The organism is Azospira sp. APE16 (genome assembly GCF_047901315.1).
In the GTDB taxonomy this organism is placed as follows: Bacteria; Pseudomonadota; Gammaproteobacteria; order Burkholderiales; family Rhodocyclaceae; genus Azospira; species Azospira oryzae.
In genome coordinates, this window is the sequence record NZ_CP179682.1 from 274,286 (window position 1) to 716,915 (window position 442,630).

Annotated in this window: 436 protein-coding genes, 8 tRNA genes, 2 other RNA genes, 4 pseudogenes and 2 riboswitches (2 of these 452 cut by a window edge); of the genes and pseudogenes, 297 read left to right on the top strand and 153 right to left on the bottom strand. The window is 65.9% G+C overall.

From position 1 onward, the window contains the following. Together ACLSSQ_RS01380 and ACLSSQ_RS01385 are read left to right on the top strand one after the other, a co-directional pair. Positions 1-59 carry the 3' end of a CopD family protein gene (locus ACLSSQ_RS01380; RefSeq protein ID WP_416243580.1) on the top strand. 358 nt of this gene lie to the left of the window's left edge, so 59 of the gene's 417 nt are visible here — the last part of the coding sequence; the start codon falls outside the window, past its left edge; it ends in the stop codon at positions 57-59. A gap of 11 nt (positions 60-70) precedes the next feature. Then, positions 71-1,243: a THUMP domain-containing class I SAM-dependent RNA methyltransferase gene (locus tag ACLSSQ_RS01385; protein ID WP_416243581.1), complete on the top strand. Its 1,173-nt coding sequence runs from the start codon at positions 71-73 to the stop codon at positions 1,241-1,243. 87 nt (positions 1,244-1,330) lie between these two features. On the opposite strand, the pseudogene ACLSSQ_RS01390 reads toward ACLSSQ_RS01385, so the two are convergent. Then, a pseudogene (locus ACLSSQ_RS01390) lies at positions 1,331-2,466 on the bottom strand (PilT/PilU family type 4a pilus ATPase). Positions 2,467-2,482: 16 nt separating this feature from the next. Then, on the bottom strand, positions 2,483-3,526 hold the full coding sequence (locus tag ACLSSQ_RS01395; protein WP_014235715.1) for a type IV pilus twitching motility protein PilT: 1,044 nt from the start codon (positions 3,524-3,526) through the stop codon (positions 2,483-2,485). A gap of 158 nt (positions 3,527-3,684) precedes the next feature. Here ACLSSQ_RS01395 and ACLSSQ_RS01400 point away from each other — a divergent pair, with 158 nt between their 5' ends. The 4 genes from ACLSSQ_RS01400 to ACLSSQ_RS01415 are packed head-to-tail and all read left to right on the top strand — an operon-like array spanning position 3,685 to position 6,117. Next, positions 3,685-4,389: a YggS family pyridoxal phosphate-dependent enzyme gene (locus ACLSSQ_RS01400; protein WP_416243582.1), complete on the top strand. Its 705-nt coding sequence runs from the start codon at positions 3,685-3,687 to the stop codon at positions 4,387-4,389. Positions 4,390-4,402: 13 nt separating this feature from the next. Further along, entirely contained in the window at positions 4,403-5,215 is an 813-nt protein-coding gene (gene proC, locus ACLSSQ_RS01405) for a pyrroline-5-carboxylate reductase (RefSeq protein WP_014235713.1), read from the top strand. Between the two features lie 39 nt (positions 5,216-5,254). Next, positions 5,255-5,827, top strand: a complete 573-nt coding sequence (locus ACLSSQ_RS01410; protein WP_130459761.1) for a YggT family protein — start codon at positions 5,255-5,257, stop codon at positions 5,825-5,827. Continuing rightward, complete coding sequence (locus ACLSSQ_RS01415) at positions 5,827-6,117, top strand: DUF167 domain-containing protein (RefSeq protein WP_152090054.1); 291 nt, start codon at positions 5,827-5,829, stop codon at positions 6,115-6,117. Before ACLSSQ_RS01410 ends, ACLSSQ_RS01415 begins: the two co-directional genes overlap by 1 nt. Positions 6,118-6,156: 39 nt before the next feature. Here the strand turns inward: ACLSSQ_RS01415 and ACLSSQ_RS01420 are convergent, their stop codons facing one another. After that, a complete protein-coding gene (locus ACLSSQ_RS01420) occupies positions 6,157-6,870 on the bottom strand; it encodes a LytTR family transcriptional regulator DNA-binding domain-containing protein (RefSeq protein WP_416243583.1) in 714 nt (237 codons plus the stop codon). 136 nt (positions 6,871-7,006) lie between these two features. Between ACLSSQ_RS01420 and cowN the strand changes: the two genes are divergently transcribed. Then, positions 7,007-7,309 carry a N(2)-fixation sustaining protein CowN gene (cowN, locus tag ACLSSQ_RS01425; protein WP_416243584.1) on the top strand — a complete coding sequence of 101 codons (303 nt, stop codon included), beginning with the start codon at positions 7,007-7,009 and terminating at the stop codon, positions 7,307-7,309. A gap of 81 nt (positions 7,310-7,390) precedes the next feature. Here cowN and ACLSSQ_RS01430 read toward each other — a convergent pair whose 3' ends face one another. Genes ACLSSQ_RS01430 through ACLSSQ_RS01455 form a run of 6 tightly spaced genes read right to left on the bottom strand, consistent with a single transcriptional unit; the run spans position 7,391 to position 12,849 of the window. Then, the gene (locus tag ACLSSQ_RS01430; protein ID WP_416243585.1) at positions 7,391-8,635 is read right to left on the bottom strand and encodes a dihydroorotase; all 1,245 of its coding nucleotides are present in this window, start codon (positions 8,633-8,635) and stop codon (positions 7,391-7,393) included. Positions 8,636-8,640: 5 nt separating this feature from the next. Further along, positions 8,641-9,615 carry an aspartate carbamoyltransferase catalytic subunit gene (locus ACLSSQ_RS01435; protein ID WP_130459938.1) on the bottom strand — a complete coding sequence of 325 codons (975 nt, stop codon included), beginning with the start codon at positions 9,613-9,615 and terminating at the stop codon, positions 8,641-8,643. Position 9,616: 1 nt separating this feature from the next. Continuing rightward, positions 9,617-10,138: a bifunctional pyr operon transcriptional regulator/uracil phosphoribosyltransferase PyrR gene (pyrR, locus tag ACLSSQ_RS01440; protein WP_014235706.1), complete on the bottom strand. Its 522-nt coding sequence runs from the start codon at positions 10,136-10,138 to the stop codon at positions 9,617-9,619. Further along, a complete protein-coding gene (gene ruvX / locus ACLSSQ_RS01445) occupies positions 10,131-10,607 on the bottom strand; it encodes a Holliday junction resolvase RuvX (RefSeq protein WP_416243586.1) in 477 nt (158 codons plus the stop codon). The genes pyrR and ruvX overlap by 8 nt, the downstream gene beginning before the upstream one ends. Beyond that, positions 10,600-11,160: a YqgE/AlgH family protein gene (locus ACLSSQ_RS01450; RefSeq protein WP_416243587.1), complete on the bottom strand. Its 561-nt coding sequence runs from the start codon at positions 11,158-11,160 to the stop codon at positions 10,600-10,602. Before ACLSSQ_RS01450 ends, ruvX begins: the two co-directional genes overlap by 8 nt. A 48-nt stretch (positions 11,161-11,208) precedes the next feature. Continuing rightward, a complete protein-coding gene (locus ACLSSQ_RS01455; RefSeq protein ID WP_416243588.1) occupies positions 11,209-12,849 on the bottom strand; it encodes a DUF342 domain-containing protein in 1,641 nt (546 codons plus the stop codon). Positions 12,850-13,004: 155 nt separating this feature from the next. On the opposite strand from ACLSSQ_RS01455, the gene ACLSSQ_RS01460 reads away from it, so the two are divergent. The 19 genes from ACLSSQ_RS01460 to ACLSSQ_RS01550 all read left to right on the top strand — a co-directional run bounded on the left by ACLSSQ_RS01460 (position 13,005) and on the right by ACLSSQ_RS01550 (position 30,927). After that, positions 13,005-14,453 carry a cryptochrome/photolyase family protein gene (locus ACLSSQ_RS01460; protein ID WP_416243589.1) on the top strand — a complete coding sequence of 483 codons (1,449 nt, stop codon included), beginning with the start codon at positions 13,005-13,007 and terminating at the stop codon, positions 14,451-14,453. A gap of 91 nt (positions 14,454-14,544) precedes the next feature. Beyond that, complete coding sequence (locus ACLSSQ_RS01465) at positions 14,545-14,985, top strand: Fur family transcriptional regulator (protein WP_130459767.1); 441 nt, start codon at positions 14,545-14,547, stop codon at positions 14,983-14,985. An 8-nt stretch (positions 14,986-14,993) separates the two neighbouring features. Further along, the gene (locus ACLSSQ_RS01470) at positions 14,994-15,989 is read left to right on the top strand and encodes a CobW family GTP-binding protein (protein WP_416243590.1); all 996 of its coding nucleotides are present in this window, start codon (positions 14,994-14,996) and stop codon (positions 15,987-15,989) included. Between the two features lie 12 nt (positions 15,990-16,001). Beyond that, positions 16,002-17,066, top strand: coding sequence for a CobW family GTP-binding protein (locus ACLSSQ_RS01475; RefSeq protein ID WP_416243591.1), 1,065 nt, complete (start codon positions 16,002-16,004; stop codon positions 17,064-17,066). A gap of 6 nt (positions 17,067-17,072) precedes the next feature. Next, positions 17,073-17,381 (top strand): hypothetical protein, encoded by a 309-nt coding sequence (locus ACLSSQ_RS01480; RefSeq protein WP_416243592.1) that lies wholly within the window; start codon positions 17,073-17,075, stop codon positions 17,379-17,381. Positions 17,382-17,479: 98 nt separating this feature from the next. Beyond that, a complete protein-coding gene (locus ACLSSQ_RS01485) occupies positions 17,480-18,934 on the top strand; it encodes a hypothetical protein (RefSeq protein WP_416243593.1) in 1,455 nt (484 codons plus the stop codon). A 164-nt stretch (positions 18,935-19,098) separates the two neighbouring features. Beyond that, positions 19,099-19,992, top strand: a complete 894-nt coding sequence (locus ACLSSQ_RS01490; protein WP_416243594.1) for a metal ABC transporter substrate-binding protein — start codon at positions 19,099-19,101, stop codon at positions 19,990-19,992. Positions 19,993-19,999: 7 nt separating this feature from the next. After that, complete coding sequence (locus ACLSSQ_RS01495) at positions 20,000-20,593, top strand: ATP-binding cassette domain-containing protein (RefSeq protein ID WP_416243595.1); 594 nt, start codon at positions 20,000-20,002, stop codon at positions 20,591-20,593. Then, on the top strand, positions 20,590-21,408 hold the full coding sequence (locus ACLSSQ_RS01500; protein ID WP_416243596.1) for a metal ABC transporter permease: 819 nt from the start codon (positions 20,590-20,592) through the stop codon (positions 21,406-21,408). Before ACLSSQ_RS01495 ends, ACLSSQ_RS01500 begins: the two co-directional genes overlap by 4 nt. Before the next feature lie 76 nt (positions 21,409-21,484). Then, a complete protein-coding gene (locus tag ACLSSQ_RS01505; protein ID WP_014235693.1) occupies positions 21,485-22,714 on the top strand; it encodes an STAS domain-containing protein in 1,230 nt (409 codons plus the stop codon). A 74-nt stretch (positions 22,715-22,788) separates the two neighbouring features. After that, positions 22,789-23,325 (top strand): ATP-dependent protease subunit HslV, encoded by a 537-nt coding sequence (gene hslV, locus ACLSSQ_RS01510; protein WP_014235692.1) that lies wholly within the window; start codon positions 22,789-22,791, stop codon positions 23,323-23,325. A gap of 7 nt (positions 23,326-23,332) precedes the next feature. Next, entirely contained in the window at positions 23,333-24,670 is a 1,338-nt protein-coding gene (hslU, locus tag ACLSSQ_RS01515; RefSeq protein ID WP_014235691.1) for an ATP-dependent protease ATPase subunit HslU, read from the top strand. Positions 24,671-24,781: 111 nt separating this feature from the next. Then, positions 24,782-25,657 carry an AEC family transporter gene (locus tag ACLSSQ_RS01520; protein WP_416243597.1) on the top strand — a complete coding sequence of 292 codons (876 nt, stop codon included), beginning with the start codon at positions 24,782-24,784 and terminating at the stop codon, positions 25,655-25,657. A gap of 211 nt (positions 25,658-25,868) precedes the next feature. Then, positions 25,869-27,023, top strand: coding sequence for a homocitrate synthase (gene nifV, locus ACLSSQ_RS01525; protein ID WP_416243598.1), 1,155 nt, complete (start codon positions 25,869-25,871; stop codon positions 27,021-27,023). Between the two features lie 14 nt (positions 27,024-27,037). Continuing rightward, positions 27,038-27,370, top strand: a complete 333-nt coding sequence (gene nifW / locus ACLSSQ_RS01530) for a nitrogenase stabilizing/protective protein NifW (RefSeq protein WP_014235688.1) — start codon at positions 27,038-27,040, stop codon at positions 27,368-27,370. Beyond that, positions 27,363-28,208: an electron transfer flavoprotein subunit beta/FixA family protein gene (locus ACLSSQ_RS01535; protein ID WP_416243599.1), complete on the top strand. Its 846-nt coding sequence runs from the start codon at positions 27,363-27,365 to the stop codon at positions 28,206-28,208. The genes nifW and ACLSSQ_RS01535 overlap by 8 nt, the downstream gene beginning before the upstream one ends. Positions 28,209-28,229: 21 nt before the next feature. Beyond that, positions 28,230-29,312 carry an electron transfer flavoprotein subunit alpha/FixB family protein gene (locus ACLSSQ_RS01540; protein WP_130459778.1) on the top strand — a complete coding sequence of 361 codons (1,083 nt, stop codon included), beginning with the start codon at positions 28,230-28,232 and terminating at the stop codon, positions 29,310-29,312. A gap of 12 nt (positions 29,313-29,324) precedes the next feature. Then, entirely contained in the window at positions 29,325-30,623 is a 1,299-nt protein-coding gene (locus tag ACLSSQ_RS01545) for an FAD-dependent oxidoreductase (RefSeq protein WP_014235685.1), read from the top strand. Positions 30,624-30,639: 16 nt separating this feature from the next. Next, positions 30,640-30,927, top strand: a complete 288-nt coding sequence (locus tag ACLSSQ_RS01550) for a ferredoxin family protein (RefSeq protein WP_014235684.1) — start codon at positions 30,640-30,642, stop codon at positions 30,925-30,927. Positions 30,928-30,975: 48 nt separating this feature from the next. Here the strand turns inward: ACLSSQ_RS01550 and ACLSSQ_RS01555 are convergent, their stop codons facing one another. Continuing rightward, on the bottom strand, positions 30,976-31,164 hold the full coding sequence (locus tag ACLSSQ_RS01555) for a hypothetical protein (RefSeq protein ID WP_416243600.1): 189 nt from the start codon (positions 31,162-31,164) through the stop codon (positions 30,976-30,978). Between ACLSSQ_RS01555 and ACLSSQ_RS01560 the strand changes: the two genes are divergently transcribed. The 6 genes from ACLSSQ_RS01560 (at position 31,154) to ACLSSQ_RS01585 (ending at position 35,923) form a co-directional block, all read left to right on the top strand. Continuing rightward, entirely contained in the window at positions 31,154-31,609 is a 456-nt protein-coding gene (locus ACLSSQ_RS01560; protein ID WP_014235683.1) for a ferritin-like domain-containing protein, read from the top strand. The genes ACLSSQ_RS01555 and ACLSSQ_RS01560 overlap by 11 nt on opposite strands. 9 nt (positions 31,610-31,618) lie before the next feature. Then, entirely contained in the window at positions 31,619-31,942 is a 324-nt protein-coding gene (locus ACLSSQ_RS01565; RefSeq protein ID WP_205229681.1) for a (2Fe-2S) ferredoxin domain-containing protein, read from the top strand. Beyond that, the gene (locus ACLSSQ_RS01570) at positions 31,933-32,427 is read left to right on the top strand and encodes a hypothetical protein (RefSeq protein WP_416243602.1); all 495 of its coding nucleotides are present in this window, start codon (positions 31,933-31,935) and stop codon (positions 32,425-32,427) included. The genes ACLSSQ_RS01565 and ACLSSQ_RS01570 overlap by 10 nt, the downstream gene beginning before the upstream one ends. 19 nt (positions 32,428-32,446) lie before the next feature. Beyond that, positions 32,447-32,926, top strand: coding sequence for a hypothetical protein (locus ACLSSQ_RS01575; RefSeq protein ID WP_416243603.1), 480 nt, complete (start codon positions 32,447-32,449; stop codon positions 32,924-32,926). A gap of 81 nt (positions 32,927-33,007) precedes the next feature. Then, complete coding sequence (locus ACLSSQ_RS01580) at positions 33,008-34,924, top strand: diguanylate cyclase domain-containing protein (RefSeq protein ID WP_416243604.1); 1,917 nt, start codon at positions 33,008-33,010, stop codon at positions 34,922-34,924. 168 nt (positions 34,925-35,092) lie between these two features. Beyond that, entirely contained in the window at positions 35,093-35,923 is an 831-nt protein-coding gene (locus tag ACLSSQ_RS01585) for a TOBE domain-containing protein (RefSeq protein ID WP_416243605.1), read from the top strand. An 87-nt stretch (positions 35,924-36,010) separates the two neighbouring features. Here ACLSSQ_RS01585 and ACLSSQ_RS01590 read toward each other — a convergent pair whose 3' ends face one another. From ACLSSQ_RS01590 to ACLSSQ_RS01630, 9 genes are all read right to left on the bottom strand, one after another. Continuing rightward, positions 36,011-37,336 carry a di-heme oxidoredictase family protein gene (locus ACLSSQ_RS01590; protein WP_416243606.1) on the bottom strand — a complete coding sequence of 442 codons (1,326 nt, stop codon included), beginning with the start codon at positions 37,334-37,336 and terminating at the stop codon, positions 36,011-36,013. Next, complete coding sequence (locus ACLSSQ_RS01595) at positions 37,333-38,634, bottom strand: ABC transporter substrate-binding protein (protein WP_416243607.1); 1,302 nt, start codon at positions 38,632-38,634, stop codon at positions 37,333-37,335. The genes ACLSSQ_RS01590 and ACLSSQ_RS01595 overlap by 4 nt, the downstream gene beginning before the upstream one ends. A gap of 13 nt (positions 38,635-38,647) precedes the next feature. Then, a complete protein-coding gene (locus tag ACLSSQ_RS01600; protein ID WP_416243608.1) occupies positions 38,648-40,639 on the bottom strand; it encodes a TonB-dependent receptor plug domain-containing protein in 1,992 nt (663 codons plus the stop codon). Positions 40,640-40,865: 226 nt separating this feature from the next. Beyond that, entirely contained in the window at positions 40,866-41,759 is an 894-nt protein-coding gene (modD, locus tag ACLSSQ_RS01605) for a ModD protein (protein WP_416243609.1), read from the bottom strand. A 38-nt stretch (positions 41,760-41,797) separates the two neighbouring features. Continuing rightward, the gene (locus tag ACLSSQ_RS01610; protein WP_416243610.1) at positions 41,798-42,184 is read right to left on the bottom strand and encodes a NifB/NifX family molybdenum-iron cluster-binding protein; all 387 of its coding nucleotides are present in this window, start codon (positions 42,182-42,184) and stop codon (positions 41,798-41,800) included. A gap of 213 nt (positions 42,185-42,397) precedes the next feature. Continuing rightward, the gene (gene modC, locus ACLSSQ_RS01615; protein ID WP_416243611.1) at positions 42,398-43,495 is read right to left on the bottom strand and encodes a molybdenum ABC transporter ATP-binding protein; all 1,098 of its coding nucleotides are present in this window, start codon (positions 43,493-43,495) and stop codon (positions 42,398-42,400) included. After that, positions 43,485-44,165 (bottom strand): molybdate ABC transporter permease subunit, encoded by a 681-nt coding sequence (gene modB, locus ACLSSQ_RS01620; RefSeq protein ID WP_014235674.1) that lies wholly within the window; start codon positions 44,163-44,165, stop codon positions 43,485-43,487. Before modB ends, modC begins: the two co-directional genes overlap by 11 nt. A gap of 125 nt (positions 44,166-44,290) precedes the next feature. Next, positions 44,291-45,070, bottom strand: a complete 780-nt coding sequence (gene modA / locus ACLSSQ_RS01625; protein ID WP_416243612.1) for a molybdate ABC transporter substrate-binding protein — start codon at positions 45,068-45,070, stop codon at positions 44,291-44,293. A gap of 45 nt (positions 45,071-45,115) precedes the next feature. Continuing rightward, positions 45,116-45,934 carry a TOBE domain-containing protein gene (locus ACLSSQ_RS01630; RefSeq protein WP_416243613.1) on the bottom strand — a complete coding sequence of 273 codons (819 nt, stop codon included), beginning with the start codon at positions 45,932-45,934 and terminating at the stop codon, positions 45,116-45,118. Positions 45,935-46,147: 213 nt separating this feature from the next. Between ACLSSQ_RS01630 and ACLSSQ_RS01635 the strand changes: the two genes are divergently transcribed. From ACLSSQ_RS01635 to ACLSSQ_RS01645, 3 genes are all read left to right on the top strand, one after another. After that, positions 46,148-46,576 carry a TOBE domain-containing protein gene (locus ACLSSQ_RS01635; protein ID WP_130459791.1) on the top strand — a complete coding sequence of 143 codons (429 nt, stop codon included), beginning with the start codon at positions 46,148-46,150 and terminating at the stop codon, positions 46,574-46,576. Positions 46,577-46,941: 365 nt separating this feature from the next. Further along, complete coding sequence (locus tag ACLSSQ_RS01640; protein WP_014235670.1) at positions 46,942-47,283, top strand: zinc ribbon domain-containing protein YjdM; 342 nt, start codon at positions 46,942-46,944, stop codon at positions 47,281-47,283. Between the two features lie 180 nt (positions 47,284-47,463). Beyond that, entirely contained in the window at positions 47,464-48,912 is a 1,449-nt protein-coding gene (locus ACLSSQ_RS01645; RefSeq protein ID WP_416243614.1) for a tetratricopeptide repeat protein, read from the top strand. On the opposite strand, the gene ACLSSQ_RS01650 is transcribed toward ACLSSQ_RS01645, so the two are convergent. The 8 genes from ACLSSQ_RS01650 to nifE all read right to left on the bottom strand — a co-directional run bounded on the left by ACLSSQ_RS01650 (position 48,880) and on the right by nifE (position 54,142). Next, positions 48,880-49,305, bottom strand: coding sequence for a nitrogen fixation protein NifQ (locus tag ACLSSQ_RS01650; RefSeq protein WP_130459793.1), 426 nt, complete (start codon positions 49,303-49,305; stop codon positions 48,880-48,882). The two genes, ACLSSQ_RS01645 and ACLSSQ_RS01650, sit on opposite strands and share 33 nt — an antisense overlap. Positions 49,306-49,330: 25 nt before the next feature. Then, entirely contained in the window at positions 49,331-49,630 is a 300-nt protein-coding gene (gene fdxB, locus ACLSSQ_RS01655; RefSeq protein WP_014235667.1) for a ferredoxin III, nif-specific, read from the bottom strand. Between the two features lie 21 nt (positions 49,631-49,651). Beyond that, the gene (locus ACLSSQ_RS01660) at positions 49,652-50,032 is read right to left on the bottom strand and encodes a hypothetical protein (protein WP_014235666.1); all 381 of its coding nucleotides are present in this window, start codon (positions 50,030-50,032) and stop codon (positions 49,652-49,654) included. An 8-nt stretch (positions 50,033-50,040) separates the two neighbouring features. Beyond that, on the bottom strand, positions 50,041-50,238 hold the full coding sequence (locus tag ACLSSQ_RS01665; protein WP_014235665.1) for a CCE_0567 family metalloprotein: 198 nt from the start codon (positions 50,236-50,238) through the stop codon (positions 50,041-50,043). A gap of 154 nt (positions 50,239-50,392) precedes the next feature. Continuing rightward, on the bottom strand, positions 50,393-50,863 hold the full coding sequence (locus ACLSSQ_RS01670; RefSeq protein ID WP_416243615.1) for a NifX-associated nitrogen fixation protein: 471 nt from the start codon (positions 50,861-50,863) through the stop codon (positions 50,393-50,395). Next, positions 50,856-51,284, bottom strand: a complete 429-nt coding sequence (gene nifX, locus ACLSSQ_RS01675; protein ID WP_416243616.1) for a nitrogen fixation protein NifX — start codon at positions 51,282-51,284, stop codon at positions 50,856-50,858. The genes ACLSSQ_RS01670 and nifX overlap by 8 nt, the downstream gene beginning before the upstream one ends. A gap of 22 nt (positions 51,285-51,306) precedes the next feature. Then, a complete protein-coding gene (nifN, locus tag ACLSSQ_RS01680) occupies positions 51,307-52,692 on the bottom strand; it encodes a nitrogenase iron-molybdenum cofactor biosynthesis protein NifN (RefSeq protein ID WP_416243617.1) in 1,386 nt (461 codons plus the stop codon). Next, positions 52,685-54,142 carry a nitrogenase iron-molybdenum cofactor biosynthesis protein NifE gene (gene nifE / locus ACLSSQ_RS01685; RefSeq protein WP_416243618.1) on the bottom strand — a complete coding sequence of 486 codons (1,458 nt, stop codon included), beginning with the start codon at positions 54,140-54,142 and terminating at the stop codon, positions 52,685-52,687. The genes nifN and nifE overlap by 8 nt, the downstream gene beginning before the upstream one ends. A gap of 240 nt (positions 54,143-54,382) precedes the next feature. Here nifE and queC point away from each other — a divergent pair, with 240 nt between their 5' ends. The 6 genes from queC to ACLSSQ_RS01715 all read left to right on the top strand — a co-directional run bounded on the left by queC (position 54,383) and on the right by ACLSSQ_RS01715 (position 57,102). Next, entirely contained in the window at positions 54,383-55,072 is a 690-nt protein-coding gene (queC, locus tag ACLSSQ_RS01690) for a 7-cyano-7-deazaguanine synthase QueC (protein ID WP_130459795.1), read from the top strand. Next, positions 55,072-56,178, top strand: coding sequence for a YeeE/YedE family protein (locus tag ACLSSQ_RS01695; protein ID WP_416243619.1), 1,107 nt, complete (start codon positions 55,072-55,074; stop codon positions 56,176-56,178). Before queC ends, ACLSSQ_RS01695 begins: the two co-directional genes overlap by 1 nt. A 72-nt stretch (positions 56,179-56,250) precedes the next feature. Then, positions 56,251-56,326, top strand: a tRNA-Lys gene (locus tag ACLSSQ_RS01700). A 60-nt stretch (positions 56,327-56,386) separates the two neighbouring features. Continuing rightward, positions 56,387-56,462, top strand: a tRNA-Lys gene (locus ACLSSQ_RS01705). Between the two features lie 81 nt (positions 56,463-56,543). Then, positions 56,544-56,618: transfer RNA gene (locus ACLSSQ_RS01710), tRNA-Thr, on the top strand. A 94-nt stretch (positions 56,619-56,712) separates the two neighbouring features. Next, positions 56,713-57,102 carry a flagellar basal body-associated FliL family protein gene (locus ACLSSQ_RS01715; RefSeq protein WP_416243620.1) on the top strand — a complete coding sequence of 130 codons (390 nt, stop codon included), beginning with the start codon at positions 56,713-56,715 and terminating at the stop codon, positions 57,100-57,102. A gap of 124 nt (positions 57,103-57,226) precedes the next feature. On the opposite strand, the gene ACLSSQ_RS01720 is transcribed toward ACLSSQ_RS01715, so the two are convergent. Together ACLSSQ_RS01720 and ACLSSQ_RS01725 are read right to left on the bottom strand one after the other, a co-directional pair. Further along, positions 57,227-59,503 (bottom strand): NADP-dependent malic enzyme, encoded by a 2,277-nt coding sequence (locus tag ACLSSQ_RS01720; protein WP_205229697.1) that lies wholly within the window; start codon positions 59,501-59,503, stop codon positions 57,227-57,229. 228 nt (positions 59,504-59,731) lie between these two features. Beyond that, positions 59,732-61,225, bottom strand: a complete 1,494-nt coding sequence (locus ACLSSQ_RS01725) for a cobyric acid synthase (RefSeq protein WP_416243621.1) — start codon at positions 61,223-61,225, stop codon at positions 59,732-59,734. A gap of 115 nt (positions 61,226-61,340) precedes the next feature. Between ACLSSQ_RS01725 and cbiB the strand changes: the two genes are divergently transcribed. The 6 genes from cbiB to ACLSSQ_RS01755 all read left to right on the top strand — a co-directional run bounded on the left by cbiB (position 61,341) and on the right by ACLSSQ_RS01755 (position 67,120). Next, positions 61,341-62,312, top strand: a complete 972-nt coding sequence (gene cbiB, locus ACLSSQ_RS01730; protein WP_152090349.1) for an adenosylcobinamide-phosphate synthase CbiB — start codon at positions 61,341-61,343, stop codon at positions 62,310-62,312. Next, on the top strand, positions 62,305-63,309 hold the full coding sequence (gene cobD / locus ACLSSQ_RS01735) for a threonine-phosphate decarboxylase CobD (RefSeq protein ID WP_152090350.1): 1,005 nt from the start codon (positions 62,305-62,307) through the stop codon (positions 63,307-63,309). The genes cbiB and cobD overlap by 8 nt, the downstream gene beginning before the upstream one ends. Beyond that, positions 63,306-64,190: a cobalamin-binding protein gene (locus tag ACLSSQ_RS01740; protein ID WP_152090351.1), complete on the top strand. Its 885-nt coding sequence runs from the start codon at positions 63,306-63,308 to the stop codon at positions 64,188-64,190. Before cobD ends, ACLSSQ_RS01740 begins: the two co-directional genes overlap by 4 nt. Before the next feature lie 9 nt (positions 64,191-64,199). After that, positions 64,200-64,943, top strand: coding sequence for a hypothetical protein (locus ACLSSQ_RS01745; RefSeq protein ID WP_152090352.1), 744 nt, complete (start codon positions 64,200-64,202; stop codon positions 64,941-64,943). Between the two features lie 55 nt (positions 64,944-64,998). Then, the gene (locus ACLSSQ_RS01750) at positions 64,999-65,538 is read left to right on the top strand and encodes a flavin reductase family protein (RefSeq protein WP_416243622.1); all 540 of its coding nucleotides are present in this window, start codon (positions 64,999-65,001) and stop codon (positions 65,536-65,538) included. A gap of 121 nt (positions 65,539-65,659) precedes the next feature. Then, positions 65,660-67,120 carry an ATP-binding protein gene (locus ACLSSQ_RS01755; RefSeq protein WP_416243623.1) on the top strand — a complete coding sequence of 487 codons (1,461 nt, stop codon included), beginning with the start codon at positions 65,660-65,662 and terminating at the stop codon, positions 67,118-67,120. A 10-nt stretch (positions 67,121-67,130) separates the two neighbouring features. On the opposite strand, the gene ACLSSQ_RS01760 is transcribed toward ACLSSQ_RS01755, so the two are convergent. From ACLSSQ_RS01760 to ACLSSQ_RS01790, 7 genes are all read right to left on the bottom strand, one after another. Continuing rightward, complete coding sequence (locus ACLSSQ_RS01760) at positions 67,131-67,376, bottom strand: hypothetical protein (RefSeq protein ID WP_014235649.1); 246 nt, start codon at positions 67,374-67,376, stop codon at positions 67,131-67,133. 31 nt (positions 67,377-67,407) lie between these two features. Then, on the bottom strand, positions 67,408-67,635 hold the full coding sequence (locus ACLSSQ_RS01765) for a hypothetical protein (protein WP_416243624.1): 228 nt from the start codon (positions 67,633-67,635) through the stop codon (positions 67,408-67,410). Positions 67,636-67,642: 7 nt separating this feature from the next. Continuing rightward, on the bottom strand, positions 67,643-68,950 hold the full coding sequence (locus tag ACLSSQ_RS01770) for a cobyrinate a,c-diamide synthase (RefSeq protein ID WP_416243625.1): 1,308 nt from the start codon (positions 68,948-68,950) through the stop codon (positions 67,643-67,645). Between the two features lie 116 nt (positions 68,951-69,066). After that, positions 69,067-69,669: a cob(I)yrinic acid a,c-diamide adenosyltransferase gene (cobO, locus tag ACLSSQ_RS01775; RefSeq protein WP_416243626.1), complete on the bottom strand. Its 603-nt coding sequence runs from the start codon at positions 69,667-69,669 to the stop codon at positions 69,067-69,069. Between the two features lie 58 nt (positions 69,670-69,727). Then, positions 69,728-70,498, bottom strand: coding sequence for an ABC transporter ATP-binding protein (locus ACLSSQ_RS01780; protein WP_416243627.1), 771 nt, complete (start codon positions 70,496-70,498; stop codon positions 69,728-69,730). Then, positions 70,495-71,475, bottom strand: a complete 981-nt coding sequence (locus tag ACLSSQ_RS01785; RefSeq protein ID WP_416243628.1) for a FecCD family ABC transporter permease — start codon at positions 71,473-71,475, stop codon at positions 70,495-70,497. The genes ACLSSQ_RS01780 and ACLSSQ_RS01785 overlap by 4 nt, the downstream gene beginning before the upstream one ends. A gap of 10 nt (positions 71,476-71,485) precedes the next feature. Further along, positions 71,486-73,321: a TonB-dependent receptor domain-containing protein gene (locus tag ACLSSQ_RS01790; protein WP_416243629.1), complete on the bottom strand. Its 1,836-nt coding sequence runs from the start codon at positions 73,319-73,321 to the stop codon at positions 71,486-71,488. A 92-nt stretch (positions 73,322-73,413) separates the two neighbouring features. Beyond that, positions 73,414-73,625: riboswitch (cobalamin riboswitch) on the bottom strand. A gap of 142 nt (positions 73,626-73,767) precedes the next feature. On the opposite strand from ACLSSQ_RS01790, the gene ACLSSQ_RS01795 reads away from it, so the two are divergent. From ACLSSQ_RS01795 to ACLSSQ_RS01825, 7 genes are all read left to right on the top strand, one after another. Continuing rightward, positions 73,768-73,971 (top strand): hypothetical protein, encoded by a 204-nt coding sequence (locus ACLSSQ_RS01795; RefSeq protein WP_130459811.1) that lies wholly within the window; start codon positions 73,768-73,770, stop codon positions 73,969-73,971. Then, positions 73,968-74,297, top strand: coding sequence for a cell division protein ZapA (locus tag ACLSSQ_RS01800; RefSeq protein ID WP_130459812.1), 330 nt, complete (start codon positions 73,968-73,970; stop codon positions 74,295-74,297). The genes ACLSSQ_RS01795 and ACLSSQ_RS01800 overlap by 4 nt, the downstream gene beginning before the upstream one ends. 37 nt (positions 74,298-74,334) lie before the next feature. Continuing rightward, positions 74,335-74,514: non-coding RNA, 6S RNA (ssrS, locus tag ACLSSQ_RS01805), on the top strand. 71 nt (positions 74,515-74,585) lie between these two features. After that, positions 74,586-75,056, top strand: coding sequence for an EVE domain-containing protein (locus ACLSSQ_RS01810; protein WP_416243630.1), 471 nt, complete (start codon positions 74,586-74,588; stop codon positions 75,054-75,056). Then, entirely contained in the window at positions 75,046-75,849 is an 804-nt protein-coding gene (locus ACLSSQ_RS01815) for a sulfite exporter TauE/SafE family protein (RefSeq protein ID WP_416243631.1), read from the top strand. Before ACLSSQ_RS01810 ends, ACLSSQ_RS01815 begins: the two co-directional genes overlap by 11 nt. 243 nt (positions 75,850-76,092) lie before the next feature. Then, complete coding sequence (locus ACLSSQ_RS01820; RefSeq protein WP_014235638.1) at positions 76,093-76,413, top strand: DUF485 domain-containing protein; 321 nt, start codon at positions 76,093-76,095, stop codon at positions 76,411-76,413. Beyond that, positions 76,413-78,086: a cation acetate symporter gene (locus ACLSSQ_RS01825; RefSeq protein ID WP_416243632.1), complete on the top strand. Its 1,674-nt coding sequence runs from the start codon at positions 76,413-76,415 to the stop codon at positions 78,084-78,086. Before ACLSSQ_RS01820 ends, ACLSSQ_RS01825 begins: the two co-directional genes overlap by 1 nt. 94 nt (positions 78,087-78,180) lie before the next feature. Here the strand turns inward: ACLSSQ_RS01825 and ACLSSQ_RS01830 are convergent, their stop codons facing one another. Together ACLSSQ_RS01830 and ACLSSQ_RS01835 are read right to left on the bottom strand one after the other, a co-directional pair. Next, positions 78,181-78,957 carry an enoyl-CoA hydratase/isomerase family protein gene (locus ACLSSQ_RS01830; protein ID WP_416243633.1) on the bottom strand — a complete coding sequence of 259 codons (777 nt, stop codon included), beginning with the start codon at positions 78,955-78,957 and terminating at the stop codon, positions 78,181-78,183. Between the two features lie 75 nt (positions 78,958-79,032). After that, positions 79,033-79,689, bottom strand: coding sequence for a GntR family transcriptional regulator (locus tag ACLSSQ_RS01835; protein WP_205229713.1), 657 nt, complete (start codon positions 79,687-79,689; stop codon positions 79,033-79,035). A gap of 330 nt (positions 79,690-80,019) precedes the next feature. Between ACLSSQ_RS01835 and scpA the strand changes: the two genes are divergently transcribed. The 4 genes from scpA to accC (ACLSSQ_RS01855) are packed head-to-tail and all read left to right on the top strand — an operon-like array spanning position 80,020 to position 86,815. Further along, positions 80,020-82,185: a methylmalonyl-CoA mutase gene (scpA, locus tag ACLSSQ_RS01840; RefSeq protein ID WP_416243634.1), complete on the top strand. Its 2,166-nt coding sequence runs from the start codon at positions 80,020-80,022 to the stop codon at positions 82,183-82,185. A 9-nt stretch (positions 82,186-82,194) separates the two neighbouring features. After that, positions 82,195-83,223, top strand: a complete 1,029-nt coding sequence (meaB, locus tag ACLSSQ_RS01845; RefSeq protein WP_416244275.1) for a methylmalonyl Co-A mutase-associated GTPase MeaB — start codon at positions 82,195-82,197, stop codon at positions 83,221-83,223. Between the two features lie 47 nt (positions 83,224-83,270). Then, positions 83,271-84,803, top strand: a complete 1,533-nt coding sequence (locus ACLSSQ_RS01850) for an acyl-CoA carboxylase subunit beta (RefSeq protein WP_014235632.1) — start codon at positions 83,271-83,273, stop codon at positions 84,801-84,803. A gap of 20 nt (positions 84,804-84,823) precedes the next feature. After that, positions 84,824-86,815, top strand: a complete 1,992-nt coding sequence (gene accC, locus ACLSSQ_RS01855) for an acetyl-CoA carboxylase biotin carboxylase subunit (RefSeq protein ID WP_014235631.1) — start codon at positions 84,824-84,826, stop codon at positions 86,813-86,815. A gap of 88 nt (positions 86,816-86,903) precedes the next feature. Here accC (ACLSSQ_RS01855) and ACLSSQ_RS01860 read toward each other — a convergent pair whose 3' ends face one another. Further along, positions 86,904-87,104, bottom strand: coding sequence for a hypothetical protein (locus ACLSSQ_RS01860; protein ID WP_014235630.1), 201 nt, complete (start codon positions 87,102-87,104; stop codon positions 86,904-86,906). Positions 87,105-87,236: 132 nt separating this feature from the next. Further along, positions 87,237-88,340 (bottom strand): hypothetical protein, encoded by a 1,104-nt coding sequence (locus tag ACLSSQ_RS01865; protein ID WP_152090376.1) that lies wholly within the window; start codon positions 88,338-88,340, stop codon positions 87,237-87,239. 96 nt (positions 88,341-88,436) lie between these two features. Between ACLSSQ_RS01865 and ACLSSQ_RS01870 the strand changes: the two genes are divergently transcribed. Then, complete coding sequence (locus tag ACLSSQ_RS01870) at positions 88,437-90,311, top strand: 7TM diverse intracellular signaling domain-containing protein (RefSeq protein ID WP_416243635.1); 1,875 nt, start codon at positions 88,437-88,439, stop codon at positions 90,309-90,311. 80 nt (positions 90,312-90,391) lie between these two features. On the opposite strand, the gene ACLSSQ_RS01875 is transcribed toward ACLSSQ_RS01870, so the two are convergent. From ACLSSQ_RS01875 to ACLSSQ_RS01900, 6 genes are all read right to left on the bottom strand, one after another. Next, complete coding sequence (locus tag ACLSSQ_RS01875; RefSeq protein WP_014235627.1) at positions 90,392-90,868, bottom strand: VOC family protein; 477 nt, start codon at positions 90,866-90,868, stop codon at positions 90,392-90,394. A 316-nt stretch (positions 90,869-91,184) separates the two neighbouring features. Beyond that, positions 91,185-91,661, bottom strand: a complete 477-nt coding sequence (locus ACLSSQ_RS01880; protein WP_130459820.1) for a nitrate reductase cytochrome c-type subunit — start codon at positions 91,659-91,661, stop codon at positions 91,185-91,187. A 10-nt stretch (positions 91,662-91,671) separates the two neighbouring features. Further along, positions 91,672-92,592, bottom strand: a complete 921-nt coding sequence (napH, locus tag ACLSSQ_RS01885; RefSeq protein WP_014235625.1) for a quinol dehydrogenase ferredoxin subunit NapH — start codon at positions 92,590-92,592, stop codon at positions 91,672-91,674. Next, entirely contained in the window at positions 92,589-93,569 is a 981-nt protein-coding gene (napG, locus tag ACLSSQ_RS01890; protein WP_416243636.1) for a ferredoxin-type protein NapG, read from the bottom strand. Before napG ends, napH begins: the two co-directional genes overlap by 4 nt. An 89-nt stretch (positions 93,570-93,658) precedes the next feature. Next, complete coding sequence (gene napA / locus ACLSSQ_RS01895; RefSeq protein WP_416243637.1) at positions 93,659-96,184, bottom strand: nitrate reductase catalytic subunit NapA; 2,526 nt, start codon at positions 96,182-96,184, stop codon at positions 93,659-93,661. 1 nt (position 96,185) lies between these two features. Then, entirely contained in the window at positions 96,186-96,434 is a 249-nt protein-coding gene (locus ACLSSQ_RS01900; protein ID WP_014235622.1) for a chaperone NapD, read from the bottom strand. Between the two features lie 301 nt (positions 96,435-96,735). Here ACLSSQ_RS01900 and ACLSSQ_RS01905 point away from each other — a divergent pair, with 301 nt between their 5' ends. Next, positions 96,736-98,937, top strand: coding sequence for a putative bifunctional diguanylate cyclase/phosphodiesterase (locus ACLSSQ_RS01905; RefSeq protein ID WP_416243638.1), 2,202 nt, complete (start codon positions 96,736-96,738; stop codon positions 98,935-98,937). Between the two features lie 51 nt (positions 98,938-98,988). On the opposite strand, the gene queF is transcribed toward ACLSSQ_RS01905, so the two are convergent. The 9 genes and pseudogenes from queF to ACLSSQ_RS01950 all read right to left on the bottom strand — a co-directional run bounded on the left by queF (position 98,989) and on the right by ACLSSQ_RS01950 (position 107,757). Next, positions 98,989-99,822 carry an NADPH-dependent 7-cyano-7-deazaguanine reductase QueF gene (gene queF / locus ACLSSQ_RS01910; RefSeq protein ID WP_416243639.1) on the bottom strand — a complete coding sequence of 278 codons (834 nt, stop codon included), beginning with the start codon at positions 99,820-99,822 and terminating at the stop codon, positions 98,989-98,991. Between the two features lie 55 nt (positions 99,823-99,877). Further along, positions 99,878-100,783, bottom strand: coding sequence for a bestrophin family protein (locus tag ACLSSQ_RS01915; RefSeq protein ID WP_416243640.1), 906 nt, complete (start codon positions 100,781-100,783; stop codon positions 99,878-99,880). Beyond that, entirely contained in the window at positions 100,780-101,640 is an 861-nt protein-coding gene (locus ACLSSQ_RS01920) for a TatD family hydrolase (protein ID WP_416243641.1), read from the bottom strand. Before ACLSSQ_RS01920 ends, ACLSSQ_RS01915 begins: the two co-directional genes overlap by 4 nt. A gap of 46 nt (positions 101,641-101,686) precedes the next feature. Next, positions 101,687-102,478, bottom strand: coding sequence for an enoyl-CoA hydratase (locus tag ACLSSQ_RS01925; protein WP_416243642.1), 792 nt, complete (start codon positions 102,476-102,478; stop codon positions 101,687-101,689). Between the two features lie 34 nt (positions 102,479-102,512). Continuing rightward, positions 102,513-103,763, bottom strand: a complete 1,251-nt coding sequence (locus ACLSSQ_RS01930) for a D-amino acid dehydrogenase (protein WP_235832463.1) — start codon at positions 103,761-103,763, stop codon at positions 102,513-102,515. A gap of 5 nt (positions 103,764-103,768) precedes the next feature. Then, the gene (locus tag ACLSSQ_RS01935) at positions 103,769-106,000 is read right to left on the bottom strand and encodes a RelA/SpoT family protein (protein ID WP_416243643.1); all 2,232 of its coding nucleotides are present in this window, start codon (positions 105,998-106,000) and stop codon (positions 103,769-103,771) included. Positions 106,001-106,064: 64 nt separating this feature from the next. After that, positions 106,065-106,238: pseudogene (gene rpoZ, locus ACLSSQ_RS01940) on the bottom strand (DNA-directed RNA polymerase subunit omega); the annotation flags it as partial. Positions 106,239-106,265: 27 nt separating this feature from the next. After that, positions 106,266-106,874 carry a guanylate kinase gene (gene gmk, locus ACLSSQ_RS01945; RefSeq protein WP_130459829.1) on the bottom strand — a complete coding sequence of 203 codons (609 nt, stop codon included), beginning with the start codon at positions 106,872-106,874 and terminating at the stop codon, positions 106,266-106,268. Between the two features lie 16 nt (positions 106,875-106,890). After that, positions 106,891-107,757 carry a YicC/YloC family endoribonuclease gene (locus ACLSSQ_RS01950; RefSeq protein WP_416243644.1) on the bottom strand — a complete coding sequence of 289 codons (867 nt, stop codon included), beginning with the start codon at positions 107,755-107,757 and terminating at the stop codon, positions 106,891-106,893. A gap of 137 nt (positions 107,758-107,894) precedes the next feature. Between ACLSSQ_RS01950 and ACLSSQ_RS01955 the strand changes: the two genes are divergently transcribed. From ACLSSQ_RS01955 to hemW, 6 genes are all read left to right on the top strand, one after another. Beyond that, positions 107,895-108,860 carry a serine/threonine protein kinase gene (locus tag ACLSSQ_RS01955; RefSeq protein WP_416243645.1) on the top strand — a complete coding sequence of 322 codons (966 nt, stop codon included), beginning with the start codon at positions 107,895-107,897 and terminating at the stop codon, positions 108,858-108,860. Then, the gene (locus ACLSSQ_RS01960; RefSeq protein ID WP_014235610.1) at positions 108,857-109,768 is read left to right on the top strand and encodes a PP2C family protein-serine/threonine phosphatase; all 912 of its coding nucleotides are present in this window, start codon (positions 108,857-108,859) and stop codon (positions 109,766-109,768) included. The genes ACLSSQ_RS01955 and ACLSSQ_RS01960 overlap by 4 nt, the downstream gene beginning before the upstream one ends. Positions 109,769-109,777: 9 nt before the next feature. Then, a complete protein-coding gene (rph, locus tag ACLSSQ_RS01965; RefSeq protein WP_130459832.1) occupies positions 109,778-110,494 on the top strand; it encodes a ribonuclease PH in 717 nt (238 codons plus the stop codon). Between the two features lie 13 nt (positions 110,495-110,507). Further along, entirely contained in the window at positions 110,508-111,416 is a 909-nt protein-coding gene (locus ACLSSQ_RS01970) for a hypothetical protein (protein ID WP_416243646.1), read from the top strand. Between the two features lie 5 nt (positions 111,417-111,421). Further along, positions 111,422-112,012, top strand: coding sequence for an RdgB/HAM1 family non-canonical purine NTP pyrophosphatase (rdgB, locus tag ACLSSQ_RS01975; RefSeq protein WP_416243647.1), 591 nt, complete (start codon positions 111,422-111,424; stop codon positions 112,010-112,012). A gap of 144 nt (positions 112,013-112,156) precedes the next feature. Next, positions 112,157-113,395 (top strand): radical SAM family heme chaperone HemW, encoded by a 1,239-nt coding sequence (hemW, locus tag ACLSSQ_RS01980; RefSeq protein ID WP_416243648.1) that lies wholly within the window; start codon positions 112,157-112,159, stop codon positions 113,393-113,395. Here hemW and ACLSSQ_RS01985 read toward each other — a convergent pair. Further along, on the bottom strand, positions 113,392-114,912 hold the full coding sequence (locus ACLSSQ_RS01985) for a helicase HerA-like C-terminal domain-containing protein (protein ID WP_416243649.1): 1,521 nt from the start codon (positions 114,910-114,912) through the stop codon (positions 113,392-113,394). The genes hemW and ACLSSQ_RS01985 overlap by 4 nt on opposite strands. A 68-nt stretch (positions 114,913-114,980) precedes the next feature. On the opposite strand from ACLSSQ_RS01985, the gene ACLSSQ_RS01990 reads away from it, so the two are divergent. Both ACLSSQ_RS01990 and ACLSSQ_RS01995 read left to right on the top strand, forming a co-directional pair. Then, positions 114,981-115,706 (top strand): YebC/PmpR family DNA-binding transcriptional regulator, encoded by a 726-nt coding sequence (locus ACLSSQ_RS01990; RefSeq protein WP_014235604.1) that lies wholly within the window; start codon positions 114,981-114,983, stop codon positions 115,704-115,706. Positions 115,707-115,778: 72 nt separating this feature from the next. Next, positions 115,779-116,636: a DMT family transporter gene (locus ACLSSQ_RS01995; RefSeq protein WP_416243650.1), complete on the top strand. Its 858-nt coding sequence runs from the start codon at positions 115,779-115,781 to the stop codon at positions 116,634-116,636. Here the strand turns inward: ACLSSQ_RS01995 and ACLSSQ_RS02000 are convergent. Next, the gene (locus ACLSSQ_RS02000; RefSeq protein ID WP_416243651.1) at positions 116,633-117,103 is read right to left on the bottom strand and encodes a hemerythrin domain-containing protein; all 471 of its coding nucleotides are present in this window, start codon (positions 117,101-117,103) and stop codon (positions 116,633-116,635) included. The genes ACLSSQ_RS01995 and ACLSSQ_RS02000 overlap by 4 nt on opposite strands. 219 nt (positions 117,104-117,322) lie before the next feature. Between ACLSSQ_RS02000 and ruvC the strand changes: the two genes are divergently transcribed. The 12 genes from ruvC (at position 117,323) to ACLSSQ_RS02060 (ending at position 125,954) form a co-directional block, all read left to right on the top strand. Beyond that, the gene (ruvC, locus tag ACLSSQ_RS02005; protein WP_172974744.1) at positions 117,323-117,928 is read left to right on the top strand and encodes a crossover junction endodeoxyribonuclease RuvC; all 606 of its coding nucleotides are present in this window, start codon (positions 117,323-117,325) and stop codon (positions 117,926-117,928) included. Continuing rightward, positions 117,925-118,509, top strand: coding sequence for a Holliday junction branch migration protein RuvA (gene ruvA, locus ACLSSQ_RS02010; protein ID WP_152089996.1), 585 nt, complete (start codon positions 117,925-117,927; stop codon positions 118,507-118,509). The genes ruvC and ruvA overlap by 4 nt, the downstream gene beginning before the upstream one ends. A gap of 74 nt (positions 118,510-118,583) precedes the next feature. Beyond that, positions 118,584-119,666 carry a Holliday junction branch migration DNA helicase RuvB gene (gene ruvB, locus ACLSSQ_RS02015; protein ID WP_014235599.1) on the top strand — a complete coding sequence of 361 codons (1,083 nt, stop codon included), beginning with the start codon at positions 118,584-118,586 and terminating at the stop codon, positions 119,664-119,666. Positions 119,667-119,724: 58 nt separating this feature from the next. Beyond that, on the top strand, positions 119,725-120,150 hold the full coding sequence (gene ybgC, locus ACLSSQ_RS02020) for a tol-pal system-associated acyl-CoA thioesterase (protein WP_130459839.1): 426 nt from the start codon (positions 119,725-119,727) through the stop codon (positions 120,148-120,150). Next, positions 120,147-120,824 carry a protein TolQ gene (gene tolQ / locus ACLSSQ_RS02025; protein ID WP_014235597.1) on the top strand — a complete coding sequence of 226 codons (678 nt, stop codon included), beginning with the start codon at positions 120,147-120,149 and terminating at the stop codon, positions 120,822-120,824. Before ybgC ends, tolQ begins: the two co-directional genes overlap by 4 nt. Positions 120,825-120,836: 12 nt before the next feature. Beyond that, positions 120,837-121,235 carry an ExbD/TolR family protein gene (locus ACLSSQ_RS02030; RefSeq protein WP_416243652.1) on the top strand — a complete coding sequence of 133 codons (399 nt, stop codon included), beginning with the start codon at positions 120,837-120,839 and terminating at the stop codon, positions 121,233-121,235. Between the two features lie 26 nt (positions 121,236-121,261). After that, positions 121,262-122,062, top strand: a complete 801-nt coding sequence (locus ACLSSQ_RS02035) for an energy transducer TonB (protein ID WP_232058783.1) — start codon at positions 121,262-121,264, stop codon at positions 122,060-122,062. 94 nt (positions 122,063-122,156) lie between these two features. Further along, complete coding sequence (gene tolB, locus ACLSSQ_RS02040) at positions 122,157-123,440, top strand: Tol-Pal system beta propeller repeat protein TolB (RefSeq protein WP_416243653.1); 1,284 nt, start codon at positions 122,157-122,159, stop codon at positions 123,438-123,440. 39 nt (positions 123,441-123,479) lie between these two features. Continuing rightward, positions 123,480-123,995, top strand: a complete 516-nt coding sequence (pal, locus tag ACLSSQ_RS02045) for a peptidoglycan-associated lipoprotein Pal (RefSeq protein ID WP_014235593.1) — start codon at positions 123,480-123,482, stop codon at positions 123,993-123,995. Between the two features lie 2 nt (positions 123,996-123,997). Beyond that, on the top strand, positions 123,998-124,774 hold the full coding sequence (gene ybgF, locus ACLSSQ_RS02050) for a tol-pal system protein YbgF (RefSeq protein ID WP_014235592.1): 777 nt from the start codon (positions 123,998-124,000) through the stop codon (positions 124,772-124,774). 115 nt (positions 124,775-124,889) lie between these two features. After that, complete coding sequence (gene queE, locus ACLSSQ_RS02055) at positions 124,890-125,537, top strand: 7-carboxy-7-deazaguanine synthase QueE (protein WP_014235591.1); 648 nt, start codon at positions 124,890-124,892, stop codon at positions 125,535-125,537. Positions 125,538-125,582: 45 nt separating this feature from the next. Then, positions 125,583-125,954 carry a PilZ domain-containing protein gene (locus tag ACLSSQ_RS02060; RefSeq protein ID WP_205229733.1) on the top strand — a complete coding sequence of 124 codons (372 nt, stop codon included), beginning with the start codon at positions 125,583-125,585 and terminating at the stop codon, positions 125,952-125,954. A 107-nt stretch (positions 125,955-126,061) separates the two neighbouring features. On the opposite strand, the gene ACLSSQ_RS02065 is transcribed toward ACLSSQ_RS02060, so the two are convergent. Both ACLSSQ_RS02065 and cobU read right to left on the bottom strand, forming a co-directional pair. Further along, entirely contained in the window at positions 126,062-126,514 is a 453-nt protein-coding gene (locus ACLSSQ_RS02065) for a universal stress protein (protein ID WP_014235589.1), read from the bottom strand. Positions 126,515-126,597: 83 nt separating this feature from the next. Next, complete coding sequence (cobU, locus tag ACLSSQ_RS02070) at positions 126,598-127,176, bottom strand: bifunctional adenosylcobinamide kinase/adenosylcobinamide-phosphate guanylyltransferase (protein WP_416243654.1); 579 nt, start codon at positions 127,174-127,176, stop codon at positions 126,598-126,600. Positions 127,177-127,260: 84 nt separating this feature from the next. Here cobU and cobT point away from each other — a divergent pair, with 84 nt between their 5' ends. The 9 genes from cobT to ACLSSQ_RS02115 are packed head-to-tail and all read left to right on the top strand — an operon-like array spanning position 127,261 to position 136,927. Continuing rightward, positions 127,261-128,316 carry a nicotinate-nucleotide--dimethylbenzimidazole phosphoribosyltransferase gene (gene cobT, locus ACLSSQ_RS02075; RefSeq protein ID WP_416243655.1) on the top strand — a complete coding sequence of 352 codons (1,056 nt, stop codon included), beginning with the start codon at positions 127,261-127,263 and terminating at the stop codon, positions 128,314-128,316. A gap of 10 nt (positions 128,317-128,326) precedes the next feature. Continuing rightward, complete coding sequence (locus ACLSSQ_RS02080; RefSeq protein ID WP_416244276.1) at positions 128,327-129,103, top strand: adenosylcobinamide-GDP ribazoletransferase; 777 nt, start codon at positions 128,327-128,329, stop codon at positions 129,101-129,103. Then, positions 129,088-129,657, top strand: coding sequence for a histidine phosphatase family protein (locus ACLSSQ_RS02085; RefSeq protein ID WP_416243656.1), 570 nt, complete (start codon positions 129,088-129,090; stop codon positions 129,655-129,657). Before ACLSSQ_RS02080 ends, ACLSSQ_RS02085 begins: the two co-directional genes overlap by 16 nt. 31 nt (positions 129,658-129,688) lie before the next feature. Beyond that, on the top strand, positions 129,689-130,792 hold the full coding sequence (gene rfaQ / locus ACLSSQ_RS02090) for a putative lipopolysaccharide heptosyltransferase III (protein ID WP_416243657.1): 1,104 nt from the start codon (positions 129,689-129,691) through the stop codon (positions 130,790-130,792). Then, a complete protein-coding gene (locus tag ACLSSQ_RS02095) occupies positions 130,789-131,928 on the top strand; it encodes a glycosyltransferase family 4 protein (protein ID WP_416243658.1) in 1,140 nt (379 codons plus the stop codon). The genes rfaQ and ACLSSQ_RS02095 overlap by 4 nt, the downstream gene beginning before the upstream one ends. A gap of 39 nt (positions 131,929-131,967) precedes the next feature. Continuing rightward, positions 131,968-133,722 (top strand): lipid A export permease/ATP-binding protein MsbA, encoded by a 1,755-nt coding sequence (gene msbA, locus ACLSSQ_RS02100; RefSeq protein WP_416243659.1) that lies wholly within the window; start codon positions 131,968-131,970, stop codon positions 133,720-133,722. Further along, complete coding sequence (locus tag ACLSSQ_RS02105; protein WP_416243660.1) at positions 133,722-134,831, top strand: glycosyltransferase family 4 protein; 1,110 nt, start codon at positions 133,722-133,724, stop codon at positions 134,829-134,831. The genes msbA and ACLSSQ_RS02105 overlap by 1 nt, the downstream gene beginning before the upstream one ends. Next, entirely contained in the window at positions 134,803-135,984 is a 1,182-nt protein-coding gene (locus tag ACLSSQ_RS02110) for a glycosyltransferase family 9 protein (protein WP_416243661.1), read from the top strand. Before ACLSSQ_RS02105 ends, ACLSSQ_RS02110 begins: the two co-directional genes overlap by 29 nt. After that, on the top strand, positions 135,971-136,927 hold the full coding sequence (locus tag ACLSSQ_RS02115; protein ID WP_416243662.1) for a glycosyltransferase family protein: 957 nt from the start codon (positions 135,971-135,973) through the stop codon (positions 136,925-136,927). Before ACLSSQ_RS02110 ends, ACLSSQ_RS02115 begins: the two co-directional genes overlap by 14 nt. Before the next feature lie 6 nt (positions 136,928-136,933). On the opposite strand, the gene ACLSSQ_RS02120 is transcribed toward ACLSSQ_RS02115, so the two are convergent. Continuing rightward, positions 136,934-138,280 carry a hypothetical protein gene (locus ACLSSQ_RS02120; RefSeq protein ID WP_416243663.1) on the bottom strand — a complete coding sequence of 449 codons (1,347 nt, stop codon included), beginning with the start codon at positions 138,278-138,280 and terminating at the stop codon, positions 136,934-136,936. Between the two features lie 38 nt (positions 138,281-138,318). Further along, a complete protein-coding gene (locus ACLSSQ_RS02125) occupies positions 138,319-139,302 on the bottom strand; it encodes a glycosyltransferase family 9 protein (protein ID WP_416243664.1) in 984 nt (327 codons plus the stop codon). Positions 139,303-139,424: 122 nt separating this feature from the next. Here ACLSSQ_RS02125 and ACLSSQ_RS02130 point away from each other — a divergent pair, with 122 nt between their 5' ends. Together ACLSSQ_RS02130 and ACLSSQ_RS02135 are read left to right on the top strand one after the other, a co-directional pair. Continuing rightward, entirely contained in the window at positions 139,425-140,561 is a 1,137-nt protein-coding gene (locus ACLSSQ_RS02130) for a glycosyltransferase (RefSeq protein WP_416243665.1), read from the top strand. Continuing rightward, complete coding sequence (locus tag ACLSSQ_RS02135; RefSeq protein WP_416243666.1) at positions 140,558-141,523, top strand: glycosyltransferase family 9 protein; 966 nt, start codon at positions 140,558-140,560, stop codon at positions 141,521-141,523. The genes ACLSSQ_RS02130 and ACLSSQ_RS02135 overlap by 4 nt, the downstream gene beginning before the upstream one ends. Before the next feature lie 24 nt (positions 141,524-141,547). Here the strand turns inward: ACLSSQ_RS02135 and polA are convergent, their stop codons facing one another. After that, positions 141,548-144,280 (bottom strand): DNA polymerase I, encoded by a 2,733-nt coding sequence (gene polA / locus ACLSSQ_RS02140; RefSeq protein ID WP_416243667.1) that lies wholly within the window; start codon positions 144,278-144,280, stop codon positions 141,548-141,550. 26 nt (positions 144,281-144,306) lie between these two features. Between polA and ACLSSQ_RS02145 the strand changes: the two genes are divergently transcribed. The 14 genes from ACLSSQ_RS02145 to ACLSSQ_RS02210 all read left to right on the top strand — a co-directional run bounded on the left by ACLSSQ_RS02145 (position 144,307) and on the right by ACLSSQ_RS02210 (position 155,470). Continuing rightward, on the top strand, positions 144,307-145,035 hold the full coding sequence (locus tag ACLSSQ_RS02145) for a TIGR00730 family Rossman fold protein (RefSeq protein ID WP_416243668.1): 729 nt from the start codon (positions 144,307-144,309) through the stop codon (positions 145,033-145,035). Between the two features lie 44 nt (positions 145,036-145,079). Further along, positions 145,080-145,430, top strand: a complete 351-nt coding sequence (locus tag ACLSSQ_RS02150) for a DUF2782 domain-containing protein (protein WP_416243669.1) — start codon at positions 145,080-145,082, stop codon at positions 145,428-145,430. Between the two features lie 7 nt (positions 145,431-145,437). Then, positions 145,438-146,379, top strand: a complete 942-nt coding sequence (locus ACLSSQ_RS02155; RefSeq protein WP_416243670.1) for a homoserine kinase — start codon at positions 145,438-145,440, stop codon at positions 146,377-146,379. A 90-nt stretch (positions 146,380-146,469) separates the two neighbouring features. Then, the gene (locus tag ACLSSQ_RS02160; protein WP_416243671.1) at positions 146,470-147,228 is read left to right on the top strand and encodes a BPSS1780 family membrane protein; all 759 of its coding nucleotides are present in this window, start codon (positions 146,470-146,472) and stop codon (positions 147,226-147,228) included. A gap of 3 nt (positions 147,229-147,231) precedes the next feature. Next, positions 147,232-148,062, top strand: coding sequence for a BPSS1780 family membrane protein (locus ACLSSQ_RS02165; protein ID WP_416243672.1), 831 nt, complete (start codon positions 147,232-147,234; stop codon positions 148,060-148,062). Further along, complete coding sequence (nadD, locus tag ACLSSQ_RS02170) at positions 148,046-148,720, top strand: nicotinate-nucleotide adenylyltransferase (protein ID WP_416243673.1); 675 nt, start codon at positions 148,046-148,048, stop codon at positions 148,718-148,720. Before ACLSSQ_RS02165 ends, nadD begins: the two co-directional genes overlap by 17 nt. Before the next feature lie 7 nt (positions 148,721-148,727). Further along, on the top strand, positions 148,728-149,099 hold the full coding sequence (gene rsfS / locus ACLSSQ_RS02175) for a ribosome silencing factor (protein WP_014235567.1): 372 nt from the start codon (positions 148,728-148,730) through the stop codon (positions 149,097-149,099). Between the two features lie 8 nt (positions 149,100-149,107). Then, on the top strand, positions 149,108-149,590 hold the full coding sequence (gene rlmH / locus ACLSSQ_RS02180; RefSeq protein WP_416243674.1) for a 23S rRNA (pseudouridine(1915)-N(3))-methyltransferase RlmH: 483 nt from the start codon (positions 149,108-149,110) through the stop codon (positions 149,588-149,590). A 15-nt stretch (positions 149,591-149,605) separates the two neighbouring features. Then, positions 149,606-150,226: a Maf family protein gene (locus tag ACLSSQ_RS02185; protein WP_014235565.1), complete on the top strand. Its 621-nt coding sequence runs from the start codon at positions 149,606-149,608 to the stop codon at positions 150,224-150,226. A 72-nt stretch (positions 150,227-150,298) separates the two neighbouring features. Next, positions 150,299-151,123, top strand: coding sequence for an undecaprenyl-diphosphate phosphatase (locus ACLSSQ_RS02190; protein ID WP_416243675.1), 825 nt, complete (start codon positions 150,299-150,301; stop codon positions 151,121-151,123). A gap of 49 nt (positions 151,124-151,172) precedes the next feature. After that, the gene (locus tag ACLSSQ_RS02195) at positions 151,173-152,078 is read left to right on the top strand and encodes an alpha/beta hydrolase family protein (RefSeq protein ID WP_416243676.1); all 906 of its coding nucleotides are present in this window, start codon (positions 151,173-151,175) and stop codon (positions 152,076-152,078) included. A gap of 18 nt (positions 152,079-152,096) precedes the next feature. Next, on the top strand, positions 152,097-152,660 hold the full coding sequence (locus tag ACLSSQ_RS02200) for a YqiA/YcfP family alpha/beta fold hydrolase (protein WP_416243677.1): 564 nt from the start codon (positions 152,097-152,099) through the stop codon (positions 152,658-152,660). Between the two features lie 7 nt (positions 152,661-152,667). Further along, positions 152,668-154,581 (top strand): ribonuclease catalytic domain-containing protein, encoded by a 1,914-nt coding sequence (locus tag ACLSSQ_RS02205; protein ID WP_416243678.1) that lies wholly within the window; start codon positions 152,668-152,670, stop codon positions 154,579-154,581. Between the two features lie 40 nt (positions 154,582-154,621). Continuing rightward, the gene (locus ACLSSQ_RS02210) at positions 154,622-155,470 is read left to right on the top strand and encodes an energy transducer TonB (protein WP_416243679.1); all 849 of its coding nucleotides are present in this window, start codon (positions 154,622-154,624) and stop codon (positions 155,468-155,470) included. A gap of 24 nt (positions 155,471-155,494) precedes the next feature. Here ACLSSQ_RS02210 and ACLSSQ_RS02215 read toward each other — a convergent pair whose 3' ends face one another. Then, the gene (locus ACLSSQ_RS02215) at positions 155,495-155,953 is read right to left on the bottom strand and encodes a bacteriohemerythrin (protein ID WP_152089969.1); all 459 of its coding nucleotides are present in this window, start codon (positions 155,951-155,953) and stop codon (positions 155,495-155,497) included. Positions 155,954-156,129: 176 nt separating this feature from the next. Here ACLSSQ_RS02215 and aroE point away from each other — a divergent pair, with 176 nt between their 5' ends. The 3 genes from aroE to mgtE all read left to right on the top strand — a co-directional run bounded on the left by aroE (position 156,130) and on the right by mgtE (position 159,246). Next, positions 156,130-156,945, top strand: coding sequence for a shikimate dehydrogenase (gene aroE, locus ACLSSQ_RS02220; protein WP_416243680.1), 816 nt, complete (start codon positions 156,130-156,132; stop codon positions 156,943-156,945). Between the two features lie 6 nt (positions 156,946-156,951). Next, complete coding sequence (gene mtgA / locus ACLSSQ_RS02225; protein WP_014235557.1) at positions 156,952-157,644, top strand: monofunctional biosynthetic peptidoglycan transglycosylase; 693 nt, start codon at positions 156,952-156,954, stop codon at positions 157,642-157,644. A 159-nt stretch (positions 157,645-157,803) separates the two neighbouring features. Beyond that, positions 157,804-159,246, top strand: coding sequence for a magnesium transporter (gene mgtE, locus ACLSSQ_RS02230; protein ID WP_014235556.1), 1,443 nt, complete (start codon positions 157,804-157,806; stop codon positions 159,244-159,246). An 80-nt stretch (positions 159,247-159,326) separates the two neighbouring features. Here the strand turns inward: mgtE and ACLSSQ_RS02235 are convergent, their stop codons facing one another. The 3 genes from ACLSSQ_RS02235 to ACLSSQ_RS02245 form a co-directional block, all read right to left on the bottom strand. Continuing rightward, positions 159,327-160,184, bottom strand: a complete 858-nt coding sequence (locus ACLSSQ_RS02235) for an HDOD domain-containing protein (RefSeq protein ID WP_014235555.1) — start codon at positions 160,182-160,184, stop codon at positions 159,327-159,329. Between the two features lie 76 nt (positions 160,185-160,260). Further along, entirely contained in the window at positions 160,261-161,208 is a 948-nt protein-coding gene (locus ACLSSQ_RS02240) for an NAD(P)H-dependent flavin oxidoreductase (protein WP_416243681.1), read from the bottom strand. Positions 161,209-161,253: 45 nt separating this feature from the next. Further along, entirely contained in the window at positions 161,254-161,745 is a 492-nt protein-coding gene (locus tag ACLSSQ_RS02245; RefSeq protein ID WP_205229757.1) for a C40 family peptidase, read from the bottom strand. A 51-nt stretch (positions 161,746-161,796) separates the two neighbouring features. On the opposite strand from ACLSSQ_RS02245, the gene gabD reads away from it, so the two are divergent. After that, the gene (gabD, locus tag ACLSSQ_RS02250; protein ID WP_416243682.1) at positions 161,797-163,248 is read left to right on the top strand and encodes an NADP-dependent succinate-semialdehyde dehydrogenase; all 1,452 of its coding nucleotides are present in this window, start codon (positions 161,797-161,799) and stop codon (positions 163,246-163,248) included. A gap of 105 nt (positions 163,249-163,353) precedes the next feature. Here the strand turns inward: gabD and ACLSSQ_RS02255 are convergent, their stop codons facing one another. Beyond that, positions 163,354-164,238 (bottom strand): dienelactone hydrolase family protein, encoded by an 885-nt coding sequence (locus ACLSSQ_RS02255; RefSeq protein ID WP_416243683.1) that lies wholly within the window; start codon positions 164,236-164,238, stop codon positions 163,354-163,356. A 227-nt stretch (positions 164,239-164,465) separates the two neighbouring features. Here ACLSSQ_RS02255 and ACLSSQ_RS02260 point away from each other — a divergent pair, with 227 nt between their 5' ends. Further along, positions 164,466-164,894 (top strand): tetratricopeptide repeat protein, encoded by a 429-nt coding sequence (locus tag ACLSSQ_RS02260; protein WP_416243684.1) that lies wholly within the window; start codon positions 164,466-164,468, stop codon positions 164,892-164,894. A gap of 27 nt (positions 164,895-164,921) precedes the next feature. After that, positions 164,922-165,053: a hypothetical protein gene (locus ACLSSQ_RS02265; protein WP_416243685.1), complete on the top strand. Its 132-nt coding sequence runs from the start codon at positions 164,922-164,924 to the stop codon at positions 165,051-165,053. A 64-nt stretch (positions 165,054-165,117) separates the two neighbouring features. Here ACLSSQ_RS02265 and rng read toward each other — a convergent pair whose 3' ends face one another. Continuing rightward, positions 165,118-166,599: a ribonuclease G gene (gene rng / locus ACLSSQ_RS02270; RefSeq protein WP_014235549.1), complete on the bottom strand. Its 1,482-nt coding sequence runs from the start codon at positions 166,597-166,599 to the stop codon at positions 165,118-165,120. A 51-nt stretch (positions 166,600-166,650) separates the two neighbouring features. On the opposite strand from rng, the gene yegQ reads away from it, so the two are divergent. The 3 genes from yegQ to ACLSSQ_RS02285 all read left to right on the top strand — a co-directional run bounded on the left by yegQ (position 166,651) and on the right by ACLSSQ_RS02285 (position 170,028). Then, positions 166,651-167,964 (top strand): tRNA 5-hydroxyuridine modification protein YegQ, encoded by a 1,314-nt coding sequence (gene yegQ, locus ACLSSQ_RS02275; protein WP_416243686.1) that lies wholly within the window; start codon positions 166,651-166,653, stop codon positions 167,962-167,964. Between the two features lie 93 nt (positions 167,965-168,057). After that, positions 168,058-169,134: a hypothetical protein gene (locus ACLSSQ_RS02280; protein WP_416243687.1), complete on the top strand. Its 1,077-nt coding sequence runs from the start codon at positions 168,058-168,060 to the stop codon at positions 169,132-169,134. Between the two features lie 57 nt (positions 169,135-169,191). Then, positions 169,192-170,028 (top strand): DMT family transporter, encoded by an 837-nt coding sequence (locus ACLSSQ_RS02285; RefSeq protein ID WP_130459877.1) that lies wholly within the window; start codon positions 169,192-169,194, stop codon positions 170,026-170,028. 12 nt (positions 170,029-170,040) lie between these two features. On the opposite strand, the gene ACLSSQ_RS02290 is transcribed toward ACLSSQ_RS02285, so the two are convergent. Then, positions 170,041-171,153, bottom strand: a complete 1,113-nt coding sequence (locus ACLSSQ_RS02290) for an ABC transporter substrate-binding protein (protein WP_014235545.1) — start codon at positions 171,151-171,153, stop codon at positions 170,041-170,043. 142 nt (positions 171,154-171,295) lie between these two features. On the opposite strand from ACLSSQ_RS02290, the gene ACLSSQ_RS02295 reads away from it, so the two are divergent. Both ACLSSQ_RS02295 and ACLSSQ_RS02300 read left to right on the top strand, forming a co-directional pair. Then, positions 171,296-172,444 (top strand): trans-sulfuration enzyme family protein, encoded by a 1,149-nt coding sequence (locus ACLSSQ_RS02295; RefSeq protein WP_416243688.1) that lies wholly within the window; start codon positions 171,296-171,298, stop codon positions 172,442-172,444. Positions 172,445-172,730: 286 nt separating this feature from the next. Next, positions 172,731-174,584, top strand: coding sequence for a Cache 3/Cache 2 fusion domain-containing protein (locus ACLSSQ_RS02300; protein ID WP_416243689.1), 1,854 nt, complete (start codon positions 172,731-172,733; stop codon positions 174,582-174,584). Between the two features lie 145 nt (positions 174,585-174,729). Here the strand turns inward: ACLSSQ_RS02300 and ACLSSQ_RS02305 are convergent, their stop codons facing one another. Next, positions 174,730-175,833 (bottom strand): NADH:flavin oxidoreductase/NADH oxidase, encoded by a 1,104-nt coding sequence (locus ACLSSQ_RS02305; protein WP_416243690.1) that lies wholly within the window; start codon positions 175,831-175,833, stop codon positions 174,730-174,732. Positions 175,834-175,955: 122 nt separating this feature from the next. On the opposite strand from ACLSSQ_RS02305, the gene ACLSSQ_RS02310 reads away from it, so the two are divergent. Continuing rightward, positions 175,956-176,870: a LysR family transcriptional regulator gene (locus ACLSSQ_RS02310; protein WP_416243691.1), complete on the top strand. Its 915-nt coding sequence runs from the start codon at positions 175,956-175,958 to the stop codon at positions 176,868-176,870. A 6-nt stretch (positions 176,871-176,876) separates the two neighbouring features. Here ACLSSQ_RS02310 and ACLSSQ_RS02315 read toward each other — a convergent pair whose 3' ends face one another. Beyond that, positions 176,877-177,137, bottom strand: a complete 261-nt coding sequence (locus ACLSSQ_RS02315) for a YkgJ family cysteine cluster protein (RefSeq protein WP_207222272.1) — start codon at positions 177,135-177,137, stop codon at positions 176,877-176,879. Between the two features lie 11 nt (positions 177,138-177,148). Then, positions 177,149-179,560 (bottom strand): phosphoketolase, encoded by a 2,412-nt coding sequence (locus ACLSSQ_RS02320; RefSeq protein WP_416243692.1) that lies wholly within the window; start codon positions 179,558-179,560, stop codon positions 177,149-177,151. 222 nt (positions 179,561-179,782) lie between these two features. Between ACLSSQ_RS02320 and ACLSSQ_RS02325 the strand changes: the two genes are divergently transcribed. Next, positions 179,783-180,841 carry an AI-2E family transporter gene (locus ACLSSQ_RS02325; RefSeq protein ID WP_014235538.1) on the top strand — a complete coding sequence of 353 codons (1,059 nt, stop codon included), beginning with the start codon at positions 179,783-179,785 and terminating at the stop codon, positions 180,839-180,841. A gap of 50 nt (positions 180,842-180,891) precedes the next feature. Here ACLSSQ_RS02325 and thiC read toward each other — a convergent pair whose 3' ends face one another. Continuing rightward, positions 180,892-182,808, bottom strand: a complete 1,917-nt coding sequence (gene thiC / locus ACLSSQ_RS02330) for a phosphomethylpyrimidine synthase ThiC (RefSeq protein ID WP_014235537.1) — start codon at positions 182,806-182,808, stop codon at positions 180,892-180,894. Positions 182,809-182,926: 118 nt separating this feature from the next. Next, a riboswitch (TPP riboswitch) is annotated at positions 182,927-183,015 on the bottom strand. A gap of 123 nt (positions 183,016-183,138) precedes the next feature. Here thiC and ACLSSQ_RS02335 point away from each other — a divergent pair. Continuing rightward, entirely contained in the window at positions 183,139-184,575 is a 1,437-nt protein-coding gene (locus ACLSSQ_RS02335; protein ID WP_416243693.1) for a surface-adhesin E family protein, read from the top strand. A 58-nt stretch (positions 184,576-184,633) separates the two neighbouring features. Here the strand turns inward: ACLSSQ_RS02335 and ACLSSQ_RS02340 are convergent, their stop codons facing one another. Next, positions 184,634-186,043 (bottom strand): PLP-dependent aminotransferase family protein, encoded by a 1,410-nt coding sequence (locus ACLSSQ_RS02340; protein WP_014235535.1) that lies wholly within the window; start codon positions 186,041-186,043, stop codon positions 184,634-184,636. 141 nt (positions 186,044-186,184) lie between these two features. On the opposite strand from ACLSSQ_RS02340, the gene ACLSSQ_RS02345 reads away from it, so the two are divergent. Further along, complete coding sequence (locus ACLSSQ_RS02345) at positions 186,185-186,727, top strand: hypothetical protein (RefSeq protein WP_416243694.1); 543 nt, start codon at positions 186,185-186,187, stop codon at positions 186,725-186,727. Here the strand turns inward: ACLSSQ_RS02345 and ACLSSQ_RS02350 are convergent. Genes ACLSSQ_RS02350 through ACLSSQ_RS02385 form a run of 8 tightly spaced genes read right to left on the bottom strand, consistent with a single transcriptional unit; the run spans position 186,720 to position 195,623 of the window. After that, complete coding sequence (locus ACLSSQ_RS02350; RefSeq protein ID WP_416243695.1) at positions 186,720-187,694, bottom strand: bile acid:sodium symporter family protein; 975 nt, start codon at positions 187,692-187,694, stop codon at positions 186,720-186,722. The genes ACLSSQ_RS02345 and ACLSSQ_RS02350 overlap by 8 nt on opposite strands. 34 nt (positions 187,695-187,728) lie before the next feature. Beyond that, the gene (locus tag ACLSSQ_RS02355; RefSeq protein WP_416243696.1) at positions 187,729-189,318 is read right to left on the bottom strand and encodes a gamma-glutamyltransferase family protein; all 1,590 of its coding nucleotides are present in this window, start codon (positions 189,316-189,318) and stop codon (positions 187,729-187,731) included. Positions 189,319-189,335: 17 nt separating this feature from the next. Beyond that, positions 189,336-190,073, bottom strand: a complete 738-nt coding sequence (locus ACLSSQ_RS02360) for a GntR family transcriptional regulator (protein WP_416243697.1) — start codon at positions 190,071-190,073, stop codon at positions 189,336-189,338. Continuing rightward, a complete protein-coding gene (locus ACLSSQ_RS02365; RefSeq protein WP_416243698.1) occupies positions 190,073-191,053 on the bottom strand; it encodes an ABC transporter ATP-binding protein in 981 nt (326 codons plus the stop codon). Before ACLSSQ_RS02365 ends, ACLSSQ_RS02360 begins: the two co-directional genes overlap by 1 nt. Next, on the bottom strand, positions 191,050-192,108 hold the full coding sequence (locus ACLSSQ_RS02370; protein WP_014235529.1) for an ABC transporter ATP-binding protein: 1,059 nt from the start codon (positions 192,106-192,108) through the stop codon (positions 191,050-191,052). The genes ACLSSQ_RS02365 and ACLSSQ_RS02370 overlap by 4 nt, the downstream gene beginning before the upstream one ends. Next, positions 192,105-192,998, bottom strand: a complete 894-nt coding sequence (locus tag ACLSSQ_RS02375) for an ABC transporter permease (protein ID WP_416243699.1) — start codon at positions 192,996-192,998, stop codon at positions 192,105-192,107. Before ACLSSQ_RS02375 ends, ACLSSQ_RS02370 begins: the two co-directional genes overlap by 4 nt. A 13-nt stretch (positions 192,999-193,011) precedes the next feature. Continuing rightward, positions 193,012-193,965, bottom strand: coding sequence for an ABC transporter permease (locus ACLSSQ_RS02380; RefSeq protein WP_014235527.1), 954 nt, complete (start codon positions 193,963-193,965; stop codon positions 193,012-193,014). A 47-nt stretch (positions 193,966-194,012) separates the two neighbouring features. Further along, positions 194,013-195,623 (bottom strand): ABC transporter substrate-binding protein, encoded by a 1,611-nt coding sequence (locus tag ACLSSQ_RS02385; protein ID WP_416243700.1) that lies wholly within the window; start codon positions 195,621-195,623, stop codon positions 194,013-194,015. A 369-nt stretch (positions 195,624-195,992) separates the two neighbouring features. Between ACLSSQ_RS02385 and ACLSSQ_RS02390 the strand changes: the two genes are divergently transcribed. From ACLSSQ_RS02390 to ACLSSQ_RS02415, 6 genes are all read left to right on the top strand, one after another. Next, positions 195,993-196,628, top strand: coding sequence for a TetR/AcrR family transcriptional regulator (locus ACLSSQ_RS02390; RefSeq protein ID WP_014235525.1), 636 nt, complete (start codon positions 195,993-195,995; stop codon positions 196,626-196,628). 26 nt (positions 196,629-196,654) lie between these two features. Beyond that, on the top strand, positions 196,655-197,809 hold the full coding sequence (locus tag ACLSSQ_RS02395) for an efflux RND transporter periplasmic adaptor subunit (RefSeq protein WP_416243701.1): 1,155 nt from the start codon (positions 196,655-196,657) through the stop codon (positions 197,807-197,809). 56 nt (positions 197,810-197,865) lie between these two features. Further along, positions 197,866-201,009 (top strand): efflux RND transporter permease subunit, encoded by a 3,144-nt coding sequence (locus ACLSSQ_RS02400; protein WP_416244277.1) that lies wholly within the window; start codon positions 197,866-197,868, stop codon positions 201,007-201,009. A gap of 65 nt (positions 201,010-201,074) precedes the next feature. Continuing rightward, positions 201,075-201,740, top strand: a complete 666-nt coding sequence (locus ACLSSQ_RS02405; protein ID WP_416243702.1) for a protein-L-isoaspartate O-methyltransferase family protein — start codon at positions 201,075-201,077, stop codon at positions 201,738-201,740. 9 nt (positions 201,741-201,749) lie between these two features. Next, on the top strand, positions 201,750-202,073 hold the full coding sequence (locus ACLSSQ_RS02410; RefSeq protein ID WP_416243703.1) for a rhodanese-like domain-containing protein: 324 nt from the start codon (positions 201,750-201,752) through the stop codon (positions 202,071-202,073). Between the two features lie 9 nt (positions 202,074-202,082). Further along, positions 202,083-203,426 carry a TolC family outer membrane protein gene (locus ACLSSQ_RS02415; protein WP_416243704.1) on the top strand — a complete coding sequence of 448 codons (1,344 nt, stop codon included), beginning with the start codon at positions 202,083-202,085 and terminating at the stop codon, positions 203,424-203,426. Here the strand turns inward: ACLSSQ_RS02415 and waaA are convergent. Continuing rightward, on the bottom strand, positions 203,404-204,687 hold the full coding sequence (waaA, locus tag ACLSSQ_RS02420; RefSeq protein WP_205229776.1) for a lipid IV(A) 3-deoxy-D-manno-octulosonic acid transferase: 1,284 nt from the start codon (positions 204,685-204,687) through the stop codon (positions 203,404-203,406). The two genes, ACLSSQ_RS02415 and waaA, sit on opposite strands and share 23 nt — an antisense overlap. Before the next feature lie 6 nt (positions 204,688-204,693). Continuing rightward, positions 204,694-205,632: a lipopolysaccharide heptosyltransferase I gene (waaC, locus tag ACLSSQ_RS02425; protein ID WP_416243705.1), complete on the bottom strand. Its 939-nt coding sequence runs from the start codon at positions 205,630-205,632 to the stop codon at positions 204,694-204,696. Between the two features lie 115 nt (positions 205,633-205,747). Between waaC and ACLSSQ_RS02430 the strand changes: the two genes are divergently transcribed. The 4 genes from ACLSSQ_RS02430 (at position 205,748) to galE (ending at position 210,375) form a co-directional block, all read left to right on the top strand. After that, positions 205,748-206,527, top strand: coding sequence for a glycosyltransferase family 2 protein (locus tag ACLSSQ_RS02430; RefSeq protein WP_416243706.1), 780 nt, complete (start codon positions 205,748-205,750; stop codon positions 206,525-206,527). 134 nt (positions 206,528-206,661) lie between these two features. Beyond that, positions 206,662-208,524: a polysaccharide biosynthesis protein gene (locus ACLSSQ_RS02435; protein WP_416243707.1), complete on the top strand. Its 1,863-nt coding sequence runs from the start codon at positions 206,662-206,664 to the stop codon at positions 208,522-208,524. A 1-nt stretch (position 208,525) separates the two neighbouring features. Then, positions 208,526-209,356, top strand: a complete 831-nt coding sequence (locus tag ACLSSQ_RS02440; protein ID WP_416243708.1) for a symmetrical bis(5'-nucleosyl)-tetraphosphatase — start codon at positions 208,526-208,528, stop codon at positions 209,354-209,356. 2 nt (positions 209,357-209,358) lie between these two features. Continuing rightward, positions 209,359-210,375: a UDP-glucose 4-epimerase GalE gene (gene galE / locus ACLSSQ_RS02445; protein ID WP_416243709.1), complete on the top strand. Its 1,017-nt coding sequence runs from the start codon at positions 209,359-209,361 to the stop codon at positions 210,373-210,375. On the opposite strand, the gene ACLSSQ_RS02450 is transcribed toward galE, so the two are convergent. The 13 genes from ACLSSQ_RS02450 to ACLSSQ_RS02510 all read right to left on the bottom strand — a co-directional run bounded on the left by ACLSSQ_RS02450 (position 210,372) and on the right by ACLSSQ_RS02510 (position 220,884). After that, positions 210,372-211,199: a lysophospholipid acyltransferase family protein gene (locus ACLSSQ_RS02450; protein ID WP_416243710.1), complete on the bottom strand. Its 828-nt coding sequence runs from the start codon at positions 211,197-211,199 to the stop codon at positions 210,372-210,374. The two genes, galE and ACLSSQ_RS02450, sit on opposite strands and share 4 nt — an antisense overlap. Continuing rightward, positions 211,196-211,954, bottom strand: coding sequence for a GNAT family N-acetyltransferase (locus tag ACLSSQ_RS02455; RefSeq protein ID WP_014235511.1), 759 nt, complete (start codon positions 211,952-211,954; stop codon positions 211,196-211,198). The genes ACLSSQ_RS02450 and ACLSSQ_RS02455 overlap by 4 nt, the downstream gene beginning before the upstream one ends. A 124-nt stretch (positions 211,955-212,078) precedes the next feature. Next, positions 212,079-212,546, bottom strand: a complete 468-nt coding sequence (locus tag ACLSSQ_RS02460) for a glycine zipper 2TM domain-containing protein (protein WP_416243711.1) — start codon at positions 212,544-212,546, stop codon at positions 212,079-212,081. A gap of 22 nt (positions 212,547-212,568) precedes the next feature. Next, positions 212,569-213,504, bottom strand: a complete 936-nt coding sequence (locus ACLSSQ_RS02465; RefSeq protein WP_014235509.1) for a carbohydrate kinase family protein — start codon at positions 213,502-213,504, stop codon at positions 212,569-212,571. A gap of 65 nt (positions 213,505-213,569) precedes the next feature. Continuing rightward, positions 213,570-214,805, bottom strand: coding sequence for a glycosyltransferase family 4 protein (locus ACLSSQ_RS02470; protein ID WP_130459903.1), 1,236 nt, complete (start codon positions 214,803-214,805; stop codon positions 213,570-213,572). A gap of 82 nt (positions 214,806-214,887) precedes the next feature. Continuing rightward, positions 214,888-215,274: a diacylglycerol kinase gene (locus tag ACLSSQ_RS02475; RefSeq protein WP_014235507.1), complete on the bottom strand. Its 387-nt coding sequence runs from the start codon at positions 215,272-215,274 to the stop codon at positions 214,888-214,890. Between the two features lie 96 nt (positions 215,275-215,370). After that, positions 215,371-216,363 (bottom strand): DUF3426 domain-containing protein, encoded by a 993-nt coding sequence (locus ACLSSQ_RS02480; RefSeq protein ID WP_416243712.1) that lies wholly within the window; start codon positions 216,361-216,363, stop codon positions 215,371-215,373. Then, a complete protein-coding gene (gene prmA, locus ACLSSQ_RS02485; protein ID WP_014235505.1) occupies positions 216,360-217,247 on the bottom strand; it encodes a 50S ribosomal protein L11 methyltransferase in 888 nt (295 codons plus the stop codon). The genes ACLSSQ_RS02480 and prmA overlap by 4 nt, the downstream gene beginning before the upstream one ends. A 6-nt stretch (positions 217,248-217,253) precedes the next feature. After that, entirely contained in the window at positions 217,254-218,621 is a 1,368-nt protein-coding gene (gene accC / locus ACLSSQ_RS02490) for an acetyl-CoA carboxylase biotin carboxylase subunit (RefSeq protein ID WP_014235504.1), read from the bottom strand. Between the two features lie 12 nt (positions 218,622-218,633). Beyond that, positions 218,634-219,083 (bottom strand): acetyl-CoA carboxylase biotin carboxyl carrier protein, encoded by a 450-nt coding sequence (gene accB, locus ACLSSQ_RS02495; RefSeq protein ID WP_130459907.1) that lies wholly within the window; start codon positions 219,081-219,083, stop codon positions 218,634-218,636. An 88-nt stretch (positions 219,084-219,171) separates the two neighbouring features. Then, positions 219,172-219,672: a type II 3-dehydroquinate dehydratase gene (aroQ, locus tag ACLSSQ_RS02500; RefSeq protein WP_014235502.1), complete on the bottom strand. Its 501-nt coding sequence runs from the start codon at positions 219,670-219,672 to the stop codon at positions 219,172-219,174. Positions 219,673-219,727: 55 nt separating this feature from the next. Then, positions 219,728-220,276 carry a TlpA family protein disulfide reductase gene (locus tag ACLSSQ_RS02505; protein WP_014235501.1) on the bottom strand — a complete coding sequence of 183 codons (549 nt, stop codon included), beginning with the start codon at positions 220,274-220,276 and terminating at the stop codon, positions 219,728-219,730. After that, positions 220,273-220,884, bottom strand: coding sequence for a hypothetical protein (locus ACLSSQ_RS02510; protein ID WP_416243713.1), 612 nt, complete (start codon positions 220,882-220,884; stop codon positions 220,273-220,275). The genes ACLSSQ_RS02505 and ACLSSQ_RS02510 overlap by 4 nt, the downstream gene beginning before the upstream one ends. Before the next feature lie 52 nt (positions 220,885-220,936). Here ACLSSQ_RS02510 and mpl point away from each other — a divergent pair, with 52 nt between their 5' ends. Next, on the top strand, positions 220,937-222,286 hold the full coding sequence (mpl, locus tag ACLSSQ_RS02515) for a UDP-N-acetylmuramate:L-alanyl-gamma-D-glutamyl-meso-diaminopimelate ligase (RefSeq protein WP_287875197.1): 1,350 nt from the start codon (positions 220,937-220,939) through the stop codon (positions 222,284-222,286). Between the two features lie 96 nt (positions 222,287-222,382). On the opposite strand, the gene ACLSSQ_RS02520 is transcribed toward mpl, so the two are convergent. After that, a complete protein-coding gene (locus ACLSSQ_RS02520; protein ID WP_205229791.1) occupies positions 222,383-222,895 on the bottom strand; it encodes a PhaM family polyhydroxyalkanoate granule multifunctional regulatory protein in 513 nt (170 codons plus the stop codon). A 123-nt stretch (positions 222,896-223,018) separates the two neighbouring features. Here ACLSSQ_RS02520 and ACLSSQ_RS02525 point away from each other — a divergent pair, with 123 nt between their 5' ends. Next, entirely contained in the window at positions 223,019-223,669 is a 651-nt protein-coding gene (locus tag ACLSSQ_RS02525) for a response regulator (protein ID WP_014235497.1), read from the top strand. Position 223,670: 1 nt separating this feature from the next. Here the strand turns inward: ACLSSQ_RS02525 and ACLSSQ_RS02530 are convergent, their stop codons facing one another. The 4 genes from ACLSSQ_RS02530 to ACLSSQ_RS02545 form a co-directional block, all read right to left on the bottom strand. After that, positions 223,671-225,575, bottom strand: coding sequence for an ATP-binding protein (locus ACLSSQ_RS02530; protein ID WP_416243714.1), 1,905 nt, complete (start codon positions 225,573-225,575; stop codon positions 223,671-223,673). A 40-nt stretch (positions 225,576-225,615) separates the two neighbouring features. Then, positions 225,616-226,428, bottom strand: coding sequence for a class I SAM-dependent methyltransferase (locus ACLSSQ_RS02535; protein ID WP_416243715.1), 813 nt, complete (start codon positions 226,426-226,428; stop codon positions 225,616-225,618). A gap of 213 nt (positions 226,429-226,641) precedes the next feature. Next, a complete protein-coding gene (locus ACLSSQ_RS02540) occupies positions 226,642-230,193 on the bottom strand; it encodes an indolepyruvate ferredoxin oxidoreductase family protein (protein WP_416243716.1) in 3,552 nt (1,183 codons plus the stop codon). Between the two features lie 257 nt (positions 230,194-230,450). Next, positions 230,451-231,848 carry an FAD-binding oxidoreductase gene (locus ACLSSQ_RS02545; RefSeq protein ID WP_416243717.1) on the bottom strand — a complete coding sequence of 466 codons (1,398 nt, stop codon included), beginning with the start codon at positions 231,846-231,848 and terminating at the stop codon, positions 230,451-230,453. A gap of 172 nt (positions 231,849-232,020) precedes the next feature. Between ACLSSQ_RS02545 and ACLSSQ_RS02550 the strand changes: the two genes are divergently transcribed. From ACLSSQ_RS02550 to rplQ, 46 genes and pseudogenes are all read left to right on the top strand, one after another. Beyond that, positions 232,021-232,105, top strand: a tRNA-Tyr gene (locus ACLSSQ_RS02550). A 64-nt stretch (positions 232,106-232,169) separates the two neighbouring features. Next, positions 232,170-232,243, top strand: a tRNA-Gly gene (locus ACLSSQ_RS02555). 26 nt (positions 232,244-232,269) lie between these two features. After that, positions 232,270-232,344: transfer RNA gene (locus ACLSSQ_RS02560), tRNA-Thr, on the top strand. Between the two features lie 49 nt (positions 232,345-232,393). Beyond that, on the top strand, positions 232,394-233,584 hold the full coding sequence (gene tuf / locus ACLSSQ_RS02565; RefSeq protein ID WP_014235481.1) for an elongation factor Tu: 1,191 nt from the start codon (positions 232,394-232,396) through the stop codon (positions 233,582-233,584). 61 nt (positions 233,585-233,645) lie between these two features. Then, positions 233,646-233,721, top strand: a tRNA-Trp gene (locus tag ACLSSQ_RS02570). 20 nt (positions 233,722-233,741) lie between these two features. Continuing rightward, positions 233,742-234,095 carry a preprotein translocase subunit SecE gene (secE, locus tag ACLSSQ_RS02575; RefSeq protein ID WP_014235492.1) on the top strand — a complete coding sequence of 118 codons (354 nt, stop codon included), beginning with the start codon at positions 233,742-233,744 and terminating at the stop codon, positions 234,093-234,095. Further along, positions 234,092-234,625: a transcription termination/antitermination protein NusG gene (gene nusG, locus ACLSSQ_RS02580; protein ID WP_014235491.1), complete on the top strand. Its 534-nt coding sequence runs from the start codon at positions 234,092-234,094 to the stop codon at positions 234,623-234,625. Before secE ends, nusG begins: the two co-directional genes overlap by 4 nt. Positions 234,626-234,752: 127 nt before the next feature. Then, positions 234,753-235,184: a 50S ribosomal protein L11 gene (rplK, locus tag ACLSSQ_RS02585; RefSeq protein ID WP_014235490.1), complete on the top strand. Its 432-nt coding sequence runs from the start codon at positions 234,753-234,755 to the stop codon at positions 235,182-235,184. A gap of 1 nt (position 235,185) precedes the next feature. Next, entirely contained in the window at positions 235,186-235,881 is a 696-nt protein-coding gene (rplA, locus tag ACLSSQ_RS02590) for a 50S ribosomal protein L1 (protein WP_014235489.1), read from the top strand. Positions 235,882-236,136: 255 nt separating this feature from the next. Further along, positions 236,137-236,640, top strand: coding sequence for a 50S ribosomal protein L10 (rplJ, locus tag ACLSSQ_RS02595; RefSeq protein WP_014235488.1), 504 nt, complete (start codon positions 236,137-236,139; stop codon positions 236,638-236,640). 49 nt (positions 236,641-236,689) lie between these two features. Next, the gene (gene rplL / locus ACLSSQ_RS02600; RefSeq protein ID WP_014235487.1) at positions 236,690-237,064 is read left to right on the top strand and encodes a 50S ribosomal protein L7/L12; all 375 of its coding nucleotides are present in this window, start codon (positions 236,690-236,692) and stop codon (positions 237,062-237,064) included. Between the two features lie 255 nt (positions 237,065-237,319). Next, positions 237,320-241,603 (top strand): DNA-directed RNA polymerase subunit beta, encoded by a 4,284-nt coding sequence (rpoB, locus tag ACLSSQ_RS02605; RefSeq protein WP_014235486.1) that lies wholly within the window; start codon positions 237,320-237,322, stop codon positions 241,601-241,603. Between the two features lie 68 nt (positions 241,604-241,671). Then, positions 241,672-245,880, top strand: a complete 4,209-nt coding sequence (gene rpoC / locus ACLSSQ_RS02610; protein WP_014235485.1) for a DNA-directed RNA polymerase subunit beta' — start codon at positions 241,672-241,674, stop codon at positions 245,878-245,880. 174 nt (positions 245,881-246,054) lie between these two features. Further along, complete coding sequence (rpsL, locus tag ACLSSQ_RS02615; RefSeq protein ID WP_014235484.1) at positions 246,055-246,432, top strand: 30S ribosomal protein S12; 378 nt, start codon at positions 246,055-246,057, stop codon at positions 246,430-246,432. 98 nt (positions 246,433-246,530) lie between these two features. After that, entirely contained in the window at positions 246,531-247,001 is a 471-nt protein-coding gene (rpsG, locus tag ACLSSQ_RS02620; protein WP_014235483.1) for a 30S ribosomal protein S7, read from the top strand. Positions 247,002-247,039: 38 nt separating this feature from the next. Beyond that, the gene (gene fusA, locus ACLSSQ_RS02625) at positions 247,040-249,133 is read left to right on the top strand and encodes an elongation factor G (RefSeq protein WP_014235482.1); all 2,094 of its coding nucleotides are present in this window, start codon (positions 247,040-247,042) and stop codon (positions 249,131-249,133) included. 30 nt (positions 249,134-249,163) lie between these two features. After that, complete coding sequence (gene tuf / locus ACLSSQ_RS02630; RefSeq protein ID WP_014235481.1) at positions 249,164-250,354, top strand: elongation factor Tu; 1,191 nt, start codon at positions 249,164-249,166, stop codon at positions 250,352-250,354. Between the two features lie 53 nt (positions 250,355-250,407). Then, entirely contained in the window at positions 250,408-250,719 is a 312-nt protein-coding gene (gene rpsJ / locus ACLSSQ_RS02635; protein WP_014235480.1) for a 30S ribosomal protein S10, read from the top strand. A gap of 109 nt (positions 250,720-250,828) precedes the next feature. Continuing rightward, a complete protein-coding gene (gene rplC, locus ACLSSQ_RS02640; protein WP_014235479.1) occupies positions 250,829-251,467 on the top strand; it encodes a 50S ribosomal protein L3 in 639 nt (212 codons plus the stop codon). A 9-nt stretch (positions 251,468-251,476) separates the two neighbouring features. Then, positions 251,477-252,097, top strand: a complete 621-nt coding sequence (gene rplD, locus ACLSSQ_RS02645) for a 50S ribosomal protein L4 (RefSeq protein WP_014235478.1) — start codon at positions 251,477-251,479, stop codon at positions 252,095-252,097. Beyond that, positions 252,094-252,390: a 50S ribosomal protein L23 gene (gene rplW, locus ACLSSQ_RS02650; RefSeq protein ID WP_014235477.1), complete on the top strand. Its 297-nt coding sequence runs from the start codon at positions 252,094-252,096 to the stop codon at positions 252,388-252,390. Before rplD ends, rplW begins: the two co-directional genes overlap by 4 nt. 4 nt (positions 252,391-252,394) lie before the next feature. Further along, positions 252,395-253,222, top strand: a complete 828-nt coding sequence (gene rplB, locus ACLSSQ_RS02655; protein ID WP_014235476.1) for a 50S ribosomal protein L2 — start codon at positions 252,395-252,397, stop codon at positions 253,220-253,222. A gap of 13 nt (positions 253,223-253,235) precedes the next feature. Continuing rightward, entirely contained in the window at positions 253,236-253,511 is a 276-nt protein-coding gene (gene rpsS, locus ACLSSQ_RS02660; protein ID WP_014235475.1) for a 30S ribosomal protein S19, read from the top strand. A 10-nt stretch (positions 253,512-253,521) separates the two neighbouring features. Continuing rightward, positions 253,522-253,851 carry a 50S ribosomal protein L22 gene (rplV, locus tag ACLSSQ_RS02665; protein ID WP_014235474.1) on the top strand — a complete coding sequence of 110 codons (330 nt, stop codon included), beginning with the start codon at positions 253,522-253,524 and terminating at the stop codon, positions 253,849-253,851. A 9-nt stretch (positions 253,852-253,860) separates the two neighbouring features. After that, positions 253,861-254,697, top strand: coding sequence for a 30S ribosomal protein S3 (gene rpsC, locus ACLSSQ_RS02670; protein ID WP_130459234.1), 837 nt, complete (start codon positions 253,861-253,863; stop codon positions 254,695-254,697). Continuing rightward, the gene (gene rplP / locus ACLSSQ_RS02675) at positions 254,684-255,097 is read left to right on the top strand and encodes a 50S ribosomal protein L16 (protein WP_416243718.1); all 414 of its coding nucleotides are present in this window, start codon (positions 254,684-254,686) and stop codon (positions 255,095-255,097) included. The genes rpsC and rplP overlap by 14 nt, the downstream gene beginning before the upstream one ends. A gap of 3 nt (positions 255,098-255,100) precedes the next feature. After that, a complete protein-coding gene (gene rpmC / locus ACLSSQ_RS02680) occupies positions 255,101-255,295 on the top strand; it encodes a 50S ribosomal protein L29 (RefSeq protein WP_014235471.1) in 195 nt (64 codons plus the stop codon). Beyond that, the gene (gene rpsQ / locus ACLSSQ_RS02685) at positions 255,292-255,558 is read left to right on the top strand and encodes a 30S ribosomal protein S17 (RefSeq protein WP_014235470.1); all 267 of its coding nucleotides are present in this window, start codon (positions 255,292-255,294) and stop codon (positions 255,556-255,558) included. Before rpmC ends, rpsQ begins: the two co-directional genes overlap by 4 nt. Before the next feature lie 161 nt (positions 255,559-255,719). Further along, the gene (gene rplN, locus ACLSSQ_RS02690; RefSeq protein WP_014235469.1) at positions 255,720-256,088 is read left to right on the top strand and encodes a 50S ribosomal protein L14; all 369 of its coding nucleotides are present in this window, start codon (positions 255,720-255,722) and stop codon (positions 256,086-256,088) included. 6 nt (positions 256,089-256,094) lie between these two features. Continuing rightward, entirely contained in the window at positions 256,095-256,415 is a 321-nt protein-coding gene (gene rplX / locus ACLSSQ_RS02695) for a 50S ribosomal protein L24 (protein ID WP_238526322.1), read from the top strand. Positions 256,416-256,424: 9 nt separating this feature from the next. Next, complete coding sequence (gene rplE, locus ACLSSQ_RS02700) at positions 256,425-256,964, top strand: 50S ribosomal protein L5 (RefSeq protein ID WP_014235467.1); 540 nt, start codon at positions 256,425-256,427, stop codon at positions 256,962-256,964. A gap of 7 nt (positions 256,965-256,971) precedes the next feature. Beyond that, the gene (rpsN, locus tag ACLSSQ_RS02705) at positions 256,972-257,277 is read left to right on the top strand and encodes a 30S ribosomal protein S14 (protein WP_014235466.1); all 306 of its coding nucleotides are present in this window, start codon (positions 256,972-256,974) and stop codon (positions 257,275-257,277) included. A 15-nt stretch (positions 257,278-257,292) separates the two neighbouring features. After that, positions 257,293-257,688, top strand: a complete 396-nt coding sequence (rpsH, locus tag ACLSSQ_RS02710; RefSeq protein ID WP_014235465.1) for a 30S ribosomal protein S8 — start codon at positions 257,293-257,295, stop codon at positions 257,686-257,688. A 9-nt stretch (positions 257,689-257,697) separates the two neighbouring features. Further along, complete coding sequence (gene rplF, locus ACLSSQ_RS02715; protein ID WP_014235464.1) at positions 257,698-258,228, top strand: 50S ribosomal protein L6; 531 nt, start codon at positions 257,698-257,700, stop codon at positions 258,226-258,228. A gap of 12 nt (positions 258,229-258,240) precedes the next feature. Further along, the gene (gene rplR, locus ACLSSQ_RS02720; protein WP_130459319.1) at positions 258,241-258,594 is read left to right on the top strand and encodes a 50S ribosomal protein L18; all 354 of its coding nucleotides are present in this window, start codon (positions 258,241-258,243) and stop codon (positions 258,592-258,594) included. A 29-nt stretch (positions 258,595-258,623) separates the two neighbouring features. After that, on the top strand, positions 258,624-259,148 hold the full coding sequence (rpsE, locus tag ACLSSQ_RS02725; protein ID WP_014235462.1) for a 30S ribosomal protein S5: 525 nt from the start codon (positions 258,624-258,626) through the stop codon (positions 259,146-259,148). Between the two features lie 3 nt (positions 259,149-259,151). After that, positions 259,152-259,334: a 50S ribosomal protein L30 gene (rpmD, locus tag ACLSSQ_RS02730; RefSeq protein ID WP_014235461.1), complete on the top strand. Its 183-nt coding sequence runs from the start codon at positions 259,152-259,154 to the stop codon at positions 259,332-259,334. Between the two features lies 1 nt (position 259,335). After that, positions 259,336-259,775, top strand: a pseudogene (gene rplO / locus ACLSSQ_RS02735) (50S ribosomal protein L15). Between the two features lie 32 nt (positions 259,776-259,807). Beyond that, positions 259,808-261,133, top strand: a complete 1,326-nt coding sequence (gene secY / locus ACLSSQ_RS02740; protein ID WP_014235459.1) for a preprotein translocase subunit SecY — start codon at positions 259,808-259,810, stop codon at positions 261,131-261,133. Between the two features lie 27 nt (positions 261,134-261,160). Then, a complete protein-coding gene (gene infA / locus ACLSSQ_RS02745) occupies positions 261,161-261,379 on the top strand; it encodes a translation initiation factor IF-1 (protein WP_014235458.1) in 219 nt (72 codons plus the stop codon). Between the two features lie 79 nt (positions 261,380-261,458). Then, positions 261,459-261,572, top strand: a complete 114-nt coding sequence (gene rpmJ, locus ACLSSQ_RS02750) for a 50S ribosomal protein L36 (protein ID WP_014235457.1) — start codon at positions 261,459-261,461, stop codon at positions 261,570-261,572. Between the two features lie 98 nt (positions 261,573-261,670). Next, positions 261,671-262,033, top strand: coding sequence for a 30S ribosomal protein S13 (gene rpsM, locus ACLSSQ_RS02755; RefSeq protein WP_014235456.1), 363 nt, complete (start codon positions 261,671-261,673; stop codon positions 262,031-262,033). Positions 262,034-262,044: 11 nt separating this feature from the next. After that, positions 262,045-262,434, top strand: a complete 390-nt coding sequence (gene rpsK / locus ACLSSQ_RS02760; protein ID WP_014235455.1) for a 30S ribosomal protein S11 — start codon at positions 262,045-262,047, stop codon at positions 262,432-262,434. Between the two features lie 10 nt (positions 262,435-262,444). After that, the gene (gene rpsD / locus ACLSSQ_RS02765; RefSeq protein WP_014235454.1) at positions 262,445-263,074 is read left to right on the top strand and encodes a 30S ribosomal protein S4; all 630 of its coding nucleotides are present in this window, start codon (positions 262,445-262,447) and stop codon (positions 263,072-263,074) included. Positions 263,075-263,111: 37 nt separating this feature from the next. Beyond that, the gene (locus ACLSSQ_RS02770) at positions 263,112-264,086 is read left to right on the top strand and encodes a DNA-directed RNA polymerase subunit alpha (RefSeq protein WP_014235453.1); all 975 of its coding nucleotides are present in this window, start codon (positions 263,112-263,114) and stop codon (positions 264,084-264,086) included. Between the two features lie 28 nt (positions 264,087-264,114). Then, a complete protein-coding gene (gene rplQ, locus ACLSSQ_RS02775) occupies positions 264,115-264,513 on the top strand; it encodes a 50S ribosomal protein L17 (RefSeq protein WP_014235452.1) in 399 nt (132 codons plus the stop codon). A 95-nt stretch (positions 264,514-264,608) separates the two neighbouring features. Here rplQ and ACLSSQ_RS02780 read toward each other — a convergent pair whose 3' ends face one another. From ACLSSQ_RS02780 to ACLSSQ_RS02795, 4 genes are read right to left on the bottom strand one after another with little or no spacing between them, the layout of a single operon-like run. Beyond that, positions 264,609-266,147 carry a SpoIIE family protein phosphatase gene (locus tag ACLSSQ_RS02780; RefSeq protein ID WP_416243719.1) on the bottom strand — a complete coding sequence of 513 codons (1,539 nt, stop codon included), beginning with the start codon at positions 266,145-266,147 and terminating at the stop codon, positions 264,609-264,611. After that, entirely contained in the window at positions 266,144-267,037 is an 894-nt protein-coding gene (locus tag ACLSSQ_RS02785) for a response regulator (RefSeq protein ID WP_416243720.1), read from the bottom strand. Before ACLSSQ_RS02785 ends, ACLSSQ_RS02780 begins: the two co-directional genes overlap by 4 nt. Continuing rightward, positions 267,034-269,742: a CHASE domain-containing protein gene (locus tag ACLSSQ_RS02790; RefSeq protein ID WP_416243721.1), complete on the bottom strand. Its 2,709-nt coding sequence runs from the start codon at positions 269,740-269,742 to the stop codon at positions 267,034-267,036. Before ACLSSQ_RS02790 ends, ACLSSQ_RS02785 begins: the two co-directional genes overlap by 4 nt. A 49-nt stretch (positions 269,743-269,791) precedes the next feature. Further along, positions 269,792-271,621, bottom strand: coding sequence for an ABCB family ABC transporter ATP-binding protein/permease (locus ACLSSQ_RS02795; protein ID WP_014235448.1), 1,830 nt, complete (start codon positions 271,619-271,621; stop codon positions 269,792-269,794). A 282-nt stretch (positions 271,622-271,903) separates the two neighbouring features. Between ACLSSQ_RS02795 and ACLSSQ_RS02800 the strand changes: the two genes are divergently transcribed. The 7 genes from ACLSSQ_RS02800 (at position 271,904) to ACLSSQ_RS02830 (ending at position 281,069) form a co-directional block, all read left to right on the top strand. Beyond that, positions 271,904-272,602: a TetR/AcrR family transcriptional regulator gene (locus ACLSSQ_RS02800; protein ID WP_205230432.1), complete on the top strand. Its 699-nt coding sequence runs from the start codon at positions 271,904-271,906 to the stop codon at positions 272,600-272,602. Between the two features lie 86 nt (positions 272,603-272,688). After that, the gene (locus tag ACLSSQ_RS02805; protein ID WP_205230433.1) at positions 272,689-275,025 is read left to right on the top strand and encodes an acyl-CoA dehydrogenase; all 2,337 of its coding nucleotides are present in this window, start codon (positions 272,689-272,691) and stop codon (positions 275,023-275,025) included. A gap of 102 nt (positions 275,026-275,127) precedes the next feature. Next, the gene (locus ACLSSQ_RS02810) at positions 275,128-276,426 is read left to right on the top strand and encodes an acetyl-CoA C-acetyltransferase (RefSeq protein ID WP_416243722.1); all 1,299 of its coding nucleotides are present in this window, start codon (positions 275,128-275,130) and stop codon (positions 276,424-276,426) included. A 7-nt stretch (positions 276,427-276,433) separates the two neighbouring features. Next, positions 276,434-277,378: a DegV family protein gene (locus ACLSSQ_RS02815; RefSeq protein WP_014235444.1), complete on the top strand. Its 945-nt coding sequence runs from the start codon at positions 276,434-276,436 to the stop codon at positions 277,376-277,378. Between the two features lie 15 nt (positions 277,379-277,393). Further along, complete coding sequence (locus tag ACLSSQ_RS02820) at positions 277,394-279,325, top strand: 3-hydroxyacyl-CoA dehydrogenase NAD-binding domain-containing protein (RefSeq protein ID WP_416243723.1); 1,932 nt, start codon at positions 277,394-277,396, stop codon at positions 279,323-279,325. Continuing rightward, complete coding sequence (locus ACLSSQ_RS02825; RefSeq protein WP_014235442.1) at positions 279,318-279,716, top strand: acyl-CoA thioesterase; 399 nt, start codon at positions 279,318-279,320, stop codon at positions 279,714-279,716. Before ACLSSQ_RS02820 ends, ACLSSQ_RS02825 begins: the two co-directional genes overlap by 8 nt. Positions 279,717-279,779: 63 nt before the next feature. Further along, positions 279,780-281,069, top strand: coding sequence for an OmpP1/FadL family transporter (locus ACLSSQ_RS02830; protein WP_416243724.1), 1,290 nt, complete (start codon positions 279,780-279,782; stop codon positions 281,067-281,069). Between the two features lie 149 nt (positions 281,070-281,218). Here the strand turns inward: ACLSSQ_RS02830 and ACLSSQ_RS02835 are convergent, their stop codons facing one another. Continuing rightward, complete coding sequence (locus tag ACLSSQ_RS02835) at positions 281,219-282,226, bottom strand: AraC family transcriptional regulator (RefSeq protein ID WP_205230437.1); 1,008 nt, start codon at positions 282,224-282,226, stop codon at positions 281,219-281,221. Positions 282,227-282,487: 261 nt separating this feature from the next. Here ACLSSQ_RS02835 and ACLSSQ_RS02840 point away from each other — a divergent pair, with 261 nt between their 5' ends. The 6 genes from ACLSSQ_RS02840 to ACLSSQ_RS02865 all read left to right on the top strand — a co-directional run bounded on the left by ACLSSQ_RS02840 (position 282,488) and on the right by ACLSSQ_RS02865 (position 289,960). After that, entirely contained in the window at positions 282,488-284,131 is a 1,644-nt protein-coding gene (locus ACLSSQ_RS02840; RefSeq protein ID WP_205230438.1) for a fatty acid--CoA ligase, read from the top strand. A 16-nt stretch (positions 284,132-284,147) separates the two neighbouring features. After that, positions 284,148-286,535, top strand: a complete 2,388-nt coding sequence (locus tag ACLSSQ_RS02845) for a 3-hydroxyacyl-CoA dehydrogenase/enoyl-CoA hydratase family protein (protein WP_416243725.1) — start codon at positions 284,148-284,150, stop codon at positions 286,533-286,535. Positions 286,536-286,552: 17 nt separating this feature from the next. Beyond that, entirely contained in the window at positions 286,553-287,752 is a 1,200-nt protein-coding gene (locus tag ACLSSQ_RS02850; protein ID WP_416243726.1) for an acetyl-CoA C-acyltransferase, read from the top strand. A gap of 170 nt (positions 287,753-287,922) precedes the next feature. After that, positions 287,923-288,426, top strand: coding sequence for a DUF4442 domain-containing protein (locus ACLSSQ_RS02855; protein WP_014235436.1), 504 nt, complete (start codon positions 287,923-287,925; stop codon positions 288,424-288,426). A gap of 92 nt (positions 288,427-288,518) precedes the next feature. Continuing rightward, entirely contained in the window at positions 288,519-289,073 is a 555-nt protein-coding gene (locus ACLSSQ_RS02860) for a DUF2802 domain-containing protein (protein ID WP_014235435.1), read from the top strand. Between the two features lie 41 nt (positions 289,074-289,114). Then, on the top strand, positions 289,115-289,960 hold the full coding sequence (locus ACLSSQ_RS02865) for an SPOR domain-containing protein (protein ID WP_416243727.1): 846 nt from the start codon (positions 289,115-289,117) through the stop codon (positions 289,958-289,960). Between the two features lie 210 nt (positions 289,961-290,170). Here ACLSSQ_RS02865 and ACLSSQ_RS02870 read toward each other — a convergent pair whose 3' ends face one another. Continuing rightward, a complete protein-coding gene (locus tag ACLSSQ_RS02870) occupies positions 290,171-290,524 on the bottom strand; it encodes a tetratricopeptide repeat protein (protein ID WP_416243728.1) in 354 nt (117 codons plus the stop codon). A gap of 45 nt (positions 290,525-290,569) precedes the next feature. On the opposite strand from ACLSSQ_RS02870, the gene ACLSSQ_RS02875 reads away from it, so the two are divergent. The 6 genes from ACLSSQ_RS02875 (at position 290,570) to ACLSSQ_RS02900 (ending at position 298,093) form a co-directional block, all read left to right on the top strand. Then, on the top strand, positions 290,570-290,950 hold the full coding sequence (locus ACLSSQ_RS02875) for a RidA family protein (RefSeq protein ID WP_205230443.1): 381 nt from the start codon (positions 290,570-290,572) through the stop codon (positions 290,948-290,950). Between the two features lie 14 nt (positions 290,951-290,964). Beyond that, positions 290,965-293,040: an ATP-dependent DNA helicase RecG gene (recG, locus tag ACLSSQ_RS02880; RefSeq protein ID WP_416243729.1), complete on the top strand. Its 2,076-nt coding sequence runs from the start codon at positions 290,965-290,967 to the stop codon at positions 293,038-293,040. Positions 293,041-293,139: 99 nt separating this feature from the next. Next, positions 293,140-293,640, top strand: a complete 501-nt coding sequence (locus ACLSSQ_RS02885; RefSeq protein WP_205230445.1) for an acyl-CoA thioesterase — start codon at positions 293,140-293,142, stop codon at positions 293,638-293,640. Positions 293,641-293,669: 29 nt separating this feature from the next. After that, a complete protein-coding gene (locus tag ACLSSQ_RS02890) occupies positions 293,670-295,022 on the top strand; it encodes a DEAD/DEAH box helicase (protein ID WP_416243730.1) in 1,353 nt (450 codons plus the stop codon). Between the two features lie 2 nt (positions 295,023-295,024). Further along, positions 295,025-296,353 carry an MFS transporter gene (locus ACLSSQ_RS02895; RefSeq protein WP_416243731.1) on the top strand — a complete coding sequence of 443 codons (1,329 nt, stop codon included), beginning with the start codon at positions 295,025-295,027 and terminating at the stop codon, positions 296,351-296,353. A gap of 132 nt (positions 296,354-296,485) precedes the next feature. Then, positions 296,486-298,093, top strand: a complete 1,608-nt coding sequence (locus ACLSSQ_RS02900; RefSeq protein WP_014235427.1) for a methyl-accepting chemotaxis protein — start codon at positions 296,486-296,488, stop codon at positions 298,091-298,093. 30 nt (positions 298,094-298,123) lie between these two features. Here the strand turns inward: ACLSSQ_RS02900 and ACLSSQ_RS02905 are convergent, their stop codons facing one another. Next, the gene (locus ACLSSQ_RS02905; protein WP_416243732.1) at positions 298,124-298,912 is read right to left on the bottom strand and encodes a sulfite exporter TauE/SafE family protein; all 789 of its coding nucleotides are present in this window, start codon (positions 298,910-298,912) and stop codon (positions 298,124-298,126) included. Positions 298,913-299,048: 136 nt separating this feature from the next. Here ACLSSQ_RS02905 and ACLSSQ_RS02910 point away from each other — a divergent pair, with 136 nt between their 5' ends. From ACLSSQ_RS02910 to ACLSSQ_RS02960, 11 genes are all read left to right on the top strand, one after another. Beyond that, positions 299,049-299,942, top strand: coding sequence for a LysR family transcriptional regulator (locus ACLSSQ_RS02910; RefSeq protein ID WP_416243733.1), 894 nt, complete (start codon positions 299,049-299,051; stop codon positions 299,940-299,942). A 53-nt stretch (positions 299,943-299,995) separates the two neighbouring features. After that, positions 299,996-300,244: a hypothetical protein gene (locus tag ACLSSQ_RS02915; protein ID WP_287875120.1), complete on the top strand. Its 249-nt coding sequence runs from the start codon at positions 299,996-299,998 to the stop codon at positions 300,242-300,244. Positions 300,245-300,280: 36 nt separating this feature from the next. After that, a complete protein-coding gene (ubiA, locus tag ACLSSQ_RS02920; RefSeq protein ID WP_014235423.1) occupies positions 300,281-301,192 on the top strand; it encodes a 4-hydroxybenzoate octaprenyltransferase in 912 nt (303 codons plus the stop codon). Positions 301,193-301,199: 7 nt separating this feature from the next. After that, positions 301,200-302,675: a 4-hydroxy-3-polyprenylbenzoate decarboxylase gene (gene ubiD / locus ACLSSQ_RS02925; RefSeq protein ID WP_205230461.1), complete on the top strand. Its 1,476-nt coding sequence runs from the start codon at positions 301,200-301,202 to the stop codon at positions 302,673-302,675. 160 nt (positions 302,676-302,835) lie between these two features. Next, a complete protein-coding gene (locus ACLSSQ_RS02930) occupies positions 302,836-303,525 on the top strand; it encodes a sensor histidine kinase (RefSeq protein WP_152089884.1) in 690 nt (229 codons plus the stop codon). 31 nt (positions 303,526-303,556) lie between these two features. Next, complete coding sequence (locus ACLSSQ_RS02935) at positions 303,557-305,182, top strand: tetratricopeptide repeat protein (RefSeq protein ID WP_416243734.1); 1,626 nt, start codon at positions 303,557-303,559, stop codon at positions 305,180-305,182. Between the two features lie 4 nt (positions 305,183-305,186). Continuing rightward, on the top strand, positions 305,187-305,681 hold the full coding sequence (locus ACLSSQ_RS02940) for a GNAT family N-acetyltransferase (protein WP_416243735.1): 495 nt from the start codon (positions 305,187-305,189) through the stop codon (positions 305,679-305,681). 84 nt (positions 305,682-305,765) lie between these two features. After that, positions 305,766-306,644 (top strand): ion transporter, encoded by an 879-nt coding sequence (locus ACLSSQ_RS02945; RefSeq protein WP_287875112.1) that lies wholly within the window; start codon positions 305,766-305,768, stop codon positions 306,642-306,644. A 64-nt stretch (positions 306,645-306,708) separates the two neighbouring features. Beyond that, on the top strand, positions 306,709-307,428 hold the full coding sequence (sfsA, locus tag ACLSSQ_RS02950) for a DNA/RNA nuclease SfsA (protein ID WP_416243736.1): 720 nt from the start codon (positions 306,709-306,711) through the stop codon (positions 307,426-307,428). A 250-nt stretch (positions 307,429-307,678) separates the two neighbouring features. Continuing rightward, entirely contained in the window at positions 307,679-308,464 is a 786-nt protein-coding gene (locus ACLSSQ_RS02955; protein WP_416243737.1) for a hypothetical protein, read from the top strand. Next, positions 308,461-311,238, top strand: a complete 2,778-nt coding sequence (locus ACLSSQ_RS02960; protein ID WP_416243738.1) for a patatin-like phospholipase family protein — start codon at positions 308,461-308,463, stop codon at positions 311,236-311,238. The genes ACLSSQ_RS02955 and ACLSSQ_RS02960 overlap by 4 nt, the downstream gene beginning before the upstream one ends. A 19-nt stretch (positions 311,239-311,257) precedes the next feature. Here the strand turns inward: ACLSSQ_RS02960 and dacB are convergent, their stop codons facing one another. Continuing rightward, positions 311,258-312,769 carry a D-alanyl-D-alanine carboxypeptidase/D-alanyl-D-alanine-endopeptidase gene (gene dacB / locus ACLSSQ_RS02965; RefSeq protein WP_416243739.1) on the bottom strand — a complete coding sequence of 504 codons (1,512 nt, stop codon included), beginning with the start codon at positions 312,767-312,769 and terminating at the stop codon, positions 311,258-311,260. A 70-nt stretch (positions 312,770-312,839) separates the two neighbouring features. Between dacB and ACLSSQ_RS02970 the strand changes: the two genes are divergently transcribed. Together ACLSSQ_RS02970 and ACLSSQ_RS02975 are read left to right on the top strand one after the other, a co-directional pair. Next, positions 312,840-313,418, top strand: a complete 579-nt coding sequence (locus ACLSSQ_RS02970; RefSeq protein WP_165397477.1) for a PilZ domain-containing protein — start codon at positions 312,840-312,842, stop codon at positions 313,416-313,418. A gap of 61 nt (positions 313,419-313,479) precedes the next feature. Beyond that, positions 313,480-314,871 (top strand): EAL and HDOD domain-containing protein, encoded by a 1,392-nt coding sequence (locus ACLSSQ_RS02975; RefSeq protein ID WP_416243740.1) that lies wholly within the window; start codon positions 313,480-313,482, stop codon positions 314,869-314,871. A gap of 33 nt (positions 314,872-314,904) precedes the next feature. Here the strand turns inward: ACLSSQ_RS02975 and ACLSSQ_RS02980 are convergent, their stop codons facing one another. The 8 genes from ACLSSQ_RS02980 to ACLSSQ_RS03015 form a co-directional block, all read right to left on the bottom strand. Beyond that, complete coding sequence (locus ACLSSQ_RS02980) at positions 314,905-315,972, bottom strand: SLAC1 anion channel family protein (RefSeq protein ID WP_416243741.1); 1,068 nt, start codon at positions 315,970-315,972, stop codon at positions 314,905-314,907. A 105-nt stretch (positions 315,973-316,077) separates the two neighbouring features. After that, a complete protein-coding gene (locus ACLSSQ_RS02985) occupies positions 316,078-317,826 on the bottom strand; it encodes a cation acetate symporter (RefSeq protein WP_130459201.1) in 1,749 nt (582 codons plus the stop codon). Beyond that, positions 317,823-318,140 carry a DUF485 domain-containing protein gene (locus ACLSSQ_RS02990; protein ID WP_014235409.1) on the bottom strand — a complete coding sequence of 106 codons (318 nt, stop codon included), beginning with the start codon at positions 318,138-318,140 and terminating at the stop codon, positions 317,823-317,825. The genes ACLSSQ_RS02985 and ACLSSQ_RS02990 overlap by 4 nt, the downstream gene beginning before the upstream one ends. Before the next feature lie 442 nt (positions 318,141-318,582). After that, complete coding sequence (locus ACLSSQ_RS02995; RefSeq protein ID WP_014235408.1) at positions 318,583-318,798, bottom strand: hypothetical protein; 216 nt, start codon at positions 318,796-318,798, stop codon at positions 318,583-318,585. A gap of 52 nt (positions 318,799-318,850) precedes the next feature. Beyond that, entirely contained in the window at positions 318,851-319,327 is a 477-nt protein-coding gene (locus ACLSSQ_RS03000) for an OmpA family protein (protein ID WP_416243742.1), read from the bottom strand. A gap of 179 nt (positions 319,328-319,506) precedes the next feature. Continuing rightward, positions 319,507-320,340 carry an anti-sigma factor family protein gene (locus tag ACLSSQ_RS03005; protein WP_416243743.1) on the bottom strand — a complete coding sequence of 278 codons (834 nt, stop codon included), beginning with the start codon at positions 320,338-320,340 and terminating at the stop codon, positions 319,507-319,509. Further along, positions 320,337-320,819 (bottom strand): RNA polymerase sigma factor, encoded by a 483-nt coding sequence (locus ACLSSQ_RS03010; RefSeq protein WP_416243744.1) that lies wholly within the window; start codon positions 320,817-320,819, stop codon positions 320,337-320,339. The genes ACLSSQ_RS03005 and ACLSSQ_RS03010 overlap by 4 nt, the downstream gene beginning before the upstream one ends. 130 nt (positions 320,820-320,949) lie before the next feature. After that, a complete protein-coding gene (locus ACLSSQ_RS03015; protein ID WP_416243745.1) occupies positions 320,950-321,951 on the bottom strand; it encodes a catalase family peroxidase in 1,002 nt (333 codons plus the stop codon). A gap of 496 nt (positions 321,952-322,447) precedes the next feature. Here ACLSSQ_RS03015 and ACLSSQ_RS03020 point away from each other — a divergent pair, with 496 nt between their 5' ends. The 13 genes from ACLSSQ_RS03020 (at position 322,448) to kdpE (ending at position 335,260) form a co-directional block, all read left to right on the top strand. Continuing rightward, complete coding sequence (locus ACLSSQ_RS03020; protein WP_014235404.1) at positions 322,448-322,738, top strand: co-chaperone GroES; 291 nt, start codon at positions 322,448-322,450, stop codon at positions 322,736-322,738. Between the two features lie 42 nt (positions 322,739-322,780). Further along, the gene (gene groL, locus ACLSSQ_RS03025; RefSeq protein WP_014235403.1) at positions 322,781-324,430 is read left to right on the top strand and encodes a chaperonin GroEL; all 1,650 of its coding nucleotides are present in this window, start codon (positions 322,781-322,783) and stop codon (positions 324,428-324,430) included. Between the two features lie 250 nt (positions 324,431-324,680). Next, positions 324,681-325,124 (top strand): YaiI/YqxD family protein, encoded by a 444-nt coding sequence (locus tag ACLSSQ_RS03030; RefSeq protein WP_416243746.1) that lies wholly within the window; start codon positions 324,681-324,683, stop codon positions 325,122-325,124. Positions 325,125-325,595: 471 nt separating this feature from the next. Next, positions 325,596-325,688: a K(+)-transporting ATPase subunit F gene (gene kdpF, locus ACLSSQ_RS03035; protein ID WP_109040963.1), complete on the top strand. Its 93-nt coding sequence runs from the start codon at positions 325,596-325,598 to the stop codon at positions 325,686-325,688. Next, positions 325,685-327,493, top strand: coding sequence for a potassium-transporting ATPase subunit KdpA (kdpA, locus tag ACLSSQ_RS03040; RefSeq protein ID WP_416243747.1), 1,809 nt, complete (start codon positions 325,685-325,687; stop codon positions 327,491-327,493). Before kdpF ends, kdpA begins: the two co-directional genes overlap by 4 nt. Positions 327,494-327,503: 10 nt before the next feature. Continuing rightward, positions 327,504-329,582 (top strand): potassium-transporting ATPase subunit KdpB, encoded by a 2,079-nt coding sequence (kdpB, locus tag ACLSSQ_RS03045; RefSeq protein WP_416243748.1) that lies wholly within the window; start codon positions 327,504-327,506, stop codon positions 329,580-329,582. Between the two features lie 10 nt (positions 329,583-329,592). After that, positions 329,593-330,168, top strand: a complete 576-nt coding sequence (kdpC, locus tag ACLSSQ_RS03050; protein ID WP_416243749.1) for a potassium-transporting ATPase subunit KdpC — start codon at positions 329,593-329,595, stop codon at positions 330,166-330,168. A gap of 9 nt (positions 330,169-330,177) precedes the next feature. Further along, complete coding sequence (locus ACLSSQ_RS03055; RefSeq protein WP_416243750.1) at positions 330,178-330,309, top strand: hypothetical protein; 132 nt, start codon at positions 330,178-330,180, stop codon at positions 330,307-330,309. Continuing rightward, a complete protein-coding gene (locus ACLSSQ_RS03060) occupies positions 330,306-331,142 on the top strand; it encodes a TorF family putative porin (protein WP_416243751.1) in 837 nt (278 codons plus the stop codon). Before ACLSSQ_RS03055 ends, ACLSSQ_RS03060 begins: the two co-directional genes overlap by 4 nt. Before the next feature lie 218 nt (positions 331,143-331,360). Then, the gene (locus tag ACLSSQ_RS03065; RefSeq protein WP_416243752.1) at positions 331,361-331,663 is read left to right on the top strand and encodes a hypothetical protein; all 303 of its coding nucleotides are present in this window, start codon (positions 331,361-331,363) and stop codon (positions 331,661-331,663) included. A 10-nt stretch (positions 331,664-331,673) separates the two neighbouring features. Further along, positions 331,674-331,850 (top strand): hypothetical protein, encoded by a 177-nt coding sequence (locus ACLSSQ_RS03070; protein WP_165397475.1) that lies wholly within the window; start codon positions 331,674-331,676, stop codon positions 331,848-331,850. A gap of 9 nt (positions 331,851-331,859) precedes the next feature. Next, positions 331,860-334,556 (top strand): two-component system sensor histidine kinase KdpD, encoded by a 2,697-nt coding sequence (kdpD, locus tag ACLSSQ_RS03075; protein ID WP_416243753.1) that lies wholly within the window; start codon positions 331,860-331,862, stop codon positions 334,554-334,556. Next, positions 334,553-335,260: a two-component system response regulator KdpE gene (kdpE, locus tag ACLSSQ_RS03080; RefSeq protein WP_014235391.1), complete on the top strand. Its 708-nt coding sequence runs from the start codon at positions 334,553-334,555 to the stop codon at positions 335,258-335,260. The genes kdpD and kdpE overlap by 4 nt, the downstream gene beginning before the upstream one ends. 76 nt (positions 335,261-335,336) lie before the next feature. Here kdpE and ACLSSQ_RS03085 read toward each other — a convergent pair whose 3' ends face one another. The 4 genes from ACLSSQ_RS03085 to ACLSSQ_RS03100 are packed head-to-tail and all read right to left on the bottom strand — an operon-like array spanning position 335,337 to position 340,957. Continuing rightward, a complete protein-coding gene (locus tag ACLSSQ_RS03085) occupies positions 335,337-336,005 on the bottom strand; it encodes a CerR family C-terminal domain-containing protein (protein ID WP_416243754.1) in 669 nt (222 codons plus the stop codon). Positions 336,006-336,013: 8 nt separating this feature from the next. Continuing rightward, positions 336,014-337,150: an ABC transporter permease gene (locus tag ACLSSQ_RS03090; protein WP_416243755.1), complete on the bottom strand. Its 1,137-nt coding sequence runs from the start codon at positions 337,148-337,150 to the stop codon at positions 336,014-336,016. 9 nt (positions 337,151-337,159) lie between these two features. Continuing rightward, complete coding sequence (gene rbbA / locus ACLSSQ_RS03095; protein ID WP_416243756.1) at positions 337,160-339,922, bottom strand: ribosome-associated ATPase/putative transporter RbbA; 2,763 nt, start codon at positions 339,920-339,922, stop codon at positions 337,160-337,162. A 48-nt stretch (positions 339,923-339,970) separates the two neighbouring features. Continuing rightward, positions 339,971-340,957: an HlyD family secretion protein gene (locus ACLSSQ_RS03100; protein ID WP_416243757.1), complete on the bottom strand. Its 987-nt coding sequence runs from the start codon at positions 340,955-340,957 to the stop codon at positions 339,971-339,973. Between the two features lie 438 nt (positions 340,958-341,395). Between ACLSSQ_RS03100 and ACLSSQ_RS03105 the strand changes: the two genes are divergently transcribed. The 3 genes from ACLSSQ_RS03105 to ACLSSQ_RS03115 all read left to right on the top strand — a co-directional run bounded on the left by ACLSSQ_RS03105 (position 341,396) and on the right by ACLSSQ_RS03115 (position 343,730). After that, entirely contained in the window at positions 341,396-342,079 is a 684-nt protein-coding gene (locus ACLSSQ_RS03105) for a response regulator transcription factor (RefSeq protein WP_014235386.1), read from the top strand. Further along, positions 342,045-343,580, top strand: a complete 1,536-nt coding sequence (locus ACLSSQ_RS03110; RefSeq protein ID WP_014235385.1) for a sensor histidine kinase — start codon at positions 342,045-342,047, stop codon at positions 343,578-343,580. Before ACLSSQ_RS03105 ends, ACLSSQ_RS03110 begins: the two co-directional genes overlap by 35 nt. Positions 343,581-343,654: 74 nt before the next feature. Beyond that, positions 343,655-343,730, top strand: a tRNA-Phe gene (locus tag ACLSSQ_RS03115). A gap of 263 nt (positions 343,731-343,993) precedes the next feature. Here ACLSSQ_RS03115 and ACLSSQ_RS03120 read toward each other — a convergent pair. Beyond that, positions 343,994-344,944 carry a hypothetical protein gene (locus ACLSSQ_RS03120; protein WP_416243758.1) on the bottom strand — a complete coding sequence of 317 codons (951 nt, stop codon included), beginning with the start codon at positions 344,942-344,944 and terminating at the stop codon, positions 343,994-343,996. 3 nt (positions 344,945-344,947) lie between these two features. Further along, positions 344,948-346,183 (bottom strand): hypothetical protein, encoded by a 1,236-nt coding sequence (locus ACLSSQ_RS03125; protein WP_416243759.1) that lies wholly within the window; start codon positions 346,181-346,183, stop codon positions 344,948-344,950. Positions 346,184-346,427: 244 nt separating this feature from the next. Between ACLSSQ_RS03125 and ACLSSQ_RS03130 the strand changes: the two genes are divergently transcribed. The 22 genes from ACLSSQ_RS03130 (at position 346,428) to ACLSSQ_RS03235 (ending at position 362,598) form a co-directional block, all read left to right on the top strand. Next, positions 346,428-346,757 (top strand): helix-turn-helix domain-containing protein, encoded by a 330-nt coding sequence (locus ACLSSQ_RS03130; protein ID WP_286743880.1) that lies wholly within the window; start codon positions 346,428-346,430, stop codon positions 346,755-346,757. Between the two features lie 13 nt (positions 346,758-346,770). Then, positions 346,771-347,700 (top strand): ImmA/IrrE family metallo-endopeptidase, encoded by a 930-nt coding sequence (locus ACLSSQ_RS03135; protein WP_024958080.1) that lies wholly within the window; start codon positions 346,771-346,773, stop codon positions 347,698-347,700. A gap of 17 nt (positions 347,701-347,717) precedes the next feature. Then, positions 347,718-348,569 carry an OST-HTH/LOTUS domain-containing protein gene (locus ACLSSQ_RS03140; RefSeq protein WP_416243760.1) on the top strand — a complete coding sequence of 284 codons (852 nt, stop codon included), beginning with the start codon at positions 347,718-347,720 and terminating at the stop codon, positions 348,567-348,569. An 89-nt stretch (positions 348,570-348,658) separates the two neighbouring features. Further along, on the top strand, positions 348,659-348,874 hold the full coding sequence (locus tag ACLSSQ_RS03145; protein WP_416243761.1) for a hypothetical protein: 216 nt from the start codon (positions 348,659-348,661) through the stop codon (positions 348,872-348,874). Further along, complete coding sequence (locus tag ACLSSQ_RS03150; RefSeq protein ID WP_416243762.1) at positions 348,871-349,344, top strand: DUF2924 domain-containing protein; 474 nt, start codon at positions 348,871-348,873, stop codon at positions 349,342-349,344. The genes ACLSSQ_RS03145 and ACLSSQ_RS03150 overlap by 4 nt, the downstream gene beginning before the upstream one ends. Further along, positions 349,341-350,753: a recombinase family protein gene (locus ACLSSQ_RS03155; RefSeq protein WP_198848034.1), complete on the top strand. Its 1,413-nt coding sequence runs from the start codon at positions 349,341-349,343 to the stop codon at positions 350,751-350,753. The genes ACLSSQ_RS03150 and ACLSSQ_RS03155 overlap by 4 nt, the downstream gene beginning before the upstream one ends. Continuing rightward, complete coding sequence (locus tag ACLSSQ_RS03160; RefSeq protein ID WP_024541971.1) at positions 350,750-351,214, top strand: hypothetical protein; 465 nt, start codon at positions 350,750-350,752, stop codon at positions 351,212-351,214. Before ACLSSQ_RS03155 ends, ACLSSQ_RS03160 begins: the two co-directional genes overlap by 4 nt. 174 nt (positions 351,215-351,388) lie before the next feature. Next, positions 351,389-351,652 (top strand): helix-turn-helix transcriptional regulator, encoded by a 264-nt coding sequence (locus ACLSSQ_RS03165; RefSeq protein ID WP_020200569.1) that lies wholly within the window; start codon positions 351,389-351,391, stop codon positions 351,650-351,652. An 11-nt stretch (positions 351,653-351,663) separates the two neighbouring features. Beyond that, on the top strand, positions 351,664-352,140 hold the full coding sequence (locus ACLSSQ_RS03170; protein WP_020200568.1) for a hypothetical protein: 477 nt from the start codon (positions 351,664-351,666) through the stop codon (positions 352,138-352,140). Positions 352,141-352,145: 5 nt separating this feature from the next. Continuing rightward, positions 352,146-352,427, top strand: a complete 282-nt coding sequence (locus ACLSSQ_RS03175) for a hypothetical protein (RefSeq protein ID WP_198848035.1) — start codon at positions 352,146-352,148, stop codon at positions 352,425-352,427. 2 nt (positions 352,428-352,429) lie between these two features. Then, complete coding sequence (locus ACLSSQ_RS03180; RefSeq protein ID WP_198848036.1) at positions 352,430-353,188, top strand: Bro-N domain-containing protein; 759 nt, start codon at positions 352,430-352,432, stop codon at positions 353,186-353,188. Then, positions 353,188-354,048, top strand: a complete 861-nt coding sequence (locus tag ACLSSQ_RS03185; RefSeq protein ID WP_198848037.1) for an ATP-binding protein — start codon at positions 353,188-353,190, stop codon at positions 354,046-354,048. The genes ACLSSQ_RS03180 and ACLSSQ_RS03185 overlap by 1 nt, the downstream gene beginning before the upstream one ends. Positions 354,049-354,053: 5 nt before the next feature. Next, positions 354,054-354,683, top strand: coding sequence for a hypothetical protein (locus ACLSSQ_RS03190; RefSeq protein WP_020200564.1), 630 nt, complete (start codon positions 354,054-354,056; stop codon positions 354,681-354,683). Positions 354,684-354,692: 9 nt separating this feature from the next. Next, positions 354,693-355,181: a DUF6511 domain-containing protein gene (locus ACLSSQ_RS03195; protein ID WP_062794260.1), complete on the top strand. Its 489-nt coding sequence runs from the start codon at positions 354,693-354,695 to the stop codon at positions 355,179-355,181. After that, complete coding sequence (locus ACLSSQ_RS03200) at positions 355,178-355,915, top strand: hypothetical protein (RefSeq protein WP_198848039.1); 738 nt, start codon at positions 355,178-355,180, stop codon at positions 355,913-355,915. Before ACLSSQ_RS03195 ends, ACLSSQ_RS03200 begins: the two co-directional genes overlap by 4 nt. Then, positions 355,912-356,139, top strand: a complete 228-nt coding sequence (locus tag ACLSSQ_RS03205; protein WP_020200561.1) for a helix-turn-helix domain-containing protein — start codon at positions 355,912-355,914, stop codon at positions 356,137-356,139. The genes ACLSSQ_RS03200 and ACLSSQ_RS03205 overlap by 4 nt, the downstream gene beginning before the upstream one ends. After that, positions 356,132-358,423 carry a phage/plasmid primase, P4 family gene (locus ACLSSQ_RS03210; RefSeq protein ID WP_062794258.1) on the top strand — a complete coding sequence of 764 codons (2,292 nt, stop codon included), beginning with the start codon at positions 356,132-356,134 and terminating at the stop codon, positions 358,421-358,423. The genes ACLSSQ_RS03205 and ACLSSQ_RS03210 overlap by 8 nt, the downstream gene beginning before the upstream one ends. A 125-nt stretch (positions 358,424-358,548) precedes the next feature. Further along, a complete protein-coding gene (locus tag ACLSSQ_RS03215; RefSeq protein ID WP_198848040.1) occupies positions 358,549-359,013 on the top strand; it encodes a crossover junction endodeoxyribonuclease RuvC in 465 nt (154 codons plus the stop codon). Between the two features lies 1 nt (position 359,014). Then, positions 359,015-359,218 carry a hypothetical protein gene (locus ACLSSQ_RS03220; RefSeq protein WP_088861524.1) on the top strand — a complete coding sequence of 68 codons (204 nt, stop codon included), beginning with the start codon at positions 359,015-359,017 and terminating at the stop codon, positions 359,216-359,218. Beyond that, complete coding sequence (locus ACLSSQ_RS03225) at positions 359,211-359,597, top strand: DUF6362 family protein (protein ID WP_088862016.1); 387 nt, start codon at positions 359,211-359,213, stop codon at positions 359,595-359,597. Before ACLSSQ_RS03220 ends, ACLSSQ_RS03225 begins: the two co-directional genes overlap by 8 nt. Positions 359,598-359,926: 329 nt before the next feature. Next, positions 359,927-361,360 carry a site-specific DNA-methyltransferase gene (locus ACLSSQ_RS03230; RefSeq protein ID WP_416243763.1) on the top strand — a complete coding sequence of 478 codons (1,434 nt, stop codon included), beginning with the start codon at positions 359,927-359,929 and terminating at the stop codon, positions 361,358-361,360. Beyond that, complete coding sequence (locus tag ACLSSQ_RS03235) at positions 361,357-362,598, top strand: site-specific DNA-methyltransferase (RefSeq protein ID WP_416243764.1); 1,242 nt, start codon at positions 361,357-361,359, stop codon at positions 362,596-362,598. Before ACLSSQ_RS03230 ends, ACLSSQ_RS03235 begins: the two co-directional genes overlap by 4 nt. On the opposite strand, the gene ACLSSQ_RS03240 is transcribed toward ACLSSQ_RS03235, so the two are convergent. The 5 genes from ACLSSQ_RS03240 to ACLSSQ_RS03260 form a co-directional block, all read right to left on the bottom strand. Then, a complete protein-coding gene (locus ACLSSQ_RS03240) occupies positions 362,558-362,782 on the bottom strand; it encodes a hypothetical protein (protein ID WP_416243765.1) in 225 nt (74 codons plus the stop codon). The genes ACLSSQ_RS03235 and ACLSSQ_RS03240 overlap by 41 nt on opposite strands. Further along, positions 362,782-363,144 (bottom strand): hypothetical protein, encoded by a 363-nt coding sequence (locus ACLSSQ_RS03245; protein WP_416243766.1) that lies wholly within the window; start codon positions 363,142-363,144, stop codon positions 362,782-362,784. The genes ACLSSQ_RS03240 and ACLSSQ_RS03245 overlap by 1 nt, the downstream gene beginning before the upstream one ends. 97 nt (positions 363,145-363,241) lie before the next feature. Continuing rightward, complete coding sequence (locus tag ACLSSQ_RS03250) at positions 363,242-363,601, bottom strand: hypothetical protein (protein WP_416243767.1); 360 nt, start codon at positions 363,599-363,601, stop codon at positions 363,242-363,244. Between the two features lie 129 nt (positions 363,602-363,730). Beyond that, on the bottom strand, positions 363,731-364,294 hold the full coding sequence (locus ACLSSQ_RS03255) for a DUF3489 domain-containing protein (protein ID WP_416243768.1): 564 nt from the start codon (positions 364,292-364,294) through the stop codon (positions 363,731-363,733). Between the two features lie 94 nt (positions 364,295-364,388). After that, positions 364,389-364,586: a DUF6900 domain-containing protein gene (locus ACLSSQ_RS03260; RefSeq protein WP_055451284.1), complete on the bottom strand. Its 198-nt coding sequence runs from the start codon at positions 364,584-364,586 to the stop codon at positions 364,389-364,391. Positions 364,587-364,715: 129 nt separating this feature from the next. Between ACLSSQ_RS03260 and ACLSSQ_RS03265 the strand changes: the two genes are divergently transcribed. From ACLSSQ_RS03265 to ACLSSQ_RS03400, 28 genes and pseudogenes are all read left to right on the top strand, one after another. Beyond that, positions 364,716-365,252 (top strand): elements of external origin, encoded by a 537-nt coding sequence (locus ACLSSQ_RS03265; protein ID WP_143503093.1) that lies wholly within the window; start codon positions 364,716-364,718, stop codon positions 365,250-365,252. Between the two features lie 5 nt (positions 365,253-365,257). Beyond that, positions 365,258-367,213, top strand: a complete 1,956-nt coding sequence (locus tag ACLSSQ_RS03270; RefSeq protein WP_416243769.1) for a phage terminase large subunit family protein — start codon at positions 365,258-365,260, stop codon at positions 367,211-367,213. A gap of 17 nt (positions 367,214-367,230) precedes the next feature. After that, the gene (locus ACLSSQ_RS03275; RefSeq protein ID WP_009521722.1) at positions 367,231-367,722 is read left to right on the top strand and encodes a hypothetical protein; all 492 of its coding nucleotides are present in this window, start codon (positions 367,231-367,233) and stop codon (positions 367,720-367,722) included. Continuing rightward, positions 367,722-368,114 carry a hypothetical protein gene (locus tag ACLSSQ_RS03280; RefSeq protein WP_298394250.1) on the top strand — a complete coding sequence of 131 codons (393 nt, stop codon included), beginning with the start codon at positions 367,722-367,724 and terminating at the stop codon, positions 368,112-368,114. Before ACLSSQ_RS03275 ends, ACLSSQ_RS03280 begins: the two co-directional genes overlap by 1 nt. Then, positions 368,114-368,335 (top strand): phage head-tail joining protein, encoded by a 222-nt coding sequence (locus tag ACLSSQ_RS03285; protein ID WP_416243770.1) that lies wholly within the window; start codon positions 368,114-368,116, stop codon positions 368,333-368,335. Before ACLSSQ_RS03280 ends, ACLSSQ_RS03285 begins: the two co-directional genes overlap by 1 nt. Positions 368,336-368,373: 38 nt before the next feature. After that, positions 368,374-369,870 (top strand): phage portal protein, encoded by a 1,497-nt coding sequence (locus ACLSSQ_RS03290; protein WP_416243771.1) that lies wholly within the window; start codon positions 368,374-368,376, stop codon positions 369,868-369,870. Between the two features lies 1 nt (position 369,871). Further along, positions 369,872-371,179, top strand: coding sequence for a S49 family peptidase (locus ACLSSQ_RS03295; protein ID WP_416243772.1), 1,308 nt, complete (start codon positions 369,872-369,874; stop codon positions 371,177-371,179). Between the two features lie 3 nt (positions 371,180-371,182). Next, on the top strand, positions 371,183-371,560 hold the full coding sequence (locus ACLSSQ_RS03300) for a head decoration protein (RefSeq protein WP_416243773.1): 378 nt from the start codon (positions 371,183-371,185) through the stop codon (positions 371,558-371,560). Between the two features lie 87 nt (positions 371,561-371,647). After that, complete coding sequence (locus ACLSSQ_RS03305) at positions 371,648-372,670, top strand: major capsid protein (protein WP_020200538.1); 1,023 nt, start codon at positions 371,648-371,650, stop codon at positions 372,668-372,670. Next, complete coding sequence (locus tag ACLSSQ_RS03310; protein WP_236213235.1) at positions 372,670-372,948, top strand: hypothetical protein; 279 nt, start codon at positions 372,670-372,672, stop codon at positions 372,946-372,948. The genes ACLSSQ_RS03305 and ACLSSQ_RS03310 overlap by 1 nt, the downstream gene beginning before the upstream one ends. A gap of 10 nt (positions 372,949-372,958) precedes the next feature. Continuing rightward, the gene (locus ACLSSQ_RS03315) at positions 372,959-373,384 is read left to right on the top strand and encodes a hypothetical protein (protein ID WP_416243774.1); all 426 of its coding nucleotides are present in this window, start codon (positions 372,959-372,961) and stop codon (positions 373,382-373,384) included. Positions 373,385-373,391: 7 nt separating this feature from the next. Then, on the top strand, positions 373,392-373,604 hold the full coding sequence (locus ACLSSQ_RS03320) for a hypothetical protein (RefSeq protein WP_308307363.1): 213 nt from the start codon (positions 373,392-373,394) through the stop codon (positions 373,602-373,604). A gap of 2 nt (positions 373,605-373,606) precedes the next feature. Further along, positions 373,607-374,359 carry a hypothetical protein gene (locus ACLSSQ_RS03325; protein ID WP_416243775.1) on the top strand — a complete coding sequence of 251 codons (753 nt, stop codon included), beginning with the start codon at positions 373,607-373,609 and terminating at the stop codon, positions 374,357-374,359. Beyond that, positions 374,359-374,760, top strand: a complete 402-nt coding sequence (locus tag ACLSSQ_RS03330; protein WP_416243776.1) for a hypothetical protein — start codon at positions 374,359-374,361, stop codon at positions 374,758-374,760. The genes ACLSSQ_RS03325 and ACLSSQ_RS03330 overlap by 1 nt, the downstream gene beginning before the upstream one ends. Before the next feature lie 29 nt (positions 374,761-374,789). Continuing rightward, the gene (locus ACLSSQ_RS03335) at positions 374,790-374,945 is read left to right on the top strand and encodes a hypothetical protein (protein ID WP_416243777.1); all 156 of its coding nucleotides are present in this window, start codon (positions 374,790-374,792) and stop codon (positions 374,943-374,945) included. 3 nt (positions 374,946-374,948) lie between these two features. Beyond that, the gene (locus ACLSSQ_RS03340) at positions 374,949-375,590 is read left to right on the top strand and encodes a DUF6441 family protein (RefSeq protein ID WP_416243778.1); all 642 of its coding nucleotides are present in this window, start codon (positions 374,949-374,951) and stop codon (positions 375,588-375,590) included. Then, complete coding sequence (locus ACLSSQ_RS03345) at positions 375,590-378,295, top strand: hypothetical protein (protein WP_416243779.1); 2,706 nt, start codon at positions 375,590-375,592, stop codon at positions 378,293-378,295. Before ACLSSQ_RS03340 ends, ACLSSQ_RS03345 begins: the two co-directional genes overlap by 1 nt. A 19-nt stretch (positions 378,296-378,314) precedes the next feature. Beyond that, positions 378,315-379,373: a hypothetical protein gene (locus tag ACLSSQ_RS03350; protein WP_416243780.1), complete on the top strand. Its 1,059-nt coding sequence runs from the start codon at positions 378,315-378,317 to the stop codon at positions 379,371-379,373. Then, complete coding sequence (locus ACLSSQ_RS03355) at positions 379,370-380,953, top strand: hypothetical protein (RefSeq protein ID WP_416243781.1); 1,584 nt, start codon at positions 379,370-379,372, stop codon at positions 380,951-380,953. The genes ACLSSQ_RS03350 and ACLSSQ_RS03355 overlap by 4 nt, the downstream gene beginning before the upstream one ends. 5 nt (positions 380,954-380,958) lie before the next feature. Beyond that, positions 380,959-381,747, top strand: a complete 789-nt coding sequence (locus ACLSSQ_RS03360) for a DUF2163 domain-containing protein (RefSeq protein ID WP_416243782.1) — start codon at positions 380,959-380,961, stop codon at positions 381,745-381,747. An 18-nt stretch (positions 381,748-381,765) separates the two neighbouring features. Further along, positions 381,766-381,993, top strand: a complete 228-nt coding sequence (locus tag ACLSSQ_RS03365; protein ID WP_009521704.1) for a hypothetical protein — start codon at positions 381,766-381,768, stop codon at positions 381,991-381,993. Then, entirely contained in the window at positions 381,990-382,205 is a 216-nt protein-coding gene (locus tag ACLSSQ_RS03370; RefSeq protein WP_239505149.1) for a hypothetical protein, read from the top strand. Before ACLSSQ_RS03365 ends, ACLSSQ_RS03370 begins: the two co-directional genes overlap by 4 nt. A gap of 545 nt (positions 382,206-382,750) precedes the next feature. After that, positions 382,751-383,293 (top strand): annotated as a pseudogene (locus tag ACLSSQ_RS03375) (phage tail protein); the annotation flags it as partial. Between the two features lie 1,184 nt (positions 383,294-384,477). Further along, positions 384,478-385,074 (top strand): hypothetical protein, encoded by a 597-nt coding sequence (locus ACLSSQ_RS03380; protein WP_416243783.1) that lies wholly within the window; start codon positions 384,478-384,480, stop codon positions 385,072-385,074. 3 nt (positions 385,075-385,077) lie between these two features. Further along, positions 385,078-385,428: a DUF2793 domain-containing protein gene (locus tag ACLSSQ_RS03385; RefSeq protein ID WP_126461616.1), complete on the top strand. Its 351-nt coding sequence runs from the start codon at positions 385,078-385,080 to the stop codon at positions 385,426-385,428. Between the two features lie 77 nt (positions 385,429-385,505). Further along, complete coding sequence (locus ACLSSQ_RS03390; RefSeq protein ID WP_020200523.1) at positions 385,506-385,811, top strand: DUF6127 family protein; 306 nt, start codon at positions 385,506-385,508, stop codon at positions 385,809-385,811. Continuing rightward, entirely contained in the window at positions 385,808-386,284 is a 477-nt protein-coding gene (locus ACLSSQ_RS03395) for a hypothetical protein (protein ID WP_416243784.1), read from the top strand. Before ACLSSQ_RS03390 ends, ACLSSQ_RS03395 begins: the two co-directional genes overlap by 4 nt. Further along, the gene (locus tag ACLSSQ_RS03400) at positions 386,281-386,739 is read left to right on the top strand and encodes a lysozyme (RefSeq protein WP_416243785.1); all 459 of its coding nucleotides are present in this window, start codon (positions 386,281-386,283) and stop codon (positions 386,737-386,739) included. The genes ACLSSQ_RS03395 and ACLSSQ_RS03400 overlap by 4 nt, the downstream gene beginning before the upstream one ends. A gap of 11 nt (positions 386,740-386,750) precedes the next feature. Here the strand turns inward: ACLSSQ_RS03400 and ACLSSQ_RS03405 are convergent, their stop codons facing one another. The 20 genes from ACLSSQ_RS03405 to ACLSSQ_RS03500 all read right to left on the bottom strand — a co-directional run bounded on the left by ACLSSQ_RS03405 (position 386,751) and on the right by ACLSSQ_RS03500 (position 416,334). After that, complete coding sequence (locus ACLSSQ_RS03405; RefSeq protein WP_416243786.1) at positions 386,751-390,080, bottom strand: DUF2357 domain-containing protein; 3,330 nt, start codon at positions 390,078-390,080, stop codon at positions 386,751-386,753. Next, entirely contained in the window at positions 390,077-392,554 is a 2,478-nt protein-coding gene (locus tag ACLSSQ_RS03410) for a chromosome partitioning protein ParA (protein WP_416243787.1), read from the bottom strand. The genes ACLSSQ_RS03405 and ACLSSQ_RS03410 overlap by 4 nt, the downstream gene beginning before the upstream one ends. A 2-nt stretch (positions 392,555-392,556) precedes the next feature. Continuing rightward, the gene (locus ACLSSQ_RS03415; RefSeq protein WP_416243788.1) at positions 392,557-394,512 is read right to left on the bottom strand and encodes a hypothetical protein; all 1,956 of its coding nucleotides are present in this window, start codon (positions 394,510-394,512) and stop codon (positions 392,557-392,559) included. Then, positions 394,506-397,862: a DEAD/DEAH box helicase gene (locus ACLSSQ_RS03420; RefSeq protein WP_416243789.1), complete on the bottom strand. Its 3,357-nt coding sequence runs from the start codon at positions 397,860-397,862 to the stop codon at positions 394,506-394,508. Before ACLSSQ_RS03420 ends, ACLSSQ_RS03415 begins: the two co-directional genes overlap by 7 nt. Continuing rightward, the gene (locus ACLSSQ_RS03425) at positions 397,859-399,211 is read right to left on the bottom strand and encodes a protein kinase domain-containing protein (protein ID WP_416243790.1); all 1,353 of its coding nucleotides are present in this window, start codon (positions 399,209-399,211) and stop codon (positions 397,859-397,861) included. Before ACLSSQ_RS03425 ends, ACLSSQ_RS03420 begins: the two co-directional genes overlap by 4 nt. Next, complete coding sequence (locus ACLSSQ_RS03430) at positions 399,204-399,938, bottom strand: PP2C family serine/threonine-protein phosphatase (RefSeq protein ID WP_416243791.1); 735 nt, start codon at positions 399,936-399,938, stop codon at positions 399,204-399,206. Before ACLSSQ_RS03430 ends, ACLSSQ_RS03425 begins: the two co-directional genes overlap by 8 nt. After that, entirely contained in the window at positions 399,935-400,411 is a 477-nt protein-coding gene (locus tag ACLSSQ_RS03435; protein ID WP_416243792.1) for a VWA domain-containing protein, read from the bottom strand. Before ACLSSQ_RS03435 ends, ACLSSQ_RS03430 begins: the two co-directional genes overlap by 4 nt. Beyond that, the gene (locus tag ACLSSQ_RS03440) at positions 400,408-402,171 is read right to left on the bottom strand and encodes a Card1-like endonuclease domain-containing protein (protein ID WP_416243793.1); all 1,764 of its coding nucleotides are present in this window, start codon (positions 402,169-402,171) and stop codon (positions 400,408-400,410) included. The genes ACLSSQ_RS03435 and ACLSSQ_RS03440 overlap by 4 nt, the downstream gene beginning before the upstream one ends. Continuing rightward, positions 402,168-404,843 carry an FtsK/SpoIIIE domain-containing protein gene (locus ACLSSQ_RS03445; RefSeq protein ID WP_416243794.1) on the bottom strand — a complete coding sequence of 892 codons (2,676 nt, stop codon included), beginning with the start codon at positions 404,841-404,843 and terminating at the stop codon, positions 402,168-402,170. Before ACLSSQ_RS03445 ends, ACLSSQ_RS03440 begins: the two co-directional genes overlap by 4 nt. Next, the gene (locus tag ACLSSQ_RS03450; RefSeq protein ID WP_416243795.1) at positions 404,840-405,070 is read right to left on the bottom strand and encodes a hypothetical protein; all 231 of its coding nucleotides are present in this window, start codon (positions 405,068-405,070) and stop codon (positions 404,840-404,842) included. Before ACLSSQ_RS03450 ends, ACLSSQ_RS03445 begins: the two co-directional genes overlap by 4 nt. Then, a complete protein-coding gene (locus ACLSSQ_RS03455) occupies positions 405,063-405,404 on the bottom strand; it encodes a hypothetical protein (RefSeq protein WP_416243796.1) in 342 nt (113 codons plus the stop codon). Before ACLSSQ_RS03455 ends, ACLSSQ_RS03450 begins: the two co-directional genes overlap by 8 nt. Then, complete coding sequence (locus tag ACLSSQ_RS03460; protein ID WP_416243797.1) at positions 405,401-406,711, bottom strand: hypothetical protein; 1,311 nt, start codon at positions 406,709-406,711, stop codon at positions 405,401-405,403. The genes ACLSSQ_RS03455 and ACLSSQ_RS03460 overlap by 4 nt, the downstream gene beginning before the upstream one ends. A 16-nt stretch (positions 406,712-406,727) precedes the next feature. Next, positions 406,728-406,997, bottom strand: a complete 270-nt coding sequence (locus tag ACLSSQ_RS03465) for a WXG100 family type VII secretion target (RefSeq protein ID WP_416243798.1) — start codon at positions 406,995-406,997, stop codon at positions 406,728-406,730. After that, a complete protein-coding gene (locus tag ACLSSQ_RS03470) occupies positions 406,997-407,731 on the bottom strand; it encodes a vWA domain-containing protein (protein WP_416243799.1) in 735 nt (244 codons plus the stop codon). The genes ACLSSQ_RS03465 and ACLSSQ_RS03470 overlap by 1 nt, the downstream gene beginning before the upstream one ends. Before the next feature lie 69 nt (positions 407,732-407,800). Beyond that, entirely contained in the window at positions 407,801-410,824 is a 3,024-nt protein-coding gene (locus ACLSSQ_RS03475) for a type I restriction endonuclease subunit R (RefSeq protein ID WP_416243800.1), read from the bottom strand. Continuing rightward, a complete protein-coding gene (locus ACLSSQ_RS03480; RefSeq protein ID WP_416243801.1) occupies positions 410,821-411,402 on the bottom strand; it encodes a restriction endonuclease subunit S in 582 nt (193 codons plus the stop codon). Before ACLSSQ_RS03480 ends, ACLSSQ_RS03475 begins: the two co-directional genes overlap by 4 nt. A gap of 11 nt (positions 411,403-411,413) precedes the next feature. Further along, a complete protein-coding gene (locus ACLSSQ_RS03485; protein WP_416243802.1) occupies positions 411,414-412,091 on the bottom strand; it encodes a restriction endonuclease subunit S in 678 nt (225 codons plus the stop codon). 2 nt (positions 412,092-412,093) lie between these two features. Continuing rightward, positions 412,094-413,668: a type I restriction-modification system subunit M gene (locus ACLSSQ_RS03490; RefSeq protein WP_416243803.1), complete on the bottom strand. Its 1,575-nt coding sequence runs from the start codon at positions 413,666-413,668 to the stop codon at positions 412,094-412,096. Beyond that, on the bottom strand, positions 413,665-415,416 hold the full coding sequence (locus ACLSSQ_RS03495) for a DUF262 domain-containing protein (RefSeq protein WP_088861486.1): 1,752 nt from the start codon (positions 415,414-415,416) through the stop codon (positions 413,665-413,667). The genes ACLSSQ_RS03490 and ACLSSQ_RS03495 overlap by 4 nt, the downstream gene beginning before the upstream one ends. Before the next feature lie 15 nt (positions 415,417-415,431). Next, entirely contained in the window at positions 415,432-416,334 is a 903-nt protein-coding gene (locus ACLSSQ_RS03500; RefSeq protein WP_416243804.1) for a transcriptional regulator, read from the bottom strand. A 443-nt stretch (positions 416,335-416,777) separates the two neighbouring features. Here ACLSSQ_RS03500 and ACLSSQ_RS03505 point away from each other — a divergent pair, with 443 nt between their 5' ends. The 6 genes from ACLSSQ_RS03505 (at position 416,778) to ACLSSQ_RS03530 (ending at position 424,754) form a co-directional block, all read left to right on the top strand. Continuing rightward, positions 416,778-417,812, top strand: coding sequence for a cytochrome-c peroxidase (locus tag ACLSSQ_RS03505; protein WP_416243805.1), 1,035 nt, complete (start codon positions 416,778-416,780; stop codon positions 417,810-417,812). Continuing rightward, on the top strand, positions 417,809-420,727 hold the full coding sequence (locus tag ACLSSQ_RS03510; RefSeq protein WP_416243806.1) for an EAL domain-containing protein: 2,919 nt from the start codon (positions 417,809-417,811) through the stop codon (positions 420,725-420,727). The genes ACLSSQ_RS03505 and ACLSSQ_RS03510 overlap by 4 nt, the downstream gene beginning before the upstream one ends. 134 nt (positions 420,728-420,861) lie before the next feature. After that, complete coding sequence (locus ACLSSQ_RS03515; RefSeq protein ID WP_014235382.1) at positions 420,862-421,875, top strand: sulfate ABC transporter substrate-binding protein; 1,014 nt, start codon at positions 420,862-420,864, stop codon at positions 421,873-421,875. Between the two features lie 74 nt (positions 421,876-421,949). Continuing rightward, entirely contained in the window at positions 421,950-422,798 is an 849-nt protein-coding gene (cysT, locus tag ACLSSQ_RS03520; protein WP_014235381.1) for a sulfate ABC transporter permease subunit CysT, read from the top strand. Next, complete coding sequence (gene cysW / locus ACLSSQ_RS03525) at positions 422,795-423,661, top strand: sulfate ABC transporter permease subunit CysW (protein WP_014235380.1); 867 nt, start codon at positions 422,795-422,797, stop codon at positions 423,659-423,661. The genes cysT and cysW overlap by 4 nt, the downstream gene beginning before the upstream one ends. A 10-nt stretch (positions 423,662-423,671) precedes the next feature. After that, a complete protein-coding gene (locus tag ACLSSQ_RS03530) occupies positions 423,672-424,754 on the top strand; it encodes a sulfate/molybdate ABC transporter ATP-binding protein (protein ID WP_130459187.1) in 1,083 nt (360 codons plus the stop codon). A gap of 180 nt (positions 424,755-424,934) precedes the next feature. Here the strand turns inward: ACLSSQ_RS03530 and folE2 are convergent, their stop codons facing one another. Together folE2 and ACLSSQ_RS03540 are read right to left on the bottom strand one after the other, a co-directional pair. After that, entirely contained in the window at positions 424,935-425,738 is an 804-nt protein-coding gene (gene folE2, locus ACLSSQ_RS03535) for a GTP cyclohydrolase FolE2 (protein ID WP_152089826.1), read from the bottom strand. A 45-nt stretch (positions 425,739-425,783) separates the two neighbouring features. After that, the gene (locus ACLSSQ_RS03540) at positions 425,784-426,353 is read right to left on the bottom strand and encodes a glutathione peroxidase (RefSeq protein ID WP_416243807.1); all 570 of its coding nucleotides are present in this window, start codon (positions 426,351-426,353) and stop codon (positions 425,784-425,786) included. Positions 426,354-426,545: 192 nt separating this feature from the next. On the opposite strand from ACLSSQ_RS03540, the gene ACLSSQ_RS03545 reads away from it, so the two are divergent. Continuing rightward, a complete protein-coding gene (locus ACLSSQ_RS03545; RefSeq protein WP_416243808.1) occupies positions 426,546-427,373 on the top strand; it encodes a ferritin-like domain-containing protein in 828 nt (275 codons plus the stop codon). A 133-nt stretch (positions 427,374-427,506) separates the two neighbouring features. Continuing rightward, positions 427,507-428,781 carry a tyrosine--tRNA ligase gene (tyrS, locus tag ACLSSQ_RS03550; RefSeq protein WP_416243809.1) on the top strand — a complete coding sequence of 425 codons (1,275 nt, stop codon included), beginning with the start codon at positions 427,507-427,509 and terminating at the stop codon, positions 428,779-428,781. Positions 428,782-428,962: 181 nt separating this feature from the next. Here the strand turns inward: tyrS and ACLSSQ_RS03555 are convergent, their stop codons facing one another. Both ACLSSQ_RS03555 and ACLSSQ_RS03560 read right to left on the bottom strand, forming a co-directional pair. After that, positions 428,963-429,283, bottom strand: coding sequence for an HIRAN domain-containing protein (locus ACLSSQ_RS03555; RefSeq protein ID WP_416243810.1), 321 nt, complete (start codon positions 429,281-429,283; stop codon positions 428,963-428,965). 37 nt (positions 429,284-429,320) lie between these two features. Beyond that, complete coding sequence (locus ACLSSQ_RS03560; protein WP_416243811.1) at positions 429,321-429,725, bottom strand: YraN family protein; 405 nt, start codon at positions 429,723-429,725, stop codon at positions 429,321-429,323. Positions 429,726-429,745: 20 nt separating this feature from the next. Here ACLSSQ_RS03560 and rsmI point away from each other — a divergent pair, with 20 nt between their 5' ends. From rsmI to murD, 13 genes are all read left to right on the top strand, one after another. Continuing rightward, positions 429,746-430,588, top strand: a complete 843-nt coding sequence (gene rsmI / locus ACLSSQ_RS03565) for a 16S rRNA (cytidine(1402)-2'-O)-methyltransferase (protein WP_416243812.1) — start codon at positions 429,746-429,748, stop codon at positions 430,586-430,588. Between the two features lie 102 nt (positions 430,589-430,690). Beyond that, on the top strand, positions 430,691-431,725 hold the full coding sequence (gene pyrC / locus ACLSSQ_RS03570; protein WP_416243813.1) for a dihydroorotase: 1,035 nt from the start codon (positions 430,691-430,693) through the stop codon (positions 431,723-431,725). 39 nt (positions 431,726-431,764) lie between these two features. Next, the gene (locus ACLSSQ_RS03575) at positions 431,765-432,274 is read left to right on the top strand and encodes a hypothetical protein (RefSeq protein WP_152089820.1); all 510 of its coding nucleotides are present in this window, start codon (positions 431,765-431,767) and stop codon (positions 432,272-432,274) included. Beyond that, complete coding sequence (locus ACLSSQ_RS03580) at positions 432,271-433,086, top strand: DUF3025 domain-containing protein (protein WP_416243814.1); 816 nt, start codon at positions 432,271-432,273, stop codon at positions 433,084-433,086. Before ACLSSQ_RS03575 ends, ACLSSQ_RS03580 begins: the two co-directional genes overlap by 4 nt. A 9-nt stretch (positions 433,087-433,095) precedes the next feature. Next, an RNA gene (gene rnpB / locus ACLSSQ_RS03585) (RNase P RNA component class A) lies at positions 433,096-433,532 on the top strand. Positions 433,533-433,930: 398 nt separating this feature from the next. After that, on the top strand, positions 433,931-434,380 hold the full coding sequence (gene mraZ / locus ACLSSQ_RS03590) for a division/cell wall cluster transcriptional repressor MraZ (protein ID WP_014235368.1): 450 nt from the start codon (positions 433,931-433,933) through the stop codon (positions 434,378-434,380). Next, a complete protein-coding gene (gene rsmH / locus ACLSSQ_RS03595; RefSeq protein WP_416243815.1) occupies positions 434,377-435,336 on the top strand; it encodes a 16S rRNA (cytosine(1402)-N(4))-methyltransferase RsmH in 960 nt (319 codons plus the stop codon). The genes mraZ and rsmH overlap by 4 nt, the downstream gene beginning before the upstream one ends. 1 nt (position 435,337) lies before the next feature. Next, positions 435,338-435,607: a cell division protein FtsL gene (gene ftsL, locus ACLSSQ_RS03600; protein WP_014235366.1), complete on the top strand. Its 270-nt coding sequence runs from the start codon at positions 435,338-435,340 to the stop codon at positions 435,605-435,607. Between the two features lies 1 nt (position 435,608). Next, complete coding sequence (locus ACLSSQ_RS03605; RefSeq protein ID WP_130459178.1) at positions 435,609-437,342, top strand: peptidoglycan D,D-transpeptidase FtsI family protein; 1,734 nt, start codon at positions 435,609-435,611, stop codon at positions 437,340-437,342. Continuing rightward, positions 437,339-438,844, top strand: coding sequence for a UDP-N-acetylmuramoyl-L-alanyl-D-glutamate--2,6-diaminopimelate ligase (locus tag ACLSSQ_RS03610; RefSeq protein ID WP_416243816.1), 1,506 nt, complete (start codon positions 437,339-437,341; stop codon positions 438,842-438,844). Before ACLSSQ_RS03605 ends, ACLSSQ_RS03610 begins: the two co-directional genes overlap by 4 nt. After that, positions 438,841-440,250 carry a UDP-N-acetylmuramoyl-tripeptide--D-alanyl-D-alanine ligase gene (locus ACLSSQ_RS03615; RefSeq protein ID WP_152089817.1) on the top strand — a complete coding sequence of 470 codons (1,410 nt, stop codon included), beginning with the start codon at positions 438,841-438,843 and terminating at the stop codon, positions 440,248-440,250. Before ACLSSQ_RS03610 ends, ACLSSQ_RS03615 begins: the two co-directional genes overlap by 4 nt. Then, positions 440,250-441,353 (top strand): phospho-N-acetylmuramoyl-pentapeptide-transferase, encoded by a 1,104-nt coding sequence (gene mraY, locus ACLSSQ_RS03620; protein ID WP_014235362.1) that lies wholly within the window; start codon positions 440,250-440,252, stop codon positions 441,351-441,353. The genes ACLSSQ_RS03615 and mraY overlap by 1 nt, the downstream gene beginning before the upstream one ends. Before the next feature lie 30 nt (positions 441,354-441,383). After that, positions 441,384-442,630 carry the 5' portion of a UDP-N-acetylmuramoyl-L-alanine--D-glutamate ligase gene (gene murD, locus ACLSSQ_RS03625; protein WP_416243817.1) on the top strand. It continues 124 nt past the right edge of the window, so 1,247 of the gene's 1,371 nt are visible here — the first part of the coding sequence; the start codon lies at positions 441,384-441,386; its stop codon lies off the right edge, out of view.

Genomic DNA, 442,630 nt, shown 5'->3' on the forward strand with positions numbered 1-442,630 from the left:
AACTGCCGGTGCTGATCCTCTTCGTCGTGGTCTTCCTGGTCGTCCTCAAACCCTTCTGAAAGCTGCTTCCATGTTCAAACTCTTCGCAACCTGTCCCCGGGGTCTGGAAGCCCTGCTGGCGGAAGACCTCACCGCCGCCGGCGCCAGCGACATCCGCATCGTCGCCAGCGGCGTCGCCTGCCGCGGCACCTGGGAGACGGTGTACCGCACCAACCTCAACTCCCGCATCGCCACCCGGCTCATGCTGCAGCTCTCCTTCGGCAAGTACCTGAAGGAGGAGGACATCTACAAGCAGGCGAGCAAGATCGACTGGCCCCGCCATTTCGACGTCAGCCGCACCATCCGGGTGTACGTCACCGCCATCAAGTCACCCCTGAAGAGCCTGGAGTTCATCACCCTGCGCATCAAGGACGCGGTCTGCGACGTCTTCCGCGACCAGTGCGGCGAGCGCCCCAGCGTGGATACCCGGGAGCCGGAAGTGCGCATCCACGCCTTCCTCACCGCCGAGGACTGCACCCTGTACCTGGACACCACCGGCGCCCCCCTCTACCAGCGGGGCTACCGGCAGAAGACGGTGGAGGCGCCGCTGAAGGAGAACCTGGCAGCCGGCATCCTGCGTCTGGCCGGCTGGCAGCCGGGCACCGTGCTGCTGGACCCCATGTGCGGCAGCGGCACCTTCCTCCTGGAGGCGGCCCAGCAGGTCTGCAACATCGCTCCCGGCGCCCGCCGCAGCTTCGCCTTTGAGAACCTCAAGGGCTTCGACGCCCAGCTGTGGCGGCGCCTCAAGAACGCCGCCGTGCAGGGCGAGCGCAAGCCCGCCGGCAAGCCGACCCTGTTCGGCCGCGACGTGTCCCCCAGTGCCTACCGTTCGGCCCTGGCCAACCTGGACCGCTCCGGCCTGCTGCCGGCCGTCGATCTGGCCGTGGGCGACATCCTGGAGACGGCGCCGCCGCCCGAAGCCGGCCTCATGATCTGCAACCCGCCCTACGGCGAGCGGCTGGAGGAGCTGGACAACCTGCTGGCCTTCTATCCCCAGCTGGGCACCGCCCTCAAGCAGAAGTACGCCGGCTGGACCTGCTACTTCCTCACCGCCGACCCGGCCCTGCCCAAGGGCGTCGGCCTCAAGCCGGGCAAGAAGACGCCCCTCTACAACGGGGCCCTGGAATGCCGCCTGTACCAGTTCAAGATGGTGGCCGGCTTCAACCGGCGCAAGAAGCCGGGCGAGGAAGAGTCCGGGGAGTAAGCATTGCGCTGCGCCGCCACGGTGGGCGCAGGCAATAAAAAACGGCGGAAATTTCCGCCGTTTTTCTTTGGGGCTGCTGCGCCCGTATCAGACGATATCCAGGTGGCCGATGCCGGCCGCCAGGTCCCGGTCCTTCGATTCCTTGCCGTGCAGCTTGATCTGCAGGCGCAGGTCGTTCACCGAGTCGGCGTTGCGCAGGGCGTCCTCGTAGCTGATGCGACCGGCCTCGTAGAGATCGAAGAGGGACTGGTCGAAGGTCTGCATGCCCAGCTCCCGGGACTTCTTCATGATCTCCTTGATCTCGGTGACCTCGCCCTTGAAGATCAGGTCGGAGATCAGGGGCGAGTTGAGCATGACCTCGATGGCTGCCGCCCGGCCCTTGCCGTCCTTGAGGGGGATGAGGCGCTGGGAGACGATGCCGCGCAGGTTGAGGGAGAGGTCCATCAGCAGCTGCTGGCGCCGCTCTTCCGGGAAGAAGTTGATGATCCGGTCGAGGGCCTGGTTGGTGGAGTTGGCGTGCAGGGTGCCCATGGCCAGGTGGCCGGTCTCGGCGAAGGCCACGGCGTGCTCCATGGTCTCCCGGTCGCGGATTTCGCCGATCAGGATCACGTCCGGCGCCTGGCGCAGGGTGTTCTTCAGGGCCATTTCCCAGGAGTCCGTATCGACGCCAACCTCGCGCTGGGTGACGATGCAGTTCTTGTGCTCGTGCACGTACTCCACCGGGTCCTCGATGGTGATGATGTGGCCGTAGGAGTTTTCGTTGCGGTAGCCGATCATGGCCGCCAGGGAGGTGGACTTGCCGGAGCCGGTGCCGCCGACGAACAGCACCAGGCCCCGCTTGGTCATGGCCACGTCCTTCAGCACCGGCGGCAGGCCCAGGTCCTCGAAACGGGGAATGGTGGTGTTGATGGTGCGGCAGATGACGCCGATGCGGCCCTGCTGGACGAAGGCATTGACCCGGAAGCGGCCGATGCCGGCGGGGGAGATGGCGAAGTTGCACTCCTTGGTGGATTCGAATTCCGCCGCCTGCCGGTCGTTCATGATGGAGCGGGCCAGTTCCGCCGTGTGCTGGGGTGTCAGGGCCTGGTTGGAGACCGGGGTCATCTTGCCATCCACCTTGATGGCGGGGGGAAGCCGGCGGTGATGAAAAGGTCCGAGCCCTTCTTCTGCACCATGAGGCGCAGCAGGTCCTGGATGAATTTGAGTGCCTGATCTCTTTCCATAATTCTTCCCCGGCGCCTAGCCGCCGAACATGTCCTTGTTGACCGCCTTGGTGCGGGCTTCCGCCGGCGAAATGACGTTGCGCCGCACCAGATCGGTGAGGTTCTGGTCCAGGGTCTGCATGCCGAACTGCTGGCCAGTCTGGATGGCCGAATACATCTGGGCGATCTTGGCTTCCCGGATCAGGTTGCGGATGGCCGGGGTGCCGATCATGATCTCGTGGGCCGCCACCCGGCCATTGCCGTCCTTGGTCTTCAGCAGGGTCTGGGAAATGACGGCGCGCAGGGATTCGGAGAGCATGGCCCGGATCATTTCCTTCTCCGCCGCGGGGAAGACGTCGATGATCCGGTCCACCGTCTTGGCGGCGGAGGAGGTGTGCAGGGTGCCGAACACCAGGTGACCCGTTTCTGCCGCCGTCATGGCCAGGCGGATGGTTTCCAGGTCGCGCATTTCGCCCACCAGGATCACGTCCGGGTCTTCCCGCAGGGCCGAGCGCAGGGCGTTGTTGAAGGACAGGGTGTGGGGACCCACTTCCCGCTGGTTGATGAGGCACTTCTTGGCTTCGTGCACGAATTCGATGGGGTCTTCCACGGTCAGGATGTGGCCGTAATCGTTTTCGTTGATGTGGTTCACCATGGCCGCCAGGGTGGTGGACTTACCGGAACCGGTGGGGCCGGTGACCAGCACGATGCCCCGGGGGAATTCGGAAATCTCCTTGAAGATCTTCGGCGCGTTGAGGTCCTCCAGGCTCAGCACCTTGGAGGGAATGGTCCGGAAGACGGCGCCGGCGCCCCGGTGCTGGACGAAAGCATTGACCCGGAAACGGGCCAGGTTGGGCACTTCGAAGGAGAAGTCGCACTCCAGGTTCTCTTCGTAGGTCTTGCGCTGGCCGTCGTTCATGATGTCGTACACCATGGCGTGCACGTCCTTGTGCTCCATGGCCGGCAGGTTGATGCGGCGCACGTCGCCGTGGACCCGGATCATGGGCGGCAGGCCGGCGGAGAGGTGCAGGTCGGAGGCCTTGTTCTTGACGCCGAAGGCGAGCAGTTCGGTGATGTCCATCAACGGTCCTTGGAGGCGGAAAACGGGAGTGAATGGGAGCTAAACGGGGCGCCCGGCGCACACTGGAGCAGGGCGGCGGCGCCGGCCCGGTGCCGGGCGCTCCGGCCCGGCGGTGCTATACTTTCGCGCCACGATTGCCCATGTTTTAGCGCCCGATTATGACGCCTATTTTCGCCAACCTGCAAGCTGTCAAAGCCCGCATCGACGCCGCTGCCCGCGCCTGCGGCCGGGATCCGTCCGCGGTCTCGCTGCTGGCCGTGGCCAAGACCTGGCCGGCGGAGTGCGTGGTCGAGGCGGCCGCTGCCGGCCAGCGGGCCTTCGGCGAGAACTACGTGCAGGAAGGCTGCGACAAGATCGACCAGCTGCGGGCCGCAGGGCACAGCGATCTGGAATGGCATTTCATCGGCCCCCTGCAGAGCAACAAGACCCGGCCCGTGGCCGAACGCTTCGACTGGGTGCACAGCATCGACCGGCTGAAGATCGCCCAGCGCCTCTCCGAGCAGCGTCCGGCAGACCTGCCGCCGCTGCAGGTGTGCGTCCAGGTGAATATCTCCGGCGAAGCCAGCAAGAGCGGCTGCGACCTGGACCAGGCGGCCGATCTGTGCCGGGCCGTGGCGGCCCTGCCCAACCTGACCCTGCGCGGCCTGATGGCCATCCCGGCGCCGGCAACAGACGAAACGGCCCAGCGTGAGCCCTGCCGCCGCCTGCGCCAGTTCTACGAACAGCTGCGGGCCGAAGGCCTGGCCCTGGATACCCTGTCCATGGGCATGTCCCACGACCTGGAGGCCGCCGTGGCCGAAGGCGCCACCATTGTCCGCGTCGGCACCGCCATTTTCGGTGCCCGCGATTACTCCAAGACCTAGAAGGACTTTCCCCATGAAGATCACTTTCCTCGGCGGCGGCAACATGGCCAATGCCCTCATCGGCGGCCTGGTGAACAAGGGCTTCGCCGCCGGCGACATCGCCGTGGTGGAGCTCAACGCCGACAACCGTAGCAAGCTGGAAGCGGCCTACGGCGTGCGCACCTTTGCCGGCGCCGAGGCGGCGGCCTGGGACTGCGACGTCATCGTCCTGGCGGTGAAGCCCCAGAGCATGAAGGAGGCCATCGCCCCCATCGGCCCCCATCTCAAGGACCAACTGGTGGTGAGCATCGCCGCCGGCCTCAACCTGGCCTCCCTCTCCCGCTGGCTGGGCGGCCACCGCCGCCTGGTGCGCACCATGCCCAACACCCCGGCCCTGATCGGCGCCGGCGTCACCGGCCTCTACGCCCTGCCGGAAGTGGACGCCGCCGGCCGCGCCGCCGCCCAGCGCGTGCTGGAGGCCGTCGGCAGCGCCGTGTGGTTCGCCGACGAGTCCCAGATGGATGCGGTCACCGCCGTTTCCGGCAGCGGCCCGGCCTACGTCTTCCTCTTCATTGAGGCCCTGCAGCAGGCCGGCAAGGACCTGGGCTTCGACGACGAGCAGGCCCGCCGCCTGGCCATCGAAACCGTGCTCGGCGCCGCCCAGCTGGCGGCCCAGTCGCCGGACCCGGCCAGCGTGCTGCGGGAGCGGGTCACCTCCAAGGGCGGCACCACCGCCGCCGCCCTGGCGGTGATGGAAACGGCCGGGGTCAAGGCCGGCATCATCGCCGGCGTCAAGGCGGCCGAAGCCCGGGGCGTGGAACTGGGCCAGCAGCTCGGCGCCGACTGAGCCTCGCTCCCATAGCCCCTAACCGAACGGATACCCACCATGCTGCTCGACATCCTCAATTTCCTGCTCGACGTGGTCGCCAGTTTCTTCGGCTATCTGCTGCTGCTGCGCTTCGTCATGCAGTGGCGTCGGGTTTCCTTCAAGAACCCCCTGGGCCACTTCGTGCTGCAGACCACCAACTGGGTGGTGCTGCCCCTGCGCCGGGCGATTCCCGGCCTCTTCGGCCTGGACTTCGCCAGCCTGGTGCCGGCCTGGCTGCTGCAGGCCGCGGTCAAGGCGGCCATGCTGGCGGTCAAGGGTGGCGCTGCCCTCGGCGCCGGCGCCCTGGTCACGGCGGCCCTGGCCATGGGCTTCTTCGAACTGCTGCACATGGCGGTGATGGCAGCCATCGTCCTCATGCTGGTGCAGGCGGTGATTTCCTGGGTCAATCCCCATACGCCCCTGGCCGGCCCCATCCACGCCCTCACCGACCCGCTGCTCAAGCCCCTGCGCCGCATCGTGCCGCCCATCGCCAACGTGGACCTGTCGCCCCTGGTGGCCATCGTCCTGGCCCAGGTGCTGCTGATGCTGCTGGCCTACGCCAAGGCCGCCCTCATGCCCCTGCTCTTCTGATGTTCCACCAGCGCGGCGGCGACGGCCGCCTGCTCCTCACCCTGCACATCCAGCCCGGGGCGAAGAAGACGGAGGTCTGCGGCCTCCACGGCGACGCCCTGAAGATCCGCCTGGCGGCGCCGCCGGTGGACGGCAAGGCCAACGCGGCCCTGCTGGCCTTCGTCGCCGACCGCCTCGACCTGCCCAAGAGCGCCGTCAGCCTGAAGAGCGGCCAGACCTCCCGGCGCAAGGTGGTGGAAGTGGCCGAGCCGCCGGCCGACGCGGTGCAGCGCCTGCTGCCCGACGCCTGACTTTTTCCCGTCTCCGATTCCCTGTTGTAGCGCAGGCGGCTACCAGCCGAGGCGGGCCGCCACGGCCGCGGCCCGGCTGCGGCCGATGGGCAGGCGGCTGGCGGGAAAGGTGGCCATCACCACCGAGGGCCGTCCCTCCTGGCGCTCCAGGCGGGCGGCGTGGGCCACGGCGATGAGGTGGCGGCGGTGGATGCGCAGGAACTGTTCCGGGTCCAGGCGCCGCTCCAGCTGGGCCAGACTCAGGTGGCAGAGGAAGGATTCCCGGGCGGTGTACAGCCGGGCGTAATGGCCTTCGGCCTGCAGGTGCACCACCTCCGCCGGGTCCACCAGGGCGGTGCCGCCCTGCAGCAGCACCGGCAGCTTGGCCAGGCGCCCTTCTTCCGCCGCGGCCTGGGGCAGGGCGTTGAGGCCCCGGTAGTCGTAGAGGAGCAGGCAGAAGCCGGCGGCGGCTTCGCCAGCGCCGTCGCTGCTTTCCAGGCGGCTGATGCTGAGCAGCAGGGGCCGGTCGGGGGTGTTGATGGTCATGGTCACCGGCACCGGGGTATCGCCCGCGGCGGCCTCCTGCAGCAGCCAGGCGATCTTGCGCCGGCTCGGCTCCGGGTGCAGGTCCACCACGGCGCGGCCCTCCAGGGCCGGATGGTAGCGTTGCAGCAACTGGCGGGCGGCGGGATTGAGCTGGCGGATGCGCCCCTCCCGGTCCAGCATGACCACGCCGGGGTCCATCTTCTGCAGCAGGTATTCCAGGCTTTCCATGTCGGCTTTCCGTCGTTCGTGCAGGAATGATGTCGTTCATGCAAGAAGCCTGCCGTTGGTGCAGGGGCCCTTGTCCGCCCCGCGCCGGGCTCCCCAGAATGGGCCGTCAATCATTGCAATCAGGGGAGGATGGGCCATGTCAGAACAAGCAGCCGCCGCGGCGGACCGTTACGTTTCCTTCGAGGGCATCGACTGCTGGCACAACGCCTGTGCGGTGGTGGCCCGGGTGCTGCACCACTACGAGGGGCCGGAGCGCACCAACAAGTACTGGGAGTATTTCGTCGCCAAGATTCCGCCGGGCTACTACAGCGGCGAGCCGACGGAGGACCTGCTCTACCTGGTCTGTTCCAATACCTACTACATCGAGGAACTGTTCGAGAAATTCGACGACGGGGAAGGGCTGCAATTGCTGCAGCGGGCCGAACTGGAGTGCTGCTAGAGCGGGAATGGGAGCCGGGCAGGGACCTGCCCGGAGAGGCAGGCGGGACGGCCATTGCGGCGCCCGCCTGCCGCAGAGTGGCTAGAGTAGCCGGCCGCCGGCCACCACGGCCTGGATGCGGCCGCTCATGGTGCGTCCCGCCAGGGGGCTGTTGCGGCCCACGCTGGTAAAGGCGTCCGGAGTGATGGTCCATTCCGTCTCGGCGTCGAAGACGCAGACGTCGGCCACGGCACCCACGGCCAGGTGGCCCAGGTCGCTGCGGCCGATGACGGCGGCGGCGTCACTGGTGACCCGGGCCAGGGCCGTGCCCAGGGACAGTCCGTCCTCCCGGGCCCAGGCCAGCACCAGGGGTAGCAGCAGTTCCAGGCCCCGGGCCCCCACTTCCGCCTCGCCGAAGGGCACCTGCTTGCCGTCCGCCTCCATCGGCGTGTGGTCGGAACAGACCGCCTGGATCACCCCTTCGGCCAGGCCGAAGCGCAGGGCGGCCCGGTCCGCCACGGAGCGCAGGGGCGGGTCGAAGCGGGCCTGGGCGTTGAAGTAGCCGATGTCCTCTTCCGCCAGGTGCAGGTGGTGGGCGGCCACGTCGCAGCTGACGGCGACGCCCCGGGCCTTGGCCTCGCGCACCATGGCGACGCCGGCGGCGGAGGAGAGGCGCATCAGGTGCAGGCGCACGCCGGTGCTCTTGGCCAGTTCGATCAGGGTGGCGATGGCCACCGTCTCGGCGGCTACGGGGATGCCGGCCAGGCCCAGGCGGGCGGCCATTTCGCCGTCGTGGGCGACGCCGTCCTTGGCCAGCTGGTAATCCTGGGGCCGCAGCCAGACGGCGAAGTCGTAGGTGGCGGCGTACTGCATGGCCCGGTACAGGGACTGCAGGTCGGTGACGGGCTGGCTGGCCTGGGTGAAGGCGACGCAGCCGGCGCTGGCGAGGCCGGCCATGCTGGCCAGGGTCTGGCCCTGCAGGCCCTTGGTGAGGGCGCCCAGAGGCAGCACCCGGGCCAGGCCCAGGGCTTCGGCGCGCTGGATCAGGCGTTCCACCAGGCTCGGTTCGTCCAGCACCGGCCGGGTGTCCGGCGGACAGACCACGGTGGTGATGCCGTTGGCGGCGGCACAGGCCAGCTCCGCCTCCAGGCTCGGCAGGCGGGCGGAAAGGTCGATCAGGCCGGGGCAGACCACGTAGCCGGCGGCGTCGATTTCCCGCTCAGGGACGAAGCCGGCGGGGGCCTGGCCGACGGCGGCGATGCGGCCGTCGGCGATGAAGAGATCCTGCCGGGCGTCGATGCCGTTCTTGGGATCGATGAGGCGGCCGTTCTTGATGCTGATGTTCATGGTGTTCAGTTCCCCGCGAGGATGCCCATCACCGCCATGCGCACGGCGATGCCGAAAGTGACCTGGTTGAGGATCACCGCCTGGGGCCCGTCGGCCACGGACGAGTCGATTTCCACGCCCCGGTTCATGGGGCCCGGGTGCATGACGATGGCGTCGGGCTTGGCCAGGGCCAGCTTTTCCGGCGTCAGGCCGTAGCGCTTGAAGTACTCGCCGGCGGAGGGCAGCAGGGCCCCGTTCATGCGTTCGTTCTGCAGGCGCAGCATGATCACCACGTCGCAGTCCTTGAGGCCTTCGTTCATGTCGTGGAAGACCTTCACCCCCAGGTTTTCCAGGTAGCCGGGCAGCAGGGTCTTCGGCGCGATGGCGCGGATTTCGCCGCAGCCCAGGGTGCGCAGGGCATGCAGGTCGGAGCGGGCGACCCGGGAATGGAGGATGTCGCCGACGATGGCCACCGTCAGGTTGGAGAAATCCTTCTTGTAGTGGCGGATGGTGTACATGTCCAGCAGCCCCTGGGTGGGGTGGGCATGGCGGCCGTCGCCGGCGTTCACCACGTGGATGTCGTCCCGGCCGATGCGTTTCAAGTGCTCGGCGATGAGGAAGGGGGCGCCGGAGGTGGCGTGGCGCACCACGAACATGTCGGCGTGCATGGAGCAGAGGTTGTCGATGGTGTCGAGCAGGGTCTCGCCCTTGGCCGTGGAGGAGCGGGACACGTCCAGGTTGATGACGTCCGCCGAGAGGCGCTTGGCGGCGATCTCGAAGGTGGTGCGGGTGCGGGTGGAGTTCTCGAAGAAGAGATTGAAGACGCTCTTGCCGCGCAGCAGGGGCACCTTCTTCACGTCCCGGTCCGAGACCTCGAGGAAGCTCTCGGCGGTGTCCAGGATCTGGGTGATCACCGGCAGGGGCAGGCCCTCGGTGGACAGCAGGTGCTGCAGCTTGCCCTCGGCGTCGAGCTGCGGATTCAGACGGCTCTGGGTGAGCATCTCAGCCACGGTCGTTCCTCCCCATTTTCCAGAACAGGCGGCCGGATTCCTCCCGGCCCAGGATCAATTCTTCACCTTCTTCCAGGTCCACTTCCCAGACGCAGTAGCCGGGCTCGATGGGCAGCTCCCGCTCGCCCCGGTCGGCCAGCACCGCCAGTTCGACCCGGGCCGGGCGGCCGTAATCGAACAGCTCGTTGATGGCGGCCCGGGTGGTGCGGCCGGTGTACAGCACGTCGTCCACCAGGATCAGGGGCCGGCCTTCCACCTCGAAGGGGATGTGGCTGGGGCGCACCTGGGGATGCAGGCCCTTCTCGGCGAAGTCGTCGCGGTAGAAGGAGACGTCGATCTGGCCCACTTCCTCGCGAATGTCGAGCAGCTGCTTGAGACGCTCGGCGACCCAGGCGCCACCGGAGTAGATGCCCACCAGGGCGGTGTCGGGAGTGAGGTGGGGGCGCAGTTGCTCGGCCAGGCTGGCGAGCTGCAGTTCTGCGTCGGGGAGCTGGGTGGGAATGGCTTCAGGCATGGGCGGCAGGTTCGGAGAAAGGGTCGGAAGTGTCGAAATAGGCTTGCAGAATGAGTTGGGCCGCCACCGCGTCCAGGTGCTGCTTGGCGGATTTGGCGTTGTGGCCGGTTTCCCGCAGGCGCTCGTTGGCGTCGAGGGAGGTCAGGCGTTCGTCGGCGAAGGCCACCGGCAGGGCGAAGCGGCCCTTCAGCTGGTTGGCGAAGCGGGTGCAGCGGGCCGTCATGCCGTGGGGATTGCCGTCCAGACTGACCGGCAGGCCGACCACCAGCAAGGCGGGGCGCCATTCTGCGATGAGGGCGGCGATGGCGGCGAAACGCTCCTGGTTGGACTGGGCGTGGATCACCGTCAGGGGATGGGCGTGCTTGACCTGGGGCTCGCCGACGGCGACGCCGATGCGCTTCTCGCCGAAGTCGAAGGCCAGGACCGTGCCGGTCAGAGCGGAAGCGATGCCGACGGCAGCCTCAGGCATGCCCGGCATCCTCGGCCAGATGGGCGAAGTCGATGCCCAGGGCGAGCATGGCGGCGGCCAGGCGCTCTTCCGGCGGCAGGGAGAAAACGATGGAGGGATCGGCGCGCACGGTGAGCCAGCCGTTCTGGGCCAGTTCGTTTTCCAGCTGGCCGGCACCCCAGCCGGCGTAGCCCAGGGTCACCAGCACGTCGCTGGGCTGGCCCTGCTGGCCCATGGCCACCAGGATGTCGCGGGAGCTGGTGAGGCCCACCGCGTCGTTGACCGCCAGGGTCGATTGCCACTGGCCCAGTGGTCGGTGTAGGACGAATCCCCGGTCGGTCTGCACCGGGCCGCCGAAATACACCGGCAGGTTGTTCAGGCCGGTGGCGTCGAGGGGAATGTCCACCTTCTCGAAGAGGTCCTGCAGGGACATGTCCAGGGGCTTGTTGACGACGATGCCGAGGGCGCCCTGGTCGTTGTGCTCGCAGACGTAGACGAGGGCGCGGGAAAAATAGGGGTCGTCCATCGCCGGCATGGCGATGAGGAAGTGGTCGGTGAGATTGACGCTGTCCATGGCAGGGCGGATTTTACCCCGGAACGGGTCCCGGCATGGGCGTCCCGCTCAGCTCTTGCCCCGGGCCAGTTGGTCGGCCTCCAGGGCTCCTTCCGCCACCCGCACCTGCAGCCCGTGGGGCTTGTCCCCGACCACGGCGTAGTGCAGCAGGCCGCAATGGACCTCCATGCCCTCGTACACCGCCTGCTCGGCGATGACCTTGGCGTTCTGGGCCAGGCGCAGCTGTTCCTGCAGCAGGGTTTCCTCCTCCCCCAGGCGGGTCAGGGTGCGCAGCAGGGATTCCCGGGTGATGCGGGCCCGCTTCAGGGTCTCCGGCGGCACCCGTTCCGGCAGCTTGGCCGCCAGCTCCAGCAGCTTGACCACCTGGGCCAGCTGCTCCTCCACCTGCTGCCGGTGCAGCACCAGGCGCTGCTGCTGGGCCCGCAGCTTGGGGTCCAGGCCGATGTCGATGCGCGTGCCGATGTGGGCGCCGGAACCGATCACCTTGGCCTTCACCAGCAGGGTGGCCTGGGCCCGGCCGCCGATGATGTGGCCCCGCTGCTTGTGGCCGACGACGATCTGGTTGATGGCGATGAGATTGCTCTGCATGGCCACGTCGTCGATGAAGATGCTGTCGCCCGCCTCCACCTTGGCCTGCTGTACGTAGGTGGCGGTGAAGCTGCCGCCGCACTGGATGTAGGAGGGGATTTCGTTGCCCTGGGCGTCCTTGCGGCCGCCGGCGCCGATGGCGCCGCCCTTGATGACGATGTCGCCGCCGGCGACGATGACCGCCGCCTCCACCGTGCCGCCGATCTCGATGTCGCCGCTGGCGCGGATGGTCATGCCGGCCTGGACGTCGCCTTTGACCGTGACGGCGCCGTCGAAGTCGATGTTGCCCGAATTGATGGTGACTTCATTCACCGTGTAGGTGGGCTCGACGATCACCCCTTCCCGGGTGCGCACCGGCTGGCCGGTGATGGCGGCGGCCAGCTTGTTGGGGTCCGCCGGGTCCGGAGCGACGCCGGAGAGGTTGGGGGAGAACATGGTCTCCTTGCCCGCCAGGGCCGGGATCACGGCGCCGGAAACGGTTTCCCCCGGGGTGCCGGGGGTGGCGGGAATGCGCTGCATGACGGCCTGGCCGGCGTGTACCGTGAGGATTTCCCCCAGGTTGCGGTAGTCCATGAGGCCCTTTTCGTTGACCTGGGGCACCCGGCTGCGGCTTTCCGGCACCAGCACCTCGATGCGCCCGTCCTCGCCGTGGACCGGGGCCCGGCCCTCGGCGATGAGCAGGTTGTCGGCCTGGCCCAGGGCCAGGGCCTGGGCGATGGCGGACTCCCGGATGCCGGTGGTGACGCCCTGCTGGGCCAGGGCCCGGCGGATGGCGGCGTCGTCGATGGGGGCGCCGCCCTGGGGCGGGGTGATGCTGAGGAAGGCGGCCATCTTGTCGCCGGCGACGCTGACTTCGGCCTTGGCGTCCACCGCCTCGGCCACCGCCAGGGCCGCCACCGGGCGGGCGCCCTTGATGCTGTCGGCGAGCACGCCGAGGGCGGCCGCATTGCGCCGCAGGGCGCCGTGGCCGAGCTCGGCGATGCGTTCTTCCAGCCAGGGGACGTCTATCGTGGGGGGCGCCACTCCCGCTTCCGGAGTGAAGCTGGCGACCAGGCTACGACTTTCGGGGTCGTAGGTGAAATCGAGTCCTTGCGCTTCCATTGATCCCTTCCTGAGATCAGGCGTGTCTGTCGCACGCCTCTTCGCCGACTGGAGTATTTAGAGCTAACATCTGGCGCACCTTCCGGCCGTCGAACCCGGAAGCCCCTTCCCTGTAGGGGCGGCACTGCCCCGCCGCGCCTGAATCGATTGCCATTATGCTTGAATCCGCCCTTGTCTGGTTCCGCCGTGATCTACGCGATTACGACCACGCCGCCCTCTACCACGCGCTGAAGTCGGCGCGCCGGGTATGGTGCGCCTTCGTCTTCGACAGCGACATCCTGGAGGCCCTGCCCGGGCGCAGCGACCGGCGGGTCGAGTTCATCCGGGAATCCCTGGCGGAACTCCATGTGGCCCTCCAGGCCAAGGGCGGCGGCCTCATGGTGCGCCACGGCCCGGCGGCCGCGGAAATTGCCGCCCTGGCGCGCCAGCTGGGCGTGACGGCGGTGTTCGCCAATCGGGACTACGAGCCCCGGGCCAAGGCCCGGGACGCGGCGGTGGCCGCCGACCTGGAGCGGGACGGCATCGCCCTGCACCTGTTCAAGGACCAGGCCGTCTTCGACGGCGACGAGGTCCTGACCAAGGGCGGCACGCCCTACACCGTGTTCACGCCCTACAAGAACTGCTGGCTTGGGAAACTGGAGGATTTTCATGTCCGTCCCTATCCGGTGGATCGCTACAGCGGGCACCTGGCCCCGCCCCCGGACGGCGGCGGGGTGCCTTCACTGGCAGATATCGGCTTTTTGCCGACGGACCTTGAGCGCATCGGCGTCGTCCCCGGCATGAGTGGCGGCGCCGCCCGCTGGCAGGACTTCCGCCAGCGCCTGGAGCGATACGCCGAGCAGCGGGATTTTCCGGCGGTGAAGGGCGTCTCCTACCTCTCCGTCTATCTGCGCTTCGGCTGCCTCTCCATCCGCCAGCTGGCGGGCGAGGCCTGGCGCAGCGGCGGCCCCGGCGCCGCCACCTGGCTTTCGGAGCTGATCTGGCGCGACTTCTATTTCATGGTGCTGGACCGTTTCCCCCAACTGCCGGACGGCTGCTTCAAGCCCGAGTTCGACCGGGTGCTGTGGGACGAGGCCCCCGCCCTGCTGGCGGCCTGGCGGGAGGGCCGTACCGGCTATCCCCTGGTGGATGCGGCCATGCGCCAGCTGGCCCAGACCGGCTGGATGCACAACCGGCTGCGCATGGTGGTGGCCTCCTTCCTGACCAAGGACCTGGGCCTGGACTGGCGCCTGGGGGAACAGCATTTCGCCGACCTGCTGCTGGACTTCGACCTCTCAGCCAACAACGGCGGCTGGCAATGGGCCGCCTCCACCGGCTGCGACGCCCAGCCCTGGTTCCGCATCTTCAACCCCATCACCCAGTCGGAAAAATTCGATCCCCAGGGCCGCTTCATCCGCCGCTACGTGCCGGAGCTGGCCTGGGTGCCGGACAAGCACATCCACGCTCCCTGGCGCATGGCCCCCCTGGAGCAGCAGGCTGCTGGTGTCATCATCGGCCGCGACTACCCGGCGCCGGTGGTGGACCACAATCTGGCCCGCCAACGCACCCTGGCCCGCTTCGAGGCGGTGAAGGGCAAGGCCGGCAAGGAGGCGGCGGCGGAGTAAGTGCAACACAATTGCAGTTGCAATAGTGTTGTGCTCTAATGGCCCTCCCGCCAACTCCCGCCGCGCCCGTGCACCTCGGGCGCCTGACGTCATGACCGATTCCGCCGCCGCTCCCGCCGTCCAGGCGGCCGCCGCCATCCGCGCCGCCGGCGCCCGGGTGACGCCGGCCCGGGTCCAGGTGCTGGCCCTGCTGCGGGGCGCCGCCGGGCCCCTGACCCACCTGGAGGTGGAAAAGGCCCTGGGCCCCCTGGCCGGCGACCGGGTCACCCTCTACCGGGCCCTGGACTGGCTGGTCTCCGCCGGCCTGGCGGCCAAGGCCACCGATGCCTCCCGGGTCTTCCGCTACTCCGCCACCGGCCCCGCCGCCGAACACATCGCCCACGCCCATTTCCGCTGCGAAGCCTGCGGCCGCATCTTCTGCCTGGATGCGCCGCCCCCCGCCGCCCCCGAACTCCCCGCCGGCTTCCGCCTGGCCCGCATGGAAGTGGATCTCCACGGCCAGTGCCCCGCCTGCGCCGCCGCCCAGCCCTGAAAGCCGCCATGCTCACCACCGATCCCCGTATTCCCGTCACCCTGCTCACCGGCTTTCTCGGCAGCGGCAAGACCACCCTGCTCAACCGCATCCTCAAGGAAGCCCACGGCCAGCGCATCGCCGTCATCGAAAACGAATTCGGCGAAGTGGGGGTGGACAACGATCTGCTGCTGGAAAGCGAAGAGCAGATCGTGGAGATGAACAACGGCTGCATCTGCTGCACCGTGCGCGGCGACCTCACCCGCATCCTGGGCGAGCTGGTGGCAAAGCGCGCCAGCGGCACCCTGCATTTCGACCGGGTGCTGATCGAGACCACCGGCCTGGCCGACCCGGGCCCGGTGGCCCAGACCTTCCTGGTGGAGCCGGAAGTGGCCCAGGCCTACCGCCTGGACGCCATCCTCACCCTGGTGGATGCCAAGCACGCCATGGCGCAGCTGGACCAGCACGAGATCGCCCAGGAGCAGGTGGGGTTCGCCGACCGCCTGCTGCTGACCAAGACCGACCTGGTGAGCGAAGCCGAGAAGGCCGCCCTGATCGCCCGCCTGATGGACATCAACGGCCGCGCCGCTATCTACGAGACGCTCCAGGGCCAGGGCGTGGACCTGGCGGCCCTGCTGGACGTGAACAGCTTCTCCCTGGAGTCGGTGCTGGAGCGGGAGCCGGATTTCCTCGCCAGCGGCCACCACCATCACCACAACAACGCCATCAGCAGCTTCGCCTTCACCACCCACGGCGAGTTCGACCCGGCCCGCCTGGACGAATTCTTCGGCGCCCTGGTGCAGGTCTACGGCGAGGACATGCTGCGCTACAAGGGCCTGCTGGCGGTGACCGGCCAGGCCCACCAGATCATCCTGCAGGGGGTGCACATGCTGGTGGCCACCAACGTGGGCCGGCCCTGGGCCGAGAACGAGGCGCGGGAGTCGCGCATCGTCTTCATCGGCCGCAACCTGCCCCGGGACATTTTCGAGAAGGGCCTGCGCCAGTGCATCGGCAAGCCCTGGTGAGCGCATAAGACCATGGACCGCCGCGTTCCCGTCAGCGTCCTCACCGGCTTCCTCGGCGCCGGCAAGACCACCCTGCTCAACCACCTCCTGCGCCAGCCGGAGATGGCGGATACGGCCGTGCTCATCAACGAGTTCGGCGAAACCGGCCTGGACCACCATCTGGTGGAAAAGGTGGACGAGAACCTGGTGCTGCTCGACTCCGGCTGCCTCTGCTGCTCCGTGCGCGGCGATCTGATGCGGGCCCTGAAGGACCTGGCCATGCGCGCCCAGCGGCGCGAGATCAAGGCCCTGAAGCGGGTGCTGATCGAGACCACCGGTCTGGCCGATCCGGCGCCGGTGATGCACACCCTGATGGAAGACTTCTTCATCGCCGAGCGCTACCGTACCGATGGCGTCATCACGGCGGTGGATGCCACCCATGCCGAGGGCCAGCTGTCGCGCCACTTCGAGGCGGTGAAGCAGGTCACCATGGCCGACCGCCTGCTGCTGACCAAGTCCGACCTGCTCGCCGATCCCGAGGCCCTGCCGCGCCTGGAGCGCCGCCTGCAGCGTCTCAACCCCGGCGCGCCGCGCCATGTGGTGGTGCAGGGCCGGGCCGACGCCGCCTGGTTCCTCGACAGCGGCACCTTCAACGCTGCCGCCAAGGCGCCGGAAGTGGCCCGCTGGCTGGCGGAGGAGGCGGTCAAGGCGACCCGGGCCAGCCACAGCGGCCACGACCACGATCCCAACCGCCACGACGCCCTGGTGCACGCCTTCACCCTGCGCTTTGCCGAGCCCCTGCACTGGGGCGATTTCCTCGAAGCCCTGGACGTGCTGCTGGCCACCTGCGGCGACCGCATCCTGCGGGTCAAGGGCCTGGTGCACGTGGCCGGGGAGGCGCAGCCCCGGGTGGTGCATTGCGTGCAGCACACCCGCTACCCGACCCTGGTGCTGGATGCCTGGCCGGAAGCCGCACCCTTCAACGATCGCAGCACCCGGCTGGTGTTCATCGTGCGCAACTTCGCCAAGGACAACGTGGAGAAGGCTTTCACCATGTTCTGCGGCGGCGTCCGCGATGCCGACGGGCAGGCCGTCTAAACCGCCATGATGCCGGCGCCGCGCTGCCGCCCCTCGGCCCGCCTCGCCCGCTGGCTGGCCCTGCTGCCCCTGTTGCTGGCGGCGGTGTGGCTGCTGCACCTGGCCAGCCATCTGCAGGGCGAGGAGGGGGCCGGCCCGGCGGCCGAGTCCTGTCTCGTCTGCCTGCACCTGGGCGGCCACGCGACGCCCCTGGCGGCGACGGCTGCTCCCCTGCCCTTGTCCCTGGCCGCTTTCGAGCCGGCCATCGCCAGCGAGCCCCGCTGGCGCCATCTACCGACCCCCCTGCCCCGCCAGGGCGCCCCGCCTCGATCCTGAGCAACGAGCCATGAAGAGCCGCATCCCCCTTGCCTCTCCGGCCGGGGGCGGGCGGCCGTCGCTGTCCCGTCGTTGTCAGATTTGAATTGAGGTAGACCATGTTCACTCCCCGTTACACCCCCCTGGCCCTGGCCGTTTCGTTTGCCCTGGCCGCCGGCGCCGCCCAGGCCGCTCCCGATGCCGACGTGGCCCGGGAAATGAAGCAGATGCGCGAGCAGCTGCAGCAGATGCAGCGCGCCTACGAGCAGCGCATCGCCGCCCTGGAAGGGCGCCTGGCCCAGGCTGAAACCAAGGCCGTCAAGGCCGAGAAGACGGCGGTGGATGCCAGCGCCACCGCCGGCGAGGCCAAGGCCAGCGCCGAGAGCGCCCAGGCCTCCCGCAGCCGGGAACCGGTGCGGGCCAATGCCTTCAACCCGGAAATTTCCCTCATCCTCACCGGCACCTACAACAACCTGAAGAAGGACCCCAACAGCTACCAGATTACCGGCTTCACCCCGACCCTGGGCGAAGTGGGCCCCGGCAGCCGCAGCTTCAGCCTGGGCGAGACCGAGCTGGTGCTGAGCGCCAACGTGGACCCCAACTGGCGCGGCGTCGCCATCGCCGCCCTGAAGCCCGAAGGCGGCGTGGACATGGAAAACGCCTACATCGAGAGCCTGGGCCTGGGCCGCGGCTTCAACTTCAAGGCCGGCCGCTTCTTCTCCAGCCTCGGCTATCTCAACGAGCAGCATGCCCACGCCTGGGACTTCGTCGATGCGCCCCTGGCCTACAAGGCCTTCCTCGGCAACCAGTTCGGCCAGGACGGGGTGCAGCTGCGCTGGCTGGCGCCCACCGAGACCTTCCTCGAGATCGGTGCCGAAGCCGGCCGCGGACAGTCCTTCCCCAGCACCGACCGCAACAAGAACGGCACCACCACCGGCGTCCTCTTCGCCCACCTGGGCGGCGACGTGGGCCCCAGCAACGCCTGGCGTGCCAGCCTTTCCTACCTGGGCACCTCGCCCAAGGACCGTACCTACCAGGACACGGACAGCCTGGGGGCGGCGGTGGACGACACCTTCAGCGGCAAGAGCCGCCTGTGGATCCTGGACGGGGTGTGGAAGTGGGCGCCCAACGGCAACCCCAGCGTCACCAACTTCACCCTCCAGGGCGAGTACTTCCGCCGCACCGAAAGCGGCACCCTGGCCAGCAACTCGGCCGCCGGTGCCTGCGGCGGCGATTGCAGCGGCAGCTATGAGAGCAAGCAGTCCGGCTGGTACCTGCAAGGGGTGTACCAGTTCATGCCGCGCTGGCGCGCCGGCCTGCGCCACGACCGCCTCGACTACGGCACGGTGGACATCGGCCTGGCGAAGAACGGCATCCTCAGCGGTTCCGACTTCCCGATCATGGCCAGCCACAACCCGACCCGCAACAGCGTCATGTTCGACTACAGCCCCAGCGAGTTCTCCCGCTTCCGCGTGCAGCTGGCGCGGGACCAGTCCGGGCTGGGGGAGACGGACAACCAGGTGTTCCTGCAATACATCCAGAGTCTGGGCACCCACGGCGCCCACAAATTCTAAAAACCACGCTGGCACCGGCGATGCGTCGTTGCTTGGGGCCTTGTGTGCAAGAGCACACGGCGGCTCCTCGCGCCTAGCCTCGCCGGCACCAGCGTGGTTTTCAAGGTGATCTGAATTTTTTGGCGGAGTGGGTTTTGCCCCTTCGCCGGCTGAAAGGAATTTCCATGCAACGACTGATTGTTTTACTGCTCCTGGCTTTCACCCTGCCGGCCCAGGCGACGCTCAATGTGCTGGCCACGGTGCCCGAATGGGCGGCCCTGGTGAAGGAGATCGGCGGCGACAAGGTCAATGTGGTGGCCGCCACCAACGGCCTGCAGGACCCCCACCGCATCGAGGCCAAGCCCTCCCTCATCGCCCGGGGCCGCAATGCCCAGCTGCTGGTGGCCACCGGCGCCGAGCTGGAGGTGGGCTGGCTGCCCCTGGTGCAGCGGGAGTCGGGCAATCCGGCGATCCAGAGCGGCCAGCCCGGCTATTTCGAGGCGGCCCGCTACGTCACCCTGCGCGAAGTGCCGGCGGTGCTGGACCGCTCCCACGGCGACGTCCATGCCGGCGGCAATCCCCACATCCAGACCGATCCGCGCCTCTACCTGAAAATCGGCGAGGCCTTGGCCGAGCGCCTGGCCCTGCTGGACCCGGCCCAGGCCCAGGCCTACCAGGCCGGCTACCGCAGCTTCGCCGAACGCTGGAAGGCCGCCATCGCCCGCTGGGAAGCCAAGGCCGCCCCGCTCAAGGGCGTGCCGGTACTGGTGCAGCACGACGCCTTCCCCTACCTCAATGCCTGGCTCGGCCTGAAGCAGGTCGGCGTGCTGGAGCAGAAGCCGGGCATGGAACCGTCTTCCGGCTACTTGGCGGAAGTGCTGGCGCGGCAGCAGCACAACCCGGGGCGCATGGTCCTGCGGCCCGCTTACCAGTATGATGCCCCCTCCCGCTGGATCGCCGACAAGGCCGGCATCCCCGCCGTGATCCTGCCCTTCACCGTGGGCGGCACGGCCGAGGCCAAGGACCTGTTCTCCCTTTTCGACGACACGGTGAACCGCCTCCTGGCCGCCCTGCGCTGAACCCTCCATGCCCATTGCCTCCGCCCATCCCCTGCTCAGCGTTGCCGCCCTCGTCGCCGGCTACGGCCGGCCCGTGGTGGGGCCGGTGGATTTCACCCTGGCCCGGGGCGAGGTGCTGGGGCTGGCGGGGCCCAACGGTTCGGGCAAGAGCACCCTGCTCTCGGTCCTGGCCGGCGCCGGCCGGCGTTTTGCCGGCAGCGTGGACCTGGCGCCGGGGGTGGAAATCTCCTGGCAGACCCAGCGCCAGCCGGCAGTGGCCGGCATCCCCCTCAACGGCCGGGAGCTGCTGGCTCTTACCGGCGCCAGCGCCGCCGGCCTGCCGCCCTGGCTGGCGGCCCGGCTGGAGGAGCGCCTGGACCGGCTCTCCGGCGGCCAGCTGCAGTTCCTGCACCTGTGGGCCTGCCTGCAGGCGCCGGCGGACGTGATCCTGCTCGACGAACCCACCAATAATCTGGACCCCCAGGGCGTGGCCGCCCTGGGGGCCGCCATCGCCGCCCGGGCGGCGGCCGGCGCCGGCATCGTCCTGGTCAGCCACGACGACGATTTCGTCGCCGCCGCCTGCCAGCGGGTGGTGCGCCTGCCGGGAGGGCCGCGGCCATGAACCTGGAACTGCTGTCCGACCCCCTCTTTCTCTGGCCCTGCCTCACCGGCCTGGTCTTCGCCCTGCTGCTGCCCCTCTGCGGCGCCTACCTGCGCCTGCGCGGCGAATGGCTGGCGGCGCTCTCCTACGCCCAGATGGCCGCTGCCGGCAGCCTTTCGGCGGCAGCCCTGGCCCTGCCCCTGGCCCTGGGCGGGCCGGCTGCGGCCTTCCTGGCGGCGGCGGTGAAAAACGCCTTCGAGGAGGCGGCCGAAGCCACCCGGGGCGCCGCCTACGCCATGCTGCTGCTGGCCGGCTGGGGCACCGCCGTGCTGCTGGCGGCCAACCTGCCCCTGGCCGAGCGCCTGGGCCATGCCCTCTTCGACGGCCAGCTCTATTTCACCGACCGCAGCCATTTCCTCGCCGCCCTGGGCGCCTTCGCCGTGGCCGTGCCCCTGCTGCGCTGGCTCTCCCGGCCCCTGCTGCTGTCCCATTTCTACCCGGATTTCTACCGGGCCCGGGGCCGCTCCAGCCGCCGCCTGCACCTGGCCTTCGACCTGGTGGTGGCCGGCGTCCTGGCCCTGGCCACCACCAGCGTTGGCGTCATGGCCGCCTTCGCCCTGGTCTTCATCCCCCCCCTGGCTGCCGCCCCCTGGGCCCGCAGCTGGCGGGCCGCCCTGTGGCTGGGCGCCCTCCTGGGCGGTCTGGCCCACCTGCTGGCCTTCGCCCTGGCCCTGGTCCTGGATCAGCCCTTCGGCCCGGTGCTGGCCCTGCTGCTGGTTCTCCTGGGGGCCGCCAGCGCCCTGCTGGCGCGCGGTTTTCCCCGGATTGCGGCATGACGGCGTAGTGTGATAAAAGTCATAAGCTAGTCGTTATATACTGCTGCGGCGTTTTGCTGCCCACTGAAAGCAGGCCATGATTTTCTCGCTGTTCAAGAAGAGTCGCGAAGACAACAAGGTTCCCGAAGCCCGCATGGTCAAGGTGCCGGCGCCGACCCCGGCCGCCGCGCCCCAGCCCGCCGGGGCTCCTGCCGCGCCCGCCGCCGCGCCCCTCGAAACTCCCTCCAAGGCCGCCCCGGCCGTGGATTCCATGTCCCTGGACTTCACCGGCTTCTCCCTCGGCGACCTGGAGTCCGGCGGCATCGAGCTGGATAACGAAAGCGATCCCCTGGAAGCCGTGGTGGAACAGGCCGCCGTGCTCTACGCCAACGGCCAGGAAGGCGTCGCCAAGGCCACCCTGGAAGACGCGGTGGGCCGCTACCGTTCCGGCCCCACGGCCATCCGCCTGTGGATGATGCTGTTCGATTTCTACCAGCTGCACGGCGACAAGGCCGCCTTCGAAAACCTGGAACTGGATTTCGCCCGCATTTTCGAGCGCTCCCCGCCGGCCTGGTGCGATACCAAGAAGGCCGAGGCGGTGGTGGCCGGTGGCACGCCCACCACTCTCTTCAAGGGCGCCATGGAAGGCAGCAACCACGCCGCCTTCGGCATCCTGGCCGACGCCCTGGAGAAAAACCAGAAGCAGCGCCTGGACCTGTCCAAGGTGCAGCAGCTGGACGATGCCGGGGCCGAGCGCTTCCTCAAACTGTTGCAGCAGTCGGCCAAGCGCAAGCAGGTGCTGGAACTGGCCGGCATCGAGGCCCTGGAAGGCCTGCTGGCCGCCGCCGCTGTCACCGGCAAGGCCGAGAATCCCCAGTGCTGGCTGCTGCAGCTGGAACTGCTGCAACGGGCCGGCCGCCAGGAACAGTTCGAGGAGCGGGCGGTGGATTACGCCGTCACCTTCGAAGTGTCGCCTCCCTCCTGGGACCCGGCCCGGGTCCAGGCCACCCCGGTGGCCGCCGCCCAGTGTCCGGACTGTACGGACGGTAGCGAGGGCGACGAGGCCTACCGTCTCAGCGGCGAACTGAAAAACGCCCGCTTCAACGACCTCAAGGATTTCGCCGAAAGCCGGGACCCGGTGGTCCTGGATTTCACCGCCGTGGTGCGCATCGACTTCGTCAGCGCCGGCGCCCTGGTGAATATGCTGACCCCCTGCAAATCCGCCGGCAAGGCGGTCATCATCCGCAACACCAACCGCCTGGTGTTCGAGCTGCTGGCGGTGGTGGGGGTCAATGCGGTGGCCCGCATCGAGCCGGCCCGCAAGTGAATTGGCAGCCTGCCGCCCCGCCGTGGCACGGGCGGCAGCGCATTTCCCCTTCTTTCCCGAACTGAAGAAACCGCATGGAACAGTATCACGGCACCACCATCCTCTCGGTGCGCCGCGGCGCCTCCGTCGCCATGGGCGGCGACGGCCAGGTGACCCTGGGCAACATCGTCGTCAAGGCCACGGCGCGCAAGGTGCGCCGCCTCTACAACGACCGCATCCTGGCCGGCTTTGCCGGCGGCACCGCCGACGCCTTCACCCTCTTCGAGCGCTTCGAGGCCAAGCTGGAAAAGCACCAGGGCAACCTGGTCCGCTCCGCCGTGGAACTGGCCAAGGACTGGCGCAGCGACCGGGCCCTGCGCCGGCTGGAGGCCATGCTCTCCGTCGCCGACCGGGAGTCCTCCCTCATCATCACCGGCAACGGCGACGTGCTGGAACCGGAGTACGGCATCGTCGCCATCGGTTCCGGCGGCGCCTACGCCCAGTCTGCCGCCCGGGCCCTGATCGAGAACACCGAGCTGGCTCCCGGCGAGGTGGTGCGCAAGTCCCTGGAGATCGCCGGCGACCTGTGCATCTACACCAACCGCAATTTCACCATCGAGACCCTGGAGTAAGGACGCCATGACCCAGATGACTCCCCAGGAAATCGTGCACGAGCTGGACAAGCACATCGTCGGTCAGGCCCAGGCCAAGAAGGCCGTGGCCATCGCCCTGCGCAACCGCTGGCGCCGCTCTCAGGTGGAGGAGGGCCTGCGCCACGAGATCACGCCGAAGAATATCCTCATGATCGGCCCCACCGGCGTCGGCAAGACCGAGATCGCCCGCCGCCTGGCGCGCCTGGCCAACGCCCCCTTCATCAAGATTGAGGCCACCAAGTTCACCGAGGTGGGCTATGTGGGCCGGGACGTGGACACCATCATCCGCGACCTCATGGAGACCGCCATCAAGGGCCAGCGCGAGCAGGCCATGAAGCGGGTGCGGGCCCGGGCCGAAGACGCAGCCGAAGACCGGGTGCTGGACGCCCTGCTGCCCCCCGCCCGGGGTGCCGGCTTCTTCAACGAGAACCAGGGTAGCAGCGAGGATTCCACCACCCGCCAGAAATTCCGCAAGAAGCTGCGGGAGGGCGAGCTGGACGACAAGGAAATCGACATCGAGGTGGCGGCCCCCGGCATGCAGGCGGAAATTTTCGCGCCGCCGGGCATGGAGGAGCTGACCAGCCAGATCCAGGGCATGTTCCAGAGCATGGGCACGGCCCGCAAGAAGTCGCGCAAGCTGAAGATTCCCGAAGCCATGAAGCTGCTGGTGGAGGAAGAGGCGGCCAAGCTGGTCAATGACGAGGAAGTGAAGCTGGAAGCCCTGAAGAACGTGGAGCAGAACGGCATCGTCTTCCTCGACGAGATCGACAAGATCGCCTCCCGCTCCGACGCCCACGGCGCCGACGTCTCCCGCCAGGGCGTGCAGCGGGACCTCTTGCCCCTGGTGGAAGGCACCACCGTGTCCACCAAGTACGGCATGGTCAAGACCGACCACATCCTCTTCATCGCCAGCGGTGCCTTCCACCTGGCCAAGCCGTCGGACCTGATCCCCGAGCTGCAGGGCCGCCTGCCCATCCGGGTGGAACTGGATTCCCTCTCCGTCTCCGATTTCGAGCAGATCCTGACCCAGACCGACGCCTGCCTGACGCGCCAGTACCAGGCCCTGCTCGGCACCGAGGGCCTCAAGCTGGAATTCACCGCCGACGGCATCAAGCGCCTGGCGGAGATCGCCTACTCGGTCAATGAAAAGACCGAGAACATCGGTGCCCGCCGCCTGTACACGGTCATGGAAAAGCTGCTGGAGGAAGTCTCCTTCACCGCCGGCAAGTCCGGCGCCGAGACCCTCACCGTGGACGGCGCCTACGTGGATGCCCGCCTGGGCGAACTGTCCCGGGACGAGGACCTCTCCCGCTACGTGCTGTAAGAAGCGGGGCGGCGGCAGGCCGCCCCGGCGCCCCCCACCTAGGGGCAACCCTGATGGCCGCCCCGCCCGGGCCGCCGTTACACTCTCCCGGAACCCCGCCCTGGAGCCGGCATGCTGCTGCGCATCGTCGCCATCGTCTTTCCCCTCTTCGCCATCGTCTTCTTCGGCTGGCTCTACGGCCGCAAGAAGCAGCCGGACATGGCCTTTGCCAACCAGCTCAACATGGAAGTGTTCGTGCCGGCCCTGGTCTTCGCCGCCATGGCCGACAAATCCTTCGACCTGGCCGCCAACTGGGGCCTGGCCGTAGGCGCCGTGGTGGGCGTGGTCGGCTCCGGCCTCGCCGGCTGGGGCCTGGCCCGTCTGCTGGGCAGCGCCCCCAAGACCTTCGTGCCGCCCATGATGTTCAACAACTGCGGCAACCTGGGCCTGCCCCTGGCGGTACTGGCCTTCGGCGACGGGGCCCTGGCCCCCATGGTGGTGCTGTTCATGGTCTCCAACCTGCTGCACTTCTCCTTCGGCGCCTGGCTGCTCGACCACCACACCCGCCTGACCAACCTGTGGCGCATTCCCGTGGTGCTGGCCAGTCTGGTTGGCCTGGCGGTGAGCCTGCTGCACATTCCCATCTGGCCGCCCCTGAAGCTGGCCATCAAGATGCTGGGCGACGTCTCCATTCCCCTGCTGCTCTTTTCCCTCGGCGTGCGTCTGGCCGGCTCCAGCCTGTCGGCGGTGCGGGTCGGTCTGTGGGGCGCCCTGGCCCGGCCCCTGGTGGGTCTGCTGCTGGCCTACGCCACCGCCCTGGCCTTGGGTCTGGAAGGGCAGCAGAAAGCCCTGCTGGTGATCTTCGGCGCCCTGCCGCCGGCCGTGCTCAACTACGTCTTCGCCGAACGCTATCGCCAGGAACCGGACCAGGTGGCCTCCATCGTCCTGCTCGGCAACCTGGCCGCCCTCCTGTTCCTGCCCCTGGCCCTGGCCCTGGTGTTGCCCTAGTCCGTCGAGTCCGGGAGCGGCCTACCGGGCCGGCAGGTTTTCGGGCCAGGGCAGGGGCCTCTTCCCCTGTCCGAAAACCTACAAATGTCGCATTCCTCTCCCCCCGCTGCGGGCCCTGTCTGAAATCAGCAACCGCATGATTTAAATAGCTTGTTTTAAAAAATCCGGCCCTGGCACCCTTATTGCTGATACCCCGGCAAGAGGCCATGCCATGACAACCATCACCATCAACGACACCACCCTGCGCGACGGCGAACAGACCGCCGGGGTGGCGTTCACCGCCGCGGAGAAACTGGCCATTGCCCAGGCCCTGGCGGCGGCCGGGGTGCCGGAGATGGAGGTGGGCATTCCCGCCATGGGCGAGCAGGAGCAGGAAGTGATCCGGGCCATCGCCGGCCTCGGGCTGTCCACCCGGCTGATGGTGTGGGGCCGCATGTGCGCCGCCGACCTGGAAGTGACGCGGCGCTGCAATGCCCACATCGTCAATCTCTCCATTCCCGTTTCCGACCAGCAGATCCGCCACAAGCTGAACAAGGACCACCGCTGGGTGCTCGATTCCATCCGCCGCTTCGTGCCCGAGGCCCGGGCGGCGGGGCTGGAGGTGTGCGTCGGCGGCGAGGATTCCTCCCGGGCCGACCTGGACTTCCTGCACCGGGTCATGGAGGCGGCCCAGGCTGCCGGCGCCCGCCGTTTCCGCTTTGCCGACACCCTGGGGGTGCTGGACCCCTTCATCACCCACCAGCGCATCGCCGCCCTGCGGGCCCGCAGCGACCTGGAAATCGAAATCCACGCCCATGACGACCTGGGGCTGGCCACCGCCAACACCCTGGCCGCGGTGACCGCCGGCGCCACCCACATCAACACCACGGTGAACGGTCTTGGCGAGCGGGCCGGCAATGCGCCCCTGGAAGAGTCGGTGATCGCCCTCCGGCATCTCTACGACATCGACAGCGGCGTCGATCCCCTCCAGCTGCCGGCCATCTCCGATCTGGTGGCCAAGGCTTCCGGCCGGCCGGTGGCGGTGAACAAGAGCATCGTCGGCGCCAACGTGTTCACCCACGAGGCCGGCATCCACGTGGATGGCCTGGCCAAGAACCCGGCCAACTACCAGGCCTTCGATCCGGCGGAAGTGGGCAAGGGCCACCGCATCGTGCTGGGCAAGCATTCCGGCTCCACCGCCGTGATCCACGCCTACAAGGACTTAGGCATAGACATCGACGAGGGCATGGCCCGCCGCATCCTCTCCCGGGTGCGCAGCTACGCCATGGCCTTCAAGCGCCCGCCGGGCTTTCGTGAACTGATGAGTTACTACCTGGAAGGGATGCAGGGGAGCGGCCGTCCGGCCCCCCGGCTGCATGTCGTCTGAACAAGGAGAAGCCTATGGAAACCCTGATGGACGAACTGCAGCAGCTCTCCACCGCCGAGGAATTCCTCGACTACTTCGGCCTGGAGTACGACCCGGCCGTGGTCAGCGTCTCGCGCCTGCACATCCTCAAGCGCTTCAACCAGTACCTGGCCCGGGAAGGCGGACTGGCGGGCCTCAACGAGGGCCTGAGCCGCATCAAGTGCCGGGAGCTGCTGGCCCGGGCCTATACCGATTTCGTTCATTCCTCCGGGATCGAGCAGAAGGTTTTCAAAGTGTTTCAACAGGGCGTGCAGCGGGTATCCGTGGATAGCCTGCGCCGCTCCCTAGGAGAGGCAAGCCATGCATAGCGTCGTCTGTATCAAGCAGGTGCCGGACTCGGCCCAGATCCGGGTGCATCCGGTGACCAACACCATCATGCGCCAGGGGGTGCCGGCCATCATCAACCCCTACGACCTGTTCGCCCTGGAAGAGGCCCTGCGCCTCAAGGACAGGTTCGGCGGCACCGTCACCGTGGTCACCATGGGCCCGCCCATGGCCGAGGCGGCCCTGCGCAAGTGCCTTTCCTACGGCGCCGACGACGCCATCCTGGTGTCCGACCGGGCCTTCGCCGGTTCCGACACCCTGGCCACCTCCTACGCCCTGGCTACGACCATCAAGAAGATCATGGGCAACATGCCGGTGGATCTGATTTTCACCGGCAAGCAGACCATCGACGGCGATACCGCCCAGGTGGGCCCGGGCATCGCCAAGCGCCTCGACTACCAGCTGCTGACCTACGTCTCCAAGATCGTGGACCTGGACCTGGAGAAGAAGGAAATCACCGTGGAGCGCCGGGCCGAGGGCGGCGTGCAGCTGCTGAAGACCGCTACCCCCTGCCTCATCACCATGCTTGAAGGCACCAACGAGATGCGCTTCGGCGACCTGGACGACCTGTTCCGCGCCGCCCGCTACGACCTCAAGGTGTGGAACCGGGAAACGGCCGGCATCGACGATGCCGAGATGATCGGTCTCAAGGGTAGCCCCACCGTGGTGAGCAAGGTCTTCGCCCCCCGCCCCCGCAGCCAGCGGGCCGAGATGGTGGAGACGGTGGACAACGATCCGAAGAACCTGGCCGTGACCCTCCTGGCCAAGGTGTTCACCCAGCACCCCAAGCTGGAAAAGGAAATCGCCAAGCGGGCGGGTTAACCAGGGAAGAGGACAACAGCCATGAGCGAACAACCGAAAAAGCCGGCGAAGAAAAAGGTCGAACTGGACCCCCGCTTCGTCAATTACAAGCACGTCTGGGTAGTCGTCGAGAGCGAGCGCGGCGAAGTGCATCCGGTCTCCTGGGAACTGCTGGGCGAGGGCCGCAAGCTGGCCGACGCCCTCGGCGTGCAGCTGTGCGGCGTGGTCATGTGCGGCCCCGGCGAGCGCGGTGCCGGCATCTGCGGCGAGGCCTTCACCTATGGCGCCGACAAGTGCTACCTGATGCAGGACGAGGTGCTGAAGGACTACCGCAACGAGCCCTACACCAAGGCCCTCACCGACCTGGTGAACACCTACCAGCCGGAAATCCTCATGCTCGGCGCCTCCACCCTGGGCCGGGACCTGGCCGGCTCGGTGGCCACCACCCTGGGCACCGGCCTGGTGGCCGACTGTACCGAACTGGTGATCGAGACCGAGACCCGCAACCTGGCCTCCACCCGCCCCACCTTCGGCGGCTCCCTGCTCTGCACCATCATGACCCAGCGCCACCGGCCCCAGATGGCCACCGTGCGCCCCCGGGTGATGGCCATGCCGGAAGCCGACGGCAGCCGCAGCGGCGAGATCGTCACGGTGCCCTTCTCCATGATCGAGACCTCCATCGTCACCAAGGTGCTGGAGTTCATCGCCGACGACACCCGGGACAAGCCCAACCTACCCTTCGCCGACATCATCGTCTCCGGCGGCCGGGGCCTGAAGAAGCCGGAGAACTTCCAGCTGGTGTGGGACCTGGCCAAGGTCCTGGGGGCCGAGGTGGGCGCCTCCCGCCCGGTGGTGCAGGCCGGCTGGGCCGAGCTGGACCGCCAGGTGGGCCAGTCCGGCAAGACGGTGCGACCCAAGCTGTACATCGCCGCCGGCATCTCCGGCGCCATCCAGCACCGGGTGGGCATGGACGGGGCCGACGTCATCATCGCCATCAACACCGATGCCAACGCCCCCATTTTCGACTTCGCCCACTACGGCATCGTCGGCAACGCCATGACCATCCTCCCGGCGCTGACCGAAGCCTTCAAGGCCCACCTGGCGCAAGCCAAAAAAGCCGGCTAACAGGAGAACACCATGGCTGAAAAATTTGACGTGATCGTGGTCGGCGCCGGCATGGCCGGCAACGCCGCCGCCTACACCCTGGCCAAGGGCGGCCTCAAGGTGCTGCAGATCGAGCGGGGCGAAACCCCGGGCTCGAAGAATGTGCAGGGCGCCATCCTCTACTCGGACGCCATCGAGAAGATCATTCCCGACTTCCGCGACGACGCCCCCCTGGAGCGCCACCTCATCGAGCAGCGGGTGTGGATCCTGGACGACAACTCCTACGTCGGCACCAACTACCGCTCCGAGGACTTCAACAAGCCGCCCTACAACCGCTACACCATCATCCGCGCCCACTTCGACCAGTGGTTCAGCAAGAAGGCGCGGGAGGTCGGCGCCCTCACCATCTGCGAGACCACCGTCACCGAACTGCTGCTGGACGGCAAGAAGGTGGTGGGGGTGATGACCGACCGCAAGGGCGGCGAAATCTACGCCGACGCGGTGATCCTGGCTGACGGGGTGAATTCCCGCCTGGCCACCAAGGCCGGCTTCCATCCCGAGATCAAGCCCAAGGACGTGGCCCTGGCGGTGAAGGAAATCCACTTCCTGCCCCAGGAGACCATCGAGGCCCGCTTCAACATCGGCGAGGAAGAGGGCGTGGTCATCGAAATGGCCGGCACCATCTCCGAAGGCATGATGGGCACCGCCTTCCTCTACACCAACAAGGAATCCATCACCCTGGGCATCGGCTGCATGCTGTCGGACTTCAAGAAGCAGAAGACCACGCCCTACGAGCTGCTGGACAAGATGAAGAAGCATCCTTCCATCGCCCCCCTGATCGAAGGCGGCGAGATGAAGGAATACGCCGCCCACCTGATCCCCGAAGGCGGCTACAACGCCGTGCCCCAGGTCTATGGCGACGGCTGGCTGATCGCCGGCGATGCCGGCATGTTCGTCAACGGCATCCACCGCGAAGGCTCCAACCTGGCCATGACCACCGGCATGCTGGCGGCCCAGACCCTGGTGGAACTGAAGCAGGCGGGCAAGGCCTTCACCGCCCCCAACCTCTCCAAGTACAAGGCCAAGCTGGACGACAGCTTTGTCATGAAGGACCTGAAGAAGTACCGCCGCATGCCGGACATCTTCCACAAGAACAATCAGTTCTTCACCACCTACCCGACCCTGCTGTCGAAGGCGGCCCAGACCATCATCCGGGTGGACGGGGTGGACAAGAAGACCAAGGAAAAGGAGATCAAGAAGAGCTTCATCGCCTCCCGCTCCGTCTTTGGCCTGATCGGCGACGCCTTCAAGTTCTGGCGCGCCATGGAATAACCCGGAGGACATGACCATGTTGAAAGTCGAAGAGAAACTGTTCCAGGACCGCTACCGGGTCGATTCGGGCCGTCCCCACATCCAGATCAAGAACCCGGAGCTGTGCACCCACAAGTGCGCCGAGCAGCAATGCACCGTGTGCTGTCCCGCCGGCTGCTACACCCAGGAGGGCAACGGCAAGGTGGTGCTGATCTCCGACGGTTGTCTGGAGTGCGGCACCTGCCGCATCATCTGTGACGAACACCGCAACCTGGAATGGGAATGGCCCCGGGGCGGTTTCGGCATCCTCTTCAAGTTTGGTTGAGGGTTGTAGAACCTTTGCCACAGAGGGCACAGAGAACACAGAGTTACATCAAAACTGACTGACCTCCAGGTCAATAAGGACGCCACTCTTCAGCATGGCATAGCCAGGACTGGCATCCACGCTGGCTTTCCGGGTGGGTGCTTGTTGCAACCTTCTCCGCCTGAAAGTGGAAAGGAAAAACTCTGTGATCTCTGTGCCCTCTGTGGCTAAAAAAGAAAGCGCAAAAATGGAAGACATTCATCTGTTCCTCGCCCACGCCATCACCCTGGAGCGGGATTCCGCCCGGCGCTACGAGGAGCTGGCCGAAGGCATGAAAACCCTGGGCGATCCGGAAGTGGCCGCCTTCTTCGAGCAGATGGCCCACTACTCCCGCCTGCATCTGGCCGAGGCCACGGAGCGGGGCGGCTTCCGCCACCCGCCCAAGCTGGAGGCCCACGAGTACCAGTGGCCCGACGGCACCAGCCCGGAGACCGCCGCCTGGGCCGGGGTGGATGCTTTCATGGACGTGCCCTCCGCCCTGGCCCTGGCCCTGGACGGGGAACAGCGCAGCTACGCCTTCTACGCCGGCATCGCCGCCACCACCCGCAATCCCCGGGTCAAGCTGATGGCCGAGGAATTCGCCGCCGAAGAAGGTGAACACGTGGCCGAGCTGGAAAAACGCATCGCCAAACTTCCCGCCTGAGGAGGCGCCATGAAACCCAAGAAGCACGTTTTCGTCTGTACCCAGGGCCGGCCCCCCGGCCATCCCCGGGGCAGCTGCATGCAGAGCGGCGGCCAGGCGGTGATGCAGGCCTTCCTCAACGAGCTGGGCAGCCGCAACGCCTTCGACCGCTTTGCCGTCACCGCCTGCGGCTGTCTCGGCCCCTGCGACGGCGGCCCCCACGTCCTGGTCTATCCGGACGGGGTGCTGTACCAGCACGTGCAGCCCGGCGACGCCGGGGAAATCTTCGACCAGCATCTGGAATTCGACGAGCCCCTGGAACGGCTGCGGGCTCCCGCCGGAGTATGGGACTAGATCTGGAAGACGGCGACCCGGCCGGCGGCGAAAGCATCCCCGGCTACTGCGGCGACCTCCCCGCTCCCACCGCGGCCCTGCTGCACGAAGCCGCCGCCTGCGACGACGAACGGCGGGCCGAGTTCCTCATCCTCCGGGCCCATCACCAGTCCCCCTTCCACTTCGCCGTGTACCTGACCCTGTACAAGTTCCACTTCTACCGCCAGCACTTCGAGGCGGCGGAACAGTGGATGCGGGCCGGCCTGGCGGCCAGCGCCCAGGCCGCCGGCTTTCCCCTGGATGCGCCGGCCCCGGCCCGCTTCGCCGAGCCCCTGGCGGCGGCGCCCCGCTTCTATCTTTTCTCCCTCAAGGCCCTGGCCTTCACCCTGCTGCGCCAGCAGCGCCCGGAGGAAGCCCGGGCCTACCTGGACCAGCTGCAGCGCCTGGACCCGGAGGATCGCATCGGCGCCGGCCCGGTCCGGGCGGTGGCCGCGGCGACGGCGTAAAGGGCGGCCCGGCGCGTCCATGGTTCCTGCTCCGGCCAGCCAGGCGCCGCCCCGGGCGGCCTGCCCCGAACTGCACCTGCCGCCGCCCCTGCCCGGCATCGTCGCCGCCGTCGGCGAGGATGAGCTGCGCTGGCTTTGCCTGCGCCTGGCGGAAGCCCTCCAGGCCGGGCCCCTGGCGGCGGTGTGGCAGCTGGAGGTGGATGAATTCTCCGACCTCGCCGGCGAACTGGCCGAGCTGGTGGTGCACGGCCTGGCCGGCCGCCAGCGGCAGCGGGCGGTGATCGCCTGGGTCCGCCTGTGGGGCCGCCACGGCCCCCTGGAGCTGGACGAAGGGCAGCGCCAGTCCTGGCTGGGACTGTGGTCCGGGCAGTTGCAGCGGGTGCCCCTGCCGGCCTACCTGGCCCGTCCCCTGGAACGCTGGATGGAGGCCCTGACGGCCCAGTGGGTGCAGCCCGGTGCCGCCACGGTGCTGGCCTTTCCCCGGGCATCCCCCGGGTAGCGCCCGTGGTTTTCCCCGGGCTGTAATTTGCCCCCGTTTCCCCTAGACTGGCCTCAAAAACCACTCCCGGGAAGACGTCGTATGGCCATCAAGGAAAGCTGGCGCTGGATCGCCCTGGTGCTGCTGCTGGTATGCGGCATCGACCTGCGCCTGTACTTCCTGGCCCAGGACGAACGGCAGGCGACCCTGGCCCGGGCCCACGCCACCCTGCACACCAGCGCCAAGGTGCTGCTGGGCCGCATGGACCAGTTGCTCGATACCTACGACCGCACCCTGTCCGGCATCGGCGAGGCCATCGGTGCCCACGGCGGCCTCTCCCGCCGGCCCGATCTCTACCTGCACCGTCTGCTGCTGCGCCGCCACGCCATCACCCCGGGCCTCAACTGGCTGATGCTGGCCGGGACCGATGGCCGCATCGCCGAACTGTCGGACCGCTTCCCCGCCAGCGACGTGGACGACGTCTCCCAATGGCCGTTCTACCAGCTCCCCCTGCGTCATTGGGAGATGGGTCTGTACATCGGCCCGGCCCAGCGCTCGCCCCATTCCGACGAGCCCTTCGTCCCGGTCAGCCGCCGCGTCGAGAACGACGGCGAACGCCTCCTCGGCGTGGTGGCCGGCGGCATCAACCCGGAGCAGCTGCGCCGCCTGCTGGAAGACGAGGACCTGCCCCCCGGCTTCGCCCTGCACCTGCTGCTGGAGGACGGCCGGGCCCTGGCCTGCCTGCCCCTGGGGCCCGACTGCCTGGAACGCAACTGGCTGGCCGACCCGGGGCTGGCCCGCGCCATCCTGGCGGCACCCCACGGCCCCTTCGACAACGGCCGGGTCATCGGCGACGTGGTGGGGCCCGGCGCCTTTGCCCGCTCCGAGCGCTACCCGGTGCTGGTGGTGGCCACCGCCGACGAGGCCCGGGTGCTGGCGCCGTGGCGGGACAGTCTGCCCAGCTACTGGGTCATCGCCCTGGGCAGTAACATCGGCCTGGCGGCCCTGGCCTATTTTGCCTACCACCAGCTGCTGCGCCGCCGCCGCGCCCTGGAGGCCCTGCGGGAAGCCAACCAGGGCCTGGAGGCCCGGGTGGCCCAGCGCACCGCGGAACTGCGCCAGCGCGAGGCCCAGGCCCGCACCTTCATGGACACCGCCATGGACGCGGTGGTCGTCCTCGACCAGGAGCGGCGGGTGCTGGAATTCAACCGGGCGGCGGAGCGGCTCTTCGGTTTCCGCGCCGAGGAACTGCTGGGCCGCAGCGTGGAGGAGTTCATGCCGGAGCAGACGGTGCCGATCCACCGCGCCCTGCTGGCGGAAGCGGCCGCCGGCCATGCCGCCGATGGGGCCGGCCACGGCCGGGAGATGCTGGCCCGCGCCGCCGACGGCCGCGAATTCCCGGTGGAAGTGAGCATCGGCAGCACGGAACTGGCGGGGGGCCGGGTCTTCGTCGGCATCCTGCGCGACATCAGCGAACGCAAGGCGGTGGAAGAGGAGCTGCAGCGCCTGGCCACCACCGACGGCCTCACCGGCATTCTCAACCGCCGCGCCTTCACCGCCGAGGCCGAGCGCCTGGTGGCCCTGGCCCGGCGCCACGATCACCCCCTGACCCTGTTCATCCTCGACGCGGACAAGTTCAAGAACATCAACGACAGCCACGGCCACCCGGTGGGCGACCAGGTGCTCCAGGCCCTGGTCCGCGCCATCGGCGGCGGCCTGCGCCAGAGCGACGTCTTCGGCCGCCTGGGGGGCGAGGAATTCGGCCTGCTGCTGCCGCAAACGCCGCCGGCCGGGGCCCACCAGCTGGGCCAGCGCCTGTTGCAGGCGGTGCGCCAGGTGCGGCTGCCCCTGGCCCAGGGCGAACTGTCCTTCAGCGTCAGCATCGGAGCCTCCCTCCTGGCCGGTCCCGGGGACGACCTGGTGGCCATGATGCACCGGGCCGACGCCGCCCTCTATGCCGCCAAGGCCGGCGGCCGGGACCGGCTGGCCTGGGAAGGCTGGCAGCCCCCCGCCGTCTGAGCGCACTGGCCTGGGGCGCCGGGCCCTCCGGGCGACCCAAGGCGGGGCCCGGCCCCCGGCCCCGGGGTACCCCCATTCCCGCCATTGCCGGGAAATTCCCCTAAGTCCTTGTCCGGCATGGGCTTTGCTAACCGTTATATATTCGAAAAATAACGAAGGAAAGCCGCCATGAACGACCAGCCCGTTAGCGACATTGCCGATCAACTCAGCCCCGACCGGGTCACACCCCTGCGCCTGTACCCGGTGGCGGGCATTCCCGGTCCCTTTGCCGTGGCCGCCGGCCACGACCGTCTGGCCTGGCTGGAGCGGGCCGCCGTGGCCGACGCCCTGGCGGTGGGCGCCGAGGCGGCCGGGGAGGCCCGCCGCGCCGCCGAGGAACTGAACAATCTGGCCGGCGAACGCCTGGCCGAATGGGAGGCAGAGGATGGTGGGGAAGGCAGTGGCCGCCTGCGCCTGACGCCCCGGGGCCGGCGCCTGGCCATGGTGCTGGTGGCCCTGGCGGAGGAACGGCAACTGCTGCGCCAGCGCTGCGGCGGCCACTTCGATGCGGATCTGCAGCTGCTGGAGCGGGTGGCGGTGCGCACCAGCGCCCGCAACCAGTTCTTCGGCCGGGTGCAGGCGGTGGAGCGGGGGCCCCTGCTCGATCAGGTGCTGCTGGCCCTGCCCGGCGGTCGCCTGCTGCGGGCCAGCGTCACCCCGGAGAGCACCCGCTGCCTGGGCCTGGCTCCGGGCCAGGAACTGGTGGCCCTGGTCAAGGCCTCGGCCACCCTGGTGCTGGGTAGCGGCGAAGGCAGCGACTACGCCGACTACAACCGCCTCGGCGGCATCGTCCAGCGCATCCAGGAAAGCGGCGAACGGCGGGAGATTGTGGTGGACCTGGGCCACGGCCTCACCGGCGTCGCCAACGCCGGCGCCGACCTGGCCGAACCCTTCGCCCCGGGCCAGCCGGCCTGGATCGCCTTCCGTCCCTCGGCCGTGCTGCTGGGTCTCGTCAGCTGAAAAAAAGCGGGGAAGGGGCCGGGTGTCGCAACCCCGTCCCGTTCCCCGCCAACACTCCGCTGGAGTGGGCTCGACGCAATATTTCGGCTACAGGGAGCGCAGGAAGGCGAACAGTTCCTCCCGGGCTTCCCGCGGCAGGCGGCGGAAACGTTCCCGGGCGCTGCGGGCTTCGCCGCCGTGCCACAGGATGGCCTCGCTCAGGTCCCGGGCCCGGCCGTCGTGCAGCAGCTGGCTGTGTTCATTGATCTCGGCGTAGCGCCCCAGGCCCCACAGGGGCGCGGTGCGCCACTGGCGGCCGCTGGCCCGGTAGTCGGGGCGGCCGTCGGCCAGGCCCTCGCCCATGTCGTGCAGCAGCAGGTCGGTGTAGGGGTGGAAGATCTGCCGCGCCAGGGCCGGCCAGGGCGCATCCCCCGTCTCCAGGGCGGGGCGGTGGCAGACGGCGCAGCCGGCGGCGGCGAAGCGGGCCTGGCCCCGTTGCACCGCCTGCCGCTGCCCTTCCGTTTCCCCTTGGCGCCGGGGTGGCGGGGCCAGCAGGCTAAGGTAGGTGAGCAGATCCTGCAGCTGGGCGGCGGAGAGTTCCGGGCTGCCGCCGGAGACGGCGATGCGGCAGGCCTCCTGGCGGCGGGTGCAGTTTTCCGCGGGGAACAGGGGCGAAGTGATGCCCAGGTCTCCCACCATGGCGCCGGCGATCTGCTGGGCTAGGTCCGGCATGTTGGCCTTGAGACCGAAGCGTCCCGCCGCTGCCTTGCCGGCCGTCACCTGCCAGACCTGGTTTACCGCTCCCTTCACTCCGTCCGGCTTGGCCTCCCGGGCCATCTGCCGGAGAGTGGCGGCGGGCACTGCCTGCAGCAGGCCCAGGCCGAACACCGGCGGGCCGACCCGGGGTGAAGTGAGGGCATCGTCCAGGGTGCCGTAGGCCGTTTCGCTGAAAATGATCCGGGGCCGGCGCAGGCGCACCGGGGTGCCGTCCGCCAGCTTCTCCTCCCGTTCGATCCAGCGGATGGCGGCCCGGCCTTCGCCGCGCACGCCGGCAATGCCTTCCTCGTTGAGCTGGTCGCCGTAGGCCGGATGGGGCAGGGGGCCGCCGTGGGGGCTGCGGCCCGGCACGGAAAGGCGCACCAGCATGGACTGCATCTTCTCCCCCTCCCGTTCCGGCGCCTTGCCGCGGCCGTTCTTGGGGTGGCAGGAAATGCAGGCCAGCCGGTTGTAGAGGGGACCCAGACCGTCCACCTCGCTGTCCTTCGCCGGGGCCACCACCCAGTTCTGGGCGAACAGGCTGCGGCCCCGCAGGAAGGATTGGCTGGTGGCTTCGTCCAGCCCGGGCAGGGCCTGGGTGAAGGCTTCCCGGCCCGGGTCGGCGGCCAGGGCCGGGGCCGCCAGGGCGGCGGCGAGGAGCAGGGTCAAGGGTTTCATACGCCGGCCTCCTGCAGCTCGGCGGCCACGGCGCGGCGGACCTGAGCCGCCTGCTCCCGCCAGACCTGCACCTGGGGCAGGGACTGGAAGTCGTCCCCCTCCACCCGGTCCTTGAACAGGGCGCGCAGCTCGCCCCGGTCCGCTTCGGTTTCGCTGCAGGGCACGGCGCCCAGGCGCCGGCGCAGGTCGTCGCGGCGGCCGCTGCGGGCTTCCAGGCGGTGCAGGCGCGCCCACAACTTCGTCACCTCGGTGTGGGGCTGGATCAGGCAGGCTTCGAAGAGGTGGGCGACGAGGGCCAGGCGGCCCCGACCCCGCTTGCCGTCGTAGTCATAGGCGCCCCCGGCCGCGGCGGCGAAGGGGTCGTGGTAGCCCGCCGGCGCCAGGGCGTAGGCCTCGGGCCGGGCCGGCAGCTTGCGGATGTCCGGGTGGCAGAGCAGGGCCTGGGCCGGGCGGGAGAGGATGAAGCGGGCGAAGGCCCGGGCCCCCTCCGGGTTGGGGGCGCTGCGGGTGATGGCGATCTGGCCCGGGTTGATGCCGCCGTGGCCCGGGTAGCGGAAGTCGATGGGGGCGCCGTTGGCGATGGCCGAGGCGACGAAGAAGTCGATGGAGAGGCCCACGGCGCAGCGGCCCTGGGCCACCTCGTCGCCGACGAAGGTGGCGCCCCGGTCCACCAGGCGGGAGAGGCCGGCGATTTCGCTCCACAGGGCCCAGCCCCGCTCCCAGCCGTAGGCCTGGAGGACGATGTCCACCATCACCGGGGCGAAGCCGACCCGGGCCGGGATGGGCAGGGCGATGGCCCCCGCCAGGCGCGGGTCCGCCAGGGCCTGCCAGTCCGCTGGCGGTGCCACCTGCAGCGCCCCCAGCCGGGCCGGATTGACGGCGAAACCGTAGCCAGCCAGTTCGGTGGCGGTGAAGTAGCCGTCCGGGTCGCCGATGGGCGTCTTGCCCAGCACCGTCGGCAGGCCGTCCAGGGGGATGCCGAGAGGCTGCCAGGCGCCTTCGGCCTTGAGGCTGTTGAAGTTGCGCGGCGAGGCGGACCAGTAGACGTCCACATTGTTCTGCCCGGGCTGGCGCAGGTAGGGCAGGGCGTCGTGGGGCATGCGCCAGATGACGTTGAGCCGGTATTCCGGATAGGCCGCCTCGAAGGCGGCCTCGAAGCGGGCGATGACCGCATCCGGGTAGCTGGTGACCACGGTCACCGGTCGCGGGGCGGCCCAGACGGGGCCCATGGCCAGGGCCAGGGGGCTGGCGGCCAGGGCCTGGAGGAACAGGCGGCGGTTGCTGGGAAGGGTGTCCATGGCGGCTCCTGGCTCAGAGGGGGGCGTTGGCTTGCAGGAAGTAGGTGCGGCCGGCTTCGGGGAAGCCTTCGCTGTACTCGTAGAGGCGGTCGAACAGGTTGCGCACCCCCGCTTCGAGGAGGACGCCGTTGCCCAGGCGGTAGCCGCCCTTCAGGTTGGCGATGCCGAAGCCATGGGCCACCTGCTTGCCATCGCTGCTGCTGTAGCGGCTGGAGGCCAGTTCGGCGCTGGCCACGGCACTCCACGGGCCGGCATTCCAGGCGGCGCTGGAGAACAGCTTGTGGTGCGGTGTGTCGGTGAGGAAGACGCGGGAGCTGGTGCGGTTGTCCCGATCCAGATAGGTGTAGGCCGCGCTCAGGTCCCAGTTGCCGACCTGGCCGCGCAGGGTCGCTTCCACGCCTTCGGCCCGCACCTTGCCGACGTTCTGCATCTGGGAGCAGGGCGGGCTGGCGCAGACGCCGGGGGCCAGGGTGACGGACTGGATCAGGTCGCTGATGTCGCTGTGGAAGAGGGCCAGGTCGTACTGCCAGTTCTGCCCCAGGTGGTCGGCGTAGCCCACCTCGGCGTGGTCGGCCTGCTCGGTCTTCAGGGCCTCGTTGGGGATGGCCGTGCCCATGCGGTAGGAGTAGCGGTCCTTGAGGGTGGGGAAGCGGCTCTTGCGGGCCAGGGTCAGGCGCAGCCTGCCAGTGTCGCCGACGCCGTAGAAGAGGCCGATCTGGCCGTTGGTGACGTGGTTGTCCCGGCGCTTGAAGTCGGACACCGTCTTGGTGGCGCTGTTGTAATCCTGGGCCTCCAGGCTCTCGCGGCGATCGAAGGAAATGCCGGCCACCAGGGACAGGCGGCTGGTGAGGGCATGGCTGTCCTCGAAGGCCAGGGACTGGGTGCGGTCCTTGAAGTGGCGCTGGGGCTCGCCTTCGTTGTTCTCCCGGTGCACGTCCTGCTTGAAGTGGTAGGCCACCTTGAGGCTGTTGGCCGGCGTCAGGAGGAAGTTGCCCTCGGCCGAGAAGCCGTTGGTGTAGTCGTCGTAGCGGCTGCGGAAGGAGGAGCCCTTCACCTGCTTGGTGTAGGTGGCGTCGTCGTAGGCGAAGAGGGAGTTGCGGTAGCTGTCGTGGTACAGGCGCAGCTTCAGGGTGTGGTCGCCGATGCGGGTGCTGGAGAGGGCGTAGATGCTGTCCTTGTCCCAGTAGGGCCAGCGCCAGTAACGGGGCGTCACCCCGGCCACGTTGCCGGCGTAGGGCGGCGTGCCCTTGACTCCGTGCTGGGAGACCAGGCCGATGGCGTATTCGTCGCTGGCATTGGGCGTCAGGCCGAGCTTGAGGCTCAGCTTGCTGTCCTTGCGGTAGCTGTTGTTGCGGTCGCCGCCGTCCTCGCCCCGGGATTTGCCGTAGTCGCCGGAGAGGGGGAAGAAGTCCTCGTTGAGCTGGGAGTAGCCGCCCTGGACGTACCAGTTGCCCTGGTTGCTGCCCAGGTTGGCGTAGCTGCGGTAGCCGTAGTTGTCGCCGCCGTCGCTGAAGCTGACGCCGGCCCCTACCTCCCCTTCGAAACGCTTGCCGGGGCGCCGGCTGACTAGGTTGATGGCGCCGCCCAGGGTGTTGGCGCCGTAGGTGAGGGAGGAAAAGCCCTTGGCCACCTCGATGCGGGAGAGGTCGAAGGTGGTGAAGCGGCCCAGGTCCACGTAGCCGTCATAGGGCACGTAGACCGGGATGCCGTCCATGAACACCGGCACCTGGCGGAGGTCGAAGCCGCGCACGTAGACCATTTCCTCGTTGCGGGCGCCGACCTTGTTGAGGCTGACCCCGGCGGCCATGTTGAGGGCGGTGCCGACGCTGTCCTTGTCGTGCAGGCGGATGTCCTCCGCTTCCAGGACACTGCTGCCCGGCGCCGAAGGCACCAGGGGCGAGGCGCTGACCTTGATCTCGCCCAGGGAAAAGACCTGTCCCCAGGCATTGCCCGCGGCTGCCAGACAGGGCAGCAGCACCAGACCCATCAATTGCTTTTTTTGCATTTTCCGACTCCCTTGCCAGTTCGTTATTTATTTAGAGATATAACGAGGGGCGCAGAAGCCCCTTGGTTTTGGCTTCAGCACAAGCTATGCCAAAAGGCGGATTCTCAGCATTGATAGGGATTAAGGCGCCGTTAGCCGGTTTCTGCCGGGTGGCAAAGGCGACACGTTGTTTAGTTAACTACATATCGATGTTGCCAAGACGACACAGCGCCCGGCGGCGATGGGTTCAGAGCGGAGCCAGGTTCACCGCCACGTCCCGGGGCGGGGCGCTGTAGGGCCAGGAGGAGACCAGCAGGCGGGCGCCGCTGGCGGCGTAGGCCGCCGCGTTGCCGGGGTGGATGCCGCCGGCGGCGGCGAGGATGGGGCGCAGCTCGTGGCTGGCCAGCAGGTCGCGGCAGGCGATGACGGCGGCAGGGGAAAACTTCTCCAACTGCAGGATTTCGGCGCCGGCCCGGGCCCAGACCAGGGCTTCTTCGGCGCTGTGCACCTCCACTGCCAGCTTGTGTTCCGGCAGGGCGCCCTGGAGCCGGGCCACGGTAGCGGCGGGGGGCTCGGCGAGAAAGCGGCGGTGCTCGGCGAAGAGCAGTAGGGACTCGGAGAGGCCCAGGCGGTGCATGACGGCACCGCCGCCGCGCATCGCCTTCACCGCCAGGGCTTTGTTGCCCGGCGGCGTCTTGCGCGTGCAGGCCACCGGCAGGGGCGCCGCCGCGGCCACCAGCTCGGTGGCGGCGCTGGCCAGGCCGCTGCTCCATTCCAGCAACACCTGGGCGCTCTTCCAGGCCCGGTGCAGGGCGGCGGCACTGCCTTGGGCTTCCAGGATGGGGGCCTCGGCGGCCAGGGCGTCGCCGCTGGCAGCCAGCTGACGCACTGTGCAGCCGGCCAGGGTCAGCAGGCGGACTGCTTCCTCGACGCCGCACAGGGTCATGGGCTGGCGGGCCCGGCAGCTGAGACGGCCCGGCATTGGGCTGATGCCCAGGGCGGCGGTGGTGAGGTCGCCGTGGGGCACGTCGTCGGCCAGCAGGCGGGCCAGCTCGGCGTCGCCGAGGACGCAGGCGGTGTGGACTGCGGGCGTGGCGGTGGGGAAAAGCGGTGCGGAGTCAGGAGCGGCGGCGGGAACCATGGCGGGCTTTCGTCGTTGGTGCCGCGCCGGTGGCGCGGCTAGTGGCGGGAGGTGAGCAGGTCCTTCAGCTTGCACAGGATCAGGCTCGGGTCGAAGCGGGGGTCGGGCAGTACCTCGCCGGCCAGCACCCGGGCCAGGGCCGCCGCCGGGTCGGTCTCGCCGGTCAGCAGCACCTGGGCGCCACGCTTGGCCATGTGGCGGATGAAGCCGTCGCCGGCGCTGGCGGCGATGACCACTTCCACCCCGTCCAGGGGATGGGGGCCGTTGTCGTCGAAGTGGTGGATGACCTGTTCCTTGGCCAGTTCGATGCGTTGCCCGGGAGGCAGGGGCGCCCCTGGCAAGCAGTCGTAGAGCAGCCATTGGCGGGCCTGGCCGGCGTGGCTGGAAACGGTGGCGAAATCCTTGGCGGCGATGGCGATTTTCATGGTGTCGGAAGTCCTACAAAGGGGAGCGGATGGTTCTTCAGAGCGAATTCCATACCGCTTCGCCTTCCCTGCAAGGGCCAGTCTGGGAGGTAGAAGGGACGGCCTTCTCGACGATGCCATGCCGGAGAGTGGCGTCCCGCTTGCCGTTGCGGGCAGTGCCTGCGGGCAACCCGGGCCGCAGCCTGGCGGTCGCCTTCGCCAGTCCGGCTGCCTTCAGGCCAGCAAGGCCACGGCTTTGATCTGGGCCCACACGCTTTTCCCCGGCTGCAGTTGCAGCTGGTCCCGGGAGCGACGGGTGATGCGGGCCAGCAGGGGCGTGCCGCCGGCTTCCAGGCGTACCAGGACGTGGGCCGGAGTATCGGCGTCGGCGATGGCGGCCACCGTGGCCGGCACCCGGTTGAGGATGGAGCTGTCGTCCCGTTCCGAGAGTGAGAGGCTGACGTCCCGGGCCCGCACCTGGAAGCGCAGGCGCTTGCCCGGGTTTTCCGGGCCGTGGGCCACCTGCACCCGGCCGCCGGGGAAATCCAGGGCCAGCAGGTGGTAGGCGGCATCGTGGCCGGCCACGAGGCCTTCCACCACCACGCCGGCGTCGTCGCTCACTGCCGTGGGCAGGTCCAGACGGGCCAGGGTTTCCGCCAGGGGGCCGCTGGCCGCCACCTGGCCGTTGTCCAGCAGCACCAGGTGGTCCGCCAGGCGCGCCACTTCGTCGGGGGAATGGGTGACGTAGAGCACCGGGATGTCCAGTTCCTCCCGCAGGCGGGTGAGGTAGGGCAGGATCTCGGCCTTGCGCTTGCCGTCCAGGGCTGCCAGGGGCTCGTCCATGAGCAGCAGCCGGGGCGAGGCCAGCAGGGCCCGGGCGATGGCCACCCGCTGCCGCTCGCCGCCGGAGAGCTTGTCCGGGCGGCGGGCCAGGAGGTGGCCGATGCCCAGCAGTTCCACCGCCTGGGCCAGGTCCACCCGCCGCTCGGCGGCGGCCAGGCGCTTGCGGCCGAAGTCCAGGTTGGCCTCGACGCTGAGGTGGGGAAAGAGGCTGGCCTCCTGGAAGACATAGCCCAAGGGGCGGCGATGGGTGGGCAGGAAGCGTTCGCCGTCCTGCCACACCTCGCCGTTCACCTCCAGGTAGGCGCCGGGGTGGCGCTCCAGGCCGGCGATGGCCCGCAGCAGGGTGGTCTTGCCCGAGCCGGAGTGGCCGAACAGGGCGGTGACGCCCCGGCCCGGCAGGGTCAGGTCCGCCGCTAGGGAAAATTCCCCGTAGGCGATGTGGAAGCGGGCGCGGATGGCCTGTTCGTCGTTGCGCATTTCAGTAGCCATGGCGGCTCCTTGCCTTGCTGCCGTAGAGGGCCAGCAGCACCAGGAAGCTGAAGACCAGCATGCCGCCGGCCAGCCAGTGGGCCTGGGTGTATTCCAGGGCCTCCACATGGTCGTAGATCTGCACCGAGACCACCCGGGTCTTTTCCGGGATGTTGCCGCCGATCATCAGCACCACGCCGAACTCTCCCACGGTGTGGGCGAAGCCCAGGATGGTGGCGGTGACGAAGCCGGGCCGGGCCAGGGGCAGCACTACCGAGAAGAAGGTGTCCCAGGGCGAGGCCCGCAGGGTGGCGGCCGCCTCCAGGGGCCGTTCCCCGAGGGACTCGAAGGCCTGCTGCAGGGGCTGCACCACGAAGGGCATGGAGTAGAGCACGGAGGCCAGCACCAGGCCGGGGAAGGTGAAGGGCAGCAGGCCCAGGCCGAGGGACTGGGTCAGCTGGCCGATGGGGCCGTTGGGGCCCAGGGTCACCAGCAGGTAGAAACCGAGCACCGTCGGCGGCAGCACCAGGGGCAGGGCCACGGCGGCCCCCACCGGGCCCTTCAGCCAGGAGCGGGTGCGGGCCAGCCACCAGGCGATGGGCGTGCCGAAGAGCAGGAGAAGGAGGGTGGTGGTACCGGCCAGCTTGAGGGTCAGCAGGACGGCGTTCCAATCATCGGGACCGAAGGGCATGGGCAGCGTGGGGCAGTCGGGTCAGGTAAGTATGGCCGAAGGGCGGTGCAGGTGGTGATTGTGGCAGCCGGCGCAAAAGGGGGCCGGGGCGGCGCCTGGCGCCCCGCCCGGCCCAAGGGGGTGACTCAGAGGTCGTAGCCGTAGGTCTTGATCACAGCCCTGGCCTTGTCGCCCTTCAGATACTTGACCAGGGCCTCGGCGGCGGGCTTGGCCTTGCCGTTGATGGTGCCCTTTTCCAGGATGGCGGCGTCCTGGCGGATGGGGCTGTACAGCTTGCCCGGCACCAGCCAGACGGAGCCGCCTTTCAGCTGGCCGTGCTCGTCCAGCACCTGGGCATAGGCGACGAAGCCGAGCAGGGCGTTGCCGGTGGCGACGAAGTTGTAGGCCTGGGCGATGTTCTCGGCCTGCACGAACTTGGGCGCCAGGGTGTCGTAGGCGCCCAGGGCCTTCATGGTTTCCACGGCGGCGGCGCCGTAGGGGGCCAGCTTGGGATTGGCCAGGGAGAGATGATCGAAGCCGCCCTTCTTCAGCACTTCGCCCTGGTTGTCCACGATGGCCGGCTTGGCGCTCCACAGCACCAGCTTGCCGATGGCGTAGGTGAAGCGGCTGCCGGGCAGGATGCCGTTTTCCTTTTCCAGCCGGGCCGGGGTCTCGTCGTCGGCGGCGAGGAAGACCTCGAAGGGGGCGCCGTTCCTGATCTGGGAATAGAACTTGCCGGTGGCGCCGAAGGACAGCACCGCCTTGTGGCCCGTGTCCTTCTCGAACTGGGCGGCAATCTTCTGCATGGGGGCGGTGAAGTTGGCGGCCACGGCCACCTGCACCTCGTCCGCCCGGGCGGCGGTGGCGGCGAAGGCGCCCAGGATGGCGGCGGCGAGGATGGCGGCGGAACGGCGGGGCAGGGTCATGGCGGTTCTCCGAAGGTCGTGAAAGGGGATTGGGAAAAGCGGGAATCAGGCGGTGGCGGCGAGGATCACGCTGGAGGCCTTGAAGAAGGCGCAGGCCTTCTTGCCCGGCGCCAGTTCCAGGGACTCGATGCTGCCGTGGGTGACCACGGCGGTGAGGGTCTTGCCGCCGGGCAGGGTCAGGGTGACCTCGGCATTCACCGGGCCGTCGTGGATGTGGCTGATCTCGCCCCACAGCTGGTTGCGGGCGGTGATGCGGCCGGCGCCCTCGGTCAGCAGCATCAGGGAGGAGGCTTTGACCAGGGCGCAGATCTCCTTGCCCAGGGCCAGTTCCAGGTTCTCCGAGGATTCCCTGGTGATGATGGCCACCAGCTCGGTGGAATCGTCCAGGGCGATGCGCACCTCGAAATCCACGCCGCCGTCGCGCAGGCCGACAATCTTGCCGACGAACTGGTTGCGGGCGCTGGTGCGCACCGAGAGGCGGCGCAGCAGGGACTGGAACTGGCGCACGTCGCCCTCGCTGATTTCTGCCATATGGCCGGCGAGGCGGTCCAGGGCGCCCTGGTATTCCTGCTCCACGGCCCGGTAGAGGGCGATGATCTTGCGTCCGTAGTCCGTCAGCAGGGTGCCGCCGCCGTGGCGGCCGCCGGTGCTGCGCACCACCAGGGCCTCGTCGGCCAGGTTGTTCATGGCATCCACCGCATCCCAGGCCGCCTTGTAGGACAGGGGCACTGCCTTGGCCGCCTGGGAAATGGAACCGTGGGTGTCGATGGCCTCCAGCAGGCGGATGCGGGTGTCGCCGAGAAAGGGACCGAACTCGGTTTCCAGGGCCAGCTTGCCCACCAGCTTCTGTTGATTTTGGGACATCACAGCCTCTTTCTTGTCACGAAATATACAAAACTACATAGCCATTCTGGTGCGCGGGCGATCATTGATGCACCACCTCAGGGATTTGCAGCGCTATGGTTGAACTTATCTAACGGAACGACCTAGACTGCGTTTCATCACGCAAGAACCATGCGCGATATTATGTAGTAAATAGCGCAATTGAAAATAACCCGGATCAAAAAGGAGTTCAGCATGAAGACCAGCGCCCGTAACGTCTTTTCCGGCAAGGTGAGCGCCCTCACGGCCGGCGCCATCAATACCGAGGTCGAAATCACCACCGATGGCGGCGACCGGCTGGTCGCCATCGTCACCCAGGCCAGCGTCAGGGAACTGGGCCTGGCCCTGGGCAAGGAAGCCTTCGCCCTGGTCAAGGCGCCCTGGGTCATCCTCATGGCCGACGACGGCGAGGTGAGGTTCTCCGCCCGCAACCAGCTCAAGGGCACGGTGCAGAAAATTTCCCGGGGTGCCATCAACACCGATGTGGTGCTGGCCCTGGCCGGCGGCACCCAGGTGCACGCCGTGGTCACCAACGAGGCGGTGACCGAACTGGGCCTCAAGGAAGGCAGCCCGGCCACCGCCCTGATCAAGGCCAGCCACGTGGTGCTGGGCGTGCCGGCCTGAGTTTTTCGGCCAGCAGGAAAGGAAAAAGCCGCCCGTGGGCGGCTTTTCTATTTTGCGGCATCGACTCCTGCGGCGAGGAGTGCTGGCCGCTTCCCCTTTGGGGAAAATTTGCTCCGGGTGCGCCGGATCAGGCGCGGCAGGTTGCCGGTTTGGGTTGGGGCTTCTTGCCCTTGGATTCCTTCTTCTTGTCCTTGCTGCCCATATGTTTGCTCCTTGAATGAGGGTGCCGGCGCGATGCCGGCACTGTCTGGATCATAGTACGGATGGCGGATGCCGGGAGGCCGGAGTTCCTTCTGCATGCCGGTGATTGGGCGGGGGAGAGCGGCGATCGGTTAAAATCCCGTCCCTGTTAACTGGAGAACCCCATGTCCAACCTGCCCGCCTGCCCCCAATGCACCCTGGAAAACACCTACCCGGACGGCGACAACTACGTCTGCGCCGATTGCGGTTTTGAATGGCCCCAGGCCGGTGCGGCGGCGGAAGAGGAAGCCGACGCCGTGATCAAGGACGCCAACGGCACCGTGCTCAACGACGGCGACGCCGTGGTGCTGATCAAGGACCTAAAGGTCAAGGGTTCCTCCATCGTCCTCAAGCAGGGCTCCAAGGTGAAGAGCATCCGTCTGGTGAGTGGCGGCGACCACGAGGTGGACTGCAAGCTGGACCAGGGCAATTTCATGCTCAAGGCCTGCTTCCTGAAGAAGGTCTGAGTCGTATAGGCACCGGCAGCGCCGGTCCCGCCGCAGCAAGGCCCGCCTCTCCGGCGGGCCTTTGTTTTTGCGGCTTTACATTCTTTTACCGAGGCCGTCAGCTACTTAACGGGGAGCGCCCCTAAATTCGCCGCATCGCCATACTTACGGCGCCCGCCGTCAGGGTCCGCCGCCGCTGCCATGACTTTGCCCCCCATCTCCGCCAGCGCAGCCGCCCGGGCGGAACGCCTCTACCACCAGGGCATCGCCTGTCTGGAAGCGGGGCAGGGGCAGCAGGCGGAAGCGCACCTGCGCCAGGCCCTGGTCCTGGCGCCCCAGCTGACCCGGGCCCGGGCCAACCTGGGTTACGTGCTGGAGGAACGGGGCGCCTGGGCGGAGGCCGAGGCAGCCTACCGCCGCGCCCTGGCGGAAGATCCCGGCCTGGGGCCGGTGTGGCTCAACCTGGGCGGCCTGCTGCTGTCCCGGGGGCGGGCCGAGGAGGCCCTGCCGGTGTGCCTGCAGACCCTCTCCCTGCAGCCCGAATCGGCGGCGGCCTGGGTCAATCTGGGGGCAGCCTGCATCTGCCTGGAGGATTTCGCCCAGGGTGAGCGCTGCCTGCTGAAGGCCCTCAGCCTGGAGCCGGACCGGCCGTCGGCCCACATCAACCTGGCCTACCTGCTGCTGCGCCAGGGGCGCTACGAGGCGGGCTGGGAGTGCTTCGAGGCCCGGCCCTGGTACCGGGAACTGGCGGCCCACACCCATTGCCCGCGCTGGCGCGGCGAGGCGCCGGCGGGGCGCCACCTGCTGGTGCTTTGCGAGGCCGGCCACGGCGACATGATCCAGTTCTGCCGCTACCTGCCCCTGCTTGAGGCCCGGGGCGCCCGTCTCAGCCTGGTCTGCCAGCCAGCCCTGGTGCGCCTCTTCGCTGCCCTGCCGGGGGTGGAACGGGTCATTTCCCTGGCCGACCTGCCTGCCGCCCGGGGCGACTGGGATGCCTGGGTGCCCCTGATGAGCCTGCCCCGCCATTTCGCCACCCGGGTGGACAGCATTCCCGCCGCCCTGCCCTATCTGCAGGCCGGAGCCCCTGAACGCCAGGTCTGGCGGCGGCGCCTGCCGGCGGCAGGCCTGCGGGTGGGGCTGGCCTGGCGCGGCAATCCCCGCTTCGAGAACGACGCCGAGCGCTCCCTGCCCGGGCTGTGGACCCTGGCGCCCCTGGCGGCGGTGCCCGGCATCGCCCTGGTCAGCCTGCAGAAGGGCGAGGCGGAGGAAGAGGCCCTGTGGCCCCCGGCCGGCATGCGCATCGCCGCCTTGGGCTCGGAGCTGACGGACTTCGCCAACGCGGCGGCCCTCATCGCCAACCTGGATCTGGTGATTGCGGTGGATACGGCGGTGGCCCATCTGGCGGCGGCCCTGGGCGTGCCCTGCTGGCTGCTGCTGCCCCGCTACAAGACCGACTGGCGCTGGCTTGATGGGCGCCAGGACTCGCCCTGGTATCCGGGGGTGATGCGCCTGTTCCGCCAGGAGCGGCGGGGCGACTGGGACGAGGTGGTGGCCCGGGTGGCCGGGGAACTGGCGGCCTGGGCTGCCGGTGCAACTCCTGACAGCGGGGCCCCTGCCCTAGAGGTGGGCGCTCACGGAGAGGGTGCCTAGGGCCGGCCCGTCCTCGTTGCCGAAGCACTCGGCCAGATGGGCGCAGACGCCGCAGGAGGGAGCGCGGCAGGCGCGGATCTCGGCCTGTTCGCACAGTTGCAGGTAGAAGAACTTCTTCCAGCGCATATTGCCCGTGTTGCGCGCGAAAAGCCGGGGAAAGTGTTCCCGTAGCAGGTCCGACAGGGCCTGCCGGTGGGGCAGGCCCAGGTCCTGCCACAGGTGGTTGTCGCCGAGGCAGCCCTTGGCCACGGCGGCGGCCAGGGGCCGACTCTCCGGTCCGCTGCCATGGTCGAGCAGGAGGGCCAGCAGGTCCTCGTACTCGTCGTCCCGCGCCCGGGGCAGGCGGGCGAGACGGCCCAGGTCCATCAGGGCCAGGTAGTGGGCGGCGTCCATGGCGGCGGCTCGGGGTGGAACGGGTTCAGGCCTTGGCCGGGGCGTGGCTGATGCACTTCTTGGAACAATTGCGGGCACAGGCCTCGCAGCCGACGCAGTTTTCCGGGTGGGCCACGGTCATGACCTTTTTCTCGTACTCGTCGTCGTCGCCGTCGTCGATGGCGATCAGCTCGCCCTCGTCGTCCATGGCCATGAGGGAGAGCACGTCCCGGCCGCAGGTCTTGAAGCAGCGGCCGCAGCCGATGCACTTTTCGTCGTCGATGCTTTGCACGAAGTTGGGAATCCACTCCACACCGGAGGGCAGGGTGACGCTGAAGACAGACATGATGGCTCCTTGTAGAAAAATTCAGCGGGGCAGGGTGGCGGCCAGGGCGTAGTGGCGCCGCTCCGGGCGGCAGGCGCCGGCGGCGCCGTGCTCTCGGGTGCACACCAGCCAGTTGCCCGCGAGGCGCCAGGCGAACACCGACTGGCCGTAGCAGCGGGCTTCCTGGAAGGCGCCTTCCTCGTCGTCCACGATGGGGGCGGGCACTTCATAGACGTGGTGGTAGAAGCAGTTCTCGCCCCAGCGGTCGAAGCCCATGACCCGCACGCCGCCAGCCTGGAGGTCGGCCTCCCGCTCGAAGCGGATGGGCACCGCGGTACGCCGCCGGTAGTCCGCCGGCAGGTAGCGTTGCCATTCGCGGCGCCAGGAGGTCTCGTCCCGGGTCAGGTCGGGCAGGCGTTCCACGATTCCTCCTAGCCCAGCTCGGCCAGGCGCTGCCGCGCCGCGGTGAGGGCGGCGTAGGCGTCGTGGGTCTTCTGGGCCGTTTCCATGATGTTTTCCCAGTTCACCGGCAGCTCCTCCGAGAGGTCGTGCAGGTTCATCTTCCAGGTCATGGCCTGGGCCGAGAGCTTCTTGATCTGGGCCTTCAGTTCTTCGGGGTTGTCGCTCATGGGGGGATTCCTTAAATCGTTGCCACAGAGGGCACAGAGATCACAGAGGGGATAACATCGCAGCGGAAACGCCGGGGGTTTTGACGATCCGTATTGCCGCCGCTACTGCCCGGAATTTCTCTGTGCTCTCTGTGTCCTCTGTGGCTAAAGCCTTTCAACCGTAATTCGCCACCTCGCCAAAGCGGGCGATCATGGCCACCGCTTCGTTGACGATCTTGTCGCCCTGTTCGGCCAGGGCTTCCAGGGAATCGAAGCCGAAGCGGTGCACGTCCCGGTGGTACTTGTTGAACACAACCAGGCGGCCGGCGATGAGCACCACGCGGCCGAAGCCCTCGTGGCTCATCTTGATCATGGGGGCGCACATCACCTTGCTCTGGCGCTCGATGGCCAGGCCGATGGCGTTGTAGTACAGCTCCAGGCGCCACAGCACTTCCGGGTCCGGGTCGTCGATGATGGGGATGGCCTTGCGGGCCTCCTTGTCCAGCACGTAGGGACCCACCACTTCCACATCGCTCTTGCCGTCCCAGTGGCCGTAGCTGTCCTGGGAACGCAGCTGCTTGACCAGCTCGGAGAGGAAGGGGGAGTCGGCAATGGCAAAAGTTGCGCAGACAGCTGAATCAGACATGGGATTTTTCCTCTTCCAGGGCGTCGTCGAAATTGCGTTCCTGATCCTTCATCAGGGCCTTGCGCAGCCAGGGCGGCGGGGTGGCCTTGAGCACGGCCTGCAGCTTGCCGATGATGGCGGTGATGGGTTCCGGATTGGGCACCTTCACCGGGTGGATCTTCATGTTCACCACCCGGGCCGCCGCCGAGCCGCCAATGGCGGCCACGTACACGATGGCGCAGTCCTGGATGGCTTCCAGCTTGGCTCCCAGCTTGTCCTCGGTGCCGTCCTCCTTCAGGTCTCCCTCGAAGCGGACCACGGTGGCCAGGGCCGAGCTGTCGGCGGTGATGTCGTAGATGGCGATGTTGCGGGCCCAGCCGAAGTGGGCGTCCACCTGTTGCAGGTCCTCGGTGGCGAATGCGACTTTCAGCGGTTTGCTCATGGCGGCACCTTCCTTGGTTGATTCAGTGACAAGCGACAGCCGCCGCACCGTGCGCGCAGCAGGTGCCGCAGCTGGCGGCGGGTTCGGCGGTCGGCCGGAAATCGTCGGGGACGGCTTCGTGCAGGTTTTCAATGAAGACATTGCCCACCTCGAAAATCAGGTTCCGGGTACCCCGGTAGCCCACGCTCACCTTGTGGGCCGCGCCGAGGCGGTCGAAGGTGGGCAGGCCGGAGCGCCAGAAGGGGATGCCCAGCCGCGCCGCCGCCTGGCGGCCGTGGGCATGGGTGATGAGCAGGTCGGCGCCGACGGCGCCCTGCTCGAAGTCTTCCAGGTCGCCGATCAGCACTTCGTCCGCCGGCACCCGGTTGAGGAGCGGGGATTCGGTGCTGGTGACGGCCACCTGGATTTCCGCCCCCATTTCCGTGAGGAAGGTGGTGAGGGCGTACAGCAGGTCCGGCTCGGCGGCCACCGCCACCTTCTTTTTGCCGAAGTGGAAGTGGCCGTCCAGCATGGCGTCCAGCAGCTGGCTGCGCTGGCGCTTGAAGCGGGGCGGCACCTCGGTGTTGGCGATGCGGGAGAGCAGGGCCAGGAAATCGTCGCAGGGCTTCAGACCGGTGAGCCGGTCGAAGACGGCGTAGGGCACGCCGGCGATGTCCTTCAGCTTTGCCGCCGCCGCCCGGCCCTGTTCGCCGATCACCAGGGTGTAGGCCGACTCGCCCATGCTGCGCAGTTCGTCGAGCCGGGTGCCGCCCAGGGTGGTGGGCAGGAAGGTCTCGGGAATGTGGCCGTCCATGGAGCCGGAGAGGTCGGGCAGCACCACCGGGGTGAGGCCGAAGGCTTCGACCATCTCCTTCACCTCCTCGATGTCGCCGGGGGTGAGGTGGCAGCCGGGCAGGATATTCACCTGCCAGGGGCGGCGCACATTCGACGGTTTGGCGATGGTCTCCACCATGCGCAGCACCGCCTTGCCCCAGCCGTCCTGGAAGGCGCCGGCGAAGTCCGGAGTGGAGACGAACACCACCTCCATGTCCGCCAGTTCCGGGTGCTTCTGCCGGATCAGCTGGAGGAAGCCGTCCACATCGTCGCCCTTGGCCTCGGTGATGCCGGTGGAGATGAGGCCCACCAGGGCCGGGGCGGCCCGCTTGTGGATATTCACCAGGGCCTGCTCCACATTCTCCAGGCCGCCGAGGATGGTGGTGACCTCGTTCATGGCCGTGGTCTGCAGGGGAATGGTCTCGCGGAAGTGTTTGACGAAGAGCACCAGGCCGAAGGCGGTGCAGCCCTGGGAGCCGTGCAGCAGAGGCAGGGCCTGGTCCATGCCGAGGAAGGCCAGGGCGGCGCCGATGGGCTGGCTCATTTTCAGCGGATTGACGGCGCAGGCCTTCCTGCTGTGCTTGACCTCAGCCATGGCACACCTCGCCTGCGCATTCTTCCTGACTACAGGACTGCCATTCTTCGAGGTCCTGTTCCCAGTCGGGCCGCTCCCAGGGGGCCGGCTGGCGTACCTGCTGCCACACCGGGTTGTAGAGGGCCTTGTCGATCTCATCCACCAAATTGACGATGCCGTCGTAGCCGGCCAGGGCGTGGTGCCGTTCCTGGTTGATCTCCACCCAGGGGGTCTTGGCCTTCAGCGCCACGAACTGGGAGCGGCCGCCGGAGAGCATCACGTCGGCCTGGGAGTCCCTGAGCATCCGGTACATCTCCCGGGGCGGCAGCTCGTCGAACATGTGGGCATCGGTGCCCATGATTTCCTTCACCTTCTCCCGGTCGTTGGCGGTGGTCTTGCGCATCGAGGTGCCGACGATTTCCATGCCCACTTCCTGCAGGGCCGAGACCACGGACCAGGACTTCACGCCGCCGGTGAACAGCAGCACCCGTTTCCCCTTGAGCCGGGCCTTGTAGGGCTCCAGCCGGGCCCAGGCCTTGGCTTCCTCCCGGGCGATGAGGGCCTCGGCCCGTTCCGGCAAATCCGCCGGGCCGCCCTGGCGCACCAGCAGGGCGCTGATCTTCCTCAGGGCGTCGGACATGTCGGAGACGCCGTAGAAGCTGCCCTCGAAGAAGGGGATGCCGTAGCGCTCCTCCATCTTGCGGGCCACGTTGATGAGGGCCTGGGAGCACAGCATGATGGCCGCCCTCGCCTTGTGGGCCGTGGCGATGTCGTTGTAGCGGCCGTCGCCGGAGATGGTGGCGAGGATGCGGATGCCCAGTTCGTCGAAGAGGGACTTCACCTGCCACAACTCCCCCACCACGTTGTATTCGCCGATCAGGTTGATGTCGCAGGGGGTGGTGTACTCGGGCTCCCGGGTGCCGATGACGTAGTCCAGCAGGGCCTCGCCGCCCAGCTTGTTGCCCAGGTTCTTGCTGCCGACGAAGCCGGGGGCATTCACCGGGATCACCGGCTTGCCGAACTTGGCGGCGGCGGCCTTGCACACCGCCTCGATGTCGTCGCCGATCATGGCCGGCAGGCAGGTCTGGTAGACGAAGACGGCGGGCGGGTCGTACTTGTCGATGATTTCCTTGATGGCCCGATAGAGCTTCTTCTCGCCGCCGTACACCACGTCCATCTCGTTCATGTCGGTGGTGAAGCCGGTGCGGTAGATATGGGAGCCGGAGGAGAGGGTATGGCGCGAATCCCAGGAATTGCCTTCGCAGGCGATGGGGCCGTGCACCAGATGGGCCACGTCCACGATGGGCTGCAGGGCGATCTTGGCCCCGTCGAAGGCACAGCCGCCGGCAGCGGCGCCCGGCGTGAGCTGCTTCTTGCAGCCCGCCTTGCGTTCCTTCTCGCCCTTGGCCTGGTTGGTGGCGCAACCCGGCTCTTCCAGGACACTGGCCACCTTCTGTTGCAATGCGCTCATGTCGGCTCTCCTACAATTTTTCTTTTGTGAGCCTTAAGTAGCAGGTTTGGTGCCAGTGCCCGGCACTGCCCCAAAGTGCTTGTTTTTGCTGCCTCGTCAGGGCCGTGGCGGCGTCGTGGGGCGTCTTCCTGTCGGTTTCGCGACAGCCCCGGGGCGCTTCTTGTTGCACTTGGCACCAGCCCGGCCGGACCGGGGGCCAGCCTTTATACCGGCCCCCGCTCGCGGTATATTTGCCCGCCTATGACTGACATTCGCCCTGCCATCGTCCTGCTTTCCGGCGGCCTGGACTCCGCCACCTGCCTGGCCATCGCCAAGAGCGAAGGCTTTGCCCCCTACTGCCTGTCCTTCGACTACGGCCAGCGTCACAAGGCCGAGCTGCAGGCCGCCGCCCGGGTGGCGGCTGCCCTCGGCGCCAAGGAGCACCGCGTGGTGCGCCTGGATATCGGCCAGTTCGGCGGCTCCGCCCTCACCGACAGTTCCATTGCCGTGCCCGTCGAGGGCGTCCAGGCCGGCGGCATCCCCGTCACCTATGTGCCGGCCCGCAACACCGTCATGCTCTCCTTCGCCCTGGCCTGGGCCGAGGTGCTGGGGGCCAAGGACATATTCGTCGGCGTGAACGCCGTGGATTATTCCGGCTACCCGGACTGCCGCCCCGAATTCATCGCCGCCTTCGAACGCATGGCCAATCTGGCCACCAAGGCCGGGGTGGAAGGGGCCGAGCTGCATGTGCATGCGCCCCTGATCGACCTCACCAAGGCCCAGATCGTCCAGCGCGGCACCGCCCTCGGTGTCGATTACGGCATCACCGTCTCCTGCTACCAGGCCGACGACGAGGGCCGGGCCTGCGGCGTCTGCGATTCCTGCCGCCTGCGGGCCGAAGGCTTCCGCGCCGCCGGCCTGGCCGATCCCACGCCCTACCGTAGCGCCTGATGGATAGCCTGCCCGATCTGCCGCCCCTGCTGTGGCTGGCCGCCGGCCTCGGCGGCCTCTTTGGCGCCGTCGCCCAGCGCACCTGCTTCTGCACCATGGGCGCGGTGTCCGACATCGTGAACATGGGGGACTGGAACCGCATGGGCATGTGGCTGCTGGCCATGGGCACGGCGGTGCTGGGTACTGCCGGCCTGCAGCTGGCGGGCCTCATCGACGTGGCCAATTCCATCTACACCGCCCCCCGCCTGCTGTGGGCGTCCCACCTGATGGGCGGCCTGCTGTTCGGTATCGGCATGGTGCTGGCCTCGGGCTGCGGCGCCAAGACCCTGGTGCGCCTGGGGGGCGGCAATCTCAAATCCCTGGTGGTGTTCCTGGTCATGGGCCTCACCGCCCTGGCCACCCTTAAGGGACTGCCGGCCCTGCTGCGGGTCGGCCTGCTGGATGTCCTGGCCGTGGATCTGTCCGCCCCGGGCCAGGACCTGCCCCGGCTGCTGCAGCCTCTCCTGGGCCTGCCGCCGGCCACGGCGTCGGCCCTGGTGGCCGGCAGTGTCGGCGGCCTGCTGCTGGCGGCGCCTCTGCTGCGCGCCGACTTCCGCCAGGCCGAGTACATCCTCGGCGGTCTGGCCATCGGCGCCGCCGTGGTGGGCGGCTGGTTCCTCAGCGGCCATCTGGCCTTCGTCGCCGAACATCCCGACACCCTGCAGCCGGCCTTTCTCGGCACCAACAGCGGCCGCATGGAGTCCCTCACCTTCGTCGCCCCGCCGGCCTACGCCCTGGAACTATTCGCCACCTGGAGCGACGCCAGCCGCAAGCTGACCCTGGGCATCGCCACGGTGCTCGGCGTCGTCGCCGGTTCCGCCCTGGTGGCCCTGTCCCGCCACAGCTTCCGCTGGGAAGGCTTCCGCGATGCGGAAGACACGGCCAGCCACCTCATCGGCGCCGTCCTCATGGGCTTCGGCGGCGTCACCGCCCTCGGCTGCACCGTGGGTCAGGGCCTCTCCGGCATCTCCACCCTGGCCCTGGGCAGCCTCATCACCACCCTGTCCATCATTGCCGGCGCCTGGCTGGCCCTGCGCCTGCAGTACCGGCGCATGCTCAACGAATAGCCCGCCCACCCGCATCAATCCCGGGTTTGACAGGCCCGGGGGTGCCACCTATAATTCGCGCTCCGTTTTTGCGGGTCGGTAGCTCAGTCGGTAGAGCAGCGGACTTTTAATCCGTTGGTCGCGAGTTCGAATCTCGCCCGACCCACCAGCCTCTGGAAAAAAGAGGTGTACAAACGGAAGTAGGGCGGCTATAATGCGCCCCTCATTCGGGTTGTTAGCTCAGTTGGTAGAGCAGCGGACTCTTAATCCGTAGGTCGAGTGTTCGAGCCACTCACAACCCACCAGATTCAGGTAAAACGGCCTCCGCTAGGGGGCCGTTTTATTTTGCAGGGCTGCCGTTTTCTCGCTGGCGGCCCGAATGTGTGGCCCATGTAGCTCAGTGGCAGAGCACTCCCTTGGTAAGGGAGAGGTCGGCAGTTCAATCCTGCCCATGGGCACCATCCTTTCCGGTGGCGCCAAGGCGTCCGCAGCGCGCCCCGTCCGGGGCTATTTTTTTGTCTTGAGCCGGTGCAGGTTTTCTCTCCAGGGGAAGTCATGAAGATGATTGCGCGGAGTTGCTCTGTCCTGTTGTGCCTGTTCGCCTTCCTGGCGGCGCCGGCCTTTGCCAATGAAGGCGGCGGCGGGGTGGCGGCGGAGCCCCTGCGTTTCGTCGTCAATCTCGCCGGCAGCGGCCGCATCCTGCAGGTGGACATGGTGTTCGAAGTGGCCCACGCCGAGGTGGATGGGACTCTCAAGGCCATCCGTCCCAAGGTGCAGCACAAGCTCATCATCCTGCTCTCCTCCGAGCAGCCGGAACAGCTGCTGACCCTGGAGGGCAAGAAGGTCCTGGCGGAAAGCATCCGCGACGTCCTCAACAAACTCCTCGACGAGACGCCCAAGAGCGGCGTCAAGGAAGTGTTGTTCACCAACTTCATCATCCAGTAGGCGAGTCCGCCTTCCTGGTCGCCAGGGCCGCTACAGGCGGTGCCGGGCGGCAAGAAAAAAGCCCCGGGGCCTTGCGGCCGGCGGGGCTTTTCTTTTTGGCCGGGGCTAGCCCGGCCGTTGCGACTCAGCGCTGCTTCTTTGCATCCACCACGGCCAGGGCCGTCATGTTCACCAGGCGGCGCACGGTGGCGGTGGCGGTCAGCACGTGCACCGGCTTGGCCACACCCATGAGGATGGGGCCGATGGTGACGCCTTCGCCGCCGGTCATCTTCAGCAGGTTGTAGGAGATGTTGGCGGCGTCCAGGTTGGGCATCACCAGCACGTTGGCCTCGCCCTTGAGGGGGGATTCCGGATCGGACTGCAGGCGGATTTCCTCGGACAGGGCGGAGTCGCCGTGCATTTCGCCGTCGATCTCCAGGTCCGGGGCCTTGGCCCGGGCGATGTCGGCGGCTTCGGACATCTTGCGGGCGGAGGCGGACTGGGAGGAGCCGAAGTTGGAGTGGGAGAGCAGGGCCACCTTGGGGGTGATGCCGAAGCTGCGCACGGTCTCGGCGGCCATCACGGCGATGTCGGCCAGCTGCTGGGCGTCCGGGTTCTCATTGACGTGGGTGTCGCAGAGGAACAGGGCCCGGTTGGGCAGCAGCAGGTGGTTCATGGCGGCCAGGGTGTTGTGGCCGGCGGCCTTGCCGATCACCTCTTCCACCTGGCGCAGGTGGTGGGCGAAGCGACCGCTCATGCCGCAGATCAGGGCGTCGGCGTAGCCGAGCTTGACCAGCATGGCGCCGATGATGGTGTTGTCGGAGCGCAGGCGCATCTTGGCGATGTCGATGGTGACGCCGCGACGCTTCATCAGCTGGTGGTAGGCGCTCCAGCATTCCTTGTAGCGCTCGTCGTAGTTGGGGTTCACCACTTCGAAGTGCTCGCCGGCCTTGAGCTTGGAGCCGATCTTCTGCAGCCGGGCTTCGATCACTTCCGGGCGGCCCACCAGGATGGGCTTGGCCAGGCGCTCTTCCAGGATCACCTGGATGGCGCGCAGGACGCGCTCGTCCTCGCCTTCGGCGTAGATGACGCGGCTGGCTTCGCCCTGCTTGGCGGCGGAGAAGACGGCGCGCATGCCGACGCCGGTGTGGGTGTTGAATTCCTTCAGCTTGTCCCGGTAGGCGTCCATGTCCACGATGGGACGGGTGGCGACGCCGGATTCCATGGCGGCCCGGGCCACGGCCGGGGCGATGATGGAGATGAGGCGGGGATCGAAGGGCTTGGGAATCAGGTACTCGGGGCCGAAGGTCAGCTGCTGGCCCTGGTAGGCCATGGCCACTTCGTCGCTGACTTCTTCCTGGGCCAGGGCGGCGATGGCCTTGACGCAGGCCAGCTTCATTTCCTCGGTGATGCGCTTGGCACCCACGTCCAGGGCGCCGCGGAAGATGAAGGGGAAGCAGAGGACGTTATTGACCTGGTTGGCGTAGTCGGAGCGGCCGGTGGCGATGATGGCGTCGGGACGGACTTCCTTGGCCAGTTCCGGCATGATTTCCGGGGTCGGGTTGGCCAGGGCGAAGATCAGCGGGTCCTTGGCCATCTGCTTGACCATCTCGGGCTTCAGCACGCCGGCGGCGGAGAGGCCGAGGAAGATGTCGGCGCCGACGATGGCGTCGGCCAGGGTGCGGGCGCTGGTTTCCTGGGCGTAGCGGGCCTTGGTAGCTTCCATCTTGGCGTCGCGGCCGACGTAGATGACACCCTTGGAGTCGCAGACGGTGACGTTCTCGCGCTTGATGCCCAGCTCGCACCACAGGTTGAGGCAGGAGATGGCGGCGGCGCCGGCGCCGGAGCAGACCACCTTGACGCTGGCGATGTCCTTGCCGATGACCTTGAGGCCGTTGAGCATGGCGGCGGCGGAGATGATGGCGGTGCCGTGCTGGTCGTCGTGGAAGACGGGGATGGACATGCGTTCCTTCAGCTTCTCTTCAATGTAGAAGCATTCGGGGGCCTTGATGTCCTCCAGGTTCACACCACCCAGGGTGGGTTCCAGGGCGGCGATCATGTCGATCAGCTTGTCCGGGTCGTTCTCGGAGATTTCGATGTCGAAAACGTCGATGCCGGCGAATTTCTTGAACAGGCAGCCCTTGCCTTCCATCACCGGCTTGGCGGCGAGGGGGCCGATGTTGCCCAGGCCCAGCACGGCGGTGCCGTTGGTGACCACGCCCACCAGGTTGCCGCGGGAAGTCATTTCGTCCACGGCGTTGGGGTTGGCGACGATTTCCTCACAGGCGTAAGCCACGCCGGGGGAGTAGGCCAGGGCCAGGTCCCGCTGGTTGGTCAGACCCTTGGTGGGGCGAACGGCGATCTTGCCGGGGGTCGGCAGGCGGTGATATTCGAGCGCTGCTTCGCGCAGATCCTTTTCCATGACTTAACTCCTGGGGAGCCGCGCGGGCTCCCGGGCTTGCTGTGAAAAATAAAAGAGCGGAAGTATGCGGGTTTTTCCCAATGGACGCAAAGAGCGGTTATCCACAACTGCTTGTTGCGGCACAGCATTTTTGCCTCGGGAGGCGGACGGCAAAAGCGCGAAAAATCGCTGCCGGGAACGTCGCCGCTGACGGGGTGGCGGCCGCTGCCGGCAGCCACCCCGTCAGCGCTACCAGGGCTGGCCGGGCAGGGCGGCGCGCCACTTGTCCCAGTCGATGGCGGCAGCGGTGGCGTCGGCCAGGCGGTTGAGGTCCGCCTCGCGCCGGGCCACCGGGTCCACCGTCTGCGCCGGGGCGAAGCCCGTGTCGGCACCGGCCCAGGCCAACAGGGCGGCGAGGGCCTCGGGCTGGTCGAAGAGGCCGTGGCAGTAGGTGGCGAGGATCTGCCCGTCCGCCGACAGGGCGCCGTCGGGGCGGCCGTCGGCGAAGATGGCGGCGGGCCGCTCCAGGGCCGGGCCGTGGCTGACGCCCATATGGATTTCGTAGCCGGCCAGGGCCGCGTCCCCGGGCAGGCACAGCCGGCCGCTCACGTTGCGCAGCTGCTTTTCCGCCGCCAGGGTGGTTTCCAGGTCCAGCAGGCCGAGGCCGTCGGCGGAGCCGGGGGCGCCTTCCAGGCCGAGGGGGTCGTGCAGGCGGCGGCCCAGCATCTGCAGGCCGCCGCAGATGCCGATGACCTTGCCGCCGTAGCGCAGGTGGCGGCGCAGGGCAGTGTCCCAGCCATGCTGGCGCAGCCAGGCCAGGTCGGCCTGGACGCTCTTGGAGCCGGGCAGGACGATCAGGTCCACGTCCTGGGGCGGCGCCTCGTTGGGGCCGATGAAGCGGAAATCCACTTCCGGATGCAGGCGCAGGGGGTCCAGGTCGTTGTGGTTGGAGGTGCGCGGATAGACAGGCGCCACGGCCCTGAGACGGCGGCCCTGGCTGGGACCCGCATCCAGGCTGGTGCGCGCCACGGCATCCTCCGCGTCCAGGTACAGGCCGTGCAGGTAGGGCAGGACCCCCAGAACGGGTTTGCCGGTGCGGGCCTCCAGCCAGTCCAGTCCCGGCTGCAGCAGGCTGATGTCGCCGCGGAAGCGGTTGATGAGAAAGCCCACGGTGCGCTGCTGTTCGCTCTCCGAGAGGAGCGCCAGGGTGCCCACCAGATGGGCGAAGACGCCGCCCCGGTCGATGTCGGCCACCAGCACCACCGGGCAGTCCACCGCCTCGGCGAAGCCCATGTTGGCGATGTCCCGGTCCCGCAGGTTGATCTCCGCCGGGCTGCCGGCCCCTTCCACCAGCACCGCCTCGTATTGGTCGCAGAGGCGGCCGTAGGATTGCAGCACCGCCGCCATGGCCCGGGGCTTGTACTCGTGGTAGTCCCGGGCGTTGAGGTCGGCCACCGCCTGGCCGTGGATGATGACCTGGGCGCCGGTGTCGGTATTGGGTTTCAGGAGTACCGGATTGAAGTCGGTATGGGGCTCCAGGCCGGCCGCCAGGGCCTGCAGGGCCTGGGCCCGGCCGATCTCGCCGCCGTCCACGGTGACGGCGGAATTCAAGGCCATGTTCTGGGACTTGAAGGGCGCCACGCGCACGCCGCGCCGGTGCAGCAGACGGCACAGGGCCGCCACCACGGTGCTCTTTCCCGCGTCCGAGGTGCAACCCTGGACCATGAGGGTGGGCTTATTCATTTAAAATCCGCTCTTTCGTGCCAGGACGATGCAAAAGCGCCGGCACTGTTGCCCGGTCGGCCGGCCGCTCTGTGCGGCCCCCGCCCGGGGTCTGATTGAAACCACGGATTATCCCATGCCCAGCTGGCTTGCCCTGCCCTTAGCCGCCCTTCTCGGCGTCGGTCTCGACCGGCTGCTGGGGGAGCCGCGTCGCGGCCATCCCCTGGTGGCCTTCGGCGCCCTGGCCAACCTGCTGGAAAAAGCCCTGCGGCCGCCGCCCGCCGTTGCCTCCCGCTCCGCCCTGCGCATCTTCGGCCTGCTCGCCTGGAGCTTCGCCGTGCTGCCGCCGGTGCTGCTCGCCGCCTGGGCCAGCGCCACGCCCTGGCTCGGCATCCTGGCCGACGCCGGCCTGCTCTACTTCGCCCTCGGCGCCCGCAGCCTGAAGGAACACGCCGACGCCGTGGCCGTGCCCCTGGCCGGCGGCGACCTGGCCACGGCGCGCCAGAAGGTGGGCTACATGGTCAGCCGCGATACCACCGCCCTGGACGAATCCGGGGTGGCCAAGGCCTGCGTCGAATCGGTGCTGGAGAACGGCAACGACGCCGTCTTCGGCACCCTCTTCTGGTTCGCCCTGCTGGGCGGTCCCGGCGCTTTGTTGTTCCGCCTGGCCAACACCCTGGATGCCATGTGGGGCTACAAGAACGAGCGCTTCCTGCACTTCGGCTGGGCCGCCGCCCGCCTCGACGACCTGCTCAACTGGCCCGCCGCCCGCCTCACCGCCCTGACCTACGCCTGGCTCGGCAACACCCGCCAGGCCCTGGCCTGCTGGAAAGCCCAGGCCCCCACCTGGGAAAGCCCCAACGCCGGCCCGGTGATGGCCGCCGGCGCCGGCTCCCTCGGCGTCCTCCTGGGCGGTGCCGCCATCTACCACGGCCGGGAGGAACAGCGCCCGCCTTTGGGCGAAGGCCGCCCTGCCGCCGCCTTCGACATCGACCGGGCCAGCCATCTGGTGCAACGCGGCCTGGTCCTGTGGCTGGCAGCCATCGTTGCCCTGCTGCCCCTCATCGCCCTGGTGCAGTTCCTTCTCGGAAAGGTCTTCCATGCTTGAACACGGCGGTCGCCTGCGCCAGGCAGCCCGGCAGTGGGGCATTCCCCTGGCGGACTGGCTCGATCTGTCCACCGGCATCAACCCCTGGGCCTATCCCATTCCCGGCATTCCCATCGGTGCCTGGCAGCGCCTGCCGGAAGAGGAGGACGGCCTGGAGGTGGCCGCCCGCAATTACTACGGGGCCAAGCACGTGCTGGCCCTGGCCGGCTCCCAGGCTGCCATCCAGACCCTGCCCAAGCTGCTGCCACCGGGCCGGGCGGCGGTGCTGGCTCCGTCCTACGCCGAACACGCCGCCGCCTGGGTCAAGGCCGAATGGGCCGTCACCCCCTTCGCCCCGCCCCGGCTGGAAGAGGTGGCCAAGGAGCACAACGTGGTGGTGGTGGTGAACCCCAACAACCCCACCGGCGAGCGCATCACCGCCCGTCGCCTGCGCGCCGCCGCCCGGGCTCTGGCCAAGCGGGGCGGCCTGCTGGTGGTGGACGAGGCCTTTGCCGACGCCGATCCCCGGGATTCCCTGGCCGACCTAGCCGGCACCAAGGCGGCGCCCAACATCATCGTGCTGCGTTCCCTGGGCAAGTTCTTCGGCCTGGCCGGGGCCCGGGTCGGCTTTGCCATCGGTCGGCCCGAACTGCTGGAGGCCCTGGCCGACACCCTGGGCCCCTGGCCGGTGGCCGGCCCGGCCCGCTGGGTGGCCCGCTGTGCCCTGGAAGACCGGGCCTGGCAGGCCGACATGCGCCAGGAATTGCAGGTGGCCGCCGAGCGCCTGGAAACCCTGCTGCAGGACAGCCTGGGGGCCAGCACCGGCACCGGCCTCTTCCGCTGGCTGCCCCATCCCCGGGCCGACTGGGTGTACGACGAACTGGCCCGCCGCGGCATCCTGGTGCGCCTGTTCCTGGAAGTGGACGGCTCCTCCAGCCTGCGCTTCGGCCTGCCCGGTAGCGACGACGAATGGTGCCGCCTGGAAGGCGCCCTCAACGAACTGAGGAAGGATCTATGAAAGCCGTGCTGCTGCTATCCCTGGCCCTCTGCGGCGGCGCCGCCCAGGCGGCCGACATCGTGCTCAAGGACGACACGGGGGCGACCCTGCGGCTGCCGGCCCCGGCCCGGCGCATCGTCAGCCTGGCGCCCCACATCACGGAGAATCTCTTCGCCGCCGGCGCCGGCGGGCAGGTGGTGGGCACCGTGGACTACAGCGACTATCCGGAGGCGGCGAAGAAAATCGCCCGGGTCGGCGGTTACTCCCGCCTGGACCTGGAAGCGGTGGCGGCCCTGCGTCCCGACCTCATCATCGCCTGGGAAAGCGGCAACGCCCCCGGCCACGTGGCCAAGCTGCGCAGCCTGGGCATCCCGGTCTTCATCTCCCAGCCCAACCGCATCGAGGACGTGGCCGAGCAGCTGGAGAAGTTCGGCCAGCTGGCCGGCACCAGTGCCGTCGCCAACGGCGCCGCCGCCCGCTTCCGCGCGCGGCTGGCGGAAATCCGCAAGCAGTATTCCGGGCAGCCCAGGGTGCCCACCTTCTACCAGATCTGGAAACAGCCCCTGATGTCCGTCGGCCGCCAGCAGATCATTTCCGACGTCATCAGCCTGTGCGGCGGCAGCAACGTCTTCGGCCAGGTGGAGCAGATGGCGCCCAAGGTGAGCGAGGAAGCGGTGCTGGCCGCCAATCCGGAAGCCATCATCGCCAGCGGCATGGGCGATTCCCGGCCCGAGTGGCTGGACGACTGGAAGCGCTGGAAGCAGATCACCGCCGTGGTCCGGGACAACCTCTTCTTCGTCCCGCCCGAGCTGATCCAGCGCCACACGCCGCGCATCCTGGAAGGGGCGGCCCGCCTCTGCGAACACCTGGAGACGGCCCGCCACCGCCGTCCGGCCCGGTAGGTCGCCGCCATGCGCATGCTCCTGCTGCTGTGCTCCCTGTTCCTGGCCTGGGGCGCCCGGGCCGAGGCGGAAATGGATTCCGAGACGGACTTCCATTTCCGCGCCTTCGGCATCGAGCCGGCAGACCGGGTGGAGTGGGGCGAAGGCCATCTCACCGCCGGCGTGGACCGGGAGCTGCGGCCCGAGCGGGGCACCCGGCGGCGCACGGTGACGCCCTTGGAAGCCACCTTCGGCCTGGGCGCCGGCTTCAGCGCCGTGGTCGGTCTGGAGGGCAGTTCCCGCACTCTCTTCGACGACGGCAGCGGCTCCCGCGCCGCCTCCCGGGAGGTGCTGCTCAAATACGCCCTGCCGGCCTGGAACGGGCTCCACGTGGCCGCCTTCGCCGGCGCCAACCGCCTGCATGACCAGGAGCACCACAGCCACACCCGGGGCTTCAGCCTCAACCTGGACACGGACCTGGGCACCTTCGGCAGCGGCTATTCCCAGGACCGACGGCGTCCCGGCGAGCCCCACCAGGGGCGCGAGTGGGGCGTGAACTGGTTCCGCCTGTGGGACGCCGGCCCCCTGCACGGCTGGGGCCTGGCGGCGGAGGCGCGCTTCGTGCGCAGCCCCCTGGGGGAACGCATCGACCACTGGCTGCTGGGCGTCGCCCGGGTGGTGGGCAAGGGCCTGCTGGCGGACGTGGCCATCGGTGGCAGCGGCGGCGACACCGACGCGCGGCGGCTGACGGCGGGCATTTCCTGGTTCTACTGAGCCCTTTGCCGCCGGGCTGGCTATGATGGAAGGGTTCTGCCCGCCGGAGCCCGCCATGAAAAAACAGTCCGTTCCCCTCGCCGAAGCCTACCGCCTGCTGGAACCCGGCCCGGTGCTGCTGCTCACCACCGCCGATCCCCGGGGTGGGCGGCCCAATGTGATGACCCTCTCCTGGCACATGATGATGGAGTTCGAGCCGCCCTTGGTGGGCGTCCTGGTCAGCGGCCGGGACGACAGCTTCGCCTGGCTCGAGGCCAACGGCGAGTGCGTGCTCAACATTCCCACCGCCGACCTGGCGCCCCAGGTGGTGGCCTGCGGCAACAGCCACGGGCGCCGCCGCGACAAGTTCCGCCTCACCGGCCTGACGTCGAGTCCCGCCTCCCGGGTCGGCGCTCCCCTCATCGACGAGTGCTATGCCAGCCTGGAGTGCGTGGTGCACGACCGGGGCTGGGTGGCGCGCTACAACCTGTTCGTGCTCGAAGTGGTGGCCGCCTGGGCCGAACCGCGCAAGCGTCCCCGCACCCTGCACCACCGGGGCTGGGGCGAGTTTGCCGTGGCCGGCTCGGTGCTGCGCCTGCCTTCGGCCATGAAGTGAGATGAAGATTTGACCCTGCGGCTTCGCCCCGCCGGGGAACTAGGGTGTTGCCGGGTGGCAGGGCGGCGGCCGGCGCTGTACCCTACCGGCATGCAATCGTGTCCTAGGATCAGGGAGCGTCATGGAAGCTTTTGTCTGGGATGAGCGTTTCGTCACCGGCATCCCCAGCGTGGATGCCCAGCACCGGCATCTGGTGGATATCGTCAACCGGGTCGGCGACCTTTTGCTGGCCGAGGGCGAGGGCACCGACGAGGCCCTGCAGCAGATTTTCAAGCAGCTGGCCGACTACGCCCACCTGCATTTCGCCGACGAAGAGCGGCTGATGACGGAGCTGGGCCTGGACATCCGCCACCAGGACCTCCACGTGCAGCACCACCGCCAGTTCGTCGAGCAGCTGCTGTCCATGTGGCAGGCCCGTTCCTCCCTCAGCCAGCCGGCGGAGACGGTGCACGGCTTTCTCGCCGCCTGGCTGACGGTGCACATCCTGGGCGAGGACCAGGTCATGGCGCGTCAGATGTCCCGGGTCCAGGCCGGCCAGTCCGCCGCCGCGGCCTTCGCCGCCGAGAGCGGCGAAGTGGCCGACAGCACCAGCGCCCTGCTCGACGCCCTGGGCCGCCTCTACCACCTGGTGTCCCAGCAGAACAGGGACCTGGCGGCCATGAACCAGCAGCTGGAAGCCAAGGTGGAGGAGCGCACCCGGGAACTGTCGGCGGCCAACGTCCGCCTGGCGGCGGAGCAGGCCGAACTGGCGCGGCTGCTGCAGAAGGTGGAAAGCACCCAGCAGCAATTGCTGCAGTCGGAAAAAATGGCGGCCATCGGCCAGCTGGCGGCCGGGGTGGCCCACGAGATCAACAATCCGGTGGGCTTCGTCCATTCCAACCTGGGCAGCCTGAAGCAGGACATCGCCCTGCTGTTCAAGGTCATCGACACCTACGAGCAGCACCTGCCGGACAGCGGCCCGGCCTTCGCCGCCCTGCAGCAGGTGCGGGAGGAGGCGGACCTGGCCTACCTGAAGAGCGACCTGCCGGCCCTGCTGGCCGAGTCCGACGAGGGCCTGGCCCGGGTCACCAAGATCGTCAAGGACCTCAAGGATTTCTCCCACGTGGACGAGGCCGAGCTGCAGACGGCGGACCTCAACAAGGGCATGGAAAGCACCCTCAACGTGGTGTGGAACGAGCTCAAGTACAAGGCCGAGGTGGTGCGGGAGTACGGCGACATTCCCCTGGTGCAGTGCATGCCGGCCCAGATCAACCAGGTGTTCATGAACCTGCTGGTGAACGCGGCCCACGCCATTCCTGAGCACGGCACCATCACCGTGCGCTCGGGCCGGGAAGAAAACGGGGTGTGGATGGAGGTGCAGGACACCGGCAAGGGCATGACGCCGGAAGTGCAGAAGCGCATTTTCGAGCCCTTCTTCACCACCAAGCCGGTGGGCAAGGGCACGGGCCTGGGCCTTTCCCTCTCCTACGACATCGTGGTCAAGAAGCACGGCGGCCGCATTGAAGTGCGCAGCGCCCCGGGCCAGGGTTCCACCTTCCGCGTCAGCCTGCCCCTGGAGGCGGCCGCCGCAGGGGCCGCCTAGGCCTCAGGGTTCAGCCGCCGCGGTGGTTGGCGGCGTCCTGCTCCTCTTCCTGAACCATGAGGCGACGCAGGACGAAGGGAAAGAAGCCCGAAATGATGAGAGAGACGGCCGTCACCAGGGCGGCGATGCCGGCGCCGCTGTCGGCCAGGATGGGATGCAGGAGGGCGCCGAATCCGGCCAGGCTGGCCACGGCGGGCACCAGGCAGAGCAGGCCGAGAAACTCCATGACGATGAAGCTGAAGGGCAGATTTTTCATGGGGGCAATGATGCCAGACTCGGGCGCCGGGCTAAAGCCGGGCCACCAGGGCGCGGATGCGGGCCACCGTATCTTCCGGTCGGGCCTGGCGGGAGACTTCCAGACCCAGTTCCCGGGCCAGCCGGTTGAGGGCGATGGGGTTGAGGGGAATGCCGCCGGAGTCGATGGCGGCGATCAGTCGCCGGGCCCGTTCCTCTGGGCTGGCCGGCAGGGTTGGCCGCTGTCGGCCTAGGAGGTGTCGCAGCAGACGGACCAGCATGGGGCTCTCAGGCCCCCAGCAGGCGGGCCACCGCCTCCGGGTTGGCGGGGAAGTAGAAATGCACGTAGGAGGCGGTGAGGCGGCCGACCCGGTAGATGGGCTCCCCCGGCGTGTTGCCGGTGAGCTTGAGCGCCCGTACCAGGGGTTCCAGGGGCGTGCTGCTGGTGGAGTAGTGGAAGCTGTGGCCGGGCAGGCGGCCTTCCGGCAGTTCGGCGGCCATCAGGCCCAGGGCGGCCAGCTTCTTCTGCATGCGGCTTTCGCCGGGCAGCAGACCGAAGCCGGCCGTGCTTTCCCCCGTCACCGAGACCAGGGTTTCGAACAGGCTCATCATGCCGCCGCATTCGGCCAGCAGGGGCTTGCCGGCGGCCGTGTGGGCCTGCAGGGCGGCGGCCATGGAGCGGTTGGCGGCGATGGCGGCGCCGTGCAGTTCCGGATAGCCGCCGGGCAGCCACACGGCGTCGCAGGGGGGCAGGGCGGCGTCGGCCAGGGGCGAGAAATGGACGAGGCGGGCCCCCAGATTTTCCAGGCATTCCAGGTTGGCCGGATAGGCGAAGCAGAAGGCCGCGTCCCGAGCCACTGCCACGGTCTTGCCTGCCAGCAGGCGGGGCAGGGCCGGCGGCGGGGCCGGGGCGAAGTGTACCGGCGGCGGCAACTGGGCGGCGGCAGTGGCGGCGAGGGCGTCGGCCATGGCGTCCAGGCGCTGCTTCAGGTCCTCGATCTCGGCGGCGGGGAGCAGGCCCAGGTGGCGCTCCGGCATGGCGGCGTCGTTGTCCCGGGGCAGGTGGCCGTACCAGGCGATGTCGGCTTCATCCAGGGTGTCGCGGCACAGTTGGGCGTGGTAGGCGCTGCCGACCCGGTTGGCCAGCACCGCGCCGATGGGGGCGCCCCGGCCCTGTTCCTCCCGGTAGTGCTTGAGGCCGAAGGCGACGGCGCCGAAGCTGCCGGCCATGGCGGAGGCGTCCAGCACCAGCAGGATGGGCAGGCCCAGCAGGCGGGCCAGGGCGGCGGCGGAGGGTTCGCCGTCGTTGAGGCCCATCACCCCTTCCACCAGGATCAGGTCGTTCTCCGCCGCGGCCCGGGCCAGGCGCCAGCGGGCGTCGGCCTCGCCGCCCATGCGGAAGTCGATGTTGTCGCAGGGCTGGCCGCTGGCCACCTGGTGGATCTGGGGATCGAGGAAGTCCGGGCCGCACTTGAAGACCTTGACCCGGCGCCCCTGGCGCGCGTGGAGCCGGGCCAGGGCGGCGACCACGGTGGTCTTGCCCTGGCCGGAGGCGGGGGCGGCGACGAGGAGGGCGGGGCAGGCGAGGGAACTCATGGGCGGCGGCTTGATGGAGATTTTTGGGGGATGGCCTGGGAGGTAGGCGGGACGGGCATCGGCGGCATGCCGTCGCCAGGAGGCCCGTGTCTATTGCCGGTCAGGCCGGCGGCCCTTCAGAACTCGATCCCGGGCATGGCGGCGACGCCGGCCTGGAAGGCGTGCTTGACCATGCCCATTTCGCTGACCGTGTCGGCGGCGGCCACCAGGGCCTCCGGCGCGGCGCGGCCGGTGACGATGACGTGCTGGTGCGGCGGGCGGGCGGCGAAGGCGGCCAGCACCGCATCCAGCTCCAGCCAGCCGTACTTGAAGGCGTAGGTCAGCTCGTCCAGGATCACCAGGTCGATGGCCGGGTCGGCGAGGTAGATACAGGCCTGCTCCCAGGCGGCCCGGGCGGCGCGCAGGTCCTTCTCCTGGTCCTGGGTTTCCCAGGTGAAGCCTTCGCCCATGACGTGCCAGTGCACCCGGGGCTGCTGCCGGAAAAAGCCTTCCTCGCCGGTGTCGGAGCGGCTCTTCACCAGCTGGATGACGGCGGCGCTGTGGCCGTGGCCCAGGGCCCGGGCGAGGACGCCGAAGGCGGCGGAACTCTTGCCCTTGCCGTTGCCGGTATGCACCAGCAGGACGCCGCGCTCCTGGCTGGCCTGGGCGATCTTGGCGTCGACCACTTCCTTCTTGCGGGCCATGCGGCTGTTGTGGCGTTGGTTGCGCTCGTCGCTCATGGGGAACTCCGGGAATCGGGGAAAAGGGAAAAGGGGCGGCTGGAGGAAAAGGCTGGCGTTAGCAGGGGATGAACCAGCGGCTGCCCCCGTCCTCCACCTCCCGCAGGGGATGGCCGTAGAGGCGGCTGAGGTGGGCGGCGGTGAGGATCTCGGCCACCGGGCCATTCTCCCAGGTGCCGTCGCCCTGCAGCAGCAGGGCCCGGTCGCAGTAGCGGGCGGCCAGGCCCGGGTCGTGCAGCACCATCACCACGCCGGCGCCCCGCTCCCGGGCCAGGCCGGCGAACAGTTCCAGGGCGGTGATCTGGTGGGAAAGGTCCAGGTGGGCCAGGGGCTCGTCCAGCAGGTAGAGGTCCGGCGCCTGGGTCAGCAGGGTGGCGATGGCCAGGCGCTGGCGCTCGCCGCCGGAGAGGGAAGGCGTCTCCCGCTGTTCCATGCCGGCCAGCCCCACCCGGGCCAGGGCGGCCCGGGCCAGTTCCGCATCGGCGCCCGATTCCCAGTCCCAGCGGCCCAGGTGGGGATGGCGCCCGGCCAGGGCCGTCTCCAGCACGCTGGAAGCGAAGGCGTCGGCCTGGGTCTGGGCCATCCAGCCCCGTTGCCGGGCCGCCGCCCGGGGCCCCAGTTCGCCATAGCTGCGCCCCTGCAGGCGCACCTCGCCGCCCTGGGCCGGACGCAGGCCGGCCAGGGTGGATAGCAGGGTGGACTTGCCGGCCCCGTTGCGTCCCAGGATGGCCAGCCGTTCCCCCGGCTGCAGTTGCAACTCCAGGTCGCGGCAGACCTCCCGTTCGCCGATGCGCACGGTGAGTCGGCTGGCTTGCAGCAAGGCAGTCATCGCGGCGCCCGGGTGAGGAGGAAGAGGAACACGGGCACACCGATGAGGGCGGTCAGCACCCCCACCGGCAGCTGCTGGGGCGCCGCCACGGTGCGGGCCAGGGTGTCGGCCAGGGCCAGCAGGGCGCCGCCGGCCAGGGCCGAGGCGGGCAGCAGCAGGCGCTGGTCGTTGCCCACCGCCAGGCGCACCAGATGGGGCACCACCAGGCCGACGAAGCCGATGGAGCCGGCAGTGGTGACGGCGGTGGCGGTGGCCAGGGAAGCCACCACATAGACCAGCCGACGCAGGCGCACCACGGCCACGCCGAGGGCCTGGGCCGTGGCCAGGCCCCGGGCCAGCAGGTTGAGTTCCCGGGCGAAGGGCAGGGCCAGCAGCAGGGCCGCCGCCAGGGCCAGCAGGGGCGGCCGGGCGTCGGTGGCCTGGGAGAGGTCGCCCATCAGCCAGTAGAGCATGCCGTGCAGCTTGTGCTCCGGCGCCAGGGACAGCATCAGGGCCACCAGGGCGCCGCAGCCGGCGGCGACGATGACCCCGGTGAGCAGCAGGCGGGTCTGGGTCCACGAGCCGTCGCCGTGGGCCAGGCCGAAGACCAGGAAAGTGGCGGCCAGGGCGCCGCTGAAGGCGAGGCCGTTGATGCCGAAGGCGGACAGCCCGAGCAGGATGGCCACCAGGGCGCCGACCCCGGCGCCGCCAGAGATGCCCAGCACATAGGGATCGGCCAGGGGATTGCGCAGCAGCACCTGCATCAGGCAGCCGGCCACCGCCAGCAGCCCGCCGCAGGCAAAGGCGGCCAGGGCCCGGGGCAGGCGCAGGTTATGCACCACCGCGTAGCCCGGCGCCTCGGCATCGCCGAGCAGCCCCTGCAGAACGGCGCCGGGGGGAATGCTGATGCTGCCCACCGCCAGGGCCACGACCAGGCTCACCCCGGCCAGCAGCACCAGCAGGGCAATGACGATCAGGGCGCGACGGCTGGAGGGCATGGTTGGTGAGTTATTTCGGCGTGTAGCGCAGGCCGACGAACAGGGTGCGGCCGGCGGTCATGAACTGGGTGTCGCCGCTGCCGCGGTAGAGCTCGTACTGTCGGTCGCCGATATTCTTGATCTGTCCTTCGATGGACCAGTCCTTGTCGAGGGGGTGGCGGACAAAGGCGTTGAACAGGCTGAATCCGCCCATGCGGCTCTGGTTTTCCTTGTCTTCGTAACGTGAGCCGACGCTCTTCATATCGCCACCGAAGGTCAGGTTGCCCAGTTTGTAGGAAAGGGCCAGGGTGAATTGTTCTTCAGCCCGGCGTCGCAGCACTTTACCGGTGATTTCGTCGGTGGGGCGCGTCAGGTCCAGCGCGGTGCTGACCGAAAGATCGTGCCAGGTGCCACGATAGGACCAGGTGCTGCCGGTGATCTTGGCCTTGCCGATGTTGTCCGGCGTGTTGCCCCAGTCGATCAGATCCGTGACCCGGTTGTCGTAGTAGACCACCCGCGCTTCGTGGCCGGTATTTTCCCAGGCCATGCCGATCTCGGTGTTCTTGGAGCTTTCCGGTTTCAGGTTGGGATTGCCGCCGAAGCAGCCCCAGATGGGGTAGCAGGTGGAGGGGAAGTAAAGGTCGTTGAAACTGGGTGCTTTGAACGCAGTGCCCTGGGAAATGAAGGCCCGCAGCTGTTCGGTGAACTGGTAGCCGTAGGCGGCGGACCAGGTGTCCTTGGCCCCGATGCCGGAAATGTGGTCGCGCCGGGTGTTGGCCTGGAGCCGGTGGTTGCCGAAGAGCTGGTTCCAGCCCAGCAGGTAGGAGTGGGTATCCCGGGATTTCAGGGTGTAGGTCTGGTTGGAGTCGATGGACTGCTTCTGTTCTTCCACGGCCACCAGCCAGCCCCCCAGCCGGGTAGTGATTTCGTTCTGCCAGGAGAGGGTGGTCTGGGTCGTCTCGTAGCGGCGCAGGGTGGCTGGCTCATAGGTGACGGCGGCATTCCGGGATTCCCCCATGCGCAGGGTGGAAGTCCAGTCCTTGAGGATGCGGTTGCGGCTGTAGATGTTCCAGGACGACAGGGAGGTCTTGGTCCGGTCGTCGAAATTGACGTTGCCGTCCATGTGATTGGTATTGTCCGTCTGCAGGTAGCTCATGCCGACTTCGTGGCCGACGGCAGGGCGGACCTGCAGGGAGGCCGAGGCAGCGCGGCTGGAATAACCGTCCTTGTCCGGATTGGAGAGCGGTCCCCGGGTGGCGCTGATGCCATCGCTGTCGAAGGTGCTGGCGGAGAGGGCATAGGAAATCAGCTGATTGCCACCGGAAATTCCGCCGCTGGTTTCCCGCGTGTTGTGGGAGCCAACCTTGGCGCTGAAACGTGGCGTCAATGGCCCTTGGCCGCGGGTGGTGAATACCTGGATGACGCCGCCGATGGCCTCCGAACCGTAGAGGGCCGAGGCCGGGCCGCGCAGGACCTCGACACGCTCGATCTCCTGGGCCGGAATCATGTCGAAGGGGGCCTCTCCCAGGGTGGCCGAAGTCAGGGGAATACCGTCCACCAGGAGCAGGGCATGACCGGAATTGGTGCCGCGGATGAAGAAAGAACTCTGCTTTCCCGGCAGCTGGCCTTCGGTGATGAAAATGCCAGGCACGCTCGACAGGACTTCGGCGAGGGTCACCTGCCCCTTTTGCTGGATTTCCTCCCGGGTGATGACGGTGGTGTCGGCCAGCAGTTCATTGGCTCGCATCGGTGTCCGGGTGGCGGTGACCAGCACGGGGTCCAGGGTCTGGGATTCGGCGTGGGCCGTCGGAAGTAGGGCCAGAGTCAGCGCCGCGGTCAGCGCCTGGTAACGGGATGTGGCTTGCATGATGGATTCCTTCTGCCATGCCCGAGCGTCCCCGCTGGGCAGGTTGCAATGAGGAAAGCAGGGGAGTGACAAGCGAGTGAGACGACCCGCTGCTTTCCAGCGATGCGCAAGGCCGGTATCCGGGCTCGGAAGTCTTGATCCATCGCCTTCCCGGGGGTGACCCAGTGGCATCGTGATGGACCCGCACTTCCTTACCGTTGCGGGGGCAGCACAGGCATTGCGCCGCTGCTGGCGGCGCGCACCTGTTTCCCGTTTAACCGCGGAGGAGGACTCCTCCCGCGGCACCTGACGCGGAGCGTTGTCCCTGGTGGAACAACGGGGGCGGATGGTACTCCATACCTGCCTGTATGGCGAGGCCGGCGCCTGGGCGCTTTGGCATAAAACACATTCAAAATATGGTCTTAGTCCTTGACCTTGCGTGTTTTTGGCCTCTATAGTTCGCGCCTATGACTAAGCAATTGGATGCCCTCGAGGGCAAGGTGGCGCAGGTGGTCAACCTCTGCCACAGCCTGCGGGCCGAGAACCAGGAACTGCGCGCCCGACTGGCCAGCGCGGAAGACGAGCGCCTGCGTCTGGTCGAGCGCATGGAGGCGGCCCGTGCCCGCCTCGAGGCGCTGGCCGAGCAGTTGCCGGAGGAGGGCAAGGCATGAGCGGCAATTTCATCGACGTGGCCATCCTCGGCCGCGAATACCGGGTGGCCTGTCCGCCCGGCGAACAGGAAGCGCTGCTGGCTGCCGTCGCCTATGTGGACCGCAAGATGCAGGACATCGCAGCCAAAAGTAAGACTGCTGCCGCCGAGCGCGTGGCGGTCATGGCGGCCCTGAATATCGCCCACGAACTGCTTTCCGCCGGGAAGGCGGAGAGCCCCGCAGAAAATCCTGAAACCCCCGTTGACGGCTCTGACTTTCAGCGTAGAATCGGAGCCATGGAAACACAGTTGGACGCGGCCCTCCAAGGCCAGGAACCCTTGTTCTGAAGCCTTCTTGGCCGCACCAGCAAAAGTTTCCGCCGATTGTCCCCTGCGGTGTTCGTCAAGGCCATATATTCCTTGAACCAATGCTAATTGGCATCGGCCGCGAACCACTCATCCGCTGTTGTGAGCGCCCTTCGTCGGGTGCACCTGATGCGGACGGCAAGCGACCACTCTGAACTCAGGTTCAGGATGCCGGCCTAACGGCACAGGCGGGGGCCTAATACAGCAGCGCGGTGCGAGCAATCCACCGCGCTGTTTCCTTTTGTGGCCCCTCTTTTCCCCTGTTCGCCCATGGCTTACTGGCTGATGAAATCCGAGCCGGACGAAGTGTCCATCGATGACCTAGCCCGTCTCGGCCGGGTGCCCTGGTTCGGCGTGCGCAACTACCAGGCCCGCAATTTCATGCGCGATGCCATGAAGCTGGGCGACGGCGTGCTCTTCTACCATTCCGGCTGTGCCGTGCCGGGCATCGCCGGCCTGGGCCAGGTGGCGTCCGCCGCCTACGCCGATGCCACCCAGTTCGATCCGGCAAGTCCCTATTTCGATGCCAAATCCTCGCCCGGGCAGCCCCGCTGGCTCAACGTGGATGTGGCCTTCGTCGCCCGCGGGCGCTTCGTGCCCCTGACCGAGCTGCGCTGCCATCCGGCCCTGGCGGCCATGGGAGTGCTGCAAAAGGGCAGCCGCCTGTCCATCACCCCGGTGACGGCGGAAGAGTGGCAATTCATTACCCGCAAGTTGATGGAGCTGAACGATGCTTTTTGATTTCTGGTGGCTGGCCTATGTGGGTCTGGGCCTCTTTGCCGGTTTCATGGCCGGCCTCCTGGGCATCGGCGGCGGCGCCGTGATGGTGCCCCTGCTGGCCATGATCTTCGCCGGCCAGCAGTTCCCGCCGGAGCAGATGCTGCACCTGGCCCTCGGCACCTCCATGGCCACCATCATCTTCACCGCCATTTCCAGCCTGCGCACCCACCACCAGCATGGCGCCGTGATGTGGGACACGCTGCGCTCCTTCACCCCGGGGGTGCTGGTGGGGACCGTGCTGGGCACCCAGCTCGCCGCGCGCATTTCCACCCAGGGCCTGGCCCTGTTCTTTGCCTGCTTCATTTCCTGCGTGGCGTTGCAGATGGCGTTGAACTTCAAGCCGAAACCCCACCGGGAACTGCCCGGCCCGGCCGGCCTGGGGCTGGCGGGCGGGGTCATCGGCGCCCTCTCTTCCCTGGTGGCCATCGGCGGCGGCTCCCTGACGGTGCCTTACCTGGCCTGGTGTAACGTGCCGGTGCGCAACGCCATCGGCACTTCGGCGGCCCTCGGCCTGCCCATCGCCTTCTTCGGCACCCTGGGCTACATCTGGAACGGCTGGGGCGAGGCCGGCCTGCCGGCCTGGAGCGTTGGTTACGTCTATCTGCCGGCCCTGCTGTGGGTGATGGCGGGCAGCGTGGTGGCGGCCCCGGTGGGGGCGCGTCTGGCCCATCGCCTGCCGGTGGCGACCCTGAAGCGGATTTTCGCCGGTGTGCTAGTGCTGCTGGCAGCCAAGATGTTGCATGGCGTCATGTAGATGGCGGCTTGCCGACCTTGATGCATATGGAAAGGGCCTGCGGGCCCTTTTTTGTTTTTGCGCCGCGACATACGGGCGGGTATGGAAATTTGCGTAACTGTTATATCATTGCGTAATCCATGTCCGTTCCCGGACGCAATACGGGTTTCCCACATTGGGGAAAACCCGCCGGGAGGGCTGGGTAGAGGGGGAGTCGGTCTTTTCTGCCGACCTAAACAAATACTCAAACTGAGGAGAACACTCGTGAGCAGCGCTGCCTACGAACGGATTCGCAACAATCCGAAGTTCGACAAGCTGGTTGCCACCCGCAGCCGCTTCGCCTGGACCCTGTCTGCCGTGGTCCTGATCCTGTACTACGGCTTCATGGCCGTGGTCGCCTTCAATCCCACCCTGCTGGCCTCGCCCCTGGGCGAAGGCCGTATCGCCACCATCGGCTGGCCCATCGCCGCCCTGATGATGCTGCTTTTCTGGGTCATGACCGGCCTCTACGTGCATCGCGCCAACGGCAAGTTCGACGAAATCAACGCCGAACTGATCAAGGAAGCCACCAAGGAGGCCCAATAATGCGTAACCTGTCCCGCTTCCTGCCCCTGCTGGGCCTGTTGCTGGCCGCCGGTGCCGCCTATGCCGGTCCCGGCACCGTCGGCGAGGCTGAAAAGCAGCCCCTGAACGTGGCTGCCATCGCCATGTTCGTGGCCTTCGTGCTGTCCACCCTGGGCATCACCTACTGGGCCGCCAACCGCACCAAGTCCACCGCCGACTTCTACACTGCCGGCGGCGGCATCACCGGTTTCCAGAACGGCCTGGCCATTGCCGGCGACTACATGTCCGCCGCCACCCTGCTGGGTCTGACCTCCATGGTGTTCGCCAAGGGTTATGACGGTTTCGTCTACATCGTCGGCTTCTTCGTCGGCTGGCCCATCATCCTGTTCCTGATGGCCGAGCGCCTGCGTAACCTGGGCCGCTTCACCTTTGCCGACATCACCTCCTACCGTCTCGATCAGAGCAAGGTGCGGACGGTGGCTGCCATCTCCTCCCTGACCGTGGTGCTGTTCTACCTGATCACCCAGATGGTCGGCGCCGGCCAGCTGATCAAGCTGCTCTTCGGCCTGGACTATGAGGTGGCCGTGGTCGTGGTGGGCGTGCTGATGATGGTCTATGTGACCTTCGGCGGCATGATCGCCACCACCTGGGTGCAGATCATCAAGGCCTGTCTGCTGCTTGGCGGCGGCACCCTGATGATGCTGCTGGCCATGTCCCACTTCGGTTTCGATTTCGAAACCCTGGTCACCAAGGCTACCGAAGTGCACAAGGACGGCACCAAGATCATGGGCCCGGGTTCCCTGCTGGCCGATCCGGTCAATGCGGTGTCCCTGTCCCTAGGCCTGATGTTCGGTACCGCCGGCCTGCCCCACATCCTGATGCGCTTCTTCACCGTGCCGGATGCCAAGCAGGCCCGCAAGTCCGTGTTCGTGGCCACCGGCTTCATCGGCTTCTTCTTCCTGGTGGTGGTGCTGCTGGGTATGTCCGCCATCGTTCTGGTCGGCACCAACCCCGAGTTCTTCGAAGGCGGCAACGTCGGCGGCAAGATGATCGGCGGCGGCAACATGGTGGCCATGCACCTGGCCAAGTTCGTCGGCGGCAACATCTTCCTCGGCTTCCTTTCCGCCGTGGCCTTCGCCACCATCTTGGCCGTGGTTTCCGGCCTGGCTCTGGCCGGCGCTTCCGCCATCTCCCACGACATCTACGCCAATGTGATCTGCAAGGGCAAGCCCAAGGGCGGTTCCGAACTGAAGGTGTCCAAGATCGCCTCCATCTTCATCGGTCTGGCTGCCATCGGCCTGGGCATCATGTTCGAAAAGCAGAACCTGGCCTTCATGGTCGGTCTGGCTTTCGGCATCGCTGCTTCTGCCAACTTCCCGGTGCTGATCCTCTCCATGTACTGGAAGGGTCTGACCACCAAGGGCGCCATTGCCGGCACCATCTGCGGCCTGACTGCCGCCGTGGTCTTCGTGGTGCTGTCCAAGGCCGTGTGGGTGACCGTGCTGGGCAAGGCCCAGGCCATCTTCCCCTACGACCAGCCGGCCCTGTTCTCCATGCCCCTGGCTTTCCTCATCGCCTTCGTGGTCTCCAAGCTGGATACCAGCGCCCAGGCCAAGCGCGAGGTCGAAGCCTTCGACGACCAGTACGTGCGTGCCCAGACCGGTCTGGGTGCCGCCGGCGCCAGCAACCACTAAGCGCTAGCTGCAGCGTCAGCGTCATAAAAAAGCCCCGGGAGTTTCCCGGGGCTTTTTCTTTTTGCCGTTGCCGGCGGCCAGCGCAGTTTGTTGATCAGCAGCCCTTGAAGGCGGGTTTGCGCTTGGCCAGGAAGGCGTCCAGGCCTTCCTTGTAGTCGGCGGTGTCGAGGAAGGCGAAGGAGGCGGCCTTTTCTTCCTGGGTCAGGGGCGCGCCGGAAGCCAGGCGGCGCATCCACTGCTTGTGCCAGCGGGCCACCAGGGGCGCGCCGGCGGCGATGCGGCGGGCGGTGGCGGTGACTTCGTCCTCCAGCTGGGCATCGGCCACCACCCGCGTCAGCAGGCCCTTGGCGTAGGCCTCGGCGGCAGAGAGGATGCGCCCTTCCAGCAGGATCTCGGACATCACGGCGGGGCCGGCCAGGGCCAGCAGGCCGGACATCTCGCCCGGATACATGGAGAAGCCCAGCTTGTTGATGGGGGCGCCGAACTTGGCTCCTTCGCCGGCGATGCGCAGGTCGCAGTTGCCGGCGATCTCCAGGCCGCCGCCGACGCAGGCGCCCCGGATCAGGGCCACGGTGGGGTGGGGGCAGTCGCGCACCGCATCCAGGGCGGCGCCCACCTTGTCGTGGTAGTGCAGGGCCTGTTCCAGATTGGTGCGCTTGACCAGGAATTCCTCGATGTCGCCGCCGGCGGCGAAGGCTTCGCCGGCCCCGGTGAGGACGACGCAGCGCAGGCTGGAGTCGGCTGAGAGTTCGGCCATGGCGGTGGCTAGGTCGCACCACATGGCGTAGTTAACGGCGTTGAGCTTCTCCGGATTGGAGAGGGTGACGGTGGCGATGTCGCCGTCACGGGAGACGAGAATGCGTCCGGACATGGCGGTTCTTTCAAGGCGGGGGTGGAAAAAAACAGGGGCTGCACAGGCAGCCCCGGGGTGTGCGGCTGGCGCGGCTCAGCGGCTGGTGGCCTTGGCCATGGCTTCGCTGCCGGCGATGAGGTGGCTCTTCATGACCTTCTCGGCCAGGTCCGGGTCCTTGGCGGTGATGGCGGCCAGCAGTTCCCGGTGTTCTTCCATGGACTTCTTCAGGCGGCCGTCCACGGACAGGGACTGGTAGCGGGTCAGCTTGAGGACCTTGCGCAAATCCTGGATTACCTGCAGCAGCCAGCGATTGCCGGCAATTTCCCAGAGCGTCAGGTGGAAGTTCTGATTGGCCTCGAAGTAGGCCGGAATGTTGGTGGTGGCGGCAGCCTTTTCCAGGATGTCCTGGATTGCCTGCAGGCGGGCCACGTCGGCCGGGGTGGCCTTCTGGGTGGCCTCGTAGGCGCAACGGCCTTCCAGCATGGCGATGATGGGGAAGATTTCCTGGATGTCGCCGCCGGACAGCTCGGTGACGTAGCAGCCGCGGCGCGGCTTGAGGGTCACCAGGCCTTCGGAGGCCAGCACCTTCAGGGCCTCGCGCAGGGGGGTGCGGGAGATGCCGTAGTCTTCGGCCAGGGCCTGCTCGTCGATCCAGGTGCCGGGCGGCAGTTCATGGGAAAAGATGCGCTGACGCAGGCGCTCGGCCACTTCTTCGTAGAGGGCGGGCTGGGCGATACGGATGGCGTTCATGAACGATCGGTGGGACAGAAATTCAGCAGGATATAGAAAATCCGGACGCAGAGTCTGGTGTCTTTGCCCTATGCGTTACGTAATAAGCCAAGCATTACGAAAGCTGCAAGCAGGGCGCAATTATAGCCCAGTTGGCAAGTATTGCATTCATAATTATGGATACAGTATTATCCAGGGCTCGGGATGTCAAGCTGGCCGAGAAGCGGGTTCATGGCTGCCGGCGCTCCCTTAGCAAGCCCTTCCCCGCCGCCTGTTTGGGCGGCGTAGAATCGAAAATCTAGCCGTCGCAGCGCCCCTGGCATGCGGCGGGTGTACCGAGAAAGGTCTGACATGTCTGCCGACGCATCCAAGCCCCAATTGCCCAATTCCGACAACCTGGACGCCTGGGCCAAGGCCGCCGCCAAGTCTGCTCCCGGCGGCGACGTCAATGCGCTCAACTGGATCACGCCGGAAGGCCTGACCGTCAAGCCCCTGTACACCAAGAAGGACGTGGAGGATCTGCCCTACGCCGACACCCTGCCCGGCTTCGCCCCCTATCTGCGCGGCCCCCAGGCCACCATGTACGCCGTGCGGCCGTGGACCATCCGCCAGTACGCCGGCTTCTCCACCGCTGAAGAATCCAACGCCTTCTACCGCAAGGCTCTGGCAGCCGGCGGCCAGGGCGTTTCCGTGGCCTTCGACCTGGCCACCCACCGCGGCTACGACTCGGACAATCCCCGGGTCCTGGGCGACGTCGGCAAGGCCGGCGTGGCCATCGATTCCGTCGAGGACATGAAGATCCTCTTCGACGGCATCCCCCTCGACAAGATTTCCGTTTCCATGACCATGAACGGCGCCGTGCTGCCCATCCTGGCCGGCTACATCGTCGCCGCCGAAGAGCAGGGCGTCTCCCAGGAACAGTTGTCCGGCACCATCCAGAACGACATCCTGAAGGAGTTCATGGTCCGCAATACCTATATCTACCCGCCCAAGCCGTCGATGAAGATCATCTCCGACATCTTCGGCTACACCGCGCAGCACATGCCCAAGTTCAACTCGATTTCCATCTCGGGTTATCACATCCAGGAAGCCGGGGCCAACCAGGCCATCGAACTGGCATTTACCCTGGCTGACGGCATGGAATACGTGCGCACCGGCATCGCCTCCGGTCTCGATGTGGACGCCTTCGCCGGCCGCCTGTCCTTCTTCTGGGCGGTGGGCATGAACTTCTACCTGGAAATCGCCAAGATGCGCGCCGGCCGGATGCTGTGGCACCGCATCATGAGCCAGTTCAATCCCAAGAGCGCCAAGTCCCTCATGCTGCGGACCCACAGCCAGACCTCCGGCTGGTCCCTCACCGAGCAGGACCCGTACAACAACGTGGTGCGCACCACCATCGAGGCCATGGCGGCCGTCTTCGGCGGCACCCAGTCCCTGCACACCAACGCCCTGGACGAAGCCATCGCTCTGCCGACGGAGTTCTCCGCCCGCATCGCCCGCAACACCCAGCTCATCATCCAGGAAGAAACCCACATCTGTAACGTGGTGGACCCCTGGGCCGGTTCCTACATGATGGAAAAGCTGACCCAGGACATGGCCGACAAGGCCTGGAGCATCATCCAGGAAATCGAAGCCATGGGCGGCATGACCAAGGCCGTGGAATCCGGTTGGGCCAAGATGCAGGTGGAAACCTGCGCCGCCGACAAGCAGGCGCGCATCGACTCTGGTAAGGACGTCATCGTTGGCGTGAACAAATACAAGCTGGCCAAGGAAGACGCGATCGACATTCTCGATATCGACAACCACGCCGTGCGCGAAGCCCAGATCGCCCGCCTCAAGAAGATTCGCGAGACCCGCGACAGTGCTTCCGTGCAGGCCGCCCTGGAAGCGCTGACCCAGGCCGCCGAGTCCGGCCAGGGCAATCTGCTCGACCTGACCGTGAAGGCCATGCGCCTACGCGCCACCGTGGGCGAAGTGTCCGATGCCCTGGAAAAGATCTTCGGCCGCTTCCGCGCCAACAACCAGACCATTTCCGGTGTATATGGAGGCGTCGTGGAAGGACAGGAAAGCTGGGAAACCATCAAGGCCGACATCGCCAAGTTCGCTGAAGAAGAAGGCCGTCGCCCGCGCATCATGATCGCCAAGCTGGGCCAGGACGGCCACGACCGGGGCGCCAAGGTGGTAGCTACCGCCTTCGCCGACCTGGGCTTCGACATCGACATGGGGCCCCTCTTCCAGACCCCGGAAGAAGCCGCCCGCCAGGCCGTGGAAAACGACGTGCACGCCATCGGCGTCTCTTCCCTGGCCGCCGGCCACAAGACCCTGCTGCCGGCCCTGGTGAACTCCCTCAAGGAACAGGGTGCCGACGACATCATCGTCTTCGCCGGCGGCGTCATTCCTGCCCAGGACTACGACACCCTCTACGCTGCCGGCGCCAAGGCCATCTTCGGCCCCGGCACCCGCATCGAGGATTCCGCCAAGCGCGTCCTGGAAGAAATCCGCAAGTCCCGCGGCTAAGCCTTGACGATGCAGATGTCGGAAGCCTCCACGGTGGGGCAGCACTCCCTCGCCGGGGCCGACCAGGCCCTGGTGGACGGGGTCCTGGCGCGTCAGCGCCGGGCCCTGGCCAAGGCCATCACCCTGATCGAGTCCAGCCGGGCCGACCATCAGGTGCGGGCCCAGCAGGTGCTCGCCTCCCTTCTGCCCCACACGGGCAAGGCCATCCGCATCGGCATTTCCGGCGTCCCCGGCGCCGGCAAGTCCACCTTCATCGAAGCCCTGGGCATCCACCTGATCGAACGGGGCCATCGCCTGGCCGTGCTGGCGGTGGATCCTTCCTCCTCCGTCTCCGGCGGCTCCATCCTGGGTGACAAGACCCGCATGGAAACCCTGTGCCAGCGCGAGGAGGCCTTCATCCGGCCGTCCCCCTCCGCCGGCAGCCTGGGCGGCGTCGCCGAAAAGACCCGGGAAGCCATGCTGCTGTGCGAGGCCGCCGGCTTCGACGTGATCATCGTCGAGACCGTCGGCGTCGGCCAGTCCGAGACCACGGTGGCTGGCATGGTGGACATGTTCTGCCTGCTGCAGCTGCCCAATGCCGGCGACGACCTGCAGGCCATCAAGAAAGGCATTGTCGAGATCGCCGACATGGTGGTCATCAACAAGGCCGACATCGACCCCCGGGCCGCCCAGGTGGTGCGGGCCCAGTGGAACAACGCCCTGCACATGCTGCGCCACGCCAGCCCCAACTGGGCACCGCCGGTGATCACCCTGTCGGCCCTGCACAAGGAAGGCATCGGCGACTTCTGGGCCCAGGTGGAAAAGTACCGCCAGGCCCTGACGCCCACCGGCGAGTTCGAGGCCCGGCGCCAGCGCCAGTCCATCGACTGGATGTGGAGCCTGATCGATTCCGGCCTGCGCCAGTATTTCCGTAACCACCCGGCGGTGCGCCGGGACCTGCCCGGGCTCTCCCAAGCGGTGACCCAGGGCCGCACCACGCCGGCCGCGGCGGCTTACAAGCTGTTGGGCGACCTGCGAACCGATTCGCCATCCGAATAACGTTTCAAACCTTTCGACCCTGTTTCGACCCATTGGGAGAAGTCCACATGCACGACATCATTCACGAGCTGGAGAAAAAGCGCGAAGCCGCCCGCCTCGGCGGTGGCCAGAAGCGCATCGACAGCCAGCACAAGAAGGGCAAGCTGACCGCCCGCGAACGCCTCGAGCTGCTGCTCGATCCCGATTCCTTCGAGGAATGGGACATGTTCAAGGAGCACCGCTGCACCGACTTCGGCATGGCCGAGACCAAGAACCCGGGTGACGGCGTCGTCACCGGCTACGGCACCATCAACGGCCGTCTGGTCTTCGTGTTCTCCCAGGACTTCACCGTCTTCGGCGGCTCCCTTTCCGAGACCCACGCCGAGAAAATCTGCAAGGTCATGGACCACGCCATGAAGGTCGGCGCTCCCGTGATCGGCCTCAACGACTCCGGCGGCGCCCGTATTCAGGAAGGCGTTGCCTCCCTGGGCGGCTACGCCGACGTGTTCCAGCGCAACGTTATGGCCTCCGGCGTGATCCCCCAGATCTCCATGATCATGGGCCCCTGTGCCGGCGGCGCCGTGTATTCCCCGGCCATGACCGACTTCATCTTCATGGTGAAGGATTCCTCCTATATGTTCGTCACCGGTCCCGAAGTTGTGAAGACCGTGACCCACGAAGAAGTGACCGCCGAGGAACTGGGCGGCGCCGTGACCCACACCACCAAGTCCGGTGTGGCCGACCTGGCCTTCGAAAACGACGTGGAAGCCCTGAACTACCTGCGTCGCCTGGTGAACTTCCTGCCCGCCAACAACCGGGAAAAGCCCCCGGTGCAGAAGACCAACGATCCTGCCGAGCGTCTGGACTTCTCCCTCGACACCCTGGTGCCGGACAACGCCAACAAGCCCTACGACATGAAGGAACTGATCATCAAGATGGTTGATGATTGTGACTTCTTCGAAATCCAGCCGGACTACGCCAAGAACATCATCACCGGCTTCGCCCGCATGGATGGCCACCCCGTCGGCATCGTCGCCAACCAGCCCCTGGTGCTGGCCGGCTGCCTGGACATCAAGTCCTCCATCAAGGCTGCCCGCTTCGTGCGCTTCTGCGACGCCTTCAACATCCCCGTGGTGACCCTGGTGGATGTGCCCGGCTTCATGCCCGGCACCTCCCAGGAGTACGGCGGCATTATCAAGCACGGCGCCAAGCTGCTCTACGCCTACGCCGAATGCACCGTGCCGAAGGTCACCCTGATCACCCGCAAGGCCTACGGTGGCGCCTACGACGTGATGTCCTCCAAGCACCTGCGCGGCGACGTGAACCTGGCCTGGCCCAGCGCCGAAATCGCCGTGATGGGCCCCAAGGGCGCCGTGGAAATCATCTTCCGCGAAGAGAAGAACGACCCCGCCAAGCTGGCCGAGCGCGAAGCCGAATACAAGGCCAAGTTCGCCAACCCCTTCGTGGCCGGTGCCCGTGGCTTCATCGACGACGTCATCATGCCCAACGAGACCCGCAAGCGGATCTGCCGTTCCCTGGCCATGCTGCGTGACAAGAAACTCGACAACCCGTGGCGCAAGCACGGCAACATTCCGCTGTAAGCGACGGGAAGGACTAAAACATGTTTAAGAAAATCCTGATTGCCAACCGCGGCGAAATCGCCTGCCGCGTCATCAAGACCGCCCGCAAGATGGGCATCAAGACCGTCGCCGTCTACTCCGAGGCCGACAAGGACGCCCTGTTCGTGGAGATGGCCGACGAAGCCGTCTGCATCGGCCCGGCCGCTTCCAAGGAATCCTACCTGGTCGCCGACAAAATCATCGCCGCCTGCAAGCAGACCGGCGCCGAGGCGGTGCACCCCGGCTACGGCTTCCTCTCCGAGAACGCCGAGTTCTCCCGCCGCCTGGAAGAGGAAGGCATCAAGTTCATCGGTCCCAAGCACTACTCCATCGCCAAGATGGGCGACAAGATCGAGTCCAAGAAGCTGGCCATCGAAGCCAAGGTCAACACCATTCCCGGGTACAACGATGCCATCGACGGCCCCGACGCCGCTGTGGAAATCGCCAAGAAGATCGGCTACCCGGTGATGATCAAGGCCTCCGCCGGCGGCGGCGGCAAGGGCCTGCGCGTGGCCTACAACGACGCCGAAGCCCACGAAGGCTTCTCCTCCTGCGTCAACGAAGCCCGCAACTCCTTCGGCGACGACCGCGTCTTCATCGAGAAGTACGTGCTGGAACCCCGCCACATCGAAATCCAGGTGCTGGGCGACTCTCACGGCAACTACGTGTACCTGAACGAGCGCGACTGCTCCATCCAGCGCCGTCACCAGAAGGTCATCGAAGAGGCACCGAGCCCCTTCGTCGATCCCGAGATGCGCAAGGCCATGGGCGAACAGGCCGTGGCCCTGGCCCGGGCCGTGAATTACGAATCCGCCGGTACGGTGGAGTTCGTGGTCTCCGGTGCCACCAAGGAGTTCTACTTCCTGGAGATGAACACCCGTCTGCAGGTGGAGCACCCCGTCACCGAACTGATCACCGGCCTCGACCTGGTGGAACAGATGATCCGCGTCGCCTACGGCGAGAAGCTGCCCCTGACCCAGGCTGACGTGCAGATCAACGGCTGGGCCATGGAGTGCCGGATCAACGCGGAAGACCCCTTCCGCGGCTTCCTGCCTTCCACCGGCCGTCTGGTGAAGTTCCAGCCGCCGGCCGAGGTGGACGGTCAGGTGCGTGTGGATACCGGCGTCTACGACGGCGGCGAAATCTCCATGTACTACGACTCCATGATCGCCAAGCTGATCGTGCACGGCGCTTCCCGCGAGCAGGCCATCGCCCGCATGCGTGACGCCCTGAACGGCTTCGTCATCCGCGGCATCTCCTCGAACATCCCGTTCCAGGCTGCCCTGATGCAGCACGCCCGCTTCCAGTCCGGCATCTTCGACACCGGCTTCATCGCCAAGGAATACCCGAAGGGCTTCGACGCCTCCATGGTGCCCCACGATGATCCGGCCCTGCTGATCGGCGTCGCCGCCTTCGTGCATCGCCGCTACATCGACCGCGCTGCCCAGGTTTCCGGCCAGCTGCCGGGCCACGAGCGCAAGGTGGGCGACGAGTGGGTGGTGATCCGCAACGGCGAACGTCACCCCGTGGTGGCCAAGCCCATCGAGGGCGGCTATCTGGTGACCTACAACGGCGAGAAGTACGAGCTTCTCTCCGATTGGCGCCAGGGTCAGTCCCTGTTCAACGGCACCTGCAACGGCGAGGAATTCACCCTGCAGGTGGAACGCCACCGCATGACCTACCAGCTGTTCCACTGGGGCACCCGCGCCGACATGATGGTGATGTCTGCCCGCGCCGCCGAACTGCTGGCCCTCATGCCGGAAAAGGCCGCTCCCGACCTCTCCAAGTTCCTGCTGTCCCCCATGCCGGGCCTGCTGCGCGAAGTGTCCGTCGCCGTCGGTCAGGAAGTGAAGGCCGGCGAGAAGCTGGCCGTCATCGAAGCCATGAAGATGGAGAACATCCTCAAGGCCGAACAGGACTGCAAGGTGAAGAAGATCTCCGTCACCGCCGGCTCCAGCCTGTCGGTGGACGAAATCATCATCGAGTTCGAATAAGCGGCGGCTGCCGCCTCATCCCGCCCGCCGTCGCCCGCAGGTGACGGCGGCAGGATTGCCCAAGGGCCGGTTCTACCGGCCCTTTTTTTTAGGGCCGGACGTCGGCCCGGGCCTGCAGCACGGGATGGGGCGGGGCGGAGGGCGAGGCCAGGGTGCGCAGGGCGCCGTAGGCCAGGAAGGCGCCGAGGAGGGCGCACAGGGTGAAGAACAGCGCCAACTCGCGGCGCAGCAGGCGTTCGATCCTGGGCAGGGTGTCCCTGCCGGGCGGTACTAGCGGCATCTGGTTCATTTTTTTTCTCCCTGGACTGGCTGCCCGCCTACGCCGTTTGGCGGCGGGCCGGCAAGGCCAGTAAATACCCTGTTGCTTACATGGATATTACGGCGAGGGAGGGAGGCCGGTGGCGGCAGACGCGGTGCCGCGTCAGACCTGGGCCAGGATTTCCAGGATGTCCGTGGCTTCGGGCAGGGGTTGGGCCACCAGGAGAAAGTCGGCCATGGTGTCCAGTTCGGCCAGGGCCGCTTCCAGGGCCTCGCGGACTTCCGGGTGGTCGAAACCGTGGCCAGCCTGGGCCCGGACGATGGCCGCCGCCAGACCCTGGGCCAGAGCTTCGGCACTGTCCAGTTCCAGGTGGGCGGCGTGGTCCGCCAGGCAGTGGGCCGATTCGGCCAGGGCTTCCCCATCCGGTTCCAGGCAGGCCAGTTCCTCCCGCATCAGGGCCGCCTGCTCGCCGATTTCGCCGGCAAAGAGGCGCAGCAGGGTGGGCGAGACGGCGGGACGCTGGCTTTCCCGACATTCGGCCAGGCGCTGGGCGACGTGGGCCACCCGTTCGGCGAAGACCGGCAGGCCCAGGTCCCGGGTGTCGCCGAGCAGTTCCAGGGCGGCGGCGATGGCGGCGCGCAGATAGGGATCCTCCGCCGCCTCCGGGGCGTCGAGAAGGTCGCCGACGCCGGCCAGGGATTCGGCCAGGTGCAGGGTCTCCGGCAGGTTGAGGCTCATGGCGGCGGCGCAGAGGTCGATCAGGGCCCGCCGGAAGGGCGCCAGATCGCCGCTGCCGCGCCCGTTCCAGGCGGCCACGGCGGCGTTGCCGGCGGCGCTCCAGGCAGCTACCGCCTCAGCGTCCAGGTCCGGGGCCTCGGGCTTGGCCATCAGGGAAATCAGTTCGGTCACCGGCGGCAGCTGGCCGGCACCCTGGCGGATGCACTGCTGCAGTTCCTCGGCCAGGCCGCCCTCGGGGGCTTCGCTGCCATTCAGGGCGGCCCGCATCTGCAGGTCGATGCGGGCGCAGAGGCGGCGGGATTCCGCATCCACTGCCAGGGTGCCGTCGGAGATGGCGCGCAGGAACACTTCGGCACTGTGCCAGAAGGGGGCGAAGTCGCCGCCGGCGGCAGCTTCCAGGTGGCGCACCGCGGCCCGCATCTCCGGCAGTCCGGCCGGGTCCCCCGGCTGTTGCAGCCAGGCCAGCATGCCCCGCTGGTAACGGCTGCGGGCCTGACGCTGGGAGGGGGAGGGCGGGGCAACGCTCATGGCAGGGGCGGAAGGATCGGTGGATGGGGCATTTTACTCCTCTGCCCGGGGACGTCTGTGGTTAGAATGCGGGCATAAATACAAGCGGAGACATCCGTGTTCCACTCCCCCTCGGCTCCCAGAGACCGCCCGGCCTTGCTGTGGCAGGCCCTCCTGTTTTTCCTGCTCCTGCTGCCTGCCGTCGTCCGGGCCCATCCCCTGGTGCTGGATCAGGACGACGGCAGCTTTGCCCTGGTGCCCCACGTGGAAGTGCTGGAAGACCCGGGCGGCAAGCTCGACATGGCCGCCGTGCGGCAGGCCGCCGCCGCTGGCCGCTTCGCGCCGGCCCATGCCCTGGGCGAATTGAACTTCGGCTATTCCTCTTCCGCCTTCTGGCTGCGCATTCCCCTGGAGTCCCGCCTGCAGCGTTCCAGCCCGTGGCTGCTGGAGATCGCCTTTCCCTCCCTCGACCGGGTGGAGCTGTTCCTGCCCCGGGCCGACGGCCGCGTCGACTACCAATTAACCGGGGACCGCCTGCCCTTTGCCGAACGCCCCTATCCCAACCGCAATCTGGTGCTGCCCCTGGAGCTGGGGCCCGGCGAGTCCCTCGCCCTCTATCTGCGGGTGGAGTCGGAGGGCAGCCTGACTTTGCCCCTGACCCTGTGGACGCCGGATGCCTTCCGCCTGCACAACCAGGATGCCTACGCCGGCTTCTCCCTCTACTACGGCATGCTGCTGGCCTTGGGTCTGTACAACCTGCTGCTCTTCTTCGCCCTGCGGGAGCGCATCTATCTGGTCTATGTGGCCTTCGCCGTGAGCATGGCGGTGGGCCAGCTGTCCCTCAACGGTCTGGGCAACGAATACATCTGGCCGGCCTTCCCCGCCTGGGGCAATGTGGCCCTGCCCTCGGGCTTTGCCGCCACCGGCTTCTTCGGCGCCATTTTTACCCGCCTCTTCCTCAATACCCGGCACAGCAATCCCCGGGCCGACAAGCTGATCCTGGCCCTGGCCGCCGGCTTTGCCGCGGCCGCTCTGGGTCCGGCCCTGCTGCCTTACCGCTGGGCCGCCATCTTCACCTCCCTGCTGGGCGCCGCCTTTTCCGCCGTGGCCGTGGCGGTGGGCGTCCATGCCCAGCTGCGGCGCCACCCGGGAGCCCGCTACTTCCTCCTGGCCTGGTCCCTGCTGCTGGTGGGTGTGGGCATGATGGCCCTGCGCAACCTGGGCTGGCTACCCACCACCCTGTTCACTTCCTACGGCATGCAGATCGGTTCGGCCCTGGAGATGCTGCTGCTCTCCTTTGCCCTGGCCGACCGCATCCAGGCCGAGCGCCTGGCCCGGGAACTGGCCCAGGGCGAGGCTCTCCACAGCAAGCAGGACCTGGTCAACGCCCTGCGCAGCAATGAGCAACTGCTGGAGGCCCGGGTGGCGGAACGGACCCGGGACCTGGCCGCCGCCAACGATCGCCTGCTGGCCAACGAGCAGCAGTTGCAGCGCATGGCGCGGCACGATCCTCTGACCGGGCTGGCCAACCGTCTGCTGCTCGACGACCGTATCAGCCACGGTTTGGCGGTGGGGCGGCGCAACGGCACCCGTCTGGCCCTGCTGCTGATCGACCTGGACGGTTTCAAGCCGATCAACGATGAGCATGGCCATGCCGTGGGTGACCAGTTGCTGGTGGTGCTGGCGGACCGCCTGCAACGCTCGGTGCGGGCGGTGGATACGGTGGCGCGCCTGGGCGGCGACGAGTTCGTGCTGGTGCTGGAGGACCTGGCGGCGGTGGAGGACGGGCGCCAGGTGGCGGCCAAGGTGGTGGCGGAAATGAGCCGGCCGGTGGTGCTGGAGGGGCGGGAACTGCTGGTTTCCGCCAGCGCCGGCCTGGCCTTCTATCCGGAGGACGGGGAGGACGCCCAGACCCTGCTCAGGCGGGCCGACGAGGCCATGTACGAAGCCAAGCGGGCCGGCCGCAACACCTTCCGTCAGGTGGGCCAGTAGGACGTTGCGTGCAGCGTGAACGTGCAAAAGGCCGCCCGCGGGCGGCCTTTTTCATTGCGGAAGCCTGTGGGCGGCGCTGCTCAGCCGGCCAGCTTGGCGAAGGCGTCCACCACTTCGGCGGGAGCCTGCACCAGTTCGATCAGCACGCCTTCGCCGCCGATGGGGGATTCCTCGTTGCCCTTGGGGTGCAGGAAGCAGATGTCGAAACCGGCCGCGCCCTTGCGGATGCCGCCGGGGGCGAAGCGCACGCCGTTGGCCGTCAGCCATTCCACGGCCTTGGGCAGGTCGTCGATCCACAGGCCCACGTGGTTGAGGGGAGTGGTGTGCACCGCCGGCTTCTTTTCCGGGTCCAGGGGCTGCATCAGGTCCACTTCGACCTTGAAGGGGCCCTTGCCCATGGCGCAGATGTCCTCGTCCACGTTTTCCCGCTCGGAGACGAAATTGCCGGTGACTTCCAGGCCCAGCATGTCGACCCACAGGGTCTTCAGCTTGTCCTTGGAAGGGCCGCCGATGGCGATCTGCTGGATGCCGAGAACTTTGAAGGGACGCTGGGACATGGAGAGGCTCCTGAAATCGGTGGAATTAAAAATACATAATTATACAGAGCGGACCGCTGCCAAGGGAGAGGGGCGAGCGGTACCCGGGGCCGGAATCCGGGATGGAGCCCGGGCGGGCTCCCGGGACCATGTTCCAGGGCGGACACCGGCCCCGGGCGAACGGAGGAGGAGGCCGCCTCACGCCAGCTGTCCGGCACGATGGGGCGCGAAAAAAAAGCGGAGCCCCGCCGCCGCAGGTGCTCCGCTTCCCTCTGTAACCGGGCGGACCCGGAAGTGATGGCAATCGCCGTTGCTGCCGGCAGGCGCAACGGTCTGCTTATTTCTTCTTGGCCTTGGCGTCCTTGCTGGCGGCGATGTTGCCGACGAAGGTGTTTTCCACCAGGGGCGGGGCATCCACCTGGGGCACGTGGCACTGCACGCAGTTGTGGCGCAGGTGGGTGACTTCGGCGTGCTGCTTGCCTTCCCGGTCGATGAAGTGGCTCTCGCCGATCTTCGGGGCCTTCTTCTCCTTGTACTTCTCCGGACCGTGGCAGGTCAGGCACTGGTTCTCTTCCAGGGTGATCTCGTCGAAGTTGTCCACCGCATGGGGGATCACCGGCGGCTGCTCCTTGTAGGTACGGGCGATGGGCTGTTGCAGGCCCGGCTTCTTGCCGGCGTAGGCCTTCACCTCGGGGGCCGGGTCGCCGGCGGGAATGTCGGCGCCGCGCATGGTCTTGGGCGCATCGGCGGCCTGGGCCAGGCAGGCGAAGGAGGCGGCCAGGATGGCCAGGGTCAGTTTGTGCAGTCGGTTCATGGTCGGCTCCTCAATGGATGGTCTTGCGATGGTCTGTCTGGCCTTCGGCCTCCCCGGCCGGGGCGCAGCGCTGGGTGTGCTGGTTGAAGCGGCTGCCGAAGACGAAGACGTCCTTGGCGCAAACGTCGATGCAGCGGCCGCAGTTGGTGCAGGCAGAGGCCAGAATGACCGGGCCGGTGCCGTTGGCCTCGCCCTTGAGGGCGGGGCGGATGACCTGGGGTTCGGGGCAGGCGGCGAAGCAGTCCATGCAGTCGTCGCACTCCTGGCGCCGGCGGGCGCTGACCCGCAGCAGGCTGGTGCGGCCGAGCAGGCCGTAGAAGGCGCCCACCGGACACAGGTGGCCGCACCAGCCCCGGCTCATGATCAGCAGGTCCAGCAGGAAAATGGCGAGGACCACGGTCCAGGCGGCGCCCAGGCCGAAGATGAGGCCCCGGTGCAGCATGGATACCGGATTGATCAGCTCCCAGGCCAGGCCGGCGCCGGCCAGGGGCAGCAGCAGGGTCAGCCCCAGGATCCAGTAGCGGCTGCGGCGGCTGATGTGGGCGCTGCCCTTGAGGCCGAGGCGCTCCCGCAGCCAGCCGGCCAGGTCGGTGACCAGGTTCATGGGGCAGACCCAGGAGCAATACACCCGGCCGCCCACCAGCAGGTAGAAGGCGAGCACGATGGCGGCGCCGAGCAGGGCCAGGCCCTCGGGGCGGTGGCCGGAGAACAGCACCTGCAGCACCAGCAGGGGATCGGCCAGGGGCAGGGTGTCCAGGGTCAGGCTATAGCTGAGGTTGCCCTTGACCAGCCACAGGCCGGCCAGGGGGCCGAGCAGGAACAGGCCCAGGATGCCGAACTGGGACAGGCGCCGCAGCAGCAGCCAGCGGTTGGCGCCGAGCCGGCCCTTGGCGGCCAGGGCGGCGGGAAAACGGGGAGAGAGGAAGCTCATCGCGCCGCCTCGTCGGAAAGCCGGTTGGGCAGGCCGCCACCGGGGATGTTCTGGGGTATGGCCGGAACGCCCGGTCCATGGGCGTCGGCACCGGGGATGCTCGGCGCCAGGCTATCGACGCCGCTGCCCGGGGTGGCCGGCTTGCCGGGGGCGAGGGACGGACCTCCCTGGCTGGCAGGGTCGAAGTGGCCCTCCAGACGGGCGCCTTCAGGCATGCGGTCCGGCAGGTCGCCCAGGCCCTTGTCGTCCACCAGGGAATGGCCGGCCTTCTTCTCTTCCTCCCAGCCGACCCGGTAGTGCTGGCCCAGCTCGCCCTTGGCCAGGGGCACGGGCAGGACCTTGATGGCGGCGGTTTCGAGGACGCAGGAGCGCTCGCATTTGCCGCAGCCCGTACAGTGCTCGGAATGCACCGTGGGAATGAACATGCTGTGGCGCCCGGTGCGGGTGTTGGGGCGCAGCTCCAGGGTGATGGCCTTGTCGATCACCGGGCACACCCGGTAGCAGACGTCGCAGCGCAGGCCGAGGAAATTGAGGCAGGTCTCCTGGTCGAGCAGGACCGCCAGGCCCATGCGGGCCTGGTTGATGTCGGTGAGGCCGTGGTCCAGGGCGCCGGTGGGGCAGGCCTTGACGCAGGGGATGTCCTCGCACATTTCGCAGGGCACCTGGCGGGCAACGAAATAGGGCGTGCCGGTGGCGACTGGCTGCTCCGGCCGGGCCAGGGACAGGGTGCCATAGGGACAGTCGCGCACGCACAGGCCGCAACGGATGCAGGCACCGAGAAAGTCCTCCTCCGCGCCGGCGCCGGGCGGGCGCAGGGCCGCCGGCGGCAGGGCCCGGGCCTGCTTGGCATGGAAGCCCAGGCCGAGGCCCAGCAGGCCGACGCCGCAGGCCATGCGGCCGGCGTCGGCGAAGAACTGGCGCCGGGCCGCCGCAGCCTTGTCGGACTTGGCAGGGGGGGAGTTGGAAAGATCGCTCATGGCGTGACCGGCGGCGGGAACCGACTGGGGGCGGACTTAACCGTCCGCCCCGCCGGCCTCCCTGATGCCTTATCCGGTTGTGTGGGGGCTCAGGCCTTGACCACCTTGCAGGCGCACTTCTTGAAGTCCGTCTCTTTCGAGATGGGGCAGGTGGCGTCCAGGGTCAGCTTGTTCACCAGCCGGTGCTCGTCGAAGAAGGGCACGAAGACCAGACCCAGGGGCGGCTTGTTGCGGCCCCGGGTTTCCACCCGGGTGGAAATCTCGCCGCGGCGGGACTGCACCTTGACCGTGTCGCCGCGCTGCAGGCCGCGCTTCTTGGCGTCTTCCGGATGCATGTAGATCCAGGCGTCGGGCATGGCCTTGTACAGCTCGGGCACGCGCCGGGTCATGGAGCCGGTGTGCCAGTGCTCCAGCACACGGCCGGTACAGAGCCACAGGTCGTACTCGCTGTCCGGCTGCTCGGCGGCAGGCTGGTAGGGCAGGGCGAAGACCACCGCCTTGCCGTCGGGGAAGCCGTAGAAGCGCACCTTCTCGCCGGCCTTGACGTAGGGGTCGTAGCCTTCGCGGAAGCGCCACAGGGTTTCCTTGTTGTCCACCACCGGCCAGCGCAGGCCGCGGGCCTTGTGATAGGTGTCGAAGGCAGCCAGGTCGTGGCCGTGGCCGCGGCCGAAGGCGGCGTATTCCTCGAACAGGCCCTTCTGCAGGTAGAAGCCGAGAACCTTGCCTTCCTCATTCTCGAAACCCTTCAGCTGGTCGGAGACCGGGAACTTGTTCACTTCGCCGTTGGCGTAGAGCACGTCGTAGAGGGTCTTGCCCTTGTACTCGGGGGCCTTGTCCAGCAGTTCGGCGGGCCATACTTCCTCCATCTTGAAGCGCTTGGAGAATTCCACGTACTGCAGCACGTCGGAGCGGGCCTGGCCCTGGGGCTTGACCTGCTGGCGCCAGAACTGGGTGCGGCGCTCGGCGTTGCCGTAGGCGCCTTCCTTCTCCATCCACATGGCGGAGGGCAGGATCAGGTCGGCGGCCAGGGCGGAGACGGTGGGATAGACGTCGGAGTGCACCACGAAGGCGGCCGGATTGCGCCAGCCCGGGTAGACCTCGCCGTTGATGTTGGGGCCGGCCTGCATGTTGTTGGTGGTGGTGGACCAGAAGAAGGCCACCTTGCCGTCCTTCAGGGCGCGGCTCTGGGCCACGGCGTGCAGACCCACCCAGTCGGGGATGGTGCCGGCGGGCAGCTTCCACAGCTTCTCGGTGATTTCCCGGTGCTTGGGATTGACCACCACCATGTCGGCGGGCAGGCGATGGGCGAAGGTGCCCACCTCCCGGGCCGTGCCGCAGGCTGAAGGCTGGCCGGTGAGGGAGAAGGGGCCGTTGCCCGGTTCGGAGATCTTGCCCACCAGCAGGTGCACGTTGTAGATCATGTTGTTCACCCAGGTGCCCCGGGTGTGCTGGTTGAAGCCCATGGTCCAGTAGGAGACGACCTTCACCTTGGGATCGGCATAGGCCTTGGCCAGGGCTTCCAGGTTTTCCTTCGGCACGCCGGAAATCTCGTGGGTCTTGTCCAGGGTGTACTCGGCGACGAAGGCCTTGAACTCGTCGAAGGAGATGTCGGTGGCCTTGTTGGGGTCGCCCTTGGGCTTGCCGTCCGGGCCCGGGTAGCCGTTGTTGCCGGCGGCCTGTTCCAGGGGGTGGTTGGGACGCAGGCCGTAGCCGATGTCGGTGACGCCCTTCTTGAACTTGACGTGGTTCTTGACGAACTCCTGGTTCACCGCGCCGTTCTGGATGATGTAGTTGGCGATGTAGTTGAGGATGGCCAGGTCGGACTGGGGCTTGAAGATCAGCTCGTTGTCGGCCAGCTCGCAGGAGCGGTGGGTGAAGGTGGACAGCACGTGGATCTTGACGTGCTTGGCGTTGAGGCGGCGGTCGGTGATGCGGGACCACAGGATGGGGTGCATCTCCGCCATGTTGGAGCCCCACAGGGCGAACACGTCGGCGTGCTCCGCATCGTCATAGCAGCCCATGGGCTCGTCGATGCCGAAGGTGCGCATGAAGCCGGCCACGGCGGAAGCCATGCAGTGGCGGGCATTGGGGTCCAGGTTGTTGGAGCGGAAACCGGCCTTCCACAGCTTGGCGGCGGCATAGCCTTCCCAGATGGTCCACTGGCCGGAGCCGAACATGGCGATGTTGCGCGGGCCGCCGGCCTTGAGGGCGGCCTTGCACTTCTCGGCCATGATGTCGTAGGCCTGGTCCCAGGAAATGGGGGTGAAGTCGCCGTTCTTGTCGTACTGGCCGTTCTTCATGCGCAGCAGGGGCTGGGTCAGGCGGTCCTTGCCGTACATGATCTTGGAGAGGAAGTAACCCTTGATGCAGTTGAGGCCCCGGTTCACCGGCGCTTCCGGATCGCCCTGGGTAGCCACCACACGGCCGTCCTTGGTGCCCACCAGGACACCGCAGCCGGTGCCGCAGAAGCGGCAGACGCCCTTGTCCCAGCGGATGCCGTCATTCTTCGGCTGCTGCGCCAGGGCTTCGGATACGCCGGGCACCGCCATGCCGGCGGCGTTGGCGGCGGCGGCGACGGCGCTGCTCTTGATAAAGTCGCGACGGGTCAGGTTCATCTCAGGACTCCTTCTCGGGATCAGGTTCGAAGTGGTGATACACCATGGCCAGGGACATGACGCCCGGCAGCTGCTGTATCGCCTCGTAGGTTTGGGTGGTTTCCCGGTCGCCGTCGCTCTCGATGGTGACGATCATGCGGCCCTCTTCGGAGACGGCGTGGACCTCCACGCCCGCCAAGGTCGCCAGACCCGCCTCGACGGCCGCGATCTGCTGCGGCCCGGCGTTGACCAGAATGCTGGAAATATTCACGGATGATTCCCCCAATCGGCAGGCACGGCTCGAAGGGCCGGCTCAAGGTTCGACCACTCTATGCCCCTACGGAAACCCAGGTTTATGATGTGAATCAAAAGCGAAAAAAAGCCCCCGCAGGATGTAGGTGATTTGAAAAGTCACCGGGCTTCGGTTAGCCTGATCGGGCTTTGCCTGGTGCGGTTTTCCGCCGCATCGGGGTTAATGAGAATGACCCACAACAAGGCCCGCCCCATGTCGGCAGGCCGGCGGTTCGAGTAACAGCCCCGATTCCCCAGAAGGCTTGTTTTCCCACCCACCCATGTCCCGGCCCCTGCCCATTCTCTCGACGCCCGCAGCCGCCCCCCCGGAGGCTGCTCCCCTGACCCGCTACAGCCCCATTCCCTGGGGCCTGGTGATCGTCCTTTCCCTGCTTTTCGTCGTGGTCTGGCTGCTGCCGCCCCTGGGCGGACTCAAGCAGAGCGACACCATCTTCCCCCTGACCCTGCACACGGTGATGGAGAGCTTCTCCTTCGTCGTCTCCGTGCTGGTCTTCGCCGTCTCCTGGCATGCCTACAGCCGGGAGCGGGCGGGCAACCTGATGATCCTGGCCTGCGGCTTCCTCGCCGTGGCCCTGCTGGATTTCGGCCATACCCTCTCCTACCGGGGCATGCCCGACTTCGTCACGCCCTCCTCGCCCCAGAAGGCCATCATCTTCTGGCTGGCGGCCCGCTACGTGGCGGCCCTGACCCTGCTCACCATCGCCCTGCGCCCCTGGCAGCCCCTGGCCCGCCCCCGGGACCGCTACCGGCTGATGCTGTGGGCCCTGCTGGTGACCGCCGTGGTGTTCGTCTCGGAGCTTTACCTGCCGGATTTCTGGCCCACCATGTTCGTGCCCGGGGTAGGCCTCACCGGTCTCAAGATCGCCGCCGAATACGGCCTCATCGCCATCCTCGGCGCCACCGCGGTGATCCTCTATCCGAAGACCCAGGGCAAGCCCGCCTTCGACGCCGCCAACCTGTTCACCGCGGTGCTCATCACCATCCTCTCGGAGCTGTGCTTCACCCTGTACTCCAACGTCAATGACGTGTTCCAGCTGCTCGGCCATACCTACAAGGTCATCGCCTATTTCTGGATCTACAAGGCGGTGTTCGTCTCCAGCGTGCGCGACCCCTACCTGCGCCTGAGCCTGGAGATGGCGGAGCGCCAGGCGGCGGAGGCGCGCATCCAGTTCCTCGCCTACCACGATCCCCTGACCGAGCTGCCCAACCGCATCCTGGTGCGGGAACGCTTCGAGCGGGCGGCGGAGCGGGCCCGGGTCCAGTCCTCCCGGGTGGGGCTGGTCTATATCGACCTGGACAATTTCAAGACGGTGAACGATTCCCTCGGCCATACCCTGGGCGACCTGCTGCTGCAGGGCATCGGCCAGCGCCTGCAGTCCCTGGTGCCGGCCGGCAGCACGGTCAGCCGCCAGGGCGGCGACGAATTCCTCATCCTGCTGGAAGACGTGGAGCGGCCCCGGGAAGTGGAGAGCCTGGTGAACCGCATCGTCGAGCAGATGCAGCAGCCCTTCGCGATCCAGGACCACGACCTGTCCACCTCCGTTTCCATCGGCGTTTCCCTTTTCCCCGACGACGGCGGCGATTTCGACACCCTGCTGAAAAAGGCGGATACGGCCATGTACCGGGCCAAGGGCGCCGGCCGCAACGGCTACCGCTTTTTCGACCGGGAAATGGACAAGGACGTGGGCGAGCGCCTGCGCCTGAGCAACGACCTGCGCCTGGCCCTGGCGCGCAACGAGTTCGTGCTGCACTACCAGCCCCAGATCGACTTGCGCACCCAGGAAGTGATTGGTGCCGAGGCCCTGATCCGCTGGCAGCATCCGGAACTGGGCCTGCTGGCCCCGGGCCGCTTTATCGGCATCGCCGAAGATACGGGCCTGATCGTGCCCATCGGCGAATGGGTGATCCGCATGGCCTGCCATCAGGCCGCCGCCTGGCAGCGGGCCGGCCTGCCGCCCCTGGTGGTGGCGGTCAATCTTTCCGCCGTGCAATTCATGTGCGGCGATCTGGTGGGCACGGTGGCCAGCGCCCTGGCCACCTCCGCCCTGCCTTCCCGCTGTCTGGAACTGGAACTGACCGAATCGATCCTGATCCAGGATGCGGAGAACATCCTGGGCACGGTGCAGCGCCTCAACGCCATCGGCGTGCAGATGTCCATCGACGACTTCGGCACCGGCTATTCCAGCCTTTCCTACCTGAAGCGCTTCGCCGTGGACAAGCTGAAGGTGGACCAGTCCTTCGTGCGCGACCTCTGCAGCGATCCGGACGACGCCGCCATCGTGCGGGCCATCATCCAGCTGGCCCGCAGCTTGGGCCTGAAGACCATCGCCGAAGGGGTGGAAACGGCGGAAATCCTCGCCCTGCTGCAGGAGCTGGGCTGCGACGAAGCCCAGGGCTACTACTTCGCCAAGCCCCTGCCGGCGGACAACTTCAGCGCCTTCCTCAGCCAGCGCCTGTCCTGACGGCCCGGCGCTGCTGCAGCGCCGGCCGCCCCCAATTCCCCCAACAGAAAACTACTGCCGCACTTCCCGGATGTTGTCGGGCGGCAGGAACTCGCCGCTGCTGCGGAAGGGATTGATGTCCAGGCCGCCGCGCCGGGTGTAGCGGGCATACACGGCCAGGGACTGGGGCGTGCAGCGGGCGCTGATGTCGCAGAAGATGCGCTCCACGCACTGCTCATGGAACTCGTTGTGGCCGCGGAAGGACACGATGTAGCGCAGCAGGGCGGCGCGGTCGATGGCCGGGCCCCGGTAGCGCACCACCACCATGCCCCAGTCGGGCTGGCCGGTGACCAGGCAGTTGGACTTGAGCAGGTGGGAATAGAGGGTTTCCTCGACCCAGCGGCCGGCTTCGGCCTGCAGCAGTTCCGGCGCCGGTTGGTAGCGGTCGCACTCGATGTCCAGCTCGTCCAGCAGGATGCCCGAGGGGTAATCCACCCGGGGCCGCGGCTGCCCTGCCAGAGGCTCCAGCTGCACCGTCACCTGGCCGCCGGCGGCGGCGGAAAGATCCCGGGCCAGGGTGGCGGCCACCGTTTCCGCGTCGGCGAAGGGGCTCTGGTTGAAGGAATTCAGGTACAGCTTGAAGGACTTGGATTCGATCAGGTGCGGCGTCTGCGCCGGGATGCGGAAGGTGCCCAGGGCCACCACCGGCTTGCCCCGGGGATTGAGCCAGGAAATCTCGTAGGCGTTCCACAGGTCCTCGCCGACGAAGGGCAGGCGGGCCGGGTCGATGCCGATCTCGTCCCGCTTCAGCTGGCGGGGAATGGGAAAGAGCAGTTCCGGGGCGTAATGGCAGCGGTACTCGCTGGCCTTGCCGAGAGGGGAGAGGGCGCTGGGATCGATGGTCATGGGCCGGATTTTACCCCCTGGCGGAGGCGGGCCCAGCATCGGCCGTGAGCGTCGCCTAGAGCAGCACGTAGCCCTGGGGCTGTAGCAGGGGCGGCAGGTCGGTCTCGCCCAGGGCTTCGCCCAGGTCCCCTTCCAGCATGCGCACCATGGCGTCCAGGGGCAGGTCGTTTTCCAGGGTGCCGAAGGGCTCTTCCAGTTCGTCCCCCAGCGCGTCCAGGCCGAAGAAGGTGTAGGCCAGCACCGCCGTCAGCAGGGGCGTGGCCCAGCCGACGGAGCGGGCCAGGCCGAAGGGCAGCAGCAGGCAGAAGAGGTGGGCGGTGCGGTGCAGCAGCAGGGTGTAGGCGAAGGGCAGGGGAGTGAAGCGGATGCGCTCGCAGGCGGCCTGGATGCCGGAGAGGGCGTGCAGGCGCTGGGTCAGGCCCTGGTAGACGATGTCGCCGAGGCCGTCCCGTTGCCGGGCCTGGACCAGGTCGTGGCCGCACTGGCGCAGCAGAGCATCGGCCGGATTGCGGCTCTGGGCAAGGCGCTCGGCCTCGCCGGGAGGCAGGAAGGGTGCGGCTTCCAGGGCTGCGTCCCGGCCCCGCAGGCGGGCGGCCAGGGCGTGGGCGAAGGCCAGGCTGCGGCGCACCAGGAGGCGCCGGGGTTCCGCCTCCAGCACCAGGCTTTCCCGGGCCAGGGAGCGCAGTTCGACGATGAGGCCGCCCCACTGCTTGCGTGCTTCCCACCAGCGGTCGTAGCAGGCGCTGTTGCGAAAGCCGAGGAAGATGGAAAAGGCCAGGCCGAGCAGGGCGAAGGGGGCGGCGGAATAGTCGGGGAAGAGGTGGCCGAAATGCTGGGCGCCCCAGGTGATGAGCACGGCGAAGCTGGTGGTGAAGACGATCTGGGGCAGCACGTGGGGCACCACCGAGCCGCGCCAGATGAAAAAGAGACGGAGCAGGCTGGGGCGTTCGCGGACGATCATGTCGAGGCAGTCGGTGGAGTGGTGGTCGGGGTGGCGCTGCCGGCGGTCGCCAGTGCGGCCAAACCGGGCAGGGCGGCGCGGGCGTTGGCGCCGGTGGCGGCGATCAGCTCGGCTGTGGGCATGCCCCGCAGCTCGGCCAGGAGGGCGGCGAAGCGGGGCAGGTAGGCGGGCTTGTTGCGCCGGTCCGGGCTCTCCGCGGTGAGAAAGGCCGGGGGAATGTCGGGGGCATCCGTTTCCAGGACCAGGGCTTCCAGGGGCAGGGTGGCGGCCAGTTCCCGGATGCGGGTGGAGCCGCTGAAGGTCATGGCGCCGCCGAAGCCCAGCTTGAAGCCGAGCGTGATGAATTCGTCGGCCTGCTGCCGGCTGCCGTTGAAGGCATGGGCGATGCCGCCCCGGGGCCGGTAGCGGCGCAACTGCTTGAGAATGGGGTCCAGGGCCCGGCGCACGTGGAGAATCACCGGCAGGTCGAACTCCACGGCAAGCTTCAGCTGTTCGGCGAAGAAGTGCTGCTGCCGCGCCAGGGCCGTGCCCTGTTGCAGTTCGGGCACGTACAGGTCGAGGCCGATCTCGCCCACCGCCAGCGGCGGCAGGGGGCCGTCCCGCTCCTCGGCCAGCCAGCGGCGCAGGGTGGAGAGGTCTTCCTCCCGGGCCGCCGGCGTGTACAGGGGATGGATGCCGTAGGCCGGCGCGCAGCCCGGGTAGGCGAGGCAGCAGGCGCGCACCGCGGCGAAGGTGGCGGCGGCCACGGCCGGCACCACCATGGCCTGGACGCCAACCGCGACGCCATCCTTGAAGATGGCATCCCGGTCAGGGGCGAATTCCGCCGCGTCCAGGTGGCAGTGGGTGTCGATCAGCATGGAATCTGGCTGTCCTGGCAGGCCGGGCGGAGAAGCCCGCCCCTCCTCACTTCTGGCCGAAGGCCGGTTTGCGCTTTTCCAGGAAGGCGCCCAAGCCCTCGGCGAAGTCGGGATGGACGGAGCAGGCGGCGAAGTTGCCCTGTTCGGCGAACAGTTGCTCCGGCAGGGAATTGCCGCTGGAAGCCTGCAGCAGGGCCTTGGTGCGGGCCAGGGCCTGGCGCGGGCCGGCCGCCAGGCGGCGGGCCAGCTTGGCGCTCTCGGCCTCCAGCTCGGCGGCGGGCACCACCCGGTTGATGAGGCCCCACTCCCTGGCCTGGGCGGCATCGAAACGGTCCCCCAGCAGGGCGATCTCGGCGGCCCGCTTGGCCCCCACGGCCCGGGGCAGGAACCAGGTGGCGCCGCCGTCGGGGGAAAGGCCGATGTGGCAGTAGGCCAGGGTGAAATAGGCGTTGTTGGCGGCCACCGCCAGGTCGCAGGCCAGCATCAGGGACAGGCCGAAGCCGGCGGCGGCACCGCTGACCGAGGCCAGCACCGGCTTGCCCATGCGGCGCACCTGCAGGGTGGTGGCGTGCACGGCGGCGATGGTCTGTTCGAAAAGGGCTTGGCGTTCCGCCGGCGGCAGGGCCAGCTGGCTGTGGAACCACTTGAGGTCGCCGCCGGCCATGAAGTGCTCGCCGCCGCGCAGGACCACGGCGCCGACGGCTTCGTCGTGCTCGGCCCGGGCGGTGGCGGCGCGCAGGTCCTCGATCATGGCCAGGTTGAGGGCGTTGAGGGCCTCGGGGCGGTTCAGGGTCAGGGTCAGGACCCCGTCCTCCAGGTGGGAAAGCACGGTGCTCATGGGTTGTCTCCTTTGGGTGGTGGTTTTTATGGCTTTATTGTTTTGTCGTTCCGAGGAACGGGAAATCCGGTTCCGGCCGGCGGCCGGAAATGAGGTCCGCCAGGGCCGCGGCGGAGCCGCAGGACAGGGTCCAGCCCAGGGTGCCGTGGCCGGTGTTGAGCCACAGGTTGGGCAGCCGCGTGCGGCCGATGAGGGGCACGTTGGAGGGCGTCACCGGGCGCAGGCCGCACCAGTAGAGCGGATCGCCGTCGGGGCGCAGCTGGGGGAACAGTTCCAGGGCGCGCCGCAGCAGGGCCTCGCAGCGCACCGGGGTGAGGTCCAGGTTGTGGCCGTTGAATTCCGCCGTGCCGGCCACCCGCAGGCGGTTGCCGAGGCGGGACATGACGATCTTGCGCTCGTCGTCGGTGATGCTGACGCTGGGGGCGACGCTGTCCGGGGAGAGGGCGATGGTGGCGGAATAACCCTTGCCCGGATAGACGCAGGCCTTGACCCCGGCGGGCTTGAGCAGGGCCGGGGAATAGCTGCCCAGGGCCACCACGTAGGCGTCGGCCAGGAGCAGGTCGCCGCCGGCGACGACGCCGGCCACCCGGCCGCCGGCGCTGGCAATCTTCTCCACCGGGCAGTTGTAGCGGAACTGCACGCCCCGGGCGGCGGCGGCCTCGGCCAGGCGCTGGGTGAAGCGGTGGGCGTCGCCGGATTCGTCGCTGGGGGTGTAGTCGCCGCCGGCCAGGCGCCCTTGCACCGCGGCCAGGGCCGGCTCGATGGCGACGCAGCGGGCGGCGTCCACCGGCTCCCGGTCCACCCCGAATTCCCGCATCAGGGCGGCGGCGTGGCAGGCGGCCTCGAACTCGGCGGCCTGGGTGAAGATGTGCAGGATGCCCTGGCAGCGCTGGTCGTAGTCCAGGGGCAGGGTCTGGCGCAGGGCCTGCAGCCGCTGCCGGCTGTAGAGGGCGAGGGCGATGATGTCGCGGATGTTGCGGCGGGTGGCCCCGGGCGGGCAGTTGGCGAGGAAGCGCAGGCTCCAGGCGAAGAGGGCCGGGTCGTAGCGCAGGCGGAAGAGCAGGGGGGCGTCTTCCTTGCCCAGCCATTCCAGGGCCTTGAAGGGGGCCCGGGGATTGGCCCAGGGCTCGGCGTGGCAGACGGAAATCTGGCCGCCGTTGGCGAAGCTGGTTTCCAGGGCGGCGCCGGGCTGGCGGTCCACCACCGTGACTTCGTGGCCGGCCTCGGCCAGGAACCAGGCACTGGTGACGCCGACGACGCCGGCGCCGAGGACGAGAACACGCACCCGGCCTATTCCTCCTGGCGTTCCCGGGTGATGCGCACCACTTCGGGAATCAGGCGCACGGCCCGCAGGACCCGGGCCAGGTGGGCCCGGTTGGCCACCTGCACGGTGAAGTTGAGGGTGGTGTAGAAGCCCGGATCGGGGGCCATGGAGACCTTCTCGATGTTGGAGTCGGACTCGGCGATCTCGGTGGCCACCTTGGCCAGCACGCCGCGGGCGTTGCGGGCGGCGACGTGGATGTCCACGTCGAACAGCTTGCCCGGTTCCGGTTCCCACTCCACGTCGATCCAGCGCTGGGGTTCGGCACTGCGGGACTTGCGGATGACGGCGCAGTCATGGGTGTGCACCACCAGGCCCTGGCCCTTCTTGATGGAGCCGATGATGGGGTCGCCCGGGATCGGGCGGCAGCAATGGGCCAGCTGGATGGCCATGCCCTCGGTGCCGCGGATCACCACCGAGGTGTGGGGTGCCGGTTCCGCGTTGGGCAGGGCCGCCTCGTGGGCCAGCAGGCGGCGCGCCACCACGGCGGCCAGGCGCTTGCCCAGGCCGATATCGGTGTACACCTCCTTGACGGACTTGCTGCCCCCTTCCTTGAGCACCGCTTCCCAGCTGGCGTCCGGCAGTTCCGAGGGGGTGATGCCGAGGCCGAACAGTTCCTGGTTGAGCAGGCGCTCGCCCAGGGCGGCGGATTCCTCGTGCTGGCGGGTCTTCAGGAAGTGGCGGATCTTGCTGCGGGCGCGGCCGGTCTTCACATACGAGAGCCAGGCCGGATTGGGATTGGCATGGGCGGCGGTGACGATTTCCACCTGGTCGCCGCTGTTGAGCTCGCTGCGCAGGGGCATCAGCTCGTAGTTGATCTTGGCGGCGACGCAGCGGTTGCCCACGTCCGTGTGCACCGCGTAGGCGAAGTCCACCGGGGTGGCACCTTTGGGCAGGGAGAAAATCTTGCCCTTGGGGGAGAAGACATAGACCTCGTCCGGGAAGAGGTCGATCTTGACGTGCTCGAAGAACTCGGCCGAATCGCCGGCGGTGCTCTGCAGCTCCAGCAGGGACTGCAGCCAGCGGTGGGTCTGGTACTGCAGTTCGGCGGCGCTCTTCTCCGTGTCCTTGTACAGCCAGTGGGAGGCCACGCCCTCCTGGGCCATGTGGTGCATTTCCTCGGTGCGCAGCTGCACTTCCACCGGCATGCCGTAGGGGCCGATCAGGGTGGTGTGCAGGGACTGGTAGCCGTTGGCCTTGGGGATGGCGATGTAGTCCTTGAACTTGCCCGGCAGGGGCTTGTACAGGGCGTGCAGGGCGCCCAGGCCCAGGTAGCAGCTGGGCACGTCCTTGACCACCACGCGGAAGCCGTAGATATCCAGCACCTGGGAGAAGGAGAGGCGCTTTTCCACCATCTTGCGGTAGATGGAATAGAGGCTCTTCTCCCGGCCGAAGACCTGGGCCTCGATGCCCGAGTCCCGCATCTTGCTCTGGACCCCGTCGAGAATCTTCGACAGCACCTCGCGCCGGTTGCCCCGGGCCGCCATGACGGCCTTCAGCAGCACCTGGTAGCGCATCGGGTGGGTGTGCTTGAAGGAGAGGTCCTGCAGCTCCCGGTAGACCGTGTTCAGCCCCAGCCGGTTGGCGATGGGGGCGTAGATCTCCAGGGTCTCCAGGGCGATGCGGCGGCGCTTGTCCGGACGCATGCAGCCCAGGGTCTGCATGTTGTGCAGACGGTCGGTGAGCTTGATGAGGATGACCCGCAGGTCCTTGGCCATGGCCAGGAGCATCTTGCGGAAGTTTTCCGCCTGGGCTTCCTGGTAGGAGGAGAACTCGATCTTGTCGAGCTTGGAGAGGCCGTCCACCAGGTCGGCCACGCCCTTGCCGAAGCGTTCGGTCAGCTCCTCCTTGGAGATGCCCGTGTCCTCCATGGTGTCGTGCAGGAGGGCGGCGATGATGGCGGTGGAATCCAGCCGCCATTCGGCAATGGCCCCGGCCACGGCCAGGGGGTGGGTGATGTAGGGTTCGCCGGAAAGGCGCTTCTGGCCCCGGTGAGCGGCTTCGCCGAAGGCAAAGGCCTCCTTGATCTTGGCGATCTCTTCCGGTTTCAGGTAGTCGAGGCTGTCCAGGAAGACCCGGTAGGCCGGGTCGTCGTTGAACGGGTAGGGGGTCGGCGGCGCCGCCGGGTCAGGTGCCGGCGCGAAGGGCGCGGCGGAAGATGCAGACGGTTTGGCCGGGGCGGGGTCGGTTGCAGTATCCATACCGGTTCACCTTACCCGCCCGGGCCCGGGGTCAGGCCTGACCGCGGTTGAGGATTTCCAGGCCGATCTGGCCGGCAGCCAGTTCGCGCAGGGCGATGACGGTGGGCTTGTCCTTGCTCGGCTCCTGCATGGGGGTGGAACCATTGGCGATCTGGCGGGCCCGGTAGGTGGCGGCCAGGGTCATCTGGAAGCGGTTGGGGATTTGTTTCAGGCAGTCTTCAACGGTAATGCGGGCCATGGTCCATCCAATCAAAAAGCGGAAAATTTAGAGCAGCGAGGCGAACAGCGAAGCGTGGCGTTCCTGCTGCACGGGAAGCTTCAAGCGCGTTGCGCGCACCACGGCCAGCAGGTCGCTGAGGGCCGTCTGCAGGTCGTTGTTAATAATAACATAGTCGAATTCCCCCACATGCCGCATCTCGTCGCGGGCGGCGGCCAGGCGGCGGGCGATGACGTCCTCGCTGTCGGTGCCGCGGCCGGCCAGGCGGCGGGCCAGTTCTTCCATGGAGGGCGGCAGGATGAAGACGCCGATGGCGTCGCCGAACACCTTGCGCACCTGCTGGGCGCCCTGCCAGTCGATCTCCAGCAGCACGTCGCGGCCGGCGGCCAGCTGCTGTTCGATCCAGGTGCGGGAGGTGCCGTAGTAGTTGCCGTGCACCTCGGCCCATTCGAGGAACTCGCCCCGGTCCACCCGGGCCAGGAAATCGGCCACGTCGGTGAAGTGGTAGGCCTGGCCGTTCTCCTCCCCGGTGCGGGGCGCCCGGGTGGTGTGGGAGACGGAGAGGCCGATGGCCGGGTCGTTCTGCAGCAGCAGGCGGACCAGGGTGGTCTTGCCGGCGCCGGAGGGGGCGGTGACGATGTAGAGGTGGCCGCTCATGCTGGCGTCCCTTTCCTTATTCGATGTTCTGGATCTGTTCGCGCATCTGCTCGATGAGCAGCTTCAGGTCCATGGAGGCCTTGGAGACTTCGCTGAGGACCGACTTGGAGCCCAGGGTGTTGGCCTCCCGGTTCAGTTCCTGCATGAGGAAGTCGAGGCGCTTGCCGGCGTTGCCGCCGGCCTTGAGGATGCGCTCCACCTCGGTGAGATGGGCCTGCAGGCGGGACAGTTCCTCGTCCACGTCGATACGGGTGGCGTACAGCACCACTTCCTGGCGTACCCGTTCGTCGTCGGCGCTGCCCAGGGCCTCCACCAGACGCTGCTTGAGCTTGTCCTGGTAGGTAGCCTGGGCCTGGGGAATGAGGGGGGCAACGGCGGCCACGGTGGCGCGGATCTTGTCCACCCGCTCCTGGATCATGGCGGCCAGCTTGGCGCCTTCCCGGGCCCGGCTGGCGGTGAAGTCCTCCAGGGCCTCCTTCAGGGTGGCCTGGACGGCGGCGTGCAGGGCGGCCGTATCCACCTCCGGTTCGCCCAGCATGCCGGGCCAGCGCAGCACTTCGGCCACCGACAGGGCGGCGGCGTTGGGCAGGGTCTGGCGGACTTGGCCTTCCAGGGCCTGCAACTGGGTCAGCAGGTCGGCGTTGATGGCCAGTTGGCGGTTCTGGCTCTGGCTGGCGACCAGGTTGAGGCGCAGTTCCACCTTGCCCCGGGCCAGCTTGGCGGTGATGGCTTCGCGCAGGGCCGGCTCCAGCACCCGCAGGTCGTCTACGATGCGGAAATGGATGTCGAGGAAGCGGGAATTGACGCTGCGCAGTTCCAGGTGCAGGGAGCCGCCTGCCACTTCCCGGGTTTTGGCGGCATAGCCGGTCATACTGTAGATCATGGAATTCCTTGCTGTGTGGGGTGTGCCGGCCCGGACGGCGGGCCTGGGAGGGGCTTCTTGAGGCTTCTTTACAGTCCGTTGGCAAAGCCTGACAATGCGCGCAGTGCGCCTGAGGCGCTATCTTAGCTTCGGACTTCATGGCGTCACAAGCCAATCACCCCCTCCCTGCCGGATTCCAACTGGAAGACTACCGCATCGAAAAGCAGATTTCGGTCGGCGGTTTTTCCATTGTTTACCTGGCCCACGATGCCAGCGGCAAGGCGGTGGCCATCAAGGAATACCTGCCGGCCAGCCTGGCCCTGCGCTCCGATGGACAGACCAAGCCGGTCATTTCCCAGGAGCATCTTTCTGCCTTCCGCTACGGCATGAAATGCTTTTTCGAGGAAGGCCGGGCCCTGGCCAAGCTGAACCATCCCAACGTGATCCAGGTGCTGAATTTTTTCCGCGCCAACGACACGGTTTATATGGTCATGGAATACGAGCGGGGGCGCACCCTGCAGGAATTCATCCAGAAGCACCACGGCCACATCCACGAGAAGTTCATCCGCGGCGTGTTCACCCGCATGCTCAACGGCCTGCGCGAAGTGCACACCCACAAGCTGCTGCATCTGGACCTGAAACCGTCCAACATCTACCTGCGGGCCGACAACACGCCGGTGCTGATCGACTTCGGCGCCGCCCGCCAGACCTTGCATTCCGACACCCCCATGCTGAAGCCCATGTACACCCCGGGTTTCGCCTCCCCCGAGCACTACTTCAAGCGGGACGAGCTGGGCCCCTGGAGCGACATCTATTCGGTGGGCGCCTCCATGTACTCCTGTCTGGCCGGGGCGGCGCCCCAGGCGGCCGATGCGCGCATGGAGAAGGATCAGCTGCAGCCCGCCTCGGTGCGCTGGGAGGGGCAGTATTCGGACCAGCTGCTGGAGACCATCGACTGGTGCCTGTGCCTCAACCACCTGTACCGTCCCCAGAGCGTCTTCGCCCTGCAGAAGGCCCTTACCGAGGCGGTGGACATGCCGGCCCAGGGGGCCGGCAAGACGGCGGAAAAGGAAGGATGGCTGGGCCATCTGGTGGGCAAGATCAAGGGAATGACTGCTAAATGAAATTCACCATCTACCAGGAAAGCCGCATCGGCAAGCGGCAGAACAACGAGGACCGGATCGCCTACTGCTACTCGCGGGAGGCGGTGCTGATGGTGGTGGCCGACGGCATGGGCGGGCACTACCACGGCGAGGTGGCCTCCCAGATCGCGGTGCAGACCCTGACCTCGGCCTTCCAGCGGGATGCCCAGCCGGAGATCGCCGATCCCTTCCTCTTCCTGCAGAAGGGCATGACCAATGCCCACCACGCCATCCTGGACTATTCCCAGGAGCACCGGCTGAAGGATTCGCCGCGCACCACCTGCGTCGCCTGCCTGATCCAGGACAACATCGCCTACTGGGCCCACGTCGGCGATTCCCGCCTCTACCACATGCGCGACGGCAAGGTGCTGGCGGTGACCCGGGACCATTCCCGGGTGCGCCTGCTGATGGACGAGGGCCTCATCAGCGAGGCCCAGGCCGCCACCCACCCGGACCGCAACAAGGTGTACAGCTGCCTGGGGGGCGAAAACCCGCCGGAAATCGAGTTCTCCCGCAAGACACCCCTGGAAGTGGGGGATGTCCTGGTGCTGTGCACCGACGGCCTGTGGGGGCCGCTGCCGGCCGATGTCATGGCCGCCTCCCTGAAGGGGGCCAACCTGATGCAGGCCGTGCCCATGCTGCTCAACCAGGCGGAAATCCGCTCCGGCCCCTACGGCGACAATCTTTCCGTGGTGGCGGTGCGCTGGGAGCAGAGCTACAGCGAGGAAGCCTCCAGCACGGTGATGACCCAGACCATGCCCCTGGACGCGGTGACCACCAAGCTCGGCGAATTCGGTCGGGACCCGGCCTACAAGACCGATCTTTCCGACGACGAGATCGAAAAGGCCATCGACGAAATCCGCGCCGCCATCCAGAAATTCTCCAAATAAGGAAGTTCCATGCGTCCCAGCCAACGTGCCGCCGACCAGCTGCGCCAAGTCCGCATCACCCGCCGTTTCACCCGCCATGCCGAAGGTTCGGTGCTGGTGGAAATGGGCGACACCAAGGTGCTGTGCACCGCCAGCATCGAGGAAAACCTGCCGCCCTTCCTGCGCGGCAAAGGGCAGGGCTGGGTCACCGCCGAATACGGCATGCTGCCCCGCTCCACCCACACCCGCAGTTCCCGGGAAGCGGCCAAGGGCAAGCAGACCGGCCGCACCCAGGAAATCCAGCGCCTCATCGGCCGTTCCCTGCGCGCCGTCACCGATCTCAAGGCCCTGGGCGAGCGCCAGATCACCCTAGACTGCGACGTGCTGCAGGCCGACGGCGGCACCCGCTGCGCCTCCATCACCGGTGCCTGGGTGGCCCTGTGGGATGCCTGTCAGTCCCTGGTGGCCGCCGGCAAGTTGAGCGAGAACCCCCTCAAGGAACACGTGGCCGCCATCTCCGTCGGCATCTACAAGGGCACCCCGGTGCTGGATCTGGACTACCCGGAAGATTCCGACTGCGACACCGACATGAACGTGATCATGACCGGCAGCGGCGGCCTGGTGGAAGTCCAGGGCACGGCCGAAGGCGAGCCCTTCTCCCGGCAGCAGATGAATGTGCTGCTGGACCTGGCCGAAGCCGGCATCCGCCAGCTCATCCACGCCCAGGAAACCGCCCTGGCGGATTGATTCGGAGCCCGTCATGGCCCAGGAAACCTCCCGCGACCCGATCAAGGCCCTGCTCGACGATCTGGAACAGTCCATCGCCGATTTCGATCAGCGCCTGGGTGGCGTCGAGGAGTCTCCTGCCGTGACCGGTCTGCGTTCTTCCGGGCAGCGCTATCCCGACATCGAACCCGAGGCCAGGCGTCAACTGTCTCCTGCCGCTCCTGTTGCCGTTGCCGGCAATGCCGACGCAACCGCTGTGTCCGAAGCGCCGGCGGTGGACCTGCTGGCCGAACTGGCCCAGGCGGCGGCCTGCCGCAGCGTGGATGATGCGGAGACCCAGCGTCGCCAGCTGGAACTGACCGAGCGCCTGCACCAGGACCTGAAGACCGTCTTCGACTACCTCAACCAGCTCATCCGCCACGCCAACACCCTGAAGCCGGTGCTGCCCCGCAGCTACCGGCTGGATGCGCGCAACAGCTTCGACGGGCTGGCCTGGCATGACGGATTCGTCGATTACCGCAGCACCAGTCGCTTCGATCGCAGCTACTACGAGCAGATTCTCTTCCAGGTGAGCTACCGGGCGCCGGCGCCACTGGTCGCGGTCTGCGCTGCGGACCAGGCCGCCATCGTGCGCAAGGAGCTGGAACTGGTGAACCTGCGCATCCAGCGAGAAGAGCCGGTGATGCTGCCGGAGGGCGGCCCCGGGGTGCGTTATGTGCTGCCGGATGCCATTCCGCTGCATCTGGCGGTACAGGCGGACTTCGCCAACGATGCCCTGACCTTCCGCTGCCGCAATGCCGGCAATTTCGGCCCTACTGCCTACCGTCTGCCGGGCGGGAGCATCACCCGGCCCCTGCTCGACGGCATCGGCCTGGTGCTGCTGGGCCGCAGCGACACCATGCCCAAGGAACTGCAACGCATTCCCTGCCAACGGATCAACTGAGTCCCATGCAAAAGATCGTCCTCGCCTCCAACAATGCCAAGAAGCTCAAGGAACTGTCGGCCCTGCTGACACCCCTGGGCATCCAGCTCATTCCCCAGGGCGAGCTGGGGGTGCCGGAGGCGGAGGAGCCCCACCACACCTTCCTCGAAAACGCCCTGGCCAAGGCCCGCCATGCGGCCCAGCTGACCGGCCTGCCGGCCCTGGCCGACGACTCCGGCCTGTGCGTCAAGGCGTTGGGCGGCGCTCCCGGAGTGCAGTCGGCCCGCTACGCCGGCGAGCCCAAGTCCGATGCCCGCAACAACGAGAAGCTGCTGGCGGCCCTCACGGGCGTGGCCGACCGCCGCGCCCACTTCGTCTCCCTGCTGGTGCTGGTGCGCCACGGCGACGACCCCCAGCCCCTGGTGGCCGAGGGCGAGTGGCACGGCGAGATCATCGACCAGTACCGGGGCGAGGGCGGCTTTGGCTACGACCCCCTGTTCTACGTGCCGGAGGAGAAGGCGACGGCGGCCGAACTCTCCGCCGAGGTGAAGAACCGTCTCTCCCATCGTGGCCAGGCCATGGCCCGGCTGCTGGAACGCCTCAAGCTGGAACTGTGAGCCCGGCCGGCGCCGGGAAACCTTCCGGCGCGGCCGCGGTCCAGGGCAGGGTGTTCCGGTCTTGCCGCTCCGCGGTGGCCTGATTCAAGGCGCCTTCGTCCAGCCATCGCATCATGCCGCCTGCGGGCGGAAAGGTTTTCTTTCGTGTCGTCCCGTTCCCACCCTTCCTCCCGCATCATTCCCATCGCCGTCGCCGGCAGCACCCGCGCTGGCGGCAGTCCCCTGCACTTCACCAGTCCGCCGCCCCTCTCGCTCTATATCCACGTGCCCTGGTGCGTGAGGAAGTGCCCCTATTGCGATTTCAATTCCCATGAGGCGCGGGCGGAGAACGACGAGGCCGCCTATGTGGCAGCCCTCGTTGCCGATCTGGAAAGCGCCCTGCCGTCGGTGTGGGGACGCAAGGTATCCACCATTTTCATCGGCGGTGGCACGCCCAGCCTGCTCTCCGGCGAGGCCCTGCACGAACTGCTGAACGCGGTGCGCATGCGTCTGCCCCTGCTGCCCGAGGCGGAGGTGACCCTGGAGGCCAACCCGGGCACCGCCGAGGCGGGCAAGTTCGCCGCCTTCCGGGCCGCCGGGGTGAATCGTCTGTCCCTTGGCATCCAGAGCTTCAACGACCGGCACCTTGAGGCCCTGGGGCGCATCCACGACAGCGCCGAGGCCAGGGCCGCCATCGAGCTGGCCAAGACCCACTTCGAGCGCTTCAACCTGGACCTGATGTACGGCCTGCCCCAGCAGTCCCAGGCCGAAGCGATGGCAGACCTGGATATGGCCCTCTCCTTCACACCGCCCCATCTTTCCTGCTACCAGCTGACCCTGGAGCCCAACACCCTCTTTGCCGCCCGGCCGCCCCAGTTGCCCGAGGGCGATACCTGCGCCGACATGCAGGACGCCATCGAGGCCCGCCTGGCCGCAGCCGGCTACGTGCATTACGAAACTTCGGCCTTCGCCCGGCCCGGTTATCAGTGCCGGCACAACCTCAACTACTGGACCTTCGGCGACTACCTGGGCATCGGCGCCGGCGCCCACGGCAAGCTGACCCTGCCGGACCACAACGGCTTCTCGGTGCAACGCCAGATGCGCTGGAAACAGCCCAAGCAGTACCTGGAGCAGGTGGCTGCTGGCCAGCCGGTACAGGAGCAGCACGGCGTGGGGGCGGACGAGCTGCCCTTCGAATTCCTCATGAACGCCCTGCGCCTCAACCAGGGCTTCGATCCGGCCCTCTTCGAGCAGCGCACCGGCCTGCCCCTGCTGCTGGTGCGGGGCGAGCTGGAAAAAGCGGCCCGGGAAGGGCTGCTGACCCTGGCGCCGGACTGCATCGCCCCGACCGAGCGGGGCCGGCGCTTCCTCAACGCCCTGCTGGAACGCTTCCTGCCGGGTTAACGCCGCCGGCTGCCGCTGCCGCCAAGAATCGACCCCAGCACCCCGCGGATGATCTCCCGGCCGATCTGGGAGCCGATGGCGCGGGCGGCGCTCTTGGCGACGGTGGTGAGGACGGAGTCGCTCTGGCGGCCGCGGGGGCTTTGGCCGCTGCCCAGCACATCCCTCAGCACGCCGCCGAAAAGGCCGCCGCCATTGGCTTGCGGGGCAGGGGAGGCCGGCGCCGGCTGGGCCTGGGCGGGCGGTGCGGTGCGGCCCTTGAGGATTTCGTAGGCCGATTCCCGATCCACTGCCTGTTCATAGTGGCCGTACAGCACGGAATCGCGGACGGCCTGCTGGCGCTCCTCAGCGCTCAAGGGGCCGATGCGGGAGGCGGGGGGCAGGATGAAGGCCCGTTCCACCACATTGGGCCGGCCTTTTTCGTCCAGGCAGGAGACCAGGGCTTCGCCGACACCCAGTTCGGTGATGGCCGCTTCGGCGTCGAAGGCCGGGTTGGCGCGCAGGGTCTGGGCGGCGGATTTGACGGCCTTCTGGTCCCGCGGGGTGAAGGCGCGCAGGGCGTGCTGCACCCGGTTGCCGAGCTGGCCCAGGACGGTGTCGGGAATGTCCAGGGGGTTCTGGGTGACGAAGTACACGCCGACGCCCTTGGAGCGGATCAGGCGCACCACCTGTTCCACCTTTTCCAGCAGGGCCGGCGGGGCTTCGTTGAAGAGCAGGTGGGCTTCGTCGAAGAAGAACACCAGCTTGGGCTTTTCCAGGTCCCCCACTTCCGGCAGGTGCTCGAACAGTTCGGCCAGCAGCCACAGCAGGAAGGTGGCGTAGAGGCGGGGCGCGCCCATCAGCTTGTCCGCCGCCAGGATGTTCACCACGCCCTTGCCATTGTCGGTCTGCATGAGATCGGCGATGTCCAGCATGGGCTCGCCGAAGAAGCTGTCGCCGCCCTGTTCGCCCAGGGTCAGGAGGGCGCGCTGGATGGCGCCGATGGAGGCGGCGGAGACGTTGCCGTACTCGCTGGTGAATTCCTTGGCGTGCTCGCCCACGTGCTGCACCATCGCCCGCAGGTCCTTCAGGTCCAGCAGCATCAGGCCCTGGTCGTCGGCGATCTTGAACACCAGCTGCAGCACCCCGCTCTGGGTGTCGTTGAGGTTGAGCAGGCGGGCCAGCAGCAGGGGGCCCATGTCGGAAATGGTGGCCCGCACCGGGTGGCCCTGCTGGCCGAAGACGTCCCAGAAGACGGTGGGGAAGGATGTCGGAGTCCAGTCGGTGACGCCCAGGTGGTGCAGCCGCTCCTCCAGCTTGGGCGAGGTCTTGCCGGCGGCGGCCAGGCCCGAGAGGTCGCCCTTGGCGTCGGCCAGGAAGACGGGCACACCGATGCTGGAGAAGCGCTCCGCCAGCACCTGCAGGGTGATGGTCTTGCCGGTGCCGGTGGCGCCGGTGATGAGACCGTGGCGGTTGGCCAGGGCGGGCAGGAGAGCCAGGTCGGTGGCGGCGTGGCGGGCGATGACTAGGGGCTGGGCCATGAGTGGGGTCCGGTGGCTATGCTAGAATTGTCCGATTCTATCAACAGTTTTTCGCTACGAGGTTAGCCATGGCCGGACACTCCAAATGGGCCAATATCCAGCACCGCAAGGGCCGTCAGGACGCCAAGCGGGGCAAGGTCTTCACCAAGCTGATCAAGGAAATCACCGTCGCCGCCAAGATGGGCGGGGGCGATCCGGCCATGAATCCGCGCCTGCGCCTGGCCATGGAAAAGGCCAAGGGCGAATCCATGCCCAAGGACAACATCGACAACGCCATCAAGCGCGGCACCGGCCAGCTGGAAGGCGTCAGCTATGAGGAAATCCGCTACGAAGGCTACGGCATCGGCGGCGCCGCAGTGATGGTGGACTGCCTCACCGACAACCGGGTGCGCACCGTGGCCGATGTGCGCCACGCCTTCAACAAGTACGGCGGCAACATGGGCACCGAAGGCTGCGTTTCCTTCCAGTTCAAGCACTGTGGCCAGATGCTGTTCGCCCCGGGCGCCGACGAGGCTGCCATCATGGATGCGGCCATCGAGGCCGGCGCCGACGACATCATCACCAACGACGACGGCTCCATCGAAGTGCTGACCCCGCCCAACGATCTGCTGAACGTGCAGGAAGCCCTGGAAAAGGCCGGCTTCAAGCCCGAGATGGCGGAAGTGACCATGAAGGCCCTGAACGAATCCGAACTGACCGGGGAAGACGCCCAGCGCATGCAGAAGCTGATCGACGCCCTGGAGTCCCTGGACGACGTGCAGGAGGTTTACACCTCCGCCGTGATGGACGAATAATCGGCCCGGTCTGCTTTTGTTCCCCCGAGAAAGCGGCGCCTGGCGCCGCTTTTTCTTTTGTCGCGAGGCCTCGTGCGCAAGTTCCTGCCCTTTCTCTTCGTGCTGCTGTGGAGCACCGGCTTCATCGGCGCCAAGTACGGCCTGCCCTATGCGGAGCCCCTGACCTTCCTCAGCGCCCGCTACCTCCTGGTGCTCGGACTGATGCTGCCGGTGGCCCTTGTATTTCGCGCCTCCTGGCCTGCCACCCGCCAGGAATGGCTGCACATCGGCTTCTCCGGGGTGCTGCTGCATGCGGTCTATCTCGGCGGCGTCTTCATGGCCATCCACCGCGGTCTGCCGGCCGGCATCACCGCCCTGGTGGTGGGCATGCAGCCCCTGCTGACCGCCCTGGGGGCCGGCTGGCTGCTGAGGGAGGCGGTCAGCCGGCGCCAGTGGCTGGGTCTGGTGCTGGGCCTGAGCGGCGTGGGTCTGGTGGTTTCCGGCAAGTTCGGCAGCCAGCCCCTGGCCGAGCTGCTGCCGGCCATCGTCCCGGCCCTGGTGGCCCTGCTCGGCATCACCCTGGGTACCCTGTACCAGAAGCGCTTCTGTCCTGCCTTCGACCTGCGTTCCGGCGCCGTCATCCAGTTCCTGCCGACGGCGGTGCTGACCCTGATGGTGGCCGGCGCCAGCGAGAGCCAGGAGATCGCCTGGAGCGGCACCTTCGTCTTCGCCCTGCTGTGGCTGGTGCTGGTGCTGTCGGTGGGCGCCATCAGCCTGCTCAACGTGCTCATCCGCAGCGGCAGCGCCGTCAATGTGGCCAGCCTGTTCTACCTGACGCCGCCTACCACCGCCCTCATCGCCTGGGCCGCCTTTGGCGAAACCCTCTCCGGCCCCGCCCTGGCGGGCATGGGGCTGGCCGTGGCCGGCGTGTACCTGGCGCGGCGGGCCTAGGCGGTGTACAGGGGGTAGAGAGTCGCTTCCTCGCGCTGGATGCGCTCCACCAGCACCTTGCCGACGCCGGCCAGTTCATCGACGAAGGCCGGGGCTAGCCCCGGCTCGGCGGCCAGGTTCTGGTACTTGCGCAGGAAGGTGGCCAGGGCCTTGCCGATGCCGTCCATCTCCTGGCGGAACTCGTGGATCAGGGCGAAGCTGGAGGGGTCGCCGGCCAGCTGGTGCTCCAGGTAGATGTAGAGGCGCACATTCTCGGTCAGCAGGTGGCCCTGCAGCCGTACCCGGAATTTTTCCAGCAGCGAGGCGGCCTCCGCCAGGTTGCCCTGGGCGGCGGCGCTCTGGATGGCGCCGAAGGCCTGCAGCAGCACCAGGTGCTCGTCGGTGAGTTGGTGCACCAGGGCCGGATGGTAGTGAATCTGGGTTCCCGGCGCCGGGCCGCTGCGGGCGGCCGGAACCGGCTCGGGCATGGGCGGGGCCTCGGGGGCGGGGGGCGGCGGTGAATCGCCAAAGATTTTGCGTAACAGTGACATGGTTCTCCCTCCTGCGACGGTGTGGACACAGGGAATTGGTTTTTATGCCTGCCAATTTGGGCGGGAGTCCATGACGAATCCTTAACCCGTGTCAAATTTCGGGCCTGCGGTCCCGTCGGGCGCGACAGGCGGCGTCCGCCCCCTTAGAATGCTGCCATGTCCGCCATCCCCCCCGTCTCCGCCAAGCCGAATGCCGCCGCCGCACCCGTGCCGGTGCGCATCCTCGGCATCGACCCGGGGCTGCGTTGCACCGGCTTCGGCCTCATCGACAAGCTGGGCAACAAGCTGGCCTACGTCAGCAGCGGCTGCATCCGCACCGACGACACCCGCACCCTGCCGGAGCGCCTGGAGGTGATCTACCAAGGCATCCGGGAAATCGTCGCCGCTCATGGTCCGGCCCAGGCGGCGGTGGAAAAGGTCTTTGTGAACGTCAATCCCCAGTCCACCCTGCTGCTGGGCCAGGCCCGCGGCGCCGCCATCACCGCCCTGGTGTCCACCGGCCTGCCGGTGGGCGAGTACACCGCCCTGCAGGTGAAGCAGGCGGTGGTGGGCAACGGCAAGGCGGCCAAGGAACAGGTGCAGCACATGGTCAAGCGCCTCCTCAGCCTGCCCGGCGACCCGTCCGCCGACGCCGCCGATGCCCTGGCCTGTGCCATCGCCCACGCCCACGGCGGCCAGGGTCTGGGCCACATCGCCACCGCCGGCCTGCGGGTGCGCGGCGGCCGCCTGATGGAAGCCCCCAATCCAAGGAAGAGAACATGATCGGAAGACTCACCGGCCTCCTGGCCGAAAAGAATCCCCCCCAGGTGGTCCTGGACGTGCAGGGCGTTGGCTACGAGGTGGATGTGCCCATGAGCACCTTCTACAACCTGCCGGGCAACGGCGACAAGGTGACCCTGCTGACCCACTTCGTGGTGCGGGAGGACGGCCATTTCCTTTTCGGCTTCCTCACCGAGGCGGAGCGTTTCGCCTTCCGCCAGCTGATCAAAATTTCCGGCGTCGGCCCGCGCATGGCCCTGGCCATTCTCTCCGGCCTTTCCGTCAGCGACCTGGCGGCGGCCATCTCCCGCCAGGAGGCCGGCCGCCTGACCAAGGTGCCGGGCATCGGCAAGAAGACTGCCGAGCGCCTGCTGCTGGAACTGAAGGACAAGCTGGCCCCGGTGGTGGGTGGCGGGGCCGCTGCGGCCCTGGTGGTGCACGACGACCAGTCGGACATCCTCAATGCGCTGCTGGCCCTGGGTTACAACGAGCGGGAAGCCGCCGCCGCCCTCAAGCAGTTGCCCGCCGGCAGCGGCGTTTCGGACGGCATCCGCCAGGCCCTCAAACTGCTGGCCAAGCCCTGAGGGGGCGGCGGGAGTAAAATGGCGGCTTACCGGGCCTCGCCCGCCGCACTTTCCAGGCTCACTCCAGGCTTTCCATGATCGAAACCGATTCCTTTGATTCCTCCTTCGACGCCGACGCCGGCCGTCTCATCGGCGCCGAGAGCAAGTCGGCCCAGGAGGAAGCCATCGAGCGCGCCCTGCGGCCCAAGCGCCTGGCGGATTACGTCGGTCAGGCCAAGATCCGGGAGCAGCTCTCCATTTTCATCCACGCCGCCAAGCGGCGCAGCGAGGCCCTCGACCACGTCCTGCTGTTCGGCCCGCCGGGCCTGGGCAAGACCACCCTGGCCCACATCGTGGCCGCCGAGATGGGGGTGAACCTGCGCCAGACCTCGGGACCGGTGCTGGAGCGGGCCGGCGACCTGGCCGCCATCCTGACCAACCTGGAACCGCACGACGTGCTGTTCATCGACGAAATCCACCGTCTCAGTCCGGTGGTGGAGGAAATTCTCTACCCGGCCCTGGAGGATTTCCAGATCGACATCATGATCGGCGAGGGCCCGGCGGCCCGCTCGGTGAAGCTGGACCTGCCGCCCTTCACCCTGGTGGGCGCCACCACCCGGGCCGGCATGCTGACCAACCCCCTGCGGGACCGCTTCGGCATCGTCGCCCGGCTGGAGTTCTACAACGCCCAGGAACTGACCCACATCGTCACCCGCTCGGCCCAGCTGCTCAACGTGGCCATCGAGCCGGAAGGGGCCCTGGAGATCGCCCGCCGCTCCCGCGGCACGCCCCGCATCGCCAACCGCCTGCTGCGTCGGGTGCGGGACTACGCCGAGGTCAAGGCCGACGGCATCATTACCCGGGAGGTGGCCGACGCCGCCCTCTCCATGCTGGACGTGGACCACGGCGGCCTGGACCTGATGGACCGCAAGCTGCTCTCTGCCGTGATCGATAAGTTCGCCGGCGGTCCGGTGGGGGTGGACAACCTGGCCGCCGCCATCGGCGAGGCCCGGGACACCATCGAGGACGTGCTGGAACCCTACCTGATCCAGCAGGGCTACCTGCAGCGCACCCCCCGGGGCCGCATCGCCACCCCGGCCATCTACCGCCACCTGGGGCTGGAGGCGCCCGGCACCCCGGCCGCCACGCCCGACCTGTGGTCCCCCAAGGAGCAATGAGGACGGCTGTTACAGACTGTCATCGTCCCCAGGCCCCGAGCCGCCTAGAATTACGCCCATGAGCCATCCTGCCGACCACGCCTTCACCATTCCGGTCCGCGTCTATTACGAGGACACGGATGCGGGCGGCGTGGTCTACTACGCCAACTACCTGCGCTTTTTCGAGCGCTGCCGCACCGAATGGCTGCGCAGCATCGGCCATCACCAGGTGGACCTGCTGGCGGAGCAGGGCGTCGCCTTCGTCGTCCGTTCCGTCAGTTGCGACTACCTGCGGCCGGCCCGGCTCGACGACCTGCTGACCATCGGCCTGGCCGTGGAAAAGCTCGGCCGCGCCCAGATCACCTTCCGCCAGTTCGCCCGTCGCCACGGCAGCGACGACGACCTGGTTAGCGGTACCGTCCAGATCGTTTGCGTCAAGCTGGACGCCATGAAAACCACCCCCATTCCCGAATTCCTGCGCGAGAAACTGGAAGCCCTGCAATGAACGTCACCCAAGACCTTTCCATCCTTTCCCTCATCACCCAGGCCAGCGCCGTCGTCCAGGTCGTCATGGCCCTGCTGGCTGGCGTCTCCTTCATGTCCTGGTACTACATCTTCCGCAAGCTCTATGCGGTGAAGAATGCGCGCAACCAGACCGAGCAGTTCGAGCGGGACTTCTGGAGCGGCGGCGACCTCAACCGCCTCTACCAGAATGCCGTCGAACAGCGCCACGACACCGGCGCCATGGAGCGGGTGTTCGAGGCCGGCTTCCGGGAATTCACCAAGCTGCGCAACCAGAAGAACCTGGAAGCCAAGGACGTGGTGGACGGCTCCCGCCGCGCCATGCGCGCCACCTACCAGCGGGAGATCGACGACCTGGAATCCCACCTGGCCTTCCTCGCCTCCGTCGGCTCCGTTTCCCCCTACATCGGCCTCTTCGGCACCGTGTGGGGCATCATGCATGCCTTCCGCGGCCTCTCCAACGTGGGCCAGGCGACCTTGGCCTCCGTCGCCCCCGGTATTGCCGAAGCCCTGGTGGCCACGGCCATCGGCCTCTTTGCCGCCATCCCCGCGGTGCTGGCCTACAACCGCTTCGCCCACGACATCGACCGCCTCTCCACCCGCTTCGAGAGTTTCATGGAAGAGTTCTCCAACATCCTGCAGCGGCAGATGCGTTAAGGGGCCGGAGCCATGCGTCCGCGTCGCCTTAAAAACGAAATCAACGTCGTTCCCTACATCGACGTCATGCTGGTGCTGCTGGTCATCTTCATGGTGGCCACGCCCATGATGCAGACCGGCTCGGTGGACCTGCCCTCCGCCGGCAAGTCCTCCGCCGTGCCGGAAAATCCCTACCGGGTCATGGTCAAGGCCGACGGCAGCATTGCCGTGCAGGATGCCCGGGGCAAGGAAAAGTCCATCGACCGCCGCCAGCTCAACGACCTGCTGGCGACCGAGCTGGAGGCCAACCCGGAACTGCCGGTGCTGGTGGTGGGCGACAAGGCCGCCCGCTACGACGCCGTGCTCGAGGTGCTGGACCAGATCAAGCTGCAGAACATCAAGCGGGTCGGCCTGGAGACCGTGCGCAAGTGAGTTCCCCGATGAAAGCCGGAACGGACATGCCCTTCGAACGGCGGGCGGAGCCGGGCAAGCGCAAGGCCCTGATCCTGGCGATCCTGGTGCACCTGCTGCTGGCCATCTTCCTCTTCTTCGGCATCCGCTGGCAGACCAAGCACGAGGCGGTGGAGGTCGAACTGTGGAGCGACGTGCCCCAGGGCGCCTACAAGCCGCCCCCGCCGCCTCCGGAACCGAAGCCCGTGCCCAAACCGGAGCCGAAGCCCGAACCCAAGCCCGAGGTGAAACCGGACCCGAAGCCGGCGCCCAAGCCCGACATCGTGCTCAAGGAAGAGAAGAAAAAGCCGGAGCCGAAAAAGGAAGAGCCGAAACCCGAACCCAAGAAGGAGGAGAAGAAGCCCGAGACTCCCGACTGGCAGAAGGAACTGGAACGGGACCAGCGGGACCTCAAGCAGCGCCAGCGTGAGCAGGCCCTGAAGGAACAGCTGAGCCGGGAAATGAACATGCAGCAGGCCGCCGGCAAGGAGGCTGCCGCCGCCTCTTCCCGCAGCAAGGGCCTGGCTTCCTACGTGGACAAGATCCGCGCCAAGGTGCGGGGCAACCTGGGCTTCGTCAGCGTCAGCGGCAATCCCACGGCCAAGTTCCTGGTGACCCAGTTGCCCAGCGGCGAGATCATCAGCGCCCGCATGACACGTTCCAGCGGCGTGCCGGCCTACGACAGCGCCGTCGAACGGGCCATCATGAAGTCCTCGCCTCTGCCCCTGCCCGACGACAAGTCGGCTTTCCACCGGGAGCTGGAGCTGACCTTCTGTCCCCAGGAAGGGACTTCCGGCTGCTCCCCCTGATTCTTTGTCATTCCCCCTTACGTTACCTTTCGTTACGCGGCAGCGTCGGGGGCTTTGGGTATAATCGGACCTTTTTCCGGCCCAGGTTTCTTCAATGACCGTGATTGCGCGCTATGTTTCCCGGATTCTGCTCGGCTTGTCCCTGCTTGCCGCCCTGGGGGGCGCCCACGCCCAGCTAGCCATTGAAATCACCGGTGCCGGCGCCCATCGCCTGCCCATCGCCATCGCCGACTTTGCCGGCGAACCGGGCTACTCCCGGGCCCTGACCTCGGTCATCCGCGCCGACCTAGAGCGTTCCGGCCTGTTCCGTCTGGTGGAGCCGGGCCCGACCCCCATCAGCGAAAACGACAACGTGGATTTCGGTGCCTGGAAGAACAAGGGCGCCGACGCCTTCGTCGGCGGCAGCCTGGTGGCCGATGCCGGCGGCAAGTTCGAAGCCCGTTTCCGCCTCTACGACGTTTCCAAGCAGGCCTCCCTGGGCGGCGTCGCCTTCGTCACCACCCCCAACATGCTGCGCGCCGCCGGCCACCGCATCGCCGACTACATCTACGAGAAACTGATCGGCGAAAAGGGCTACTTCTCCACCCGCATCGCCTACGTGGTCAAGCAGGCCGGCCGCTACGAGCTGCAGATCGCCGATGCCGACGGCCAGAATGCCCAGCCGGCCCTGGTTTCCAAGGAGCCCATCATTTCCCCCGCCTGGTCGCCCGATGGCGGCCGTCTGGCCTACGTCTCCTTCGAGAACAAGAAGCCGGTGGTGTACGTGCATACCCTGGCCACCGGCCGGCGCACCGTGGTGGCCAACTTCAAGGGCTCCAACTCGGCGCCCGCCTGGGCCCCGGACGGCCGCCGCCTGGCGGTGACCCTGTCCAAGGACGGCGGCTCCCAGATCTATCTGGTCAATGCGGACGGCTCCGGTGCCCAGCGCCTGATGAGTTCCTCCTCCATCGACACCGAACCCCAGTTCTCGCCCGATGGCGAAAGCATCTACTTCACCTCCGACCGGGGCGGCGCCCCCCAGATCTACCGGGTTTCCGTCGGCGGCGGTACGGCCCAGCGCGTCACCTTCGACGGCTCCTACAACGTTTCCCCCCGCCTCTCGCCGGATGGCCGCAGCATGGCCTTCATCTCCCGCAACGGCGGCCGCTTCCAGCTGGCCATCATGGACCTGGCGAGCAAGCAGGTGCAGATACTCACCGATTCCCACAAGGATGAATCCCCCAGTTTCGCTTCCAATGGCCGCATGATCCTGTTCGCCACGGAAATGGGCGGGCGGGGCGTCCTTTCCGCTGTTTCGTCCGATGGTCGGGTCAAGCAGCGCCTTTCCGTCTCCGCCGGCGATGTTCGCGAACCGGCGTGGGGCCCTTACCTGAAGTAACGCGACGCAGCACCCATTTACCCCTAGGAGTACCGAAACATGCGCAAACTGGCTCTTCCCGCTCTCATCGCTTCTCTCTTCGTGCTGGCCGGCTGCGGCAGCCAGCCCGCCGCCCCGGAACAGTCCGGCGCCGGCGTCGAAAACCGTAGCGCCACTGCCACCGGCGTCGGCGGCGGCGATGTGGGCATGAAGCCCTACAACGATCCGAAGAACGTCCTCTACAAGCGCAGCGTGTACTTCGACTACGACAAGTTCGACATCAAGCCCGAGTACAAGGAACTGGTCGCCGCCCACGCCAAGTATCTGGCCGCCAACAAGGGCACCAAGATCCTGATCCAGGGCAACACCGACGAACGCGGCTCCCGCGAGTACAACCTGGCCCTGGGTCAGAAGCGTTCCGACGCCGTGAAGAAGGCCCTGTCCCTGCTGGGCGTACGTGAAGAGCAGCTGGAATCCGTGAGCCTGGGCGAAGAAAAGCCGAAGGCTGAAGGCAACGACGAGGCCGCTTACGCCGAAAACCGTCGCGCCGACATCCTCTACAGCGGCGAGTTCTAAGCATGATGCGCCGGCTCGTTCCCTCGGCGGCGCTTCTGGCAGCCCTCTGGGTGGCCGGGCCGGCACACGCCGGCCTCTTCGACGACGAAGAGGCCCGGCGCCAGATCAACGATCTCAAGGCTCAGACCACCGAGCGTCTGGACACGGCGTCCCGGGCCCAGATCGAACTGTCCAACCAGATCGAGTCCATGCGCTCCGAAATGGCCAAGCTGCGCGGCCAGGTGGAAGTGCTGACCTACGAACTGGAGGCAGCGCAAAAACGCCAGAAGGATTTCTACATCGACCTGGATACCCGCCTGCGCAAGCTGGAAGGTCCCTCCGCTCCCGGCGCCGCCAATCCGCCGGCCGGGGAAGAGGGCGCTCCCGCCGCCGCTGCGGCAGCTCCGGCGCCTGCCAAGTCGGACCCGGCCCAGGAAGCGAAGGAATACGAAGCGGCCCTCAACCAGTTCAAGGCCGGCAAGTACAAGGAAGCCGCCGGCGCCCTGGAGGCCTTCGTCAAAAATCATCCCGCCAGCACCCTGGCGCCGTCGGCCCAGTACTGGCTGGGCAACAGCCATTTCGCCCAGCGCGACTGCAAGAAGGCCATCGAGGTGCAGAATGCCCTGGTGGCCAAGTGGCCGGAAAGCCCCAAGGCTTCCGACGCCCTGCTCAACGCCGCCACCTGCCAGCAGGAACTGGGCGACGCCAAGGGCGCGCGCAAGACCCTGGAAACCCTGGTGGCCAAGTACCCCAGCAGCCAGGCCGCCGAATCGGCCCGCCAGCGCCTGAAGAAGAAGTAGGCGCCGGCAGGATCGGCGCAGATCATGCGGGGAACGGCTGACGTTCCCCGTTGTCTTTTGCAGCGCCCCTTTTGCCGAACCGGCCCAATCGATAGCCCTTTTCCCGCCGCCGCCCATGACCGCTCCGACGCTGAAGATCAGCGAAATTTTCTACTCCCTGCAGGGGGAAACCTCCCGTACCGGCCTGCCTACGGTCTTCGTGCGTCTCACCGGCTGCCCCCTGCGCTGCGTCTGGTGCGACACCGCCTATTCCTTCTCCGGCGGCACCCTGATGAGCCTGCCGGCGATCCTGGCCGAAGTGGCGCGTCACCCCACCCAGCGGGTCTGCGTCAGTGGCGGCGAACCCCTGGCCCAGAAGAACTGCCTGCCCCTGCTTACCGCCCTGTGCGATGCGGGCTGCGACGTTTCCCTGGAAACCAGCGGCGCCCTGGATGTTTCCGGCGTCGATCCCCGGGTGTCGAAAATCGTGGACCTGAAGGCGCCGGGCTCCGGCGAGGTGGAGCGCAACCTGTGGTCCAACCTGGAGTACCTGACGCCCCACGACGAGCTGAAGCTGGTGCTGGCCGACCGGGCCGACTACGACTGGGCCGTGGCCCAGTTGCGCCAGCATGGCCTGATCGGCCGCTGTCCCATCCTCATGGCGCCGGTGCAGGGCAGCCTGGAGCCGGGCACCCTGGCCGACTGGATTCTCGCCGACGGCCTGCCGGTGCGCCTGCAGGTGCAGTTGCACAAGCTGCTTTGGGGTAACATGCGAGGGAAATAAGGGCGCCCGGCCAACCCCTGGCGGCGCCCCAGCGAGGAGACTCCCATGAGCCAGGAACGCCGTCATTTCAGCCGCATCCATTTCCTCAGCAACGCCTACCTGACCACCGCCAGTGGCGGCCGCCACATCGGCGAAATCCGCGACCTCTCCCTCAAAGGGGCGCTGGTGGCCATGGCCTCGGGCTGGCAGGGCCGCTCCGGCGAAGGCTGCAAGCTGGAGATTCCCCTCAACCACAGCGATGCGGTGGTGGTCATGGAAGGCCACCTGGCCCACGTGGGCGACAACAACACGGTGGGCATCCGCTGCGAATCCATCGACCTGGACAGCATCAGCCACCTGCGCCGCCTGGTGGAACTGAACCTGGGCGACCCGGAGCTGCTCAACCGGGAACTATCGGCCCTGGTCAGCCACGACTGATCCCCGCCCGACTTCTTCCCAGCCAAGATTTCCCTGCCAAGAAAAAAGGCCGGATGCCCTTTCGGGTATCCGGCCTTTTTGTTTTGCGGCAGCTCTTGGGTGAGCGCTTACTCGCCTCGTACCAGCAGGATGGAGCAGGAGGCGCGGCGCACCACGCGCTCGGCCACGCTGCCGACGAAATAGCGTTCCAGGCCGCGGCGGCCGTGGGTGCCCAGGATCAGCAGGTCGGCCTTCCAGGCTTCGGCGGTGTCCGCCAGGATGTCGGAAACGTGCTTCTTCTCCGAATCCACCACCTTCAGTTCGGGCTCGATGCCGGCGGCCCGGGCGGTGGCGGCGGCCTTCTCCAGGAAGGCGCGGGCGGCGGTGCGCAGTTGGGATTCCACTTCGCCGATGGGGGTGGGGGCCAGGCTTTCCACATTGGAGCGGGCCAGGATGGTTTCGTCGATGGCGTGGGCGATGCAGAGGGCGGCACCGTGGGCCTTGGCCAGGGAGGCCGCCTCGGCCAGGACCCGCTGGGTCATGAAGCTGTCGTCGATGGCGACCAGGATGCGCTTGTACATGGGTGAATCTCCCCGGGACGTTGGATTGTTGGGCGCCAAGATACACCGGCCCCGGGGGGCGGCGAAACGGGGATTTTCCCTAATCAGGCGGCGCTGCCGCCCGGGGCCTTGAGGCTCAGGGGCAGGCCGGCGGCCACCAGGGTGACCTGTTCGCAGGCGGCCCCGACCCGCTGATTGAGGCGCCCCTGCTCGTCGCCGAAGAGGCGGGAGACCGGGTGCATGGGCACGATGCCCCAGCCCACCTCGTTGGAGACCAGGATGATGTGGCCGGGCAGGGTCGGCAGGAGTTCCACCAGAGCCTGGGTCTGGCCCTGCAGCAGGGGGCAGTGCACCACCTCGCCGGCTTCGGCCTGGCGCGCCGCCTCGCCCGCAAAGAGCAGGTTGGACAGCCACAGGGTCAGGCAATCCACCAGCAGGCAGCGCTGGGGCGAGGCTTCCCGGGCCAGCAGGGCGGCCAGTTCCAGGGGCTCCTCGCGCAGGCCCCAGTGGGCGGGACGGCGCTCCCGGTGGTGGGCGATGCGGCGGGCCATTTCCCCGTCCCGGGACTGGGCCGTGGCCACATAAACCACTTCCAGGCCGCTGGCGGCGGCCCGCTGTTCGGCCAGGGCGCTCTTGCCGGAGCGGGCGCCGCCGATGATCAGTTCGCGCAGGGCTTTTTCCATGGGCGAGAGGGTAGCACAGGGGCGGGGCGGCTTCGGGGCGGCGGGTATAATGGCCGGCTTCACTTCCCCTCGCGTGTCGCTCCCATGTCCCTGCCCAACTTCCAGATTGCCGCTCCCGCCGTCGACATCCTGCCGGCCCTGCGCCACAAGATCGATACCAAGACCAAGCCCGTGGGCGCCCTGGGCCAGCTGGAAAACCTGGCCCTGCTGATCGGCCTGATCCAGCAGAGCCTGGCGCCGGCGGTGCGGCAGCCGGAAGTGATCGTCTTCGCTGGCGACCATGGCGCCGCCAAGGCCGGCGTTTCCGCCTATCCCCAGGACGTGACCTGGCAGATGGTGGAGAACTTCCTCGCCGGCGGCGCCGGCATCAACGTCTTCGCCCGCCTCAACGGCGTCGCCCTGACCGTGGTGGATGCGGGCGTGGCCCACGATTTCGCCCCCCGGGAAGGGCTGCTGTCGGCCAAGATCGCTCCCGGCACCGCCAACTACCTGGAAGGGGCCGCCATGAGCGCCGCCCAGCGGGACGAAGCCATCGCCGCCGGTGTCGCCGCGGTGCGGGCCGCCGCCGCCCGGGGCTGCAACGTCATCGGCTTCGGCGAGATGGGCATCGGCAACACCGCCGCCGCCTCCCTCATGACCCACTGCCTGACCGGCGCCAGCCTGCCCGAGTGCGTCGGCCGCGGCACCGGCCTGGACGACGCCGGCCTCTCCCGCAAGCGCAACCTGCTGGCCCAGGCCATGACCCGCTACCGCCAGGCCGGCGGCGGCGACGACGCCCTGGAGGTGCTGGCCCAGTTCGGCGGCTTCGAGATCGCCCAGATGGTGGGGGCCTTCCTGGCCGCCGCCGAAGCCAAAATGCTGATCCTGGTGGACGGCTTCATCGTCACCTCAGCCCTGCTGGTGGCGGCCCGCCTGCAGCCGGAGGTGCTGGGCTACTGCGTCTTCTGCCACAACTCGGCCGAGCCCGGCCATCGCGCCCAGCTCGAGCACTTCGGCGCCACTGCCCTGCTGGACCTGGGCCTGCGCCTGGGCGAAGGCACCGGCGCCGCCCTGGCCCTGCCCCTGGTGCGGGCCGCCGTGGCCTTCCTCAACGAAATGGCCAGCTTCGAGTCGGCCGGCGTCAGCGACAAGGAAGCCTGAGGCCGTGGCCATGGGCTGCCTGCGCCGGGAGCTGGAATACTTCTTCGGCGCCCTGCGTTTCTTCACCCGCCTGCCGGTGCCGGCCTGGGTCGGCCACTCCAGCGAGGGTCTCAACCGGGCGGCCCGCTATTTCCCGGCGGTGGGCCTGCTGGTGGGCGCCATCGCCGCCCTGGCCTTTGCCCTGGCCGCCCTGGTGTGGCCCAAGGCCCTTGCCGTGCTGGCCGCCATGGCCGCCACCATCTACGTCACCGGCGCCTTCCACGAGGACGGCCTATCGGACATGGTGGACGGCTTCGGCGGCGGCTGGACCCGGGAGCAGGTGCTGACCATCATGAAGGACTCCCGGGTCGGCAGTTACGGCGTCGTCGCCATCGTCCTGGTGCTCCTGGGCAAGTTCCTGGCCCTTTTCGCCCTGTCTGCCGCGGCCCTGCCGGCGGCCCTGGTGGCCGGTCATGCCGTCTCCCGGGGTTGCGCCACGGTGCTGCTGAAAAGCCTGGATTACGTGCGCGAGGACCAGCTGGCCAAGGCCAAGCCCCTGGCCACCCGCATGGGCGCCGGCGAGCTGGCCCTGGCCCTGTGCTTCGCCCTGGCCGGCGTCGCCCTGCTCGCGCTCTATCTGCCCCCGGCCAACCTGGCCATGGCCCTGCTGCTGGCCGCCGCCTGCACCCTGTGGCTGGGCCGCCTGATGCGGCGGCGCCTGGGGGGCTATACCGGCGACTGCCTGGGCGCCGCCCAGCAGGGCAGCGAACTGGCCTTCTACCTGGGGCTGCTGTGGACCTTTTCCTGATCCGCCATCCCCGGCCCCTGGTGGCCGAGGGCATCTGCTACGGCAGCACCGACCTGGCCCTGGCCGAACCTGCGGCTGTCGCGGCGGCCCGCCTGCGGCCCCTGCTGCCGACGGATGCGCCCCTCCATTCCAGCCCCCTGCGGCGCTGCCTCGAACTGGCCCGGGCCATCGGCCCGGAAGCAGCGACGGACGCCCGTCTCCAGGAGCTGCACTTCGGCCACTGGGAAGGACGGGCCTGGGACGACATCCACCGCCAGGACCCGGGCGTGCTGGACCGCTGGGCGGCGGATACGGCGAACGCCGCGCCCCACGGCGGCGAGACGGCAGCCCAGTTGCAGGCCCGGGCCCTGGCCTGGGTGGCGGAACAGGCCGCGGCCGGGGATGGGGAGCGGGCCCTGGTGGTGGTGACCCACAGCGGCGTGCTCAAGGCCCTCTTCGGCCACTGGCTGGGTCTGGCCCCGGCCGACTGGTTCCGCCTGCATTTCGACTATGCCGGCGTCAGCCGGGTGCAGCTGGATGCCCAGGGCGCCCGGGTGCGCTTCCTCAACCGCTAAAAGGGCTGCGAAGCCGGTAAAATCCCGAGCCATGGCCGAAACCTATCTTCCCGATGCCGTTCCCCTCGACCAGGTGCGCCGCGCCCTGGTGATCAAGCTGCGCCACCACGGCGACGTGCTGCTGTCGGCGCCGGTGTTCGCCGCCCTCAAGGCGGCGGCGCCCCAGGCCCACATCGACGCCCTGGTGTACCGGGACACGGCGGAGATGCTGAGCCAGCATCCGGCCATCGACACCGTGCACTGCATCGACCGGCAATGGAAGAAGCTCGGCCCCTGGGGCCACCTGCGGGCCGAATGGCAGCTGTTGCAGAGCCTGCGCCATCCCGGTTACGACCTGGTGATTCACCTCACCGACCATCCCCGGGGCGCCTGGCTGGCCCGGGCCGTCGGCGCCCGCTGGGCCGTGGGGCCCAAGGTCAGGGGTCGGGGCGGTTTCTGGCAGAACAGCTTCACCCATTTCGTCGGCGCTCCGGGCAATGCCCTGCGCCACACGGTGGAGCGCAACCTGGACGCCCTGCGCCGCATCGGCCTCTATCCGGCGCCGGATCAGCGGCGCCTGTCCCTGGTGCCCGGCATGGAAGCGGAGCGCCGGGTGGGCCAGCTGCTGGCGGACCAGGGGCTGGGCGGCAAGCCCTTCGTGCATCTGCATCCTGCCTCCCGCTGGCGCTTCAAGTGCTGGACCGCGGAGGCTATGGCTGCCGTCATCAACGGCCTCCAGGCCGAGGGCTGGCCGGTGGTGATCTCCGCCGCGCCGGACCCGGCCGAGCGGGAGATGGTGGCCGCCATCCAGGCCGGCCTGGCCCGTTCCGCGGTGGACCTCTCCGGCCAGCTGAGCCTGAAGGAACTGGCGGCCCTGGCCGGCCGGGCCCGCCTCTTCATCGGCGTGGACTCGGCCCCCATGCACATCGCCGCCGCCATGGGCACGCCCGTGGTGGCCCTCTTCGGCCCTTCCGGCGACAAGGAGTGGGGCCCCTGGGGCGTGCCCTCCCGGGTCATCGTCAGCCAGGACCACCCCTGCCGCCCCTGCGGCATCGACGGCTGCGGCGGCGGCAAGGTCAGCGACTGCCTGGTCTCCCTGCCGCCGGCCACGGTGCTGGCCGCCGCCCGGGAACTGCTGGCGGAGCCTGCCGTTTGAAAATCGCCATCGTCCGTCAGCGCTACAACCCCTACGGCGGCGCCGAGCGCTTCGTCGAGCGGGCCCTGGGGGCCCTGGTGCAGGAAGGGGCCCAGGTCACCCTTATCACCCGCTCCTGGGATGGCGCCCCCGCTGCCGGCTTCGCCCAGATCACCTGCGATCCGCCCTATTCGCGCCTGTGGGGCGGCCGCGCCGCCCGGGATGCCTCCTTCGCCCGCTGCGCCCAGCAGGCCATGGCCGCGGGCGGCTTCGACATCACCCAGAGCCACGAACGCATTCCCGGCTGCCGCATTTTCCGCGCCGGCGACGGCGTCCATGCCGCCTGGCTGGAGCACCGGGCCCGGGCCCGGGGCGGCCTGACCCGCTGGCTGGACCGGCTCTCCGGCTTCCACCGCTACATCCTGGCCCAGGAGCGGGCCATGCTGACCCACCCGGCCCTGGCCCGGGTGATCTGCAATTCCCGCCTGGTGGCGGAGGAAATGCAGCGCTACTACGGGGTGCCGGAAGAAAAGCTGGTGCTGATCGAAAACGGGGTGGACCTGGAGCATTTCCATCCCCGCCTGGCCGCCGCCCACCGGCTGGAGCTGCGGGGCCGCCTCGGCATTGCGGCGGAGGCGCCCCTGTTTCTCTACGTCGGCGGCGGTTTCGAGCGCAAGGGCGTCCCCCGCCTGCTGCGGGCCTTCGCCGCCATGGCCAGCCAGGAGGCGCACCTGCTGGTCGTCGGCGGGGATCGTAGCCTGAAAGCCATGTCCCGCCTGGCTGCCAGCCTTGGCATCGGCGAAAGGGTCGTCTTTACTGGCCCCCAGAAGGATGTGCGGCCCTATTACGGTGCCGCCGACGCCTTCGTCCTGCCCACCCTCTACGACCCCATGCCCAACGCCGCCCTGGAGGCCCTGGCCTGCGGTCTGCCCACCATCACCAGCACCAGCTGCGGCATCGCCGCCCGCATCCGGGCAGGGGAGAACGGTTACGTGGGCGACGCCCTCGACCTGCCCCGGCTCACCCGCCACCTGGATGCCCTGGCCGCACCGGGCCGGGCCGCCGCCATGCGGGATGCGGCCCGGGCTTCGGTGCAGGACCTCTCCCTCGCCGCCATGGCCGAGCGGCTGGTGGCCCTTTACCGCAGCCTGGCCTAGCCGAGCGGCTATAATCGCGGTTTCCTCAGCCTCACCCCTATGAGCCGTCAAGACCTCAACACCCGCGCCCTCTATTTCCGCCTCCTCGGGTATGTGCGCCCGTACTGGAAGGCGGTGGCGCTGTCCCTGGGGGCCACCGCCATCCTGGCGGCCACCGAGCCCCTCTTTCCGGCGCTGATGAAGCCCCTGCTGGACGAGGGCTTCATCAAGTCGGGCAGCTTCGGCAATCCCATCTGGATTCCCCTGGGCATCGTCGGCGTCTTCATCCTGCGCAGCATCTTCAGCTACTTCTCCTCCTACGGCTTCTCCTGGGTCTCCAACCGGGTGGTGACCGACATCCGGGACGAGATGTACCAGCGCCTGGTGCGCCTGCCCATCGCCTATTTCCAGAAGCACGGCTCCAGCGTGCCCCTGACCAAGATCGCCTACGACGTGAACGGCGTCGCCGTGGCCGCCACCAACGTGGTGGTGACCATCCTGCGCGACGGCCTCTCGGTGGTGGGCCTGCTCGGCTGGCTGCTGTGGCTCAACTGGCAGCTGACCCTGGTCTGCTTCGCCCTCATTCCCGCCATCGCCTGGTCCATGCGCACCTTCTCCTGGCGCATGCGCCGCGCCAGCCGCGGCTCCCAGGAGGCCGTGGCGCGCATGGTGGAAGCCCTGCAGGAGACCTCCCACTGCGCCCGGGTGATCAAGGTCTTCGGCGGCGAGGCCCAGGAGGCCGGCCGCTTCGGCCAGATCAACAACGAGGTGCGGCGCCAGGGCATGCGCCAGGCCGTGGCCTCCTCCGCCACCAGCCCCATCACCCACATCTTCGCCTCCATCGCCCTGGCCATCGTCGTCTATGTGGCCCTGACCCAGTCCGCCTCCGGCAGCACCTCCGTCGGCAGCTTCGTCTCCTTCATCACCGCCCTGCTCATGCTGCTGGCGCCCCTGCGCCGCCTGGCCGACGTCAGCGCCCCCCTGCAGCGCGGCCTGGCGTCTGCCGAGAGCGTTTTCCAGCTGCTCGACGAGGCGCCCGAGGCCGATCCGGGCCAGACCCGCCTGGGCCGGGCCGAAGGCCGCATCGCCCTGGAACAGGTCACCTTCCGCTATCCCGGTGCCGAGCGGGATGCCCTGGCCGGCGTCTCCCTGGACATCGCCCCCGGCCAGACCGTGGCTCTGGTGGGCCAGTCCGGCGGCGGCAAGTCCACCCTGGCGGCCCTGGTGCCCCGCTTCTACAACCCGGACAGCGGCTGCCTGCGCCTGGACGGCCACGACCTGCAGGAACTGAGCCTGGAAAGCCTGCGCCGCAACATCGCCTATGTCAGCCAGGACGTGCTGCTGTTCAACGACACGGTGGCGGCCAACATCGCCTACGGTGCCACTGCTGATGCCAGCCGGGAGCAGATCGAGGCGGCGGCGGAAGCGGCCCACGCCCTGGATTTCATCCGGGCCCTGCCGGAAGGCTTCGACACGGTCATCGGCGAAAACGGCAACCGCCTCTCCGGCGGCCAGCGGCAGCGCCTGGCCATCGCCCGGGCCCTGCTCAAGGACGCCCCGGTGCTCATCCTCGACGAGGCCACCTCGGCCCTGGACAACGAATCGGAACGGGCGGTGCAGGCCGCCCTGGAAACCCTCATGCAGAACCGCACCACCCTGGTCATCGCCCACCGCCTGTCCACCATCGAAAGCGCCGACAAGATCGTCGTCCTGGCCCAGGGCGCCATCGTCGAGCAGGGCACCCACGCCGAGCTGCTGGCCCGGGAAGGGGCCTATGCCGGTCTGCACCGCCTGCAGTTCGCGGAGGTGGCGTGATGAAGATCGTGCACACCGAAGCCTCCTGCGGCTGGGGCGGCCAGGAGATCCGCATCCTCTCCGAAGCCGCCGGCATGATCGAGCGGGGCCACGAGGTGGTGCTGCTGTGTCCGCCCGAATCCCGCATTTACCAGGAAGCCCCGGGCCGGGGCGTGCCGGTGGTGGCACTGCCCATCGGCCGCAAGCGCCTGCCCGGCTTTTTCGCCATGCGCCGCTGGCTGGCCGCCAATCCGGTGGACGTCATCAACACCCACAGCTCCACCGACAGCTGGCTGGCCGCCCTGGCCTGCGCCACCCTGGCCAAGGCACCGCCCCTGGTGCGCACCCGCCACGTCTCGGTGCCCATCCCCAACAACCGCAGCACCCGCTGGCTGTACCTCAAGGCCTCGGCCCACATCGCCGTCACCGGTGAACTGCTGAAGCGGCGGATGATCGCCGACAACGGCATGCCGCCGGACCATCTCACCTCCGTGCCCACCGGCATCGACACCCGCCACTTCAGCCCGGCCATGCCGGCGGAGAAGGCCGCCCTGCGGCCCCAGCTGGGCCTGCCGGAAGGCGCCTGCGTCTTCGGCATCGTCGCCACCCTGCGCAGCTGGAAGGGTCACAGCTACCTCATCGACGCCTTCGCCCGCATCGACGATCCCCGGGCCCGCCTGCTCATCGTCGGCGGCGGCCCCCAGCAGCAGGCCCTGGAGCAGCAGATCGCCCGCCTGGGCCTGGGCGACCGGGTCATCATGGCCGGCGAGCAGCGGGACGTGCAGCCCTGGCTGCGGGCCATGGACGTCTTCATCCTGCCTTCCTACGCCAACGAAGGCGTGCCCCAGGCCCTGATGCAGGCCATGTCCTGCGGCCTGGCCTGCATCACCACCGATGTGGGCAGCATCAGTGAGCTGGCCAGCGACGGCGAGACCGCCCTGATGGTGCCGACCAAGGACGTGGCCGCCCTGCAGGCCCGCATGGAGGAACTGGCGGCCGACAGCGGACGCCGCCAGCTGCTGGGCGCGGCGGCGCGGCGGCGCTGTCTTGAAGGCTACGACCGGGAAACCATGCTCGACCGCATGGAGACCATCTTCCGCCATGCCATCGCCCAGCAACAGCCGCGCTAAGGGTCGCCTGGGCCTGCTGGCCCGGGCCCTGGCCCATTCCCTGGGTCCGCGCCGGGCCCCCGGGGCGCCGGCCACCATCCTGGTGGCCCACCGCCTGCTCCTCGGCGACACCCTGATGCTGGCGCCCCTCTTCGCTGCCCTGCGTCGCCAGCATCCGGCGGCGGACATCGTTACCACCTGCGCCCCGGCCCTGGTGCCCCTCTTCGCCGGGCGGCCCTACGGCGTCCGGGCCTTGGCCTTCGACCCGCGCCGGCCGGAGACCCTGGCCGCCCTCTATGCCGAGGCCCGCCGCCTGGGCGGCTTCGACCTGGCCCTGGTGCCCGGCGACAACCGCCACGCCCTGCTGGCCCGGGCCCTGGGCAGCCGCTGGATCGCGGCCCTGGCGGCGGACCGGCCGGCGTGGAAGAACGCCCTCTGCGACGAACTGCGCCCCTGGCCCGCCGCCCCCACGGCCCTGGCCGACATCTTCGCCAGCCTGGCCGCCCCCGCGGCGCCCGGCCGCTACGCTCCGGCCGACTGGCCGGCGCCGCCGGCCGCTCCCTTCCAACGCCCTGCCGGCCCCTACGCCGTGCTGCACGTGGGCGCCGGTTCGCCCCTGCGCCACTGGGCCCCGGCCCACTGGCAGGCCCTGGCGGAGCACCTGGAAGCTTGCGGCCTGCAGCCGGTGTGGAGCTGCGGCCCCGGCGAGACGGCGGCCCTGGCCGGCATCGACGCCGTCGGCCGCTATCCCGCCTTCCCCGGTACCCTGGATCTGGCCCAGCTGTGGCAGTTGCTGGCCGGCGCCCGCCTGCTGGTCTGCCCGGATACGGGCGTGGCCCACCTGGGCAAGGTGGTGGGCGTGCCCACCGTCTGCCTGTTCGGCCCCGGCTCCCCGGCCCTCTTCGGCGCCGGCTCCTTCTGGAGCGAGGCCCCCTTTGCCGCCGTGGGCGAGGCCCATTTCCCCTGCCGCGACCAGCACACCCTGTTCAAGCGCGTCCTGCCCTGGGTCGAGCGCTGCCAGCGCAGCCCCCGGGAATGCCAACGGGCCCGCTGCATGGAGGCGGTTAGTCTGCCCGCCGTGCAGGCGGCCATCGCCTCCCTGCTGCCGGAGCTGGCCGGCGACCGTCTTTCCTCCGATCCCGATGCCGCGAGCACCGTCCATGTCCCGTCCTAAGGTCTTCCTCGACCTGGCTTCCAAGCCCACCCCCCTCAATGCCGAACTGGAGCAACTGGGGATTCGGGTGCTGCGGGGCGAGGTGGCTGCGGCGGTGCCGCCGGACTGCGAGGTGGTGGCCGGCCTGCTCGGTTTCTACGACTACGTTTCCCGTCCCTGGCGGGCCTGGAAGCTGAAGCGGGCCCTGGGCCCCGGGGTGCCGGTGATCGCCTGGAACCGGGATGCGCCGGGCTATCTCAACAAGCGCCCCTGGCGCCTGGCCCTGGCCAGCTGCCTGGAGGGGCTGGATATCTACGCCACCCACGCCGTCACCGACGACTGGCGTTTCGGCAAGGAAGTGGCGCTGCTGCACAACGGCGCCAACATCGCCGCCTACAACCTGGCCGGTCGCAGCCTGGAGTCCCTGCGGGAAGAGGGCAACTACCGCTACGACGTCACCTTCTTCGGCGCCATGAATGCGGACCGCTACAAGGAATACCTGCCGCGGGAGCGCTTCTTCGGCGCCCTGGGCCAGGCCCTGGAGAGCCGTGGCATCAATTACCGCTTCATCGACACCTCGCGCACGCCCATGAGCGTGGCGGAGCAGGTGGAACTGGTGCAGACCTCGCGCATCAACATCAACTACGGCGCCGGCTGCGAGTACGGCGCCCCCATGGGTTATGGCCTGCCGGAGCGCTGTTTCGGCATTCCCGCCTGCGGCGGCTTCCTGCTCTCGGACTATCGCCTGCACGCGGCCGATGCCTTCGCCGCGGACGAGTGGGCCGACTACACCGACCTGGAGCAGGCGCTGCAGCGCATCGACTACTATCTGGGAAATTTTGCCGAAGCCCGGGCCATCGCCGAACGGGCCTATCGGCGGGTCCTGGCGTGCCACAGCTACCGGCACCGGGCCGAGGAACTGCTGGCCCTGCTGGCGGACTGGCGCCGCCGTCACGGCGCCTGAGGCGGGTCAGCGCCGGGCAGCGGCCCGGCTGCGCTGCAGCAGGCTGGCCCCCAGCAACAGGCCGGTGAGCAGCAGGGTCAGCTTGAGGCGCCAGCCGCTCAGATGGCCCTCCGGGAAGCAACGCAGGTAGTAGCTGGCGATCACCAGCATGGCCAGCAGGGCTGCCGCGTCGCCCGTCTGCCGGTAGCGCCGGTAGAGACCGCGGCAACCCAGGGCAACCAGCAGGGTGAGGCCGGCCAGGCCGAGCAGGCCCGTGCCCAGGGTGAAGTCCAGGATGCTCGAATGGCTGCTGATGATGGCAGTCCGCTCGCCCTGGTCGAGGAGGATGACGCGGCCGAAGGCGTCGATGCTGTAGCCGATACCCATGGGATGGTTGGCGATGCCCTGCAGGGCCAGGGTGCCGAAGGCGGCCCTCAGGTAGGCCGAGTGGTCTGCCTCCTGGCCCGAGGGCAGGGTGGGCAGGGGGTAGCGCCGGTCATCGAGCCAGGTACGGTTTTCCTGCACCTTGAGGCCGGCGGCGAAGGAATCCCCCAGCTTCTGCCAGCGTTTGTCCAGGGTCAGGGAGGTGGCGGCCAGCAGGGCGAGGGCAATGCCGACGCCGAGGACGGCCTTGCGCCGGGTGCCGCTGCCCCGCTGCGGATGGGCCAGGAGCAGGGCGGCCACCAGCAGCAGGCCGCCGGCGCCGATGTGGATCAGGGTGGTGCGGCCATTGACGCCGACGACACCGAGCAGGGCCAGCACCAGGGCGCCGTGCAGGACACGGTTGGACCAGGGCAGCAGCCCGGGCAGGTCCCATTTGCGCAGCACGGTTTCGGCCAGCAGCAGCAGGGTCAGGGGCGCCACCAGCTGGCTGTGGAAGTCCCGTTCGGCAAATGGCATCAGGCCCAGCCGCGGCGGCTGGCCGGAAAAGACCGGCAGCAGCTGGTAGCCCAGCATCCACAGGACATGGGCCAGCAGGGCCAGCAGGGCCATGCTGATGCCCTGGGCCGCGGCCTGGCGGGGAGCACCGGCCAGCAGCGCGACGCCCATGCCAAGGCCCAGCACCAGGGTGGCTCCCAGCCATTCGCCCAGGATGGCGCCGGCGGAGAAGGCCCGATTTTCGGCAAAGAACAGGGTCTGCAGCAGCAGCAGGGCGATGAAGGCGGTCAGGCCGCCAAGGGCGAAGCGGGGCAGGGCATCCTGCCGCAGCCGGGGCAGCAGCTGCCGCCATTGCCACAGGCACAGGCCGAGACCCAGCAGCAGGACCAGATTGCGCAGGGCGATGGCCTTGTCCATGGGCAGCAGGAACACCGCCAGGAAAATCCAGAGGGAGGCGAAGAGGGGCAGGGTGGGCTGGCGCGGCATCGTCGGCATGGGTGAAGGTTCGTGGCTGGCTGGCGGGAGGGTGGGGCTCAGGGGTGCAGATGTCGTTCCAGGGCGGCCAGCACGGCCTCGTCCTCCAGCTCGGCCACCGAGTGGGGGGCTTCGAGGACGATGGCCCGGTCGCCCAGCGGGCCCCAGCGGTCCGGGTCGGCGGAATTCTGGCGGTCGGCGAAAAGGCCGACCACACCGCCGGGCGCGGCGGAGGCAATGTGCATCAGGCCGCTGTCGGGAAACAGGCTGGCCCGGGACAGGCCGATGAGGCCGATCACCGTCTGCAGGCTGCCGCTGTAGGGGCGGATGTGGGGCTGGGGCGCGGCCAGCAGGGGGGCCACCAGCTCGTCGTCGCCGGGATAGAGGGGGTTGTCCCGCTGGCCCGGCGTCCATACCACCACCGTCGGCGTGCCCCAGCGTTGCAGGGCGGCGTCGGCCCAGCGGCGGACCTGCTCGGCGCTGGGCTGCTTCTGCCGGCGGCGGGCGCCGAGGCCGATGATGATGAAGTTGTCCGGTGCACCCTGCTGCCAGGTGGCGAGCCATTGGCGGGCCGCTTCCAGCTGGGCGGGGGAGAAATTGAGCCGGGGCGGCGGCAGGGGCGTGTCGCCTTCCAGGCCCAGGGGGGCGAGCAGTTGCAGCATGCGTTCGCTTTCGTGGCGCTTGTCCGAGCTGATGGCCTGCAGTGCGGGATGGTGGCGGAAGCGCTCGCTTTCGACATAGGCCAGCAGCTTGCCCGGCTGGTAGGAGAGGCCGCGGCGGATGGCCCGGGGCGATTCGCCACCGTTGGCGATGACCACGTAGTCGTAGCGTTCGCGCTTGAGGCGCCGGGTCAGGGCCAGGTGGCTGAAGATGGCGCCGAGGCGCAGCCGGCCGTCGTGGCGGACCCGGGGATAGACGATCACTTCGTCCACGTCCGGATTGCCGTCGAGCACCCAGGCGTTGTAGTCGTTGGCCAGGACATGCAGGGTGGCCTGGGGGTGCTTTTGCCGCAACAGTTTGAGGATCGGGGTGGTGAGCAGCATATCCCCGATCTTGTCGCGTTTTATAATCAGAACCTTCATGGTGTCTTTTGCCATATAGCCAACTGTCTTGTCTTCTGCGGCTGCCGGGAAGATGCGGGCCCGCTTAAGGGCAGGAAGTGTCGATGCAACTCATTCAAATCAACCTGCAACAGCACATGGGCGGCGGCGAGCTGTACACCGCCGCCACGGCCCACGCTGCGGCGGAACTGGGCCTTGCGGCCAAACTCGTCTGCCATGCCGACGCGCCTTTCTGGGGCTCCCTGCTCAATCCCAGTATCGAACGGGTGGCGGTGCGCGACGCCGGGGAAATTCCCGCCTTGCTGGGCGACCAGGCGGCCTGGGTGCTGAACCAGGCGCCCTTTCCGGAAGAGGTGGCACGGCAACTGGCACCGCGGCATCTGCTCACCTCCATGGCCCACATGCCCATGTACCAGCGCAGTGCCCGGCCGTTCCTGCCCTACCGCATGGTTTTCCCGGTTTCCGGGTACGTCCGTGCGGGGCTGCAGGCCGCCAATATTCCGGTGTGGCGCGAGGCCCTGTATGGTATCCCAGACCTGCGGCCCCGGTCAGCAGCTTTGCGGCCGGTGGAGCGGGAGTCAGAGTACGACTGGGACCGGCGCAAGTTCCGCGACCGCCTGTTCGGTTTCTTCGAGCCCCTGCAGCTGGCCCTGCGGCCCCGCCAGCCCTATGTGCGCCGTCCCGGGCTGGTGCTGGGGGTGGTCTCCCGGCTGACGCCGATCAAGCAGTTTCCCCAGTTGTTTGCCGCCCTGGCGCCGGTACTGGCCCGGCATCCGGAAGTGCAGCTGGATATTTTCGGCAGCGGCGGCTACGCCTCGGTGCGGGACCTGCGCCGGGCCCTGGCGCCGGTGGCGGCCCAGGTGCGTTTCTGGGGCCAGCAGAGCGACGTGCGCAGCCTCTACGAGAGCATCGACTACCTGGTGGCGGGGCTGCCGGAAAAGGAAGCCCTGGGGCTCAATGTCCTGGAGGCCCAGGCCGCCGGCACCAAGGTCCTGGCCATGGCGGCGCCGCCCTTCAGCGAGACCATCGTCGACGGGGTGACCGGCTACCTCTACGCCGACCCCCGGCTGGACCAGGGGCGGGATTTCGAACGGGTCCTGCTGGGCCTGCGGGGCGACGGGCAGGACCGGGTGGATGAGGCCCGGGCCCGGGCCCACCTGGACAATTTTTCCTTCGCGGCCTTCACCCGCCGCCTGGGCGGCGTGGCCGAATGGGCCCGCAACGAACTGGAAACGGCATGAAGATACTGGTGATCCGCCGCGACAACATCGGCGACCTGTTGTGCACCACCCCCCTGCTGGCGAGCCTGCGCCAGACCTATCCCCAGGCCTGGATCGGCGTCCTCGCCAATTCCTACAACGCCCCGGCCCTGGCCGGCAATCCGGATGTGGATGCGGTCTTCGCCTATTGCAAGGGCAAGCATCGGGCCGCCGGCGAGTCCCTCCTCGGCGTCTGGTGGCGCACCCTGAAGATGCTGGTGGGCCTGCGTCGTCGGCGCCTGGACCTGATCCTGGTCGCCTCTGCCGGCGGCAGCGGCTTTGCCCGCTGGATCGGGGCCCGGCGCATCATCGCCCAGGAGGAGCGGGGCGGCGGCCACGAGGTGGAGCGAACCCAGCGCCTGCTGCAGTCCCTGGGACCGGTGCCGGCGCCAGGTCCCATGCGCCTGGTGGCCGATTCCGCCGTGCGGGCACGTCTGCAGGCGGCGCTGCCGGCGGTGCCGGGAGAGGGGCTGCGTCTGGCCCTGCACGTGTCGGCGCGCAAGCCTTCCCAGCGCTGGCCGGAGGACCGCTTCGTCGAACTGGTGCGGCGTCTGCTGGAGCGGGGCGTGGTGCGCCAGGTGCTGCTGTTCTGGGCGCCGGGGCCGGAGGACGATCCCCTGCATCCCGGGGACGATGCCAAGGCCGGCCGCATCATGGCGGCCCTGGCCGGTCTGCCGGTGGCACCGGTGCCGACCCGGCACCTGGAAGAGCTGATCGCCGGCCTCTCCCTGGCCGACGTCATGCTCTGCGCCGACGGTGGCGCCATGCATGTGGCGGCGGCCCAGGGCAAGCCGGTGCTGGCCTTGTTCGGCAAATCGTCGGTGGAGCAGTGGCAGCCCTGGGCGGTGCCCCGCCAGGTGCTGCAGAGCGACAGTCAGGACGTGGCGGACCTGGACGTGGAGACGGTGGAGGCCGCCTTCCTGCGGCTGATCGGGGCTTCCTGAGGCGCGCGCGGGGCCAGCCTGCGCTTAGTGGGCCTCGTCCCAGTTATTGCCGACGCCCACATCCACCACCAGGGGCACGGCCAGTTTGGCCACCTGGCCCATGATGGCCGGCAGCTCGGCCCTGACCCGGGCCAGTTCCCCTTCCGGCACTTCCAGCACCAGTTCGTCGTGCACCTGCAGCACCAGGCTGCTCTGCAGGCCGCTGTCGGCGAGCCAGCGGGCGGTGGCGGTCATGGCCAGTTTGACGATGTCCGCCGCCGTGCCCTGCATGGGCGCATTGATGGCGGCCCGCTCGGCGCCCTGGCGGCGGCCGGCCTGGCTGGCGCGGATGTCCGGCAGCCACAGGCGGCGGCCGAAGACGGTTTCCACATAGCCCTGGCGCTTGGCCAGTTCCCGGGTTTCTTCCATGTAGCGGGCGACGCCGGGGTAGCGGGCGAAGTAGCGTTCGATATAGGTCTGGGCGGCGCTGCGCTCGATTTCCAGGGAGCGGGCCAGGCCGAAGGCGCTCATGCCGTAGATGAGGCCGAAGTTGATGGTCTTGGCGTAGCGCCGCTGCTCCGCGGTGACTTCCAGGGGCATGATGCCGAAGATTTCCGCCGCCGTGGCCCGGTGCACGTCCTCGCCCTTGGCGAAGGCGTCGAGCAGGCCATGGTCGCCCGAAAGGTGGGCCATGATGCGCAGCTCGATCTGGGAATAGTCGGCGGAAACGATCTTGCAGCCCGGCGGGGCGATGAAGGCGGCGCGGATACGGCGACCTTCGGCGGTGCGTACCGGGATGTTCTGCAGATTGGGGTCGCTTGAGGCCAGGCGGCCGGTGACGGCCACGGCCTGGGAGAAGCTGGTGTGCACCCGGCCGGTATGGGGATTGACCATGCGCGGCAACTTGTCGGTGTAGGTGCTCTTCAGCTTGGCCAGGCCCCGGTATTCGAGCAGGGCTTTGGGCAGGGGGTAGTCCAGGGCCAGTTCGGAGAGCACTTCCTCGTCGGTGGAGGGGGCGCCGCCCGGAGTCTTCTTCACCACCGGCAGGCCCAGTTGGGTGAACAGGATCTCCGCCAGTTGCTTGGGTGAATTGAGGTTGAAGGGCTGGCCGGCGATCTCCACGGCCTTGGCTTCCAGCTCCACCAGCTTGCGTCCCAGCTCGTTGCTCTGGGCCTGCAGCAGGCCGCTGTCGATGAGCACGCCGTGGCGCTCCATGGCGAACAGCACTTCCCGGGCCGGCATTTCGATGTCGCTGTAGATGCAGTTGAGCTTGGCATCGGCGGCGATGGCGGGGAACAGGTTTTGATGGACCCGCAGAGTCAGGTCCGAATCCTCCGCCGAATATTCGGCAGCCTGGTCGATGGCCACCTGGTCGAAGCCGATCTGGTTGGCGCCCTTGCCGCACAGGGCGGTGTAGGGAATGGTCTCCAGTCCCAGGTGGCGGCGGGCCAGCTGTTCCAGGTCGTGGCCCTTGTCGCTTTCCAGCACGTAGGACTGCAGCAGGGTGTCGTGCACGATGCCCTTGAGGGCGATGTCGTGGTTGGCGAAGACGTGCTGGTCGTATTTCAGGTTCTGCCCGAGCTTGGCGTGGTTGCTGGCTTCCAGCCAGGGCTTGAGCCGCGCCAGGACTTGCTCCCGGGGCAGCTGGTCGGGGGCACCCGGGTAGTTGTGGGCCACCGGGATGTAGGCGGCCTCCCCCGGCGTCAGGGCGAAGGAAATGCCGACGATGCGGGCCGAGAGCGGGTCCAGGCTGGTGGTTTCCGTATCCAGGGCCACCAGGGGGGCGGCCTCGATCTTGGCCAGCCAGCGCTCGAAGGCCTCCCAGGTGAGGATGGTTTCGTAATGCTGGCGGTGGGCGCCAGCCGGGGCAGCGGGGGCGGTCGTGGCGTCGCCGGCGGCTTCGGCATCGCCGGCGGCCGCGCCTTCGCCCTGCAGTTCCCGCAGCCAGGTCTTGAATTCGTAGCGGCTGAAGATTTCTTCCAGGGCGGCTTTGTCCAGGGGGCGGGGCGCCAGGCTGGCCGGCTTTTCCGGCAGCGGCAGGTCGCACACCACGGTCACCAGCTTTTTGCCCAGGGGCAGGAAGTCCAGGGCCTGGCGCAGGTTGTTGCCCACCACGCCGCCGATGGCCTCGGCGTTGGCCATGATGTTGTCCAGGGTGCCGTACTGTTCCAGCCACTTGAGAGCGGTCTTGGGCCCCACCTTGGCGACGCCGGGCACGTTGTCCACCGTGTCGCCGATGAGGGCCAGGTAGTCCACGATGCGGCCCGGCTCGACGCCGAACTTGGCGGTGACGCCGGCCTCGTCCAGCACCTCGTTGCTCATGGTGTTGACCCAGCGCACCCGGGGGCTGACCAGCTGGGTCAGGTCCTTGTCGCCGGTGGAGATGACCACGTCCATGCCGGCGGCTTCGGCCTGGCGGGCCAGGGTGCCGATGACGTCGTCCGCCTCCACGCCGTCCTCCATCAGCAGCGGCCAGCCGGAAGCCTTGATGGCGGCGTGCAGGGGTTCGATCTGGGCCACCAGGTCGGTGGGCATGGGCGGGCGCTGGGCCTTGTATTCCGGGTACCAGTCATCGCGGAAGGTCTTGCCCTTGGCGTCGAAGACCACGGCCTTGTAGGTGACGCCTTCTGCCTTGTAGTCGCTTTCCAGCCGGCGTAGCATGTTCAACACGCCGTAAATGGCGCCAGTAGGCTCTCCTGCCTTGTTGCGCAGATCCGGCAGGGCGTGGAAGGCGCGGTAAAGGTAGGACGATCCGTCCACCAGCAGCAGCATCGGCATAAGAACAAAATCCAGAAGACAAAAAAATGAGCGAAAGAACCAAACTCCCGCCCCTGGCGGACCCCGACACCATCACCAGCGCCATGTCGGCCCGGGAATCCTGGCGGATTTTCGGCATTATGGCAGAGTTCGTGGAGGCCACCGAACGGCTGGCGGCCATCCGCCCGGCCGTCTCCATCTTCGGCAGCGCCCGCATCAAGCCCGAGTCGCCCTATTACCAGCTGACCGAGGAGATCGCCCGCAAGCTCTCCGATGCCGGCTTCTCGGTCATCTCCGGCGGCGGCCCCGGTATCATGGAAGCGGCCAACAAGGGCGCCTACCACGGCAAGAGCCCCTCCATCGGCCTCAACATCCAGCTGCCCCACGAGCAGATGGCCAATCCCTACCAGGACATCTCCCAGTCCTTCCGCCACTTCTTTGCGCGCAAGTTCATGTTCGTCAAGTTCGCCAGCGCCTACGTGGTCATGCCCGGGGGCTTCGGCACCCTGGACGAGGTGCTGGAGGCCCTGACCCTGATCCAGACCGGCAAGAGCCGCAAGATTCCCCTGATCCTGGTGCACGAGCCCTTCTGGCGCGGCCTTCTGGAATGGGTCAAGGATCGCCTGGTGGGCGAGGGCATGGTGTCGCCGGACGACCTGGATCTGATCCAGGTGATCGACGAGCCGGATCAGATCGTCGAGGCCATTTTCAAGCACTACGAGAACCGTGGTTTTGCCCCCCTGCCCGACGAGCGGGAGATGCTGCTCAATTTGTAATAAAATCGGGCATCCGAATCGGGCTATCTTGCAAAGGCCATCCCATGCGTCGTCTTTCCCTCCTTGCCGCTTCCCTCTCCCTGCTGGTCTGTGCCGGCGCGGCTTTCGCCCAGGCCGGCCGTACCGACCTGCAGCCCCTGCCGGCTGTACCGCCGCCGCCGCCCGAGATGGTGCCCTTCGATGCTGCCATGGAACCCCAGGTGACCATCAAGAAGCGGGAGAACGAGACCGTGGAGGAGTACCGGGTCAACGGCAAGCTCTACATGCTCAAGGTCACCCCCAACCACGGCGTCCCCTATTACTTGGTGGACGACCAGGGCGACGGCACCTTCTCCCGCAAGGACCCGGTGGACAGCGGCGTGCGCGTCCCCATGTGGGTGATCGGCACCTTCTGATCCGGCCGTGTCGGTCTTCACTCCCGTCACCCGGGAGCAGCTGCAGGACTGGCTTTCCGGCTGCGACGTCGGCGCCCTGGCGGATTTCGCCGGGATCGCCGCCGGCGTCCAGAACACCAACTATTTCGTCACCACCGACCGCGGCACCTGGGTCCTCACCCTGTTCGAGACCCTGGGGGCGGCGGAGCTGGACTTCTACCTGGGCCTGATGGCCCACCTGGCCCGCCGGGGCCTGCCCTGCCCGGCACCGGTGGCCGATGGCGCCGGGCGCATTCTGCGCCCCCTGGCCGGCAAGCCAGCGGTGCTGGTGTCCCGCCTGACGGGGCAGGAAGTGGAGGCGCCGGGCCCGGCCCACTGCGTTGCCGTGGGCGATGCCCTGGCCCGGCTGCATCTGGCCGCCGCCACCTACGACGGCGTGCAGGACAACCCCCGGGGCGAGGCGTGGCGCCGTCAGGCCGCCGCCCAGGTGCTGCCCCTGCTCTCCGGCGACGATGGGGCCCTGCTGCAGGATGAACTGGCCTACCAGGCCGGGCCGGCCGAGGCCTTGCCCGAAGGCATCGTCCATGCCGACCTGTTCCGCGACAATGTGCTGTTCCAGGGGGAACGCCTGTCCGGCCTGCTGGATTTCTATTTCACCGCCCGGGACCAGCTGCTGTTCGACCTGGCGGTGGCCGCCAACGACTGGTGCCTGGATGGGGCCGGCAACCTGGAACCCGGCCGTACCCGGGCCCTGTTGCAGGCCTACCACCGGCGGCGCCCCCTGCAGGCGGCGGAGGCCCGGGCCTGGCCCCGGCTCCTGCGCCGGGCGGCGCTACGCTTCTGGCTGTCGCGCCTGCAGGACTTCCATGCGCCCCGGGCCGGCCGCCAGGTGCTGGTGAAGGATCCCCGGCATTTCCGGGACCTCCTGCGGGCCCGTCGCCGCCATCCGGCGGCCCCCTGGATCGACTGATTTCCGGCCGCCGCGGCGGCGGTGCCAATTGCCAACCCCCCGCCGTGTCGTTAGCATGGCGCCATTCCTGATTTTTCAACGGTTTTTACCATGTCTGCCGACGCCAGCTCCCCGGATTCCACGCCCACCTTTCCCATGGCGCCGCCGCCCTTCGACGGCAGCTGCCGGGTGGTGCCGGCCGGTGCCGCCATCGAATGGCTGCGTTTCGGCTGGGACCTGTTCACCCGCGCCCCCGGCGCCTGGGTGGTGCTGGCCCTGGTCTTCCTGGTGCTGACCCTGGCGGTGGCCATGGTGCCCCTGGCCGGCGCCCTGGCCTCCCACCTGCTGCTGCCCCTGCTGGCCGCCGGCGTGCTGCAGGCGGTGCGGCGCCAGGAGGAGGGCGGCAAGGTGGAACTGAACGACCTCTTCGTCGGCTTCTCCCGGGAAACCACCGGGCTGGTGGTGGTGGGCCTGTGCTACATGCTGGGCTGGTTCGGCATCCTGGCGGTGGGCATGCTCATCGGCGGCGGTTCCCTCGTGGGCGGCGCTGCCACCGGCGGCTTTGGCGTGGCCATCGCCGGCGTCCTGCTGGCGGTGATGATCAGCCTGGCCCTGGCCGTCCCCCTGTTCATGGCCTTCTGGTTCGCCCCGGCCCTGGTCTACTTCAACCACATGCAGCCGGTGCCCGCCCTCAAGGCCAGCTTCAGCGCCTGCCTGAAGAACATCCTGCCCTTCACCGTCCTCGGCCTCATCATGGGTGTGCTCTTTTTCGTCGCCGCCCTGCCCATGGGCCTCGGTTTCCTCATCCTGCTGCCGGTGTCCTTCGCCGTCCTCTATGCCTCCTACCGGGATATTTTCCCCACCGCTTGATCCATGCAGGCACTGAACCTTCCCGCCGCCCGCGGCTGGCGCTGGCTGGGCGCCGGCTACGCCCTGTTCCGGCGCAACCCGGCCATCCTCAGCCTGCTCCTGCTGACCTACTGGATGCTGCTGGCCCTGGTGGGCAGCCTGCCGTTCATCGGCAGCCTCATCACCTATCTGGCCATGCCGGCCCTGTCCCTGGTGCTGATGAACGCCTGCCGCGTGCTCGACCGGGGCCTGGCCGTCACGCCCCAGTCCCTGAGCACCGGCATCCGCCCCCAGGCCCCGGTGCTGGTGGGTCTGGGCGGGCTCTATCTGTGCGGCACCCTGCTGATCCTGGGCCTGGCCTCCCTGGTGGACGGGGGCGACCTGTTCCGCCTCATGTTCATCGGCGGCGACCACGGCGACCTGCCGGCGGACAATCCTGAATTCCTCCTCGCCACCCAGCTGGCCCTGATGCTGGTGGTGCCCCTGGTGATGGCCTTCTGGTTCGCCCCCATGCTGGCCGCCTGGCACCGGCAGGGCGCCGGCAAGGCCCTCTTCTTCTCCTTCTTCGCCTGCCTGCGCAACTGGCGGCCGTTCCTCACCTACAGCCTCTCCATCCTGCTGTGGAGCGGTCTGGTGCCGGCCCTGGCCATGGGGCTGCTGGGCATGATCCTGGGGCCTGGCATGGCGGCAGCGATTGTCATGGTGCCCCTGATCCTGATCCTGGCGCCGAGCCTGGTGGCCAGCTTCTACGTCAGCTACCGGGAAGTCTTCGTCGAAGGCGCGCCGGCCTTCGCCACCACGGTGGGCGACGAGGATGGGCCGGAAGAGGGCGGCGGCGATGGCGACCATGCCTGAGCAGCGCCCCATCGGCGTCTTCGGCGGCACCTTCGACCCCATTCACCACGGCCATCTGCGCCTGGCCCAGGAGGCGCTGGAGAATCTCGACCTGGCCCAGGTGCGCTGGATTCCCGCCGGCCGGCCGCCCCATCGGGCCGAGCCCCGGGCCACGCCCCAGCAGCGGCTGCAGATGGTGCGCCTGGCGGTGCAGGACAATCCGGCCTTCGCCGTGGACGGCGCCGAGGTGGCCAGCGCCGACCCCAGCTATACGGTGCTCACCCTGGAGCGCCTGCGTCGGGAGTGCGGCCCGGTCCAGCCCCTGGTGCTGCTCACCGGCGCCGACGCCTTCGCCGGCCTGCCCACCTGGCACCGCTGGCGGGACATCCTGGCCCTGGCCCACGTGGCGGTGGTGTACCGCCCCGGCTTTTCCATCGATCCGGCGGCCCTGCCGGGCGAGTTGGCCCGGGAGTTCCAGGCCCGCCGCTGCAGCCCCCGGGAGCTGCAGGCCACCCCTGCCGGCGGCATCGCCACCTTCCCCATGACGCCCCTGGCCATCGCCGCCACCCAGATCCGCCAGCTGCTGGCCGCCGGCCGCAGCCCCCGTTATTTGCTGCCTGAAGCGGTGATCGCTTATATTCAGGCGCAGCAACTATATCTTTCAACCCCCAGCAATTAGGCACCTGATGGAACTGCAAAAACTGCAAGCAATCGTCGTGGACGCCCTTGAGGACATCAAGGGCAAGGATATCGAGGTGATCGACACCACCAAGCTCACCTCCCTGTTCGACCGGGTCGTGGTCGCCAGCGGCGACTCCAACCGTCAGGTCAAGTCCCTTGCCCGCAACGTCCAGGAAAAGGTGCGGGAAGCCGGCGGCGAGGTGCTCTCCATTGAAGGCGAGCAGACCGGCGAGTGGGTGCTGGTGGACCTGGGCGACATCGTGGTCCATGTCATGCAGCCGGCCGTGCGCAACTACTACAACCTGGAAGAGCTGTGGGGCGCCAAGGCCCCGGTGCGGCGCCAGGCCGGCAGCCAGGGCGGCTCCTCCGCCGCCTGAAGGCAGCCATGAAACTGTGCATCATCGCCGTGGGCCACCGCATGCCGGACTGGGTGGCCGAGGGCTGCGCCGAGTACATCAAGCGCATGCCCCGGGAAATGGCGGTGAGCGTGGTCGAGATCAAGCCCGAGCCCCGGGGCTCGAAAACCCGGGAGCAGCTGTTGAGTGCGGAGAAGACCCGCATCCGGGCGGCCCTGCCCGGGGGCTGTCGCATCGTCGCCCTGGACGAGCGGGGCGAGGATCTGAGCACCGTCAAACTGGCGGCCCGCCTTGAAGGCTGGATGGGCGAGGGGCGCGACATCGCCCTGCTCATCGGCGGCGCCGACGGCCTCGACCCGGAACTGAAGGCCGAGGCCCAGCAAAATGGCGGCGCCATGCTGCGCCTGTCCAGCCTCACCCTGCCCCACGCCATGGCCCGGCTGATCCTGTGCGAACAGCTCTACCGTGCCGTCAGCGTCATTCGTAACCATCCTTACCACCGGGAAGGCTGACCTTCCCCCACTGCCATGACCATCCCCCTCGGCCCCCGCATCTACCTTGCCTCCCGCAGCCCCCGGCGGCGGGAACTGCTGTCCCTCATGGGCGTGCAGTTCGAAACCCTGCTCTTTCGCAACCCGCCCCGGGCCGACGGCGCCGTGGACGAGACGCCCCTGGCGGGCGAGGACCCGGTGGCCTACGTCAAACGGGTGGCCCGGGCCAAGGCCGAGCACGGCCTCAAGCTGGTGGTGTGGCGGCGCCAGGCGACCCAGCCGATCCTGGCGGCGGACACCACCGTCGAATGCCGGGGCGAGATTCTCGGCAAGCCGACGGACGAGGCCGACGCCCGGCGCATGCTGGAGCTGCTCTCGGGCCAGCGGCACCGGGTGCTGACCGCCGTCTCCCTGGCCTGGAGCGGCCATATCGAGACCGTGCTGTCGGAAAGCATCGTCCAGTTCCGCGAGCTGGAAGAAGCTGAGATCAGCAAGTACATCGCCAGCGGCGAACCCATGGACAAGGCCGGCGCCTACGGCATCCAGGGCAAGGCCGGGATGTTCGTCGAACGCCTGGAAGGCAGCTACACCGGAGTCATGGGCCTGCCCCTGTGCGAGACCGGCGCCCTGCTGAAGATGGCCGGGTATCCCCTGTAAGGTCGCTTCCGGTCGGGGCCGGCGGAGGGGGCGGGTATAATCCCCCCCTCTTTCCTCCCGCCCCGGCTCCCCATGGATCCCCTGCTGCTGCTCAAGGCCCTCATTCTCGGCATCGTCGAGGGCCTCACCGAATTCCTTCCCATCTCCTCCACCGGCCACCTGATCCTGGCGGGGGACCTGCTCGACTTCAACGACGCCCGGGGCAAGCTGTTCGAGATCGTCATCCAGTCCGGCGCCATCCTGGCCGTCTGCTGGGAATACCGGGCCCGCATCGCCCGGGTGCTGCTGGGCCTGCCCCGGGAGCGGGAAGCCCAGCGCTTCGTCATCAACCTGATCATCGCCTTCATCCCCCTGGCCGCCCTTGGCCTGCTTTTCGGCAAGGCCATCAAGGCCCACCTCTTCAACGCCTACGTGGTGGCCACCACCTTCATCGTCGGCGGTCTCTTCATCCTCTGGGCCGAGCGGCGCAAGCACCGCATCCGGGTGGAGACGGTGGAGGAGCTGGATGTGATCGACGCCTTCAAGCTGGGCATCGCCCAGGCCTTCGCCCTCATTCCCGGCACTTCCCGCTCCGGCGCCACCATCATCGGCGGCCTGCTCTTCGGCCTGTCGCGCAAGGCCGCCACCGAGTTCTCCTTCTTCCTCGCCATCCCCACCCTGGGTATCGCCACCCTCTACCAGCTGTACAAGGAGCGGGAGCTGCTCTCCTTCGACGATGTCGGCATGTGGGTGGTGGGCTTCGTCGCTGCCTTCGTCTCCGCCTTCATCGCCGTGCGCGGCCTGCTGCGCTACATCAGCAGCCACGACTTCACAGCCTTCGCCTGGTACCGCATCGTCTTCGGCGGCATCGTCCTGTGGACCGCCTGGAGCGGCACTGTCAGCTGGTCTGCAGGCTAGGCCGGACAATCCTTTCGGGGCGGCGCTGCCGCCCCGGCGAACCTGCCCCATGTCAGCCCCCCACAACTACGCCGCCAGCGGCCCCTGCCGGGTGCGGGAGGAACTGGAGGTGTGGCACGACGAGCGCCGCCAGCGTCCCATTCCCTGCCGCCACTACCTGCCCCAGGGCGTCGCCCGCACGCCCCTGATCCTCTTCTCCCACGGCCTCGGCGGCGACCGGGACAACGGCGAACGCTGGCTGCGCCACTGGGCCTCCCACGGCTACCGGGGCCTGGCCCTGCAGCACGCCGGCAGCGACGCCGCGGTCATGGCCGGCAGTCCCATGGCCCTGCGCCGGGCCCTGACGGCGGCCACCACGCCGGAGCAGTCCCTGGCCCGCCTGGCCGACCTGGGCTTCGTTCTCGACGAAGTCTGGCGCCGCCAGGCCGCCGACCCGGCCTGGGCCGGGGTGGACCTGGAGCGTGTCGGCCTGGCCGGCCATTCCTATGGCGCGGTGACGACCCAGGCCATGGCCGGGGAACGGCGCGCTTATGGGCCGCCGGTGGCGGAGCCGCGCCTGCGGGCCTTCCTCGGCCTGTCGCCCTCCGCCCGGGGCGAGGAGACGCCCCTCAACGCCCGCTTCGCCGGCATCCGGCGCCCCTTCTTCTGCATCACCGGCACCCGGGACGACGGCATCGGCCTGCACGACATCAGCGCCGCCGACCGCACCGTGCCCTTCCGCCACATGCCCGGCGGCGACAAGTTCCTGCTGGTGCTGGACGGCGCCGCCCACATGCCCCTGGCTGGCAATCCGGGCAGCCGCCACGTCCTGCCGCCCCGGGCCGCGACGGCTATCCAGGGCGCCAGCCTGGCCTTCTGGGAGGCCGCCCTGGGCGGGAGCCAGGCGGCCCGCACCTGGCTCTGCCGGGACTTTCCTTCCACCCTCGTTCCCGGCGACACCTGGGAATGCAAGTAAGCCAGTGAGGCCAGCACCATGAGCGGCATTCTCTATCTCCACGGTTTCCGTTCTTCCCCCGCCTCCTTCAAGGCCCGCGCCGTGGCCGAGGCCATGGACGCCCGGGGCCTGCAGGAGCGTTTCTTCTGCCCGGCCCTGTCCCACGAGCCGCGCCAGGCCATGGCGCAGGCCGAGGCCATCCTGGCTGCCGAGGGTCCCCTGACCCTGGTGGGCAGCTCCCTCGGCGGCTTCTACGCCACCTGGCTGGCGGAACGCCATGGCCTGCGAGCCGTGCTGGTCAATCCGGCGGTGCTGGCCCATCTTTCCCTGGCGGATTACGTCGGCCCCCAGACCAACCTCTACAGCGGCGAGGAATTCCAGTTCACCCGGGAGCACGTGGCCCAGTTGCAGGCCATGGAAGTGGCCGACCTGCGGCCCGAGCGCTACTGGCTGCTGGTGGAGGAGGGGGACGAGGTGCTGGATTACCGCCAGGCCGTGGCCCGCTACCGGGATGCCCGCCAGACGGTGCTGGCCGGCGGCGACCACAGCTTCACGCGATTTGTCGACTTTGTGCCGCAAATCCTTGAATTCGCCGGGTTATAATCCGCCGATGAATGTTCTATTTGAAGAAGACGGCGCCTTCAAGACGGGCACCGTGCTGGCCGACAACGATGCCACCCTGCAGGTGGAAAGCGCGTCGGGCAAGCGAACCAAGGTCAAGGCTGCCGCCATCCTGCTGCGTTTCCAGAGTCCCGCCCCCGGGGCCCTGCTGGAGGCTGCCGAACCCCTGGCCCACGACATCGAACCCGAATTCCTCTGGGAGTGCTGTGCGGATGGCGAATTTTCTTTTCTGGATATTGCCAAGGACTACGTCGGCAAAGACCCCTCTCCGGTCGAGGCGGCATCGGTCCTGCTTGCCCTACACGCAGCGCCTGTCTATTTCCACCGCAAGGGTAAGGGTCGCTTCCGCAAGGCCCCTCCCGACATTCTCCAGGCTGCTCTGGCCGGTCTTGAAAAGAAGCGTCAGCAAGCGCTGGCCATAGAGCGCATGGTGGCAGAACTGAAGGCCGGTTCCCTGCCGCCCGAGTTTGCCCCCCTGCTCGACCAGCTGCTCTACGCCCCGGACCGCAACAAGCCGGAGACCAAGGCCCTGGAAGCGGCTTGCGAGGAACTGCACACCTCGGCGCCGCACCTGCTGGCCCGATGCGGCGCCATCAAGTCCCACCGCGACTACCACTTCAACCGCTTCCTGCGGGAGTACTTCCCTAAGGGCACCGGCTTCCCCGCCGTGGACGTGCCCACGGCGCCGGCCGACCTGCCCCTGGCCTCGGTGCAAGCCTTTTCCATCGACGATGCGGCCACCACCGAAATCGACGACGCCTTTTCCCTGGAAACCCTGCCCGGCATCGGCTGGCGCGTCGGCATCCACATCGCCGCCCCCGGCCTCGGTTTCGGGCCGGGCGAGGCCCTCGACCAGATTGCCCGGGACCGCCTGTCCACCGTGTACATGCCCGGCAACAAGATCACCATGCTGCCCGATGCCGTGGTGGAGGCCTACACCCTGGCCGAAGGCAAGCCGCGGCCGGCCGTCTCCCTGTACCTGACGGTGAACGAGGGCCTGGAGATCGTCGGCCACGAATCCCGCCTGGAGCGGGTGCACGTGGCGGCCAACCTGCGCCACCACGAGATCGAGCCCCTCTTCAACGAGGCAACCCTGGCCGCCGGTCTGGGCGACTTCCGCTTCGCCCAGGAACTGAAGCTGCTGTGGCAGCTGGCCTGCGCCTGCGAAGGGCGCCGCGGCAAGCCGTCCGCCACCCAGGGCATCTTCGACTACAACTTCGACGTTTTCCCCGACGCCAGCGATCCGACTGGCGCCGCCGACCGCATCGAGATCAGCGCCCGCAAGCGGGGCAGTCCCCTGGACAAGCTGGTGGCGGAACTGATGATCGTCGCCAACGCCACCTGGGGCGGCCTCCTGGCCGAGAAGAAGGTCGCCTGCATCTACCGCGCCCAGACCGCCGGCAAGGTGCGCATGACCACCTCGCCCCTGCCCCACGAGGGTCTCGGTGTGCCCCAGTACGCCTGGTCCTCCTCCCCCCTGCGGCGCTATGTGGACCTGGTGAACCAGTGGCAGCTGATCACCCTGCTGCAGGACCGGGCGCCCCACTTCGGCGCCAAGAGCGACGCGCTCTTTGCCGCCATGCGCGATTTCGACCTGACCTACGCCGCCTACGCCGAATTCCAGCGCCACATGGAGCGCTACTGGTGCCTGCGCTGGCTGGAGCAGAAGGGCGTGACGGAAATCGAAGGCACGGTGCGCAAGGAAAACCTGGTCAAGCTCGATCCTCTGCCCCTGATGCAGCGGGTGCCGTCCCTGCCCGAGCTGTCCATGGGCCAGCGGGTCAAGTTGAGCGTGGAGTCCTGGGACACCCTGTCCCTGGAGCTGAACCTGCGCTTCGTCGCCGTCATCGAGAGCGCCGATGTGGTGGCCGATGTGGGTGACGACGAGGAGGCGGGAGCCTGATATGGCGGCGGCCCGGTTGATGCCCGGATTCCTGGCCCGGATGGATGCCTCCAGCCGCAACCTGACCCTGGCCGTCGGCCTCTCCGTGCTGGTGCACGGTCTGCTGCTGTCCCTCCACTTCAAGTTCCCCGATGCCTCCCGGGCCCTGCAGGACAAGGCCCTGGACATCATCCTGGTGAACAGCAAGTCGGCGCGCCGCCCGAGCCACGCCCAGGCCCTGGCCCAGGCCAACCTGGACGGCGGCGGCAACGTCGAAGAGAACCGCCGGGCGGCCACGCCCCTGCCGCCCTCGGCGCGGCAGCAGGCCGGCAGCGACCTGGAACAGTCGCGGCAGCGGGTGCGGGACATGGAGGCCCAGCAGCAGCGCCTGCTGGCCGAAGTGAAGAGCAAGACCCGGGCGCCGCGCCAGGATTCCCGGGAGTCCCAGCCCCAGAATGCGCCGACCCTCTCGGGCCGGGACCTGGCCAGCAGCGCCATGGCCATGGCGCGCATGGAGGCCGAGATCAGCAAGAGCGTGGACGAGTACAACCAGCGTCCGCGCAAGAAGAACATCGGCACCCGGGCCGACGAATACCGCTTCGCCCGCTATGTGGAAGACTGGCGCCTGAAGGTGGAGCGGGTGGGCACCCTCAACTATCCCGAGGCCGCCCGGGGCCGGCTCTACGGCACCCTGGTGCTGTCCGTCACCATCAATGCCAACGGTTCCGTGGACAAGGTGGAGCTGGAGCGTACCTCCGGCCACAAGGTGCTGGATGACGCGGCCCTGCGCATCGTGCGCATGGCCGGCCCCTATGCGGCCTTCCCCGAGGATATCCGGCGGGACGTGGATCAGCTGGTGATCACCCGCACCTGGTTCTTCACCAGCGGCGACCGGGTCCAGGCCCAGTAAGGCGGCCCGGCCCGGTGCCGGGGTTTAGGCCCAGAAACGCTTGAAGAATCCCGACAGCCCGCTGCCCCGTTGCGGGTCCTGGCGGCAGTGGGCGGCGTAGCGCTGATCTTCCACCTGGATGTGCTGTACCAGCCAGTCCTTGAGGAAGTGCAGCAGGTCCAGGCTGATGGATTTGCCGGCGCTGACACCCTGGCGTTCGGCGGCGATGCGCTGCACGAAGGTCTCGTGCAGTTGCCGGTGGGCGGCCAGGTCCGGGTAGGCGGTGGATTCCATGAACTTCTCCTCGGCGGAGAAGTGGGCCACGGTGTAGCGTTCCAGCTCGTCGATCAGCACCAGGATCTGCTCCCGGCTGCCCTTGCCGACGATGGCGGACCACAGCCGGTTGATGGTCTCGAAGAGGGCCTGGTGCTGGGCATCGATTTCACTCATGCCCACACTGTAGCGGTCGTCCCATGTCACGATAACGGCGTCTTTTGCGCTCATTTGTTGTTAGCTCCCTGAAAAGTGCAACGCCCGGATTATAGGCAATTCCGCCATGCGTAAGCCGTTTTCTGCGGCGATTTTGTTCCCTGCGCTACGTAAGGGAGCGTTCAGGTTGCCGTCCGCCAAAAGGGATAAACTGGCGCCCTTTCCTCCATCGCAGCCTTCTTTTTGCCGCCATGACTGACCGCTATGCCGTTTTCGGCAACCCCATCGGCCACAGCAAGTCGCCCCTGATCCACTCCCTGTTTGCCGCCGCCTGCGCCCAGGACATGAGCTACGAAGCCCTGCTGGCGCCCCTGGACGGTTTCGCCGCGGCGCTGCGGGCCTTTGCCGACGGCGGCGGGCGGGGCGCCAACGTCACCGTGCCCTTCAAGGAAGAGGCTTTCCGCCTGGCCGACAGCCTGACGCCCCGGGCCGCCCGGGCCGGGGCGGTGAATACCCTGGTGCTGGAGGATGGGCACATCCTCGGCGACAACACGGACGGCGCCGGCCTGGTGCAGGACCTGCAGGTCAACCAGGCCCTGCCCCTGGCAGGCAAGGCCATTCTCCTGCTCGGCGCCGGCGGTGCCTCCCGGGGCGCCCTGGCGCCCCTGCTGGCCGCCGGTCCCTGCCGCCTGCACATCGCCAACCGCACTGCCGCCAAGGCCGCCGACCTGGCCCGGGATTTCGCCGACCTGGGCCCCGTCAGCGGCGGCGGCTATGGCGAGCTGGCCGGTCAGGGCTTCGACGTGGTGATCAATGCCACCTCCGCCAGCCTGGCCGGCGAACTGCCGCCCCTGCCTCCTGGCATCTTCAACGGCGGCGCCCTGGCCTACGACATGATGTACGGCCGGGGCGAGACGCCTTTCCTGGCCTTTGCCCGGCTGCAAGGCGCCACCCGCCTGGTGGACGGCCTGGGCATGCTGGTGGAGCAGGCGGCGGAAGCCTTCCAGCTGTGGCGCGGCGTGCGGCCCGCCACCGCGCCGGTCCTCGACCGTCTGCGGCAGGGCTGAGGCGCCGTGCGCATCCTGCATTGGCTGAAGCTGGCGGCGGCCTGGGGCGTCGGCCTCCTGCTGGCCTACCAGCTGTGGCTGTTCGCCTGGGTGCTGTGGTGGGCCAACGTCAATCCCCACATGACCCGCTTCATGGAAATCCGCCAGGAAGAACTGTGGCTGAAGACGCCGGGGGCCAGCCTGCAGAAGCAGTGGGTGGACTACGAGCGCATCTCGCCCCACCTGAAGCGGGCCATCATCGCCGCCGAAGACGCCAAGTTCGTCGATCATGAAGGCTTCGACTGGGACGGCATCCAGAAGGCGGTGGAAAAGAACCAGCGCCGCGGCAAGGTGGTGGCCGGCGGCTCCACCATCTCCCAGCAACTGGCGAAGAACCTGTTCCTTTCCCCGAGCAAGACGCCCTGGCGCAAGGCCGAGGAGGCCGCCATCACCCTGATGCTGGAAACCGCCTGGTCCAAGCGGCGCATCTTCGAGGTCTATCTCAATGTGGTGGAGTGGGGCAACGGCGTCTTCGGCGCCGAGGCGGCGGCCCGCCATTACTTCAATGTCTCCGCCGCCCAGCTGGGACCGGAACAGGCGGCGAAGCTGGCCGCCATGCTGCCCAATCCCCGCTTCTACGACCGCAACCGCAGCGCCCCGGGGCTGCTGAAAAAGACCGGCATCATCCTGGGCCGGATGGGGGCGGCGGAACTCCCCTGAGACCGGCTTGCCCATACCCATGGGCGGGCCGTCGGGGCGCCGCTTGGGGATATCCCGTAGCCCGGTGGATTCCCGTGATTTTTGTCAAAGTCCTGACCCGGTGCGGTGCTAGAATGCGCCATCTTTTTGCGGCATCGCACCATTCCCCGGTTTGCCACCATGAGCGAAGAAATCCAGCACGCTGACGCCGATGAGCTGCAGGCGCGCCTCTCCGAGGTGCAGACCCTGCTCGCCCGGCATCACCTGGTGGAGGACCTGGTGCACAAGCAGGAGATGCCCCGCCACGAGCTGGTGGAGTCCCTGGTGCACAAGCAGCACCTGAACGAGCTGCGCCACAAGCTGGACAAGATGCACCCGGCCGACGTGGCCTACATCCTGGAGGCCCTGCCCCTGGATGAGCGTCTCATGGTGTGGGACCTGGTCAAGGCGGAGCGGGACGGGGAAATCCTGCTGGAAGTGTCGGATGCGGTCCGGGAAACCCTGATCGCCAACATGGATTCGGACGAGCTGGTGGCCGCCGCCGAATCCCTGGATGCCGACGAACTGGCCGACCTGGCGCCGGACCTGCCCCACGAGGTGATCCAGGACGTCTTCCAGTCCCTCTCTGTGGAAGAGCGGGAGCAGCTGCGCGCCGCCATGTCCTACCCCGAGGACTCGGTCGGCTCCATCATGGATTTCGAAATGGTCACGGTGCGGGAAGACGTGACCCTGGAAGTGGTGCTGCGCTACCTGCGCCGCTTCGACGAACTGCCCGACCACACCGACCAGCTCTTCGTGCTGGACCGGGACGAGCGCCTGAAGGGCGTACTGCCCCTCAACAAGCTGCTCATCAACGATCCCGAGTCCGAAGTGGCGGACGTCATGATCAGCGACTTCGTCCATCTGGAACCGGACGACGACGCCGAGGAAGCAGCCCAGGCCTTCGAACGCTACGACCTGGTGAGCGCCCCGGTGGTGGACCGGGACGACCGCCTGGTGGGTCGCGTCACCGTCAATGCGGTGGTGGACTTCATCCGGGAAGAATCGGAAAGCGAACTGCTGGCCCAGGCCGGTCTGCGGGAAGAGGAAGACATCTTCGCCTCGGTGTGGAACTCGGTGAAAAACCGCTGGACCTGGCTGGCCATCAACCTGGTGACGGCCTTCATCGCCTCCCGGGTGATCGGCGCCTTCGAAGGCTCCATCGAAAAGCTGGTGGCCCTGGCCGCCCTCATGCCCATCGTCGCCGGCATCGGCGGCAATTCGGGCAACCAGACCATCACCATGATCGTGCGCGCCATCGCCCTCGGCCAGATCCAGCCAGAATCGGCGCGGCGCCTGCTGCACAAGGAACTGGGCGTGGCCCTGATCAACGGCCTGGTGTGGGGCGGGCTGCTCGGCGTGGTCTCCTGGTGGCTGTACCACTCCTTCCAGCTGGGCCTGGTGATGACCGGGGCCATGACCCTCAACCTGCTGCTGGCGGCCACCGTCGGCGTGGTCATTCCCATGACCATGCAGAAGTTCGGCCGGGACCCGGCCCTGGGCTCCTCGGTGCTGATCACCGCCGTCACCGACTCCGGCGGCTTCTTCATCTTCCTCGGCCTGGCCACCCTGTTCCTGCTCTGAAGGGCGCCGTTCCCGACAATAAAAAAGCCGCTCCAGGAGCGGCTTTTTTCATGGCGGCGGTGCCGCCGCGACGTCCGGGTTCAGGCCGCCTTGCGGGCGGAGTCCAGCTTGAACAGCAGGTCGTCCACGATGTCGTTGAGGTCCGTCTCGGTGAGGCCGAAGAAACCGGCCACGGCGCCCTTGCCCTTTTCCCACTCGCCGTCCTCGTTGAGGCGCAGGAAGGTGCCGACGATGCGCTCGGCCAGCAGGGCCAGGGCGATCAGGGTGCACGATTCGTCGGAGAGGCCGCTGCCGTCGTTGAAGACGGAGAAATCGTGGTGGGAGAGGATGGCGGAGCTGACCGTCTCCGGCAGGCCCCAGTTGCGCGCCATGAGGTAGCCGATGACGGCATGGTTGGTGCCGTGGATTTCGTCCTCGATGGCGGTGAAGGGCAGGTCGATGCGGCGGTTGGCTTCGCCCAGGGTCTTCTTGTAGTCCGGGTAGCGCCGCATCAGGATGGGGATGCCGCAGTCGTGGAAGAGGCCGAAGGTGTAGGCCGTGTCGCGGCTGGTGCCGGGCAGGATCTCGGCCAGCTTGGCGCAGACGCCGGCGCAGTAGGTGGCGCTGTCCCAGAAGCGGTCCATGGCATGGTTGTTCTGGGAGAGGTTCTTGCGCAGCAACTCGTTCACCACCAGGTTGAGCACGTTGTTGAAGCCCAGGCGGCCCAGGGCTTCGCCGATGGAGCCGACCTTGCTGCCGGTGGAAAAGAGGGGGGAATTGGCGCACTTGATGACGCCGGCGGCCAGGCCCACGTCCTGGCTGATGAGCCGGGCCACCTTGGTCGAACTGGCATCCGGGCGGTGCATCTCCTGGGCCAGGGCAGCGAGCACCGCGGGGCAGGGGGGAATCTCCACCCCGCGGAGCAGTTTGCTGACTTCGGTTTCGTCGATGGTACGCATGGGGAAAGGCTCTCGAATGTCGTTATTTAGGGCCTAACCCTAGCATCAACGGCGGCGCCGAAAAATATGGCTTTGGTTATACCGGCCGCAAGGCTTGGGACGGCTGGCATTGGCAGGCCTGGCGGTATTCCGCGGCCAGCCGCGCGGCCAGTTCGGCCACCGTCGGCACGTCGTGGATGTTGGCGACGCCGTGGCCGGCGCTCCACACGTCGCGCCAGGCCTTGGCCTCGTCGCCGCCGTAGTTGTGGTTGGCCTGGCCGCCGGCAGCCAGGCTTTCCTTGGTGTAGCCGGCCTTCTCCAGGCTTTGCCAGATGAAGTTGGCGTTGGTGCCGGAGACGGCGTCCGTATACACGATGTCCCGCGGGCCGGCGCTGACCAGCATGTCCTTGTAGGCCTGCTGGGCCATGGACTCCTGGGTGGCGATGAGGCGGGTGCCCATGTAGGCGAAATCGGCCCCGGCGATTTCGGCGGCGCGGATGGAGGCGCCGTCGGAAATGGCCCCGCCCAGGATCAGCGCCCCGTCCCAGAACTCCCGGATTTCCCGCAGCAGGGCGAAGGGATTCTGGGTCCCGGCATGGCCGCCGGCGCCGGCGGAGACGGCAATGATGCCGTCCACGCCCGCCTCGATGGCCTTCTTGGCGTGGTAGGCGTGGATGACGTCGGAGAACACCAGGCCGCCGTAGCCATGCACCACCTCCACCAGCTTGCTGGGGTTGCCCAGGCTGGTGATGACGAAGGGCACCTTGTGCTTGACCACCAGGGCCACGTCCTCTTCCAGGCGGGTGTTGGAGTGATGCAGGATCAGGTTGATGCCGAAGGGCGCATCCTTCGGGCCCAGCTCCTTATTCATGCGGGTCAGCCATTCATCCAGCTGGCTGGCGGGACGGGCGTTGAGGGAGGGGAAGCTGGCGGCGATGCCGGCCTTGCAGGCGTTGATGACCAGATCGGGGCCGGATACGAGAAACATGGGCGCAGCAATGGCGGGAACCGCCATCCGGCCCTGGAACAGAGCGGGAACGGGCATGTGAAACTGTCTCCTAAGATTGTGGTTTTTTTACGGCCCGACGGCTTAGTCGAAGTAGGACCGGGCAGCCTCGAAGCGTTCCGCATAGTAGCGGGCTCCCAGACTGTCGATTCGGATTCTGCCATTAGTTGCCGGCGCGTGCACGAAGCGGTCGTCACCGATGTAGATGCCCACGTGGGAGTAGGAGCGGTTCATGGTGTTGAAGAATACCAGGTCGCCCGGCTTGAGGCCCTGGCGCGGCACGGGGCGGCCGTTGCGGGCGATGTCGGCGGCGCTGCCGGAAACTTTCAGGCCCGCCGCCTGGCCATAGATGTAGCTGACCATGCCGCTGCAGTCCAGACCCGCTTCCGGGTTCTTGCCGCCGAAGCGGTAGCCGGTGTCGATCAGGGAAAAGGCGTACAGCACCACGTCCTGGGCCTTGGCCGAGAGGGGCGCGGCGGCGCGCTCCGCTGGCCTTTCCGGGGGCGATGGCGGTAAGCTGCCGCAGCCGGCAAGGGCGGCGGCCAAGCTCAGGCAATGGATGAGCTTTCTAGTCATAACCCCAAGTATAAACGACGGTTTTTATAAAATTCCAACGACGAGACAAAGATGAAACTTGAGGATTCCAATCTGTTGCGCCAGCAGTGCTATCTCAACGGCCAGTGGGTGGGCGGCGAGAGCGACTTCCCGGTGCGCAATCCGGCCAGCGGGGCCGAACTGGCCCGGGTGCCCCGTCTCGGTGCCGCCGAGACCCGTGCCGCCATTGCCGCCGCCGATGCCGCCTGGCCGGCCTGGCGCGGCAGGACGGCGAAGGAGCGGGCAGGGGTGCTGCGCCGCTGGTTCGAGCTGATCAACCAGCATGCCGACGACCTGGCCCTGCTCATGACCAGCGAACAGGGCAAGCCCCTGGCCGAGGCCAGGGGGGAGGTGCTGTATGCCGCCTCCTTCGTCGAATGGTTTGCCGAGGAGGCCAAGCGGGCCTACGGCGAGACCATTCCCGCCGTGGCGGCGGACAAGCGCATGCTGGTGATCAAGCAGCCCATCGGCGTCTGCGCCGCCATCACGCCGTGGAATTTCCCCGCCGCCATGATCACGCGCAAGGTGGCGCCGGCCCTGGCGGCCGGCTGCACGGTGGTGGTCAAGCCGGCGGAACAGACGCCCCTGACCGCCCTGGCCCTGACCGAACTGGCCCACCGGGCAGGTTTTCCTGCTGGCGTCTTCAACGTCATCACCGGCGATCCGGTGGCCATCGGCGGCGAACTGACGTCCAACCCGGCGGTGCGCAAGCTCTCCTTTACCGGCTCCACCGAAGTGGGCCGCCTGCTCATGGGCCAGTGTGCGCCGAGCATCAAGAAGCTGTCCCTGGAACTGGGGGGCAACGCCCCCTTCATCGTCTTCGACGACGCCGACCTGGATGCGGCGGTGGAAGGGGCCATGATCTCCAAGTACCGCAACACCGGCCAGACCTGCGTCTGCGCCAACCGGCTGCTGGTGCAGGACGGCATCTACGAGGCCTTCGCCGCCAAGCTGGCGGCAAAGGTGGCCACGCTGAAGGTGGGCGAAGGCACGGAGGCCGGCGTCACTCAGGGGCCCCTGATCGACGCTGACGCCCTGGCCAAGGTGGAGGCCCACATCGCCGACGCCGTGGCCCACGGCGCCCGGGTCTTGGCCGGCGGCCGGCGCCACGAGCGCTACAGGGAGGGCGGCGCCTTCTTCCAGCCCACGGTGCTGGCGGACGTGACGCCCCAGATGCGGGTGGCCCGGGAGGAGACCTTCGGCCCGGTGGCGCCCCTGTTCCGCTTCAAGACCGAGGAAGAGGCCATCGCCCTGGCCAACGCCACCGAGTTCGGCCTGGCCTCCTACTTCTACTCCCGGGACATCGGCCGCATCTTCCGTGTCGGCGAGGCCCTGGAATACGGCATGGTGGGGGTGAACACGGGCCTCATCTCCAACGAGGTGGCGCCCTTCGGCGGCATCAAGCAGTCGGGCCTGGGCCGGGAAGGCTCCAAGTACGGCCTGGAGGAATACCTGGAAGTGAAGTACCTGTGCCTGGGGCTCTAAGCCCCTGCTCTGCAAGCTAGAAGGGACGGGCTTCTCCGGCGTGTCATGCCGGGGAAGCCCGTCCCTTCTGCCTTCTGGGGGTGCCCGGTTTGCGAGCCCGGCCGTCTAGACGCCGTGCTGCTGCAGCCAGGCCAGCAGCCGCCGCCAGCCGTCGGCCGCGGGTTCGGGGCGGTAGCTGGGCCGGTAGTCGGCGTGGAAGGCGTGGGGCGCCTCCGGATAGACCACGATCTCGGAGGGATTGCCGGCCGCCTTGAGGGCGGCCCGCATTTTCTCCACCGTCTCCAGGGGAATGCCCTGGTCCTGGCCGCCGTAGAGGCCGAGGACCGGCGTCTTGAGGCTGGAGGCCACGTCCAGCGGGTGCTTCGGCGTCAGGTCGCTGGCGTTGCCCACCAGGCGGCCATACCAGGCCACCCCGGCCCGCACCGCCGGATTGTGGGCGCTGTACAGCCAGGTGATGCGGCCGCCCCAGCAGAAGCCGGTGATGGCCAGGCGCTCCGGATCGCCGCCGTTCTTCGCGGCCCAGGCGGCGCAGCCGTCCAGGTCGGCCAGCACCTGGGCGTCGGGCACCTTGGCGATGATGGTCTCCATGAGCTTGGGAATGCTGTCCACCGTGGCCGGGTCGCCCTGGCGGGCAAACAGCTGGGGCGCGATGGCCAGGTAGCCCAGCCTGGCCAGGCGGCGGCAGATGTCCTGGATGTATTCATGGACGCCGAAGATTTCCGACACCACCAGCACCGTGGGCAGGCGCTCGCCCTGTTCCGGCCGGGCGCAGTAGGCGGCAACGCTTTCGCCGCCCACCGGCACCTGGATGGCGGCGGTCCTGAGGCCGCTGCTGTCGGTCTTGATCTGGGTCTGGGCGCACACCGGCTGCACGGCCAGGGCGAATCCAGTGCCAATCGCGGCGCCGACGGCGGTGGCGACGAAGGTGCGGCGGTCCATGTTGTTATTGGGCACCAGGCTGTCGAATTCCGGGGAGGTGCTGACGCTCATGGCGGGCTCCGTTTCGGGTTGGGGAAACGTCAGCATAGGCAGCCGGCGGGGCTGGCGCAAATTGCCCCGGTCAGGTCTTCATCTGGCGGCCGCTCGGGCAACCCCGGCGGCCCGGTGCGACAGTCTGCCGCGCGACCATTTGCCTCATTCCGCCCCAATGCCCCTATCCATAGAATGGTTTTCCCCGGCCGCCGCCGGGCGATTGACCGTTCAAGAAAGGACATTCCATGGGGCTCCGTCACCTTAGCTGGGCCATCCTCCTGGCCCTGGGCTGCACCGCCGTCCATGCCGAACCCGCCGCCGGCGAGCGCTTCGCGCAGGCTGCCCAGGCCCACCGCCAGGGCGACTACCGCCAGGCCCTGCAACTGTGGCAACAGCTGGCCGAGCAGGGGCAGCGGGACGCCCAGTACAACCTGGGCCTGATGTACCGCTACGCCGACGGCGTGCCCCAGGACCTGGCCGCCGCCATGAAGTGGTACAAGCGGGCGGCGGAGCAGGGCGACCTGCAGTCCCAGTACGAAGTGGGGCTGATGTACCAGGAAGGGGTGGGCGTGGCCGCCGACCAGGCCGAGGCCCACCGCTGGTTCACCATGAACCGCCAGCACCACTACCACCACCTGGCCCACAATCCCCAGCTGGAGCAGTGGCGCCGGTAGGCTTCCGCCCTGCTGTGGCAGCGGGACATGCAGGAATCCCTGGCCCGTTCCCGGGACGACGGCCAGCAGGTGCTGGCCCGCCTGCAGGAACGCCTGCGCCAGGGCGACGCGCCCCGGGTGCAGACCGCGGCGGTGGCAGGAGACACCCTGGCGCGCTAGACGCCGGAGCGAAAAAACGAAGGGGCGCCCGCGGGCGCCCCTTTATCGTTGACGCAGGACCGGCCTACATCAGCACGATGTCGTACTGCTCCTGGTTGTAGCTGGCCTCGGCCTGGAGGGAGATGGCCTTGCCGATGAAGTCGGAAAGCATGGCCAGGGACTGGGATTCCTCGTCCAGATACAGGTCGATCACCGACGGCGCCGCCAGGATGCGGTATTCCCGGGCATTGAACTGGCGCGCCTCCCGCAGCAGCTCCCGCAGGATCTCGTAGCACACGGTACGGGCGGTCTTCACCTCGCCGCGGCCGCCGCAGGTGGGGCAGGTCTCGCACAGCACGTGGGCCAGGGATTCCCGGGTGCGCTTGCGCGTCATCTCCACCAGGCCCAGGGCGGTGAAACCGTTCACCGTCATCTTGGTGTGGTCCCGGGCCAGGGCCTTGTTGAACTCGGCCAGCACCGCGTCCCGGTGTTCCGGGTTCTCCATGTCGATGAAGTCCACGATGATGATGCCGCCCAGGTTGCGCAGGCGCAGCTGGCGGGCGATGGTCTGGGCCGCTTCCAGGTTGGTCTTGAAGATGGTGTCGTCGAAGTTGCGTACGCCGACGAAGCCGCCGGTGTTCACATCGATGGTGGTCATGGCTTCGGTCTGATCGATGATCAGGTAGCCACCGGATTTCAGATCGACGCGCCGGGCCAGGGCCTTCTGGATTTCATCCTCCACCCCGTGCAGGTCAAAGAGGGGCCGCTCGCCCGTGTAGTGGTCGAGCAGTTCCAGCACCTTGGGGGTGTACAGGGCGGCGAATTCCTTCAGCTTCTGGAAGTTCTCCCGGGAGTCGATGACGATGCGCGAGGTCTCCGGATTGACGAAGTCCCGCAGCACCCGCTGGGACAGGGACAGCTCCTGGTACAGCAGGTGGGGCGGGGCCACCCGCAGGGAGTTTTCCTTGATGCCGCGCCAGGTCTTGCGCAGGTACTCGATGTCGTTGGCCAGTTCCTCGTCGGAGGCGTTCTCAGCCATGGTGCGGACGATGAAGCCGCCCTTCTCGTCCTCCGGCACCAGGCGGGTCAGGCGTTCCCGCAGCTGCTCCCGCTCCTGCTCATCCTCGATGCGCTGGGAGACGCCGATGTGCTTCTCCTGGGGCAGATAGACCAGCATGCGGCCGGCGATGGAAATCTGGGTGGAGAGGCGGGCGCCCTTGGTGCCGATGGGGTCCTTGATCACCTGCACCACCAGGCTCTGGCCCTCGGTGAGGATGCGCTCGATGGGGCGCATGCCGCCTTCGCCGTCGCCCTTCTCGCCGTTCTTTTCGCTATGGCGCGGCAGCCAGATGTCGGCCACGTGGAGGAAGGCGGTGCGTTCCAGGCCCACGTCGATGAAGGCCGACTGCATGCCCGGCAGGATGCGTACCACCTTGCCCAGGTAGATGTTGCCGACGATGCCGAGGGAAGCGGTGCGCTCGATGTGCAGTTCCTGGGCGACGCCCTGGTGCATCACCGCCACCCGGGTTTCCTGGGGGGTGAAATTGATGAGGATTTCTTCAGGCATGGGAAGGATGGGAAGACAGGTAAAATTCAGGTTTTGGCCCATTCTACCCCAATGCCTTCTACCCCCTCCGCCGGCGCCCCCGCGGCCCCCCAGCCCGCTCGCCGCGGCCCCGAACTGCTGGCCCCCGCCGGCACCCGGGCCATGATGGACAGCGCCTTCGCCTTTGGTGCCGACGCGGTCTACGCCGGCCAGCCCCGCTACAGCCTGCGGGTGCGCAACAACGATTTCGGCAACATGAGCGTGCTGGCCGAAGCCCGCCAGGCCGCCCGGGAACTGGGCAAGCAGTTCTACCTGGTGAGCAACATCTTCCCCCACAACGCCAAGGTGCGGACCTATCTGGCAGACATGGAACCGGTGATCGACATGGCGCCGGACGCCCTGATCATGGCCGACCCGGGCCTCATCGCCATGGTGCGGGAGAAGTGGCCGCAGATGCCGGTGCACCTTTCCGTCCAGTCCAACACGGTGAACTACGCCGCGGTGAAGTTCTGGAAGAGCGTCGGCATTTCCCGGGTCATCCTCTCCCGGGAGCTGTCCCTGGACGAGGTGGCGGAGATCCGCCAGGAATGTCCGGACATGGAGCTGGAAGTGTTCGTGCACGGCGCCCTGTGCATCGCCTATTCGGGCCGCTGCCTGCTCTCCGGCTACTTCAACCGGCGCGATCCCAACCAGGGCACCTGCACCAATTCCTGCCGCTGGGACTACAAGGTTCATCCCGAGAACGAATCCGCCGACGGCCGGCCCGAATCCAAGGTGTGGCTGCTGGAGGAGAAGGAGCGCCCCGGCGAGCTGATGCCCATTGAGGAAGACGAGCACGGCACCTACATCATGAATTCCCGGGACCTGCGGGCCATCGAGCACGTGCAGCGGCTGGTGGAAATCGGCGTCGATTCCCTGAAGATCGAGGGCCGCACCAAGTCTCCCTACTACGCTGCCCGGGCCTGCCAGGCCTACCGCCGGGCCATCGACGACGCCGTGGCCGGCCGGCCCTTCGACGCCTCCCTGCTCTCCGACCTGGAAGGCCTGGCCAACCGGGGCTACACCGACGGCTTCTACCAGCGCCACCACGACGCCGAGTACCAGAACTACCTCAAGGGCCACTCCGAATCCGAACGCAGCCTCTACGTGGGCGACGCCACCGCCTTCGATGCGGAACGGGGCCTGATGCAGGTGGAGGTGAAGAACCGTTTCGCCGTCGGCGACCGGCTGGAAATCATCCACCCCGCCGGCAACCGGGTGCTGGCCCTGGAGCGCATGGAAAACAAGGCCGGCGAGCCGGTCGCCGTGGCCCCGGGCAACGGCCACATCATGTGGCTGCCCCTGCCGCCCGACTGCCAGGGCGCCTATATCGCCCGCCTGCTCTAGACCTCGGGGCAGCGGAAGGCGCCATGATTTCCCACCCGGCCTCCTCGGTGATCTCTGTTCCCTCTGTGGCTAACGCCTTTTAGGGCCGGCCCCATGCCCCATCTCGTCGTCTACATCTCCGGCCATGGTTTCGGCCACATCGCCCAGACCGGGCCGGTGCTCGATGCCCTGCGGCAGCTGCAACCGGCGTTGCGCCTGACGGTGGTGAGCGGCGCCCCCGAATTCAAGCTGCGCCAGCGCATCGGCGGCGACTTTGCCCTGGTGCCCCGGGCGGCGGATTTCGGCTTCGTCATGAGCGATGCCTTCCGTATCGACCGGGCCGCCAGCGCCGCCGCCTACCGGGACTCCCACGCCGGCTGGGAAGAGCGGGTGGCGGCCGAGGCCGACTTTCTCCAGGGCCTTGATGCCGACCTGCTGCTCAGCAACGTGGCCTACCTGCCCCTGGCGGCGGCGGAGCGCCTGGGCCTGCCGGCCTACGCCATGAGCTCCCTCAACTGGGCCGATCTCTTCGCCCACGAGTTCGCCGGCGAAACCTGGGCGCCGCTCCTCCATGCCCAGATGCTGGCGGCCTACCGCAGCGCCCGCACCTTCTTCCGCCTGGCGCCGGCCATGGCCATGCCGGACCTGCCGCAGGGCCGTACCGTGGACCCGGTGGCCCGGCTGGGAACCAGGCAGGACGGGCTTCTGCGGCAGGTGCTGGGCGTCGCCCAGGGCACCCGGCTGGTGCTGGCGGCCCTGGGCGGCATCGCCACCCGGCTGCCGGCCCAGACCTGGCCGGCGGAGCCGGACCTGCACTGGCTGGTGCCCGCCGCCTGGGGCGTGGCCCGTCCCGACATGAGCGCCTTCGAGCCCCTGGGCTGGGACTTCGCCGACCTCTTGGCCTCCGTGGATGCGGTGGTGGGCAAGCCCGGCTACGGCACTTTCGCCGAAGCCGCCTGCAACGGCACCCCCATGCTCTACGCCCGCCGCCCCGACTGGCCCGAGCAGGAGGCCCTGATTCCCTGGCTGCAGGCCCACGCCGTCTGCCGCGAGGTGGAAGAGTCGGCCTTGCAGGCCGGCGACCTGGGGGCTGCCCTGGCGGCCCTGTGGCAGCAGCCGGTGCCGCCCCGGCCCCAGCCCCGGGGCGCCCTCCAGGTGGCTGCCTGCCTGCATCAGGCCCTGGGCGGTTAGCTTCCTGTAAGGATGGCCGGGCTATGCTGCCGGCTTGTCCGACTTCCGCTTCCGCCCATGTCCCGCAAACAGGTGGTGCTGCTGACCCTGGTGGCCATGCTGGCCTTCGCCGGCAATTCCCTGCTCTGCCGCCTGGCCCTCCAGCAGGGCGGCATGGACCCCGCCTCCTTCACCCTGGTGCGCCTGGGCAGCGGCGCCCTGGTGCTGTGGACCATCATCCGCCTGCGGGGCTTCTCCGGCCTGCCCGGTAGCTGGGGCTCGGCCCTGGCCCTGTTTGCCTATGCGGCGGGCTTTTCCTTTGCCTACGTTTCCCTGGCGGCCGGCACCGGCGCCCTGCTGCTGTTCGGGGCGGTGCAGGTGACCATGATCGGCTACGGCCTGTGGCGGGGGGAACGGCTCTCGCCGCGCCAGCGCCTGGGGCTGCTCCTGGCCCTGGGGGGACTGGTGGGATTGCTGCTGCCGGGGCTGTCGGCGCCGCCCCTGGCCGGGGCCCTGCTGATGCTGGGGGCCGGGGTGGCCTGGGGCGTTTATTCCATCCGCGGCCGGGGCGCGGGGGATGCCACGGCGGTGACGGCGGGCAACTTCCTGCGGGCCGTGCCCCTGGCCCTGGGACTGGGGCTCCTGGCCCTGCCGGGCGTCAATTTCAATGCCGGGGGCGTGCTCTACGCAGTGCTTTCCGGCGGCATCGCCTCCGGTCTCGGTTACGCCCTCTGGTATGCGGCCCTGCGGGGCCTGCAGGCCACCACGGCGGCCACGGTGCAGTTGAGCGTGCCCCTGCTGACCGCCGTCGGCGGCACCCTGTTCCTGGGCGAGGCCGTCAGCCTGCGCCTGGTCCTGGCTTCTGTTGCCATCCTCGGCGGTATCGCCCTGGTGATCCGGGCCCGGGCTGGCTGAGCTGCCCCGGGCTTACTGGAAGACCCGACCGCCCTCGCCGATCATGGCGAAGTCCACCCGGGTGGAGCCGGGGCGGTTGCGCTGGCTGAAGTCGATGGCGTAGCCCCCCAGATCCACCTTGCGCATGGCCTGCAGGGCCTTGAGCACGGCCGGACCGTTGCCGCCGCCCTGGCGCAGGGCGCTCACCAGCACCTTGGCGGCGATGAAGCCCTCCATGGAGCGGGCCGACAGTTCCGGGTCGTTGGCGGCAGCCTTGAGGCGGCTGTATTCCCGGTTGAGGGACAGGGTGTTCTGCTGTTCCAGGGGCACCACCACGGAGAAGGCGTAGCCCCGGGCCAGGCCGGGGCCCAGCTTGTCCAGCAGCTGCTGGGTGTCGATGATGGAAAGGCCGTAGAGGGTGGCCAGGCCGCCCTTCTGCCGGTACTGGCGCACGAATTCGATGGCGGCGGCGGTGGTGGCGCCGAGGAACACCGCCTGGGGATTGGCCTTGAGCACCGCATTGACGGCGGCTTCCACCTTGGTGGTGTTGCGCTCGTAGCCGGCCTGGGCCACCAGGCTGATGCCGTTGCGGGCGGCGGCCACCTCGGCCCCGGCGATCACGTCCGCGCCCAGGGCATCGTCCTGGAATACCAGTCCCACCTGCTTCTGGCCCAGCTGGGAAAGGTGGGCAAAGAGGCGTTCCACCTCGTCCCGGTAGCCGGCCTTGACCACGAACACGCCGGGGGCGCCGATCACGCTGGAGGCGCCGGACACGGCCCCCACCAGGGGCACGTTGCTGCGGGCCAGGATGCCGTCCTTCACCAGGGCTTCCACATTGTTGGTGCCCACGGTGCCGAGGAAGGCCACGGGCGGCTCCTCCTCCTTCAGGCTTTCCTTCACCAGGCGCAGGGTCTCCTCCGGCTTCTGGCCGTCGTCCTTGCGCACCAGGCGGATGGGACTGCCGTTGATGCCGCCCTGGGCGTTGATGTGGTTGATGTAGAGCCGGGCGCCGGCGGCGATGGCCTTGCCGGTGACGGCCTGGGGGCCGCTCAGGGGGGCGATCTGGGCGATCACGATGTCTTTGGCCTGGGCGGCCAGGGGCGCGGTCAGCAGGGCGAACAGGGGCAGCAGGCGGAGAAGGCGCATGGTCGGAACGGCTGGGCGGCAAAGAGGCGGATTCTCGGCAGGGGGCTATGCCCTGTAAATACGGGATTTCCGCCGTCAGGACGGTGGCCCCGCCAGGGGCTTTGGCGCTAAGCTGTGGGCCCCCGTTGCCGAAGCCGCCGCCATGTCCCAGTCGCCCGCCGTCCCCAGCCTTGCTCCCGAAACCCAGGCCGCCCGCGGCGCCGTCCCGGTGGACTCGACCTATCGAGACATCGTGCCGCCCCTGCATCTGGCTACCACCTTCGAGCGGGCCGGTGACGGCAGCTACCCCGGCGGCCGGGTCTATTCCCGGGACGGCAGCCCGGCCTACGACGGGCCCGAAGCCTTGTTGAAGGAGCTGGAAGGCGGCGCCGCCGCGGCCCTCTTCGCTTCCGGCATGGCCGCCGCTTCCGCCGTGTTGCAGGCCCTCAAGCCCGGGGCCCGGGTGGTGGCGCCCCGGGCCATGTACTGGGCCCTGCGCAACTGGATGATCCAGTTTGCCGCCAACTGGCAGCTGACCCTGGACTTCTTCGCCGACGACGCCGAACTGGCGGCCCTGCTGCAGCGCCCGGCGGATCTGGTGTGGCTGGAAACGCCGGCCAATCCCACCTGGGAAATCACCGACATCGCCGCTGCCGCCAAGGCGGCCCACGCTGCCGGCGCCCGCCTGGTGGTGGATTCCACGGTCCCGACGCCGGTGTTCACCCGGCCCCTGGAACTGGGCGCGGACATCGTCATGCACTCGGCCACCAAATATCTCAACGGCCATTCCGACGTGGTGGCCGGGGCCCTGGTGACCAGGGCCGTGGACGACTTCTGGCAGCGCATCAAGACCGTGCGCGCTCTCGGCGGCGCCGTGCTCGGCCCCTTCGAGGCCTGGCTGCTGGCCCGCGGCATGCGCACCCTGTTCCCCCGGGTGCGCACCGCCGCCGCTTCCGCCGCCGCCATCGCCAGCCATTTCCACGGCCACGCCAAGGTCAGCCTGGTGCTCTACCCCGGCCTGGCTTCCCATCCCGGCCACGCCGTGGCGGCGCGGCAGATGCAGGGCGGCTTTGGCGCCATGCTCTCCCTGCGCATCGCCGGCGGCGAGGCGGCGGCCAAGACCGTGGCGGCCCGTCTGCAGGTGTTCCAGCGGGCCACCTCCCTGGGTTCGGTGGAAAGTCTGGTTGAGCACCGGGCCAGCGTCGAGGGGCCGGGCACCTTCTGTCCCGACGACCTGCTGCGCCTGTCCGTGGGGATCGAAAATACGGCCGATCTGATCGCCGACCTGGAGCAGGCCCTGGCCGGGATCTGAGTCCGCGCCTGTCCGCTGCCCCGCCCGAGGGCGGCGGCGGGACAGAATGTCCACCCCGGCCCCAAGAGTGTGCCGGCGGGCGGACAAAATGTCCCCGGGAGCGCCATCGGGCGGCGCTCCCCCTCCGCCTGCACCGCCTGTTTCCCGTCGTTTGCGGCGCCTGCCCCTTGTGGAAACTCCGACTGGGGCTGCGGCCCGGTTGTTGCTACGGTCGCGTTCGCGCCGTTGCCGGCCCATCCGGCCGCAGCGGGCGCGCCGTGCCAACCTGCCCCCATAAGGATGCAAGATGAAAGGACTGGGACTCCAAGCCCGTTTCGCCCTCTTCGGTTTCGCCCCCCTGGTCGTCGCCCTCATCGTCGGTTCCCTGGCCCTGTCGGCCAATGAATCCCGGCGCCTGGAGGCTGACGTGCGCCTGCGTTCGGAAGCCACCGCCGCCGGCGTCATCCAGCTGTTGCAGATGAGCGACAGCCTGATGGGGGAACAGACCCGCAGCGCCATGAAGCTGTTCCGGGAAAAGAGCGCCCAGCTGGGGCCGGTGAGCCTGGGCGAGGCTGTCGCCGTGGGCGGCCAGCATCCCCTCAACCTGCGCTTCGGCGGCCGCCCCCAGGCCCTGGAGACGACCCTGGTGGACAGCGTCAGCAGCATCGCCGGCGGCACCGCCACCCTTTTCGCCCGCCAGGGCCAGGACTTCGTGCGCATCGCCACCAACGTCAAGACGCCGGAGGGCCAGCGGGCCGTGGGCACCCTGCTCAATCCCCAGGGCAAGGCCTACGCCGCCCTGGCCCGGGGCGAGGCCTTCTACGGCCAGGTGGACATCCTCGGCGCGCCCTACCTGACGGGCTACGAGCCCATCGTGGATGCCGGCGGCAAGGTGGTGGGCGCCTGGTACGTGGGTTTCAAGGCCGACCTGGCGGGGCTCAAGGAACTGATCGGCAAGTCCGTCTCCTTCGGCTCCGGCTTCGTCGTCCTGCTGGACGGCCAGGGCAAGCCCTTCCTCCATTCCGACGGCGTCAGCCCCGAATCCATCCAGGCCCGGCTGCAGGAGGCCGCCGGCGAGGCCGGCGCCAGCCACAACTGGGAGGCCATTTTCCGGCCCTTCCCGGCCTGGGGCTTCAAGGTGGCGGTGGTCTACAGCCAGGCGGAAGTGGATGGGGCCGCCCGCCGCGCCGCCCTGCCGGTGCTGCTGGGCGGCCTGGCCATCACCGTGGCCCTGCTGGCCCTGCTTACCTTCGTTTTGCGCCGGGTGGTGCTGGGCCCGATCCGGCAGGCGGTGCGGGCCGCCGACGCCCTGGCCGAGGGCGACCTGACGGTGCATCTGCGGGCCGAGCGGGACGACGAGATCGGCCGTCTGCTGCAATCCATGGAGCGCATGGTGCGGCGCCTGGGGGACATCATCCGCCAGGTGCGGGGCGCCGCCGACAACCTTTCCTCCGCCTCCGAGGAGGTCTCGGCCACGGCCCAGAGCCTGTCCCAGTCCTCCAGCCAGCAGGCGGCCTCGGTGGAGGAGATTTCCGCCACCCTGGAGCAGTCCACCGCCTCCGTCGCCAACAACACGGAGAGCGCCCGCAACACCGAGAGCATGGCCGGCACCGCCGCCAAGGAAGCGGTGGCCGGCGGTGCCGCCGTGGCCGAGAGCGTGGCGGCCATGCAGCAGATCGCCGGCAAGGTGGGCATCATCGACGACATCGCCTACCAGACCAATCTGCTGGCCCTCAACGCCGCCATCGAGGCGGCCCGGGCCGGGGAACACGGCAAGGGCTTCGCCGTGGTGGCGGCGGAAGTGCGCAAGCTGGCCGAGCGCAGCCAGGTGGCGGCCGGGGAGATCGGCACCGTCGCCGCCCAGACCGTGCACCAGGCGGAGCACGCCGGCGAACTGCTGGGGCGCATCGTCCCGGCCATCGGCCGCACTTCCGATCTGGTGCGGGAAATCGCCGCCGCCTCGGAGGAGCAGTCCCACGGCATCGCCCAGATCAACAGCGCCATGGGCCAGCTGAACCAGGCCACCCAGCAGAATGCCGCCGCCTCCGAAGAGCTGGCCGCCACCGCCGAGGAAATGGGCGCCCAGGCCGAGGAACTGCAGCGCCTGATGCACTTCTTCCGGGTGGGTCGGGAGGACGGAGCGGGCGGCGCCAGGGCCTAGGCGGGACGGACTTCTCCGGGTCGCCATGCCGGAGATGCTCGCGCCTGCTTGATCCCAGGCCAGGTGCTTGGTATCGACAAAAAAGGGGACGCCAGGCGTCCCCTTTTTTCATGGCGGCTTTACTGCCGCCCGCCTTGCCGCTGCCTCAGGGCAGGGGCGAGAACACCCCTTCGGCCCCTCGCGGCGCACCGCGCCAGAACTGGGGCGGCGCCTGCACCTGGGCGCCCAGCTCGGCGGCGGCATGCCAGGGCCAGCGCGGGTCGTAGAGCATGGCCCGGGCCACGGCCACCAGGTCCGCATCGCCTTCGGTGACCACGGCCTCGGCCTGCTTGGCTTCGGTGATGAGGCCGACGCCGATGGTGGGCAGGCCGCTGGCTTCCTTCACCTGGCGGGCGAAGGGCAGCTGGTAGCCGGGGCCCACGGGAATCTTCTGTTCCAGGGAAAGGCCGCCGCTGGAGACGTGGATGAAATCGGCGCCCCGGGCCTTCAGCTCCTTGGCCAGCTCCACCGTCTCTTCCGGCGTCCATCCGCCGTCCACCCAGTCCGTGGCGGAGACCCGCATGCCCAGGGCCTTGTGGCGGGGCCACACGGCGCGCACGGCGTCGAACACTTCCAGCACGAAGCGCAGCCGGTTGGCCAGGCTGCCGCCGTATTCGTCGCTGCGCTGGTTGGTGAGGGGGGAGAGAAATTCGTGCATCAGGTAGCCGTGGGCGGCGTGCAGTTCCACCGCGTCGAAGCCCAGGCGGTCGGCCCGGCGGGCGGCGTCGGCGAAGGCCTGCACCAGGCGCTTGATGCCGGCCGCGTCCAGGGCCTGGGGCGCCGCATCGCTGGGATCGAAGGGAACGGCCGAGGGGGCCACGTTGAACCATCCGCCTTCGCTCAGGGGCAGTTGCTTGCCGCCCAGCCAGGGGGCGGCACAACCGCCCTTGCGCCCGGCGTGGGCCAGCTGGATGCCGATGGGCATGGCCGAGTACTGGCGGATGCCGGCCATGACCCGGGCCCAGCCGCTTTCCGTGGCGTCGTCCCACAGGCCCGGGCAGCGGTCGGAGATGCGGCCTTCCGGGCTGACGGCGGTGGCTTCGGCGATGAGCAGGCCGGCGCCGCTGTGGGATAGGTTGCCCAGATGCATCAGGTGCCAGTCGCCGACCACGCCGTTGGCGGCGGAGTACTGGCACATGGGGGCGATGACGATGCGGTTGGGCAGGCTCAGGCCGCCCAGGGCGTAGGGGGTGAACAGTTGGCTGGTCATGGAGAGTCCTCCGGGGAAATTGGGTGTACGCCGAGCAGTATCCGTCAGGACTTGAATCCAATAAATGAAAGTGTTTTGATTTCACAATTCCAAATATCGGAACTAAAAGCGGGGCTCCCGTCATGCTCAACCGCCTGGAAATGCTGCGCCTCTTCGTTGCCGCCGCCGAAGCCAAGAGCTTCAAGGAGGCGGCCCTGCGCCTGCACGTCTCGCCCCAGGCCGTGACTCGGGCGGTGCAGGAGCTGGAGGAACACCTGGGGGAGCTGCTCTTCCACCGCAACACCCGGGCCAACCGCATCACCGATTTCGGAGCCCGTCTGGCGGCGGAGGCCCGCGGCGCCGTGCAGGGCGTCGATGCCCTGTTCCAGCGCGCCAGCTCCCTGCCGGACAACGAGCTCGCCGGCCTGGTGCGCCTCACCGCGCCCAAGGCCCTGGGCCAGCATTTCGTCATGCCCCTGCTGGCCGAACTGGGCCGCGAATTCCCCGGCCTGCGCCTGGACCTGCGCCTCTCGGACCGGCCGGCGGACGTGGTGGACGAGCAGATCGACATCGGCGTGCGGGTGGGCTTTCTGCGGGACAGCCGTTTCGTTGCCCGGGCCGTGGCCAAGGTGCATTTCCACACCGTGGCCAGTCCGGCCCTGCTTGATGCCGTGGGCGAGCCGCTGAGCCTGGCGGACCTGCAGCAGCGGCCGGTGACGGTGGTGATGGACCCGGCCACGGGCAAGCCCTGGCCCTGGTTCCTCAAGGACGGGGAGGAGTGGTTGCCCGGCACCTGGGCCTTCGCCACCGACGAGACCCTGGCCGAGTTCGCCGCGGTGCGGGCCGGCCTGGGCTTCGGCCAGGTGGTGAGCCTGCTTACCATTCCCCTGCTGCGCAGCGGCGAGTTGCGGCGGGTGCTGCCGCAGCTGGAGCCGGACCCGTGGAATCTCTACGTCTATCGGCCTCAGCGGGGCCCGGTGGCGGCCCGCATCCGCCTGGTGTTCGACCGGCTGGTGGAGTTCTTCGCCGACCGGGAGTGCTTCCCCGAGGAGCCCTGAGGGCCGTCAGGCGCCCGGGTGGGTGGCCTGTTCCAGCCGGGTGAGCCAGGCCAGGGCCTCGCCCTGGCTGGCGCCGCACATTTCCGGCGAAGGTTGCAGGCCGCCGCAGACGGCGGGCCGCTCCGGCCGGCCGAAGATGGCGCAGCGGTTGTCTTCCAGCAGCTGGATGCAGCGCACTCCCGCCGGCTTGCCGTCCGGCATGCCGGGAATGGGGGAGGAGATGGAAGGGGCGATGCAGCAGGCGCCGCAGCCCGGGCGGCATTCCAGAACTGCCTCGCTCACGGCTGGCCGCCCCAGGTCCAGGTGTTGATCTCCTCCGGGTCCACCCCATGGCGGTGGGCGTGGGCCCGGCATTGCTGCTGCTTCTGCTCCAGGGCCTGCTTGACGTGGGCGCCGGCCACGGCCAGGCGCGGCACCCGGTCGATGACGTCGATGGCCAGGGAGTAGCGGTCGATCTGGTTGTCCATGGCCAGTTCCAGGGGGGTGCAGATGCTGCCCCGCTCCTTGTAGCCGCGCACATGCAGATTGGCGTGGTTGGGGCGGCGGTAGGCGAGGCGGTGGATCAGCCAGGGGTAGCCGTGGAAGTTGAAGACGATGGGCTTGTCGGCGGTGAACAGGCCGGTCCAGTCCCGCTCGCTGATGCCGTGGGGGTGCTCCTCCGGCGGCGTCAGGGTGAACAGGTCCACCACGTTTACGAAGCGCAGCTTGAGGTCGGGGAAGTGGCGGTAGAGCAGTTCCGCCGCCGCCAGGGCTTCCTGGGTGGCCACATCGCCGCAGCTGGCCAGCACCACTTCCGGCTCGGTGCCCGCCTCGTCGTCGCTGCTGGCCCAGTCCCACAGGCCGATGCCCCGGGCGCAGTGCAGGGCGGCGGCTTCCGCGTCCAGGTACTGCAGGTGGGCCTGCTTGTCGGCGACGATGACGTTGATGACGTCGGTTTTCCCCAGGCAGCGGTCGGCTACCGCCAGCAGGCAGTTGGCGTCCGGCGGCAGGTAGATGCGGGTCACCGCCGGGCTCTTGTTCACCACCAGGTCGAGGAAGCCCGGGTCCTGGTGGGTGAAGCCGTTGTGGTCCTGGCGCCACACGGTGGAGGTGATGAGCAGGTTGAGGGCCCCCACCGGCGCCCGCCAGGGCACGTCCCGGCACATCTCCAGCCACTTGGCGTGCTGGTTGAACATGGAGTCGATGACGTGGGCGAAGGCTTCGTAGGTGGAGAGGAGGCCGTAGCGGCCGGTCAGCAGGTAGCCTTCGAGCCAGCCTTCCAGGGTGTGTTCCGAGAGCATTTCCATGACCCGGCCGTCGGCAGCGAGATGGCCGCCGTCCGCGTCCTCGGGGCGGGATTCCCCCAGCCAGGCCTTGCCGGTGACTTCGAAGACGGCGCCCAGCTTGTTGGAGGCGGTTTCGTCCGGGCCGAAGAGGCGGAAATTGCTGGGGTTCTTTTGCATGATCTGCCCCAGGTGGCGGCCCAGGGGATCGGTGTTGCTGTGGCGGCAGCTGCCCGGGGCGGCGAAGGTGACCGCCTGTTGGCGCCAGTCGGGCCGGTCCAGGGGCAGGCGCAGCAGGCCGCCGTTGGCGTGGGGATTGGCGCCCAGGCGACGGCGGCCCCGGGGGGCGAAGTCCTGCAGCAGGGGCGCCGGTTCGCCGTCCTCGGTGAACAGTTCATCCGGCCGGTAGGACTGCAGCCATTCCTGCAGCAGGCGGCGGTTTTCTTCGTTGTTGCGCGGATCGGCCAGGGGCACCTGGTGAGCCCGCCAGGTGCCTTCCACCTGATGGCCGTCGGCCTGCCTGGGCCCGGTCCAGCCCTTGGGCGAGACGAGCACGATCATGGGCCAGCGGGGCCGCTGCAAGGGGCCCTTGCCGCTGCGGGCCGCCTGCTGGATGGCCCGGATCTCCTCCAGGCATTCGTCCATGGACGCCGCCATGGCCCGGTGCATGGCCGCCGGCTCATGGCCCTCGACGATTTTCGGCGCCCAGCCGTAGCCGGTGAACAGGGCCAGCAGTTCCTCCCGGGGGATGCGGGCCAGGATGGTGGGGTTGGCGATCTTGTAGCCGTTGAGGTGCAGGATGGGCAGCACCGCCCCGTCCCGGGCCGGGTTGAGGAATTTGTTGGAGTGCCAGGCGGTGGCCAGGGGGCCGGTCTCGGCCTCGCCGTCGCCCACCATCACCGTCACCAGCAGATCCGGGTTGTCGAAGGCGGCGCCGAAGGCATGGGAGAGGCTGTAGCCCAGCTCGCCCCCTTCGTGGATGGAGCCTGGCACTTCCGGCGTGCAGTGGCTGCCCAGGCCGCCGGGGAAGGAGAAGTCGCGGCAGAAGCGGGTCAGGCCGGCCAGGCCCCAGCCCCGTTGCGGCTGGCGGTCGCCCAGGCTGCCTTCGAGCCAGGCCGGGCCCAGGATGCCGGGGGCGCCGTGGCCCGGGCCGGCGAGAAAGATGGCGTCCAGGTCGTGGTGGCGGATCAGCCGGGTCAGGTGGGCGTAGGCGAAGGCCAGGCCCGGGCTGGCGCCCCAGTGGCCGAGGGGCCGCTGCTTGATGTGCTCCGGCGCCAGGGGCTGGCGCAGCAGGGGATTGTCCTGCAGGTAGATCATGGCTCCGGCCAGGTAGTTGGCGGCGCGCCAGAAGGCGTCCAGCTGCTGCAGTTCGGCGTCGTCGATGGCGACGGTGGCGCGGGGCGTGGTGGGGGCGGCGGAGGCAGGCATGGCGGGCATCGGCAAGGGCAATGGCGCCATGGTAGGCCATTGGCGCCCCGGCTTACAGTCCGGGCCTTGCCGGGCGCGGTCCGCCGGGCGGGGAAGGCGGGTAATCGTCATGCCGATTTGTTAGCATAGCCGTCGGATGCGGTGCGGCCCGGCACTGCGTCTTTTCGTTTCGAGCACCGCTTCGACCACCGTTTCGACCACGCTTTCCTGGAAATCCTGTCCATGCAGCCCTTCCGTTCTGACCGCATCCTCGGTTTTGCCGCCCTGGGTTTCCTCATCGTCGGTTGCTTCCTGGTGCTGCGCCCCTTCCTTTCCGCCGTGCTCTGGGCGGCAATCCTGGCCACCACGGTGTGGCCGGTGTTCCACTGGGTGGACCAGCGCCTGCCGGGCTGGCGCAACACCTCGGCCCTGCTCACCACCCTGGCTACCGCCCTGGTGCTGGTGGCGCCCTTCATCGTGGTGGCGGTGGGCCTGGGCAGCAACGTGGCGGAACTGGCCGCCGCCACCCGCACCCTGCTGGAGGGCGGCCTGCCCGATGCGCCCCAGTGGCTGCAGGACATCCCTTTCGTCGGCGAACGCCTGCATGCCTACTGGCAGGGCTTCGCCCACAACGGCCAGCGCCTGGTGGCGGAACTGGGCCAGCTGGTGGAGCCGGCCAAGGGCCTGGTGCTGAACGGCAGCCGGGCCATCGGCATGGGGGTCTTCCACCTCATGCTGTCGGTGCTGATCGTCTTCTTCCTCTTCCGCGACGGCGAGGCCGTCACCGCCCACCTCACCGCCGTGCTGGAGCGCCTGGCCGGGGCCCGGGGGCGGCGCCTGCTGCACCTGGCCCACGGCACCGTGGGCGGCGTGGTGTACGGCATCATCGGCACCGCCCTGGCCCAGGGCGTCCTGGCCGGCATCGGTTTCGCCGTGGCCGGGGTGCCCGGCGCCCTGCTGCTGGGCCTGGCCACCTTCTTCCTTTCCGCCGTGCCCGTGGGGCCGCCCCTGATCTGGGGGCCGGCCGCCTTCTGGCTGTTCCAGCAGGGGGAGCTGGGCTGGGCCATTTTCGTCGCCGCCTGGGGCTTCTTCGTCGTCAGCACCGTGGACAACGTGCTCAAGCCCCTCATCATCAGCCGCGGCGCCAGCCTGCCCTTCATCCTGGTGCTGCTGGGGGTCCTCGGCGGCGTTCTCGCCTTCGGCTTCATCGGCGTCTTCCTCGGCCCCACCCTGCTGGCGGTGGGCTACCGGCTGATGACCGAATGGACCGCCGGTCTGGCGGAAGGCATGCCCCGGGAATGAAAAACGGCGGCCTGATGGCCGCCGTTTCCGGGTGAGCTGCCGCCGCTGCCTCAGACCTTGCGGTAGAGCTCGGCGCCGCTCTTCACGAATTCCACCGCCTTGGTCTCCATGCCCTTCTCCAGGGCCTCGGCTTCGCCGATGCCCTGCTGGGCGGCGAAGTCGCGCACGTCCTGGGTGATCTTCATGGAGCAGAAGTGGGGGCCGCACATGGAGCAGAAGTGGGCCACCTTGGCCGATTCCTTGGGCAGGGTCTCGTCGTGGAAGGACTTGGCCTTGTCCGGGTCCAGCCCCAGGTTGAACTGGTCGTCCCAGCGGAACTCGTAGCGGGCCTTGGACAGGGCGTTGTCGCGGATCTGGGCGCCCGGGTGGCCCTTGGCCAGGTCGGCGGCGTGGGCAGCCAGCTTGTAGGTGATGATGCCTTCCTTGACGTCGTTCTTGTCCGGCAGGCCCAGGTGTTCCTTGGGCGTGACGTAGCAGAGCATGGCGGTGCCGTACCAGCCGATCATGGCGGCGCCGATGCCGCTGGTGATGTGGTCGTAGCCGGGGGCGATGTCGGTGGTCAGGGGGCCCAGGGTGTAGAAGGGCGCTTCCTTGCAGTGCTTCAGTTGCAGGTCCATGTTCTCCTTGATCATGTGCATGGGCACATGGCCGGGACCTTCGATGATGGTCTGCACGTCGTGCTTCCAGGCGATGTCGGTGAGTTCGCCCAGGGTTTCCAGCTCGCCCAGCTGGGCCTCGTCGTTGGCGTCGTAGATGGAGCCGGGACGCAGGCCGTCACCGAGACTGAAGGCCACGTCGTAGGCCTTCATGATTTCGCAGATGTCCTCGAAATGGGTGTAGAGGAAGCTTTCCTTGTGATGGGCCAGGCACCACTTGGCCATGATGGAGCCGCCGCGGGAGACGATGCCGGTCATGCGGTTGGCGGTCATGGGGATGTAGCGCAGCAGCACGCCGGCGTGGATGGTGAAGTAGTCCACGCCCTGCTCGGCCTGCTCGATCAGGGTGTCGCGGAAGATTTCCCAGGTCAGCTCCTCGGCCTTGCCATTCACCTTCTCCAGGGCCTGATAGATGGGCACGGTGCCGATGGGCACGGGGCTGTTGCGGATGATCCATTCCCGGGTTTCGTGGATGTTCTTGCCGGTGGACAGATCCATCACCGTGTCGCCGCCCCAGCGGGTGGACCAGGTCATCTTGTCCACTTCCTCGCTGATGGAAGAACCCAGGGCGGAGTTGCCGATATTGGCGTTGATCTTCACCAGGAAGTTGCGGCCGATGATCATGGGCTCGCTTTCCGGGTGGTTGATGTTGTTGGGGATGATGGCGCGGCCCCGGGCCACTTCGGAACGCACGAATTCCGGGGTGATCTCCTGGGGAATGGCGGCGCCGAAATCCTGCCCCTTGTGCTGGCGGCCCAGCAGCTTGACCATTTTTTCGCCCATGGGGCCGGTGTTGCGCAGGTTTTCCAGGTACTGCTGGCGATTCAGGTTTTCCCGGATGGCCACGTATTCCATTTCCGGGGTGATGATGCCTTTGCGGGCGTAGTGCATCTGACTGACGTTGGCGCCGGCCTTGGCGCGGCGGGGCTTGCGGTGCAGACCGGGGAAGCGCAGTTCGTCCAGGGCCGGGTCGGCGGCCCGCTGGCGGCCGTATTCGCTGGTTAGGTCGGGCAGCACCTCAGTGTCGCCCCGCTCCTCGATCCACTGCTGGCGCAGGGCCGGCAGGCCGGAACGGATGTCGATTTTGGCGTTGGGGTCGGTGTAGGGGCCGGAACAGTCGTAGACGTAGATGGGCGGGTTCTTCTCGCCGCCGAAACCGGTGGGGGTGTCGGCCTGGGAAATTTCCCGCATGGGCACCCGGATGTCGGGGCGGGAGCCCTCGACGTAGATCTTGCGGGAATTGGGCAGGGGCTGGACCGCCGCTTCGTCCACTTGGGCGGCGGTGGCAATGAATTTGTCGTTGGCGTTCATGGTGTCTCCTTGCTGGGGAGGGGGTGCGGTAGCGCGGCCGGGAGGCCGGCGGGACGGACCCGGTCAGGCAAAGGTGCAAGGAGGGGCGAGGGAGGGCGCAAGAGGCGGCCCGGCGACGCTTTCCCTACGACGGCATTACCCGTACAGGTCATAAGGGTATTTCTCAGCCGGAAGCCAGTATTTCCAAGGCTTTCAGGCACCCCCAAGGTACGGGCGCAAGTTACTGGAAAGCCTGGGAAAATGCAAGAAAAGCCGAGCCGGGCCTAAAGTTTTTCTTTTGCCATCCGTCAGAGTAACGTTAGCCCAAAATAACGAGCAGAGAGACGCGCCATGCCCGCCCTCGAGACAAATCCCATTTCCGCCCCCGCCACCCTGACCCGGGGAGCGCTGACCACGGCCCTGCTGCTGACGGCCGGCCTGCTGCAGGCCGCTCCGAGCGCGGCGCCGACCAAGGTGGGCGACGACGGCCGCACCTGGCAGGCCATCTCCACCGAGCCCGGCAAGCGCATCGAGGTGGACCGGGCCAGCATCAAGCGGGACGAGTCGGGCAAGGTGTCGGCCTGGGGCCGCATCGTCCTGGAGAAGGACCTGCCCGACGCCCAGAGCGCCAGCAATTACCGCAGCATCGAGGCCCTGGGCCGTTACGACTGCAGCAACCGCACCTACGCCACCCTGAAGCGGGTCTATGTGAAGGCCAGCGGCGAACTGCTGCGGGAAGAGGAAATCAAGGTGGCCACCGACATGCCGGTGCGCGCCAACACCCTGGACGACAAGCTGCTGCGGGACATCTGCCGGCCCACCACGGCGGCGGACATGCGCAAGCTGACCCAGGCCACCGTGGCCAAGGCCAATGTGGCGGCCGAGGAGCTGAAGAAGGCCAACGAGGAGATGGTGAAGAAGGCGGTGCAACGGGAATCCACCCAGGCGCCGACCCCGGTGAAGAGCCTGGAGCACATGGAAATCCAGAAGCCCCAGGCAGCCCCGGCCTACATCCCGCGTCCGGCGCCCTACACGGCGGCGGCACCCCGGGCAGCCAAGCCCCGCCCCGCTGCCAAGCCGGAGGGGCTGGAGGGGGCCGAGCAGCACCACGCCATCCACTGGTCCTACGAAGGAGAAGGCGGGCCGGACTTCTGGGGCCGCCTCAAGCCCGATTTCGCCACCTGCGACAAGGGCCGGCGCCAGTCGCCCATCGACATCTGGGACGGCATCCGCGTCGATCTGCCGCCCATCGAGTTTTCCTACCGGCCCACCCGCTTCCGCCTGGTGGACAACGGCCACACCCTGCAGGCCTCCTTCGGCCACGGCAGCCTGACCCATCTGGGCAAGACCTACGACCTGGTCCAGGTGCACTTCCACCGGCCCTCGGAAGAGCGGGTGAACGGCAAGGTCTTCGACATGGTGGCCCACATGGTGCACCGCTCCGACGACAACCAGCTGGCGGTGGTGGCGGTGCTGCTGGAGAAGGGCGCCCAGGAACACCCGGTGATCCAGACCCTGTGGAACTACATTCCCCTGGAGAAGAACCAGGAAGTGCTGCCGCCCGACGCGGCGGTGGATCTCAACCAGCTGCTGCCGGAAAAGCGCGGCTACTACACCTACATGGGTTCCCTCACCACGCCGCCCTGCAGCGAAGGCGTGCTGTGGCTGGTGATGCAGCAGCCGGTGCAGGTTTCGGCCCAGCAGATCGCCATCTTCTCCCGCCTCTACCGCAACAACGCCCGCCCGGTGCAGCCCTCCAACGGCCGCCTGATCAAGGAATCGCGCTAGGCGCCGGTTTCTTCATGGATGTTTGACCGCCGGGCGCCTGAGGGCGCCCGGCGTCGTTTCAGCCCCGGCCCAGGGTCTCGCCGAGGAAGCGCTCCAGACGCGGGTCCTGGGTGTAGCCCACGTTGAAGCGGATCCAGGGCGAGGCCTGCAGCTGGGGACGGAAGATGTGGCCCGGGGCCAGCATGATGTCCGCCGCCGCGGCCTGGGTGGCCAGCCGCGCCGCGTCCTCCAGGCCCGGCGCCCGGGCCCAGACGAACATGCCGCCGGCCGGTTCGGCGTAGGCCTCCATGCCCACCCGTTCCAGCAGGCGCAGGGTCTTGTCCGCCGCTTCCCGCAGGCGGCCGTGGATGCGCTCCAGGTACTTGCGGTAGTGGCCGGCGGTGAGCATTTCGTAGACCAGCTGTTCCGCCACTTCCGAGGTGGAGACGCAACTGACGATCTTGACGTCGGTGAGGGCCGCCATCAGGTCCGGCCGGCCGGCGACGAAGCCCACCCGCAGGTTGGCCGAGAGGGTCTTGGAGAAACTGCCGACGTAGACCACCCGCTGCAACTGGTCCAGGGTGGACAGGCGGGTGGCGCCGCCGGGGTGGAAGTCGCCGTAGGTGTCGTCCTCCACCAGCAGGAAGTCGTGCTTCTCCGCCAGCTGCAGGATGCGGAAGGCGTTGGCCGGCGAGAGATTGCAGGCGGTGGGGTTCTGCAGCACCGAATGGGTGAAGAAGGCCCGGGGCCGGTGCTCCGCCAGCAGGGATTCCAGGGCCTGGGGATCGGGGCCGTCCTGGCCCCAGGGTACGCCCACCAGCTGCACTCCGTGCAGGCGCAGGTTGGCGAACAGGTTCCAGTAGCCCGGGTCGTCCACGAAGACGCAGTCGCCGGGCTTGAGCAGCAGGCGGATGAGCAGGTCCAGGCCCTGGGTGGCACCGTGGCTGAGCATGATCTGCCCGGGCTGGGCGGCGATGCCCAGGTCCGCCAGCTTGAGCCGCACCTGTTCCCGCAGGGGGGCGAAGCCCAGGGGCGTGCCGTAGCAGGTCAGCTTGACCTCGTCGCGCCGGGCCAGGGCCCGCAGCTGGCGCCGCACCCCTTCCTGGTCGTGCCATTCCGGCGGCAGCCAGCCGACGCCCACCTTGAGCCGGTTGGGCGAATCCTCCAGGCTCTGGTGCAGCACCCCGGCGTTGTCGAAGGCCCGGGCCACCTGGCCGGCCACCGGCTCCGCCGCGGCCTGGGGCAGGCTGCGGGCCTCGACATAGAAGCCGGAACCGCGGCGGGACTTGAGCAGGCCCTGGGCTACCAGCCGGTCGTAGGCCTCCACCACGGTGAAGCGGCTGACGCCGTGGTTGTCGGCGAAGTGGCGGATGGGCGGCAGGCGCATGCCGGGGCGCAGCAGCCGGTCCTCGATGCGGGCGCGGACGCCGGCGACGATCTGGTCCACCAGGGGCTGGGGGGAATCGGGATTGAGGGAGAGGTTCAGCATCTGTTCGCTCCTGGGACGGGATTGGCCCGGTGTTTTCACCGGAACAGTGTCGCGGTCGGATGGGCTGATTGTATATTCCGATGGAAAAAAGTGTTCGCTATTGTCAGGTCTCCCATTGTCGTTTGGCCCAAGGAGCCCGCCATGGCCTGTCACGAGCACCTCCATCCCCGTCTGCCCCTTCCCCTGCTGCTGGTGGGCTGTGCCCTGGCCATTGCCGCCGCCGCCCTGCTGCTGGGGGCCGGCATCGGGGCGGGCGGTGCCGGTACGGCGGAGACGATGCCGGGCATGAGCCGGGTGGAGTGGCGGGAGGCCGGCCTGCTCTATCTGGCGGACCAGCGCAACGGCCAGGTGCGGGTGTTCCGCCTGCGGGGCGACCTGCCGGTGCCGGTGGCCACCCTGGCGCCGGGCCCCCGGCGCAGCATCCGTGCCCTGGGCCTGGATGGGGCCGCGGAGCGCCTGTGGGTGCTGGATGTGGCCGGCCTCAGCCTCTACGATGCCCGCAGCCAGGTGCTGCTGGGCCACTGGCCGGCTCCCGCCGGGGTGGCGTTCCAGTCCCTGCTGGAGGGGACGTCGCCCTCCCGTCCCCTGGCCGTGCTGGCGGCGGACGGGGCCGAGTACCGCCTGGGCGCCGCCGACCTGATGGCCGGTGGCCGCCCCGCCTGGCAGGTGCGCCGGGCTAGCTAGGGGTGGCCTCGGCACCGCTCCAGCGCTGGGCCAGCATGCCGCCGGCCAGCAGCTGCAGCGGGTGGTAGATCATGATCGGCAGCAGGATGAGGCCGATGGCCGGATTGGCGCCGAAGATCAGGTGGGCCATGGGCACGCCCGAAGCCAGGGTCTTCTTCGAGCCGCAGAAGACGCTGGCGATGCGGTCTCCCCGGGGCATGCCGAGCAGCCGGGCGCCCCACTGGGTGAGGGCCAGCACGAGGAGGAAGAGCAGGGCGCAGCCGGCCACCGTCTGCAGCAGCAGCAGGGGGTTGTAGCGGGACCACACCCCTTCCTTCACCGTGTCGGCGAAGGAGGTGTAGACCAGCAGCAGGATGGTGATGCGGTCCACCTTCTGCAGCAGGCCCTTGTGCCTGCTGGCCCAATCCTTCAGCAGGGGGCGGCTGAACTGGCCCAGGACCAGGGGCAGCACCACCCACAGCAGCAGGTCCACGATCACCGGGCCGACGGCGAAATTGCCGCCGCTCTGGTGCAGCACCCAGGCCATCCACAGGGGCGTCAGCAGCACGCCGATGAGGCTGGAGAGGGTGGCGTTGAACACCGCCGCCGCCACATTGCCCCGGGCGGCGATGGTCAGGGCCACCGAGGAGGAGACGGTGGAAGGCAGGGCGCACAGGTAGAAGAAGCCGATCTGCAGCGGCGCCGCCATCCAGCCGGCGCTGCCCCACAGCAGGGCGACGCCCAGCAGGGGGAAGAGGAGGAAGGTGCTGCACTGGACCAGCAGATGCACCCGCCAGCGCAGGGCGCCGTCCTTCATCGAGGCCAGGGACAGGGCCAGGCCGTTGAGGTAGAAGACCAGGGCCACCCCCAGCTTGTTGAGCAGCTCCGGCTGCAGGAAGCCGCCCTTGGCGCCGGGCTCGGGCCAGAGGAAGGCCAGCAGCACCGCCCCCAGCATGCCCTTCATGAACCAGTCGAATTTGAATCCCATCGTGTTGTCTCCCTGGGGAAATGTCCGTGACGCCTTACCAGGCCGCCACGCAGCCGTCGCTGCGGGGGTCCTCGCCGCCCTCGATCCAGCCGTCCGGATGCAGCACCAGGGCCCCGGCGTGGCCCATGCGCTCGTCGAAGTCGCCGGCCATTTCCACCGGATGCCCCATGGCCCGCAGGCGTTCCACCAGGGCCGGGTCGTAGCGGGATTCCAGTTTCAGGGTGGTGCTCTGCTCGGCCCAGGTGCGGCCCAGCAGCCAGCGCGGCGCCGCCACGGCGGAACGCACGTTGTGGCCGCCCCAGACGTAGCGGGAGAAGACGGCGGCCTGGGTCTGGGGCTGGCCCTCGCCGCCCATGGTGCCGTAGACCAGCAGGCGGCCGTCGTCCAGCTGGGCCAGGGCCGGATTGAGGGTGTGGAAGGGCTTGCGGCCCGGGGCCAGGGTGCGCAGCCGGCCCGGGCGCAGGTCGAAAGAGCAGCCCCGGTTCTGCCACCAGATGCCGCTCTCGGGTAGCACCACGCCGCTGCCGAATTCGAAGTAGATGCTCTGGATCATGCTCACCGCCCGGCCGGCGCTGTCGATGGCGCCCATCCAGGTGGTGTCGCCATCCGACATGGGGGCCGGCCAGGGGCTGGCCTGCTCCAGGGGAATGGCGGCGGCCAGGCGTTCCACCAATCCGTCTGCCAGCAACTCCCGGGGATCGATCTGCATCGAACCCGGGTCGCCCACGTGGCGGTCCCGCTGCAGGAAGGCCTGTTTGGTGGCCTCCACCAGGGCGTGGATACCCTCCGCGTTGTCCGGGTTCCAGCCTTCCCGGCGGATGCGGTCATAGATGGCGAGGATGAGCAGGGAGGCGACGCCCTGGGTCGGCGGCGCCTGGTTGTACACGGTGCCGACGGAGAGCTTCACCGCCAGCGGGTCCTGCAGGGAGGCCCGGTGGGCGGCCAGGTCGGCGCCGCTGACGGGGCTGCCCACCCGGGCCAGGTCCCGGGCGATGACGCCGGCCAGGTCGCCTCGGTAGAAGTCCTCCGCCCCGGCCCGGCCCAGCTGCTCCAGGGTCTCCGCCAGACGGGGGAAACGGTGTTGCTGGCCGTACACCGGCAGTTGGCCGTGGTTGAGGAAGGCGGCGGCAAAGCCCGGCTGCTCCCGCAGTTCCGCCAGCTTGGCCCGGGTGTTGTCCTGCTGGCTGCGGGTCACGGGGAAGCCGTGGCGGGCATAGTGGATGGCGCTTTCCAGCAGGCGGGAGAGGGGCAGGCGGCCGCCCCAGGCCGCCCGGCTGTGGGCGTGGGCGGCGGCCCAGCCGGAGACGGTACCGGCCACCGTGTTGGCGGCCAGGGGGCCGCGCCAGGGAATGCTTTCCAGGTTGCCGTAGAGCTCCGGGGTGACCTGGGCGCCGGCGGCACCGCAGGCGTCGATGGAGCGCACCGGCTGGCCGGGGGCGTGCAGCAGCCAGAAGCCGTCGCCGCCGATGCCGGTCATGTGGGGATAGACCACGGCCAGGGTGGCGGCCACGGCGATGGTGGCCTCGATGGCGTTGCCGCCTTCGCGCAGGATGTCGAGCCCGGCCTGGGCTGCCAGGGAATGGGAGGCGACGACGGCGCCGCGGGTTCCGAGTACGGGATTCATGGAATGGCCTTTCGCGATCAGGGCAGGGGGTCGGGCGGGAGGGGGGCGGAAGCGGCGGCCGGGGCGTTGCCCCAGGCCGGCGCCGCCCGGGTGGTGGCGCTGCGGGCGGAGATGAGGTGGGAGCGCATTTCCCGGTAGGTGGTGATGACGTCGTGGGCCAGGATGGCCTCCACGATCACCGAGTGCTCCTCGAAGGATTCGCTCATGCGCTCCAGGTTGCGGAACTGGGTGCGGCGGAAGCTGGAGACCCGGTCCCGCAGGCTGGTGGCCATGTCGATCAGCACCGGGTTGTAGCAGCCGCGGATGATGGTGGCGTGGAGGGCGATGTTGGCTGCCTCGTAGCGTTCGATGTCGCCGGCCTGCATGGCGGCCCGGCCCTCGGCGTGGTGCTGGCGCATGGCGGCCCGGTCCGCCTCGCTCATGCGCAGGGCGGCGTGGCGGGCGCAGGCGGCCTCCAGTTCGGCGATGGCCTCGAACATGTGGTTGAGCTGTTCCACCGACAGGGCGGCCACCACCGAGCCCCGGTTGGGGCGGGTCTCCACCAAGCCCATGATGGCCAGCTGCTTGAGGGCCTCCCGCACCGGGGTGCGGGAGACGGCGAAGCGGGCGGCCAGGGTCACTTCGTCCAGGCGGGTGCCGGGGGCCAGCTGGCCGAGGACGATCTCGTCGGCAATCCTGCGGCAGACGTCCTCCGCCAGGCTGCCCCGGCTGCGCCCGGCCTCCGGCGGGGCGGCGGTGTGGATGGCGCTTTCCATCAGGCGGCCTCCCCCAGCAGGCGCACCGGATGCCAGCAGGCCAGGGTGCGGGCGCCCTGCTGCTCCAGGGGCGGGATGTCGCGGTGGCAGCGCTCGCTGGCGTGGCTGCAGCGGGGGGCGAAGCTGCAGCCCGGGGGCAGGGCGGCCAGGTCCGGCGGCGAGCCGGGGATGGCCTCCAGGGGGCGGCCCCGGTGCTCGTGGCCGACGGTGGCCGCCAGCAGGCCCCGGGTGTAGGGGTGGCAGGGCTGGCGCACCAGCTGGCCCACCGGGCCCTGCTCGACGATGCGGCCGGCGTACATGACGGCGATGCGGTCGGCCACCTCCACCGCGGCGCCGATGTCGTGGGTGACGAAAATCACCGACATGCCGGTTTCCCGCTGCAGCTCCCGCAACAGCAGCAGGATCTGGATCTGTACCGTGGCGTCGAGGGCGGTGGTGGGCTCGTCCGCCAGCAGCAGCTTGGGCTTGCAGGCCAGGGCCAGGGCGATCATGGCACGCTGGCGCATGCCGCCGGACAGCTCGTGGGGATAGGCGTCGAAGCGGCGGCGGGCCTGGGGAATCTGCACCCGCTCCAGCATGGCCAGGGCCCGGGCGGCGGCGGTGGCCTGGTCCACGCCCTCGTGCACCCGCACCGCCTCGCTGATCTGCTGGCCGATGGTGTACACCGGGTCGAAGGCCAGGCCCGGCTCCTGGAACACCATGGAGACGGTGCCGCCCCGGTAGCGGTCCAGCTCCCGGCCGCGCAGGGCCAACACGTCCTGGCCGTCCACCCGGATGCGGCCGGCGGTGCGGGTGTGGCGCTCCGGGTGCAGGCGCAGCAGGGTGCGCAGGGTGACGCTCTTGCCCGAGCCCGATTCCCCCAGCAGTCCCAGCACTTCGCCCTGGCCCAGTTCCAGGCTCACCTGGTTGAGGGCGCTGGCGCGGCGGGCGCCGTGGAACTGCACGGTCAGATCCTGGATGGAGACGAGCGGGGTAGTCATGGACGTTGCTCCTGGTGGGCTTCCGGGTGGCCGGAAGCGGGATCGTTGAGATGGCAGGCCGCCAGGTGCTCGCTATGGCGGCCCATGTCCCGCAGGGCCGGCGTGGCGCTGGCGCAGACGGCGTGGGCGTGGGGGCAGCGGTCGCGGAAGCGGCAGCCGCTGGGCGGGTTGATGGGGTTGGGCGGGTCGCCGGCCAGGGGCGAGGCCTGGGTGCGGTGCTCCGGGTCCATGGAGGGCACGGCGGAGAGCAGGGCCCGGGTATAGGGGTGGGCCGGCTGGCCGTAGATGCGCTCCACCGGGCCGCTCTCGATGACCTGGCCCAGGTACATCACCATCACGTAGTCCGACAGGTAATGCACCACGTGCAGGTCGTGGGAGATGAAGAGATAGGTGAGCTGGCGCTCCGCCTTCAGCTCCTGCAGCAGGTTGAGCACCTGGGCCTGGACCGACTTGTCGAGGGCCGCCACGGCCTCGTCCAGGATCACCAGGCGCGGGTCGAAGGCCAAAGCCCGGGCGATGTTCACCCGCTGCCGCTGGCCGCCGGACAGCTCGTGGGGATAGCGGCCGGCGAAGTGGCTCGGGTCCAGCCCCACCCGGTCGAGCAGTTCCCTGGCCTGGTGGTCGGCTCGGGCGATGCCGTGCACCCTGGGCCCGTAGGCGATGGTTTCGGCGATGGTGAGGCGGGGATTGAGGGAGGCGAAGGAATCCTGGAACACCATCTGCAGGTTGCGGCGGAACTCCTTGAGGCGCAGGCCGCGGAATTCCTCCACCCCCTCGCCGTCGAAGATCAGCTCGCCCGCATCGGCGGGCATCAGCCGGGCCACCAGGCGGGCGGTGGTGGATTTGCCGCAGCCGGATTCGCCGACGATGCCCAGGGTCTTGCCCTTGGGGACGGAGAAATTGACCCCGTCCACGGCGTGGACGAACTTGCGTTCCCGGTCCAGGGGGCTGCTGCGTACGGGAAAGTGCTTCTTCAGGTCGCGCACGATGAGCAGGGGCTGGGCGGGGCCGCCCATGTCGTGGGGGGCGGGCGTGGGGGCGAGGGCGGCGTTCATTTGCGGATGTCCATGGCGGAGCGCACGCTGTCAGCGAGCAGGTTGAAGGCGATGGAAGTGACGAAGATCAGCACGCCGGGCAGGGCGGCGACCCAGGGATTGCTGTAGATGGCCGAGCGCAGGGTGTTGAGCATGAGGCCCCACTCGGGTTCCGGCGGCTTCACCCCGAGACCGAGGAAGGACAGGCCCGAGGCCAGGATCATGCTGACGCTGAGGAGGCCGGTGGCATAGACGAAGACCGGTCCCAGCACATTGCCCAGCACGTGGGTGCGGATGATGGAGAAGGCCCCGGCGCCGCTCATGCGCGCCGCCTCGATGTAGTCCAGCTGGCGCACCTGGGTGGTGACGCTCTCGGCCACCCGCACCACCTGGGGCACGAAGACCAGGGTCAGGGCGATCAGGCTGTTGCTCATACCTGGCCCCAGGGCGCCTGAGATGGCCACCGCCAGCAGCACCGAGGGGAAGGCGTAGAAGATGTCGAGCACGCGCATGATGGCCATGTTCACCCGGCCACCGACGTAGCCCGCCAGGAGGCCGATGGTGGTGCCGATGCCGAAGGCCGCCAGCACCGGCACCACACCCATGAGCAGGGAGAGGCAGCCGCCGTGCATGAGGCGGCTGAGCAGGTCGCGGCCCAGCTCGTCGGTGCCGAGAAGGAAGCCGGGGCTGCCGATGGGCAGCAGGCGCTTGATCATGCTGGCCTTGTAGGGATCGGCCGGGGCCAGCCAGGGCGCGAAGACGGCGGCGCCGACGATCAGCAGCAGCACGGCGGCGCTGGCCATGGCCATGGGGTCGCGCCGCAGCTGGCGCCACACCACGGTCCAGTAGCTGCGGCTGGGCTGGGCCGGCGCCGCAGCGGCCGGCAGGGGGAGGGGAAGGGTTGCGGACATGGTCGTTCCTCTTTCAGCTGCGGCCCATGCGCGGGTCGATCAGGGGTTGCAGGATGTCCACCAGCAGGTTGAGCACCACGAAGAACATGCACAGCACCAGGATGGTTCCCTGGAGCAGGGGGATGTCCCGCTGGAAGATGGCGGTGTTGAGGAGGAAGCCGGTGCCGGGCCAGGCGAAGACGGTTTCCACCAGGATGGAACCGCCCATCAGGTAGCCGATCTGCAGGCCGGCCACGGCCAGCACGGTGGGGGCGGTGTTCTTGGCCACGTGGCGGAAGACGGCGCCGCCGGAGAGACCCCGGGCGCGCAGGGCGGTGACGAATTCCTGGCCCAGCATGTCGGCCACCAGGGCCCGCACGGTGCGGGTAATGATGCCCATGGGGATCACCGACAGGGTCAGGGCCGGCAACACCAGGTAGCGCAGGTGCTCCAGGTCCCACAGCCATTCGCCGGAGCCGCCGGGGCCGGCGCCCATGGCCGGGAACCAGGGCAGCCAGATGGAAAAGAGGATGGTCAGGACCAGGCCCAGCCAGTAGTGGGGGATGCTGACGCCGACCACGGAGAGGGCGGTGGCCGCCTTGTCGATCCAGGTGCCGTGGCGGTAGCCGGCAAGGGCGCCGAGGATGCAACCGAGGACCACGCCGATGGCGGCGGCCATGCCGGCCAGGAGCAGGGTGTTGCTGACGGCGCTGAGCACTTCGGCGGTGACTTCCCGGCCCGAGGCGATGGACAGGCCCAGGTCGCCCTGCACGGCGCGCATCAGCCACAGGCCGTACTGCACGGGCACCGGCTTGTCCAGGCCGTAGGCGCTCTTCAAGGCCTGGATCACCTCTTCCGGCGCGTCGGCCGGGGCGATGGCGTTGAGGGGGTCGCCCGGGGCCAGATAGACGAGGACGAAGGACACCACCGTCACACTGAGGGCGATGGGGATGGCGTAGATCAGCCGTTTCAGGATGTAGGCAAACATGGCGGGCTTTCCGTCATGGGCCGGGGCGAACCCCGGCCCGGTGGGGATTACATGCGGATGGTGGTGAGGTCCTGGAACCAGTGCTGGGCCTGGATGAACTCCTTGACCTTGGGCGACAGGGCGTGGGGATTCACGTCATGCACCACCCACAGCATCTGGGCGTCGTCCACCATGCTCTGGTGCACGAAGGCGAGCAGGCCGTCCTGGGTCTTGCTGTCGAAGGTGGTGCGGATCTTCTCCAGGGCCGCGTCCACCTTGGGGTTGTTGTAGCCGCCCCAGTTCACCCCGTTGGGCGCCACGTAATGGCTGTCGGTGAAGCGGGTGATGGCGTAGAACGGGTCGGCCGTGACGTAGCCCAGGTTGATGGCGGTGATGCCCTTGCCGGCGTTGATGTCGGCCTTGGCCCCGGCGCGCCAGTGGCGGTACAGGTTCTCCAGCTCCACCACCTCGAAGGTCACCTCGATGCCGATCTCCGCCAGGCTCTGCTGCACGAACTCGTTCATGGGCAGGGACAGCATCTGGCCGGTGCCGCCCTGGGCGATGATGACCTTGGCCTTGAGGGGCTTGGAGGGGCCGTAGCCGGCCTGGGCCATGAGGGCGCGGGCGGCGGCCAGGTCGTAGCCAATCTTGAAGCCGGGCTTGCCGAACCAGGGGCTGGTAGCGTCCACCTGGCCCTTGGCCGGGGTGGCCAGACCGCTCATCAGCTTGACCACCGCATCCCGGTCGATGGCCAGGTTGGCCGCCTTGCGCACCCGGATGTCGGTCCACGGCGAGCCCGGATAGGTGGAGAAGTGGTAGGGCCAGACGTGGGGCGTGACGTTCTGCACCAGCTTGAAGCCGCCGGCCTTGAGCTGGGGCAGCACGTCCGGCGGCGGCGTCTCGATGATGTCCACCTGGCCGTTGAGCAGGGCGTTGGCCCGGGTCATGGCGTCGGGGATGGGCAGCAGGACGATGCGGTCGGTCTTGGGCAGGCGGCTCTTGTCCCAGTAGGCGGCGTTCTTCACCAGGTCGGCCCGCTCCCGGGGGACCAGCTTGTCCAGCTTGAAGGGGCCGGTGCCGGAGGGCTGGCTGGCCACCTTGTTCCAGTCCTTGCCCAGCTTTTCCCACTGGGCCGGGCTGGAGACCAGGAACCAGGGCAACTGGTAGGGGAACAGGGCGTCCACTTCCTTGGTGGTGATCTCCACCTCGTAGGGACCGACTTTGCGGTAGGAGGCGATGGAGGGAATGCGCGGGCGCACCTGGGCACTCTGCTTGGCGTCGAACTGGGGCGACTTTTCCGCCAGGACCTTGTCCAGGTTCCAGACCACCGCATCGGCAGTGAATTCGGAGCCGTCATGGAACTTGACGCCCTTGCGCAGGGTGAAGCGCCACTTCTTGTTGTCCTTCGGATCTGCCTTCCACTCGGTGGCCAGGCCGGGCACCAGCTTGCCGGGGCGGTTGCCCACATTGGCTTCCCAGGCGATCAGCGGGTCGTACAGGGTGTGGCCGGTGAACTGGTAGGCGCCGGCGCCCCGGTCCGGCTGGCCGGTGGTGAGGGGAATGTCGGCCATGGAAATGCCGTAGCGGGCCACTGTTTCTGCATGCAGTCCTGCATGCAGGGCGAAGCTCAGGGGGAGGGCTGCCAGCCAGTGGCGAAGCTTGAAATTGCGGGGTTTCATCGACTACTCCTAGGTTGGGGAGACAGTCCATGAATTGCATGCAACGTGCCAATCTGGGCCGGAGCGCCGATGTATTTCCTAGTCGCTTGAATGTGCTCTGCTAGTTGGCAAATTGTATTTTTTGCCGCGCCGGCGGCGGCAGTCGAACTTGCATACAAGATGCACCTGGACGGGGCGCATGCCCGGAGAAGATCACTGCTTAGGTGCCAGGCCAGGTTCCGTCATCGGCCGTAGGGCCGGCCTGGGGCGTGGCCCTTTGTCAGCAAAAGGAAGGGGCGGCATCAAGGGAAAAGGGGCGGGCTGGCGGTGGGTTGACCGGACCTTTTCTTTTCAATACATTACTGACCGGTCAGTCAGTAATGTATTCCCATGTCTCTCTGTGATTCCGCCGATCCACCCCGCCGCCGCCGCAAGGAAGCCCGCCCCCAGGAGCTGACGGCGGCTGCCCTGGAACTGTTTACCGAACGCGGTTTCGCCGCCACCCGGCTGGAGGATATCGCCGCCCGGGCCGGCGTCTCCAAGGGCACGCTGTATCTCTATTTCGACAGCAAGGAAGCCCTGTTCGAGGCGGTGATCCGGGAAGGCATCATTCCGGCCATGAACGAGGGCCGCACCATGCTGGAGGAGCATCAGGGCTCGGCCAGCGAACTGCTGCGCTGCCTGCTGCTCGGCTGGTGGGAGCTGCTGGGGGAAAGTCCCCTGGGCGGCGTACCCAAGCTGATGGTTTCCGAGGCCGGCAACTTCCCCAAGGTGGCGGCGTTCTACCGGGAGAACGTCATCGACCCGGGCCGCGCCCTGCTGCGGGAGGCCCTGCAGCGCGGCATGGATCAGGGCGAGTTCCGTCCCGTGGATGTGGGCATGGCGGTGGACGTCATCTTCGCCCCCATCCTGATGCTGGCCGTGTGGCGCTATTCCATCGGCCCCTGCTGCGCCGAGGAGGAGCGGGACCCCGTCCGTTTCCTCGATACCCATTTTGATTTGTTGATCAAGGGCCTGCGGCCGTGAGCGCCGCCCCTTCCGGAGTCCTCCCCATGAAAACCATTCCTTCCTTCGCGCTGCTGGCCGCCACGGCCATGGTCCTGGCCGCCTGCGGCAAGGAGGCGCCCAAGGCGCCCGAGCCCCGCCCGGCCCTGACCCAGGTGGTAGGCGCCGCCGGCCAGAGCGACATGCTGTGGGTGGGCGAGGTGCGGGCTCGCTACGAGACCGACCAGGGCTTCCGTATCGGCGGCAAGGTGGTGGAACGCAAGGTGGATATCGGCGCCGTGGTGAAGAAGGGCCAGATCCTGGCCCGCCTGGACCCGGTGGATGCGGGCCTCTCGGCGGCCGCCGCCAATGCCCAGACCAAGGCGGCCGAGGCCGACTTCCTGGTGGCCAAGGCGGAATACGAGCGGCAGAAGAAGCTGCTGGAAAAACAGTTCATTTCCCAGAGCGCTTTCGACAGCCGGGAAGCCCAGTTCAAGGCGGCCCTGGCTCGCCTCGACCAGGCCCGGGCCCAGGCCGCGGTGACCGGCAACCAGGCCGGCTACACCGACCTGGTGGCGGAAAAGGACGGGGTGGTGACCGACGTCAAGGTGGAGCCGGGGCAGGTGGTCAGCGCCGGCCAGCCGGCCATCCGACTGGCCCTGGCGGGCGACAAGGAAGTGGTGGTGGCGGTGCCGGAAGGCCGCATGAAGGGCATCGAGCCCGGCACCAGCGCCGTTATCCGCCTGTGGGCCAACCAGGACCAGTCCTACGCCGCCCGGGTGCGGGAAGTGGCGCCGGCAGCCGACGCCGCCACCCGCAGCTTCCAGGTCAAGGTCACCCTGCTGGAGCCGGATGCCGGCCTGCGCCTGGGCATGACCGCCGGCGTGCTGATCGGCAGCGCCGAGGCGCCCCTGCTGGTGCCCACCGCGGCCCTGACCCGTCAGGACGGCAAGAATACGGTGTGGGTGGTCAATCCCCAGAGCGGCGAGGTGCAGCCCCGCAGCGTCACCACCGGGCCCTTCCGGGAGGACGGCGTGGTGGTGGAAAAGGGCCTGGCCCGGGGTGAGCGGGTGGTCATCGCCGGTGTGCACAAGCTGCAACCCGGCCAACTGGTGCGGGCCGTGGAGCCGAGCAACGTGCCCTTGCCCATGGTGGGCGGCGGCGGGGCTGGCCCCGTAGCCGCGACCCCCGCGGCGGCCAAGCCGGCGGAGTCCGCCAAGTGAAGCGCTTCAACATTTCCGAGTGGGGCCTGCGGCATCCGGCCCTGGTGCTCTATTTCATGGTGGCCCTGACCCTGGTGGGTCTGCTGGCCTATTCCAAGCTGGGCCAGTCGGAAGATCCGCCCTTCACCTTCAAGGTCATGGTGGTGCGCACCGCCTGGCCCGGCGCCAGTGCCCAGGAGGTGGAGCGCCAGGTCACCGAGAAGATCGAGAAGACCCTGCAGTCCGTGCCCTACGCGGACATCATCCGCAGCTATTCGCGGCCCGGCGAATCCATGATCTTCTTCCAGGCCAAGGACGCGACGCCCGCCGCGGCGGTGCCGGACATCTGGTACCAGGTGCGCAAGAAGGTGGGCGACATGCGCTACACCCTGCCCAAGGGCATCGAGGGCCCCACCTTCAACGACGAGTTCGGCGACGTGTACGGCAATCTCTACGCCGTGGTCGGCGACGGTTTCGGCTATACGGAACTGAAGCGCCAGGCCGAGGCCATCCGGGCCGAACTGCTGCGGGTGAAGGACGTGGCCAAGGTGGATTTCTTCGGCGAGCAGAAGGAGCGGGTCTATATCGAACTCTCCAACGCCAAGCTGGCCACCCTGGGCATTGATGGCGCCGCCGTGGTGGCCGCCCTGCAGAACCAGAATGCGGTGCTGGCAGCCGGCAGCTTCGATACCCCCAGCGAGCACATCCGTATCGACGTCAGCGGCCGTTACGACGACCTGACGGCCCTGCGGGAAACCCGTCTGCGGGCCAACGGCCGCGAGGTGCGCCTGGGCGACATCGCCAGTATCGGCCGCGGCTATGAGGATCCGCCCACCCAGAAGATCCGCTACATGGGCAAGGAAGCGGTGCTGATCGGCGTCTCCATGGCCAAGGGCGGCGACATCATCCGCCTCGGCGGCGGTCTCGACGGTGCCGTGGCCTCCATCCAGGACCGCCTGCCGGTGGGCCTGGAACTGCACACCGTCTCCTCCCAGCCCCAGGCGGTGCAGCGTTCGGTCAATGAGTTCGTGCGTTCCCTGATCGAGGCGGTGATCATCGTTCTCGGCGTCAGCCTGCTTTCCCTCGGCCTGCGCACCGGCATCGTAGTGGCCATCACCATTCCGGTGGTACTGGCCATCACCTTCCTCTTCATGCAGATCTTCGGTGTCGGCCTGCACAAGATTTCCCTCGGCGCCCTGATCCTGGCCCTGGGCCTGCTGGTGGACGACGCCATCATCGCCGTGGAAATGATGGCGACCAAGATGGAACAGGGCTGGGCCCGGGCCAAGGCGGCCTCCTTCGCCTACGAATCCACCGCCATGCCCATGCTTTCCGGCACCCTGGTGACGGCCGCGGGCTTCCTGCCCATCGCCACCGCCGCTTCCGCCACCGGCGAGTACACCCGTTCCATCTTCCAGGTGACGGTGATCGCCCTGCTCATTTCCTGGGTGGCGGCGGTGCTGTTCGTGCCCTATCTGGGCTACAAGCTGCTGCCGGACTTCGCCCACCACCGGGTGGCCCATCAGGAGCCGGGACGCCTCAGCCGCTGGCTGATGCGCCGCCTGCCCTGGCTCGAACGCTGGCTGCACAAGGAGCCCCACACCCACAGCGAGCACGATATCTACGCCACGCCCTTCTATCGCCGCTTCCGCGCCCTGGTGGATGCCTGCGTGCGGCGCCGCTGGCTGGTGATCGGCATCACCGTGGGTGCCTTCGTCGCCTCCATCGTCGGTTTCGGCATGGTGCAGCAGCAGTTCTTCCCCGATTCCACCCGGCCCGAACTGATCGTGGACCTGCGCCTGGCCGAGGGCGCCTCCTGGGATGCCGCCGACGCCGAGGCCAAGCGCCTGGAGTCCTGGCTGGCCGAGCAGCCCGGCATCGACAATGTGGTGGCCTACGTCGGCACCGGCAGCCCCCGCTTCTATCTGCCCCTGGACCAGCAGATGCCGCAGAAGAACTTCGCCCAGTTCGTCATCCTGACCCAGGGGTCGCCAGAACGGGAGGCCCTGCGCAGCAAGCTGATCGATCTCTTCGAGCATGACTTCCCCAGCCTGCGGGCGGCCATCAACCGTCTGGAGAACGGCCCGCCGGTGGGCTTCCCGGTGCAGTTCCGCGTCGCCGGCCCCGATCTCAATGTGCTGCGTGGCTACGCCCACGAGGTGGCCCAGGTGATGCGGGCCAATCCCAGCCTGGCCAATGTGCACCTGGACTGGGAGGAGCCGGCCAAGGTGGTCCGCCTCACCGTGGACCAGTCCAAGGCCCGTCTGCTGGGCGTCACCTCCAGCGACATCGCCAACCTGATCAACACCGCCCTCAAGGGCCAGAGCGTCACCGAGTTCCGCGACGGCGCCGAGCTGGTGGATGTGCATTTGCGCGGTACCGAAATGGAACGGCGGCGTCTCTCCCTGCTGCCGGATCTGATGCTGCCGACCCGGGCCGGCAAGGCCGTGCCCCTGTCCCAGGTGGCAACCCTGGAGTACGGCTTCGAGGAAGGCATCGTCTGGCGCCGCAACCGGGTGCCCACCATCACCGTGCGCGGCAATATCTACGGCCACATGCAGGGGCCGGTGGTGTCGGCCCAGGTGGAGAAGTCCCTGCAGTCCATCAAGGCCTCCCTGCCCCTGGGCTACACCCTGGAAGTGGGTGGCGCCGTGGAGGAGTCGGCCAAGGGCGGCGCTTCCGTTGCCGCCGGCGTGCCCCTCTTCTTCCTGGTGGTGCTGACGGTGCTGATGCTGCAGCTGCAGAGCTTCTCCAAGGTGGCCATGGTGCTGCTGACCGCGCCCCTGGGCCTGGTCGGGGTGACCGTGTTCCTGCTGCTGTTCAACAAGCCCTTCGGCTTTGTCGCCATGCTCGGCACCATCGCCCTCTCCGGCATGATCATGCGCAACTCGGTGATCCTGGTGGACCAGATCGACCAGGACGAGAAGGCGGGCAAGCCCCGCTGGGAGGCCATCGTCGATTCCACGGTGCGGCGTCTGCGGCCCATCGTGCTGACGGCGGCGGCAGCCATCCTGGCCATGATTCCCCTGACCCGCAGCGCCTTCTTCGGCCCCATGGCCGTGGCCATCATGGGCGGCCTGACCGTGGCGACCCTGCTCACCCTGATTTTCCTGCCGGCCCTGTACGCTGCCTGGCACAAGGTCAAGCCTGCCGCACCGGTGGAGTCCCTGCAAACGGTGGACGAAACCCTGGCCGGCAGTCGCCAGGGGCCTCAGTTATAATCGCCTTTTTCCACCAACCACATATTAGTAAGTGCTAATATAACGACCGCAGACGGGGACTCGTGATGGAACAAGTGCAAAACATGGAACAAGCCCGCTTCAACATGATCGAGCAGCAGATCCGGCCTTGGAACGTGCTGGACCAGGATGTGCTGGACTTGCTGTCCGAGGTCCGGCGCGAGGAGTTCGTCCCCGCCGCCCATCAGGCCCTGGCCTTTGCCGACCTGGAGATTCCCCTGGGCGAAGGCGCCGTGATGCTGGCCCCCAAGATGGAAGCCAAGCTGCTGCAGGAACTGGCCGTGCAACCCAAGGACAAGGTCCTGGAAATCGGTACTGGCTCCGGCTACATGGCCGCCCTGCTCGCCGCCAAGGCCGACCAGGTGACCAGCGTCGAAATCAGCCCGGCCATCGCCAAGACCGCCAAGGCCAACCTGGCCAAGGCCGGCATCAGCAACGTCTCCGTCGAAGTGGGTGATGGCCTGCATGGCTGGGCCGTCGGCGCTCCCTACGACGTAATCGTCGTTTCCGGTTCCCTGCCGGTGGTGCCCGAAGAACTGCTGCAGCAGCTCAAGGTTGGCGGCCGCATGGCCGTATTTGTCGGTGAGGCCCCGGTGATGGAAGCCCAGATCGTCACCCGCACCGGCGAGACCACCTTCGCCAGCCTCAATCTTTTCGAAACCGTGGTGGCGCCCCTGCAGAACGCGCCGGCCAAGGAGCGTTTCCGTTTCTGATTGCCCCTGATGAACCAGCTTTCCGTTTCCTCCCTCGCCGACTGGCTGGCCGATCCGGCCCGCCCCCGCCCCCTGCTGCTGGATGTGCGCCAGCCGGAGGAGCTTGCCATCTGCGCCCTGCCGGACGTGGTGGCCATGCCAATGGCCACGGTGCCGGTGCGGGCCGACGAGTTGCCCCGGGATAAGGAAATCGTGGTGATCTGCCACCATGGCGGACGCAGCATGCAGGTGGCGATGTTCCTCGAGAACCGCGGTTTTAGCGCCATCCACAACCTGTCCGGCGGCATGCACGCCTGGGCCCAGGTGGTGGATCCGTCCATGCCGACCTACTGAAGGCTGTCCATGAAACTGAAAGCTGTTTCCCTGCTGCTGTCCTCCCTGTTCATTGCCGCTGCGGCCCAGGGGGCCGACCTGCTGCAGATCTACAAGGAGGCCCTGGACAACGACGCCCAGTTCACCGCCGCCAAGCACACCCTGGAAGCCGGCCGCGAAAAGCTGCCCCAGGGCCGGGCCAGCCTGCTGCCGACCCTGGGTGTGTCCGTGAACACCATGTGGAACGACGTGGAGTACCAGCGCCGGGTGTCGGGTGCGGCCGTCGCCACGGGCCAGTACAACAGCCACGGCTACAGCGTCAGCCTCAGCCAGCCCCTGTTCCGCTGGCAGAACTGGATGCAGTACGACCAGGCCAAGCTGCAGGTGGCCCAGGCCGAGGCCCAGTTCCTCCAGGCCCGCCAGGACCTGATCCTGCGCGTCGCCCAGGCCTATTTCGACGTGCTGTACGCCCAGGAGAACCTGCGCTCCCTGCAGGCCCAGAAGTCAGCCATTGCCCAGCAGCTGGAACTGGCGAAGAAGAGCTTCGAGGTGGGCACTGCCACCATCACCGACACCCACGAAGCCCAGTCCCGCTACGACCTGTCCACCGCCCAGGAAATTGCCGCCGAAAGCGATCTGGAAATCAAGCGCCGCAACCTGCAGGCCATCATCGGCCGGGAGGCGGGCGAACTGGCCACCCTGCGTACCGACACCACCCTGGAGCCGCCCAAGCCCGCCAACATGAACGACTGGGTGGCTTCCGCCGAGAAGGACGCCCTGGCGGTGCAGATCCAGGAAGCCCAGCTGGAAATCACGGACAAGGAAGTGAGCAAGCAGCGCGCCGGTCATTTCCCCACCCTGGACCTGGTGGCCACCCGCAGCAATGCGGTGCAGACCAATGGTGTGCAGACCAACCCCCTCTTCCCGGGGGTTGGCTACGAGCAGGATTCCACCGCCATCGGCCTGCAGTTGAACATTCCCCTGTTCCAGGGCGGCGCCGTGCTCTCCAAGCAGCGTGAGGCCGAAGCCAGCCGCGAGGCGACCCGCTCGACCCTGGAGTATTCCCGCCGTCAGGCGGCCCTGGGGGCACGTCAGTACTATCTGGGCGTGGTCAATGGCCTGGCCCAGGTGCGGGCTCTGGAAGCGGCCCTGGTCTCCTCCAAGTCGGCCCTGGATTCGAACAAGCTAGGTTACGAGGTGGGGGTGCGCATCAACATCGACGTGCTGAACGCCGAGCAACAGGTCTATTCGACCCAGCGCGACCTGGCCAAGGCCCGTTTCGATACCCTGGTGAACCAGCTGCGTCTCAAGGGCGTGGTCGGCAGCCTCACCGACGAGGACCTGCAGCGGGTCAACGGCCTGCTGGCGCGATAAGGGAACGGATCAGGTCCATGGTCCTGGCGGTGGCCCCGCCGTGGGCCGCCGCGAAGGCTGACGCCGCATCGGACATGATGCGGCGTTTTTCTTTGTCCCGCAGCAGGGCCTGGGCCGTGCCGGCCAGGGATTGGCCGGCCTCAAGACGCAGGGCGGCACCGGCGGCGACGGCATCCTCCGCCGCCTGGGCGAAGTTGAAGGTGTGGGGGCCGAGCAGCAGGGGGCAGCCGCAGGCCGCCCCTTCGATCAGGTTCTGGCCGCCGAAGGGCAGCAGACTGCCGCCCATCACGGCCAGGTCGGCACAACTGAAGTAGGCCGCCATTTCCCCCATGCTGTCCCCCAGCCAGACCCGGGTCTCCGGTGTCGGCAGGCCCTGGCTGCGCCGCACCAGACCGAGTCCTCTGGCCCGGACCAGCTCCTCGACCTCGTTGAAGCGCTGGGGGTGGCGCGGCACCAGCAGGAGCAGCAGGTCGGGAATATCCATGGCCGCGCAGGCGTCCAGGATCAAGGCCTCCTCGCCCTCCCGGGTGCTGGCTGCCAGCCAGACGGTGCGACCGGCCAGCTGGCGGCGCCAGTCCTGTCCCTGTTGCCGCAATGCCGGGGCGATCTGCACGTCGAACTTGAGATTGCCGCAGACGCTGACCTGCTTGGCGCCGAGGCCTTGCAAGCGGGCTGCATCGTCCGGGGTCTGGGCAGCGATGCCGTCGAGACCGGCCAGGGCCGGGGCGAACAGGCCGGGCCAGCGGCCGTAGCCGCGGGCCGAACGGGCTGAGAGGCGGGCATTGACCAGCAGCATGGGGACGCCATGGTGCCGGGCCTGGTGCAGCAGGTTGGGCCACAGCTCGGTTTCCATGAGCAGGCCCAGGCTGGGGCGGTAGCGCTCCAGGAAGCGGCTGACGGCGCCGGGATAGTCGTAGGGCAGGTAGCGGTAATGGAGGCGCGGGGCGTGGTCCCGGCCCAGGGCGGCGAACACCTGGGTGGCGGTGTCGCGGCCGGTGGGCGTCATGCCGGTGAGCAGGATCGAGTGCTGCGGATACTGGGCCAGCAGTTCGGCCAGCAGGGGCTGGGCGGCCCGGGTCTCGCCGACGGAGACGGCATGGACCCAGATCACCGGCCCCGGGATGGCCGCGCCGCTAAGGCCGAAGCGTTCACCCCAGTGGCGGCGATACTCCGGCTGCTGCCGGCTGCGTCGCAGCAGGCGCAACAGCACCAGGGGCGTGGCCAGGCGCAGCAGCAGGGTGTACAGGAGGCGGGAAACCATGGCGCGTCAGCCGGCCAGGGCCCGCTCGACGGCATCAAGGATGGTGGCGAGACTGGGTGGCGCACCCTTCTGGCCGTAGCTTTCGCAGAAGGCGTCGCCGAAGACGGCCGCCTGCACGCTGTCCGAATCGCAGAAGATGCCGACCGTGGGGCGTCCCAGGGCAGCGGCGAAGTGGGTGAAGCCCGTGTCCAGGCCCACCACCACCCGGGCCCCGGCCAGAAAGCGGCCGGCCGTGCCCAGGTCCATCAGGGGCGGGATGAAGGAACCGGGCAGCCGGGCCCCAAGGCGCTCGCTGCGCTGGCGCTCTTCGGGGCTGCCCCAGGGCAGGGCGGCGACGATGCCGTCCCGGGCCAGGCGCTGGCCCAGGGCGACCCAGTGCTCCTCGGCCCACAGCTTGGGCGGGCGGCTGGCGGCGTGCATCAGCACGGCGTAAGGCTGGCTGGGCAGCCAGTCGGCCACCAGGGGCTCAGCCTGGATGCCATAGCGCGGCGGCGTATCCAGGTCATAGCCGAGGGCGCCGGCAGCCACGGCACGGCAGCGGTCCACCACATGGCGCGACCATTTGATGGGCAGGCGCAGGTCGTAGAAGCGGGCGGCGAAAGGCTCCTTGATGCTGCGGGCGTCGCCGCCGACGATGCGTCCGCCGGGAGCGAGCCGGGCCAGCTTGTCCACCGCGGCGCTCTTCAGCAGACCCTGGCTGTCGAGGACGAAATCGTAGGCCTGGGCCTGCAGGACACGGCGGAATTCCCCCATTTCCTGCCAGGCGTGGCGCTGGCCCAACTGCTTGCGCCAGCGGCGCCAGGCGATGGGAATGACGCGGCGCACGCCGGGGTGCAGGGAGGGAATGGGAACGTAGGCTTCTTCGGCCACCCAGTCGATGCGGGCCTCGGGGAAGCGGGCCAGGATGTCGGTGACGGCCGGGCAGTTGTGGACCAGATCCCCCATGGAGGAGGTCTTTACCATAAGAATTTGGGGCATCGGGGCGGCGGTGGTGGTTTTTGACTTGGGGCCGGGGCCGGGGGGATTTAGAATCCCAGCTGGCCTCCATTATAGCTTGCGCATGTCTTCTGCCCCTCCTCCCGCCGCGACGGCGCCCCTCAGTGCGGTGCTGATCACCCTGAATGCCGCCCATTCGCTCCCGTCCTGTCTGCAGAGCCTGGCGTTCGCCGACGAAATCGTCGTGGTGGATTCGGGCAGCAGCGACGGCACCGTGGCCCTGGCCGAGCACTACGGCGCCCGGGTTATCCATCAAGAGTGGCTGGGCTTTGGCCGCCAGAAGCAGTTTGCCGTCAGCCAGGCGCGCCACGACTGGGTCTTTTGCATCGACGCCGACGAACAGGTGACGCCGGCCCTGGCGGCAGCCATTGGCGCCGCCCTGCAGGGCCCCCAGCATCACGCCTACCGGGTGGCCCGCTGCAACCGTTTCATGGGGCGCTACCTGCGCCACGGCGAGGGTTATCCGGACTGGAACCTGCGCCTCTTCCACCGCGGCCATGCCCGCTGGTCCGACGACGCGGTGCACGAGCACGTGCTGACCGGGGAAAGCGTGGGCGATCTGGCGGGGGACTTGCTGCACGACTCGGCCGAAACCCTGGACAGTTATTTGGCCAAACAGAACCGCTACACCACCCTGGCGGCCGAGGCCGCCCATCGCGTCGGCAAGCGGGCCGGCAGCGGCCGTCTGCTGCTGTCGCCCCTGTTCCGCTTCATCAAGTTCTACCTGGTGCGTAGGGGCTTCCTGGACGGCCTGCCGGGCCTGGTGCATACCCTGATCGGCTGCACGAACAGCTTTGCCAAGTATGCGAAAATGATCGACCTGCAGCGGCGCTCCGGGAAGTAGGGCTTCGATCTTGAAATTACCTTGCCTGGATGGCGGAGGATGAAGCTGGATCGCCTAGCGTACGCTGCTGTCTTTCTGTGATGAACAGGGGTTTCGTGCAGTAAAATAGCGGCATATTTCATGATGCTGATCCAATGCCAGATTCCCGCCCCGGCTACACTGCCCAAAGAACCCCTCTGGGTTTGATCTCCCGACGTTTGGTTGCATCCGTTTACGACTTGACCGCACTGGCGGCTTGCTGGTTGGCGGCCTATTGGTTGCGCTTCAATCTCACCCTGCCCGACGATTATCTTCGGGCTGCCTTGCTATCTCTAGGTGGGCTGGTTCCGGTATACGCACTGCTGTTCTGGTTAAGTGGCTTATACCGTGGCATTTGGCGCTACGCGAGCTTGATGGATTTGCGCCGGATCATTGTATCGGTTGGCCTCGGTGGGCTAATTACTGCCGTGCTCGTATTTATGGCGGGCATTCCCGGGGTTCCCCGATCGGTTCTCGTGTTACACCCGATCCTGCTGATTCTGACGATGGGGGGGGGGCGTTTCCTCTACCGTGCCTGGAAGGACCGCTGTCTCTACGGCCACCTCGCCCTGTCCGGTGAGTCGGTGCTGATTCTTGGAGCCGAGGAAGCTGGAGAACGTCTGATTCGTGAGTTGCAACGGTCCCACCAATGGCGGGTGGCTGGCCTGCTGGACAACGATCCGGCCAAGCATGGACGGGAAGTGCATGGGGTGAAAATCCGGGGTGATATCGCCAGCATGGTGCATTGGGCCAAGGAGTTGGAAGTTGGCCACGTCATCGTTGCCATGCCCAGTGTCAGCGCCGCCGTGCGCCGCGGGGCCATGGAGCAGGCCGTGCAGGCCGGGCTCAAGGTGCTGACCGTGCCGGCCCTCGACGACCTGCTGTCGGGCCGGGTGTCCCTGTCCCAGATCCGCCAGGTGGAACTGGAGGATATCCTGGGGCGGGAGCCGGTGCAGCTGGATGCCGCCGGCCTCAGTCGCCTCATTGCCGAGCGCACGATTCTGGTGACGGGGGCGGGCGGCTCCATCGGTTCCGAGCTGGCCCGGCAGATCGCCCGTTTTGCGCCGCGCCAGTTGGTGTTGTTCGAAGTGTCCGAATTCGCCCTGTACCAGATCGAGCAGGAATTCCGCCGCACCTTCCCCGGTCTCGATGTGGTCTGCGTGGTTGGCGACGTCAAGGACGAAGCGCGGCTGCAGCAGGTCTTCGCCGCCTACCGCCCGGCCCTGGTGTTCCATGCCGCCGCCTACAAGCACGTGCCCCTGATGGAGAGCGCCAATGCCTGGGAGGCGGTGCGCAACAACGTCCTCGGCACCTGGCGGGTGGCCATGGCGGCGCGCCAGGCGGGGGTGGAGAAGATGGTCCTGATTTCCACCGATAAGGCCGTTAATCCCACCAACGTCATGGGCACCACCAAGCGCATGGCAGAGCGGGTGGTGCAGTCCCTGGAGCAGGCCGGCGGCGGTACCCAGTTCATCGTGGTGCGCTTCGGCAACGTCCTGGGCAGCAACGGCTCGGTCATTCCCACCTTCCGCGAACAGATCGCCCGGGGCGGCCCCGTCACCGTGACCCATCCGGACATCATCCGCTATTTCATGCTCATCCCGGAGGCAGCCCAGCTGGTGCTGCAGGCCGGTCTGATGGGCAACGGCGGCGAGATTTTCGTGCTGGACATGGGGGAGCCGGTGAAGATCGTCGATCTGGCCCGGGACCTGATCCGGCTGTCCGGTTTCACGGAGGAGGAAATTCCCATCGAGTTCACCGGGCTGCGTCCCGGCGAGAAACTCTATGAGGAACTGCTTGCCGACAATGAAATGACCCTGCCCACCCCCCACGCCAAGCTGCGGGTAGCCAAGGCCGAAAGCGCGCCGGAAGAGGCGTGGATCGGCGACCTGGCCCGCTGGCTGGAAGCCCCGCCGGCGGACGTGGCCGGGATCAAGGCCGGGCTTGCCCGTTTCGTGCCGGAATACCGGCCCCAATAACATGGCCACCTACGCCGTCGGCGACATCCAGGGCTGCTTCGCCTCCTTGCAGGCGCTCCTGGAGAAGTGCAGCTTTTCCCCCGATTTCGACCGCCTGTGGCTGGTGGGAGACCTGGTGAACCGGGGGCCCCGCTCCCTCGAGACCCTGCGCTTCGTCAAAGGCCTGGGCGACCGGGCCGTCACGGTGCTGGGCAATCACGACCTCTCCCTGCTCATGGCCGCCGAGGGTTTCGGCAAGCGCCATCGCAGCGACACCATCGATGACATCCTTGCCGCCACGGACCGGGACGAACTGCTCCACTGGCTGCGGCACCAGCGCCTGATGCATGTGCAGGGCGACTACGCCATGGTGCATGCAGGGCTCCTGCCGGCGTGGTCCGTGGCCGAGGCCCGGACCCTGGCGGGCGAGGTGGAGCAGGCCCTGCAGGCCGAGAATTACCGGGAGTTCCTAGCGAACATGTGGGGCAGCGAACCGGGAGCCTGGGACTCCAGCCTGACCGGTTGGCCCCGCTTGCGGGTGATCGTCAATGCCATGACCCGCATGCGCTTCTGCTCCCCGGCCGGGGAAATGGACTTCAAGGCCAAGGGCGAACTGAGCCAGGCGCCGGCCGGCTATCTGCCCTGGTTCGAGGTGCCGGGCCGGCGCAGCGCCGCGACGGTCCTGGTGACCGGCCACTGGTCGGCCCTGGGGCTGCGCCTGGAGCCCAATCTGCTGGCCCTGGACTCCGGCTGCTTGTGGGGCGGCAAGCTGTCCGCCCTGCGTCTGGAGGACCGGGCCCTGTTCCAGGTGGACTGCGCCGCCGACGAGGCCGTGCCCCTTTTCAAGGAATGAGCATGCATATTCTGGTCACCGGCGGCCTGGGTTACATCGGTTCCCATACCTGCGTCGAGTTGCTGCAGGCCGGCCATTGCGTCACCATCCTCGACAACCTCTCCAACAGCCGTGCCGATGTGGCCGAGCGCATCGCCGGCCTGGGCGGTGCCGCGCCGATCTTCATCGAGGGCGACGTGCGGGACCGCCAGTTGCTGTGCCGGATTTTCCGGGAGCAGGCTGTCGATGCCGTGATCCACTTTGCCGGCCTCAAGGCGGTGGGGGAGTCGGTGGCCCAGCCTCTGCGCTATTACGAGTGGAACGTTTATGGCAGCCTGGTCCTCTTCGAAGCCATGGCCGCCGCCGGGGTGCGTCGTCTTGTCTTCAGTTCCTCGGCCACTGTCTATGGCAATCCCGGGATCGTCAAATTTCACGAAGACTTGCCGGTGGCGCCCATCAATCCCTATGGGCGCAGCAAGTTGATGGTCGAGCAGATGCTCGGTGACCTGCGGCAAAGCGATCCGGCCTGGCAGGTTGCCTGCCTGCGCTATTTCAATCCTGTTGGTGCGCACCAGAGTGGCCTGTTGGGCGAGGCGCCCCTGGGGATTCCCAATAACCTCATGCCCTTTGTCGCCCAGGTGGCAGCCGGAGTCCGGGAACGGTTGGAGGTCTTCGGCAACGATTACCCGACACCGGACGGTACCGGAATCCGTGACTACATTCATGTCATGGACTTGGCCAGGGGGCATCTGGCGGCACTGCAGTATCTTTTCACCGACGATGCCGGCCTGCTTACGGTGAATCTGGGGGCCGGCAGGGGTTACAGCGTTCTGGAAATGGTGGAGGCATTTGCGCAAGCCTCGGGCAAATCTATCCCCTATCGTGTCGGGCCTCGGCGTCCCGGGGACCTAGCGGAGTACTTTGCCGATCCGTCACGCGCTGAACAGATCCTGGGCTGGAAGGCCCAGTATGACCTGGCCGCCATGTGCCGCGACACCTGGCGCTGGCAGCAGACTGCGGTGACGTTGGGGCTGGCCTAGGCGGCGTGCTGCAGGGGCGCGACTGCCCCTGTCTCGTTGCTGCCCAGCATGAGGCGCGTGGCGATCTGCTGGCGGGCTTGCTGGGCCAGTTCCTTGCGCCCTCCCGCGGCCTCCACGGTGAGGGGCGGGCATGCCTCCACCCGACCTTCCAGCCAGCCGGCCGCCAGGATGGATTGCAGGCATTGCCACAAACTGGTTTCCCCCACGTAGGCGGCAGCGGTGCTGCGCCGGCCGTTGCGGTCATGGTAGGAGAGGGCCAGGGGAACGATGGGGCGTCCGGCCTCGATGGCCGGTTGCAGCAGGGCGCCGTGGAAGTGCAGCAGGCTGCCGCCGTCGGTGGTGGTGCCTTCCGGGAAGAGGGCCACCATGTGGCCCCGGCCCAGGATGGCGCCGATTTCCTCGTTGATGATCCGGGCATGGCCGCGGCTGCCGCGGCGCAGGAAAATGGTGTCGGTGCGCGCCGAGAGCCAGCCGATGACGGGCCACTGCCGCACTTCGGCCTTGGAGACGAAGGCGGCCGGCTGGGCGGCGTTGATCAGATAGACGTCCAGCCAGGAGACATGATTGGCCACCAGCAGGCTGCCCGGGGGCAGACCCTGTAGCTGGGCCTGCAGGTGCACGCCGAGGATGTTGAGCAGCTTCTCCGACCAGGCCTGCTTCAGGCGCAGGCGCCGTTCCGTGCCGATCAGGGGATACCACAGGGCCACCACCAGGATGCCGTGCACCAGGTGCAGCATCAGGCGGGACAGGCGGAACCAGCGGATGGGGCGGGGCAGGAGATGGGCTTCAGCCCCGCTGCGGGGTGGCGATGTATCCAGTTTCAACGTCCCAGAAAGTGTTTGGCGTAGCGGGCGTCCACCTTGGACATGGGCAGCAGCACCGGCAGGTCGGCGGTGTTGAAGTCCGGGTCCCAGGCCGGTTCACCGCAGATCCAGGCGCCGGCCCGCAGGTAGCCCTTGATCAGGGGCGGGGTCTCGGCCTTCACCTCGTTGCGCAGGGCCTCCAGGGGCAGGGGGCAGCGGGGGAAGACGCGGTACTCCAGGGGGCTCAGGTGGTCCTGCAGCTGATTATACAGAGCCGCCGCGGCGTGGCCGCCGTCGGCCATGCTGATGGAGGCGCAGCCCACCAGGTACTCGTGGCCGTTTTCCAGCATGTAGCGGGCCAGGCCGGACCACAGCAGGGTGATGGTGGCGCCGGTGCGGTAATCCGGATGGACGCAGGAGCGGCCCACTTCCACCAGGCGCGGGCGCAGGTGCTGCAGGCGGGTCAGGTCGAATTCGTTTTCGGTGTAGTAGCCGCCGATCTTGCGGGCCTTTTCCGGCGACAGGATGCGGTAGGTGCCGATGATCTCGCCGCTGTCCTCGTTGCGGCAGACCAGGTGGTCGCAATAGGGGTCGTAGATGTCCTGGTCCACCCCCGGCACCCGGCTGGGCAGCTTGGCGCCCATCTCCTGGCCGAAGACGCGGTAACGCAGTTTCTGGGCTTCGAGAATTTCCCGTTCGCTCTCGGCCAGGCCGACGGAAAGGTTGCGGGCGTAGATGCGGCGGCTTTGTTCCAGCGACGTCTGTTCGTTCTGCATGGTCTGTCCTCCTTGAGTCATGAGGACAGAATCTAGAGAGCGTCTGTTACGCCGAGGTTGCGCCGTAGTGAAGTTTGGATGAAGCGGGGAGCCGTGCCGGCGTGGTGCCGGCACGGGGTCGGACTCAGTGGCTGACGCGGCTGCTGCCGTTGCCGGAGAGGATGCGCACCCTTTCGCCCGGATGGAATTCCTCGTCGGCTTCCTGGACGATGGCCACCAGGTTGCCGTTGTCCAGCTTGACGGTGATTTCGACGCCGTCCTTCTTGCTGATCTTCTCTTCCAGGGCGCTGCCGGCCATGCCGCCGGCGACGGCGCCGAGGATGGCGCCGACGGTGCTGCCGCGGCCGCCACCCACGTTGCTGCCGGCCATACCGCCGATGGCGGCACCGGCGACGGTGCCCACCGGGGTGTTGCCGCCTTCGATGGTGACCTTGCGCACGGATTCGACGACACCCTGGCGCACGGTCATTTCCTGGCGGGTGCTGCTGCGGCCGTAGGAACTGCCGGACTGGCTGTTGGCACAGCCGGCCAGGCTGCCGAGCAGCAGCAGGCCGGCCAGGCCGGCGATGGCGAGGGAGGGAATACGGGTCATGCTTTCTCCTTGCCGGCGGGGCTTACCACAGGCGGCTGCCGAAGGCCTGGTGGTATTGCTCGCCGATTTCTTCACGGGTGAAGGTGTGGTTCTGGGGGCCGGAACGGGCGATCTTGATGGCGCCGACGAGGGCGGCGAGGCGGCCGATCTGGTCCCAGTCCATGCCGTTGGCGATACCGTAGAGCAGACCGGCGCGGTAGGCGTCGCCGCAGCCCGTGGGATCGACCACCTCTTCTGCCTTAACGCAGGGAATATCCAGGCGTTGACCGCCGACATAGATATGGGAGCCTTCGCCGCCCCGGGTCACCACCAGGGCCTTGACCAGCTTGGCCAGCTCTTCCAGGGACTTGCCGGTGCGGTCGGTGAGCAGCTTGGCCTCGTAGTCGTTGAAGGTGGCGTATTCGGCCTGGGCCAGGAAATCCAGCAGTTCGTGGCCGGAGAACATGGGCATGCCCTGGCCCGGATCGAAGATGAAGGGGATGCCGGCTTCGGCGAACTGCTTGGCGTGGCCGATCATGCCGTCGCGGCCGTCCGGGGCGACGATGCCCAGGCCGATGTCCTTGGCTTCGCCCACGCTGTTGAGGTGGGAGAAGGTCATGGCACCGGGGTGGAAGGCGGTGATCTGGTTGTCGTCCAGGTCGGTGGTGATGAAGGCCTGGGCGGTGTAGCTGTTGGCCACGGGGCGCACGTGCTCCCGGGACAGGCCCAGGTCGTCGAGGCGCTTCAGGTAGGGGGCGGCATCTTCGCCGACGGTGGCCATGATGACCGGCTCGCCGCCCAGCAGCTTGAGGCTGTAGGCGATGTTGCCGGCGCAGCCGCCGAATTCGCGGCGCAGTTCGGGCACCAGGAAGGCCACGTTCAGGATATGGATCTGTTCCGGCAGGATGTGGTTCTTGAAGCGGTCCGGAAAGACCATGATGTTGTCGTAGGCGATGGAACCGCAGATGAGTGCGCGCATGGGAATCGTCGGGAAAATGGATTAAGCCCGCGATTATACCCGGGCCGCCGCCCGGCGGCCCGGCCCTAGTCCGGCGCCATGACGATGGCGGTGGCGGCCTGGTAGCGGCGCTCGTGGCTGCGCACGGCCTGGCCGAGGGCGGCGGCGAAGGCGTCGTGGATGTGCTCCCAGTCGTTGCCCACCACGCTCATGCGGGCGTGGTTGCGTAGCACCCGGAGGGTATTGGGTTCGGCCGCCTCCCGGGCCGCGGCGACGAAGGCGGTCGCGTCGCCGGCCGGGGCCAGCAGGCCGTTGCGGCCGGGCACGATCAGTTCCGAGGCCGCCGCGTAGTCGTAGGCCACCACCGGCAGGCCGGAGGCCAGGGCCTCCTGGGTGACGTTGCCGAAGGTCTCGGTGAGGCTGGGGAAGAGGAACAGGTCGCCGGAGGCGTAGTGGCTGGCCAGGTCGGACCCGCTGCGCATGCCGGCGAAGACGTGCTGCGGATGGCGGGCCTGCAGCCCCGCCCGCACCGGGCCGTCGCCGACGAAGACCAGGCGCGCCTCCGGCTGGCGGGCCTGGATGGCGGCGAAGGCCTCCAGCACCAGATTGAGGTTTTTCTCCGGCGCCATGCGGCCCACGGACAGCACCACCAGGCTGTTGTCGGTGGCGCCCCAGGAGCGGCGCAGTTCGGCGGAGCGGCGCTCCGGGTGGAACAGGGCGGTATCCACGCCCCGGGCCACCACCTGCAGGTTGTCGTAGCCGTTGTCGCCCAGCTCCCGGGCCAGCTGCCCGGTGGGGACAAAGGTGGCGTCGGTCTTGTTGTGGAAGCGGCGCAGGTAGGCGGCGATGGGGCGCTTCAGCCAGCCCATGCCGTAGTGGTGGCTGTAGGCGTGGAAGTTGGTGTGGAAGTCGGAGGTGACGGGCAGGCGCAGCTTGCGGGCGGCGGCGATGGCGGAGCTGCCCAGGGGGCCTTCGGTCACCACATGCACCACATCCGGCCGCTGCAGGGACCACAGGCGGGTGAGGGCGCGCTTGGCGGGCAGGCCCAGCTTGAGGCCGGCATAGCTGGGGATGGGCACGCCGGCGGCCAGCACCTCCTCCAGGGCGTGGCCGCTGGCCGGGCGCTCCTGGGCGTGCTGGCGGGGCCGCACCAGCTGGATGCGGTGGCCGCGGCGGATCAGTCCGTCCACCATGCGGCTCAGGGTCATGGCCACGCCATTGACTTCCGGCGGGTAGGTTTCCGTCACCACGGCGATGCGCAGCTGGGGCTGGCTGGGCGCGTAGTCGTGGACGCAGAGCGGGGGCAGGTCGTCTTCGTGCATGGAGCCCATGCTGGCGACCAATGGTGACTTTTGTGTGACCGTTCGATGAAGTTTCGCTGACGTTGGCGGCAGGTGGCCATGCCTAGTCCAGCAGCACGAGGCTCCACACGGCGGCCACGTTGGCCAGGGAAATGAGTACGGCGGCGCTGCCGATGTCCTTGGCCCGCTTGGCGAGGCGGTGGTTTTCCAGGGAGATACGGTCCACCGTGGCTTCCACCGCCGAGTTGAGCAGTTCCACCACCAGCACCAGCAGCACGCTGCCGATCATCAGGGCCTTGCCGATGCCGCTGCCGGGAAGCAGCACCGCCACGGGGATGAGCAGCACGGCCAGCCACACCTCCTGGCGGAAGGCATCCTCATGGCGGTAGGCGGCACGCAGGCCGTCGATGGAGTAGTGCAGGGCGTTCCACAGGCGGGTGAGGCCGGTCTTGCCCTTGAACGGGCTTTCATTTTGGGAGTCGTGGCTCATGGGGTCGGGGCGCGGGGATGAAAAAAAGCCCTTCCGCCTGGAAGGGCCGAACATTCCGAACGCCACAGAGCCTACCGTGGCCGTGTTACCGGGGGATTACGGGTAGAAGACGTAGAGACGGTAGCCCGAGGGCACCAGATCCTTGGCCTCGATCCACAGCTTGACGGGGATTTCGCCGTTGGCCTGGAAGCCGGCGGGGGCGGCGGTGCCGGTGAGATAGTCGGCGGGCTGCAGGACGCGGCGGGAGACCACCGCATCCTGGGTGTCGGTGAGGGCCAGTTCCAGGGCCGGCAGGTCCTGCACGTAGGGCGCCCGGTTCTTCAGGGTGGCCATCAGGATGAGCTGGCCCTTGGCGGCGTCAGCCTGCAGGTCGGAGGCTTCGATGCTCACCAGCTCGGCCTTGCGCGGCAGGGGAATGTCCCAGCCGGCGGCGAGCATGAGGGGCTGCAGGGAGGGCAGGGCGATGGCCAGGTCGCTGCGGAAGCGGTGGGCCATCTGGCCGAGGAGGGCGGAGAAGAGGATCAGGATGGCCAGCAGGAAAGGCCAGCGGGGCTTGCGCGCCGGTTCGGCCATGAGGGCGCCGCCACCGGCCAGGGGGCGCTCGGCCCACTTGCTGTAGCCGGGAATGGCGGTGGTTTCCCGGGGCAGGATCGGGTCTTCCGGGTCATGGGCCAGGTCGGCCGGCGCGGCGCCGGCGTCGGCCAGCACCGGCGCATCGCTCGGCTCCTCGATGGCGGAGGCGTCCAGGATCGGCTCCTGGCGGTCGTCTTCGAGTGTGTCAGGCTGGGAGTCAGGAGTGTCGCCGTTCTCCGGTACGGCCGCCTGGAGATCGGCTTCCACTGCGCCTTCTGGCGCAGCGCCCGTTGCAGTTTCAGATGCCGCCTCGCCCGCATCCACCGGGCCGGCCGGTGGCGTGGCGGGGCGCAGGGTGGCGGTTTCCTCGCCGCCTTCGTCCAGCAGGTGCTCCAGGGCATTGAAGACGTGCTGGCACTGGCCGCAGCGGACCTTGCCGCCCCGGGCCTTGAGCTGTTCCGGCGTGACCCGGAAGGTCGTCTGGCACTCAGGTTGGGGGCAGCGGGTGAGGATCATATGCGGCGGCCTTCCAGGCAGACCCAGCCTTCCCGGCGGTCGGCCACGGCCATGGCGAACCAGGGGCTGTAGATGGCCATCAGTTCCTCTTCCTGTTCCACCAGGATGCCGGACAGGGCCAGCCAGCCGCCGGGGCGGACGTGGGCAGCCAGGGCCGGGGCCAGGGCCTTGAGCGGGTTGGCCAGGATGTTGGCGATGAGGATGTCGAACTGGCCGTCGATGGGCTCGCGGGAATCGGCGAAGTGGGCGCTGACACCGTTACGCTCGGCATTGGCCTTGGCCGCATCCACCGCCTGGGGATCAATGTCCACCCCGGTCACCGGGTTGGCGCCGAGACGGGCGGCGGCGATGGCCAGGATGCCGGAGCCGCAGCCGTAGTCGAGCAGGCTGCAATCGGCGGTGACGTAGCGCTCCAGCCATTCCAGGCAGAGCCGGGTGGTGGGGTGGGAGCCGGTGCCGAAGGCCATGCCCGGGTCCAGGATCAGGTTGATGGCGTCCGGGGCCGGGGTCTCGTGCCAGGAGGGCACGATCCACAGCTTGTCGGAGACGCGGATGGGGTCGAACTGGGACTGGGTCAGCTGCACCCAGTTCTGCTCCTCCACCGTTTCCAGGGTGAAGGGGGGCGTCGGCAGACCCAGCCCGGCGCAGCAGGCGGCAAGCACCGCCCCCGCGTCCGCATCGGCCTCGAACAGGGCGGCGATGCGGGAATGGTCCCAGGCCGCCGCGATGTCCATGCCCGGTTCGCCGAACTGGGGCGTCTCTTCCGGCGTGCCCGCATCCGCATCCTCGATGCCGGCGGAGAGGGCCCCCGCCTCCATCAGGGCGTCGGTGAGGGCTTCGGCGCTGGCAGCGTCGGTGTCGCAGCGGAGCTGGAGCCAGGCCATCGGCGCTTAGCCTTCCACCGACTTCACTTCGTTCTTGGCGGCCAGCTTGTGCTCCAGGTAGTGGATGCTGGTGCCGCCTTCGACGAAGCGGGCGTCCTGCATCAGTTCCTGATGCAGCGGGATGTTGGTCTTGATGCCCTGCACCACGGTCTCGGAAAGGGCGATGCGCATGCGGCGGATGGCCTGTTCCCGGGTGTCGCCGAAGGTGATGATCTTGCCGATCATGGAATCGTAGTGGGGCGGCACCTTGTAGCCGGAATAGGCATGGGAATCCACGCGCACGCCGGGGCCGCCGGGCGGGTGCCACCAGCTGATGGTGCCGGGAGAGGGCACGAAGGTGAAGGGATCTTCGGCGTTCACGCGGCATTCGATGGCGTGGCCGCGGAACTGGATGTCCCGCTGCTTGAAGCGCAGCTTCTCGCCGGCGGCGATGCGGATCTGTTCCTGGACGATGTCGATGCCGGTGATCAGTTCGGTCACCGGATGCTCCACCTGAACCCGGGTGTTCATCTCGATGAAGTAGAACTCGCCGTTCTCGTAGAGGAACTCGAAGGTGCCGGCGCCGCGATAGCCGATGCGGCGGCAGGCTTCGGCGCAGCGCTCGCCGACCCGGGCGATGAGGCGGGCGGGGATGCCGGGAGCCGGCGCTTCCTCGATCACCTTCTGGTGGCGGCGCTGCATGGAGCAGTCCCGCTCGCCCAGGTAGACGGCGTTCTTGAACTCGTCGGCCAGCACCTGGATTTCCACGTGGCGCGGGTTCTCCAGGAACTTCTCCATGTACACCATGGGGTTGCCGAAAGCGGTCTGGGCTTCCTGGCGGGTCATGGCCACGGCGTTGATGAGGGCGGCTTCGGTATGCACCACGCGCATGCCGCGACCGCCGCCGCCGCCGGCAGCCTTGATGATCACCGGGTAGCCGACGGCGCGGCCGATCTTGATGATTTCCTTGGGGTCTTCCGGCAGGGCGCCATCGGAGCCGGGCACGCAGGGCACGCCCGCAGCCTTCATGGCGTCCTTGGCGGAAACCTTGTCGCCCATGAGGCGGATGGTTTCGGCCCGGGGGCCGATGAAGACGAAGCCGGAGGATTCGACCCGCTCGGCGAAGTCCGCATTTTCGGAGAGGAAGCCGTAGCCCGGGTGAATGGCCTGGGCATCGGTGACCTCGGCGGCGGAGATGATGGCCGGGATGTTGAGGTAGCTGAGGGCGGAGGAGGCCGGGCCGATGCAGACGGATTCGTCCGCCAGCTTCACATACTTGGCTTCCCGGTCGGCTTCGGAGTGCACCACCACGGTCTTGATGCCCAGCTCACGGCAGGCCCGCTGGACCCGCAGGGCGATCTCGCCCCGGTTGGCGATGAGGATTTTCTCGAACATGGAGAAAACTCCTTAGCCGATGACGAACAGGGGTTCGCCGAATTCAACCGGTTCGCCGTTGTCCAGCAGGATGGCCTTGATGGTGCCGGAAGCGTCGGCTTCGATCTCGTTGAGCAGCTTCATGGCTTCGATGATGCACAGGGTGTCGCCCTGCTTGACGGTCTGGCCCACCTGCACGAAGGGCTCGGCGCCGGGGGAGGAGGCGCGGTAGAAGGTGCCGACCATGGGCGACTTGACCACGTGGCCTTCCGGCAGGTCGTCGGTGTCGTCCAGGTTCACGCTGCTGGGGGCCGGTGCGGCAGCCGGGGCGGCGGCGGGCACGGCGTAGGTCATGGGCTGGCCCACGGGGGCGGCGACATGCTTGGCAATGCGGACTTTTTCTTCGCCTTCGGTGACCTCCAGCTCGGAGATGCCGGATTCCTGTACCAGGTCGATGAGTTTTTTGAGTTTACGCAGATCCATTGAATTCTCCCTCGAAAATCCGCCCTATTGAGTTGGCGGTGGAAGTAGCTAGATGTGAAAAACCGGAAACCGGGTCTGGCGTGGCAGCTCAGTCGGCGTTGAGTCGGCTCAGCAGGAACTCCAGGGCCAGGGAATATCCCTCGGACCCCAGACCGCTGATGACCCCGATCGCCAGATCGGAAAAATAGGAGTGGTGCCGGAACGGCTCCCGGGCGAAGACATTGGAGAGATGCACTTCGACGAAGGGGATGCCGACCGCGGCCAGGGCGTCCCGCAGCGCAACGCTGGTATGGGTGTAGGCCGCCGGGTTGATGAGGATGAAGCGTACTCCCTGCTCCCGGGCCGCATGGATGCGTTCGATCAGGGCGCCTTCATGGTTGCTTTGGAAAGCTTCCAGTTCGACGCCGGCAGATTCGGCGCGCACGGCCAGAGCCCGGTTGATGTCGGCCAGGGTGGTGCTCCCGTAAATCTGGGGCTCCCGGGTGCCGAGCAGGTTCAGGTTGGGGCCGTGCAGGACCAGCAGGCGCGGCGGAATGGTTTGTTCTGCCTGGGTCTTGCCCTTGGCGGAAGATGAAGTTTGCTTCTTCATGGCAGCAAGTTTGCCGCAATTCGCGACAGTTTGTCCAGTTTGCCTCTTTCGAAAGTCATAGCAGGGGTTGCAGGATGGCTGCCAGTTCGGCGCCGTTGAGTCCGCCCAGGCGTACGTGGCGGGCCTGGCCCTGGCGGTCCAGCACCAGGGTGAAGGGCAGGCCGCCCCGGCTGTTGCCCAGATTTTTCAGGTTGCCCACGGCTTCCGGGGTGGCGATCAGCAGGGGGTAGGCGGTTGGCTGCTTGGCGGCGAATTCCTGCACGCTGTCGGCAGAATCCAGGGCAATGCCGATAAATTGCACCCCCTTGCTCCCCAGCTCCTGCTGCAGGCGGGAAAACTCGGGCATTTCCTCCCGGCAGGGCGGGCACCAGGTGGCCCAGTAATTGATGACCCGCACCTGCCCGGACCACTGGGCCAGGGCCTGGGGTTTGCCGTCAGCCGTCGGCAGCTGCAGTTGCAGGAGCTGCCGTACGGCCTTCGCCGGCGGTTCGGGGGTAAAGGCCGGGTGCTCGCCCCGGCCGAAATAGAGGCCGGCGGCGAAGGCTGTGGCGGCCAGGCCGATGGCCAGGGCCAGGCGCATTAACAAGGGGCGTGTCGGTTTCATGGATTTGCCGGTAGCAGGGCGCGCACGGCTTCCAGGCGGGCCCGCTCCCGCAGGCGGCCGTCCCGGCCGCGGTAGGCGGTGCGTTCGTCCTGGGGCGGGTAGATCACCAGATTGATGGTGTCCCCTTCCATATCCAGTTGCAGCACCGCATCCACCCGGTCGTGGCGGGGCGTGGTGTGTTCAAAGGGGATTTGCCGGTTGAGGAGGAATATCTCCACCTCCTTGGCGCTGTCCGGGTAGAGCAGAATGTCCACCTCGGCGTAGCGGCCGGCGCTGCCGTCCAGGACGGAACCGGTGAGATAGGGGTGAAATGGCGTCATGATCTCCATCATTTCTGCCGCTTTTCCCCGTAGTTCGTCGATCCGTTCCTTCTGTTCCCGCTCCTGGTAGAGGGCCTGGTAGGCCCGCAGCTCGCTTTCCACCTCGGCATTGGTGGGCAGGGCGTCCGTATCCGGGCTGCCCAGCTGCCGGGCTGCCTTGCGCTTGGCCAATGGGTAGTCGGCGATGCCGTCTTCCGCCATGAGGCGGGCGGCGGTGCTGGCGATGAGCTGGCGCAGGTGGGCGTTGCGGGAGGCCTGGGCATCGGCACGGCGAGAGGATGGCTTCATGGCAGACCCCGGCTGTTAGAATCAGGCCTCATTCTAACCGGCGGAATATTGCATGCATATTCACATTCTCGGCATCTGCGGCACCTTCATGGGCGGTATCGCCCTGCTGGCCCGGGCTGCCGGCCATCGCGTCACCGGCTGCGATGCCAATGTCTATCCGCCCATGAGCACCCAGCTGGAGGCTCAGGGCATCGAACTGACCGAGGGCTACGATGCTGGCCAGATCGCCGTCGATCCCGACATTTTTGTCGTCGGTAACGCCATTTCCCGTGGCAATCCGCTGCTCGAGGCCATTCTCGACCAGGGGCTGCCCTATGTGTCCGGCCCCCAGTGGCTGGCCGAGCATGTGCTGCAAGGCAAGTGGGTCCTGGGCGTGGCCGGCACCCACGGCAAGACCACCACCAGTTCCATGCTGGCCTGGATTCTCGAGTGCGCCGGCCTCAACCCGGGCTTTCTCATCGGCGGCGTGCCCCAGAATTTCGGCCTGTCGGCCCGCCTCACCGACCTGCCTTTCTTCGTCATCGAGGCGGATGAATACGATACGGCCTTCTGCGACAAGCGCTCCAAGTTCATCCACTACCGGCCGCGGACGGTCGTGCTGAACAACCTTGAGTTCGATCATGCCGACATTTTTGCCGATCTGGCGGCGATCGAGACCCAATTTCACCATCTGGTGCGCACCATGCCCCGTTCCGGCCTGGTGGTGGCCAATGCCCGGGAGGAAAGCTTGCAGCGGGTGCTGGCCCGGGGCTGCTGGTCTGGGGTGGAGTGGTTCGGCGGCGACAGCTGGTCCGCCATCGGCGACGACGGCGACGGTTCTCTGGTCCTGCTGCAGGATGGCCGGGAAGTGGCCCGCACCACCTGGGGCCTGACCGGCGAGCACAACCGGCAGAACGCCGTGGCCGCCATCCTGGCTGCCCGTCACGTGGGGGTGCGGCCCGAGGACGGCCTGCAGGCCCTGTCCTCCTTCCAGAATGTGAAGCGGCGCATGGAAGTGCGGGGCACGGTGCGCGACATCACGGTGCTGGACGATTTCGCCCACCATCCGACCGCCATCGCCACCACCGTGGCCGGCCTGCGGCACAAGCTGGGCAAAGGCTCCGGCCGCATCCTGGCGGTGCTGGAGCCCCGCTCCAACACCATGAAACTGGGCGTGATGAAGGACCGGCTGGCTGGCAGCCTGGTGGATGCGGATCTGGTCTTCTGCTATTCCCGGGATCTGGGCTGGGATGCGGCTGCCGCCCTGGCATCCCTGGGCGAGCGGGCCGTGGTGCTGGACGACCTGGAGGGGCTGGTGGCCCGCATCGCCGCCGCCGCCAGGCCGGGAGACCAGGTGCTGGTGATGAGCAATGGCGGCTTCGGCGGTATCCACCAGAAGCTGCTGACGGCCCTGGCTGCCTGAGCGTTGCCGTCGCGCCGCCTCGTCGTGCCGCCTATTTCGCTGCCAATAAAAAGCCCGGGCTAGTCCCGGGTTTTTTATTGGTGCTGTTGCCAGAAGTTACTGGGTTTTCTTGCTGCGGCTGCCGGCGGCAGGCTTTTTTGGCTTGGCTGCCGTCTTGGCGGCAGCCTTTGCCTTGGGCGGTTCGGCCGGGGCTTCCGGCTGGGCGGCCTGCTGTTGCTGCAGGTGTTCCTGTACCTGGTTCATCATGTTCCAGGGCCACATGGCAGCCTGGGAAAAAGCGCTGGCCGCGGCTTCGGCGGCGGCGCCGGCGGCTTCGGCCGTGCCCGAGGTGTCCTGGGCCATTTCCTCCCGCTGCTGGGCGGCCATGGCTCCCATGGTCTTTACGGCGGTGAGGGTGGAGTGCTGCATTTCCATGCCCTGGATGGTCATCTGCAGCATGGACAGGTTCATGCGCAGCCAGCCTTCCACTGCCTTCAGGTCGGTGATCTGCTTTTGCAGCTCGTCCGTGTCCAGGGTGGGGGTGACCATGCCGGGGAGGGAGAAGCCCATATTGCCCCACATGTTCTTGACGAAATCCAGGGGATCGTTGCTTCCGTTGTTGAGGCTCATGGTGGGTCTCCTTTGTTGGCGCCGTATCCTGCCATAGTAGCGAATATTTTCTGCGCCGGAATAGCCGGGAGTCCGCCGGAGTGCTAAATTAGCGCCAAAACAACAACGTCATCCCATAACCCTATGCTCAATTTGCTCGTCATCGAAGACCACGCGCTCGTCAGGGAGGGCCTGGTTCGCGTACTGCGTCAGCTGGAAGCGGAGGTGACCGTCTTCGAGGCTGGCGATTGCCATTCCGCCCTCGCCGTGCTGGAAAAGGAAGCGGACCTGGATCTGGTGCTGCTGGACATCGCCCTGCCGGGGCTTGATGGCCTGGCCTGCCTGGACCTCTTCCGCAGCCGCTTCCCCGCCGTTCCGGTGGTGGTCGTTTCCGCCTACGACGATGCCCATACGGTGAACCGGGCGCTCAAGCACGGCGCCCTGGGCTTCATTCCCAAGGCCTATTCCACCGAGAAGCTGGTGGCGGCGGTGCGGCAGGTGTTGGGCGGCAGCATTCACAAGCCGGAGCAGACCATGCCGGTGAACCTGGGGGCCGAACTGGCGCCCACGCCGGCGGTGCAGGAAGCGCCCGCTTCCGAATTCGGTCTGACCGAGCGTCAGGCCGAGGTGCTGGGGCTGATGACCAAGGGCAAGTCCAACCGGGACATCGCCAATCTGCTGGGCCTCTCCGAAGGCACGGTGAAAATCCACATCACCGCCATTTTCAAGGCCCTCGGCGTTTCCAGCCGGACCCAGGCCCTGGTGGCCGTCAGCCGCCTGGGCATCAAGGTCTGACCTAGGCGTTTTCCGTCTTTTCCAGTTCGCCGGCCAGGCGCTGCAGCAAGGCACGCAGCTTGGCCGGTCGCGCCGGGTGGGGCAGGCTGAACCAGCCCCCGTCCGCCATGCCCTCCTGTTCTTCCCCGCCGATGATCACGGCCGGGCGCTCCGGCGCCAGGGCCAGCACTTCGCGCAAGGTCGTGCCGTTGCCCGGCGCTAGCCAGAGGAAGGGGCCTTCGCTGCCGGCGGCCATCTCGGCCAGCAGGGCCTGGGCCGCGGCGGCCGATTCCACCCGACGGCAGCGCAGGCCCCAGTCCCGCAGCCAGGCCTCCAGCTGTTCGGCGCTTTCGGCCATGAAGCCCGGGCCGTAGGCCAGCAGGGCGGCCAGAGGCGGGCGTTGTTCCAGTTCGGCGGCGGGCGTCTCCGCCACGGCCGCGCAGGCCGGCAGCTGGACTGCGAACACCGAGCCCTGGCCCAGGGCGGAGCGCAGATCCAGGGGGGCCTCCATGGCCTTGGCCAGCCGGTCCACGATGGCCAGGCCCAGGCCCAGGCCCTTGCCCTGGCCCCGTTCCGCATTGCCGACCTGGACGAATTCCTCGAACACGGCCCGCTGAAACTCGGGGGCGATGCCGTCGCCGCTGTCCCTTACCTCGACCCGCCAGGCCTGGCCCCGGCGGCGGGCGGCGACCAGAATGCTGCCCCGCTCGGTGTAGCGCAGGGCATTGGTGATGAGGTTGCCCAGCAGCCGTTCCACCAGGGCCGGGTCCGTATGGGCCCAGGCCCGGGTGGGGCGGAAGCGCAGGCGCAGCCCCCGGTTCTCCGCTTCCCGGGCATAGGTCTGCTGCAGCTTGTCGAAGATGGCCTGCAGGGGCGTGGCCAGGGGCTGGGGATTGACCCCGGCCACATCCAGGCGGGAGATATTGAGCAGGGCGTCCAGCAGTTCCGACATGCTGCGGATGGAGGTGCCGATCTGGCCGGCCAGCTTTTCCTGGTCCGGGCCCCGGGCGTGGTTCTTCAGGTCGGAGGCGAACAGGTTGAGGGCGTGCAGGGGTTGCCGCAGGTCGTGGCTGGCGGCAGCCAGGAAGCGGGACTTGGCCAGGCTTGAGCGCTCCGCCTCGGCCCGCTTGCGTTCCAGTTCCCGGGTGGCGTCGGCGATCTTGCCTTCCAGGTTGTCCCGGGCTTCCTGCAGGGCCTGGGCCATGGTGTTGAAGCCTTCCTCCAGGCGCTGCAGGTCGCCGCCGCTGTCGGCGGGCAGCTGCAGGTTGAGCTGGCCGGCGCGGATGCGCTCCACTGCCTTTTCCAGGCGCACGATGGGGCGGCTCACCTGGCGCGTCAGGATCATGGCCAGCAGACTGGTGGCGGCCACGGTCAGCAGCACCAGGGTCAGGGTGAAGGCGATGGTTTCCTGGCGGCGGGTCTCCAGGGACTGGCGGGACATTTCCACCACCACCCAGCCGAGCAGGGGCGGCGGCTCAGGGCGGCCGGCTACCGGGGACTCGGCGAGGAAGGGGTCCTGGATGTCGAAGCGGTGGCGCAGCACCGGCGCGGCGATGCGCAGATGGTCTTCATCCTCGTGGATGACGTCGCTCTGGGTCGGGCTCGGCAGGGGCGAGAGGGGCGCCGGCAGGGCGCCGCTGGCCGCCAGGGCCTCGCCCTCCTGGTCGTAGACCTCGACGCTGTTCACGTGGGCTTCCTCCAGGGCGGCCAGGGCCACGCTGCCCAGGGTCTGGCGGTCGCCGGAGTAGGTGCTGTACTCGGCGATGGCCGCCAGCTGCCGGGCCAGGCCCAGGCCCCGGTCCCGCAGGTCCCGGTCCAGGTCGGAGAGCAGGGCGAGGACGAAGTAGACGCTGAGGGCGCCGGCCACCGCCACGGCGGGGGCCAGGGCGAGCAGGAGGATGCGGGTCTGGATGCCCCAGTTTTTCAAGATGGCGGCTGCTGTCGGTAGGAAGGTTGATGACGTTAGGCTAGGCCGGATTGTCCCCGGATGCGTCTTCCGCGGCAACTGCGGCGGCCAGCTGGGTGCGCAGGCTTTCCGGGGTGTAGCAGTAGAGGCGGGTGCGGCGGCGGTCGCCCACTTCGATGATGCGATCCGCCTCGGCCCAGGGCACGGGGAAGCTGTTGCTCACCAGCAGGCCGTCGGCCGGCAGTTCCGCGGCGGCCTTCTGGCCCAGCCAGTCCATGGGTTCGGGGGAAAGGAAGGTGTACACCAGGTCGTGGCCGGCCAGGTCGGTGCGCCACATGTCGCCGTAGCCCAGGGCGGCATTGGCCTGGCCGGAGAGGCGCAGGCGGCCCAGCAGCCAGGTGAGGGGGGCGTTCTCCAGGCCATCCACCCGGACTTCGGGCAGGGCCCGGGCCAGGGGCGCCTGCAGGCTGCCGATGCCGGCCCCCAGGTCCAGGATGCGCCGGCTGCCCCGTTCCCGGGCCAGGTCGGCCAGGGCGGCCGCCGTTTCCCGGTTGGAGAGGTAGAGCGGCACCTGGCCGGAGACGGCGCCCCGGTACACCAGCAGCATGAGGATGAAGGCCAGCAGGAACCAGCCCGGGGCAATGTCGAGCTGGGCCACGGCCCAGGCCAGGGGAGCGAAGCAGGCGTGGATCAGGCGCCACCACCAGGCCTGGCGGCTGAGGGTGGCGAAGACCAGGGCGGTGGCACCGATGGCCAGGGCCACCTGATCCCAGGGCAGCAGCTCGGCCTTCATGCCGTAATAGGGCCAGGCCAGGGACAGCACCAGGAGGACGGCAGCGAACTGGAGGGCGAGTTGGCGGGAGGAAGCGGGCACGGCGGAGCCTGAAAAAAAGCGGGTCGGTCATTGTAACCGACCCGCCGTTCCGGCCCGGACGGGCTCGCCGGCCTCGGACCTCAGACCTCAGACCTCAGACCTCGGACCTCAGACCTCAGACCTCAGACCTCAGACCTCAGACCTCAGACCTCAGACCTCAGACCTCAGACCTCAGACCTCAGACCTCAGACCTCAGACCTCAGACCTCAGACCTCAGACCGCCGGTGCCGCTTCGCCCCCTTCCAGTTGCCGCAGCAGCTCCTGGTGCTGCTGCCGGGCTTTCTCGGCGCTGGCGGCCTTGACGTGGCCGTAGCCGCGCACGCTTTCCGGCAGCCGCGCCAGTTCCAGCAGGGCCGGGTGGGCGCTGCCGGCGGCCAGGGCCTCCAGAATGCGCTCCAGGTCTGCCTCGTAGCCGGCCTGCAACGCCCGTTCCATGCGCCTCTCGGCGGTATGGCCGAAAACGTCCAGGGCCGTGCCGCGCAGGAACTTGAGGCGGGCCAGCAGCTTCAGGGCGCCGAGCATCCAGGGGCCGTACTGCCGCTTGCGGATCTGGCCGCTACGCGGGTCCGGCCTGGCCCACAGGGGCGGGGCCAGGTGCACATGCACCGCGTAGTCCTTGCCCGGTTCGCCGGCGAAGGTCTGGCGCAGACGAGCGAAGAACTCGGGCCGGGTATGCAGGCGCGCCACTTCGTACTCGTCCTTGATGGCCAGAACCTTGAAGTAGTTGCGGGCGGCGGCCAGGGTCACCGGCAGGGCCGGGTCCAGGGGCGCCTCGGCCTGGCGCAGGGCTTCGATGCGCTGGCGGTAGCGGCGGGCCAGGGCGGCGTCCTGGTAGTCCGTCAGTTCCTGTTCCCGCAGGGCCAGCACTTCCTCCAGGGCGGCGTCAGGCCGGGGCGGCGGCGTGTCGGCGGCAGGCGTTGCCAGCTGGCGTACCCGGGCCTCGTCCACGGCGGCGCGGCGGCCCCAGTCGAGGGCCTGGAGATTGGCCGCCACGGCGGTGCCGTTGAGCTCGATGGCCCGGCCCAGGGCCGGCAGGCTCACCGGCACCAGGCCTTTCTGCCAGGCGTAGCCGAGGAGGAACATGTTGGTATACAGGGCGTCGCCCATGAGGGCCGTGGCCAGGGCCTGGGCGTCGAGGAACCAGGCGTGGTCGGCGCCCACGGTAGCGGCCACCGTCTGCTGCATGCGGGCCAGGGGGAACTGCCAGTCCGGGTTGCGGGTGAATTCGGCGGTGGGGGTTTCCGTGCAGTTCACCACGGCCCGGGTGCGCCCTTCCAGCATCTTGGACAGGGCCTCGTTGCCTGCCGTCACCACCACGTCGCCGCCCAGGATGGCGTCCGCCTCGCCGGTGGCGATGCGGGCGGCGTGGATGTCCTCCGGCCGGTCGGCGAAGCGCAGGTGGGTGAACACGGCGCCGTACTTCTGGGCCAGACCGGTCATGTCCAGCACCGAGACGCCCTTGCCGTCCAGGTGGGCGGCCATGCCGATAAGGGCGCCCAGGGTCACCACGCCGGTGCCGCCGACCCCTGTCACCAGCAGGTTGTAGGGCCGCGCCGTGGGCGGCAGCACGGGCTCGGGCAGGGGCGGCCAGTCCTGTGCGTCCATGGCCAGGGCCTGGCCCTTCTTCAGCTTCGCCCCTTCCAGGGTGACGAAGGAGGGGCAGAAGCCCTTGAGGCAGGAGAAATCCTTGTTGCAGTTGGACTGGTCGATGGCCCGCTTGCGCCCGAAATCGGTTTCCACCGGGATGACCGAGAGGCAGTTGGACTGCACCGAGCAGTCGCCGCAGCCCTCGCACACCGCCTCGTTGATGAAGACCCGGCGGTCCACGTCGGCCAGCTTGCCCCGCTTGCGGCGGCGCCGCTTTTCCGTGGCGCAGGTCTGGTCGTAGATGAGGATGGTGGTGCCGGGAATTTCCCGTAGTTCCCGCTGCACCGCGTCCAGTTCGTCCCGGTGGCGCACCGGCACGTTGGGCGCCAGGTCCGTCACCTCGGCGTATTTCTCCGGCTCGTCGGTGACGATCACCATCCGGCCCACCCCTTCGGCCTCAAGTTGGCGGGTGATGCGGGGCACGGAGAGGATGCCGTCCACCGGCTGGCCGCCGGTCATGGCCACGGCGTCGTTGTAGAGGATCTTGTAGGTGATGTTGGTTTTGGCCGCCACCGACTGGCGGATGGCCAGCAGGCCGGAGTGGAAGTAGGTGCCGTCCCCCAGGTTGGCGAAGATGTGTTTTTCTTCGGTGAAGGGCGCCTGGCCGACCCAGGTGACGCCCTCGCCGCCCATGTGGGTGAAGGTGGAGGTGCTGCGGTCCATCCAGGTCACCATGTAGTGGCAGCCGATGCCGGCCACGGCCCGGGAGCCTTCCGGCACCCGGGTGGAGGTGTTGTGGGGGCAGCCGGAGCAGAAGTGGGGCGTGCGCCGGGTGAGGATCAGGGGCGTCTGCAGGGCCTTCTGCTTGGCCTCGATGAGGTCCAGGCGGGCCTTGATGGCCGGGCTGGTGAAGTGGCGCTCGATGCGGCTGGCGATGGCCCGGGCGATCTGGGCCACGGACAGTTCGCCGGCTGCCGGCAGCAGCCAGTCGCCGTGGGCCAGATGGCCCTTGCCGTCGGGCAGCAGGGCCCATTCGCCCTTCTCGTCGAACTTGCCCACCACCCGGGGCCGCACGTCCTCGCGCCAGTTGTAGAGCTCTTCCTTCAACTGGTATTCCAGCATCTGGCGCTTCTCTTCCACCACCAGGATTTCGTCCAGCCCCTCGGCAAACTGGCGCACCCCTTCCGATTCCAGGGGCCAGACCATGCCCACCTTGTAGAGGCGGATGCCGATCTGGGCGGCCAGCTGCTGGTCGATGCCCAGCTCGTCCAGGGCCTGCATCACGTCCAGATAGGACTTGCCGGCGGTGATGATGCCCAGGCGTGGCGCCGGGGAGTCGATGACGATGCGGTTGAGCCGGTTGGCCCGGGCGTAGGCGAGGGCGGCGTAGAGCTTGAAGTGGGTGAGGCGGGCCTCCTGCACCAAAGGCGGGTCGGGCCAGCGGATGTTGAGGCCGTCGGCCGGCAGTTCGAAATCTTCCGGCAGGCGGATGTCCAGGGCCATGGGGTCCACCCACACCGAGGCCGAGGTTTCCACCGTGTCCGCCAGGGCCTTGAAGGCCACCCAGCAGCCCGAATAGCGGCTCATGGTCCAGCCGTGCAGGCCGTATTCCAGGTACTCCTGGACGTTGGCCGGATACAGCACCGGCATCATCACCGCCTTGAAGACGTGCTCGGTCTGGTGGGGCAGGGTGGAGGACTTGGCGGCGTGGTCGTCGCCGGCCACTACCAGCACGCCGCCGTGCCGGGAGCTGCCGGCGGCGTTGGCGTGGCGGAAGACGTCGCCGCTGCGGTCCACCCCCGGGCCCTTGCCGTACCACAGGGCAAACACCCCGTCGTACTTGGCGCCGGGGAAGAGATTGACCTGCTGGCTGCCCCAGACGGCGGTGGCGGCCAGGTCCTCATTGACCCCGGGCTGGAAGGTGATGTGGTTTTCCGCCAGATATTTCTGGGCTTTCCACAGGCCCTGGTCCAGGCCGCCGAGAGGGCTGCCCCGGTAGCCGGAAATGAAGCCGGCAGTATTGAGCCCCTGGGCCTGATCCCGCAGCCGCTGCAGCATGGGCAGGCGGATCAGGGCCTGGGTGCCGGTGAGAAAGGCGCGGCCGGAAAGGGTGGTGTACTTGTCGTCCAGGCTGGCGGACGCCAGCTCCTTGGGGACGTGCAAAGAGAGATCGCTCATGCGATTTGCTCCTCCATTGGTCGCCGGCGTCTCGCCTTCATCCCGTTTGCGGGCGGGCAGGATCGCGTTGGCAGGTTGGTCTGTCCGGTCGCTGCCTTGTGGGCTGTGCCGGTCTTGTCATGCGTCGCGGGTGGGCGACGCAGGCATTGTATGGGACCGCGGAGGGCGCGTAACGTTGCGTTGCAGCAGGCGCGGCGCGCAACGGCAGATGCAATGAAAAAGGGCGCCGCAGCGCCCTTGGTGGGGGAGGTGGCGCCTCAGGCCTGGGGCGGCAGGATCTTGCCCGGGTTCATCAGGTTGAGGGGGTCCAGGGCAGTCTTCAGGGTGCGCATCAGGGCCACGCCGTCTTCCCCGTGCTCCTGCAGCAGGTAGTGCTGCTTGCCCAGGCCGATGCCGTGTTCGCCGGTGCAGGTGCCTTCCATGGCGATGGCCCGCTCCACCACGCGCTGGCTGATCCATTCGCCCTCGGCCATTTCCTTGGGGTTGTCCGTATCCACCAGCACCACCAGATGGAAGTTACCGTCGCCCACGTGGCCGAAGAGGGCGATGGGCAGGGAAACCTGGGCGATGTCCTCATTGGTGGCGTGGATGCATTCGGCCAGACGGGAGATGGGGACGCAGACGTCGGTGGGGAAGCAGCGGGCACCGGGCTTGAGCTGCAGGCAGGCGAAATAGGCGTCGTGGCGGGCCTGCCACAGGCGGCTGCGGTCCTCCTGACGGGTGGCCCACTGGAAGTCCTGGCCGCCGTTGCCCTGGGCGATCTCCTGGGTCAGTTCGGCCTGCTCCTGGACGCTGCTGTCGCTGCCGTGGAATTCGAAGAACAGGGTCGGTGCTTCCGGCAGGGTGGTCTTGGAATAGCGGTTGATGGCCTGAAGGGTGAGGGCGTCCAGCAGTTCCACCCGGGCCACCGGCACGCCCAGCTGGATGGTCTGGATCACCGTGTCCACGGCGGCATCCACCGAGGGAAAGGCGCAAACGGCGGCGGACATAGCTTCCGGAATGGGGTACAGCTTCACCGTCAGCTCGGTGATGATGCCCAGGGTGCCCTCGGAGCCGACGAAAAGGCGGGTCAGGTCGTAGCCGGCGGAGGACTTGCGGGCCCGGCTGCCGGTGCGGACGATTTTGCCCTCGGGGGTGACCACGGTCAGACTCAGCACGTTTTCCCGCATGGTGCCGTAGCGCACGGCATTGGTGCCGGAGGCCCGGGTGGCGGCCATGCCGCCCAGGGTGGCGTCGGCGCCCGGGTCGATGGGGAAGAACAGGCCGGTGCCCTTGAGTTCGTCGTTCAGCTGCTTGCGGGTGACGCCGGCTTGGACGGTGACGTCCAGGTCCTCGGCATGGATGGACAGCACCCGGTTCATGCCGGACAGGTCGATGCTGATGCCGCCGTGCACCGCCAGCACGTGGCCTTCGACGGAACTGCCGACCCCGTAGGGAATGACGGGTACGCGATATTCGCGGCAGAGGCGGACGACGGCTGCCACTTCCTCGGTGCTTTCGGCGAACACCACGCCGTCGGGCAGCATGGGCTCGTGCTTGGATTCATCGCGGCCATGCTGCAGGCGCACGGATTCGCCCTGGGAGTAACGGGTGCCGAACTGCTGGCGCAGGGCTTCAACGAGGGCGGCGGGCAGGGGCACGGAGGCTGTGGTCATAGGTAATGTGGGGGCTTGAGCAAAGGCGGCATTCTAGGCCCAGAGGGGCGGGAAGCGAATTCGTACAAATCGGGCTGGACGTATGGGAATCTTTTGCTATAATGCGCCCTCGCTTCGCGATGCAGGGCTTGACACGGGCAACCGGCATAGCCATAATTCGCGGCTTCGTTTTGGAGGAGTTCCCGAGCGGTCAAAGGGATCAGACTGTAAATCTGACGGCTCTGCCTTCGAAGGTTCGAATCCTTCCTCCTCCACCAAGTTTTTGTTGCGGTTAGCGATGTCCGGTTCTGAAGTTTGGGCGTCGTGGGTGAAAAATCGAACGCGGGTGTAGCTCAATGGTAGAGCTGAAGCCTTCCAAGCTTAAGACGAGGGTTCGATTCCCTTCACCCGCTCCACTCCGCACGGTTGGTTGAAAGCGGATGCCCATGTAGCTCAGTGGCAGAGCACTCCCTTGGTAAGGGAGAGGTCGGCAGTTCAATCCTGCCCATGGGCACCACTGATTGCCCCGAAGTTTTTTTTACATTTTCTAAATTCGAGGTACCGCAATGGCCAAGGAAAAGTTTGAACGTACGAAGCCGCACGTTAATGTGGGCACCATCGGTCACGTTGACCACGGTAAGACCACGCTGACTGCTGCTATCACCACCATTCTGTCCAAGAAGTTCGGTGGCGAAGCCAAGGCTTACGACCAGATCGACGCTGCGCCCGAAGAAAAGGCCCGCGGTATCACCATCAACACCGCCCACGTCGAATACGAAACCGCCACCCGTCACTACGCTCACGTGGATTGCCCGGGTCACGCCGACTACGTGAAGAATATGATTACCGGTGCCGCCCAGATGGACGGCGCCATTCTGGTCTGTTCTGCCGCTGACGGCCCCATGCCCCAGACCCGCGAGCACATCCTGCTGGCCCGTCAGGTGGGCGTGCCCTACATCATCGTGTTCCTGAACAAGTGCGACATGGTGGACGACGCCGAACTGCTGGAACTGGTCGAAATGGAAGTGCGCGAGCTGCTCTCCAAGTACGACTTCCCCGGCGACGACATTCCCATCGTCAAGGGCTCCGCCCTGAAGGCTCTGGAAGGTGACCAGTCCGACATCGGCGAACCCGCCATCCTGGCCCTGGCCGACGCTCTGGACAGCTACATCCCCACCCCCGAGCGGGCTGTGGACAAGCCCTTCCTGCTGCCCATCGAAGACGTGTTCTCCATCTCCGGCCGCGGCACCGTGGTGACCGGTCGTGTCGAGCGCGGCATCGTCAAGGTCGGCGAAGAAATCGAAATCGTGGGTATCAAGCCCACCACCAAGACCACCTGCACCGGCGTGGAAATGTTCCGCAAGCTGCTGGACCAGGGTCAGGCTGGTGACAACGTGGGCGTGCTGCTGCGTGGCACCAAGCGTGAAGAAGTCGAGCGCGGCCAAGTGCTGGCCAAGCCCGGTTCCATCACCCCCCACACCCACTTCACTGGCGAAGTGTATGTTCTGTCCAAGGACGAAGGTGGTCGTCACACCCCGTTCTTCAACAACTACCGTCCCCAGTTCTACTTCCGGACCACTGACGTGACCGGCGCCATCTCCCTGCCCGAAGGCGTGGAAATGGTCATGCCTGGTGACAACATTCAGATGACCGTGAAGCTGATCGCCCCGATCGCCATGGAAGAAGGTCTGCGCTTCGCTATCCGCGAAGGCGGCCGTACCGTCGGCGCCGGTGTGGTTGCCAAGATCATCGAGTAATTTTTACTCGGTTTAAGTAAAAGCGTCCCGACCCTCGGGGCGCTTTTGTAGTCTCTGCTGCAGGGGCGTAGCTCAATTGGCAGAGCGTCGGTCTCCAAAACCGAAGGTTGGGGGTTCGAGACCCTCCGCCCCTGCCATCCAATAAGACGCGAGATACATGGCCGACAAGATCAAGTTTGCGCTGGCGCTTCTGTTGCTTGCCGCTGGCGTGGCCGGCTTTTATGTCCTCTCCGAGCAGGCAATGATCCTGCGCGTTCTGGTGGTTCTGGTTGGTCTGGTTGCGGCTGCTGCCGTGGCCTGGAAAACCGAGCCCGGAATGCGCTTTTTCATTTTCGGCCGGGAGGCTGTTGCCGAATCCAAAAAGGTTGTCTGGCCGAGCCGCAAGGAAACGTTGCAGACGACCGGCGTGGTATTCGTCTTCATGGTCGTCATGGCCATCTTTCTCTGGCTGACGGACAAGAGTCTGGAATGGCTCCTCTATGATGTGGTCCTGGGTTGGAAAAAATCATGAGCAAACGCTGGTATGTAGTTCACGCCTATTCCGGTTTTGAGAAGAGCGTGCAGCGTGCCCTGGTGGATCGCATCCAGCGCGCTGGCATGGAAGACATGTTTGGTCGCATCCTCGTTCCCGTCGAAGAAGTCGTGGAAATGAAGGGCGGCCAAAAGAGCATTTCCGAACGCAAGTTCTTCCCCGGCTACGTGCTGGTGGAAATGGAAATGAACGACGACACTTGGCACCTGGTGAAGAACACTTCCAAGGTCACCGGTTTCGTCGGCGGCACCGCCACCAAGCCCACCCCCATTTCCGAGAAGGAAGTGGACAAGATCATGCAGCAGATGCAGGAAGGGGTGGAAAAGCCCCGTCCCAAGACGCTGTTCGAGATCGGCGAAGTGGTGCGGGTCAAGGAAGGTCCGTTCACCGACTTCCACGGCTCCGTCGAGGACGTCAATTACGAGAAGAGCAAGCTGCGTGTCTCCGTGACCATCTTCGGTCGCGCCACGCCGGTGGAGCTGGAGTTCGGCCAGGTCGAGAAGTCCTGAGTCGTTTCGCTTCGCCAAGAATTCAGCAGGACGGGGGCCGGAACCCGCCAATTCCGAGCAAGAGGAGCGTCAGTAGGCGGCGTCAGCCGCCCAACCCGCGCTAATACTCATCCAGTTAGGAGCCATCATGGCAAAGAAAATCATCGGCTTTATCAAGCTGCAAGTGCCGGCCGGCAAGGCGAATCCGTCGCCCCCCATCGGCCCCGCCCTGGGCCAACGCGGTCTCAACATCATGGAGTTCTGCAAGGCCTTCAATGCCCAGACCCAAGGTGTGGAACCCGGTCTGCCCATCCCCGTGGTGATCACCGCTTTCGCGGACAAGTCCTTCACCTTCGTGATGAAGACTCCCCCGGCCACCATTCTGATCAAGAAGGCCGCCGGCATTCAAAAGGGCTCCGCTAAGCCCCATACCGACAAGGTTGGCAAGATCACCCGCGCCCAGTGCGAGGACATTGCCAAGGCCAAGTCTCCCGATCTGACCGCTGCCGACCTGGAAGCAGCTGTTCGCACCATCGCCGGCTCCGCCCGGTCCATGGGCATCACGGTGGAGGGTCTGTAACATGGCAAAGCTGACCAAGAAGCAAAAGGCCCTGCAGGGCAAGATCGACCGCAACAAGGCTTATGCCGTTGCCCAAGCCCTGACCCTGGCCAAGGAAACCGCCACCGCCAAGTTCGATGAATCCATCGACGTGGCCGTGAACCTGGGTATCGACGCGCGCAAGTCCGACCAGCTGGTTCGTGGCTCCGTGGTACTGCCCGCCGGTACCGGCAAGAGCGTTCGCGTCGCCGTGTTCGCCCAGGGCGACAAGGCCGAGGCTGCCAAGGCTGCCGGCGCCGACGTGGTCGGTTTCGACGACCTGGCCGAACAGGTCAAGGGCGGCAACCTGAATTTCGACGTGGTCATCGCCACTCCCGACGCCATGCGCGTCGTCGGCGCCCTGGGTCAGATTCTGGGCCCCCGCGGCCTGATGCCGAACCCCAAGGTCGGCACCGTGACCATGGATGTGGCTACCGCCGTGAAGAACGCCAAGGCCGGTCAGGTTCAGTACCGTACCGACAAGGGCGGCATCATCCACGCCACCATCGGCCGTGCTTCCTTCCCGGTTGAAAAGCTGGAAGAGAACCTGAAGGCCCTGATCGATGCGCTGAACAAGGCCAAGCCCGCTTCCTCCAAGGGCCAGTACCTGCGCAAGGTCGCCGTGTCCAGCACCATGGGCCCCGGCGTGCGCGTGGACCAGGCCACCCTGGTCGCCTAAGGCATTTCGCAGCAAAAAGAACTTTGGGCCGTGGCCTCTCCCTCCGGGGTGGGGCCGCGGATCGTCAAAGACCGCAGGTGCCGCCGGGAAGTTCTCTTCCCGGTAGCTTAAGTTCCGCGAGGGGCCTGCGCAGACGGTGTTCCCGAAACAGGATTTTGGCCGGTTTCCGGCATGATTCCCTGATTCAGGTCGCCGTGGGTGCGGCGGATTCGGCTTCCGAGCCGCCGTGTTTAGACTTGAAAGGAGGAAAGACCTATGGGTCTCAATCTTAATGACAAGAAAGCCGTCGTGGCAGAGGTGTCGGCACAGGTAGCCAACGCCCAGACCATCGTCGTGGCTGAGTACCGCGGTATCGAGGTGGGCGATCTCACCGTGCTGCGGAAAAAGGCCCGCGAATCTGGTGTTTACCTGCGTGTGCTGAAGAACACCCTGGTGCGTCGTGCGGTGGCTGACACCGCCTTCGCCGGCCTGGCTGAGCACATGGTTGGTCCGCTGATTTACAGCGTTTCCGCTGACCCTGTTGCCGCTGCCAAGGTCCTCAACGACTTTGCCAAGACCAACGACAAGCTGGTGCTGAAGGCTGGCTCTTACGCCGGTAAGGTGATGGACAAGGCTGGCGTGCAAGCCCTGGCTTCCATCCCGAGCCGCGATGAGCTGCTGGCCAAGCTGCTGGGCGTGATGAAGGCTCCCGTGTCCGGCTTTGCCGTGGCCATGGGCGCTCTCGCCAAGAAGCGCGAAGCCGAAGGCGCTGCTGCCTGATCGGCCTGTCGAACACTTGCATATCCGATTTGAATTAGGAGTTATCTAAATGGCTATTACCAAAGAAGACATCCTGGAAGCCGTCGGTTCCATGACCGTTATGGACCTGAACGACCTGGTCAAGGCTTTCGAAGAGAAGTTTGGCGTTTCCGCTGCCGCTATGGCCGTGGCCGCTCCCGGCGCTGCCGCCGGTGGCGCTGCTGCTGAAGAGCAGACCGAGTTCACCGTGGTCCTGGCTGCTGCCGGCGACAAGAAGGTTGAAGTCATCAAGGTCGTCCGCGCTGCTACCGGCCTGGGCCTGAAGGAAGCCAAGGACGTCGTCGACGGCGCTCCCAAGGCAGTGAAGGAAGGCATCTCCAAGGCTGACGCTGAAGCCCTGAAGAAGCAGCTGGAAGAAGCTGGCGCCAAGGTCGAAGTCAAGTAAATTCGACTCGCTTGCCATGGGCTGGCGGCATTTTTGCCGCCAGCCCATTTGTACTTTTCTGAAACGCCCAGGCGTTTCAACGGTTCCAACAGCATCACCCAGTACTGCGCAACGTATAAACGCAAGCATCATCTCCCGGCGCCGGCGCCGGACAGGCAGAAAAGATGAAGCTTGCGTTTATCCGTTGCAGCCGCCGGGAACATCGGCGGATCCAACCTCTTTTGAGGAATTTTGCTTTCTGAGCTCGGAGCGACCATGACCTACTCCTACACCGAGAAAAAACGCATCCGCAAGAGTTTTGCCAAGCGTGCAAGCGTGCTCGACGTGCCGTTCTTGCTGGCCACCCAGCTGGAATCCTATACGGCCTTCCTGCAGGCGGAACTGCCCACCGCCAAGCGTCGCAATCAAGGGCTTCAGGCCGCTTTCGGCTCCATCTTTCCCATCGTTTCCCATTCCGGCAATGCCCGGCTGGAGTTCGTCAGCTACCAGCTGGCCGAGCCCGCCTTCGACGTCAAGGAATGTCAGCAACGGGGCCTGACCTTCGCCTCCGCCCTGCGCGCCAAGGTGCGTCTGGTGATCATGGACCGGGAAGCTCCGGATACCGTGAAGGAAGTGAAGGAGCAGGAAGTGTACATGGGCGAGATTCCGCTCATGACCACCACCGGTTCTTTCGTCATCAACGGTACCGAGCGGGTCATCGTCTCCCAGCTGCACCGCTCCCCCGGCGTGTTCTTCGAGCACGACCGCGGCAAGACCCATTCTTCCGGCAAGCTGCTGTTCTCCGCCCGCGTGATTCCCTACCGCGGTTCCTGGCTGGACTTCGAATTCGATCCGAAGGACATCCTCTTCTTCCGCGTTGACCGTCGCCGCAAGATGCCCGTCACCACCCTGCTCAAGGCCATCGGCCTGACCAATGAGCAGATCCTGGCCGGCTTCTTCGAATTCGACGACTTCAAGCTGCTGAAGAACGGCGCCGACTTCACCCTGGTGCCCGAGCGTCTGCGCGGCGAAACCGCCCGCTTCGATTTCTGCGACAAGGCCGGCAAGGTCATCGTGCCGAAGGACAAGCGCATCACCGCTAAGCACATCCGCGATCTGGACGCTGCCGGCATCAAGCACATCGCCGTGCCCGACGACTTCCTGGTCGGCCGCGTCATCGGTCACAACATCATCGACAAGGACAGCGGCGAAGTCATCGCCAATGCCAACGATGAAATCACCGAGTCCCTGCTGGCCAAGCTGCGGGAAGCCGGCGTGGCCGAATTCCAGACCCTGTACACCAACGATCTGGACCGTGGCGCCTTCATCTCCAACACCCTGCGTGCTGACGATACCGCCACCAAGCAGGCCGCCCGCGTCGCCATCTACCGCATGATGCGCCCCGGCGAACCGCCCACCGAAGAAGCCGTGGAGATCCTCTTCAACGGTCTCTTCTACTCCGACGATCGCTACGATCTGTCCGGTGTGGGCCGCATGAAGTTCAACCGTCGCATCGGCCGTCCCGATGTGGTCGAGTACAAGGTCACCATCAAGAACGCTCCGCACAAGACCGAAGCGCTGGCCAAGGCCATCGCCGAGTTCACCGGCGCCAATCAGGGCACCGTCCAGGAAATCCTGAACGAGCTGCAGTATGGTTCCCGTGCCGCTGCCGAAAACCTGACCGAAGAAGCCGCCCACACCCTGGCCGCCCAACTGAAGGCCCTGGGCGCCAACGTCGAAGTGCGCGAGCAGCTGACCCTGTCGCCCCGCGACATCGTTGAATCCATCAAGCTGCTGGTGGAACTGCGCAACGGTCGCGGCGAAATCGACGACATCGATCACTTGGGCAACCGCCGTGTGCGTTCCGTCGGCGAACTGGCTGAGAACCAGTTCCGCGCCGGTCTGGTGCGCGTCGAGCGCGCCGTCAAGGAGCGCCTGTCCCAGGCCGAGTCCGACAACCTGATGCCCCACGACCTGATCAACGCCAAGCCGATCAGCGCCGCCATCAAGGAATTCTTCGGCTCCAGCCAGCTGTCCCAGTTCATGGACCAGACCAACCCCCTGTCCGAGATCACCCACAAGCGGCGCGTTTCCGCTCTGGGCCCGGGCGGTCTGACCCGCGAACGCGCCGGCTTCGAAGTGCGCGACGTGCATCCGACCCACTACGGCCGCGTCTGCCCGATCGAAACCCCGGAAGGTCCGAACATCGGCCTGATCAACTCCCTGGCCCTGTTCGCCCGCACCAACTCCTACGGTTTCCTGGAAACCCCCTACCGCAAGGTGGTGGACGGCAAGGTGACCGACCAGATCGAATACCTCTCTGCCATTGAAGAAGGCGCTTACGTGGTGGCCCAGGCCAACGCCGCCCTGGGTGCCGACGGCACCCTGGTGGACGAGCTGGTGACCTGCCGCGAAAAGGGCGAAACCATCCTGGCCGAACCGTCCCGCGTCCAGTACATGGACGTGGCCCCGGGCCAGATCGTTTCCGTCGCTGCCTCCCTGATCCCCTTCCTCGAGCACGACGATGCGAACCGGGCCCTGATGGGCGCCAACATGCAGCGTCAGGCCGTGCCCTGCCTGCGTCCGGAGAAGCCCCTGGTCGGTACCGGCATCGAACGTACCGTGGCCGTGGACTCCGGCACCGCCGTGCAGGCCCTGCGTGGCGGCGTGGTGGATTACGTGGATGCTTCCCGCGTCGTGGTCCGTGTGCATGACGATGAAACCGTGCCGGGCGAAGTCGGCGTGGACATCTACAACCTGACCAAGTACACCCGTTCCAACCAGAACACCAACATCAACCAGCGTCCGCTGGTGAAGATGGGCGACATCATCGCCAAGGGTGACGTGGTGGCCGACGGCGCTTCTACCGACAAGGGCGAACTGGCCCTCGGTCAGAACATGCTGATCGCCTTCATGCCCTGGAACGGCTACAACTTCGAAGATTCGATCCTGATCTCCGAGCGCGTGGTGGCGGAAGACCGCTACACCTCCATCCACATCGAAGAACTGACCGTGGTGGCCCGCGACACCAAGCTCGGCCCCGAGGAAATCACCCGCGACATCGCTTCCCTGGGCGAGGTACAGCTGTCCCGTCTGGACGAATCCGGCGTGGTGTACATTGGCGCCGAAGTGGAAGCCGGCGACGTGCTGGTGGGTAAGGTCACCCCCAAGGGCGAGACCCAGCTGACGCCGGAAGAAAAGCTGCTGCGCGCCATCTTCGGCGAGAAGGCCTCCGACGTTAAGGACACCTCCCTGCGCGTGCCGTCCGGTATCGCCGGCACCGTCATCGACGTGCAGGTGTTCACCCGCGAAGGTATCGAACGCGACAAGCGCGCCCAGTCCATCATCGACGACCATCTGCGTGGCTACAAGCAGGATCTGGCCGACCAGATGCGTATCGTGGAGCGTGACACCTTCGCCCGTGTCGGCCGCCTGATCACCGGCAAGCCGGCCAACGGCGGTCCGAAGAAGCTGGCCAAGGGCACTGTCGTGACCCAGGAATACCTGGACGGCATCGATCCCCACAACTGGTTCGACGTGCGCATGGCCGACGAGGAAGTCGCCCAGCAACTGGAACAGCTGAAGGAATCCCTGGAGCAGACCCGCAAGGACTTCGACATTGCCTTCGAAGAGAAGCGCAAGAAGCTGACCCAGGGCGACGAACTGCCCCCGGGCGTGCAGAAGATGGTCAAGGTCTACGTGGCCGTGAAGCGCCGCCTGCAGCCTGGCGACAAGATGGCCGGCCGCCACGGTAACAAGGGTGTGGTTTCCCGCATCGTGCCCGTGGAAGACATGCCCTACATGGCCGACGGCCGTCCCGTGGATATCGTGCTGAACCCCCTGGGTGTGCCGTCCCGGATGAACGTGGGCCAGATTCTGGAAGTGCACCTGGGCTGGGCCGCCAAGGGCCTGGGCTACAAGATCGGCGACATGCTGCAGGCCGGCGCCAAGGCTGCCGAAGTGCGCAAGTTCCTGGAAGAGATTTACAACTCCGAAGGCAAGAAGGAAAACCTGAACGAGCTGAACGACCAGGAAATCATGGAACTGGCCGGCAACCTGACCACCGGCGTGCCTTTCGCCACCCCGGTGTTCGACGGTGCCGACGAAGCCGAAATCAAGGCCATGCTGCGTCTCGCGGGCATGCCCGAATCCGGCCAGATCACCCTGCACGACGGCCGTACCGGCGACGCCTTCGAGCGTCAGGTGACGGTGGGCTACATGCATTACCTGAAGCTGCACCACCTGGTGGACGACAAGATGCACGCCCGTTCCACCGGCCCGTACAGCCTGGTGACCCAGCAGCCCCTGGGCGGTAAGGCCCAGTTCGGCGGCCAGCGCTTCGGTGAAATGGAAGTGTGGGCCCTGGAAGCCTACGGCGCCTCCTACGTGCTGCAGGAAATGCTGACCGTGAAGTCGGACGATGTGAATGGTCGTACCAAGGTTTACGAAAACATCGTCAAGGGCGAGCACAAGATCGATGCCGGCATGCCGGAATCCTTCAACGTGCTGGTGAAGGAAATCCGCTCCCTGGCGATCGACATCGACCTGGAACGGTACTAAACCGCCCCACGCAGCAAATTGGCCCGATACACGGAATTTTTGGATTCACACCCCGGTTGGAGTGAACAATGAAAGCACTGCTCGATCTGTTTAAGCAGGTAACCCAGGAAGAAGAATTCGACGCGATCACCATCAGTCTCGCGTCGCCGGACAAGATCCGGTCCTGGTCCTACGGCGAAGTTAAAAAGCCGGAAACCATCAACTACCGCACCTTCAAACCGGAGCGTGACGGCCTGTTCTGCGCCAAGATTTTTGGCCCGATCAAGGACTACGAGTGCCTGTGCGGCAAGTACAAGCGCCTCAAGCATCGTGGCGTCATCTGCGAGAAGTGCGGCGTCGAAGTAACCCTGGCCAAGGTGCGCCGCGAGCGTATGGGCCACATCGAGCTGGCCAGCCCGACCGCCCACATCTGGTTCCTCAAGTCCCTGCCCAGCCGTCTCGGCATGGTGCTGGACATGACCCTGCGCGACATCGAGCGGGTCCTCTACTTCGAAGCCTACGTGGTGATCGAGCCCGGCATGACCTCCCTCAACCGGGGCCAGCTGCTGACCGAAGACGACTACCTGGCCAAGGTGGAAGAGTACGGTGACGACTTCATCGCCCTGATGGGTGCCGAGGCCGTGCGCGAACTGCTGCGTACCCTGGACCTGGATCACGAAGTCGAGCGTCTGCGCAGCGAACTGGAAACCACTGGTTCCGAAGCCAAGAACAAGAAGATCGCCAAGCGCCTGAAGATCCTCGAAGGCTTCCAGAAGTCCGGCATCAAGCCCGACTGGATGATCCTGGAAGTGCTGCCCGTGCTGCCCCCGGACCTGCGTCCGCTGGTGCCCCTGGACGGCGGCCGTTTCGCCACTTCCGACCTGAACGACCTCTACCGTCGCGTCATTAACCGGAACAACCGTCTGAAGCGCCTGCTGGAGCTGAAGGCACCGGAAATCATCGTGCGCAACGAAAAGCGCATGCTGCAGGAGTCCGTGGACTCCCTGCTGGACAACGGTCGCCGCGGCAAGGCCATGACCGGCGCCAACAAGCGCCCCCTGAAGTCCCTGGCCGACATGATCAAGGGCAAGGGCGGCCGCTTCCGTCAGAACCTGCTGGGCAAGCGGGTGGACTACTCCGGTCGTTCCGTGATCGTGGTGGGTCCCCAGCTCAAGCTGCACCAGTGCGGCCTGCCCAAGCTGATGGCCCTGGAACTGTTCAAGCCCTTCATCTTCCACAAGCTGGAACTGATGGGCCTGGCAACCACCATCAAGCAGGCCAAGAAGATGGTCGAATCCCAGGAGCCCGTGGTGTGGGACATCCTGGAAGACGTCATCCGCGAACATCCGGTCATGCTGAACCGTGCGCCGACCCTGCACCGTCTGGGTATCCAGGCTTTCGAGCCGACCCTGATCGAAGGCAAGGCCATCCAGTTGCATCCCCTGGTGTGTGCCGCCTTCAACGCCGACTTTGACGGCGACCAGATGGCTGTCCACGTGCCCCTGTCCCTGGAAGCCCAGATGGAAGCCCGCACCCTGATGCTGGCCTCCAACAACGTGCTCTCCCCGGCCAACGGCGAACCGATCATCGTGCCGTCCCAGGATATCGTGCTGGGTCTGTACTACGCCACCCGCGACCGCATCAACGCCAAGGGTGAAGGCATGAACTTCGCTGACGTCAGCGAAGTGCTGCGGGCCGTGAATTCCGGCCTGGCCGACCTGCACGCCAAGGTTTCCGTGCGTCTGAAGGAATACGTGCGCGGCGAAAGCGGCGAGTGGGTGGAGAAGATCACCCGCTACAACACCACCTGCGGCCGTGCCATCCTTTCCGAGATCCTGCCCAAGGGCCTGCCTTTCAGCGTCATCGACAAGGCCCTGAAGAAGAAGGAAATCTCCAAGCTGATCAACACCTCCTTCCGCCGTTGCGGCCTGAAGGAAACGGTGGTGTTCGCCGACAAGCTGATGCAGAACGGCTACGCTCTGGCTACCCGTGCCGGCATCTCCTTCTGCTCCGACGACATGCGTGTGCCGACCGAAAAGCACACCATCATCGCCGAGGCCGAGAAGGAAGTTAAGGAAATCGAAACCCAATACACCAACGGTCTGGTGACCTTCGGTGAGCGCTACAACAAGGTCGTGGATATCTGGGGCCGTACCGGCGATCAGGTGGCCAAGGTCATGATGGAGCAGCTGGGTCATGAAGAGGTGGTGGACCGTCACGGCAAGACCGTGAAGCAGGAGTCCTTCAACTCCATCTACATGATGGCCGACTCCGGCGCCCGGGGTTCCGCGGCCCAGATTCGCCAGCTGGCCGGTATGCGGGGCCTGATGGCCAAGCCGGACGGCTCCATTATCGAAACGCCGATTACCACCAACTTCCGTGAAGGCCTGAACGTGCTTCAGTACTTCATCTCCACCCACGGTGCGCGGAAAGGTCTGGCCGATACGGCACTGAAGACCGCCAACTCCGGCTACCTGACCCGCCGTCTGGTGGATGTGACCCAGGATCTGGTGGTGACCGAGGACGATTGCGGCACCCAGAACGGCGTCACCATGAAGGCCCTGATCGAGGGCGGTGAGGTGATCGAGCCGCTGCGCGACCGTATTCTGGGCCGCGTGGTCGTGGCTGACGTGGTGAATCCGGAAAGCGAAGAAACCGTCATCGAAGCCGGTACCCTGGTGGACGAGGATCTGTGCGATCTGATCGACAAGCTGGGCATCGATGAAGTCAAGGTCCGTACCCCCCTGACCTGCGACACCCGTTACGGTCTGTGCGCCAAGTGCTACGGCCGTGATCTGGGCCGCGGCTCCCTGGTCAATGTGGGTGAGGCTGTCGGCGTCATCGCCGCCCAGTCCATCGGCGAACCGGGTACCCAGCTGACCATGCGGACCTTCCACGTCGGCGGTGCGGCTTCCCGTGCTGCCGTGGCCGACCGGGTCGATACCAAGTCCAACGGTGTGGTGCGCTTCACTGCCACCATGCGCTATGTGACCAACGTCAAGGGTGAGAAGATCGTCTTCACCCGTTCCGGCGAAGTGCTGGTGACCGACGACAATGGCCGCGAGCGCGAACGTCACAAGGTGCCCTACGGCGCCATCCTGACCGCCGATGACGGCCAGGTGGTGAAGGCCGGTGCCGTGCTGGCGACCTGGGATCCCCATACCCGTCCGATGATTACCGAGTACGCCGGTACCATCAAGTTCGAGAACGTGGAAGAAGGTTCCACCGTCGCCAAGCAGATCGACGATGTGACCGGCCTGTCCACCCTGGTGGTGATCGATCCCAAGCGCGGCGGCAAGGCCCAGGCCAAGGGCCTGCGTCCCCAGGTCAAGCTGCTGGACGAGAACGGCCAGGAAGTGAAGATGCATGGCACCGAGCACGCCGTGACCATCACCTTCCAGGTGGGCTCCATCATCACCGTGGCCGACGGCCAGCAGGTGGGTGTCGGCGACGTGCTGGCGAAGATTCCGCAAGAATCCGCCAAGACCCGCGACATTACCGGCGGTCTGCCCCGTGTGGCAGAGCTGTTCGAAGCCCGTACGCCCAAGGATGTGGGCATGCTGGCCGAGTACACCGGTACCGTTTCCTTCGGCAAGGACACCAAGGGCAAGCAGCGTCTGGTCATCACCGATCTGGACGGTGTCGCCCACGAGTATCTGATCCTCAAGGACAAGCACGTCATGGTGCACGACGGCCAGGTGGTGAACAAGGGCGAGGTCATTGTGGACGGCGAGCCCGATCCCCATGAAATCCTCAAGCTCAAGGGTGTCGAAGCCCTGGCCCGCTACATCACCGATGAAGTGCAGGATGTGTACCGTCTGCAGGGCGTGAAGATCAACGACAAGCACATTGAAGTTATCGTGCGCCAGATGCTGCGTCGGGTCACCATCACCGAGCCGGGCGACACCCGCTTCATCAAGAGCGAACAGGTCGAACGTGCCGATGTGCTGGACGAGAACGATCGCGTCGTTGCCGAAGGCAAGCTGCCCGCCAGCTACGATTACATGCTGCTCGGTATCACCAAGGCCTCCTTGTCCACCGACTCCTTCATCTCCGCGGCTTCCTTCCAGGAAACCACCCGCGTGCTGACGGAAGCGGCCATCATGGGCAAGCGCGACGAACTGCGCGGCCTGAAGGAAAACGTCATCGTCGGCCGCCTGATTCCTGCCGGTACCGGTCTTGCCTACCACAATTCCCGTCGTCAGCAGGCTGCTGGCAACGACCAGGGCCTCGACCGGGTCCTGGGCGGGGAGGATGTGGCTGTCGAGGAAGTGCCTGCCGGCAACGACGCCGTCTGATCTTTGGGAAGCAACCGTTGACTCGAGGGTTGCTTCCCAATAAAATCTCGGGTCTTTTCGCGGCAAAGGCTAATCATTGCCTTTGTTTGGATAAAAAAATCGCTGAGGCGAGGCGGGCAGTCAGCCCGCTGTTTCAGTGTTTTGGCGGCAAAGCCGCCTAAATGAGGATTTGTTATGCCGACCATCAACCAACTCGTGCGCAAGCCCCGGGTGGCCGAAATTACCAAGAGCAAGGTTCCTGCTCTGGAAAAGTGCCCCCAGAAGCGTGGCGTGTGCACCCGTGTTTACACCACCACTCCGAAGAAGCCGAACTCCGCACTGCGTAAGGTGTGCAAGGTTCGTCTGACCAATGGCTTCGAAGTCATTTCCTACATCGGTGGTGAAGGCCACAACCTGCAGGAGCACTCCGTGGTCCTGATTCGCGGTGGTCGTGTGAAGGATTTGCCTGGTGTGCGTTACCACACCGTGCGCGGCTCCCTGGATACCCAGGGCGTCAAGGATCGTAAGCAGTCCCGTTCCAAGTACGGGGCCAAGCGTCCGAAGGCGGCCTAATCAGGTCGTTTTAGTAAGTGGCCGCCCCCACATGGGCGGCCATGTGTCATTTCTATTCCGGAAATGTCGCAACTGAATTGTGAACTAGTGAGGTTGTTATGCCCCGTCGTCGTGAAGTACCGAAACGCGACATCCTGCCCGATCCCAAGTTCGGCAGCGTGGATGTCTCCAAGTTTGTGAATGCCGTGATGCAAAGCGGCAAGAAGTCCGTGGCCGAGCGCATCGTCTACGGTGCCTTCGACCAGATTTCTTCCAAGTCCGGCAAGGATCCTCTGGAAGTGTTTGCCTCCGCCATCGCCAACGTGCGTCCCATGGTGGAAGTGAAGTCCCGTCGCGTCGGTGGTGCCAACTACCAGGTGCCCGTGGAAGTTCGTCCCGCCCGCCGTATGGCTCTGGCCATGCGTTGGCTGCGCGAGGCCGCCCGCAAGCGTTCCGAAAAGACCATGGGTCTGCGTCTGGCTGCCGAAATGCTGGAGGCGGCCGAAAACCGCGGCGGCGCCGTGAAGAAGCGTGACGAAGTGCATCGTATGGCCGAAGCCAACAAGGCCTTCGCCCACTACCGTTTCTAACCGTCTCCTGACAAACGTTTACAGCGAAGGTTACTAACGTGGCTCGCAAAACTCCCATCGAGCGCTACCGCAATATCGGTATTAGCGCTCACATTGACGCCGGTAAGACGACTACCACCGAGCGCATCCTGTACTACACCGGTGTGAACCACAAAATCGGTGAAGTGCACGACGGTGCTGCCACCATGGACTGGATGGAGCAGGAGCAGGAGCGTGGTATTACCATTACCTCCGCTGCTACCACTTGCTTCTGGAAGGGGATGGACAACTCCTTCCCCGAGCACCGCTTCAACATCATCGACACCCCGGGGCACGTGGACTTCACCATCGAGGTGGAGCGTTCCATGCGTGTGCTGGATGGTGCCTGCATGGTTTACTGTGCTGTGGGTGGCGTTCAGCCCCAGTCCGAGACTGTGTGGCGTCAGGCCAACAAGTACAAGGTGCCCCGTCTGGCTTTCGTGAACAAGATGGACCGCTCCGGTGCCAACTTCTTCAAGGTCGTCGAGCAGATGAAGGTCCGCCTGAAGGGCAATCCCGTGCCGATCGTGATTCCGATCGGTGCCGAAGATACCTTCACCGGTGTGGTCGATCTGATCAAGATGAAGGCCATCATCTGGGATGAAGCCTCCCAGGGTATGAAGTTCGAGTACAAGGACATTCCCGCTGATCTGGTCGAGACCGCCCAGACCTGGCGTGAACAGATGGTCGAGGCTGCTGCCGAGGCATCTGAAGAGCTGATGAACAAGTACCTGGAAGAGGGTGATCTGCCTGAGGCCGACATCCTGCTGGGCCTGCGTACTCGCACCATCAACTGCGAAATCCAGCCCATGCTGTGCGGTACCGCCTTCAAGAACAAGGGCGTGCAGCGCATGCTGGATGCTGTTATTCAGCTGCTGCCCTCCCCGGTGGATATTCCCCCTGTTGAAGGCGAAAAGGAAAATGGCGAGAAGGATTGCCGCGTTGCTTCCGACGACTCCAAGTTCTCCGCCCTGGCTTTCAAGCTGATGACCGACCCCTACGTCGGCCAGCTGACCTTCGTGCGCGTGTACTCCGGCGTCCTGACCTCCGGCTCCACCATTTACAACCCGATCAAGGGTCGTAAGGAGCGCATCGGCCGCATCCTGCAGATGCACGCCAACAACCGCGAGGAAATCAAGGAAGTTCTGGCCGGCGACATCGCCGCCTGCGTGGGTCTGAAGGAAGTGACCACCGGTGAAACCCTGTGCGATCCGGATGCTCCGATCATTCTCGAGCGCATGGAATTCCCGGATCCCGTGATTCACGTGGCTGTCGAGCCCAAGACCAAGGCTGACCAGGAGAAGATGGGTATCGCCCTGAATCGTCTGGCCGCCGAAGACCCGTCCTTCCGCGTGCGTACCGACGAAGAGTCCGGTCAGACCATCATTTCCGGTATGGGCGAACTGCACCTGGAAATTATCGTCGACCGCATGAAGCGCGAATTCAGCGTCGAAGCCAACGTGGGTGCTCCCCAGGTGGCCTACCGCGAATGCATCAAGAAGGCTGTCGAACAGGAAGGCAAGTTCGTCAAGCAGTCCGGCGGTCGCGGTCAGTACGGTCACGTCTGGCTCAAGATCGAGCCGAACGAAGCCGGCAAGGGCTACGAGTTTGTTGACGCCATCAAGGGCGGCACCGTGCCCCGCGAATTCATTCCCGCGGTGGACAAGGGTCTGCAAGACGCCATCTCCAGCGGTGTGCTGGCCGGCTTCCCGGTGGTTGACATCAAGTTCACCCTGTTCGACGGTTCCTACCACGACGTGGACTCCAACGAAAACGCTTTCCGCATGGCTGCCTCCATGGCATTCAAGGAAGGTATGCGCAAGGCCCAGCCCACGCTGCTGGAGCCGATGATGGCCGTTGTCGTTGAAACCCCGGAAGACTACATGGGTAACGTCATGGGCGACCTGTCCGGTCGTCGCGGCATCGTCCAGGGTATGGATGATCTGCCCGGCGGCATCAAGGAAGTGAAGGCTGAAGTGCCCCTGGCCGAGATGTTCGGCTACGCCACCCAGCTGCGCTCCCTGACCCAGGGTCGTGCGACCTACTCCATGGAGTTCAAGCACTACTCCGAGGCGCCGAAGAACGTCGCCGAAGCCGTGATTAACAAGAAGTAATCGAATTTTTGCGAATTGAGGAATTGAAAGATGGCCAAGGAAAAGTTTGAACGTACGAAGCCGCACGTTAATGTGGGCACCATCGGTCACGTTGACCACGGTAAGACCACGCTGACTGCTGCTATCACCACCATTCTGTCCAAGAAGTTCGGTGGCGAAGCCAAGGCTTACGACCAGATCGACGCTGCGCCCGAAGAAAAGGCCCGCGGTATCACCATCAACACCGCCCACGTCGAATACGAAACCGCCACCCGTCACTACGCTCACGTGGATTGCCCGGGTCACGCCGACTACGTGAAGAATATGATTACCGGTGCCGCCCAGATGGACGGCGCCATTCTGGTCTGTTCTGCCGCTGACGGCCCCATGCCCCAGACCCGCGAGCACATCCTGCTGGCCCGTCAGGTGGGCGTGCCCTACATCATCGTGTTCCTGAACAAGTGCGACATGGTGGATGACGCCGAACTGCTGGAACTGGTCGAAATGGAAGTGCGCGAGCTGCTCTCCAAGTACGACTTCCCCGGCGACGACATCCCCATCGTCAAGGGCTCCGCCCTGAAGGCTCTGGAAGGTGACCAGTCCGACATCGGCGAACCCGCCATTCTGGCTCTGGCCGACGCTCTGGACAGCTACATCCCCACCCCCGAGCGGGCTGTGGACAAGCCCTTCCTGCTGCCCATCGAAGACGTGTTCTCCATCTCCGGCCGCGGCACCGTGGTGACCGGTCGTGTCGAGCGCGGCATCGTCAAGGTCGGCGAAGAAATCGAAATCGTGGGTATCAAGCCCACCACCAAGACCACCTGCACCGGCGTGGAAATGTTCCGCAAGCTGCTGGACCAGGGTCAGGCTGGTGACAACGTGGGCGTGCTGCTGCGTGGCACCAAGCGTGAAGAAGTCGAGCGCGGCCAAGTGCTGGCCAAGCCCGGTTCCATCACCCCCCACACCCACTTCACTGGCGAAGTGTATGTTCTGTCCAAGGACGAAGGTGGTCGTCACACCCCGTTCTTCAACAACTACCGTCCCCAGTTCTACTTCCGGACCACTGACGTGACCGGCGCCATCTCCCTGCCCGAAGGCGTGGAAATGGTTATGCCTGGTGACAACATTCAGATGACCGTGAAGCTGATCGCTCCGATCGCCATGGAAGAAGGTCTGCGCTTCGCTATCCGCGAAGGCGGCCGTACCGTCGGCGCCGGTGTGGTTGCCAAGATCATCGAGTAATTTTTACATTCGGGGCGGGCTTTCACCCGCCCCATCGCTCTTTGGGAAATATCATGCAAAACCAGAAAATCCGTATCCGTCTGAAGGCCTTCGACTACCGCCTGATCGACCAATCCGCTCAGGAAATCGTTGAAACCGCCAAGCGTACCGGTGCTGTGGTTCGTGGCCCCGTGCCCCTGCCCACCCGCATCCAGCGTTACGACGTGCTGCGTTCCCCGCACGTGAACAAGACTTCCCGCGATCAGTTCGAGATCCGGACCCATCTGCGCCTGATGGACATCATCGATCCGACCGACAAGACTGTTGATGCTCTGATGAAGCTCGACCTGCCGGCTGGTGTTGACGTCGAAATCAAGTTGCAATAAGCGACTGGTTGCGTATATAATCCACCGCTTTTCCGCGGGCGACTCCGTTTGGTGTCGCCCATTTTGACTTACTTGTCGGCCAATCGCAGCCGGCATTTGGAGAATAACCATGAGTCTAGGCCTTGTTGGGCGCAAGGTCGGCATGACGCGCGTGTTCACTGATGACGGTGCTACCGTCCCGGTGACTGTGCTGGACGTGTCGAACAACCGTGTGTCCCAGATCAAAACGCCTGAAACCGACGGCTATGCCGCCGTTCAGGTGACTTTCGGCAAGCGTCGTGCCTCCCGCGTCAACAAGTCTCTGGCTGGTCATCTGGCCAAGGCTGGTGTTGAAGCTGGGCACGTGCTCAAAGAATTCCCCGTGACCGCTGAGCAGCTCGCTGGCCTGAAGGCTGGCGATCAGATCGCTGTCACCATCTTCGCTGTTGGCCAGAAGGTCGATATCACCGGCACCTCCCAGGGTAAGGGTTTTGCCGGCGCTATTAAGCGTCACAACTTCAGCTCCAACCGCGCCAGCCACGGTAACTCCGTGTCTCACAATGCTCCTGGTTCCATCGGTATGGCGCAGGATCCGGGTCGCGTGTTCCCGGGTAAGCGCATGGCCGGTCACCTGGGTGCTGTGAAGAGCACTGTGCAGTGCCTGGAAGTGGTTCGGGTCGACGTCGAGCGCCAGCTGCTGCTGGTGAAAGGCGCTGTTCCCGGCTCCAAGGGCTCCGACGTCATCGTGCGTCCGGCAGTCAAGGCTTAAGGGGGCGTGATGGAACTGAAAGTTATCAACGAAAACGGTCAGGAAGCTGCCAAGCTGCAGGCTTCCGATGCCCTGTTCGGCCGCGAGTACAACGAAGCGCTGGTGCACCAGGTGGTTGTTGCCTATCAGGCCAACGCCCGTAGCGCCAACCGCAAGCAGAAGGATCGCTCCGAAGTCCGGCACACCACCACCAAGCCCTGGCGCCAGAAGGGTACCGGTCGCGCACGTTCCGGTAGCAATGGCAGCCCGCTGTGGCGCGGAGGCGGCCGCATTTTCCCGAATTCCCCTGAGGAGAACTTCTCCCAGAAGGTGAACAAGAAAATGTACCGCGCTGGTCTGGCTTCCATCCTTTCCCAGCTGGTCCGTGATGACCGTCTGGCCGTGGTGGAAAACCTCTCTGTCGAGGCTCCCAAGACCAAGCTGTTCGCCCAGAAGATCAAGGGCATGGGCTACGAGTCCGTGCTGGTGATTACCGATTCCCTGGATGAGAACGTCTTCCTGGCTTCCCGCAACCTGCCTAATGTGCTGGTTCTGGATGTTAGCGAAGCCGATCCCGTGTCCCTGGTGCGCTTCCCCAAGGTTCTCGTGACCAAGGGCGCTGTGGCCAAGTTTGAGGAGCTGCTGGGATGAGCCAAGAACGTCTGCTGCAGGTGCTGCTGGCGCCGCAAATCTCCGAAAAGGCGACTTTCATCGCCGACAAGAACGAGCAGGTGGTTTTCAAGGTTGCCTCCGACGCAACCAAGCCGGAAATCAAGGCTGCTGTCGAGCTGCTTTTCAAGGTGCAGGTCGAGTCCGTTCAGGTGGCCAACGTCAAGGGCAAGGAAAAGCGCTTCGGTCGTTTCATCGGCCGCCGCAAGAGCTGGAAGAAGGCTTACGTCAGCCTGAAGCCGGGCCAGGAAATCAATTTCGCGGCCGGGGAGTAAGAACATGGCATTGATCAAAGTTAAACCGACTTCCGCCGGCCGCCGTGCCGTCGTGAAGGTCGTCAACCCCGATCTGTACAAGGGTAAGCCGTTCGCCGGCCTGCTCGAGAAGCAGACCCGCGGTTCCGGTCGTAACAACAACGGTCGCATCACCGTTCGCCACAAGGGCGGCGGTCATAAGCAGCACTACCGTGTTGTCGACTTCAAGCGCAACAAGGACGGCATTCCGGCCAAGGTCGAGCGCCTCGAGTACGATCCCAATCGTTCCGCCAACGTGGCTCTGCTGTGCTACGCCGACGGCGAGCGCCGTTACATCATTGCCCCCAAGGGCATGGTGGTCGGCCAGCAAGTGATCTCCGGCTCCGAAGCTCCGATCAAGTCTGGCAACGCCCTGCCGATTCGCAACATTCCGGTGGGTAGCACTATTCACTGCGTGGAAATGCTGCCCGGCAAGGGTGCTCAGCTGGCTCGCGCCGCTGGTACTTCCGTGCAACTGCTGGCTCGTGAAGGCTCTTACGCTCAGCTGCGTCTGCGCTCCGGTGAAATCCGCCGTGTGCACGTCGAATGCCGGGCCACCATCGGTGAAGTCGGTAACGAAGAGCACTCCCTGCGTTCCATCGGTAAGGCCGGTGCCATGCGCTGGCGCGGTGTTCGTCCGACCGTTCGTGGCGTGGTCATGAACCCGGTTGATCACCCCCACGGTGGTGGTGAAGGCCGTACCGCAGCTGGTATGCATCCGGTTAGTCCTTGGGGTACCAAGACCAAGGGTTATCGTACCCGTCGTAACAAGCGCACGAACTCCATGATCGTGCAGCGTCGTCACAAGCGTTAAGGGGTAGAGATCTATGGGACGTTCTGTAAAAAAGGGCCCGTTCGTCGATGCCCACCTGCTGAAGAAAGTCGACGCCGCTCGTGCTGGCAACGACAAGCGGCCGATCAAGACCTGGTCTCGCCGCTCCACCGTGCTGCCGGATTTCGTCGGTCTGACCATTGCCGTGCATAACGGCAAGCAACATATTCCGGTGTATGTCACCGAAAACATGGTCGGCCACAAGCTCGGCGAATTCTCCCTGACCCGTACTTTCAAGGGTCATACCGCCGGCAAGAAGGCGAAGAAGTAAAGGAGTGCAAATGGAAACTCGTGCTATTTTGCGCGGCGTCCGCCTCTCCGCCCAGAAGGGTCGCCTCGTGGCTGACCTGGTTCGCGGTAAGCCGGTGGGCCAGGCGCTCAACATCCTGGGCTTTGCTCCCCAAAAGGGCGCAAAGATCGTTAAGAAGGTTCTGGAGTCTGCCATCGCCAACGCCGAGCATAATGACGGCGCCGATATCGACGAACTGAAGGTCAAGACCATTCACGTCGAGCAGGGTACGTCTCTGAAGCGCTTCACCGCTCGGGCGAAGGGTCGTGGCAATCGCATCATCAAGCAGACCTGCCACATTTTCGTGACCGTCGGGAACTGAGGAAGAGTTATGGGACAGAAGATTAATCCTACCGGGTTCCGCCTCAGCGTGAACCGTAACTGGGCTTCCCGCTGGTACGCGAACAGTCAGAACTTCGCCACCATGCTGAACGAAGACATCCGGGTCCGTGACTACCTCAAGAAGAAGCTGGCACATGCGTCCGTCGGCCGCGTTCTCATCGAGCGCCCCGCCAAGAACGCCCGCGTCACCATCTTCTCCGCCCGTCCGGGCGTGGTTATCGGCAAGAAGGGTGAAGAGATCGACAACCTGCGCGCCGAACTGCAGCGCATCATGGGTGTGCCGGTCCACGTCAGCATCGAAGAAATCCGCAAGCCGGAACTCGATGCCCAGCTGATCGGCGACTCCATCGCCCAGCAGCTGGAAAAGCGGATCATGTTCCGTCGTGCCATGAAGCGCGCCATGCAGAACGCCATGCGTCTGGGTGCTCAGGGCATCAAGATCATGAGCTCCGGCCGTCTGAACGGTGCTGAAATCGCCCGTACCGAATGGTACCGCGAAGGTCGTGTGCCCCTGCACACCCTGCGCGCCGACATCGACTACGCTACCTCCGAAGCCCGCACCACCTACGGCATCATCGGTATCAAGGTCTGGGTGTTCAAGGGTGAAATGTCCGCCAACGGCCAGCCCGCTGTCGTGGCTCCGGAAGCCGGTGCCGACGAGCAGCGCAAGCCCCGTCGCTCCGCCAAGCCTGGCGAAGGTGCTGACAAGCCCAAGACCACTCGTACTGTGAAGGCCAAGGCTGAAGGTGAGGCCAAGGCTGCGGAGGGCGACAAGGCCCCCGCCAAGCGCGTAAGAAAGGCAGGTAACAACGATGCTGCAGCCTAATCGCAGAAAATACCGCAAGGAGCAGAAGGGCCGTAACACCGGTCTGGCTACCCGCGGTGCCAAGGTTAGCTTTGGTGAATTCGGTCTCAAGGCCATCGCCCGCGGGCGTCTGACTTCCCGTCAGATCGAAGCTGCGCGTCGTGCCATGACCCGTCACATCAAGCGGGGCGGCCGTATCTGGATCCGCGTGTTCCCGGACAAGCCCATTTCCAAGAAGCCTGCCGAAGTCCGTATGGGTAACGGTAAGGGTAATCCGGAATACTACGTGGCTGAAATTCAGCCGGGTAAGATTCTGTACGAGATGGACGGTGTGGATGAGGCTCTGGCTCGCGAGGCGTTCGCCCTTGCTGCTGCCAAGATCCCCTTCGCTGTCACCTTCGTGACCCGTCAGTTGGGGTAATCCATGAAAGCCAATGAGTTGAAAGCGAAGAGCGTCGAAGAGCTGAACACGGAGCTGGTTGAGCTTCTGAAGGCCCAGTTCAGCCTGCGCATGCAGGCTGCGACGCAGCAGCTGGCCAATACCAGCCAGCTGAACAAGGTGCGCAAGGATATTGCGCGTGTTCGTACCTTTATGCGTGAAAAGGCGGTACAGCAATGAGCGAGACCACCAGCATCAAGCGTACCCTGATCGGTCGCGTGGTCAGCGACAAGATGGAAAAGACCGTCACCGTCCTGATCGAACGTCGCGTGAAGCACCCGGTTTACGGCAAGATCGTGACCAAGTCCAAGAAGTATCACGCGCACAACGAAAACAACGAAGCCAAGGCTGGCGACCTGGTGGAGATCGAGGAAACCCGTCCTCTGTCCCGCACCAAGGCCTGGCGCGTTACCAAGCTGCTGGAAAAGGCAACCATCATCTAATGATGGGCAAGCCCGAAAGGGCTTGCGCGTTTTCTCAGGAGCGTGTACTATCCCGCTTCTTCGAGGTGCCCGGTGTCAGCCGGGCTCCTTTGTTTTAGTTCCTCCCCCCTTCGGGGTCCAAGACTGCCTGCGATCCGTTGCGGGAAAAGTTGGAGTTAATAATGATTCAGATGCAGACGATTCTGGACGTCGCCGATAATACCGGTGCGCGTTCGGTGATGTGTATCAAGGTCCTGGGCGGCTCCAAGCGTCGCTATGCGGCCGTTGGCGACATCATCAAGGTGTCCATCAAGGACGCCGCTCCCCGTGGTCGCGTGAAAAAGGGTGACGTGTATAACGCCGTGGTGGTTCGTACCGCCAAGGGTGTGCGTCGTCCCGATGGCTCGCTGATCAAGTTCGACAACAACGCGGCGGTGCTCCTCAATGCCAAGCTGGAGCCCATTGGTACCCGTATCTTCGGGCCGGTTACGCGCGAATTGCGTACCGAGCGCTTCATGAAGATCGTGTCCCTGGCGCCCGAAGTGCTGTAAGGAGCGGTGATGGAAAAGATTCGCAAGGGTGACGAGGTTGTCGTCATCGCCGGTAAAGACAAGGGCAAGCGCGGTACCGTTGCTCGCCGTGTCGATGCCGAGCATGTGGTGGTCGAGGGTGTGAACCGTGCCAAGAAGCACGTCAAGCCCAATCCCATCAAGGGCGTGGTTGGTGGCATCGTCGACAAAGATATGCCCATTCACATCTCTAACGTCGCGCTGTTCAATGCTGCGACCCAGAAGGCTGACCGCGTTGGCTTCAAGATTCTTGAAGACGGCAAGAAAGTGCGCGTGTTCAAGTCCAATGGCGAAACCCTGGACGCTTAAGGAATAGTCATGGCGCGTTTTTTCGACTACTACAAAGCTAGCGTGGTGCCTGAGCTGACCAAGCAGTTCGGCTACAAGTCCGTTATGGAAGTGCCGCGCATCACCAAGATCACCCTGAACATGGGTGTCGGCGAAGCTGTTCAGGATAAAAAGATCCTGGAAAATGCCGTCGGCGACATGCAGAAGATCGCTGGTCAGAAGCCCGTTGTCACCAAGTCCCGCAAGTCCATCGCTGGCTTCAAGATTCGTGACGGCTACCCCATCGGTTGCATGGTCACCCTGCGTGGCCCCCGCATGTTCGAGTTCCTGGATCGCCTGATCACCGTTTCCCTGCCCCGCGTGCGTGACTTCCGCGGCGTGGCTGGCAAGGGCTTCGACGGCCGTGGCAACTACAACATGGGTGTGAAAGAGCAGATCATTTTCCCCGAAATCGAGTACGACAAGATCGATGCTCTGCGCGGGATGAATATCAGCATTACCACCACCGCGAAGAGCGACGAGGAAGCCAAGGCCCTCCTGTCTGCCTTCAAGTTCCCCTTCAAGAATTGAGGCGATAATGGCAAAACTGTCACTCATCAATCGCGAAGAGAAGCGTCGCGCGCTCGTGGAAAAGTACGCTGCCAAGCGTGCTGCCCTGCAGGCCGTTATCGACAATCAGAGCCTTTCTGACGCCGAGCGCTTCGAGGCTCGTCTGAAGCTGCAGGCACTGCCGCGCAATTCCAGCCCCGCCCGTCTGCGCAATCGTTGCCAAGTAACCGGTCGTCCGCGCGGTGTTTTCCGCAAGTTCGGCCTGTGCCGCAACAAGCTCCGTGAAGCCGCCTTCAAGGGCGAGATTCCCGGTATGACCAAGGCCAGCTGGTAAGCAGGAGGAATAAAGATGGCTATGAGCGATCCGATCGCGGACATGCTGACCCGCATCCGCAACGCCCAGCAGGCCGAGAAGGCATCCGTAACGATGCCCTGCTCCAAGCTGAAAGTGGCGATTGCCGACGTCCTTAAGGGCGAAGGTTATATTGATGATTTCGCCGTGCGCGAAATCGAAGGCAAGGCTTCTCTGGAGATTGCCCTGAAGTACTACGCCGGCCGCCCGGTTATTGAGCGCATCGAGCGCGTCTCCCGGCCTGGTCTGCGTGTCTATAAGGGCAGCCAGGATATTCCGCGTGTTATGAATGGCCTGGGCGTGGCAATTGTGTCCACCCCCAAGGGCGTCATGACCGACCGCAAGGCACGCACCCAGAACGTGGGTGGCGAAGTCCTCTGCATCGTTGCGTAAGGGGGAACCATGTCCCGTGTAGGTAAGAATCCGATTTCGCTGCCCAAGGGTGTGGAAGTTGCTCTGGGTGAAGAGATCTCCGTCAAGGGCCCCCTTGGCGTGCTGAAGCTGAAGGCCAACCCGGCTGTGGTCGTGAAGGTCGAGGGTGAGCAACTGGTTTGCTCCCCGGTGGAAGGCGTTGAAGGTGCTGGTGCTCTGTGGGGCACCATGCGTGCCAATCTGAACAATATGGTGACCGGTGTTACCAAGGGTTTTGAGCGCAAGCTGACGCTGGTCGGCGTGGGTTACCGTGCTCAGGCCCAGGGCGACACCCTGAACCTGACCCTCGGCTTTTCCCATCCGGTGGCCCACAAGATGCCTGCTGGCGTCAAGGTGGAGACTCCGAGCCAGACTGAAATCCTCATCAAGGGTGTGGACAAGCAGGCGGTGGGGCAGGTAGCGGCTGAAGTTCGCGCTTATCGTAAGCCTGAGCCCTATAAGGGCAAGGGCGTGCGGTATGCCGACGAAGTGGTCGCGCTCAAGGAAACCAAGAAGAAGTAAGGTGGCGAAATGATTGACAAAAAACAGTCGCGCTTGCGTCGTGCCCGTAAAACCCGGGCCAAAATCGCCGAGCTGAAGGCCGTCCGTCTGTGCGTGTTCCGCACCAACAGCCACATCTATGCTCAAGTTATTTCTCCCTGCGGGTCCAAGGTTCTGGCTGCTGCCTCTTCCCTGGAACCTGAAGTGCGCAAGGATCTGCCGAATGGCGGCAATGTGAATGCTGCTGCCACCATCGGTAAGCTCATCGCCGAGCGCGCCAAGAAGGCGGGCATCGAGCAGGTCGCTTTCGACCGTGCCGGCTTCCAGTACCATGGTCGTGTCAAGGCCCTGGCTGAAGCCGCACGCGAAAACGGTCTGAAGTTCTGATCGGCCTGAAGGAAAGTTCGAGGTTAATTATGGCAAAACCGCAAACCAAGAAGCCCCAGCAGGCAGACGAGCGCGACGACGGTCTGCGCGAAAAAATGATCTCCATCAACCGCGTCACCAAAGTGGTGAAGGGCGGCCGGATTCTGGGCTTCGCTGCCCTGACCGTGGTGGGTGATGGCGACGGCGGCGTTGGCATGGGCAAGGGCAAGTCCCGCGAAGTGCCCGTTGCCGTGCAAAAGGCAATGGACGAAGCCCGTCGCAAGATGGAAAAAGTCAGCCTGAAGAACGGCACCCTGCAGCACGCCGTTGTTGGTAAGCATGGTTCCTCCACCGTTCTGATGATGCCCGCTGCCGACGGTACCGGCATCATCGCCGGCGGTGCCATGCGCGCCGTGTTCGAAGTGATGGGTGTGACCAACGTCGTGGCCAAGGCTCACGGCTCCACCAATCCTTACAACATCGTCCGTGCCACTCTGAACGGCCTGTTGGCGATGAACACTCCGGCGGAAATTGCTGCCAAGCGCGGCAAGTCCGTTGAAGACATCCTGGGGTAAGAAATGGCTGAGAAGACTATCAAGGTTACGCTCGTCAAGAGCCTGATCGGCACCAAGCAGGACCACCGCGCCACCGTGCGCGGCCTGGGCCTGCGCCGGCTGAACTCCTCTTCCGTGCTGCAGGACACGCCTGCTGTGCGCGGCATGATCAACAAGGTTTCGTACCTGCTGAAGTGCGAGGGCTAACATGCAACTGAATACCATCAAGCCCGCAGAAGGCGCCAAGCACGCCAAGAAGCGTGTCGGTCGCGGTATCGGCTCCGGCCTGGGCAAGACCTGTGGCCGTGGCCACAAGGGTCAGAAGTCCCGTTCCGGCGGCTTCCATAAGGTTGGTTTCGAAGGCGGTCAAATGCCTCTGCACCGCCGTCTGCCGAAGCGCGGTTTCGTCTCCCTGACGAATGCCCGCAACGTGGAAGTTCGTCTGTCCGAGATCCAGGGTCTGCCCGTCGACGAGATCGATCTGCTGGTACTGAAGTGAAGCAGGCCGGTCTGGTGGCCGGCAATGCACTGTCCGCCAAGGTCATCCTGTCCGGTGAGATCAGCCGCAAGGTTGCGCTAAAGGGCGTGGGTGCCACCAAGGGTGCCAAGGCCGCCATCGAGGCTGCCGGCGGCTCCGTGGCTGAGTAATCGTTTCTAACGTAGCGCGAGGAAGTTCGGTTTTGGCGACCAATAACGTAGTCAGCAAAGGCGGCAAGTTCGGCGATCTGAAACGCCGTCTGTGGTTCCTGCTTGGTGCCCTGGTCGTTTATCGCATCGGCGCCCACATCCCGGTTCCCGGGATCGACGCCAATGTGCTGGCCGAACTCTTCCAAAGCCAGCAGGGCGGCATCCTGGGCATGTTCAACATGTTCTCCGGTGGCGCCCTGTCTCGCTTTACCATTTTCGCCCTGGGCATCATGCCCTACATCTCCGCCTCCATCATCATGCAGTTGATGGCGGTGGCCAGCCCTCAGCTCGAGGCGCTGAAGAAGGAAGGTGAAGCCGGGCGGCGCAAGATTACCCAATACACCCGCTATGGCACAGTGGCGCTCGCCCTGTTTCAGGGGTTGGGCATCGCAATTGCCCTCGAGGCACAGCCCGGGCTGGTCCTGGAGCCTGGCTTCCTGTTCCGCCTGACGACCGTGGCTACCCTGCTGACGGGCACCATGTTCCTGATGTGGCTGGGCGAACAGATTACCGAGCGTGGCCTGGGCAACGGTATTTCCATCATCATCTTTGCCGGTATCGCTGCGGGTCTGCCCAACGCCATCGGCGGCCTGCTGGAGCTGGTTCGTACCGGTGCCATGCATCCGCTGACCGCAATCGTGATTTCGATTCTGGTGTTCTTCGTCACCGCCTTTGTGGTGTTCGTCGAGCGTGGCCAGCGCAAGATTCTGGTCAACTATGCCAAGCGCCAGGTTGGCAACAAGGTTTATGGCGGTCAGAGCTCCCATCTGCCGCTGAAGCTGAACATGGCTGGTGTCATTCCCCCCATCTTCGCTTCGTCGATCATTCTTTTCCCGGCGACCGTTGCCGGCTGGTTCGGTTCCGGCGAATCCATGCGCTGGCTAAAGGACTTCGCCGCCACCCTGTCGCCTGGTCAGCCGATCTACGTGATGCTCTACGCCGCCGCGATCGTCTTCTTCTGCTTCTTCTATACCGCCCTGGTGTTCAACTCCAAGGAAACCGCGGACAACCTGAAGAAGAGCGGGGCCTTCGTGCCCGGGATTCGTCCTGGCGAGCAGACTGCCCGCTACATTGACAAGATTCTCATGCGCCTGACCCTGGTTGGCGCCGGCTACATCACCCTGGTGTGTCTGCTGCCCGAGTTTCTGATTTTGAAGTGGAACGTGCCGTTCTATTTCGGTGGTACTTCCTTGCTGATTATCGTGGTCGTGACCATGGATTTCATGTCCCAGGTCCAGGCCTATGTCATGTCCCATCAATACGAAAGCCTGCTCAAGAAAGCTAACTTCAAGGGCGGTGGCTTCCCGGCAATGAAGTAGGCCGACTCCAGACAGACCAGAGCTAGGATGGCGAAGGAAGATCTGATTGAAATGCAGGGGGAGGTGGTAGAAAACCTTCCCAATGCGACGTTCAGAGTGAAGCTGGAAAACGGCCACATGGTCCTCGGCTTCATATCCGGCAAGATGCGGATGCATTACATCCGTATCCTGCCAGGCGACAAGGTGACGGTGCAGTTGACGCCCTATGACTTATCCCGGGCCCGCATCGTTTTCCGCGCCAAATAAGGTTTCAAGAATCTCTACGCTAAGAAGTAATCGGGTTAATGGCTGGCTGCGCCAAGCGCCCTGAATCAAGGAGCTAAAAATGAAAGTGCTGGCATCGGTAAAAAAGATTTGCCGCAACTGCAAGATCATTCGTCGCAATGGCATTGTGCGCGTGATTTGCACTGATCCGCGCCATAAGCAGCGCCAGGGCTAATTGCAACCGGCGAAAGCTGGTGTTGCGTCGATATTCGGGTTGAATCGAAGTACGATTCATCGGTATAATTGTAGGTTTCGCTTTTCCGGGGTGACTTAATGGCCCGTATCGCTGGGGTAAATATTCCCAACCACAAACACGCTGAGATCGCGTTGACCGCGATTTTCGGCGTTGGTCGCACCCGCGCACAGAAGATCTGTGACGCAGCGGGTGTCGTTCGTTCGACCAAGGTGAAGGACCTGTCCGACGCCGAGATGGAACGCCTGCGTGATGAAGTTGGTAAGTTCACTGTCGAGGGTGACCTCCGCCGTGAAGTGACCATGAGCATCAAGCGTCTGATGGACCTTGGCTGCTATCGTGGCCTGCGTCACCGCAAGGGTCTGCCCGTGCGTGGTCAGCGTACCCGCACCAACGCGCGTACCCGCAAGGGCCCGCGCAAGGCTGTCCAAAAGGGCAAATAAGAGGATAGGAAATGGCTAAGACTGCTGCCAAAGTACGTAAAAAGGTCAAGAAGAACGTGGCCGAGGGCATTGCCCATATTCACGCCTCGTTCAACAACACCATCATCACCATCACCGACCGTCAAGGTAATGCCCTGTCTTGGGCAACCTCCGGTGGTGCTGGCTTCAAGGGCTCTCGCAAGTCCACTCCGTTTGCCGCTCAGGTGGCAGCCGAGGCTGCCGGCAAGGCTGCTCAAGAGTGTGGCGTGAAGAATCTGGAAGTGCGCATCAAGGGACCCGGCCCCGGCCGCGAATCCGCCGTGCGCGCCCTGAACGCCCTGGGTATGAAGATCACCGCAATCTCCGACGTGACGCCTGTGCCGCATAACGGCTGCCGTCCGCCGAAGAAGCGTCGCATTTAAGGAGTGACTCGTGGCTCGTAACCTCGATCCGAAATGCCGTCAGTGCCGCCGCGAAGGCGAAAAGCTCTTCCTCAAAGGCGAGAAGTGCTACACCGACAAGTGCTCTGTTGAGCGCCGTGCCTACGCCCCCGGTCAGCATGGTCAGAAGTCTGGCCAGCGCCTGTCCGACTACGGCGTGCATCTGCGTGAAAAGCAGAAGATCCGTCGCATCTACGGCGTGCTGGAAGGCCAATTCCGTAGCGTGTACAAAGAAGCCGACCGTCGTAAGGGCGTAACCGGCGAAAACCTGCTGCAGCTGCTGGAGTCCCGTCTGGATTCCGTGGCCTATCGCATGGGCTTCGGCGCTTCCCGCTCCGAATCCCGCCAGATCGTCCGTCACAACGGCGTGCTGGTGAATGGCAAGCGTGTGAACATCCCCTCCTACCAAGTTCGCCCCGGCGACGTGGTGGAGCTGACCGAGCGCTCCCGTGGTTCCCTGCGTGTGAAGGCTGCCCTGGCGGCTGCCGAATCCCGCGGCTTCCCCGAGTGGCTGGATGTGGACGCGAAGAATGGCAAGGGCACCTTCAAGGCTGCTCCGATCCGTTCCGAACTGCCTTCCACCATCAACGAAAGCCTGGTCATCGAACTTTATTCGAAGTAATGCCAGGCAGGCTGACTGAACAGGCAAAGGACAGCACATGCAAAGCACTGGACTTCTGAAACCGCGCATCATCGATGTGCAGAGCCTGTCGCCGGTACAGGCCCGGGTTGTGATGGAGCCGTTTGAACGCGGCTACGGTCACACCCTGGGCAATGCCCTGCGGCGTATTCTGCTTTCCTCGATGCCCGGCTACGCGCCGACCGACGTGAGCATCGACGGCGTCCTGCACGAGTACTCGACCATCGATGGCGTGCAGGAAGATGTCGTTGATATCCTTCTGAATCTGAAGGGTATCGTTTTCAAGCTCCACGGTCGCGACGAAGTCGTGCTGAAGCTCAGTAAGGATGGCGAGGGCATTGTCCGCGCCTCCGATATTGAGACCACCCACGACGTCGAGATCATCAACCCCGATCACGTGATCGCCCACATCTCCTCCGGCGGCAAGCTGTCCATGGAGATCAAGGTGGAAAAGGGCCGCGGCTATGTCCCCGGTACCATGCGCAATCTGGGTGATACCAAGAATATCGGCCAACTGGTGCTGGATGCTTCTTTCAGCCCGGTCCGTCGTGTCAGCTATCTGGTTGAAAGCGCTCGCGTCGAGCAGCGTACCGACCTGGACAAGCTGGTCATGGACATCGAGACCAACGGTGTTATCGAGCCCGAGGAAGCGATCCGCACTGCGGCCCGCATCCTGATGGAGCAACTGTCTGTGTTCGCCGACCTGGAAGGCACTGCCCCCATGGTCGAGGCCCAGAAGCCGGTGCAGGTGGATCCGATCCTGCTGCGCCCGGTGGATGACCTGGAACTGACGGTGCGCTCCGCCAACTGCCTCAAGGCCGAGAACATCTATTACATCGGTGATCTGATTCAGCGGACCGAGAACGAGCTGCTGAAGACCCCGAACCTGGGTCGCAAGTCGCTGAATGAAATCAAGGAAGTGTTGGCCGCCCGCGGCCTGACTCTGGGCATGAAGCTGGAAAACTGGCCGCCCGCGGGTCTGGAAAAAGTCTAACGCGGCCCGAACGAGAGAGGATTAGAAAATGCGTCACCGTAACGGTCTTCGCAAGCTGAACCGGACCAGCGCCCACCGTCTGGCCATGCTGCGCAACATGAGCAATTCCCTGCTCAAGCACGAAGTGATCAAGACCACCCTGCCCAAGGCCAAGGAGCTGCGCCGCGTGGTGGAACCGATCATCACCCTGGGCAAGAAGCCCAGCCTGGCTAACCGCCGTCTGGCCTTCGACCGCCTGCGCGACCGCGACATGGTCGTCAAGGTCTTCGACGTGCTGGGTCCCCGGTTTGCCACCCGCAACGGCGGCTACCTGCGCATCCTGAAGTGCGGCTTCCGTCAGGGCGACAACGCCCCGATGGCTCTGGTCGAACTGCTGGATCGCCCGGAAGGCGAAGCTGTGGAAGTTGCCGAGGAAGCTGCGGCCTAAGGCTGAAGTCTCCCAAGAAAAAAGCCAGGCGCTTGCCTGGCTTTTTTTTCGCCCTGCGTTTGCCGCAGGGCTGACACTTTTGCCTCCGTGTTGCGTCAGCAATCCAGGAGCAAAACGGAAATGTCGTCCTGGGCAGGGCTGCCGGCCAGGTGCTCGGCCAATGCCTGTTGCAGGGCGGTTAGCCGTTGTTCGGGGGGCACGCCCCGCAGGATTTCGCGCAAGCCAGCGTGGCCAAGTTGGGCACCGTTCTTCCCCTCCGCTTCCTTGAAGCCGTCGGAATAGAGCATCAGCTGATGCCCTGGTGTGCACGGGAAGGTATCAATGCTTGCCTCAAACTCATCTGTGCCGAGGATGCCGAATGGCAGGTGGCGGGAGGCGAAGGTCCGGACGACTTCCCCGTCGCCGTCCAACAACAACGATTCCGGCATGCCTCCACACCAGGCCTGGCCGGTGCCGGTGGCTGGATCAAGGAGCACCACGTTGGCCGCCACAAAGTGGCCGGTGGGCAGGGATGCCTTCAGGTGCCGGTTCATCTCCCCTACCATGCTTTCCAGGGGCAGGCCCCGATTCGCCATGCCATAGAAGGCGGTGAGAAGGGGCAGGGTGCTGATGGCCGCCGTCAGGCCATGGCCCGTCGCATCTGCCAGCAGGGCTACCAGAGAACCATCCGGGGTGCGGGTGGCGGCAACCACGTCGCCGCTAAAGTTCTTGGCGGCGCTGAGCCAGTAGTGCACATGGCTATCCTGCAATCCCGGGCGCAGCATCTGCTTGTCCAGCAGGCGGGCGGCCAACTGGTTTTCCTCTTCTGCTTGATCGTAGTACTGCTGCAGGGCCGCCGCATTCTCCATCAGCTTCATTTCGGCATTCTTGCGTTCGGTCACGTCCCGCAGCAGGCCGATGAAAATGCGCTGGGAACCGTCGCGGATTTCCGTGACCGCCAGCTCGGCGGGGAAGACAGTGCCGTCCTTGCGCAGGGCGGGGCGTTCGCGCCCGTAACCGAAGACATTGGGCGGACCGCCTTCCACGTAGGCCCGCATATAGTCGTTGTGGCGCGAGTGATAGGGCTCGGGCATCAGCACATTGACGTTCTGGCCCCGCAGTTCCTCCGGGCGCCAGCCGAGAATCCGTTCGGTGGCCTGGTTGCAGGAGAGGATGCGGCCGTGGACGTCGATGGTGACGATGGCATCGAGGACGTTGTCGGAAATGGCCTTCAACTGCCGATAGGACTCCCGCGCCTGGCGTTGCAGGTCCAGGGCCTTGTGCATGGAGCGAATGCGGGCGTCGAGCAGGGCAAAATCCAGGGGCTTGGCGAGGAAGTCGTCGCCGCCAGCCTCCAGGCCTGCCACCAGATTCTCGCGCCGGTCCAGGGCCGAGAGGAAAATGATGGGCACCCAGCGATCCAGCTTTTCTGCCCGGATACGCCGTGCCACCTCCATGCCGTCGAGGACAGGCATCATGATGTCGAGCAGCAGCAGGTCGGGCTGGTGGCGGTGGAACAGATCCAGGGCCTGCTGGCCGTCCTCGGCTGCGATCACCTGGTGTCCCTGGCGTCCCAGCAGGGCCAGCAGAATCTGGCGGATGCTGGGGGAGTCGTCGGCCACCAGAATGCGCAGGGGCGGACTCTTGCGCGTCACGGGAGCGTCTCGCCGATGGTGGCCAGGACCACATTGCCCTTGCCCTGGTACTGCAGGTCCTGGAAGCTGCCCAGGCGGGCCATGGCAATGCCGCGGCCGTTGGGGTCGAAGGCCCGGGCCGGATCGAAATCCAGGTAGCGGTTCCAGTCGAAGCCCTCGCCCTGGTCGGTGATGCAGATGCGGATGGTGCTCCCGTCCCGTTCGAAAGTGACATCCACCCGCTTGCCTGCATTCTCCGGCAATTGCAGGCGGCGGCTGATTTCCTCCTGCCAGCGGTCACTGCGTTTCAGGGATGATTTCTCCTCATAGGAAATGCCCAGGTTGCCGTGCTCGATGGCATTGACCAGCAACTCGGACAGTCCGAGGACGGCCCCTTCCGGTTCAGGACAGGCCTGGGCCAGGAAGACGGCCAGGCAGCCGACTTCGTCCAGGGTGGACAGGCTGAAGCGGGCCGACTCCATCAGGCGCAGGGCATTGGTGTGTTCGCGCAGGCGCTGTTGCAGATCGCGGCGGGTGTTGCCGTCGGTGAGAGCGGCACGCACGATGGAGAGCAGGGAGTCCCGCTCATAGGGCTTGGTCAGGTAGTACAGGGCGCCGGCCAGCAGTCCTTCCCGCACCTGCTCCGGGGCCGAGGCGGCGGTCTGCATGATGACCGGAATGGGCTTCAGTTCCGGGTCGGCCTTGATGCGCTTGAGCAACTCGACGCCGTCGATGCCGGGCATCATGCGGTCGAGCAGCACCAGATCCACATCCGGATGCTGCCTCAGCATGGCCCAGGCCACCTCGCCGTTCTCCGCCATGCTCAGGCGGTAGCCCTGGCCGTCGAAATACTCGGACAGGATTTCCAGGTTGAGGGGCTCGTCGTCCACTATCAGCAGGTGATGGGTCATGCTCTATCCTCGATGGAGGGGCTGGCTTCCGGGGTCGGCAGGGTCACGGCGAGGCAGGTGCCGGGGCCGTCGTTGCCTCTGGCCACAATGGTACCGCGATGGGCCAGGGCGATTTCGCGACATATTGCCAGCCCGAGGCCGGTGCCACCGGCGCCGGTCTTGGTTTTGCTGCTCTGGGCGAACTTGTCGAAGACCAGTTCCCGTTCGTCCACCGGAATGCCGACCCCTTCGTCGCGCACCGTCATCTCCACGGCGCTGCGACTGCCCCGGTCGCCGCTGCGGCGGCCCGAAGAGAGCGTGGTGGGGGCAAAGCCCACCTGGATGACGCCGCCCACGGGGGAGAACTTGATGGCGTTGGAGAGCAGGTTGCGGATCAGCTGGCCGAAGCGCAGGGGGTCGCAGTAAACCTCTGCCGGCCCCCTTTCGTCGAGCACCAGATGCAGGCTCTTCTCCTGCAGCAGGGACTCCATTTCGCCGGCGGCCTCCCGGATCAGGGGGCGCAGATTCACCGGCCTCGGCTCGAAAGACATCTTGCCCGCCTCCAGCTTGGACAGGTCGAGCAGGTCGTTCACCAGGGCCAGAAGCCGCTCCCCGCTTTCCCGGATGCGCTGGAAATAGTGGTTGAGCTTTTCCGCCCCCGGAATGCTGCCGGCCCGACTCAGGCCCAGGCCGGCAAAGCTGAGGATGGCGTGCATCGGGGTGCGCAGCTCATGGGACATGTTGGCGAGGAATTCGGACTTGGTGTGGTTGGCATACTCCGCCGCCTCCTTGGCCACCAGCAGGTCGGCGCTGCGCTCGCTGACCAGCTCCTGCAGATGGTCCCGGTGTCGGCGCAATTCGGCCTCCGCCGTCTTCAGGGCGGTAATGTCCACGGCCACGCCGAGGAAGCCGGTGACGTTGTGGGCTTCGTCGTAGACGGCCGTCACCACCAGGCTCACCGTCAGGTGGCTGCCGTCCTGGCGTACATAGGTCCACTCGCGCCGCTCCGCTCCGGTGAGGCGGGCCCGGGTGACGAAGACCTCGAAGCCCTGGATCTTCCAGCCGAACTCCCGGCTCAGTTCGGCAGCTCTGGCCTCCACCTCCTCCGGCAGGTGCAGGATGGCGGGGGTGGCCTGGCCGACCATGGCCGCAGCGCTGTAGCCGAGCATTTTCTCCGCCCCCCGGTTGAATACCGTGATCAGGCCTTCGGTGTCGGTGGTGATGATGGAGACTTCGGTGGCCGAGTCGAACACCGACTTCATGCGGGCGTTGGCCTGCAGCAGGGCCTGCTGGGTGCGGCGCACCTCGGAGACGTTGCGCACCACCATCAGGTAGCCGCCTTCGCCGATAGCCGTGATGCGGGCCTCGTACTCGCCGATCTCGCCGTCGTGGCGGGGCAGCTGGTACTCCATGATCTGCAGGCGCACGCCGGCATCGATCCGGTCGCAGCACTGCTCCAGCTGCGTTACCAGGGAGGCCGGCAGGATGTCCCGGGGATGGCGACCGAGGAAGCTGTGGGGCGGCACGAACAGCTCGCCTTCGTTGGGGGCGTGATAGTGGCGGAAGCAGCGGTCCCGGTCCAGCTCGAACATGAGGTCGGGCAGGGCGGCGAAGACGCCGGTGAGGCGGCTGTTGGCCTCTGCCCATTCGTGGCTGAGGCGGCGGGCCAGCTGTTCGGCGAAGCTGCGCCGGCTGCCCAGACGCAGGGTCAGGAGGGCCAGCAGCATGCTGATGGCGGTGCCGGAAAAAAGCAGGATGCGGGAACTGGGCAGCTCGGGACCCTGCTCTGGCGGGTCCTGGCTTTCCAGGTGCAGCTGCCAGGAGCGGCCGCCGAAGTAGAAGCTGCGCTCCTCGGACAGGGGATTGCTGGGGCCGCTGCCGCTGGCGCCGTAGAGGTGCTTGGTCTGGCTGCTGCCGCCGCTGTCGTCGCTGATGCGGATATTGAGTTGGGCGCTGCCGCTGAGGCTGAGGCTGTCGACGAATTCATCCACCCGGAACAGGGTGAAGACATAGCCCTGCAGTGCCTGCCGCCGCTGCTCCTGGATGGTCGGCACGCCGTTGGTGCTGTACAGGGGGGCGACCATGAGCAGGCTGGGGGAAGCATGCTCCGGGTCCGCCATCAGGCGGATGGGGCCGGACATGGCCACCACGCCCATGTCCCGGGCGGCCTGCAGCACTTCCCGGCGGGTTGGTTCGGAGGCCACGTCGAAGCCGAAGGCGCTGCGCAGGGGCGCCTCCGGCGCCATGAAGGCCACCGGGTAGTATTCATCCCGGGGTCCGGGGGGGCGCACCGAGAAACCGGTGACGCCTTCCCGCTCCCGCATGCGCTGGGTGAAGGCCGGCAAGTCGCCTGCCGCCACCCGGGGCAGGTAGCCCAGCACCAGCATGCCCGGCACCTTGCGCGACAGTTCCAGCTGTTCGCTGAACTGGTGCCAGGCCTGGCGGGATGGATTGGGGGTGGCATGGAGGAAGCCGGAGCCGCCGCGCAGCACCTGGGCGTAGTCGTTGAGCCGTTCCTCCATCGCCGCGGAGACCCGGGAGGCTTCCCGGGAGAAGGCGGCGCTGGCCTGCTGCTGTTCCATGTGGCGCAGCTGCTGCCAGCTGAACAGGGTCATGGCCATGGGCACCACCAATACCACCAGGGCGGTGAGCCGCGGCGGCAGGGGCTGGCGCCGCAGCCGGCGGCGGGCGCGGGAGGGCAGGCTGGGGTGGGCGGATCTGGACATGGTCAGGCGGCCGCTCTCATCGCCGCCGGTGCCGGCACGGTTCGGCGCATCAGGCCGGCTCCAGGCTGGGGGCGTCGTCTGCCAGGGCGGCGCCCAGTTCTTCCTGCTGCTGCAGGGCCCACATCTGGGCGTAGGCGCCGCCGGCGGCCAGCAGCTCGGCGTGGCGGCCCCGTTCGACGATGCGGCCGGCCTCCAGCACCAGGATTTCGTCCGCCTCCATCACGGTGGACAGGCGGTGGGCGATGATGAGGGTGGTGCGGCCCCGGGCCGCCAGCTCCAGCTGGGCCTGTATGGCCTTCTCGGTCTTGGAGTCCAGGGCCGAGGTGGCTTCGTCGAAAATGAGGATGGGCGGGTTCTTCAGCAGGGCCCGGGCGATGGCCACCCGCTGCTTCTCGCCGCCGGAAAGCTTGAGGCCCCGTTCGCCCACCCGGCTTTCCCACTTCTCCGGCAGGGATTCGACGAAGGCTTCCAGCTGGGCGGCCCGGGCGGCGGCAATGGCTTCCTCCCGGGTGGCGCCGGGGCGGCCGTACTGGATGTTGTAGATGAGGGTGTCGTTGAACAGCACCGTGTCCTGGGGGACGATGCCGATGGCGCTGCGCAGGCTGTCCTGGGTCATCTGGCGCAGGTCCAGGCCGTTGATGCGGATGGCGCCGCCGCTGACGTCGTAGAAGCGGTAGAGCAGGCGCGACAGGGTGGACTTGCCGGCGCCGGAGTGGCCCACCACCGCCAGGGTGTGGCCCGAGGGAATGGTGAAGGAGAGGTCGTGCAGGATCGGGCGGGCTGCATCGTAGGCGAAATCCACCGCCTCGAAGCGCACCTCCGCCGGGCCCGGCGGCAGGGCGATGGCGTCCGGGGCATCGGCCACTTCCCGGTTCTCGCCCAGCAGCTTGAACATGCGCTCGATGTCGGTGAGGGCCTGGCGGATTTCCCGGTACACCACGCCGAGGAAATTGAGGGGCATGTACAGCTGGATGAGGAAGGCATTGACCAGCACCAGATCGCCGATGGTCATGGTGCCGGCCACCACGCCGGCGGTGGCGCGCCACATCATCAGGGTGACGCCGGCGGCGATGATGGCCTGCTGCCCCAGATTGAGGAAGGAGAGGGTGACCTGGCTGCGGGTGGCAGCGTCTTCCCACTGCTGCATCTGGCTGTCGTAGCGCCTGGCCTCGTAATCCTCGTTGTTGAAGTACTTCACCGTCTCGTAGTTGAGCAGGCTGTCGATGGCCCGGGAGTTGGCGGCCGAGTCCATTTCATTGACGGCGCGGCGGATGCCGATACGCCAGTTGCTCACCTGCACGGTGAACACGATGTAGGCCACCAGGGAGGCGGCGGTGATGGCGGCGAAGACCCAGTCGTAGTGGGTCAGCAGGATGCCCAGCACCAGGCCCAGCTCCACCAGGGTGGGCAGGATGGAATAGAGGGTGTAGCTGATCAGGCTGGAGATGGAGCGGGAGCCCCGTTCGATGTCCCGGGAGACGCCGCCGGTCTGGCGGTCCAGGTGGAAACGCAGGGACAGGGAGTGCAGGTGGCGGAATACCTCCAGGGCGATGCGCCGCACCGCCCGCTGGGTGACCCGGGCGAAGAGCATTTCCCGCAGCTCGGTGAACAGGGCGGTGCCGAAGCGCAGGCCGCCGTAGAGCAGGAGCAGCAGCACCGGCAGGGCCAGGGCCGTCTCCTGGGGCGACAGGCTGTCGATCATCTGCTTGAACACCAGGGGCACGGCGACGCTGGCCAGCTTGGCGCTGACCAGGGCGATCAGGGCGGCGGAAACCCGCCACTTGTACTGCCACAGGTAGGGAAACAGGGTGCGGATGGTGGGCCAGGCATGGACTTCGCCGGCGGGGCGGGGCAGGTGGGCAGAGGATGAGCGGCGCATGGCCCAATTCTAGCAGGGGGCCGCCGCCGGGCCCCGGCACTTGTGCGGGATTTCCTGACAGCGGGACGGGCGGGGGTGTGGTAACGCAATGGCGCCGGCCCGGGAGGCAGAAGGGGCGGGCCTGCTGGCCTGCCATGCCTGGAAAGTGGCATCCCTATTGGCTTTGGGGCCGGTGCCGGTGGCCGTGTAAAGACGTCTTGAAAAAACTTTACCGAATCTATTGCACTTCATTTTTTTTAAACATATGATTCAAACACTCGTTTGAATTTAGCTCGCCCCAACATGACCCAAGCTGCCCAGTCCCTGCCGCCCGCCGATGCCAAGAACAGCGCCGATACCCGGGAGTGCATTCTTGACGCCGCCGAACACCTGTTCACCGAGAACGGGTTCGAAGGGACCTCCATGCGCATGATCACCGGCGCCGCCGGGGTCAATCTGGCCGCGGTGAATTACCACTTCGGCTCCAAGGAACAGCTGATCCAGGAAGTGTTCCGCCGCCGTCTCACCTGGCTCAACCAGGAGCGCCTGCGCATCCTCGACGAGCTGGAGGCCGAAGCCGCCGGCAAGCCCCTCAAGCCGTCCCTGATCGTCGATGCCTTCTTCGGCACCCTGATCCGCATGGCCGAGCACGAGGCCCTGGGCGGGCGCACCTTCCTGCGCCTGATCGGCCGCACCATGACCGAGCCCTCCGGTTTCATCCGCGCCTTCTTCGCCGAGGAATACGCCGGGGTGGTGGACCGTTACAAGCAGGCCCTGTTCAAGGCCCTGCCGGATGTGCCCAAGGCGGAAATCGTCTGGCGCTTCCATTTCATGCTCGGCGCCACGTCCTACGCCATCGCCGGTACGGACGCCCTGCGCATCGTCACCGACTGGGGCATCGAGCCCCAGGAGGCGGACGAGGGGTTGGACAAGCTGCTGCCCCGGCTCATGTCCTTCCTCCTCGGCGGCCTGCGTGCCCAGTTGCCCCAGTTCGAAAGCTGAAGTTGCAAACCTTGTAGTAACCACGGAATAACAACTCGAAGAGCCGACACAGATTGGCCGCGAGACCATAAAAGGAGACAGCATCCATGAGCATCATCCCTCTGTTGAGTGTGGCAACACTCTTGACGTTAGCCGTGCTGATCAGTGTCCGTCCTCTGCGTCGGACCCTGATCAGCCGGCCTCTTTTCTCCATTTACAAGCGCATCCTGCCCCAGATGTCCGACACGGAGCGGGAGGCGCTGGAAGCCGGCAGCGTCTGGTGGGAGGGCGAGCTGTTCCGCGGCAAGCCCGACTGGCAGAAGCTGATGGCCTATCCCCAGCCCAAGCTGACGGCCGAAGAACAGGCCTTCATGGACAACGAGGTCGATCAGGCCTGCGCCATGACCGACGACTGGAAGGTCTCCCACGAGCTGTATGACCTGCCGCCCGATGTGTGGCAGTACATCAAGGACAAGGGCTTCCTCGGCATGATCATCCCGAAGAAGTACGGCGGCCTGGAATTCTCCGCCTACGCCCATTCCCAGGTGGTGACCAAGCTGTCCACCCGTTCCTCCGCCCTGGCCGTGTCCGTCATGGTGCCCAACTCCCTCGGCCCGGCCGAGCTGCTGCTGCACTACGGCACCGACGAGCAGAAGAACCACTACCTGCCCCGCCTGGCCAAGGGCATCGACGTGCCCGCCTTCGCCCTCACCAGCCCCTGGGCCGGTTCCGATGCGGCCTCCATCCCCGACTACGGCGTGGTCTGCAAGGGCATGTGGCAGGGCCAGGAAGTGCTGGGCATGAAGGTCACCTGGGACAAGCGCTACATCACCCTGGGCCCGGTGTGCACCGTGCTCGGCCTGGCCTTCCGTCTCTACGATCCCCAGGGTCTGCTGGGCGACAAGAAGGATATCGGCATCACCTGCGCCCTGGTCCCCAACGACCACCCCGGTGTGGAAATCGGCACCCGCCACTTCCCCCTGAACGCCGCCTTCCACAACGGTCCGACCCGGGGCAAGGAAGTCTTCATGCCCCTGGAGTTCATCATCGGCGGTCCCAAGATGGCCGGCCAGGGCTGGCGCATGCTGATGGAGTGTCTGGCTGCCGGCCGCTCCATCTCCCTGCCTTCCTCCAACACCGGCATGGCCAAGCTCACCGCCCGTGCCGTCGGCGCCTACGCCCGGGTCCGCAGCCAGTTCAAGATGGCCGTGGGCAAGTTCGAAGGCGTGGAAGAGGCCCTCACCCGCATCGGCGCCTACACCTACATGATGGACGCCGCCCGGGTCATGACCGCCGGCGCCGTTGATCTGGGTGAGAAGCCTTCCGTGGTCTCCGCCATCGCCAAGTACCACGTCACCGAACGGGCCCGCAAGGTGGTCAATGACGGCATGGACGTGATCGGCGGCAAGGGCATCTGCCTCGGCCCCTCCAACTTCCTCGGCCGCGCCTACCAGCAGATTCCCATCGGCATCACCGTGGAAGGCGCCAACATCCTCACCCGCAGCCTGATCATCTTCGGCCAGGGCGCCATCCGCTGCCATCCCTTCGTGCTGGCCGAAATGCAGGCCGCCCAGAAGAACGACCTGGTCGGCTTCGACAAGGCCCTGTTCGGCCACATGGGCTTCTCCATCGGCAACGGCGTGCGCGCCCTGCTGCTGGGCCTGACCGGTGCCCGCTTCGCCGGCGTCGGTGCCGACGTGGCGCCGGAGACCCGCCGCTACTACCAGCAGCTGACCCGCTTCTCCTCTGCCTTCGCCTTCCTTTCCGACGTCTCCATGCTGGTCCTGGGCGGCGGTCTGAAGCGCAAGGAAAAAATCTCCGCCCGTCTCGGCGACATCCTGGCCCAGATGTACCTGATCTCCGCCACCTTGAAGCGCTACGAGGCGGAAGGCCGGCAGCAGGCCGATGCGGCCCTCATGCACTGGTCGGTGCAGGATTCCCTGGTGCAGGCCCAGGAAGCCTTTGACGGCGTCCTCGCCAACTACCCGAGCCCGCTGGTGGGCTGGTTCCTGAAGAAGGTCATCTTCCCCTTCGGCCGTCCCCATGTGGTGCCGTCCGACGACATCGGCCATCAGGTGGCCAAGGCCCTGATCTCCCCCAGCGCCACCCGGGAGCGCCTCACCGCCGGCTGCTTCGTCGCCAAGACGGAAGCGGATGCCGTGGGCGCCATCGAGCTGGCCCTGACCGCCACCCTGGAAGCCGAGCCCATCGAGGCCAAGATCCGGGAAGCGGAAAAGAGCGGCAAGTTCGACGGCAACCCCCTCGCCAACGTGCGCGACGTGGCCCTGGCCGCCTACGAGGTCGGCGTCCTGTCCGCCGCCGAGTACGCAGTGATCAAGCGGCGCAACGAGCTGCGGGACATCGTCATCCGTGTGGACGACTTTGCCCCCGACTTCGGTGTGGCCACGGCCCTCAACAAGCCGGAAGTGCGCAAGGCGGCTTAACCCGCCCTGCCAGCAGGACCCACGATCCCGGGGCGCCCCTTGTGGGTGACCCCGGGACGATTACAAGCAGAAACGTAAAAGACAAAACCAAAGGAGAGAGACATGGCCCAGCAGCAAGCATTTGAGCCGGTCTACGTGGTGGATGGGGCGCGCACCCCGTTCCTCAAGGCGAAGAACGGGCCCGGCCCGTTCTCGGCTGCCGATCTTGCCGTGCAGGCGGGGCGGGCCCTTCTGGCCCGCCAGCCCTTCGCCCCGGAGGATCTGGACGAGGTGGTGCTGGGCTGTGCCAGCCCCAGCCCGGACGAGGTGAATATCGGCCGGGTGGCAGCCCTGCGCCTGGGCTGCGGCAACAAGGTGACGGGCTGGACGGTGATGCGCAACTGCGCCTCCGGCATGCAGGCCCTGGATTCGGCCATGGCCAACATCCAGTCCGGCCGTTCCGAACTGGTCCTGGCCGGCGGCGTGGACGCCCTGTCGCGGGCGCCCCTGCTCTACAACGACGCCATGGTGCTGTGGTTCGCCGGCATGATGCAGATGAAGACCCTGGGCCAGAAGGCCGGGCACTTCCTCAAGCTGCGCCCCAGCGTGCTGCTCAATCCGGTGATCGGCCTGATGAAGGGCCTGACCGACCCGGTGGTGGGCCTCTTGATGGGCCAGACGGCGGAAAACCTGGCCTGGCGCTTCGGCATCAGCCGGGAAGAGATGGATGCCTTTTCCGTGCGCTCCCACCAGCGGGTCATGGCCGGCCGGGCCAAGCAGGCCTTCGGCGAGATCGTGCCCCTGGTGGGCAACGACGGCACCGTCTATGCCGAGGACGATGGCGTGCGGGCCGATGCCAGCATGGACGGCATGAAGAAGCTCAAGCCCTTCTTCGACAAGAAATACGGCCGGGTCACTCCGGCCAACAGTTCCCAGATCACCGACGGTGGCGCCTGGCTGCTGCTGGCTTCCGAAAGCGCCGTCAAGCGCTGGAAGCTCGAGCCCCTGGGCCGCATCGTGGACGCCCAGTGGGCCGGCCTCGATCCTTCCCAGATGGGCCTGGGCCCGGTGCATGCGGTGACCCCCATCCTGCAGCGTCACGGCCTGGGGCTCAACGATGTGGACCTGATGGAAATCAACGAGGCCTTCGCTGCCCAGGTGCTGGGCTGCCTCAAGGCCTGGGAAGACGATGCCTACTGCCGCGAGGAACTGGGCCTGCCCGGTGCCCTGGGCAGCCTGGACCAGGGCAAGCTCAACGTGGATGGCGGCGCCGTGGCCCAGGGCCATCCGGTGGGCGCCTCCGGCGCCCGCATCGTGCTGCACCTGCTGCATGCCCTGAAAGCCCGGGGCGGCAAGAAGGGCGTCGCCAGCATCTGCATCGGCGGCGGCCAGGGCGGTGCCATGCTGGTGGAAACCTGCTGAGGCCGCCATGCGCATCGGCATCATTGTCGATTCCTGCTGCGACCTGCCCCGGCAGTTCCTCGACGAGCACGAGATCGTGGTCCTGCCCATCTCCCTGCGCATCGGCGGCGCGGTGATCCAGGACCGGCGCGACCCGGACGAGACTCATCGCTTCTACGCCACCCATGTGGACCGGCGCAGCGAGGATTTTGCCGAGTCCTTCCCCTACAGCCCGGCCCAGATCGAGCAGGTGTTCCTGGACAAGATGGTGATCGACTACGACTACGTCTTCGTCCTCACCATCACCAGCGAGCGCAGCCCCATCTACGACCATGCCATGCAGGCCTCGCGCACCGTCCTCACCAAGTACAAGGATCCGCGCCGGGAAATCGGCAAGCCGGGCCGCTTCGGCCTGTGCGTGCTCTCCAGCCGCAACCTGTTTACCGGCCAGGCCGTGCTGGCGGCGGAAGCGGTGCGCCTGATCCGTCTCGGCGGCACGCCCAGCGAAATCGGCACCCGCCTGCGCCAGCTGGTGGACCACATCCACACCTACCTGGTGCCGGCGGACCTCTTCCACATCTACAAGCGGGCTGCCAAGAAGGGCGACAGCAGCATCAACTGGGGCACCTACAAGCTCGGCCAGATGCTGGACATGAAGCCCATCCTGCACTGCAACCGGGACGTCACCCGCTCCATCGCCAAGGTGCGCGGCTTCGAGGCCGGCGTGCAGCGCCTCTTCGCCAATGCGGCGCGGCAGGTGCGGGCCGGCCTGGAGTCGCCCCATGTCTGCATCAGCTACGGCGGCGATCCGGCCACCGTGCCCGGCCTGCCCGGCTATGCCGACCTGGCGGCGGCGGTGCAGGAGAAGGGCGCCGAGATCCTGATTTCCATGATGAGCAACACCGCCGCGGTCAACGTGGGCACGGGGGCGGTGTCCCTGGCCTTTGCCGCCGGTAGCCATACCTTTCACTGAAGGTAGACCATGAACATGCATACCCAAACCTCCCTGACCCAACAGCACTGGCACCTCACCCGGGAGGCCGACGGCCTCGCCTGGCTGTCCCTGGACAAGGCCGGGGAGAGTGCCAATTCCCTGTCCAAGGCCGTCATGGCCGAACTCTCCGGCGTGCTGGACGAGCTCGACCGTCAGCCGCCCAAGGCCCTCATCATCCGCTCCGCCAAGAGCGCCGGCTTCATTGCCGGGGCCGACATTTCCGAATTCGACCAGCTGGATTCGCCGGAGGCCGCCAAGGCCATGGTGGCCCGGGGCTGGAAGCTGTTCAACCGCCTCGCCGCCGTACCCTATCCGACCCTGGCCCTGGTGCGGGGCCACTGCCTGGGCGGCGGCCTGGAACTGGCCCTGGCCTGCCGTACCCTTTTGGTGGTGGACGAGCCGGGCACCAAGCTGGGCCTGCCCGAAGTCATGCTCGGCATCTTCCCCGGCTGGGGCGGCATGCTGCGCCTGCCCCGGCGGGTCGGTCCCGCCGTGGCCCTGGACCTGATGCTGGCCGGCAAGACCGTGGATGCGAAAAAGGCCAAGCGCCTGGGCCTGGCCGACGAGTGCGTGCCGCCGCGGGTGATGGAATCCGCTGCCCGCCAGCTGGCCCTCAACCCGCCGGCGCGCAAGCCCCTGCCGCTGCTGCAGCGCCTCTTCCTGGGCCCCCTGCGCGGCGTGGTGGCGGGCCAGGCGCGCAAGCAAGTGGCCAAGCGGGCCCGTCCCGAACACTATCCGGCGCCCTACGCCATCATCGACCTGTGGGCCAAGTACGACGGCAACGCCCTGGCGGCGCCGGAGATCACCGATCGCATCGTCCGTTCCGCCACCGCCCGCAACCTGGTGCGGGTATTCCACCTGCAGGAGCGCCTGAAGGCTTTCGGCAAGGATTCCGCTTTCGTCGCCAAACGGGTGCACGTGGTGGGGGCCGGCGTCATGGGGGGCGACATCGCCGCCTGGTGCGCCGGCCGCGGCCTCACCGTGACCCTGCAGGACCAGAACGTGGAGCGCATCGCTCCGGCCATCAAGCGGGCCCACGCCGGCTTTGCCCGGCGCATCAGGGACAAGCTGCAGCTGCGCGCCGTCATGGACCGGCTCATCCCCGATCCGGAAGGCCATGGGGCCGCCCACGCCGACGTGGTCATCGAGGCCATCTTCGAGAACCTGGAAGCCAAGCACAGCCTGCTCAAGGGCCTGGAGGCCCGGATGAAGCCCGATGCCGTGCTGGCCACCAACACCTCCAGCCTGAAGCTGGAGGACATCCGTACCGTCTTGCAGCGGCCGGAACGCCTGGTGGGCATCCACTTCTTCAACCCGGTGGCTAAGATGCCCCTGGTGGAGGTGGTGACGGCCGCGGGCGGCGATGCGGAAGTGACGCGCCAGGCCTGCGCCTTCGTGCGTGGCATCGACAAGCTGCCCCTGCCGGTTAAGAGCGCCCCCGGCTTCCTGGTCAATGCCGTGCTCGGCCCCTATCTGCTGGAAGCCATGCGCTGCGTGGACGAGGGCATCGCCCCGGAGACGGTGGATGAAGCGGCCCTGGCCTTCGGCATGCCCATGGGCCCCATCGAGCTGGCCGATACCGTCGGCCTGGATATTGCCATGGCGGCCGGCAAGGCCCTGGCCGGCAACGGTACGGAGCCGCCCAAGTGCCTGGTGCAGCGCTTCGAGCGCGGCGATCTGGGGCGCAAGAGCGGCAAGGGTTTCTACGCCTATCCGGCCGGCAAGATCCAGAAGGGGGCGGCGGGCGCAGTGCCGGCCGGGCTGGCCGAACGGCTGGTGCAGCCCCTGCTGCAGCGGACGCAACAATTGGTCGATGCAGGTGTCGTAGCGGATGCCGAGCTGGCGGACGCCGGCGTAATATTCGGCACCGGTTTCGCCCCCTTCACGGGCGGACCCCTCAACTACGCTAGGAGCCGACATGCCTGAAATCCCCGTCCAACTGCCCGAAAAGCAACCCACCCTGCGCCTGATGACCATGCCGTCGGACATGAATCCGAACGGCGACATCTTCGGCGGCTGGGTCATGTCCCAGGTGGACATTGCCGGCGGCGTCGCCGCCATGCGTCGGGCCCGCGGACGGGTGACCACGGTCGCCGTCAATGCCTTCCAGTTCAAGCAGCCCATTTCCATCGGCGATGTCGTCAGCTTCTACACCGACATCGTCAAGGTCGGCCGCACCTCCATCACCCTCAGTGTGGAAGTCTATGCCGAACGCAATTATTTCAAGCCCATCACCGTCAAGGTGACGGAGGCCACCCTGACCTACGTGGCCATCGACGTCAGCGGCAACAAGCGGGAAGTGCCGCCCGAGGGCTGAGAGCAGGTGTTTTACCCGGGAGGTTCGCCTCCCAAACCACAATCATAAATAGGAGACAAAACGATGTTGAAGACTTCCATGAAGTTGTTGCCGTTGTTGGTCCTGGGGGCAGTTTCCGGTACCGCTTCCGCTGCCGGCTTCCAGTTGCTGGAACAGAACGCTAGCGGTATGGGAAATGCTTATGCAGGTTCGGCTGCATCCGCAGAAAACGCGTCCGTTCAATATTTTAATGCTGCGGCTTTAACTGAATTGGCGGGTAAGCAGATTTCGACTGGTGTTAATTACATCGAGCTGGATTCTAAGTTTCACAACAGAGCGTCTGTTGCGCCGGCTGGATGGGCTGCTAATGCGGTCATGGATGGGGCACAAGGCGGGGATGCCGCTTTTGTGCCTAATTTCTATTTTTCTATGCCGCTGACCAAAGATTTGTATCTTGGGGTTGGTGCCAACGCTCCTTTTGGTATGCGCACTGATTGGCCCAAGGAGTGGGTCGGTCAAGGCTTCGGCACAATGACTGACGTCAAGGCTATGAATTTCAATTTGAATTTGGCCTATCGCCTCAATGATCAATTGTCTGTTGGTGGAGGGGTAAATTATCAGAAATTTGATGCCCAACTCGGCAACCAAGTGAACATCGGTGTAGGGCCTACTGCGGTTGGTAGCTATTTGGTGGCGGGTAATGACTGGTCCTGGGGCTACAACCTGGGGCTTCTTTACAAACCCAGCATCAACACTCAGATTGGCGTCTCTTATCGTTCTGCAGTAAAGCATCAGTTGGAAGGTAACTACAGCATTTCTGGCGCTCCTGGGGTTGTTGCTGCAATTGTTGGCGCTGGTGGATTTAAGGCGGCGAATGGCGCTGCTACGGTAAATATCAAGCTGCCGGATACGTGGGTTTTTAGTGTGGCTCATCAGCTTAACAATCAGTGGGAACTGCTTGGGGATGTTAGCCGGACTGGGTGGTCAAGTATTCCGGAGCTGAGAATTGTCTCTGCAAATGGGTCTCCTGATCAGGTTTCTGATTATCGATGGAGAGATACGTGGCGTGTAGCAGGTGGCGCAAACTACCAGATTAACGATGCTTGGAAGCTTCGCTTGGGGCTTGCATTTGACCAATCACCTGTGAGGGAAGGCTTGCGCACTCCCCGTTTGCCGGATCAGGATCGTATTTGGTATTCCATTGGCGCACAGTACAAAATCAATGCCAAAAATAAGCTGGATGTCGGTTATAGCTATGTGAAAGCAAAAACGGCTGATGCCAATGAGGTTGGAAGTGCGGCCAAGGGAACGATTAATGGCGAGTACAAGAGCTTTGTTCAGATGATTGGTGTTCAGTATTCGGTGAGCTTCTGATATTTGCTGTTCGTTTGGTTGAAAAAATGCTCCGCATCGCGGAGCATTTTTTTTGTGGGCAAATATTGACGGCATGAGGCGGATGCCTATAATTCAAACGTTCGTTTTAATTATAGGCGAGGCCGATGCCGATCTTTCCCGTTCCCCTGTCAGCGCCGCAGCCGGTAGGCGCCCGGCGTGCTGCCCGTCCATTTGCGGAAGGCGCGGTGGAAGGTGGTCGGGTCGTCGAAGCCCACAGCGGTGCCGATCACGGCGATGGGCATGTCAGTCTGGGTCAGACGCTGGATGGCCACGTCCCGGCGCAGTTCATCCTTGATGGCCTGGAAGGTGGTGCCTTCCGTCGCCAGGTGGCGGGTCAGGCTGCGCACCGACGTGTGCAGGCTGCGCGCCACCGTTTCGATGGAAAGGGAGCGTTCCAGCTGCTTTTCCAGGGTCTCCCGCACCTTCTGGCTGACCAGGCGCTCGGCAAAGGAAACGAAGAGCCAGCCGCCCGGCGCCTTGCTGAGGAAGGTGCCGAGGGAGTTCTTGTCCTGCCGGATCGGTGTGGCCAGGGCGCTGGCCTCGAAGTACAGGGCCGACTGCCCCTGGTCGAAATGCACCGGCCCCGGATAGAGAAAAACGTACTCCGAGGCATGGCGTGGTCGCGGATAGGCGCAGTCCACCCGGGCCAGGGTCATCTTGTGGCCGGTCAGCCAGGAGGCGACGCCGTGGATCAGCTTGAGCATGATCTCCTGGCCGAAGGTGTTTGCGGGCGCCGCCGGCGTCTGGGGGATGAGGGCGATGCGCACCAGGCCGCCCTGGCGCGAGAGGTCGATGGCGAAGTCGTCCAGCAGCAGATGGAAGAAGCGGGTGAAGCGGAACAGGGCAGTCTGCAGGTTGGCCGATTCAAGCAGGCTCAGGCAGAGGAACTTGAAGGCGCCGGCCCGCACCGGGCGGGAGAACATGCCGGGCAGTTCGTCGTCCAGCTCCCGCGCCAGCAGGCGGTAGAGGGTGGCGAACTGCTCCGTGGTGACGCGGGCGGTATCGGCTGCCAGCAAGGCCGGCGCAATGCCGGCCTGTTGCACCAGGGCCGTACGTCGAGGGGGCTCGATGGCGGTGCCGGCCAGCAGGTGGTGCACGAAGCTGATGGGGACGGTGCTCGATGACGGGGCGGCCATGGCCTGGGATTTCTTGTGCGCTGCGGCATGAGGAATGGCCGATTATGCAAGTAAATAGGCGCAACCGGCAATCCGGCGGAGCGGCGATTGTTCGTAGAATCGTCGCGGAAACAAAGACTCTGTCTTGTTTCAAGGAGTCCGCTGGGCATCGGGTCGTACCTGCCGAAAAGACGCTTTTTCGGCGCGATAGGTCTATTGCCAGGGTCGCAGGCGCGGCCGCCGGCGGGCGATAAGCCAGAACAACGCCGGGAGACTTCCGCCATGTCCATGCAACCCATCCAGGTCACATCCTCCGCCTACACCTATCCCCTGCTGATCAAGCAGCTGCTGCATACTCCCCTGGCGACGGCGCCGCAGCAGGAAATCGTCTATGGGGACAAGGTGCGCCACACCTACCGGGACCTGGCCCTGCGCATCAACCGCCAGGGCCATGCCCTGAGCCGCCTGGGGGTCCAGGGCGGCGACACGGTGGCGGTCATGGATTGGGACAGCCACCGCTACCTGGAGTGCTTCTTCGGCGTGCCCATGCTGGGCGCCGTGCTGCAGACGGTGAATGTGCGCCTGTCGCCGGACCAGATCCTGTACACCCTGAACCATGCCCAGGCCAGCGTGCTGCTGGTGAACCGGGAGTTCCTGCCGGTGCTGGCGCAAATCCGCGGCGAGCTGGCCACGGTGAAGCGCTTCGTCCTGCTGGACGACGAAAGCGGCGACCTGCCGGAAGGCTTTGCCGGCGAGTACGAAGCCCTGCTGGCCGACTGCCCGGACCACTACGACTTTCCCGATTTCGACGAAAACACCCGGGCCACCACCTTCTACACCACCGGCACCACCGGCCTGCCCAAGGGCGTCTATTTCAGCCACCGCCAGCTGGTGCTGCACACCCTGGCCGTCTGCTCTGCCCTGGCCCTGGCGCCGCAACAGGGGGGATTCCACCGGGACGACATTTACATGCCCCTGACCCCCATGTTCCATGTGCACGCCTGGGGCATGCCCTACATCGCCACCCTGGCGGGTGTGAAGCAGGTCTATCCGGGGCGCTACCAGCCCGAGGCCATCCTCAAGCTGATCGAGAAGGAGCAGGTCACCTTCTCCCACTGCGTCCCCACCATCCTGCACATGCTGCTGCTGACGCCCTATGGCAAGCAGGTGGACCTTTCCCGGTGGAAGGTCATCATCGGCGGCTCCGCCCTCACCACAGGCCTGGCCAAGGCGGCCCTGGAGCGGGGCATCGATGTGTTCACCGGCTACGGCATGTCCGAGACCTGTCCCATCCTGACCCTGGCCCAGATGGAAGATCCGGCGCTGCTGGCCGATGCCGATGCCAACGTGGCGGTACGGGTCAAGACCGGCCGGCCCGTGCCCCTGGTGGCCCTGCGCACCGTGGATGCCCAGATGGGCGACTGCCCGCGGGACGGCAAGAGCGCCGGCGAGGTGGTGGTGCGCGCCCCCTGGCTGACCCAGGGCTACCTCTACAACCCGGAGGCCTCCGAGCATCTGTGGGACGGCGGCTGGCTGCACACCCAGGACATCGGCCACATCGACCCCCAGGGCTACCTGCAGGTCACCGACCGCATCAAGGACGTGATCAAGACCGGCGGCGAGTGGGTCTCCTCCCTCGAACTGGAGGACCTCATCGGCCGCCACCCGGGGGTAAGCGAAGTGGCCGTCATCGGCGTGCCCGACGAGAAGTGGGGCGAACGCCCCCTGGCCCTGGTGGTGCTCAAGCCCGAATTCGCCGACCAGGTGTCGGCCGCAGATATCCAAGCCCATGTGAAGGTCTTTGCCGACCAGGGCCATATTTCCAAGTACGGTGTACCGGAAAACGTCAGATTCCTCGAGAGTCTGGCTCGAACCAGCGTTGGCAAGCTGAACAAGCGCGCCATGCGGGAACAACTAGTGAAGTGAAGGAGACAAGAAGACCATGAGTGAGAACAGCAAACTGATCGTCCGCCGGGCTGCCGTGCTCGGCGCCGGCGTGATGGGGGCCCAGATCGCCGCCCATCTCGCCAACGCCGATGTGCCGGTGGTGCTTTTCGACCTGGCGGCCAAGGAGGGCGACCCCAACGGCATCGTCAAGAAGGCCCTGGACGGCTTGAAGAAGCTGGACCCGGCGCCCCTGGCGAGCAAGGAGCGCCTGGCCCACATCGATGCCGCGAACTACGAGCAGCACCTGGCCCTCCTGGGCGAGTGCGACCTGGTGATCGAGGCCATCGCCGAGAAGATGGAGTGGAAGGAAGACCTCTACCGCAAGATCGCGCCCCACCTGAAGGCCGGCGCCATCGTCGCCTCCAACACCTCGGGCCTGTCAATCAACAAGCTGTCCTCCACCGTGCCGGCGGAGAAGCGGGCCAACTTCTGCGGCATCCACTTCTTCAATCCGCCGCGCTACATGCCCCTGGTGGAAATCATCGCCACCACCGACTCCGATCCGGCCATGCTGGACCGCCTGGAAACCTGGCTGGTCTCCCGCCTCGGCAAGAGCGTGGTGCGGGCCAAGGACACCCCCAATTTCGTCGCCAACCGGGTCGGCGTCTTCTCCATCCTGGCGGTGATGCACCACACCCAGCGCCTGGAGATGGGCTTCGACGAGGTGGATGCCCTGACCGGCCCCAAGATCGGCCGTCCCAAGAGCGCCACCTACCGCACCGCCGACGTGGTGGGCCTGGACACCCTGGCCCACGTGGTCAAAACCATGCAGGACACCCTGCCCGGCGATCCGTGGCACAGCCACTTCCAGGCCCCGGCCTGGCTGGCCGCCCTGATCGAGAAGGGCGCCCTGGGCCAGAAGACCAAGTGCGGCATCTTCCGTAAGCAGGGCAAGGAAATCCAGGTGCTGGACCTGGCCAAGCAGGACTACCGTACCTCCGCCGGCGAGATTGCCCCGGAAGTGGCCGAGATCCTCAAGATCAAGAACCCGGCCGAGAAGTTCGCCGCCCTGCGCGCCTCCGGCCACAAGCAGGCCCAGTTCCTGTGGGCCATCTACCGGGACGTCTTCCACTACTGCGCCTTCCACCTGGAATCCATCGCCGACAACGCCCGGGATGTGGATTTCGCCATGCGCTGGGGCTTCGGCTGGGCCATGGGCCCCTTCGAGACCTGGCAGGCGGCCGGCTGGAAAGCCATTGCCGCCGCCGTGCAGGCCGACATCGATGCCAGCCTGGCCATGAGCACGGCGCCCCTGCCCGCCTGGGTCATGGCTCGGGACGGGGTGCATGAACCCGTCGGCTCCTGGTCCGCCGCCGAACAGGGCCTCAAGCCCCGGTCCGCCTTGCCGGTGTACGGCCGCCAGCTCTATCCCGAGACCGTGCTGGGCGAAGCCCCCGCCGCCAAGGGCGAGACCGTCTGGGAAAACGCCGGGGTGCGCCTGTGGACCCATGCCCAGGACCCCAAGATCGCCATTCTCTCCATCACCTCCAAGATGCACGCCATCGGTGACGAGGTGCTGGATGGCGTGCTCGAAGCAGTCAGCCGGGCCGAGCGGGACTTCGACGGCCTGGTCATCTGGCACGAAGCCCCCTTCGCCGTCGGCGCCAATCTGCAGCAGGTGGGCGAAGCCTGCGCCAAGGGCGAGTTCGACAAGCTGGAGGCCACCGTGGCCAAGTTCCAGCGCGCCTCCATGGCCTTCAAGCACGCCCAGGTGCCCACCGTGGCGGCTGTGCAGGGCATGGCCCTGGGCGGCGGCTGCGAGTTCGTCATGCATGCGGCCCACCGGGTCATGGCCCTGGAAAGCTACGTCGGTCTGGTGGAAGCGGGCGTCGGCCTGATTCCCGCCGGCGGCGGCTGCAAGGAATTCGCCATCCGTGCCGCCCAGTTCGGTGCCCGCCAGGCTGGCGGTGAACTGTTCCCCTTCCTGCAGAACGTGTTCCAGACCATCGCCATGGCCAAGGTGGCCAAGAGTGCCCTGGAAGTGCAGGAAATGGGCTTCGCCAAGGAGTCGGACGACGTGGTCTTCAACGCCCACGAACTGCTGCACGTGGCCCTGGGCCGCGCCCGGGCCATGGCCCAGGCCGGTTACCGTCCGCCCCTGCGGGCCCGCAACATCCCGGTGGCCGGCCGTCCCGGCATTGCCACCCTGGAGATGATGCTGGTGAACATGAAGGAGGGCGGTTTCATCTCCGCCCACGATTACCGGGTGGCCCGCTCCGCCGCCATCGCCCTGTGCGGCGGCGACGTGGAGCAGGGCAGCCGGGTGGACGACGAATGGCTGCTCACCGTGGAGCGCCGCGAATTCGTCGAACTGCTGAAGACCCCGGAAACCCAGGCCCGCATCAAGCACATGCTTGAGACCGGCAAGCCCCTGCGTAATTAAGGGGAAGGAGACAAACAATGACCAAACAAATCCAAGACGCCTACATCGTCGCCGCCACCCGTCTGCCGGTGGCCAAGCGCAACGGCATGTTCAAGACCACCCGCCCCGACGACATGCTGGCCCACGCCCTCAAGTCCGTCATGGCCCAGGTGCCCCAGCTGGACCCGGCCCTGGTGGAAGACGTGATCGTCGGCTGCGCCATGCCGGAAGCCGAGCAGGGCATGAACGTGGCCCGCATCGGCCTGCTCCTGGCCGGCCTGCCGGACACCGTGCCGGGCATCACCATCAACCGCTTCTGCTCCTCCGGCGTGCAGGCCGTGGCCGATGCCGCCGCCCGCATCCGCCTGGGCGAGGCCGACGTGATGCTGGCTGCCGGCACCGAGACCATGAGCCTGATGTCCCAGATGATGGGCAACAAGGTCTCCCTCAACCCGGCCATTTTCGAGAAGGACGAGAACGTGGCCATCGCCTACGGCATGGGCCTCACCGCCGAGAAGGTGGCCCAGAAGTGGGGCATCAGCCGCGACGACCAGGATGCCTTCGCCGTGGCCTCCCACCAGAAGGCCGTGGCCGCCATCGCCGCCGGCAAGTTCAAGGACGAGATCAGCCCCTACACCGTGCGCGCCCACCTGCCTGACTTGAAGAGCGGCACCGTGCGCATCGTCGACAAGGTCTGCGACACCGACGAAGGCCCCCGTCCCGATTCCAGCCTGCAGGGCCTGGCCAAGCTGAAGCCGGTGTTCAACGCCCGGGGCAGCGTCACCGCCGGCAACTCCTCCCAGATGTCCGACGGCGCCGGCGCCGTGCTGCTGGTCTCCGAGAAGATCCTCAAGCAGTTCAACCTGCAGCCCCTGGCCCGTTTCGCCGGCTTCTCCGTGGCCGGCGTGCCGCCGGAGATCATGGGCATCGGCCCCATTGCCGCCATTCCCAAGGTCCTGGCCCAGGCCGGCATCAAGCAGGACGACCTGGACTGGATCGAGCTGAATGAGGCCTTCGCCGCCCAGGCCCTGGCGGTGACCCGGGAGCTGGGTCTGGACCCGGCCAAGATCAATCCCCAGGGCGGCGCCATCGCCCTCGGCCATCCCCTGGGCGCCACCGGCGCCATCCGCACCGCCACCCTGGTGCACGGCATGCGCCGGGAAAATAAGAAGTGGGGCATGGTCACCATGTGTATCGGCACCGGCATGGGGGCCGCGGGCCTGTTCGAGGCCCTGTAAGGCGCAGCGCGCCCCGGCCGGTGCCGTTCTCCTCCAGGGACGGTGCCGGCCGGGGCATTTTTGCGTTTACCGACTTGTTGTAAGCTGCCTCCCCGACAAAGGCCACGGGGCGGGCGCCGGCCGGCGCCGCACCCGTTGTGCCAAGCCATTCCCCAAGGAGATTCCCGACCATGCTGCCAAAATGGTGGAAAAAGCTGCCTCCCGCCTGGCGCCCGGCCATCCTGCGCTGGGGTTTCAACTGGTTTCCCGCCTGGCGCGCCACCGGCGGCCGGGTCATCCACGTTTCCGCCGACCTGAAGCGCATCGTGGTCAAGCTGCCCCTCAACCGGGGTACCCGCAACGCCGTCGGCACCATTTTCGGCGGCGCCCTGTTCGCCACCACCGACGGTCTTCATCCCACCCTGCTGGCCCTGCAGCTGGGCCACGACTACATCATCTGGGACAAGGCCGGCGCCATCCGCTACCGCAAGCCGGGTCGGGCGCCCCTTTTTGCCGAATTCCACATCGACGATGCGGAGACCGAACTGGTGCGCGAGATTGTCGCCCGGGACGGGGAGTGCGAACGCACCTACACGGTGGAACTGAAGGACCGTCACGGGGTGGTGCACACCATCGTCGAGCGCACCGTGTACATTGCCGACAAGGCCTTCTACCGCAACAAGGTGGCGGCCTAGGCGGGGCCTGGAGCGGCCGCGTTAAGAGCCCGCGCCGGCACGAGCCCTCTGGCATAATACGGCCCCATGACTGACAAGGCGCGGCATACCCCATGAATCTCGACACCTGGCTGGCGGCTGCCGGCATGGGCTGGCGTGAAGCCGTGGTGGGCATCATTGCCCTCCTGGGGCTGTACATCCTGTTCGTGCTGCTGCGCCTGAAGCGCCTGGCCCGCCGCCGCCAGGAGGCGGCCGCGCCGGCGCCCAAGGCGCCGAGCCTGGGCGAGGTCGGGGACGATGGCGACGACGAGGCCGGCGACGAGCATCCGGACCCGGTCTACAGCCGCCCCGAAAAGCCCGCCTTCGCCTGGAACGAACCGCCGGCCAAGGACTTTGCCGAAGAGCAGTACTACAAGGCGGTCCAGCTCGAACTGGGCCAGCTGCGGGAGGAAGTGGCGGTGCTGCGCCACGAGTTCGCCACCCTGCGCGAAGAGATGCGCGGCCAGGTCGGCCAGATCAAGGCTTCCCAGAACATGTCGCCCCTCTACAGCGACGCCATGCAGATGGCCATGCTGGGGCACGACGCCGAAACCATTGCCGAGCGTTGCGGCATCGCCCGGGCCGAGGCTGACCTGGTGGTCGCCCTGGCCCGCAACCAGGGCGATTGAGGCCGGGCGCCGCACACCGATAACCAGGGAAAGGGACCACCATGGCAGAAAAGAAACCGGCGACCAAGGCGACCGGCGCCAAGACGGCCGCCAAGCGCAAGGAAGCGCCCGCCGTCGATCCCCAGGACGAGATCAAGCAGCGCCTGGGGCGGCGCATGGCCTTCGCCGGCGTCATGATCGCCGTGCTGCTGGCCGCCCTGGCCCTGTTCGACCATCTCTCCAAGGCCCCGGAAGAAGAGGAAGTGGCCGTGGCGCCGGCACCGGCACCGAAGGAAGTGGCCCAGCCGGTGAAGCCGGTGGAACCCGTGGCGCCGCCCGCCGAAGAAGCCAAGGCCGAGGAAAAACCGGCCGAACCCGAACTGTCCGCCGCGCCGGTGACCAAGGGCCAGCCGGCCCCCGAACTGCCGCCGCCGCCCCAGGTGGCCGCCAAACCGGCCCTGCAAACGACGCCCCATGCCGCCCAGCCTATCCGCGGCGCCACCTCCGGCCCGGTGAGCAACGGCCGCCAGCCGGCCCAGGGCCGTCAGGGCACCGTGGCCAGCGTTACGCCCGCGCCTGCCGCTGCGGCGCCGGCCGGCACCACGCCTGCCGCCCAGCCGGCCCCGGCGGCGGCACCGGCCAACGTGCAGCCGATGCCGGTACGGCCCCAGCCCCTGCCGCCCCGCCTCTTCTCCGGCTACGTGGTGCAGGCCGGCGTCTTCAGCAGCACCGAGCGGGCCGAGGAACTGCACGCCAAGCTGCAGCTGAACGGCATTCCCTCCAATATCGAATCCCGGGTGAACGTGGGGCCCTTCAAGTCCAAGGAAGAGGCCGACGCGGCCCGGGCCAAGCTCAAGGCCCTGGGCATCGACTCGGTGCTGGTGCCCCCCGCCGGCAACCGCCGCTAAAGGCGGGCGGCGGTCCCGGCGCCCACCTTGCCGGGCCGGCCGCTGCTGCCTGATACAAGTTGCAGCCGGCGCCCGTCGCGGTGCCGGCATTGCCTCAAGATTGAAAACGACCTGCCGGGAGAGGCAGGCGGGGTTCGCCTCCTGGCCATGCCGTGGCCGGGAGCGGCGTCCTTGCTGCCTTCCAGGCCGGATGCTGCGGCAGGCTTCGCCTCAGGTCTGATCCAGGCCGGCGTCGGGCGACTGCAGTAGTTTCTCCAGGCGGCGGGCGAAGACCGTCATTTCCTTGGCCGCCTGCACGTCCCCCCGTCCCTCCGCCACCGTAATGCCCTGACGATAGGCGGCCAGGGCCTCCGCCGGCCGGCCGCCCTCGGCCAGGGCCTTGCCCAGCAGCTTCCAGGCGGCCGAATACTTGGGGTCCTTGTCCACCGCTTCCCGGAAGCGAGCCGCGGCCTGTTCCCACTGTTCGGCCTTGAGCCACTCGTTGCCCAGGGAATAGCGCAGCAGGGCCCCGTCCCGGGGACCGTCCAGCAGCTTTTCCAGATTGGCGATGATCGCTGTCGTCATTTACCATTTCCTTTTTTCCAAGGCTTCATTCTAAAGGACAGCAAAATGGCCAAAACGATCATCGCCACCGACAAGGCTCCCGCCGCCATCGGCACCTACTCCCAGGCAGTGAAGGCTGGCGACACCGTTTACCTCTCCGGCCAGATCGGCCTGGACCCGGCTTCCATGCAGATGGTGGAAGGCATCGACGCCCAGATCGTGCGCGTCTTCGACAACCTCAAGGCCGTGGCCGAGGCCGCCGGCGGCTCCCTGGCCGACACCGTCAAGCTCAATGTGTACCTCACCGATCTGGGCAATTTCGCCAAGGTGAACGAGGTCATGTCCCAGTACTTCAGCCAGCCCTATCCCGCCCGGGCCGCCGTCGGCGTTGCCTCCCTGCCCCGGGGCGCCCTGGTGGAAGCCGACGCCGTGCTGGTGCTCGGCTAAAGCGCAGAACCGTCTTGGCGGAAAAGAAGGCCGGGCCGGCCAAGGCCGCCAAGGCGCCAGCCAAGGGGGCCAGCGCCCTGCAGCAGAAGCTGGGCAAGCTGGGGCTGCACTCGCGCAACGATCTGCTGCTGCATTTTCCCCTGCGCTACGAGGACGAGACGGCGGTGGTGCCGGTCAATGAGGCGCCCTGGGACGAGCCGGTGCAGGTGGAGGTGCGGGTCACCGACGTCTCCATCCAGTTCCGCCCCCGGCGCCAGCTGGTGGCCCGCTGCGAGGACGACTCGGGGGAGCTGTGGCTGCGCTTCCTCAATTTCTACGGTAGCCAGGTCAAGCAGCTGGAAACGGCCCGGGACGAGGGCCGCAAGCTGCGGGTCTTCGGCGAGATCCGGGGCGGCTTCTTTGGCAGCGAGATGGTCCATCCCCGCTACAAGTCGGTGGAGGAGGGGAGTGCCCTGCCCCAGTCCCTGACGCCGGTCTATCCCACCACCGCCGGCCTGGCCCAGTCCGCCCTGCGCAAGCTCATCGGCAAGGCCCTGGCCGAGTCCGACCTGGCCGACACCCTGGACCAGGCGCAGCTGCGGGCCCTGGACCTGGAGCCCTTCGCCGCCAGCGCCCGCCTGCTGCACGCGCCGCCCCCCGGGGTCGATGAATTCGCCCTGCAGAACCACCGCCACCCGGCCTGGCGTCGCATCAAGTTCGACGAGCTGCTGGCCCAGCAACTGTCCCTGCGCCGGGCCTATCTGGCACGGCGGGAACAGGGCTCGCCCCGGCTGAAGGCCTCCGGCGACCTGGCCCGGCGCCTGCTCGCCCAGCTTTCCTTCCAGCTCACCGGAGCCCAGCAGCGGGTATGGCAGGAAATCGCCCGGGACCTGGCCGAGGCCCATCCCATGCAGCGTCTGCTGCAGGGGGACGTGGGCAGCGGCAAGACCATCGTTGCCGCCCTGGCGGCCTGCCAGGCCATCGAGTGCGGCTGGCAGGCGGCTTTCATGGCGCCCACGGAAATCCTCGCCGAGCAGCATTACAAGAAGCTCTCGGCCTGGCTGGAGCCCCTCGGCATTACCGTCGCCTGGCTCTCCGGCAGCCTCAAGTCGGCGAAGAAAAAAGCCGCCCAGCAGGAGGCCGCCGCCGGCGCCCAGCTGGTGGTGGGCACCCACGCCTTGATCCAGGCCGACGTGGATTTCCTGCGCCTGGGGCTGGCCATCGTGGACGAGCAGCACCGCTTCGGCGTGGCCCAGCGCCTGGAACTGCGCAAGAAGGGCAAGGCCGGCATCCCGCATCAGCTGATGATGTCCGCCACGCCCATCCCCCGCACCCTGGCCATGAGCTACTACGCCGACCTGGATGTCTCGGTGATCGACGAACTGCCGCCGGGGCGTACCCCCATCCGCACCAAGCTGGTCTCTGACGCCCGTCGCGACGAGGTGGTGGGGGCGGTGCGCCACGCCGTGGAGAGCGGGCGCCAGGCCTACTGGGTCTGTCCCCTGATCGAGGAAAGCGAGAAGCTGGACCTGCAGGCCGCCATCGACACCCACGCCATCCTGGCCGAGGAGCTGGAAGGACTGTCGGTGGGCCTGGTGCACGGCCGTCTCAAGCCCGACGAGAAGGCCGCCACCATGGCCGCCTTCGCCGCCGGGGAGATCCAGGTGCTGGTGGCCACCACGGTGATCGAGGTGGGGGTGGACGTGCCCAACGCCAGCCTCATGGTGATCGAGCATGCGGAGCGCTTCGGCCTGGCCCAGCTGCACCAGCTGCGGGGCCGGGTGGGCCGGGGCGCCCACGAGTCGGCCTGCGTTCTGCTCTACGCCACGCCCCTGTCCCAGACCGGGCGGGCCCGCCTGAAAATCATCTACGAGAACACCGACGGCTTCGAGATCGCCCGTCAGGACCTGCAGCTGCGCGGCCCCGGCGAGTTCGTCGGCGCCCGCCAGAGCGGCGTGCCCCTGCTGCGCTACGCCGACCTGGAAATGGACGCCGACCTGGTGGAACTGGCGCGGGACCTGGCCGAACGCCTGCTGCGGGACGATCCGCCCCGGGCCGAGCGCCATCTGCGGCGCTGGCTGGGCAGCCGGGAAGAGCTGCTCAAGGCCTGAGCCGGCGGCCTGCTGCGGCCCCGGGTACAATAGCGCCGCGGTGCCGCGCCAGCCTTCGTCCCGCTTCCCGCTTTCTCATTCTGCCTCGCGAGTCCTGCCATGAACCTGCCCAACCACCAATTGTCGATGACCGTGCTGATGACGCCGGACATGGCCAACTTCAGCGGCAAGGTCCACGGCGGCGCCGTCCTCAAGCTGCTCGATCAGGTGGCCTACGCCTGCGCCAGCCGCTACGCCGGCGCCTATGTGGTGACCCTCTCGGTGGACCAGGTGATGTTCCGCCAGCCCATCCACGTCGGCGAACTGGTGACCTTCCTGGCCAGCGTGAACCACACCGGCACCTCCTCCATGGAAGTGGGTATCAAGGTGGTGGCGGAGGAGATCCGCTCCCAGGTGGTGCGCCACGCCAACAGCTGCTTCTTCACCATGGTGGCGGTGGACGACCAGGGCAAGCCGACCCCGGTGCCGCCCCTGGAGCCCCGGACGCCGGACGAGCATCGCCGCTTCGAGGCCGCCTGCACCCGCCGCCAGCTGCGCCAGGAACTGGCCCGCCGCTTCGAGGCCACCCACGGCGCCCATGCCGGCCCCCTGGCCGACTGAGCCGCGCCGCCCCTTATTTTGCAATCCCTATGTCCAGCCAAACACCGCCCATGACCTTCGCCGATCTCGACCTCGTGCCGCCCCTGCTGGAAGCCCTCGACGTGCTCGGCTACCAGACCCCGACCCCGGTCCAGGAGAAAGCCATTCCCGCCGTCCTGGCCGGGGGCGACCTGATGGCCGCGGCCCAGACCGGCACCGGCAAGACCGCCAGCTTCGCCCTGCCCCTGTTGCAGCGGCTGGCCCACGATCCGGAGCCCACCGCCAGCAACAGCACCCGGGCCCTGATCCTGGTGCCGACCCGGGAGCTGGCCCAGCAGGTGTGCGACAGCTTCGTCGCCTACGGCCAGTTCCTGGTGCTGCGCAGCTACGCCGTCTATGGCGGGGTCAGCATCAATCCCCAGATGATGAAGCTGCGCAAGGGCGTGGACATCCTGGTGGCCACCCCGGGCCGCCTGCTGGACCTGCACCGGCAGAACGCGGTGCGTTTCGACCAGGTGCGCACCCTGGTGCTGGACGAGGCCGACCGCATGCTGGACCTGGGTTTCGCCCGGGAACTGAATGCCCTCTTCGCCCTGCTGCCGAAGCAGCGCCAGACCCTGCTTTTCTCCGCCACCTTCTCCGACGCCATCCGCAGCATGGCCAACCAGCTGCTGAAAAAGCCCCTCTCCATCGAGACGGCCCGGCCCAACGCCACCGCCCGGGGCATCAAGCAGTGGGTGGTGCCGGTGGACAAGAAGCGCAAGAGTGCCCTGTTCTGCCATCTCTACAAGCACAAGAAGTGGGACCAGGTGCTGGTCTTCGTCAAGACGCGCAAGGGCGTCGATGAGCTGGTGGAGACCCTGACGACCAAGGGCATCGCCGCCGAATCGATCCACGGGGACAAGCCCCAGCCGGCCCGCCTGCGCGCCCTGGAAAGCTTCAAGGCCGGCCAGGTGCGGGTGCTGGTGGCCACCGACGTGGCCTCCCGCGGTCTGGACATCGACGACCTGCCCCGGGTGGTCAACTTCGACCTGCCCATCGTCCCCGAAGACTACGTGCACCGCATCGGCCGCACCGCCCGGGCCGGCGCCAGCGGCGAGGCCGTGTCCCTGGTCTGCGCCGACGAGGTGAACCTGCTCGGCGCCATCGAGGTGCTGATCGGCCAGCCCCTTTCCCGCATCGAACAGCACGGCTTCGAGCCGGACCACCGGGTGCCCGAGACCGGCCCCGCCGGACAGGTGATCAAGAAACCGAAGAAGCCGAAAATGCCCAAGCACCTGGACTACGGCATCGGCAGCGGGCCCAGCCGGGGCAAGGGCCCCGGCAGTGCCAAGGCCCCGGGCGGCCGGCGCGGGGCCGGGCGGCCGGGAGGTAAGGCCGCGCCCAAGGCCCGGGGCCGCTGAGCATGGCCGGCCAGTTCGGCCTGCTGCGGCAACGCCGCTTCCTGCCCTTCTTCGGTACCCAGTTCCTCGGAGCCTTCAACGACAACCTGTTCAAGAACGCCCTGGTGGTGCTGCTGACCTTCCAGGCCGCCAGCTGGACGGCCCTCGATCCGGGCCTCCTGGCCAACCTGGCGGCAGGCATCTTCATCCTGCCCTTCTTCCTCTTCTCCGCCAGCGCCGGCCAGCTGGCAGACAAGTACGACAAGGCGGCCCTGGCCCGCCTGGTGAAGCTGCTGGAAATCGCCATCATGGCGGTGGCCACCCTGGGCTTTGTCCTGCACAGCCTGCCCGTATTGCTGGGGGCGCTGTTTCTATTGGGTTGCCACTCCACCCTGTTCGGCCCAGTCAAGTACGCCATCCTGCCCCAACATCTCTACCCGGAAGAACTGGTGGGCGGCAATGCCCTGGTGGAGGCGGCCACCTTCGTCGCCATCCTGCTCGGTACCCTGGCCGGCGGCATCCTGGCCGGGCTCGGCAACGCTCCCGGCTGGATCAGCCTGGGCGGCCTGGTGGTGGCCGTGGCCGGTTATCTGTGCAGCCGGGCCATTCCGTCGGCGCCGGCGCCGGTACCCGGGCTGCGGCTTAACCCCAATCCTTTCACGGAGACCTGGCGCAACATCAGCTTTGCCCGGCAGGATGGGCGACTGTTCCTCGCCATCCTGGCCATCTCCTGGTTCTGGCTCTACGGCGCCCTGTTTTTGGCCCAGTTTCCGGCCTTCGCCAAGCAGGTGCTGGGGGGCGGCGAGTCCACCGTGACCCTGCTGCTGGCCACCTTCAGCGTCGGCATCGGCGTCGGCTCCCTGCTTTGTGAACGCCTCTCTGCCCGCCGTCTGGAGCTGGGCCTGGTGCCCCTGGGCGGACTGGGGCTGACCCTGTTCGGCGTAGCTGTTGCCCTGGTCTCCCCGGCGACGCCGCCGGCCGGTGCGCCCCTGGCCCTGGGAGCCTTGCTGGCCAGTGCCGGCCTGCTGCCGGTGATGTTGGCCCTGTTCGGTATCGGTGTCTTCGGCGGCCTTTTCATCGTGCCCCTCTACGCCCTGCTGCAGGTGCGGGGCGAACCGGCTTGCCGGGCCCGCATCATCGCCGCCAACAACATCCTCAATGCCCTGTTCATGGTGGTCGGCTCCCTCGCCGCCGGTGCCCTGCTGGGTGCCGGCCTCTCTATTCCCCGGTTGTTCCTGCTGGCGGCCCTGCTCAATGGCGTGGTCTGTATCTTCCTTTGCCTGCGGGCGCCTGATTTCCTGCTCGCCTGCCGTAACTGGCTGTGGCGGAAGCCTGGCAAACCCTCTGTCTGAGCATCCCGGGGTGCGCCGTACGGCATTCCCGCCGGGATGAGTGGCACTTGGTTAATCCAGGCGCTTGCCCCTATCATTCCGCTGGCAAGTTCTAATTTTCCAATACTCTAATAATCGAACGGAATATCTGGCATGGGATTGAAAGCGCGTATCGCACGGGCCATGGGGGTGGTGTTTGCCATTTTTTTGCTGTCCACCGGCTTCGGCCTCTACGGTCTGCACCAGACCAAGGAGACCTTCATCCGCCACGTGGAGGTGGACATGGCCCTGGAACGGGCCATCGTCGGCATGTACGCCCAGGGGCTGCAGAGCGGCCAGGCCCTGCGTAATGTGGTGCTGGACCCGGCCAACAAGACCGGCCACGGCAACCTGAAGAAGGCCCTGGAAGAGTTCGACGGCTACTATCAGAACGCCCGCGCCCTGGTGCCGGCGGAGGCGCCGGTGGCCAAGGTGCTGCAGGAAGTGGCGGCCCTGGCGGCGGAGCGGCGCAGCCTCATCGACAAGGTGGTGGAGACGGCGGTGGGCGGTGCCGGCAGCGAGGCGGTGGCCCTCATCAACAGCAGCGAGACGCCCCTCTGGCGCAAGATCCGCGGCCATCTGCTGGACCAGATGAAGGCCATGAAGACCCAGCTGGACGAGAGCAAGGAAGCGGGCATCGCCGAGATCGAGCGTACCGAGCGGCTGGTGATCGGCCTGGCCCTGGCCAGTATCGTCATCGCCATCGTCCTTCTGGCCCGGGTGCTGCAGGTGGTGGGGCGCCAGCTGGGCGGCGATCCTTCCGAGGTGATGCAGGTGGCCGAGCAGGTGGCTGCCGGCAATCTCACCCTGCACATCGCCAATCCCCAGGAGGGCAGCGTGATGGCCGCCATGGCTTCCATGCAGACCCGCCTGGCCGCCATGGTGGCCCAGATCCGGCAGAACGCCGATTCCCTCCTGGCCTCCGCCGAGACCCTGGCGCGCAGCTCCGAGGAAGTGGTGGGGCGCACCTCGGAACAGACCGAGGCGGTGTCCGCCGTGGCCGCGGCCATGGAAGAGATGACCGTGGGCATCTCCCAGGTGCGCGACCATTCCGCCGAGGCCCGCTCCTACGCCCAGGAATCGGGGCGCATGGCGCACCAGGGCAACGAAGTGGTGGGCAATGTGGTGCAAGGCATGGGACGGGTGGCCTCCTCCGTCACCGAGTCGGCCCAGGGCATCGCCACCCTGGAACACGAGTCGGAGAAGATCGCCGCCGTGGTCGGCGTGATCAAGGAAGTGGCGGACCAGACCAACCTGCTGGCCCTCAATGCCGCCATCGAGGCGGCCCGGGCCGGCGAACAGGGGCGCGGTTTCGCCGTGGTGGCCGACGAGGTGCGCAAGCTGGCCGAACGCACAGCCCAGTCCACCGTGGAAATCGGCGTCACCGTCGATGTGGTGCGCAACGGCATCCAGCAGGCGGTGGAGCACATGGAACGGGGTGTGACCCTGGTCCAGGGCGAATCGGGCAAGGTGGCCGAGGCCGGCAGCACCATTTCCGCCCTGCACGGCTATGCCGACAAGGTGGTCGGAGCCGTGCACGAAATCGGCGATGCCCTGCAGGAGCAGAGCGCCGCCAGCACCGAGATCGCCCGTCGCATCGAGCTCATCGCCCAGATCAGCGAGCAGAACAGTTCCGCCGTCCAGGCCAGTGCCGGCGCCGTGGCCCAGCTGCAGCAGCTGGCCCGCAGCCTGAGCGACTCGGTGCACCACTTCCGCACCTGACGGAGGAGCGTCGGCCCGGAGCTGCCGTTCCTAGCCCAGGGCGGCCCGGGCCAGCAGGCCCAGGCCGGCGGCCGCCAGGGTGCCGTTGAGCAGGCGCAGGAAGCGCTCCGGCGACAGCCGCAGATCCAGGTGGTGGCCCAGCCAGGTGCCGAGCAGCATGGGCGGCACCGCCAGCAGGGCCAGCAACAGCAGGCTCGGGTCCAGCAGCCCGGCCAGGGCGCACAGGATCACCCGCAGCCCGGTGCTGAGGGCCATCAGCACCGCCTGGGTGGCGCGGAACACCTCCCGCTCCAGGGGCTGGCGGCTGAGATAGGCGGCGTAGAGAAAGCCGCCGCTGCCGAACAGTCCGCCGAAAATCCCCCCGATCACACCGCAGACCCCGCCCCAGCGCAGCAGCAGCGCCGGCGGCCGGGGCTGCCACAAGCCCCACAGACCGTAGGCCAGGATGAAGAGCCCCAGGGCCGCCGCCAGCCAGTGGCCCGGCAGGCGCCCGAGGAGGGCGATGCCCAGGGCCTGGCCCAGGGCCATGGTCGGCACCAGGCGCAGCAGTTGGGCCCGGTCGATGTGGCGGCGCTGGCGCCAGCCGCGGCCGGCGGCCCCGACACAGTCGAGCAGGGCCAGCAGGGGAATGATGCGGGGCACCGGCATCACCGCCGCCAGGGGGCCGGAGGCCACCATGGCCGAGCCGAAGCCGACCAGGGCGAAGATGGTATAGGCCGCCACCAGGGCCAGGGCGGCGAAGGCGAGGGCGGCGGGGGCGGGCAGCTGGTCCGCCAGGGCGCCGTGGAGGGCGGCCGGCAGCAGGGTGTCGAAGGGCATGGCATGGAATCCTTGTCTGGCGGGCTCCCGGCGGCGGCTGGCCGCGAAACAGGGCGGGCCCGGATGGCTTGCATGATGGTCGGCGTCTGGCTATAACGCCAATATCAAATTTGTCAGCCATCCATGCCGATTTGTTATGCCTAGCCTGCGCCAGATCCGCTACTTCCTCAGCGTCGCCGACCTGGGCGGCTTCACCCCGGCCGCCGCTGCCCTGCACGTGGCCCAGCCGGCCCTGAGCCGCCAGATCGCCCAGCTGGAGGAGGAACTGGGCTTCGCCCTGCTGCGCCGGGAACCCCGGGGCGTCAGCCTGACCGAGGCCGGCGCCCTCTTTCGCCAGCGGGTGGGCGGCCTGGAGGAGGAACTGCGCAGCGCCGCCGAGGATGCCCGCCGCCTGCACCGGGGCGAGGGCAGCGTGCTGCGCCTGCTGCACTCCAGCTCCACTCCCCTGGCCGGCCCCCTGCTGGCGGCCCTGCAGGACTTCACCCGGGACCAGCCCCGGGTGCGGGTGGATGTGGACCGGCTGTCCTCCGAGCAGCAGCAGGAGGCGGTGGCCCAGGGCCGGGCCGACCTGGGCCTGGCCCGCCTGCCCCTGCTGCGCCAGGAGGGCGGTATCGAAATCAGGCCCCTGCCTGAAGAGCGGCTATGGGCGGCCCTGCCGGCCGGCCATGCCCTGGCAGGCGCGTCCGTGCTGGCTCTTGGTGACCTGGCCGACGAATGCTTCGTTTTCGCCGTGCACCGGGAGCGGGGCGGCCTGGCGCGGCGGGTCACCGACCTCTGCCTGGCCCGGGGCTTTGCGCCCCGCCTGGCGCCGGTGACTTCGCGCAAGACGGCCATGCTCAACCTGGTGGCGGCCGGCTTCGGCATCGCCGTGGTGCCCGCCGCCATGGCCTCCCTGGCCACTCCCGGGGTCCATTTCGTGCCCCTGGCCGATGCCGATGCCCTGGCCCGGGCCGCCCTGCTGCTGCCGTCCCGGCCCTCGGCCCTGGCCGCCGCCTTCGCCGACGCGCTGCAGTGCCGCTGGTCCGCCTAGGGGCAGGCGGGGGGCGGATGTTAGGATGCGGCTTTTGCCGAGGGAGGACTGCCGTGTCCCTGTTGCTGCGATTCGTGGGTTTGGCCATTGGTGGCTTTTTGCTGGTGGGCGGCCTGGCCAGCCTGGTGCTGGGCGTCCTGGCCCTGGGCGAGCACCCCCAGAAGGGCTTCCAGGTAACCATCTTCTCCCTGGTCACCACCGGCATCGGCCTCTGGGTCTTCTGGGAAATCCTCGGCCGCAAGTGGCTGGCCCGCCGGCGTGGCGAGGTGGAGCCGCACGTCGCTCCCGGAGCGATGGACTAAAATCCCGTTCTTGCGGACTGCGATTTCCTGCCGACCATGACCACTTCCCAAGCCCCGCTTTCCCTGCGCCACCGTCTCGACCAATACGAAAAGCTGATGCGGCTGGACAAGCCCATCGGCACCCTGCTGCTGCTGTGGCCGACCCTCTGGGCCCTGTGGCTTTCCGCCGTGGGCCAGCCCCAGTGGTGGGTGGTGTGGATCTTTGCCCTGGGCACCCTGCTGATGCGCTCCGCCGGCTGTGTCATCAACGACTACGCCGACCGGGACTTCGATCCCCACGTGGCCCGCACCAAGAGCCGCCCCCTGGCGGCCCGGACGGTGTCGCCGCGGGAGGCCCTGGGCCTTTTCGCCGTCCTGGTGCTGCTCTCCTTCCTGCTGCTGTTGCCCCTGCTGACGCCCCTGGTGTTCGCCCTGGCGGCGGTGGCGGTGTTCCTCGCCGCCAGCTACCCCTTCACCAAGCGCTTCTTCGCCATTCCCCAGGCCTACCTGGGCATCGCCTTCGGCTTCGGCATCCCCATGAGCTACGCCGCCCAGCTCGGCGTGGTGCCGGCGGAAGCCTGGTGGCTGCTGCTGGCCAACGTCTTCTGGGCCGTCGCCTACGACACCGAGTACGCCATGGTGGACCGGCCCGACGACCTGAAGATCGGCATCAAGACCTCCGCCATCACCTTCGGCCGCTTCGACGTGGCGGCGGTGATGTTCTGCTACGGCGCCACCTTCGCCCTCATCGCCTGGGTCGGCTACGGCCTGCAGCGGGGCTGGGCCTTCTACGCCGGCCTGCTGGGGGCGGTGGCCCTGGCCATTTACCACTACACCCTGATCCGCACCCGGGAGGGCGGCCCCTGCTTCAAGGCCTTCCTGCACAACAACTGGGTCGGTGCCAGCATTTTCGCCGGCATCGCCGTGGACTTCTGGCTTCACCCCTTCGGCGTGCTGCCCCTGAAATAGGCTTCCCATGAAATACCGCGACCTGCGCGACTTCATCGCGCAACTGGAACAGCAGGGCGAATTGAAGCGGGTCAGCGTGCCCGTGGACACCCGTCTGGAAATGACCGAAATCTGCGACCGGGTGCTGCGGGCCGAGGGGCCGGCCATTCTTTTCGAGAAGCCGGTGGGCCCTAACGGCGAATTCACCATTCCGGTGCTGGCCAACCTCTTCGGCACGCCCCGGCGCGTCGCCATGGGCATGGGCCAGGATTCGGTGTCGGCCCTGCGCGAGGTGGGCACGGTGCTCTCCATGCTGAAGGAGCCGGAACCGCCCAAGGGCTTGAAGGATGCCTGGGAGAAATTCCCCCTCTTCAAGCAGGTGCTCAACATGGCGCCCAAGGTGCTGTCCTCCGCACCCTGCCAGGAGGTGGTGTGGGAGGGCGACGCGGTGGATCTCTCCCGCCTGCCCATCCAGCACTGCTGGCCCGGCGACGTGGCACCCCTCATCACCTGGGGCCTGACCATCACCCGGGGCCCCTTCAAGAAGCGGCAGAACCTGGGCATCTACCGCCAGCAGGTGATCGGCCGCAACAAGCTCATCATGCGCTGGCTGGCCCACCGGGGCGGCGCCCTGGATTACCGGGACCACTGCCAGAAAAATCCCGGCCAGCCCTATCCGGTGGCGGTGGCCCTGGGGGCCGATCCGGCCACCATTCTCGGCGCCGTGACGCCGGTGCCGGACAGCCTCTCCGAATACCAGTTCGCCGGCCTTTTGCGGGGCGCCAAGACCGAGCTGATCAAATGCATCGGCAACGACCTGCAGGTACCGGCCTCCGCCGAGATCGTCCTGGAAGGGGTGATCCACCCCGGCGAGACGGCCCTGGAAGGGCCCTACGGCGACCACACCGGCTACTACAACGAGCAGGCCGAGTTTCCCGTGTTCACCGTCGAGCGCATCACCATGCGCAAGAACCCCATCTACCACAGCACCTACACCGGCAAACCGCCGGACGAGCCCGCCGTGCTGGGCGTGGCGCTGAACGAGGTGTTCGTGCCCCTGCTGCAGAAGCAGTTCACCGAGATCGTCGATTTCTACCTGCCGCCGGAAGGCTGCTCCTACCGTCTGGCCGTGGTCAGCATCAAGAAACAGTACCCGGGCCACGCCAAGCGGGTGATGTTCGGCATCTGGAGCTTCCTGCGCCAGTTCATGTACACCAAGTTCATCATCGTGGTGGACGACGACGTGAACATCCGGGACTGGAAGGAAGTGATCTGGGCCCTCACCACCCGCATGGATGCCACCCGGGACACCACCCTGGTGGACAACACCCCCATCGACTATCTGGACTTCGCCTCCCCGGTGGCCGGCCTCGGCTCCAAGATGGGCCTGGACGCCACCAACAAGTGGCCCGGCGAGACCAGCCGGGAATGGGGCCGCCCCATCGTCATGGACGAGGCGGTGAAGACCCGGGTGGACGAACTGTGGCAGCGCCTCGGGCTGTAAGCGGCCGCTGAGGGCAGGGCCGCGCCCCGCCTGGGCCCCAGAGCCCGGGGAGGCGGCGCGGTCCGGTCCGGTGCAGGGCGTTCGATATTACTTTGGTATTAGTGCCGCTCTGTGACAAAATTGGCATTTTTCCGCTTCCGGTGACGCCAGGATACTGCCCATGAACCCGCCCGATACTTCCCCCGACCTGTCGGTGTTCCTCGCTTCGTCGGTGCACGACATGAAGAACTCCATCAGCATTCTCATCGGCAGCATGGAGAAGCTGCTGGCCGACAGCGACCCCAGCCGGCCCGAGTTCGGCGAAATGACCCACATGATGTACGAGACCAAGCGGATCAACGGCAACCTGATCCAGCTGCTGGCCCTCTACAAGCTGGGCAACCACCTCTATCCCTTCTCCCCGGAGGATTGGGTGCTGGAGGACTTCGTCGCCGAGACCGTGTCCCAGCACCTGCCCCTGCTGCGTTTCCGCGGCCTGGAATTCGAGGCCGTGGTGGAGTCGGACCTGGTGTGGCCCTTCGATGCGGACCTGGTGGGCGGCATCATCGGCCACGCCCTCAACAACGCCATCCACTACACCAAGGGCAAGGTGCGCCTGGTGGTGCGGGAGACGGAGGAGGGCCTGGAAATGCGCGTCGAGGACGACGGCCGCGGCTATCCCCAGAAGATGCTGGATGACGGCGTCGCTGCCATGAACGGGGTGGACTTCCAGGGCGGCAGCACCGGCCTGGGCCTCTACTTCTCCGCCATGGCCGCCCGGCTGCACCGCAACAAGGGGCGCCACGGCGCCATCCGCCTGGAAAACGGCGGCGCCTGGGGCGGCGGCTGCTTCGTCCTGACCCTGCCCTGAGCGGCCCATCTCCAGGGAAAACAGAACAACAATGAGCAACTTCCAGAACATCGACTTCGGCAGCAAGAGCTTCCTCGTCATCGACGACTTCCAGGGCATGCGCACCGTGCTGCGCGACATCCTGCGCTCCATGGGGGTGAACCCCAAGGTCATCGCCACCGCCGCCAACGGCAACGAAGCCATCAGCCAGCTCAGCCAGAGCCGCTTCGACGGCGTCCTCTGCGACTTCAACCTGGGCGCCGGCAAGAACGGCCAGCAGGTGCTGGAGGAGGCCAAGTACCGCAACCTGGTGGGACCCAGCTGCGCCTGGGTCATGATCACTGCCGAGAAGACCGCCGACGTGGTCATGGGCGCCGCCGAATACCAGCCGGACGCCTACCTGCTCAAACCCATCACCGAATCCACCCTGCGCCTGCGCCTGGAAAAGATCTGGGTGAAGAAGGCCGCCTTCGTGGACATCGACCAGGCCGTCATGGCCATGGACTTCCCCCTGGCCATCCGCCTCTGCGACGAGCGCCTGGCGGTGGACAAGGCCAATGCGGGCGAACTGCTGCGCCTGAAGTGCCACCTGCTGCTGGTGTCCGGCGAACACGAGCAGGCCCGCCTGCTCTACAACGCCCTGCTGGCCAAGCGGGACGTGCCCTGGGCCCAGCTCGGCCTGGCCCGGGTGCATGTGGCCGCCGGCGAGCTGGACCACGCCCAGGCCCTGCTGGAAACCCTGGTGGCGGAGAACCGCACCTACCTGGAAGCCCACGACTGGCTGGCCAATGTGCACAACGCCCGGGGCGACCTGCAGAAGGCCGAGGAGGTGCTGGAAAACGCCGCCCGCCTCTCGCCCCTGTCGGTGATGCGGCAGAAGAACCTGGGCGAAGTGTCCCTGCAGCTGGGCAAGGTGGAAAACGCGGAAAAGGCCTTCCGCAAGAGCGTGGCCCTGGGCGAGCACTCGGTGCTGAAAACGCCGGACGCCTACCTGGGCCTGGCCCGGGCCTGCAGCGCCCAGAACAACAGCAAGGAAGCCCTGCAGGTGCTGTCCACCCTGACCAAGCAGTTCGATGCCGAGGAGGTCAAGGTCAAGGCCATGGCCACCGAAGGCATGGTCTACCACCGGGCCGGCGACCTGGAATCCGCCCGCAAGGTGGCCCTCAAGCTGGACGAGGTGCTGGCCCAGCCCGGCGCGCCCCGCCTGGAGAGCGCCGCCGTGGTGGAGATGGCCGAGCTGATGATGGTCTCCGGCGAGAAGGAAAAGGCCGCCGCCCTGCTCCAGGGCGAAGTGCGCAACAACCCGGACGACGCCATCCTGCTGCAGCGCATCCAGCAGGTGTTCGACACCGGCGCCATGAGCGAGGAGGGCGTGGCCCTGGTGGAAGCCTCGCGCAAGGAAGCGGTGCAGCTGATGAACCAGGGCGTGCTGCTGGCCCGGGACGGCAAGTTCGACGAGGCCATGGAAGCCATGCGCACCGCCTGCGAGCGCCTGCCGGGCAACGTGCGGGTGCTGTTCAACTTCGCCCACATGGGCATCACCTTCATGCAGCGCACCGTGGTTAGCCCCTCCCTGGTGGACGAAATCCGCCAGTACCTGGAAACCGCCCACCGCCTGGCTCCCGCCGACAAGCGCTATCCCCAGCTGCTGGGCAAACTCAAGTCCCTGGCCGGCTGACGCCATGCCGACCATGCCGCCCGTGGAGGTCCGCCTCACCGACCTGAGCCAGCCGCAGCAGGCCGCGGCCTGGCTCGATCTGCTCGACCACTACGCCCGGGACCCCATGGGCGGCGGCAGCGGGCTGGATCCGGCGGTGCGGCAGGCCCTGGTGCCGGCCCTGGCCGGCGTGCCCCATTTCCACAGCGCCCTGGCCTGGCAGGGGGATGAGGCGGTGGGCCTGATCAACTGCTTCGCCGGTTTTTCCACCTTCGCCGCCAGACCCCTGCTCAACATCCACGACATCGCCGTGCGCGACGCCCGCCGCGGTGCCGGCATCGGCCAGGCCCTGCTGGCCTGGGCCGAGGGGCGGGCCCGGGAACTGGGCTGCTGCAAGCTGACCCTGGAAGTGCTGTCCAACAACCGGCGCGCCCTGGCCGCCTACGAGCGGGCCGGCTTCGCCCCCTACGTGCTCGATCCGGCCGCCGGCCAGGCCCTGTTCCTGCAGAAGCTGCTGTAGGCCCGGCCGGTTCCCCGGGCCGGCGGCCGGCGCTAAGATGGCGGGCTGGTTCCCCTGTTTCCCGACTTTCCGAAGCGACCGCCCATGAGCCCTGCCGCCGCCGTCCATTCCGCCGCCGATTCCCTGGGCAAGCCCCTCGCCGGCTGGCGCCTGCGCCTCTACTCGGTGGTATTCGAGTCTGAGACCCGGGCCGGTCGCCTGTTCGACCAGTGCCTCATCTTCGCCATCCTGGCCAGCGTCGCGGTGGTCATGGCCGACAGCGTGCATAGCCTCAACGTCCGCCACCAGGACCTCTTCGCCACCCTGGAGTGGGGCTTCACCCTGCTGTTCACCGCCGAATACCTGGCCCGCCTGGCCTGTCTGCGCCGGCCCTGGCGCTATGCCCTGAGCTTCTTCGGCCTGGTGGACCTGCTGGCCATCCTGCCCACCTACCTGGCGCTGCTGGTGCCCGAGGCCCACCTGCTCATCGACGTGCGCATCCTGCGCCTGCTGCGCATGTTCCGGGTGCTCAAGCTCACCGCTTACCTGGGCGAGTACCAGATGCTGGGCAGCGCCCTGCTGGCCAGCCGGCGCAAGATCCTGGTGTTCCTCTCGGTGGTGCTGATGATCGTGCTGGTCATGGGCACCCTGATGTATGTGGTGGAAGGCCCGGCCAACGGCTTCACCAGCATTCCCACCGCCGTCTATTGGGCCATCACCACCATGACCACCGTCGGCTTCGGCGACATCACGCCCAAGACCGACGTGGGCCGTCTCATCTCCTCGGCCATGATGCTGCTCGGCTGGGGCACCCTGGCGGTGCCCACCGGCATCGTCACCTCCGAGATCACCGCCCAGCGCCTGCAGGTCACGCCCACCAGCCGCACCTGTCCGGACTGCCTGACCGAAGGGCTGGCGCCGGAGGCCGCCTACTGCCAGGCCTGCGGCGCCCGTCTGCCGGAATACCGGCGCGATCCGGCCTGAGCCTTTTCCCTTTTCTGCCACCCGCCCACGCCGCGGCCCCGGAGCCGCCGCCGGAGCATTCCCCATGCAACTGCCCCTGCTCACCGAAGGCCGCCTGCTGCGGCGCTACCAGCGTTTCCTGGCCGACGTCGAACTGGCCGACGGCAGCGTGGTCACCGCCCACTGTCCCAACACCGGTTCCATGCAGGGCTGCAAGGATCCGGGCAGCCGGGTGTGGCTGTCCCCCAGCGACAACCCCCAGCGCAAGCTGGCCTGGACCTGGGAACTGGTGGAGGCGGACGGCGTCCTGGTGGGCCTGCACACCGGCCGCACCAACGCCCTGGTGCGGGAAGCCATCGAGGCCGGCGCGGTGGCCGAGCTGGCCGGCTATGGGGCGATCCGCGGCGAGGTGCCCTACGGCGGCGACAACGGCCGTGGCGGCAAGCGCAGCCGCATCGACCTGCTGCTGACTGAAGCAGGTCGTCCCCCATGCTATGTGGAGGTGAAAAACGTCACCGCCGCCGTTGCCGGCGGCATCGGCTATTTTCCCGACGCCGTCACCGAGCGCGGCACCAAGCACCTCAACGAAATGGCCGACGAGGTGGCCAAGGGCAACCGGGCCGTGCTGTTCTTCTGCGTGCAGCGGGGCGACGTGGATGAAGTGCGGCCGGCGGACCACATCGACCCGGAATACGGCCGCACCCTGCGCCGGGTCCTGGGGCTGGGGGTGGAGGTGCTGGCCTACGGCGCCGAGGTCCGCCCCGAGGGCATCCGGCTGTGGCGGCCCCTGCCGGTGGTGTGCTGACACGGCGCCAGCAGAAATTTCTATGGTCGGCCAAGCCCCGCGTCCCTAAAGGGATTGCGGGGCTTTTTCATTCAATGGTGGCGCGCTTCCTGGGGCGGTGCGGGGAAAGTCGCTCCGGGACTGGTCCGGCGGCCGGCGGTTGGCGCCCAAATTCTTTTGGCATGCCAAATGGCTTAATGGAAAAACCCTTACGGCTATCCATAATGGATTTTCCCGGCCTGCCGGCCCATTCGCTGCCAAGGAGAGCGCCATGCATCCCTCTGCCATCGCCGCCTTCCGCCATTCCCTTTACCTTGCCCTGCTGGGCCTTTTGCTCGGAGCCGCCGGCGCCGGCGCCGCAGAGGAAAGGAAGGGGCTGGAAAAAGTGCAGGACAGCTTTCTCAAGCTGGTCTGCGGCAAGACCGCCGTCGCCGACAACAGCGCCTGCGCCAGGATGCTGGGCGATGCCGGCCAGGGCGACGACGGCGCCCGGGTGCGGCAGCTGGCGGCCCACTTCATCGTGCTGACCTTCGCCGAGGCCGGCACCCGGGCCCTGGAGGAGCACGAGGACCGGGGTGTGCTGGCGCCGGCCCTGCTGCAGCGCATCCGCACTGCCGAGGCCGAGTTGCACGAGGCCTGCTCGGTCCTGGCGTGGACCCCGGCGGCGCGCAAGGCCGCCATCTATCCCCTGGAACGGGCCGATGCCCTGATCGCCGTGGCCGACGTGGTCAAGGCCGGCATCAAGCCCACCGCCCGGCGCCTGCGGGGGCTGGCCAGCAATCCGGTGAGCCTGCTGGCCGAGGTGGGCGACGTGCTGGAAGACGGCATGGCCGACGCCATTTACGGCTCCGCCTCCCGCCGCGGCTTCGTCGCCGCCCTGGACATCATCGCTCCCCAGAACAAGGTGGACGGCAAGGAACTGCAAGGGGCCTGGCAGGCCGTGGCCGACCGCCTGGAAATATCGTGCAAAAACCTGGCCCGCCTCGGCGGCGCCCAGGAGGACAGCAGCACTCCCGTGTGCAAGGTGCTCAAGCCCTGCGCGGAGCTGCAACCATGAGCGCGCCCCTGCCGGAAGATGGCCCGGAGCGAAGCCGTAGCTGGCGTCAGTTCGAAGACGAGGCCCGGCGCCTGCGCCCGGCGGCAGCGCCGGAGTCGGCGGTGGCGGGGGCCGTCCGGGTCCAGGCCTGGGGCGGCGAGGACGCCGGCGCTGCGCCTGAATCAGCTCCCGCCGGCACCGCCTTCTGCGGCCTGGCCCTGTCCGGCGGCGGCATCCGCAGCACCACCTTCGCCCTGGGCGTGCTGCAGGCCATGGCCGAGGCCCGCCTGCTGCGCAGGGTGGATTACCTCTCCACCGTTTCCGGCGGCGGCTACATCGGCACCTGGCTCTCCGCCCTGATCCACCGCACCGATGCGGACAGTCGCCGGGCCGTGCAGCAGCTGGAGCAGCCCGGCCCCGTCGGCATCGCCCCCTCGGTGGCAGCCGCCGGCCAGCCCGGTGGCTGCCGGGACGACGCCAGCCAGACGGCCACCGGCGCCAGCGAGCATCCGGCCATTGCCTTCCTGCGCCGCTACAGCAACTACCTGACGCCCCGCTTCGGTCTCTTCAGCGTGGATACCCTGGCGGCGGTGGCCAATCTGTCGCGCAACCTGCTGCTGACCCAGAGTGTCTTCATCCTCTTCCTTCTCGGCCTGCTGTTCCTGCCGCGGGGCGTCGTTCTTGCCCTGTGGCAGGGCGGCCCGCCGGCGCCCTGGCTGTGGGCGGCACTGCTGCTGTTGCTGGCCGTCGCCGCCCGGGGCCTGTACCGGGGCATGACCTGGTACCGGCGCCCGGCCGCTGTGGGCGACGCTCCGTCCCGTCCCGGGCCGAGCCAGGGGCAGGTGCTGCGCAGCGCCGTGTTGCCGGGCATGCTGGCGGCCCTGCTGGCCGCCGCCCTGTTCAACGACGGGACCTGGCTGCCGGCCCTGGCCGGCGGCGATGGGGCGCTGTGGGCGGCCCTGGTCCTGGCCTACCCCCTGCTGTGGCTGCTGGCGGCTGGCCTCGACCTGCCCCTGCCCCGGGGCGGTGGCACCGCCTTCCGCGTCTCCCTGGCGGCTGCCCTGCCGGCCGGGGCCCTGCTTGCCGTCCTGGTCTACGGCTATGTGCGCCTCCTCGCCGCCCTGCCACCGCCGTCCCGGCCCTGGCTGGCGGTGGGGCTGGGGGCCTTCGTCCTGTGGGAGTTCCTCTGCCTGGCGGTCGCCCTGCACATCGGCCTGATGAAGCGGGCCCTGGCCGAACTGGCCCGGGAGTGGGCCGGCCGGGCCGGCGGCATGTCCATTGGCATCGGCCTGGGCTGGTCCCTGGTGGCCCTGGTCAGCTTCTACGGCAGCGCCTTCCTCGGCTGGCTGGGCCAGACCCTGGCGGCGGCGGGCGGCCTCGCCTGGCTGATCAGCACGGTGGCCGGCGCCCTCGCCGGACGCAGCCCGGCCACCGGCGGCAAGGGGGCCAACCCCTGGCTGGAGCGGCTGCTGCAGGCGGCACCCTACATTTTCATCGGCGGCCTGCTGCTGTTTCTTTCCTGGCTGGGGGAATGGGGCCTGCGCACCCTGGCCGGGGCGGGGGAGCAGCCCTGGTTCCTGGCGCCGTCCCTCACCATGCCCGGGCTGGCGGCGGTGGTGCTGGCGGCCAGCGTCTGCCTGCTGGGCGCCTGGGCCCTGTCGGCGCGGATCGACGTCAATCTCTTTTCCATGCACCAGTTCTACCGCAACCGCCTGACCCGCTGCTATCTGGGGGCCTCCAATCCGCAGCGGCGCAGCGACCGTTTCACCGATTTCGACCCGGCGGATGACCTGCCCCTGCAGGACCTGGCGGCCCAGCGCCCCATCCCCCTGCTCAACGGCGCCCTCAACCTCACCGGCAGCGAACCCCTGGAATGGCAGCAGCGCCAGGCGGCCCCCTTCATCTTTTCGCCGGACCGCTGTGGCTTCCTCCTGCCGCCCTCGTCCCAGAGCCCCGAGTGGCGCGAGTTCCTGGCGCCGAGCCGGGACTACATGAGCCGGGAGGGCGCCCATCTGGGCATGGCCATGGCCGTCTCCGGTGCCGCCGCCAACCCCAACATGGGCTACCACACCGAGCCGGCCATGGCCTTCGTCATGGCCCTGCTCAATGTCCGCCTGGGGCGCTGGTGCCCCAATCCGGCAGGACCGTTCACCGCCCTCAGCAGCCCGCCCCTGGGGCTGTGGTACTTGCTGCGGGAGCTGTTCGGCAGCGTCAATGAGGACACCGGCTTCGTCAATGTCTCCGACGGCGGCCATTTCGAGAACCTGGGGCTGTACGAACTGGTGCGCCGCCGCTGCCGCCTGATCGTGGTCAGCGACGGCGGCCAGGACCGGGACTTCCAGTTCGAGGACCTGGGCAACGCCATCCGCAAGTGCCGGGTGGACCTGGGGGCCGAGATCGACATCGACGTGCGTCCCCTGCTGCCCGGGGCGGCGCCGCGGCAGCGGCTGGCGGTGGGGCGCATCCGCTACTGGGACGACGGGCGGCAGGCCCTGGCGGGGATGCCGCCGACCCCGGAGTGCGGGGTGCTGGTGTACCTGAAACCCATGGTGCTGGGGGACGAGCCGGTGGACGTGGGCAACTACGCCGCCACCCATCCTGACTTCCCCCACCAGTCCACCGCCGACCAGTGGTTCGACGAGGCCCAGTTCGAGAGCTATCGCCAGCTGGGGCTGGCCACCGGGCGCCGGGTCTTTGGCCAGGGGCCGTGGCGGCAGGACGACGAGGCGGACGACGAGGCCTGGGTGCGGGCCGTGGCCGCCGCCCTGGCAATGTCAGCCGCAGCGACGCCCTAGGCGCCGGGGAGCGGCGGGATCAGTTGGAGAGTGGGGTGCTGGGGGCTGCCTGGGGCGTTGGGCTTTGGCTCGCCACCCATTCCAGCAGGGCCTCCACCGGGCCCCAGGCGGCGCCGGCCTTGGGGCCGCCGGCCAGGGCCACCAGGGCCCAGCGGCGGCCCCCGGCGTCGGTGACGTAGCCGGCCCAGGCGCGCACGCCTTCGATGGAGCCGGTCTTGAGGTGGGCGCGGCCGGCGCTGCTGCCGTTGCCGAAGCGGCGCTTCAGGGTGCCGTCCCTGCCCGCCAGCGGCAGGGAGGCGACGAACTCGGGCATGACCGGGCTCTTCCAGGCCGTCAGCAGCAGTTGCAGCAGGCTGCGGGCGGCGATGCGGTCGTCCCGGGAGAGGCCGGAACCGTTTTCCACCGCCAGTTCGGGAAAGCTGAGGCCCTTTTCCGCCAGCACCTGACGCAGCCCCTGGCGGGCGCCGGCCAGGGTGGCGGCCTCGCCGGCCGGGGTGTCGGCCAGGGCGAGGAAGAGGTGGCGGGCCATGACGTTGCTGCTGTACTTGTTGGTGTCGCGCACGATCTCGGCCAGGCTGGGGGATTCCCAGCGCAGCAGGGGCACGCCGCCCGCGGGGGCGGGGCCTTCCCGCACCTGGCCGGCGAACTGGCCGCCCAGTTCGCGCCACAGGGGGCGGAAGAGGCCGGCGAGATAGGCGTCGCCGGCCAGGGGGGCCAGATGCAGGGGCTTTTCGCCGCACACCAGGGGGAAGGTGCCGCCGATGTCGAGGCGCTTGCCGGCGGGGTCGAAGCGCACCGTCAGCTTTTCGCGCCAGTCGCCGCATTCGCCGGCGCCGGGGGCGATGCGGGCGTTCACCGCGAGGCCTTCCTGGGGCACTTCCTGGACCAGGCGCACGCTGCCCGCGGCCAGGTCCGGCACCAGGGTGAAGCGCAGGGCGGTGTAGTTCACCAGGGCCGCATCCGCATTGACGTTGTAGGCCCGCAGGGGCTCGTTGTCGAAGGCGGCGGGGTCGAAGGGGGGCAGGCGATAGGCGCGGCGGTCGGCCACCAGGTCGCCGCCGATCTGGCGCACCTCGGCCCGGTCCCGCAGCTGCCGCAGCAGCAGCCAGAAGCGTTCCAGGGTGAGGGCCGGATCGCCGCTGCCGACCAGGTAGAGATTGCCTTCCAGGCGGCCGTCCCGGGGGGCGTTGTCGCCGCGCAGTTCGGTCTTCCAGGTGTAGGCCGGGCCCAGCTTTTCCAGGGCGGCGTAGGTGGTCACCAGCTTCATCACCGAGGCCGGGTTCATGGGGCGGGCGGCGTTGTGCAGCAGGCGCGGCGCGGCAGCGTCCACCGCCTGCACGGCGACGGCGAACTGGCCGGGAGGCAGGCCGGCGGCGTTGAGGGCCCGGGTGACCTCGGGAGGCAGGACCGTGGCCGTATCCGGCGGCATCTGCCCGGCGGCGTAGGTGTGGAGCGGGTTGCAGAGCAGGGTCAGCCACAGGGCAAGCACGAGGCGGCCGGTGGCGGAGGGACTACGGTGGAATATGCGCATTATTCGGCGTTCGGGGAGGGGCTTTGGGGCGATAATAGCGCGAATCCCACCGTCCCCCGCCCAGCCCATCATGCAAGAACAGCGTCGCCACGTCCGCATCCGTTTCGCCAAGCCCTTGCCGGCCTATGTGGGGCACCAGGGCCAGAACCTGCGGGCGGAACTGCACAATGTTTCCCTCGGCGGTGCCCTGCTGCGCACCGACCTGCCCTTGGCCATCGGCGACCGCTTCGGCCTGGAGTTCGCGCTCCAGGGCATGGGCATCGACACCGTGCCCATCGTCATCAGCCGCGGCCTGGGCGATCTGGTGGGGGTGCGCTTCGACCTGGGGCCGGCTTCCGAGATCCAGCTGGAAGGGGCGATCCAGGACTCGCTGCGCAACGGCATCGCCTCCGTGCTGTCCATGCACACCCTGGCCGGACGCAAGGTGATGCGCATCGCCGGCGCCCTCAATCTATCCCTGCGCAACGACTTCTTCCACGCCCTGGACAAGATGGGGGTGGCTGAGATCGACCTCTCCGAGGTGACGACCGTGGATGCGGACGGCCTGGCCCTCTGCGTCGTCGCCGCCGAGCGCCGCGGCGTCGTCATCGAGCGGCTCTCGCCGGCGGTGGCCAGCCTCTGGCGCGCGGCCCGCCAACCCTCGGCCTGACCCTGCCGCCGCCGGGTTTCCCGGTCTAGAATGACGGCTTCATCCGAGGAGCCGCCCGCCCATGTTTTCCCGCCTGTTCCGCTCCCGCAGCGAAGTGCCGGCCGCCGCCGAGGCCGCCGCGCCTGTTGCCCCTGCCGCCTCTGGCGCGGCCGCGCCCGCCACGCCGCCGGTTGCTCCCTTGCCGGGGGAGGAGCAGCGCCATTCCTTCGTGCGGCGCGAGCCCATCGTCAATCGCCTGCAGCGGGTGGCCGCCTACGAGTTCAATCTGGAGGCCCGCCTCGCCTCCCGCCTGGGCGGGCGCAGCGCCGTCGTCCAGCGCAGCCTGCAGGAAGCCCTGTTCCACGAACTGGCCCTGGCTTCCGGCGAATCCGGGGTGCTCGGGCAGCGCCTGGCCTTCGTCCCGGTCAGCCCCGATGCCCTGGATTCGGCCGCCCTGGCCCGCCTGCCGCGGCAGAACACGGTGCTCATGCTGGCCCTGCCTCCCGACGTGGAGGCCGAGGCCCTGCCGCCGCCGGCGACCCTGGTGCGGCTGCGCCAGGAAGGCTTTCTCCTGGGCATGTACGTGCCGCCGGACAAGGCCGCCCTGGCCGCCCTGCGGCCCCATCTCGACTACGTGGCGGTGGATGTGGCGGCTTTCGACGGCGAGCGCCTGCGCAACCTGGCCTACGCCCTGAAGACGGTGGACGGCCACACGGTGCACCTCATCGCCGACAACGTGCAGACGGCGGATGAATTCAATCTCTGCTTCCAGCGCGGCTTCGACTATTTCCAGGGCCGCGCCGTGTCCCTCAAGGAAGCCTGGGCGCCGGCCAAGGGTGCCGCTTCCCGCATGCGCATCATCCAGCTGCTCAACCTGGTGCGCAACGAGGCGGAGAACAAGGAGCTGGCGGAAACCCTGAAGCAGGACCCCCTGCTTTCCTTTCGCATCCTGCGCTACATCAACTCCCCCGGCATCGGCCTGACCACGCCCGTTTCCTCCATCGAGCATGCCCTGGTGGTGCTGGGCCTGGGGCGCTTCTACCGCTGGCTGTCCCTGCTGCTGTTCGCCCCCCAGGGCGGCGGCTTCGGCGAGTGGCTGGTGGTGGAGCATGCCCTGACCCGGGGCCGGCTGATGGAATTGCTGGGGGCCGGCCGCTTCCCGCCGGCCGAGCACGACGCCCTTTTCCTGTGTGGCTCCTTCTCCCTGCTGGACCGGCTGCTGCAGCAGCCCCTGGCCGAAGTGGTGGGGCAGCTGACCCTGCCGCCGGCGGTGAAGCAGGCCCTGCTGCAGCGGCAGGGGCCCTACGCCCAGCTGCTGGAGGTGGCGGAAGCCTGCGAGAGCCTGGAGTCGGCCCGCATCGAAAGCGCCGCCCAGGCCGCCGGCCTGGAGGCGGAGGCCACCAACCGGGCCATGATCATGGCCATGGCCTGGGCCAACGAGGTGGGGGAACTGGGCGGCAGCGACGCCCTGTAAGACGGGGCGGGCCCGGGCGGCCCGCCGCCGGCCTCATTCCGGCTGGCAGATTTCGCCGCGGCGGACGGCCACCAGGGTGCGGGCGATGAGCAGGCCCAGGACCAGGCTGAGGATGGAAAGCAGGATCATGCCCAGGGCGCTGAAGAAGGTGCTGTGGGTGCGGCCGGCCATGGCCAGGGTGGCGATGGTCACCGCCGCCAGGGGGAAGGAATAGGCCCAGGAGGAGAGGAAGAAGGGCACGCGCAGGAAGCGCAGCACATTGGAAAACAGCAGCAGGGCCAGGAACAGGGCCGTGTGCAGCAGGATGCGGGCAAAGGCGTCCACCTCCCCGGTCAGGTTCATCCAGGCCACGCAACCCACCGAGGGCGGCGCCAGGAGGATGAACAGGGTGGGGGTGAGGCGCAGGGGCAGGGGCTCGTGGAAGAAGAGCCGGTACATGACGATGGTCAGCAGCACCAGCCAGAACACCAGCCCGATACTGAAAAAGAACCAGGACAACTCCGGCGGGGCAAAGCGCACGCCGACCACGGGCACGATGATGTTGCCCACCACCGGGATGAACCAGGCCGGGTTGGCGTGCTTGATCTCGTAGTGGGTGTGGTGCAGCCAGCCGCCCATGATGGCCAGGGTGAAGGCCAGATGCAGCCCGGCGCCCAGGCCCCAGATCGGGGCGGCGAGGCCGGGGGCGTCCTCGGCCCAGGCGATGGCCAGCAGCAGCAGGCCGATGGAAATGGTGGGGAAGAAGTTGATGCGCACCGGATGGCGCCATTCGCCGAGGACGGCGACCCGGTGGGTGAGGAACTTGAGGCCGTACACCAGGGCCGTCAGCAGCCACACGGCGGTAGCCAGCCAGCGCAACCATTGCCCCACTTCCGCCGGCGCCCCCAGGACCAGGTGGGCCTTCTGCCAGGCGATGGCAAGGCCGGCGGTGCCCATTACCGTGGAGAAGAAGGAAACGGGAAAGAGGGAGAGCCGGGCGGGCGTGGGGGCGGTGTGGGTCATGGCGGTGGGTTCCGTATAACGGGCGGCCGGAATAAACGCGGCGGGGTCGGACTTGGGCTGCTTCTTGTCGGGATGGGCCGGAATGAGGCCGGCGCCCATTATATGTAAGTTCAGAGTTTTCTAATATTCAAAATGGGGGGAGCCGGACGGGCAAAAAAAAAGCCCGGGGCGAGCCCCGGGCTGTGAGGTGGGTCGGTTTGCTTCTTAGTGGGAGGAGGCCGCTGCGGCACCGATGCCGGTTTCGGAGCGGATTTCCTGATCCAGGTAGGCGACGCGTTCCTTGGCGGCCTGTTCGCTGCGATCCATCAGGGAGAACAGCCAGATGCCGATGAAGCCGGCAGCCATGGAGAACAGGGCCGGGGAGGCGTAGGGGAAGATTTCCGTCTTGTTGCCCAGGATGTCGACCCAGATGGACTTGGAGAGGACAGTCAGGACCACAGCGGTGATCAGGCCCAGGAAGCCGCCGTAGAAGGCGCCCTTGGTGGTGCAATCCTTCCACAGCACGGACATGAAGAGCACCGGGAAGTTGGCGGATGCGGCGATGGCGAAGGCCAGGGACACCATGAAGGCGATGTTCTGCTTTTCGAAGGCAATACCCAGCACCACCGCGATGATGCCCAGGGCAACGGTGGTCATCTTGGACACGCGCATTTCCGTGGCGCTATCCACGTTGCCGTGACGGAACACGGAAGCGTAGAGGTCATGGGACACGGCGGAGGCACCGGACAGGGTCAGACCGGCAACCACAGCCAGGATGGTGGCGAAGGCCACGGCAGAGATGAAGCCGAGGAACACGTTGCCGCCCACGGCGTTGGCCAGGTGGATAGCCGCCATGTTGCCGCCGCCCTTCAGCACGCCCTTGGCATCCAGGAACTCGGGGTTGGTACCGACGAGCACGATGGCGCCGAAGCCGATGATGAAGGTCAGGATGTAGAAGTAACCGATCCAGGTGGTGGCCCAGAACACGGACTTGCGGGCTTCCTTGCCATCCGGCACGGTGAAGAAGCGCATCAGGATGTGGGGCAGACCGGCGGTACCGAACATCAGGGCCATACCGAAGGAAATGGCGGAGATGGGATCCTTGATGAAGGAGCCCGGGCCCATGATGGACTGACCCTTGGCGGCAGCAGCGGCAGCGACCGTCTCGGCAGTGGCACTCGGATCGGTTTCCAGCGCCTTGGCCAGCAGGCCCTTGGCAGCCAGGTCGGTCTTGATGCGCACGGCGTCGGCGAACAGGGCTTCAGGGGAGAAGCCGTACTTGGCTAGCACCATGAACACCATGAAGGAAGCGCCGGAGAGCAGCAGCACGGCCTTGATGATCTGCACCCAGGTGGTGGCCGTCATGCCGCCGAACAGCACGTAGACCATCATCAGGATGCCGACCAGCACCACGGCCATCCAGTAGTCGAGGCCGAACAGCAGCTTGATCAGCTGGCCGGCACCCACCATCTGGGCGATCAGGTAGAAGGCCACCACCACCAGGGTGCCGGAAGCCGCCAGAGCGCGGATCGGCGTGGCCTGGAAGCGGTAGGCTGCCACGTCGGCAAAGGTGAATTTGCCCAGGTTCCGCAGGCGCTCGGCCATGAGGAACATGATGATGGGCCAGCCCACCAGGAAGCCGATGGAGTAGATCAGGCCGTCGTAGCCGTTGGCGAACACGGCGGCAGAAATACCCAGGAAGGAAGCGGCGGACATGTAGTCGCCGGCGATGGCCAGGCCGTTCTGGAAACCGGTGATGCCGCCGCCAGCGGTGTAGAAGTCAGCCGCCGTCTTGGTCTTGGAGGCAGCCCACTTGGTGATCCACAGGGTCAGCAGCACGAAGGCGCCGAACATGATAATGGCCGTCCAGTTGGTGGCCTGCTTTTCGGCCTGGCCTTCCAGCGCCGCGGCGAACACCGGGGAGCTGAGCAGGCCCAGGCCGGCGAGGGCGAGGGTGTTGGTCAGTTTTTTCATTTCTTCATTTCCTCCTGGACGATCTGCTCGGTCAGGGCATCGAACTCGCTGTTGGCGCGGCGGACGTAGAGGCCGGTGATGGCGACGGTGAACAGGATCAGGCCGACACCGACGGGAATGCCGACGGTCATGACGCCGCTTTCGGACAGCTTCTGGGCCAGCAGCGCCTTGTCGAAGGCGATGATGGCGATATAGCCGTAGTAGGCCAGCAGCATGATGACGGTCAGGGTCCAGCCAAAGACGTTGCGCTTGCTTTTCAGCTCGTGGAATTTCGGGTTTGCCCGAATCCGCTTGGTCAGCTCTTGTTGACTCATTTGTCTCCTCCTAAAAAACCTCCGGGCCAATCGAAGGAATGGCCATGGAGCCGAACTATGTCCCCGAAGACTTACAGTTCCCTTACTCCAATGAGAACTTTTTGCGTCAGGACGGAAGAATTTCGAGTCTCGGTAAGTGAATGATTTAATGGAAAAACGATTTGTGCGCTGCGTCAATTTTTCTTGACAGTTATGCCGTTGCAATGGGGTGTTTCATGTCGACTGGTGCAATCGATTTATCAATGCGTAAATTGCGGAAGCGCTGTTTTGATTCGGTTTTTGGGCTTGGCAGCCCAGGTGGCCGCGTCCGCGATTAACCGCGGACGGGGAGGGGGAGGGGGTGGTGCAAATGCGGAAAGAACGGCGCCGGCATTGGTCCGGCGGGTGTCCGTCAGGGGGGGGCGGACGTTCCGGCGCGGTGCCGCTGTGAAAAATATTTTTTTCAGGCGAGGAAGTTCTGCCGTTCCTTGAACAGCTTGCGGGCGTCGGCGTGGGCCTGCTCCAGGTTGCGCAGGGCCGGATCGTCGTCGTGGGGGCAGAAGTACTCCTTGTCCTGGGCGGCCATGACCAGGGCGATGGCCGCCTCGTCCTCCAGGTCGTACTTCTCGGTGATCAGGGTGGTGACTTCGTCCAGATACTCTTCGTAGGTCATGGGCATGGCGGAATTCCAGGGAGGAGGGCGGGCCGGCGGCATGGCCGCCAAAGGGGGGTCAGGGCTGCAGCACCAGTTCGACACGGCGCCAGGAACTGCGGCAGGCTTCGCTGTCGCAGGCCGGCGCCAGTTCCCTGCCCCGGGCGCGGATGAGTATCTGGGTGCCGCGGACGCCTCGGCGTACCAGGGCGGCCTCCACCAGGGAGGCCCATTTCTCCGATAGGGCCAGGCAGTATTCCTTGCTGCCCAGGTGGTCCGTGTGGGCACGCAGCACCAGGCGCCGCAGCCGGTCGGCCCGCAGCTCCTCGGCCATCTGGTCGAGCAGGGGCGCCGCCGCCGGCGGCACCTCGGCATCGCCGGGGGAGAAATAGACGCTGGGGGCCTGGGGCGTGGCCACCACTTCGGCCGGGGGCGGCACGCCGGCCCGGGCCGGGGCCGGTGGCCGTGGCGTGCTGATGACAGCGGGAGGTGTGGGGGCAGCGCAGGCCGCAAGGCAGGCGGCGAGGCAAAGCAGGGTCAGGCGAATGGGCTGCATCGGAATCTGGCGGGGCCGCCGCCGGGCCGTCGTCCGCCACCGGCAAGGGGCGCATGGCTGTCCGGGGCCCCGCGGGGGGACTGGGAAACCTGCCATTATAGGGGCGGCTCCGGCCCGGGGGCGAGTCCGGGAATCGCCGCAAAGCCCGGCCCGGACGCTGTACTTCCGGTACCGAGAGATTATTTTCGGTTTGCTAACTGTTCATATACCGCAGTGGCGACGTGAGCCAATTCTGGTTTTTCAATACCAGCAGAGATAGCGTAGCCGAAATTTTGGTCTACCCAATAGAACACATTGACTGGACCTTCCTGAGTGAAGCGGAAGGCAGTTTCGGTGGTCCCCTTGCTTTCGCTGGAGACATAGAGGGTTAGGCGCTGGCCCTGGGCATTGTGGTACATGAACTGAGCCACCGGCCCGGAAACCCCCGGTAGTAGCCGCCCTCCGATGAGTTCAAAGCCCATGGCACCAAGCTTTGGGGGCTGGACCTCGGCATTGAGGCGGTTGGATAGCCAGGTGACTAACTGGTCCTCCTGTTCGGCGCCAATTTCCACGGGACGTCTGATGTCTGGGCTATAGACCACATGGGCAATGGCTGCCTGATGGGCAAAGCGTTGGGCCGAATGGCTGGACTGGGCCTGGTTGGCTGTGGGTTCGGTACTCCGATGCAGGCTGTTGGCAACCCAGCCGGCGCTGCCACTGACAGTAGCAATTAGGACTCCGGCGGCCAGGCGTTGCAAGGACCAAGTCGGCAGCCAGGAGTTGGCTGTTGCGCTGTGTTCTGCCGGTGCCCGGGCTGCCTGCAACAGCCTCTTGGGGATCGGCTCATGTAAGACCGGCCGGAACAGGGTTTTCAGCTTGAGGTTCTGCTCTTGGTAGCTGCGTACGGTTGCGGCAGCCTCCGGGTGGTCTGTCAGATAGGCCGTGACCGCTGTGTGCCGGTGGTCGGGCAGGGCGCCATCCACATAGGCATGCAGTTCTGCGTCGGAAAAGGGGGGGGGAGAGTGATGGCTCATGTCACGACCTTTAGCAAGGAGGGAGCATCGTCTGCAAGCAGGGCCCGGAGCTTGGCCCGGGCCCGGGACAGCCGGGACATCACGGTGCCGATGGGGCAGCCGAGGATCTCAGCGACCTGGGCATAGGGCATGTCTTCCAGACCCACCAGTAGTAAGACCTGGCGGTAGTCTTCGGGCAACCGCTCCAGGGCCGCATCCAGGTCGCGCAATTCCAGATTGTCGTGCTGCCGGGGACGCTCAGCGATACCGGTGGCCTCTTCTTCCATTGGTAAGGTCATAAGCTTGGGCTGGCGTATCTGATCAATGTGCAGGTTATGCATGATGGTAAACAGCCAGGGCAGAATGTCTCCGTCCCGCCGGTAGGTGGGCAGCCGATGCCAGGCCCGGGTCAGAGTTTCTTGCACCAGGTCATCTGCCTCCCCCGCCCGGCCCAGGAGGGCGCGGGCGTAGCGGCGCAGGTTGGGGATGCTGGCGAGCATCCGGCTTTCATCATCTGAGCTTGAGTCGTATTGGGTCAAAGCGGTGGCCTTTTACTACTGGCTGGAATATTGCCGTCTCCCGGCGCTTCCTCAAAGTGCCCCGGGGAAGCACTCCCCGGGGCGGGCGCATCTATAGGCCACCCAACCGCTTGGCAAAGGAAACTGCGTAGGCGGGAGAGCGGAACAGCAGGATGGGGTCCTGGGTCGGAGCCACGCCGTCGCTCATCTGCAGTGGATCAAAATTGATGGGTTCGCATTCCCCACCTTTTTGGGGACTCGCCGCTGAGATGGTCAGGGTTCCTGCCTTGAATTGGGGCCGATCCGCGGGCCATAGGACCGTCGCATCATTTTCTGCATCACCCGGCTGGCCGATGGATACCATCATGTCCCAGCGGATGGGGCCCTTGGCTACCCGCTCCATGAGACGTGCTTCAAGGAAGTTGGGCTCAGCCCCTTTCAGCTCCTCCTCGCTCAGCCGCTGTTCTCCGTCCTGGGGCACGAATTTCCAGCGAACCAGGGTCACCTTGTTTTTTCGGTCGATGAACTTGAAGGTGTGGATGCCCCAGAAGGGGCTGGTAGCGTAGCTGGCAGGGGGCGCATTGTTAGCCAGATACTCGGCCTGGGGCAGACTGTCCGGGTGGGCCGCCTTGAAGGCCTTCATCTTTTCGGGGTCCGGCTTGCCGGTGGCTGGATCGGGGCGCATGGCGATCATCAGGTCGCGGAAAGTGACCGGAAAGGCAGCGCCGAAGACCGGAGTATTGAGCATGGTGATGTGGTGGGTCTGGCCTTTGGGCAGCCGGAATTCCAGCGCCATGCCCCGGCCGCTGCGTGCGGTATCGGGTGCCTTGGGGTTGCCACCGGAGAGGGAAAAGCGGGCCACCACCGGAAGCCGTTTGCCACTGAACAGGGGCGAGCGGGAATACTTGGCCGCTTCGGCCGTGCCGACAAAGTCGCCGGCGGCACAGGTGCCCTTGATATGGTTGCGGCGCTGGCCTGGGGTCACGCCAAAAGTGCCCTCAATGGCTTCCACCACTTCGGGGGCAGTAACTTCTTCGGGGACGGCTGCCAGGCTCGGCAGGGCGGCCAGCAGCAGTGGGGCGGCGCAGGTCAGGGGCAGGACGGACAGTTTCATTGGAACCTCGATAAATGACGAATGACAATTGGGGGCTGGCGGGGCTGGTTCCCCGGATCGGGCATTCCACCCCAGCTAGAACCAGTGGTGGTCAAAACCATGCGCCGAGCCTTGATCCGGCCCCTTGTAGAGGATTAACGAGGAAGGTTGGCGGTTTATTCCGTGTGAGTGGAAAAATAGTGAGCTGAGGCGCCCTTCATGGTTTTTTTGGGAAGCCGGCAGTGGAGCGGAAGGGGAGGGGCTGTACAGGCGGCGGTACGACTAAATATCGGCGCGGTATTGGGTGGGTATGAGGCCGTTCTTGGCCTCGGAGTGCGGCGGTGGTGGGCCTGCAAGAAAAAAATCGAGTTGTCGCCCTTGAAATCAGACAAGGCCGTCCCTATCATTAGCACTCGTTCGGGGTGAGTGCTAACAGGCTAGGCCTTCACCACCCCGCCTGACCGGGCCGAGAGGCCCCTGAATCCCTGCAATAACTTCGTTACAAGGAGCTATCCCCATGAAAATCCGTCCCTTGCACGACCGTGTGATCGTCAAGCGCGTCGAAGCTGAGCGCACCACCGCTTCCGGTATCGTCATCCCCGATTCCGCCGGTGAGAAGCCCGATCAGGGTGAAGTCCTGGCCGTTGGCCCCGGCAAGCGTGACGATTCCGGCAAGCAGAACGCCCCCGACGTGAAGGTGGGCGACCGCGTCCTGTTCGGCAAGTACGCCGGCCAGACCGTCAAGGTGGACGGCCAGGAACTGCTGGTCATGCGCGAAGAAGACATCATGGGCGTGGTCGAGGCCTAAGCCTCTCCCCCTTTCCCATTCAACAGATTCTGGAGAATTTCAATGGCAGCTAAAGAAGTCAAATTCGGTGATTCCGCCCGCGCCCGCATGGTCGAAGGCATCAACGTCCTGGCCGACGCGGTCAAGGTGACCCTGGGCCCCAAGGGCCGCAACGTGGTGCTGGAGCGCTCCTTCGGCGCCCCCACCGTGACCAAGGACGGTGTGTCCGTGGCCAAGGAAATCGAACTGAAGGACAAGTTCGCCAACATGGGTGCCCAGATGGTCAAGGAAGTCGCTTCCAAGACCTCCGACCTGGCTGGTGACGGCACCACCACCGCCACCGTGCTGGCCCAGGCCATCGTGCGCGAAGGCATGAAGTATGTGGCCGCCGGCATGAACCCGATGGACCTGAAGCGCGGTATCGACAAGGCTGTCGCCGCCACCATCGAAGAGCTGAAGAAGATTTCCAAGCCCTGTGCCACCACCAAGGAAATCGCCCAGGTCGGTTCCATTTCCGCCAACTCCGACGCTGACATCGGCACCATCATCGCCAATGCCATGGAAAAGGTCGGCAAGGAAGGCGTCATCACCGTTGAAGACGGCAAGTCCCTGAACAACGAACTGGACGTCGTCGAAGGCATGCAGTTCGACCGCGGCTACCTGTCCCCCTACTTCATCAACAACCCGGACAAGCAGATTGCCGTCATGGACAATCCCTTCGTCCTGCTGTTCGACAAGAAGATCTCTAACATCCGCGACCTGCTGCCCGTGCTGGAACAAGTCGCCAAGGCCGGCCGTCCCCTGCTGATCATCGCTGAAGACGTGGAAGGCGAAGCCCTGGCCACCCTGGTGGTGAACAACATCCGCGGCATCCTGAAGACCGTGGCCGTCAAGGCTCCCGGCTTCGGCGACCGTCGCAAGGCCATGCTGGAAGACATCGCCATCCTGACCGGTGGCCAGGTGATCTCCGAAGAAGTGGGCCTGACCCTGGAAAAGGCTACCCTGGACGACCTGGGCCAGGCCAAGCGCATCGAAGTGGGCAAGGAAAACACCACCATCATCGACGGCGCCGGTTCCGAAGACGCCATCAAGGCCCGCGTGGCCCAGGTGCGTGCCCAGATCGAAGCCGCCACCTCCGACTACGACCGCGAAAAGCTGCAGGAACGCGTGGCCAAGCTGGCCGGCGGCGTGGCCGTGATCAAGGTGGGTGCTGCCACCGAAGTCGAAATGAAGGAAAAGAAGGCCCGCGTCGAAGACGCCCTGCACGCCACCCGCGCTGCCGTTGAAGAAGGCATCGTCCCCGGCGGCGGCGTTTCCCTGCTGCGCGCCCGCGCCAACCTGGGCAACCTGAAGGGCGACAACCACGACCAGGACGCCGGCATCAAGATCGTGCTGCGCTCCCTGGAACAGCCCCTGCGCGAAATCGTTGCCAACGCCGGCGACGAGCCCTCCGTGGTGGTGAACAAGGTGGTTGAAGGCAAGGGCAACTTCGGCTTCAACGCCGCCACCGGCGAGTACGGCGACATGGTGGAAATGGGCGTGCTGGACCCCACCAAGGTCGAGCGCACCGCTCTGCAGAACGCCGCTTCCGTCGCCGGCCTGATGCTGACCACCGACTGCATGGTGGCCGAGCTGGCCGAAGACAAGCCCGCCGCCGGCATGCCCGACATGGGCGGCATGGGTGGTATGGGCGGCATGGGCATGGGCATGTAATTCGCCCCGCCAGCATCCGCTGCAAAAAAGCCCGGCTTGAAGCCGGGCTTTTTCTTTTGGGATTGTCTGCCGACACCGCCGCCGCAGCTCCCCCGGCGGGTCTCCATCCGCTGGCGGCAGCGGCACTCCCGTCTGGCGAAGTTCCCCGGTCCCGGTTCCGGGCGGCGGACGGAATCCGGCCCGCCCCGCTGCCAGTTGGGGGCGCTTGCGGTAAGCTGCCGGCCATTCTCCCCTTCGGAACCCGCTGACCATGCAAATCTGGGTCGATGCCGATGCCTGTCCCAAGGCCATCAAGGAAATCCTCTTCCGCGTGGCGACGCGCACCCAAATCCTGGTCACCCTGGTGGCCAACCAGGCCCTCTACGCGCCGCCCTCGCCCTACCTGCGCAGCATCCAGGTGCCCAAGGGCTTCGACGTGGCGGACAACGAGATCGTCGCCCGGGTGGCGGCGGGGGATCTGGTCATCACCGCCGACATTCCCCTGGCGGCGGAAGTCATCGCCAAGGGCGCCCGGGTGCTCACGCCCCGGGGCGAGCCCTACGACAAGGGCACCATCCAGGCCGCCCTCTCCATGCGCAATTTCATGGACACCCTGCGCTCCGCCGGGGTCGAGACCGGCGGCCCTGCCGCCATGAGCCAGTCCGACCGCCACGTCTTCGCCCAGCAACTGGAGCGCCTGCTGCCCCGGGGCTGAGGCGCCCCGCTTCCGTAAATCGGATGGCTGCCGCCGCGCCGTTGGCGGTGGCGATTCCTTTCCTTTCTATTCCTTCCTGCATGTGGAACCCATGGGCCGCTGCCCGGGGTGGCGGTGCCGTGGCCGCTCTCCACTGTCTTCCTCTCCTTTCCTGAGTCCAATCCTCCTGCGCTCCCGCCCGTCCCAAGCCCCTCGGCTGGGAGGCAAGCAGGACGCTCCTGCCAGCCAATGATGCCTGGAGATGCCCGTCCCTTCTGCCGTTCCAGCTAGCCCAGATTTCTTTACACCATCTTAACGAGGCCCTCCCCAGCTTTAGCAAGGTCTTGATTCCTCCCCGCCTACAGTTCGAGCGTGATGTTCCATCTGCATACGGAGGATTTCCATGGACCTGTTCTACATCGGCCTGGCCGTCGGCTTCTTTGCCCTGACGGCTGGCCTGGTGGCCTGTTTCGACCGCTTGCGGAGGTCGTGATGGCGCCCCTTTACCTGATCGCCCTGGCGGTGGCTATTGGCCTCTTCGCCTATCTGCTGGCCGTGCTGTTCTACCCGGAGGATTTCTCATGAGCGCCAACCTCCTCCTGCAGTACGGCTTCTTCTTCACCGTCCTCTTTCTCCTGGCCTGGCCCCTGGGGCTGTACATGGCCCGCATCTACCGGGGCGACCTGCCGGCCTTCGTGGCCTGGCTGCGGCCGCTGGAGAACTTCTGCTACCGCCTGGCCGGCGTGCGTCACGGCGACGACATGGGCTGGCGCCGCTATGCCGGCGCCGTGCTGGCCTTCAGCCTGCTCGGCGTGCTCGCCGTCTACGCCCTGCAGCGCCTGCAACTGTGGCTGCCCTTCAATCCCCAGGCCATGGCCAACACCACGCCGGATCTGGCCTTCAACACCGCTGTCAGCTTCGTCACCAACACCAACTGGCAGGCCTACGGCGGCGAGACCACCATGAGCTACCTGACCCAGATGCTCGGCCTGGCGGTGCAGAACTTCCTTTCCGCCGCCACCGGCATGGCCGTGGTGGTGGCCCTGATGCGGGGCTTCCAGCGCAAGGAGGCCGGCGGCATCGGCAATTTCTGGATCGACCTGGTGCGCTCCACCCTTTACGTGCTGCTGCCCCTGTCCCTGATCCTGGCCCTCGCTCTGGTGGGGCAGGGCGTGGTGCAGAGCGTGGCGCCCTACGCCAGCGTGCCCCTGACCCAGGCGGTGGACTATGAACAGCCCAAGGTCGGTGCCGACGGCCAGCCCGTGCTCGACGCCGCGGGCAAGCCGGTGCTGGAAGCAGCCACCGCCAGGGAGCAGACCCTGGCCCTGGGGCCGGCGGCCAGCCAGATCGCCATCAAGCACCTGGGCACCAACGGCGGCGGCTTCTTCAACGCCAATTCCAGCCATCCCTACGAGAACCCGACCCCGGTTTCCAACCTGCTGCAGATGCTGGCCATCGTCCTCATCCCGGCCGCCCTCTGCTTCACCTTCGGCCGCTGGGTCGGCGACCTGCGCCAGGGCCTGGCCATCCTCGCCGCCATGACCGCCATCCTGGTGGCCCTGCTGGCGGTGGAAGTGTGGGCCGAGCAGGCCGGCAACCCCCTGTTCGAGCGGCTCGGTCTGGCCACCCAGGGCAGCGAGTTGATGGCCGGCGGCAATATGGAAGGCAAGGAGGCCCGCTTCGGCATCAGCGCCACCTCCCTCTTCGTCACCGTCACCACCGCCGTCTCCTGCGGCGCCGTCAATGCCATGCACGATTCCCTCACGCCCCTGGGCGGCCTGGTGCCGATGTGGCTGATGCAGTTGGGCGAGGTGGTCTTCGGCGGCGTCGGTTCCGGCCTCTACGGCATGCTGGTGTTCGCCATCGTCGGCGTCTTCGTCGCCGGCCTGATGATCGGCCGCACCCCGGAATACCTGGGCAAGAAGATCGAGGCCTACGAGATGAAGATGGCTGCCGTGGCCATCCTCGCCACGCCCCTGGCAGTGCTCCTCGGCACGTCCCTGAGTGTGATGGTGGAAGCAGGCACCGCGGGCATTTTCAACCCCGGCGCCCACGGCTTCTCGGAAGTGCTGTACGCCTTCTCTTCCGCCGCCAACAACAACGGCAGCGCCTTCGCCGGCCTGGGCGCCAACACGCCCTACTACAACACCGCCCTGGGCCTGGCCATGCTCTTCGGCCGCTTCACCATCATCGCCGCGGTGCTGGCCATCGCCGGCTCCCTCGCCGCGAAGAAGCGCATTCCCCCGTCCGCCGGCACCCTGCCGACCCATACGCCCCTGTTCGTGGTGCTGCTGATCGGCACCGTGATCGTGGTCGGCGCCCTGACCTTCCTGCCTTCCCTGGCCCTGGGGCCGGTGGTGGAACACCTGCAGATGGTCGGCGTCCGCTAAGGAGTCATCGATGAAAACAACAAGCCAATCCCTTTACGACCGGGCCCTGCTGCAGGCAGCTGCCTGGGAATCGGTCAAGCGCCTCTCCCCCCGCTACCAGGTGAAGAACCCGGTGATGTTCGTGGTCTGGCTGGGCAGCCTGCTCACCACCGGCCTGTGGCTCCAGGCCCTGGCCGGGGAGGGCGAGGCCCCCGCCGGCTTCATCCTGGCCATTACCCTGTGGCTGTGGTTCACCGTGCTCTTCGCCAACTTCGCCGAGGCCGTGGCCGAGGGCCGGGGCAAGGCCCAGGCCGCCGCCCTGAAGGGGCTGAAGAAGACCGTGTGGGCCAAGAAGCTGCGGGAAGCCCACTCCGGCTCCCCCTTCCACACCGTGCCCTCGGAAGACCTGCGCAAGGGCGACGTGGTGCTGGTCCAGGCCGGCGACGTCGTTCCCGGTGACGGCGAGGTGGTGGAAGGCGTGGCCTCGGTGGACGAATCGGCCATCACCGGCGAATCGGCCCCGGTGATCCGGGAGTCCGGCGGCGACTTCAGCGCCGTCACCGGCGGCACCCGGGTGCTTTCCGACTGGCTGGTGGTGAAGATCACCGTCAATCCGGGGGAGACCTTCCTCGACCGCATGATCGGCATGGTGGAAGGGGCCAGGCGGCAGAAGACGCCCAACGAGATCGCCCTGACCATCCTGCTGGTGGCCCTGACCCTGACTTTCCTTCTGGCCACGGCGACCCTGCTGCCCTTCTCCATCTACAGCGTCGGCGTCGCCGGCAGCGGCAGCCCGGTCACGGTGACGGTGCTGGTGGCCCTGCTGGTGTGCCTCATTCCCACCACCATCGGCGGCCTGCTCTCGGCCATCGGCGTCGCCGGCATGGGGCGGATGATGGAAAAGAACGTCATCGCCACCTCCGGCAAGGCGGTGGAAGCCGCCGGCGACGTGGATGTGCTGCTGCTGGACAAGACCGGCACCATCACCCTGGGCAACCGCCAGGCCGCCGCCTTCGCCCCCGCCGCCGGCGTCAGCGAGAAGGAACTGGCCGAAGCGGCCCTGCTCGCCTCCCTTGCCGACGAAACGCCGGAAGGCCGCTCCATCGTCACCCTGGCCAAGGAGCGCCTGCACCAGCGGGGCCGGGACATCCACGCCGACGGCGCCAGCTTCGTGCACTTCACCGCCCAGACCCGCATGAGCGGCATCGACTGGCAGGGGCGCAGCATCCGCAAGGGCGCCGCCGATGCGGTCAAGGCCCACATCCTGGCCCTGGGCGGCGAATGGACCGCCGCCGTGCAGCAGGCGGTGGACGACATCGCCCGCCGCGGCGCCACGCCCCTGGCGGTGGCCGAATCCAGCGCCGGCGCCGCCCGGGTGCTGGGGGTGGTGGAGCTGAAGGACATCGTCAAGGGCGGCATCAAGGAGCGCTTCGCCGAACTGCGCCGCATGGGCATCAAGACGGTGATGATCACCGGCGACAACTCCCTCACCGCCGCCGCCATCGCCGCCGAGGCCGGGGTGGACGACTTCCTGGCCGAGGCCACGCCGGAGGCCAAGCTCAAGCTGATCCGCCAGCACCAGCAGGACGGCCGCCTGGTGGCCATGACCGGCGACGGCACCAACGACGCCCCGGCCCTGGCCCAGGCCGACGTGGCGGTGGCCATGAACAGCGGCACCCAGGCGGCCAAGGAGGCCGGCAACATGGTGGATCTGGACTCCAACCCCACCAAGCTGATCGAGATCGTGGAGACGGGCAAGCAGATGCTGATGACCCGGGGCGCCCTCACCACCTTCTCCATCGCCAACGACGTGGCCAAGTACTTCGCCATCATCCCGGCCGCCTTCGCCGCCACCTATCCGGCACTCGGCGTGCTCAACGTCATGGGCCTGGCGACGCCGGCCTCGGCCATCCTCTCGGCGGTGATCTTCAACGCCCTGGTGATCGTCGCCCTCATCCCCCTGGCCTTGAAGGGCGTGGCCTACCGGCCCCAGGGCGCCGCCGCCATCCTGCGCCGCAACCTGCTGGTCTACGGCCTGGGCGGCCTGGTGGTGCCCTTCGCCGGCATCAAGGCCATCGACCTCATGCTTGTCGGCCTGCATCTGGCCTAAGGAGACTTCCATGCTCAAGGAACTGCAACCCGCCCTGATCCTCCTGGCGCTGCTCAGCGCCCTCACCGGCGCCGCCTACCCGGCCCTGGTCACCGGCCTGGCCCAGGCCACCATGCCCGACCAGGCCAACGGCAGCCTGCTCAAGGAAAACGGCCAGGCCGTGGGCTCCCGCCTCATCGGCCAGCCCTTCTCCGACCCCCGCTACTTCTGGGGCCGTCCCTCCGCCACCGCCCCCATGCCCTACAACGGCGGCAGCTCCGGCGGCGCCAACCTGGGGCCCCTCAACCCGGCCCTGGAAGCGGCGGTACAGGAGCGCATCAACGCCCTCAAGGCGGCGGACCCTAGCCAGCAGGCCCCCATCCCGGTGGATCTGGTGACGGCCTCCGCCAGTGGCCTCGATCCCCACATCAGCCCCGCCGCCGCCCGCTGGCAGGCGCCCCGGGTGGCCCGCCTGCGGGGCCTGCCGGAAGCCCAGGTGCTGGCCCTGCTGGAGCGCCACACGGAAGGCCGCCAATGGGGCTTCCTGGGCGAGCCCCGGGTCAATGTCCTGGCCCTCAACCGGGCCCTGGACCAGGTGGCGCCCTGAGAGCCCGCCATGACCGGCCCGCTCCTGGACCTCTGCCACCTGCTGCTGGCCATCTTCGCCCCCATCGCCCTGGCCGGCTGGCTGCTGGGACACCGTCCCCCGGCACCTTCCTCCTCATCCCAAAACAGGAAAAACCCATGAACAACTCCAAGCACCTTGTACTTCTGCCCCTGCTTCTGCTTGCCGCCGGCGCCGCCCGGGCCGAGGCGGAGGCCGCTCCGGACCTTTCCGTCAGCAGCAATCTCAACCTGGTCAGCGAATACCGTTTCCGCGGCATCGACCAGACCTGGGGCGGACCCGCCCTCCAGGGCGGCGTGGACCTGGCCCACCGCAACGGCCTCTATGCCGGCCTGTGGGCCTCCAACGTCTCCGGCAATTCCTATCCGGGCGGCAACCTGGAGGTGGACTACTACGCCGGCTACAACGGCAAGCTGGACGACGACTGGGGCTACACCGTCGGCGGCTACGGCTACTGGTATCCCGGCGCCAATGTGGACAAAGGGACCTGTCCCTCCGCCGCCTGGGCGGCCCCCTGTTCCCTGCCGGGGCAGAGGTTCGACAACTTCGAGCTGAACGGCGGCCTCTCCTGGCGCTGGCTCAGCTACAAGCTGTCCGTGTCCCTCACGGACTACTTCGGCGCCAACACCAAGACCGGCTACAGCGGCGACACCAAGGGCAGCCTCTACCACGACCTGAGCGCCAACGTGCCCCTGGCCGAGGACCTGACCCTCAACCTGCACCTGGGCCGCACCGACGTCAAAGCCACCTACGGCGGCATCAGCGCCGACTACACCGACTACCGCCTCGGCCTGACCAAGACCCTCAGCGGCGGCTGGAGCCTCTCCGGCGCCTGGGTCGGCGCCACCAACGACCGCTTCTACCGGCCTCCGGTGGGCGGCCTTTCCGCTGCCAATGGCGAAACCCGGGAGTTGAACAAGGACCGTCTCGTCCTCCAGGTGGGACGTTCCTTCTAACGGGTTCCGACAGCAGCTTCCACCTCCCCCGGGGAAGCTGTTTCTTGTGCCGGCCCAGGCCTTGCCCGGGCCGGTTTTTTTTTGTTGCTGCCGGATTCGGGGGGCGATTCTTAACGCCATCTTGATACGGGGTCGGCTATTTTTGACCCCATTGCAACAGCCCCTTTTCTAATCTGTGGGCATCGGGTGCCGCGCCACCCTTCGTTCCCAGGTGTCCTATGAATGCCAATGTCTGTATCGGAATCCGTATCGACGGCGACCAGCTGCAACTGGCTGCCCGCCAGCAGGGCCGTGCCCTCGGCCAGGTTTCCTTCTCCCGCGATAGCGTCGGGCGTCGTGCCCTGGCCAGCTACCTGGCGGCCTGGGAGGCGCCGTTGCGGCTGGCGGTGGCGGCCGGGGCCGCCGGCATCGCCCTGGCCGTGGCCCTCGGCGGCGGGCCGGGGCGGGAGGTCTATCTGGTGGCCGCCAGCATCGCCGACCAGCCGGCGGCCCTGGCCCGCTACGCCGAGCAGCGCCTGTGAGGGGACGGCCATGCCCATCCATATCTGTCCCGTCTGCGGCACCCGCCATCCCATCAGTGCCGTCGAGCACCCCTTCGCCTACGGCCGCCAGCTGACCTGCGGCCCCCAGTGCAAACACCGCCTGCGTCAGCAGGTGCGGCAGCGCATCCTGGCCGAGCTGGCCCTGCGCGCTGCCGCCAAGGAATAAACTCCACCCATGTCCGATCCTCTGCAACGCCCCGATCCCGACGCCCTCCTGGCCCGCCTGGAGGCGGAGGAAATCCAGGCCCGCCGCGGCCGCCTGAAAATCTTCTTCGGCGCCAGCCCCGGTGTCGGCAAGACCTACGCCATGCTGGCCGCCGCCCGCACCCTGCAGTCCCAGGGCGTGGACGTGGCGGTGGGGGTGGTGGAAACCCACGGCCGGCGGGAAACCGCCGAGCTGGTCCAGGGCCTGGAGCTGCTGCCTTCCCGGCAGGTCGAGCACCGGGGCCGCCGCCTGCAGGAATTCGACCTGGATGGCGCCCTGCAGCGGGCGCCGGACCTGGTGCTGGTGGACGAGCTGGCCCACAGCAACGCCCCCGGCTGCCGCCACCCCAAGCGCTGGCAGGACGTGGAGGAGCTTCTGGCCGCCGGCATCGACGTGTTCACCACGGTCAATGTGCAGCATCTGGAAAGCCTCAACGACGTGGTGGGCCGCATCACCGGCGCCCGGGTGTGGGAGACGGTGCCCGACCGCCTCTTTGACGCCGCCGACGAGGTGGTGCTGGTGGACCTGCCGCCGGAGGAACTGCTGACCCGGCTCAAGGCCGGCAAGGTGTACGTGCCCCAGCAGGCCGAGCGGGCCATGGCCAACTTCTTCCGCAAGGGCAATCTGCTGGCCCTGCGGGAACTGGCCTTGCGCCGCACCGCCGACCGGGTGGACGACGATGTGCGGGCCTACCGCCGCGACCAGTCGGTGAGTACCGTCTGGCCGACCCGGGAATCCCTGCTGGTGTGCATCGGTCCGGGCCCCGGCAGCGAGCGACTGGTGCGCAGTGCCGCCCGCCTGGCGACCCAGCTGGAGGTGCCCTGGCACGCCCTCTATGTGGAGACGCCCCGCTACCAGCGGCTGCCCGAAGGGGAGCGGGGGCGGGTGCTGAAGAGCTTGCGCCTGGCCCAGGAGCTGGGGGCCGAGACGGCCAACCGGCCGGGCCAGGATGCCGCCGCGGCGGCCATCCAGTACGCCCGGGAACACAATCTGGGCAAGGTCCTGCTGGGCCGGGAACTGCCCGGAGACTGGCGCCGCTGGCTGCCCTGGCGCACTTCCCTGGCACGGCGCCTGGCCCGCCAGGCACCGGACCTGGACGTGATGCAGGTGGCCAGCGACGGGGTGGACGGGGAAGCGCCGCCGCTCCCGGACGGTCCGGCCCGGCCTGCTGCCGTGGATGTGCGGGGCTACGGCCTGGCGGCGGCCGCCGTGGCCGCCGTGACCCTGGTGGCGACGCCCCTGCACGGCGCCCTGGACCTGGCCAACATCGTCATGCTGTTCCTCCTGGCGGTGCTCTTCGCCGCGGTCAAGCTGGGGCGCAACCCGGCCATCCTGGGCGCCTTCCTCTCCGTCGCCGCCTTCGATTTCTTCTTCGTCTCGCCGCGCCTCTCCTTCGCCGTCAGCGACGTGCAGTACCTGCTGACCTTTTCCGTGATGCTGGCGGTGGCCCTCATCACCGCCCAGCTCACCGCCGGCCTGCGCTTCCAGGTGGACGTGGCCCAGAGCCGGGAGCGGCGCAGCGACGCCCTCTACGAGATGGCCCGGGAGCTGTCGGCGGCCCTCACCGTGGAGCAGATCGACGACATCACCCGGCGCTTCGTGCAGCAGGGCTTCCAGGCCCGGGCCCTGCTGCTGGTACCCGGCCAGCAGGAGCGCCTGAGCCTGCCGGAAGGGTTGCCGGCCGACCTGCCGCTGGACTTGGGCATCGCCCAGTGGGCGGCGGACCACGGCGAGGCTGCCGGCCTCTCCACCGACACCCTGCCCTCGGCCCCCATGCGCTACCTGCCCCTGAAGGCGCCGATGCGCACCCGGGGCGTGCTGGCGGTGCTGCCCCGGGAGCAGCCCTGGCTGCCCTCGCCGGAACAGGAGCGGCTGCTGGAGACCTGCGCCACCCTGGTGGCCATCGCCGTGGAACGGGTGCATTACATCGAGGTGGCCCAGGAAGCCCTGGTGCAGATGGAGTCGGAGCGCCTGCGCAACGGCCTGCTGGCGGCCCTCTCCCACGACCTGCGCACCCCCCTCACGGCCCTGGTGGGGCTGGCCGACTCCCTCAGCCTGGGCGGCGCCCTGCCGCCGGCCCAGGCCGAGCTGGCCCAGGCCATCCGGGGCGAGGCCATGCGCACCAGCGCCCTGGTGCATAATCTGCTGGACATGGCCCGGCTGCAGTCGGGCCAGGTGACCCTGAAGAAGGAGTGGCAGCCCCTGGAGGAAGTGGTGGGGGCGGCGCTCCAGGCCCGGGCCTCGGTCCTGGCCCAACACCGGGTGCGGGTGGACCTGCCCGCCGACCTGCCCCTGCTGGAGTTCGACGCCGTGCTGATGGAACGGGTGTTCTGCAATCTCATCGAAAATGCCGCCAAGTACACGCCGCCGGGCAGCCTCATCGAGATCGGCGCCCGCCGGGAGGCGGAGCGGGTGCTGGTGAGCGTCAGCGACAACGGGCCGGGCCTGCCGCCGGGCAAGGAGGCGGGCCTGTTCGAGAAATTCACCCGGGGCCAGGACGAGTCGGCCATTCCCGGCGTCGGCCTTGGCCTGGCCATCGTCCGCGCCATCGTCGATGCCCACAAGGGCAAGGTGTGGGCGGAGAACCGCAGCGACGGCCCCGGCGCCCGCTTCGTGTTCACCCTGCCCCTGGGCCAGCCCCCGGCCCTGCCGACGGAGCTGCTGTGAATCCCGCCGCCGGCCAGGAGCGCCTTGCCCCGGTGGTGGTGATCGTCGAGGACGAGCCCCAGATCCGCCGTTTCGTCCGCGCCGCCCTGGAGTCGGAGGGCTGCACCGTGTGGGAGGCGGACACCGCCGCCCGGGGCCTGATCGAGGCCGGCACCCGCAAGCCCGACCTGCTGGTGCTGGACCTGGGCCTGCCTGACGGCGACGGCGTCGATCTGATCCGGGACCTGCGCAACTGGTCCGGCGTGCCGGTGCTGGTGCTGTCGGCCCGCAGCGACGAGAGCGACAAGGTGGCGGCACTGGATGCGGGCGGCGACGACTACCTGACCAAGCCCTTCGGCATTCCCGAACTGCTGGCCCGGGTGCGGGCCCTGCTGCGCCGCGCCGGCCGGGGCGGCGACATGCCGCCGGTGTTCGCCTTCGGCCCGGTGGAGGTGGATCTGGCCCGGCGCCAGGTCAGCCGCCACGGCGAGGCGGTGCATCTGACCCCCATCGAATACCGGCTGCTGAGCCAGCTGGTGGCCAATGCCGGCCGGGTCCTCACCCACCGCCAGCTGCTGCGGGAGGTGTGGGGCCCCAGCCATGTGGAGCACGCCCACTACCTGCGGGTGTACATGGCCGGCCTGCGGCGCAAGCTGGAGGACGACCCGGCCATGCCGCGGCATATCCTCACCGAATCCGGCGTCGGCTACCGGCTGGCGGTGTAATGGGGCCTGGCCCGGGAGCCAGGATCGGCGGCCATATCCGCCATGTCTGCCTGGAGAGTGGCGTCCCTGCTGCCTCTCAGGCTTGCTGCCGCAGGCCCGCCACCGTGGCCCGGCAGTGCTGCTCGATGACCGCCAGCATGGCCTGCAGCTGGGCCGGCTCGTAGTCGCTTTCCGACCAGCCCAGGCGCCGCTGCAGGGTGGTGCGGGCGGAGCCGAAGGCGACCATGGCGCCGATCAGGGCGTGGGCCAGCAGCAGGTTCTCGGGCGATTCCTCCGGCTGGCCGCTGACCCGGGCCAGGAGCCGGCTGACCAGGGTGTGGCCGGGGCGGGTGAAGCGCTCGTAGAGCACGTCGAAGGCCGGCGTGGGGTGGAACTGCTCCCGGGTGAGGAAGATGAACCAGGCCAGGGGGTGGCCGGGGACGAAGGAGGCGGCGGCCAGATCCCGCACCACCTGCACCAGCAGCTCGCCCGGGTCGGTGGCCGGGTCCTGCAGGCGTTGTTCCACCTCCCGGGTCAGGCTCTGGATGCGGGGCCCCATCTCGGCGGCGATGAATTCGGCGACGGCTCGGTACACCCCTTCCTTGCCGCCGAAGTGGTAGGGAATGGCCGACTGGTTCACCCGGGCGGCGGCGGCCAGCATGCGGGTGGTGACGCCGTCGTAGCCGTGGCGGCCGAAGAGGGCCAGGCCGGCGGCCAGGAGCCGTTCCCGGGTGTCGTCGCTGTGCAGTTCGGGCAGTTCGGCCATGGCGCGTCCTACACCTGGGTCTGGGTCACCGACTTGCGGAAGCGGGCGTGGGCGATGAGGAAGAAGATGGCGCCGATGCCGGTGATGGCGAGGAACTCGGGCCACACCGTGTCGAGGCCGGCGCCCCGGTAGAGGATGGCCTGGGCCAGGCGCACGAAGTAGGTGATGGGGGCGCCGAGCATGATGTCGCTGACCACTTCCGGCATGCTCTCCCGGGGCGTGACGCCGCCGGAGAGCAGTTGCAGGGGCACGATGGTGAGGATGAAGAGCAGGCCGAACTGGGGCATGGAACGGGCGATGGTGCCGAGGAAGATGCCGATGGAGGCGGCCGAGAAGAGGTAGAGGGCGGCGCCGCAGAGGAACAGGGGCACGGAGCCGGCGATGGGCACCTGCATGATGGCCTGGATCACGGCGATGAGGCCGACGCTGGCGGCCAGCAGCACGGCGGCGCCGCTGGCCCAGACCTTGGCCATCATGATCTCGAAGGGAGTCAGGGGCATCACCAGCAGGTGTTCCAGGGTGCCGTGCTCCCGCTCCCGGATGAAGGCGGCCCCCACCAGGATGATGGTCAGCATGTTGATGTTGTTGATCACCTCCATGACGCCGCCGAACCAGAAGCCGGTGAGGTTGGGGTTGAAACGCACCCGGGTGGTGAGGCGGATCGGCGGGGCGCTGCTGTCCCGCTTGCCGGTGAGGTATTCGTTGAGTTCCCCGGCGACGATGCTCTGGATGTAGCTGGCGCCGATGAAGGACTGGCTCATCACCGTGGCGTCGATGTTCAGCTGCAGGGTCGGGCGCCGCCCTTCCTTCAGGTCCCGCTGGAAGTTGGCGGGGATGACCAGGGAAAAGGAATAGCGGCCCTGGTCCAGGGCCCGGTCCATCTGGGCCATGGAAATGAGGTCCGGCGTCTTGAAGTAGGGCGGCGTCAGGGCGCCGACGAGGCGGGAGGAAAGGGGCGAGCGGTCCTCGTCCACCACCGCCACCGGGGCGTTGCGCAGTTCCTGGGAGACGCCCTTGGCGGCGCTGTAGATGCCGCCGGTGAAGGCCCAGACGATCAGCACCAGCAGCACCTTGTCGGCCCACAGGCTGCGCAGCTCCTTGAGCCCCAGGCGGAAGATGTTGGCCAGCGTGCCGTGGCGGTCCATGGTCGTTTCCTATTTTTCCTGCTTGGGCAGCAGGGCCAGGGAAATGAGGGTCAGCACCGGGATGAAGCAGGCCAGGGCGAGGAACTGCTGTCCCAGGTCGGCAAAGCCCAGGGCCTTGGTGAACACGCCGCGGCTGATGACCAGGAAGTAGGTGGCGGGGAAGAACTGGCCGATCCAGTAGGCGCCGCCCACCAGGGAGGCCACCGGGGTGGTGAGGCCGGAGAACTGCACCGTCGGCAGCATGGTCAGGATGGCGGTGCCGAAGAGGGCGGCGATCTGGGTCTTGGTGAAGGTGGAAATGAGCAGGCCCAGGCCGGTGGTGCACACCACGTAGAGCAGGGCGCCGCAGGCCAGGGCGAGGAAGCTGCCCTTGATCGGCACGCCGAAGACCAGCACCGCCTGCAGGGCCAGGGCGAAGAAGCTGAGCATGGACACCACCACGTAGGGCAGCTGCTTGCCGATAAGGAATTCGAGGCGGCTGACCGGGGTCACGTAGAGGTTGGTGATGGAGCCCAGCTCCTTTTCCCGCACCACGCCCAGGGCCATGAGGATGGCCGGGATGAACACCAGCAGCAGGGGGATCACCGCCGGCACCATGGCGTAGATGCTGCGGAAGTCCTGGTTGTAGCGGTAGCGCAGGGCCACGTCGGTCCAGGTCAGGGTGGGGGCGGTGCCGGTGGCCTCGGTCACCAGCTTGACGATGTACTGCTGGTGCAGGCCCTGGACGTAGCCCCGGGTGGTCTCGCCCCGGTAGGGCATGGCCCCGTCCACCCAGGCCCCCACTTCCGGCGAGCGGCCCTGGTGCAGGTCCCGGCCGAAATTGGGGGGGATTTCCAGGGCCACCGTCAGTTCCCCATCGCGCATGCGCCGCTCCAGCTCGGCGCTGTCGGCGATGGGCGGCTGCTGCAGGAAGTAGCGGGAGCCGGCGATGTTGTCGATGTAGTCCCGGGACTCGGGGGACTGGTCCCGGTCCAGCACGGCAAAGCGCAGGCCTTCCACGTCCATGGAAATGCCGTAGCCGAGCACGAACATCAGCAGCACCGAGCCGAGCAGGGCGAAGGTGAGGCGGATGGTGTCGCGGCGCAGCTCCAGGGCCTCCCGGTAGGCGTAGCCGAGCAGGCGGCGCAGGCTGAAGGCCTTGTGCCGGTGGGGCGCCCGCGCCGCTGCCGTCGGCGCGGGCTGGGCGTCGGCGGGCGTCGGGTTCTGGGGCTGGGGCTGGGCCGGGGCGGCGCCGCTGGCTTCCTCCAGATAGGAGATGAAGGCCGCCTCCAGGGAATCGGCGCCCCGGGCGGCCTGCAGGGCGGCCGGGGTGTCGCTGGCCAGCACCTTGCCGGCGTGCATGAGGCTGATGCGGTCGCAGCGCTCGGCCTCGTTCATGAAGTGGGTGGAGATGAAAATGGTCACCCCCTGTTCCCGGGACAGTTCCACCAGCAGGGCCCAGAACTGGTCCCGGGCGATGGGATCGACGCCGGAAGTGGGCTCGTCCAGGATCAGCAGGCGCGGCTCATGCACCACCGCCACCGCCAGGGAGAGGCGCTGGCGGATGCCCAGGGGCAGGTCCGCCGCCGGGGCGTCGGCGTAGGGCGTCAGGTCGAAGCGTTCGGCGAGGGCGGCGATGCGCGGGCCGATCTTCTCCGGCGGCAGGTGGAAGAGGCGGGCGTGCAGGTCCAGGTTCTGGGCCACCGTCAGCTCGCCGTAGAGGGAGAAGGCCTGGGACATGTAGCCCACCTGCTTGCGCGTCTCCAGGTTGTTGGCGTCCACCGTCCTGCCGAACAGGCTGGCCTTGCCCTGCGTCGGCGGCAGCAGGCCGGTGAGCATTTTCATGGTGGTGGTCTTGCCGCAGCCGTTGGAGCCGAGGAAGCCGAAAATCTCGCCCTTGCCGATCTGGAAGCTGACCCGGTCCACCGCCGTGAAGTCGCCGAAACGCTGGGTCAGGCCTTCCGCCTCGATGGCGAAGTCGTGGCCGTCCGGCGGCAGGGGCGGGATCACCAGTTGGCTGTGGGCCTGGCGCCGTTCCTCCGGCAGCAGGCTGATGAAGGCCTGCTCCAGGGTGGCGGCGCCGCTGCGGGCCTTCAGTTCGGCGGCGCTGCCGGTGCCGATGATGCGGCCGGCGTCCATGGCCACCAGCCAGTCGAAGCGCTCCGCCTCTTCCATGTAGGCGGTGGCCACCAGCACGCTCATGCCCGGGCGGCGGGCCCGGATGCGGTCGATCAGCTCCCAGAACTGGCGCCGCGAGAGGGGATCGACGCCGGTGGTGGGCTCGTCCAGGATCAGCAGGTCCGGGTCGTGGATGAGGGCGCAGCACAGTCCCAGCTTCTGCTTCATGCCGCCGGAGAGCTTGGCCGCCGGCCGGTCGCGGAAGGGGGAGAGGTTGGTGGCGGCGAGCAGTTCGTCGATGCGCCGCTGCCGCTCGGCCTTGCCCTGGCCGAAGAGGCGGCCGAAGAAATCCACGTTTTCCGCCACCGACAGGGTGGGGTAGAGGTTCTTGCCCAGGCCCTGGGGCATGTAGGCGATGCGCGGCTGCAGGCGGGGCCGCACCCGGGCGCTGCCCATGTCCTCGCCGAACACTTCCACCCGCCCCGTCTGGATCTTGCGGGCCCCGGCCACCAGGGCCAGGAGGGAGGACTTGCCGACGCCGTCCGGACCGATCAGCCCCACCATGCCGCCGGCGGGCAGGTCCAGGGTGACGTCCGCCAGGGCATCAACCTGGCCATAGCGCAGGCTGATGCCGGCGAGGCGGGCGATGGGAGTGGCGGTGTCCAGTGAGGCCATGGTGGCGGGCCGGGAATGGGAGTGGTTGGAGCTGGGCCGGTGGCGGGATCAGCGCAGCTGCAGCTTGGCGGGCCAGGCCACGTCGGCGGCGGTGCGCACGTAGCCGACGCCGGGCATGCCGGGCTTGGCCAGGTCGGCATGCTGGGCCAGCCATTCCGGCTCCACCCGCAGCTTCAGGCGGAACATGAGCTTTTCCCGCTCGTTGCGGGTTTCCACTTCCTTGGGCGTGAACTGGGCCTTCGGCGCGACGAAGCTGACCCGGGCGGGAATGGGCGCCTCCAGAGCGTCGAGGACGATGCGGGCTTCGTCGCCCACGGCTACCTTGCCCGCTTCCGCCGTGGGCAGGTAGATGGTCAGGTACATGTCGTTCATGTCCAGCAGGGTCAGCACCTTGCCGCCGGCGGCCAGCACCTCGCCCGGTTCGGCCAGGCGGTACAGCACCCGGCCGGCCAGGGGCGCCCGCAGGGCGGTATCGCGCAGGCTGACGCGCAGAGCCTCGGCCTTGGCCTGGGCCGATTCCACCGCCGCCACGGCTTCGGCCACCCGGGTCTGGGCCGCGGCCAGGGCTGCGTCGGTGGTCTGCAGGGTGCTCTGGTCCTGGTCCAGTTTGTTGCCGGTGACGTAGCCCTTTTGCACCAGGGCTTCGGTCCGCTTCAGGGTGGTTTGGGCCAGGCGCCGCTGGCTGGCGGCGCTGTTTACTCCGGCCTTGGCTTCCCGGGTGCTTTCCCGGGCCTGGCGAATCTGGGCTTCGGCCGCCTGCAGCTGGGCGGCCAGGTCCTCGGCGTCGAGGCGGGCGAGGACGGCGTTGAGCGGCACGCTGTCCCCTTCCCGGGCGTTGACCTCGGCCAGGCGGCCCGCCACCTTGGTCGCCACATCCACTTCGATGGCTTCCAGGCGGCCGTTGCCCGTGGCGATGCCGGGGGGCAGGGCCGGCGGGCGCAGGCGGTAGGCGATGGCGCCGCCGAGCAGCAGCACGGCGACCAGGACCAGGGGCACGGCCCGGCGGGCGATGGAGGTGGGGGCAGGGGAGGGCATGGGGATTCTCCGCGGAGGATGCGGCGCCTGGGGGATGGCCGGCGCTTTGAATGGCTCCATTGTGCCATTTCATTCATTTGAATGAAATGATGCCGTCCGGATGAGACTGGCAGTGCCGTCCATGACGCGGCGCAGCAACCGGAGAGGGGCGAATTTGTTACACTGAAAAGGTTCCCGTAAGGAACGTCCGTGCGGCGGAAAGCGGCGCCAGAGGCGGTTTTTGGCCAGTGGCCGAGCGAGGACGAAGCGGAGGCGGGAACGCAGCACGCACAGAAAAAGCGCGCAAGAAAGATGGCAGGGGACGATTCGGTGCAGGAATCGAACCGCCCCCCGAGTCCCGCCGAAGCGAGACTCCTAAGACCATAAAAGGAGAACAGCGGCGCCAGATTAAGGGCGCGGGCTTACATAAAACTTACGCGGATCAGGCTCTTATCCTCCATGCGCATACTCCTGGCTGAAGACGACAAAATCATCGCGGACGGGCTTTCCCGTTCCCTGCGGCAGGGCGGCTACGCCGTCGACTGCGCCTATACGGGTCTGGAGGCCGACACGGCCCTGATGACCAATTCCTACGACCTGCTAATCCTCGACCTGGGCCTGCCCAAGCTGCCCGGGCTTGAGGTGCTGAAGCGTCTGCGGGCCCGCAATGTGCAGCTGCCGGTGCTGATCCTCACCGCTCTCGACGGCACCGGCGACCGGGTCAAGGGCCTGGACCTGGGGGCCGACGATTACATGGCCAAGCCCTTCGAACTGGCCGAACTGGAGGCCCGGGTGCGGGCCCTCACCCGGCGTTCCTCCGGCACCGCCCCGGTCATCACCTGCGGTGCCCTGACCTACGACCAGGCCGGCCGGGTGGCCCAGCTGGACGGCCAGAACCTGGACCTCTCGGCCCGGGAACTGGGGCTGCTGGAAATCCTGCTCTCCCGGGTCGGCCGCCTGGTCTCCAAGGACCAGCTGGTGGACCACCTGTGCGGCTGGGGCGAGGAGGTGAGCCACAACGCCATCGAGGTGTACATCCACCGCCTGCGCAAGAAGCTGGAATCCGGCGGGGTGCGCATCGCCACCGTGCGCGGACTCGGTTACTGCCTTGAAAAGCCGCAAGAACCCGGCGCCGGCCGCTAAGGAGGGGGGCGACGCCCAGCGCTCCCTGTTCGGGGAAATCCTGGACTGGATGCTGGCGCCCCTGCTCTTTGTCTGGCCCATCAGCATCGCCATCACCCACTACTTCGCCAACATCGTCGCCGGCTATCCCTACGACCAGGCCCTGCGGGAGAACGTGAACGCCATCGCCCGGCAGATCCGCTACAGCGACAGCAAGCCGGTGATCAACCTTTCCGGCTCGGCCCGGGCCGTGCTGCGGGCCGACGAGGTGGACAGCGTCTACTTCCATGTCGTCACCCGGGAAGGCACGCGCCTGGCCGGCGACAAGGAGTTGCCGGTGGCCCCCGAGCTGGTGCGGCCCCGGGACGACACCGGCGAGATCAGCTTCCGCGATGGCGAATTCAACGGCCAGGACCTGCGCATCGCCTACCAGTTCCTCGCCGATCCCAACCGGCCCGACGACCGCTGGCTGGTGGTGGAAGTGGGCGAGACCCTGGAAAAGCGCTCCCAGCTGGCCAACAAGATCATCGCCAGCGTCATCCTGCCCCAGTTCGTCATCATTCCCCTGGCGGTGATCCTGGTCTGGTTCGGCCTCTCCCAGGGGCTGAAACCCCTGACCAAGCTGCGCAGCCGCATCGAGGCCCGCCGTCCCGGCGATCTCTCGCCCATCAACACGCGCAAGGTGCCGGAAGAACTGCAGCCCCTGATCGAGGCCTTCAACGGCATGCTGGAGCGCATGGAGCGCAACATGGAGGCCCAGACCCGCTTCATCGCCGACGCCGCCCACCAGATGCGCACCCCCCTCACCGGCCTCAAGACCCAGGCCCAGCTGGCCATGCGGGAGAACGACCCGGAGCGCCTGCTGTACGCCCTGCGGCAGATGGCCGGGGCGGTGGACCGGGCCTCCCACCTGGTGAACCAGCTGCTCACCCTGGCCCGGGCCGAGGCCGGCAGCGGCGCCGCCAGCCAGCCCCTGGCGCCCATGAATCTGGACAAGCTGCTGCGGGAGATCGTCGAGGACTGGGTCATGCGGGCCCTGGAGAACTACATCGACATGGGCTACGAGCCTGCCGACGGCGCCACCGAGATCGAGGGCAACTCCTTCCTGCTGCGGGAGATGATCAACAACCTCATCGACAACGCCCTGCGCTACACCCCCGTGGGCGGCCAGGTCACCTGCCGGGTGGTGCGCCGGCGCAGCGAGGGCGGCGAATCGGAAGTGGTGCTGGAGATCGAGGACAGCGGCATCGGCATCACCGAGGAGCAGTCCGAACTGGTCTTCGAGCGCTTCTACCGGGTGGACGATGCGGGCACCGAAGGCTCCGGCCTGGGCCTGCCCATCGTCCGCGAGATCGCCGAGCTGCATCACGCCCAGGCCAGCCTGCGGCCCAATCCCAAGGGCCAGGGCAGCATCGCCCGGGTGGTTTTCCCCGCCTACCAGGAGCCCCGTCCCGAACTGGCCGAAGATGCGCCCCTGGCTTCCGCCTGGAACCGCTCCCTGCCGCCGCCGGGGTCGGTGTGAGGGCGTTGCGAAATAAATGTCACAAAGTCTTTGACAGGTCGGTAGGTCGTGGCTACAATGCGGCCTTCGTTTTTGGCCAGTTAGCTCAGTTGGTAGAGCAGCGGATTGAAAATCCGCGTGTCCGTGGTTCGATTCCGCGACTGGCCACCAAGATTCAGCGCCCAACTGTTCTCAGTTGGGCGTTTTCATTTGTGCTTCCCGCATGACACGCGGGGTTCCCGCACATTCTGCGTGTGCGACCAGGCTCCTGTGGCCTGGCAGGAACATCCCCGGTTGCCCTCCGTTCCGCCCTCTCTTCTCTCGAAATCGGCGCTAACTTCTTCGCCATGGCACACGCACATGGCCTTTTGCGACCATCACTTGCGCGCGTGCCATTGCCATTCGTTGTCGGGTGGGCTTGGAGCAGCAATCCATCACGCCAACACAGCCGCCGCGCAAGGCATGGAGTACAAGCCTGCGCGTTGCTGCGTGACGACGAGTGCTCCGTAGGCTGCCAGCCTCGCCTCGTGCTCCGGCTTGCCCTTGTCCTTCGACTTGATCTTGAACAGGTCAATTGGCTTGTCGCTCTTCTGGCCGGCACGCTGCATGACCCTTTCGCCGTCCACCTCGACCCCCTTGAACGACCACAGCGACTCGAACACTTTGGCCTGACCATCGGTGAACCGGATCGGCGTTGCCTGCACGTCCGGCAGCGTCGCCCACTTGAAGTCCGCCGAGAATGGCCCGTTCACAGGTGCGGCCGGATCGGCCACTACTGGCGCTACAGACGGTACCGAAGGGATGAAGGCGATCCCGCCGCCATAGAACGTGAATCGTTCTTCCAGCGCCAGCCACTCCACTCCTGAGCCGAAGGGCGATCCACGAGTCGTGCGCGGCCTGGGAGTGATGACTCGGATGTTGCTACCCGCCACCCGAATACGATCCAGCAAGGTCGGCTCATGCAGCACTCTCGTCAGATCTCGGGCCAGCACGACCGGAGATCTGCGGGTGTTACCGAGCCGCCAAGCACCATCGCCCAAGTCATCTACGTCGTCGCGACTCTCGATGTCGAGCGCGAGGCGCATTTTCTGCCGCAGCCAGTCTTCATCCAGGGCTAATGCCGCACCGTCGATTACCTCGACGGGCACCTGGCCACACTCCGGGCACCGGCAGGTCCGGCCGCCCCGTCCATCGCCCCAGACCTGCGCCCGATGCTGCTGACAGTGGGGACAGAGCACAAAAAACTGATCCACCACTGTTGGCCTGACGGCTTTGCCGAGCATAGACAAAGCAGATACCTCGCGTGGCGAGAGCGTGGCCCGCAGCACCGGCGTGCCGCCTGCGAACAGTCGGCAAACCAGGGCCCAGGCATCGTGCGTCGTCATTGGTCAGTCCTCGAAAGCGGATGAAGAACTGACTGGGTCGGTCTCCGGCGGCAACTCCTGGGCGCTGAGGGTCTGGCCCTTCTGCAAGATGCCCACCGCAACCAAGTAGCCTTCCAGCTGCGCCTGCAGCTTGGCGTCGAACTTGTGCAGGTTCAGCCGCCCTTTGCTGGTCACTTCGATGGTGACCACCTTGGGGCGAGTCCTGCCCGGCTCGGGCGGGTAATAGAGATTGACCTGTGCCGCTGTCACCGCCCACTGACCCTCCAGCGGGCCCGGCAGCTTCTCCTTCAGCAAATCGTGCACCGAGCGTTGCTGGCTGGATTGCATCGCCGTGCATTCGATCTTCAGCGCCGTGTCAGGGCTGAGCAGGGTGAGTGCCTTCAACTGAACCATCGAGAAGCCGTCCTCGAACGCATCCGGCACATCGAACCCGGTGCGCAGCATCGACAGATCCAGAGTCGGCGACTTGATCTTGTGAGCGCTTGCTTTCACGCCCAGCACATGCTCCGAGAAGGCCTCGACCAGCATTTGCTGATACTTTGCGCCGCCGCGCACCAGCGTGCGCACCACACCGGTGGACTTGGCGTACTCCAGCACCATGTGAATGTTGGGGTTGCCGACCCGGCGCTTCAGGGTCGCTCCCTCAAACTCCAGGCGCAGCATCGCCATGTCCTTGACATGGACCGACAACAGGAACACCCCCGGACTGCGCTCGACCAAGTGCGCCACGCTGCCGTCTCCGCATTGCAGTTCGCGCTTGTAGAAGGCCGAGATGGCGTGACGCAACGCGGTCAGATTGGCATCCGAACCGTTCGGTTGGCGTTTCAGGCCAAGATCGTATTGCTGTGTCTGTTGCCCATGCTGTTCCCAAAAGCTGAAGTCATAGGCACGCTCGAAAAGTGCCGGGTGGTGGACGTAGAGCCAGAAGGAACGGTGGATGTCGCTTGCACACAGCGCCAAACCCGCAAGCGCAGCACCATCGGCCACGGCCGCCTCAAACATCGCCTGCTTGCCTGCCGCATCGCCCAACTGAACGCTGGCCATGAGATTGGCCGTCATCCGGTCGCGGGCAGCAATGTCGGGCCAGACTTTGACCGCGTCGACCAGAAACTGGCTGGTCTCCGGTGTGTCATCCCAGGCAAAGCCATCGGGCACAGGCAGGCTGTGGGTGGTCAGGAAGTCGCGCAGCGTGGCGTCCACCGGCAGCTCGAGCATCACGTCGACAAAGGTCTTCTTCATCTTGATCGTCCTTTCTGGATCGGCGTCGAAGGTCTGCGACCGATGTACGGACTGCACTGGCCAGCGACTGGGTTACTGAACACGCACCTCGCACAAGTAAAGTAGCGAGATACAAGCGCGATTCTGAACCTCAGATTTCCGCTTGTCAATCAAAGCGGCACATCTAGACCTTATTTGTATCTCGCGGCTATACTAGCGGTCTTGTTTTTGTTAACTGACTGTTTTCCCCTACAGGAGCATCGCTATGGCTTCAGCGTTCGGAGCACGCCTGCGACGCTTACGCGAGGCAAAGAAATTGACCTTGCAACAGGTCGCCGACGCGGTCGGCTGTACCAAGGCGTATATATGGGAACTGGAGATGAAGGACGGCCAGCGTCCCTCCGCTGAACGGATTCAGGCCATCGCTAAGGCGTTAGGCGTGACCATGGCGGACGTGATGGGCGAACCTATCAAAGAGGCGCCAAACGCTAGTCCGGAGGACGTGGCCTTCTTCCGAGAATATGTTGGGATGACGGACGAGGAGAAGGATCGTTACCGTCAGGCACTCAAAATCATGTTCCCCGATAAGAACTAAGGCGGTCTGACAATTGAGCTCATCCCAGCCCCTAACCGGTTCCATCGCGGCCAGCACCGTCTTGAGATGGTTGCGGGCGTGGCACGCCGACGGCATGCCGGATGCCGTGGATCTGGAGGTCGTCCGGCAAATGCTTCCAGAGACGCCTTACGGCAAAGGGGTGCGCGAGATCAAGGCCCCGATGGTGCTGGACATCAATAGCTGCGAAGGCATGTTGGTGCGCAACCCACAGGACACCGCAGAGTGGGGCATCTTCTATAACGGCAAGGCAAACCCCGAACGCCAGCGTTTCACCATCGCTCACGAACTGGGCCACTTCATCCTTCACCGCGATCAGCGGCAAAGTTTCAACTGCGACAAGGAAAGCGTGTACTCCGGCGCTGACACTATCCGTGTCATCGAACGTGAGGCGGACGACTTTGCCAGCAACCTGCTGATGCCTGGCGACTTGCTGCGCGAGTGGATCTCGAACCAGCGCATCGACTTGCATGTCCTGAGCGCCCTTGCCAAACGGTTCCAGGTATCGTTCGAGGCGCTGTGCATCCGGTTCATCAAATTCACCACGCAGCGGGCAATCCTTGTCTATTGGGACAACGGTTTCGTGAAGTACGAATGGCGCAGCAGCAGCGCGGTCAAGACGCGCGCCCGCATTCGGCGCACTGACGATCCGCAGGAACCATTACCCGGCACCCTGGCTGCTGATTCCACCGTTGAGCAGGAGTGGGATGGCACGGAGATGTCTGCCGCGATCTGGTGCCCGGAGGAGGCACCTCACATGAAGTTGCGCGAGTTCAAGCACAGCTACACCACAGGAGATCGCGTCCTGACCCTTCTGCTACTGGAAAGTGCTGAACCACGGTCATGGGATCGGTCTTGGCAAGACGGCGAGAGCTTTGACAGCTTCGATCAGTTCGTCTCGAACGGGCAATTGCCAGTACGGTGAGTCCCTCGATGACAGGCTTGCCGATCCAACCCATAGATGAAGAACTGCAGACCTTGCAACGCGAGGTGCAACGAATGCTGGGCCGTTGTCTCTTGCGTCTGCAGCAGTACGAACAATTGATGAAGGCCATCGTGGCCCACCACGAAATCTCCGCGTCAGGATCACCCCTCGAATCGAACCAGGCGGAGCGCGTTGCGGATGCCGCAAACAAAACTCTGGGTACGTTGGTTGGCACGCTGCTCGGAACGTATGTCACCAGCGGCGACCAAGACGATGTCGCCGAACCAGAGGCGCCCGACAACATCATCTCGTTCAAGATGAAGATGAGCTTGCGGATGTCTGCCGAGGATTTCGATACGACGCAAAACGATCTGAAGGAACTGGTTCTGCTGCGGAACAACCTGGTGCACCACTTTATCGACCAGCACGACCTTTGGAGTCTGGACGGATGCCGTGGTGCGCAAGAGTCCTTGGTGGCGGCCTACAGTCGCGTCGACCAACACTTTGAGCAACTGCGAGGCTGGGCGGAGCACATGGATCAGGCCCGTCGTCTGGCGGCGGAGTTTGCCCAGTCCGATGCCTTCCGCGATCTGGTGATCAACGGCATAGCGCCGGATGGCTCGGTGGATTGGCCCGCAGCCGGAATTGTTCGCACATTGCGTGAAGCGGCAGATCAGTTGGCTGTCGACGAGTGGACGCCGGTCGCCACTGCTGGACGATGGATTGCAGAAAGGTATCCTGATCAACTGCCGGCCAAGTATGGGTGCAGCAGTTGGCGGCAGGTCGTGCACGAATCCCGCCTTTTCGAGCTTCGGTATCGGGAAGTGAATGGCCAGCGCGCGGCTTGGTATAGGCCCAAAGAGACATAGCGCAAAACCCGCGCACTCACGCTAAATCACGTTACGCGAAGTGCCCTTGGTTTCTAGCATGAGCAGCGTTTTCCATCGGAACGCTTGCCATGACAGAAATCGAACCTATCTCCATTTGCACATCACCTGACCGGCCACGGCACGGGCATCAAGAAATCGCTGATCTGTTAGCTGCCGCGCTGCTGCGCCTTCGTGCCCGCCAATCGCGCGACATCCCCAAAAACAGCGAGCAGGTTTGCCTTGGCTTCCCCGGCCAACAGCGCGTGAATGCGAACCCCGATCACAACAAGGGAGTTCGCCCATGACAGCACACGCAACCTCACCAACGCCCGCCTCAGTCGCCGCCCGCGTCGCGGCTATTCCCCATCTTTCGATGGATGATCTTTGGGCTCTCTGGGACGACCATTTCGATGAACGGCCGAATCATCACCATCGGGTCTGGCTGGAAAGTCGCCTGGCCTACCGGATGCAAGAGCGCGCGTTTGGCGGTTTGAAACCGTCACTGCGCAAGAAGCTCGAGGAGGTTGGCGAAACCGGCATCTTGCCCAAGCAACTGCGCGGCGATAGCCAACACCTACTGCCCGGTACCGTCCTGACACGCATCTACGACGACATTGAACATCGTGTGCTGGTGCGCGGATCGAATGATTTCGAGTACCAGGGGCAACGCTTCAAGAGCCTGTCCGCTGTAGCCAAACGCATCACAGGCAGCCATTGGTCAGGCCCGGTGTTCTTTGGTTTGAAGGGACCTGCTTCGAAGAAGGGGGCAGCATGAGCTCAGTGCGCCGAAACCAGATTCCCGCAGTCACGCCAAAGAAGCGCTGCGCCGTCTACACACGCAAGTCCACTGACGAAGGCCTCGACCAGGAATACAACAGCCTCGAGGCACAGCGTGATGCGGGCTTGGCCTTCATTGCAAGCCAACGACATGAAGGCTGGATTGCCGTCGACGACGGATACGACGACGGCGGATACTCTGGCGGAAACATGGAACGGCCCGGGTTGCGCCGACTGATGATCGATATCGAGGCGGGGAAGATCGATACCGTGGTCGTCTACAAAATCGACCGCCTCACGCGCAGCCTGCCGGACTTCGCAAAGCTGGTCGAGGTTTTCGACCGCAACGGCGTCTCCTTTGTCGCGGTCACGCAGCAGTTCAACACCACCACATCGATGGGGCGATTGACGCTCAACATCCTTTTGTCATTCGCGCAGTTCGAACGCGAAGTCACCGGCGAACGCATCCGCGATAAGATCGCCGCCAGCAAGGCCAAAGGCATGTGGATGGGCGGAGTCCCGCCCCTCGGATACGACGTGGTCGAACGCAAGCTCGTTATCAATGACCGTGAAGCTGCGCTGGTACGTGACATCTTCCGCCGCTACGCCGAGCATGGCTCGGCTGCGCGACTCGTCCGCGAACTGGATATCGAAGGGCATACCACCAAGGCATGGGTCACCCAGTCCGGCCGGGAGCGATTGGGGCGCAGCATCGATCAGCAGTACCTCTTTACCTTGCTGCGTAACCGCATTTACCTCGGTGAAATCTGCAATCACGAGACGTGGTACTCGGCCCAGCACGACCCCATCATTTCTCAAGAATTATGGGACGCGGCACACGCCTTCATTGAGAGGCGAAAGCAGGCTCCGCGCGAACACCGAGCCAAGCATCCGGCACTGCTGGCGGGACTTCTGTTTGCACCGGATGGCCAACGCATGTTGCACTCCTTTGTCAAAAAGAAAAATGGTCGGCAGTACCGCTACTACGTGCCTTACCTGCACAAGCGGCGCAACGCCGGTGCCAGCCTGGCTCCGCATACGCCGGACGTGGGCCACCTGCCAGCCGCCGAGATCGAAGATGCCGTGTTGGCGCAAATCCATGCTGCGCTCTCATCGCCGCAAATGCTGATCGCAGTGTGGAGATCCTGCCAGCAGCATCCGGCGGGGGCGACGCTGGACGAGGCACAGGTGGTGGTCGCCATGCAGCGCATCGGTGACGTGTGGTCGCAACTGTTCCCTGCCGAGCAGCAACGGATCACACGGCTGTTGATCGAACGCGTGCAACTACACGGGCACGGCCTGGATATCGTTTGGCGAGAGGACGGTTGGATCGGATTCGGTGCGGACATCAGCACGCATCCCTTGATCGAAGAGTCCCAAGAGCGTGTCGAGGAGGCTTTGGCATGAATGCCACGACCCACCAGCGCCAGCGCGCCGTCCGCATCGAGATTGGAGCCGAGGCGCGCAGTTATGTCAGCGAGGGGCAGCGGGTTACCTTGGTGCCCCTGACGATCAAGCGCCGCCAGAACCGGAAGCTGCTGATACCGCCAGCCCCCGAGATCGCGGACCGAATCGGTGGCTTCGATGTGCCGATGATCAAAACGCTGGGCAAGGCCTTCTACTGGAAGCGCTTGATCGACGATGGCACCTACTCCACGACAACGGACTTGGCGCACGCCTTCAAAGTGGAACCGGGCTGGGCTGCCGAGGTCCTGCGCATGACCATGTTGGCCCCCGATATCGTGGAGGCGATATTCGAAGGACGTCAGCCACGCCACCTGAATCTGCACACCTTGCGTGGCCGCCAAGAGCAACTGCCGCGCGATTGGGCTGCGCAGCGTCGATTGCTCGGTTTCTCCGACGCCTGATCTGCTTCCAGATACATCCGATGACGGCGAGCCATGTGCTCGCCGTTTGCTTTTCTGCACTGGGCCATTGGCGAACCTGGAGTTCCGTCGTGGTTCGCCATTGCGTCCCTTAAAGGTTCGCCACCCGAAGTTTGGAATGACACCTGTTACTCAACAACGTCACAGGAGCATTCCATGCAGACACCAACCAGCGGTATCCCCCGGTCGCCACAGCAGGCGATCAACACCATGTCACCCGGTGATCGCCGCGTGCTCAACGAAAACGAGCTCGCGCAACGCTGGGGCGTTAGCCCCAAGACTTTGCAGCGCTGGCGCAGTGAGGGTCGCGGTCCACGCTACCTGAAGCTGTCCAAGCGTGTCGGCTACCCGGTCGACGCGATCCTCGAGTTTGAGCGCGAAGCGCTACACGACTCGACATCCGAACGCGCGGCGGTTTGAGGAGAGATGCGATGAATGACATCACCATCTTCCCTGCCGACATCGCCGAGATGTCGGTCAGCCAACTGGCCGCATTGCCGCCCGCGCAGAAACACGAGATCGACAAGAACCTCGATGCAGCCATCGACTGGCTGAAGAAGGCGCGCACCAAGTTCGATGCGGCACTGGATCAGTGCTACGGCGAGCAGGCACGGACCGCGCTGCGCGAATCCGGCCGTGACTTCGGCACCGCACACATCAGCGATGGCCCGCTGCACCTGAAGTTCGAGCTGCCCAAGAAGGTCAGCTGGGATCAGAAGCAACTGGCTGAGATCGCTGAACGCATCGTCGCCTCAGGCGAGAAGGTCGAGGGTTACCTCGACATCAAGTTGTCCGTCTCCGAATCCCGCTTCACGAACTGGCCGCCTGCTTTGCAACAGCAGTTCGCCGCCGCTCGCACCGTGGATTCCGGCAAGCCGTCTTTCACCCTTTCCATCGATTCGGAGTAATGACCATGAGCACCAATCTCATCGCCTCGCTGCGTCAACAGCTGCCGTCCATCTACGGCGAACACCTCCCTGACGAAATCCGGTATCGCCGCGCGGACGGTCAGGACGTCGTAGTCCCGCTTGATGTCGCCACTGTGGATGAGCTGGCTTTTGCCATCCAGACAGCCAACGCGGAATCGCTGGCGCTCGGCCGCCGCCGCACCGCGCTGGAAGAACTCCACACCGAGGTGCGCAAACGTGCCGCGCGTGGAGTCGACCGTATCGCCGACGTGTCGTGGGAGGGCTGATCATGAGCGCGATCATTCCCTTCCAGTTCGAAGCGCACGCCGTGCGCGTCCAGGTCGATGAACTCGGTCTGCCGTGGTTCAACGCCACCGATGTCTGCGACGCCCTGGAGATGGGCAATCCGTCTCAGGCGATCAAGTCCCACGTCGATGCCGAGGATCTCCAGAAATTGGAGACCCTTACGGCGGGTGGCCGTCAACGCCAAAACCACGTCAACGAGTCGGGGCTTTACGCCCTGATCCTCGGTAGCACCAAGGATGCTGCCAAGCGCTTCAAGCGCTGGATCACCGGTGAAGTGCTGCCTGCAATCCGCAAGACAGGCGCGTATTCCGCCGCCACCACGATGGCTGCCTTGCCCGCGCCGACCCAAGATCGCGTCACCGCCATCTTGCTGATCGGCGAAGCGGTCGCCAAGGTACCGGGCGTCAAGACCGGCATTGCAATGGCTGCCACGTTGACCTGCATTCAGGAAAACACCGGCCTGACCACGGAAGTGCTGCGCCGCGCTTTGCCTGCCGCCAACGAGCCGATCTGCTCGCTCAACGCCACACAGCTCGGCAAATTGCTGAGTCGCTCAGCCAAGGCCACGAACCAGTTGCTGGCATCCGGCGGCCTTCAGTTCCGCAACGACCGGGACGAGTGGGAACTGACCGAGGCCGGTGAAGCATGGGCCGAAGCCATGCCGTACTCGCGCAACGGCCACAGCGGCTACCAGGTCCTCTGGAATCCGGCGGTTGCGGAACAACTGAAGGAGGTGGCGTGATGTCCCTCCCGATCATTTCCGCGCAGCAGCGCTTGGCCGAGCGCAAGGGTGTGAAGTTGCTGATGCTGGGCAAATCCGGCATCGGCAAGACCACCCGGCTCAAAGACCTCGACCCTGCCACCACCTTGTTCCTCGATATCGAGGCGGGTGATCTCGCCGTGGCCGACTGGCCGGGCGACACCATCCGCCCGGCCTCGTGGCCGGAAAGCCGCGACTTTTTCGTGTTCCTCGCAGGCCCGGACAAGTCACTGCCGCCGGAGAGCGCGTTCTCGCAGGCGCATTACGACCACGTCATCGAGAAATTTGGCAGCCCGACGCAGCTCGACCGCTACCAGACCTTCTTTCTCGACTCGATCACGCAGTTGTCCCGGCAGTGCTTCGCATGGTGCAAGACGCAACCCGGTGCCACCAGTGACCGCTCCGGCAAACCGGATCTGCGCGCGGCCTATGGCCTGCTCGGCCAGGAAATGATCGGCGCACTGACCCACTTGCAGCACGCCCGGGGCAAGAACGTGGTGTTCGTCGCCATCCTCGACGAGCGCCTCGATGACTACAACCGCAAGGTGTTCGTGCCACAGATCGAAGGCAGCAAGACCAGTCTGGAGCTGCCCGGCATTGTCGATGAGGTCGTGACACTGGCCGAGATCAAGGCCGAGGACGGCAGTACCTACCGCGCCTTCGTCACGCACACCGTCAATCCCTACGGTTTCCCGGCCAAAGACCGCAGCGGTCGCCTCGACCTGCTGGAGCCGCCGCATCTCGGCGCACTGATCGCCAAGTGCGCAGGCCAGTCGCCATTGCCCATGCCCGGCAGCACCGGCACCCCCACTACAGCAAACACCACCGAATCCAAGGAGTAATCGCCATGTCGTCCAACTATTTTGATTTCCAAGATGCCGATCCCCAACAGTCGGGCTTTGACCTGATCCCCAAGGGCGCTGTCGTGCCAGTGCGCATGACCATCAAGCCAGGTGGCTATGACGATCCGGGACAAGGCTGGGGCGGCGGCTACGCCACCGAGTCCTTCGAAACCGGCTCTGTCTACCTCGCCGCCGAGTTTGTCGTCACGGCGGGCGACCATGCCAAGCGCAAGATGTGGAGCAACATCGGCCTGCACTCCAAGAAGGGGCCGACCTGGGGTCAGATGGGGCGCAGCTTTATCCGCGCCGCGCTCAACAGCGCCCGCAACGTCCATCCCCAGGACAACAGCCCGCAGGCCGCCGCCGCGCGCCGCATCCAGGGTTTTCATGAACTGGATGGCCTGGAGTTTCTGGCGCGCGTGGACATTGAGAAGGATGGCAAGGGCCAAGACCGGAACGTGGTCAAGATCGCGGTCGAGCCTGATCACCCCGACTACGCAAAACTGATGGGCGTGCCGCCCAAGGCTCCGGGCAGTGGACATTCCGGCGCTCCGGCGCAGGCGGCTGCGCCTGCGTATCAGGCACCGGCTCCACAACGCGCACCGGTGACCGGCAAGCCGTCGTGGGCACAGTGAGGGAGGCCGATGAAATGCTGGGTCTGCAAACGACAGGCCCGGGGATTCGGCCACACCGACAACCGTCACGGTGTCGGCCATCCCCGGCGCTATCCCATCGACTGGGTGTTCTGCTCACAACGCTGCCAAAACGCGTTTCATGCGCTGTACGGCAACTGGCTGCGGGTCAAGGAAGGTCGCGTCGACAGTACGGGGGTCGCCATGATCGATCCATCTGATGTCGAACTGGCCGCGATGAAGAAGTGCCTCAAGGCCTTCGGCGAGGCTGCGGGCGAGATTGGATTCACCAAGCCGCTGGGCGACTACTCCGAAGCCGAGGCGCTGCAAGTGATCGACGCCATCGTCACTTGCTACACCGAGGCAATGGTCGCGCACCACGAGGCGAGCAAGTACCCACCGGTACGCGGCATGACGCCTGCGCCCGACCCTCTGGCCAACCCGTTCGCGGATCTGGAGGACGACCTGCCCTGGGAAGAGCCGAAGGGGAAGAAGCCATGATCGACTTCAACTCCTCATCGAGCATCTCGGGTCAGGTCACCACCCTGGTGGACACGGGCCTGCAACAGGCTCGCGCCCGCCAGTCCGAGCGCCAGTACCTCGGGGCCTCACGTCTCGGCGTGGCCTGCGAGCGAGCGCTGCAGTTCGAGTACGCCAAGGCACCCATCGACCACGGGCGTGACACCCCGGGCCGAATGCTGCGGATCTTCGAACGCGGTCACGTCATGGAGGACTGCATGGTCGCGTGGCTCCGGGACGCGGGCTTCGACCTGCGCACCCGCAAGGCCGACGGCGAGCAGTTCGGTTTCTCGGTGGCCAACGGTCGCCTGCAGGGCCACATCGACGGCGTCATCGTCGGCGGCCCCGATGGCTTCGCCTATCCCGCGCTCTGGGAATGTAAGTGTCTCGGCAACAAGTCCTGGAGCGATCTGGACAAGAAGGGCCTGACTCTCTCCAAGCCCGTCTACGCCGCGCAAGTGGCGATCTACCAAGCCTATCTCGAACTGCACGAGCACCCGGCGATCTTCACGGCACTCAACGCCGACACGATGGAGATCTACACCGAGCTCGTGCCCTTTGACGCAGCACTGGCCCAACGCATGTCTGATCGGGCGGTCAAGGTCATCACGGCGACCGAGGCGGGAGAGCTCCTGCCGCGCGCCTTCCATGACTCGACCCACTTTGAATGCCGGATGTGCGCGTGGCAAGACCGCTGCTGGAGGACGCAAGCATGAATACCTCGAATTTGAATCACGTACTGGGCGAGCAGCTGATCGACGTGCGCCAGGCTGCACTGATGTTCAATCTGCCGTCGTATTGGCTCTCTCAAGCCAAGGAGCGAAAGGAGCGTCGCATTCCGCATTACCGCGTCGGCAAACTGGTTCGCTTCAAACCCAACGAGCTGGAAGCCTGGATCGCTGCGCAGCAGACGTCACACGAGGGTGGTGCCGATGCTTGATTTCAATGACACATCACCACCGGGAGAAACGGGCCGGCGCAACGTCAATGACAGCGAGCGGGACGAGATTCGCACTGAACTGATCGCACGGATGGAATCAGTCCTGACCACGATGTTCCCGGCAGGAAAGAAGCGTCGTGGCAAGTTTTTGATCGGGGACATCCTGGGCAGCCCGGGCGACAGCCTCGAGGTGGTACTCGAAGGCGACAAGGCTGGTCTCTGGACGGATCGTGCTACGGGCGATGGCGGTGACATCTTTGCCTTGATCGCCGCCTACCTCGGGGCCAACGTCCACACCGACTTTCCCCGGGTGCTCGACGAGGCAGCTGATCTGCTCGGTCGTTCGCGATCAGTGCCGGTACGCCGCGCCAAGAAGGAAGCTCCGGTTGATGATCTCGGCCCGGCCACGGCCAAGTGGGACTACTTCGATGCCACCGGCAAACTGATTGCGGTCGTGTACCGCTACGACCCACCCGGGCGCAAGAAGGAGTTCCGGCCGTGGGATGCCAAGCGGCGCAAGATGACTCCGCCCGATCCGCGCCCGCTGTACAACCAGCCGGGGCTGGCTGCCGCTGGTCACGTTGTGCTGGTCGAGGGCGAGAAGTGTGCGCAGGCCCTGATCGCCATCGGCGTGGTGGCAACCACGGCCATGCATGGCGCAAACGCTCCCGTCGATAAGACCGACTGGTCGCCGCTGGCGGGCAAATCCGTGCTGATCTGGCCTGACCGGGACGCGCCAGGCTGGGATTACGCTGACCGTGCATCGCAAGCAATCCTGAACGCGGGTGCGACCACGGTCGCCATCCTGGTACCACCCGATGACAAGCCGGAAGGATGGGATGCGGCTGACGCCATTCCGGACGGCTTCGATGTGAGGGGCTTCCTCGCCGTCGGCGAGCGGATGCCGGTGATGCGGTCGGTCGAGGAGACGCCACCACCGGATCTGCTGACCGGTGTCGACTGGACTACGGAGGACGGCTTGTCCTCGGCCTTCACACGCCGCTATGGCGAGGACTGGCGCTACTGCGCGCTTTGGGGCAAATGGCTGGTCTGGACCGGCGTGCGCTGGAATCCGGATCAGGTGCTCTATGTGTCTCATCTGGCGCGCGGTATCTGCCGGATGGCGTCACTCAAGGCGGACAGCCCTCGGCTCACAGGCAAGCTGGCCAGCTCCGCCACGATCTCGTCCGTCGAGAAAATCGCACGCTCCGATCCCAAGCACGCGTCCACCGCCGAGGAATGGGATGCCGACGTCTGGGCACTCAACACACCAGGCGGTGTGGTTGATCTGCGCACGGGCCGCATGCGACCGCACCGGCGCGATGATCGGATGACCAAGGTGACCACGGCCACACCGCAGGGCGACAGTCCGACGTGGCGCGCATTCCTGGCCGACGTCACAGGCGGTGACGCTGAACTGATTGCCTACCTGCAACTGATGGTTGGCTACTGCCTGACGGGCGTGACCAGCGAGCACGCGCTGTTCTTCCTGTACGGGACCGGCGCGAACGGCAAGTCGGTGTTCGTCAACGTCCTGACCACCATCTTGGGCGACTACGCGGCCAACGCGCCGATGGACACGTTCATGGAGGCGCGCACCGACCGACATCCGACCGATCTGGCGGGCCTGCGCGGCGCACGCTTTGTGTCATCCATCGAAACCGAACAGGGTCGGCGTTGGAACGAATCCAAGGTTAAGGCCATCACCGGTGGCGACAAGGTTTCCGCACGCTTCATGCGCCAGGACTTCTTCGAGTACGTGCCGCAGTTCAAGTTGGTGATCGCAGGCAACCACAAGCCATCGATCCGCAACGTGGATGAGGCGATGAAGCGGCGGCTGCACCTGATCCCGTTCACGGTGACGATCCCGCCCGAGCGGCGTGACGGCAGGCTGACGGAAAAGCTGCTCAAGGAACGGGACGGCATTCTGGCGTGGGCGGTCGAGGGCTGCAGCCTTTGGCAACGCCAAGGACTGAAGCCTCCCGCCAGTGTGGTGTCGGCGACTGAGGAGTATTTCGAGGCCGAGGACGCGCTCGGGCAGTGGATCGAAGAGCGTTGCCTGCTGGCCAAGACCCACCGTGAAGGCGTTTCCGAATTGTTCGCCGACTGGCGTGAATGGGCTGAGCGCGCGGGTGAGTACGTGGGCTCGGTCAAGCGCTTCTCCGAACTGATGGCGGCCCGCAAGTTCGAGAAGTGTCGGCTGACCGGGGGCGCACGTGGGATCACGGGCATAGCCCTCAGGCCCAAGCCGTATAGCCATGGCTACCCCTACCGAGATGACTGAGCAATCCGGGCGAGTGACGGATTTGACGGGTTTCCTGATTGACGCGCTACGCGTGCGCGTACGTAAAGGCTGTTTCCCAAAGAACCCGTCGCATCCGTCACTCGCCCCCGAACTGGAGCACGACGATGAACACGACAATCTTGGCCCTTGATCTGGGCACACACACCGGGTGGGCTTTGCAGCACCTGGACGGCACTATCACCAGCGGCACGGAGCACTTCAAGCCGCAGCGATTTGAAGGGGGCGGCATGCGTTTCCTCCGTTTCAAGCGCTGGCTCAACGAATTGTTCTCGGCCAGCAACCACATCAACGCGGTGTTCTTCGAGGAGGTTCGACGGCACGCTGGCGTTGATGCGGCGCACGCCTACGGTGGCTTCATGGGACACCTGACCGCGTGGTGTGAGCATCACAACATCCCTTACCAGGGTGTTCCAGTCGGCACGATCAAGAAGCACGCGACCGGCAAGGGCAATGCGGGCAAGGACGACATGATCGCGTCCGTCCGCCTGCGTGGTCACACCCCAGTCGACGACAACGAAGCCGACGCCCTAGCCTTGCTGCACTGGGCTGTCGAGACGCAGGAGGTGTGACATGAAGGTGCCGACACCCCAATACCGCTCCCCCCTCGGTCGTCTGCAACCTCAGGCCACGGATCTGGATGCGATCAAGGAACGTGGCTGGCGTGACCAACACATCCTGGTGGTCAACGCATCCGACGAACGTCTGGACTTCATCGAGCGCGAGATCGTGCGACGCATCGGTGACCGGCTCTACGGAGGGCGACGCAATGACTAAGTGGACTATCGAGGACGTTGCTGCTCGGTTTGAAGAGGCCGCAAGCACTAGTCGACGGTTGCCTCCTGTTCGAGTGCAGGGTTACTTCAACTGCTGGCCCGCCATTGTCCGAAGCGAATGGGAGACATTTGCAGCAGACGAGAGGGTGTACCGATCCTTTCCGCCGAGTCCAGAGGCAATTGAACGAATGCTGGAGGTTATGCGCTGGGTGCAGTGGCTCACCATCGAGCAACGTCATCTCGTATGGATGCGCGCGAAGCGCTATGGCTGGCGGGACATCACGATCCGCTTTGCCTGCGACCGCACGACGGCATGGCGGCATTGGCAGCGGGCATTGCAGACGGTCGCAGATCAACTTAATGGTGTGGTGGTTGCGTAGGGTTTTGGCGTGATTTGGCGCGTATGGTCGGGGATGTGCGCCATCACGAGGCAATCAGCGGTTTTTGCCCCTGCAACAAAACGACCTGATCTTGCGTAGTATTCATCTATCTTCTGGACAGAGGTGACGGCAGAGGAAGCAGCCCAGAAATCAACGGGTCCTTCCTGGCCAAAAACCAATGCGGGGGGCGCGAGCGCGGCGCTTTTTTAGCGTCAGGGTGCGAACCAAGGTTCGCAAGGTTCGCAGTTCGCACCCCGTCAGTTCGCACCAACCCCAAAACCCGCCCACGGTTTGTCGTCGGCGGGTTTTCTTTTTTCAGGACACCCTCTTTGAATACGCTCAACGTCGAGTACCGCAAGGTCGAGGCGCTGATTCCCTACGCCCGCAATCCGCGCACACATTCCGATGCGCAGATCACCAAGATCGCCGCCAGCATCGTCGAATATGGCTGGACGAACCCGATACTGGTTGATGGCGACAACGGCATCATCGCGGGCCACGGTCGTTTGGCTGCTGCACGCAAGCTGGGGCTGGATCAGGTGCCGGTGATCGAACTGGCCCATCTCACCACCGCGCAAAAGCGCGCCTTGGTCATCGCCGACAACCGGCTGGCGCTTGACGCTGGCTGGGATGAGGAGGTGTTGGCGCTCGAACTGGCGGAGCTTTCCGAAGCGGGTTTCGAACTGGCGCTGACCGGCTTCGAGAACATCGAGATCGATGCGCTGCTGGCAGATGCCACGCCCACCGAAGCAGAACCTGCGGCGCAGGATGGTCTAGACGCCGATGAACCCGATACGACCGAAGACGTACCTGACACGCCAGTGGTGGCGGTGTCGCGCGAGGGAGATGTCTGGGCCATCGGCTCGCACCGCTTGATCTGTGGCGACGCCACCGACCCAGCCGTGGTCGCCACGCTGATGCAGGGTGAAACCGCGCAGCTTTGCTTCACCTCGCCGCCGTATGGCAACCAGCGCGACTACACCTCCGGCGGCATTGCCGATTGGGATGTCCTGATGCGCGGTGTGTTCGCACATCTGCCGATGGCGGGCGACGGACAGGTGCTGGTCAATCTTGGGCTGATCCACCGCGACAACGAAGTCATCCCCTATTGGGACGGCTGGCTGTCCTGGATGCGTCAGCAAGGGTGGCGGCGCTTCGCGTGGTACGTCTGGGATCAGGGGCCAGGCATGCCCGGCGACTGGCAGGGCAGATTGGCTCCCAGCTTCGAGTTTGTTTTCCACTTCAATCGCAGCACCCGCAAACCCAACAAGATTGTTCCTTGCAAGCACGCAGGCCAGGAATCGCACCTGCGCGCTGACGGGTCGTCCACGGCGATGCGCGGTAAGGATGGCGAGGTCGGAGGCTGGACGCACAAGGGTCAGCCGACGCAGGACACCCGAATCCCCGACTCGGTGATTCGCGTGATGCGCCACAAAGGCAAGATCGGGCAGGACATTGATCACCCGGCTGTGTTCCCGGTCGCATTGCCTGAGTTTGCCATCGAGGCTTACACCGATTCGGGTGACGTCGTGTTCGAGCCCTTCGGTGGCAGTGGCACGACGATGCTGGCCGCGCAACGCACTGGTCGTATCTGCCGCAGCGTGGAAATTGCGCCGGAGTACGTGGACGTGGCCATCAAGCGCTTTCAGCAAAACCACCCCGGCGTTCCGGTCACGCTTATCGCAGGCTGTGGAATCAAATCGGGCCAGTCCTTCGACGACGTGGCCACAGAACGGCTGGCGCCCACGGAGGTAGAACAATGAGCGCGTCCTGGTTGGCAGACAAGATCGAGCAGTGGCCTACAGCCAAACTGCTGCCCTATGCCCGCAATGCGCGGACGCACTCGGATGATCAGGTGGCGCAGATCGCCGCATCGATTGCCGAGTTTGGCTTCACCAATCCGATCCTTGCAGGCAGTGACGGCATCATCGTCGCTGGGCATGGACGCTTGGCCGCTGCGCAGAAACTTGGGCTTGAGATCGTGCCCGTGGTCGTACTGGATCACCTGAGCCCGACCCAGCGCCGCGCCTTGGTCATCGCAGACAACCGCATCGCGGAGAACGCGGGCTGGGATGACGCAATGTTGCGGATCGAGCTGGAGGCCTTGCAGCTGGAAGGTTTCGATCTGGACATCACCGGCTTCGACGCCGACGCGCTGGCCGAACTGATCGCGGGTGATGAGCCGGACAACGAGGGCCAGACCGACGAGGACGCGGTGCCCGAGGTCAGCGAGACACCCATCTCGCACCCGGGCGATGTCTGGATCATGGGACAGCACCGACTGCTGTGCGGCGACTCGACCGTGGCCGAGAGCTACGACCGACTGATGCAGGGCGACGTGGCAGACATGGTCTTCACCGACCCGCCGTACAACGTGAACTACGCCAACAGCGCCAAGGACAAGATGCGCGGCAAGGATCGCGCGATCCTCAACGACAACTTGGGCGATGGCTTCTACGACTTCCTGTTGGCAGCATTGACGCCCACCGTGGCGAACTGCCGGGGCGGCATCTATGTGGCGATGTCATCCAGCGAGCTGGATGTGCTGCAGGCCGCCTTTCGTGCCGCCGGTGGCAAGTGGTCGACGTTCATCATCTGGGCCAAGAACACCTTCACGCTGGGCCGTGCCGACTACCAGCGCCAGTACGAACCGATCTTGTACGGATGGCCCGAGGGTGCGCAACGCCACTGGTGTGGTGACCGCGATCAGGGCGATGTGTGGGCGATCAAGAAGCCGCAGAAGAACGATCTGCATCCGACGATGAAGCCGGTGGAGCTGGTCGAGCGAGCCATCCGCAATTCGAGCCGCCCGGGTAACGTGGTACTCGATCCGTTCGGTGGTTCCGGCACAACGTTGATTGCGGCCGAAAAGTCAGGTCGCGTCGCGCGGCTGATCGAACTCGACCCGAAGTACGTGGATGTGATCGTGCGCCGGTGGGAGGACTTCACCGGCCAGCCGGCTATCCGCGAGGCAGCAGACCAGGAAGTGTGCGCCAGTTGAATGGCTGGCCGGGCTGCTTTGCCTCTTCTTCCTCGGCGATGCGCCGCAGGATTTGCAGGGTAGTGAGATCGCGCGGCAGTGCCATGCACATGACGCGCACGGCCTGCTCGATGGAGACGTCTGGACGCCGGTTGGCAATCAGCCAACGCAGCGCCTGCTCCCGTTCGGTGGCGGGCGTTTTCATCAGGCAGCCATCTCTTCGCAGATTTCGCAGTGGATCACAAAGCCTGTCAGGTAAGGCAGGCCGCGCGGGATGCCGTACTGCTTGCTGGTCTGGCGGCCAATCATCCAGCCCATCCAACGCTGGGTGGCGGCCTTGATCGCATCCTGCAAGGCTTGGCCTTGGTACAAGCTGTTCTGGACGTCGTCGGCAAAGTGGCGTCCGTGGCGACTGTCGAGGAAGGTCCGCACCGATTCGAGGGGCTGGTGAGTGGCGTCCGAAATGGCGTTCATGGCCAGGGGCCATGCGGCGCTGGCGTGTTCGTTCATCGTGCCCCAAAAACCCCAGGCTTCGTTCTGGGCGGTGGGGATCTGGTTGGTGGTCATGGTGTCTTCTCCGGGTTGGTCGTTGCGACACCTGTAGTAACGCGCTGTTCGATTGAGAAGCCAAGCTGTTCCTGGCTTCTTTCTCGATCAATTTCTCTTACCCGAGACGGGCCACATACCGGGCGTAATCACCGCCCTCGGGATTGACGTAGAGGTAGGGGCGTCCGGGAGCAGTGACCTCGACGCAGAGGTGGCCATCGCCAGTGCCGCCACCCTTGCCACGCAGCCAGTCGCGTGACACCAGCAGGCTGCGTCCAAAAGCGTCGAATTCGTCAGGGGTGAGCTCCTTGGTCTCGGTGACGTAGACCTTGTGCTGGTCGCTCCCGCCCAGTTCGCCGAGGTCGGCAGGTTTGCGTGCGAACGGTAGGCGGATGCTCAACTCTTCGACCTGGAGGCTTTGGCCTGCGAACTGCAGGGTGCGAGGGGTGCGTTCGATGGTGATGGTCATGGTGCTCATGGCGGTTTTCCTGGTATGGCGTCGTCAATCACGACATCTGTATGAACGCGCTAGTGGGGAGAGAAGCCAAGCTATTCATGGCTCCTCTCGCCATCTTTTTGGCTTCGCCGAAACTCGCTGTGCTCGTTTTCAGGCGATGCGGTAGATCCGCTCGCCACCCTGCGGCTTGTCCGAGACGATGGTCAGGCCAAGTTTTTTCTTGAAGGCTCCGGCAAAGGTGCCGCGCACCGTGTGCGCCTGCCAACCGGTGGCGGTGCAGATCTGGCCGATGGTTGCGCCCTCGGGGCGTTGCAGCATCCGGATCACTTCGGCCTGCTTGCTGCTCTCGCGTGTGCGCGGCTTGACCCACGTGGCTTCGGCGGCGGTTACGGCGGCTTCCAGTTCGGGATCGCTCGCGGCCGCAGGCGCGCCTTCAGCGTTGGCGATGATCCGGTCGAGATTGGCTTCGAACTGACCGATGCCCTTCCTGTTCACGTCGGGACGCGGAATGCCCAGGGCGTCGTAGCCCTCCGCAGCGACAAACCAGTCGGTGCCGTCGGTTGTGATTAGTGCGCGGTTGAAAAGTCCATCGAGGACCTTCTTGCGTGCGCCGCCTTTGATGTTGTCGGGAAACCAGTCGATTTTTCCGCTGGTGTGCTCAACAGCGTAGGCCAGGATCGCGTGCTGTGCCGGGGTCAATTGAGTGGTGGTCATGTCTTGCTCCTTCGATGTAGTGGACGGTGATGTGATGAACGCGCTGTTCCCAAGTGAAGCCAAGCGCTTTCTGCTTGGCTTCCAGGGTTCGCAATCAGGTGTTGGCCTTGTCTGACGGGTTGGCATTGCGCCCCTGCTCGAGACCCGCGTTGAAGGCGGCTTCAAGCGCATCGCGTAGGCACCAGACCGCTACATCGTGGAAATCGAGGCTGTCCGAGCGGCGGGTTTCCAGGGTTTCGATGCCCAGCTTGTTTTGCGCGATCTGGGTCAGTAGTTGTTCGAGCTTGCTCATGTCCGTGTCCTTTCATGGTGTTGATGACGAACGTATGAACGCGCTGTTCCAGATGGAAGCCAAGCTCAATCCGCAGGCGAATTTGGCAAATGAGCGAACAAATGATTGAAGGTGCCCCGAAGGGGAAATATGGGTATTTCGATTCGTGCCTACGCACGCCACCGAGGGGTGTCCGATGCAGCGGTGCGCAAGGCCATCGCTGCTGGGCGGATCACTCCGGAGGCAGACGGAACGATTGATGCCGAGCGCGTCGACCGCGAGTGGGCGCGCAATTCCGATGCGCCGCGCAATGGCACGGCCACCCGCGCGGTCAAGGTCGCAGTACCGGAATCCGGTGGCACCCCGGGTGATGGGCCAGCGGCATTGCCAGCAGGCGGCACGTCCTTGCTTCAAGCGCGGACGGTCAACGAAGTGGTCAAGGCGCAAACCAACAAGGTGCGCCTGGCCCGCCTCAAGGGCGAGCTGGTAGATCGGCCGCAGGCCATCGCCCATGTTTTCAAGCTGGCGCGATCCGAACGCGATGCGTGGCTCAACTGGCCCGCGCGCATCTCAGCACAGATGGCAGCCAAGCTCGGCGTCGATCCTCACACGATGCACATCGCACTGGAGGCAGCTGTGCGTGAGCACCTGCAGGAACTGGGCGAGATGCGCCCAAGGGTGGATTGATGGAAATGGACTACGAAGGCGCTGCCGAGATCGAACGCGCATGGCGTGAAGGACTGACGCCCGACCCGCTGCTCACCGTGTCCGAATGGTCGGATTGCCACCGGATGCTCTCCAGCAAGGCATCAGCCGAGCCGGGGCGCTGGCGCACCAGCCGCACGCCGTACCTGAAAGCAATCATGGACTGCCTGTCGCCTACCTCACCGGTCGAGCGCGTGGTGTTCATGAAGGCGGCGCAGCTTGGCGCGACAGAGATGGGATCGAACTGGATCGGCTACGTCATCCACCACGCGCCCGGGCCGATGATGGCTGTGTGGCCGACGGTGGAGATGGCCAAGCGCAACTCCAAGCAGCGAATCGATCCGCTGATCGAGGAGTCGTCCGCACTGGCTGAACTGATTGCACCGGCGCGCAGCCGGGATTCCGGCAACACCATCCTGGCCAAGGAGTTCCGGGGTGGCGTGCTGGTGATGACCGGTGCGAACAGCGCGGTCGGCCTGCGTTCGATGCCGGTGCGGTATCTGTTCCTCGACGAGGTCGACGGCTATCCGTTGGACGTCGAGGGTGAAGGGGATGCGATCTCGCTGGCCGAGGCGCGTACACGCACTTTCGCGCGGCGCAAGATCTTCATCGTCTCGACGCCGACGATCTCAGGGGCATCGGCTATCGAACGCGAGTACGAGGCCAGTGACCAACGTCGCTACTTCGTGCCGTGTCCGCATTGCTCGCACCGGCAGTGGCTGCGTTTCGAGCAGCTGCGTTGGGACAAAGGGCAACCGGAGACCGCTGCCTACATCTGCGAGTCATGTGACACCGCAATTGCCGAGCATCACAAGACGTGGATGCTGGAGCACGGCGAGTGGCGCGCGATGATCACCGATGGCGCGGGCAAGACGGCAGGCTTCCACCTGTCGTCGCTGTACAGCCCGGTGGGCTGGCGTTCGTGGCGAGAGATCGCCGCTGCGTGGGAAGCCGCCGTCAGTAAAGAGTCGGGATCGGCCGCCGCCATCAAGACCTTCAAGAACACCGAGCTAGGCGAAACCTGGGTCGAGGAAGGCGAAGCGCCAGACTGGCAACGACTGGTCGAACGCCGCGAGGACTACCGCGTCGGCAGCGTGCCGCAAGGCGGTCTGCTCTTGGTCGGCGCGGCCGACGTGCAGAAAGATCGCATCGAGGCGTCGGTCTGGGCCTTTGGGCGCGGCAAGGAGTCCTGGCTGGTTGAGCACCGCGTGCTGATGGGTGACACCGCCCGCGACTCCGTATGGAAGCGCCTTGCTGAAATGCTGGCCGAAACCTGGACACACGCCTCCGGCGCGGCGATGCCGCTGGTGCGCTTTGCCTTGGATACCGGCTTTGCGACGCAGGAGGCCTACGCCTTTGTGCGGGCTTGCCGCGATTCGCGTGTGATGGCGGTCAAGGGGGTGCCTCGCGGTGCAGCCTTGATCGGCACGCCGACCGCCATCGATGTCTCGCAAGGCGGCAAGAAGCTGCGCCGAGGCATCAAGGTGTACACGGTGGCGGTCAGCATCGCCAAGCTCGAGTTCTACAACAACCTGCGCAAGAGCGCAGATGTTGGCGAGGACGGATTGACCACGGTGTTCCCGGCCGGGTTCGTCCATCTGCCCAAGATCGACGCTGAGTTCATCCAGCAACTCTGCGCGGAACAACTGATCACCCGCCGCGACCGCAACGGCTTCCCAGTGCGTGAGTGGCAAAAGATGCGCGAGCGCAATGAAGCGCTCGACTGCTACGTCTACGCCCGCGCGGCTGCATCGGCGGCGGGTCTGGATCGCTTCGAGGAACGTCACTGGCGGGAACTGGAGCGACAACTGGGGCTGGCCGGTCCGCCAGCCCTTGAAATACGTACTGAATCGATCAACGAGGCCACCCAACGCGGTGGCCTCGCTGTTTCTGGCAACCGTAACACCGGTCGGCGCGTGATCAAAAGCCGCTGGCTGTCCTGACACCCCAAGGAGAAAACATGAGTCTTGCTACCCGTATCGAAAGCCTGGTCATCCGCGTCGCGCAGGAGTTCAACGACGTCCGCGCCAAGGCAGGCAACCTGGCCAACCTCACCACCACCGACAAGTCGAATCTGGTCGCGGCCATCAACGAACTGAAAGCCGCCGTGGTGTCGTCGGCGGTGATCGACGATGCGCACGTCGCGGCCACGACCACTTACTCGTCCAACAAGATCGTCTCACTGCTCGACGCGCTCAAGACCGAGATCTTGGGCGGTGCCGATGCTGCGTACGACACGCTGGTGGAAATCCAGCAACTGCTGCAGAACGGCACCAGCGGTCTGGATGCGCTGCTCGCCGCCGTGAACAACCGCGTGCGCTTCGATGCGGCGCAGTCGCTGACCGTGGCCGAGCAACTGCAGGCGCGCAGCAACATCGGTGCCGTCGCAGCCACCGATGTCGGCAATACCGACACAGACTTCGTCGCGGTCTTTGTGGGTGCGCTGGTCTGATGAGCCTCGCATCGCGCATCAGTGCGCTGGCCAGTCGTGTCGGGCTTGAGGTTAAGACCAAGATCGACGCCACCCACCCCGGTCTGGCCCGGGCGTGGGTGTGTTTCGGCTATGTCGGCACGCAGGTCGTCGTGCGCGCATCGCACAACGTGGCCAGCGTGACCCGGACGGCGGCGGGTCGCTACCGCGTGACCTTCGCCGTTGCCATGCCCGACGCCAACTATTGCTGGACGGCGCTTGCCCGCAGCAGCACCAACAGCGGTACGCAGCGCATTGCCATCGTGCGATCCAGCACCGACCAGAAGACCGCCCAGTACGTCGACGTCAGTTGCGCCACCACGTCCGCATCGTTCGACGACTCCTCCGAAATCAACCTTACGGTGTTCCGCTGATGGCCTACACACAAGCACACCTCGACGCACTGGAAGCGGCGCTGGTCAAGGGCGAAAAGCGCGTGACCTTTGGCGACAAGACCGTCGAGTACCGCAGCGTCGATGAACTCCAGGCCGCCATTGCGTCGGTCAAGCGCGACCTCTTCGAGCAGGCCGTGGACACCGGACTGTGGCCTGGCGCGCCACGCCAGATCCGGGTCACCACCGGCAAAGGGTTCTGAACATGCAATGGTTTGACCGAATGCGTAGACGCGTCGGCATGAGTCTGCTTGGCGGCACCCCGTTCTATGACGGTATCGGTGGTGGCCGTCGCGCCCTGGCGTGGCAGGTTGGCAATCCCGGTGCGGTTGCAGCGCTGGCGTTCACCCAGAACGAATTGCGCGCCAAGAGCCGCGATCTGGTACGCCGCAATGCCTGGGCAGCGGCAGGCGTCGAGGCCTTTGTCTCGAACGCCATCGGCACCGGCATCAAGCCGCAGAGCATGCTGGCTGATCAGCACTTGCGTGAAGCCATTCATAGCCTGTGGTGGGACTGGTGCGAGGAGGCCGATGCCGCCGGACTGACCGATTTCTACGGACTGCAGGCCTTGGCCTGTCGCGCCATGCTCGAAGGCGGGGAATGTCTGGTGCGGCTGCGCTATCGCCGCCCGGAGGATGGCCTGCCGGTGGGCCTGCAATTGCAGTTGCTCGAACCCGAACACCTGCCAGCCACGCTGAATCAGGAGTTGGCTTCCGGAAACGTCATCCGTGCGGGTATCGAGTTCGACAAGCTCGGACGGCGGGTGGCCTACCACCTGTATCGCTCGCATCCGGGTGATGGCTCACTGGCCCCGATGTCGGGCACCGGTGGCGTGGTAGGCGGTCTCGACACAGTGCGTGTCCCGGCCAGCGAAATCATCCACCTGTTTCGTCCCTTGCGGCCTGGACAGATCCGGGGCGAACCATGGCTGGCGCGCGCACTGGTCAAGCTCAACGAACTCGACCAGTACGACGACGCCGAGCTCGTGCGCAAGAAAACCGCCGCGATGTTCGCGGGCTTCATCACGCGCCTGTCACCCGAGGACAACCTGATGGGTGAAGGCTTGCCGGATGCCAGCGGTGCGGCATTGGCCGGGCTGGAGCCGGGCACGATGCAGATCCTGGAGCCCGGCGAGGACGTGAAGTTCAGTCAGCCCGCCGACGTTGGCGCGAGCTACGCCGAATTCCTGCGCATGCAGTTCCGGGCGGTGGCAGCGGCGATGGGCATCACCTACGAGATGCTGACCGGCGACCTGACGCAAGTGAACTACTCGTCGATCCGGGCCGGGCTGCTGGAGTTTCGCCGCCGCTGTGAGGCCATCCAGCACGGCGTGATCGTCCACCAGCTGTGCCGCCCGATCTGGCGTGCCTGGATGGAGCAGGCGCTACTTGAAGGCGCGCTGGCGCTGCCGCAGTTCAGCGAGAAGAAGCGCGACTACTTCGCGGCCAAATGGATTCCACAGGGTTGGCAGTGGGTCGATCCCAAGAAGGAATTCGACGCGATGCTGACCGCCATTCGCGCCGGGCTGCTGTCTCGCTCGGAAGCCATCTCGGCCTTCGGCTACGACGCCGAGGACATCGACCGCGAGATCGCCGCCGACAACCAGCGTGCCGATGCGCTCGGTCTGGTCTTTGACTCCGACCCGCGCCACGACAAAGCGCCCCAACCATCGGCATCGGGCGCTCCCATGAATGTGGCCGCCACGGTGGCCGTGCCGCAAGACCAACAGGACAACTGACATGCAACTCGTTCATCTGGCGTCCCGCCTCTACGGGACGCCGCTCCTCATTGCGCGTCCCAAACTCGACGTGATCCTCTCCGTGTTGGGTTCCCGCATCGGCTTGCCCGATCTGGACATGGCGATGCCGCTGCCCATGCCGCGCCAGAACGCCACATCGGGTCAGGCGGGCATTGCCGTCATCCCGGTGGTCGGCACGCTGGTCAGACGTTCGATGGGTATCGAAGCCGCCTCTGGCCTGATGTCCTACGGCGAGATCGAAGCCCGACTGGACGCCGCGCTGGCCGACCCACAGGTGGCGGGCATCCTGCTCGATCTGGATTCGCCCGGCGGCGAGGCATCGGGTGTGTTCGAGTTGGCCGAGCGCATCCGCGCTGCCAGCACCATCAAGCCGATTTGGGCGCACGCCAACGATGCCGCGTACTCGGCGGCTTTTGCCATCGCGGCAGCCTGCCAGCGCCTGACGCTGTCGCAGACCGCTGGCGTCGGGTCGATTGGCGTGATCGCGCTACACGTCGACCAGTCGGTGAAAGACGCCAAGGACGGCCTGAACTACACCGCTGTCTTCGCGGGCAGCCACAAGAACGATTTCTCCCCGCACGAGCCACTCACCCCGCAGGCCACCACCACGTTGCAGACCGAGGTGGATCGCCTCTACGACATCTTCGTGAATCAGGTCGGAGAGATGCGCGGCATCGATCCGGATGCCGTGCGCGCCACCGAAGCGGGGCTGTTCTATGGCGAGCAGGCGGTGGCAGCAGGCCTCGCCGACGCGGTGATGCCGTTTGATGCGGTGATGACCGAGTTCACCGACGCGTTGGCGGCCAAGCAGCGGTTGGCGCAGCCTGGCGTGGCCCGCGCCTCGCCGCGAAGCCTGTCTACTCAATCCATTTCAAACCCGCCCCGAAGCAAACCTTTCACCCTGGAGAACACCATGACCGACCCCAAAGACGACCACGAAAACCTTAAGCGTCCGGCCGAGACCGACCCACAGGGCGACCAGTCGCAGCTTGAGAGCGATCCGCAATCGACGCCTGCCGCCCAAGCCGCACTGGCGCAGTCCTTCGCCAGCGGGCGCGGCCAAGCTCAGGCCATTGCAGAGATGTGCCTGATCGCGGGCCAATCCCAACGCACGGCGGAATTCCTCGCAGCAGGCTTCTCGGAAGCGCAGGTGCGCCGCGCCTTGCTCGACGCCCGTGCCGACCAACCCGAAATTGCCTCGCGTATCACCGCCGAGGCAGGAACCAGCCAGCACCCGGAAAACAGTCCGGTGGTCGCTGCCGTCAAGAAACTCACCGCCAAGGAGTAAGCCATGCCCACTGTCTCTCAACCCAAGAATCTCGGCGACCTGTTGAAGTACGAAGCGCCGAATCTCTACTCGCGTGACCAGGACACCGTCGCGGCCGCGCAGAACCTGTCGCTGGGCACCGTGGTGGGCCGCGAAACGGCTTCCGCCAAGCTCAAGGCCCTCGACCCGAGCGCCTCGGACGGCACGGAAACCGCCGTTGGCGTGCTCGGCAATGACGTCGATGCGACGCTGATCGACCGTGAGGACGCGATCCTGATCGCCCGCCACGCCATCGTCGCGCGCGGCGCATTGATCTGGCCGACCGGCATCAGCACTGCGCACAAAGCGGCTGCCATCAAGCAACTCGCAGAACGTGGAGTCCTGGCCCGCGAGAGTGCCTAAAACCCGCGCCTGACCCACTTCCAACGCTCCGTTTCACTCCCCCCAAAACCCGCCGCTGGCGGGTTTCGTCATTTCTGGAGATCCCAAATGCAGAACCCTTTTGAAAACCCCGGCTTCTCGATGGCCAGCCTGACGGCCGCCATCAACCTCCTGCCCAACCGCTATGGGCGGCTGGAGCAACTCAACCTGTTCCCGGCCAAGCCGGTGCGCACCCGGCAGATCATCGTCGAGGAGTACGCCGGTCGTCTGAACCTGCTGCCCACCCGGGCGCCCGGTTCGCCCGGCACGGTGGGTGAACGTGGCAAGCGCAACCTGCGCTCCTTCGTGATCCCGCACATCCCGCACGACGACGTGGTGCTGCCCGAGGAAGTGCAAGGACTGCGCGCCTTCGGTTCCGAAACCGAAATGGAAGCCATCGGCGGTGTCATGGCCCGCCATCTGGAGACCATGCGCAACAAGCACGCGATCACCCTGGAGCATCTGCGCATGGGTGCGCTCAAGGGCAAGATCCTCGACGCTGATGGCAGTGAGCTCGTCGATCTGTTCGACGAGTTCGACATCACTGCGCAATCGGTGTCCTTCGAGTTTTCGACGGCGGCCGACAACGGGCAAATCAAGACTGCCTGCCTCGAGTTGCTGGGCCTCATGGAAGATGGGCTCACCGGCGAGTTCTCGACCGGCGTGCATGTGCTGTGCTCGACCGAGTTCTTCCGGGCACTGACCACCCACAAGGAGGTTAAGACGGCCTACCAGAACTGGCAGCAGGGCGCAGTGCTGATCAACGACATGCGCTCGGGCTTCAGCTACAGCGGCATCACCTTCGAGGAATACCGTGGCCAGGCTTCCTTTGTGCAGGCCGACGGCACGCTGGGGTCGCGCCGCTTCATTGCCGCAGGGGAAGCCCATGCCTTCCCGGTCGGCACGGTGGATACCTTCGCGACCTACTTCGCGCCAGCGGACTTCAACGAGACCGTGAACACCATCGGCCAGCCGCTGTATGCCAAGCAGGAGCCACGCAAGTTCGACCGGGGCACTGATCTGCACACGCAGAGCAACCCGCTGCCGATGTGCCACCGACCGGGTGTGCTGATCAAGCTCGTTGCTGCCTGATGGATGTCGCGACGTTGTACGAGGCAGCCCGCAGTGCAGGACTGCTGACCGCCGTCACGGTGGCGGGCACCACAGTCCACTGCGCCTTCCGTGCCCCGGACGAAACCGTGCTGGATGGTTTTGCGCTGTCGCGGGACTACCAGATCGACTACCCGGCGTCCTGGCTGACGCTGGCAGCCGGGGACACCGTCGAGGTGGCAGGCAATACCTATCAGGTGCGCGACGTGCGCGCCATCGGCGACGGCACCGAGCGTCGCGCCTCGCTCTCCCAACTCTGAGGAACTCCCCATGAACTCCGTCCGCGAGCGCGTCTTGCGGGAGATCGTCACGCGCCTGGCATCTGCGATTGCCCCGATACCGGTGCTGCGCATGCCTGCCGTGCCAGTCACCCGCGAGGCCAGTCCAGCGCTGCTGCTCTTCGTCGATGGCGACAGCATCACCGCCCACGCCAACCACCTGGTCGACCGGTTGCTGATCGTCCGGCTTGCCGTGGTGGCGCGCGGTGCGGATGCCTTCGACATCGCCGACCAGACGCTGGTCGCGGCCCATGCGGCAATGCTCGCCGACCCGAATCTGGGCGGTCTGGCCATCGCCGTGCGCGAGATCGACTGCGAATGGGAGTTCGACGACGCCGACGCCGGGGCCGTCGCGCTGCCTGCCCGCTACGAGATCCGCTACCGCACCCACGCCATCGACCTTACCCAAACAGGATGAACACCTTATGCAAACCCTCTCCATCGAACTACTGAAACCCCATACCCACGCAGGCAAGCGCCTCGCCGTAGGTGATCGCCTTGATCTGAATGACGCCAGCGCCCGCTGGCTGATCGCACAAGGCACTGCCAAAGCGGCCACCCCCGCCACTGATTCCAAACCCACCCGCCGTGATGCCACGTCCGGTGTTTCCACAACTGCAGCTACCCAAGGAGATTGAACATGGCTTACTTTTCCGGACAAGGCCGCGTCTACATCGGCGCACGCGATGATCTCGGCAATCCCGCTGGGCTGACCTTCGTTGGCAACGTGCCCGAGCTGAAGGTGTCGCTGTCGGTGGACACCATCGAGCACCAGGAAGCGCAGTCGGGTCAGCGCCTGACCGACCTGCAACTCATCAAGACCAAGAAAGGCGAGTTTGCCTGCACGTTGGAAGAGCTGATCGCCACCAACCTGGCGCTCGCGCTCTACGGCACCACGACCACGATCACCCCCGGCACGGTGACTGGCGAGCTGCTGCCCAACCCTGTCACGCCGGGCAGTCTGTATCCGTTGGCTATGCAAAACGTGTCCGCCGTGCAGATCCAGGACTCAGATGTCACGCCCAAGACGCTCCCGGTCAGCCAGTACAGCGTCAATGCCAAGCACGGTTCACTGGTGGTGCTGGATGCCACGTCGGGCGGCCCGTACACCGAGCCGTTCTCCGTCGATTACGCCTATGGCGCGGCGCAGAGCACGGCGATGTTCACCCAGCCCTTGCCCGAGCGTTGGATTCGCTTCGAAGGGCTCAACACCGCCGACGGCAACCGCGAGGTGGTGATCGACCTCTACCGCGTGGCCATCAACCCGGCCAAGGAACTCTCGATCATCACGGACGAACTGCTGAAGTTCGAGCTTTCGGGCCAAGTGCTGGCGGATCTGACCAAGCCGGTCGGTGGTGATCTCGGTCAGTTCGGACGTCTGGTGCTGCTGTGATGGACGGCTTCAAGACCTTCCCCCCTGAGCCTGTGGTCGTGACGCTGTCTGGTACCGCGCTGGAACTGACGCCGATCCGGCTGGGTGAGTTGCCACGGCTGCTGGCCGTGGTGCGCCCGCTGGTCGAGGAAATCACCAGCGATCCGGACTGGATGGCGCTGCTGGGACGGCACGGCGATGCCGTGCTCGATCTGCTGGCGATCACCACGCGTCGTGAGCGTGCGTGGATCAATGACCTGTCGCTGGAGGACGCCGTTCTTCTGGCCGCTGCCGTGTTCGAGGTGAATGCGGATTTTTTCGTGGCGCACGTCGTCCCGGCGATTCAGGGCGCGGCCCAGCGACTCGCGCCGACGCTGCGCTCGCTGACGAACTCGGCTGGGACAGTGCCGTCGCCCGCCTGATCCGCGCCGGGCACCGGCTTGGCGACGTGATGGCCTACACGCTCACTCAGGCGCAAGCCTTTCTGGATGCCGACGAACAGATCGAACGGCAGCAACTTGCCCAGCTGCTCGGCATTCATGCCGTGGCAGCCCAGGGCGAGAAGCGAGGCATCGAACAACTGCAACGCGATCTGCTCAAGGACTGACCCATGCGTCTCTCGCTCACCACCACTGGTCTGCTGAACCCGCGCCAGTTGGCGGCCTGGAGTACCGAGCGGCGTCGTGCCATCCACACCGCTGTCGCCAAGGGCATGCAATCGGGCGGGCGTGAAGTGCGTGATGCGGCGCGATCCGAGATGCGCAGTGCCTTCACCGTCAAGCGCAACAGCTTCATCTCCTCGATGGGCGTGAAGGTGTTCGACAAGAAGCCCGAACTGCTGCCCGCCCTGCTGGTGGGCAGCAAGATTCCTTGGCTCGGTCTGCATGAAAAAGGCGGCACGGTGAGCGGCAATTTGCTGATACCGCTGCTGCCCGGGCGCATCGGCCCCAAGCGCTTCAAGGCGGTCATTGACGGCCTGATGCGCTCGGGCAATGCCTTCTTCATCGAGAAGAACGGTCGCGTGCTGCTGATGGCCGAGAACATCAAGGAGAACGCCGGGCAGCTGGGCCGCTTCAAGCGTGCCGAGCGTGGTCGTACCGGGGCCAAGCAGATCAAGCGTGGCCAGGAGATTCCCATCGCCGTGCTGGTCAAGCGCGTCGATCTCAAACGACGACTGAATCTGGCGGGTGGCGTGCAACGCGCACTACCTGCCTTGGCGCGGGCGATTCAACAAGAACTGGACAAAGTCTGATGGCAAGCAATCGTGCCCAAATCCTGATCAGTGCCGTCGACCAGACCAAGACCGCTTTCGATTCGATCAAGCGGGGCCTGGGTGGCCTGACCGACACCGCCAAGAGTGTCAATGGCGTACTGGCCAACCTTGGCGTGGCCGTGTCGGTGGCCGGTCTGACCGCGATGGTGAAATCGGCCATCGACACTGGCGACGCGCTGGATGAGATGTCGCAACGTGTCGGTGTCAGCGTCGAGACCCTGTCGGTATGGAAACCGGCAGCCGAGCAGTCCGGTGTGTCGGGCGAATCGTTCGAGAAGGGGCTGCGCAAGCTGTCCACCACGATGCTGGAAGCCGCGACTGGGTCGGAAGATGCCGCGCGCGGATTCTCCGCCGTGGGTGTCGAGTTCAAGAACCAGGACGGCACCCTGCGGGCCACCGATCAGGTGCTGCTCGATCTGGCCGAGCGCTTCAAGGCCATGCCCGATGGCGCAGAAAAAACCGCGCTGGCCGTGCAACTGTTCGGCAAGTCGGGAGCCGAGCTGATCCCGTTCCTGAATCAGGGGCGCGACGGCATCAACGAGTTGGCTGCCGAGATGCAGGCGCTCGGCGTGCAGATGAGCAGCGAAACGGCGGCGCAGGCGGGCAACTTCAACGATGCGCTCGACAAGCTGAAACTGGCCACCACCAGCATTGGCAACCAGATCATCGCGTCCTTGCTGCCCGCCCTGAACGATATGGCCGGTGGCATGGTCGAGTCGGCCAAGCAAGGCGGCACGCTGCGCGCGATCCTGGATGGCGTGGTGCTGGTGCTCAAGATCTTGGCGCTCGGTGCCGCCACCGTCGGCAAGGCCTTCGTCGCCTTGGGCGAAGCGATTGGTGCAGGCGTGGCCGCCGCTGTGGAAGCGCTCAAGGGCAACACCGATGGCGCCAAGGCCATCATTGCCGACCTCAAGGGCAATCTGGTCAAACGGCTGGATGAACTGGCGTCCTTCCGTGACAGCCTGTTCGACCCCAAGCCCATCGAGGTCAAGGCACCCAAGATCCAGGCCGATCCGGAACTGCTTCAACGCCTGACCAAGCCCAAAGCCGTCAAGCCAGCGCAGGACACGACCGGCGCGCAGACCACGCTGATGAAAGCGCAGCTGGACGCCGAGTTCGCGCTGCTCAAGGACGGTCTGACCCGGCAACAAACTGCGCTGGATGCTGCACTCGAAGACCGTCTGGTCTCGGTGCGCGACTACTACACGCAGAAAACTGCCCTCGAACAGCGCGAGGTCGACGCCGAGATTGCCCGCAAGCAGCAGGAGCTGGCCCGTAGTCAGCAAGTCGCCACTACCGGCAAATCGGAAAACGACCGCCTGCGTGCCAAGGCCGAAGTGGCCAAGGCGGAAGCCGACCTCATCACGCTCAACAATCGGCGCACGGACATCGAGCAGGCAAATGCGCGTAAGGCCGCGCAAGCCGAGCGTGAGCTGGCCGATGCCTTGGCGCAGGCGCGTGAGGAACTGGCGCAGATCACCGGCACGCCCACTGATGCCGACCGGCAAGCTGCCATTGAGCGCAGCTACCGGGATCTGCGTGCGCGACTGGCGGCAGAAAGCGATGCCGATGGCGTGTCGCTCGTTGATCGGCTCATCAATGTGAAGGCTGCACAGGCCAATCTGGCTGCGCTTGAAACTCAGTGGCGGCAAGTCACTGAGCGTCTGCGTAATGCGCAGGAGGCCATTCAGACCCAGCAGCAGGCTGGGCTGCTGACCGAAGCACAGGCTCGCCAGCAGATCGTGACCCTGCAACAGCAATCGGCCACCGAGATGGAGCGCCTGTTGCCGACCATGCAGCAAGCCGCGCAGGCCATAGGGCCGGATGCGGTGATTCGCGTACAGGCGTGGCGCAACGAGCTGGATCGCACCAAGCTCACCGTCGATGAAATGGCCCCGCTGTGGAATCGCATCGGCGAGAGTTTCGGCGGTGCGCTCAACGGAATGATCACCGGCGCGCAGACCTGGCGGAGTGCCTTGGCGAGCATCTTTCAGCAGGTGGCCGACGCCTTCCTGCAGCAAATCGTGATCCAGCCGTTCCAGCAGTGGATCGCCATGCAGGCGCGGATGCTGGCGCTCAAGCTCGGTTTCATCCAGCAGGAGCAGACCGTCGATGCGGCGGCCAGCGCCGCCAAGGTCGCCCAAAAGACCACCGAAACCACCGCCGTAGTGTCGATGGATGCAGCCAAGGCGGGAGCCGGGGCGGCGGCGTCGCAGGCTTCCATTCCCTACGTTGGCCCGGCACTCGCGGTGGCCGCGATGGTAGCCATGGTCGCCGCTGTGATGGCGCTCTTGGGTGGCATCAAGAAGTTTGCGGGCGGCGGTTTGGTCTCCGGGCCGGGTAGCGCCACGTCGGATTCGATCCCGGCGCGCCTGTCCGCAGGCGAGTACGTGGTGCGGGCGGCCGCCGTGCGCCAGGTCGGTGTGGCCTTTCTCGATTCGCTCAACGGCTTGTCGGCAGGCCCACGTTTCAAGGGTGGCGAATTGGCCTTCGCAGCGGGCGGGCTGGTACCTGAGGTGAAAGTGCCGCCCGCACAGCCGCAGATGAATCAGGCGGTGCGCATCGTCAACGCGGTCGATCCGGGCGTGACCCACGACCACCTGCAGTCGCCTGCCGGAGAGAAAGTCATCGTCAACATCATCGGGCGCAATGCACGGGCCATCCGTGCGGTGCTGCAAGGCTGAATTTTCAGAGGAAAGTCCAATGGCACTTCTGTTCATCGACGGTTTCGATCACTACGACCCGCAGGCAGTGGACAGCTTTGGCGATCCGTGGCTCGCACGTGGCAAGGCAGCGTATCTCTCGCCGCAGGCCACCCGGATCAATGGCCGTCGTCCGTCCTCCTATGCCCTGCGTTTGCCGGAAGGTTCGGGTGGTGGCTACGTCAAGAATCTCGACGCCACCAAGACCAGCCTGATCGTCGGGGCAGCCATTCGTGTGGTGCCGTACCAAAACACCTACACCGAGCCACTGCTCCTGGGCGTGCGCGATGCCAACTCGCAGGTCGCGCATCTCGTGAAAATCGGCGAGGACGGTCGGCTCAAGCTCTACCGGTGGCAGTACGGCAACGACCAGTTGATCTCTGTCTCAGTCGCCAGCGCTCCGGCGCGCGGCTGGCACTACATCGAGTTGCAGGTCACGCAGGGCACCAGCAACGGCATTCTGTCAGTGCGCATCAACGGCATCCTGGCCATCCAGATGACCGCGCAGAACACCATCCAGGGCGGTGGCCAACTGCTCACGGCATTTGTGGGTGCCGTGCCCGGCCAGAGCTGTCCGCTCACCATCGACGTCGACGACTTCTACATCGCCGACACCAGCGGCACGATCAACAACACCTTCCTCGGTGATGTGCGCGTCGATGCCTTGCAGGCACAGGCCGATGGCAGCCTGAACCAGTGGACGGCCAGCCCGGTCGGTACTGCCGCGTGGGAAGCCGTGAGCGATGAGGACGAGGCAACGGCGATCAATGCACCGAACGTGGGGTTGCGCCAGTCCTTCGATGTCGAGCCGTTGCCGGTGATGGCCACGCCCGCCATCTATGGCGTCCAGCTCACGATGCTGGCCCGCAAGACCGACGCCGGTCTGGGCAAGGTCAAAGGCCTCGTGGTCAGTGGTGTGCAAAGCGCCGTCAGCACCGACATCATTCTGCAGGAGCAACTGGCCTGGCAGAGCACGCTGCTCGAACGCAACCCGAACGGCAACGTGCAGTGGACGGAGGCCGCCTTCAATGCCGCTGAGTTCGGCGTGGAGTCGGCATGACGGATCGTGTCGTCGTTCAAGACCTCGCGGAGGTTTCCAGCAAGCCGATGCCTGGAAGCGAACTGCCCGCCTTCCAGGGTGAAGTGCTCTCGCGCGCCACCTTCGGGGCGAGCGCAGCCAGCTTCACGCCGGAAACAGCTGTCGCTCCGCTGCCGCCCAATCTGGCGGCCAGCCTGCTGGCGGAATCCTTGGCGGGCCCCTGGCCACCCATCGATGCACCGATCTTTCTGGTCGAAGTGTTGCGCCGGGATACGGCCTCAAGCGCCATCGTCGCCACCGGTATGGATGCCTTCGGCGACCAGCCTTGGCCGGATGCGCAACTCGGCGTGTTTGCCTTCCGTCATGATTGGATGGAGCCCCTTGTGGAACGGCTGGAGTGGCAGACCAGCGTCACACGGCTGGCCAGTGGCAACGAATCCCGTCAGGCACGCCGACGTGTTCCTCGGCGCTGGCTCACCTACAAGGTGGGCAACGCCCGAAAGACCGATGCCCTGGTGGCCGACTGGCTGGCCGATCATCTCGGTCAAATGGCGCTGTGGCCGCTGCCGCAGTACGCGGTGCACCTCATCGAGTCCTGCGAACGTGGCGCACTGGCACTCAATGTGACCGAAGCTGACGGGCGACAGTTCGGGCCACTCTCGGCCAATGTGCATCTGACCTATGACGGTGTGCAGGGCTGGCAGGAAACTGAGAACAATGGCCGCTGGATTTTGATCATCGCCGCCGATGGCTGGCAGATCGCCCAACTTGAGCGTGTGGAAAGCGATCTGCTGTGGCTGACGGAGCCCTTGGCACGCGCTGCAGCCGTGGGCAGCACCATCATGCCCTTGGTGTGGGGTAAGGCCATCGATCCTGCGGATCTCACGCAGTGGGTGCCTGGCATGGTCGGCGGCAACATCCCCACGCAGATCCAACCTGCGCCACTGCCCGACCAGGATGTTCTCGATGACCCATGGCTCGACGAGATCCCGGTCTGGCCAGATGGCAACTGGCGGGACGATCCGACAGCCGCCGCGCAAGCCACGATCACCCGCCAGGATTTATCCCCTGCAGATCCGTGGGTGCGCCGGGACGATCCGTGGGCGACGACGACTTTGCAGCGGCGCTATCTGGCCAGCTCACTCGATGAAATCGAAATCTGGCGGGCGCGGTTGTGGCGCACCCAAGGCCGTCTGGAAGCCTTCTGGCTGCCCGATGGCTTGGCTCCGATCCTGTGGGTGACCGTCGAAGCCGATCCCGAGGATGGCTTTCTGCGCATGGATGGCAAAGACATCTCCGCGCGAATTTCGGATTTTTGGCATCGCCCCGCCGCCTGCTTGATCGTGCACCCAGACGGCTATCGGCAGTACGTCCTGACGGCGACCTGCCATCTGGATCAAGGCGGTGTGCTGGTGCTGCGCTCGGGTCTCGACGACTGGGTGCCCGCAGGCAGCCGCGTTATTCGCCTCGTGCGCTGCCGCCTCGACCACGATGCCATCGATCTGTACTGGCACAGCCCGACGCTGCTGGAGATCACCTTGACCGCGCGCCAGTTGCCCGAACCGCGCGGGAATGACCGTCAAACCTACGAGGGAGAGTAAGCACGATGAGCCAGAATCCATTGCTGGAAGTCGAGCTATACGCCTTCGCCAGCAACAGCGCGCAGTTCTATCTAACGCCGCACGAATTCGATGTTGATCTGGATGGCAACCTCTACAAGAGCCTGGCCTTGGAACGCAACGAACTGGCGCTGGGTGCTGAAGCTGCGAAGGCTGGCTTGGATCTGAAACTGCCGCCGAACTGTGATTTGGTGCGCCACCTGCTCGCCAACTCGCTGACCGGCGACACCACCTCGATCACCCTGCGCATCGGACGGCGCGATACCTGGGGCGACTACTGGTGGATCTCCGGCACGCGCTGGATGGGCCGGGTGTTGGGTGTCGAAGTGGCTGACGATGTGGCTCGCGTTCGCTGCGAGTCGGCGCAAGTCAGTCTCAAGCGTATCGGGTTGCGGCGGCTCTACAGCCGCAAGTGTTCCCACGTGCTGTATTCGGCTGCCTGTGGTGCCTCACCCATTTCCGCCAGTGCCTTGGTGAGCAACAGCAATGGCCGCAACGTCGATCTCGATGGTGGCACGCCCGGCAGTGTCAGTGGAGGCTTGGCCGGTGGCTGGCTGCAAACCCCGGAAGGTGCCCGCCACATGATCGTCAATGATTACGGTGGCGGCGTCGAGTTGCTCTATCCGGTCGCCATTGAAGCCGGTACCGAGGTTCTGCTGACGGTCGGCTGCGATCACAGCACGGCCACGTGCGTGTCGCGCTTCGGCAACCTCGACAACTACGGCGGCTTTCCCGCCATCCCGAGCAAAAACCCGTTCTCGACGGGCGTGTTCTGAATCCCTGGAGAAATCGCCATGTGGTACCTCGTCGTCATCGTGGTGGCGGCGCTGGTTTCGGTCGCGCTCGCGCCGAAACCGCCCGAACCCAAACCGGCGTCCCTGTCTGACGTCGATGCCCCCACCGCAGAAGAAGGCCGACCGATTCCCGTCGTGTTCGGCACCGTGCTGCTGCGTGGCTCCAACGTCGTCTGGTATGGCGACCTCGAAGCCGACCCGATCAAGAAGAAAGGTGGCAAGAAATGACCACTCAGACCGTCATCACCATCGATCACGTGCGCGCCGTGGGCCTGTGCGTGAACGGCACGCGCACTTGGTTTGCGCGTCACGATCTGGATTTCCGCGCTTTCCTGCGCGATGGCTGTGATGCCGAAACCTTGCTGGCCACTGGCGATGCAATGGCACAACGTGTGGTCGATCACGCCCGCAATCGATCCAGCCAGCGGGAGCAAGTCTGATGGGTGGCAGCAGCAAGAAGCAAACCGTTGGTTATCGCTACCGGATGGGTCTGCATCTGGCCCTGTGCCAAGGCCCGGTCGATGCCGTGCAGGAAATCCAGATGGGCGACCGTACCGCGTGGGGTGATGCCGACCGCGCGCCGCTGTCCACCGGCCACGGGCTGACCAGCCTGAGCATCAACAAGCCAACCCTGTTTGGCGGCGACGAGCGCGAAGGCGGCGTGGTCGGCACCATCGATGTGCTTTCTGGTCATGCCGGACAAGGACGCAACGACTACCTGATGAGCCGCCTCGGTAGTTCCATTCCGGCATTTCGGGGTGTGCTGTCCTTGGTGGCACGCAAGATCCTGTTCGCAGCCAACAACCCCTACATCAAACCGTGGGCAGTGCGCGTCCGGCGCTTCACGGCGGGTTGGTTCGATGCGCCGTGGATGGAATGGAATGCCGAAGTCCGCACCTGGGATGAGGACGAAGGCCAGGAAATCAGCGTCGGCATGAACCCGGCGCACATCCTGGTGCAGAGCCTCACCGATCCGCACTGGGGCATGGGCTACCCGCAGAGCACCATCGGTTGGAGTTTCTGGAACGCAGCGTGGGCCCTGTCGAGCGAGGGCTTCGGCCTCAATCTGATCTGGACGCGCCAGCAGCCCATCGAGAGCTTCATCGGCCAGGTCATCGACCACATTGGCGGCATCCTCTACACCGACCCGGAGCAAGGCACGTTTGAGCTCAAGCTGCTGCGCGACGACTATTGGATCGACAGCCTGCCACAGTTGGGGCCTGACGAAATCGTGCGGCTGGAACGCTTCGAACGTGCCCAGTGGGGCGAGCTGCCCAATGAACTGACCGTGGTCTACACCGACTGGCAGACCGGCGGTGATGCTGCCGTTACGGTCGAGAACCTGGCCGCCATCCAGTTGCAAGGCGGCGTGATCAATCAACGCCGCGACTACCCGGGCGTCAACTACGGGCCTCTGGCCGCGCGGCTGGCATTGCGTGACTTGCGCGCCTTGGGTTCGCCCCTGGCCCGGATGAGCCTGACCGTGGCACGCGACACGCTGGAGCGTGCGCCGCTGCCAGGTGATGTGTTCCTGCTGAACTGGCCACGCTTGGGTGTGGATCAGATGGTGGTGCGCGTCACCGGCATCGACACCGGCACCTTGGGCGCGGCCGAGTGGCGCATCGAAGCCATGGAAGATGTGTTCGGGATAAGCAACACCGTGCTGTCGCCCCCGCCACCGCACGTCGAGGAGCCGACCATTGAGCCTTTGCCGCCCGCCTTGGTGCTGGCCGTCGAGGTGCCGTATTGGGAGCTGGCCCGGCGTTTGTCGCGCGCAGATCTGGCCTACCTGACCGATACGGACACCTATCTCGGTGCGCTGGCTGCTGCCGGTGGCACCGGGCAGTTAAATTGGCAACTGGCTACCGGCGCGTCCAGCGGCGACCTCACTGCCGTGGTGGGCGAAGACTACGCACCACTGCTGACGCTCGATGTGGCCTTGCCTGCCAGCGAGGTCGATGCCATCGGTGTGCCGGTGACGGCCATCAGCCAGCCGGAGAGACTGGCCGTGGGCGACTACGCCTACCTGCTGGATGCCAGTGGGGTGATTGCAGAGGCCGTTGCCGTCCTGGCCTTCGACGCCGCCAATGCGACTATCGATCTCGCACGTGGCGTGCTCGACACCACCCCCCAAGCACATGCCCCGGGGACTCGGCTGATCGGTGCGGGCGAATGGCTGGCATCCGAAGGTGCGGAGCGCGCCCCGGGCGAATCGGTGTTCGTGGGCGCGATTCCTCGCACTTCGACCGATCAGGGCGATCCTGTGTTGGCCGCCAATGGGCAGTCGATGGTGCTGGCCGGTCGGCAGGCTTTGCCGTATCCACCCGGTCGTATCCGCCTCAATGGCCAGACCGAGCCTGCTGTGGTGGCCGGTGACCTCACCGTCGCGTGGGCGCATCGCGACCGCACGCAGCAGACCGCCTATCTCGTGCAGCAAGACGAGGGCGACATCGGGCCGGAACTGGGCGTGACCTACACGCTACGCATCCGCAATCGCAATGGCGTGCTGGCGCACACCGAAACGGGACTGCTCGGCACAACCTTTATCTTGACGGCAGCAGTTGCCGCGCTGGATGCCGGTGCGCTGGGCGACCGCATCACGGTGGAGATCAGTGCCGAGCGCGATGGTTTGAGCAGCTGGCAGCCGCAGGTGCGGGTCATGGATCGCGCGGGCTACGGCCTGCGTTGGGGACAGTATTGGGGAGGTGTGTGATGGAGCAGCGCATCGATGTTCATCTGCTCACCCTTAACGAGCCTGCCGAATGGCGTGAGGCCTGCATCGCCAGCCTCGAGGAAGCACCGATCAGGTTGCACGTTTTGCCCGGCATTCCGGGGCGCATCGGCGAAGCACGCGCGGCAGGCTATGCAAAAGGCACGCTGCCGCTAGTGTCCTTTGTCGATCCCGACGATTTGTACGAAGCCAGTGCCTTCACACAACTGGCCGATGCGCTGGATGCCTGCCCGCAGGCCGTGATGGCATACACCGACGAAGCACTGACCGACGAAAACGGCCAGGACCTCGCCGTGCGGCGTCTGGCCTACAGCCGTTGGCAACACGCCAACAGCGCTAGCCACGTGCACGGCCTGATCGTGATGCGTCGATCCGTCGTCGAAGCCGTGCTCAAGGAAACCACCGACCTCAACAACTTCGCCGACTGGCTGCTGACCCTGCTCGTGGCCAAACGCGGCGGCGTGCTCTACCTGCCCATCGTTGGGCGGCATTGGCGACAACACCCGCAGCAAAGCCATCGCACCGGCGACCCGGACGCTGTCCGGCGCATTCGCCAGGCATCTAATCTCTGGAGATAAACCATGTCATCAACCGATCCGAACCTTGGACTCAACTACGGCTGGACGCTCGGCGAGAGCGGCTGGGACACCGGCATGGACGCCAACCTCAAGCGCCTCGGCGCTGTCGTCGGCCTGTCCGTGAAAGACCGCGACCTGACCACGCCACCTGCCAGCCCCGCCAACGGCGACCGCTACATCGTGCCTGCGGCTGCCACGGGTGTGTGGGCGGGAAAAACCAACCAGATCGCGGTGCGCATTGCCGATGCCTGGGAGTACCACTCGCCCAAGATCGGCTGGCTTTGCTACATCGAGGACGAGGCCAAGCTCTCGGCCTACAAGTCCACCGGCTGGAGCGCAGGCCTCGCCATCTGAATACCTATCTTTGTACCCACCGGAAACCCGCCCAGATGTTCACGCACTGGGCGGGTTTCGCATTTCTGGAGACCGCAATGACCGAACCCGAACAACAACAGCCTGCTCTCGTCGAGAACATGCTCCTCTTGCGCCGCGAGGACTTCGACGAACTGCTGGACCGCGCCGCTGAACGCGGAGCCGAGCGTGTCCTGACCCACCTTGGCCTGGAAAACGGCCACGCAGCACGAGACATCCGTGAACTGCGCGACCTGCTCGAAGCCTGGCGCGATGCCCGCCGTACCGCGTGGCAGACCACTGTCAAGGTCATCACCACCGGCATCCTGGCCGCACTGCTCGTTGGCGCAGCCATCAAGCTGAAACTGATGGGAGGCCCGCAATGATCGAGACACTGCTTGGTGGCCTCCTCGGCGGGGCCTTCCGTCTTGCACCTGAAATCCTCAAATGGCTCGACCGTAAAGGCGAGCGTGGCCACGAACTGGCGATGCAGGACAAGGCGCTGGAGTTCGAGAAGCTGCGTGGCGCGCAGCGAATGTCGGAAATCGGCGCGGGTGCCGACGCCGCGTGGAACGTCGGAGCCATCGAAACCCTGCGCGAAGCCGTTCGCACGCAGGGCGAGAAAACTGGGGTGCGCTGGGCCGATGCCTTGTCGATCAGCGTGCGCCCCGTCATCACCTACTGGTTCATGGCCTTGTACTGCGCCGCCAAGACGGCCGCTTTCGCGGCGGCAGTGACTGCAGGTGCTGGCTGGGGAATGGCCATCCTGCATGCCTGGACGGAGGCCGATCAGGCGCTGTGGGCCGGGGTGCTCAACTTCTGGTTCCTCGGGCGCGTGTTCGACCGGGTGCGGCCGTGATCGAGGTACCCAAAGCGGCCATTGAGCTGGCTAAGCGCTTTGAGGGATTCGAGCGCAAGGTGAAACGCGGAATCGAGATCACTGCTGTTCCCTATATCTGCCCAGCAGGCTTCTGGACGATTGGGTACGGCCATCTCTGCGACCCCAAGCACCCGCCGATCACCGAGGCAGAAGCCGAGGTCTATCTGGCGCGCGATCTCCAATCGGCACTCGCCGCCACGTTGCGTTACTGCCCGGTGCTGGCGACCGAACCGGAGGAGCGGCTCGCGGCCATCGTTGACTTCACGTTCAACCTCGGCGCGGGGCGGTTGCAGACATCGACGCTGCGGCGGCGCATCAATCAGCGGGACTGGACTGCTGCGTGCCAAGAGCTGCGCCGATGGGTCTATGGCGGCGGGAAAGTGCTGCCTGGACTCGTTGCGCGGCGTGCAGCGGAATGCGCGTTGCTGAAATGAATCATTCTTGCTCAGTCGTGATCACTGTCGGAGACGCTGGAAATGTGAATTGCGTTCGCGCCATCGTCGCCAGTGAGATATAAGCGCAGCGCGTAGAGCAGGTCGGGGGTACGGTCGCCCTCTGGCTTCTCGATATTGATTTGCACGCGCGAAAAGATGCTAACGTTGGATCGCGCTACGATTTCCGTCACGCGCTCGACTTGCTTGGCCAGTTCCTTGGTAATTTTTTGATGCGGCTGAAGGAGCATCTTGATTTCGGGGTTGAACGATGCACGGGTGCGAAGCAGACCTAGTAGAAGTTCCAATGTTCCGGTGGTGGAGCGTGACCAGTCCTTCCCACGCACCTGAGCTATTGGTGCGGAGTTGATTTTTTCAAAGCGTTCCGTCAGACCCCTCAACATAGCAGCCAAATCCGACAGCGAAAATCGTTCAACAACACTGCGTTCGCGCCAAATGGCATAGGCGAAAACACTAAGCGAATCGTTCGCCGGATTCGCAACGAGCTTGGATAGCAGGACTTTTTGCCATTGTTTCGAGACATCGCCAAGCGCGAAGCCGACTGCTTGCGGATTACGGACTTTCTGACTTTCAGCCTGTCCGACTATCCACTGCGCGCACTCGTCCGGCGCGTCTTTGTGCATACAGGCCAATAGAAACCGAATCTCATTTTTCACCGATTCAGGAATGTCGTGCTCTCTCAATAGAGCAACGAGGTATTCGCTATTGACCTTCATCGCTGCAGAAAACTCTTTCGGGCATTCCGGGTCGCCAATAGAGCGACCATCCCTCCAAACTTGAATCACGGGAAAGTAAAGCCTCTTGCGTATGCTAGCAACCAGATTTCTTGCTGATTCTTCGTCAAAGTCTTTCAGACGCACTTCATCTTTGTATCTCGGCCCAGCCACTTTCCAGCCAGAGTATTTCCCATCCCGCTCGTGAAGCTCGAATGAAATGCTTTGGCCCTCTGAGAAGTCAGAGTAGTTGGCTTCACGATAAAAACTATTCTGATGGATGAAGACCGATTTATTGGTGGTGTTGCAGGTGGCAAAGGTGAAGTGCCCCCCCTTTTTGTCAGTCAGCCACTTTTGGCCTATCACGCCAGTTGTTCTTGGTTTTGGGCGGACATAAAAATCTCGGTCAAGCTGCGCAATCGCATTCTGCACCCAGTCCAGCAAGTCGGAGGCTTCATTGCCATCGGGTTTTGGGACAAGGCGCAACTCTGTCCAAGTCATCGGATGAGGGTATTCCGGCGCGGGGGCATCAGTGATGATGATTTCTTCCGTACGCCGCCAAGTAGCGCGGATGGGCGGGAAAGATTTGTCGCGCGGTTTGAAGACGAGCTTATAGGGATCATCCGCACCGTATTCAAAGGTTAGGTTCAACTCGCATTCGGCCTTTTTTTTCAACGGGAAGGCGGGGGAATCGAGACGTGCGGAGAAACCAAGATCATTGGCGTTGTCGCCAATGTAAAGTGGAAACGAGTAATGCAGCTTGCCGTCTGGCAGCGTGAAAGCCTCTTCAACAGGGATGCTTATGGGTTTGCCGCGAGAGGGTTTGACAGTCGTGCCGCGCGAGACCAGATGGAATCTTTGCTGACGCCCATCCTTCATCACCTTGATTGAAAGCTCAGGAATCTGGTCGCGCCAAAGTGGAATGTCGACCACCTGTTGTTGCAAGGCATGAAGATGGATGCCACCCATAACGGGGCTTTCCGTCAAATTGATACAGAACGCGAAATTCCCGATGTCCGGAACACGCTTCAGGTGTGCCGCTTCAATGAATGGAGGTCTTGTCGGGCGAGTCGCATCGCGCCACTGCTCTTTGGCATCCAGCGTGGCGATATCGTAGCCGCTGCCTGTCGGTATTTCTGTTTCCCCGCCTGGGATGACGACCGGCGGGCAGCGCTCCCAATAAAAGCCCTTGGTGATGGGAAGGCGTTTCGCGAGGTCTTTGTCGAACTTAGCGACGACTTTGGTGGCGGTTGTCTTACCGCCAATGGAATCAACGACGACGATAGAGTAACCCTCACCCGTGATTTTGGCCGGGTCAGCTTGAGCGAACACGGCCGCCACGCTTCGTGGCAGTGGCTCGGCATCAAGGAAACGCGCGTTGAGATTGCGACGGATGACTTCAAGCTCGAAGTCGTTGAGGAAGTCTGGCGCAAGCCAGATGAGCGTATCGTTCTTGAACGCCTCGCTCAGCCGAATAGTAAAAACGCGGGCGGCATGGTCAAAAAGCTCAGTGGTGTTGTCTTTTGCGAAAAACAGGTCTGTCGCAGAAATGGTAGTCGCATCGGGATGCAGCCAAGCGGCATCGGAACCAAAGAGTTCAATACCCACGGCTTCATCTTCGCGTTGCCACCTCTGCCAAAGAAAGGCATCAGCCAGTGACCGTGCTCCTTTTCTGTCACCACTGGCATAACGGGGGTGCAAGACGGTGAGGTCAATGCAAATTGGTTCGGTGCTCGTGCTTTGATGCACATGGCGGTGCATCTTCTGCTTTGCTTCCTTGAACAAAGGAGGCTTGGAAGTCCACGGAAGAATCTCGAACTTCTCGTAGTCGAATAGCAACGGCATCTCCACAATGAGGTGCTTTCCCTCAGACCACATTTGCGCGCATTGCTGCCAAAGGCGCATGATTTTCTCGCGGGCATCCAGTTGAGAAAGGTCGCTGGTGATGTCCTCATCGAGGGTTTGCAGCCAGCGCCATGCATCCCAAACGTGACGGTAGTCGCGGTGCGCTAGCAGCGTGTTGTTGGGCGGTAGGTTGTCCCACTTGCCAATGGCCTGCGCCTCGTCGGAGCGCAGCCACGATTGAATCTTTTGCAGCAGTTCATCTTCGTGGCCGAGACAGTCTCGGCGCAATTCGAGCAGTTCAGCAAGGTGGCGTAAAAAAGCCTTCAGCAGTCGATTTTCCGGCAAATCGATAGACTGAAAACGACGTACCGCCTGCATATACGGCTTACCGGCTAGCTTTTCCCGAATGGTGCGCCCGGGGCGATTGCTGAGTTTGATGAAGCTGTTAGCATCGAGTTCGCGCACAGAGTGAACTGGCAACAATGCTTGCTCACGGCGTGGACTTTCATTGAGCGAGCGAAATAGTCGTTCGACAGAGGCGCGGCTGTGCTCAGTGATACGCCACAGCCTATCAAGAACTAAAAAGTCATTTGCCGGTTGTGTGACTTTTGCGAGAAAACCGGTCAGTGATTGTGGCAATGCCGAACCGGTTTTCGGATCGAAATCTGCAATACGAAAAAACCAGTCAAGTTGCCCAAGCAGTGTGCGGGCGTATTTCTCTTTGGCGTGATAGTCGATATAGACTTTTTGGAGGGTGATTGTCATTGCTGATCGGAAATCCTTCCAGCCTTGGCATTCTCTTCTAGCTTTCTACGAAGCTCATCTCGATGCTCTGGTTTCTTCGCGTTCCAGGCCTTACGGCGCTTGGCTGAGTCTGTTTCGTCTTTCTGGAAAAGAGGGGGTGGATCTTCACCGTCGTTGTCGGTTTTAGTGGCGATGGGACTGGCATTGGCATCCGTGACGCTAACGTTAAGGTAATTTGCCGACTGCCAGATGAACTGACCGTAGCCGAGTTCGCATGCAAGGTCGAAGTCTTCGGCAAGGTTAAACGAATTGCCGTTGATGCCAGCGACGATTTGCCCTCGGATTTTGTCTAGACATTCAGTCTTGCTCTTGCCTCGTGTGTCTATGCCGCGCAATTTTGGCATAACCTTCTGAACAAGTTGATCCTCGAAGGCGATGTGCATTGCCTTGTGGGTCGAGAGTTCATCTTTTTCGGCTAGCGCCGCCCGCACGTCCGGATAGTTCGCCATGTAATATTCAATTGACTGCCAGATGCGGTGGCCAAGGGCACGACCGGAAATCGCCAGCGCGGCGTTCATGTTTTCGATGAACGCCTTGAAAGGCTTGACGACTTCCTCAGGGAAAATGCTTCCTTGTACCAACCAGCTTTGCCACGATGCCTTGTGCAATGCCGGACCGCGATTCCTTTCATCCAAGGGCGTGAGTTTCAAACGACGCTTGAGTTCGGTCGGGCGCGGGAAGTTGATGATGATGGAACGGTCAAGCACCTTGTCTGAAAGTGACTTGGTGGTTTCGTCTTGGTTCATCGTTCCTGTCCAGAGAACATTGCGACCGAGCGAGAGTTCGTAGGGCTTCATGCCAGCACCGATCTTCACCGGTATGAACGGGACATCGCTGCCCTTTCTGCCGCGCCGCAGTTCGAGTTTGCTCAGAAACTCGGCGAAATAGAGTTCCGGATGGGCAAGATTCATCTCATCAAGCAGAACAAGACAAACTGCATCTTGCAACCCAGGATAGTCATTGCTCCACGGCTTCTGGCTTTGCGCTAGAAGGCGAAGCACTGGTTGGGCGTCGAATTTGTTGTCTATGGAATTGAAGAAACCCAGCATGGATTCTTGTGAATCCCAGTTCGGCTGAACGGAAAGCGGCTCAAAATAAATGCCACCAAAGTGCGAGTAAAGGCGTGGTAGTTCAGATTTTCCGGTTCCGGAAACCCCTGCCAAGACAGTGAGCGGCGACCATTCAGATGTTTTGAGCGCTGTATGAAAGGCTTTCAAAATGCGCGGGTTGAAGTGCAGCCCGTATGTGTCGCAGGCATTGCCAATACCAGTGAGCCAAGTTATTTCGTCAATCTCGTGTTGCACCGGCTGCTTGGCTATATCCACACTGATGTGCGGCATCTCAATCTCTTTGTAACGGGCTTCCACTTCAGCGGGGCGTTCATAGGCTGCACGCAAACGGTTGAGTTCGGCTTGTGCTTCGTTGGCTGCGCCCTCAAAGATGGATGCTCTTTGCGCCAAAGACTTATTCTCGGCATTGAGCACGGAGTTCTGGCGCCGGAGGTCGCCAATTTCGGCGACTGCCGCCTCGTTGCTGATAATTTGTCGCTCCAATTCGTCTGCCCGAGCCCTTTGGTTTCTAGCATCCGATTCAAGCGCCTGGTATCGTTCGCGCATTTCCTCAGTGGGCCGGGTGGCAAGCTCTTCACGCAGACGTTTAAGTTCGTCAGTTTGACTGTTAAGTGCACGCAGAATCTCGGCGGGGTCTTTTCCGCCGAGTTGCTGTTTCAATTGGTCAAACGCACTGACAAGCCCGGTCTGAATATTCAGGGCTTCACGCAGTCGAGCATTTTCCGCCCTAAAGTTGGCTTCTGTAGCCTCCAGTGACTTGCGTCGCTCCCTGATTTGCTCCTCTACTTCATCCTGCAGCTGCTCATTGCGCCTCTGCCATTGCTGCTCCAGTCGTTGCTCTTTACGCTCGATCATCCTCTCTGCGCTTTCAAGCTCTATCTTTCGACCTTCAACCTCGCTCTGCAAGGCAGATAGCGCACCCTTTTGTTTCTCAAGTTCAGTGCGCTCTGCATTAAACTTCTTGCGATCATCGTTCTGCTGAGTAGTCCAGGCTTCGCGCTCCTTGACGATTTCCGCGCGAATACGTTCACGCTCCATATTCTCAGCATTGGATATCTCATCCAGCCGCGTGGACTTTAGTTTTGCAACGTCATCGTCAAGCTCGAGGAGCTTCTTTGCTCTGATGTTCGATATTTCCGCTTCTGCCTGATTACGTTTGTCGCGCAACTCATTGTTCAAAGTGGCACGTTCATCAGCAAAGCCTGCTTCACGTTTTTGCTCCGCAATGATGATGGTTCTCTCTCGCTCAGTCAGCTTCGCTTTCTCTGCCTCAATCGCCTGACGATCAGCGTTAACCTGCTTTTCTCGCAGAGCTACACTAGCTTCTCTCTGTATGAGGGCAGCTTCTTTTTCCGAGTTTTCCATTGTCATTGCTCTAAAAGTGTTTTGATAGTTGAGAAGGCTGCTTTACGGAGTTCCGCAATCTTTGCCTTGGGCAAAGGCAGTGGCTCGTTGCCGTGGCCGCGCCGAATAATGAGGTTTGCCATATCGCCTACGAAGGTCGGCTGCGTGTCGTGAATTGCGGCAAGGGCATCTTCGTCAGACACTAACAGCAATGCGATGGCGCAAGCGCCCAAGGATTGGCTGCCACCCTGCAGCGTTTGACGTACTGTCAGTGTTTTGACGGTTCGCAAACTTTCAGGCAATACCTCGCAGAGGTCGGCCGCGACAGCCTTGCTTTCAGCCATGCCGATAAGCTGGGTATCGCTGGCATCGGGCGGTAGCCTGCCTGCCAATAGTTTCTCAAATGACGCTTGGGCTGCGGCATAAAGGTCGCCGACATAGGTCGCAGCATCATCACCGTCATGGCACGATAGGAAGAAACGCTCTGCATGAATCAAACGATCTTGCAGGTGCATGCTAAGGCGATTGAACAGCTTGAAGCCGAACTCGGCCTGGATACTGGCGCGAGCATCCAGCAGTTCATCAACTTGCGTATCCTTATCCGAGATGAAAGTTGGCGTGTCGACGAACACGATGTCCCGGACAAGAGTGTGAACGACTTCGCGAAGGAATGGCTCATCAGTCAGTTCATGCTGTGGTGCATCCGCACCTCCCTTGCCATGCGCCTTTTCATTGCGTTTGGCGCTGATGGCAATAAGACGGTCAATGAGATCTGGTTGCGTGGCAGCAAGACGCCGTAAAGGGTGCCCTTCGTCATTGCGCGCTTGAAGGATGGCAATGGCGAGAACCGTTTCTTGGTATGCGCCACCATTTTCAAATTCCCGCAGCTTGCCTTCACGAATCGGCCTAAAACCTTGCGATGGCCGCTCAAGCCCGATAGCCTGCGCTGATTGCTCCAGCAATGCGGCGTGTTGGCTCTGTTCGGTGTATTTGAGTGTTGCGATAACGTCCTTGAATGGGCGAACGCAACAGGCGTAGAACAGCGCCCATTCTATGGACGCATGAATTTTGGCAAGTGTTCGAAATTGTGCGTTACTAGCAGGTTTTAAACTGGCAATAAGCTTAGGGTAACGTTGCCAGTTGGCCTCCGTCTCGAATGGTTCTTTTTGTCTTGTGTCTTGTTTTTCGGAGCCAGAAGTACTCAGCTGTTGCTTCCAAGTGAGTAGCCAGCCAGCTAGGTGATCCTCTAGCTCCAGCATTTGCTCAAACGATTTTTCAAGGATCAGAGAAAATCCGTTTCCAAACGGATCAGCGATACGGAACTCGCTGTCGCTTTTCTGAATGGCAATGGGACAATCGAGGTGATAAAACTCGGGTTCGGTGATTATCGTGATCTGCTGGACAGGGGGCATTTTGTATTCCATGCCCAATACTGCCGCGCGTTTCTTCATGGCCCGCAATGTATTGATGACATCACGTTGTGTTGGGGCATTTCTTTTGTGAGAAGCATCCCAACGGATCGTCCGAAAATCTTTCTCCTCGCCCTCCTTTTTCTGCAAGGGATTTGCATCGTCCAGTTGATGCAGAAATGGCAAAATTTTCCCGGTAACAAGTTCACGGAACAAAAGTGCGGTCACGAACACCAGGGAATTGCCTTCCTCGTTTAAGCCCTCATTTCGCTCTTGTCTGATGATGGCGTTGTATTCGTCAATAAACCCTTTGTCCTGCAAGCGCAAAAGAACGCCCTTGACCAAATCGAGCGGAATGCGGGTTTCATCCGCCAGCTCATCGGCATGCAGTATCCCGAAAACATCAAGCAATTTAAGGATGACGCGCTCAAATGCATTCAAGCCATCGCCATCGTTGGAGACCTTGGGCAAGGTCACGCGATACGCATGCACTGGCCAGGCGAGATTGCGCGGCCTGCCGATGATGCCGCTGAAGGGATTGGGCTTGCCATAGTCCAGAAGCTTCAGCATGGCAGCACCACTCCCTCACGCCGACAGAGTTGAAGAAAATCCACTAGTCCAGGGACAAAGTCTTCCGCGAGTTGGTTTTGGAACGCGCCCGTATCGCCGACGACTACCAGCAATTTCTTTTGGCGGCTCATGGAAACGTTCAGTCGGTTGTAGAGGCAGAGATGGCCGAAACAAAACTGAGCTTCTCTTGTATCTGTCCAAGTCTCGCCTTTGCTAATCACTCTCCTCTTACAGGCTTCAATACTCTCCCTATTTGGCATGGTTCTCACCATGGATAGGAATACAACATCGAATTCCATACCTTGGAAGGAGTCCACCGTGCCGACGCGCAATTTCTTGTCGTCGTCCGCGATGTTGCGTAATTGCTTCCTGATGAGGTCGGCCTGAGCTTTGTAGAAAGAAATCACACCAAAGGAGAGGCCTTTCCCGGCATCCGAACTCATCCACTCATTCAACTTGCGGACGATGACAATGGCCTCTGCAGGACGCGTCCAACTGGTTCCGTCCTTTTGATGTCTTCCTATCTGTGCTGGTACATCCAGCCAAACTGCAGGCTTGCCGTTCGTGCTGGAGAGCGCATGGGCGAAATCGCTTACAGGCCGCCCTGAGTCGAATTGCTCCATCGGATCAAAGCGTTCGTAGAAGTTACGGCTGATGAAGCTACCCAGCAGCGGGTGCATGCGGTATTGCTTGTCGAGTGTTACGCGGCGAGTGATGCCGTCGTATTCCTCCAACGCTTTCAGACGAGCGCTAAACAAATGCTGGAACATGGATTTTTTTAGCCAGTCATTTTCGTCCTGCGCACCTTCGCCTTCCTCCATCTGGCGGGCCACCTCTTCGTCAATGATGTGCGGCAACTGCCGATGGTCGCCTACCAAAATGATGCGCTTGCCTTGCGCCATAGCCACCATCAAGTCACGGGGCGATACGCGAGCGGCTTCGTCCACGATCACATATTCGTACTCCATGCTCTTATTGAGATCACTCCCTGTCATCCCCTTCTGAGCTTGCATCCTTCGATTCACGCTTTGCTGGCAAGTGGCAGCAAAGGCAAAGCTGTAATCAGAAAGTGCATCCATCATTCCATAAGGGTTACCCTCCAATTCAGCCAAAAACTCAGCCAACGCAGCCGATTTTTTATTTTTAGCTGAATGCCCTGTGGTCATGATGCGCTGGATGGCAAATTCCGCCAGGGCAATCACCTCGTCGTTTTGCTTTTCCACGCGAAAAACCGGCGGACTGCTAAACCGGACAAGGAGCTTCATTTTCAGTGCCGCCAAATCCGCGAGGAACGAGGGGGGGCCATCTTCGCTGCGCCAAAGACTAGCTGCATCTAGCAATTCGCGCTCGTTTTCTTCAAGAACATCGCGCAGATCTTCCAGCGCGTCTACCGACCGTTCCGGCCCGTCGTCGCTGAAGCTTTCAGACTGAACACGCAGACGACGTGCGGCATTTAGCCATTGACTTGAATCTTCGTTGAGCTTCTCTTCACGCGTGAGGTTCTTTGCCAGATTCTCCGCCCGACGCATGCCGCCTTCACCTAGCACCGCAACGCCAAGTGAAGCGATTTTCCTAGCAAGGCTCCCCGCCAATGGGCGACTTGGTGCTTGAATATATTGGAGGAACAGGTTTTTGATTTCCCTTTCCTGCTCCACTTCTGCAATCCGCGGGTTTCGCTCACGTATTTCGGCGGCCAATTTTGAGCACCAGTCCTCAAGATTGCGCTCGAAGGTGCTGTAATCATCATCAGCCGCACCAGATCGCTTGCCAAATTTTGGCACGGGGATACCGTTGAGCGAGAGCCGATCTATCATGTTCTCCACGGCATCGTGCTGAAACCCTGTCAACAGGATCTGACCTTTGATACGCGTCCCTCGTTTGTCGGCAATCTCGTTTAAACGCTCTAGAATCGCAGCGATGACAGTGGTCTTGCCGGTGCCGGGTGGACCTTGGATCAGCGCTATGTCTGGTGTGTTTAAGGCCACCTCAATAGCTTTTTCCTGCATTACCGTTGGGTCATTGCGAAAGACTTTTTTGCGGACGAATGCCGTAAGCGGTGGGGTTTTCTGCGGTTCGCGGGTTCGGGCGATTTGTCCCTGCTCCTCAATTAACAGCCCCAACTGGGGGTTGGCTGCACGGCCTTCCAGAATGGCCTGACGAGCGGCCATACGGCGCTTGATTTGGGCTGTTTCGCCCGCCAGCGACAGGATGAGCGTGCCAGACTCTCTGGGCAGAGTCTCCGTTTTAAGCGTGAGCACTCGGGTTTCTTTGTCAAATCCGACGACATTGAAATAGCTCCTTTCCTCACGACGTTTTAGTTCATCCGATTGCTCAATTCCGCCTGCAAAATCCTTAAAGCTAAAGTTTTCAATCTTCAAATAGTCCGGCAGTTCATCCACCAACTCCACTTCAGGCACTGCGCCTTTTTCCAACGCAATCCATGACGAATCAGATGCCTGAGAAATGAGAACCGTGACAGTTCCGTCCCGTCTCTGAGTCATCCCCTCGAACTGCAAAGAGCCAACTTCGCGCGCTTGTTTAAGCAGCAGTTCGCCTTCCATGTCGCCGAACTCGTCCCATTTTTTCAGATAGCTGCCGTCGTCCTGCGTGAGTGCAGTCATTTGCGCTTTGGCAAGAATTTGCACTTGTCCTGCCTGCGTCCAATCCACGAAACGCAGCCGACCTTTCGCCAAGCGTAGGGCGCGGTCCGGATCATTCCTTTGCGCCTTCAGACGGGATGCGATGAAGATGGAATTACCGCCCGGCATTGCTTTTTCGGTAACAACGAAACGGATACCATTGCCGGTAATGCCGAAAGAGTTTTTTGAAGTTGGCTCTGCCCTTGCTTCGCGTGGCGCTTCATCGGCGTCCAGTTTCAGTTCTTCATTAATGGCTGGGCCGGCGGTCAGAAAGAAGTAAGCGTTTTCACCTTGCTGGAAGCAGCAGATTTGGCCGAGAACCTCGTAAGGGCGCTTCCCCTTTTCGCCAAGGCGCATCTTTGCCAGTCCATTTTCCACGTATTCATCCACGCCGATTTCGACATCGCCCATTTCCAAACTATCGCCTGTGAAAAATGCGACTTGTAATTCGATACTGCCATCTGCAGCGGGGCTGGCTAGTTGCGCCAGCAGGGAACGCCCGCTGGCGAGTTCGGCATTGAGGAGGCGAATGTCTGCTGTTACGACGGGTCGGACGAAGACAACGGAATCTCTTAAACGAATTTCAAATTCATCCGTACGGCTTAACTTGGCTTCCACCGCGAATACGGGCTGCTCTTGCAGGGCCGGGGTCTTGGTGGTCGGCTTGACTCGGATGCTCAGGATACAGGCGGGAATGTCCTGAAAATTCATTTACCCCCCTCGACGAACTTGAAAGTCAGACTTTCAGGAAAAGCCTTTGCGCCACGTGCGGGAACTGCCGTTTTGGCCGCGAAGTTCAGCACGGACTCGTATTCCATGTCGTTGTGATTCTCGAATGAAAATGGATAGAACAGACGGTGCGGCAGGGCAAGCTCTCTTGTGCTGGCTGGAGTGACAATTTCCCAGCGTGGTGTTTGAACCCGAATGGAAGCGGGGGGCTCGCCGCCACAATAAGGGCAGTTTCTATGATCATCAGGGAAATAGCTCATGGCACATTCGGGGCAATCCAGCGCGTGGTCGGCTGCTTTAGTAAGCTCCAGCGCCCAAAACGCCATCGCTGGGCGGCTAAGCGGGTGTTCGCGGCCAGCTCCGAAAGATGCCTGAAAAAGGCGACGCAATTCCGGTGTTGTAACCAGAACACGTGGCAAACCAGCAGAGCCCTTGTTGGAATCGTCATCTTCGTCATCTACGAAAGGCAGGTACCCGGCGTATGCCTGATCTTCCATGCTGGCGGGCACACTGTCGCCTCTTGCCTGCGGCTCAGCGTCCCAGCCGCCATCGTCGTCCTCAGTTTGCAGCACTTTGTTGCCGATGAATGGGTGGCACAGCGCTAGCAGCTTGAAGGCCATGACAGCGAAAGCCCAGCAATCGGTTTGTGGGCGGGACTGATCGCGACCTTGCACCACTTCCGGCGCGCCGTAACCCGGCGTATATACCGACACGCCGCCGCTGAGAAACTCAGGGCGCATGTTGTCAGCATCTATCAGCCAGACATCGGGGGTGTCACCTTCGCCCATAAAGGCATTGTTGGGAGAAATGTCACCATAGACCATCCCCGCGTTGTGAAGGCGGGCGAGGATAGCGGCGCATTTCGCCAGCACGCGCAGACGGCGACGCGTAGAGCCTGTGCTGGCGTAATGCAGCAGCCGAAGCGCCTGGTCTTTGTCAGGAATCTTCGCCAGCCATTGTGGCAAGACTTGTCTTTCATCTTCAAGCTTCTTCTTGCTTCTGCCATCCAAATCGAAAACGGCGAATGGCTTCATATCGTTCAATAGACGCATCACATAGCCCGGTTCGTCTCGCAAGATGGCAAGCGGTAGGGAAATGGGGATGTGCCGTGGCATGGGCAGTAAGCGGATGCGCTGAAAACGCTCGCGCAAATTGGCGTTTTTGTCCGGCTGGCCGGAGGCATCCAGCGGTTGCTTGACTGCCAAATCCGCATCCTTGGTGCGGTAGACCACGCCTTGTCCACCGCGAGCAAGTTCATCGGTAATCTGATGAAAATTGCCATACTCATCCACAAGAACTTTCGGAGCTTTGTGTTCTATGGATTCATGCATCCGGGGCGTCCTCACAAAAAAGACAAGCGATGGTCTTGTCGTCGCTGTGCTTGGGAGTAGGCCATTTTTCGAGCATTTCTCGGGTGCGGCGATTGGCACTTATTTCGGCGATGGAGCAATGTGCCTCGATAAAGCCCGATACAAAACCATCGACATTATCCAAGTCATCAGCTACGCCATCGGTACACAGGAAGACAGCAATACACTCTTCCTCCGGAAGCGAAATATGCCGCCATTCATTCGGTGAAACAGTCTGGGATAGCGCAGTGGTGATGTTGGAAAAACCGTAGCCCTTGTCTTCAGTGAGAGATACGACAGAGCCATCAGGTTTGAGAGCTGCGACAAGACCATCTCCAAGCATCCCCAAGTGAATTAAGCCATCTCCGAAACGGAACGCGAACAGACAGGTCGCAGAGCAATCTCGAGGCTCAAGAGGGCTAATATTGGAGAGCCAATAATGTTGTATCCGTTCGAATAGGTAATCGCGGTTTATCTCGACCTGAGATATCTCGGCCTTGATGCGACATGCTAGAGCTGCACAACCGACTGCCAAGCACGCGGCATCACTTCCAAAATTGGAAAATGGCTTTGAGCCAACTCCATCGGATACCACAATGCCATCCCCCCAGGTATGGTGAAACGACATCCACGCATCTTGGTTTGGCAAACCTTCAGTAATGTGACTTGGGCCGCGAACGCTTGCGCCAAAACTTTTCCACAGCGTCATGCCCACTCCTCATCCTCTTCAAACCAACCATCGAGCGCAGAAAACAACTCGTCTGATGAGAACAGCTCAGACCCTTTGAGTTTGGGATTCGCATCTGCACCAATCTTTATGATTCGCAGCATGTTTGAGGGCAAATTGTCTTTCCACCGCTTCAGAGCCCTCGCATCATCCCGAGACCAGAACCCGTCGGTGAAAAGTAGAACTTTGCCGTCAGGCTTGTCACCAAGCGATTGAATGAGCGACGAACTATTTGCAGTTCCTGAGCATGAAAGTAGCTCCTCAGGAAATCTGCTTCTTGTGCCCCAGTCAGGTATACGACGCGCCTCAGAGCCCCAGGCCCACAAAGTGATCTCAGTACGCCCGTAGCCATACAAAACCCATTGAGCAATGGTTGTAACCAGTGTTCTCATAATGAATGGTTTTCCACCGTCGCTCATGCTGCCGGAAATGTCGCAAACCAGATGGAGTGTCACGTCGTTCCCTCTATCGCTTCGGCTCGCGCGGCGATGCTGTTCATCATCGTCTTGATCTGTTCAGCAAGTGATGCTCCGCTCCAAAGCGTCAGCCTCGCATCCTTGATCTTTTTCTTAGCGGATTCAGTATTTGGTGGAACACAACATGCAACGATGCCACGACCTTCAGTTCCTCCGTAGAAGCGCACAAGGTTTTGCAGCTTCATAACCTGTTCCTGCGTTACATTGCCTGCCTTGCATTCCACGATGTAAAGCGAGTAGCCGTCGGTAAATGTGACATCCAGCTCGTTATATTCCGCACCGAAATTCGAATGATTCCAGGCGTTTTCTTGCTTCAGGTTCAGCTTTACATTTATGCGCAAGTCTTGGATGACGCCAGTATCTTCGTAGGGCTTGCATTGCAAATAGACAAACTCCTCGAACCAGCCGCCTGACAGGTATTTGGCGAAATCAGGCCATCTTTCGAATTCCAGATCCAATCCGTAGCCTTGGAATGTCGCTCTCTCCGAATTGTCCAGCTTGAAATTGATGCCGTCGCGACAAATTTCGAATGGTTTGAACGCATTGTTATAGTCGGTCAGTTCTTTATAAAACCTACGCAGCTTTTCACGATGAATCCAAAGAGTCTTGGTCAAGAGTTGACGATCCTGCGACATCTCATTCATCACGGAATCGTTGAAGACATCCAGTCCGTCGCTATTGAGGCGTAAAAAGGTTTCAATGGAATCAATCCGCCGGATTTTTTCGCGACGAAGACTGTCAACAAAAGTTATTTGACGATTTCTACTATCAAAATAAAAGGGAACAGCGCCAAGCTCGCGAGCAGCAGATAGTGCGCCTGCAAACATTAATTTCGTTCCGCCGGTCAGATTGATTCCGATTCGCGTATTTTCTGGAAATTGTTTCGCAAGTTCAGTAATTTGCTTATGAACGGCTCGATCATCCCAAGGGTCAACAGAAAGTTCGTGTAGATCTCGGGAACCTATAAAAGCTCGCATGCATGTAGCGGGATAGTCTTTTGAGTTAACGAAAACGTGATGCGCCGACTCAAATTGCCGAATGCTGAGCAAGGCAGGCATCCGTTGCTCACCAAAAAGATGGAAGGTCACATCAAATCCGTTAGAGATGTCTCGGATCGCGTCCTGTTTCGCTCCGTGCTGCTTGAGCCACTCGGTAGGCAGCGATACAACCTCGGGCGCCATGCCAACGACGGACGATGCTATAAGCCGTTTTTTTAATTCTGGGTAGCTCAGTGCTGCGAGCGCCCATACAAAGGCCATTACCGGAGTGCCAGGACTAAGGTAGAGCGTGACGAATTTCTCACCTGATTCACGCTCCACCCTATCCAGCGCTCGCATCGCGCCCGCATAAATACCTTCGGTGTCGTTGAGTTGACGAAGTTTCTCGCTTATTAATCGGATTCTTGCGTTGCATCCCACATTGGCAGCTCTTGTTTTCAACCAACTCTCAAAATGCTCATGGGCAGCAGTTGTATTGGCGAACCTAGAAACAAACTGACTGGTGGACTTCCAATCCTTCTCAAGCCCCGCGTTTCGTATTGACGACAATTCATCTGCGAATGTCTTCTGCGCTTCGATTGATTCGTTGGAGTCATTGTCTGCCCGGGTATAGCCTAAGATAATCAGATCAGAATAGGACTCACTTGTGAGGGCGCCTGCAATAGGGCCATCGGTATTTTCGAATCCCAGAGAGGCACGAAAATCTGTGATTCCGTACCATGTGAGCAGAAATTTTTTCATCGAGAGTTTTCCTGAACATATGGGCGGAACCATGCGATGTCATTCGTCATTTTGTTTACGAATACAGCGCGGTTAGGTTTTTCAATGCCTTTAAACTTGCCAATTCCTCCACTCACAAGTGATCCGGCATCGTCCTCATTCATGCAATACGCCACGCGTAATTCGAAAAAGGAGAAAAGGTCTTTGCATGCGGTGGCACAGCGCTGCCAACGGTCGACAAAGGCAAATACAAATGTGCCTTTCCTCGGGCCGTCTTCTGCGAGATGTTTTAAGAGGTCAGCCGGGCTTGGCGGGTCGCCGGGCTTGGGAGATTTAAACGCAGGAGCTGGATGTAGTATTTTCTCGGAATCGAGACCGTCGACGATTAGCGCGATGCGGCGAACCCCAAGATTGTCTGATATCGCTTGTAACGGTAGCGCAGAAATATCGTCGAACATTTTGAAGCGCGCACCGAGAACTTGCGCGGCGGCTGAGAATGCTCCTCCGGGAGCGACCCCTCGAGCGTTGAAGTAAATGACTTCATCAAAGCCGTCGGCGAAAGACAGGCTGTAAAGCATAGCGGACAGCAGTCCGTCGTGAATCTGATCGTTGTAGCCGCTGAATAGAACATTAAACGCAGATCGACGAGTAAGCGGCAAAGTCAAAGGGGCGGCTTCGAATGTGAGCCGTTCACCCAAAACAAGCGTTTCTTCTTGTTCGCAGACTGCCTGGTATTCAGAAAGTGACGGAATCTCTGGAAGGGATGCTCCGCTAAAGATTTTCGTTTTGGTGGCAGCTCCGGAAAGAGACGTGCGCTCTATCAGTTTCGTGAGCAACGCACGCCGATGTTCACTTTCTCCGGCGAATGGGATCATGAATCTCACATTGCCGGACTTTGCCCCGTTAGCGTTGTTGATAATCCCTTCAGGTGGGCTACGCAACTCTGCTGCTGCCCAGTTCCCGCCCCCGAGGATCATTGCGGAATCCTCCTGCCCACAAGCCAGTGCAATACGACATCCCAACTGGGTGATGATGCTTCCGATTGACTGGGCGTTGATACCTTTCAGAGTCTGAGTAGCCAGAAGGATGTGAATGCCGAACGAGCGCCCCTGCTTCAAGAGCTGCGAGAGCAGTTGCTCAGCCGCTTCTGCCACCTGGCGGCCTTCTGAAAACAGAACCTGGAACTCATCGATGATCAACAGAACGCGAGGTAACCGCACCCTGCTTAACTTGCGATATTCGGCAAAATCTCGGGCGTTTGCAGATTTGAATATCCGTGCGCGAGTTTCCAGTTCACCCACGAGATGCCGTAGAACGGTGACGCCATATTCAGGATCGCTTTCCGTGGCAACAAGGCGGGCATGTGGAAGTGGCGGCGCTGCATAGACATTGAACTCCGTCGACTCCTTGTAATCCAGTAGATAAAGATCAATCTCTTCGGGTGAGTATTTCTCGCATAGCGTGTGAATCAGGACATGGAGCAGATTGGATTTACCAGAGCCCGTCTTCCCTGCAAGCAATGCATGATGCTCGGAGTCCGTCGCGCCCACTCTTAGCGTTGCAAAGTCGCCAGCGGGCGTCCATCCAATGGGAATATCAAAGCCGCCAATGGTCGTCTCATCCTTGATGAGGTTCGTCCAGAGATCAGGCATCGTTTTCCTGAAGCGCGTCTTTGCTGCGCAATTTTCAGCGAGCTTTGCCATGAAGCGATCAAGCACGTCCCGACGTGGCCATTGCTCAGGCATGTATGTGAATGACAGTTCCGCAACCCCGGCGCACTGCAATAGATGATCAAGCTGCGTAGAGGAGGCTTCCAGCGTGGCCATGAACTTTTCATATCGCCGGTCTTCCACGCGCTTGCTATCAATTGCAATGATGGGCAGCACACCGCAGCGCGGACCGTTCTCACAAATGCGGCCAAGGAACCAGAGAGATTTTTCCGATATTTGCTCCGGCACATCAAAAAGCACCACCGCCTTGCAAGGTAACGGGGTGTCGGGGTTGATCGCGTTGTATTCCGACCAGTTGAATGCCTTGTCATTGAATCGCTGCTGGATCATCTCCTCAATCTCGTCCGTCAGTATGCCGAGTGCGGCCTCGATTTCGTCCGACCGAGTGAGAACATGGCCTTGCGGCACCAGTTGCTCTACCTTCAGTAGTGGCAGGAACGGCTCGACCGACTGCCCCTGCTGCAGTGGGTCAATAAGTGTCAGTTCTATTTGTCCTGCTGGCAAAGCGGATAGCAAGCGCAACAAGAGGCAATGAGCGAGTCGTTTTTGCTCTAAATTGTCCTGCGGCAAAACAAGAGCGCTGGCGAAAGGAAATGAGATTACCCGTGGGACATGACAAGAAAACTGCTCAAAAGAAACCTGCAGCGAGCCCATTACAAGACCGGCTGGAATTTCCGATGCCGTCGGTGGCTGTTCTTCACCAAAATCTACGAACGCGGGCTGATGCCGTCTAATCTGCGAGCTTACAGACGCTATTTCAGTCGCGTTCCTTTCCCATTCTTTGGCAAAGGCTAACTTCCAATTCGACTTTCTTACTTCCTGGTTACGCTCTTGATCCACGTTTAACGCTTTTTTGGGCGCATGGAATTCGCGGTCGATGCGCACAAGTCCTTCGTGATAGTTCGCGATTACCTTGTTTAATTTGGAAATCACATCCTGAAAAGCTCTTGCACTTCCATTCATCGAGTCCACCTACTGTCTTTGAACTCGTGCGTGCGCGCATCAGCCAAAGCCTTATCAATGTTGAGCGATTGCTCCGTGAAAGCAGCATTGAAGATACGGAGTGAATCGACTTCCTTGAGAATCGGGTCAAGTACATCGGCAACAATGGATGCTCCGAACGTATCACGCACTCCTTCGCGGAAGTTTCCAGTACACAGCACTGCCATTCCAAAAACCTCATCAAACATCAACTCTCTCCTCTTCCATATCTCCATCAATTGGAAGTTCGAGAACGTAGTCGCCGTCTGAAATTTCTGGAAATAGATGTGCGCAAATATCGCCAGGCAACAGATAGTTGGACTTGAAATCGGGATTTTTGACCCTGATTTCGTTAAGAAACGTGCGCCATTCATCCTCGGACAAGTCAATCGATCTGCAATCAACAGTCAGTTTCAAGAGGTGTGCCGTGGCTGAATCCACTCCATCCATATCGCCGGAATTGACTGCATGTAGAAGAACATCAACTTCAGTCCGGACTTGTGCAAGAAGGTCTGAGTTAACAATTGCGAAGCGTACTTTCATGATCGAACCTCCTCGTCTTGGTGAATGAAATCAAGGCAGGACTGATCGATTTCATTTTTACTTGGCAACATCCCTACCATGGGCGATCCAGCGTCGCGCAGAGTGTCGCGGAGTTCTTTTTCTTTCTCTGGCGGCAGGTCGTGAATGTCTCGTGAGCAAAGGGTGCATTGCGCATCTGCCTGCTTGTGCCCTTCGGCTTGGAAAACCATGTGATCCTTCTGGGAGTAGAGGTATTCGGCCTTGCCGCATTTCACCTCAAATGCCATTGAACCTCCTACCGGCGCTCCCATACCCTCGCCACGTCCCAAAATGACTGGAACCCGCAAATCAGTAACCAATAGATCTGTTTTTGTGTACCGGCCGTTATCGCCAACGAAGGTTCGCCCTTGCGTCTCGATCCGGCCGCCAAGCGGTGCAAGTGCGTGCCGAGCTATTTGTTCTCCAAATTCGCCACTCAAATGTATTCGCGCCCTACGTGCGACGATGTTGCGCTCGGCATCACCCTTGGCGGTTGCCCACTGGTTCCGATACTTATCAACTTGCTTGCGATACGCAGGATTACGGTCGTAAAGATATTCCTGAAACAACCGTCGTTGTTCTGACGACAGATTCATACGGTCTCGCAAGGTGTCAGGCGTGACAGGGCGACCATTCTGAGCCGGATTCCATTTCAACCAAGAATGGAATTCAGCTGCGGGCGGATTTGTCGCAAGATAGGCATCGAGTGCTCGTTGCGCGGAATTCAAGCGCGCAGTGCCTATTGCAATAGCTTGATCGACAGTTGCCAAGCGCGTAGCGCATTCTTGTTGAGCCTGCTCCAGAGTGTGTTCCGCTATCGCCTGCGCTTGCTTCGCAATATCTACGCGCTGCTCCATGGAGATGCGATTTCCTGTCGCCGCCTCAAGCTCTGCTCTTGCTTGCTCCAGCATGCCTTGAGCCTGCTCAACAGCGGCTTCTGCTTCGGCAGCAGCAGAGTACTCGCCGGAGCAGTCCGGGGAATGCCCATCGTCATCCGGCGGTTGAGCAAGGCAAGACGATAGCGAAGACTGGGCAGAGGAGAGTGCGCTTTGACTGCTGTCGAGAGCCTGCTCAGCACTGTCTACTTTTTGCTGTGCTGCTTGCTCCTGCTGAATGGAGCTCTCCAACATGCTCTCGCTGTTCTGCGCTTCTTCGCGAGCCTCTGCACACTTCTGTGCCGCAACAGCAATTTGTTCGCGGCATGCGGTTTCTAGGGCCTCGCGCACTGACTGTAACCCGCGCACCAGGTCCTCCAGATTCTCCACTTGTCCAATTGAAACTTGTGCCATTGCGACCTCGGTACCCTTAGCTTTGTAAATAATCCCGCAGCCGGGATGCGAGTGCGGCCAGATATGGAACTTGCTCAGACGCGTTTTCGTTGAAATGTTGTAACTGCTGGACGAGCGCGTTGTAGTCCTCCTCAAACCGTGCCCGCTTTTCGTCTTGCCATGTGTCGCCCAGCGAAGCGAAGGCACCGTTAAGGTTGCCCACTGCATCGTTGAGTGAATCAATAAACTGTTGCAGTGAATACGCGAAGCGCTCGAGCTCTTCCGGATCTCCAATTGCCTGTGCCATTACCAATACCCCCCATCTGTTGCAGAAGAGCTCTGCGTCAGAGTTTTGGATTTATCTTGGCGCGCTTCGATGGTGGCGGGCTGGATGTCAATAGCGCTCGCTTCAGGCACATTATTTGGTGTCTGCGACTTTGTGCGAATGGTCACAGACATGGTGACAAACTTGAAGAAATCGCGCAGCTGCTTGGCGTTCTCAGCATAGAACAGTTGATTCGAAGTACCTTCGATAAACCTCCCGAGCACTGCCTCGTCAGCATCAGCGCCTATCGCCATTGCCAAACGGTCGCATTTTGCAGAGCGCCCGTCGCTGATAAACGCGTTCAGAGGCTTTTCCCACGCATCGTTAGGGCCGCCATCAGAAACCAATACAACCGTTGGACGATACGCACGCGAAGGAACGACATCTTTGTCTTCGATCATCGCCTTGGCCATTTGCAATGCCGTACCAAGTGGAGTCATACCGCCAGCAGAAAGATCCTGCCAATGAATAGTGCTGGCACTCGCAAGCGGCTGATGCAGGGTTACTTGAGAACCGAAGGTGATGATCGCTACATGGATTTCAGTTTCACCATTCTCAGTGTCACTGAATGTATTCAACATGTCGCGAACAGCATCATTCAGATTGCGGATTTTGTCTCCGCTCATGCTGCCGCTGACATCGAGCAGGAGAATTACTGGCAGCGGTTTGGCTTTCGGTGCTGTGAATTTCGACGGATCGAATGGGGTGTTGCTCATAAATAGGACTCCTTGAAAATTAAAGAAGAGTGCTGAATGTGGTTAGATGGAACTTCATAGGCCTTCTCCTCACGCCAATCCGAAATACCGTTCGAAGAAAGCGGCAAGTTTTTCCAGCACCGTCTGCTTCTTGGCTGCGTGGCCATTGTTCTTGGAAAACCGCGATACCGGCGGCAGGATCTTGGTGATGGCAGTACCGGTTGCCGCGATGCTGCCGTCGCGGAAGGCATTGCTAATGAATTCACGTGCCGCCTCGGCATTGAGGTTTTCCTCCGCAATGATGCGTTCCAGTTCCTCGGTCTTTTTCGCCGCAACGAACGCCTGCCACTGCGCGTCCACCTTGGCCTTGGTGGTCACTGAATCGACAAACTGTTCGATGAGGTCTTTCTTGTTGCGTAGGCCAGGGCTGGAATTGATGGCGCGTTCGATAGTGGCGCGGATTTCCTTATCGTCGCCCGAACCCTTTTTCTTCAGGTACTGTTCGACCAAGAGCAGGATGTAGTCAACATTGATTTCAACCTGCTTGATGAGCTCGATCTCGAACACCACATCGTCGTTGATTGACTCCTTCTCGGCAGCCGACGTCGCCCGGAATTCTGCGTACAGGTTTAGATACAGGCTCTGGTAGTCCTGAAACTCGCGCTCGGAGAGGATTTCGTGGCCAGCGAAATCATCGAAGGCCGTGAGGATGTTCTTCAGTCGCAAAATCGAGCCGAACAGCTTGATGAATGCCTTTTGTGCTGCCTCGCCAACAATGGCTTTTACGAGTGGGAACCCAGCCGTGAGTTCTCCGACGCGCTTTTCGTAATCCTTGTAATACTCGGCGTAAGGTTTCAACAGAACGATGCCCTTGGCATCCTTGTTGCCAAACAGGGCAAGGGCGTCGTTGGTCTCCTGCTCCAGATTGCGGAAGGAGACGATGTTGCCGTAGGTCTTGACCGAATTGAGGATGCGGTTGGTACGCGAATATGCCTGTATCAGGCCGTGTGCCTTCAAGTTCTTGTCCGCCCACAGGGTATTGAGCGTGGTGGCGTCAAAGCCGGTCAGGAACATGTTGACCACGACGACAATGTCCAGTTCACGTTTTTTCAGGCGCTGCGACAAGTCCTTGTAGTAGTTCTGGAACTTGTCTGCCGAGGTGTCGAAGCTGGTGCTGAACAGTGCGTTGTAATCCTGGATCGCGACATCCAGAAAATCCCGCGAGCCTTGATCCAGCCCCTCGGTTTCGAAGTCTTCCTCGCCGAGCAGGCCATCACTTTCCTCTTCATTTGCGGCAAAGCTGTAGATCAAGCCCACCTTGAGCCGCTGGGCCTCGGGCAACTCCTTTTGCTGTGCAACGAATTCCGCGTAGTAACGCTTGGCGGCATCAATGGACGCACAGGCGAACAGCGAATTGAAACCAGCCAGCCGTTTGCCATCGTGGCGGTACGTGCTGGCACGCTTGGTTTTCTGGTCGAAGTGTTCGCGGATGTAGCCCACGATCTGTGTGATGCGCTCTGGCGCTAGCAGCGCCCGTTCGGTGTCGATGGCCGACACCTTTTTGTCTTTGATGCCTGCAGGCAATTTGACCGTGTTGATGTAGTCGATGCGAAACGGCAGCACGTTCTTGTCGTTGATGGCATCGACAATCGTGTAGGTGTGCAGCTTGTCACCAAAGGCCTGTTGCGTGGTGCGTCGCAGCGGGTTACCTGTGGTGCCGGAGTTCTCGGCAAAGATCGGCGTACCGGTGAAGCCGAACAGGTGGTAGCGCTGGAACACCCGCGTAATTTCGGCGTGCATGTCGCCGAACTGGCTGCGGTGGCACTCGTCGAAGATCACCACCACGTGCTCGTCATACACCGGGTGTTTCTTGTTCTTCACGACGAAGCGGGAAAGCTTCTGGATGGTGGTGATGATGATGCGGGCGTTCGGGTCTTCCAGCTGCTTTTGCAGCACAGCCGTGGATGTATTCGAGTTGGCTGCGCCCTTCTCGAAGCGCTCGTATTCGCGCATGGTCTGGTAGTCCAGATCCTTGCGGTCCACCACGAAGAGCACCTTGTCGATATCTGGCAAGCCCCGGGCAAGTTGCGCCGCCTTGAAGCTGGTCAGCGTCTTGCCGCTGCCGGTGGTGTGCCAGATGTAGCCGCCCGCCGCGACGGAGCCGAGCTGCTTGTGATTGGTGGCTGTGGCGATGCGCTGCAAAATGCGCTCGGCGGCCACGATCTGGTAGGGCCGCATCACCAGCAGCTTGCGATCCACATCGAACACGCAGTATTTGGTGAGGACGTTGAGCAGCGAGTGCTTGGCGAAAAAGGTTTTCGTGAAACCTGTCAGCTCAGTGATGGGCTGGTTTTTCGCGTCGGCCCACCAACTGGTAAAGGAGAAGCTGTTGGAGGTCTTGCTTTTGCTGCGCTTGGCGGACTGTTCCTTCAAATGCCCGTCACGCACGGTGTTGCTGTAATACTTGGTCAGCGTACCGTTGCTGATGACGAAAAGCTGCACGTACTCGAACAAGCCCGAGCCCGCCCAGAAACTGTCGCGCTGGTAGCGGTTGATTTGGTTGAAGGCCTCGCGGATGTCCACGCCCCGACGCTTCAATTCGATATGCACCATCGGCAGGCCATTGACCAGCACCGTCACGTCATAACGGTTGGCACGAGCGCCTTCGACTTCGTACTGGTTAATGACCTGCAAGGCGTTGTTGTGGATGTTGGCCTTGTCGATCAGGTAGATGTTCTTGGTGCTGCCGTCGTCGCGCTTCAAGACCTGCACATGGTCTTCTTGAATGCGTGCGGTCTTTTCCAGGATGCCGTCATTCGCGCCTGCAATGCAGGTGCTGAAGAATCGCTCCCACTCTGCATCCGCCAGGGTGACCTTGTTGAGCTTTTCCAACTGGCGGCGAAGATTGGCTACCAGCTCAGCCTCCGATGTGATGGGCAGGTATTCATAGGCCTGCACCTGGAGCTGCTTGATGAATTCCTTTTCCAGTTCAGCTTCGGACTGGTATGCCGCCTCGCGCACTCCCAGGGCTTCGGGCTGAAATTCGGCGACAACCGTGCTCTCGTTAGACAGCGCAATCGGCTCGTAGCGAAAGGGCATGAGGTCTTCGCTCATGTTGCTTCCTTGAACGTGAGCAGCCGGTCGCGGTAATGCTCATACTGCTGACGGCGGGCTTTGATTTCGGCGGGTAGGCCGCTCGTCAGGTCATTCACCAGCGCATCGAATTTATCGAGGATGGCGACTATGCGTTCCTGCTCTTCAATGGGCGGAACGGGAAGCGTGAGTTTTGCCAAGCTCTCGCCAGACAGACGCTTTACCTTTGCGCGGGCGACAAACTTGTTCTTCTCTGCATTCAGTCGTTCCGTCTGGAAGCAGTACGACACGAACTTCGGATTCATCAAGTGCTGAAAAGTAAAGCAGTCGTCGTGAATCGCGACCTGCTCGGTGCCAAGCCAAGCAACCGCTTTGCCGACATCCTCGACCGTTTCACCGACCGCAGCGATAACGATGTCACCCGGTTTTGCAAAGCGCAGGCTCGACGCCATGTCCGGCCGCACATGCGAGACAGCCGCCGACGCCGAGGTTCCGTGTCGGGTATAAATGTCAGCGTAGTGGATGCAGCCGATTCCTTCCTGGACATAATCGTCCTTGGTGAATCGACGGCCGCGCGTGAATTTTCCAATCTCACCCATGGTCATCCACCTTATACTTGCTTGCTTGCTTGCTTGCTTGCTTCAGCGTCCGTGCGTTCGCCGAATGTCAAGAGCGCGTCGCGGTAGTACTTGTACTGCCGCCGACGCGCCTCCAGCTCCGCCTCCAGCTCCGCCTCCAGCTCCGCCTCCAGCTGGGTGAAGGTGTCAAGCACTTTCACAATCTCGCGCTGCACTTCAAGCGGCGGAACTGGAATCCTGATTTTTGCAAGACTCTTTGCCGAAACGTCGATGACCTTCGTGCCTGTCGCGTGCTTTTTCTTCTCTGCGAAAAAGTGTGGTGTTTGCAGGTAGTAAGAGAGGTACTTCGGTTCTTGGTCGTGCTTCAGGACCGTGGCATGCCCGCCCGTGACGATCTGCGTTTCTCCGATCCACGCAACCGCCTTGCAAACATCCTCGATGTTCTCGCTGGTGTTGGTAATCACCAGATCGCCAGGATCGACCTTGGCGAGTTTTTCGGCTTTTTCTGCTGGGACAAAGGACTTTGTCTCCGCTGTCCAGATGCCGTAATAGGTGTAAATCTGTCCGTAATGGATGCACCCAACCCCAGACTCCACGAAATCTGCCTTCGGCATTCCGTTGCCGCGCACCAGTTCGCCGAAGTCACCAATAGCCCTGAAGTCAACGCCGTTTGGGCATAGCTTTGCAATCAAGTCGTCGATCTGGCTCATACTTATTCTCCTTCCAGATCGGCCACAATGGCATCGATCTGCTCCCTTAATTCTGCTTGCCGCGCCACGATACGGCTGATTTTGGCGTTGAGTACCCGAATATCCACTGCCTCGCGCTCGTCTTTCTGCTCAACGTAACTGGACACGGCGATGTTGTAGCCGTTGGCAGCAATATCGCCGTTCTCGACCAGCCGTGCGAAGTGCTCCATGCTCTGGCGGCCGGTGAAGGCATCGAGGATTTTTTGCTGGTGTTCGGGCAGTAGCTTGTTCTTGTTGCCGCTGCGCACGAACTCGGCACTGGCATCGATAAACAGCGTAGCGTTATCGTGCTTGGATTTCTTCAGGATAATGATGCAGGTGGCAATCGTGGTGCCGAAGAACAGGTCGGGCGGCAGCTGGATCACGGCATCGACATAGTTGTTGTCGATGAGGTACTGGCGGATTTTTTGCTCCGCACCACCGCGATAGAGTACGCCGGGAAACTCGACAATCGCCGCCGTGCCGTTGACCGCCAGCCAGCTCAGGATGTGCAGGGTAAAGGCGAGGTCGGCCTTGCTCTTGGGGGCGAGCACACCCGCAGGGGCAAAGCGCGGATCGTTGATGAGCAGCGGGTTGGCATCGCCATCCCATTTGATCGAGTACGGCGGATTGGAGACGATGGCTTCAAACGGCTCGTCATCCCAGTGCGCTGGATCGGTAAGCGTGTCGCCATGGGCGATGTGGAACTTTTCATAGTTCACATCGTGCAGAAACATGTTGATCCGGCACAGGTTGTAGGTGGTCAGGTTGATCTCCTGCCCGTAGAAGCCCTGGCGCACCGCGTCATGGCCCAAGACCTTCACGAAATTGAGCAGCAACGAGCCGGAGCCGCAGGCGGGGTCGTAGACCTTGTTGACCTCGCTTTTGCCGACCACGGTGATGCGGGCCAGCAGTTCGGAGACCTCCTGCGGCGTGTAGAACTCACCGCCCGACTTGCCAGCGGTAGAGGCGTACATCTGCATCAGATATTCGTAGGCGTCGCCGAACAGGTCGATGGTGTTTTCCGTAAACCCGCCATCGCTGCTGGCCAACGGCAGGTCGCCGATGGCGTCGAGCAACTTGACCAGTTTTTCGTTGCGCTTGGCCACGGTGGGGCCGAGCTTGCTGCTGTTGACATCGAGGTCGTCGAACAGGCCCTTGATGTCGTCCTCGGAATCGCTGCCCGTGGCCGAGCCCTCGATGTCGGCAAAGATGCGTGAGAGCGTTTCGTTGAGGTTGGCATCATGCCGGGCGCGGGCGCGCACGTTGGCAAACAGTTCGGACGGCAGGATGTAAAAGCCTTTTTCCTTCACCGTCTCGGCACGACCGAATTCGGCATCGTTATCTGAGAGTTCTGCGTAGTCGAAGTCCGGGGTGCCCGCGCGGCGCTCCTGCTCATTGAGGTAGCTGGTCAGGTTCTCCGAGATGAAGCGGTAGAACAGCATCCCGAGCACGTAGGTTTTGAAGTCCCATCCATCGACGCTGCCGCGCAGGTCATTGGCGATGCGCCAGATGGTTTTGTGCAGCTCGGCGCGTTCGAGTTCTTTGTTGTTGCTCACGATGTCAAACCTCCCGCCGTTACCGCAGCAGCAGGAAGGCTGTTGTCAGCTGCAATCTCAAGATTCCAATGCGTGCTCAATACGTTTACAAGGCGCTTTTGCCGTGCAGTCAGCAGCGTGGGCGTCCACTCGCTTTCCGATCTGACTTCCTGCGTCAGCACGAAGGGTGAAGCGGTGCCCTTGCCTCTGAAGTAGGCATCTTTCTTCTTGGCAAAGTCGTAATTGCTGGCAGACGAGTTCTTGTTCCTATCCAGCGGAACCAGATTGGCCAAACGGTGCGTCCAGCCATCGCGCTCGTCTTCATCCGGGAACCACTTGATCCAGTCCGAACTGTCGGGCGGTGTTTGCGGCAGGACGTGCTCCAGCGACACGGCATCTTGAAGCTGCACGCCGGGCGCGCGCACCAAGGACTCAAGACGCAAGACGAGCGCCATCCGTGCCTTGGGCAGATCGTCGTACACGTCTCCATCGAGTGCCGCGACGAACTTGCGCTTTTGCGCGTCTGTCAGTGCCAGCGTGGTGAGTGCAACCAGATTTCCCTTGAAGGTCTCCGGTTCGATTTCCTTGGTGAGCGCAGCGTAGGTTTCGATGCGCTCGTTGATGCCGACCTTGGTGACCAGCAGGAAGTAGGTCAGGCGTTCCAGTGACTGGAAAAATTCGGCAAGCAGTTTGGGCTGCTGCCGGAAGCGCTTGAAATAAACAAGTGCTGGGGGCACCCAGTCCTTGAAGTCCACACGATTGAGCCACGACAAGTGCTCGTTGATGGTTTCAGCGTGCTCGGTGGCCTCGAAGTCGGCATCGCGCACGAAGTCCCACACTTCGGCATAGGGTTTGATGACCTTGTCGACGAGGTCGATAGGGGCCTTGTACTCGGTGACGTGCTCCTGGAACTCCTTGACCAGGATGTACTTCTGCTTCTTCTTGGCATAGATGCTGCGAATGTGGCCAAACAGGTCACCGAAGGCGTCGCGACCCAGTGAGCTTTCGATCCGGCTCCACTCTTTCGCGTATGCGCGGCTTTTGACTTCGCCTGCCGTGGTACGGATCAGGCCAAGCACCTGCGCCTTGATGATGTCGATAGGCGCGAGGTCGAGCCCCCGATTGTTGAGTACGGAGAAGATGCGGTACGCGGCTTCGAGGTCGGGCGTGGAGATGACAACCAGCGAACAGTCGTTGGCGAGGAACTGCCACAGCGCAATGAGGTCGGCAGGCGGAAGCGCCTTGGCCTTTTCGAGCAGCAGCGTGGCGTTTTCACGGTAACGCAGACGGCTGTCTTTCAGCTTGTCCGTACTGGCGACCAACTGTGCGATGCCACCCGGTTCCTGAATGTTGGTGCGGAAGAAGTCGGCATCCTCCTCGCGAGCTGTCAGGCGGTACTCGTTCTTCTCGCCAAGACTGACCTTGCCCTTTTTGTAGAGGAAGTCGGTGATGTCGTCTGCAGCATCCGGCATCACGGTGCGCAACACGGCGAATAGCATCGTGAGCGTAGACAGGCGTTGCTGGCCGTCGACCACCGATGACTTTGGGTCCCGGTCGTTCTTGATCAGAACGATGCTACCCAAAAAGTATTGGCTGCTGGCCCCCGAGACGCGCGCGTCCTGCATCGCCGAATACAGGTCATCGAACAGCTCTGTGGCCTGCTCGGTTGTCCAGGCGTAGGGGCGCTGGTAGTCCGGAATCTCGAACTGGTAGCTGCCTTCGAAGATCTCCCGGATCAGCTTGTCGTGGGCTTCAAGTGTCTTGGCCATTGTGTTTTTCTTTCCCTATCGATTCTTTGAGCTGGTCGGCGCTTGGTAGCCAGGAGCCAGCTTTGCGTTTTCCACCCCGTACAAAGCCAGGGGATCGCTGAGCCATAGTCGGTACTGTTCTTCCTTGAGCCGGTGGTCGGGCGAGCAGTCCACGCTCCAGCGCAGCAGCATGTAGCCCGCGACGGCAGCGCGAACGCGCATCCGAATCGAGCCGTCGGTCATCCCGTAGTCCATCTTGATGATCTCGGGGCGCTCAAGGCGCGGGTGCGGGACGAAGTCCAGTTCGACGATGCGCGTCCACTGGATGTCGTTGTCCGGCCGTTCGTTGGCCTGTGGCTCCTCGTCGAGCAGGGTCGGGGCTTCGATGCGCGTCACGACGAAATCGCGAAACTCTCCGCTCTTGCGATCAAAGGCACGGACGTGCCAGCGCAGGCCGGTGTCGACAAGGGCGAACGGGACGATGACCCGTTCGGACTCACCGCTGCTCATCGAGTGGTAGCGGATGGCGACGGGCCGCTTGGCGTGGATGGCCCGGCAGATCGGAGCCAACACATCCATCCTGGGGTTGCTCAGGGCGGTGGGAGATTCGCAGGGCAGCAGCGGCTGCGTTGCGCCGTTCACGCCATCGCCGAAGCCGAGAGCCAGCGCCGACAGCACGCGCTGCGATGTGTGGTCGAACAGCGGGGAGAACGCCTGCCCGATGCGGTAGACCTTGTTGCTACCGTCAAAGGTGATGTTCTGCGGCGCGACTTCCCGGTAAAGCGCCAAGTCGCGCGTCGCCCCAGCCGGAGCCACACCGAAACGGTCGATCAGGTCTGGGCGACCGATCTCACCGAAAAAGTAGAGCCGGAAGTCGATGTAGGCCAGTCGCTCGCGCTGGGCGTGGCTCAAGCTCTCGACGCGCTGGGGTTGAGTCACCGAAGGCTCCTCATCCAAGACGGACGACCGAAAGACTGCGATTGGTTTTATGTTTGTCCATTGCTAGGCGGTTCATATCATCAAACTGATGACATTATGCGCCACAACTTGGACTGCAACAACACGGACGTAGCTACGCGTCAGGAGTCAAGTTCGATTCCGTGTTTGGGGATCAAACTGCAGACTTTTCGCTGCCAACGACAGTAAGTAAATGCGCGGGGGCACTCTTTCTTACCGCAAGTTCCCACTGTCGTATATAATCTTGCCCATGGTGTCCTCGCCGGTGAGGCAGGAAGGTTCTCTCTAGTAGGGGACTACACCACCAAGATTCGATAAAAAGGGACAGGCGCGAGCCTGTCCCTTTTTTGTTTTATGCTGTCGGTTAAGGGTGGATTCCGGCATCAGACCGGAAGCGCCGAGTTCAACGAGGTTGGAGCACGTCCATGGCGAAGCCGGCAGGTCTTCCCAATTTGCGCCTGTTCGCAGTGATCTGCGTACTGGCCGTTACGGCGGTGGGGGCGTTGCTGTATCCGCACCTGGCGGCCTCGCCCGATGCCGCGGTCGAACCCATGCCCGCCCTGCTGGCGACCACCCCGATCCGCCCCGGCGAGCCCCTGCTGCCCCTGCCCGACAGCCTGCCGGTGGACCCGGCCAAGGTGGCTCTGGGGCGCCTCCTCTTCAACGATCCCCGCCTCTCCCGCGACGACTCCCTGGCCTGTGCCGGCTGCCATGACCTGCAGCGGGGCGGTGCCGACGGCATGCCGGTGTCCCGCGGGGTGGACGGCAAGAAGGGCGGCATCAATGCCCCCACGGTGCTCAATGCCGCCTTCAATTTCCGCCAGTTCTGGGACGGCCGCGCCGCCACCCTGGAGGAGCAGGTGGAAGGTCCGGTGCACAATCCGCTGGAAATGGCGGCGGATTGGGACCAGGTGCTGGCCAAGCTGCAGGCCGACAAGGAACTGCGCAGCCGCTTTGCCAGTGCCTATCCGGCCGGGCTGACGGCGGCTACGGTGCGCCACGCCATTGCCGAGTACGAACGCTCCCTGCTCACCCCCTCCCGTTTCGACCGCTGGCTGCGGGGCGACGACACCGCCCTGTCCGACGAGGAAAAGGCCGGTTACCGCCTGTTCAAGCGCCACGGCTGCTCTTCCTGCCACCAGGGAGTGAATGTGGGCGGCAACCTGTTCCAGCGCTTCGGCGTCATGGACAACTACTTCGCCAACAAGAAGGCCCTGACCGCCGCCGACATGGGGCGTTTCAACGTCACCGGCCGGGACGAGGATCGGCATGTGTTCAAGGTGCCTACCCTGCGCAACGTGGCGCTCACCGCCCCCTATTTCCACGACGCCGCCACTTCCTCCCTGGACGAGGCGGTGGCCCTCATGGGGCGCTACCAGTTGGGCGTGGAACTGCCGGCCCGGGATGTAACCCTGATCGTCACCTTCCTGCAGTCCCTCAACGGGGACGTGCGGCCATGACCCGCCTGCCGTCCTGGAAGGGCGCCGCCCCCTGGCTGCTGGTGCTGATCCTCACCGTCATCCTGGTGGGGCTGTTCCAGCGCAGCACCGGGGCCGACGTCGCCGAGCAGGCCCGGGTCGAGGCCCTGGTGCATGAGATCGTCGCCCTGGACGCCCGCCTCAACCAGGACCTGCTCAAGCTGCGCCACCGTCAGTTGCAGGACTACGACGCGGTGGCGGCGGCGGACGAGCGCATTTCCGCCCTGCTGCAACGCCTGCAGGCGGAACTGCAGCGCCACGGCAGCGAGGCCATGACCCCGGTGCTGGCCCTGTGGCAGGAAAAGCGGGAAGGACTGGAGCGCTTCAAGCAGCAGAATGCCCTGCTGCGCAATTCCCAGGACCACTTCCTCAATCTCTCCAGCCAGCTCCTGCGTGCCAGCGACAGCCTGGACGGCCGCGGCAGCGTGCCCCACAGCGCCCTGCTGGCGACGGTGGGGCGGGAAATCATGGAGTTCCTCATCCGCGGCGAGGCCGACGACATGCCGGCGGTGGCCGCCGACCTCTCCGCCCTGCAGGACCAGGTCGTCGGCTGGCCCCTGGAGGTGCGGCGCCAGGTGCTGCTGATGACGGCCCACGGCCAGCAGGTGCTGCACCATCGCCTGGACGTGGAGAGTCTGCTCAACGAACTCACCGGCAGCCCCTTCGCCGGCAGCCTGGAGGCCTCCTACCGGGACTACAGCGAAATCTACCGCCAGGACCTGAAGCAGGCAGAAAGCTACCGCCTGCTGCTGGCCCTGTTTGCCCTGTTCCTCATCGCCACCGTGGTCTACATCATGGTGGAGCTGAAGAAGTCGGCCCTGGAGCTGGGCCACAGCCATGCCTTCCTCGACAACATCGCCAATACCCTGGCCGAAGGCATCCTGGCCCTGGACCGGGGCGGGCGCATCACCTTCGCCAACCAGCGGGCCGAAGCCCTGCTGGGGGCGGCGCCGGGCGGCCTGCTCGGCCGCGATGCCGCCACGGTGCTGTGGCCCGGCGCGGCGCCGGCCGAGGTTTCCGGCCTGGCCGGGGCCCTGGCCACCGGCGCCGTGTTCGAGGGCGAGGACGATTTCGTGCGCAGCGACGGCAGTGCCTTCCCGGTGGCCGTGCTGGGGGCGCCCCTGCGGGGCGGCGAGGGCGACACCGACCAGGCCGGCTACGTGGCCTCCTTCCGCGACATCAGCGAAATCAAGCAGGCTGAGGCCCGCCTGCATCTGGCGGCCCGGGTCTTCGACAGCCTGGGCGAGGCCATGGTGGTGACCGATGCCCGGGGCCGCATCCAGTCGGTCAATCCGGCCTTCTCCGAGGTCACCGGCTATTCCGAGGCGGACGCCCGGGGCCGGGCGCCGGGCCACATCCTGGCCTCGGGACAGCACGATCCGGCCTTCTATGCCCAGATGTGGCAGAGCCTGCAGGAGCAGGGCAAGTGGCAGGGCGAAGTGATCAACCGGCGCAAGTCCGGCGAGACCTATCCGGAGTGGCTGTCCATCACCGCCATCAAGGACGGGGCCGGCCAGGTCAGCCAGTACGTGGGCCTGTTCACCGATATCACCGACCGCAAGCAGGCCGAGGCCCACATCCACCACCTGGCCTACCACGACCCCCTCACCGGCCTGCCCAACCGCCGCCTTTTCTACGACCGCCTGGAAAACGCCCTGCGCCAGGCCCACCGCTCCCGGCGCAAGCTGGCGGTGCTGCTGCTGGACCTGGACCGCTTCAAGGCGGTGAACGACACCCTGGGCCACGACCAGGGCGACCTGCTGCTCAAGGAAGTGGGGGCCCGCCTCAGCCTGTGCCTGCGGGAGGGCGACACCCTGGCCCGCCTGGGCGGCGACGAGTTCGTCCTGCTGCTGCCCGAAGTGCTGTCGGCGGAGGATGCCAGCATCGTCGCCGGCAAGCTGTTGGCCCAGTTCGACCAGCCGGTGCGGCTCGGGGAGCGGGAGATTTTTGCCTCCACCTCCATCGGCATCGCCCTTTACCCGGCCGACGGGGAGGACGGGGAGTCCCTGCTCAAGCATGCCGACGTGGCCATGTACGCGGCCAAGGACGGCGGCCGGGCGGCCTACCGCTTCTTCATCGCCAGCCACAACGAGCGTTCCCTGGAGCGGCTGGAACTGGAGAACGACCTGCGCCGGGCCGTCGAGGGCGAGCAGCTGCTGCTCTACTACCAGCCCCAGATCGGTGCCAGCAGCGGCCGCATCGCCGGGGTCGAGGCCCTGGTGCGCTGGCGCCATCCGACCCGGGGCCTGGTCATGCCCGACAGCTTCATCGCCCTGGCGGAAAACGCCGGCCTCATCGACGCCATCGGCCACTGGTGCCTGGTGGCCGCCTGCCGCCAGCTGCGGGCCTGGCAGGAGCAGGGGGTGCCGGTGCCGCGGGTGGCGGTGAATGTCTCGGCCCGCCAGCTGCGGCGCTGGGACTTCGCCCAGGAGGTGCTGCAGGTGGTGACCCAGAGCGGCATCGACCCGGCCGGCCTGGAACTGGAACTGACGGAAAGCTCCCTGGCCGACGACCCGGAACAGATCCTGGCCATCTTCAGCACCCTGCGCCAGGCCGGGGTGCGGGTCTCCATCGACGATTTCGGCACCGGCTATTCCTCCCTTTCCTATCTCTCCCGGTATCCGGTGGACGAGGTGAAGATCGACCGCAGCTTCGTCTCCCGCCTCCTGGACGACCGGGAGGCGCGCTCCGTGGTGCGGGCGGTGATCCTCCTGGCCCACGGCCTGGGCATGCGCACCGTCGCCGAAGGGGTGGAGACCGAGGCCCAGTGGCAGGTGCTGAGCGACCTGGATTGCGACGAACTACAGGGCTACCTGTTCAGCAAGCCGGTGCCGCCGCACCAGATTCCCCTGCTCAAGGGCGACTGGCAGCGCAGCGAGAGCCGCCTGCCGGTGTGACGGGCAAGGGCCGTACGGGCCTTTGCTTTATGCGTTTTCTCAAATAAACAAATAGCCAAAGAAGCTTTGTGGTTCTAAACACCTTGTTTAGAGTTCGCTTCTGAAGAGTCAGCCATCGCTGGAAGGAACCCCCCATGAAGAACGCCGTTTCCCCCGTTTCCCGCCTGTTCGCCGCCCTGCTCCTGGCGGGCGGCCTGGTCGCCCCGGCCCTGGCCGATGTCACCCTGCTCAACGCCTCCTACGATGTGGCCCGGGATTTCTACAAGGACTACAACCCCATGTTCACCAAGCACTGGCAGGCCAAGGCCGGTGAGAAGGTGGAGGTGAAGCAGTCCCACGGCGGTTCCTCCAAGCAGGTGCGGGCCGTGGCCGACGGCCTGGAAGCGGACGTGGTGACCATGAACCAGGCCACCGACGTCGATTACCTGGCCGACAAGGGCCTGGTGGCCAAGGACTACGCCAAGAAATTCCCCAACAACGCCTCGCCCTACACCTCCACCATGGTGTTCATCGTGCGCAAGGGCAATCCCAAGGCCCTGAAGGACTGGTCCGACCTGGCCAAGTCCGGCGTCGAAGTGATCGTGCCCCACCCCAAGAACACCGGCAACGGCCGCTACACCTACCTGGCCGCCTGGGGCTACGCCCTCAAGCAGCCCGGCGGCAACGACAAGAGCGCCCTGGAATTCGTCGGCAAGATCCTGAAGAACGCCCCCCTGTTCGCCGCCGGCGGCCGGGATGCCACCACCACCTTCATGCAGCGCCGCCTGGGCGACGTGCTGGTCACCTTCGAGTCCGAGGCCGAGCTGATCGCCAAGGAGTTCGGCCGCGGCGAGTTCGAGGTGGTTTATCCCAGCGTTTCCATCCTGGCCGAGTTCCCGGTGGCCGTGGTGGACAAGGTGGTGGATAAGAAGGGCAGCCGCAAGCAGGCCCAGGCCTACCTGGACTACCTGTGGTCCAAGGAAGGCCAGGAGAACGCCGCCCAGAACTACCTGCGGCCCCGGGATGCGGAAGTGCTGAAGAAGTATGCCGCCCAGTTCCCCAACATCAAGACCTTCTCCGTGGATGAAGTGTTCGGGGGCTGGAGCAAGGCGGCCAAGGCCCACTTCGTCGATGGCGGCTCCTTCGACCAGCTCTACGTGCAGAAGTAATCCACCCCCGCCCACGACCCCCACGGCGCCGGGCCGGCCTGCAAGGCTCCCCGGCGCCGTCGTTTGAGAAACCCATGTCAGCCAAGAAAAACAACGTCCTCCCCGGCTTCGGCCTGGCCCTGGGCTACACCCTGGTGTACCTCTCGGTGCTGGTGCTGATCCCCCTGGGCGGCCTGGTGCTCAAGTCCACCGCCCTGACCTTCGCCCAGTTCTGGGACATCGCCACCACCGAGCGGGCCCTCGCGGCCTATCGGGTGACCTTCGGCGCCTCGGCCCTGGCCGCCGTCATCAACGCCTTCTTCGGCCTCATCGTGGCCTGGGTGCTGGTGCGCTACGACTTCCCCGGCAAGCGCCTGATCGACTCCTTCGTCGATCTGCCCTTCGCCCTGCCCACCGCCGTGGCCGGCATCACCCTGGCCACCCTCTATTCCACCAACGGCTGGATCGGCAAGTACCTGGAACCCCTGGGCCTGAAGGTGGCGTACACGCCCCTGGGCATCGTCGTGGCCCTCACTTTCATCGGCCTGCCCTTCGTGGTGCGCACCCTGCAGCCGGTGATCGAGGACATCGAGCCGGAAGTGGAGGAGGCCGCCGCCACCCTGGGCGCCTCCCGCTGGCAGACCTTCCGCCGCATCATCTTCCCAGCCATCTTCCCGGCCCTGCTCACCGGTTTCGCCCTGTCCTTCTCCCGGGCCGTGGGCGAGTACGGCTCGGTGATCTTCATCGCCGGCAACATGCCCCTCATTTCCGAGATCACGCCCCTGCTCATCATTTCCAAGCTGGAGCAGTACGACTACGTGGGCGCCACCGCCCTGGCGGTGGTGATGCTGGGCATTTCCTTCGTCCTGCTGCTGGCCATCAACGGTCTGCAGTGGTGGGCCGCCAACCGACACAACAACCGCAATACCGGAGGCGAGCAATGAGCGTGCGCCGTGCCAATACCGAACCGGCCTGGGTGCGCTACACCCTGCTGACCCTGGCCTTCGCCTTCCTCGCCCTGTTCCTCGGCGTGCCCCTGGCGGCGGTCTTCGCCGAAGCCCTGCGGGGCGGCTGGGAAGCCTATGTCAACGGCCTGCTGGACCCGGAGGCCCGCAGTGCCGTGACCCTGACCCTGGCGGTGGCGGCCATCGCCGTGCCTCTCAATGTGGCCTTCGGCATTGCCGCCAGCTGGGCCATCGCCAAGTTCGAGTTCCGCGGCAAGAGCCTGCTGATCACCCTGATCGACCTGCCCTTTGCCGTCAGCCCGGTCATCGCCGGCCTCATCTTCGTGCTGATGTTCGGCGCCCAGGGCTATTTCGGTCCCTGGCTCGCCGAGCACGACGTGAAGATCGTCTTCGCCGTGCCCGGCATCATCCTGGCCACCCTCTTCGTCACCTTCCCCTTCGTCGCCCGGGAAATGATTCCCCTGATGCAGGCCCAGGGCAAGGACGAGGAGGAGGCCGCCGTCTCCCTCGGCGCCTCCGGCTTCCAGATGTTCTGGCGGGTGACCCTGCCCAACATCAAGTGGGGCCTGCTGTACGGGGTGATCCTGGCCAATGCCCGGGCCATGGGCGAGTTCGGCGCCGTCTCCGTGGTCTCCGGCCACATCCGCGGCGAGACCAACACCCTGCCCCTGCACGTGGAAATTCTCTACAACGAATACAACGCCATCGGTGCCTTCGCCTCGGCCTCCGTCCTCGCCCTCCTGGCCCTGGTCACCCTGGTGGCCAAGACCCTGGTGGAGTGGCGCATGCGGGCCGAGACCGCGATGCTGACCGCCGAACTGCCCCCCGAGAAAACCAACTGAGCCTGCCGCCATGAGTATCGAAATCCGCAACATCGCCAAGCGTTTCGGCAACTTCGTCGCCCTCGACGACGTCTCCCTTTCCATCCCCACCGGCGAGCTGGTGGCCCTGCTGGGCCCCTCCGGCTGCGGCAAGACCACCCTGCTGCGCATCATCGCCGGCATGGAAACGGCGGACGAGGGCCAGGTCATGTTCGAGGGCAGCGAGGCCACCCACCTCCATGCCCGGGAGCGCCAGGTGGGCTTCGTCTTCCAGCACTACGCCCTGTTCCGCCACATGAACGTGTTCGAGAACGTGGCCTTCGGTCTGCGGGTCAAGCCGCGCAAGGAGCGGCCCAGCGAGTCCGAGATCCGCAAGCGGGTCATGGACCTGCTCTCCCTGGTGCAGCTGGACTGGCTGGCGGACCGCTACCCGACCCAGCTTTCCGGCGGTCAGCGTCAGCGCATCGCCCTGGCCCGGGCCCTGGCGGTGGAACCCAAGGTGCTGCTGCTGGACGAGCCCTTCGGCGCCCTCGACACCAAGGTGCGCAAGGAACTGCGCCGCTGGCTGCGCCGCCTGCACGACGAGATGCACATCTCCTCCGTCTTCGTCACCCACGACCAGGAAGAGGCCCTGGAAGTGGCGGACCGGGTGGTGGTGATGAACAAGGGCCGCATCGAACAGGTGGGTTCCCCGGACGAGGTCTATTCCAACCCGGCCAGTCCCTTCGTCTATCAGTTCCTCGGCAACGTGAACGTCTTCCACAGCCGGGTCCATGGCGCCTGGGCCGAGGTGGCCCGGGACGACGTGCCCGCCGGCCAGGAGGCGGTGGCCTTCATCCGCCCCCACGATATCGACATCGACACCGTGGCCACGCCCGAATCCCTGGAGGCCAAGGTCAGCTACGTGCAGACCATCGGCCCCCTGGTGCGGGTGGAGGTGATCCACCAGGGTGAACTGGTGGAAGTGGAACTGACCCGGGAACGCCAGCAGGTGCTGGGCCTGACGGCCGGCCAGCAGGTGTGGCTGAAGCCGCGCCAGGTCAAGGTCTTCGCCAACGGCGAGGGGGCGGTGGCGCCGGCTCAGGCCCAGGAAAAGCAGCCCTTCCTGTTCTGAGGCGTCGTTTTACAACGGGTGCCCGCTAAAGCAGAAGGGGCGCCATTCTTCGGCAATGCATGCCGGAGAATGGCGCCCCTCTTGCGTTTCAGGGCATGGCTTGGATGAATCCCTTGCCCTGCCTCAGGTCGCCGGGTCTTGGCGGTCGGGCCTCAGGCGCCGGGTTTCAGGCACCGGATCTCAGACATTTTCGCCGCACAGCTCGGCGTAGGCCGAGTGGTTGTGGATGGACTCGAAATTCTCCGAAGCCACCGACCAGCGGCCGATGCGGGGCTCGGCCATAAGGCGCAGGGCGATGTCCCGCACCAGGTCCTCGACGAACTTGGGATTGTCGTAGGCCCGTTCGGTGACCCACTTCTCGTCCGGGCGCTTCAAGAGGCCGAAGACCTCGCAGGAGGCTTCCTCCTCGGCCAGGCGCACCAGTTCCTCCACCGCCATGGGCTGGCGCAGTTCGGCGCTGATGGTGATGTGGGAGCGCTGGTTGTGGGCGCCGTATTCGGAAATTTTTTTGGAGCAGGGGCAGAGGCTGGTGACCGGGGCGGTCACCGCCAGGGTGGTGCGGATCGGGGCGCCGGGCTGTTGCTCCACCTGCAGGCGCACGTCGTAGTCGAGCAGGCTGGAAACGCCGGAAACCGGGGCCGCCTTGGCGATGAAGTAGGGGAAGGCCAGGTCGATGCTGCCGCTCTCGGCCTGCAGGTGGCCCAGCATCTCCTGCAGCAGGGCCGGCAGGTCCGCCGCCTGCAGGGCGCCCCGGGGGCGTTCGAGAATTTCGACGAAGCGGGACATGTGGGTGCCCTTCACCTCCGGCGCCAGGCCCACGGCCATGGTCAGCTCGGCCACCGTGTGCTGCACGGCGCCGTCGGCGGCGGCCAGGGCCAGGGGATAGCGCAGGCCCTTCACGCCCACCTTCTGGATCGCCAGCTGGCGCTGATCCGGGGTGGCCTGGACATCGGGCAGGTGGAACATCTTGTCCGGTGCATTCATATCGTCTCTCCGTGGGGTTGGGGCGGCGTGGCGCCTTTTTGTCGTTCAGGGCTGGGCCAGGAAACGCTGGATGGCCTGGCGCAACTGGGGGTCGTTGGGCGTGGTGCGGCTGCCGAAGGACAGCACGGTCTTGCCGCTGCGGTCGATCAGGTACTTGTGGAAATTCCATTGCGGCACCTGGCCGGTGGTCTTGGCCAGGGCCTGGTAGAAGGGGGTGGCGTCCTTGCCCACCACCGAGGTCTTGGCCAGCATGGGGAAGCGCACGCCGTAGGTGAGGCGGCAGAAATCGGCGATCTCCTGGTTGGAGCCCGGTTCCTGCTGGCCGAAGTCGTTGGCCGGGAAGCCCAGCACCACCAGGCCCTGGCCCTTCAGTTCGGCGTAAAGGTCTTCCAGGCCGTCGTACTGGTTGGTGAAGCCGCAGTAGGAGGCGGTATTGACCACCAGCAGCACTTTGCCGGCGTACTGGCAGAGGGGCTGGGGCTTTTCGTCCTGCAGGGCGGGGAAGGTGTGCTGCAGCAGGGGAGGACAATCGGCGGCGCTGGCCGGCATGGCGGTTCCTATCAGGCTGAACAGGACGAGGAGGGCGGGCAGAACTCGGGCGGCAAGTCGGGGCATGAATCCTCCGGGCAGGGGCAGGTCGATGGCTCCAGGCCAGCAGCCCGGCTTACTCAAGACAGCAACTGGCGGCTCCGGGTTCCCGGCCCAGGCCTCCGCACGGAGGCGGACGCTGCAAAAAAGCAGGGAACCGGGCGGCATTGGCGCTGTCTCTAGCTGCGCGCCCCCAACTCCAACAGAGAAAACATAAAAATGCTCTACCCGGAACTCTTCACCAGCCTGGAAAAAGCCCGCTGGAACATGGCCGACGACATTCCCTGGGACCAGTTCGACGCCGGCCTGCTCTCCGACGAGCAGGCCATCACCATCAAGATGAACGCCATCACCGAATGGTCCGCCCTGCCGGCCACGGAGATGTTCCTGCGGGACAACAAGGACGATTCCGACTTTTCCGCCTTCATGTCCATCTGGTTCTACGAAGAGCAGAAGCATTCCCTGGTGCTGCAGGAATACCTGCGCCGCTTCCGTCCCGAGCTGGTGCCGACGGAGGAGGAGCTGCACGCCGTGCGCTTCGAGTTCGACCCGGCCCCGCCCCTGGAAACCCTGATGCTGCATTTCTGCGGCGAAGTGCGTCTGACCCAGTGGTACCGCCGGGCCAGCGAATGGCACACCGAACCGGTGATCAAGGCCATCTACGACCACATCTCCCGGGACGAGGCCCGCCACGGCGGGGCCTACCTCAAGTACATGAAGCGGGCCATCGACAAGTTCGGCGACAGCGCCCGGGCCGCCTTCGCCAAGCTGGGCATGCTGATGGCCGCCAGCGGCCGTTCCGGCAAGCCCCTGCACCCCACCAACCTGCACGTTAACCAGAGCCTCTTCCCCAACGACACGGTGCAAAGCCGCCTGCCGGACCCGGAATGGCTGGAACGCTGGCTCGACACCCAGATCTGTTTCGACAAGACCTGGGAAGTCCGGGTGGTGGGCGGCATCCTGCGCAACCTCTCCAGCCTCTTCGACCAGACCTTCGAGACGGTGCAGGACCTGAGCCGCTACCGCAAAAGCCTCAAGGTGGCCTGAGGCGGTCCCGCCGCTCCCCCCTTTTCTCCCTCACCGGCCCGGCGGCGCCAGCCTGGCGCCCCGGCTCTGGTAAAATCTCCCGTCTTTGCGGCCGCCACCGGGCGGCCAGCCGTTCTGCCGTGGAGAAATAGCAATGTACAAGTCCCCCCTCATCCAGGATCTGCACGATCGCGGGCTCATCGCCCAGCTGACCGACGCCCAGGCGCTCGATCAACTGCTGACCCAGGAGTCGGTGACCCTCTATTGCGGCTTCGATCCCACCGCCGACAGCCTGCACCTGGGCCATCTGGTGCCGGTGCTGATCCTGAAGCGCTTCCAGGAAGCCGGCCACAAGCCCATCGCCCTGGTGGGCGGTGCCACCGGCATGATCGGCGACCCCAGCTTCAAGGCCACCGAGCGCAAGCTCAACACCCCCGACGTGATTGCCACCTGGGTGGAGAAGATCCGCGGCCAGGTGATGCCCTTCCTCAAGTTCGACGGCCCCAACGCCGCCCGCATGGCCAACAACTACGAGTGGTTCAGCGGCATGAACTGCCTGGAATTCCTGCGCGACATCGGCAAGCACTTCTCGGTGAATGCCATGATCAAGAAGGAATCGGTGCAGCAGCGCCTGGAGCGGGAAGACCAGGGCATCTCCTACACCGAGTTCTCCTACAGTCTGCTGCAGGGCTACGACTTCGCCGAGCTGTACAAGCGCTTCGGCTGCATCCTGCAGGTGGGCGGCTCCGACCAGTGGGGCAACATCGTCGCCGGCACCGACCTGACCCGCCGCCTGCACCAGCAGCAGGTGTACGGCATGACCGTGCCGCTGATCACCAAGGCCGACGGCACCAAGTTCGGCAAGACCGAATCCGGCGCCGTCTGGCTCGACCCGAAAAAGACTTCGCCCTACGCCTTCTACCAGTTCTGGCTCAACACCAGCGACGCGGACGTCTACAAGTTCCTCAAGTTCTTCACCTTCCTGCCCCTGACCCGCATCGCCGAAATCGAAGCGACGGACAAGACCGGCGGCGGCAAGCCCGAAGCCCAGCGCATCCTGGCCGAGGAAGCCACCCGCCTGGTGCACGGCGACGAGGCCCTCAAGGCAGCCCAGCGCATTTCCCACAGCCTGTTCTCCGGCGAACTGGCCTCTTTGACGGAAAACGACCTGGAGCAGCTGGCCCAGGACGGCATGCCCGGCGTCGCCATCGACAAGGCCCAGGGCGGCCTCATCGACGCCCTGGTGGCGGCCAACCTGGCCAAGTCCAAGTCCGAAGCCCGCACCTTCATCCAGAGCGGCAGCGTGGCCATCAACGGCCAGAAGGTGGAAGGCATCGAGCACCAGATCGGCGAAGGCGAGCGCCTCTTCGGCCGCTTCACCATCCTGCGCCGGGGCAAGAAACAGTACGGGCTGGTGAGCTGGATCTGACGCTGATTTAAAAGCGTTGGCCACAGAGGGCACAGAGGTCACCGAGAAGGTGATTCTGTGCCCTTGTCGTTTTCAGGGGGCTGCCTGGAGAGGTAGCAGGCATGCGCTTTCTCGGCATGGCATCGCGGGGATGGCCGTCTTTCCTGCCTCCCGGGCCATGCCTACTTTCTTTTCGCCACAGCTACAGGCGCACCCATACCTGCACCTCCACCCGCCGCCAGGGATTCCTGTGGCGGGTCAGCCGGCTGATGCGGGCTTCCAGCACTTCGCCCCGGTCCAGGGCGGCGGCCACGGCGGCGTTTTCCGCCCGGGGCAGGTAGCCCAGCTTGGCCTTGCGCCACTCCACCCGCACCGCCCGGGGATCGTGGGGATTGTCCGGTTCCCGGTGCAGGGTCAGGGGATCGCCCACGGCCATGGCCGGCCACAGGGTGTCGCTGCCGTAATACTGGCTGCCGGCCAGGGGCGAGCTCTGCACCAGGATGCGCACCTCGGCGGCTCCCACGGGCGCCGCCAGCAACATGCACGAGAGCAGGAAGGTCCTAATCGGCGTCGAAGGCATTCTTGAGCCATTCCAAGGGGGCGCTCGCCGCCTCGCCCTGCAACAGCACGCAGTCGAAACGGCAGGCGCTGTCGCCCTGTTCCTGCAGCCAGTGGCGGGCCGCCAGGATCAGGCGCTGCTGCTTCTTCCGGGTGATGCTGGCGGCGGCGCCGCCGAAATCCCCGTTGCGGCGCAGGCGCACCTCGACGAAGACCGTGGTGCGGCCGTCGCGGCAGACCAGGTCGATTTCGCCGCCCCTGACCCGGTAGTTGCGCGCCAGCACCTTCAGTCCCCGGCCCTCCAGCCAGGCGGCGGCCCGCGCCTCGGCTAGGCTGCCGTCGGCCTGCCGCTGGTCCCGGGCGGGGGAGGGGGCTGCTGCCGTGGTATCTTTGGCGCCTGTGTTCACGGTCCGGCTCGCGAGTATTGATGACAATTGAATCTGCATTGTATGTGGTCCCCACCCCCCTGGGGAATCTCCAGGACATGAGCCTGCGCGCCGTGGAGGTGCTCAAGGCGGTGCCCTGGGTTGCCGCCGAGGACACCCGTCACAGCCAGCCCCTGCTGCGCCACTTCGGCAGCGGCGCCCGCCTGCTGCCGGCCCACCAGCACAACGAGGAACAGGCCGCCCAAGGGGTCATCGACAAGCTGGCCGCCGGCGAGGCCGTGGCCCTGGTCTCCGATGCCGGCACCCCCGCCGTCTCCGACCCCGGCGCCCGCATCGTCGCCCGGGTGCGGGAGGCGGGCTTCAAGGTGGTGCCCCTGCCCGGCGCCTGCGCCGCGGTGACGGCCCTCTCCGCCTCCGGCCTGATGGCGCCCCATTTCCTCTTCTACGGCTTCCTCCCGGCCAAGGCCGGCCAGCGCCAGAAGGAGCTGGAAGCCCTGGCGGCCCTGCCCTACACCCTGGTCTTCTACGAGGCGCCCCACCGGGTGCTTGAATCGGTGGAGGCCCTGGCCGCTGCCTTCGGCCCCGAACGCACCATCGTCTTCGCCCGGGAGCTGACCAAACTGTTCGAGACCATCCACGCCTGCCCCCTGGGCGAGGCCCTGGAATGGCTGAAGGCCGACGCCAACCGCCAGCGCGGCGAGTTCGTGCTGCTGGTGGAGGGCGCGCCGGAGGGTGCGGACGACGGCGCCGGCGAGCGGGTGCTCAAGCTGCTGCTGACGGAAGGCCTGCCGGTGAAGCAGTGCGCCAAGCTGGCCGCCGAAATCACCGGCGTCTCCAAGAACGAGCTGTACCAGAAGGCCCTGGCCCTCAAGGACGCCGGCTGAGGCGAGCGCCGCAGCGGCCCGCCAAGTCCCTACAGACAGTGGGGCAGGGCGGCAGCTAAAATTACGTTTATCAGCCGCAAGGCCCTTTGACGAAGAACTTCCATGCAAATCACCATCACCCGTCCCGACGACTGGCACCTGCACCTGCGCGACGGCGAAGCCCTGGCCGCCGTGCTGCCCCATACCGCCCGCCAGTTCGCCCGGGCCATCGTCATGCCCAACCTGAAGCCGCCGGTGACCACGGTGGAGCAGGCTGCCGCCTACCGCCAGCGCATCCTGGCGGCCCTGCCGGCCGGCATGAGCTTCGAGCCCCTGATGACCCTGTACCTGACGGACAACACCCCGGCCGGTGAAATCGCCGCCGCCGTGGCTTCCGGCTTCGTCAAGGCGGTCAAGCTGTACCCCGCCGGCGCCACCACCAATTCCGACGCCGGCGTCACCAGCCTGGCCAAGTGCTCGGCGGCCCTGGCCGAGATGGAAAAGCGGGGCCTGCCCCTGCTGGTGCACGGTGAAGTCACCGATCCGGCCATCGATCTCTTCGACCGGGAAAAGGCCTTCATCGACACCGTCATGATGCCCCTGCTGAAGGACTTCCCGGGCCTCAAGGTGGTGTTCGAGCACATCACCACCGCCGACGCGGCGGCCTTCGTTGCCGAGAGCGGCGCCAACATCGGCGCCACCATCACCGCCCACCACCTGCTCTACAACCGCAACGCCATCTTCCAGGGCGGCGTGCGGCCCCACTGGTACTGCCTGCCGGTGCTCAAGCGCGAGACCCACCGCCAGGCCCTGGTGCAGGCGGCCATCTCCGGCAATCCCAAGTTCTTCCTCGGCACCGACTCGGCGCCCCATGCCACCGGCGCCAAGGAGGCGGCCTGCGGCTGTGCCGGCTGCTACACCGCCCTGCATGCCATGGAACTGTATGCCGAGGCCTTCGACAATGCGGGCGCCCTGGACAAGCTGGAGGGCTTCGCCAGCTTCCACGGCGCCGACTTCTACGGCCTGCCGCGCAACAGCGGCAAAATCACCCTGGAAAAGAAGGCCCAGGCCGTGCCTGCCAGCCTGGCCTACCTGAGCGGCGACAGCCTGACCCCCCTGCGGGCCGGCGAGAGCCTGCCCTGGACCTTCGTCGCCTGACGACCTGACCGCTCCACAGCCTCCCCGAGGATGCCTGCCATGAAGAAGCCCCTGCTGCTCCTGCCCCTGCTGTCCCTGCCCCTGCTGGCCGGCTGCATCAATGACGCCGCCGCCTATCGCATCGATGGCCGCGACCACGCCATCAGCGTCTCCCGGGAGCAGAACTTCTTCTGGGAGAAGACGGTGAAGTTCGCCGTCATCGCCGCCCGCCTGCCGGACTGCCAGCGCATCCACCTGCTCAATCCGGCTCCCCGCAACACCAGGGTCGAGCTGTGGCAGCCCGGTCCCGGCACCTTCGTGCTGAAGCAGGGCGAGGCCTATTTCCTCACCGAAACCCAGACCTGCAAAGGCTTCCAGAAGCTGGCGGCGGCCCCCCAGGAAGGTTTGGGCGACAAGGTGGGCGTGTTCGAGGAGAAGGGCGACCGCTTTGTCTTCACCCCGGAACCCAAACCTGTGACGCCGCCGGCTGCGGCGGCGGAAGCGGTGCCGGCCCCTGCCACGGAACCCGCCGCAGCGGCTCCCGCCGTGCCCGCGCCGACCCAGCAGTGAGCCGGCCGGCTCCCTACGCCAATCCCCTCTTCGCGCCTCTGGCTCCCTGGCTGGCGCGGCTGCAGCCGCCCTGGCCGCCGGTGCCCGATGCCGCCGCCCTGGCCGGCCTGACGGCGCTGGCGGCGGGCTTGAAGTTGCGCTCGGCCACCGGCCATCCCCTGAGTTTTCCGCCGCCCCGGGACGACGGCCTGGGCTACGAGGCGCGCATCGGCGCCAACGGCCAGGTGGAAACCCGGCCCGACAACTGGCATGACTTCTTCAACGCCCTGGTGTGGTGTGCCTTTCCCCTGAGCAAGCAGGCCATCAACGGCCGCCACCAGCAGGCCCTGGCGGCAGCCGGGGACGGTGCCCCGGGGAGTGGGCGCGGCGGCGCCCGGGATGCCATGACCCATTTCGACGAGTGCGGCGCCCTGGTACTGTCCAGCGATCCTTCCCTGTTGCAGTTGCTGCGGGAGTTTCGCTGGCAGGACCTGTTCTGGCAGCGCCGGGCGGACCTGTCCGCTTCCCTGCGGGTGGTGGTGTTCGGCCACGCCACCTATGAATCCCTGCTGGCCCCTTTTCGCGGGCTGACGGCCAAGGCGGTTCTCTACGAGGTGGATGCGGCAGCCCTGGCGGCGGTGGACCGGGGTGACCTCTCGGCCCTGGATGCGCGCCTGGCGACCGAGCTGGCCGCCGGCCGCCACGGCCGGCCCCGGGAGCTGCAGCCCCTGCCGCTGCTGGGCCTGCCCGGGGTGACCCCGGACAACGAAAATCCGGACTATTACGCCGATACCTGGCAATTCCGTCCGGGGCGGCGCGCCAAGTCCGTATAATGGCGGGGTGAAGCTGGCCAGGCAGCCGCTGGGTATTCGTACCGAGAGGAAAGTCCGGGCTCCATAGAGCGGGATGCTGGCTAACGGCCAGGCGCTATAAGCCGCAAGGCGAAGGCGACGGAAAGTGCAACAGAGAGCAGACCGCCGATGGCTCCGGTGCAAACCGGGGATCAGGCAAGGGTGAAACGGTGGCCGGACCTCAGGTCCGGACGGGCCGGCGACAGCCGGTTCGGGGTAAGAGCCCACCGCGGCTGTGGCGACACAGACGGCACGGTAAACCCCATCCGGAGCAAGGCCAAATAGGGGAGCATCAGGCGTGGCTCGCGCTGCTCCCGGGTAGGCTGCTTGAGCGCCGTGGTAACACGGCGCCTAGAGGAATGGCTGCCAGGCGGCGGAGGTTCGCCTCCAACGCCCAACAGAACCCGGCTTATCGGCCAGCTTCACATCCCTTCCCGTATTTCCCAGACCCCCGCCCGTGGCCGGGGCCGGCAGGCGTTCGCCCGTCGTTCTTTCAGCTTGTCCCCATCCTTCTTTCTTGCGCTCGTCGTTTTGCCTGTCACCCCGATGGCATGGGATGCCCGGAGGGCGGATAGCGCCCTTCAACTCCTAATAAAGTACTTTCAGTTTGATTTGTATCAATATTGATTTTTAAGGAAATTTTTTCTGTAAAATTTTGTCAGAAAGCGCTGTAAGCCCTTGTCGCAAAAGAAAAAAATGCCATTTCCCCATTGACGCTAAGGTTTGAGTGCACTAAAGTGGTGAAACGTGGTGTTCGGTGGTGAATTGTGGAGTGAGCGAAATCCTCCCGCCTGCCGAAGGACCTCGGGGGAAACCAGGGGAAGTCATGTTTCAAGGGGCGGATACGCTGAGTCTGGATGCGAAGGGGCGGCTGGCTGTGCCAGCACGTCACCGGCCCGAGCTCGCCCTCAATTCCGCCGGCCGCCTGGTGGTCAATTACCACCCCCACGGTTGCCTCAAGGTCTATCCCGAGTCGGTATGGCAGCCCATCGCCGACAAACTGTCCAAGATCGCCACCATGAATCCCGCCACCGCCGCGGTGCGCCGGGTGATCCTGGGGACCGCTTCCGTCCAGGAAGCCGATTCCACCGGACGTCTTCTTCTCCCTCCCGCCCTGCGTTCCCTGGCCAAGCTGGATAAACAGGTGATGCTGGTGGGTATGGGTGACCACTTTGAAATCTGGAGCGAGGACTCCTGGGCCAAGCAGAACGAGCTGGCCCTGGCGGCGCTCCAGGATCCTGAGGCTCTCGCCAGTTTCGAGGGCATTGTTCTGTGACCACCGAACGTAGTACCCACGTCACCGTGCTCCTGCAGGAAGCGGTGACGGCCCTCCGCGTTGACCCGCGGGGCGTCTATGTGGACGGCACTTTCGGCCGCGGCGGGCACAGCCGGCTGATCCTCGAGTCCCTCGGGCCCGAGGGGCGGCTGGTGGCTTTCGATCGGGATCCCCGGGCCATCGCGGCCGGGGCGTCGATCCAGGACAAGCGTTTTTCGCTGCATCACACCCCTTTCAGCGAGATGGGGGAGGTGTTGCAGCAACAGGGAATCGGGCTGGTGGACGGGGTGCTCCTGGATATCGGAGTGTCTTCGCCCCAGATCGATGAGGGAGAGCGGGGCTTCAGCTTCAGATTCGATGCCCCTCTCGACATGCGCATGGACACCACCCGGGGCGAAACCGCCGCGGAATGGCTGGCCCGCGCCGATGAGACGGAAATTGCGGAGGTTATAAGGGACTATGGGGAAGAACGGTTTGCTAAGCAGATTGCAAAGAAGATTGTGGCTGCTCGGTCCGAGCGGCCTGTTGCAACCACAAGGCAGCTTGCCGCGCTCGTCGCTGAAGCCGTGCGGACCCGCGAGCTCGGTCAGGACCCGGCGACGCGAAGCTTTCAAGCTATACGGATTCATATCAATCAAGAGCTCCAGGAGCTCTCGCTAGCCCTCTCCCAGGCCCTGGCGCTGCTCAAGCCCGGCGGCCGACTGGCGGTGATTTCCTTCCATTCCCTGGAGGATCGCATCGTCAAGAATTTCCTGCGTGACCAAGCTGAGCCTGCCAGTCACCTGCCCAAGGGCCTGCCCCTGCGCGCCGACCAGTTGCCCCAGCCGACCCTGGTGCTGGTGGGCAAGGCGGTGCGGGCCTCCCAGGAGGAAGTGGCGGCCAATCCCCGTTCCCGCAGCGCCATCATGCGCGTGGCGGAACGCACCGCAGTGCCCCTGAGCCAGAAGGTGGCCTGAGATGCTGCGCCTCAACCTGTTCCTGCTGCTGGCGGCCATGATCTGCGCCCTGGGCGTGGTCACCTCCCAGCACAAGGCGCGCAAGCTGTTCCAGGAACTGGAAGGGGAGCAGGAGCGGGCCCGCAGCCTGGACGTGGAGTGGGGCCAACTGCAGCTGGAACTGTCCACCTGGGCCACCCATCCCCGCATCGAGAAAATCGCCCGGGACAAGCTGCACATGCATGCGCCGGAGCCGGCGAAGGTGATCAACGTGCCCGCAGGAGGCCGCTGAGATGGCCCGGGCCCGCAGCCACCGCTACACCGAAAGCCCGGTGCTCCAGCTGGCTTTCCCCGCCTGGCGCTCCCGCCTTGCCGCCCTCGCCTTGCTCGGGGGCTTTGCCGTTCTGGCCGGCCGTTCCTTCTATCTGCAGGTGATCAACAACGATTTCCTCCAGGAGAAGGGCGAGTCCCGCTATCGCCGGGAGCTGGAAATCTCCGCCTCCCGGGGCCGCATCACCGACCGCAACGGCGACGTGCTGGCCGTGTCCACTCCCATGCGCTCCATCTGGGCCATCCCGGCGGACGTCAAGCTGACCCCGGAGCAGTCCCAGAACCTGGCCAAGATGCTGGAAATGGATGGCCGCGAGCTGAACCGCCGCCTGGCCGAGGACAAGAACTTCGTCTACCTGAAGCGGCAGATCCCGCCGGACACCGGGGAGCGCATCGCCGCCCTGAAGCTGCCGGGCATCCACCAGAACAAGGAATACCGCCGCTACTACCCCTCCGGCGACATGACCGCCCACATCGTCGGCTTCACCGGCGTGGACGACAAGGGCCTGGAGGGCGTCGAGCTGGCCTTCCAGGACCAGCTTCTGGGCCGCCCCGGTTTCCGCAGCGTGATCAAGGACCGCCGCGGCCAGATCGTCGAGGACGTGGGCTCGGTGAAGCCGCCCCAGGACGGCAAGGACATCACCCTGGCCCTGGATTCCAAGATCCAGTACCTGGCCTTCTCCCAGCTGAAGCAGGCGGTGGACGACAACGACGCCAAGGCCGGTGGTGCCGTGGTGGTGGATGCCCGCAGCGGCGAAATCCTGGCCCTGGCCAATTGGCCCACCTACAACCCCAACAACCGGGCCAACCTGTCCGGCGCCCAGCTGCGCAACCGGGCCGTCACCGACACCTACGAACCCGGTTCCACCATGAAGCCCTTCTCGGCGGCCCTGGCCCTGGAGAAGGGCAAGTTCCGTTTCGATTCGGTCATCAACACCGCCCCGGGCAAGCTGACCATCGGCACCGCCACCATTTCCGACTCCCACGCCCACGGCCTGCTGACCCTGGCCCAGGTGATCCAGAAATCCTCCAACGTGGGCATCGCCAAGGTGGCAGGCACCTTCCCGCCCGAGGAAATGTGGACCATGTTCGACAACCTGGGCTTCGGCCAGGCGCCCAAGCTCGGCTTCCCCGGCGAAGTGGGCGGCCGCCTGCGGCCGTGGAAGACCTGGCGCCCCATCGAACAGGCCACCATGAGCTACGGCCATGGCATTTCCGTTTCCCTGATGCAGATGGTGCGGGCCTACACCGTGTTCGCCCGGGACGGGGAGCTGATTCCCCTGACCCTGCTCAAGGGCGACGGCAATCCGGTGAAGGGCGAGCGGGTGTTCTCGCCCCAGACCGTGCGCGAGGTCCGGGCCATGCTGGAAATGGCGGTGCAGCCCGGCGGCACCGCGCCCAAGGCCCAGATCCCCGGCTACCGGGTGGCAGGCAAGACCGGTACCGCCCACAAGCTGGAAGGCGGCGTCTACGCCCGCAAGTACGTGGCCTCTTTTGTCGGCCTGGCCCCGGCCAGCGACCCCCGCCTGATCGTTGCCGTGATGATCGACGAGCCTTCCAGCGGCAAGCACTTCGGCGGCGACGTGGCCGGTCCCACCTTTGCCAACATCATGAGCGGTGCCCTGCGCACCCTGGGTGTGCCCCAGGATGCGGCCCTGCAGGTGGCCGGCTCCAATGCCGGCAAGGAGGCCCTGTGAGCGGCGCCATCGTGGCCCAGGCCCTTCTCGACCAGCTGCGCGCCCAGGGCGTCGCCGTCACCCGGCTGGAGAACGACAGCCGCCGGGTGCAGCCCGGCGACGTCTTCGTCGCCTATCCCGGCCATGCCGCCGACGGCCGCAGCTTCATTCCCGCCGCCCTGGAGAAGGGCGCTGCCGGCGTCTTCTGGGAAGCCCGGGATTTTGCCTGGAATCCCGCCTGGGCCGCCGTGCCCCAGCTGGGCGTGGACAACCTGCAGTCCTTTGCCGGCCATCTGGCCAACCTGGTCTATGGCCGGCCTTCGGAGCAGTTGGCCCTGGTGGGCGTCACCGGCACCAACGGCAAGACCACCTGTAGCCAGTGGATCGCCCAGGCCCTGGGCGGCGCTGGCCGCTCCTGCGCCGTCATCGGCACCCTCGGCAACGGCTTTCCCGACGCCCTGGGCGAAGCCGCCAACACCACGCCCGACGCCCTGGCCCTGCACCGCCTGCTGGCCGAGTACAAGGCTGCCGGCGCCGTCGCCTGCGCCATGGAAGTCTCTTCCATCGGCCTCGACCAGGGCCGCTGCCACGGTGCCCGCTTCTCCGTCGCCGTGTTCACCAACCTGACCCGGGACCACCTGGACTACCACGGCACCATGGCCGCCTACGGCGCCGCCAAGGAGCGGCTCTTCGCCTGGCCCGAGCTGAACGAGGCGGTGATCAACCTGGACGATCCCTTCGGCCGGGAGCTGCTGGCCCAGACCACCGCCAGCCTGCGCATCGGCTACACCCTGGAAGGCCGCCAGGCGCCCGAGGCCGACTGGCTTCTGTCTGCCGAAAACCTGCGCCATGGCGCCGAAGACCTGGCCTTCACCCTGATCGCCCCCCAGGGTCGGGTGGAGGTGGAAACCGGTCTGGTGGGCCGCTACAACGTGGCCAACCTGCTGGCCGTGGCCGGCGCCCTGCTGGCCCTGGGCCTGCCCCTGGAAACGGTGGGCCAGCGCCTGTGCCGCCTGACTCCGCCCGCCGGCCGCATGCAGCGTTTTGGCGGCAAGGGCCTGCCCCTGGTGGTGGTGGATTACGCCCACTCCCCCGATGCCCTGGAAAACGCCCTGACCGCCCTGCGGGAAGTGGCCCAAGCCCGGGGCGGCCGCCTGCACTGCGTCTTCGGCTGCGGCGGCGACCGGGACAAGGGCAAGCGCCCCCTCATGGGCAGCGTCGCTGCCCGCCTGGCCGATGATGTGCTGCTGACCAGCGACAACCCCCGCAGCGAAGATCCCCTGGACATCCTGGCCGAGATCCGCGCCGGAGCGCCGGAGGCGGCGCTGGAGGCGGAGCGGGAGGTGGCGGTGGCCCACGCCGTGCTGCGGGCGGACGCGGCCGACGTGGTGCTGGTGGCCGGCAAGGGCCACGAGCCCTATCAGGAAATCATGGGTGCCGCCGGCCTGGTGCGGCGCCCCTATTCGGACATCGAGGCCGTGGCGCGGGCCCTGCAACAGCGCGCCGGGAGCATGGCAGCATGATGGATCTATTCGAAGTGGCCCGGGCCACCAACGGCACCGCCTACGGCAGCAACGTGCTGTTCGGCGGCGTTTCCACCGATAGCCGCAGCGTCGGCCGCGGCGAGCTGTTCGTCGCCCTGCGCGGCGAGCGTTTCGACGGCCACGAATACCTGGCCCAGGCCAGCGAGCGGGGCGCCTGCGCCGCCGTGGTGGCCGTGGATACGGTGGAACAGCTGCAGGGCAAGGTCAGCCTGCCCCTGGTGGCGGTGGCCGACACCCGCCTGGCCCTGGGCGCCCTGGCCGGCTATTGGCGGGCCAAGTTCTCCCTGCCCCTGATCGCCGTCACCGGCTCCAACGGCAAGACCAGCACCAAGGAAATGATCGCCTCCATCCTCCAGGCCCAGGCCGTGCTGGATGGCTACGATCCGGCCATGGTGGTGCTGGCGACCCAGGGCAACTTCAACAACGACATCGGCCTGCCCCTGACCCTGCTCAAGCTGCGCACCACCCACCGTTCCGGCGTCATCGAGATGGGCATGAACCATCCCGGCGAGATCGGCTACCTGACCCGCCTGGCCCAGCCCACCGTGGCCCTGGTGACCAACGCCCAGCGCGCCCACCTGGAAGGCATGGGCGACCTGCAGCAGGTGGCCGAGGAAAAGGCCACCATCTATGCCGGCCTGAAGCCCGGCGGCGTCGCCCTGGTCAGTGCCGACGACGCCTTCGCCGCTTACTGGAAGGGCGTGAACGAGCGTCGCCGTGTCGTCACCTTCGGCCTGGACAAGCCCGCCGACGTGGGCGGCAAGGTGCAGCTGCACGGCCTGGAAACCCGCATCGACCTGACCTCGCCCAAGGGCAATGCCGCCATCCGCCTGCGGGTGCCCGGCCTGCACAACGCCCGCAACGCCGTGGCCGCCGCCGCCGCCGCCCTGGCCGGCGGCATCTCCCTGGCGGCCGTGGTCGGCGGGCTGGAGTCCTTCCGTGGCGTCAAGGGCCGCCTGCAGCAGAAGCAGGCCGCCGCCGGCGCCGTCATCCTGGACGACACCTACAACGCCAATCCGGATTCGGTGCGGGCCGGCATCGACGTGCTGGCCGCCACCGTGGGCCGCAAGATTCTGGTGCTGGGCGACATGGGCGAGATCGGCGCCATGAGCGGCCAGTATCACGACGAAATCGGCGGCTACGCCAAGTCCCAGGGTGTGGACCAGCTGCACTGCCTGGGCGAGGCCGCGGCCCAGGCGGCGCGCAATTTCGGCGCCGGCGGCCACCACTACAAGAACCTCGAGGCCCTGGTGCAGGCGGTGCAGGCCGAACTGACCGGCGACACCACCGTGCTGGTGAAAGGCTCCCGCTTCATGAAGATGGAGCGGGTGGTGGACGCCCTGACGGCGCCGGCCGCCAACCAAAATTCCAAGGAGAACAGCTGATGCTGCTGCTGATCGCCCAATGGCTGGGCCAGGATATCCGGGCCTTCAACGTCTTCAACTACATCACCCTGCGCATGGTGCTGGCCGCCATGACCTCCCTGCTCATCTCCTTTGTCGCCGGTCCCGGCGTCATCCGCTGGCTGGCGGCGAAGAAGATCGGTCAGGCGGTGCGCACCGACGGCCCCCAGACCCATCTGGTGAAGACCGGCACCCCCACCATGGGCGGCGTCCTCATCCTCATCGCCATCGGCATCACCACCCTGCTCTGGGGCGACCTCTCCAACCGTTACGTCTGGGTGGTGCTGGTGGTGACCCTGGGCTTCGGCGCCGTGGGCTGGTACGACGACTGGAAGAAGGTGGTGTACCGGGACCCCAACGGCCTGGCTTCCCGCTGGAAGTTCTTCTGGCAGTCCGTCTTCGGCCTGGCAGCCGCCGTCTATCTGGGGCTTTCCGCCACCGGCCCGGCCCAGACCGAAGTGATCATTCCCTTCTTCAAGGCCTTCTCCTATCCCCTGGGTGTGATCGGCTTCATCACCCTGACCTACTTCGTCATCGTCGGCACCTCCAACGCGGTGAACCTCACCGACGGCCTGGACGGCTTGGCCATCATGCCCACCGTCATGGTGGCGGCGGCCCTGGCGGTCTTCGCCTACGTCGCCGGCCACGCCGGCTACGCCAAGTACCTGTTCCTGCCCTATGTGCCGGGCGCCGGCGAGCTGGCCGTGTTCCTCGGCGCCCTGTGCGGCGCCGGCCTGGGCTTCCTGTGGTTCAACGCCTATCCGGCCGAGGTGTTCATGGGCGACGTGGGCGCCCTGGCCCTGGGCGCGGCCCTGGGCACCGTGGCGGTGATCGTGCGCCAGGAAATCGTGCTGCTGATCATGGGCGGCGTCTTCGTCGTCGAAACCCTGTCGGTGATGCTGCAGGTGAGCTGGTTCAAATACACCAAGAAGCGCTACGGCGAGGGGCGACGCATCCTGCTGATGGCGCCCCTGCATCACCACTTCGAACAGAAGGGCTGGAAGGAAACCCAGGTGGTGGTCCGCTTCTGGATCATCACCATCATGCTGGTGCTGTTCGGCCTCTCCACTCTGAAGCTGCGTTGAAACTGCGTTAAGCGAAGGCAATAGAACGAAATGAACGTCCAAGGCAAACAGGCGGTGGTAGTGGGACTCGGCGAGTCCGGCCTGGCCATGGCCAAATGGCTGGCCCGGGAAGGCGCGCGGGTGCGCGTCGCCGACAGCCGTGCCCTGCCGCCCAATGCAGACGCCTTCCGCAGCGCCGTGCCGTCTGCGGAGCTTGTCACCGGCCCGTTCCAGGCCGGCACCTTCGCCGGGGCAGATTTCGTCGCCGACTTTATTGCTATTTCCCCGGGGGTGCCGGTGGAGCAGGTGAGCGCCGTGGCCGGCGCCGCGCCCCTGGTTTCCGAAATCGAACTCTTTGCCTGGGCCCTGGGCCGCTACAGCCCCGCCGCCAAGGTCATCGCCATCACCGGCAGCAACGGCAAGACCACCACCACGGCCCTTACCGGCGCCCTGGGCGTCGCCGCCGGCCTTAACACCCGGGTCGCCGGCAACATCTCCCCCGCCGCCCTGGACGCCCTGATGGACGCCCTCGACGGCAACGACCTGCCGCAGCTGTGGGTGCTGGAACTGTCCAGCTTCCAGCTGGAAACCACCCACAGCCTCAACGCCGACGCCGCCACCGTGCTCAACGTCTCGGAAGACCACCTGGACCGCTACGCCGGCTCCATGGACCGCTACACCGAGGCCAAGGCCCGCATCTTCCAGGGCAAGGGCGCCATGATCCTCAACCGGGACGACGACCGCAGCCTGGGCCTGGGCCGCTGCGGCCGCAATTTCGTCACCTTCGGCCTGGACCAGCCGGGCCGGGCACTGGATTACGGTATTGCTGACGGCTGCTTGATGCGCGGCAACGACAAGCTGCTGGCCCTGGCCGAGATGCAGCTGACCGGCCTGCACAACGCCGCCAATGCCATGGCCGCCCTGGCCCTGCTGGAGGCGGTGGGCGTCGCCCCCGCCGCCGTGCTGCCCGCCCTCAAGGCCTTCAAGGGTCTGCCCCACCGGGTGGAACACGTGGCCCGCATCGGCGCTGTCGATTACTACGACGACTCCAAGGGCACCAACGTGGGCGCCACCCTGGCCGCCATCGAGGGCCTGGGCCGGCCTTTGGCCATCGTTCTCGGCGGCGACGGCAAGGGCCAGGATTTCTCGCCCCTCAAGGCAGCCCTGCAGCAGCACGGCCGTGCTGTGGCCCTGATCGGCAAGGACGGCCCGGCCATCGGCCAGGCCATCGCCGGCTGCGGCCTGCCCACTGAATCCTTCGCCGACATGGCCGCCGCCGTCGCCTGGCTGGCCGCCCA

Excerpts from the sequence above, each read along its gene's own strand:
- ACLSSQ_RS01830 (WP_416243633.1), bottom strand. The coding sequence starts at position 78,957 with ATGTCCGGACGCATTCTCGTCTCCCGTGACGGCGACATCGCCACCGTC.
- ACLSSQ_RS01750 (WP_416243622.1), top strand. The coding sequence starts at position 64,999 with ATGAAAAAACAGTCCGTTCCCCTCGCCGAAGCCTACCGCCTGCTGGAA.
- ACLSSQ_RS03310 (WP_236213235.1), top strand. The coding sequence starts at position 372,670 with ATGGATGTCGCGACGTTGTACGAGGCAGCCCGCAGTGCAGGACTGCTG.
- ACLSSQ_RS02000 (WP_416243651.1), bottom strand. The coding sequence starts at position 117,103 with ATGCCCGAGCCGGTTCCGGCCGCCCGCAGCGGCCCGGCGCCGGGAACC.
- ACLSSQ_RS03415 (WP_416243788.1), bottom strand. The coding sequence starts at position 394,512 with ATGCTGAAGCTTCTGGACTATGGCAAGCCCAATCCCTTCAGCGGCATC.
- ACLSSQ_RS02970 (WP_165397477.1), top strand. The coding sequence starts at position 312,840 with ATGCAAGAACAGCGTCGCCACGTCCGCATCCGTTTCGCCAAGCCCTTG.
- ACLSSQ_RS03105 (WP_014235386.1), top strand. The coding sequence starts at position 341,396 with ATGCGCATACTCCTGGCTGAAGACGACAAAATCATCGCGGACGGGCTT.
- ACLSSQ_RS02130 (WP_416243665.1), top strand. The coding sequence starts at position 139,425 with ATGCAACTCATTCAAATCAACCTGCAACAGCACATGGGCGGCGGCGAG.
- ACLSSQ_RS01585 (WP_416243605.1), top strand. The coding sequence starts at position 35,093 with ATGAACGACCAGCCCGTTAGCGACATTGCCGATCAACTCAGCCCCGAC.
- ACLSSQ_RS01865 (WP_152090376.1), bottom strand. The coding sequence starts at position 88,340 with ATGAGCGTTGCCCCGCCCTCCCCCTCCCAGCGTCAGGCCCGCAGCCGT.
- ACLSSQ_RS02080 (WP_416244276.1), top strand. The coding sequence starts at position 128,327 with ATGGGCTGCCTGCGCCGGGAGCTGGAATACTTCTTCGGCGCCCTGCGT.
- ACLSSQ_RS03445 (WP_416243794.1), bottom strand. The coding sequence starts at position 404,843 with ATGAATGGAAGTGCAAGAGCTTTTCAGGATGTGATTTCCAAATTAAAC.
- ACLSSQ_RS02545 (WP_416243717.1), bottom strand. The coding sequence starts at position 231,848 with ATGACCACAGCCTCCGTGCCCCTGCCCGCCGCCCTCGTTGAAGCCCTG.
- scpA (WP_416243634.1), top strand. The coding sequence starts at position 80,020 with ATGTCTGCCGACGCATCCAAGCCCCAATTGCCCAATTCCGACAACCTG.
- ACLSSQ_RS01485 (WP_416243593.1), top strand. The coding sequence starts at position 17,480 with ATGTTCACTCCCCGTTACACCCCCCTGGCCCTGGCCGTTTCGTTTGCC.
- ACLSSQ_RS03240 (WP_416243765.1), bottom strand. The coding sequence starts at position 362,782 with ATGAAAACGCCCGCCACCGAACGGGAGCAGGCGCTGCGTTGGCTGATT.
- ACLSSQ_RS02430 (WP_416243706.1), top strand. The coding sequence starts at position 205,748 with ATGTCTTCTGCCCCTCCTCCCGCCGCGACGGCGCCCCTCAGTGCGGTG.
- ACLSSQ_RS03330 (WP_416243776.1), top strand. The coding sequence starts at position 374,359 with ATGGACGGCTTCAAGACCTTCCCCCCTGAGCCTGTGGTCGTGACGCTG.
- ACLSSQ_RS03495 (WP_088861486.1), bottom strand. The coding sequence starts at position 415,416 with ATGGCCAAGACACTTGAAGCCCACGACAAGCTGATCCGGGAGATCTTC.
- ACLSSQ_RS03200 (WP_198848039.1), top strand. The coding sequence starts at position 355,178 with ATGATCGACTTCAACTCCTCATCGAGCATCTCGGGTCAGGTCACCACC.
- kdpB (WP_416243748.1), top strand. The coding sequence starts at position 327,504 with ATGAAAACAACAAGCCAATCCCTTTACGACCGGGCCCTGCTGCAGGCA.
- ACLSSQ_RS02520 (WP_205229791.1), bottom strand. The coding sequence starts at position 222,895 with ATGAGCCTCAACAACGGAAGCAACGATCCCCTGGATTTCGTCAAGAAC.
- cobT (WP_416243655.1), top strand. The coding sequence starts at position 127,261 with ATGTCCCTGCCCAACTTCCAGATTGCCGCTCCCGCCGTCGACATCCTG.
- ACLSSQ_RS02955 (WP_416243737.1), top strand. The coding sequence starts at position 307,679 with ATGCATCCCTCTGCCATCGCCGCCTTCCGCCATTCCCTTTACCTTGCC.
- ACLSSQ_RS03100 (WP_416243757.1), bottom strand. The coding sequence starts at position 340,957 with ATGCCCTCCCCTGCCCCCACCTCCATCGCCCGCCGGGCCGTGCCCCTG.
- ACLSSQ_RS03405 (WP_416243786.1), bottom strand. The coding sequence starts at position 390,080 with ATGACAATCACCCTCCAAAAAGTCTATATCGACTATCACGCCAAAGAG.
- hslV (WP_014235692.1), top strand. The coding sequence starts at position 22,789 with ATGGAACAGTATCACGGCACCACCATCCTCTCGGTGCGCCGCGGCGCC.
- ACLSSQ_RS03465 (WP_416243798.1), bottom strand. The coding sequence starts at position 406,997 with ATGGCACAGGCAATTGGAGATCCGGAAGAGCTCGAGCGCTTCGCGTAT.
- ACLSSQ_RS03205 (WP_020200561.1), top strand. The coding sequence starts at position 355,912 with ATGAATACCTCGAATTTGAATCACGTACTGGGCGAGCAGCTGATCGAC.
- ACLSSQ_RS02320 (WP_416243692.1), bottom strand. The coding sequence starts at position 179,560 with ATGCCTGCCTCCGCCGCCCCCACCACGCCCCGCGCCACCGTCGCCATC.
- ACLSSQ_RS01740 (WP_152090351.1), top strand. The coding sequence starts at position 63,306 with ATGAAAGCCGTGCTGCTGCTATCCCTGGCCCTCTGCGGCGGCGCCGCC.
- napG (WP_416243636.1), bottom strand. The coding sequence starts at position 93,569 with ATGAGCGATCTTTCCAACTCCCCCCCTGCCAAGTCCGACAAGGCTGCG.
- rph (WP_130459832.1), top strand. The coding sequence starts at position 109,778 with ATGCGTCCCAGCCAACGTGCCGCCGACCAGCTGCGCCAAGTCCGCATC.
- ACLSSQ_RS03010 (WP_416243744.1), bottom strand. The coding sequence starts at position 320,819 with ATGCTCGCCAGCATCCCCAACCTGCGCCGCTACGCCCGCGCCCTCCTG.
- rplA (WP_014235489.1), top strand. The coding sequence starts at position 235,186 with ATGGCAAAGCTGACCAAGAAGCAAAAGGCCCTGCAGGGCAAGATCGAC.
- ACLSSQ_RS01785 (WP_416243628.1), bottom strand. The coding sequence starts at position 71,475 with ATGCCCTCCAGCCGTCGCGCCCTGATCGTCATTGCCCTGCTGGTGCTG.
- ACLSSQ_RS03165 (WP_020200569.1), top strand. The coding sequence starts at position 351,389 with ATGCAGACACCAACCAGCGGTATCCCCCGGTCGCCACAGCAGGCGATC.
- thiC (WP_014235537.1), bottom strand. The coding sequence starts at position 182,808 with ATGAACGCCAACGACAAATTCATTGCCACCGCCGCCCAAGTGGACGAA.
- ACLSSQ_RS02030 (WP_416243652.1), top strand. The coding sequence starts at position 120,837 with ATGCGTCCGCGTCGCCTTAAAAACGAAATCAACGTCGTTCCCTACATC.
- meaB (WP_416244275.1), top strand. The coding sequence starts at position 82,195 with ATGCAGATGTCGGAAGCCTCCACGGTGGGGCAGCACTCCCTCGCCGGG.
- ACLSSQ_RS02360 (WP_416243697.1), bottom strand. The coding sequence starts at position 190,073 with ATGGAAAGCGCCATCCACACCGCCGCCCCGCCGGAGGCCGGGCGCAGC.
- ACLSSQ_RS02865 (WP_416243727.1), top strand. The coding sequence starts at position 289,115 with ATGGCAGAAAAGAAACCGGCGACCAAGGCGACCGGCGCCAAGACGGCC.
- ACLSSQ_RS01960 (WP_014235610.1), top strand. The coding sequence starts at position 108,857 with ATGAAATTCACCATCTACCAGGAAAGCCGCATCGGCAAGCGGCAGAAC.
- ACLSSQ_RS03245 (WP_416243766.1), bottom strand. The coding sequence starts at position 363,144 with ATGACCACCAACCAGATCCCCACCGCCCAGAACGAAGCCTGGGGTTTT.
- ACLSSQ_RS02540 (WP_416243716.1), bottom strand. The coding sequence starts at position 230,193 with ATGAGCGATCTCTCTTTGCACGTCCCCAAGGAGCTGGCGTCCGCCAGC.
- ACLSSQ_RS02995 (WP_014235408.1), bottom strand. The coding sequence starts at position 318,798 with ATGCCCATGACCTACGAAGAGTATCTGGACGAAGTCACCACCCTGATC.
- ACLSSQ_RS03410 (WP_416243787.1), bottom strand. The coding sequence starts at position 392,554 with ATGGAAAACTCGGAAAAAGAAGCTGCCCTCATACAGAGAGAAGCTAGT.
- ACLSSQ_RS02210 (WP_416243679.1), top strand. The coding sequence starts at position 154,622 with ATGGATGCCTCCAGCCGCAACCTGACCCTGGCCGTCGGCCTCTCCGTG.
- ACLSSQ_RS03350 (WP_416243780.1), top strand. The coding sequence starts at position 378,315 with ATGGCACTTCTGTTCATCGACGGTTTCGATCACTACGACCCGCAGGCA.
- ACLSSQ_RS02900 (WP_014235427.1), top strand. The coding sequence starts at position 296,486 with ATGGGATTGAAAGCGCGTATCGCACGGGCCATGGGGGTGGTGTTTGCC.
- ACLSSQ_RS03065 (WP_416243752.1), top strand. The coding sequence starts at position 331,361 with ATGAATGCCAATGTCTGTATCGGAATCCGTATCGACGGCGACCAGCTG.
- ACLSSQ_RS03380 (WP_416243783.1), top strand. The coding sequence starts at position 384,478 with ATGGAGCAGCGCATCGATGTTCATCTGCTCACCCTTAACGAGCCTGCC.
- ACLSSQ_RS02860 (WP_014235435.1), top strand. The coding sequence starts at position 288,519 with ATGAATCTCGACACCTGGCTGGCGGCTGCCGGCATGGGCTGGCGTGAA.
- ACLSSQ_RS02825 (WP_014235442.1), top strand. The coding sequence starts at position 279,318 with ATGCCTGAAATCCCCGTCCAACTGCCCGAAAAGCAACCCACCCTGCGC.
- ACLSSQ_RS03270 (WP_416243769.1), top strand. The coding sequence starts at position 365,258 with ATGGACTACGAAGGCGCTGCCGAGATCGAACGCGCATGGCGTGAAGGA.
- ACLSSQ_RS01410 (WP_130459761.1), top strand. The coding sequence starts at position 5,255 with ATGCTGCTCGACATCCTCAATTTCCTGCTCGACGTGGTCGCCAGTTTC.
- ACLSSQ_RS02850 (WP_416243726.1), top strand. The coding sequence starts at position 286,553 with ATGACCAAACAAATCCAAGACGCCTACATCGTCGCCGCCACCCGTCTG.
- ACLSSQ_RS02345 (WP_416243694.1), top strand. The coding sequence starts at position 186,185 with ATGGCCTGTCACGAGCACCTCCATCCCCGTCTGCCCCTTCCCCTGCTG.
- rpsK (WP_014235455.1), top strand. The coding sequence starts at position 262,045 with ATGGCTAAGACTGCTGCCAAAGTACGTAAAAAGGTCAAGAAGAACGTG.
- secE (WP_014235492.1), top strand. The coding sequence starts at position 233,742 with ATGGCCGACAAGATCAAGTTTGCGCTGGCGCTTCTGTTGCTTGCCGCT.
- msbA (WP_416243659.1), top strand. The coding sequence starts at position 131,968 with ATGAGCCGTCAAGACCTCAACACCCGCGCCCTCTATTTCCGCCTCCTC.
- rplC (WP_014235479.1), top strand. The coding sequence starts at position 250,829 with ATGAGTCTAGGCCTTGTTGGGCGCAAGGTCGGCATGACGCGCGTGTTC.
- rfaQ (WP_416243657.1), top strand. The coding sequence starts at position 129,689 with ATGGCCGAAACCTATCTTCCCGATGCCGTTCCCCTCGACCAGGTGCGC.
- ACLSSQ_RS03215 (WP_198848040.1), top strand. The coding sequence starts at position 358,549 with ATGAACACGACAATCTTGGCCCTTGATCTGGGCACACACACCGGGTGG.
- ACLSSQ_RS02350 (WP_416243695.1), bottom strand. The coding sequence starts at position 187,694 with ATGGGATTCAAATTCGACTGGTTCATGAAGGGCATGCTGGGGGCGGTG.
- rplP (WP_416243718.1), top strand. The coding sequence starts at position 254,684 with ATGCTGCAGCCTAATCGCAGAAAATACCGCAAGGAGCAGAAGGGCCGT.
- ACLSSQ_RS03175 (WP_198848035.1), top strand. The coding sequence starts at position 352,146 with ATGAGCACCAATCTCATCGCCTCGCTGCGTCAACAGCTGCCGTCCATC.
- ruvC (WP_172974744.1), top strand. The coding sequence starts at position 117,323 with ATGTCCGCCATCCCCCCCGTCTCCGCCAAGCCGAATGCCGCCGCCGCA.
- kdpC (WP_416243749.1), top strand. The coding sequence starts at position 329,593 with ATGCTCAAGGAACTGCAACCCGCCCTGATCCTCCTGGCGCTGCTCAGC.
- nifE (WP_416243618.1), bottom strand. The coding sequence starts at position 54,142 with ATGAGCGCATTGCAACAGAAGGTGGCCAGTGTCCTGGAAGAGCCGGGT.
- ACLSSQ_RS01640 (WP_014235670.1), top strand. The coding sequence starts at position 46,942 with ATGTCCAACCTGCCCGCCTGCCCCCAATGCACCCTGGAAAACACCTAC.
- ACLSSQ_RS03265 (WP_143503093.1), top strand. The coding sequence starts at position 364,716 with ATGGGTATTTCGATTCGTGCCTACGCACGCCACCGAGGGGTGTCCGAT.
- ACLSSQ_RS02265 (WP_416243685.1), top strand. The coding sequence starts at position 164,922 with ATGCAGGAATCCCTGGCCCGTTCCCGGGACGACGGCCAGCAGGTGCTG.
- ACLSSQ_RS01560 (WP_014235683.1), top strand. The coding sequence starts at position 31,154 with ATGGAAGACATTCATCTGTTCCTCGCCCACGCCATCACCCTGGAGCGG.
- fdxB (WP_014235667.1), bottom strand. The coding sequence starts at position 49,630 with ATGTCTGTCTTCAGCGTCACCCTGCCCTCCGGTGTGGAGTGGATTCCC.
- modA (WP_416243612.1), bottom strand. The coding sequence starts at position 45,070 with ATGACCCTGCCCCGCCGTTCCGCCGCCATCCTCGCCGCCGCCATCCTG.
- ACLSSQ_RS02110 (WP_416243661.1), top strand. The coding sequence starts at position 134,803 with ATGCCATCGCCCAGCAACAGCCGCGCTAAGGGTCGCCTGGGCCTGCTG.
- cysW (WP_014235380.1), top strand. The coding sequence starts at position 422,795 with ATGAGCGTGCGCCGTGCCAATACCGAACCGGCCTGGGTGCGCTACACC.
- ACLSSQ_RS02855 (WP_014235436.1), top strand. The coding sequence starts at position 287,923 with ATGCTGCCAAAATGGTGGAAAAAGCTGCCTCCCGCCTGGCGCCCGGCC.
- ACLSSQ_RS02335 (WP_416243693.1), top strand. The coding sequence starts at position 183,139 with ATGCCCGCCCTCGAGACAAATCCCATTTCCGCCCCCGCCACCCTGACC.
- ACLSSQ_RS01760 (WP_014235649.1), bottom strand. The coding sequence starts at position 67,376 with ATGAAAAATCTGCCCTTCAGCTTCATCGTCATGGAGTTTCTCGGCCTG.
- ACLSSQ_RS02120 (WP_416243663.1), bottom strand. The coding sequence starts at position 138,280 with ATGCCGACGATGCCGCGCCAGCCCACCCTGCCCCTCTTCGCCTCCCTC.
- ACLSSQ_RS01595 (WP_416243607.1), bottom strand. The coding sequence starts at position 38,634 with ATGGACACCCTTCCCAGCAACCGCCGCCTGTTCCTCCAGGCCCTGGCC.
- ACLSSQ_RS02790 (WP_416243721.1), bottom strand. The coding sequence starts at position 269,742 with ATGTCCAGATCCGCCCACCCCAGCCTGCCCTCCCGCGCCCGCCGCCGG.
- ACLSSQ_RS01800 (WP_130459812.1), top strand. The coding sequence starts at position 73,968 with ATGAGCGGCAATTTCATCGACGTGGCCATCCTCGGCCGCGAATACCGG.
- ACLSSQ_RS02845 (WP_416243725.1), top strand. The coding sequence starts at position 284,148 with ATGAGTGAGAACAGCAAACTGATCGTCCGCCGGGCTGCCGTGCTCGGC.
- ACLSSQ_RS01455 (WP_416243588.1), bottom strand. The coding sequence starts at position 12,849 with ATGGAAGCGCAAGGACTCGATTTCACCTACGACCCCGAAAGTCGTAGC.
- ubiD (WP_205230461.1), top strand. The coding sequence starts at position 301,200 with ATGAAATACCGCGACCTGCGCGACTTCATCGCGCAACTGGAACAGCAG.
- ACLSSQ_RS01925 (WP_416243642.1), bottom strand. The coding sequence starts at position 102,478 with ATGAGCACCGTGCTTTCCCACCTGGAGGACGGGGTCCTGACCCTGACC.
- ACLSSQ_RS03395 (WP_416243784.1), top strand. The coding sequence starts at position 385,808 with ATGATCGAGACACTGCTTGGTGGCCTCCTCGGCGGGGCCTTCCGTCTT.
- rpsL (WP_014235484.1), top strand. The coding sequence starts at position 246,055 with ATGCCGACCATCAACCAACTCGTGCGCAAGCCCCGGGTGGCCGAAATT.
- ACLSSQ_RS02475 (WP_014235507.1), bottom strand. The coding sequence starts at position 215,274 with ATGAGCCACGACTCCCAAAATGAAAGCCCGTTCAAGGGCAAGACCGGC.
- ACLSSQ_RS01765 (WP_416243624.1), bottom strand. The coding sequence starts at position 67,635 with ATGCTGGTCCGTCTGCTGCGACACCTCCTAGGCCGACAGCGGCCAACC.
- rpmD (WP_014235461.1), top strand. The coding sequence starts at position 259,152 with ATGGCTGAGAAGACTATCAAGGTTACGCTCGTCAAGAGCCTGATCGGC.
- ACLSSQ_RS02805 (WP_205230433.1), top strand. The coding sequence starts at position 272,689 with ATGAGCATCATCCCTCTGTTGAGTGTGGCAACACTCTTGACGTTAGCC.
- ACLSSQ_RS02165 (WP_416243672.1), top strand. The coding sequence starts at position 147,232 with ATGCAGGCACTGAACCTTCCCGCCGCCCGCGGCTGGCGCTGGCTGGGC.
- cbiB (WP_152090349.1), top strand. The coding sequence starts at position 61,341 with ATGCCCAGCTGGCTTGCCCTGCCCTTAGCCGCCCTTCTCGGCGTCGGT.
- ACLSSQ_RS03425 (WP_416243790.1), bottom strand. The coding sequence starts at position 399,211 with ATGCATGAATCCATAGAACACAAAGCTCCGAAAGTTCTTGTGGATGAG.
- mpl (WP_287875197.1), top strand. The coding sequence starts at position 220,937 with ATGCATATTCACATTCTCGGCATCTGCGGCACCTTCATGGGCGGTATC.
- ACLSSQ_RS01850 (WP_014235632.1), top strand. The coding sequence starts at position 83,271 with ATGCACGACATCATTCACGAGCTGGAGAAAAAGCGCGAAGCCGCCCGC.
- modD (WP_416243609.1), bottom strand. The coding sequence starts at position 41,759 with ATGGTTCCCGCCGCCGCTCCTGACTCCGCACCGCTTTTCCCCACCGCC.
- ACLSSQ_RS01635 (WP_130459791.1), top strand. The coding sequence starts at position 46,148 with ATGAAGACCAGCGCCCGTAACGTCTTTTCCGGCAAGGTGAGCGCCCTC.
- ACLSSQ_RS02410 (WP_416243703.1), top strand. The coding sequence starts at position 201,750 with ATGAACCAGCTTTCCGTTTCCTCCCTCGCCGACTGGCTGGCCGATCCG.
- cowN (WP_416243584.1), top strand. The coding sequence starts at position 7,007 with ATGTCAGAACAAGCAGCCGCCGCGGCGGACCGTTACGTTTCCTTCGAG.
- queC (WP_130459795.1), top strand. The coding sequence starts at position 54,383 with ATGACTGACATTCGCCCTGCCATCGTCCTGCTTTCCGGCGGCCTGGAC.
- ACLSSQ_RS03060 (WP_416243751.1), top strand. The coding sequence starts at position 330,306 with ATGAACAACTCCAAGCACCTTGTACTTCTGCCCCTGCTTCTGCTTGCC.
- ACLSSQ_RS03255 (WP_416243768.1), bottom strand. The coding sequence starts at position 364,294 with ATGACCACCACTCAATTGACCCCGGCACAGCACGCGATCCTGGCCTAC.
- ACLSSQ_RS02340 (WP_014235535.1), bottom strand. The coding sequence starts at position 186,043 with ATGCTGAACCTCTCCCTCAATCCCGATTCCCCCCAGCCCCTGGTGGAC.
- rpsG (WP_014235483.1), top strand. The coding sequence starts at position 246,531 with ATGCCCCGTCGTCGTGAAGTACCGAAACGCGACATCCTGCCCGATCCC.
- rplD (WP_014235478.1), top strand. The coding sequence starts at position 251,477 with ATGGAACTGAAAGTTATCAACGAAAACGGTCAGGAAGCTGCCAAGCTG.
- ACLSSQ_RS02390 (WP_014235525.1), top strand. The coding sequence starts at position 195,993 with ATGTCTCTCTGTGATTCCGCCGATCCACCCCGCCGCCGCCGCAAGGAA.
- ACLSSQ_RS03475 (WP_416243800.1), bottom strand. The coding sequence starts at position 410,824 with ATGAGCGAAGACCTCATGCCCTTTCGCTACGAGCCGATTGCGCTGTCT.
- ACLSSQ_RS02195 (WP_416243676.1), top strand. The coding sequence starts at position 151,173 with ATGTCAGCCCCCCACAACTACGCCGCCAGCGGCCCCTGCCGGGTGCGG.
- ACLSSQ_RS03615 (WP_152089817.1), top strand. The coding sequence starts at position 438,841 with ATGATGGATCTATTCGAAGTGGCCCGGGCCACCAACGGCACCGCCTAC.
- ACLSSQ_RS02470 (WP_130459903.1), bottom strand. The coding sequence starts at position 214,805 with ATGCACGAAGACGACCTGCCCCCGCTCTGCGTCCACGACTACGCGCCC.
- ACLSSQ_RS02370 (WP_014235529.1), bottom strand. The coding sequence starts at position 192,108 with ATGAACGCCGCCCTCGCCCCCACGCCCGCCCCCCACGACATGGGCGGC.
- ACLSSQ_RS01905 (WP_416243638.1), top strand. The coding sequence starts at position 96,736 with ATGTCCCGGCCCCTGCCCATTCTCTCGACGCCCGCAGCCGCCCCCCCG.
- ACLSSQ_RS02465 (WP_014235509.1), bottom strand. The coding sequence starts at position 213,504 with ATGCGCGCACTCATCTGCGGTTCCATCGCCTACGACAACATCATGGTC.
- ACLSSQ_RS02305 (WP_416243690.1), bottom strand. The coding sequence starts at position 175,833 with ATGACCAGCCAACTGTTCACCCCCTACGCCCTGGGCGGCCTGAGCCTG.
- ACLSSQ_RS01670 (WP_416243615.1), bottom strand. The coding sequence starts at position 50,863 with ATGTCTGATTCAGCTGTCTGCGCAACTTTTGCCATTGCCGACTCCCCC.
- ACLSSQ_RS03335 (WP_416243777.1), top strand. The coding sequence starts at position 374,790 with ATGGCCTACACGCTCACTCAGGCGCAAGCCTTTCTGGATGCCGACGAA.
- ACLSSQ_RS03305 (WP_020200538.1), top strand. The coding sequence starts at position 371,648 with ATGCAGAACCCTTTTGAAAACCCCGGCTTCTCGATGGCCAGCCTGACG.
- ACLSSQ_RS03545 (WP_416243808.1), top strand. The coding sequence starts at position 426,546 with ATGCTCTACCCGGAACTCTTCACCAGCCTGGAAAAAGCCCGCTGGAAC.
- rplF (WP_014235464.1), top strand. The coding sequence starts at position 257,698 with ATGTCCCGTGTAGGTAAGAATCCGATTTCGCTGCCCAAGGGTGTGGAA.
- rpsQ (WP_014235470.1), top strand. The coding sequence starts at position 255,292 with ATGAGCGAGACCACCAGCATCAAGCGTACCCTGATCGGTCGCGTGGTC.
- ACLSSQ_RS02770 (WP_014235453.1), top strand. The coding sequence starts at position 263,112 with ATGCAAAGCACTGGACTTCTGAAACCGCGCATCATCGATGTGCAGAGC.
- ACLSSQ_RS01450 (WP_416243587.1), bottom strand. The coding sequence starts at position 11,160 with ATGGACAGCGTCAATCTCACCGACCACTTCCTCATCGCCATGCCGGCG.
- ACLSSQ_RS01860 (WP_014235630.1), bottom strand. The coding sequence starts at position 87,104 with ATGAACCAGATGCCGCTAGTACCGCCCGGCAGGGACACCCTGCCCAGG.
- infA (WP_014235458.1), top strand. The coding sequence starts at position 261,161 with ATGGCGAAGGAAGATCTGATTGAAATGCAGGGGGAGGTGGTAGAAAAC.
- ACLSSQ_RS02150 (WP_416243669.1), top strand. The coding sequence starts at position 145,080 with ATGCGTCGTCTTTCCCTCCTTGCCGCTTCCCTCTCCCTGCTGGTCTGT.
- ACLSSQ_RS03155 (WP_198848034.1), top strand. The coding sequence starts at position 349,341 with ATGAGCTCAGTGCGCCGAAACCAGATTCCCGCAGTCACGCCAAAGAAG.
- rplK (WP_014235490.1), top strand. The coding sequence starts at position 234,753 with ATGGCAAAGAAAATCATCGGCTTTATCAAGCTGCAAGTGCCGGCCGGC.
- gmk (WP_130459829.1), bottom strand. The coding sequence starts at position 106,874 with ATGAGCGGCCACCTCTACATCGTCACCGCCCCCTCCGGCGCCGGCAAG.
- ACLSSQ_RS02415 (WP_416243704.1), top strand. The coding sequence starts at position 202,083 with ATGAAACTGAAAGCTGTTTCCCTGCTGCTGTCCTCCCTGTTCATTGCC.
- ACLSSQ_RS01520 (WP_416243597.1), top strand. The coding sequence starts at position 24,782 with ATGCTGCTGCGCATCGTCGCCATCGTCTTTCCCCTCTTCGCCATCGTC.
- ACLSSQ_RS03280 (WP_298394250.1), top strand. The coding sequence starts at position 367,722 with ATGAGCCTCGCATCGCGCATCAGTGCGCTGGCCAGTCGTGTCGGGCTT.
- ACLSSQ_RS02235 (WP_014235555.1), bottom strand. The coding sequence starts at position 160,184 with ATGCGTACCATCGACGAAACCGAAGTCAGCAAACTGCTCCGCGGGGTG.
- ACLSSQ_RS02365 (WP_416243698.1), bottom strand. The coding sequence starts at position 191,053 with ATGACTACCCCGCTCGTCTCCATCCAGGATCTGACCGTGCAGTTCCAC.
- ACLSSQ_RS01540 (WP_130459778.1), top strand. The coding sequence starts at position 28,230 with ATGAGCGAACAACCGAAAAAGCCGGCGAAGAAAAAGGTCGAACTGGAC.
- ACLSSQ_RS03150 (WP_416243762.1), top strand. The coding sequence starts at position 348,871 with ATGACAGCACACGCAACCTCACCAACGCCCGCCTCAGTCGCCGCCCGC.
- ACLSSQ_RS01935 (WP_416243643.1), bottom strand. The coding sequence starts at position 106,000 with ATGGATACTGCAACCGACCCCGCCCCGGCCAAACCGTCTGCATCTTCC.
- ybgC (WP_130459839.1), top strand. The coding sequence starts at position 119,725 with ATGAGCCATCCTGCCGACCACGCCTTCACCATTCCGGTCCGCGTCTAT.
- rplV (WP_014235474.1), top strand. The coding sequence starts at position 253,522 with ATGGAAACTCGTGCTATTTTGCGCGGCGTCCGCCTCTCCGCCCAGAAG.
- rng (WP_014235549.1), bottom strand. The coding sequence starts at position 166,599 with ATGCCTGAAGAAATCCTCATCAATTTCACCCCCCAGGAAACCCGGGTG.
- kdpF (WP_109040963.1), top strand. The coding sequence starts at position 325,596 with ATGGCGCCCCTTTACCTGATCGCCCTGGCGGTGGCTATTGGCCTCTTC.
- ACLSSQ_RS02200 (WP_416243677.1), top strand. The coding sequence starts at position 152,097 with ATGAGCGGCATTCTCTATCTCCACGGTTTCCGTTCTTCCCCCGCCTCC.
- ACLSSQ_RS02205 (WP_416243678.1), top strand. The coding sequence starts at position 152,668 with ATGAATGTTCTATTTGAAGAAGACGGCGCCTTCAAGACGGGCACCGTG.
- ACLSSQ_RS02355 (WP_416243696.1), bottom strand. The coding sequence starts at position 189,318 with ATGAATCCCGTACTCGGAACCCGCGGCGCCGTCGTCGCCTCCCATTCC.
- ACLSSQ_RS03120 (WP_416243758.1), bottom strand. The coding sequence starts at position 344,944 with ATGACGACGCACGATGCCTGGGCCCTGGTTTGCCGACTGTTCGCAGGC.
- tolQ (WP_014235597.1), top strand. The coding sequence starts at position 120,147 with ATGAACGTCACCCAAGACCTTTCCATCCTTTCCCTCATCACCCAGGCC.
- ACLSSQ_RS03530 (WP_130459187.1), top strand. The coding sequence starts at position 423,672 with ATGAGTATCGAAATCCGCAACATCGCCAAGCGTTTCGGCAACTTCGTC.
- ACLSSQ_RS01550 (WP_014235684.1), top strand. The coding sequence starts at position 30,640 with ATGTTGAAAGTCGAAGAGAAACTGTTCCAGGACCGCTACCGGGTCGAT.
- ACLSSQ_RS03370 (WP_239505149.1), top strand. The coding sequence starts at position 381,990 with ATGACCACTCAGACCGTCATCACCATCGATCACGTGCGCGCCGTGGGC.
- ACLSSQ_RS03250 (WP_416243767.1), bottom strand. The coding sequence starts at position 363,601 with ATGAGCACCATGACCATCACCATCGAACGCACCCCTCGCACCCTGCAG.
- galE (WP_416243709.1), top strand. The coding sequence starts at position 209,359 with ATGCATATTCTGGTCACCGGCGGCCTGGGTTACATCGGTTCCCATACC.
- ACLSSQ_RS01650 (WP_130459793.1), bottom strand. The coding sequence starts at position 49,305 with ATGGACGCCGCCCACTACCTGGCCCTGATGGACCTGGGCCGTCTCGCC.
- ACLSSQ_RS02875 (WP_205230443.1), top strand. The coding sequence starts at position 290,570 with ATGGCCAAAACGATCATCGCCACCGACAAGGCTCCCGCCGCCATCGGC.
- cobU (WP_416243654.1), bottom strand. The coding sequence starts at position 127,176 with ATGGAAAAAGCCCTGCGCGAACTGATCATCGGCGGCGCCCGCTCCGGC.
- tuf (WP_014235481.1), top strand. The coding sequence starts at position 232,394 with ATGGCCAAGGAAAAGTTTGAACGTACGAAGCCGCACGTTAATGTGGGC.
- ruvB (WP_014235599.1), top strand. The coding sequence starts at position 118,584 with ATGATCGAAACCGATTCCTTTGATTCCTCCTTCGACGCCGACGCCGGC.
- ACLSSQ_RS03320 (WP_308307363.1), top strand. The coding sequence starts at position 373,392 with ATGCAAACCCTCTCCATCGAACTACTGAAACCCCATACCCACGCAGGC.
- ACLSSQ_RS01565 (WP_205229681.1), top strand. The coding sequence starts at position 31,619 with ATGAAACCCAAGAAGCACGTTTTCGTCTGTACCCAGGGCCGGCCCCCC.
- ACLSSQ_RS03355 (WP_416243781.1), top strand. The coding sequence starts at position 379,370 with ATGACGGATCGTGTCGTCGTTCAAGACCTCGCGGAGGTTTCCAGCAAG.
- ACLSSQ_RS01745 (WP_152090352.1), top strand. The coding sequence starts at position 64,200 with ATGCGCATGCTCCTGCTGCTGTGCTCCCTGTTCCTGGCCTGGGGCGCC.
- ACLSSQ_RS02815 (WP_014235444.1), top strand. The coding sequence starts at position 276,434 with ATGCGCATCGGCATCATTGTCGATTCCTGCTGCGACCTGCCCCGGCAG.
- ACLSSQ_RS02525 (WP_014235497.1), top strand. The coding sequence starts at position 223,019 with ATGCTCAATTTGCTCGTCATCGAAGACCACGCGCTCGTCAGGGAGGGC.
- ACLSSQ_RS03275 (WP_009521722.1), top strand. The coding sequence starts at position 367,231 with ATGAGTCTTGCTACCCGTATCGAAAGCCTGGTCATCCGCGTCGCGCAG.
- ACLSSQ_RS02895 (WP_416243731.1), top strand. The coding sequence starts at position 295,025 with ATGGCCGGCCAGTTCGGCCTGCTGCGGCAACGCCGCTTCCTGCCCTTC.
- ACLSSQ_RS01395 (WP_014235715.1), bottom strand. The coding sequence starts at position 3,526 with ATGGACATCACCGAACTGCTCGCCTTCGGCGTCAAGAACAAGGCCTCC.
- ACLSSQ_RS03325 (WP_416243775.1), top strand. The coding sequence starts at position 373,607 with ATGGCTTACTTTTCCGGACAAGGCCGCGTCTACATCGGCGCACGCGAT.
- ACLSSQ_RS03440 (WP_416243793.1), bottom strand. The coding sequence starts at position 402,171 with ATGAAAAAATTTCTGCTCACATGGTACGGAATCACAGATTTTCGTGCC.
- sfsA (WP_416243736.1), top strand. The coding sequence starts at position 306,709 with ATGCAACTGCCCCTGCTCACCGAAGGCCGCCTGCTGCGGCGCTACCAG.
- ACLSSQ_RS02870 (WP_416243728.1), bottom strand. The coding sequence starts at position 290,524 with ATGACGACAGCGATCATCGCCAATCTGGAAAAGCTGCTGGACGGTCCC.
- nifW (WP_014235688.1), top strand. The coding sequence starts at position 27,038 with ATGGAAACCCTGATGGACGAACTGCAGCAGCTCTCCACCGCCGAGGAA.
- tyrS (WP_416243809.1), top strand. The coding sequence starts at position 427,507 with ATGTACAAGTCCCCCCTCATCCAGGATCTGCACGATCGCGGGCTCATC.
- rplE (WP_014235467.1), top strand. The coding sequence starts at position 256,425 with ATGGCGCGTTTTTTCGACTACTACAAAGCTAGCGTGGTGCCTGAGCTG.
- ACLSSQ_RS02285 (WP_130459877.1), top strand. The coding sequence starts at position 169,192 with ATGTCCCGCAAACAGGTGGTGCTGCTGACCCTGGTGGCCATGCTGGCC.
- accC (WP_014235631.1), top strand. The coding sequence starts at position 84,824 with ATGTTTAAGAAAATCCTGATTGCCAACCGCGGCGAAATCGCCTGCCGC.
- ACLSSQ_RS01545 (WP_014235685.1), top strand. The coding sequence starts at position 29,325 with ATGGCTGAAAAATTTGACGTGATCGTGGTCGGCGCCGGCATGGCCGGC.
- ACLSSQ_RS03185 (WP_198848037.1), top strand. The coding sequence starts at position 353,188 with ATGTCCCTCCCGATCATTTCCGCGCAGCAGCGCTTGGCCGAGCGCAAG.
- pyrR (WP_014235706.1), bottom strand. The coding sequence starts at position 10,138 with ATGCCTGAAGCCATTCCCACCCAGCTCCCCGACGCAGAACTGCAGCTC.
- ACLSSQ_RS03510 (WP_416243806.1), top strand. The coding sequence starts at position 417,809 with ATGACCCGCCTGCCGTCCTGGAAGGGCGCCGCCCCCTGGCTGCTGGTG.
- folE2 (WP_152089826.1), bottom strand. The coding sequence starts at position 425,738 with ATGAATGCACCGGACAAGATGTTCCACCTGCCCGATGTCCAGGCCACC.
- ACLSSQ_RS01430 (WP_416243585.1), bottom strand. The coding sequence starts at position 8,635 with ATGAACATCAGCATCAAGAACGGCCGCCTCATCGATCCCAAGAACGGC.
- ACLSSQ_RS01795 (WP_130459811.1), top strand. The coding sequence starts at position 73,768 with ATGACTAAGCAATTGGATGCCCTCGAGGGCAAGGTGGCGCAGGTGGTC.
- ACLSSQ_RS02820 (WP_416243723.1), top strand. The coding sequence starts at position 277,394 with ATGCATACCCAAACCTCCCTGACCCAACAGCACTGGCACCTCACCCGG.
- ACLSSQ_RS02885 (WP_205230445.1), top strand. The coding sequence starts at position 293,140 with ATGAACCTGCCCAACCACCAATTGTCGATGACCGTGCTGATGACGCCG.
- kdpA (WP_416243747.1), top strand. The coding sequence starts at position 325,685 with ATGAGCGCCAACCTCCTCCTGCAGTACGGCTTCTTCTTCACCGTCCTC.
- ACLSSQ_RS03505 (WP_416243805.1), top strand. The coding sequence starts at position 416,778 with ATGGCGAAGCCGGCAGGTCTTCCCAATTTGCGCCTGTTCGCAGTGATC.
- ACLSSQ_RS03420 (WP_416243789.1), bottom strand. The coding sequence starts at position 397,862 with ATGAATTTTCAGGACATTCCCGCCTGTATCCTGAGCATCCGAGTCAAG.
- ACLSSQ_RS01970 (WP_416243646.1), top strand. The coding sequence starts at position 110,508 with ATGGCCCAGGAAACCTCCCGCGACCCGATCAAGGCCCTGCTCGACGAT.
- tolB (WP_416243653.1), top strand. The coding sequence starts at position 122,157 with ATGACCGTGATTGCGCGCTATGTTTCCCGGATTCTGCTCGGCTTGTCC.
- ACLSSQ_RS03430 (WP_416243791.1), bottom strand. The coding sequence starts at position 399,938 with ATGACGCTGTGGAAAAGTTTTGGCGCAAGCGTTCGCGGCCCAAGTCAC.
- ACLSSQ_RS02160 (WP_416243671.1), top strand. The coding sequence starts at position 146,470 with ATGTCTGCCGACGCCAGCTCCCCGGATTCCACGCCCACCTTTCCCATG.
- ACLSSQ_RS03540 (WP_416243807.1), bottom strand. The coding sequence starts at position 426,353 with ATGCCCCGACTTGCCGCCCGAGTTCTGCCCGCCCTCCTCGTCCTGTTC.
- ACLSSQ_RS03575 (WP_152089820.1), top strand. The coding sequence starts at position 431,765 with ATGAAGAAGCCCCTGCTGCTCCTGCCCCTGCTGTCCCTGCCCCTGCTG.
- ACLSSQ_RS02960 (WP_416243738.1), top strand. The coding sequence starts at position 308,461 with ATGAGCGCGCCCCTGCCGGAAGATGGCCCGGAGCGAAGCCGTAGCTGG.
- ACLSSQ_RS03515 (WP_014235382.1), top strand. The coding sequence starts at position 420,862 with ATGAAGAACGCCGTTTCCCCCGTTTCCCGCCTGTTCGCCGCCCTGCTC.
- ACLSSQ_RS03005 (WP_416243743.1), bottom strand. The coding sequence starts at position 320,340 with ATGAGCCATCACTCTCCCCCCCCCTTTTCCGACGCAGAACTGCATGCC.
- ACLSSQ_RS02975 (WP_416243740.1), top strand. The coding sequence starts at position 313,480 with ATGTTTTCCCGCCTGTTCCGCTCCCGCAGCGAAGTGCCGGCCGCCGCC.
- ACLSSQ_RS03085 (WP_416243754.1), bottom strand. The coding sequence starts at position 336,005 with ATGGCCGAACTGCCCGAACTGCACAGCGACGACACCCGGGAACGGCTC.
- ACLSSQ_RS01480 (WP_416243592.1), top strand. The coding sequence starts at position 17,073 with ATGATGCCGGCGCCGCGCTGCCGCCCCTCGGCCCGCCTCGCCCGCTGG.
- ACLSSQ_RS01725 (WP_416243621.1), bottom strand. The coding sequence starts at position 61,225 with ATGAATAAGCCCACCCTCATGGTCCAGGGTTGCACCTCGGACGCGGGA.
- ACLSSQ_RS02245 (WP_205229757.1), bottom strand. The coding sequence starts at position 161,745 with ATGACTAGAAAGCTCATCCATTGCCTGAGCTTGGCCGCCGCCCTTGCC.
- ACLSSQ_RS01755 (WP_416243623.1), top strand. The coding sequence starts at position 65,660 with ATGGAAGCTTTTGTCTGGGATGAGCGTTTCGTCACCGGCATCCCCAGC.
- polA (WP_416243667.1), bottom strand. The coding sequence starts at position 144,280 with ATGCCGATGCTGCTGCTGGTGGACGGATCGTCCTACCTTTACCGCGCC.
- ruvA (WP_152089996.1), top strand. The coding sequence starts at position 117,925 with ATGATCGGAAGACTCACCGGCCTCCTGGCCGAAAAGAATCCCCCCCAG.
- ACLSSQ_RS02510 (WP_416243713.1), bottom strand. The coding sequence starts at position 220,884 with ATGAAGCCATCCTCTCGCCGTGCCGATGCCCAGGCCTCCCGCAACGCC.
- ACLSSQ_RS03460 (WP_416243797.1), bottom strand. The coding sequence starts at position 406,711 with ATGGCACAAGTTTCAATTGGACAAGTGGAGAATCTGGAGGACCTGGTG.
- ACLSSQ_RS03000 (WP_416243742.1), bottom strand. The coding sequence starts at position 319,327 with ATGCAGCCCATTCGCCTGACCCTGCTTTGCCTCGCCGCCTGCCTTGCG.
- cysT (WP_014235381.1), top strand. The coding sequence starts at position 421,950 with ATGTCAGCCAAGAAAAACAACGTCCTCCCCGGCTTCGGCCTGGCCCTG.
- ACLSSQ_RS03055 (WP_416243750.1), top strand. The coding sequence starts at position 330,178 with ATGACCGGCCCGCTCCTGGACCTCTGCCACCTGCTGCTGGCCATCTTC.
- pal (WP_014235593.1), top strand. The coding sequence starts at position 123,480 with ATGCGCAAACTGGCTCTTCCCGCTCTCATCGCTTCTCTCTTCGTGCTG.
- ACLSSQ_RS02800 (WP_205230432.1), top strand. The coding sequence starts at position 271,904 with ATGACCCAAGCTGCCCAGTCCCTGCCGCCCGCCGATGCCAAGAACAGC.
- ACLSSQ_RS02215 (WP_152089969.1), bottom strand. The coding sequence starts at position 155,953 with ATGAGCGCAAAAGACGCCGTTATCGTGACATGGGACGACCGCTACAGT.
- ACLSSQ_RS03260 (WP_055451284.1), bottom strand. The coding sequence starts at position 364,586 with ATGAGCAAGCTCGAACAACTACTGACCCAGATCGCGCAAAACAAGCTG.
- rpmJ (WP_014235457.1), top strand. The coding sequence starts at position 261,459 with ATGAAAGTGCTGGCATCGGTAAAAAAGATTTGCCGCAACTGCAAGATC.
- ACLSSQ_RS01385 (WP_416243581.1), top strand. The coding sequence starts at position 71 with ATGTTCAAACTCTTCGCAACCTGTCCCCGGGGTCTGGAAGCCCTGCTG.
- ACLSSQ_RS02505 (WP_014235501.1), bottom strand. The coding sequence starts at position 220,276 with ATGAAACCGACACGCCCCTTGTTAATGCGCCTGGCCCTGGCCATCGGC.
- waaC (WP_416243705.1), bottom strand. The coding sequence starts at position 205,632 with ATGGGGGATCTGGTCCACAACTGCCCGGCCGTCACCGACATCCTGGCC.
- ACLSSQ_RS01475 (WP_416243591.1), top strand. The coding sequence starts at position 16,002 with ATGGACCGCCGCGTTCCCGTCAGCGTCCTCACCGGCTTCCTCGGCGCC.
- ACLSSQ_RS02385 (WP_416243700.1), bottom strand. The coding sequence starts at position 195,623 with ATGAAACCCCGCAATTTCAAGCTTCGCCACTGGCTGGCAGCCCTCCCC.
- rpsS (WP_014235475.1), top strand. The coding sequence starts at position 253,236 with ATGGGACGTTCTGTAAAAAAGGGCCCGTTCGTCGATGCCCACCTGCTG.
- modC (WP_416243611.1), bottom strand. The coding sequence starts at position 43,495 with ATGGCTACTGAAATGCGCAACGACGAACAGGCCATCCGCGCCCGCTTC.
- ACLSSQ_RS03450 (WP_416243795.1), bottom strand. The coding sequence starts at position 405,070 with ATGTTTGATGAGGTTTTTGGAATGGCAGTGCTGTGTACTGGAAACTTC.
- ACLSSQ_RS03070 (WP_165397475.1), top strand. The coding sequence starts at position 331,674 with ATGCCCATCCATATCTGTCCCGTCTGCGGCACCCGCCATCCCATCAGT.
- ACLSSQ_RS02985 (WP_130459201.1), bottom strand. The coding sequence starts at position 317,826 with ATGAAAAAACTGACCAACACCCTCGCCCTCGCCGGCCTGGGCCTGCTC.
- ACLSSQ_RS01490 (WP_416243594.1), top strand. The coding sequence starts at position 19,099 with ATGCAACGACTGATTGTTTTACTGCTCCTGGCTTTCACCCTGCCGGCC.
- ubiA (WP_014235423.1), top strand. The coding sequence starts at position 300,281 with ATGACCACTTCCCAAGCCCCGCTTTCCCTGCGCCACCGTCTCGACCAA.
- rpsN (WP_014235466.1), top strand. The coding sequence starts at position 256,972 with ATGGCAAAACTGTCACTCATCAATCGCGAAGAGAAGCGTCGCGCGCTC.
- rpsJ (WP_014235480.1), top strand. The coding sequence starts at position 250,408 with ATGCAAAACCAGAAAATCCGTATCCGTCTGAAGGCCTTCGACTACCGC.
- ACLSSQ_RS03130 (WP_286743880.1), top strand. The coding sequence starts at position 346,428 with ATGGCTTCAGCGTTCGGAGCACGCCTGCGACGCTTACGCGAGGCAAAG.
- ACLSSQ_RS02905 (WP_416243732.1), bottom strand. The coding sequence starts at position 298,912 with ATGCCCTTCGACACCCTGCTGCCGGCCGCCCTCCACGGCGCCCTGGCG.
- ACLSSQ_RS01695 (WP_416243619.1), top strand. The coding sequence starts at position 55,072 with ATGGATAGCCTGCCCGATCTGCCGCCCCTGCTGTGGCTGGCCGCCGGC.
- ACLSSQ_RS03290 (WP_416243771.1), top strand. The coding sequence starts at position 368,374 with ATGAGTCTGCTTGGCGGCACCCCGTTCTATGACGGTATCGGTGGTGGC.
- rplB (WP_014235476.1), top strand. The coding sequence starts at position 252,395 with ATGGCATTGATCAAAGTTAAACCGACTTCCGCCGGCCGCCGTGCCGTC.
- ACLSSQ_RS02795 (WP_014235448.1), bottom strand. The coding sequence starts at position 271,621 with ATGCGCCGCTCATCCTCTGCCCACCTGCCCCGCCCCGCCGGCGAAGTC.
- ACLSSQ_RS01715 (WP_416243620.1), top strand. The coding sequence starts at position 56,713 with ATGAAGATGATTGCGCGGAGTTGCTCTGTCCTGTTGTGCCTGTTCGCC.
- rlmH (WP_416243674.1), top strand. The coding sequence starts at position 149,108 with ATGAAACTGTGCATCATCGCCGTGGGCCACCGCATGCCGGACTGGGTG.
- ACLSSQ_RS03485 (WP_416243802.1), bottom strand. The coding sequence starts at position 412,091 with ATGAGCCAGATCGACGACTTGATTGCAAAGCTATGCCCAAACGGCGTT.
- ACLSSQ_RS02065 (WP_014235589.1), bottom strand. The coding sequence starts at position 126,514 with ATGTACAAGCGCATCCTGGTCGCCATCGACGACAGCTTCATGACCCAG.
- ACLSSQ_RS02990 (WP_014235409.1), bottom strand. The coding sequence starts at position 318,140 with ATGAGTCAACAAGAGCTGACCAAGCGGATTCGGGCAAACCCGAAATTC.
- rsfS (WP_014235567.1), top strand. The coding sequence starts at position 148,728 with ATGGAACTGCAAAAACTGCAAGCAATCGTCGTGGACGCCCTTGAGGAC.
- ACLSSQ_RS01460 (WP_416243589.1), top strand. The coding sequence starts at position 13,005 with ATGCTTGAATCCGCCCTTGTCTGGTTCCGCCGTGATCTACGCGATTAC.
- ACLSSQ_RS01580 (WP_416243604.1), top strand. The coding sequence starts at position 33,008 with ATGGCCATCAAGGAAAGCTGGCGCTGGATCGCCCTGGTGCTGCTGCTG.
- ACLSSQ_RS01815 (WP_416243631.1), top strand. The coding sequence starts at position 75,046 with ATGCTTTTTGATTTCTGGTGGCTGGCCTATGTGGGTCTGGGCCTCTTT.
- ACLSSQ_RS02185 (WP_014235565.1), top strand. The coding sequence starts at position 149,606 with ATGACCATCCCCCTCGGCCCCCGCATCTACCTTGCCTCCCGCAGCCCC.
- kdpD (WP_416243753.1), top strand. The coding sequence starts at position 331,860 with ATGTCCGATCCTCTGCAACGCCCCGATCCCGACGCCCTCCTGGCCCGC.
- ACLSSQ_RS03090 (WP_416243755.1), bottom strand. The coding sequence starts at position 337,150 with ATGGACCGCCACGGCACGCTGGCCAACATCTTCCGCCTGGGGCTCAAG.
- ACLSSQ_RS02115 (WP_416243662.1), top strand. The coding sequence starts at position 135,971 with ATGTCCCGTCCTAAGGTCTTCCTCGACCTGGCTTCCAAGCCCACCCCC.
- ACLSSQ_RS01420 (WP_416243583.1), bottom strand. The coding sequence starts at position 6,870 with ATGGAAAGCCTGGAATACCTGCTGCAGAAGATGGACCCCGGCGTGGTC.
- ACLSSQ_RS03210 (WP_062794258.1), top strand. The coding sequence starts at position 356,132 with ATGCTTGATTTCAATGACACATCACCACCGGGAGAAACGGGCCGGCGC.
- ruvX (WP_416243586.1), bottom strand. The coding sequence starts at position 10,607 with ATGCCTGAGGCTGCCGTCGGCATCGCTTCCGCTCTGACCGGCACGGTC.
- ACLSSQ_RS02290 (WP_014235545.1), bottom strand. The coding sequence starts at position 171,153 with ATGCGCCTTCTCCGCCTGCTGCCCCTGTTCGCCCTGCTGACCGCGCCC.
- ACLSSQ_RS01665 (WP_014235665.1), bottom strand. The coding sequence starts at position 50,238 with ATGAGCGACAACCCCGAAGAACTGAAGGCCCAGATCAAGAAGCTCTCG.
- groL (WP_014235403.1), top strand. The coding sequence starts at position 322,781 with ATGGCAGCTAAAGAAGTCAAATTCGGTGATTCCGCCCGCGCCCGCATG.
- cobD (WP_152090350.1), top strand. The coding sequence starts at position 62,305 with ATGCTTGAACACGGCGGTCGCCTGCGCCAGGCAGCCCGGCAGTGGGGC.
- ACLSSQ_RS01555 (WP_416243600.1), bottom strand. The coding sequence starts at position 31,164 with ATGTCTTCCATTTTTGCGCTTTCTTTTTTAGCCACAGAGGGCACAGAG.
- ACLSSQ_RS02405 (WP_416243702.1), top strand. The coding sequence starts at position 201,075 with ATGGAACAAGTGCAAAACATGGAACAAGCCCGCTTCAACATGATCGAG.
- ACLSSQ_RS03285 (WP_416243770.1), top strand. The coding sequence starts at position 368,114 with ATGGCCTACACACAAGCACACCTCGACGCACTGGAAGCGGCGCTGGTC.
- modB (WP_014235674.1), bottom strand. The coding sequence starts at position 44,165 with ATGCCCTTCGGTCCCGATGATTGGAACGCCGTCCTGCTGACCCTCAAG.
- ACLSSQ_RS03195 (WP_062794260.1), top strand. The coding sequence starts at position 354,693 with ATGAAATGCTGGGTCTGCAAACGACAGGCCCGGGGATTCGGCCACACC.
- ACLSSQ_RS02480 (WP_416243712.1), bottom strand. The coding sequence starts at position 216,363 with ATGATCCTCACCCGCTGCCCCCAACCTGAGTGCCAGACGACCTTCCGG.
- ACLSSQ_RS01505 (WP_014235693.1), top strand. The coding sequence starts at position 21,485 with ATGATTTTCTCGCTGTTCAAGAAGAGTCGCGAAGACAACAAGGTTCCC.
- ACLSSQ_RS01570 (WP_416243602.1), top strand. The coding sequence starts at position 31,933 with ATGGGACTAGATCTGGAAGACGGCGACCCGGCCGGCGGCGAAAGCATC.
- ACLSSQ_RS03180 (WP_198848036.1), top strand. The coding sequence starts at position 352,430 with ATGAGCGCGATCATTCCCTTCCAGTTCGAAGCGCACGCCGTGCGCGTC.
- ACLSSQ_RS03030 (WP_416243746.1), top strand. The coding sequence starts at position 324,681 with ATGCAAATCTGGGTCGATGCCGATGCCTGTCCCAAGGCCATCAAGGAA.
- rpoB (WP_014235486.1), top strand. The coding sequence starts at position 237,320 with ATGACCTACTCCTACACCGAGAAAAAACGCATCCGCAAGAGTTTTGCC.
- ACLSSQ_RS01770 (WP_416243625.1), bottom strand. The coding sequence starts at position 68,950 with ATGAGTTCCCTCGCCTGCCCCGCCCTCCTCGTCGCCGCCCCCGCCTCC.
- ACLSSQ_RS02940 (WP_416243735.1), top strand. The coding sequence starts at position 305,187 with ATGCCGACCATGCCGCCCGTGGAGGTCCGCCTCACCGACCTGAGCCAG.
- ACLSSQ_RS02835 (WP_205230437.1), bottom strand. The coding sequence starts at position 282,226 with ATGGCCGCCCCGTCATCGAGCACCGTCCCCATCAGCTTCGTGCACCAC.
- ACLSSQ_RS02435 (WP_416243707.1), top strand. The coding sequence starts at position 206,662 with ATGCCAGATTCCCGCCCCGGCTACACTGCCCAAAGAACCCCTCTGGGT.
- hslU (WP_014235691.1), top strand. The coding sequence starts at position 23,333 with ATGACCCAGATGACTCCCCAGGAAATCGTGCACGAGCTGGACAAGCAC.
- ACLSSQ_RS01875 (WP_014235627.1), bottom strand. The coding sequence starts at position 90,868 with ATGTCCCAGCGTCCCTTCAAAGTTCTCGGCATCCAGCAGATCGCCATC.
- ACLSSQ_RS03015 (WP_416243745.1), bottom strand. The coding sequence starts at position 321,951 with ATGAAACTGTCCGTCCTGCCCCTGACCTGCGCCGCCCCACTGCTGCTG.
- tuf (WP_014235481.1), top strand. The coding sequence starts at position 249,164 with ATGGCCAAGGAAAAGTTTGAACGTACGAAGCCGCACGTTAATGTGGGC.
- waaA (WP_205229776.1), bottom strand. The coding sequence starts at position 204,687 with ATGGTTTCCCGCCTCCTGTACACCCTGCTGCTGCGCCTGGCCACGCCC.
- ACLSSQ_RS02060 (WP_205229733.1), top strand. The coding sequence starts at position 125,583 with ATGAGCCAGGAACGCCGTCATTTCAGCCGCATCCATTTCCTCAGCAAC.
- ACLSSQ_RS03020 (WP_014235404.1), top strand. The coding sequence starts at position 322,448 with ATGAAAATCCGTCCCTTGCACGACCGTGTGATCGTCAAGCGCGTCGAA.
- mraZ (WP_014235368.1), top strand. The coding sequence starts at position 433,931 with ATGTTTCAAGGGGCGGATACGCTGAGTCTGGATGCGAAGGGGCGGCTG.
- ACLSSQ_RS01435 (WP_130459938.1), bottom strand. The coding sequence starts at position 9,615 with ATGCTCACCCAGAGCCGTCTGAATCCGCAGCTCGACGCCGAGGGCAAG.
- ACLSSQ_RS02145 (WP_416243668.1), top strand. The coding sequence starts at position 144,307 with ATGAGCGAAAGAACCAAACTCCCGCCCCTGGCGGACCCCGACACCATC.
- napH (WP_014235625.1), bottom strand. The coding sequence starts at position 92,592 with ATGAGCTTCCTCTCTCCCCGTTTTCCCGCCGCCCTGGCCGCCAAGGGC.
- ybgF (WP_014235592.1), top strand. The coding sequence starts at position 123,998 with ATGATGCGCCGGCTCGTTCCCTCGGCGGCGCTTCTGGCAGCCCTCTGG.
- ACLSSQ_RS03455 (WP_416243796.1), bottom strand. The coding sequence starts at position 405,404 with ATGAAAGTACGCTTCGCAATTGTTAACTCAGACCTTCTTGCACAAGTC.
- ACLSSQ_RS02125 (WP_416243664.1), bottom strand. The coding sequence starts at position 139,302 with ATGCTGCTCACCACCCCGATCCTCAAACTGTTGCGGCAAAAGCACCCC.
- yegQ (WP_416243686.1), top strand. The coding sequence starts at position 166,651 with ATGCCTTCTACCCCCTCCGCCGGCGCCCCCGCGGCCCCCCAGCCCGCT.
- ACLSSQ_RS01610 (WP_416243610.1), bottom strand. The coding sequence starts at position 42,184 with ATGAAAATCGCCATCGCCGCCAAGGATTTCGCCACCGTTTCCAGCCAC.
- aroE (WP_416243680.1), top strand. The coding sequence starts at position 156,130 with ATGACTGACCGCTATGCCGTTTTCGGCAACCCCATCGGCCACAGCAAG.
- nifV (WP_416243598.1), top strand. The coding sequence starts at position 25,869 with ATGACAACCATCACCATCAACGACACCACCCTGCGCGACGGCGAACAG.
- rdgB (WP_416243647.1), top strand. The coding sequence starts at position 111,422 with ATGCAAAAGATCGTCCTCGCCTCCAACAATGCCAAGAAGCTCAAGGAA.
- ACLSSQ_RS03360 (WP_416243782.1), top strand. The coding sequence starts at position 380,959 with ATGAGCCAGAATCCATTGCTGGAAGTCGAGCTATACGCCTTCGCCAGC.
- ACLSSQ_RS03315 (WP_416243774.1), top strand. The coding sequence starts at position 372,959 with ATGAACTCCGTCCGCGAGCGCGTCTTGCGGGAGATCGTCACGCGCCTG.
- ACLSSQ_RS02980 (WP_416243741.1), bottom strand. The coding sequence starts at position 315,972 with ATGGGCGCCGGCCTCATTCCGGCCCATCCCGACAAGAAGCAGCCCAAG.
- gabD (WP_416243682.1), top strand. The coding sequence starts at position 161,797 with ATGAAACTTGAGGATTCCAATCTGTTGCGCCAGCAGTGCTATCTCAAC.
- dacB (WP_416243739.1), bottom strand. The coding sequence starts at position 312,769 with ATGCGCATATTCCACCGTAGTCCCTCCGCCACCGGCCGCCTCGTGCTT.
- ACLSSQ_RS02945 (WP_287875112.1), top strand. The coding sequence starts at position 305,766 with ATGAGCCCTGCCGCCGCCGTCCATTCCGCCGCCGATTCCCTGGGCAAG.
- ACLSSQ_RS02255 (WP_416243683.1), bottom strand. The coding sequence starts at position 164,238 with ATGAGCGTCAGCACCTCCCCGGAATTCGACAGCCTGGTGCCCAATAAC.
- pyrC (WP_416243813.1), top strand. The coding sequence starts at position 430,691 with ATGCAAATCACCATCACCCGTCCCGACGACTGGCACCTGCACCTGCGC.
- ACLSSQ_RS01600 (WP_416243608.1), bottom strand. The coding sequence starts at position 40,639 with ATGCAAAAAAAGCAATTGATGGGTCTGGTGCTGCTGCCCTGTCTGGCA.
- ACLSSQ_RS03170 (WP_020200568.1), top strand. The coding sequence starts at position 351,664 with ATGAATGACATCACCATCTTCCCTGCCGACATCGCCGAGATGTCGGTC.
- ACLSSQ_RS02280 (WP_416243687.1), top strand. The coding sequence starts at position 168,058 with ATGCCCCATCTCGTCGTCTACATCTCCGGCCATGGTTTCGGCCACATC.
- ACLSSQ_RS03340 (WP_416243778.1), top strand. The coding sequence starts at position 374,949 with ATGCGTCTCTCGCTCACCACCACTGGTCTGCTGAACCCGCGCCAGTTG.
- nusG (WP_014235491.1), top strand. The coding sequence starts at position 234,092 with ATGAGCAAACGCTGGTATGTAGTTCACGCCTATTCCGGTTTTGAGAAG.
- rplJ (WP_014235488.1), top strand. The coding sequence starts at position 236,137 with ATGGGTCTCAATCTTAATGACAAGAAAGCCGTCGTGGCAGAGGTGTCG.
- ACLSSQ_RS02830 (WP_416243724.1), top strand. The coding sequence starts at position 279,780 with ATGTTGAAGACTTCCATGAAGTTGTTGCCGTTGTTGGTCCTGGGGGCA.
- nifN (WP_416243617.1), bottom strand. The coding sequence starts at position 52,692 with ATGGCTGAGGTCAAGCACAGCAGGAAGGCCTGCGCCGTCAATCCGCTG.
- ACLSSQ_RS02910 (WP_416243733.1), top strand. The coding sequence starts at position 299,049 with ATGCCTAGCCTGCGCCAGATCCGCTACTTCCTCAGCGTCGCCGACCTG.
- ACLSSQ_RS03300 (WP_416243773.1), top strand. The coding sequence starts at position 371,183 with ATGCCCACTGTCTCTCAACCCAAGAATCTCGGCGACCTGTTGAAGTAC.
- rpsE (WP_014235462.1), top strand. The coding sequence starts at position 258,624 with ATGGCAAAACCGCAAACCAAGAAGCCCCAGCAGGCAGACGAGCGCGAC.
- napA (WP_416243637.1), bottom strand. The coding sequence starts at position 96,184 with ATGAACCTGACCCGTCGCGACTTTATCAAGAGCAGCGCCGTCGCCGCC.
- ACLSSQ_RS02135 (WP_416243666.1), top strand. The coding sequence starts at position 140,558 with ATGAAGATACTGGTGATCCGCCGCGACAACATCGGCGACCTGTTGTGC.
- ACLSSQ_RS03125 (WP_416243759.1), bottom strand. The coding sequence starts at position 346,183 with ATGAAGAAGACCTTTGTCGACGTGATGCTCGAGCTGCCGGTGGACGCC.
- ACLSSQ_RS01500 (WP_416243596.1), top strand. The coding sequence starts at position 20,590 with ATGAACCTGGAACTGCTGTCCGACCCCCTCTTTCTCTGGCCCTGCCTC.
- ACLSSQ_RS01575 (WP_416243603.1), top strand. The coding sequence starts at position 32,447 with ATGGTTCCTGCTCCGGCCAGCCAGGCGCCGCCCCGGGCGGCCTGCCCC.
- ACLSSQ_RS02300 (WP_416243689.1), top strand. The coding sequence starts at position 172,731 with ATGAAAGGACTGGGACTCCAAGCCCGTTTCGCCCTCTTCGGTTTCGCC.
- ACLSSQ_RS03365 (WP_009521704.1), top strand. The coding sequence starts at position 381,766 with ATGTGGTACCTCGTCGTCATCGTGGTGGCGGCGCTGGTTTCGGTCGCG.
- nadD (WP_416243673.1), top strand. The coding sequence starts at position 148,046 with ATGGCGACCATGCCTGAGCAGCGCCCCATCGGCGTCTTCGGCGGCACC.
- ACLSSQ_RS03480 (WP_416243801.1), bottom strand. The coding sequence starts at position 411,402 with ATGGGTGAGATTGGAAAATTCACGCGCGGCCGTCGATTCACCAAGGAC.
- rsmI (WP_416243812.1), top strand. The coding sequence starts at position 429,746 with ATGACAATTGAATCTGCATTGTATGTGGTCCCCACCCCCCTGGGGAAT.
- ACLSSQ_RS02105 (WP_416243660.1), top strand. The coding sequence starts at position 133,722 with ATGAAGATCGTGCACACCGAAGCCTCCTGCGGCTGGGGCGGCCAGGAG.
- ACLSSQ_RS02440 (WP_416243708.1), top strand. The coding sequence starts at position 208,526 with ATGGCCACCTACGCCGTCGGCGACATCCAGGGCTGCTTCGCCTCCTTG.
- ACLSSQ_RS02810 (WP_416243722.1), top strand. The coding sequence starts at position 275,128 with ATGGCCCAGCAGCAAGCATTTGAGCCGGTCTACGTGGTGGATGGGGCG.
- ACLSSQ_RS01495 (WP_416243595.1), top strand. The coding sequence starts at position 20,000 with ATGCCCATTGCCTCCGCCCATCCCCTGCTCAGCGTTGCCGCCCTCGTC.
- ACLSSQ_RS01780 (WP_416243627.1), bottom strand. The coding sequence starts at position 70,498 with ATGACTGCCTTGCTGCAAGCCAGCCGACTCACCGTGCGCATCGGCGAA.
- ACLSSQ_RS02295 (WP_416243688.1), top strand. The coding sequence starts at position 171,296 with ATGTCCCAGTCGCCCGCCGTCCCCAGCCTTGCTCCCGAAACCCAGGCC.
- ACLSSQ_RS03220 (WP_088861524.1), top strand. The coding sequence starts at position 359,015 with ATGAAGGTGCCGACACCCCAATACCGCTCCCCCCTCGGTCGTCTGCAA.
- ACLSSQ_RS03160 (WP_024541971.1), top strand. The coding sequence starts at position 350,750 with ATGAATGCCACGACCCACCAGCGCCAGCGCGCCGTCCGCATCGAGATT.
- ACLSSQ_RS03385 (WP_126461616.1), top strand. The coding sequence starts at position 385,078 with ATGTCATCAACCGATCCGAACCTTGGACTCAACTACGGCTGGACGCTC.
- ACLSSQ_RS02310 (WP_416243691.1), top strand. The coding sequence starts at position 175,956 with ATGCTCAACCGCCTGGAAATGCTGCGCCTCTTCGTTGCCGCCGCCGAA.
- rbbA (WP_416243756.1), bottom strand. The coding sequence starts at position 339,922 with ATGGCCTCACTGGACACCGCCACTCCCATCGCCCGCCTCGCCGGCATC.
- rplQ (WP_014235452.1), top strand. The coding sequence starts at position 264,115 with ATGCGTCACCGTAACGGTCTTCGCAAGCTGAACCGGACCAGCGCCCAC.
- ACLSSQ_RS03190 (WP_020200564.1), top strand. The coding sequence starts at position 354,054 with ATGTCGTCCAACTATTTTGATTTCCAAGATGCCGATCCCCAACAGTCG.
- ACLSSQ_RS02375 (WP_416243699.1), bottom strand. The coding sequence starts at position 192,998 with ATGTCCGCAACCCTTCCCCTCCCCCTGCCGGCCGCTGCGGCGCCGGCC.
- ACLSSQ_RS03145 (WP_416243761.1), top strand. The coding sequence starts at position 348,659 with ATGACAGAAATCGAACCTATCTCCATTTGCACATCACCTGACCGGCCA.
- ACLSSQ_RS01920 (WP_416243641.1), bottom strand. The coding sequence starts at position 101,640 with ATGCTGATCGACACCCACTGCCACCTGGACGCGGCGGAATTCGCCCCT.
- ACLSSQ_RS01590 (WP_416243606.1), bottom strand. The coding sequence starts at position 37,336 with ATGAAACCCTTGACCCTGCTCCTCGCCGCCGCCCTGGCGGCCCCGGCC.
- rplW (WP_014235477.1), top strand. The coding sequence starts at position 252,094 with ATGAGCCAAGAACGTCTGCTGCAGGTGCTGCTGGCGCCGCAAATCTCC.
- ACLSSQ_RS02785 (WP_416243720.1), bottom strand. The coding sequence starts at position 267,037 with ATGACCCATCACCTGCTGATAGTGGACGACGAGCCCCTCAACCTGGAA.
- accB (WP_130459907.1), bottom strand. The coding sequence starts at position 219,083 with ATGGATCTGCGTAAACTCAAAAAACTCATCGACCTGGTACAGGAATCC.
- ACLSSQ_RS02840 (WP_205230438.1), top strand. The coding sequence starts at position 282,488 with ATGTCCATGCAACCCATCCAGGTCACATCCTCCGCCTACACCTATCCC.
- ACLSSQ_RS01415 (WP_152090054.1), top strand. The coding sequence starts at position 5,827 with ATGTTCCACCAGCGCGGCGGCGACGGCCGCCTGCTCCTCACCCTGCAC.
- ACLSSQ_RS03295 (WP_416243772.1), top strand. The coding sequence starts at position 369,872 with ATGCAACTCGTTCATCTGGCGTCCCGCCTCTACGGGACGCCGCTCCTC.
- ACLSSQ_RS01835 (WP_205229713.1), bottom strand. The coding sequence starts at position 79,689 with ATGAACGCCATCCGTATCGCCCAGCCCGCCCTCTACGAAGAAGTGGCC.
- rplN (WP_014235469.1), top strand. The coding sequence starts at position 255,720 with ATGATTCAGATGCAGACGATTCTGGACGTCGCCGATAATACCGGTGCG.
- rplL (WP_014235487.1), top strand. The coding sequence starts at position 236,690 with ATGGCTATTACCAAAGAAGACATCCTGGAAGCCGTCGGTTCCATGACC.
- rpmC (WP_014235471.1), top strand. The coding sequence starts at position 255,101 with ATGAAAGCCAATGAGTTGAAAGCGAAGAGCGTCGAAGAGCTGAACACG.
- ACLSSQ_RS01955 (WP_416243645.1), top strand. The coding sequence starts at position 107,895 with ATGGCGTCACAAGCCAATCACCCCCTCCCTGCCGGATTCCAACTGGAA.
- ACLSSQ_RS01645 (WP_416243614.1), top strand. The coding sequence starts at position 47,464 with ATGACTTTGCCCCCCATCTCCGCCAGCGCAGCCGCCCGGGCGGAACGC.
- ACLSSQ_RS01810 (WP_416243630.1), top strand. The coding sequence starts at position 74,586 with ATGGCTTACTGGCTGATGAAATCCGAGCCGGACGAAGTGTCCATCGAT.
- ACLSSQ_RS01985 (WP_416243649.1), bottom strand. The coding sequence starts at position 114,912 with ATGGCCCAGCCCCTAGTCATCGCCCGCCACGCCGCCACCGACCTGGCT.
- ACLSSQ_RS01720 (WP_205229697.1), bottom strand. The coding sequence starts at position 59,503 with ATGGAAAAGGATCTGCGCGAAGCAGCGCTCGAATATCACCGCCTGCCG.
- ACLSSQ_RS01470 (WP_416243590.1), top strand. The coding sequence starts at position 14,994 with ATGCTCACCACCGATCCCCGTATTCCCGTCACCCTGCTCACCGGCTTT.
- ACLSSQ_RS02460 (WP_416243711.1), bottom strand. The coding sequence starts at position 212,546 with ATGACCCGTATTCCCTCCCTCGCCATCGCCGGCCTGGCCGGCCTGCTG.
- ACLSSQ_RS01630 (WP_416243613.1), bottom strand. The coding sequence starts at position 45,934 with ATGTCCCAAAATCAACAGAAGCTGGTGGGCAAGCTGGCCCTGGAAACC.
- ACLSSQ_RS02890 (WP_416243730.1), top strand. The coding sequence starts at position 293,670 with ATGTCCAGCCAAACACCGCCCATGACCTTCGCCGATCTCGACCTCGTG.
- ACLSSQ_RS02380 (WP_014235527.1), bottom strand. The coding sequence starts at position 193,965 with ATGTTTGCCTACATCCTGAAACGGCTGATCTACGCCATCCCCATCGCC.
- ACLSSQ_RS02190 (WP_416243675.1), top strand. The coding sequence starts at position 150,299 with ATGGATCCCCTGCTGCTGCTCAAGGCCCTCATTCTCGGCATCGTCGAG.
- nifX (WP_416243616.1), bottom strand. The coding sequence starts at position 51,284 with ATGAGCAAACCGCTGAAAGTCGCATTCGCCACCGAGGACCTGCAACAG.
- ACLSSQ_RS01990 (WP_014235604.1), top strand. The coding sequence starts at position 114,981 with ATGGCCGGACACTCCAAATGGGCCAATATCCAGCACCGCAAGGGCCGT.
- ACLSSQ_RS03235 (WP_416243764.1), top strand. The coding sequence starts at position 361,357 with ATGAGCGCGTCCTGGTTGGCAGACAAGATCGAGCAGTGGCCTACAGCC.
- ACLSSQ_RS03225 (WP_088862016.1), top strand. The coding sequence starts at position 359,211 with ATGACTAAGTGGACTATCGAGGACGTTGCTGCTCGGTTTGAAGAGGCC.
- queF (WP_416243639.1), bottom strand. The coding sequence starts at position 99,822 with ATGACCATCGATCCCAGCGCCCTCTCCCCTCTCGGCAAGGCCAGCGAG.
- ACLSSQ_RS01465 (WP_130459767.1), top strand. The coding sequence starts at position 14,545 with ATGACCGATTCCGCCGCCGCTCCCGCCGTCCAGGCGGCCGCCGCCATC.
- ACLSSQ_RS02930 (WP_152089884.1), top strand. The coding sequence starts at position 302,836 with ATGAACCCGCCCGATACTTCCCCCGACCTGTCGGTGTTCCTCGCTTCG.
- mgtE (WP_014235556.1), top strand. The coding sequence starts at position 157,804 with ATGAGCGAAGAAATCCAGCACGCTGACGCCGATGAGCTGCAGGCGCGC.
- ACLSSQ_RS02240 (WP_416243681.1), bottom strand. The coding sequence starts at position 161,208 with ATGCCCGTTCCCGCTCTGTTCCAGGGCCGGATGGCGGTTCCCGCCATT.
- ACLSSQ_RS01790 (WP_416243629.1), bottom strand. The coding sequence starts at position 73,321 with ATGCAAGCCACATCCCGTTACCAGGCGCTGACCGCGGCGCTGACTCTG.
- rpsH (WP_014235465.1), top strand. The coding sequence starts at position 257,293 with ATGGCTATGAGCGATCCGATCGCGGACATGCTGACCCGCATCCGCAAC.
- cobO (WP_416243626.1), bottom strand. The coding sequence starts at position 69,669 with ATGAGCGACGAGCGCAACCAACGCCACAACAGCCGCATGGCCCGCAAG.
- ACLSSQ_RS01400 (WP_416243582.1), top strand. The coding sequence starts at position 3,685 with ATGACGCCTATTTTCGCCAACCTGCAAGCTGTCAAAGCCCGCATCGAC.
- rpoC (WP_014235485.1), top strand. The coding sequence starts at position 241,672 with ATGAAAGCACTGCTCGATCTGTTTAAGCAGGTAACCCAGGAAGAAGAA.
- proC (WP_014235713.1), top strand. The coding sequence starts at position 4,403 with ATGAAGATCACTTTCCTCGGCGGCGGCAACATGGCCAATGCCCTCATC.
- ACLSSQ_RS02395 (WP_416243701.1), top strand. The coding sequence starts at position 196,655 with ATGAAAACCATTCCTTCCTTCGCGCTGCTGGCCGCCACGGCCATGGTC.
- accC (WP_014235504.1), bottom strand. The coding sequence starts at position 218,621 with ATGTTCGAGAAAATCCTCATCGCCAACCGGGGCGAGATCGCCCTGCGG.
- prmA (WP_014235505.1), bottom strand. The coding sequence starts at position 217,247 with ATGGCCTGGCTCCAGCTCCGCTGCGACACCGACGCTGCCAGCGCCGAA.
- ACLSSQ_RS02035 (WP_232058783.1), top strand. The coding sequence starts at position 121,262 with ATGCCCTTCGAACGGCGGGCGGAGCCGGGCAAGCGCAAGGCCCTGATC.
- ACLSSQ_RS01950 (WP_416243644.1), bottom strand. The coding sequence starts at position 107,757 with ATGATCTACAGTATGACCGGCTATGCCGCCAAAACCCGGGAAGTGGCA.
- ftsL (WP_014235366.1), top strand. The coding sequence starts at position 435,338 with ATGCTGCGCCTCAACCTGTTCCTGCTGCTGGCGGCCATGATCTGCGCC.
- ACLSSQ_RS01535 (WP_416243599.1), top strand. The coding sequence starts at position 27,363 with ATGCATAGCGTCGTCTGTATCAAGCAGGTGCCGGACTCGGCCCAGATC.
- ACLSSQ_RS03470 (WP_416243799.1), bottom strand. The coding sequence starts at position 407,731 with ATGAGCAACACCCCATTCGATCCGTCGAAATTCACAGCACCGAAAGCC.
- mraY (WP_014235362.1), top strand. The coding sequence starts at position 440,250 with ATGCTGCTGCTGATCGCCCAATGGCTGGGCCAGGATATCCGGGCCTTC.
- aroQ (WP_014235502.1), bottom strand. The coding sequence starts at position 219,672 with ATGAAGAAGCAAACTTCATCTTCCGCCAAGGGCAAGACCCAGGCAGAA.
- ACLSSQ_RS03605 (WP_130459178.1), top strand. The coding sequence starts at position 435,609 with ATGGCCCGGGCCCGCAGCCACCGCTACACCGAAAGCCCGGTGCTCCAG.
- ACLSSQ_RS02455 (WP_014235511.1), bottom strand. The coding sequence starts at position 211,954 with ATGCAGAACGAACAGACGTCGCTGGAACAAAGCCGCCGCATCTACGCC.
- rpsC (WP_130459234.1), top strand. The coding sequence starts at position 253,861 with ATGGGACAGAAGATTAATCCTACCGGGTTCCGCCTCAGCGTGAACCGT.
- ACLSSQ_RS01880 (WP_130459820.1), bottom strand. The coding sequence starts at position 91,661 with ATGAACCGACTGCACAAACTGACCCTGGCCATCCTGGCCGCCTCCTTC.
- ACLSSQ_RS02935 (WP_416243734.1), top strand. The coding sequence starts at position 303,557 with ATGAGCAACTTCCAGAACATCGACTTCGGCAGCAAGAGCTTCCTCGTC.
- queE (WP_014235591.1), top strand. The coding sequence starts at position 124,890 with ATGACCGCTCCGACGCTGAAGATCAGCGAAATTTTCTACTCCCTGCAG.
- ACLSSQ_RS02400 (WP_416244277.1), top strand. The coding sequence starts at position 197,866 with ATGGTGGCCCTGACCCTGGTGGGTCTGCTGGCCTATTCCAAGCTGGGC.
- ACLSSQ_RS01915 (WP_416243640.1), bottom strand. The coding sequence starts at position 100,783 with ATGATCGTCCGCGAACGCCCCAGCCTGCTCCGTCTCTTTTTCATCTGG.
- ACLSSQ_RS03390 (WP_020200523.1), top strand. The coding sequence starts at position 385,506 with ATGACCGAACCCGAACAACAACAGCCTGCTCTCGTCGAGAACATGCTC.
- rpsM (WP_014235456.1), top strand. The coding sequence starts at position 261,671 with ATGGCCCGTATCGCTGGGGTAAATATTCCCAACCACAAACACGCTGAG.
- ACLSSQ_RS02325 (WP_014235538.1), top strand. The coding sequence starts at position 179,783 with ATGCAGCCCTTCCGTTCTGACCGCATCCTCGGTTTTGCCGCCCTGGGT.
- ACLSSQ_RS02260 (WP_416243684.1), top strand. The coding sequence starts at position 164,466 with ATGGGGCTCCGTCACCTTAGCTGGGCCATCCTCCTGGCCCTGGGCTGC.
- ACLSSQ_RS03345 (WP_416243779.1), top strand. The coding sequence starts at position 375,590 with ATGGCAAGCAATCGTGCCCAAATCCTGATCAGTGCCGTCGACCAGACC.
- ACLSSQ_RS01825 (WP_416243632.1), top strand. The coding sequence starts at position 76,413 with ATGCGTAACCTGTCCCGCTTCCTGCCCCTGCTGGGCCTGTTGCTGGCC.